Source organism: Halomicrobium sp. HArcht3-1 (genome assembly GCF_058933345.1).
Genome location: NZ_JBZYDM010000003.1, coordinates 1 through 428,059, shown reverse-complemented (window position 1 = coordinate 428,059; position 428,059 = coordinate 1). Strand labels below are relative to the sequence as shown.

The following is a 428,059-nucleotide window of genomic DNA, read 5'->3' as shown; positions in this document are numbered from 1 at the left end:
ACTACGATTACGCCCACAACGCACGGTTGGACAGCGATCTCTACGGGCAACGCTGGATGGCCGAGAGTGCTTTCTCGGCCATCAAGCGCCGATTCGGGTCCGCTGTCAGGCCGAGCGCTTGGTACCGTGAATTCAGAGAACTTGTGCTCACTGTCGCCGTCTACAACCTCGAACAAGCACTCAAGGAGTGATCACTACGCCGTCTGTGGATTCAACAAGGCAGACTCGACCACGAACTATCGAGCGGTATGTCCGTGTTCGACAGCTACGACTGTGTGAACTGTGGCGAGTCGTTCAAAGCACACCCGAGTTCCAACGCTGCGGAAAGCCAGTTCTGCAGTCCGGCCTGTGAAACGGCCGACTGATCAGCTTCCGTCCGGGCTGTAGTTGGGCGCTTCGTCGGTGATCATCACGTCGTGCGGATGACTCTCTTGCTGGCCGGCAGCCGAAACACGGACGAACTCGGACCGTTCTTTGAACTCCGGGATCGTCTCGGCACCGACGTAGCCCATCCCCGATTGCATGCCGCCGACGAGCTGGTGGAGTTCGGACTGGAGCGAGCCCTTGTACGGCGTCGCGGCCTCGACACCTTCGGGGACGAACTCTTCGTCCTCGTCTTCCTCTTTGAGATAGCGCTCGCCGCCGCCTTCGTTCATCGCGCCGACACTGCCCATGCCGCGGTACTGCTTGTACTTCTTCCCGTTCATCGTAATGACGCGACCCGGTGCCTCGTCGGTGCCGGCGAAGTACGAGCCGAGCATCACGGCGTCCGCGCCGGCGGCGATGGCCTTGATCGCGTCGCCGGAGTACCGAATCCCGCCGTCGGCGATCACGGGCACGTCGTGCTGGCTCGCAACGTCGGCGACCTGCGAGACTGCGGTGATCTGGGGCATCCCCGCACCTGTGACGACCCGAGTGGTACAGATCGAACCGGGGCCGATGCCGACCTTGACGCCGTCGGCGAAGTCGATGACTTCCTCTGCTGCCTCGCGGGTCCCAATGTTGCCGACGACGACATCTGCGTCGACCGCCGCCTTGATTTCACGAGAGCTCTCGATGACGTTCATGTTGTGCGCGTGGGCGGTGTCGATGAACAGGATGTCCGCGCCGGCCTCGTCGGCGGCCTGCGCGCGGTCGAGTTCGAACGGGCTGACCGCGGCCGCGGCGATCAGCGACCCGTCGTCGGCGCGGGCGGCCTGATCGTACTCGCGGCGCTGGAGGATGCCCTGCATCGTCACGAGTCCGATCAGGGTATCGCCGTCTTCGACGATCGGGACGCGCTCGATCTTGTGCTCGTACATCAGTTCGAGTGCTTCGCGCGCGGTCACGTCCTCGGTGGCGGTGATGACCTCGTCCGTCATCGCTTCCTCGACGAGGTCCTCATCACCGACTTCGAGGTAGGGGCGGATATCTGTCGCGGAGATGATGCCAAGCACTGTGCCGTCGTCGTCGACGACCGGAGCGCCGGAGACGCCCTGCCGGCCCATCATCCTGTCGACCTCGCGGACGGTCTGCTGGGGCGATGCGGTGACCACGTCACGGATGATCAGTTCGTCGGCGCGCTTGATGCGCCCGATCTCCTCGACCATCGTCTCGACGTCCATGTTGCGATGCAGGACGCCGAGACCGCCATGACGTGCCATCGCGATGCCCATGTCACTCTCGGTGACGGTGTCCATCGCTGCCGTGAGGACTGGGACGTTCAGTTCGACGTTCTTCGAGACGCGCGTCGCCGTATCGGCCTCGTCGGGTTCGACCCGTGACTCCTTTGGCCGAAGGAGTACGTCGTCGAATGTCAGGGCCTCCGGTGCGCGGAGTTTCTCCGAGAAGGGTTCGCGATCGTTCGCCATGTCAACCGTCGCAGACGGTCGCTGAAAAACGTTGCGAGATTTGCCCCCGAATGACTGGAGTTGGCACACTCTCTCTTGATTAATTCGAGACGCCAGAATTGCAAATCGTTACCATGGCCCGGGATGTCGTGGACGATTCGTCAGAATTGAATCGCTACAGTTCGGGATCGTTGTGTGTGGGTCCCAATCTCACACAACGTTTATACTCCGAGGAAAGATAATTATGAACATGCACTACGCTGTGTCTACCAGTCCGTGTGCCGCCTCTCGACGATCCACCGACAACGAGGCCGACACAAACTGGTTTTTCAAGCACACAGCGTTCATGGGGTTCTCGAAGCGATGGTCCACGATGGGTAGTTCCATTCCGTCGTTGCCGTCGCGAGACAGTGAGTACCCGACGCCCACGGGTGAGGGCAGTACGTAGCAGGATATGAGTAGTTCCCAACACCCAGTCGCGCTTGCCCTGGAGCGACGCGTCGGCGGTGCGACCAGACTGCTTGCGACGGTGATGCTGCTGCCCCTCCTCGATGGGGTCTTCGCTGCGGTCGTACTGGCGGGTGGCCTGCAAACGGCGACCGGCATCATCGAGGTCGGCTTGCTCATTTTCGGTGGTTCGGCGACGCTTGCGGTCATCCTCGCCGAGATGGACGGCGACCCTCGCGAGGTCGCCACGTCGATCCTCATCGTCGGGGCGACCGTGATACTCGGAGCGATCGTCGTCGCGATCCTCGCGCCGACGATCAGGAGCGTACTCAGTCTCGCCATCTTCGAACGCTTTGCGGCCATCATCATCCTCGCAATCGCGGCCCGCACCGCCAGCGCGCGACTCGGCGAGTGGCTCCCACGTCCGTCGATCATCCTCTCGCTGGGCCTGGTCGCGAGCCTCGACCCTGCCGGTGCGACGCTGGTCGTGCAGACCAGCCCCGACCTGATCGTCCGCGCTGCCGCGGCCGCTGGCGTTGGCGTGGCCTTCGCACTGGCCGCAGCACTCGGCGCACCGTGGCTCCGCAACGCCGTCGATATCGACCGCTTTCGCTTCGGTAGCGCCGTCGCGCTGGGCGTGCTGCCGATCAGCATCCTCACCACCGTGGATGCACCGATCGCGCTAGCCGTCCTCGTCGTCACGACCCTGCTCTCGCTGGACCCCCAGCGGGCGCGCGAGCGCGACGAACACTACGAACCGGATACGGTCGACATCACCGCTGCGTTCGCCGATGGCGGCGCATCGCAGGGTGTCAGCCACGACGACCCCGACTCAGAACCCCACGCGGCAGTCGATTACGGCGACGACAGCGACGACCGCGCCCCCTGGCTCTGAGCCTGCCGCCGTCTCCCGCCTGCGCCCGCACCGGAGTGACAACCCTTAGGTCCCTCTCCGCCCCGACTACCTGTATGGCCGACAATCGCGTCGTGCAGGGTCGTATGGTCACACCAGTGACCCTCGCCGAACTGATCGAAGACGACGATGTCATGGACGCAGAAGCGATCACAGATGCCGACCGTGAATGCCCCGACTGCGGCGGTGACGTGCTCTCGGTGGGCTACATGCCCTCGGTCACGGAGTTCGTCACCGGCTACAAGTGCCAGGACTGCGACTGGGCCGACACCGACCGCGACGATTGACATCCAACGTCGGGACGGCAAGCCGACGACGGGATCGTAACCCCTTTAATACATCTGGGCATACCCGGAAGTGCGGGGTCGTGGCCTAGTCCGGGAAGGCGGCTGACTCCAGAGGCAACGTGCCCGGTGACGACACTCCAGGGTTGATATACTGAGCGGCCGACTGATCATCGGCTCGCGTTGATGACCCTCTGGAGTTCCGAGGCACACACCGGAGATATCAGCCGATCGGGAGTTCAAATCTCTCCGGCCCCATATCATTTAAAAGTAAGGCAGAAAATTCTGCCTGTTCTTTCACCCCCAGTACACACGTGTGTCGCTGTCTCTGGGGGTGAGTCGCGTGTTCTCGCTTGAAGCTGGCACAGACGACCCTCAGAACTGTCAGTATTGCGGTACGCACGTCTCTCGGGACTTCCGTCGAACCTTCGGCGACGAGGAGAACGTCGCCCACCGCTGTGCTGCCTGCGACTGTATGGCCCGTCTCTCGGCTGGCAGTGCAGCCGGCAAGACGGTCTCGAAGCCCGATCCAGCAGACCACCCGAACCGGAACCGAGGCCAGCGCACGAAGGCCCGAACCGACGGGGGTGAATCGCTGTGAGCCTGTCGGCGTTCCCGTATCCGGGCGGGAAGACGCGTTTCGCCGACCAGATCATCACCCGGCTGCCCGACCATCGGACCTACGTCGAGCCGTTCGGTGGCTCGGCTGCCGTCTTGCTGAACAAACCCGAGAGCTACACGGAGGTGTTCAACGACCTGAACGCCGACATCGTCCACTTCTTTCGGGTGCTTCGCGAGCATCCCGACGAGCTGCGCGAGTGGCTCGAACACGTGCCCTACTCGCGCGAACTTCACCAACGGTGGGCCAGCGAGATCTACGACGGCCACCGGTCAGACGACGACGTGATCCGGGCGGGGAAGTGGTTCTACCTGCGCTACACCCAGTACGGCGGCAAGATCGCCGCCCCGTCGGGATTCAAGACCAGCGGTGTCCGCAACGAGGCGAGGAGCTTCCGCGGTGCCACGGACGCCCTCGACGAGATCCGCGAGCGATTCCGCCACGTCAACCTCGAATGTCAGGACTACCAGACGGTGATCGATCGCTACGACGATCCCGAGACGGTCGTCTACCTCGACCCGCCCTACTACCAGAAAGAAGGATACTACAACTCCGAAGGGTTCGATCACGAGGAACTCGTCGCGACGCTGGCCGACACTGAGGGACGGTGGCTCTGTTCCTACGGCGAACTCCCGCCCGCGATGGAAGACGCCGTCGACGAGTACGGCTGGCGTGTCGCGACCTATGACGTTCACTACTCGCTGGACGTGCGCAAGGGAGAGGACTGCGATACCTCGACCGAGCGGCTGGTATTGAACTACGATCCCAACGAGGTGGTTCCATTCCGCCCGACCCAGCAGACGGGCCTGGAGTCCTTCGGGGGTGAGCAAGCGTGAGGTATCAGTCCAACCTCTTCGAGTACGAAGAGGATCTATCCCCACTCACGGACGCCCAGCGCGAAGTGTACGAAGCCGTCGAGCAGGACGGGTACGGTGTTCGCGAGTACGCGCGCAAGACTGGCCGATCGAAGGGAACCGTCGGGAATCTGCTTCGGCGTGCACGTCACCGACTGGGAGGTGAGTCACGGTGAACCTCGATCGCCTCATCTCCCGACTGTCGCAGTCGGTGACGGAGATCGTCGTGGCGTACCTGTTGGCGTTCATCGCGGGCGGGACTGACCCGCTTCGACTGGCGAAAATCGTGCTGGCGATCAAGCTGAACGTCTTCGCTGTGCCGCTGTCGTGGACGCCCGCACTCCGGCTGCCCCTGTGGTGCTGGTACATCGTCGCGGTCCTGTGGCTCCGCCAGTGGTTGCTGCTGTCGGGCTACAGCGTCTCGGAGGCCGTCGGACAGGTCGAGCGCTACGTCGGAGGTGAGCGGTAGATGGCCACCCAGGACCGACCGCTGGTGATCGACGCCTACAGCGGACCCGGCGGTGTTGGGCTGGCGCTGGATTCGCTCGACGTGCGTCACGTCGGGGTCGACATCGAGGACTACAGCGATACCTATCCCGGCGAGTTCGTCCGGGCCGACGCTTCTCACGTCGACTTCATGGCTCGATTCCCGTCGCCGTCGTTGCTGTGGCTCTCACCCCGGTGTCAGGCCTACTCGAAGCTCTCCTACGCGAACGCGGGGCGGTACGACTGGGACCGGACGCCCAAGGAGAAGTACCCGACTTTCGCCGATCTGAACGTTCGAGCCGTCATCGACGCCGTCGACCCGGACCACTACATCATCGAGAACGTCGCCACCTGCGACGATCTCCGCGAGCCCACGCGACTGAATGGACTGGCGTTCGGGCTGCCGATCAAGAATCAGCGCCACTTCGAGACGAGCTTCCCCGTTCCTGACGCTTTGGGCTCGGGAAGGCCGGACTTCCAGATCGGGAGCGAGTACGTCCGCCACGAGCTGGCCGCCGCCAAGAACGTCCCACCCGAGTGGTCCGAGTCGGAGATCCGATCCGCGATCCCTCGTGAGTTCGTTCACTACCTACTCCACTACTGTCCCTCGGTGCCGGACGTATCGCTACCGGATGGACTGGCCGGGCGACAGTCTCGGTTAACCGACCAGTTCACGACCGCGACAGACGGCGGGACGACTGTCTCTAATGGAGGTGACTGGCAGTGACCGAATTCGTCCGCGCCTCTCGTCTCTACGACGTGGAGGCAAGCGAACCCCTTCGCTTCGACTGGGCGAAGATGCAGCCGCTCGGGGAAAGTCAAGAGGTAGTCGAGCGGGCCGGCCAGGGCCTGCTCGACGAGGATGCACGAGCGAGGTAATCATGTCGCGGTACCTCAAGTGCGCCCCTCACGAGGGTGACGTGCGCTTTACCGTCGGCGTGCATCCCGACCCAGCCGTCCAAGACGACGGGCTGGCACCCTACTATGCGATGCACTCCCTGATGAAAGAGTGGGGTGACAACTGGCAGACAGAGGGCAAGCCGACCCGTGACATCGAGTTCAACGGCCAGCAGTGGGCGACGGCCTTCGACTATTCGAAGAGCGGGCTGGACCCGTGGGACAACCCTAGCTTCGAGATCGAGGAAGTGCGCGAGTTCCAGTTTTACTTCGTCGCCAAGAACTCGCCCCACTACAGCGGGGAGCCTGCCGATCGCGACGACCGCGTACACGGTGGAACGATCACCGTTCGCCCGCGCTGGCCGAATCTCACGTCGGACGGTAAGCCCGTCTCGGTCCCAGACTACGGCGACGCCTACATCGACGTGCAAGTACAGGCTTCGAACATTCCCCACGGAGAGTACCTAACGCTCGTCCAGCGCGTGATGGACGCCTATGGCATCTCTGCGCGGTACTTCGACCAGCCACACCCGGACAGCCACATCAGCGACCTGGCCTACTACGTGCGCCTCTACCGCGATTCGAGCGGGCCACTGTACGCCCCGGACGGGCCGATCGCCCGCTGCCACACGCTCATCCAGGGCGACCGGAGCGGCTACCGGAAACACGTCGAAGACAACACGAAGCTCCCCGGCTACTACGTCACCGCCACGGTCGAAGACGAGAAGGCCGACGAACTGATCCGTGGGCATGGGCTGGGGAAGGAACTCAAGCACTACTACCCGAACCATCCCGAGGAGTACGACCCCGACGACGCTCCGTACCATCCGAAATTCGAGGTGTCCTATCAGACGAGTCTTACCGACGACACCGTGCGCTGGGACGACCTCGACGACGCCCGGCGCGAACTCGAAGAGACGGTTTTGAATTGTCTGGAGTGGACCGGCATTGCGACCACCGCCGAGAGTGGCGAGTTCGTCGACTTCGATCCGTACTGGTCGGTCGAAGACACCACCGAAGCCCGGAAGATAGCGAAGTGCCCGCTGCCGGAGATCGAGGACGAGCAGGAGCATCGCGTGATGCAACTGTGGGGCGACATGACCGACGCCGATCGAGACGTGACCGAGCTGCTACTCACCGACGGTGGGCAGGTCTCGCCGAAGGAAGCGGCCGCCCGGACGGGCAACACCTACCGGACGGTGCGAGCCGTGATCGATCGTCTCGAAGGGTTGATCCGCCACACCTACGGCGAGATGGAATTAGAGTCGAAGAAGATCCAGCAGGAGCTTCTGAAGCGAGTGCGTGCCGCTGGCGACCGCTTCGAGCAGTCCGTCGGCAGTGCCGTGATGGATCTGGCCGACGCCGCAGAGGAGCAGGAGAAGACCCGCTGGAGCCGACTCCGGCGCGAGTACGCAATCACCGTCCGTGAGGGCGACGACTGCCGGAAGCTGTTGAAGATGGGCTACAAGCCCGACGATCGAGAGGAAGTCCGCGAGATCCTGTACGAAGTCAAGAATGCCTACGAGCAGCACGTTGAGGGCAACGTCTACGGCGTTCACGTCGCCGTCACCTACGCCGACGGCGGTCGTGATCGGTTCCGTGATCTACGTAACGTGTTCGCGAACGGCCAGCGAGCGGCCGACAAGGCCGCCGAGAAGTCCCGCTGGGAGCAGGCCCGCGAGAACTTCGACTTCGAAGCCTGGAAAGAGGCGGGCTGTCCGTCTAACTGGAACGGGGGGTAGCGCGCCCCCTGCATAGAGGCATCACTGTCTCTCACCCTCTTTTTGCGGCAATATCGTCCCATACACCCCCACCCCGGCGCGTCGCGCGGCTGGGTTCGTTCCCATTCGGTCACATCACCCAGCCGCGCGACCAGGGGGAACCCGGAAAGCAAGCTTCCGGGTTCCCCTTAGTCGTGTGGCTAAGGCCACCTGTCCAAAATACACCGCACAGCACTACTCTGGCTTCTCTATCGACCGAGGGTATTCATCAGTCATTCACTAAGAGATTGCTAAACCTCATCTCGATAGTGATCCCGTACAATCTCTCATGTAAGACGTTGATCGCATCCTGAGACCGATCAATATCTGATTCTATATTTGAGAAGTCATCCAAGAGATTTTGCCTATTATTGTCGTGAACAAGCGCATTCCTTTTGTTATAGGCTCTGCGGATTTTCCCTTTTTCGCCATCGTCTATCACTCCGGTCACATATAATAGCCATTCGCGTTCGGATTGTGATTTATTCTCAACTTCCCTTCTGACCTGCTGACTTTGACGGCCTTCGGCGATTACCTGATCCAATATCAATTCAATTGAAAACTGTTCTATCAATGTTCCCAGAATATTAAAGTAGAATGTTAGCTCCTGTCTGATGATCAATTTGTTCAGAGCTTCGGGAGTAACCACTGCATCTTCAGGAAGGTCTGTTTCAGGGAGTGAAAATCCATTATACTTGTTTTTGACCTCTGTTCCAGTCTGCATTAATGAGAAGATTTGTAGATCGACAGAATCTATAGAATCAGACATAAACATAAGAACATCCTCGGTTAATCCCCGTCCCTGTAAATCAGCATCATCCTCCTGAGTAAATACATCCGTTACTGTAGTCATCGTAGAATGGGACGATTTGTCCAGATATGCTTTGAGTAACTGTATCTCTGGCATTGATAGCTCAGATCTCTCAGTCATGGTATTGTAGATGCTAGAATGGAACTTAAAATTCAGTTTGCGAAGACAAAAGTACCTGTAAAATCATTGACTTAGTATGCCTGGCGAACAAATATCAACAATTTATAATAGGCACATTGACGAATGTGGTGAGCCACCGGAAATAGACTTTGAGAGTGTATCTTATTTCAGCTATTTTGAAAATAGTATGGGCGAACAGTCGATATTCTTGTTCGATGATGGTCAGGACTACGCAACCGTGTATATTGCTGATGCAGGCTGGGAAAACGAAATTAGAGTCCCGATCTCAGATAGATCCGACCAGATCAGTGTGGATGGTCAGGGGGTTCGCCCAAATAGAGAGGAAAAAATGTGGCTTAAGGCTTGTAAAGTAGCTGTGGAGTCAAAATATCTATAAAATCGTCAACAACTTCTGTAATACTGTTCCTGCTATTTGCACTCAAAGATCTGCCCGATAGAAATCTTAGCCTGCTCCGCATCTCGATGCTCACCACCACCGTGCCAGTCCAACTTCGGCAAGCGCGACGAGTGACGCATCTCCCACTGTAGCACTTCGACACCACGCCCACGGACCCGATAGGGCGCGAACACGTACCAGCCGTTTGCCGCCCGGAGTTTCTCGTGGTACTGGTCGTACAGCTTGAACGTGCCGGGCTGCCCATCGCTGTGCCGGTGCATCGCGGCCTTGATCTCGACTGGTGTGCCGTCGGGCCGGGTCGCGTCGTGCCAGCTACACCGGTCGAGTTCGAGGTTGTACCGCTCGACCGCTTGCCGCTCGACGAGCGTCCCGTAGTGATTCGCTCTGTGCGACCGACTCATCGCGATCGCACCTCGCGTGCGTCATATATAGATACTCCTCCGGGTTGTTGCCGGCCGCTGCCCATGGCTCGCGTGCGCTCGCACCAAGCGAGCGCGCCATGGGCCAACAGTAGGGGTGCGTCGGGGGGTTGGTTGTTGTTGGTTTGGTCGAGTCCCGTCGCCGTCATGCGGTTAGTCCCTCGACTTCGCCAACCACGTTTCGATGCTCGCCGTCGTGCTGGTACTCGTTCCAGCGCTGGCGGACCCATTCGGTGCTGTAGGGCACGAAATCGGCGACTTCGTAGTTTGGTTTCTCTGGGTTCGCTTCCTTCGCGGTGATGACCGTGTAGACCGCAAGCTTCCGCGAGAGGTCCGCCGGGTCGACTTCGTCGCCGTCGTCCTCGCCGCCGGACCACGACCACGTCGTCGGCTCCTTGTCGTCATATCGCCAGTCCGTCTCCGGGATGCCAGAGACCGAGAAGATCGGATTCACACCCGATCGACCTTTCACGTCTTCGTAGAATGTCGCCTCTTTCAGCCCCTCCTTGTGGACACAGACCGCCAGCTCACGGACGAGCGGATGCACGTCCCGGCCGTCGTGGCCGATGACGATCAACGACCCGCCGTACTTCCGAATCTTGTACGTGAGCGGTCCCAGTTTCGTCTTCGTGTCGTAGCCGTCCTTTCCGCCACCGCCAGCGTTGCTCGATGCCTCGTCGAAGATGAACAGCTTCCGGGCCTGTTCGTTGTGCATCGGGTCGCCGTCCTGTTTCAGCCACTCGTTGAGTTCGCCGTAGTTCGCCAGCCACCCGTCCCGCTCTTCCCCCTCGTTGTCGGTCCAGGGGTCGGTTTCCTCCAGCGTTCGAATGTTCGAGGCGACGAGACCGTCGGGATGTTGTTCTTTCCAGAGCTGTCCCAGTAGGCAGGCGAAGTTCGACTTCCCCGTGCCGGGTTCAGCCCACTCGTAGAACATCGGCGCGGGACCGGTCATCTGGGCGCGTAGCTGATCGATAGCTTTGATGCCCGAGATGTCGGCCCGCTGGCCGGCGTCGCCCGTGAAGTGCTTCAACGACTGCATATCCCCGTTTTCGAGCGCCCGGCGGGCGGTCTCGGTGCCCTCGATCCGAACGATGTCGCGGACGTGCTGGAGGTCCTTAGCCTGGCCGGGCATCTTCGCTGGGTCGTCGGCCTGCTGGGGATCGTAGTGCGTTTCGAGGATCGAGAGGTAGCGCGACAGCTTTTCATCACGGACGATCCCCGCGTGTGGGTGGGTCTCGTCGGGATCGCGCTGGCCGTAGCCGTCCTGGTACTCGCGGAACTGTGCCGGCGTATAGAGGTCGCCACTGTCGTCAGTCATCGTTCATCTGTGGGTTCTGGTAGTTAGGAATCGATACGTCGGCCGCCCCATCGCCTACGGCGGCATCAGCGGTGGGATCGTGGTCGTCGAGATCGTGGATCGTCGGCGCTTGCTCGAACTCCTCGCCGTCGACGAGGTCGCCGAAGGTGTCCTTCGCGGCAGTCTTCTGGATCATCTGCCCGCGTTCGTTCGCCTCGCTCTCGGCCGCGATGAGTTTCTTCTGTAGCTCGACGGCCCCGCGAGACCACCGCCCGCGGATCGCCGCGAGTTCCTCGGCGCGGTCGATGAGCCAGCCATGAATGTCCTCCATCTGCTTCTTGGAGGTCATGATCTGGGTATCCTGACAGCCTTCGAGCCACACGCCCCGAACCCGGACCTGCTCGATGTCGTCGAGATACTCGTACTCGCGGACGGCCCACGCGCTGCCGCCATTCACCGGGTACGGATCGGGACCTTCGATCTCTTTCTCGCGCCACAACTCGGGTGGGACGTAGTACTTCTGCAGCACGTCCTCGACGGCGTTGACGTGGTGAACTTCCACCCAGTTCCGAGTGCGAAGCCAGCGGGCGATTTTCGCCCCGACAAGATAGCACGGCACGCCGAGCAGGAGCCAGCCGGCCAGAACCCCGGCGATCCAGACCGGCGGTGTCGGGAGCTGTGGCTGATAGTACGCGAACAGCCCGAACGCCCCGAGGATCATCCCCGAGACGAGCAGCTTGTACTCGCCGAGCAACCACGTCAGCCGGTCGCGATTGCTGGCGAACGTCGGCGCAGGCATCTCAGGCCACCTCCGGCCGGCCGTCTTCCCGGCGCATGACGTTGTAGCCGGCGACGACCATCCAGACGAACGCGATCGCTGCCCCAGCCGCCCACGCTTGGAGCGACGAGAGCGTCTTGAGGATGTCCAGTCCGCCGCCGGAGGGTTGCTTGACGATCTCCGAGTACAGGCGTGTGCGCTCGGTGGAGATCGCGACGCCAGCCCAGCCGTCAACTTCGGTGACCGGCACTTCGAAGGTGGCGGTCTCGCCGGGCCGGAGGACTTCCACTTGTACAGGGACCTGTCCGCCCTGTCGGAAGCGGCCGGCGTCGGTGAACGTGACTGTCTGGGCCGCTCGCGAGCGGATCGTCAACAGCGACATGCTCTCGTTGGCCCGGTACTCGGAGTCGACGATCACTGTTTGCGAGTCGATTCGCGTGGTGTCAGTCGGTGTCGACTGTGGGCTGTGGGCCGTGGGCGATGGGCTGGGAACCGCGGTCGTCGTCGTCGTCGTTGTCGTTGCGTTCGTGGCGGTGCCAGCGGTCACGGTCGGGGTCGCGCCGATCGGCGCGGCCAGCAGGGCCAGCGATACAACTGCCAGTGTGGTGAGGTGTGAAAAACGCATGGTGGGTCAGTTGAGAAGTGCAGCGCCGGCCAGTGCAGCGATGACCAGCAGCGCGATGGTCTGATTGATCGAGCCACCGCCGCCGAACAGGCCGCCGAAGCCGGAGCCGTTATTGAGACTGTTGCGCAGGCGTTGCTGGCGGGCTTCGGTTTCGGCCAGCGCGACCTCGATAGCGTCCATCTGCTGTTTGAACTCGGTCAGATTTGTCGTGCGATAGCGCACGCGGTTGTAGCCGACGGCAGTCATGTTGCTGCCGGAGGCGTTGGTCGCGCTGTCGACGCTGAATGGCCCGTCGAGTTCGACCGTCTGGCTGCCGGTGATGACGTACTGCGGGCCGGTGAGGTTCGCCGCGTCGTAGGTGTTGCCGACAGTGAAGCTACCGGAGTCTGGCAAGCCATCGGAGAGGAGGATGCCGCGGTGGGTCTGGCCGGTCGAGAGATCGGTGACGTTCATCTGACCGAACTCCGAGATATTCTGTGGCGTAGCGTGTCCCATCGACATGAGCGAGCGCAGCGCCCAGGTCTGATAGTCGCCGTCGGGACCGTTGCGGTCGGCCATGTAGGGGTCGACCATGTCGCTGGTGTTGATGCGACCGGCTTCCCAGGCGTCGTAGGTGCCGTTGACGAAGTCGTTGATTTCGCCGTCGACGGATTGGCGTTGGTTTTTGATGCGCTGGTTGGAGGTTCGATAGGGACCACTGGATCGGAGATCGAGATACTCGAACTCCGAGCCACTGAACTCAGCATAGGGCTTTGACACGTAGACGCCATTAGCGTTCCACGCGCCACCCATGAATGGGTGCTCTCCGAACGGCTTAGCAGTTTTCGTGTTCGTATAGGTTTCGAAGGACGGGTCACCGTATGTGACCGTCACGTTGAAAGTCCGAACAGTCTTGGTCGACCCATTGACGAGCGTCACCGACCGGTCTTCGAATCCAATATCTTTGAGTTTCAAGACCTCGCCGTCAGGCGGATCAGAGAGACCAATATTGATGAACGTCGTCGCAGTGACACCGCTGGTATTTTCGGCGTGAGTCCAGGCACGTTCGAGTTCGTGAACCTGGATCTCCCAGTGTTTGAGCGTTTGCACCTGCATCCGTGCATAGTGATCTGCGTTCCACTGATGTGCCGCGAGACGTGCTTCGGTCTCGGTTGACTCGTTATCGAGCGCGCGCACGTAGCGGTTCTTGGCTTCGAGCAGGGCGATCATCTCGGATCCGGCCAGCGCGTTCGCGCGGGTGTTGTTGGCGGCTTTCGAACTCTCCTCGACAGCGGCGAGCGACCCATAGAGTTCGGCCCTGGTCTCGTTGGCATCAGTGGCGGTCAGCTTGTCAGGAACCGAGTTCCCAACCGGGGGCGTGCAATCGACGATATCAGTAAGTGGGTTCGCCATCGACGCGGCACGCTCGACGCTGCTACAGCGCATGTCATCGTCGCCTCCGGTGGAGCCGATAATATAGGGGACCGTCACATCGACCTTATTCCCGGCACTGAGCGCGGGCTGGCCAGAGCCGTGGACGGTGACGTTGACGGTGATGTTGTCGTAGGCACCCGCGTTGCGGAAGACGATCCACTGTTCGGAGCCGGGACCGAGGCGTTCGCGGGCGAGGATCGTGGTCTGTCCGGCGCTGCCGGGGACCTGGGTGGTGCTGACGGTGACGGTGAAGTCGCCAGTCACGCCGGACTGGTCGACGTACACCTCCTTGGGACCGCCCGAGAAGGTCTGGCTGAACTCGTTGCTGTCAGTCTGTCCGAGGGCGACGAACGGGAGGACTGTCGAAGAGACGAGCACCACGGCGATGAGGGCCGCACCGCGGTTCATCGCTCGCCGCCCCCGTCGGTGACGATTGTCGATTCCGTGTCGTTGTCGTCGAGTTGGTCGTCGGAGTCCTTCGTTCGGACGTGGTGCGCAGCGACGACGGCCGCGGCGAAGAGCATCGGCACGACCACGGGGAACGGCTGGCCGACGACGGCCGAGGCGATCGTCGAGGCGCTGATGCCGATGGTTCCGAGCAGGGCGTAGCCCATCAGCGTGTCAAGTTTCATGCGCGATCACCCCATGTAGGAGATGACGTAGTAGCCGGCCGATTCGACGGCCACGACGGCCAGCCCGAAGGCGGCGGTGCCGGCGATGATCTCCTGCACGCCGAGGATGTTCAGGCCGGTCAGGAGCACCAGCGTGGCGGTGCCAACGGCGAGGTACGTCTCGACTGGGGCTTCGCCGCGGGCGATGTTCGCGAGATCGGTGTCGATCTCGTAGGACTTCCCGCTACTGCGGTTGACTCGGTTGGTGGCGTAGGCTCCGACCAGCGCGACGAGGGTGAGCAGGAACGCGAAGGTGATGTCCGTGCCCTGGACGGTCCACAGCGCCGCGCCGAGGTCGTTCCCGAGGATGCTGATATTCGCGATACCGTTCGTTTCGAACGCGCTACCGGCGAACACCGTGCCGAACAGCGCGTCTTCGATGTCGATCTTTCCGTACATAGTTCGAAGCGGCCGGGGTCACCGACCGGTGAGCGAGCGGGTGCGCCTATCCGCAATAGTTCTCAGGGAAATGAGGGGAACGGAGACACGGCGTATATACGCGGTGTAGGTTACCCCAACGTATTTGACGGATAGACGAAACCCGGCCAGTTGCAATGCAAAAGCTCCGAGACATGGACGGTTCCGGCAGCGTAACAATTCCAAAGCCCGATCTCGAACGGGATGGTCTCGTCGACGACAACGGTGGGCTGCCCGACGATCAACATGTCGTAGTCGATCGCCTTGACGAAGGCTGTTACTTCATCCGGTTTGTCGACAGTGGCGACGTGCCGGAACTGGTAGAGTGCGAGGCTATCGAGCGACTGGCGGCACAGCGAATGTTACAGCAGGATGCGCTCGGGAGCGTTCGGGCGGACTGATCTACTCTTCGCCGACTCGAACTGTCGACTCTGTTTCTACCGGCATCGATCTGGTCGAGAGTCGTTCTGCTACCGCTTCGAGAACGTCGTCGCCGACGTGACGGGAGAGGTAGGCCATCGCCTCACGCTTGCCCTGCTCGTCGCGACGGGCGTGTTCGCACGCGGCGATGATCGCGCCCGTGTTGTTGCCCACGTCGAAGACATCCTTCGCGCGCTGGATCGCTTCGTACCTGTGGCCGTAATCATCATCTGGGTCGGTTCGGATTCGGACCTGATTGGGGATCTGGTCACCCATGTCTGTGGCCACGACCCCCAGAATCCTAGTTTTATCGCCTCACTCGAACTGAGATCGTATATAAAGAGTGTCGGAACGGGGAGGGTTCGGCTGGTGGCTCCGGCGCGATCGGGGCGACTCGCTGGGCCGTCGGTCGAGATAGTGGCCACGGTTCGATCCCCACTCGTGGCCACTGGGGAGAAACGCATTTTCTCGACGTGAGACCCCGTGTGGTTGTTTATCCGGGAGTTCAAATCCAATAGTATATTCTAGATCATTCTTCAGTTTGCGCTATTTCTGCATAGAGGTTTCAGACTCTAGTAAGAACTGTTACAGACCGTTAGAAGTCATCGACTGCGGTCTGTAACCCAAAGGTACCTTTCTCTCCCTCTTGTTCCTCCCCACCCAGATATGTTCGTAACATTTGGCTCTCTGTGCGTTCTGCCTTACGTTCGAATACTTCTAGAAAAGCCTGATGAGAACGACGAGCAATATCTCTAATGTCATCGTAGGTCCTAATTCTCATATCATCCATCTTCATGCGACGAATTTCTTGACTCACGCGTCGCCCTTCTTGGGTGCCAGCTGCGATAATATAGCCCTCAACATCTCGTCCATCAATTGGAGCCATATCCTGAATAGACCGGAGATAGTCAACATAGTCTTTGAATTCGTCTAATTCACTTTTTCCGAGGATATGGTCTGTCTTACGAATATCTACAAGTCGGACAGTGTCGGCCCCGCCTAGGCTAATAAAGCCGACCCGACTTTCTGCCTCGCTACTCGGGAAATTCTTCCGGATCTCTTCACGAACATCGACCTCTTCGTCAAGGTAGTCCCAACGGGGATCAATTAGCCAAGGGTTGTCACTAACAAACCCATGGAGATCGTTAATGTCAGATTTGCTTTCTTCGATTAATTCTTCGAACTTTTGAATCGCGTAGAACCGACCTCGTACGATTCGAAGGGAGTTCATCGCGTCAAGAACTTCGTACTGGTCAAAAAGTTCTACGAGTCGATCAGTGTTTGAGATGTCTGAGTCTTCTATTTCTTTGAGTAGTTTCTGGAAGGATTTCTGCTGAACACCGCTGGATATGTATGAAGCCACCTCACCTAATGTTTCATCATCGTAATCCCCCTTCTCAGCTAAATCCCCTAAGAAGTTATCGGCAAGTTTCTTTTCACGATCATCCAATGGATCAATATACCGTTCGTACGGTTCTTCATCACGTAGGTCTTCCATTTGTTCTTCACGGCGCTTTTCTGGCCACTGAGAGCAAATTTCTTTTATTTCGTCTACGATAAAATCATGGAGTGTCTTAGCGGGTTCCTTATCCCAAAGAACTTCACTTCGATGAGTTGCAATCAAATCCTCTTCTTCATCAAGGAAGTCTGCTCGGATTTCTCCTACGATATATTGAAGAGCCATTTGGCCCCGGGTACCCCCCTCAGCAACTCCAAACGTGATCGGCTTTTGCACCGTTTTACCCCGAGCCATCACGGCGATACCACCTTCTACGTTATCGGGAGTAGGATTTGGTAATGTCCCGATCCACCCTGAAACAGTGTATTTACCCTCCACGTCAACTGGAGTCTCGTCATAAACATTTTTGAATTCACATCTATCCTTAAGATTGCGTTCATCACCTCGGACTTTCTCACCATTTACGGTAACATCAAAGTCGTTCCCTATTACGCTGAATCGCCGAGAGATCCTTTGACGTACATATTTTTCTCGTGGACGTTGTGAGCGGTCTAGTTTCGATAGAGTAACAGTTGTGCCATCTTCTTCTGGTGTTTTACCTTCATCTATTACTTCGGGCTGATAGGTTGTAGTCGTATCCTCACCTTGTTCAGCCTCCCGTTGCATCTCTCCATAATTGAGTTCGAATTCTACAAATTCACCTTCCTTTACCGTCCGAACTCGAACAATCTCAGCAATGCCAAACCCTGCTAATTTCCCGATTCCTTTTCTTCCCATCACCTTTCGTCGTGAACCATCTTTCTCGACGTAGTCCCTCCCTCGATCTTGGCGTCGATTCCGACCCACGACAAGGAATTCTTCGTTGACCTCTCTTTTTGTCATCCCCTGTCCATTGTCCCTAATCATGATCTCATACTCTGAGGACATCTTTTTTTGTGGGATCGTAATTTCGACAGTAGTCGCCCATGCATCCCATGCATTTGCAACATATTCAGAGACTACTGCAGGAAGACTGGTATACATCCGCAGCCCCAAGTGCTTGAGAACGTTCAAATCAAACCGCATCTCGAGATCTGGATCTTGGTTCTTAGCCATCTTACTCACTTCCGTCGGGTCGATTTTCCTTAACGATCTCTTCGGCATCAACGAGCTTTGCGATCCGCTGCATTACGTCATGGAATTCACCCGGCAATTCCTGAATATCTATACTTTGAGACAGTTCGCTGATTTCCGTCGGTTTCTCCAAGGTATCTAGAGTTTCCGGAAGATCATAGTGCTCAGCACATATCTTTTCTAATCGTTGATCAGGCTTGAGATCCTGATTGTCTGCAATTTCATCAATCATTGTCTCATCAGCGCAACTGTATTTGCTCTTTATTGTGCTGCGGTCTTCAAGAAGATAGTGCTCAATCTCGGTATGTTGCCAAGCATGGATATCCTCAATAGTGGTCCCTCCGTTATCTGAGTGGTCTGACGAATCGTTATTTATCCTCTGATATAGCCGACCTTCGATAGCTTCTGGCGAATCTGGAGCACTTCCTTCATCAGAAAAGTACTCCCCGATATCTGCATCACAGATGTATAAATGAGGTACATTGAAAATATTAAGAAGACGTGCAACTGGACGAGAATGCTCTACCATTCGACTCCCGTCTTGCATTTCAAGGATACCAATATTATACTCATTAAAGTCAAGATCGTACTTCTTGCCTATTTTTTCCAAAGCTATTTTATCCGTAATGCCCTCCACTACGACAACTGCATCTGATTGTAGCATTCCTGCATACTCGTAGCCCAATTCTCGCAGATCTGCTCCAATAGTCTTTGAGTCTGTAGGCTCAATTTCAGTATGCTCATCTCTATTCACACGGTAAATATTATTCACGTCAAGATGATGGACAAACACACTAGAATGAGTCGACACAAGTACCTGTAATCCATTTGCATCATTCACCTCTTCAATAATCAGATCCAAAATCTGTTTCTCAGCAGCAGGATGTAAGTGCAATTCTGGTTCTTCGACTAGTAGGAAATCAGTATCCCCATCAGCCATCACGATTTTCGTTATTAGCGTCAAAATCTCTTTAGAACCAGATGATATTTCGCTCAGATCAAAGCCGATATTTTCATATTCTTCTTCGTCAACAACTATTGTTGTTTGGTCCTCTTCTGATAGGGATGCACGGATGCCATCTACTCCCGCCATAATCTCTGAATATTTATCAGATATTCTTTGAAAAGCATCACCTTGCTCTCCCCTTATTGTCAATAATACCCTAGTAAGATTTTCTCCGGTGCCTTTCAGATCAAGGTCGCGTTTCGCCTGTTTGCTGTCCTCCGGTTCTCTGAAGGCATCAATAAATTGCCAAGAACCTATAGACTCCTCCATAATATCCTTTAAAATACTCCAAGCCCGACGTTCATCAGTATATTCGATATCGGGGAGTGTTCTGAATTTCAGATATTTCGCTCCACTCTCGTCCAATGGTCCAGATCGGAGATCAATTTCATCACCATCATAATTGACAGTCATACTAGATTCGCCTGTGACATACTCACGAGGTTCGGGAGAGGAACGAATTTCAAGCGTATGGGTGATGTTTTTAAAGTAGTCGTTATTTTCCCATCGCTCGATCTCATTGTTACCTACAGGGAGTTCAGATACCTCCTCGAAGAATTTACTATGCTCTTCATCATCTAATTCAAATTCTAACTCTATGGTTATTTCACCATTAGGATCTTTTGCCGTATTTCGTCGATAGGCCCAATCGGATCGCGTATTGTTGGCTACGGGAAATAGATCTTGGTAGTCTTCAAGAGCATCAATGATCCCTGACTTTCCGACGTTATTTTCGCCCAGTAATACGTTTAGGTCACCGAATTCGACAGTTTGGGGATCTCGAATCGACTTATATCCAGAAATAGTTAGCTGATTAAGCTTCATTGGTGTAGGATTTTGAGGATGGGGACTGACCCTTCATCATTTGAATTAGCCGAAATTTACGACATAAATGTATATCATTCTGACGATCTTGACCAGTCAATTGATACCCTATTGCTCAATAAATAACGGTCTGGTTTTGATTCTAGGTATCATCTTCACGACTTTCTCAACTAGCTTGGGCGGCACTGCATTCCCAACAACGCGCTCTGAAGCATCGTTCTTATCGGGCAGTTCAAACCACCGAGGGAAAGTCATCAAGAGGGCGGCCTCTCGGAATGTAATCGCGCGATTCATCTGGGGATGTGTAAACCGCCCACAGCTCGGTGTAGTACACCGCGTTGTCAGCGTTGATGCGGGAGTGGTACCATCCATAATTCCATAAGCTGCGTCAGCCCCGCTTTCGAGATCGCGGTGTGCATCGACAATGTACTCTTCATCGTCTGTTCCAAGGAGATCTCGCCAGCCCCAACCATGTTGTCGGATTGCCTCCATTCGTTCGATTGTTCTCTTTTGGTGCCTTCGAGCACGATGTTCTTCATCGTCGGGATAGTTGGCGAGTCCCACTTGCTTCTCCCCTGATTCGAGGTCATGCTTCAGGTCGTCGTACTGATTGAACGCTTCGTTCACGGAAACCCACTTTTTCAGATGATCCCCCTCGTCTGGCTCCTCTGTATGCGTCGGATCTGGTAGCGAGATTTCCTCGTTTTTACGTCCGTACACGAAGAGTCCAATAGTCCGCTCTCGTCGCTGTGGAACACCATAATCCGCGGCATTCAATACATCAAGCACAAAGCCGTACCCACCTTCGTCTTGTGAGTCACCGTCCCGAGTGATCTGACTCATAGAGCGCGTGAGCCAATCGACGTAGGTACTGGGAACCTCTTCCCCGGCAGTCATGATATTACGAACGTTTTCGAAAAAGACCACATCAGGGACTTCCTCTTCGATGAATTCTACGTAGGCACGGAGAAGATTGTCTTTCGGCTTGTCTTCAGGCCACGGTTCTGTATCTCGTAGGCTGCTGAAATTTTGACAGGGAGGACATCCACAAATAGCGTCGACCTCCCCGGATTCCAGCCCAAAGTGGTCTCGAATGTCTGAAAACGAAATCTCTGGTAGATCGTCGTCTACATCCTCATCTTCATATCCTCGACTTAGATCGGCCCGAAGTGGTTCTTCAAACCGCACTTTTCCAGGGTAGTCATCAATCACGGTGTCATCGCCGCAAAGATTCGACTCGTAGGTATCGAGCGCAATCTCGTCAGCGTCGACTGCTCCAACGATCTCGAAGCCCGCTTTCACGAATCCGAGCGAAGCGCCACCTGCTCCACAGAATAAATCGACTACCTTGGGTCCACTCATGAGATCAACCTCTCTATGATACGACGTGGAGTCGGAGATACAAAAATCCGACGTCGTATTTTTCTGGGGGTGCTGACCATCCTTGACAGAGATACGGACACCCTGTAATTTGAAACGCACGGGTCGAAACGGTGATTATCTAAGATAATCTAAATAGATCTCTAATTTATCCCAGATCACCGATCATCTCTATTCGAGATCGGTGGCGTCGAGTTCCCCTGCGAGGTACGCCTTTCCGCGGTCACTAATACGATAATATCCCTGTTTATCATCGGAACGTTCCAGAAGCCCGTTATCCGCCAAAATCGGAAGCCTGCGTTTTACAGTCGGATGTGAGACTCCTTCGATATTGTAAGAAACCACTGCCGGCGGCATCGCGATCTTCGTCTCTGCGTAGAGTTCGAGGATCGCAGGGTCCGACTTGGTCATCCACGACACCAGCGGGCGCATGCCCGCTTGCACTCAGCGGTGACAGAAAACACCATACACCCTGATCCATACTGATACCATTTGGGCCGTCTGTGATACGATATAGTATCAAAGGCTAAGTGGGTGGCCTCTAATCGGTGTGTCAACGGAAGCACGTCGCGGACCCGTCGCTCGCCGTCGGGTCCTGTTCGAGAATAGCGGACCCCGTGCTTGGGACACGGGTCCGCGTGGGCTTCCGTGACTGAGGCACGAAAGCCATGATAGCAGATTCGTCCGGGGTACATCAAAGCCCCGTCCGACAGCGCACGCATCGACCGAAAACGAGTTTCACTTTCACCCGCCGAATCACAGAATTTCGGGGGACGGGTCGGCGAACCGACCACTTTCACTTTCACTCTACGGATAAGACTCGCTCCTTTTACCATCCCCTCTGTCGGTTCCGAATGGGTATGTTGGAAAAGAAGACCGTCCGAATAGAGAGTCGTAGCGACCGCTGGCGATTCGTCTGTCCCCGCGGTCACCGCTCCTGGGAACCCACGAATCACCACTTCTGGTGTGCCTCCTGCGCGCGGACTGCCGGCGTCGACGGGTCGTTTCACGAACTCCGAGACCAGAAGACCGGCGAGCTACACGAACGCGAACACGTCCGGCTGGTGACTTCTACCGGCCCCTACGACCGCGACCTTGACGGGAGGGCGGACTGATGGCGCGCGAGATCGAGCGCGACCAGTCGCCCTGGTACTGCCCGGAGTGCGTGGTCTGGGTGGGCTGGAAGATCGACACCTGTAGCGAGGGCCACGACCGCCCGCGTCTGCCGCTTCGGTACGTCGACGTGGAGTTCGATGATGCATGGCGAGTGGACCGACAGGACCGGCTACGTGGGAAGCTCCGATCCCTCTGGGGGGTCGTTCGATGACCCGTCTCGCCGAAGTCGAAACCTGCCGGGAAGACGACTGCGAGCGCGACGTGTACCCCGGCTGGTCGCGTTGCTTGGGCTGTGGGCGGAAGCACCGGAGGGCTGCGTAATGGGCGACGGTCCTCCGAGGCTGTCGCCGCGCGAGGCGATGGAGCGGTTCATCAACAAGCGGAAGACGGATTCCGCGGCTTCGACGATCCGTACCTACCAGAATCGACTCACCCAGTTCGTGCAGTGGTGTGAGAACGAAGACATCGAGTCTATCGACGAACTCACTGGGTGGCACGTCGACGAGTACGAGCGCGCCCGCCGCGCCGAAGGTGATGCCCCTGTCACGCTGAAAGGGAAGCTCAACGCGCTGAAGCTACTGCTCGAATACTGCCACCGTATCGAACTCCTCGAAGAGGACATTGCCGAGAAGGTCGACATCCCGACAGTCTCGCGCGCCGAGGAGAGTAGCGACAAGAAGCTCGACCCGGAGGATGCCGAGGCGCTGATTACGTTCTACCGCGATTCGTTGCGCCACCGCGCGACGGTCGAGCACGTCGTTCTCGAAATTCTCTGGAACACCGGCTGTCGGATGGGCGGCTTGCAGGCCCTCGACCTCAGCGACTACGACAGCGAGGGGCGATACCTGGAGTTCCACCACCGACCGCCCGCGACGCCACTCAAGAATGATGAGCAGGGCGAGCGTGTCGTGACGCTTCCCCAGCCGGTGTGTGACGTGCTGGACGAGTACATCGCCCGCGAGCGGTTCGAGAAGCGCGACGAGAACGGACGCGCGCCGCTACTGGCCTGCCGTCAGGGTCGCCCGTCGAAAACGTCGATCCGGTCGTGGTGCTATCTCGCTACGCAGCCGTGTATCTACCGCGAGTGTCCCCATGAGGACCGACGAGGGACCTGTGAGTACGTCCATCGCAATTTCGCGAGTAAGTGCCCGTCATCGCGATCGCCACACCACCTACGAACTGGCAGTATCACGTGGCACCGCGATCGCGGTATCCCGCTCGAAGTGACCTCCGAACGAGTGAACGCTTCACCCGACGTTATCGAGCGATTCTATGACAAGGCTGACCAGTTCGAGCGAATGGAGAAACGACGTAAAGAGCACACTGAAACCCTCGATTTCGAGCTTTAAGAAAATGACAGCAGACACCCCACCCCAGAATCCCGGTCGAGCAGCCCTGAAACCGTTGTACAGCCGCCTAGCGGCCGTCTCTCCGGCCCCATTTTCTGGCGACGAACGGACGGTATGAGTGTATAAACTGGCCTGTTGGATTACGCGTATGTACGCGGAGAAGCGAATAGGCGAGTTCTCCGATGCAGACTGAAGCGATGTTGACACCCACGCGGCCGACGACGTGCTCCGGCTCGGCGACGCTATCGGGGGTATCCTCGACGTAGTCGATACGAGTGAATCCGGTTCGGGGACAACTGCGAAGTTCGTGGACGGTTCGACACCGATCACTCGAACTGTACAGAGCAGTCGCCGTCCTCCGCCGTCACTGATACGTGGACGTCACAGTATTCGAAATCGATTTCGGTCCCGGAAGGCGCTGTTTCTACGATGGCGTCCAGCGCGTCGGGGTCGACCGCGTCGTAGAGCGGCGGGAGATCGGTCGTCGAACGGCCGGTCGCGTTGGCGACGGCCTCGATTACGTGGACGCTCGCGGTCGGTGTGGACGGGTCTGTCTTTAACATTGGATTCGGTATGAGGGAATAGGGTAACGGTGAAAAATGCAGCTAATTCTGATACTACAATCGTTATCGATTGGTGGTTACCAGATCGTTGTCGGACCGACGAGAGTGGGAGTCTCTCAGGCGGCTTCGACGGCGTCGAGGACGGCTTCGTAGTCGGGTTCGTTCGTCGGGTCCTCGGCGACCCAGTTGTAGGTGACGACGCCGTCGTCGTCGATGACGAACACGGCGCGGTTGGCGATGCCGTAGAGGCCGAGGTCCTCGATGTCCATTTCGAGGTCGTAGGCGCGGATCGCGTCACCGGCCGTGTCGCTGATCAGGTCGAACTCGATGCCGTGTTCGTCACGGAACGCGCCCTGCGAGAACGGCGAGTCGGCGCTGACACCAAGGAGGGTCGCGCCGGCGGCCTCGAAGTCGCCGAGGTGGTCCTGAAGGGCGACCATCTCGTTCGAGCAGGGTGGCGTGAACGCGCCGGGGAAGAAAGCCAGCACGACCGGGCCGTCGCCGATGTGGTCCGCGAGGTCGAACGATTCGTGATCTGCCGTGCCGACGGTCGCTGTGAAGATCGGAGCGGTGTCGCCGTTAGATACCATCACGAAAATGTAGACACGCTGGCGTTCTAAAGCTACTCCCAAACTGGTTCGTCGTCACTGTTGCACTCGATCACTGGTCGGTCGCAGTGTCCAGCAGCGTCTCGCGATCCTCGAAGAACGCGGGGACGCCGTGCTCCGCTTCGAACTCCAGTACGCGTGTGAGCGCGTCGGTCACGTCGTCGTCTCCGGTCTGGATCGTCTCGGCGAGATCGAGATACTGCGTCGAGAGGTCACTGATCGTGTCGAGTCGGTCCTGTTTGGCTGCGATGGCGGACTGACGTGCCTCTAGCTGGGCGATCGCGTCCTCGTCGATCGCTGCGCCGCCGGGGTTTGCCGGCTGATCGGGACTGTCGGCGCGTTCCTGCGTCCCGTCGAGTTGGTCGCGCAGCGCGCTGGCTTCGGCGTCGATCTCGGCGAGAACGTCGTCCATCTCCGCTGCCAGCGTCTCGGCTTGCCCGGAGAGCAGTGCCGCCTGCGTCTGGCAGTAGTCGACGACGGCGTCGACCGTCGGTTCGGGTTCGTGCATGAGAGCTGATACGCAACCGACCGGCAAGGGCGTTCCGTCGTCGACTGGCGTGTCGGGGGCCGCTCAGAAAGTGTAGTCTTCGCTCTCGTCGCGTGCGGCGGGGTCGGTCTGGTCGTTCATGTTCTGTTCGAAGAGGTCTTCTCCGGGTTCCTGCGTCTCCTCTTCGGCCGGCCCGTAGGCGGAGACACCCATCGTCAGGAGTTCCTCGTAGGCCTGCTCGCGGTTGAGGAACTCACCGGACTCGACGAGACGGTCGATTTCGGTGATGATCCGGTCGGGGAGGTCGACGTTTGTCTTAGCCATATGCTCCCCTGTGGGAGGTACCACCGTCAACGTTACGCTCTCTTGAGTGTCGCTGGGACAGGAAGATTAATGTATGTGCAACGTTAACATACGAGTGACGCCAGGGAGCAACCGGCGGGAACCACCGTCGACGCAAACTGGTCACTGTACCGACCGACGACTACACCGCTGGCAGGGGTATTCCTTGCCACGCGCCACTTCGATTTTGACTGGCTTGGACAGCCATGAGGTTAAGGTAACGCGCCATCCTACGACGGCGCATGGACGGGGCCCGGTTGCCGGGGACACAGACGGACGACGACGAGCAGATCGTGGCCCACGTCGACATGGACTGTTTCTACGCCGCCTGCGAGCGTCTGCGAGAGCCAGCCCTCGACGGTGAGCCACTGGTCGTGGGGATGGGCTTCGAACCCGGCGAGCGCCACGGTGCGGTCGCTACGGCGAGCTACGAGGCCCGGGCGTACGGCGTCGACAGCGCGATGGCGATCACCGAAGCACTGGAACGACTCCCGCGGAAGGTCGACGCCGTCGACGATCCCGACCTGAACGTCGAGGAGGCGGGGTTCTACCGCCCTGTCGACATGGCGTTCTACGAATCGGTCAGCGAAGACGTGCGTGCGATCCTCCACGACCGAGCGGCGGTGGTCCGCGAGGTCAGCATCGACGAGGCCTACCTCGACGTGACCGAGGAGATCGAGTGGGCGGACGCTCGTGATTGGGGTCGAGACCTCAAAGCGACGATCGAATCCGCGGTCGGTGTCACGGCCAGCGTCGGTGTCGCCCCGACGATGAGCGCGGCCAAGGTGGCAAGCGATCACGACAAGCCCGACGGTCTCGTCGTGGTCGAACCGGGGGAGGTCCGCTCGTTTTTCGCCGACCTCCCGGTCGAGGAGGTCCACGGCGTCGGCCCGGTCACGGCTGCCGAACTCGGCGACCTCGGCATCGAGACTGCGGGTGACCTCGCCGGGGCCGATCCAGACGTACTCGAAGCGCGCTTCGGGGAGCGCGGCCGCGAAATCTACGGCTACGCCCGCGGCGAGGACGACCGCGAAGTCACGCCCCGCGGTCGGCCAAAGAGTCTTTCCAGAGAGTCGGCCTTCACCGAAGCGACGAGCGACGAGGACGTGATCGCGGATCGCGTTCGCTCGCTCGCCTCGTCGGTGGCCGACCGCGCGACCAGCAAGGACGCGCTGTATCAGACCATCGGGATCAAAGTCGTCACGCCGCCGTTCGACGTGAACACACGTGCCCGCTCGCTCCCGGGACCCGTCGACGAGCCACCGCTGGTCGAGGACGTGGCGCTCGATCTGCTCTCGGAGTTCGAGGGCGAGCGCGTCCGAAAAGTCGGCGTCCGTGTCTCGAAGCTCTCCTTCGGGGCCGGCGAGCAGTCGAGTCTGGGTGGCTTCGCTGGCGGACGCGTCGACAGCGAGGACACGACCGCCCCAAGCGAGCGCGACCCAGTCCGTGACGAGGAGCCAGCGGCGGGGCAGGCGACGCTCGCAGGGTCGTGGCGTGAGGCGGACGACGACCCGGAGCAGGGCGGGCGACTCGACGGCCAGACGACCATCGCGGACTTTCGTCACGATAGCGACGAGTGACACGCCAGTTGCACTGCCGCCGTCGACCGGATGTGCGTGGCTCTTCGCTGGCGACGCGCTCGTGTTTCTGGCGCGTGACAGGCGTCTGACGGAGAGTTATGGGCGGGTAGGGACTGGTAGTGGACAAGAATGGCAGAGACTGAAGCGATCACCGTCGCGACGACGAGTCAGGGTGTCGGCGGCCGCGGCGAACCGGGCCGCTCGGTCGACCTCCCCGTCGTCGAACTCCTCACCGGCCGCGGGTTCGTGACGGGCAAGTCCGGGTCGGGCAAGTCCAACACGGCCTCGGTCATCGCCGAGAACCTGCTGGACAACGGCTTTGGCCTGCTCGTCGTCGACATCGACGGCGAGTACTACGGTCTCAAGGAGGAGTACGAGATTCTCCACGTCGGCGGTGACGAGGAGTGCGATATTCAGGTCACGGTCGAACACGCAGAGAAGATCGCGTCGCTCGCGCTCGAACAGAACGTGCCGATCATCCTCGACATCTCGTCGTTCCTGGACGAGGAGGAAGCCGAGGATCTGCTGACCGAGGTCGCAAAACAGCTGTTCGCCAAGGCCAAAAAGCAGAAACAGCCGTTCCTGATGCTCGTCGAGGAGTGTCACGAGTGGATTCCCGAGAAGGGGTCGGTCGGCGAGGTCGGGAAGATGTTGATCAAGATCGGCAAGCGCGGGCGCAAGCACGGTCTCGGCATCGTGGGCATCTCCCAGCGCCCAGCCGACGTGAAGAAAGACTACATCACCCAGTGTGACTGGCTCGTCTGGCATCGGCTGACCTGGAACAACGACACGAAAGTCGTCGGGCGGATCATCGACAACGAGTACGCCGACGCTGTCGAGGATCTGGACGACGGCGAGGCGTTCCTGATGACCGACTGGGCCGAGACGATCCGGCGGGTCCAGTTCCACAGAAAGAAGACCTTCGACGCCGGTGCGACGCCGGGACTGGACGACTTCGAGCGCCCGGAACTGAAGTCGGTCAGCGAGGATCTGGTCAGCGAACTGGAGACGATCAGCGACGAGAAAGAACAGACCGAGAGCCGGATTCGGGAACTGCGCGAGGAACTGGACAAGAAGAACTCCCGGATCGCGGAACTGGAAACGGAACTGCAGGACGCCCGTGACATGACACGGATGGCCGAGCAGTTCACCGAGGCACTGCTCGATCACGTCGAGGGATACAACCCCGGCCGGACCCAGAAAGGCAAAGAGCGCACGCGACAGGCCCAGCTACGCGGGGTCGACGACACAGCACCGACGCCCGAAGGTGAGTCTACAGAGACCGAGACCGGCGACGAGTCGACGCCCGAGACTGGGGCCGAAGACGACGATCCGTCACCCGACAAGACGTCCGGCGGGGGCTTCGGCGACGCATTCGGATCGTTCGCCGAGGCCGGACCCGCACTCTCCGGGGGCACACCTGATTCGGCGACGAACGGCGATGGAAGTGCCCCAGCCAGCAACGGGGCGAACGGCGACGGGGGTACAACGCCGGCAGCCCCAGCACAGGACGTGTCCGAGATGGACTTCGAACCGGCCGACTTCGACGGGACCGGGCCGGACGACGAGGCCGCGTTCGCGGCGGCCATCGCAGCGGCCGACGACGCCCAGAACGGCGGCGAACTGGACGCGACCGAGCAGTGCAACGAGGACACCCAAGTGGCGGCGACCGACGACGATGCGGCTGGGTCACCGGACGAGGAGTCGACCACGGCGACCGACGACGATGCGGCCGGATCACCGGACGAGGAGTCGACGCCAGTCCAGCCCAGATACCTCGTCGATCTCAGGGCCGACATCGAGGCGATGGACGAGAAGACCCGACGGATGCTCGAATACTACGTCGAACAGGGGGCGGACACGCCACTGAACGCCCACTTCTCGGCCGGCGGGAGCGGCGACCGGACGAGTGCGTACGCACACAACCGCCATCTCAGACTCGATGGCTTCGTCGAACACGTCGGCCGTGGGAAGTACGCGCCCCGATTGCGGGAGCTAATCGAGGAACGGGCACCAGCGGACGCCTCGGAGATCGAACTCGATTCGAGTACGACGAAGCTTCGCCGCGCGATCGATTCGCAGTAGTCCGTCGCCGTCGTCCTCGGTCTCGACGCTGTCTACAGCCCCGAGACGAGGTCTTCGAGTGCAGCCCGCGGATCGTCTGCCTTTGCCACACCGCTGGCGAGCAACACGCCCGTCGCGCCCAGATCGCCGGCCGAGACCACGTCTTCACCGGTCGAGATACCTGCCCCACAGAGGACATCGACATCCCCGTCGACCCTGGCGGCCGCATCGACCGCGTCACGCACGATGTCCGGGTCGGCCTTGCTGACCGGCGTGCCGGTCCCGATGAGTGCCGGTGGCTCGACGGCGACGGCGTCCGGCCCGAGCGCGCTCGCGGCGGCGATCTGTTCGGGATTGTTCGCACATACGATCGTCTCCAGATCGGCACGGTCGGCGGCGTCGAGCGACCCGTCGATGTCGGCCAGCTTCAGGCGATTCTCCGAGTGGTTCAGCAGTGTCCCGGTCGCACCGGCATCCGCGGCGGCCTCGGCGAGCGTGCTGCCGGTGTGGCTGCCGTGCTCGACGGGGCTGACGTGCTGGGCCCAGGTCTCGACGCCGGTGTCGGCGACAGCGTCGATGTGGGCCGCTTGCGGGGCGACGGCGATGCGAACGCCGGTGTCGTCTGCCACGTCGGCCGCTGCCGAGGCGACGGCGGTCGGGTCACACGGATACGCCTTCAGGTTCACCAGAACGAACATAGCTGGTCCACCGGCCCCCGGGGACATATACGTTGTGTGACCACGCCGAATCGACGGCTGTGGCGGGCAATATTCTTATAATGATGAGCGGGAAATACTGTCGACAGACGCCCGTGAGTGATTTGGTACCCGACGAACCGACGGTGTTGATCGTCGAGGACGAGCGCCATCTGGCGGATCTGTACGCCGACTACGTCCCCGACGAGTACACCGTCGTCACGGCCTACAGCGGCGAAGAGGCAGTCGACCGACTCCACGACGCTATCGATATCGTCTTGCTCGACCGAAGGATGCCGGTGCTCTCGGGCAACGAGGTGCTGGCAGCCATCGAAGATCACTCGATGGAGTGTCGTGTGGCGATGGTGACCGCAGTCGATCCCGACTTCGACATCATCGAACTGGGTGTCGACGACTATCTCATCAAGCCGGTGACACAGGACGAGATCGAGGACGTGGTCGAACGGCTGTTCAAGATCACCGAGTACAACGACCAGTTCATGGAACTCACGTCGAAGAAGCTCAAGCGAAACGTTCTGCAGGTCGAGAAATCACCGCGGGCGCTGGACTCCAGCGAGAAATTCCAGCAACTGGAAGCCGACATCGCCGAACTCGAAGCGGCAGTCGAGACGATCGCGGACGATCTCGATGTCGAAGAACGGGATCTGCGACTGTAGCTTGTCGCGGAGGTCCCGTCGTCTCAGTCTTTCCGTTTGACTACGTCGCCCAGCGTGTACTCGCCGCTGGCCGAGCCGCCACTCCAGTCCTCGTCGGCGTCACTGGCGCCGGCGCTCAGCGAGATTTCCAGTTCCCGTTCGAGTTTGGTCTGGACGTCATCGCTTGGGAGCGTGTCGGCGCGTTCGAGCTTTCTGATGAGACTGGCCTTCAGATTGAGTTCACGAGCGAGGTCTTCCTGACTCAGGCCGCGGGCTTCGCGGGCCTCGCGGATCAGTTCGTCGTAGTCCTGAGCCAGTTCGTCCATCTGGTCGAACATGTCGTTCCGCGGGCGACTGCTCGACGACGAGCCACTGGAGCCGCTGGACGTGCTCGAACTGCTGGACGAGGAGCTACTGGTCGAGTACTTCGTCGACGTCGACGAGGAGTCCTGCGTCGTGACCTCGGTCCCGAAGTCGGTACATTCGTCGCAGACGTCGAGCTCGGCACCCTCGATCTTCACGCGATTCGGTGAAGCGACGTCCTTCCCGCACATCTCACACTGAACCATATCCTCGGGTTCGACACGGCGACGCATAAATGGTGCGCTCACGCGAGCAGTCCGGCGATCCCCGCGCTACAAGGCCCGCATCGCATAGTAGAACCGCTGGAGCGCGGTCAGGTGGCCGACGATGGCAAAGAGGACGAGGAGCCAGCCGACGACTGTCAGGCCTTGGAACGGCTGGGTGAGGACCGTCGCGACAGCGCCGACGATCCCGATCAGTGCGAGGCGGTCTGCCCGCCCCAGCAGGCCGCCGTACACCCGGTCGAGGTCGACCGCCTGCGCTTGCGTTCCGAGATACGAGGTCATCAGGACACCGGTCACGGCCGCGAGTCCGAGGTCGTAGCGACCGATCCCCGCGGCAAGCCCCACGAGCATGATGATGTCTGCGTATCGATCGAGGACGTGATCAAGCAGGTCTCCACCCGCTGAGGCCACGTCGAGTTCGCGGGCGAGCGCACCGTCGACGAGGTCGAGCCAGCCGTTCGCAAAGACGAGGACGGCACCGACACCGTACAGCAGCGGGCGCTGACCGGCGAGGAAAAAGACGCCACCGGCCGCGACCGAGACGGCGAACGCGAGCACGCTCACGCTGTTGGGCGAGAGACCGAGTCCTTTCGCGGCACGGACGAACGGACCGAGCGCGCGGTCGGCGAGTGGGCGAAACTGATCCAGTGTCATAGATACTCGACGAAAGAGACGGTTCCGGCGCTCGGTTCACGGTCGCCCGAGAGCACGCTTTCGATGGCCTCGACGACGTCCTCGATCGATCGATCCGTCGTATCGATCTCGTAGACGTGCTCGGTGCCGTGGCGCTCGACGGCTTCGCTCAGGATCACGTCCAGTGCCTCGCTCTCGGCGTTCTCTCGAATGGAGGCGTCGCTCTCGTCGCGTTCGGCGAGGCGCTCCTCGATCGTCTCCGGGTGGGCACGAAGCACGATCACCAGATCGGCGTCGAAGTGATGGGCGAGGTGGGACTCGACGAGCACGTCCTCGCGGCCGTCGAGCCAGTCTTCGATGCCCTCGAAGTCTGCGACGACGCTGTCCCGGTCCTCGTCGACGCCGGCGGCGAGTCCGTCCTCCGCCTTGATCGCGTCGTTGAGGTGGATCACGTCCAGTTCGGTGTCGAGCCGTTCGGTGGCCGTCGTCTTGCCCGTCCCCGGCGTACCAGTGACCGCGACCCGCATCAGCGATCCCCCCGGCACATCTAGTCGAGCACTCCGTTGACGACCTCGACGGCCCGTTTCGTGTCCTCGCGAGTGCCACAGGTGAGTCTGATACACCCCGGCAGGCCGAAACTCGAACAGTCGCGGACGATGACGCCCTCGTGCTGGGCGGCGTCGGCCACCGCGGCCCCGTCGCCGACCTCGGCGAGTACGAAGTTGCCCCCACTCGCCCACGTCCGGGCGTCGAGGTGGTCGCGGTAGTACTCGCGCGCCCAGCGGGCGGTCTCGACGGTCTGTTCGACGTGGTCGTCGTCGTCGAGTGCGGCAAGCCCGGCGCGACAGGCCAGTTCGCTGGCTGCGAAGGGCGTGTTGATCCGGGCGTACGCGTCGGCCCACGACTCCGGGACCAGCCCGTAGCCAAGCCGGACGCCCGCGAGTCCGTAGACCTTCGAGAAGGTTCGCAGGATCGCCACGTCGTCGCGTTCGTCCAGCAGTTGGCGAGCGCTCGCCGACTCGGTGAACTCGCCGTACGCCTCGTCGACGAGGACGAGCGTCTCCTCGTCGGTTCGGTCGGCGATCTCGACGATGGCGTCGTTCGTGAACTCGCTACCCGTCGGATTGTGCGGGCTGGTGAGGTAGACGATGCGCTCGCCGTCGTAGTCTTTCAACACCGTCTCGGCCGTCTGGGCGAAGTCCTCGGCCTTCGAGAGCGTGTACTCCCGGACCGCACCGTGGTGGAAGCGGGCACTCATCGGGTAGTAGGCAAAGCCCGGTGAGGGAACGAGCACTGCGTCGCCCGGTTCCAGCATGGCCCGAGCGAAGTAATCGAGGACGCCGTCCCCGCCGTTGCCCAGCCAGACCTGTTCGGCCGGCAGGTCCCACTGCTTTCCGAGTCGGTCCGCGAGATCGGCGTGGGAGGCTTTCGGGTAGGAATGCATCCGCTCGGCTGCCGCTTCGATCGCTTCGACGGCCTTCGGGCTGGGGCCGTACATGTTCTCGTTCGACGCGAGCTTTACGAGGTCGTCCGGGTCGAGACCGATCTCCCGGGCGACCTCCTCGATCCCCCGCCCGGCGCGATAGACGCTGTGGGCCGAGAGGTCCCGTGGTTGCATACCCGAGGCAAGCAGGGCGGTAGGCATAAGCGTGCTCACTGCGCCCGCTCCAGCCCGATTATTGTCACTGATACCGTGGGGGAAAACAATATGATCCCCTGCGCTGTCCTGTGGGGTGATGCCGTTACTCATCGACGTCCGAAAACTGTCGATCATCAATCAGCTCATCCAGAGCGGGGCCGAGAACGTAACGACCTCACTGGAGACGCTGGCTGGCGTCGAGGCCTCCGTCGAGATCAAGAGCCTCTCGTTCGTGGAACCGTCCGACATCACCGCCGAGATGGGTGGTGGGGATATCTACGGGGCGCACGTCAGGCTCACAGAGCCGCCCTACGGGGTGTTCATGATGACGTTCTCCCCAGAGACCGCGGCCGAAGTCGCCACGCTACTGACGAACACACCCACCGACGAGGGGTTCAATCAGCTACACGAGAGCGCGCTCTCGGAGATGTGCAACGTCCTCACGTCGGGTTTTATCGACGGAATCGCCAACACGCTAGAGACGACGATCGACTTCGACACGCCGGAGCTGCGGCGTGACAGCGCGCCCGCAATCGCCGATGGGGCACTGACTCACGTCCGCCGTGACTCGATGTCGATCGTCCTCGACTCCGTCGTCGACATCGCCGAATCGGACGTGGCGTTCAAACTCCGTATCTTCCTCGTCCCCGATCCCGGATCGTTCGTCCACGTGATCGACCAACTCGAACTCGATCGGTCGACCGCCGAGCCGACCCGGGCGAAGACGGACGAAGTCAAAGAACTCGACATGTCAGCAGAAGATCCGGTCGAGTTCGACGACTGATCCCCACTGTTTGATTACGGTCGGGTCCCCAGACGCCGCTATGGATCCGATCCTCACCGGCGTCTACGCGATCCACATGATCTTCGCCGCGCTGTGGACTGGTAGTGTTGTATTCTTTACAATTGCTGTGTTGCCGACAGCGATGAACCGGGCCGGCGATCCGGCCCCGCTGTCGTCGATGGTTGGCCGTCTTCAGACGGTCTCACGGGCGAGTGCCCTCTTGCTGTTCCTGACCGGGGGCCACCTCGCCGGGACGCTGTACACGGTCACCGGCCTGACCAGTTCGGTCCGCGGGTATCTCGTCATCGCGATGCTCGTGCTGTGGTTCCTGCTAGCGGGACTGGTCGAAGTCGGAGCGAGCAAGCTTCTGGACGGCTTCGACGAGCAGAAACTCATGGCGCCGGCTCGAAACGCGCGGCCGTTCTTGCTGGGTGCGACGGGGGTAGCGATCCTTCTGCTCGTCGATGCGGGACTGCTGCTCGGTCTCTAACGGGCTACAGTCGTTCCGCGAGACGATCCACACATCGTAGTGCGAGCGCACCGATCGTTAGCGTCGGGTTCATCGATCCCGCCGTCGGGAACACACTGGAGGAGACGATCCAGCAGTTCGCCACGTCGTGGGTTCGCAGCGTCGGGTCGACGACGCTTGCCGACGGATCGGTGCCCATCCGCGTCGTCCCCATGTGGTGGTATGCCGGACCGGTCGAATCGGGGCCTGCCGTCCACCCGATGTCGACACCCAGTTCGTCGAGGACGGCGTGTTGAATCCGGTTCGCCCGTTCGATGGTCCGGCGCTCCCGGTCGCCCCACGACCAGTGAATCTCCGGGACGGGGTTGCCGTGGTCGTCTGTCGTTTCGGTGTCCAGTGTGATCCGGTTCGTGGCCCGTGGTGGCTGGCCGACCAGCCCACCCATCGCGATGTGGTGGCCGTAGCTCTCCCGGAGGTCCGAAAGCAGGTCGTCGCCCCACCGCTCGGCGTCCAGCGCCTGCTCGACCGGCGACGGGCCGGCGTAGTTCAGGAACTCCAGCTTGATCGGTGAGTGCGGTCTATCTGCGGCCGGGACGACCGTCTCGCCGTCGCGCTCGATGGCCTGCCCGGGGTCGTCGTAGAACTGGTGGCTCTCGCTGGTGATGAAGCCGACGTGGTTCTGGCGTGTTCGCTCGTCGAGTGTCCCGCCAGCGCCGGCAAAGAGGTGCTCCATGAAGTACCGACCGACGGCACCGGAACTGTTGGCGAGTCCGTCGGGGTGGTCCGAGGAGCGCGACAGGAGGAGTAGGCGCGGAATCTCGATGCCGCCCGCAGCGAGCACGAACTGGCGTGCCGCCTGTCGGTGTTCCGTCCCGTCGGGCGTCGCGTAGACCGCGGTTTCGATCCGGTCGCCGTCGTCGCCGGTTTCGAGGCGCTGGACCGGTGCCCGGTCGATCACGCGCACACCGGCCGCCTCGGCCTTGGCGATGTGATGGTCGGCGCTGTACTTCGCGCCGGAGGGACAGACTGGCTGGCAGGTGCCGTAGCCGACACAGGCACTCCGGTCGTCGTAGCCCTCGGAATTGCGCGCGTTCGGGACGCTGTGGGTCGTGATCCCCAGTCGCTCACAGGCCGGCGCGAACAGCGAATCACTGTACGACGGTTCGAACGCGGGCATCGGATGGGGCCGCTCCCGGGGCGGTGCGAAGGGGTTGTCCGACGCGCCCGCGACGCCGAATGCGTCCTCGACCTCGGCGTAGTACGGTCGCAGGTCGTCGTAGTCGATGGGCCACGCGGGGTCGTCGTTGGGTAGTGCCCCCGCAAAGTCGCTCTCGTGGAGGCGCATCACCATCCCCTGCCAGTGGAGGGTCGACCCGCCGACGCCCTTGACGCGGGCGATGTTCAGCGGGTAGAATCGCTCTCCGGCGTTCGAGTAAGCGTCGCGCTCGCCGCCCATTTCCCAGACCGATAGGTCGTCGTGGCCGGGTCGGATCGCTCGCTCCATCCGCTCGGGGCGGTCCTCGAACTCGAAGCGCGGCCCGGCCTCCAGAACGACCACGTCGTAGCCGGCCCGTCCGAGACGATGGGCGACGAGCGCGCCGGCCGGCCCCGCACCGACGACACACACGTCCGCTCTCGGTGCCGGTGTCCGTGACTGCACGGCTATGGATTAGGCAATCCTAAACTTATGGGTTGTCATCGACCGGGCGGTGATGTGTAGGAGTATTCATAAAGCGACTCTCGAACAGCGTGGCACGGGGCGACTGGCCGCCCCGGAAGCGGTGTCTTACCCGCCGAGGTAGAGTTGCGAGACTTCCTCGTTGTCGAGGAGGCTCTCGGCCTCGTCTTCGAACCGAACAGTCCCCTGATCGAGGACGTACCCACGGTCGGAGATGCCCAGTCCCTTCGTGGCGTTTTGCTCGACCATCAGGATGGCCGTGTCGAGTTCGTTGACGGACTGGACGTGGCCGAACACGTCGTCGGCAGTGTTCGGAGCGAGTCCGGCGGATGGTTCGTCGATCAGGAGTACGTCCGGTTCCATCACGAGCGCACGGGCGAAGGCAAGCACCTGCCGCTGACCGCCGGACAGCGTCTTCGCGTTGGCGGATCGCTTCTCGTCTAGTAGCGGGAAGCGGTCGTAGAGGTCGTCGATCACCGATTCGAGACCGTCCTTCCTCGCGACGCCACCCATCCGCAGGTTCTCCTCGATGGTCAGCGTCCCGAACACGTTGTCGGTCTGCGGGACGTATCCGATCCCTTCGCGGACGATGTCCTCGGGTGCCATCCCGCCAATATCGCGGTCGTGGTACAGGACGCTCCCGGTCCACGGTGAGATCATTCCGAACACCGTGTTCAACACGGTCGATTTTCCGGCCCCGTTGGGACCGATGAGACAGACGATCTCACCTTCGTCGAGGTGCAGTGTACAGTCGTCCAGCACTTGCACGTCGCCGTACCCACTGTCGACGTGTGACAGTTCGAGGACGGTCTCGCTCATGTGCCACCTCCCAGATACGCGTCGATGACGCGCGAATCTGTCTGGACTCGTTGCGGTGGGCCTTCCATGAGGACGTTCCCACGGTCCAGCACGACCACGGGGTCCGCGAGCTTCATCACGAACTCCATGTCGTGCTCGATGAGCAGGAACGTCGTCCCCTGTTCGTTCAGCCGCCGAATCTGCTCGGCAAGCTTGTTTCGAAGGGTCGGATTGACACCGGCCGCGGGTTCGTCGAGCAAGAGTATCTCGGGTTCGGCCAGCATCGCGCGAGCCAGTTCGACTAGCTTCATCTGCCCGCCCGAGATTTTCGTCGCCGGCTGTGTCGCGAGGTGATCGATCTCGAACTCTTCGAGGATGCGCTCTGCCTCGGCGAGGTTCCTCGACTCGGCAGACTCGACAGCCCCCGGCCGTGCAAAGAGGTTCACGAACGACTCGCCCGGCTGTTGTCGCGGGCCGATGAGCATCGCTTCCCGCACCGTCATCCCTTCCAGCTTTCGCGGCGTCTGGAACGTACGGATGAGACCGTGATCTGCGACCTCATACGGCTCCATCCCGGTCACGTCCGTCCCGTTGACTTCGACGGTCCCGCCGTCCGGTTCGTAGAAGCCCGAGATCAGATTGAACAGCGTGGACTTGCCCGCTCCGTTCGGGCCGATCAGCCCTGTGATCGTGCCACGCTCGACCTCGAAGGTGGCGTGATCGGTCGCCGTCAGCGCGCCGAAGGACTTCTGCAGGTCGTCGACGCGGAGAACGGTGTCTCCGTTCGACTCTGTCACCTCGGTCTCTGTCGTCTCTCTCGTGTCTGTCTCACTCACGGTTCTCACCTCCGCTGGTCTGATTGACGCCCGAGTCTGGCTGTGTCGGGACTTCGTCGACCGACTTCGGCCAGATGAGTTCCCGCTGTGGCGGCAACACGCCTTCCGGCCGGAACCGCATGAGGAGGACGATCAGGACGCCGATCAACAGGAATCGCAGCGGCGCAACGTCCACCGGAATCCAGGCGAACTCGTTGAGGAAGCGTGTCCCCTCGCGGATCGCGACGATGACGAAGCCACCGAACAGGGCACCGCGGTTCGAGCCACTGCCGCCGAGAATCACGGCGACCCACACGTAGAAGGTCGTGACCGGGTCCAGATCGCCGGGTCCGATGTAGAGATTCAGGTGGGCGTAGAACACACCGGCAAGCGCCATGATCACGCTGCCCAGCACGAACGCCTGCATCTTGTAGGAGAACGTGTTCTTCCCGAGCGCCCGGGCGAGGTCCTCGTCGGACCGAATCGTCCGAAGCACACGTCCCCACGGCGAGCGGTGAGCGCGCCGGAGCACGAGGTACGTGACCGTGAGGAACACCAGCACGAGACCGACGTTCAACAACGCGGTCCAGAACGGCGTTTCGAGGACGATCGGGGACCCCGGAACGATCCTGATGACGAGTCCCGGCATCGCGTCCGGGAACGTCGCGAGCAGCGGCCACCCCTCGAAGAACGACGGGATGCCGCGCACGCCGGAACTGCCGTTGGTCAGCCAGCGTTCGTTGAGCACTACTAGCCGAACGACCTCTGCGAGTCCCAGCGAGGCGATCGCGAGGTAGTCCGCCCGAAGCCGGAGCGTTGGGATTCCGATGAGGAGTGCCAGCAGGGCCGCGACGACGAGCGCCACGACGAGGCCGGTCACCGGATTGAGAATGAGACCGGCGGGTAGATCGAAGCCGAGTAGCGTGAGCGATTCGATGTCGTCGGCGATCGGTGATGTCGTCGCACTCATGAGCGCCGTCCCGTACGCACCGAGACCGAAGAACGCGGCGACGCTGAAATTGATGAGTCCCGAATACCCCCACTGCGTGTTCAGCCCGAGCGACAACAGCGCGTACATCGCTGCCAGACCGAACAGGTAGAGGAAGTACGTCGGTGCGAGTCCGCCGGTCACCAGTCCCAGCACCAGCAGTCCGATGAACCCGGCACCGATGCCGATGACGACCTGTTCCGGTCGCGTGCGGTCCGACCAGTAGGTCTTCGGGTCCGTCACGACGCTCATTTCAGGTCGCCTCCCCGGCGATCCCGTTCGGTCGGAGGAGCAACACAGCCACCATGATCACGAACGCGATGGCGTTGGCGTACTCGATGCCGATGGGGATGCCGAACTCTTCGGTGATGAAGGGGATGACCTCGACGAACGGGATCAGCGTTCCGAGGTCCGAGAGGACCGGTGTGAGCTGATTGATCATCCCGATGAGGAGCCCGCCGGCCATCGCGCCGTACACCGATCCGATGCCGCCGAGGATGACGGCGGCGAAGATGATCAGCAGGAGATTGAACCCCATTCTTGGCGAAAGCTGATTGTAGAGACCGAGGAACACGCCGCCGGCACCGGCGAGACCGGCACCGATGAGCCACGTCCAGAGTCTGACTCTGTCCGTTCGAATCCCGCTGACGCGAGCGAGTTCCGGATTGTCCGCCATTGCCCGCATCTTGCGGCCGAGGTCGCTGTACTGGAGCAAGATGTGAAGCCCGACGACGAGGATCGTCGCCGAGACGACGATACCAACGTCGTGGAGCGTGATTCGAACTCCGTAGGGGATGAGCCACTCGATTGGACGGAGCGGCTGGATGCCGTATCGGGTGAAATCGGCACCGAACCCCATCTGGATGATCGCGCGGTAGATGAACGCGATCCCGATCGAGGTGATCAGTAGTTCGATCGACCCCACGTCCATTCGTTCGTAGACGACCTTCTCTGTCAAGATGGCGACCGCTGCCGCCATCACGATTCCAACGATCAACGCGACGAAAAAGCCCAGTGGTAATCCGAGCACCCCACCTCCGATAGCGCCGACGAACCCGAAGGTGACGAACGCCGAGTACGCCCCGACTGTCATCGTATCGCCGTGCGCGAAGTTCGCGAAGTCGGCGATGCTGTAGACGAGCGACAGCCCGATGCTGCCCAGCACGATTATGCTGCTGAAGACGATCCCACTGGCGATGTAGTCGAGCACCATTGGTCGTGATCAGGATTCGATGAAGCCAGTGCCGACGTAGTCGTGGTTCTCGACGGTCAGGATCTGGAGGAATCCAACGGGGTCACCGTCCTCGTTGAAATCGATCGGGCCGCTGACGCCCTGATAGTCGATATCGGATGCGCCACCGCCGTCTGCGAGGATCTGGCTTGCAGCCTCGTACGTCGTCACCTGCTCTCCTTCGGGACGAGTGACCTCACGGACGGTTTCCTGTAACGCGGCACCGGTGAACTCGTCTGCGGCCTGGATCGAGAGTGCAGCAGTCACTGCACAGTCGTAGGCGTAGGCGGACCACGCCGTCGGTTGCTCGCCGTACTCCGATTCGAACCGGTCGGCGAAGTCCTGATAGTTCTCTTCCTCGACGGGCGCCGACGGCACGACGATCTTCATGCCGTCGATACTCCCTTCGGGCGTGTTTTCGAGCACGTTGTCGCCGGAGACGGAGTCCGCGCCGTACATCATCGCCTCGTATCCGCTCGAATAGACCTCGTTTGCCATCGTCGCAAACTCCGCCTGATACGTGATGAACAGCCACGCGTCGGCATCCGCGCTGTTCATCTCCGAAATGATGCCGGAGTACGACTGCTGCTCCTGATCGTGAGGATTGTTGTACGCGATCTCACCGTCCCACGCCTCGACGAACGCGTCGGTGAGGCTCTGTCCGTAGTCGTTGTTGACGTACGTGACTGCGACGCTGTCGTGGCCGTCCTCGGCGATGATGTCGGCAAGTGCAAGCGACTGGGTTCGGCCCGTCGGGGACATACGGAGCAGTCCCGGGAAGTCAGTCAGGTTCAGGCCGGTGGAGTTTTGACTGAGCTGGACGACATCCGTTCCCTGAACGACGCTCTCGTAGATCGCGAGCGAGACGCCCGACCCAACGGAGCCGATGAGGAACGGAACGCCGTCCTGATTCACGAGTTTCTGGGCCGCTGCGACGCCACCCTGATTCTCGCTCTCGGAGTCCTCGACGGTGATCGCCAGTTCGCGCCCGTCGATGCCCACGTCGTTGATCCGCTCCAGCGCGAGGTCTTTCCCACGCTGATTGCGTTCACCGAACGCCGAGAGCGAACCGGTCAGTGAATCGACCATCCCGATGGTGTAGGGACCGTCGCCGCTCCCGCCGTCGTCTCCGTCCGACCCTTCCGTACTCTCGCTGCTGTCGTCGCCGTCACCGCTTGTACTGCCGTCACTGTCGCCGTCACCGCTACTGCCACCGTCGCCACCGTCACTGTCGTCCGTCGTGCCAACACAGCCTGCCAGTCCGAGGAGTCCGACCAGCCCGGACGATTTGATGAGTGTTCGACGGTCGATCTCGCGCTTGGTATCTTCTGTCATGATGACTTGCTGTTTCTGCTCTCTCTATCGGCCTCAATAGCGGCCCTACCATGGGCGGGATTGCTCGTCAGTCGACGTGTTGGCCGCTGAAAGTGGGTATTTTGACCAATGAAACGTGGTGAAACATTTGGTCGGGTTCCGTTATACGTGACTCTGGTGTCTTTTTCGACTAATGTTACCGCCGATCGCCAGCAACTTCGTCGCGGGGGAGACACCTTCTGCGGCGATGGATCACGTCGAGGAACTCAACGCTCGGGGCGTCCACGGAATCTTGAACCTGCTCGGCGAGCACTACGAGAACCGACCCGACGCCGACGCAGACGCCGACGCGTACGTCGACCTCGCCGCTGGGATCGCGGCGCGGGACCTCGACACCTGTATCTCCGTGAAACCGAGCCAGATCGGTCTCGGTATCAGTGACGCTGTCTTCGAAGAGAACCTCGCTCGCATCGTCGATGCAGCCGAGTGCTTCGTCTGGATCGACATGGAGGACCACGAGACGACGGACGTAACTCTCGATGCGTTCGAACGTCACGCACGCGAGACGGACGGGCGCGTGGGTGTCTGCGTGCAGGCGAATCTCAAGCGGACCCGCGACGACCTCGAACGCCTCGCCGCGCTGCCGGGAAAAGTCAGACTCGTCAAGGGCGCGTACGACGAACCCGCAGCCATCGCCTACCGCGAGAAGGCCCGTGTCGACGAGGCGTATCGCGACAACCTCGAATTCATGTTCCGCGAATTCGACGACGGCGTCGCGGTCGGCAGTCACGATCCGGCGATGATTTCGCTCGCGCGTGACCTGCACGAGGAGTTCGGCACGCCGTTCGAAGTACAGATGCTCACCGGCGTCCGGGAGCGCGCGCAGTTCGAACTCGCCGACGAGATCGAGGTCTACCAGTACATCCCCTACGGGAGCAAGTGGTTCTCCTACTTCTACCGGCGAATCAGAGAACGGAAGTCCAACGCGCTGTTTGCGTTACGGGCCGTCGTCGGTCGGTAGGTTCGTCTGTGGCTCGGGGTTCAGGAGTTTCGCCTCTGCCTTTCGCAGGTGCTCTAACATCGTGGTCTTCGAGACGCCGAGATCGTCGGCTAGCTCTCGGGTCGACGCCTCGCGGGGCCACTCGTAGTATCCCGCCTCCCGAGCGTGCTCGAACACCTGTCGTTGTGAGGTCGTCAGCGAGTCGAGACGGCGACTGCGTTCCGACCCGTTGCCGGTGTCTGCCGACGTGATCGCGGCGACCTCGACCTCGGCACCGGCCTGTTCGCGGACGCCGTCGAGCGCGTCGTCGATCTCCGAACGCTCGCCCGCGAAACAGACCTGCCACTCCTCTTTGCCGTGCTCGATCCGAACCGGTGCGCTGTGGATGAAGCCGTTTTCGAGTAGCGTCGGACACACCATGTCGTTGGGGTCGTACTCCAGGAAGAACTCTCGGATGAAACTGCCCGGCGCGTTTCGCTGACGACCGAACCGTTCTTGCAGTTCCTTGAGATCACCAACGTGTTCGGAGGACCCGATGGTATCGAGCAATTGCTCGACCTCTGCTTCACTGTCGCCGAAGGCGGTAAAGAGACCGTTGACCGTGTCCGGTCCCTCACCGACAGCCTGCGGCGAGTTGTAGATCGCGTGTGCGAGGACACCACCGCTCGTCCGCTCAGTTGCCTCGATCGCCCAGCAGTTCGGATGCCACAGATCGAGGGTCAGGCGGGTCCCCGTTATCTCGTCGGCGAAGCTCATATCAGTACTACCACGTGCACAGATATGCGTCTGTCGTCGGTACGATTGTTGGCCCGACCATGGTCGGGGTACTTTTCAATCGACGTACGGACTGGGCTGATCTGGACCAGCAAGCGGGCACCCGTCCATGGTCGGACGTGTCTATTGGCAATCGTGGGTTGTACAACGAGCAATGCCAGCTTCCCACCAGCAGTACATCGACGGCGAATGGGTCTCCGGCGACGGGACAGAGACGTTCACGAGCGAGAATCCCGCGACAGGAGCGGTCATCGGCGAGTTCCCTCGTGGGACACCGGCGGACGTGGAACGTGCGATCGACGCCGCCGACGAGGCCTTCGACGAGTGGCGATCGCTCTCACGAATCGACCGGGCGGAGTACCTCTGGGACGTGTACCACCAGCTCAAAGAGCGGACCGACGAGTTCGGCGAGATCGTCACCCGCGAGTGCGGCAAGGAAATCTCCGAGGGTCGAGCCGACGTTGTCGAGGCCGCGCACATGGTCGAGTGGGCCGCAGGCGACGCACGCCACCCCAGCGGCGACATCGTCCCCAGCGAAATCGCGTCGAAGGACGCCTACATGCGGCGCAAACCACGCGGGGTCACGGGCTGTATCACACCGTGGAACTTCCCGATCGCGATCCCCTACTGGCACATGGCGGTCGCACTCGTCGAAGGGAACACGGTGGTGTTCAAGCCCGCCGAACAGACGCCCAAGTGTGCCGAGGTCGTCGCGGAACTGTTCGACGAAGCAGGGCTTCCAGACGGCGTGTTCAACATGGTGCATGGCTTCGGCGACGCCGGTAACGCTATCGTCGAATCGGACGACGTCGAGACGGTGCTGTTCACCGGGTCGGCCGAAGTCGGCCACATGATTCAGGAGTCGGTCGCCAAGGAAGCCGGCAAACGGACGGCCTGTGAGATGGGCGGGAAGAACGCCATCGTCGTCACCGAGAACGCCGACCTCGACATCGCCGTCCACTCTGCGGTGATGTCGAGCTTCAAGACGACCGGCCAGCGCTGTGTCTCCTCGGAACGGTTGATCGTCCACACCGACGTGTACGAGGAGTTCAAGCAGCGGTTCACCGAGGTCGCCGCCGACGTGGCCGTCGGTGATCCGCTGCAGGAGGACACGTTCATGGGACCGCTCATCGAGGCCGAACACCGCGAGAAAGTCGCCCGGTACAACGAACTGGCGACCGAGGAAGGCGTCGACGTTCTCGTCGACCGGACCGACCTCGACGACGACGAGATTCCGGACGGCCACGAAGACGGTCACTGGGTCGGCCCGTTCGTCTACGAAGCAGACCCCGACAGCGACCTGCGATGCATCCAGGAGGAAGTGTTCGGTCCCCACGTGGCGCTGCTGGAATACGACGGGGACATCGAGCGCGCCGTCGACATCCAGAACGACACCGACTACGGTCTCGCCGGGGCGATCATCTCCGAGGACTACCGCCAGATCAACTACTACCGCGACCGCGCCGAGGTCGGTCTCGCGTACGGGAATCTCCCCTGTATCGGCGCAGAGGTCCAGTTGCCGTTCGGCGGCGTCAAGAAGTCCGGGAACGGCTACCCCTCCGCGCGTGAGATCATCGAGGCCGTCACGGACCGCACCGCCTGGACGCTCAACAACTCCAAAGACATCCAGCTAGCACAGGGTCTCTCCGCCGACATCAAGACGGGGGGCGACGACTGAACATGACACTCGCGTCCGAACACACACCAGAGAGCGATCGTCCGTGCCCATCCTGCGGCGGGCCTGTCCAGTACCTGACTGGCATCGAGACGTGCACCGAGTGTGGCTGGTTCCCGCCGCAGGGGGCCGACTGATGACCGACAGCATCCGATCATGACAGACGAACCCTACAGTGTCCTCCTCCCGGTCGGGGCCGACGAGGACGAAGCCGTTCGACAGGCCGAGTTCGTGACAGGGTTACCGGCGGCCAACGAAGAGATCAGTGTCTCGATCCTGTTCGTCTTTACCGACGAGTCGTGGCCCAAGCCGGTGCCCGAGGAACTCAAGCAGTTTGACTCGGCCGACAGGGTCACCTCGGTCCGGCGGATCGTCGAACGACTGGACGACGCGGGGATCGAACACGAGATCATCGAGGAGAGCGGTGACGTCACGGAAGACATCGTCGCCGTGGCCGAGGACATCGATGCCGACCTCGTCGTGATGGGCGGTCGAAGACGCTCTCGGGCCGGCAAGATGCTGTTCGGGAGCACGACGCAGTCGGTCCTGTTCGACAGCGACAGACCAGTCGCTATCGTTGGGGCCGAGTGATACGGAATATCGTAGCTCTTTCCCGGATCGACCGCAGGACAGTGTTCGGTCTCCCGGCAAAACGGCGACAATATTCCGTCTGAGCGGGGCGATGGTTCTACACCCCTCGTACTGCCCCGTCGTCGCGCTGTAACTGTCTGCGTGCTGCCGTGTTCTCGCCGGCCACTCGTTCCAGTGCCAACAACACCGCTCCGGCGGCAGGGGACATCGCTGGTTCCCTGACTGTGAACTCGTGGTCCCCGCCAGCGAGCAGTTCACAGACCGCGTCGTGCATTCCCTCACTCCGCAGGACGCCGCCTTCGAGCGCGACGGTCGTCGGACCGCCGTCGAGGTAGCCACTCACTGCACGGATGCCCCGCACGACCTCCCTCGCGGCGGCCTCGCACACGGACTCGGCGAGCGGAACGCCAGTTCGGGCTGCCCGTGTCACGAGCGGTGCGATGCCGTCGAGAGCGTTTTCAGACTCTGCCGTCGAGAGCAGGTCGCCGTCGAGCGCCGCTCGTCGGAGTTGCGCCGTGTCTTCGACGCCCCACTCGCTCAGCACGGCGTCGACGAACGCCCGGTCCTCCTCGGTCGCATCCCCGCTGACCAGCCGATGGACCAGTCTGCGACCGAGGTGTCGTGCTGCCGCTTCGGCGTAGTGGTCGAGGTCGTAGTTCCGAACCAGTCGGCCGTCTCCGTCGATTCCGAGAACGATCGAGCCGGTGCCACAGATGGCGACGATTCCGCGTTCCCCCTCCAGTGCGCCCGCGTGGGCGACGACGGCGTCGTTGACACAGTGTGGGTCACACGGCAGTTCCGGGAGCGTCCCGAACGCGTCGGCCCACTGGCGATCTGATGGGCTGTCGAGACCGGCGAAGCCAGCCGTCAGCGCCGCGACCGACGACACGTCTCGGCCAGCCTCGTCGAGTGCCCGCCGAATCGTCGACTGAACGGCGTCGTGGGCGTCGCGAAGTCGGTTATGGGTCGGGTTCGCGCCGCTGCCGGTCGCAGTCCCAACTATCGCTCCGGACAGATCGGCGACGAGTACGGTGGTCGAGGTGCCACCACCGTCGACGCCGACGACGACCTGTTCACACACTACTTACAGCCGAGAAACGAGTGATAATAAATATGGCCGATTCGGTCGAGACCGACGACTGTCCGTCTCATACGGACGGTTGTAGCGATTTATCGGTGAGCGTCTACCCCGTGCCGACGCTCACCGGTAAGCAACTACAACTTTCCGTATCAGGGGATCCGAACGCTGTGTTCGAGCGTCCCGACGCCTTCGATCTCGATCTCGACGCGGTCACCGTCTTCCAGTGGGCCGACGCCTGCGGGCGTCCCGGTCGCGATCACGTCGCCCGGTTCGAGCGTCATGTAGGCCGTGATCTCCTCGATCAGTTCCGGCACCGAGAAGATGAGGTGGTCGATCGAGGAGGACTGTCTGGTCTCGCCGTTGACGCGGCTCTCGATGGTCGCATCGTCTGGGAGATGTTCCGGCGTCGCGACGAGGGGACCGATGGGACAGGCGTTGTCGAAGGCTTTCCCGCGGACCCAGTTCTGTTCGATCTCCTGGTCGTCTCGGTTCGAGATGTCGTTGACGCAGGTGTAGCCGGCGATCACGTCCTCGGCGTTGCGAGCGGCGACGTTCTTGCACTGCTCGCCGATGACGACGCCCAACTCGGCCTCGAAGTCGATCCGTTCCTTGTCGGGCAGCAGCGTTACCGTCTTGTTGTGGCTGGTGACGGTGTTGGGTGGCTTGAGAAAGAGCAGCGGTCGGTCGGGAACGTCGTTGCCCATCTCGTCTGCGTGCTCGGCGTAGTTGCGGCCGACACAGACGATCTTGGTGGGTTCACAGGGCGGGAGTACGTCGACTTCCTCCGGCGCGAACGACTCGTCGCCGAAGGCGATGCGACCGTAGGGTCCAGCGGCCGCCGTGACGACCGGCTCACCGTCTTCGACGGTCCACCGTCCACCACGGACGTTGCCGGCAGAATCGCGAAATCGAACTCGCTTCATACGGCCGGCAACACGGCCGGTACTGATAAGCGTTTACACGGGGGATTCGGGGACCCTCGGGCGATACGACGCCTGTCTATCTCGGCCTCGTCAGCCGTCGTCTCGGACGGGGTGTCCGATCGATCGAACTGCTTTTGAGCGGCCACGGGCTACCCGAGCGCAATGAGAGTTCTCGTCGTCGGTGCAGGCGCGATGGGCCAGTGGTTCGGGGAGAGCGTCGTGACGGCCGACGACGAGATCGCGTTCGTCGACACCGACGAGGACACGGCAGCGGCGGCGGCCGACCGCGTCGGTGGTCGCGCACTGTCGCCGCCGGTCGAGGAATCGTTCGATCTGGTCTGTGTCGCCGTCCCACTGCCCGCCGCTGGCGCGACCATCCAAGAGTACGCAAGTGTGGCGACCGAGGCGATCTGTGACGTGACCGGGACTATGCGCGGGCCGATCGACGCGATGGAGACACATGCACCCGGGATCGAGCGCACGAGCTTCCATCCCCTCTTCGCACCGGAGAACGCGCCCGGGAACATCGCCGTCGTCACGGACGCCGACGGTCCGATCTCGGCGACGGTTCGCGACCGACTCGCCGACCGGGGCAACGACCTCGTCGAGACGACGCCGGCCGAACACGACGAGGCGATGGAGACCGTGCAGGCGAGTGCCCACACCGCAGTGCTGGCCTTCGCCATGGCCGCAGCCGACGTGCCGGAGGCGTTCCAGACGCCGATCTCCGAGGGCCTGTTCGAGCTCGTCGAGCAGGTGACCGACGGTGAGGCCCGCGTTTACGCCGACATTCAGGCGGCCTTCGACGGTGCCGAGGACGTGGCCGACGCCGCCCGCCGGATCGCCGAGGCCGACGACGAGACGTTTACCGAACTCTACGAGGATCTTCAATGAACGACGAGACACGCGAGGCAGTCCGCTCGAACGCGAAGTACCTGCGACAGGTCCGCCCGATCGATCCCGACGAGATCTGTGACTACATCGAGGGCCAGCCACACCCGGCCGTCGTCACGCAGATCCTGCGCGAGGAGGCGTTCGACCTCGGACTGGTCGAGCGCGAGGACGGCACCTTCGAGCCAATCGAGACGGGACCGGCGACGACCGACTTCCACGGCGTCGACGCCCTTCCCGACGATCACGTTCGCCGTCTCGAAGAGCTGCTGGTCGAGCGCGAGGGACTGGGCTGGACGGAGGGTGAGAGCGGCGGAAAACTCAGAGCGCGCATCCGCGAGATCAAAGAGCGGTATCTCCAGCAGGCCGACGTGACCTACGACGATCTGACGGCGCTTGCTTACGCCGTCTATCATCTCCCCGATTACTACGCCGTCACCCAGTACGTCCTCGCGGACCTGATAGAGGACGGACTGCTCCCGCGACGAGTGCGTGTCCTCGACGTGGGGGCCGGTGTCGGCGGCCCGGCGCTCGGCCTGCTCGACCTGCTCGGTGAGGACGCGCTCGTCGACTACCACGCCGTCGAACCCAGCGCCGCCGCCGACGTACTCGCGGCGATGCTCGACGGCGTCGGATCGAACGTCGAGACGACGATCCACCGGACGACGGCCGAAGCGTTCGATCCCGACGGCCAGTTCGACCTGCTCCTCTTTGCCAACGTCCTGAACGAACTCGACGATCCCGTCGCCGTCGTCGAGCGATATCTCGACGTGCTGGCCGACGACGGCACGGTCGTCGCCACGGAACCGGCCGACCGGAACACCGCCATCGGCCTGCGCGAGATCGAGCGCGCCGTCGCCGACGACGGCCCGGCGACGGTGTACGGTCCGACCGTTCGGCTGTGGCCCCACGAGACGCCGGCCAGCGAGTCGTGGTCGTTCGACGTGCAACCAGACATCGAAGTGCCGCCGTTCCAGCGCCGTCTCGACGAGGACGCGACCGACCCCGACCACGAACCGGGCGAGTTCGTCAACGTCGACGTACAGTACGCCTACTCGATACTCAGAACCGACGGGCAGACCGCCATCGACGCCCGCGGCAACCGCTCGCAGGTCGCCAAGATGGCCGAGGCTGAATCCTACGTCACCGACCGGATCAATCTACTGGGCGTGAAACTCAGCACCGACCTCACCGACGGCGGCAACCCCCTCTTCCTGATCGGCGACGGCAGCCAGCAGACGGACCACTTCGCCGTCCTCACGGAGGCGTCGATCCTCAACGAAGACCTGCGCCGGGCCGACTACGGTGACTTGCTCCTGTTCGAGAACGCGCTTGTCCTCTGGAACGACGACGAGGGCGCGTACAACGTGGTGGTCAATGCAGAGACCGTGGTGGATCGCGTGATTTGAGCGAACCTCGTGAGCGAGAATCACGGGAGGGCGAACGGGGAGCATAGCGACCCGTGAGTCGCGTGGCTGAGCGAACCTCGTGAGCGAGAATCACGGGAGGGCGAACGGGGAGCATAGCGACCCGTGAGTCGCGTGGCTGAGCGAACCTCGTGAGCGAGAATCACGAGAAGGCGAACGGGGAGCATAGCGACCCGTGAGTCGCTCGCGAGCGAAGCGAGCGACGACGCCGGAAAGCGCGAACAGCACGGACGAGCGAACGAGGAGGAACGACCCGTGAGCCGCGAGCGGGCGCCGAGCGCCGGAGTTCTTTTGCCCCTCTCGTCCTGACGAGGTGTATGGACGAGGAGCCGTCGATTCTCCTGACGAACGACGACGGGATCGACAGTGCTGGGTTTCGGGCGCTGTACGACGAACTGACCGATGTCGGCGCGGTGACTGCCGTCGCGCCACACGACGACCAGAGCGCGGTCGGGCGCGCTATCTCACACGAGGTGACGGTCCACGAGCACGAACTCGGGTACGCCGTCGAGGGGACACCGACGGACTGTGTCGTGGCCGGTCTCGAATCGCTTGCCCCGGAGACCGATCTGGTCGTCGCGGGCTGTAACCGCGGCGCGAATCTGGGGGCGTACGTGCTCGGCCGCTCGGGGACGGTAAGTGCCGCGGTCGAGGCGACCTTCTTCGACGTGCCGGCGATGGCCGTCTCGATGTACATCCCGGTGCGTGAGGACACCGCTTTCACGGAGGTCGAAGAGAACTACGACAGCTACGGCGAGGCGACTCGTGCGGCCGCGTTCCTCGCCGACCACGCCATCGAGGCGGGGGTCTTCGAGCAGTGTGACTACCTCAACGTCAACGCGCCAGTCGCCGACTGGGGGCCGGCGGAGATGGCGATCACCGAACCGTCTCGCGTCTATCAGATGGGGGCACAGCGCGAGGGCGGCACGGTGACGCTGCACGACCGTATCTGGGAGCGGATGGCCGACGGCGACATTCCCGACCCCGAGGGGACGGACCGCCGTGCGGTCGTCGATGGCAAAGTCAGCGTCTCGCCGCTGACCGCGCCCCACACGACCGAACACCACGAAGCGCTGGACGGCCTCGCGACGGCGTACGACGGTGTCGAATAGGTCAGTGCACGGCTGATACCGCCGGTGTCCGTCGGGACAGCATGTCGCGACTTCGGGTCGCGACGGTCGTCACACGGTGACGGCTCGGTACGAGCGGTCAGGCCTGTCCGATCTCTTCGTCGATCGGGTCGCGTAGCTCGCCGGCGATGGTCTCGAAGGCGTCCGTCGCGGTCACGAGACCGATCGTGCGTCCGTCCTCGACGACCAGCGCGAGTTCCTGATTGTTGGCCTGAAACGCGTCGATGAGTTCGCTGACGGGGATATCAGGCGAGACGGTCATCGGATCGGCAGCGATTTCGGTGATCGTCGTCTCGCCGGCCGCCAGCGCGTCCCGGTGCTGGAGAATCTGGGGCGTATAGACGATCCCGACCGGGCTGTCGAGGTCGCCCTCGACGACCGGGTAGCGCGTCAGTGGTGTCTGCTCGATCACTGCGAGGGTCGCGTCGGCGTCGTCGGTGGTCGACAGCGGGACGATCTGTTCGCGGTCGACCATGATGTTCTCGGCGTCGATCTGGTCGATCGCGACGGCGTTCATCACCTCGCGTCGACGTTCCTCCGGCAGGCCGCTGTTGGCGAGGGTCGACCCCATCTGGCTGATGAGTTCGCCGCGGGACTGCGGTCGGTCGCCCTCGTCGTCGATCTCCTCTTCTGCCCACGAGCGCGTGATCTCGACGCCCAGCAGGGAGAGGAGCGCTTTCGCCGTCCAGTCTGCCAGTCGGATCACCGGCGAGAGAAGTGTCGTCCACCAGTAGAGGATCGGTGCGCCGTACTTCGCGATGGTCTTGGTCCGCTCGATGCCGAGGTACGTCGGGGCCTGCTCGCCGACGGTGAGGTGCAAGAGATTGATGATCCCCAGTGCGGTGATCGCCGCCAGCGCGGTGTGGCCGCCGCCGTTCCCACCTGCCACACCTTCGAGGCCAGCGGCGACGATCACCGGATCGAGCACCGCGGCGAGGGCTGGCTCTGCGACGACCCCGAGACCGACGCTACAGATCGTGATTCCGAGCTGACAGCCCGAGAGATAGATCTCCAGTCGCTCGGTCATCGTCCAGGCACGTTCGAGCCCCCGAGACCCCTGAAACTCGCGCTCTGAGAACTGCCGGACACGGGTCATCGCGAACTCGATCGTCACGAAGTAGCCGTTGCCAAACAGGAGTGCGAGTCCCGCGATGAGCCGTCCGATCGTGGCTGTCGTCGCCATTTTCTCTTAGAGAGGTCATTCGGGGCCGTGTTAAGACCTGTTCTTTCCCGATTGTCACGACCGCCGGGTGAATTATACGGCTGGTCGTGAATCGACGTGTATGGCGACCCGACGAGATGCCGGACTCTTTCTCTTGCTCTCGGCGCTCTGGGGGACCTCGTTCATGGCGATCAAAGCGGGACTTGCCGACGTTCCGCCGGTCGTGTTCGCGGCACTCCGCTACGATGTTGCGGGTGTCCTCATGCTCGTCTACGCGGTCCTTGCGACCGACGACTGGCGTCCCAGATCGCGGGCTGACTGGCTCGCCGTCCTGATCAGCGGCGTGCTCGTGATCGCCGCGTACAACGCCTTGCTCTTCGTCGGCGAACGGGACGTGACCAGCGCCGTCGCGGCGATCCTCGTCGCGATGAACCCGATTCTGGCGACCGGGTTCTCGCGCGTGTTCTTGCCGTCCGAGCGGTTGACGGCCGTCGGACTGATCGGTCTGGTGATCGGGTTCGTGGGTGTGGGACTCGTCGCTGGCCCGGAGTCCGTGGCGACCACTGCCGGTCTCGTCCCGCCGGTACTGCTCGTGCTCGCGGCCGCGAGCGTCGCACTCGGGAGTGTCCTGCTCCAGCGACTCGACAGCGGGATCGGGACCGAGGGACTCGTCGCGTGGTCGAACGTGATCGGTGCCGTCCTCTTGCACCTGCTGGCCGTCGGCTTGCCCGGTGAGTCGCTTTCGGCGGTCCGGGTGACGACGAGTTCGGTCCTCGCCATCGGCTATCTCGCCGTGTTCGCGAGTGTGATCGGCTACTTCGTTTACTTCCGTCTGCTCGGACGCCTCGGAGCCATCGAGATCAATCTCGTCTCCTACACCGCCCCAGTGTTTGCGGCCGTGTCTGGCTGGCTTGTCCTCGAAGAGACGCTCGCTCCACACACAGTCGTCGGGTTCGTGGTGATCCTGCTTGGGTTCGTGTTGCTAAAACGGGACGCACTGCGGGCCGAGTTCGACGCTTTGCGGTGACTCTCTCTTCGGCCCGATCGGTACCTGTGTCCGTTATCGATTCTCGCGCTGCTCGACCTTGTTCAGTTCGATCAGGAGTCGGAAGATCGCTTTCACGAGGTTGTCGTCCACGTCGAAGCGCTTGGCGTTCTCGCCGGCACGATCCATCACGGCCTGTTCTTGCTCCTCGTCGGTCGTGGGCAGGCCCTTCTCGTCTTTGACCTGTGCGATGGTGTCGGCGACGTAGGTTCGCTGAGCGATCAGTTCGACCAGTTCGCGGTCGATGGTCTGGATCTCTGTGCGCAGTTCGTCGAGCGTCATCTCCTCTGGGTTCGAACTCATAGTGTGTGGGTTCCCTCCGTCTGTGTCGTGGTGAGCCAGGTGCGACCGTCGCGTTCGCGCCAGTACTCCTGTACCTGTTCCAGTGCGGGGCGGGGACCGACGGCCGTGTAGGACGGGCCGGTGCCCGACAGCGAGACGCCGTCGACCTGCCGCATCGCTTCGACCAGCGGTTCGGTGTCGAACTGGAGTGCGGCACAGAACGCGAGTCCGTTGACCGTCATCGCACGCTCGTACTGGCCGTCGAGTGCGAGGTCTTCGACGAGGTCGGCCATCGGTGCGATGTACTCACAGCGCCGTACGTCCGCGTCGGCACTGAACGCCTGTTCCGGGGGCGTGTAGACGAGCACGTCCCAGTCGACTTCCTCGCGGGCGAGGACCTCGTCGCCGTCGTTGTCGGTGACGGTGACGCCGCCCAGCATCGACGCCGAGGCGTCGTCGAACGCTCCTGTCGCGGTGACGCCAACGTCGCGGGCGGCCATGACGCCCAGTCGAGCCATGTCCTCGCGAGTCATCCGATCGATCTTGTCGAGGGCGTCGAGTGTCGCCATGACGGTCGCATTGGCGGCCGCCGAACTGCTCTTGAGTCCGGAGGCCATGGGCACGTCGCTCTCGGTCTGGACGACGGCACCCGTTACCTCGGGTTCGCCGTGGGCGTCGAGCACGTATTCGACGCAGGTCTCGATCAGGCGCGTGTCCGCGTCGGGTGCGCCCTCGATCTCGCCGACGATCTCCTCTTCGTCGTCGTCGACCGCGTCGTCTGTAAACAGGTCGACCGTCGCGTGCGTGTACTCGTCGATGGCGAACGCCGACCCGCGGTGAGTCGCGAGTGCGTTCAGCACTGTCCCGGCCGCTGGGGCCGCAGCCTTCCCCTGCATCGTCTCACAGTCCCGCGCGCCGCTATTTACCTGTGGCGGTCTCGCACACGACAGTCTCCGAGACGCGGTTCGAACGCGGTCCTTTTGCCGGTCGACGGTCAACGTCCGCCAATGAGTGCCCGCAACGACATCGCGCCCGAGACGCTGTCGGTCGAACTGACCGAGGACGGCGTCGTCGTCGAGTACAACGACGGCCGCGAAGTGTTCTACCGCGGCGTCCCGGAGAAAGCCGACGACCGCGTCCTCGCAGCGCCAGCCAAGGACGTCCATGTCCTCGTCACCGATCCGACCGAGACGCAGGGCGTCCTCCTGTACGTCAACGACCTCAACACCCACGACGACATCCTCGACTCCACCGGCGTCGGTCGGATCATCCTCGACAGCGGCGAGGAAGAAGAGGTGTTCCCCGGTGTGACGATCCGTGACACGTCGATGCGCGTAGAAGTCGAGGCCGACCCGGAGACCGCTCGCGGTCGCGTGTTCGTCTTCGTCGAGGACGAACTGGGCGAGCAGAGCTACGAAATCGTCGACGAGGCGTAGTCGAGCGGCTCACTCGGCGTTACTGGATGTACGACGGCTCTTCGGAATCACAGTTCTGTTCGTGCTGGTCCGCGTCGCCTTTGTCGTCGAACATGAGCCCGCAGTGCTCACATTTGAACCAGGTCATCTCGTCGCGCTCTGTCTGGACGACCATGCTAGTGTCGTGCACACCCCTGCAGTATAGATGTTTCTCCGGGAGAGGGCGAGCGGACGGTGGGAACGCTGAAGGCATTCGGTCGACTACGGAGCGACATGAGCGGCCACCCGTCGAACGGGATCGAACTCGACGTTGAAGGGGCGAACAAACGGGACGCAGGGCGTGGGATCGCACGCCTTCCAGAGTCGGCACGGAGTACACTCGGCGTCCTGAGCGGGGACCCCGTCATCGTCGACGGCGATCGGAAGACCGTCGTCAAAGTGTGGCCGGCCGACGAGGACGGCGACTTCGTCCGCATCGACGCCGACACACGGGCCAACGCCGGGGTCAACATCGGCGACACGGTGTCGGTCCGCAACGCCAGCGTCGAGGACGCGACGACGATCACTGTCCAGCCGGCAAAGCCCCTGCCCGGCAGTGAATCCTACGAACACACCGTCAGGGACCGCCTCGTGGACCGACTCGTCCAGCCCGACGAACGGGTCCACGTCGAGGGGCTGGGAACCTTCCTCGTGCGGTCGACGTCCCCGGAGGGGTCGGTCCGCGTCGCCGAGTCGACGCGTGTGACTGTCCTCCCCTACGGTGGCGACGAGGACGAGTCGAGCACGGCGACGAGCCTGAATCAGCCGACGGCGACCGACGAGAGCGATCGGCCCGAAATCGACGTGAGCTACGAGGACATCGGCGGTCTGGATCAGGAACTCGACCAGATCAGAGAGATGATCGAGATGCCCCTCTCGGAGCCAGAGCGGTTCCGTCAGCTGGGTATCGATCCGCCGAGTGGCGTTCTCATGCACGGGCCGCCGGGGACCGGGAAGACCCTGATCGCCCGCGCCGTCGCCAACGAAGTCGACGCGTACTTCGACACCATCTCCGGCCCGGAAGTCGTCTCGAAGTACAAGGGCGAGTCCGAGGAACGACTCAGAGAGGCCTTCGAGCGCGCCGAAGCGAACGCTCCGTCGATCATCTTCATCGACGAGATCGACTCGATTGCCGGCTCGCGCGACGACGACGCCGACATGGAGAATCGGGTGGTCGCACAGCTACTGACGCTGATGGACGGGCTGGAAGACCGCGGCCGGGTGGTCGTGATCGGTGCGACCAACCGCGTGGACACGCTCGACGACGCCCTCCGGCGGGGCGGCCGTTTCGACCGCGAGATCGAGATCGGCGTCCCCGACGAGACGGGACGGCGTGAGATCCTCGATGTCCACACCCGCGAGATGCCCCTGTCCGACGACGTGGACCTCGACGACATCGCGAGCCAGACCCACGGGTTCGTCGGGGCCGATCTGGCGACCCTGACCACCGAAGCGGCGATGACGGCACTTCGCCGCGAGAAGGAAGCCCCCGACGTGACACTCGCCGACTTCGACACGGCGCTGGCCGCCGTCGAGCCATCTGCGATGCGCGAGTACGTCGCCGAGTCGCCCTCGGTCACCTTCGACGATGTCGGTGGGCTGGACGAGGTGAAGGAACGGCTGACCGAAGCCGTCGAGTGGCCGCTGGTGTACGGCCCGCTCTTCTCTGCGACGGACACCGACCCGCCGTCGGGGGTGTTGCTCTATGGCCCACCGGGGACCGGGAAGACGTTGCTGGCGCGGGCTATCGCCGGCGAGAGCGGCGTCAACTTCATCCACGTCAACGGCCCGGAACTGCTGGACCGCTACGTCGGCGAGTCCGAGGAATCGGTGCGAGAAGTGTTCGAGCGCGCTCGTCAGACCGCCCCGAGTATTATCTTCCTCGACGAGATCGACGCCATCGCGGGCCAGCGCGGCGAGACCCACGAGGTGACCGAGCGTGTCGTCTCACAACTGCTCACGGAACTCGACGGGATCACCGAGAACCCCAACCTCGTCGTCCTCGCGGCGACCAACCGCCGCGAGACGCTGGACGACGCGCTCCTTCGACCCGGACGGCTCGAACAGCACATCGAGGTGCCAAACCCTGATCACGCCGCCCGTCACGAGATTCTACGGGTCCACACGGACGGGAAGCCACTCGGCGACGATGTGGATCTCGACGATCTGGCAGGACGGACGGAGGGGTACTCCGGGGCCGAACTCGAAGCGCTCGTCCGTGAGGCGTCGATGCGCGCGATCAGAGCCATCGCCGACGACATCGACCCCGACGACGCCGCCGCGAGCGCCGAGTCGGTCGTGATCGATGCCGAGGACTTCGAGGCCGCGACCGAGAACCTGACGTAGGTTTTTGTCAGTCCGCGCTCGAACTGTCGAACTAATGGCGCGAACAACTGATGGTCCCCGCCGTCACTACGTCGACGGCGAGTGGACCGACGGCAGTGGAACGGACACGTTCGAGAGCGTGAACCCGGCGACGGGTGAGTCGCTGGGATCGTTCCCACGCGGGACCGAGGACGATGTCGGTCGGGCGGTCGCCGCCGCCGAGCGGGCAGCCCCCGAGTGGCGCGCACTGTCCCACATCGACCGCGCAGAACACCTCTGGGAGATCTTCCACGAACTGCGTGACCGCACCGACGAACTCGCCGAGGTCGTCACCAGAGAGTGTGGCAAGGAGATCAGCGAGGGGCGAGCCGACGTGGTCGAAGCCTACCACATGGTCGAGTGGGCCGCGGGCAACGCCCGCCACCCCCACGGCGAGATCGTCCCAAGCGAGATTCCGAGCAAGGACTCGTACATGCGGCGCAAACCCCGCGGTGCCGTTGGCTGTATCACGCCGTGGAACTTCCCGGTCGCCATCCCCTTCTGGCACATGGCGGTCGCGCTCGTCGAGGGCAACACCGTCGTCTGGAAGCCCGCCGAGCAGACGCCGTGGTGTGGCCAGATCGTCGCCGAGATGTTCGACGACGCCGGCATCCCCGACGGCGTCTTCAACATGGTGCAGGGCTACGGCGACGCCGGCAACGCTATCGTCGAGGACGAGCGCGTCGAGACGGTCCTCTTTACTGGCTCTGCCGAAGTCGGCCACAAGGTCGCGGGCAAGATCGGCGGCCAGCCCGGTCGGAGCGCCTGCTGTGAGATGGGCGGCAAGAACGGCATCGTCGTCACCGACACCGCCGATCTGGACATCGCCGTTCACGCGGCGGTGATGTCGAGTTTCAAGACCACCGGCCAGCGCTGTGTCTCGGCCGAACGACTGATCGTCCACGAGGACGTGTACGAGCAGTTCAAGCGCCGATTCGTCGATCTGGCCGAGGACGTGACCGTCGGCGATCCACTCGACGAGGAGACGTTCATGGGACCGGTCGTCGACGAGAGTCAGGTCGAGAAGTTCGGCCGGTACAACCAACTGGCCCGTGACGAGGGTGCGACCGTCCTCGTCGACCGCGAGGAACTGGACCGCGAGGAGATTCCCGACGGTCATCAGGACGGGCACTGGATCGGTCCCTTCGTCTACGAGATCGACTACGACCCCGACCTGCGCTGTCTCACCGAGGAGGTCTTTGGCCCACACGTCGCCCTGATCGAGTACTCCGGCGACATCGAGCGTGCCGTCGAGATACACAACGCGACGCCGTACGGACTGGCCGGCGCGGTGATCGCAGAGGACTACCGCCAGATCAACTACTTCCGGGATCACGCCGATCTGGGGCTGGCCTACGCGAACCTCCCCTGTATCGGCGCGGAGGTCCAGCTACCGTTCGGTGGCGTCAAGATGTCGGGCAGCGGCCCGCCACACGCCCGCGAAGTCATCGAAGCCGTCACCGACCGGACGGCGTGGACGGTCAACAACTCCACAGAGATCGAGATGGCACAGGGTCTGTCTGCGGACATCAAGACTGACGAGTGAGACCGCCGCTCAGCCACTATCGAGCGGGCCGTCGGTGCCGTCACTCCGTTCGAGTCGACCGGCGGCAGTTCGGTGCTGTCCAGTGGCGTCGACGATGCTCGATCCCGAACACGCAGCCAGTCCGTGAGGTGGCATGTTGTTGTACACCGCCTCGAAGTCGTCGGCATCGACGAGGAACGTCTCGTGCCAGATGCCGACAGCGCCGCCGTCGCTTGTTCCGTCGCGATAGTACCGCTGCCACGCCGGGAGATGCCGACTGTCGTCGTCACGTGCGTACTCGCGCAGGTCGTCGAACGACGACCAGTACTGGACGAACCCGACGTTTCTGATCCCGGGACCGACGACGGTCCGACTGCCAAGCAGTCCAGCATCGTCGTCCGCGAGCAGTTCCCGGACGAGCAGTGGCGCGACGAGAAAGACCGGCAGCCAGCGGTGGATCTTCCAGAATGTGTTGATTCGCATCCCGATGTGGAAGACGACGACCGCATCGTCACGCGCTGCAGACACTCGCCTGTCGATCACGTCGTCTGTCGTGTCGTTCGGTGCCATCAGTTTGTTACTGGTCGCGCCCCTCTGTCGATGTTAGCCCAACATGTTGGTCTCACTCGCGACCGTCGACTCGTCACACTCTCGGCTGGAGCTGTCGCACGATTGCCCTGTTCGCTGCCTCGGGGTCGGGTGGGCACAGTGATCCGGGCCACGCTTCGGATCGCGCTGCCAGACGACACGTGGATCAAGACCGTCTCGCAGCAGTTTCCAGACGCGACATTCAAACTCCTCGCGGGCTATCGCGTCGACGACACCGCGGTCGAACTGGGTGAGATCATCGGCCAGTCGCCGGACACTGTCGTCGCTGCGATCCGGTCACAGGACACGATCACGACCTTTGATCGACTGGAAGCAGCCGAGCGGCGCGTCCTCGGCAAGTACGAGACGACGGACACCGATCTCTACGCGTTCGTCGAAAGCTCCGCACTGCCGGTCGAGTTTCCGGTGCACGCTCGGGACGGCTGGTTCGAGTTCGACCTGACCGGTACACGGACCGAACTCGACGCGCTACGGGCGACACTGGAGGACGCCGGACGACCCTACCGATTACAGTCGGTGGTGAGCACGACCGAGTCGGCGACGCTCTTGACTGAACGCCAGCGAGAGGTCGTGGAGACTGCGCTCCGGGCAGGATACTACGAGATTCCCCGCGAGTGTACGCTCACAGAACTCGCGGAGCGACTCGAAATCGACCCGTCGACTGCGAGCACGATCATCCGTCGTGCCGAAGCTACGGTTCTCAGGTGGTTCCTCACCGGGCCGGACGCGAAGGGGACGACCGTTCGGTGACTCTCGCCCGCGACGCTTCCCAGTCGTCGAATATAGCCCATCGTACGGTCGCCTGTCAGAGACGTGGTCCGTTCTGTCCGCGATACCACAGCAGTGTCGCGTAGGCTGAACCGAGGACCACGGACGCGATGAGCGCGAGCAGCACCGCGAACGCGAGGGAACCGACGAGGGGATCGCTGTAGGGGACCATCACGTCCCGTGGTGGTTCGACCGCCCACGGGCTGATGTGGAAGTACGCCAGCATGGCGGTGCTGAACGCGAAAAAGCCCGCCCAGTATCGGTACCCGACGCGATCGGTCACAGTGAGGAGGAGACTCACGGCGAACAGGGGATAGATCGCGAGACTGTACGTGAACGGATTGAGTTCAGGTGTGAGCGGCCAGCCGACGTGGTTCCCGCGGACGATGTGATCGACATGGTGGGCCGCGCCGAGCACGACCGGGGTGGCGATCACGAGGACAAACGCAGGTGTCAGTGTTCGCTAGCGTCCGTCGCTGTCGGACGAGCGGGTCGCGTCGTGTTCCATACGACGATGTTGGCGCGAACACGGTTCGCGATTTCCCCAACATGTTGGTACCGGCCGCCCCTGCGACGAGTGTGGTCGTTACTGCTGGTGTCGAGCGAATCAAAAGGTCTGGAGACCCTTTTGGTGGAAGGACGCCGAGAGAGGCTGTCCGGACAGCCTCGTGGCGATCGCCACCGTGGCCGAGCAGCGAGCCGAGCGAGCCGAGATGTTTCGCCGGTGCGACGTGAAAAGCGCCGTGCCGGCATCTATTACTCTTTAGTGATCACTCTTAAAGATCAGGGTTCCCGGCGATCGGTGAGTGCCGGGAACGAGTCACGGACCGTCTCGACCCGTTCGGGATCGAGATCCGCGGTGACGAGGGTCGCCTCGTCGCCCGACGAAGCGAGGGTGGTGCCCCAGGGGTCGTACACCGTCGAGCGCCCCAGTAGCGTCGAGTCGTCGAACGAGCCGACGCCGTTGACCGCCGCGACGTAGCTGAGGTTCTCGACGGCGCGCGCTCTCGGCAACAGCGTCCAGTGCTCGACGCGCGGGTAGGGCCACGCGCTCGGGACCAGCACGAGCGACACGCCCCGGTCGACGAGGTCCCGATAGAGTTCGGGGAAACGAAGGTCGTAACACGTGGTCACGCCGACGGTGAACCCGCCGATCTCGGCGACCTGCAGGTCTCGGCCCGGCTCCAGCAGCTCTTGCTCGGCGGAGTCGTAGCCAAAGAGGTGGTGCTTTCGGTAGACACTGCGTCGCTCCCCGTCGCTGTCGAACAGGACGGCCGTGTTCGCGTAGCCCTCGGTCGCTGGCGTGTCGAACCCACGGGCGGTGCTCTCCGCGAGGTCCTCGACGATCGATCCAGCCAGCAGCGCGATGTCGTGCTCGCTGGCTGTTTCGCGCAATCGCGTCAGTGTCGGGCCGTCGATCGGTTCGGCGGTCCGGGCGTACGATTCGAACGCGAAGTAGCCCGTCGCGAACAGCTCGGGCAGTGCGACGAGGTCGACGTTTCGCTCCGCGGCCGCGACCAGCATCGTCTCGGCTCGCTCGGTGTTGGCCTCGACTGCCCCCGGTTCGATCCGGTGCTGTGCCAGCCCGAGCTTCATGGTCGCTGTTCGATGTCCTCGCGCAGGGCCGTTTCGAGACGATCCAGTTCCGCGTCGAAGTTGCGCTTGAAGAAGCGCTCGACGCCCGGGATACGACCGTCGACGACGAAACGGTTCGTCAGTCGCGTCCCGTCGTCGACGGCAACGAGTTCGTGCTCGCCGCGGACAGACATCACCCGGGAGCGGCCCGTAAAGCGGACGTACTCGGGCGCTCGCCGTTCGTCATCGCTCGTCTCGACGGCGATGCGTTTGTCGACCAGCGGGATCGGCAACGTGAGGTACCACGTCGCGGACCCGTCGTCGTGGGTCTCCCATTCGTCGATGACGCTGATGGGTGCGGCACGCCTGTCCGGGTCGGCGATGAACTCCCAGACGCGTTCCGGCGGTGCTGGCACCGTCACTGTGCGTTCGACCCGGACAGTCATACCTGTGCCTCAGGCATACGCCGGCAAAAAGTCAGCGAACGAGCGCCCACACTAGCTCAGGGTCACGCGCCACGTGGTCGACCGGGCACGACCCCACTTCTCGATGTCGACTTCGTCGGCCTCCTCGGCGAGGCGGGGCAGGCGAGCGCCGACTTGTTTCGACGAGAGACCGAGCTGGTCGGCGATGTTCTTCGCGCGGAAGTAGCTCTGCCCGCGAGACACGCTGTCCCGGAGGTAATCGAGGATCTTCCGGTCTTCATCGCTGATCTCTCCCATGCCCGCACGTACGTTCTTGTTCGTCTTAACGGTTCCTTTCCGGCTGATCCAGTGGGTGGTAGACGGGTACTACCGGGAACTGAAAACGGTGCAGGTCGGATGGTCGGTAGTGCTCGGTTCGGTGGTCGTCGTACCGCCGGCTGTCACTCTGTGAACTATTTCACTACCCCGAGGTGGTGACTCCCTGCGCGAGGTGACAGCCAACAGTATCAGTCGTCGTAGGCGTGGATCGCGATGATCGCCAGCGCGGCCGCGGCCATCGCGACGCCGAAGGCGATGCCACCGTTGACCTGCAGTGCCCGCGTGTGTTCGATCGCGTTCGCGTACCCGAGGACGCCTGTCGCGGCCGCCCCACCGAGCGCGACGAGCGAAAAGAGCAGCCCCAGCCCGATGCCCATGTCCGTCTTCGACGACGTGGTTGCCATACCCACAGCTATCTGCAGTGGACACTTAACTCATACGGAGCACTGCAGGACCGCGTGACTCGCGGCCCAAAGAGCTATTGACCACCACGCGTGACGACACTGCAGATGCGTCAAAGCCTCAAAAGAGGGGGTCTCGTCGTGCTCGCGCTTGGTGTGCTCGTCGCCGCCGGGTTCGCACTCGGAGCACTCGGTGTCCCGGGAGTAACTGGCGTCGAGAACGCCTTCGGACCGGTCAACGACACGGACACAGTCGTCTATACCGATCTGCACGTGACCAACCCGAACCCCGTCGGCGTCAGCCTGGGTGGGGTCACGGTCGACTACAACGTCTCGATGAACGGTGTCGACATCGCGAGCGGGTCGAAGAGCGGTCTCGGGATCGAGGCCGGGAACTCGACACTGAACCTCACGACGAGGATGGACAACGAACAGATCCCGGCGTGGTGGTACACACACATCCGCGACGGCGAGTCGACGACCGTTCAGATCGATGCGACGGCCACGTCCTCGACGCTGGGTCAATCGGCAGACTTCGGTCGTGAACGAAGCGTCGAGACGAACATCGCAGGCCAGTTCGACTCGAACGAGACGCGGGCCGTCGACGCGAATCAACCACTCGTGCGCGATCCGGTGCTGTACGTCAATCGCACACGGGGATCGTGGGACCGGGCGAACCTCACGCGCGAGCGGACGCCGCTCGACCTCGACTTTACCGTTTACAACCCCAAACCGTTCCCCTACACCGTCTCGAAGATCGGCTACAACATCACGATGAACGACGTGCCGGTCGGAGACGGCGAGACCGACCGTGGCTACGTGATCGAACCGGGGACGACCGAGACGATCAGGGCGAACACGGCGATCCGCAACGAGCACCTCGACGAGTGGTGGGTCACTCACCTCGAACGCAATCAGGTGACGGACCTGTCCATCGACTTCTACCTGATCGTCACGGTCGGCGGCGAACAGATCAGGCTCGACCTCGACTCGATCGACTACGAGAAACGGATCGAGACGGACATCTTCGGGACGAAAGCGGCCGACGATCGGTCGAACGCCACCAGTGAGAGAGAAACGACAGCGACCGAGACGGCCACTGACGACGGTTCGAGCGCAGAAACGACCGACGAGGGACTTATCGAGGGAACGACAGACGGTGGACTGTTGAACGACACGAACGAGAGTAGCACCTCGACGGCTGTCGAGGGATCGACGGCCACAGAAACGGCGACAGACGGCGGCATCCTCGACGAGGAGACGGATACCGACGACGGCTTGCTCTGACCGACCCGCTTACCTGATCTCGGTGTGTTCGGACTCCTCGTTGAGCGCGAGGTTCGTCGCGATCTCGGCGTTCCGAACGGCGTACTCGGCGGTCTGTTGGAGGCTCACGAGCACTTCTCGGACCTGCAGGAGCGACCTGTTGTCCATCTCGGGGAGGTCTTCGAGGATCTCCGTCTCCTTGTCGCCGATCTGGGCGTACTGTTTTCTGACCTCGATTGCAGTGTCGTAGTCACGCTCGACGGCGGCATTGACTGCCATCTCGGTGATGTCGTTGACCTGATCGGTGAAATCGCGGATCCGGCGCATCGTCGAGGACTCGACGGTCAGCGTGTGATCGTCGGACTCCAGTGCGGTCTCGGCGATGTCCTCGGCGTTGTCGGCGGTGAGTTCGAGGTTCTTCGCGATCGAACGGTAGCCGATCAGCGGGAAGCCGTCTTCGAGACCGATCGCGCGCGCCAGATTCGGGTTCTGGTAGGCCGTAAAGATCAGGCGCAACAGGAGGACGAAGATCTTGTTGGCCTGTCGTTCCCGATTGAGTGCACGCTGTGCGAGGTCTGGATTGCCGTGGGCCAGCGATTTGACGGCCTCGTTTCGCATCGTGCTGCCCGTCGATTCCAGCCGTTCGAGGAGATTATCCAGCGTGAAGTCTTCGGGGTCGACCGAACATCGGATGGCGATCCGTTCGGGCCGTTCCTCGATGACGCCAAGCCCCATCAACTGCGTCTCGGCGTTGTAGACGGCGTTGATGTGTTCAGAGGGCAGCGTGTCGCCCTCTCCGGCGTCGATGTGAATGATCCGCCGGCCGAGGACGTACTGTGCGACGATCGCCCGTTCGACGGCGTCCGCATCCAGATCGGCCGCGTAGATGATGGCTTCCGACTCCTCTGCCTGCACCGACTCCGGCAGGACGGTCAGTGCCCCGTTCCCACCGATCCGAAGCGATACTTCGTCGCCCTTCTCCACATCGTGGGCGCTCGCCCACTCGGCCGGGAGCGTCATCGCGAGGGTCGATGGCCCCAGTCGTTGCACTTTTCGCGTTTCCATATGTCCTTTACTTGGGCCAGTCGACCTTAATGTTGTCTATAGGTGTGCATATGCTCGATGAATAATAATAATATATGGCGATGTCCCGAGTCGGTGGACAGAGAGACAGTTTCGGCGGCTCATACTGTCGGCTGTAAATCTGTACACGATTTCGCCACCCCGGGGGTGGCGACTATCTTCACGAAGTGACAGCTAACAGTATCAGACCACTTCCATCAATCGTCGTTCGATCGCGCCGACGCGGACCTTTCGCCACCCGCGTAGCTCCTCGTCGAGATCGGCATCACCCGTATCGACGCGAAGCGTCCCGACGCCGTCGAGTTTTCGGTGGGATGCGACGATCTCGATCTCACACTGGCGGATCACGGTCGGGGAAAGCTGTTGATTGCCCCGACCGAAGACGAACCCTTGCCCGCCGATGGGTGAGACGACGATCACGTTCTCCTCGCTGAGGGCGTCGCGAATCTCGGTTTCGCTTGCGTCCCGCACGAGGACTTCGCCGTCCCGCCACACGTCGACGCCCAGCGGACTTCCGTCGAAGCCAAGCGCCGTCTTGATCGCTCCCACGGTGCTGCCGGGACCGAGCACGTACGTGACACCCGCACGGGCGTCGTCGGCGACACCGTCGGCGAGCGTCTCGATCGAGCCACCGCCCAGTTGCTTGGCCGACTGTCGCTCCTGTGCACGCGGTACGGTGACGACGGCCTGCAGTTCGGTGACGACTTCGCCCTCGCGGTACTCGTCCTCGTCGATGTCGTTGACCTCTGCCTGCTCGGTCTCGTCGAAAGTCGACGCGATCTGCCCGGCCGCACGGGGCGTGACACCAAACACCGACGAGTAGATCTTGACGCCGGCGGGGACCCCGAGCATCGGTGTGTCGTCGTCGCGCTCGGTCAGCACCGACGCCACGTCGACGGCCGTCCCGTCGCCGCCGACGAACAGGAGGAGATCGACGCCGTGATCGAGATACGCCCGGACCGCCTCGCGCGTGTCCTCGCTGCTCGTCTCGGAGCCAGCAGGCCCACCGAGTACTACAGGCTCGAACCCGGCTTCGCGGGTCTCGGCCGCTCCCATCGGGTCGTCCCACGTCAGCAGTTCGATCTCATCGCCGTACTCGCTGAGAGCGGTGAGCGCCGCCACCGCCCGCTCCGGTGCGCGTGGCTCTGCCCCGCGTTCGCGTGCCTCTTCGACTTTTCCGTCCGTCCCTTTCAGCCCGACGCGACCACCCATCCCCGCGATCGGATTGACGACGACACCCACAGTGCGCATACCCACGTTTGGACTGGCCCCGGCAAAAGCCAACCGGGAACGGATGTTTGAAGCCGACGGACACGAGAGAGGCTCGTATGTTCGTTCCACTGCAGGAGACCGTACAGGCTGGGATCGTCGACGCCGCAGGTGTGTTCGTCACGCTCGGGGGCCTCATCGCGACAGCACTCTGGCTGAAAGCGCTGTATCGTTAGGGCGACTCGACGCGTTCTTCGAGCCACTCGGCGGCCGTCGCGACGACCTCGGGGTCCGTCCCCTCGAACTTGACCCGAACGGTGTCGCCGGGGTAGCTCCCGACTTTCACGGCGAACCGTTCCTGTACCGCTGTGAGTCGATCCAGTAGCGCACTCTCCGGTTCTGCCGCTTCGACGACGATCACGTGACGCTCCGCCCCGCTGAACGCCGCTTCGATCTCCTCGAACATCCGCTTCATCTCGGCGGGAACGCCCGGCAGGACGTAGCACTGTTCGATGACACAGCCGGGAGCGACACCTTCGTGATTCGGCAGGACGGTCGCACCCGCCGGGACGTGGCCGGTGCCGTCGGTCAGATCCTCGCGCTGGTAGCCGCCGTGTTCTTCGAGCCACGTGAGCGCCTCGTCGCTCTCGACGACGTCGCGACCGAACGCGGCGGCGACGCCCTCGATGGTCTTGTCGTCGTGGGTCGGCCCCAGTCCGCCCGTGACGATCACGGCGTCGTACTCGGCGTGATACTCGTTGACGACCCGGGCGATGTCACTCAGTCGATCGGGAACGACCGTCGTCCGCTCGACGGTGACGCCACGGTCGGCGAGTTGGCGACCCAGCCACGCAGCGTTCGTGTTGACGGTGTCGCCGGCGAGCAGTTCGTCACCGACCGTGACCAGCGCGACGTGCATACCCCGACGTTGTCGCCAGCGAGTAAAAGCCGTTCGCGATACGTTCTCGGTCGTCGTCGACTCGCCTCACTTCATGCCCGGCGGCGGGCCGCGGTCGCGCGGGTCGTCGTCGTCGCCGGTGTCGATGTCGATGGCCGTCTCCTCGCGTTGCTTGCGCAACTGCTGGATCTGACGCCAGTAGTACAGTCCGCCACCGACGCCAAAGACCAGCGCGCCCACGAAGATCGAGCCGAAGATCAGCAGGTCACGCTGGAGGTAGTACCGGACGCTCATCGTCCGGGTCGTCACGTTCTCGTAGGTCAGCGTCATCCGATCGTCGGTGATCGAGCGGCTGGACGCCGCCGGACTCACTTGCGAGAGCAGCGGGATGCCGACGCGAGCACCCGCCGGTAGCGTCACGTTCGCCGGTCCTTCGACGAACACCGGGATCGTGAATCGCTTGCCCTGTCTCGGTGCGGTGAAGGCGACGCTCCCGTCCGTTTCGTTGGGCACGTCGAGGATCGTCCGCTCCCGGGTCTGGGACACGGACAGGCCGTCGTGGCTCGCGTCGACGACCGTCCCGTTGGCGTAGCGGAACTGGACTGCCGAGACGCGCAGGTGACTCTCCTGGCCGAGCGCATCCCGCTGATACACTTCTAGTTCCGAGCGGTTCGTGACGTTGTAGACGCCTTTGAACGAGTTTTTCTCGATGACAATCGAGGTGTCGACGCGCTCGTCCCAGGTGTAGTTCGCCGACTCGTTGAGCCGCGTTGGGTCCGGTTCACCCGGCCCGAACAGCGAGGTACAGCCGCTCAGGGCCAGCAAGACGAGCAGTGCTCCGACGATGAGTGTCCGACGTGTCATGGAACGACGCAGAGGAGTTCCGACGGCAGGTACCCGCCGATACTCGACAACAGACCCGGCGGGTCCGTGTTTTCTGCACAGACGATACTCTGTTCGAGCAGGCCGAGCCGTTCGACGGTGATGATGTCCTGTGCGTGGCCGGCACGGTTGACCGTCGCCCTGACCTCGGCACGGGTGGCGCTGTTGACGTTGACGCGCCCGCCGCCACGGGTCCACTCGTACAGCTCGTCGCGGGCGTCGTCGCTGAGTCGCGGTGGGTCGTCGTTGACGAATTCGAGTGGCAGGTGCTGAACGAGTCCAAAGCGCGTGCGAATCTGTTCGGGATTGCCCTGCCCGAGACCGATCTGGTCGGCCGGAATCCTGACCGTCTGGCCGTGACCCACGTCCAAGACGAAGCCCTCGTCGTCCCAGCCATCGAGGGTCCCGATGTACGTCTCGCCCGCTTCGAGCGTCGGGACGATTTCGCCGAACTCCTCGCGCAGAAGGTTCCGAGCGATAGTCTCGTCATCACCGCTGACCGTCACGCTCGGGAAGTCGTCGTCGCGGATGCCCACGTCGTACTCCACATCGAGGTCCGCGAGTTCGTTGCCCACGAGCGAGGTCAGCGAGTCAAGCGACCGATCACGGGCGTCACCGTCGACGTAGAGTTTGGTTGCGAGTACGACCATTAGGCCTCAGCGTCCTGTTCGACGTTGAGTTCGTCACGCAGTTTGCTGATTCGGGTTTCCATCGCGTCGACGAGTCTGGTGTTTTCCATCGATTCGACCTGATCGCCACACTGGGGACACTGGAAGCCAAACTCCATGGCCTCGTCGAACTCGAAGCGAATGCCATCCCGTTCACAGAGATAGAACTCGTTGTCCCGTTCGTAGGATTCCCGCTCTTCGAGCGCGTCGAGCAGTCGATACATCTCTTCTTCGAGTTTCTCTGGAATGTTCTCGTACTTGAACGTCCAGAGGTAGGTGAGCCACCCCGAATCCTCGTCGCGCAGGCGACGGTACGACGCCAGATCGTTCTCGTAGAGAATAAAGAGTGCGCGACGAACGTCGTTGAGTTCGAGGCCGAGTTCTTCGGCGAGTTCTTCGTCGGTCACTTCGCCGTCCGGTGGCGCGGCAGCGACCGGCATCCCTTTCGGTCCGACGAGTTCGTGGAGGTACTTCTGTATGACGGGGTCCTCCAAAAGGTCCTCAAAAGCCATTATTTGCCCATCAGAGCGTCGTCCGGTTAAGTTTTAGCTTTCCCGGACGCACTCGGAGTGAAACACAAAGCGCATATATATTTAGGCGAGCCGAAAGCCATATGGAACGTACCCCGACCGACCGACTCTCACGTCGGTCGTATCTGCGGGCGACGCTGGTCGCCAGTGGGAGTCTGCTGGCTGGCTGTGGGGCCGAACAGCCGAGTGCTTCGGACCCCGAGACGACAGTGGACGAGACATCGACGACCGCGACCCCGACAGCGACGGTGACGCCATACGACACGACTGTCGACCACGACGAGACGGCGTGGGACCGCTACGACCCGGCGTGGGAACAGCCGACCGGTCTGCCCACCCACCCCCTCGAAGTCGAAGTTCTTGTAACGGGGCTTGAAATTCCGTGGGACCTCAGTTTCGCCCCCGACGGGTCACTGTTCCTTACCGAACGGACCGGGCGAATCCACCGGTTCGAGTCGGGCCAACTGCGTACCGTCGGCGAACCCGAATCGGTTATCGACGCCGAAGCGGTCGAACCGGGGGCCGAGGAAGGTAGTTGGCTCGTCCCCGGTGGCGAAGGTGGCTTGCTCGGAATCGCCGTTCATCCGACCTACCCCGACCCGCCGCTGGTCTACACCTACTTCACCACCGACTCTGGGACCGAGGCCGGCAAAAAGAATCGCGTCGTCGCCTTCGACACGAGCGCATCGGACCCGACGGCGGCCGCCCGCCCCATCGTGACCGGCATTCCGGCCGATACGTACCACAACGGCGGTCGCATCGCGTTCGGTCCGGCGAACTACCTGTGGATTACGACCGGTGACGCAGACGCCGGTATGGAGCAGACCGACCGGACGCGAGACCCGGGTAGTCTGGCTGGCAAGGTGCTGCGGGTCCGTCCCGACGGAACCGCACCGGACTCGAATCCCGATATCGGTAGCGAGGCCGACCCGCGGGTGTACACCTACGGCCATCGGAATCCACAGGGGATCACTTGGCTACCAGACGGGACGCCGGTCGTGACCGAACACGGACCCAGCGGGGGCGACGAGATCAACGTCCTCAGACCGGGCGCGGACTACGGCTGGCCGGTCGTCAGAAACAGCGGAGAGCACGGGTCCTACGCCGACACGTCCTTCCAGCCTCCCGTCGCCGACGCCGCCTCCTGGGCACCAACCGGGTGCGTCTTCTACACTGGCGATGCAGTCCCGGGACTCCAGAACCGACTCGTATTTGGCGGACTGATCAGCCAGCAGGTCGTCGTGGCGACGATCACGACCGCCGATGGTCCGGCACCCGTCGACGGCCACGACAAACACCACGACGCCGACTGGTACGACGACGCGTATCAGGCCGCCACCAGCGCCCGCCTCACCGACGAACTCGGTCGCGTTCGTCACGTCGAGCAGGGGCCAGATGGGGCGCTGTACGCCATCACGTCGAACCGTGACGGTCGAGCGAGCGGCGACTTCCCGCGAGAAGACGACGACCGACTCGTCCGCATTCGGCCCGCAGCGTGACGGCGCACGCGACGCCCGCTGACGCCGTGTGCTTGCAGTTTCGGTGTTAGGAATCCGTCTCGTCGGTCGGGACCACCCGTTTCCCCTCGGCCTGTGGCTTCACGATTCGGTCGGCGTCCTCCCACTCGCGGTCGAGTTCGCGCCCGTCGAACAGGTGGTCGAGAAAGACGGCGAGGCCTGCGACCTCCGAGTGGGGCTGATTCGTCACGCCGACGTTCCAGTCGGCCCGCTCGTACACCTCGAAACTGACTTTTTCGGCTCCGACGACGATCAAGAGCGGCTCGCTTCGGTGTGCCTGTCGAATCTCGTCCTCGACGTCTTGCACCGGCAGGCCGTACATCGTGAGATGGGCCACCGATCCCTCCCAGTCTTTCAGCACTCGGTTCGGTCGCTCGGTAACTTCGACCGCGAAGGGACCGCCGAAACGGTCGGTGATGTCCTCGACGGTGTCCTTGCGACTGGCACCATCGTTGGCGAGAATCAGCCGGTCCGCGCCCAGCGCTCGCGCCGTAAGTCCGACGTGCGTCGTCATCCGCTCGTCCCGGCCGGGGCGGTGGCCGAGGCGAAGGACAGCAACTTCGGGTTCGCCTTGCATACCCGATTCGAGGCGGGGCGGCCGTTAAGTGCTGTCGGACGACGCGTCCTCGATGGCGCTACTGATCCCGTCGTAGCTCGCCGGGGCCGATTCGCCGTTGACGAGCACCGAGGGAGTCCGCTGGATGCCGGCATCGATGGCCTGCTGGCGGTCGGCTTTGACAGTCTCGTCGAACGACCGCTCGACGGCGGCCGTCTTGATCTGTCCCGCATCGGCCCCCATCTCATCGGCGAGAGCGGCGTAGACGTTGGGACCGAGTTCTGATTGTCGCTCGAACAGCTGTTTCGCGTACTCGAAGAAGGACTCGTCACCGAGTGTCGCCTGTATCGCCCGGGCTGCACTGGGTGCTTCCCAGGAGATCGATTCGTCGACGGGCAGCGGGAGGTCACGGTGCTCGTACCGTATCGCCTCGGTGTCGATGTACTCACTGCGCAGTTTCGGGTACACCTCCTGATTGAACGTCCGGCAGTGAGGACAGGCGAAGTCCTTGTACACCGCGACGGTGACATCCCCGTCGGGGTCACCGGCGACGGGAGTCGCGAGTGGCTGGTCGCTCGCTATGGCGGTGGCTGTCCCGTCGTCGGGCGTCGAGCCGCCTCCGTCCGGGTCATCTTCCGTACTCTGGCCGCCGAAACAGCCAGCCAGCGTCGCGAGCGCGGTCCCGCTGGCCGCCAGTAGTGTCCGTCGAGTGGTTCGGTCGCTTGAGTTCATGGTGTGTACACGTGGCTCACACCATATATTTTCACGGCTTTTCGTCCTGTTGACTACGAGACTTGTCGCTCGCGGTCCCACCGGACCGTCGAGACTCCGATCAGGGTGCGTACGTTCCTTCGAGTTCGGCCTTCGCAACGAGGTGGCCCTCGGCGGCGTCGTACACGTCGTCCTTGCGCGCACTGGAATCGAGCGACAGCGTCGTATCGAGCGCGTAACAGATGAATCGATAGGTGTGGACCCGATCCGGTGGTTTGGGACCGCCCCAGCCGACTTCGCCGAAGTCGTTCTGCCCTTCGACGGCATCGGTCGGTGACCAGTCCGCCGGGATTTTCCCGATATCGGGATCGATGTTCCAGACCAGCCAGTGGTCCCAGACCTTTCCAGCCGGTTCTCGTGCGTCGGGATCGTCGACGATCAGGACCAGTGAGACGGCTTCGTCGGGGACTTCGCTGATCGTCAGTGGGGGATTCGTGTTGGCCGCCGCGTACCCGTGTTCGCGCGGAATCGCCGCACCGTCCTCGAACGCAGCACTCGTCATTTCCATGCGTAATGTTACCGCGCGACAATACTAAAATCCAGTCCCGCGAGCTATTTGACCGGGGGTCTCCTAGCTCGGGCCGTGCAAGTCGTCGGTTATCGCGCCCGCGTCGACGATCCGGCCGCGCTCGTCGTGGCGGACGACGGTCAGCCCCGGACCGAGTCGCTCGTTTCCGGAGCGTCGCTGTCGTACTCGCTCGGTGAGCGCCACTGTGCCGGGACCATCGACGACGGCCGTCACCTCGAATGCGACGCAGCCAGCGCACCGTACTGTGAGAGCCACAGGTCCCGCTGGCCGTGTGCCCGCTGTCGCGGTGACTGCTCGATGCCACTCGACACCTGCAGCGAAGAACACGCGATCTATCTCGCTGCCTTCGCGCCGGCGACGTTCAAGGTCGGGGTGACCCGGTCGTGGCGACTGGACCGACGGCTCCGCGAACAGGGGGCCGACCGCGCCGCGCACCTCCGAACGGTCGCCAACGGCCGCGTGGCCCGCCAGATCGAGGCCGAGATCGCTGCCGACGTAGGCGACAAAGTACGCGTTCCGACGAAGATTGCAGGGCTGCATCGATCGGTCGACGACGCCGCGTGGCGGGCGCTGCTCGAACGCTTCGAACCGATCGAGACGTTCGATTTCGACGACGAACTCGCTCTCTCCGAGCGACCGATCGCCGAGACGCTGCTCTCCGGCACCGTCGTCGGGTCTCAGGGCCGTGTCCTCGTCCTCGAAAACGGTGCCAGCACGTACGCCGTCGATCTGCGCGATCTGGTCGGGTACGAACTCACCGACGAGCCGACGGATCGGGCACTCCAGTCCAGTCTCGGCGCGTTCGATTAACGGTCGACTGGTCCATCAAAAAACATTTACCTGATGCTGTTGGGGTGGGCCGTGTGCAACGTGAAACGACACTCGCCGGCGGCATGGTCCTCCTGCTGATCGCCATGCTCGCCACCCCGTTTGCAGTTCCCGGGGTCCTCGAAGCGCCTGAATCGGACGAAAACATCCGTCCGAGCGTCCTCAGGCTTCAGTCCGAGGACTCGACGATCCGGGTACTCTCGGTCCCCGGTGGCACGGCGAACCTCCAGATCGATACACGACTTTCCCATCGTGGTGGGCGTGCAGAGAACGTAACGCTCGAAGTCAGAGCAGTCGACGCCGACTCGGGCCTACTGGTCGACCAGCGTTTCCGCTCGGTCGGCAACATCAGCGGTGATCGATCGGTGTCGGTGCTCACGAACCTCTCGGTCGAACGAGAGGGGAGCTACCGGATCGAGACGATCGTTTCCGAGGACGGCGAGCGGGCCGCTCGTGGAACGCGCTCGATCAGTAACGTCCAGGCGCTGACGCCGGACTATGCCCGTTCCTCCGTCGGCTTCGAACGGTTCGAGGATTCGGCGGCCTCGATCCCGACTATCGCCGTCGATCCGGCCGCGGTGGCGAACAATCAGACGCAGCTATCGGTGTCGGCGTCACTGACAAACAGCGGTGACACGGACGCAGGCGACGTGACGCTACGGCTCCGGGCACGACAGGCAGAGTCGAATCTGATCGCCGCCCAGACCGAGCGTGAGGTCGGGACGATCCGCCCCGGTCGGACAGTCTCACCGACGCTCTCGATGACGGTTCCCGACGGCTACAACTACTACATCGACGCCGTCCTGCTGAAAGACGGTGTCGTCATCGATACGACAATCGGCGTGGCGAATCTCGATCCGACCCGCGTCGTCTCGGTCAACGAGACCCGTGAAGATGTCGAGTTCGACACGGGCGACTTCGCAGCGACGGAGACCGAGGCACGGTACGACGAGGACCGAGAGCCTACGGAGACCGTCTCGGGTAGTGGTCCCGGATTCGGTGTCGTACTCGCGATCACCGCGATACTCGCGGTCGCAGCACTCGCTGCACGGAGACAGAAACGATGACTGACGAGGACACGCACACCACTGACGAGAGTCAGCACGACGACGAACCGTTTGCCGACCGACCGACCGCCGAGGCACGGACCGCCCAGCCAGCGGACACGGACGCGACTGACTCGGCCGGCCAGCGGGTCGTCCGCACGCTCCAGTGGACAGCGTTCGCCATCCTCATCCTCGTCGCGCTCGTCGCGACGTTTCGGTTCTACTTTGCGGCCTCGAACACGATCAACGAGTTCGTCACGCACCGGTACCGCTCGCTGTTCCAGATGATCTTCAATCTCGTGATCCTGCTGGCGAGCGTGCTGGGTCTGTCGGTACTCGTTCGAAAGATCGTCTGATACGGAACGGTGTCGTTGCGTATCGGTGAGCGTCGCCACAGGGGAGGCGCTCACTGGTACATCGCGACAACCATCCGTATGACACCACCAGCGACACTGGGACTTCTGGGACGACAATCCTTTTCCGCCGGGCACGCTAAGCGCCGTTCATGGCAGATGACGAACCCGAGGAGACAGCATCGGAACCCGAAGAAACGCCGGCAGACGACGGTGACGAGGGGAAGTCCTTCCGCGAGCGCGTCGAGGAGATTCGACAGGAGCGTGCCGAGGAACGCGAAGAAGGCGAGGGAGAGATGAGCCGCGAAGAACGCATGGAAGAGATGATGGGCGGCGGTGGCCCCGGCGGTCCCGGCGGCATGGGCGGCGGCGGCAACCCCTTCGCACAGATGATGGGCGGCATGATGGGTGGCGGTCCGGGCGGTCCCGGCGGTATGGGTCCCGGCGGTCGCGAGGAAGAGAGTAGCGACAACGAGGAACTCACCCGAGAAGTGCGAAAGCTTCGCGACGAAGTCCACGACGTACGGCGCACCCTCGACCGGATCGCCGACGCCCTCGAAGACTGATAGTAATCCTTGTAGCGATTTACCGGTACGCGCCGACCCTGGGGCCGGCGCGATCCGGAAATAATCTACAAGAATCCCTATGAACCCCGGCCGCGAGAATCGTTTTGATCGGCCACTCGTTTCGACCGTTCCCGAGCGTCGGCCGGATCGATCTATTCGTTGTACGCGAGGCTCATGACCCACTGTGAGAAGGCGTCACTGCGGGCGTCGACCTCTTCGTCACCGATAAAGGGTGATAGCTGATCGCCAGCCATCAACAGCGAGAAGTCAAGATCACGAGGGGCCGGAGAGAGAAGATACGTGTTGTGGCCGTTGTAGACGGTCTCCTCGCGCTTGATCAGTTCTTTCTCTGCCAGCGAGTCGACGATCCGACTCCCCTTACGCGACGACACGTCCAGTTCCTTCCAGAAGTCGCTCTGGTGGATCCCGCCGGACTCACGGATGAGTTCCAGGCCAGCGCGCTCGTCCTCGGAGAGGTTCTCCTCGATGGCTGCCATGCTCATGTACTCCGTTATGGGGCGGTGGGTTGCTTAAACCTGACCTTCGACCGGGCGATACGCAGTTTCACAGGGTGGCCCGTCGGCGTACCGGTAGCGGCGGTCGTCGCCGAGCACGAGTAGTGACGACGAGCGAGTGCCAAAGCCGCCGTCGGACGAGTCCGACGAGCCGTCCGAACGTTGTTCGGAGACGTCCCCGTGGATACAGACGCCATACTCGTGATCGGAGATGGCCGTCGCCGTCCGATCCAGCCACGAGGGGGCGTCTTCCCCGGGTTCGGGCTGGAGGTCCCGGGCCAGACGGTCGGCGTTCTCGGCCTGTCGCTCGGCCGGGTCCTGCCTGAACGAGGGGATCCGATACACGCCGTCCGCGCCGACGTTGACGACGACGTGGACCCCCGGTTCGAGGTTCGAGACTGCAAGCTGGCCGTCCCATTCGAGGTAGACCGCAGCCTTGGCGTCGGCCACGACGAGATTGAACCCCTGATACTCGTCGGTCTCGACAGCCCGCTCGACGAGTCGGGCGGCAGCTTCGGCGGACGGCTCACCCAGCGCGTCACGGACGAGCAGACCCCGCGACCGCTCGCCCGCGAGGTCGGCGTCGGTCCAGCGGTTCGTGATCGCCACGAAGACGCCGTGTTCGTTGTACCCGATCCAGGTACCCCCGGCCTCCGAGTCCGTCGGCGCGACGACGTTCGCGCCCCAGTCTCTCACTCCCGGCGGATTCGAGTCCCGATCCAGTCGCTCGTCACGGTTCGCGGCGACGACGAGTGGCTCGTCGAAGACCTGCCACGCGAAGACAAGTGTACACACGAGACGAGGTAAGCGCCACGACGAGTAAAGCGTGCTGTCGCTGCGCAGCACTACTCCTCGTCGACTGGCCGCGCCGGGACGCCGGTGACGGTCGTCTCCGGGGGCACGTCCTCGGTGACGACGGCGTTGGCTCCGACCTGTGCGTCGTGGCCGATTTCGACGCCCGGAAGGACGACCGCCCCCGCGCCGATCATCGCACCCTCGCCGACGACGACCTCGCCGGTCCGGTATTCGTCGCGCAGGAACTCGTGACAGAGAAGCGTCGCGTCGTAGCCGACGATGGCGTGGTCCTCGATGGTCACCAGTTCCGGCCAGAACACGTCCGGCGTCGCCGTCAACGCCAGCGAGACGCCGTCGCCGACGGTGGCCCCGAGTCGGCGCAGGAGCCAGCGTTTGAGCTTCAGACTCGGCGAGTATCGGATCGTCCAGACGACGAGGAAATTGATCGTCAGGCGAAGCGGGTGCTTCGCGTCGGGCCAGTGGTGCAACGAATTGTGCGGGCCGGGCGTGGCCGTCCGATCCAGCCGATCGTGTCGTCGTGGGCCAGTCACGGCTGTCAGTTGGTGAGGTGCTGTCTTGAAACCCGCGTCGTGAGAACGCAGTGATCGACTACTCGCCGCGGATTTCGGCCATGTGGTCGATGCGGCGCTGAACGAGGTCGGCCTTGCCGATGTCGTGGCGCATCCGAAGCCCGTCTTCGCCGGCCGCGGAGAGTGCCTCCTCTGCGATCTCTTCGGCCTCGTCGATACTGTCGGCGACGCCGACGACGGCAAAGGAGCGGGAGGTCGTCGTGTAGATGCCGTCCTCGCGCTCGTCGACGCTGGCGTAGTACAGCATCGCATCGCCCGCGCTGTCTCGCGGCTCGTCGCCGCTCGACCGGTCCGTGGCTTCCGCCACGCTCTCCTCGTCGATCGTCACCTTCGCGCCCGACTTCGGGTCGGTTGGGTATCCCTCGGGGACTGCGTACTTGCAGACGGTCGCCTTGGGGGCGAAGGAAAGCTGTGGGAGCGGTTCGTCCTCGCGGGCGGCCGTCAACACGTCGAGGAAGTCGGTGTTGAGCACCGGCAACGTGTTCATCGCCTCCGGGTCGCCGAAGCGAGCGTTGAACTCGACGACCTTGATGCCCTCGGCGGTGAGCATGAACTGACCGTAGAGGACGCCCTTGTAGCCGTCGAGCGCGTCGACGGTCGCCCCCAACACGTCGACGGCCTCCATGTAGTCGTCCTCGGTCATGAAGGGCAGTTCGAGACCGGCGTCGGAGTAGCTCCCCATGCCGCCGGTGTTGGGACCCTCGTCGCCCTCGTAGGCGCGCTTGTGGTCCTGTACGGCCGGCGTGACTCGCAACTGTCCGTTGGCGACGAGTGCCTGCAGCGTGAACTCCTCGCCGATCAGGCGTTCTTCGAGGACGACGCGGTCGTAGTCGGAGTCCAGCAGGAACTCCTTGGCCTCCTCGGCGGTCACCTGATCGCCGATGACGCGTACGCCTTTCCCACCGGTGAGACCCGCGGGCTTCACGGCGAGGTCGCCGTCGTACTCGTCGATAAAGTCACAGGCGGCGTCCATGTCCTCGAACGTCTCGAAGTCGGGGCATCCGGGGATGTCCTTGTCCTTCATGAAGCGGCGCTGGAACGCCTTGTCGGTCTCGATGCGGGCCTCTGCCTCTTGCGGGCCGAAGGCGTAGATGCCGGCATCGTCCAGCGCGTCGGCGACGCCCGCCGCAAGCGGCGCTTCCGGGCCGATGACCGCAAGCGTCGCGTCGACATCGTTCGCGTAGGTCGTCACGGCCGTGGGGTTCGTCGTATCTAGCGACTCGAAGCCCTCGGCGACGGCAGCGATTCCCGGATTTCGGTTGCCGGCACAGGCGTACAACTCGGCGTCTGAATCGGCCAGTGCGCGGGCGATGGCGTGCTCGCGACCCCCGCCGCCGATCAGCAGCACGGTCTCTGACATACGCGAGACCGCGACTGGTAGGGGCCTAAACCTTGCCTTTCGATTCCGCTGCGGTGCCGGTCACCGACGATCTGTGCCCGCGTCGCTCGCATCAGGAATCGTCGTCGGCGTCGTTCCCGAGCAGCGATCTGACCACGTCAGCCGGTCCGTCCGGGGTATCGAGTCTGGCGTACCAGCGTTCCATCGCGGTTCGGTTGCCGTCCGCCGATTCCGACTCACATGATCTCGGGTTCGGGTTGTCCGGCGTGTCGTCTCTGGCGTACCACCGCTCCATCATCGTTTGTTCTTCTTCGGGAACCTCACAGTCGTCACCCAAGGTGACGTTACGGCGGCGCTCGGCGATTTCTGTCGGACTCAGATCGCCGTAGTCTTTCGTCAGATCCCGGTCGTCGCTGTAGTCCCGATGGATGTCGAAGTCGTCTCCAGAATCGTCGTTGCCGTCGGCCTGCCCGCTGGAATCATCGCCACCGGAGCCACCGCCATCGGTGTCGTCGTTCTCGGAATCCCCGCTCTCGGAGTCATCCTCCTCCGAGTCGTCGTCACCGTCCTCGTTGTCGTCGTTCCCGTCATCATTTCCGCCGTCGTTGCTCCCGTCATCGTTTCCACCGTCGTCACTCCCTCCATCATCGCTTCCGTCGTCGTTTCCGCCGTCATCATTTCCGCCGTCATCATTTCCGCCGTCATCGCTTCCACCGTCGTCGTTTCCGCCGTCATCGTTTCCGCCGTCGTTATTGCCACCGTCGTCGTCGCTTCCGTCGTCGTCGCCCGGTTCAGTGTACGTCGCACACGTGTCACTGATTTCGACGTGACCGGTACAGACGCCACAGCTGTTGTCGTCGTTCAGTGCCGCAACGACGCCACTGCCGTCGTCGTACGCCGTCGTCGCACAGTCGTTCGTGTTCAGACACAGCGTACACGCCCCGTCGTCGTTCTGGCTGTCTCCCTCGACGACGTTCTCTTCGAGTAGCCCGACGACGACCTCGTTCGCGCCCGCTTCGTAGCAGTACACCGACCAGTCCCAGGGAACGTCCGGGGAATCGCTCGCCTGTTGCATCGGCCGACACTCGTAGGTACCGTCGACGGCGACGACAGCGAAACTCCCTTGTGTTCCGGTACAGGCGCGTTCACAGCCGAAAAACTTGATCTGATGGGCGCTCGCGATACCGGTCGCACCGACGAAGCCAGCAGCAGCGACGCCGACAGTCTGTAACAGCCGACGGCGGTTCAGGCCAGCAGTCGTCCGTTCTGATGTCGGGCCATCTGAATCGCTCATGGATGGCAGCTACTATTCTATGTGTCTGTTTGGTAATACATATTCTACCCTGCAGAAGATGGCACATAACCGGCTAAGAACGGTATCAAACTAACAGTTTAGAATCAGTGAACGGTTACAAACGAAGGTATTGATAATATAAAATATACAATATTGGCCCAGCTGGCATGTACGCGCAGGCAACTGGCATCGACGAACTGCCATGGAGTTCGAAGAGACGGACAGGCTTTCACGTCTCCCACCCCGACGGACGGGTATGACGACTGAACCGACGGACAGAAACCGCCTCGACGAAGCGGAGAGTCCGTACCTCCGCCAGCACGCGGACAATCCGGTCAACTGGCAGCCGTGGGACGAACACGCACTCGCCGCCGCACGTGAGCGCGAAGTCCCGATCTTCCTCTCGATCGGCTACTCGGCGTGTCACTGGTGTCACGTCATGGAAGAAGAGAGCTTCGCCGACCCGGAGATCGCCGAAGTCCTCAACGAACAGTTCGTGCCGATCAAGGTCGACCGCGAGGAGCGTCCCGATCTGGATTCGGTGTACATGAGCATCTGCCAGCAAGTGACCGGGCGCGGTGGGTGGCCGCTGTCTGCGTGGCTCACGCCCGAGGGCAAGCCGTTCTACGTTGGGACGTACTTCCCACCGGAGGAACGCCGCGGGATGCCCGCCTTCGGAACCCTGCTCGAAGACATCGGGAGTTCGTGGTCCGATCCCGAGCAGCGCGCGGAGATGGAGAACCGCGCCCAGCAGTGGACCGACGCCATCGTGAGCGACATCGGCGACGTTCCCAGTCAGTCCGGCGAGGTGCCCGACGACGATGCGCTTTCGGCGGCCATCGACGCCGCGCTTCGCGCTGCCGACCGCGAACACGGTGGCTGGGGCAACGGGCCGAAGTTCCCCCAGCCAGCGCGTCTGCACTATCTCATGCGGGGCTACGATCGTTCGGGCCGGGACGACGTACACGCCGTCGTCACCGAGACGTTCGACGCGATGGCCGACGGCGGCCTGTTCGACCACGTCGGCGGCGGCTTCCACCGCTACTGCACGGATCGGGAATGGGTCGTTCCTCACTTCGAGAAGATGCTGTACGACAACGCCGAACTCCCGCGGGCCTTCCTCGCCGGCCACCAGCTAACCGGGGCGGACAGGTACGAGACCGTCGCCGAGGCGACCTTCGAGTTCGTCGAGCGAGAGCTAACCCACGACGACGGCGGCTTCTTCAGCACGCTCGACGCCCAGAGCGTCCCGCCTGCACACCGCAACTCGGCGGATGACACGGCGGGCGACGGTGATGGCGACCACGAGCCAGCAGAGGGAGCCTACTTCGTCTGGACACCCGCGGAAGTCCACGACGCCGTCGCCGACGAGACGGCCGCGGACCTGTTCTGTGATCGCTTCGGGATCACCGAGCGCGGGAACTTCGAGGGCAAGACCGTCTTGACGATCAGTGCGACGGTCGACGATCTGGCCGCCGAGTACGATCTCTCGACGGACGAAGTCGAATCACGACTCGAAGACGCACGCGAACAGACCTTCGCGGCCCGCGAACAGCGTCCTCGGCCGGCACGCGACGAGAAGGTGCTGGCCGGCTGGAACGGCCTGATGATCGGGGCGTTCGCCGAAGGTGGGATCGTCGGCGACGCCAGTCACGCCGAGACCGCCGCCGACGCGCTCACGTTCGTCCGTGATCGGCTCTGGGACGGCGATGCCGGCCGACTCAAGCGCCGCTACAAGGACGGCGATGTCGCCATCGACGGCTATCTCGAAGACTACGCTTTCCTCGCCCGCGGCGCGCTGACGCTGTTCGAGGCGACGGGCGAGGTCGCCCATCTGGCATTCGCGCTGGACCTCGCGCGTGCGATCGAACGGGAATTCTGGGACGCCGACGACGAGACGCTGTATTTCACGCCGACCAGCGGCGAGTCGCTCGTCGCTCGCCCGCAGGAACTGTCCGACCAGTCGACTCCCTCCAGTACCGGTGTCGCGGTGCAGGCGCTGCTCTCGCTGTCGGCCTTCGTCCCCCACGACCGCTTCGAGACCATCGCAAAGGGCGTCCTCGAAACCCACAGCAACGAGATCGCGGCCAACCCGATGAAACACGCCTCGCTCGTCGTCGCGGCCGACCAGTACCGTCGCGGCGATCTGGAACTCACGCTCGTCGCCGACGAAGTGCCCGACGAGTGGCGCGAGACGCTGGCGACGACGTATCTGCCCGACCGTCTGCTGGCGTGGCGGCCAGCCGACGAGTCCGAACTCGATACGTGGCTCGACACGCTCGGTCTGGACGACGTGCCGCCGATCTGGGCCGAGCGCGGCCAGCGCGAGGGGGAGCCAACGGTCTATGCCTGTCGGCAGTTCGCCTGCTCTCCGCCAGAACGCGACCTGCAGGCGGCCCTCGACTGGGCCAGCGAACAGACCTGAGTGCCACTACCGGAACTCGGTGACGCCCCCGACGCCGCCGACGAGGACGCGGTCGTCGACGAGTGCGAGTGAGTCCGGGTCGAAGTCGCCCTCGATAGTCCACAGTTCTTCCCCCGACGACGTGTCGTACGCGCGGACGACCCCCGCCGGTGCCGACGGGCCTGCCCTGACTTCGCCAGCGACGACGAGCGTCTGGCCCCCGACGACGGGCGAGAACGCGTACCAATCGACGGTGTCGCGCCAGATCGTCTCACCGCTCGGAAGATCGATAGCGGCCACGACACCCCGTTCGAGACCGTCCGTGCCGGCGGCGACGAACCCGGTCGTCCCGGACAGCGCCGGGGTCGCAACGTCCAGCCCGAGATCCAGTGGTTTCCAGAGCGGATCGCCGGTCGCCGCGTCGAAGGCCATGACGACGCCTTCCTGCTCGGGGATGCCGAAGGTCCCGACGAGCACTCGGCCGTCCGCGACGGCTGGTGGGTGTGGCTCGCCACGAAACGCGGGAGTGTTCCAGCGTCTCGTCGGTCCGACCGTGATCGCTCTGTCGAGTCCCGAGCGTTCCTCGTAGGCCGAGAGACCGTCGGTCCCACCCGCGGTGTAGAGTCGATCACCTGCGACGGCTGGCATCACGCCATCGACCTGCCAAGAGCGGGTCGATCCGGGCTGTAACGCCGTTACATCGCGGCTCGTCGCCGTGCCCGCGTACAGTTCGGACTGACCGACGACGAACCCGTCGACGTTTGACTCCGGGTACGTGCTGGTGAACGTGACCGACGGTGAACCGTCGGTGTCGACACGGAACGCGGTGTACTCGTCGCCGGTCGCCGACCGACGCGTTCTGATCCCGTACAGGTCGCCTGCTGGCCCGAACCCTGCAACTGGAGTCTCTCGCTCGTCGGACCAGACCGGTGTGTCCGCTCCGGGCCTGTAGAGGTGCAAACCGGCACCGTACAGCGCGAGGTAGTCGGCCGAGACGACTGCAGCGTATCGGTCGTCGTCAGCACCGGGCGGGCGGTGTCGTCGACGCGCCGGCCGCTCACGCGGTGGGTTCGCGAAGGGGTTGTGTGCGGTGTTCGCGGTGTCGTACCGATCGAGGGGCCACGTCCCTTCGACCGGTGTCAGCCCGACGAACGAGGCGTCGGTCGCACCGTTCCAGAGGCGACTCCCGCCGTACGCGAGACCGGCGGTGGACGCGAGACCGAGGGCTGCGAGGACATGGCGGCGGCTCAGTGTGGAGGGCATGTCGTCGGCACTGGGTTCCTCTTGATGATAAAACGGACGGACGATTAATCCAGCGCGCCAGCGATCCTGTCGGCGAGATAGACGGCGATGGGCACGTTCTCTTCCTCGACGAAGCGAGCGATCTCCTCACCGTCTTCTGCTCGTGGCTCGTCGCCGCTCGTGCTGTCCGTGCCTTTCGGCACGCGCTCGACGACGACGGTCGGGATGTACTCGATGCCGTACTCCTCGACGCCCGGCCCCGTTTTCGAGCCGTCGTCTTCTTTCTCGGTCTCGTAGTGGACGATGTTGTCCTCGGGGACCTCCGCGGCGTCGAGTGCTGCGCCGAAGTCGGGCAGCTGTGAGCGACAGTCTTTGCACCAGTCGCCGCCCCACACCCGATAGACGAGTTCGTCGGCGTGTTCGGCGAGCGTGTCGACGGTCTCTTCGTAGGCACCGGCCGACCAGACCGGGTTCGGCTCCATCGTTGTCAGTGGCATAGCACCAGTTTGCGCGTCGAGTCGCTTAACGCTCGCGCTCTCTGTCGTCGGTAACGGCACGTCATGCTGGTGACGGGGAGCGTTTTAACCGGGGGCCGACAAGGGGTCGGTAATGAACGCGAACATTCTCGACACGCTCGGCTCGCCGCTGGTCTCGGTCGACGCCCCGGACGGCGCGACGGTCGCGGCGAAGGTCGAGTCGTTCAACCCCGGCGGATCGGCCAAGGACCGACCGGCCCACTTCATGATCGAAGCCGCAGAGGAAGCTGGCGACCTGACGCCGGGCGACGCGCTCGTCGAACCGACCAGCGGGAACACCGGTATCGGTCTCGCCATGGTCGGCGCGGCGAAGGGCTACGACGTGACGCTGGTCATGCCGGGGTCGAAGTCGCCCGAACGTCGCCAGATCATGAAAGCCTACGGTGCCGACATCGAACTGGTCGACGGCGACATCTCCGACGCCAAGGACCGGGCCGACGAACTCGAAGCCGAACACGGCTACGTCCAGCTCCGGCAGTTCGAGAACGAGGCCAACCCCCGCGCCCACTACGAGACGACTGGCCCGGAGATTCTCGAACAGGTCGGTGACCGCACCGTCGACGCGCTCGTCGCCGGCGTCGGGACCGGCGGGACGATCACCGGTATCGGCCGACGGCTCAGAGAGGAATTTCCCGAGATGGACATCGTCGCCGTCGAACCGGCCGACAACGCCGTCCTCTCCGGAGAGGAGCCGGGCGAAGACAGTTTTCAGGGGATGGGGCCCGGCTTCGTCAGTCCGAACCTCGACGTCGACCTGCTCGATTCCGTGAAGACGGTGACACTCGCCGACGCCGAGGACGAGTGTCGCCGCCTCGCCCGCGAGGAGGGCATCCTCGTGGGCCAGTCCTCGGGCGCGTCGAACCTCGCCGCCAGAGAGAAAGCCGCGGAACTGCTGGACGACGGCGTCGACGATCCGCTCGTGATCACGGTCTACTGGGACAGCGGCGAGCGTTACATGTCGACGGGGATGTTCGACGAGTAGTCCTGTCGAGCCGTCAGACCGTCAGGAAGCCACCATCGACCGGATACGCGTTTCCGGTGACGAACGACGCCTCGTCCGAACAGAGCCAGCAGATCGCGTTCGCGACTTCCTCGGGCGTGCCCATCCGCCCGAGTGGCTGCATGTCGACGAACTGCTCGATGCCCTCGGGGTCTGCCTCGGCGGCCCGGTCGACCATCGCCGTATCGATGACGCCCGGACAGACGGCGTTGACCCGAACGTCCTCCTGTGCGTACTCTGTCGCGGCCACGCGCGTCAGTCCGATCACGCCGTGCTTGCTGGCGACGTAGGGGGCGCTGCCCGCGGCCGCGAGGCCGGCGACCGACGACGTGTTGACGACGGCCCCGCCACCGTCTTCGATCATCGTCGGAATCTCGTGTTTCAGGCACAGCCAGACGCCCTTGAGGTTGATGTCGATGACACGGTCCCAGACGGCTTCGGACTGGTCGGTGAGTGGCTTCGTCTCGCCTTCGATCCCTGCGTTGTTCAGCGCGATGTCGAGACCACCGTACTCCTCGTCGGCGACGCCGACCATCCGCTCTACGTCGCCCGGATCACTCACGTCGCACTCGACGAACGTGGCACTGCCACCCGCCGACTCGACCAGATCGACTGTCTCTCGACTATCGTCTTCGACGACATCTGCGACGACGACGTTCGCGCCCGACGCGCCGAACTGCTCTGCGGCCGCTCTGCCGATACCCGACGCTGCACCAGTGACGATCGCGGTCATGTCGTTGAAATTGTACGACATGGAAACAATTACCGAGCGGGAGTATATTTGTCTTGCCGAGGATCACACGTTCTCTGACGCTACGCGCCGAACTCGTCTTTCGAGACTCTGACCACGACGGTCTCGTCTACGTCGCGTAGATCGTACGTCGGGATGGTGTCGCCGGTCCGGGTGACGAGCATCGGTTCGACCAGCCGTGGCTTGTCCGCTGTCTCGTCTGTCTCGTCGACCGCTGGCTGCTCGACGCCGTACACTTTCAGAAACCGGTCGCGTTCCTCCTCGTCGACGGCGTCGTCGCGCATCGCCGCTGCCAGCGAGCGAGAGAGCCATTCGGACTCGCTGACAGAGGGTTCGAGCACCATCGTCGCGTCGGTAAAGCGCACGAGATACCAGTTGAGGTCGTTCAACAGCGCAACGGCCGCGCCGAGACTGACTGTCTCCAGGGCCACCGTGTTCTCGAACGGCTCCTGAAGATCGTAGGTCGCCAGTGCGTTGCGTGCGGTCTCACGGGAGAGCAGTTCGTATCTGAGGTTACAGTCCTCGTTCCCGACGAGACAGACGCGCGCCATTGTGCTGGGGGATGGGGTCCCGCCGGATAGTGGTTTCGCTCCTGACGGGTGGGCGTCCTCAGCGGTCGATTCGAACGACTTCGGCCCGGTCGGCCGCGTCGCGAGCGCGCTCGAACAGATCGGTCGGCTCCTGCTCGCGCACGCTCGCCAGCGAGGCGTTGGTCTCGGGGAACGACGGTGCGACGCGGTTACAGCCCGTCGGGATCGTCGACTCGGCGAACGTCCCGATCTCGCGTGCCTGCTGGGTTATCTCGGCCTTGTCGTCGGTGAGGTTCGGCCGGAAGACAGGCAGATCGACCGCCGCGTCGGTCACCATGATGTTGGCGCTGGTCTGGCTGGACTTCTGGCCGATCGCCTCGCCCGTCACCAGTCCGACGGCACCGGTCGACGCTGCAATGTGCGCTCCCGTGGCGAGCATGAACCGACGGACCGAGAGCATCCGTGTCTCGTCCAGTTCCGTCGCGAGCGTCTCGATTACGTCGCCGCCGGGGACGACCCGGGTCGCGAAGTCGAAGTTCGGCGCGTAGCCGGCGAGGGTCTCGGCCGTCGAGATCGCCCGCGCCCGGTGGTCCGGCCCGCCGTAGTCGCCCAGATCGACGTAGACAGGGACGATCGGGCTACCACGCCGCAGTAGCTTCCACGCCGCGACGGGCGAGTCGATCCCGCCCGAGAGGAGCACGACGACCGGCTCCTGTGTCCCGACAGGCAGGCCGCCCGGTCCCTGTACGGTCTCGAAGAACAGGTAGGCCGTCTCCGCGCGACACTCCACTGAGAATGTCACGTCCGGGTCGTCGAGGTCGACCTCCGGGTCCAGGCCCGCCGACTCGATGGCGTCCCAGATCGCCGCGCCACCCTCGGATTCGATGTCCTCACTGGAGAAGTCGTGGGCCGACTGCTGGCCGGCCCGCCGAGCGTCGACGGCGAACGTGCCGCCCTCGAATCGCGTTTCGGCGAGCGTTGCCAGTCGCTCACAGATCGCGTCGAGTTCGGGGTCGACGGTCGTCACCGGACTCGCAGAGACGACGCCGAAGGTGTCCGTCGCCGCCTCGGTCGCGGCCACTGGCTCGTCGGTATGGACGAACAGGCGCGTCCGCTGGCGTTCGACCGTGCCGTCGACGCCTCTGTCGTCGAGGATCGCCGAGAGATTGCGCGCCAGTCGGTCTTCCATGGATCGGCGGACCTGCTCGCTTTTGGTCCCGATCTCGCCGTGACGAACGAGCACGCGATCGGCTCCCGGCGGGTGCATACCGCTGCTTGACGAATGGAGAATAAAGGAATGTCGTTCGCTGTGCTCCCTCCGTGGGCCGTTCCGAGGTCCTGTCACACTCGGCCCCGTCTCCCGTGGCAACCGCTCGGGGTTGTGAGAGAGACGGGGTAGGATAGTCGACGAAGCCACACGTGGAAAACCACGGTCGCCGAAAGGTCGCCGTCTACCCGTGCCGTCTACAAACACCCACCCGCTATCCACTGATAACACCTCCGGTACGCTGTCCCGGAGCGATGGGTCGTTCGGGCCGTTCGGTCCGATGATTTACCCGTCTGGGGGCGAATGTGTACGCACAGCTTCGCATATGTCTCCTGATGACGCTCCGCCCCGCCAGCCCGACGGCCACGTGGGGCAGCCACCGATCCCGTGTCCCGACTGTGAGGCCGCGCTCCACGGTGATGGGGAGCAGACGGTCGCGTTTCTGCTCCTCGATCGACACACGGTGCCACTCGTGGGCTGTGAGGATCATCTCTCTCAGTTTGCCACCGTCTGTGGCTACACGACCGACGAGAACGCGACGCTCCTCTATCACCGGCCCGCTGGTGGACTCTCCTGTCCGAGCTGTCAGCTCGCGCCACACAGCCCGCACCAGCCAGTGCTCCCGGTCCAAGATGGCGCGGTCGGCGTGCTCGGCTGTCCGACTCATCAGGCGACGATCGTCGAGCGGTTTCAGCAGGGACTGGCGACGAAACAACAGCTCACGACATCACTCGACAGCGCGTGAGACACTTGCCGTCTCGAAACGGATGCTGCGCTCGCCGGATTAGAACGTCGACAGCTCGCCCTCGATGACGCGCCGGGTGATGCCGGTCACGTCGGCCAGTTCGTCGTCGATGGCGGCGCGGACCTCGTCCTCGATGTCGGCGATGGTCACGCCGTCCTCGGTGACGAGGTTGGCGTCGGCCACGTGGGGCTGGTCGATCGGCGACCCGATCTGGGAGAGCAGCCGAATCTGGAGCTGTTTGATGCCGTCGACCTCGTCGACGACGCTCTTTGCGATCTCGGTCGAGAGGAGGTTGTAGATCTTCCCGATGTGGTTGACGGGGTTCTTCCCGGAGGTGGCTTCCATGCTCATCGGCCGGTTCGGCGTAATGAGACCGTTGGCGCGGTTCCCCCGGCCGACGGAGCCGTCGTCACCTTGCTCGGCGGACGTGCCGGTCGTCGTCAGGTAGATCGACCCCTCGTCGTAGTCGTCGGCCGTGTTGACGTGGACCGTCACGTCGCGGTCCGTGTACTCCGTCGCCAGTTCTTCGACGTAGCTTCGCACGCCCGCGACGGCGTCTTTGTACGCCGCCATGTCCTCGATGTGGTGGTCGACCATCGCGGCGGCGACGGTCACGTCGATCTGATCGCCCTCGCGCTTGCCCATGACCTTCACGTCCTGCCCGACCTCGGGGTTCTCCTCGGCGTACTCCCCGTTGAGTCGCTGCTCGGTGGCGTGGACGATCTGCTCGGTTTCCGAAAGGGGCGCGTGGCCGACGCCGTAGCTGGTGTCGTTTGCCATCGGGACCGCCCCGTCCTCGCCGAACACGTCCTGCAGGTCGCCACTTCCCTCACCGAAGCGAACGTCCACGACGATGTCCGTGCCGACATCGAGGTACGGGAAGTTCGCTTCGAGGTACTCCCGTGCAGCCTTGAGAGCGATCGTCTCGGCCGGGATGCGCTCGCCGTCGTAGGTCTTTGTCGCGCGGCCGACGATCAACATGTAGATCGGTTCGAGGACCTCGCCGCCGCCGAAGGCGGGCGCGGCGGTCCCGGCGACGAGCTGGGTCTCGTCGGTGTTGTAGTGAAGCACCGTTCCGAACCGATCCAGATACGTCTGAGCGAGCGCGCGAGAGACCGTCTCCGCGATGCCGTCACAGATCGAGTCGGGATGCCCGATTCCTTTCCGCTCGACGATCTCGACGTCCTGATCCTCGACCGCGGCCCCAGTCGAGGGCTGCACGTGGATGTTCCGTTCTGTCATTGGGACTCGCTTCGATGGCCCCGGTTCTATAACTTGCGGAAACCAAACAGCCGATTCGAATTACTCGGAAGCATTTTAGTCGGCACCGTCTTCGTTACCCAGCAGGAAGCCGAGATACGAAGTACGGATCTGTTCGTCGGGGTCCAGCCCCAGGTCGCGCATGATCTGGGCCGCACCCTCGCGTGCCTCGTCGATGTTTTCGGCCTCAGTCTCGACCTCGACGAACGAGCCGACTTCCTCGACGGTGTCGAGAGTGATCGTGTACGCGCCCAGTCGATAGCGGTCGCGCTCCTTGTAGACCGTCGCGGCAGGCTCGAACCCGACGGACTCGAAGATGGTCGCGGCGTCGTCACCCGCCTCGACACCGGTCTCGACCTCCTCTCGCGTCTTCGAATCGGCGTCGAGTTTGGGGCCCTTGTACGTCATCACGGCCGACTCGTCGCCGTCGACGACCTCGCGCCGAACTCGCAGGGATTCGTCCGTCTCGGCGAAGTCCTTGTGTGGCGCGTCGTAGTAGGTGTCTGCCTGTTCGACGGTTCCAAGACACTCCGCGCCGAGGTCCTCCAGCCGCTCGCTGAGGCCCTCGTGGTCCGTCCTGACCTTCAGTTCGACTTCGTACATACCGAACTCCTCGACAGCGGTGGGTAAAACGGTTGGAGAATGTTCTTCGCACGCTCGCTGGTCGCGCAGACCGGACCCCCCTCCAGTCGACGACGCCGCTCGCGTGTCGCTTGCGCTCCCGCTCGCAGTACCGAGGCCCACGCCTCACTTCGCTCGGCGTGGCCCTCGCCCTCGAAACGTTGTTCTTAAGAGTGCAACGCCAGACCGATAGGGTATGAGCAACGAATCCGAGGCCGACGCCGAAGAAGAGATCGAAGCAGAGACCGATTCCGAGGCCGATGAGGAAGTCGCCGAAGAAGAGACCGAGGGATTCGAGCAGGACGACTTCGTCGAGGTCGCGTACACTGCACGCACCGTCGAGGGCGGCGACCTCGTCGACACGACAGACCCTGAGGTCGCTGAGGAAGAAGGCGTCGGCGAGGACCAGGAGTTCGCCCCGCGCACGATCGTTCTCGGGCAGGGCCACCTGTTCGAGAGCGTCGAGGAGGACATCTACGGTGAGGAAGTCGGTCACTCCGGCTCCGTCGTCGTCTCGGCCGCCGAAGCATTCGGCGAGTACGACGAGAGCGAAGTCCGCACCGTCTCGGCCGACAAGATCCCCGAAGACGACCGCTACCCCGGCGCACATGTCGACGTCGACGGCGAGCACGGCCACGTCGAGACGATCATCGGCGGCCGCGCACGTGTCGACTTCAACCACCCACTTGCCGGTGAGGACATCGAGTACGACTACGAGATCCTGAGCGAAGTCGACGACCGCGAGGAGCAGGCACAGGGTATCCTCTCGATGATGCTCGACATGGAACTCGACGTGTGGTTCGAGACCGACACCGTCGAGGAAGAGCAGATCGTCGAGAGCGAGGACGACGACGAGGACGCCGAACCCGAGACCGAGACGGTCGAGGTCGAGAAGGACACGCTCTACATCGAAGCGACCCCCCAGCTGACGATGAACCAGCAGTGGATGATGGGCAAGCAGCAGATCGCCCAGCAGCTCACCCAGCTCCTCGACATCGACCGTATCATCGTGCAGGAAGAACTCGGCGGCATGGGCATGGGTATGCCCGGCATGATGGGCGGCATGGGCGGTGCTGGCGGCGCTGACATCGAGGACGCGCTCGAAGACGCAGACGTCGACGCCGACGAGATCATGGACGAGATCGAAGGCGCAGCAGACGAATAAGCAGTCGAAGTTTCTTTTCCGTTCTTTTTGCTGTCCAAGTCGCATCGCTCGTAGCAACGCGGTCGAAGGCGTCTAGTACGGGGTGGGAATGGTCACGCCGACCGATGACGACAAAAGAGAGCCTGTCGCGTTAGCGCCGCTCGACGAATTTCGCGTCAGCGGAGGTCTTGCCCTTGTTGTACGACAGTACCTTCGCGCGAATCACGTCGCCTTCCGAGAGGTCGTCTGGGATGTCCTCGACGAACAGGACGAACCCCTCGACCTTGCCCACTGCGTTCACGTCACCCGAATGGTGCTCGCTGAAGTCGGTGATTCCGAAGTCGTAGCTCTCCCCGATCTCGACCGGCGGGTCGCGCTGCTGGGCCGCCTCGTGTGCTTTCTTCGAGGCACGCCGCTCCGCCGATCCACGTCGTCGCAGCACCATCACGAGTAGTACCAGCCCGACGCCGCCTGCGAGCAAGAGAGCAGACGGGTCGATTCCCACGACCGGGAGCGTCTCCATACCGGAGGCTGTGCGTGACCAATTAAATAAGTATGAGTGTCGTCGCTCGATGGACGCGCGCGACGCAGTGACCTAGCTCACGAGGATATGGGCGGCGATGTCCTCGCGGATGATCGTGTCGCAGTACTCACAGCGGACGCCGTCGTCCAGTACTTCGAAGGCGGAGTCGACCGGCTCGTTTTTCGTCGTGATGCAGTGGCGGTTCGGACATTCGAGCACGCCGACGACGCGGTCCGGGCGCTCGACCCGGTGCTTCTCTGCGACCTCGAACTCCCGGACGATGTTGATCGTCGCGGCGGGTGCGATCAGCGAGAGCACGTCGACCTCGTTCTGTGAGAGTTCACGACCCTCGACTTTCACGATGTCTTTCTTGCCCAGTCGGTCCGATGGGATGTTCATCGCGACCGACACTTCCTCGCCGCTGGTGCCGTCGATGCCGATGATCGCCAGGACGTTCAGGGCCTGTCCGCCGGGGATGTGATCGATGACGGTACCGTTACGGATCTTGCTGACGCGGAGTTCGGGGTCGCCGCTCATTGCTCCGCACCTCCAAGCACCATATCCAGCAGCGCCATCCGCACCGGGACACCGTTGTGAGCCTGTTCGAAGTACTTCGCGCCGTCGAGTTCGTCCACGTCGTGTGCGATCTCGTCGACGCGTGGGAGTGGGTGCATCACAGTCAGGTCCTCGTTCTCTTCTGCGATGGTCTCGGCGTCGATCTGGTACTCGCCGGCGACCTCGTGGTACTCGCTCTCGTCGGGGAAGCGCTCTTTCTGGATGCGAGTGACGTAGAGCACGTCCAGTTCCGAGAGCACGTCGTCGAGAGCCGTGTGTTCGCGCACGTCCGCGCCTGCTTCGTGGAGGTCGTAGCGGACCGAACGCGGCAACTGGAGGCTCTCGGGGCTGATGAAGTGCTGGTGGGCGTCGAAGACGGTCAACGCGTGGGCCAGCGAGTGGACGGTCCGGCCGTACTTCAGATCGCCCATGATCCCGATTGTCAGGTCCTCGAATCCGGCGTTCTCGCGGATCGTGTAGAGATCGAGCAACGTCTGGGTCGGGTGCTGTCCGGCCCCGTCACCGGCGTTGATCAGTGGGACGTTCACGAACTCACTCGCCATCTTTGCCGATCCCTCGCTGGGGTGGCGCAGGACGAGGGCGTCGGCGTACCCCTCGACGACGCGGACGGTATCGGCCAGTGACTCGCCTTTTTTGACGCTGGAGGACTCGACGGTTCCCATATCGACGACATCGCCGCCGAGACGCTTCATCGCCGCCGTGAAGCTCATTTTCGTCCGGGTACTCGGCTCGAAAAAGAGGAGGCCGAGCAGCGACCCTGCGTGTCGGTCCCCGAACGCCGCGGGGTCTGCCGCGATCTCGGCAGCGCGGTCCAGTACCGCCTCGATGTCCTGGCGGGAGAGCTGTTTGGCGCTGATAATGTGGTCCTGACGCATTGGATAGTATCCCGACCCCGACGGTCTTGAATCCCCCGAACCGCTCCGAGCCTTCAAGTCAGATGACGGATCAGCGGGTGCTATGCTGGCAATCGCAGGTGGCAAGGGTGGTGCTGGAAAGACCACGACCACGGCCTGTCTCGCCCGTGCACTGGCCGAAAGGGATCGAACGCCGATCGCAGTCGACGGTGACATCGATATGCCGGATCTCCACGTCGTCACAGGTACCCCCGGCGATCCGGGGGTGGCCGAGTACGCCCGGACCGTCTCGCTCGACGAGAGTACGCATTCGGCCGTCGAGCTACCCGGCGTCGACGTGCTGCCCGCCGGCGACGCTGACATGTCCGCCCTCGACAGGGCACTGTCGGCGCTAGACAGCGTCGACCGGCCGGTACTGATCGATACGCCGGCGGGAGCCTCACCCGTGGTAGCGACGACACTCCGTGCCGCGGCGGGTGTCATCGTCGTCTCGACGCCGACCCGCGAGAGTCTCGAAGACGCCGCGAAGACCGCTGCGATGGCGCGGACACTCGGGACGCCGCTCTGGGGGACGATCGTGACCAAGAGCGACGGCACGGTCGACCCGGGCGGTTTGCTTGGCTGCGAGACGCTGACTCACGTTCCCGATGTCGTGTCGCCGTTGACCAACGATGCCGTCCGCAGTCGCTATACCGACGTTTCGTCATCTCTCAACAAGCGGAATATTTAATCCATCGGGGACCCTCATTGACAGTGGCATGGTGAATCGTCTGCGGACAGGGATCGATGTCCTTGACCGCAAACTGGATGGGGGAATACCAGAGGGCAGTATCGTCGCTCTGACGGCACCACCAGCGAGTCAGGCCGAGCTATTTCTGTACGAACTAACTGCGACGAGGGGGACACTCTGGCTCTCGCTCGACCGGTCGGCGACCGCCGTGCAGGCGAGCATCGAACAGACCCCAGCCGAGACCGGAGACCCGACGGTCAGACACATCTCGGGTGAAGCGCCACTCGACAACGCGGGGAAGCTCGTCAGCGCGCTCCCCGAGACCTCGAACTTGATCGTCGATCCACTCGACGTACTCGAATCCCAGGAACCCCATTCGCGCTTCCGGGCGTTCATGAACGACCTGCAGACGCACATCGTCAACACGGGCAGTCTGGCGATCGTTCACTGTCTCGACGGCAACGGCGTGCCACCGCTTCGAGACACGACCGAGCACTTCGCGGACGTGGTCTTTCAGCTCGATACCACGGTCGCAGGCGACGAAGTCGAGAACCGACTGGCGATCCCGAAGTTCCGCGGCGGTCGCGCGCCTTCGGACGTGATCAAGCTCGATCTGGTCGAACAGGTCAGCATCGACACGTCTCGGGACATCGCGTAGCCGCCCACCGGAGTTCCTTTGCCGACCCGCCGCCCAGTGTCGACGATGACAGTCGTCTTTACCGGTGTCGGAGCCGACGACAGCAACGTCAACGCCCACGCGCCGCTGGCTCCCGACGGTCGCTTCGAGTACGTTCCTATCCCCGAGAAAGTCCCCGGGACTGACGAGCAGGAGACGTTCGGTTCGTGGCAACTGCGCTACGACGACCGCACCGCCGCCGACCTGACGAACCGGCTGGACACGTATCCGGAAGACGGGAGCGCCCGCGTCGTCAGGGACGATGCTGTCGCTGACTGGCCGCTCCATCGCGATCCGAACTTCGCGGCGATGACCTACGGCGAACATCGCGAGGGGTTCGGACAGTACGTCTCACGACTCTCTCGGCTCGACGAGGGCGACGCAGTCGCGTTCTACACCTCGCTCGTCACCGAGGACTCGGACAGGAAGCATCGCTATCTGGTCGGCTACTTCACGGTCGAGACGGTGACGGTGATCGAACCAGACGACGATCCGGAGACGAAGCGCGAGAAACTGGCTCGCCACCCCGAAAACGCCCACGCGAAGCGCTCCGAGGATGGTGTCCCCTTCTACGACGACAAGCGTCTCGTGATCGTCGACGGCCGCGAACCCGGCGGGCTGTTCGAGCGCGATCCGATCCGGGTGAGTGAGTACCGCGAGCGGCCGGACGGTCGTGGCGGCTACTACCTCGATTCGGCCGTCGGCGAGCAGTTCGAGATCGTCGAGGGATCGAAGTACATGACGCGCAAGCCGGCGCTGGTCAGCGAACTCGACGGCACGGAATTCGTCGAACTCGTCGGTCGTCCGGGGGAGCGGTGACTGCGGGAGCCGTTCGACCAGTCACGGGTGACAGTCACTGAACCACGAGTCGTGGTCGGTCTACCAAGCTTTATAATCTAGTAATATAACTAGCTTATCTATGACAACGCAACTACAGCGCGCACGCGACGGTGAGGTTACCCCAGCGATGGAACGGATCGCCGAGCGCGAGAACGTCGACGCCGAATTCGTCCGCGAGCAGGTCGCCGACGGGCAGGCCGTGATCCCAGCCAACGTCGGCCACGAGACGCTCGACCCGATGATTATCGGCCGAGCGTTCTCGACGAAGGTCAACGCCAACATCGGCAACAGCGACGAGACGAGCGATCTGGACGGCGAACTCGAAAAGCTCCACACGGCGGTCCACTACGGCGCGGACACGGTGATGGACCTCTCGACGGGGTCGAACCTCGACGAGATCCGAGAAGCCAACGTCGAACATTCGCCGGTCCCGGTCGGTACGGTCCCGATCTACGAGGCCGTCAAGCGCGCTGGGAGTCCCGAAGCGATCACGCACGAACTCCTGCTCGACGTGATCGAGAAGCAGGCCGAACAGGGTGTCGACTATATGACGATCCACGCGGGAGTATTGATGGAACACCTTCCGCTGACCGACGATCGAAAGACGGGGATCGTCTCGCGCGGCGGGTCGATCATGGCGAAGTGGATGGAAGAGAACGGGATGCAGAACCCCCTCTACACGAAGTACGATGAGATCTGTGCGATCTTCCGCAAGCACGACGTGACCTTCAGCCTCGGTGACGGCCTGCGACCGGGCTGTCTGGCCGACGCCAGCGACGAAGCCCAGTTCGCAGAACTCGACACGCTCGGAGAACTGACGCGGAAAGCGTGGGACGAGGGTGTGCAGGTCATGGTCGAAGGACCGGGCCACGTCCCGATGGACGAGGTGGCCGACAACGTCGAGCGCCAGCAGGACGTGTGTGACGGCGCGCCGTTCTACGTCCTCGGCCCGCTCGTGACCGACATTGCGCCGGGCTACGACCACATCACCAGCGCCATCGGCGCGACCGAGGCGGGCCGGGCCGGCGCGGCGATGCTCTGTTACGTCACGCCCAAGGAGCACCTCGGACTCCCCGAACGCGAGGACGTGCGCGAGGGGCTGGCGGCCTATCGGATCGCCGCCCACGCGGCCGACGTGGCTACCGGTCGGGAGGGCGCACGCGACTGGGACGACGCCCTCTCGGAGGCTCGATACGCGTTCGACTGGACCGAGCAGTTCGACCTCGCGCTCGACCCAGAGCGGGCACGCGAGTACCACGATCAGACGCTGCCCGGTGACAACTACAAGGAGGCGCGCTTCTGCTCGATGTGCGGCGTCGAGTTCTGCTCGATGCGGATCGATCAGGACGCGAGGGAGGGTGACGGCGAGGAGATGGACGAAATCGCCGACGAGACCGACCTCGACGGATCTGCCGCGGCATCGGTCAATCGACCACCGGTCGGCACCCACGACAGCGACGCTGGCCTGCACCACCACGAGGCGCGTCCAACCGTTTCGAGCGACGACGACTGACCGAGGGTGCGACACTGAGGCAGAAAGAATTTATCGCAGTGTAACCAACCACGATACGATGTCGAAGAAAGCAGTCCTTCTGGTCGCGGTGGCCGCTCTGGCCCTGGTCTACGCCGTCAAGAAGTGAACGGCGACCTCCCGTATCGTGCGTCAACCACGGTGTCGTCACCGCCGCTGCCCCGTTCTCCGACACCGCGTTTCCAAAGCCACTTACCCCGAAGCGCCGTACCGACTGGTATGTACGGCGTCGTCACCCGTAACGAGGAGGAACTGTCGTGGTCGGAGTTCGACCGCGGGTTCTACGAGGTCAAGGACGTGACCGGGCGGGCGGCCGAACCGGTCGCCGGAGCAGTAAACATGGTCTCGTGTTTCGGGGACAACGCCGCCGAAGACTCCCCGGAACTGGTCCCCGTCGACGACGAGGGCAATCAGGCGACCCGTGATCGTCCCTACTTCGACTGGTCGTACGTCTGCCCGACGCACGACCGCTACCGCGAGGGACTCCTCGACGTGATCGAGGAGGCCGCCGATGTCAACGCGGACGTTCGTCTCGACGACGTGGGATTTCCCCGCGACGAGTACTGCCACTGTGATCGCTGTGAGCGACGCTTCGCCGAGAGCGACTACGACGACTGGGGTGCGTGGCGCGACGGCGTCATCACCGATTTCGTCGCCGAGGCACGCCAGCGAGTGCCCGGTGACCTCTATCTCACGCTGTATCCCGACCCCTATCCCGGCCACCTCTCTCGGCGGGCCGGAATCGATATTGAAGCGATCGAACCCTACGTCGACGAGTTCGTCGTCCCACTGTACGACATGGCCTACTCGACGACGTACTGGCTGGAGGTGCTCGCCCGGGGGTTCGAGGATCGACTGTCGACACCCTTCAGCATCGAACTGTACGCTGTCGACGTCGACATCGACGATCTACTGAAAGCGGCCGAAGTCGCCAGCGAGTACGGCAAGAGCGTCCTCTTTGGCTACGACGCGAGCAATGCACGAGCGACCTTGCGGCGACTCGACGCCGACGCGCGAGCCGGCAAGTCCTTCGGTCCCGACGAGTAACGGAACGGTGTCAGCGACGGGCCGGCGTCGGCCTTATACTGCCGGCTGTCACTTCGTGAAGATCTTCGCCACCCGGGGGTGGCGAAATCGTTCACAGATGTACAGCCGGTAGTATTACTCGAAGCGCTCGTCGCGCCACCGGAGCAACTCTTTTCGGTCGCGCGTGTCTTCCGGCAGTTGGGCGAACCAGCGGGCGTCAGATATCTCACCGTCCGGGTCGTCGACGACGAGATCGGTTTCGTCGGTCCGGGCCTCGAAGATGGGCAGGACACCCCACGTGTCGTGCTCGTCACAGTGAAACTCGGCGCGACCGAGGATCGCCAGTCCATCGTAGCGTGCCTCGATGCCCGCCTCTTCTGCGAGTTCACGCCGAGCGGCGTCGCCGAACGACTCCTCGCCGTCGACCTGCCCGCCGGGCAGCACCCACTTGTCGACGGCGTCGTGGCGCACGAGCAACAGTTCCTCGTCCGGGTTCGTCACGAGCGTGTGGACGCCGTACGGAAGACCGTTGTCTCGCGTCCGCTCGGCGACCGTCCTGAACCGCCGTCGAGAGACCGACCGGTGGCGAGTGAACGCCAGATAGTCGCCGTGGTCGGCGTCGAGCGAGTGACGGGTCTGTTCGGCCTGCTGGCGGGCGAGATCAGCGAGGTACCAGAGGTTGTCGACGGCCGTCATACACACTGTCGGTCGGATCTCGGGCGCTCGTTCCTGTCGGGTGTCCGATCCCGGCACTCGGGAGCGGGCGGCGGGCCGCGGCCGCCCGTGGCCGCGGGGAGGGCACCACGCCGTGGCGCGATCCGGCCAGCGACGGTACTGATCATGCCCTCGTGTAGTAGGGGTGTCCTGATAAGTGTTCGAGACTAGCGTGACCGCTCGTTAGCCGACCCACCCGTCGAGATCGGTGGCGTCGGATCCCCGCGTGAAGCCAAAATCAGTCCCTTTTTGCCAGCCGGTGGACTAGCCTCTGGTATGGCATTCGAAGAAGACGACACCGTAGTCCTGCACGACAAGCACAGCGAGTACGACGGCGAAGAAGGCACGATCACACAGGTCGTCGAGACGATGTTCGGTGACGCGAACTACACCATCTCGTTCGAAGACGGGCAGGAACAGGGCATCCCCGAGGACGCTCTGGAAGCCGTCGAGGAGTAAGTCGCCATGTCGTCGGTCCCGTTCCACTACGTCGACCTCCGCGCGTTCTCGTACGCGACGGAAGACGAGAAGCGTGTCGCGCAGGCACTGAAGAACTTCCTGCCCGAGGATATCGAACTGGAGCGGGCCGAATCGACGGGACATTACGGCGACCGGATCGTCGTGCTCTCGGCACGCGTCGAGAACGCAGACGACATCCGTCACGTCCTTTCCCGGGTCGCCGAAGTCGACGACCTAGAGCAGGTACTCGACGAACTGACCGATCGTGTCGACGACAACTGTTCGTTCTTTCTCACCTTCGACAAGCAGTCGGCCTTCGAGGACCAGATCGAGCGCGGTGATGGTCTCACGCTCAGGGCGAAAGTCGAGGCGTACCCGGCGAAGCGTGAGGCTGCGATCGAGAACGCCCGCGACGCGCTGGTCGACCTGTGATGTACGAGGCCGTCCACGCCAGACCGGACGGTGACAGCACCGTCGCCAGAATGGCCCACACTGCAGCCGAGTACGGATACGACGGCATCGTCGTCAGGAACCACGGCGACAGTCGGGCGACCTACGATCCCGACGAAATCAGTGACGAAGTCGGGATCGACGTGGTCTCGGGCGTGGAAGTCAGGGCCGACGACCGATCGCGCGCCGGTGGTCTCGTCGGCAATCACCGCGACCGGACGACCATCGTCGCCGTCCACGGTGGTTCGGTCGCGATCAATCGCTTCGCCGTCGAACAGCCGGCGGTCGACGTTCTCGCGCATCCGATGGCGGACGACGGTGACGTGAATCACGTGATCGCCAAAGCCGCCGCCCGGAACGGCGTTCGAATCGAGTTCTCGCTCCACGATGTTGTCCACGAGACTGGCGGTCGACGCGTTCGGGCGATTCAGTCACTGCGAAAACTGCGCGAACTCGTCGAGCACTTCGACGTGCCCTTCGTCGTCAGTGCGGACCCGACGAGCCACCTCGAACTGCGGGCTCCGCGCGAACTGATCGCACTCGGTGAGACGATCGGATTCACGGCCGACCAGATCGAAGCCGGTCTGTCAGAATGGGAATATTTGACCGGTCGAAACCGCGACCGACAGTCCGATTCGTTCGTCGAACCCGGCGTTCGTCTGGACGACGAATAAGCGGGTATGCGGCTCCTACGAGCGGGTATACGGCCCCTGTCTTACACGTGTTTGTTTACGATCCACCGGCTTTATATCCTATCGTTGCTTTCTCAACAATTATGGGGGAGACTATCAAAGCGTTCGATGCGGTGGTTCTCGCTGGTGTTGCTGCGGTACTCGGAACAGTCTATCTCGTCGGAGGGATGATCGGACTGCTCTCCGGTGGTGCAACGACGACGCTCGCCCTCGCGAACTCGGTCGTGGTGACCACGGTCGTCGGTGTGTTCTTGCTGTTGACTGCCGGGGCACTCGGCACCGAACAGCGATGGGCACGCGCGCTCGGGATCGTGTCGTTCCTCGTCGTCGTTGCACTCGGATTCCCGTCACTGACCGACCCGACGATCTTGCCCGTCGTCCAGAGTGTCATCGCCGCACTGGCGACGCTGTACCTGCTCTGGCGGAATCCGGTCACGACGGAGGAGCGCTCGTCCGTCGACGAGTCGACCAGTGCGAGCCGCGTCGGCTCGACGATCCGGTGACTGGCACTCGGTCACGACAGGCGTGTGATTACGACCCACAACCGAGACGTTCCGACAGTGTATTCGGTCCCGATCGCCAATTCGGCGTATGAAGAAGTCCATCGACGAACACGCGGATCGGTTCTCGGATCACGCTGCGGACTACGACGAGAGTCAGGACGCTCCCGAGTATCGCGAGTGTGCCGACCTCGTCGTCTCCCACGCCGCGCCGGCGGCCGACGATGTCGTCCTCGATCTGGGGACCGGCACCGGTGCGATCGCCTTCCCGCTGGCCGAGCACGCCGAGACCGTCGTCGGGCGCGACATCAGCGAGGGGATGCTCGACGAGGCCACGTCGAAGGCAGCACAGAACGGAATCGAGAACGTCGAGTTCGGTGAAGGGCGGTTCCGCGAACCGAACGTCGACGGGCCGGTCGACGTGATCACCTCGAACTTCGCGATGCACCACCTCGACGACGAGGCAAAGCGCGAGGCCATCGACGTGCTCGCCGATCTGGAACCACGCCGGATCGTCCTCGGAGACGTGATGCTGTTTGGTGACGAAGAGTCGAAAGTGCCCTTCTACGACCCGTCCGTCGACGACCCAGCACGAGTCGGTGTGCTTGCCGACGCCTTCACCGACGCGGGCTTTGCCCTGACGGCCGTGGAGATGGTCCACGAGCAGGTCGGCGTCCTCGTCGCCGAGCGAGTGCCGGACGCACCAGAGACGAGCAACTGAGCGATGAAGCACCTGCCCAAACACCTCCAGCCCCGATGGCGCTATCTCGGCGTCGCACTGGAGGCGTGGCCCGACGCCGAGATCGACCGCCGTGCCCTCCAGCGCGATCTCTGGTACGCCGCCCAGAATCTCGTCGGGGACGCCGGGAGCGCCGAACTGGACCTGACCGTGTTACGCTTTACCTTCGACGAGGGGCGTGGTTCGGCGGTCGTTCGAACGCACCGCGGCGAGAGTGACCGGGCGAGGGCCGCTCTCGGGTCGCTCTCGGCGGTCGACGGTCACCCCGTTGGCGTCCGGGTTCGCGGTGTCAGTGGCACGGTGCGTGCGTGTGAGGAAAAGTATATACGACGTGGAACGGAAGCCCCGGACCAGAGACACGTCGTGTTCGAGGAGTCCGAACGTGAGGCCGTCGGTCGCGGCGACCGCGTCGACGTGCGGACCGACGACGGCTTCTCGGGCGTGACGGCGTTCGATCTCCAGTAACTATGCAAGGTCAGAACCAACAGCAAGCCTACGACCGTGGGATCACCATCTTCTCGCCGGACGGTCGTCTCTATCAGGTCGAATACGCCCGCGAAGCAGTCAAGCGCGGGACCGCGAGTATCGGCGTCAGGTCCGACGATGGCGTCGTCCTCGCCGTGGACAAGCGCATCCGTTCGCCCCTGATGGAACGCTCGTCCGTCGAGAAGATTCACAAGGCCGACGACCACATCGGTATCGCCAGCGCCGGCCACGTCGCCGACGCCCGCCAGCTTATCGACTACGCACGCCGGCAGGCACAGATCAATCAGCTCCGCTACGGCGAACCGATCGGCATCGAGACACTGACCAAGGAGATCACCGACCACATCCAGCAGTACACGCAGGTCGGCGGCGCACGCCCGTTCGGTGTCGCGCTGATCATCGCCGGCATCGCCGACGGCGAGCCACGCCTCTACGAGACTGACCCCTCGGGGACACCCTACGAGTGGAAGGCGCTTTCAGTCGGTGCAGACCGCTCCGATACCCGCGATTACCTCGAAGAACACTACTCGGAGGATCTCGATCTCGACGGTGCGATCGAACTGGCCCTCGGTGCGCTGGCGTCGGTCAACGACGACGAGCTAACGCCCGAAGAGGTCGGTCTGGCGACCGTCGACGCCGAGACCGAGCAGTTCCGTGAACTCGACGACGAGGAAGTCGAAGCACACCTCGTCGACCTCGACGTGCTGGCGACCGGCGAGGACGAGAGTCAGGACGCCGACACCACCGAAGACGACGACATCGAGGAGTAGCGAATCGCGTCCCGTCGCCGCCGGCCGAATTTTCCACCGGCCGTGGAAAGGTCTTTGAACCACGCACCAGTACCTTCGGGTATGATATCACTCGACGAGGCAGTGACGGCGAGACTCGAATCTCACGGCGAGCGATTCGAGGTCCTCGTCGATCCAGACGCCGCGCTGGCGATCAAGCGGGGAGAGTTCGACGGTGAACTCGAAGACGTGATCGCCGCCGAAGACGTGTTCGAGGACGCCGCTCGCGGTGATCGACCGGCCGAGAGCGCCCTCGAAGAGGTGTTCGAGACGACCGATCCACTGGCGATCATCCCACAGGTGATCGAAGAAGGGGAGATCCAGATCACGGCCGACCAGCGCCGCGAGATGCAAGAGCAGAAACACCGACAGCTCATCCAGCAGATCACGCGCAACGCGGTCAATCCCCAGATGGACGACGCGCCCCACCCACCCGAGCGCATCGAGTCCGCACTGGAGGAGACCGACTTCCGCGTCGATCCGATGGAACCGGTCGAGAATCAGGTCGACGACGCACTGGACGCCCTGCGTCCGGTCATCCCGATCCGGTTCGACGAGATCACGGTCGCGGTGCAGGTCCCGGCAGACTACGCCGGTGGGGCACAGGCGCGGATTCGACAGTTCGGCGACCTCGAACGCGAGGAGTGGCAGGCCGACGGTTCGTGGGTCGGTGTCATCACGTTCCCGGCGGGCATGCAAAACGAGTTCTACGACCTCGTGAACGAACACACGAGCGGCGAAGCCGAGACACAGATCGTCAAAGACGAAGACGAGATTTCGACCCGATAGCGGGCCGTCGATCGAAACGGCTCGCCGCGGTAACGATCCGGGTCGCGCGTGAGAAATCGACTGTTTGCTTGCGATTCGCCGTGGTCGGTCGCTCGATTATCCTTTCTTGAAGCCGACGAGGAAGCCGCCGGTGAAGCCGGCGCTGACCGGCAGTGCCGAGATGATGCTCAGCAGCCAGCCCGGTGGTTCGCTCCCCGCCGCACCCGTCGCAGCACCGGAGACGTTCTCTGCCGCGCCGCCGATGGCGTCCCAGTTCACTTCGAGAATCCCGCGCGTTTCGAGAAACTTGAACAGGGCCAGTTCGATCCCGACCAGCACCGCGATCACCTTCGCGACTTTCTTGGCGGCGAATCCGATGACCCCTCCGATCATGGCACCACCACCAAGTTCGAGCCCCATCTGCTGGAGACCGAGTTGGTCTAGCTGCAGTGTGAAATCTACCATACACCAATGCTGATCGCCGTCGGTTAAGACTTTTGTGCCCTCCGAAGGTCACCGACGGCGTTCGGTAGGCGTCACTTACTGGTCGTCAATCCGTGCGTCGAAATGGAATCGCAAGCGTCGTTCTGGCGGGTTCGTGGCCTGCACAACGAGTGGTCGTCTCTCGCGTCTGGACCACCCTGCAGATTAAATAAACGGACGACGTACTCTGGAGTGAGTGACGGCAACTACAGCCCCGGAGCGAACGGTGATCGTAAAGCGTGTCGATTCGGGAACGGCAGACACCGAGGAGATCCGCGATCTGGCGCGAGCGGCGGGCTACGAGATCGCTGGGGAAATCACCCAGACGAGGACGGAAGACCCGGCGTACCACCTCGGCGAAGGAAAGGTGACGCGCCTCGCCAACATCGTCGCCCGCGAGGGCGCAACGGCGGTCATCTTCGACAATCAACTCGGACCGTACCAGACGTACAACATCGGCAACGAACTCCCCGGTGACACTCGCGTCATCGACCGGTTCCGACTGATCCTCGAAATCTTCGGCCAGCGTGCCCAGACCCGAAAGGCACAGCTCCAGGTCGAACTGGCTGAGCTTCGCTACGAACTGCCAAGAGCGGAGGCCAAGGCGAGTCTCGCGAAGCGTGACGAGCGCCCCGGATTCATGGGTCTCGGTGAGTACGACGAGAGCCGCGAGCAGGACATCAAAAAACAGATCTCGCGGATCCGCGACGAACTCGACTCCATCGAGGAGACAGAGCAACATCGACGCGAGCAACGCCGCGAATCGGGTTTCGACCTGGTCGCGCTGGCGGGCTACACGAACGCCGGGAAGTCGACCTTGCTGCGGCGGCTGGCCGACGACGTGGACGTCGACGAGAACGAAGACCTTCATCCAGACCTCGATCCGACCGCAGAGAGCGAGAACCGACTGTTCACCACGCTCGGGACGACCACACGACGCGCTGACATGGACCAGCGCGACGTACTCGTCACCGACACGGTCGGATTCATCTCCGATCTGCCCCACTGGCTCGTCGAATCGTTCAAGTCGACGCTCGATGCCGTCTACCGGGCGGACCTCGTGTTGCTCGTCGTCGACGTGAGCGAACCGATCGAGGAGATCCGAGAGAAGCTCGTGACAAGCCACGACACGCTGTACGAGCGCAACGAGGCACCGATCGTGACGGTCCTCAACAAGACCGACGCGGTCGATCAGGCAGAGATCGAACGCAAGCGGTCGGCGCTGTCGGGACTGGCTCCGAACCCGGTGCCCGTCAGCGCCCGGGAGGGTGAAAACGTCGATGCACTGCTCGAACGGATTCACGACGACCTCCCCGACTACGAACGGGAACGACTCGTGATGCCGATGACCGACGAGACGATGAGCGTCGTCTCGTGGATTCACGATCACGCCCACGTCGAGAACGTCGACTACGGCGACCAGGTCGTCGTCGAGTTCGAGGGTCGGCCTGCAGTCGTCGAGCAGTCCCGGTCGAAAGCCGGTGAGCTGATCGAAGCGTCCGCCTAACTGGATTTTTGTTCCGGTTCGCCCGCCCAGAGTGCCCCCGGAAGCACGTCCGGCAGATCGGTCGCCACGAGTCCGTAGCCCCGGTCTTCGACCACGATGTCGCCCGCTCGACCGACCGCGTAGGCACCGATGGCGCCGGCGTGAATCGGCGACTGCGTGGCTGCGAGCGCGCCGACGGTCCCAGCGAGTACGTCGCCCGTGCCGCCGACGGTCATGCCCGCGTTCCCGGTTCGATTCACACGCGTCACCTCGCCATTCGAGACGATGTCGTACGGACCCTTGACCAGCAGCGTCTGGTCGAGCTGTGTGGCGAAGCGTTCGACGAGGGGTGCCCGCTCTTCCCAGTCGTCAGCGGTCGTCCCGCCCATCTTCAGGAGTTCTCCCTGATGGGGGGTACAGAGCAGGTGCGCGTCGGTGTCGACCTCCGGGACGACTTGCAGCGCGTCGGCGTCGACGACGGCCCGCCCGTCGTAGCGTCCAAGTAGGTCGGCGACGGCGTCGAGCGTCGCTTCCTCGTCGCCGAGACCCGGGCCGAGGACGACCGTGTCGTGATCGACTGCGAGATCGAGGACGGTGTCGACGTGGGACGGTGCGAGGTGGTCGCCGTCGAACGGACGGACGATGAGGTTCTCGCTGTAGCCCTGCAGTTCGCGCGCGACGGCCTGCGGGCAGGCGACCCGGACGAGGTCCGCGCCGGCGCGCAGAGCAGCCTGTGCGGAGAGCGCCGGTGCGCCGGTGTAGGGGCCGCCCCCGACGACGAGCACTTCGCCGTTGTCGCCCTTGTGACTGGCCGGGTCGCGGTCGAGACGCAAGAGGTCACCGCGTTCGACGAACGTCTCGGCCGTCTCGGGAATCCCGATGTCGGCGACGGTGACGGTCGCGTCGAGGGCGGCCAGTCCGGGCTTGGTGTCGTGGAACGTGACCACTTCGTCGGCGTCGACAGCGGTCTCAGGGAGCGTCCCCGCCTCGGCGTCCATGCCGGAGGGCACGTCGACAGCGACGACGGTCGCGTCGTGGGCGTTGATCGCCGCGGCGGCCGTGGCCGCTGGCTCACGCAGGTCGCCACTGATGCCGGTCCCGAGCATCGCGTCGACGATCACGTCCGGGTCGGAAAGCGCGAACTGGCTGGCGTCGCGGACCTGCGTCGTCTCGTACTCGCTCTGTTCGAGTGCGTCCCAGTTCTCACGGGCGATGTCCGTCGTGATCGTCTCGGGTCTGCCCAGGAGGTGGACTGAGAGGTCGTACTCGTCGAGGAAGCGCGCTGCGACGAACGCGTCGCCACCGTTGTTCCCACGGCCGGCGACGATGGCGACGGTCGCACCGGTCTCGGCGACGGCGTCGACAGTTCGGGCGACGGCGTGGCCCGACGACTCCATCAACTGCTTTTTCGGGACGCCCAGTGCGGCAGCGTTCTCGTCGACGACGGCCATCTCGGAGCCGGTGATCATGCGAGGGCCTTCGACCGCGCCCGTAGTAACTGTGGGGGAGCGGGCACGGAACGCAGCGATGTTACCGGCGGATCTCGAAGCCGTCGATCCCCTCCGGCTCCTCGTACTCGACGCTCACGTCGTCGACGCGAGCGCGAGGACTCCCCTCGTGGCACCACTCGACCATCGATTCGACCGCATCCTCGGGACCCTCGAAGACTGCTTCGACACGGCCGTCGGCAAGGTTCTTGACCCAGCCGTCGACGCCTGTCTCGCCGGCGGTATCCCGCGTGTTCGCTCGATAGAAGACACCCTGTACCTTGCCGCTGACGAAGACGTGTGCGCGGGTTCGTTCTGTCACAGTCCGTGCTGACGACGCCGATGCCAAAGAGCCTTCGCCAGCACTCGCTCAGACGTCCCCACCGGCGCTGCGAAGGTAGTGAAAGACGTAGGTCTGTGCGTAGCCGGCGTACTCGCCACCCAGCGCCTGACGGATCGCTCGCGACGTGTCGGCGTAGTTCCCGCGGTCGGTCTCGGGGAAGTACTCCTCGATGGTCGTCCTGATCCACGTATCCAGTGGCACTGCTTCGAGGAAATCGAGTGAGAAGAGCAGGACGCAGTCTGCGACCTTGTCGCCGACGCCGACGAACTGCGTCAGGTGGTCACGCGCGTCCTCGTAGGCCATCGTTCTGGCGGCTTCGGGGTCGGCCTCGCCCTCGGCGACCATCTCCGCACTCCGCTTGACGTACGGAGCGCGGTAGCCCAGTCCGAGGTCTCGAAGCTCCCCCTCGGTGGCCGCTGCGAGGCGCTCCGGCGTCGGATAGGCGTGGTACGTCTCGCCGTCGAACGTAACGCGCTCGCCGAACTGCTGGCGGAGTGCCTGTTGCATCCCATGAATCCGACCGACACGCATCTGGGCCGAACAGATAAAGGAGATCAGCGCACCGAAGGGCGGGTCTCGAACCAGTCGCATCCCCCAGTACTCCTCATACGCGTCCTGTACGACCTGATCGTCGGGTGCGGTCGCTCTGATCGCGTCGAGGTCGTCGTCGAGGCGCAGCAAGTGGCGCACCTGTGACCCGGCGTCGACACTGCTCTCCCACTCGATTTTCCCCTCGCACTGGCGCACCCTGAGAACGTGTGGCTCGTCGTCGACGCGAATCGTCGTCCAGTACCAGGCGTCGCTACCGTACGCTCGCTCGGACTCGTACATCTGCCCGTCCGTTCGATCCCAGAGGTACGATTGCCCGCTCTCGACGGTCGACTGGAGATCGACACCACCCGCCAGTGTGTCGGTCCCGATAGCTCCCCGTTCCATGCACTCGATCGAGGGACGGCAGCCGTTTCTACGTTTCGAGTTTTGGGCCGGGCTAACCTTCTTAATAGTGGCAGTCGAACTAACAGGTATGAACTGCAGAGTTGTCGTCGAGGCCGCAGTCCCCGTCTACGACGTTGAAACACCGGACGAGGCGGTCCGCATCGCCATCTCGAAGACCGGCGAGATGCTCAATCCCGACCTCAACTACGTCGAGATCAACATGGGTGAGCGGTCCTGTCCCCACTGTGGCGACGACCTCGAACCGGCCTTCATCGCCGCCGACGAGAGTCTCGTCGCGCTCGAACTCGAAATGACTGTCTTCAACGTCGAACGCGACGAACACGCTGCCCGGATCGCCCGCAAAGAAATCGGGCAGCGACTGGAGAACATCCCGCTGGAGGTCCTCGAAATAGTCGAGATCGAAGACGAGGACGACGAGACGAGCGACTCCGAAAGCGGCGACGACGATCAGACCGACGACGACTCTGACACTGGCGATGACGACGTTTTACCCGAGTTCGACGAGTTAATGAACGAATAACGCGGTCTCCTGCAGTTCATCCTCTTTTCCGATGGCATACGGCACAACCGCTATGCAGTGTCACGACAGTGGTTGCTGCTGACAGAATCGTTCAGTCAGCGGCGGCAGAAACAGGTTCTTTTTCTTCGGCGCTCATCTCGGAGGTGATACCCTTCGCGAGAGCAAACACAGCAGCTTTGTGGTCGGTCTTGGATTTGTGGATCGAGGTCGGCTGGACGCCGAGTTCGACGTACTTGTCGTGTTCGACAGTGTCCCCTGTCTCTTTTTCGTAGTGGTTCTGTACCTGTGCAAGCAGGCCGTGGAGATGGATGAGTTCCTGCTTCTTCATAGTCAACCTGACTTAGAAACTGGAGGGTTATAGTACTACTCTGAGTGTAGTTAACACACGTCCCTCAGTTGCACACGCTAGATTAGCCACATTATACGGTCCACCGGCTGAAACGAAGGGACTGTATAACCGTTTCAAGGGCGGCTATATGCGGGTATTAGCGGCTCTGTTCGTCCGGGCGTGAAAGATTTTTGGTCGACGCCCCGCACCGTTTTGATATGGACTACGACGAGATGCTCGATCAGGCCATCGAGGACACACCGGAGATCGAAGGCACCAGCGAACGATTCGAGGTCCCGTCGCCGGAGATCCGTCAGGAAGGGAACGTCACGGTGTTCGAGAACTTTCAGGCGGTCTGCGACCGACTGTCGCGTACGGACGATCACGTGATGAAGTTCATCCAGAACGAACTCGGCACGAGCGGGCACATCGACGAGAGCGGGCGCGCACGCCTGACCGGGTCGTTCAGAGCGGCGCGGATCGAAGATGCTGTCGACGCCTACACGGAGACGTTCGTGACCTGTCCCGAGTGTGGACTCCCGGACACGAAACTGAAGCGCGAACAGGGCGCGGTCCTGTTGCGGTGTGAAGCCTGTGGCGCACAGTCACCGACCGGTGAGTGATACTACCGGCTGTACATCTGTGAACGATTTCGCCACCCCGGGGTAGCGAAGATCTTCACGAAGTGACAGCCGGCAGTATGAGCCGCCTGTGGACTGTTCGGCGGAGGCTACTGTAGTCCCTTGAGGTTCTGTAAGTCGCGGTCCGTCCGGGTGAACTCGGCGAGCCGCCGGCTCGCATGGCAGTTCGGGCAGTGAAACGTGGTGTCGTGGGCGGGAAGGTCCGTCGGCGTCGACTCCCAGTCTTTCTTGCATTCGGGGCACAGCAATCGGATGTACGCCTCGACCATGATTGTGAATAACATGCAACCAACACCGAAAAAGGTTCGTGTCCCAGCAGGGTTGACCCGGTTTCGAGACGGGGGTCCGCTCGTACTGGCGGCAGTACGTCTGTGAAAAATTGTGCGACCCCCGAATCGCGAATCTCTGGAAACAGATACAGCCGGCAGTATCAGGCCGAGGCCGGCACGTTGTCCGCTTCCAGCAGTTCCTTGTACCGGTTACGGATCGTGACCTCGGAGATGTCGGCGATTTCGCTCACTTCGCTCTGGGTGACCTTCTCGTTGGTCAGCAACGCGGCGGCGTAAACGGCGGCCGCGGCGATCCCGACGGGTGACTTGCCGCTCAGCACGCCACCCGTACGCGCGGCCTCGATCAGTTCCCTGGCCCGCCGCTCGGTCTCGTCGGAGAGATCGAGTCCGCTACAGAACCGCGGCACGTAGCTCTCGGGGTTCGCGGGCGCGACTTCGAGACCGAGTTCGCGGATGATGTAGCGGTACGTTCGGGTCAGTTCCATGCGCTCGACGCGGGAGACGTGGGTCATCTCGTCGAGCGACCGGGGGTTGTTCGCCTGCCGGGCAGCGGCGTACAGCGATGCCGTCGCGACGCCCTCGATGGAGCGACCGGGCAGGAGGTCCTCGTTGAGCGCGCGCCGATAGATGACGCTCGCGGTCTCGCGGACGTTCTTTGGAAGCCCGAGTGCGGAGGCCATCCGGTCGATCTCACCGAGTGCCTGCTTGAGGTTGCGCTCCTTGGAGTCCCGGGTTCGGAACCGCTCGTTCCACGTTCGCAGGCGCTGCATCTTCTGGCGCTGGGCGCTCGAAAGGCTGTTGCCGTAGGCGTCCCGGTCCTGCCAGCCGATGTTGGTCGACAGTCCCTTGTCGTGCATCATCTTCGTCGTCGGCGCACCGACCCGGGACTTGCTGTCTTTCTCGCCGGCATCGAAGGCCCGCCACTCGGGACCGTGGTCGATTTCGTCTTCCTCGACGACCAGTCCACACTCCTCACAGACCGTTTCGCCGTGTTCGGCGTCGAGTGTCGTCCGTCCGCCACACTCCGGGCAGACGTCCTCCTCGACGGTCGTCTCCTCGCTCTCGATGTTCGTCCGAGCGCGCTGTTCGTCACTGTTGATCCGCGTGTGTATCTCGCTCATGGTGAGTAACCTCGCTTGCTGAGGACACAAACCTTAAAAAATAGTCTGCGACCTTCTTAACAAGTAGTTAGTCCGAAAAGTATTTAAAGGTTTCGGTTGATGTGGTAGCAATTCGCATGACAGCGATGTCCCGGGAACGACCGACTACCGACGCCGTGCCAGGAGGGCGGCACCGAGGAGCGCGCCCATTGCGACGACGATACCGAAGCCGGGACCGGACCCGTCGGTCATCCCTTCGTCGCCCATCGCCTCGGTCGTCTCCTCACCCATCATCTCCCCCTCGTTCTCGGTCATCTCCTCGTCCATCTCGGTCTCGGTCGTCTCGTCGTTCATCGAGACCGTGTACTGGCCCGTCGTGACGACTGCCCCGCCGGCAGCCACGTACGGTCCGTCGGCCTCCCCCTCGCTCTCGGGGAAGGTGTAGGTCTCGTCACCGTCGGTGTCGCGGTGGGCCATCGGGACGAACGTCGTGTCTTCCTCGACTGACTGATCGAGGGTGACCGCGACGTTCTCGTGGGTCCCCGGCGAGAGGTACGTCGACGTGCCGCGGATGCTCTCGAAGACCTGACCCTCCGTGACGGTGGCGTCGTGAATCGTCACGAACCCGCCGTCTTGCAGCGTGACCGAATCGACGGTCACAGTCGTGCCATCACCGGTCTCGCCGCTGTACGCCAGCGACGCTTCGATCGTCACGTCGGCGCTATCAGTCACGGCCCCGCCGCCTGCAGTGAACGGGCCGTCAGTGCCGCCCTCGCTCTCGACGAAGGTGTAGTTCTCGTCGCCGTCGGCGTCAACGTGGGCCATTGCGATCAGCGATTGGGTGTCGACCTGTCGCGTATCGAGCGTGATCTCGACGTTCTCGTGGTGACCCGCGTCGAGGTAGTCGGAGTGGCCGACGACGCTTTCGAGCACTGCGCCGTCGAGCAGGGTCGAATCGTGCAGCGCGACGAAACCGGGCTGACTGAGGTCGACCGACTCGATCACGACGGTCGTGCCGTCGCTGGTCTGGTCGTCGAAGGTGACGCTGGCCGAGACAGTGACTGCTCCCCTGTCGACGACCGCACCGCCATCAGCGGTGTAGGGACCGTCTGCACTACCCTCGCTCGTGAGGAAGTCGTACGTCTCGTTGTCGTTCGAGTCGGTGTGGGGCATCGCGACCAGCGTGGTGTCGTCGGTCACCGGGTCGTCGAGCATCACGTCGACGCTCCGGTGCAGTCCGGGTTCGAGGTACGTCGAGGTGCCGCGAACGCTGTCGAACACTGCGCCCTCGTCGAGGCTGGCGTCGTGGAGCGTCACGAACCCGCCCTCGGGGACGTAGACGGAGTCGACCGTCACGACGTTCCCGCCGGAACGCTGGTCGGCGAACGTTGCACTCGCGGTGTCGGTTACCGTCCCCGCGGCCGTGTCGATCACGGCAGTACCGTCGACGTTGGTGTAGGGACCGTCCGCGTCACCGCCGCTCTCCTCGAAGGTGTAGTTCGTGTCGTCGTTCGTGTCCTTGTGCGCCATCGGAACGAGCGTCGTGTTCTCGGAGAGGGGTTCTGAAAGCTCGACACGGACGTTCTCGTGGAAGCCCGCTTCGAGGAACGCCGACGTGCCGCGGATGCTCTCGAAGACCTGTCCCTCCGTGACGGAGGCGTCGTGAATCGTCACGAATCCGCCCTCCGAGAGGACGACGCGGTCGACGACGACGCTGTCGCCGTTCGTCAGCTGCTCGCTCATCGACACTGTCGCCGAGACGGTGAGGTTCGCCTGTGCGACGACTGCGCCGCCGTCGGCGGTGTAGGGACCGTCGGTCTGGCCGTTCGAGGAGACGAAGGAGTACGTCCGGTCGCCGCTGGTCTCCTGGTGAGCCATCGCGACGTACGTCCCGTCACTGGCCGCGTCGGTCAGCGAGACGGTGACGTTCTCGTGGGTGCCGGGTTCGAGGTACGCCGACGTGCCTGCGACGCTTCCCAGTACGTTGCCCTCGGTCACGGAGGCGTCGTGAATCGTCACGTACCCGCCGTCGGGCAGTGTCACCGAGTCGACTGTGACGGTGTCACCGCCCGTCGTCTGTGCACTGAAGGTTACTGAAACGTCCGACTGCTGGACGCTCGCGGTACCACTGGCTGTCGCGACGCCGGCCAGCCCGGACGTCGCGACCGCCACGACCATCGTCAGTAGCAGGATGCGTTGCCGCATGTTCAGTGGGTGCGATGATATATAAAAAGAGATTTGCCGAACTGGGGCCGGAGTCGTGCCGGACTCTCACCCAATTTCGGCCGGAGTTGCCCGAATAGCCGGTTCCCGACGGCTCTGACGGCTGGCTCCGTGCCGAATCACAGAACGCGTCGAAAACGGGAGTGTGGGTGCCGGTGGTGGCTGGCAGCGGGACTAATCCATCGTGACCCACGTCAGGAAGGCGAGACCGAGCGTCTCGAAGACGTGGAGTAGCATCATCGCACGCCACGCGATGGCGGGTACGTCGGAGCTGAACCAGACCGACAGGTCGGGATCGATCAGGTAGTAGTACAGCGCCAGCACGTTCTCACCGAGCAGGAACAGCGAGAAAACGAGCAGTCCGAGGGTGTGCTTCGAACGGATGTTGTAGTAGTTGCGTCCCCAGACGACGCTCAGGACGCCCAGCAGCAGGACGTTCAGCCCGACTGCGATCCGCGCGATATCAACCCAGACGGTCATCGATACCACCTTTCGTGAGTTCACTCATATACTCTTTCCCAAATTCGGCCATACTCATGCCTCCGCGTCCATGATGTCCTCGATCGTCTCCCAGTGCTTGCGTGCGCGGTCGGTCGGCAGATACACTGCACCGTAGTCGTCGCCGCTGTCCTGACAGATGCCGTTCTCTTCGAGCACGTCCAGATGGTGTCTGACGGTCTTGTAATCCAGATCGAGGTCCTCGGCTAGCTGGTTCGCGTTCCGGGGGCGTTCGTCGAGTGCTCGGAGAATGCGGATGCGGTTCTCACCACCTCGCGTCCCGGTCAACACGTACCACAGGACCGCCTCCATTGGACTGGATGACAAAGGCCTCCCACGTAAACACACCGCCAACAGCCGGCGATCGGCGGCACGGATTGCCGATTCAGACGGTAAAGAGGTGCCCTTCGGTGGGTACGTCGAAGAGGCCGATCCGTGCCCCGGCGTCCAGCCACGCGTGGCCGTACGAGAACGAAGCGAGCGCGTTCACCCAGTCGTCGTCCTGCCGGAAGTGCCGGCCGTCTTCGAGGTAGGAGGTCGCCATCTCGGCACATTCCGCGGCCGCGTCGTGCATCGGCGTCCCCTCGGGCGGTGCGATCTCGGCGGCCGCGACGGCGTCGGCGAGCAGTCCCTCGTAGCGATCAGTCTTCTCGTGGAGATCAGCGGGCATACTCGGGTGACTGTCCCGCGAGCGGTAAGGTATTTCGTCCGCTGGGCCCGCCACGAGCCAGACAGCGGAACCTACAAAGCCCGCGATCAAGTACAGATGGACATGACCGATTCAGTCGTCGAACACCGGAAGCTCATCATCGCTGGGACAGGGATCGCAGGGCTGACGGCGGCGATCTACGCCGCTCGCTCGAACAACGACCCGCTCGTATTGGAGGGTGACGAACCGGGCGGACAGCTCACACTGACGACGGACGTTGCGAACTATCCAGGCTTCCCGGAGGGGATCAGCGGTCCCGACCTCGTCAACAACATGAAAGAGCAGGCCACGCAGTTCGGGGCCGAGATCGATCACGGCATCGTCGAAGACGTGGACGCGAGCGATCGACCCTTCCGCGTCGAACTCTCGAACGGCGACACCTACACCGCCGACGCCGTCATCGCGGCCTCCGGTGCGAGCGCACGCACGCTCGGCGTGCCCGGCGAAGACGACCTCATGGGCTACGGCGTCTCGACGTGTGCGACCTGTGACGGTGCGTTCTTCCGTGACGAGGATATGCTCGTCGTCGGTGGTGGCGACGCCGCCATGGAGGAAGCGACCTTCCTGACGAAGTTCGCCGACACGGTCTACATCGCCCACCGCCGCGAGGAGTTCCGCGCGGAGGACTACTGGATCGACCGCGTCCACGAGAAAGTCGAGGACGGCGACATCGAGATCATGAAAAACACCGAGCTGCTGGAGATCCACGGCTCGCCCGAAGACGGCGTCGACCACGTCACGCTCGCCAGAAACGACGAGGGCCACCCCTCCGAGAAACTGGACGATCCCGAGACCGAGCAGTTCGACTTCGACGTGGGCGCCGTCTTCCTCGCCATCGGCCACACGCCAAACACCGACTACCTCGAAGGGACGGGCGTCGACCTCGACGACGCTGGCTACATCCAGACACAGGGCGGCATCGGCGCGAACGAGACCGCGACGGGCGTCGAGGGACTGTACGGTGCTGGCGACGTAGTCGACTACCACTACCAGCAGGCCGTCACCGCCGCTGGGATGGGCTGTAAAGCCGCAATCGACGCCGACGAGTACCTCGAAGGACTGCCAGCGGCGGCGACCGAAGCCGAGCAAGCGGCCGAAGCCGACGACTGATCGAGACGACGCTGTCTGCTCCCGTTTCTGTCTGTTCAGGACGGGCGCATCGACCCGCAGTGCCTTTACGTGGAGCCGGCAAATTGGTGAGCATGACAGACGACACTGTCACCGTGACACTCGAAGCCGACGAGCAGAGCGACGAACTGACCGTCCCGACGGCCCTCCTCGATATGCTCCGCGAGGGCGACGAGTCGGACGTAGAAGTGATCGGTGACATCGCCATGTTCGGTCTCGCACAGCGTATCCACGGTGCCGTCCACCACTCCCAGGGCGAACCCTCCGAGGAGATCGCAGACGCCAACGAGATCACGATGGAACTGTTCGAAGAGCGCTTTGGCTCGACGTTCGCCGAACTGACCGGTCACGACCACTAGCATTCTCGCTACGTCTCTTCGGCGACGGTCCAGCGGAGCAAGACACCGTCGTCCAGCCGTTCCACGTCGTCGAGCGTCAGCGCCGGGAATTCCTCGGCGAACCCGTCGCCGTCTGCCAGTGTCGGCGCGTCGCGACCGCCGATCACCGTCGGGCCGACGAAGACGGAGAGTTCGTCGACGAGACCGTGTTCGAACAGCGAGAAGATCACTTCACCGCCGCCCTCGACCATCAGCTGCTCGACGCCGTCGCCTTCGAGTTTCGCCAGTGCCGTCACCAGATCGACGCGGTCCTCGCCGGTGGCGATCACCGTCGCGCCGGCCTCCTCCATCTGTTCGACGAAGTCCGTCGGCGCGGCCTCACTGACGAGGAGGTACGTCAGCGCCTCGTCGTCGAGGATGCTGGCGTCCGGCGGCGTTCGTACCCGCGAGTCTGCGACCACACGCGCTGGGTTCGGTGGCTCGCCCCGATCCTCGCGAGCGCGCTTTCGATCGGGGTCGTCGAGCGTCAGCGACGGGTCGTCTGCCAGTACCGTCCCGACACCGACCATGACAGCGTCGCTCTCGGCCCGAAGCTGATCGACCCGGTCGAAGTCGGACTCGCCGGAGATCGCGATCTGCTCGCGCTGATGGGTCGAGAGCTTCCCGTCGGCACTCATCGCGGCGTTGACGACCACGTGCATACTGGCCCGAAAGACGGAGGGACAAAAACCGGTTACGCTACGCCTCGGACGATCGCTTGCCCTCTTCGAGAAGCTTGCGCGCGTCGATCGCTTTCGTCCCGTGTTCGCTCGTTCGCATCCGCACCGCGGGACCGTCGAGCCACAGCTCTCTGAAGTCGACGACGATCTCGGCCGTCCAGCTTTTGATCCGGCCGTACCCGTGACTATCGATCTCGATAAAGGTCCGCGGTGTGCGCTGGCGACCCATCGTCCACTCCTTGTCGCCCAACTGAATCGTGTCGGCTTCGAGTTTCTCCCACTCGAAGACGACGACGTGTTGCTCGCGGGGGTCCTCCGACCGTTCGTGATCGACGCGCGTTCGTGTCTCGTAATCGACGCCGAAATGGGCCGACCACAGTTCGAGATACTCGAAATCGAACTTCTTCTTCCCGTTGCCCTCCCCGGATCTGTTCGTCCAGATCACGTGCGAGTCGGACGGCTTCTTCCCGAACGCTCCGCCCATGTCAGCGACGCTCCTCCGGTGTCGATGGGACTTCGATACGCTGTGGCGGAGTGACCAGTTCCGTCCGTGGCTCCAGCGACCCAGCCGAGTCGCCGTCTTGTGTGACCCCAAACTGCAGCATACTGGGTCGTACGATTATCTCAGATAAAAATCTGCGGGCCGTTTCGACCCCAGTTCAAATAGCACCTCGGTCGACACACGTCGAACCACCCGGTGACACCGCCACCGAACCCTTTTCATCGGTGCCGCCGAACGATGCGTCGATGACACTCGACGATCATGCCGAGGATCTTGCCTCCGACCTCGGTGTCGACAAAGAGGAGGTCAAAGAAGACCTAGAGAACCTGGTGAACTACTCCGTGCCGATGGAGGAGGCAAAGCAGAGCCTCCGGCGGAAGTACGGCGACGGCGGTGGCGGTGGTGGGACACCGTCGAGCAAGGACATCGCTGACGTCGCCGCCAGCGACTCCAACGTGACCGTGACTGCCCGCGTTCTGACGGTCGGGCAGCGCTCGATTCAGTATCAGGGCGACGAACAGGTCATCTTCGAAGGTGAACTGGCCGACGAGACCGGGACGATCTCCTACACTGCGTGGGAAGATTTCGGTCTCCAGCCCGGCGACACGATCACTGCCGGCAACGCCGGCGTCCGTGAGTGGGACGGCCACCCGGAACTCAATCTCGGCGAGTCGACGAGCATCGAGCGGGCCGACGAATCGCTCGACGTGCCCTACGACATCGGCGGCGATGCCGACCTCACAGACCTCGTCCCGGGTGACCGTGGCATCAACGTCGAAGTCGAAGTCCTCGAAGTCGAAGAAAAGACCATCGACGGCCGCAACGGTGAGACCGACATCTTGAGCGGCGTGCTGGGCGACGAGAGCGGCCGCCTCCCCTTTACCGACTGGGAACCCCACGCCGAGATCGAAGCCGGAGCGTCGATCCGCATCGAGGACGTGTTCGTCCGGGAGTTCCGGGGTGCGCCCTCGGTCAACGTCTCGGAGTTTTCGGCCGTGTCGCCACTCGACCGCGACGTGGCCGCGTCCGAGAACGCCCAGCAGATGCCCATCCGCGAGGCGGTCGACTCCGGGGGCCTGTTCGACGTGGAACTGACGGGCAACATCATCGAGGTCCGTGACGGCTCGGGTCTGATCGAACGCTGTCCAGAGTGTGGCCGCGTCGTCCAGAACGGCCAGTGTCGCAGCCACGGCACCGTCGATGCCATCGACGACCTTCGGACCAAGGCGATCCTCGACGACGGCACCGGGACGGTGACGGTCGTGCTCGACGACGAACTCACGGCCGAGGTGTACGGTGGCGACCTCGACGACGCGACCGAGCACGCTCGCGACGCCATGGACAAGGAAGTCGTCGCCGACCGCATCGCCGACCACATCGTCGGTCTCGAATACGTCGTCCGTGGCTCGCTGTCGGTCGACGAGTACGGCGCGAACCTCGACGCGACCGACTTCACACAGAGCGCGGACGATCCGGCCACGCGTGCTCGCGAACTGCTCACGGAGGCAGACGCATGAGCAGCAACGAGGAACAGGGCGGCGCAGGCCGCCGAGAGGTCGCGTACCGCCTGTTCGCCGCAGAGTTCGACGATGCCGACTTCTCCTATTCCGAGAGCGACGAGGAGCGCGCACCGAACTACGTCGTCACCCCGACCGGTGCACGCGTCAATCGCCTCTTTCTCGTCGGCGTCCTGACCGAAGTCGAGACGGTCAGCGAGGACTACCTCCGGGCGCGGATCGTCGATCCCTCCGGCCCGTTCGTCGTCTACGCCGGCCAGTACCAGCCAGAGGCGCTTGCCTTCCTGGAAAGTGCACAGCCCCCGACCTTCGTCGCGGTCACGGGCAAAGCACGCACCTATCAGCCCGACGACAGCGATCAGGTGTACACCTCGGTTCGGCCAGAGTCGATCAGCGAGGTCGACGCGAACACGCGGGACCGCTGGGTCGTCGGGACGGCCGAGCAGACGCTCGAACGCGCCGCTCGCGCTGCGGAAGCGAAGCACTCGGGACTCGCCGGCGACGACCTCCGCGAGGCACTCGTCGAACACGGCGTCGACGAGGGGCTGGCCTCGGGTATCCCTCTCGCGCTCGAACACTACGGGACGACCGGGGAGTACCTCGCTGCCGTCCGGTCGCTCGCACTCGACGCGGCCCGCGTCGTCGCCGACGAGCAGGACGAGGTCGAACCACTGTCGACGCTACCGGGACAGGGGACCGACGACGCGCTCCCCTCGCTCGTCGAGACACCAATCGACACCGACGTGGACACCCCGGAGGCGGACGACGCGGCGACCGACCCCGCTCCGACGGCCACCGCCGACGACGCCGCTGGCGACCAGCGTGCCGGGACAGCGGAACCGTCGACGGACCGCACGACTGCGGCCTCCTCGGAGACGACGACAGCGGTCGACGCCGAACCGGCCGAGCAGACGGCGACACAGACGGACGACGCGACGACAGCCGACTCCGTCGAGACCGACGAGACACCGGCCAGCGCCGACTCCGACTCGGCCGACGCTGTCGAAGAATCGGACCGGGCACCGACGACGAACTCCGACGATACCGACCCCGTCGAGACGAGTTCGGGAACTGACGACACCGATACGGTCGAGACGACCACCGAAACGGCTTCGGACGAGGACACCACGCCGACAGACTCGACTTCCGAGGGCGAACCGGCAACCGAGTCCGATCCGTCCGAATCCGGGACGGAGTCCGAACCGACGGGCGAGACCGACGAACTGGGGGACTTCGATCCGGAGTTCGAACTGGACGAGGACGAGCGCGAGGAGATCGAATCCGAGTACGGGACGGAGTTCCAGAGCGGCACGGAGGTCGACGACCCCGGTGAAGCAGATATCGAGACGCCGGATCCCGACGACGTGGACGGCGACGCTGGTACCGATTCGGCTGCCAGCGAGACCGGCGGTGAGACGGCGACCGAGGCGGTCGACGAACCCGACGACGCGAGCGACGCCGCGTCGTCGACCGAAGTAGTCGAAGACGTGGATCTGGAAGACGCCGTCATGGACGCGATGGCCGAAATCGACGACGGCGATGGTGCCGACCGCGAGGCGATCGTCGACGCCGTCGTCGACAGGACCGCCAGTGACCCCGGCGCGGTCGAGGACGCGATCCAGGACGCGCTGATGGGCGGCCGGTGCTACGAACCGGACGACGACGTACTCAAGCCGATCTGATGGGCGTCGAACCGGTCCCCGGCCGGCCGGCAGCCATCGCGACCACCGACGGTGAGCGACTGCTCGTCGTCGCAGACTACCACGCCGGTATCGAACGTGGCCTGCGACGGGACGGCGTCGAACTCCAGAGCGACGCCGGGGCTCGACGCCAGCAGTTGCTCGGGGTTGTCGAAACGACGGCACCCGACGGGATCGTCTTCCTCGGTGATCTGGGCCACGCGATCGGAGAACCGGCCGGCGAGGAGCGCGAAGAGCTTCTCGCGCTGCTCGACGCCATCGACGTGCCGATCACGCTGGTCCGAGGGAACCACGACGGTGACTTCGAAGCACTCCTCGACGACACTGCCACATCGGTGACGGTTACGCCGGGCCACGGCGTCAGAATCGGATCGGTCGGCTTCGCGCACGGCCACACGTGGCCCAGTCCCGACGTACTCGCCGCAGACGTGGTCTGTGTCGCCCACGAACACCCGGTCGTCCGACTCGAAGACGAAGTCGGCGGGACCCGAGTCGAACGGGTCTGGCTTCGGGGACGCGTCGATCCGACGCCGTTCGAACGGCACCACGACGGGGCGCTGGGGATCGATGCCGATCTGATCGTCTGTCCGGCGTTCAACGACCGCTCGGGCGGGACGTGGGTCAACGTCGACGGACAGGAGTTCCTCTCTCCGTTCCTCCCCGCGGGACTGGCCGACGGCGAAGCGTACCTGCTCGACGGGACTCGTCTGGGACCGTATCAGTCGCTGTAACGGCGTTAGAGCTGCATTAACGCCTATGTAGCCACAGTATAACAAGGACGATGGCCGACGTGTCGGCAACCGAACCGATGGTATCTGAGCCGAACCCGCTCTCGGCAGGGTCGCTCGGTCGCTGTCCCGATTGCGAGACCGAACTCTCGCGTGGGACGCTGCTCATCGAGTACGAGACCGAGGGCAGTGCGCGCCGATTCGCCGAGTGCCCGACCTGCCGTGACGTGGTCCATCCCACGTGAACGGCCTCGGCGGCGGACCGCTACACGTGATCGGCCGGCATGAGGTCCCCGTATGGCTGTTCTGCGAGCCATTCCGTGAGCTGACAGAGTTGCTCCGTGGCCGCCTCGAACAGTTCTTCCCCGATGGCGGCGCTCGCGTCGGTCTGATCGCCGAAGACGCCGTTTTCGGCGTTGTCGATCGCGTCGTAAAACGTTCTGGCACCGTGGACGCGACCGGTCGAGTCGTCGAACTCGATGCAGCCACCGTCGCGAGCCTGTTCGATCCGGTCATCGTGAACGAGATGGCCGGCGACGTGCTGGATCAGGGACGTTTCCTTCGGCCCACCGTGTGGTCCCGGCGCGTCGAAGCGCTCCTCGATGAGTTCCGTGATCGACTCGTCCCACATCCACTCGATGGCGTAGCACGCGCCGTCGTCGCGGAGTCGGCGTCCGACTTCTCGGAGGTGCTCGACGTTGCCGCCGTGAGCGTTGACGTAGATCACCCGGTCGATGCCGTGGTCGGTCAGGCTTCGAGTCATGCTCTCGACGAACTGCCGAAAGGCCGACGGGTCGACCGACATCGTCCCGTGGAACTGCATGTGGTGACCGCTGACGCCGATCGGAATCGTCGGCGTTCGCAGATAGCCCGTCCGCTCTGTGGCGGCGGTGGCGAAGGCCTCCGCGATCAGGTGATCGGTTCCCTCCGGGAGGTGTGGACCGTGCTGTTCCGTCGAACCGAGCGGGACGAGCGCGAGAGATTCGGACTCGAAGTACGATCCCAGATCCGGCCAGGCCTCGTCGGCGACGTACATGAACGAACGTTCGAACCGCTATTCCTTCACAGTGGGGGTGTCTGGCGACCCAGATCGACCCAGAGAGAGTGCAGGCCAGTAGTTCCAGCGCTGATCCGGTACTATAATATGGCTATTTCGGGCTGATTCTTTGTAGCGTTAGATCGAATATTACCGATGATATTTTCGGGTGAACGTATTTATGCTGGAATTCCAGTCTTTTCGAGCATGCACACACGGCGAAACGTTCTCCAAACGGTGGCTGGTGCGACGGCGCTTGGTCTCTCATCGGGCTGTCTCGGCAGCATCTCTGGGAGTAACCAACCCGTCCAGTTCGGGGCCGTCTTCCCGCTCAGTGGCCCGCTCGAAACAGTTGGCACGCACGGCTTGCGAACGACACAGCAGGCCGTGGCTGACGTCAACGCGGCAGGTGGGATCGACGGCCGAACGGTCGAACTGACCGAAATCGACAGCAAGGCGAGCGCCGATACCGCGGTCGAGAAGTACCGGGCGCTCGATACGGACGCACTCGTCGGACTCGTCGGGGGCCTCGTCAGCGACGTTTCGATCGCACTGTCACAGGAAGTCGTGACCGACGAGGTCATGGAAGTCAGTCCGGCGAGTACGGCGCCACAACTGACGACCGCCGGTCGCAGCGACGACCGGAAGTTCTTCGGCCGGACTGTCCCGAGTGACGGCCTGCAGGCGGCGGCGATGGCGAAGGTCGTCGACGATCCGCTGTATCTCGATGCGGAGTCCGTCGCCCTGCTGAGCATCGACAACTCCTTCGGTGCCGGCCTCGCACAGGCACAGAGAGAGTTCCTCGATACCGAGGTGGTCGCGGACGTCCGCTACGACCCGTCGTCGGACTCGTTCGACGACACGCTCGCGAGCGTCTTCGAAGACGACCCTGACGCAGTCGCGTTCACTAGCGTCTCCGGGCAGGAGACGGGGATTCTCGACGCGTACGCACAGTCGGGATACGACGTTCCGTGGGTGTTCTCCGCAGGTATGTTCGCGGGTGAGATTCCTCCCTTCTACGAGGGGTTCTACAGCGCTTCGCTCTCGTCGTCGCGGACGAACGGGTACTTCGAGCTAGTGCGACGGCTATCCGATATCGACCGTCTCGCATCCTTCGCCGCCAACGCCTACGATGCAATGTTCCTGATGGCCGCCGCCGCCCAGCAGGCGAGCGAGGTGAGTGGGCCAGCGGTCGCCGACACGATTCAGTCCGTCTCCGGTGGGACCGGCCACACTGTCTCGGTCGGTGACTTCGACCGCGTCAGGTCGCTCACCGACGCCGGACGGTCGCTGAATTTTCAGGGTGCGTCGGGACCCGTCGACCTGACCGAAAACCTCGAACCGCTGAGTTCGTACTTGATCCAGCGGATCGACAACGGTGCGGTGTCCTCGCTCGAACTACTCCAGTCGCAGTTCTTCGAGTCGGGAGGTGACCGATGAGCGGACTCTGGAAGCGGTTCGTCACCGCAATCGAACGCTCGCTGCCCAACACTGTCAGACGGCGGTACGCAGCGAAGTTCGGCGTCCTGTTGCTCGGGGTGGTCGTCGTCCTCGGGGCCGGGGGCGGCGTCGTCCACCTCGACACGAAATCGCTCGTCGAATCCCAGACCGAAGAGCAGATTCGAGGTGTCGCCGAGTCCGAAGCGGTCTCCATCTCGGAGTGGACCTCGACCAAACAATCGACGACATCGTTCCTGGCGGACTCACTGGCCGACCGGTCCGCCCGAAACACGACGGAGAACCAACGATGGCTAGAGCAGAAACTCATCGGCTTACCCGGTGACGTCCACTCACTGCACTACGTCGATACGAGGGGCGGCACGGTCCTCGCGAGCACCAACGACGACTTGCAGGGGACCTCGCTCAGTGCCGTCGACGCGCCGTGGACGGACAGCGAGGGTTCGATCGTCGTCTCCGGCCCGACAGCCACCTCCCAGCCCTACGAAAGCGGGAGCGAACCGGTCATCGCGTTCGTCCAGCGAGTCCAGGGGAGCCAGAAGCACGTCGTCCTCACGGCGTCGCTCGAAGCGCGCTCCCACGAGTTCATCTCGCCGTTTGCGACCGGTGACGTGAAAGTGGTCGGCCAGCAGGGCCAGATCATTCTGGACAACCGGAAGGGGTCGCTGCTCGAACCCTACACGACCCTCGACGACTCGAACGAGACCGCCGTCGACGCAGCGCTCGGCGGCGAGGCCGGGTACGAGCAGGTCGGTGCCCGGACGGGGATGGAACAGGGTCAGTACGTCATGGCGTACACGCCGATCACTGGCACCGAATGGGCGCTTCTGTACCACGTGCCAGCGAACCGTGCGTTCGCGCTCCAGTCGGCCGTGACCGAGAACATCGCGTTGCTCGTCGCACTGGCGATCGGTGCGCTGTTCATCGTCGGCGCGACCATCGGTCGGGGGACCGCGAAGTCGCTGTCACTCGTCGCGGAAAGTGCCGAAGACATCGCCGCCGGCGAGATCAACAGTTCGATCCCCGAGACGACGCGGATCGACGAGATGGGACAGCTCTACGACGCGTTCGGCGCGATGCAGTCGTACCTCCGTACCGCCGCCGATCAGGCCGATGCGATCTCGGCAAAGCGGTTCGACGACCCGGCACTCGACGAGGACATTCCCGGCGAGTTCGGGGCGGCACTGGAGAAGATGAGCGTCGACATCCAGACGCTGATCAGCAACATCGAGGAGGCAAAGGACGACGCCGAGTCCGCACAGGCCGAGGCCGAAGCGATGGCGACGGCCCTCGAATCGAAGGCCGAACAGTTCGGTGCGGTGATGAACAGGGCGGCGGCCGGCGACCTCACCCAGCGCATGGCGACCGACAGCGAGTACGATGCGATGGTCGAGATCGCAGAGAACTTCAACGAGATGGTCTCGGAACTCGAAGAGACCATCGTCAGGATCGAGGAGTTCGCCGGCACTGTCGATTCCTCGACTGGGGAAATCTCGGCCAGCGCGAAGGAGGTCAAGTCCGCGAGCGAGCAGGTGAGTCGCTCGGTTCAACAGATCGCCGAGGGTGCCGACCGGCAGAACGAACACATCCAGCAGGTCAGCGGCGAGATGACCGATCTCTCGGCGACCGTCGAGGAGATCACGTCCTCGACCGACGAAGTCGCCTCGAAGTCCCAGCGCGCCGCCGAGACCGGTGCCGAAGGTCGCGAGTACGGACAGCTGGCCGCAGACGAGATCGACGCGATCGATCAGACGGCCACCGAAGCCGTCGAACAGGTCGAGTCACTCGCATCCGAGATGGAACGGATCGGCGAGGTCGTCACGCTGATCGACGACATCGCGGATCAGACGAACATGCTCGCACTGAACGCCTCGATCGAGGCGAACCGCGCCGGAGAGGCCGGCGAAGGGTTCGCCGTCGTCGCCCGCGAGATCAAGTCACTCGCCGAGGAGACCCAGACGGCGACCGACAACATCGAGTCGCTCATCGAGACGATCCAGTCCCGAACCGACGACACGGTCGGCGACATTCGAGAGATGAGTGAGCGAGTCGACACCGGCAAAGAGACCGTGGAGAATGCGACCGACGCGCTGTCCGAGATCGTCCAGCAGGTCGAGGAAGCTAATTCGGGCATCCAGACGATCAGCGAAGCGACCGACGAGCAGGCATCGTCGATGGAGGAAGTGGTCTCGATGGCCGAAGAGGTCGGCTCGATCAGTGAGGAAACCTCCTCACAGTCCGAGAACGTCGCCGCGTCCGCTCAGGAGCAGGCGGCATCGATCTCGGAGGTCACGAACAGTATCCAGTCGCTGTCGAGTCAGGCGACCGATCTCAAGCAGATCGTCAATCAGTTCGACACCAGTGTCGAACAGACCGGTGCCGTCGGCGACGAGTCGGCCCTGTCCGACGACTGAGACGCCCCGTCGCATCCGTTTTCCAGTCGGCTGCACGCCGTTGTGTGACCGACCGCACGTTTAAACCGATCCGGCAGTTACGAGAGAGCGATGAGTGAGACGGGGGCAGCGGCCTTCACCGCGCTCGGCGAGCAGGTGCGGGCAGCCCTCTCGGACCGCGGATTCACGACGCCGACGGAGCCACAGCGCGAGGCGATCCCGACACTTGCGGCCGGGAAGCACGGACTGGTCGTCGCGCCGACGGGGACGGGCAAGACCGAGACGGCGATGTTGCCAGTCTTCGATGCGATCGCACGGGCCGAGGAGCGCTTCGGGATCAGCGCACTCTACATCACGCCGCTGCGGGCGCTGAACCGCGACATGCGCCAGCGCCTCGACTGGTGGGGCGAGACACTGGATCTGGACGTGGACGTGCGCCACGGCGACACGACGGACTACCAGCGCCAGCAGCAGGCCAACGACCCGCCGGACGTGCTCGTGACGACCCCGGAGACGTTGCAGGCGATGCTCACGGGATCGAAGCTCAGGACGGCGCTTGCCGACGTTGCACACGTCGTCGTCGACGAGGTCCACGAACTCGCCGCCGCAAAGCGCGGGGCACAGTTGACGGTCGGACTGGAGCGCCTGCGGGAGGTGGCCGGCCCGTTCCAGCGGATCGGTCTCTCGGCGACCGTCGGCGATCCCGCGGAAGTCGGGCGCTTTCTGACCGGTGATCGGGGCTGTGAGATCGTCGAGGTCGACGTGGGCAGCAGGCTGGACGTGTCGGTCACCCGGCCCGAGGTGACCGACGCCGACGAGCGACTGGCCGGCGAACTGGCGACCGATCCCGAGGTCGCGAGTCACGTCCGCGCCATCGACGATCTGATCGATGCCCACGACTCCGTCCTCGTCTTCGTCAACACCCGCCAGACCGCCGAGGCACTCGGCTCACGGTTCAAGGAACTCGGGACGGACCTCGGTGTGCATCACGGCTCGCTCGCCAAGGAGGCCCGGATCGACGTGGAAGACCGTTTCAAGGCCGGCGAACTGGACGCGCTGCTGTGTACGTCCTCGATGGAACTGGGCATCGACGTGGGCCACGTCGATCACGTGATCCAGTACGGCAGTCCCCGACAGGTCGCACGCTTGCTCCAGCGCGTCGGCCGTGCGGGTCACCGGCGCGATCTCGTCTCGTCGGGCACCGTCGTGACGACTCACCCAGACGACACGCTGGAAGCGCTGGCGATCACCCGGCAGGCGCTGGCCGGCGATGTCGAACCGGCCGAGATTCACGACGGCAGCCTCGATACTGTCGCCAATCAGGTGCCCGGCATCGTCATGGACGTGGGCGAAATTCGAGCGATGGAGGCCTATCAGATCGTGACGCGGGCGTACCCGTTTCGGGACCTCTCGGTCGCCGACTTCGAGCAGGTCGTGCGCGAGCTCGGCGAGAACCGCGTCATCTGGATCGACGAGGAGCGCGATACGCTGGAGAAGCGCCGCGGGACGTGGCAGTACTTCTACCAGAACCTCTCGATGATCCCCGACGAGTCGACCTACGATGTCGAGGACGTTGCCTCGGGCGATCAGATCGGCACCCTCGACGAGCAGTTCGTCGTCAATTTCGCGAACCCCGGCGAGGTGTTCATCCAGCGGGGCGAGATGTGGCGCATCACGACCGTCGACGAGGAGGAGGAAGTCGTCACCGTCTCGCCCATCGAGGACCCCGCGGGGGAGGTGCCGTCGTGGGTCGGCCAGGAGATTCCGGTCCCACAGGCCGTCGCCCGGGAAGTGGGTGAACTCCGCCGGGTCGCCGGCAGCCAGCTACAGGATGGCGCGCCGGCCGACTCGGTCGCGCGCGACGTACAGCGCCGCTATGCTGGCGACCGCCACACCGTCGAGACCGGGCTTTCGCAGTTGACCGAACACGATGCCCCTATCCCCGACGACGAGACCATCCTCGTCGAGGCACAGGGCCGCGAGGTCGTCGTCAACGCCTGCTTCGGTCATCAGGTCAACGAGACGCTCGGGCGACTCCTCTCCTCGCTCGTCGGTCAGCGTGCGGGATCGACCGTTGCGATGGAGGTCGATCCCTACCGGATCGAACTCGAACTGCCCGGCGGCGTCGGTGTCGGTGACGTGATCGACGTGCTGGAGTCGACCGACCCCGACCACGTCCAGTCGATCATCGAACTGAGCCTGAAGAACGCCGACGCCCTGAAGTTCAAACTCGCACAGGTCGCAACGAAGTTCGGGACGCTCAAACGCTGGCGTGGCTCGGGATCGAACCGGTTCGGCCGCGACCGGCTGCTGGCGGCGCTCGAAGACACGCCCATCTACGACGAGGCGGTCCGTGAGGTGTTTCACGAGGATCTGGCCGTCGACGCGACCCGGGACCTTCTCTCGGCGATCCAGTCGGGGACGGTCGGTATCGAGACAGCCGGCACCAGAACCCCGATCGGTCTGGGCGGGCGCTCGTCGGGTCGGGAACTGCTCTCGCCGGAACACGCCGACGCCAGCGTCATCCAGACGGTACGAGAGCGCATCCAGAACGACCGCGTGCTGCTCGCGTGCCTGCACTGCACGGACTGGAAACGGAAACAGCAGGTCAGCCGTGTGCGCGACCAGCCCGAATGTCCACAGTGTGGCTCGACCCGGATCGCTGCCCTGAATCCGTGGGCCGACGAGGTCGTCGCGGCCGTGAAAGCCGACGAGAAAGACGACGAACAGGAGAAGATGACCGAGCGTGCGTACCGGGCCGCGTCGCTCGTCCAGAGCCACGGCAAGCGAGCGGTGATCGCGCTCGCCGCCCGCGGGGTCGGGCCGCACAACGCCGCCCGAATCATCAACAGACTTCGCGAGGACGAAGACGAGTTCTACCGCGACATCTTGACACAGGAACGGGAGTACGCCCGGACACAGTCGTTCTGGGGGTAAATCGCCGTCCCGGCCGGTGACCCGCCCTTCAGGGACTGTGCGCCATCCAGCAAGCGAGTATACCCGTCCTGACGGCTAAAACCACGTCGCAGAGAGATAGTGGGCTAGTAGCAAACATGTAATTGAAATTACCTATCTAGTCAGGCACGCTCTACTCCCGCAATCGGGCCGACTGATTTCGATGGAGGTTCGATTCCATGGACGACCACTCACGACGAAGCGTACTCAAAACACTCGGTGCCGGAGCTACCGTGTTCGCGGCAGGCGTCGGCACGGCCGCGGCCTGCGGTGACGACGCGAACGTCCGCGTCGCGCATCTCTCGCCGGATGCGCCAGCCGTCGATGTCTACGTCGACGCCGATCCGTCTGGGGCCGACCCCGCCATCGCGGGGCTCGAATTCGGACAGGTGACTGATTACCTTGCGCTGGACCCGGGCGAACACACGGTGACGGTCACGGCGGCCGACGACGATGCGGCCGTGCCACCGACGCCGGTGACGCTGGATCTGGAGCAAGGATACTACACCGCCGCGGCTATCGGTGAACTCTCGCCCACGGAAGACGGTGAGGAGGTGGACCCGACCTTCACGCTGGACGTGCTCACTGACGACTTCGACGACATCCCGGAGGGCGAGGGCCGCGTCAAGGCGTATCACGCCGCACCGGACGCACCAGCCGTCGATGTGCGGGTCGTCGACGGCCCGACGCTGGCGAGCGACCTCGAATTCGGTAACGGCTCGGAACCCGCTCACGTGCCGGCAGGACGGTATTCGGTGGCCGTCTATCCGGCCGGCAGTGACGAGCCAGTGCTCGGACCGGTCGAGGTCGAGGTCAGGGCCAACGATCTGCTTTCGGTCTTCGCCGCGGGCTTCCTCGAACCCGGCGAGGGCGAACCGGAACTCACGCCCGTCGCCGCGTACTCGCGAAGCGCGAATCCGACGATGGGCGACGGAGCGATGGACGATGCGATGGCGTCCGACGCTGCTTTCACCCGTGTAGCGCACGTCTCGCCCGACGCTCCGGCGGTCGACGTGTACGTCGACGCCGACCCGTCTGGGGCCGACCCAGCCGTCGCCGGCATCGAGTTCGGACAGGTGACTGAGTACCTCCCGCTGGACCCGGGCGAACGGGAAGTGACGATCACCGCCGCCGGTGAGACGGAAGCGGTACCGCCGACGCCTGTAACCGTCTCACTCGAAGCGGGATACTACACCGTCGCTGCGGTCGGCGAACTCTCGCCGGACGACGGTAGCGAACCGTCGTTCAGCCTCGACGTGCTCACGGACGATATCGACGACATCCCGGATGGCGAGGGCCGGGTCAAAGCCTTCCACGCCGCACCGGACGCCCCGGCCGTCGACGTGCGGGTCGTCGACGGCCCCACGCTCGCCAGCGACCTCGAATTCGGCACCGAATCGGACGCCGCGGCCGTGGCTGCCGGAACGTATCCGGTCGCGATCTACCCCGCAGGTGGCGACGAGCCAGTGCTCGGACCGGTCGATGTCGAAGTACGCGATGGCGCGCTCCTCACCGTCTTCGCCGCGGGCTACCTCGATCCGGGCGAGGACGACCCCGAACTGCAGCCAGTAGCGGCCTACACTACTGGTTCGAACGGTGAGGCGGACACCGAGTCCGAGTCAGTGGGATCGCACTGACTCTCCACACGTCCGTCGCATCACCGGTTTGTTCCGACTGGTCGGTGTGTAACAGCATATCGGGTGGTTTTTTTGTTTGCCAGTTGATCATCAGTGACCATGACCGAGTCCGTCGTATCGAACGACAGAACGGTGCTCGCACTCACGCCGGCCGAGCGCGAGGAGCGCGGTATCGACGACGACGAGGTCGTCGACGCGCTGCTCTCGGTGATCGAACACGGCTCCAGAGAGCAGAAGATCGTCGAAGATTGTACGTTGCCCCCGGTCGTACTCGACTTTCGCACGCTCGGGAGCGACAACAACTATCCTGTGGTGTTCAGAAACTGCACGTTCACGGGACCGATCAGCGCCGTCGACGCCGACGTGACCGTGCCGATCAGGTTCGAACACTGTGAGATCGGCGGCTTGCAGTTCGAGGGCGCACGCTTCGAATTCGACTTCGCGGTCAACGATTCGGCAGTCACCGGTGAGATAGACGCTTTCGAGGCGCGCTTCGAGGACCGGTTCGACCTGTCGGGATCGACGTTCGAAGCGCCTGTCTCGCTCGACGAGACCCAGTTTGGCAACGATGCGACCTTCGACGGTGCGACGTTCGCCGCCCCGGTCACGTGCAAGACCGCCGTGTTCAGCGGGACCTCGAACGAACTGGGGGACAACGCGAGTTTCGTCGACACGCGATTCGAGACGGACTTCGACTGCCAGCAGGCGACGTTCGTGTACGCGGACTTCACGAACGCGCGCTTTGGTGGTCGGGCAGGCTTCGAGAAGGTTCGGTTCACCGGCGACGCGGCGTTTACCGACACGACCTTCGCCGGCGAAGCGGACTTCGACGAAGTCGACTTCGTCGAGGACGTTACCTTCTCGAACGCGACCTTCCAGTCGATGACCGTCTTCCGCGGTGCGGAGTTCGAAGGAGGTTCCCGCTCGCTCGAACGGGACGCGGACTTCTCCGGCGTGGTCTTCGAGGACGACCTCAACTTCCGTGATGTCCACTTCCGGGACGCTCACTTCGCGGCGATCACCAGCAGCGGCCACGCGATGTTCGAGAGCAGTCGCTTCGATGGCGACGCGGTGTTTACCGGAGCGACGTTCGACGGTGAGATCGACTTCGACGAAGCCCGGTTCGACGGCGACGCGACCTTCTCGGACGTCTCCTTCGAGGGGAAGGCGGTCTTCCGGGGCGCAGAGTTCCGCGGCGGCGACAACCACCTCGAAGAGGACGCCTCTTTCGACGACGCGACCTTCGAGGCACGGGCGGACTTCGACGACGCCGTGTTCAACTCCGCGTCGTTCGTCGGCAGCCGTTTCGCCGCCACGACCGACTTCAAGGGATCGACCTTCGAGCGAGGGGTCTTTCACATCGTCCCAGTGACCAACGAGAGCTACGTCGACCTCACCAGCGCGATCCTCAAGCACGGCGAAATCCGCCAGCCAGAGGGTGGATGGGTCCGTTACGATCTGACGAACGCGAGTCTGGGATCGGTGACGCTGATCGCCGCGACCGACGAGGACCATCGCCAACTGCTCGACTACTTCCGGTTCTGTAACACGGAGTTCAACGAGTTCGACGGCTACGACTTCGATTTCTCTGCACACACCGACTATCTCGACCGTAACGACTGGGCGCTCCACGAGTTCGACGAGAACTTCGCCGACGTCGAGTTCGAGCTGGCGATGACACCCGAGACGACCGAGCGGACCTACCTGAAGGCCAAGACCGCGGCCTCGACTGCCGGACAGATGAAGGCTGCCGGAGAGTTCCGGGTCAAGCGCCAGCAGTTCGCCCGCAAGAAGTACGTCGGCATCGCGACCGACGCTTCGACCGACCTCACGACGCGGCTGAAAAACGCCAGTCGCGCAATAGAGAACGCCTTTCTCGGCGTGACCTGTGGCCACGGCATGCGTCTGGGTCGGATCGTCGCGGTCTTCGCGCTCTTTCCGCTCTTTCCGGCGATGCTCTATGCCTTCGGCGGGCCGATGTTTTCGACGACGATCCCACCCCTCTCGGAGGCGTCTGGACTGTTCACCCCGGAGGGACTGTCGATCCTCTACCGGAACGTCCACTTCAGCTACATCACGTTCCTCACCATCGGCTACGGCTACATCGGGCCGGAAGGGGCGGCCGCGAGAGCGATGGCGGGAGCGGAAGTGTACATCAACGTCATCCTCTCGGGACTCGTGCTGTACTGTCTGATCAAGCGCTCGGAGATATGACATCCTCCGCGCCGTGAACGGCGCGGTTTCCCGGGCGTTGGGATATTATCGTTCTCGGTTCGACTGCTCTTGTGGGCGTACTCTGCCCGTAGACGTGTCGAATAGACGCTTCCGCGACGGTGCGGGGAGGAAAAGAACTTTTCCAGTGGTCGTCGAACCTGCTCCTATGACGGAACGAGTGAGCGGTGAGGACGTGATCGTCGAGAACGCGACCGAAGACGTCATCGTCGAGTCCGCGGAGGACGTTCGGATCGAAGGCGGCAGCGTCGAGGGGAAACTGGTCATCGAATCGGCACAGGACGTGATCGTCGAGAACGGGGGCGAGGTCCACGTCGAGCAATCCGAGGACGTGACCGTCGAATCAGGGACCGTCGAGGGCGACGTCAACGTCGAGAACGCCCAGGACGTGTACGAGGACGACGGCCTGCTCTGAGTATGAGTGGAGACGACTCCATCAGTGTCGTCGGCACTCGCAAGTCCCGCTCGCTGGGGGGGGTGTCCGGCACGGTCACCGTCGAGAGCGAACAGGGATCGGTCGACTTTACCGCCACCGACGACGTGACCCTGACAGTCGGCGGCGAGCGCAATTCGGTCACGGCCGACGGGAGCGCAGAGACCGTTCGACTCACCATCGAGGGGGACCGAAACAGCGTCTCGGTCGCCCGGTCGCTGGATCTGGAGATCGTCGCAGACGACGGCGTGGCGAACTCGATCGACCGCCACGGCGAGGAACAGGCTGGCCCGGACCTCGTCAGGACCGACCGCGAGGAAGCATACGCGGACCTCGGCCTGTTCGATTACACGGTAGTCTCCTACCAGACCAACGCCACCGAACGGGAGTTTTGCCACAACTGTGGCCGGGACGCCGACACGATCATCCGGCGACACGAGGAGACGGTGCTGTCGGTGTTCGGGCTGACCGTCACCGTCGGCGAACGGACCGGCTCAGACGAGTGCCCGGAGTGTACGCCCCACGTCCCCGACGAGGACGTGGCACTTTCCGAGTCAGAGCGACGCGAGATCTTCGGCTGATCGCTCGTCGCCGCGTTGCCCACCGAGTCGTTCGAACACTGTCTCGGTGAACACGGCACAGTCGTGCTCGGGATACGTGTGCCAGGTCTCGTAGCCCCGATCCCTGATCGTGATCGCAGTCACGGCCCGCTTTGCGAAGTCGTAGCGCAGGTCGAACGACCGTGTCGCGGGGAACCGGTCGATCGGATCGACGCTGATCGTCGTTGCACACGATACGGCGTCGGTCTCGTAGTCGAGGACCGTCGACCGCTCGTCCGTGATATCGATCGTTCGAGCGCCGTCGACGCTGCCGGCGTCACAGGACGCGATCTCGGCGAAATCGATTGACTGCGCGCGGACACAGTGGGAACTCCCGATGACCGAGACGAGCAGATCGACGTCGCCGACCGTCACCGTCGTCTCCTCGTAGACACACAGCTGGTCTGGATCGCTGATCTCGTAGCCAAAGTGGAGGGTGTCGTGGTCCATCGTTAGCCGATGATGATGTCGTAGTTCGGTGCGAAGACGCTGTTCGGGTCGACGCCACGATAGCGGTCGATCGCTCGCCACTCGTGACTGGCGTAGGCAGCGCGCATCTGTTCGTTCTGGACGTTGCGAGCGGTTTCGAGCGTCAGATTCCGGTCGGGAGACGGCGAGAGCAGATAGTATCGCTCACCGCGTTCGAGGTCGCCGTCACGGTCGAGGTCCCCGTAGGTGCTGTAGTCGGCGTACGCCCGGAAGCCGGCCTCGTGGACGGTGTTGACGTAGGCCTTGTGATGGTTCGCGAAGGCGTGGCGGGAGTAGACCCACGTCGCGACCATCCCGTCCTCGGTCAGGTGCTGGCGCAGTTGCGTGTAGAACTCAGTCGAGTACAGCGGGAGCATGTCGTCGGAGCGAGCACCGGGCAGGTCCAGCAGGATCAGGTCGTACTGCTGGTCTGTCGACCGGAGATAGGTGCCAGCGTCGGCCGCGGTGGTGTTCAGGCGCTCGTACTCGTAGGCGTCGTCGTGGTACTGCTCGAAGAACGGGTGGTCTTTCGTCTCGTTCATGAACGCCCGGTCGATGTCGACGTGGTCGACAGTCACGTCGTACGCCCGGAGCGAGTCGACAGCGATCCAGTCGCCACCGCCGACGAGGAGCACGCGCGTCTCGGGACCGTGCTCGAACTGCGACATCGGCACGTCGACGAGTCCCTCGTGATAGGCGTCGACCCAGCGGTCACAGAGCTGGACGGCCATATCGAGTCGCAAGCAGGTGTCGGTCCCGGGCAGATCCGCGAGGCGGCGCTCGTAGATGACTGCGTCCTGATACTTCGTGGTGTAGCGCTCGGTCACGTCGACCGTCGCCGTCCCCGGCGGATACTCGCTCTCGATAGCCCCCTCGACGTACAGGTCGGTCAGCGAGTCCTCGACCTGCTGTTCGTTGACGAGCACGCCCGCGTACACGCCCGTGACGAGCAGGCCGACCAGCAGGAGGACTTTACTGCTCTCGGTAAATCTGACGGCGAACGCCAGCGCCGCCAGCCCGTTGAGCAGGCCGAGGACGAAGATCGCAGGGATCAGGCCCAGTGACGGATAGAGCACGAGCGCGTAGACGACCGTCCCGACGAGACTGCCGAAGTAGTCGACGCCAAGCACCTCACTGAAGGCCGACCGCTCGCTGGTCACCATCGCCGAGAGGAACGGTATTTCGAGTCCCGAGAGGACGCCGACAGCGAGGATCGGCAGGTGTGAGACGACGAGGACGGCGGTGTCTTTCGCCGGGAAGCGCACGTCCGGGAAGCTGTTGAGAAGGATCATCACCAGCAGTCCCAGCGGGCCGACGACTGCGAGTGCCACCTCGATCCTGAAGAAGTTCCGCTCGTCCTCGTCGACGTAGTTGTACAGGACGGCACCGATCCCCAGCGAGAACAGGTACAGGCCGATGGTGATCGAGTACCGCAGCACCGTCCCGCCAAAGAGGACACGGAGCATCTCCGAGTAGATGAGTTCGTAGACGATGCTACAGAAGGCGACGATCAGCGTCAATCCGAGGAGGAGTGCTCGCTCGGATCGCAGTGACGGGACTCGAACGGAGGGCACGCGTCAGAGACGTGGCGAGACCTTCCAGGGGTTCTCGACGTCGTATCCCGACCCGTCTTCGTCGACTTCGAAGTCCACGGCCTCCCAGCCGAAGTCGTGGGACCCCTGTCGGGCTTCCAGTTTCGAGCCGACACGATACCAGCCCGACTGCACGTTCTCGTAGGTCAGTGTCTCTTTCTCGGGATCGGACCACGTCTCGTCCCAGTCGACGGGACCCGGCTCCGGTGGGTCGTCCGAGTACTGGGCACGGCTGCCGAGATAGGCGATCCCGACGCGCTGATGGGCTGCACGATAGGTCTGGATCTCGTCACGGTGGTCCTCCCGCCAGTCGTCGTCATCGTCGTGGCCGTGATAGATCGCACGGCCGTGGTGACCGTGCGGCGCGGACCGGTAGCCACCGGACCCTCGTCCGGTTGCCCCGGAGCCTCGCCCGCCACCCTTTGCCGCGCGGGCCGTTCCAACGACCGAAAGCCCACTGACGCCGAGCGAGAGGCTCGCTGACACGTCGGCGCGCGATTCGACGACCGGTGTCTCGACGAGTGGGATCTGCAGCGTCTCGGAACTCACCTGTAGTTCGTCGAAGACTTCGGATTCTCGTGGAGGGTTCGGGGCGGTACCACTGCACCCGGCGAGGGAACCAACGCCAGCGAGTCCGAGGAGACTCGCTCGCACGAACGAACGCCGTTGCATATTTCACGTCGTATATAGTTGCGATAATGAAGGTTACGAAACAGCAACCGCTCTGTCACGAACTGATGAGCGAGGCAGAAACGCTAAACCCGGTCCCCATCTGGTCACGACCATGCGACTGGAGGAGTACTGGGGAATTGGCCCGAAGACGAGTGCGCTGCTGGCGGACGAACTGGGGGTCGAACGTGCGATCGCGGCGATCGAATCGGCCGACACCAGAGCGCTGACCGCCGCCGGCCTCTCACGTGGCCGGGCCACGCGAATCCTGCGACGAGCCACCGGCAAGGAGGCGATGGACCTGCTGGCGACCCGCGACACGCGTGACGTGTACAAGGAGTTGCTCGACCTCGCGGAGGAACACGCCGTCACCGACCACGCCGCCGACCGGATTCGCGTGTTGACGCCGCTGCCCGACCGAGCGGCGATGGACGAGCGCCTGTCCGCGGTCGTCGCGGCACGCGACGCGTGGGCCGGTCTCGACGACGAGCGACGGGAGGCCGTCATCGCTGCGTTCGACCGCTACGACAGCGTCGACGGCGGTGAACTATCGGCCGTCAGAACGGCGATCGGACTACAGGAGACTGGCGTCGAAGCCGGCGTGTTCGAACCGATCGCGACGCTCGACGCCGACGACCTCGACGCCGCTGCGCGGGCACTCGCCGGGCTACAGGGTGCTGGCGACCGCGTCGGTGCGGGTGCCGACGACGAACTCGACGCGCTTCGCGAGCAACTGGGACAGGTCGAGGACCTCGTCGCCACGTCCCCCGAAGTGGTCGAGCAGCTACAGTCCAACGCACGCCGTCCGGACGAGTTTCAGGACGCACTTACGCGCCATCTGACCGACGAGACTGGCGTCGACGTGGCCCGCGCTCGTGACGCGATGCCACGGGAGGCGACCGACGCACAGGACTTCGTCGAGACCGCACTGCGCGAACTGGCGAGTGATCTCCGACAGCGCGTCGACGAGCGCGAGCAGACCGTCGCGGCGACGCTGGAAGATGACCTCGAAGCGGCCCGGGACACGGTGGATGCGGCCGTCGAAGCGGTCGACGACGCGGCGCTGTACGTCTCGCTTGCCCGCTTCGCACTCGCGTACGGTCTCACCCGGCCGACGTTCGTCGAAGACCGGGAGACCATCGCCGTGCGGGGCGCGCGCAATCTCTCCCTGCAGGACGGCGACGTGGCCGTCCAGCCGGTCACGTACGCCGTCGGTGACCACGACTTGCCGAAGAGTCGCGAACCGCCCACGGGCGACCGCGTGGCCGTCCTCACCGGGGCGAACTCCGGTGGGAAGACGACGCTGCTGGAGACGTTGTGTCAGGTCCAGTTGCTCGCCCAGATGGGGCTGCCGGTCCCCGCCGAGGACGCCGAAGTGAGCCTCGTGGATACGATCGTCTTCCACCGCCGCCACGCCTCGTTCAACGCCGGCGTGCTCGAATCGACGCTTCGCTCGGTCGTCCCGCCCCTGACCGGCGGCGACCGGACGCTGATGCTCGTCGACGAGTTCGAGGCGATCACCGAACCCGGCAGCGCCGCGAACCTTCTGCACGGGCTAGTGACGCTGACGGTCGAACGCGACGCGCTCGGGGTGTTCGTCACGCACCTCGCGGACGACCTCGAACCGCTGCCCGACGCTGCCCGTACCGACGGTATCTTCGCGGAAGGACTCTCGCCGGACCTCGAACTGGAGGTCGACTACCAGCCACGCTTCGAGACGGTCGGCAAGTCCACGCCGGAGTTCATCGTCTCACGGCTCGTCGCCAACGCGGCCGATCCGGTCGAGCGAACGGGCTTCGAGACGCTGGCTCAGGCCGTCGGCGAGGAGGCCGTCCAGCGCACGCTCTCGGACGCACGCTGGTCAGAAGCCGAGTAGCCGCCCGGTTCGGAGCGGTGGTATTGACATGCCTCCAGCCCAAAACTCCGATCGATGGCAATACAGAAACTCCTCCCCGTGACCTACGCGTGGCTCGTTTTCCAGGGACTGCTCGCCTCGTTGCTGCCCAAACAGGCGATCAAGCTGAACGCTCGCCTGACACTCTCCGGGTACGAGAACCCCGAGGACCTCGAACCGAAGGCGTGGTACGTCCGGGCGACCCGTGTCGCCGGCGTCGGCATGTTGACCGCCGGTCTCGCCGGTCTCCTCTCGGTCTCACAGCTCGACGACGAAGACGAAGCGCCTGCGGTCGAGGACAGCGCCGACCCGATCGAAGTCGAGATCGGCGAGGAAGAGGCCTGAACGCTCGATTCTTCACGACTCGTTCGGCTCGCCACTCTCGGAGAGTACCAGCCCGTTGACCTCGCGGATGCCGAAGCCGTCTTCGAGCCGCGTTTCGAGCGCTTTCGAGAGGTCTTCGGCGGCGATTTCGGCGGTCAGCGCGACGTCGACATCGACGTGGATGTCGGTCCAGTTCGGATTGACGCTGGTGACCCGATCGATCGTCACGGTCTCGACGGCCGCGACGTTTGCGATCACGTCCGCAGCGCCGGCTTCGAGGTCTCCGGCCTCGCCACGCGGGACGCGCAGTGAGACGTCGGCCGTTGCATCGACCATCTGCCGCTGGTGGCTGTAGCTCATGGCGAACCACCCCGGTTGGAGGGTGGTCGCTCGAACACGGCGACAGTCACCAGTAGCGTCGCAGTGGGCGACATACTGCTCCGCCGCGAGTCGAACGCGGCCGGCCTCGCGGCCGTCTGGTACCGACCAGCGGAGCGGTCAGCGGGAACGGTGATCCATCGGGGGCGAGCAGTCCACAGTGATGCCTCTCAGGGAGCACCTGCGACTCCTCGGCCCTAGCTGTGGCACCGGGCAGGCGAGTCGCCACGATGTGGTGTCGTGGCGACGACGGTCTCACCGGGAGTCGAACCCGCCTGTCGGGAGACAGGAGTCCAGCACTGTGAGACGAATGACGCGGGCCACTCCGACGAGAGTCACACGTCGAACCGTGGCAATCCCAGAAGACGGCCCGCGTCGGTCGCGTTATGCGGCGATCGATGCGGGCGGTAGATACCAGGTGTCCAGATTGACACGCCGCCCCGCACCAGCAATCCCCGCCGTTACGTGGACCTCTGGCCCACGATTGGCGAACCGCTCGCTTGCGTTCCAGCGAGCGGATGTCGGTGAGGGGGTGGACGTATCGTACATGTGGAACACCGCTGTATCGAGGTGATAATCCGTACAGAGGGTGATATATTAAACCTTTTTCACGAATGTGAACGAATGTCACAGCACGCCACAGAGCACCTCGAACTTGAACCGCCGCCCGAAGCTGATCGGGTGTATATAATTACCACCGGTCTTCCCGCCCTGTGAAAAGCCCCTCGCCGACTTATCTATCCGTACCCGCTTCGTCAAGGTATGGTACGACAGTCCCGTTCACACGGTGGTTCAGACGGTGCAATCTGCGCGCGTTCGCTATGGGGTGGTGCCTGATGGTCGACAGTGGACTGACTCGTCGAGGTCTCCTCCGGGCCGGCGCAGGGCTGACTGTCGCTGCCGCCGCGCGCCCGGCGCTCGCCCAGTCACAGCCGGAGTACGGTAGCTGGTTCGACAACGTGGGGAACTTCGACGGCACCGTCGACAAGCGCGGGCAGGACGAGGTCACGATTCAGGTGGGCGCACAGGGCAACGGGAGCGCCTTTGCCTTCGGTCCGGCAGCCGTCAAGGTCTCACCGGGGACGACGGTCGTCTGGGAGTGGACCGGTGATGGCGGGTCACACAACGTCGTCGCCGAGGACGGTTCCTTCGAGAGCCAGATGGTCGGCGACAGCGGTCACACGTTCGAACACACTTTCGAGGAGGCCGGTGTGTTCAAATACGCCTGTACGCCCCACAAGACGATGGGAATGAAAGGGGCAATCACCGTTCGCGAGGGCGAGGGCGGTGACACCACTGGGAGCGCGACCGAGACTGCGACCGACGGCGAGACGACCTCGTCACGCTCGTTCGACGGGTGGTTCGACAACGTCGGGAACTACGACGGCGTCGTCGACGAGACCGGTGCCGACGAAGTGACGATTCAGGTGGGCGCACAGGGCAACGGGAGCGCCTTTGCCTTCGGTCCGGCAGCCGTCAAGGTCTCACCGGGGACGACGGTCGTCTGGGAGTGGACCGGCAACGGTGGGTCACACAACGTCGTCGCGGAAAACGGTGCCTTCGAGAGTCAGTTGGTCGGCGACGGCGGGCACACGTTCGAACACACTTTCGAGGAGGGCGGCGTCTTCAAGTACGCCTGCACGCCCCACAAATCGGTGGGGATGAAGGGGGCCGTCGTCGTCCCGTCGGCCGGTGACGGGACGGCTGCGAGCAGTGGCGACGGTGGCGAGCAAGCCGATTCCTCCGGCGGTGGGGATCTCTCGCCGGCGGCCGGTGCAGTCGGCATCTCGCTCCTGTTGGGTATCCTCTCGCCGCTCGGCTTCGCGGCGTTCCTGCGTCTGAAGAACTCGGACGACGGCACGACGACGGCCCACCAGTCGTACGCCGACGATTGAGCGGTCGAGACGGGGCGGCCCGACGCTCCGACTCGATATCGTCCACCCATCGCCAGTGGCCGACGTGCCTCCCGAACGAGTGCCGACAGTATATGAGGCCGCCGGACCACGGTGGGCGTATGGAACGGTACGATCAGCTCTACCGACTCTACGACGATTTCGACACGGTCACGCTGCAGGCCTATCAGGAGTTCGTCGACCTGTTTCCGCCGGTCGATTCGAAGGTCGCACTGGAGCACTGGCAGGACGCCAGTGAGGAACTCGACGCGCGCAAGCGCTCGATCAGGGAGAGCTACCCGACGACCGGTGAACGCTACGCAGCGATCGCATCGTACCTCGACCGCGATCAGGCCTTTACCGCGCTGGATCTGGCGAACGAACACGAGCGGTGTGTCAACGTCCTCGTCCTCGACGTGGACGAGACGCTTCGCAGCGCCGGGACGACGGACAACGAAATCCCGCGAGAGACGCTCCATCTGCTCCACCGGCTTCACGACGACGGCGTCCCAATCGTCGTCTGTACGGGGCAGACACTGGAGAACGTCAAGGGGTTCCTGATTCAGGGACTGGGCAACGCGCTGGTCCACTCTGGCGACGTGAGTATCGTCTACGAATCGGGCAACGGCGTGTTCACGCCCCGGCAGGGCGAGCGGACGAAGCAACTCCTCTACGAATCGCTCGGCGACGAGATAACGACCGTCTTCGATCAGGTGCGCTCGCGTATCCTCTCGGCCGCGCCCGAGACCATCGCCCACGGCTGTCACCTGCAGGGCAACGAGTTCAACGTCACGCTCAAGCCCAACGCCGAGAACGGGAGCCGACAGGCCATCGAGATCATCGACGACGGGACCCGGTACCTGCTCGACTTGCTCGGCGAGACGGTCGCATCGGCGGTCGGCGCCGAGGCGGACGACCCCGGGCGGTGGGCCAGGGCGTACTTCGCACAGGACCCCGAGATCCGTGGCGTCCTCGAAGACGCCGGAGAAGGACCGTCGGAGAGCGCCGACGACGTGCCCGAGGCGCTGGCAACCGTCTTCGAGCGGATCGACGTGGGCTACTACGAGGGCGACGCCGTCGAAATCGTCAGCCTCGAACTCGACAAGCCCACGGGCGTGAAAGCCGCCTTCGACGTGCTCGGTATCGACGACCCGTTCGCACTCGTGATGGGCGACAGCAAGAGCGACCTCCGGGTGATGGAGTGGCTCGAAGCCGAGGACGCCGGCATCGCCGCTGCCCCGGAACACGCCTCGCGGGACGTGCTCGATCACGTCGTGCGCACGAACGAACTCCTCTTCGACGAGGGCGACGCCTCCGAAATCCTCGAAATGGTCTACGGGCTGAATCGGCTGGTGACGGTCGACGGCGACGACGTGTGATCGACAGCTTCGATAAACCGTCTCAAGACTGCTCGGCCGCCCGTCGAACGTGGGCCAGTGCTTCTTCGGGTGTCATCCCGCGGACCCCACAGGAACAGGAGCGCAGTTCGGGATCGTCGAGGTCGTCGACCTTGACCTGTCGTGTCCGTTCCAGTTCGTCGGTGTCCTCGTCGTACTCGTAGTACAGTCGATAGCTGATCTGGGCGACGCCCTCGATGCGGTGGTCGGCGTCGGGGTCTGGCTCGTGGATCGCTGCCTCGTGTTCGGCCTGCATCTCGGCTTTCCACTCGTCGAGCGTCGCCTCAGGGTCGCGCTCGTCGGTCATACCTCTCTCTCACGGGCGTGGTGCAAAAAAGCTCATGACGGGGGCGCGTCCCACGTCTCACCGTTGTCTTGCGGATCGTAGCCGATCACGTCACGCGCGTGATCGATGTCGAACCATCGCCTGTCGTTGTCGCTGACGCCGTAAAACACGTCGAATTCGACCGTATCGTCCTGTAGGCACTGCTCGACCATGTGGGCGTGGTCACGCCGGGATTGCCACATCGCTTTCATACGCGCCACCTGCTCGTCGTAGTCTGCACTGTTGCGCTCGAACTCGCCACGCTCGACGCCGGCCGTTGCGTCGCCGTACGGATGATCGTACTCGGGGTCTCGGACCGAACAGATACGGAGTGCGTACACCGACACGCCGTGCTGCTGGGCCGCTAATTGCCCCAGTCCTTCACCGTAGACTTTCGCTGTCCCGTACATCGAATCGGGTCTGGCGGTGACGGTGTGGTCGACGGTGAGGCCGTGGTCGGGATAGTACACCTCGGGAGCGTGCTCGACTTCGTACAGGCCGACTGCGTGGTTCGAGGAGGCGTAGACGAGCGTGTCCAGCCCCGTCTCGGCGGCCGCGCCGATCACGGTCGCGTGCAACTGGAGGTTCTCGGCGTGTGCCGTCGACCACGCGATAGCTCGATCGTCCGACCCGCCGTCGTCCATCGGGACGTGTGCGAGGTGGACGACGGCGTCGGCGGCCCCGACGTGCTCGCGAACCACCTCGGACTCGCCGGCGTCGGCAACGACCGAGGTGACGTCCGGGTCCGGGTGTTCGACGACATCGAGGCTCGTGAAGTCGTACGCGTCGTTCCCGGCCAGATGGTCAGTGATCGCCGTGCCGACGGTGCCCGCAGCGCCGGTGATGAGAACGTCCATACGTCGTGTAGGGCGACGACTCTGGTAATTGTTCGCACTCGTCAGACTTCGACGAGTACCTTGATCGCCTCGCGTTCGTCCATCGCACGGTACCCCTCGGCGATGTCTTCGAGACCCACCGTCTTCGTGAAGATCGGTGACGGGTCGAGCGTCCCGCCGAGTACGTCGCCGAGCAGTTCCTCGGCGTAGGCCCTGACCGGTGCGACCCCGCCCGCGAGCGTTTTGTTGTTCCCGAACAGCTCGAAGATCGGAACGCCGGCCGACTCGACGCCGTGGGGGACGCCGACGTACCCGACCGTCCCGCCCGGGCGACACACGTCGACCGCTTGCTCCATCGCGCTGGCCGCACCCACACACTCCATGACGTGCTCGGCCCCGCCGTAGGTCAGTTCCCGTACCCGTTCGACCACGTCGGTGTCGCCCCCGCCAAGCACCGTCTCGGTCGCGCCGAAGTCCTCGGCCAGTTCGAGTCGGTCCGGGTGGTGGCCGACGGCGACGATGCGGGACGCACCGAGTCGGCGGGCCGCGAGGACGCCACACAGACCGACCGCCCCGTCACCGACGACCACGCAGGTGTCGCCCGCTTGCACGCCCGCGCTGACAGCGGCGTGGTGGCCCGTCCCCATCACGTCCGTCAGTGGGAGGATCGATTCGAGCGCGTCCTCGTCGTCGGCGTACCGGTCGGGCACGCGGACGAGCGTGCCGTCTGCGTGTGGCGCCCGGACGTACTCGCCCTGTGCGCCGCCGTTGTCACCGCCCCAGCCGTCACCGTTGACACACGACGTGTGGAGGCCGCGCCGGCAGAACTCACACGACCCGCAACTGACGACGAACGGCGCGAACACGCGATCACCGGGCTGGACGCTGCGTACGTCCTCGCCGACTGCCTCGACGACCCCCATCGGCTCGTGGCCCACGCGCGATCCCGTCTCGCGGTCGCTGTCGCCCCGATAGAACCACAGGTCCGACCCACAGACTGCGGTGTGGGTCACCCGGACGATGGCGTCTGTCGGCGCATCGAGTTCCGGTTTCGGTACGTCCTCGACGTGAATCTCTCTCGGTCCGCGGAAGACTGCTGCGCGCATACGACCAGTCAGGGCGAGCGTCGTGAAAAGTTGGCTGCCTTCTCTGGGTCTCGGCCCGTCCTCGCTGCCAGAATAGCGACCATACCGACAGACACACAGCCACGGGTCAGATAGTTCGTGTGTAACAAAGACGGTCGATTCTGAGGGAATCGGTGATGCGATACCTGTTTTTCACGAACACTCCTGCCCACGTCCATCTCTACAGGAACGCGATCCACAGGCTCACAGCGCAGGGGCACGACGTTCTCGCACTCGGACGCGACGACGGCTGTGCGGTCGATCTGCTGGACTACTTCGAAATTCCCTACGAACTGTACGGTCGGCGGGAGAACAGGAGTTTTCCGACGAGTAACCGGGCTGGACCCGTTTCGACACACGCCACCGGTGACGACGATGTGGCGCTGGCGATTCGTCAAGTAATCCTATCTTATCGATCGGTCCGTCGCGTCCCTGTCACCGCCGATCCGAGGCCCGATGTGACTGATCGCGGGTGCGCTCGCTGGCGGGCCTCACCAGATTCGCCACACGTTCGAGGATGTACGTGACACCGACGCGTTCGCTGTCACTCGGTGGCCGGTGTCCGAAGAAGTGCTCGTCGGGGATTCGAACCCGACTGCGAGACAGTCCTGCTCGCTTCGCTGTGCGGGCTGTGACTCGCCTCGGTAGAACCCTTCGTGCGCGTTCTGTTCACGTCACAGAGTGACGCTCACTGCAATGCTCCGTCAGGGATTCGAACCCTGGTCCTTGCCGTGAGAGGGCAAGATGATTGGCCGGACTACACCAACGGAGCGCACTCGATTATATCGGGGAGATACGTATAATGGTTGCGTTTCGCCACTGCCCTGTGTGGGTTACACACGCACCAGCGCGCGGAGATCGGGTCTGTCTCGACCGCCGTGGGTCACTCACTCGTCGTCCTCGAACGGGGAGCCAGCGGCGTCGGGTTCGTGGCCGGCGAGACTGATGATGTTCTCGCGACCGACGCGGAGTTTGCTGATGTCGCCGTCGTCTTCCATATCCGAGAGGAGCATGCTCACCTTCGATTTGGACCACTCGGTCTCGTCGACGATGTTGACCTGTTTCATCCGGCCCCCGTTGTCTTCGAGGAGTTTGACGACCCGGTCACTGTCAGAGAGCAGTTCCTCGTCCGGAATCGGCGTCTGAGTCTCCGGCGCGGACTGACCACTCGCCGCGGATTGCTCCGTCGTTTCGACCGCCGACTCGGCGCGCCTGCCCGGCAGCGAGATCGAACCGGTTCGATAGGCGATGGCGCTCGAAAGTCCGATGACGACGATGACGACACCGACGAGCCACACCATCGGATTGCCGGTGCCACTCCCGAGCGGTTCGGTCGTCTCGCTCACCGGTGGCTCGGTCGTGGCGTCGTTCCCATCGGGGGTGGCACTTGTCGACGCCGTCGCGGATTCGGTCGACGAGCCATCACCACCCCCGGACCCCACACTCGTCGACGGCTGGCGAGTGGTCAGCACGGCGTAGGGCCGTTGCTGGGCGAACGTTCGCTCGCCCTCCCACGTGACACTCTGGCTCTGGGCCAGCGAATCCGGGTCGGTCTGAGAGGTCGGCGTCGGCAACGCTTCCTCGAACTGGAGTCCTGCCCCCCGGACGAACACGATGGCCTGATTCTGGCCGATATAGAAGTTCTCGCCGAACACGTCACCGACGACGACACGGTCGCCGTCCGTTCGGGCGAAGTGGGTCCACGTGAACTGGAGTTCGACCGTCCCCCGGTCCTCGAAGTTCGCCGTCACGTTCGTGTATGCCGTTCGCCCGAAGGACGTGGCTTCCATCGGGCGATCGGTCGCGTTACGTCCGGTCGTGACGAGTGTTTCGGCTCCCGAGACGAAGTTCTGGTAGAGCTGTGTCTCGTTGTTCTCGAACCGCTGGGCGAAGTCCTCGAACGCCGCCCGTTCGCTCTCGTTGACCAGCCGCTGATGATGCTTGATCGCCCAGCGAGCGGACCCGTTCTCCGTGAGCGTGATCTCGAAGGTCGTCTGGTCGAAGCCCTCAGGCTGGACCAGTAGTCCTGCAGACGACCCCTGTGTTGTGGCTGCTGAAGCACCGCTCGACACGAGCGCGACGACGAGCAAACACGCCACGACGAACTGGCGATCCATCTGTTCTATATCACCTGAGGAGAGGATAAAAACACTGTGTCTGGTCCCCTCTGATACGGATTATTGTAGCGCTGTACCGGTGATCGTTTACCCCGTGGCGACGATCGCCGGGAAGCATCTAGAATAAACCGTACGAGAGGGTTGTCGTCGGTGGCCGACGGTGTCGATGGATCGATCATCGGGATTCGATCGCCGCGGCGAGGCGTTCGACCGGGTGGGCCGGTGGGTCGTGCCCACGACGGTCGCCGAGTTGCGTTCGACAGGAGGCACCCGGTGCGACGACGCTGTCCCCGGCGCTGTCGGCGACCTGATCGAACAGAATGCGACCGATCGCCTGACTCATCGAGTAGTGTTCGGCCTCGTAGCCGAAGCTACCGGCCATGCCACAGCAGCCCGAATCGAGCGGGTCGACCTCGTAGCCCGCCCGGCGGAGGACACCGACCGCGTGGTGGTCGCGCGAGACGGCCTTCTGGTGACAGTGGCCGTGATAGGTCAGGCGCTCAGCACCCGCGTCCCAGTCGATTTCCTCGTCGAGGTCGAACCGATCGATGTACTCACACAGTCCGTAGGTGCTGTCGGCGACGGTCGCTGCGTCGGCTCCGAGCAGGTCTCGATAGTCCGACTGGACCATCACGGCGTCGGACGGTTCGACGAGGATCACGTCCCATCCGTCGGCGACTGGCGTGTCGAGGGCGTCGACGTTCGTCCGTGCGCGTTCGCGAGCCACGTCCAGAAAGCCCTTCGAGTGGGCGGCACGACCGCTGCTCGTGACGGCACCTGGTACGTCAACGTGGACGTTCGCCGCTTCGAGAACCTCGACGGCGGCCTGCAGCACCGCCGGATCGCTGTAGTTGTTGTACGTATCGGGGACGAGCAACACTCGTCGATCCGCCTCGGCCGCCGTGACTGTCGGGCCGCGTTCGGCGAACCAGTCTTCGAACGACTCCCGGTGGAAGGTCGGCACGGAGCGCTCGCTCGCGATACCGAGGAGTTTCTCGGCGAGCAGATCGCTACCGGGTGCCGCAGCGAGCCAGTTCGAGATCGGTGCCAGCCGACTCCCCCACGCGCTGAGGGTGTCGATGTTGGCAAAGAGTTTCGACCGGAGGCTGCTGCCGTGTTCTTGGTGGTGGGCGTGCTCGACCTCCGCTTTGAGTTTCGCCATGTCGACCTCGCTCGGGCAGTCTTTCGCACAGCCCTTGCAACCGATACAGAGGTCCATGATCTCGGCGACGAACTCCTCGTCGGTCGGGTCGTCGGGCAGGTCGCCGCTCATCGCCTGCCTGAGTGCGTTGGCACGACCCCGTGTCGCCGTCGACTCCTCGTCAGCGGCTCTGTAAGTCGGACACATCACGCTGCCGGTGGTCTCCTGTGGACCGCGACAGCCACCACAGCCGTGACACAGTTCGACCATCCCCTGAAAGCCGTTCTCGTTGTCCCAGTGCAGCGACGGCTCGAAGTCCATCTCGAAGTCGTAGTCGGGGTCAAAGCGGAGGTCGTCGGTCATGTTGACCGCTCGCGCCCGTGGGGGGACGCCATCCGGAATCGTTTCGTCGTCGGCGTAGCCACACACCTGCCCGGGATTGAGGAGCCAGTCGGGATCGAAGGCGGACTTGAGGTCTCGGAACTGCTCCCAGACATCCTGCCCGTACAGCTTTCGATTCCACTGGGTCCGGGCGCGGCCGTCGCCGTGTTCGCCCGAGACGCTGCCGCCGTACTCGATCACGAGATCGGTCGCACCGTCCGCGATGGCCGCCATCTGCTCGATGCCCTCGACGGTCTTCGTGTTGACGAGCGGTCTGATGTGGAGACAGCCCGGTCCCGCGTGGGCGTAGAAACTCGCGAACGTGTCCTGTTCGTCGAGGAGTGCCTGAAAGTCACTGACGTAGTCCGCGAGATTCTCCGGCGGGACGGCCGTGTCTTCGATGAAGCTGATGTGTTTCGCGTCTGAGGTCCGACCGAGCAGGATCGGCAGGCCGCTCTTGCGGAGTTTCCAGAACCGCTTTCGCTCGGTGTCGTCGTGGGCCTCCTGTCCGTGGAAGGCTTCGCGCGGTGCATCGGTCAGTGATTCTGCGTCGCCCTGTGGGACACCTGCCGTGGACACGTCGCCGACGCGGTCGGCAAGCAGGTCGGCGACCCGTTGCTTGCCCTGTGGGTCGTTGTCGGCGTAGAACTCGACGAGCAGGACGGCGGCCGTCTCCTCGGGCAGCAGCGACTCGACGAGCGTGCCGAACTCCTCGGTGTCGGCGGCCAGATCCAGCAACACGTCGTCGAGGACCTCGACAGCGGCGGGGTCGTGTTCGAGGATCGCCGGCACGTCCGCCATCGCGTCGACGAGGTCGTGATACGAGAGCAGCGCCAGCGCTTTGGTCTCGGGGACTGCCTCAAGCGAGACCGTCGCCTCCGTGACGATGGCGAGGGTCCCCTCGCTGCCGGCGAGTAGGCGGGCGAGATTGATCGAGCCGTCTTCGGCGTCCGCGACGAGTCGGTCGAGATTGTAGCCAGAGACGTTGCGCTTCAGATCGGGAAAGGCGTCTTCGACCGCAGGTGTGCCCTCGTCGAGCAGGTCGTCGACCGCGGCGTAGATCCGGCCTTCCAGTCCCGCCCGCTCCGCTCGCTCCCTGATCTCGGCGCGTGTCACCTCGCCAAAGGTCGTCACCGTGCCGTCGGCGAGGACGACTTCACACTCCTCGACGTAGGCGTCCGTCTTGCCGTACTTCAGTGAGTGTGCGCCCGTTGAGTTGTTACCGATCGCACCGCCAAGCACACTCTTGTCGCCCCACGCCGGGTCCGGGGCGAACTTGAGATCGAACTCGGCGAGTGCGTCGTTGAGTTCCCCGAGCGTCGTCCCGACCTGTGCACGCGCCCGTCGCTCGTCTGGATCGATCGATCGCAGTTCGTCCATGAACCGCGAGAAATCGAGGACAACGGCCTCGTTGACCGACTGACCGGCGAGGCTCGTCCCACCACCGCGTGGCAGGACTGGCGTCCCTCGGTCGGCACAGTAGGAGACGACTGTCGCCACGTCGGCCGTGGATTTCGGAAAGACGACTCCGATCGGCGTCACCTCGTAGGCGCTGGCGTCGGTCGCGTAGAGCTGGCGGGTGTACTCGTCGAATCGGACCGTTCCTTCGATGCGCTCGGTCAGATCGGACACGAACGCGGGGCGCTCGACCGTGCCACCTTCGTAGTCGTACTCGGCGCGGTCGTCGTCGGCCGGGTCCGACCCAACTATCTCGTGACGTGTGCCCATAGCGATGGCTTCGGACGGGGTCCGATTAAAGTTCCGGGCTTGGATACCGTCGACACGAACGAAGAAGCGACGTGGCCGTGTTCCGCCTACAGCTCTTTCCAGTCGCTGGGCTGGCTGGACAGGCCCATGACGCGGGCCTCACGGAGACCGTCGGTCTCGCGGAACTCGACGAGACCGTCGAAGGCCTGTTTGATGACCTGTAACGTCTGGTCGTCGTGTGCCCCCGAGTCGATGGTGAACACACCGATGTAGCCTGCTGAATCGAGGCGAGACGAGAGGATATGACAGAGCTTGAACACCGTCTTCTTGTCGGTGTAGGTGAGCATCGTCGACAGCGAGACCAGCGCCAGTCGACCCTTATCTCGACCGCTCTTGTGGAGTCCATCGAGTGCCTTGGTGATCCCGATCCCGATGCCCGTCAGATCACCCGGCGAACTCACGTGGTGGGTGTACGCGCTGCTCTGTTGTCCGTCGCCGCTGTCTCCGCGACAGTCGACGACCCCCAGTTGTGAGTCTTCCATCGACGGCACGTCCGTCTTGAACTCGTCGACGATCGCCGATGCTTGATCGTTCGTCGTTACGACGACGGCACCCTCTCCCTCTCTGGCCCCTGCCTTGAGTACGTCCTTGGCGAGGGCCTCCTTGCCACTCATCGCCGGTCCTGCGATGAGCAGGCTCGTTCCAGGGCGGACCGAGGTTAACGCTTCGAAGTCGAGTACGGTTGACAGATCGTACATATTCCCTGACAGATTATTCGTCTTCACCATTGCTGAGGCCACGCAGTGTTGCGATAAAGTCGGCATCGTCGCCGATACCGCCGAGCGAATCGGATAACTCGTCTTGCAGTTCGGCTATCTCGCTTTTAAGCGCATCGTATTCCTCGCTCTCTTCGAGTTCGGCGCTGCTCTTGCTGGCTTCGAGTGTCGCCTGTTTTTCGACGAGCGAGTAGTACTCTTGCAGGAGTGAATCGTACTCGGATCGTTCGAGAAGGTTCTCGACCGTCTCGTGGAGTTGTTCGCTCCTGATCGGCTTCGAGAGATACGCGTCGAATCCCATCTCGAGAATGTCGAAGTCGGGTTCGACTGCCGTCACCATCGAGACTCGACACCCCAGATCACGCTTTCGAATCCGTTCGAGTACCTCGTCGCCCGACAGGCCGGGCATCATGCGATCTAGCAACACCACGTCGACAGATTCATCAAGGAGCGTTAGCCCTTCGTCGCCGTCGTGTGCCATCCGAACTTCGTAATCGTTGCGGAGCCACAGTTTGTATGTTTCCGCGACGTCCGGTTCGTCCTCGACGATGAGCACGACGGGTCGATCCGATGCTGACATCTATTCTCTACACAACGTTACTTTTTCATCATACATAGCCCTGTGGGTATTCCGGGCAGAGCCACTTCCTGCGATTCGATGCCCGGATGCCACGTGGGCCGTGACTGATACGGAACGTTGTCGTTGCGTACCGGTGAGGGTCTCTCCCGTGACGACGCTCACCGGTCAATCGCTACAACCGTCCGTATGACGCGTGAGATCAGTACGTACATGTTCGTCGCGATACGACCGATGGCACATGATCCAGAACCTCGCCCCTGACGACGGGACCTTCACGAGCAACGTCTTTCTCGTCGAGGGTGACGTGACGACGCTGGTCGATGTCGGCAACGACTTCGACGTGGTCACAGCAGTGCGAGAGCACGTCCCAGAGATCGATCAGGTCGTGCTCACTCACACGCATCCAGACCACGTCGGAACGCTCGATTCGGTTCGAACGGCGTTCGACGTGCCAGTCGTGGGCTTCGACGGCGCGTTCCCGGGCGTCGACGACGAACTCGCCGACGAGGGGACGATCCAGATCGGCGACGACGAGTACGTCGCGCTCCACACGCCGGGCCACAAAGACGATCATCTCTGTCTGTACTCGACCGAGGCGGGCGTCCTCTTCGCTGGTGATCTCGTGTTCGCGAACGGGAGTTTCGGCCGGACCGATCTCGAAGAAGGTGACCGCGGCGTGCTGATCGAGAGCATCGACCGGGTTCTCTCGACTGTCGACGACGATCTGGCCGAGATGCACACCGGGCACGGCCCGAGCGTGACGGACGATCCGTACGGGCACATCGAACTCGCGTCACAGGCAGCGCGGTTCTAGCAGTTTCAGGTGGCCGTCTCATACGGATTGTTGTAGATGCATTCGACCGTCGCCGAGAGGGCGAGACGATCACCGGTACGTCGCTACACTAATCCGGATCAGGCCAAGCCGTAGTAGCCCGGTTCGTCCTCCGCCGCTGGCTCCGCGAAGACGAACGACTCCGAGTGTTTGAGCAACCACGGGATCGCCCAGTCCATCAGGACGTTTTCGGTCTCGACATCCAGTTCGGCGTCGGCCTCCAGTCCCTGCAGGAGGCGACCGATCTCGTAAATCGTGTACATCTCGTCGTCGTCGAGCACTTCGCTCGGCATCCGAAACTCCAGTGCTCGAAGGTCCTCGAAATCGTCTTTCGGTCGTGGCATGCCCGTCGATTGTTCGGCTCGGTGCCTAAACCCCTCGAAACGTGATCGGGCGTGACAGGCGTCGCCACTGATCGGCGAGCGGCGAAAGAAATGACGAAGTGTTGGAGCCTTATTCGAAGTGACCGACCGCGGTCTCGTACTGCGATGCGACTTCGTCCCAGTCGACGACCTCGAAGAAGGCGTCGATGAAGCTGCCACGGTCCGGGCCGTAGTCGTAGTAGTACGAGTGCTCCCAGACGTCGAGCGCGAGGACGGGGTGTGCGCCCCAGAGTGCGCCCTGGTCGTGCTTGTCGACCGCGACGTTGCGGAGTTGTTTGGCGACCGGGTCGTAGACGAGCAGCGCCCAGCCACCGGCGGCCGAGGCGGCTGCCTCGAACTCGCCTTTCCAGCCCTCGTAGGAACCGAAGTCTTCGGCGATACGGTCGGCGAGAGCCCCGGACGGCTCGCCACCGCCGTTGGGATCCATGTTCTCCCAGAACAGCGTGTGGAGATAGTGCCCACAGCCGTTGTGCGTAACGTTGCCGAGCGCGCCGGCCGACGAGCCAAAGTCGCCCGACTCGCGGTTCTCGGCCAGCGTCTCCTCGGCGGCTTCAAGCCCGTTGACGTACCCTTGATGATGGGTGTCGTGGTGCCAGGTCAGCACCTGCTCGGAGATGTGTGGCTCCAGTGCGTCGTAGTCGTACGGAAGCGGCGGCAGTTCAGGATTTGAATGTTCGGACATGGGATATCTCCTCCATTCTGAGGGTGGGGCGGGCGACTGTTAAACGTTTAGGAGCCGTATGATACCATTCCACAAGGATGTGGCGTCGAGCGGTCTCGCCTGCCCAGCACTCGGGTCGCTCAACTCTCGCCGCGGGCGGTCTCGAACATCGACAGTGCTTGCTCTCGTCGTTCCCCGTGGTCGACGATCGGATCGGGATAGTCGGGTGCAGCGCTGCGTCGCTGCGTGATCGACAGTTCGTGCCAGTCGTGGATCACCTCGGGATCGACGCCGTCTAGCTCGGGGACGTACGTCTTGATGTACTCGGCGTCGGGATCGTAGCGTTCGCCCTGTGACATCGGATTGAAGATCCGGAAGTACGGCTGGGCGTCGGTCCCGGTCGAGGCAGCCCACTGCCAGCCGCCGTTGTCGTTTGCCGTGTCGTGGTCGACGAGTCGCTGCTTGAACCACTCGTACCCCTCGCGCCAGTCGATCAGCAGGTCCTTCGTGAGGAACGAGGCGACGATCATGCGCACGCGATTGTGCATGAACCCCTCCTCGCGAAGCTGTCGCATCCCGGCGTCGACGATGGGATACCCCGTCTCGCCGTCCTTCCACGCCTGTAGTGCCTCGGGGTCGTCGCGCCACTGGATCGGGTTCGCGTAGGTCTTGTAGTTCTCCGTGACGACCGAGCGATTGGCGTAGAGCACCTGCGTGTAGAACTCGCGCCACGCGAGCTGTGACTGGAACTCCTCGACGGACTCTCGGGCCAGATCGTCGGCGGCGTCCCGTGCGGCGTCTGCGGTTCGCTCGTACACCTCCCGAATGCCGATCGTTCCGAACTTCAGGTGGGCGGAGAGCCGTGAGGTACACTCCTCTGCAGGGTAGTCCCGGTCGTCCTCGTACCGGTAGATGGCTTCCTCGCAGAACGCATCGAGCAGGTCCCGGGCGGCGTCCGTACTGGCGGGTGGGATCGTCGCCGATGGTTCCTCGAACCCGAGGTCCGTGATCGTCGGCAGCGGATCGCCCGTCACGTCGGCGAGTGCATCCTGAGTGGGTTCGTCGTACGGGTCGTCTTTCTCCCGGTCCTGCCACTTGCGGCCGAAGTAGGTGAACACGGCGTAGGGGTCGCCGTCGTTGGTCGTGATCTCGCCGGGCCGGTGTAACACGCTATCGACGACGGCTTCGCGTGCCACGTCGCTGTCGTCGAGCGCCTGCCGGACCGCCATATCCCGCTCGATGCCCAGTCCCGAGTAGGCTTCACCCCACGTCACGGCGTCGGCGTCGTACTCGTCGGCCAGGTCGGGCAGGACCGCCGTCGGATCACCGCGCGTGACCACGAGGTCGCTGCCGTTGGCGCGATACCACTCCCTGAGCGAGGCGAGCGCGTCGAGCATGAACGCCACGCGCGGGGGGGCTGCGTGCGCGAGGATGTCGTCGTCGAAGACGAAGACGGGGACGACGGTGTCGTCGGCCGTCGCTGTGGCAAGCCCCGCGTTGTCGGCTGCTCGGAGGTCTCGACGGTGCCAGTGGATGCGCATACGATATCGTCTCGTTCCGTCTACGTCAATGGACGCCCTACACTGTTGTGCGACGGTGCGCTGACCAACGCTTTTGGTGATCCTCGCCCTCGGTTGGGAGCATGACTGATCGACAGGTACTCGTCGACATCGACGACGAGGTCGCACGGATCACGCTGAACCGACCCGACGCGCGTAACGCAATCTCTGCACCCGCCGCCGACGAACTGGTCGCCGCCATCGACACCGCCGAGGACAGTGCGGCCCGCTGTGTCGTCATCCAGAGCGAGGGCGACGCGTTCTGTGCCGGCGGCGACGTCCACGCGATGCTCGAAAGCATCGAACAGGACGTACGACCGGCCGAGCGCGTCGAACTCGTCGTCGGCGCGGTCAATCGTGCGATCCGCCGTGTCTACGAGTGTCGCTTGCCGACCGTCGCAAAGATCGACGGGGCGGCGTTCGGTGCCGGTGCCGGTCTCGCCATCGCCTGCGACCTCCAGCTTGCCAGTCCGGCCGCGAAGATCAGCTTCGGGTTCCGGCGTGTCGGGCTGGCCATCGACTCCGGCGTCTCACACATCCTCCCGCGGCTCGTGGGGCTAAACACGGCCAAAGAACTGGTCTTCACCGGTGAACTGATCGACGCCGACCGCGCCCGCGATCTGGGGCTGTTCACGCGCGTGTTCGAAGCAGCGTCGTTCGACGCCGGCGTCGACAACATGGTCGCAACGATCGCCACTGGACCGACCGTCGCACTCTCGGCGTCGAAGCGACTGCTCAACCACCAATCGGACTCGTTCGACGGCGCGACCGCTCGGGAGGCCAACGCGCAGGGGGTCGCCTTCGGGACGGCAGACCACGAGGAAGGCGCGGCCGCGTTCGTCGACGGCCGCGAACCTGCCTTCGAAGGGCGATAGCTCTCGGAAACGCGCCAGCGAGCGGACTGACGCGACGGATCCGGTCACGTCAGTGCGGTGTTAAACTGCCGTTCCTGTTCAGTTACCAATGGATGGGAACACACAAGACGGATAGACGACAACTACGCCTATGGCAACGGACGAGTCCCCGGACTGGGATTTCAAGGAGCGCGACGTACTGATCCTGCGGGAACTCTCGGACGACCCGCAGCTTTCCTCGCGCGAACTGGCAGAGCTACTCGAAGAGAAGCACGACATCTCCGTCTCACACGTCACGGTCAGCGAATCGATCCGCAAGATGCGTCAACACGGTGTGTTCCGTGAGGCCATCGTCCCCAACGAGGAGTACTTCAACTTCGCACTGTTCGAGTTCAAATTCAATCCCGAACACTTCGAGGACGGGTGGCGCGATGCGATGGAGACGATCCGCGACGACAGGCACACGATGTTTTACTTCCTGTCGGACGGCGAGTACCAGTGGAAGTCCGTGATGATGTTCCAGAGCCGAAAGGCAGAGTCACGCTGGATTCACGATTTCTACAAAGAACACGGTAGCGTCGTCCAGAACATCCGAAACTCGGTGATCCACAACGTCTTGAAGTTCCGAACAGATCCAGAGATGTTCACCGAACTCGAACGCGAGTAGCCCCGATCACAGCTTGCTTTCGGCGTCTTCGGCCAGTTCCTTCATCCGCTTGCCGACTCGGCCCGCGTCGGAGAACTCGTCTTCACTCATCGCGGTGGCGAGTGAGTTCCCGAGCACGAAGACGGCGTGTTTGTGTTCGCTCTTGGATTTGTGAACGTCCGACGGGCGAACGTCGAGTTCGCCGTAGGCGTCGAACAGTTCGGCGTCGACACTGTCCATCTCGTCACGGAAGAACCGCATGATGGTCACCATCTGTTCGTGGAGTTCAAGCAGTTCGTCTTTGTGCATCTTGGCACTAGTAGGGGGTGCCAATAGTATAAGAATTGCTTGTGAACGGCTACCAGATCGCTGATTCGTCGTCTGAGCGTGTGCGCTAGAAGACGTACTCGTCGTCGTGGCCCATCATCCCGTCGTCTTCGAGACCGGGTTCGTCCTCCTCGTCCATCGGCCCGCTCGTCTTGTAGGCCTTCAGACCAGTCGAGAGGAGGTCCTCGATCGCTTCCTCGCGGTTGAGGAACTCGCCGGCTTCGACGAGCTGTGCGATCTGCATCTCGAGATGTTCCGGGATCGTTATCTCTACCTGTGGCATCGGAACGTACGACGGTTCGATAGACCCTCATATAAATCTGGCGGGGACAGTTGCCGAACTTGATAAAATAAACATTGAATCGAGAAAGACACATTTGTGTTTTAGAAGGTATTCCATCAGTTTCGTAAAAACAGCTATCTGGTGTGTCGATGACGCCGGCTACCGCTCCGTGAACAGGGACGGCAGGGATCGGTTCCTGCCAGCGAGAGGGCGTCGATAGTCACTCTCAAGCGTCGCCCAGCCATAGCCTGCGCTATGAGCGACGCCGGTCGATTGCTGATCACGCAGCGAACTGGAGTGACAACCTCGTGACGGACCCAAACGAGAACACTCTCTGGGGCCGTGCCATCGTCGAGGAGCTGGTGGCCTGCGGAATCGATGCCGTCTGTGTCGCCCCCGGAAGCCGATCGACGCCCCTGACGGTCGCGGTCGCACAGCATCCCGAGATACGCGTCTACTCACATCTGGACGAACGGTCGGCCGCGTACTTCGCGCTCGGTCGGGCGCGCCGGACCGGGAGACCGACGCCGCTGATCTGCACGTCGGGGACCGCAGCGGCGAACTTCCACCCGGCGGTCATCGAGGCCAGCCAGTCCCGGGTGCCAATGGTCCTCCTGACGGCAGATAGACCGCGGGAACTGCAGGACAGCGGGGCGAACCAGACCATCGATCAAGAGAAGCTCTACGGCGATGCCGTCCGGCAGTACCGCACACTGCCCGAACCGGCCCCCGAACCGCGACGCCTCCGCTCGCTACGGACGACGATCTGTCGGTCGGTCACGACGGCGACCGGTACCCCGCCCGGTCCCGTCCACCTGAACGTCCCGATGTCGAAACCGCTGGAGCCAACCCCCGTCGACGGGGCGGTCCCCGACGACCTCGCCGAGCGCGATCCGACCGCCGTCGAGGGACGCGACGGACCGATGGTGCGAACGGCTCGCGGAACCCTCACACCCGACGAGCGGACCGTCACACAGTTGGCGGACACGCTCTCGACACACGAGCGGGGACTGATCGTCACGGGTCCAGCGAACTCCCCGGTCCCGAACCGCGAATCACTGGCGTCGCTCAGTGACGCGACCGGCTTTCCCGTGCTGGCCGATCCACTCTCGGGGCACCGCTTCGGCGAGCACGTCGCCGACCGCCCGATCTGTGGTGGCTACGACTCCTATCTCGCTGCCGAAGGATGGCCTGCGCCCGATGTCGTGATTCGCTTCGGTGCCTCGCCGACCTCGAAGACGCTTCGGCACTGGCTCCGCGATTCGGGGGCGCGACAGTTCGTCGTCGATCCGGCCGGCGAGTGGCGGGAAGCCGAGTTCCACGCCACCGACCTGCTCGTCGCCGATCCGACGGCGCTTGCGACCGCCGTCGCAGGGCGGCTTGACGAATCGCGGACGGCCTGGACCGAGCGATTCACCGACGCGGAGCGACGGTACTGGGACCTCGTCGAGGACGCCGCCGCCGAACAGTTCTTCGAGGGTCTCGTCGCCGCGACGGTGGCCGAGTCGCTCCCCAATCGGGCGACGCTGTTCGTCTCCAACAGCATGCCGGTCCGCGATCTGGACCGCTTTGGCCGCCCCCGCGAGACCGACGTACGCGTGTTCGGGAACCGCGGTGCCAGCGGCATCGACGGCATCACCTCGACGGCACTGGGGGCTGCCAGTGGGACCGACGACCCGCTCGTTCTCCTGACGGGTGATCTGGCCTACTACCACGACATGAACGGACTGCTGGCGGTCGGGCGCTGTGACGTGGACGCGACCATCGTGCTGGTCAACAACGACGGCGGCGGCATCTTCCACAAGCTTCCGATCGAGTCGTTCGATCCGCCCTTCACCGAGCAGTTCCGTACACCGCACGGACTGGACTTCGAACCGACCAGCGCGCTGTACGATCTGGAATACGACCGGGTCGGGGATCGAGAGACACTGGCCGACGCCGTCGCGTCGTCGGTCGACAGCGACGGGACACAGCTCATCGAGTGTCAGTTCGACAGCGAGGCGAGCCACCGCTCCCGTGAACGGCTCCACGACCGCGTTTGTCAGCGGCTCTAGAGCCTGAGAATCCACAGCGTCAACAGCGAGAAGCCAAACGGGAACCACGCGCCCGCGAGCGCGAGCAACACGACTGGATTAGCCGGATCGGCCCGAACGAACAGCAGTCCAAGCGGGACGAGCAGGCTCCACGCCCCGAACACGAGCACACCGACCGACGGCTGGGACTGGAGATAGCCGATCAAAAAGAGCGTACACAGGCCGACGGTGACGTTGACCACCAGGTGGAACGCGGGATACACTGTCGAGAACAGCATCACCGGATAGAGGAAGAAGGTGAGCACGAGCAGTGACAGCGAGGTGTCGGAGAACAACAGCCGAAGCGGGTGGGTGCCCGGATCGACCTCGTTGCGGACGTTGTACTCCGTGCTGGCGCTCCAGGCGCCCGCGTCGTAGATCTGTTCGCGCCGATTCCGATCCCGTGTCGACCGTGTTCCACCTGTGCCCACAGTCGTGCCCGTGGTGCGATTCGATCCGGTCGCACTGGTGCTAGACTGACTGGCCGTCCGGGACGCGTTCCGGGCCTGCCCCGACCGGGTTCGTTCCCGCCGGACGCGTTCACTCGCAGCCTGCTCGCGTCGGCGCCGCTCGGAGGCCCCTGCGTTCGTGCCCGCGGCCGTCGACTCACTGGGACCACTCGATTCCTCGTCACCCCAGCCCGCCGCCCGCGCCGCTCGGGATGCTGCACCGCCGGTCGAATCGTCGTCGACGGACTCGTCGTCCGAACTGTCCGCTGAACCGACGTAGGCAGCGTGACCGAGGCGGTCGTATCGCGCACGCTCTTGTTCGTCTGCGAGGACGTTCCGGGCCTCGATGACTCGCTGGGTCGCCTCGTCGGCGTCTTCCGCATCGTTGTGGTCTGGATGAGTCTCTTTGATTCGCTCGCGGTAGGCGTCCTCGATGTCACTCGCCGTCGCGTCGGGATCGACACCGAGGACATCGTAGAACGTCTCTGTCATCGAGCGAACACGCTTGTCTAATATCGTAAAGAAACGATATTAACGCTTGTGTCGTGAGGAACCGCGACCGGGAAGGCGTGGGCTACTAGTCACGGCCGACGGACGGTCACACCGGGTCTGTTCGATTCGAATCCGCGAGATTGAACGGCGACGAGTCGCCCGTTATCGCCACTCCAGAACCGTCGCTGCCCACGTGTAGCCCGTGCCGGCGGCCAGAAAGAGGATCACGTCGCCGGCACCGAGCCAGCCACGTTCGCGGGCCTCGCTCGTCGCGATGGCCTGATCGACGCTCTGGACGTGCCCGTACTCGTCGAGATACAGGTGCTGGCACTCCCCGAGGCCAAACTGGTCACAGAGGTGGTCGTGGAACGACCGCTTCATGTGGGTGATCGCAGCGAAATCGACCGCCTCGCGGTCGTAGCCAGAGCGTTCGAGGGCGTCGTCGGCGACGGAGAGGAAGTTGGGGAGACTCACCTCGGCCAGGCGGGCTTTCATCGATTCGTGATCGGGCACGCGAAGCGAGTGCATCCCGCGCTCGACGGTCGATACAGATGGTGAGTGTTCGGTGCCGCCCGCCGGAACGATCACGTCACGCGAGAAACTGCCATCGGTGATGGCGGCACTCTCGCGGACCGTCGCCAGTGCCCGGTCGTCGGCATCGGCTTCCAGTATCATCGCGCTCGCGCCGCTCCCGAAGTTGAACATGAAGGAGGTGTCGGGGTCGTCGTAGTCGACCAGATCCTCCTCACGGCTCGCACTCACGAGCAGCGCATGCTCGACGCTGTCGGCCTCGATCTGTGCCGTCGTCTCTCGCAGGGCGAGCGGTGCCCCGGCACAGAGGGCGTAGCTCTCGCCGGCGTAGGCGCTCGTGGCCCCGATTCGGTCGGCAACGTCGGCGGCGAGACTCCAGACGACGTGGTCTTTCAGTTCACTCCCGTGATAGCGCACCAGATCGATGGTCTCGGGATCGATGCCGGCGTCGTCGAGTGCCTCCGTCGCCGCCGCGACACAGAGATCGCTCGGCTGTTCGTCGTCGCCCGCGACGTGCTTCTGTCGGACGCCCATCTTCTCGGTCACGACGGATTCGGGGATGCCCGACCGCTCTGCGATCTCGGTGCCGCTGATGGTCTCCTCGGGGAGCGCAAGTCCGAGGCCGGTGAGGTGTACCGTCATCGCTCACCCCAGAGCCGTTCCGGCAAGCGGTTTGCGACCGGGCCACCGAGGCGGTCCCGGACCGTCCCGACGAGACCGTCGGGGACGTACAGCACGAACAGGACGAAGACGATACCGACGTAGAGGCTGGCGTGGCCGTTCAGCGCGGCCGTGATGAACCCCTCGACGGTGAGTCCGCCGTACAGTTCCGTCCCCAGAAAGCCCTCGCTCAGCGTCGATTCGAGGTAGGGAAGGAGACCGCCGCCCTGCCCCTGCTTCGAGAGGAACTCGCGGACGGACTCGTCGAACAGGTGGCCCCAGAGCGGACCGGCCAGCGTGCCGAAGCCACCGATGATACTCGCGAGCAGCGCGTCACCACTTGTCAGGAAGTAGAAGCCGGTCTCCGGGGTCACAGAGCGCTTGAAGCCGGCGAGTAGGCCGCCACCGACGCCCCCGAAGAAGCCACTGATGGCGAACGCGCCCAGTTTGTAGCGGAACGTGTCGTAGCCGATGGCCTCCGCTCGCTCCTCGTTCTCCCGGATCGCGATCATCACGCGGCCAAAGGGAGAGTGGACGATCCGCTGCATCGCCAGATAGCACAGGAGGACGACCACGCCGACGGCGTAGAACGACACCGTCGTCGTACCGAGCGTATGGCCGAGTAGCGTCAGTGTATCGCCGGTCAGCGTCCCGAGTGTGACCGTCAGTTGATCGACGAAGGGAACGCCGAGTTCGAACCCACGCGCGCCACTGAGAGCGATCCCATCGCGGGGGTTCGTGCTGACGTAGTCCCAGTCACGGACGAACACGTACAGCACCTGCGCGACCCCGAGCGTGATCATCGCGAAGTAGACGCCGGTCAGGCGAAAGGAGACCAATCCGATGGCGACAGCCAGCAGCGTCGCGAGGACGGCCCCGATCAGAAGCGCGGCGACGAAGGGAGTTTCGGCCGCGAGGAATGGGACCTTGCCGTTTGCGATCAGGAGGACCGTGTACGCGCCGGTGCCGTAGAAGGCGGCGTGGCCGAAGGAGAGATACCCCGTGTAGCCACTGATGAAGTCGAACGACATCGCAAAGAGCGCGAAGTAAAGCACCGCGACCATCGTCTCCATGCGGGGCAACAGCGCGACTGTCTCGCTGGACAGCCCCGACTGGGCGAGAAGGTGATAGACGCCGGGATAGGCAGCTAACAGGGCGATCACGACCAGATACACCTGCTGGCGCTGGACCGACTCGATCGGCCAGCTCGTCTGCAGGCGCTGCCTGATCTCGGTCGCGGAGCTAATGGCCGCCCACCTCCTCGACGCCGTAGATTCCCTGTGGACGCACGATCAGCGCCACGACGAGGATGAGGAAGATGGCGACCTCGGGGAGCCACGTCCACGTGACGACGACGTTCTGGAACCACCACGTCGTCGTCGCGTCGACCAGCCCGACGATCAGGCCCCCGACCACGGTGCCCCGGAACGTGCCGAGACCGCCGATGATGACGACGACGAACGCCGGCAGCAGTGCGTCGGCGGCCAGCGGGACGCTCGCGCCCCAGACCTGATCCCACATCAGGAGCGTGCCGGCGATGCCTGCGATGCCGGCACCGAGTGCAAACACCACGGTGAAGACCCGGCGCACGTCGATGCCCAGCGCTTCCGCCATCTCGCTGTCCTCGCTGCCGGCCCGGATGAACAGGCCGTAGCGCGTGCGCGTGAGGAAGCCCCAGATGGCTGCGACGGTGAGCACGCCCAGCAGTATCTCGAAGAGTGCCAGTCCGCGGACCGAAACAGGCCCGAGCGAGTGGCTGGTGTCGAGGAAGGCCGGGATGGTCCCGAGCGCTTCCTGCCACTCGGCGATGGGCTGGAGACCGTAGAACTGGACGATAATGCGCACCAGTTCTTCGAGGATCAGCGTCACCCCGAAGGTCAGCAGGATCTGGTAGATCGGTGCCCGATCGTACAGCGGTCGGATCAGTGCGATCTCGATCGACCCGCCAAGCGCCGCCAGCAGGCCGAAGACGACCGCCATCGCCACGAAAAAGAGGGCGAGGCGTGCCCACGGGCCGGTTCCCTGCGCGACCGTCAGCACCATCACGACGCCGCCCAGATACGCGCCGATCATCGTCAGCGCGCCGTGGGCGAAGTTCAACACGCCCAGTAGTCCGAAGATGAGCGTCAGCCCCGCGGCGATCATGATGTAGATGGCCGACTTCGAGAGCCCACGGACGAAGACTTCCACGAGTACGTCCGGCTGGACGAACTCGATCAGCCCGTCGACGAAGCCCGTCTGGAGGAGCAGGAGAGAGTCGAGGACGGTCGTCATGCGGACAGATACCTCCTGAGCCGTTCGTCGTCGGCAGACACCCCGTCCGCGTCGCCGTCGTCGACGACACGGCCGTTGTCCAGCACGTAGAAGCGGTCGGCCAGATCCAGCGCCAGCGGGAGGTTCTGCTCGACCAGCAACATCGTCGTCTCGCTGGCCGCCGCCGCCAGCGCATCGGCAACGTCGGCGACGATCTGGGGGGCAAGTCCCTCACTCGGTTCGTCGACGAGCAGGAGATCGTTGTCACCGACCAGCCCGCGCCCGAGCGCGAGCATCTGCTGTTGCCCCCCGGACAGTGTCCCGGCGTCCTGCGCACGTCGCTCGTCCAGGATCGGGAACGTCTCGAAGGCGACCGACAGCGCGTCGGCAACGTCGCCGCCCTCGGGGACCGACACCCGGAGGTTCTCCTCGACGGTGAGCTGTGAGAAGATCCGCCGTTCCTCGGGAATCCAGCCCACGCCCATCTCGGCGACCTCGTGGGTTCGCAGGCCGACGAGTTCGGTGCCGTCGTAGCGAACGCTCCCCGAACGGGGTGGCGTCAACTGAAGGATCGACCGGAGCGTGGTCGTCTTGCCGACGCCGTTGCGTCCCATCAGCGCGACGACTTCGCCACGGTCGACCGACAGCGAGACGCCTTCGAGGATGTGGCTCTCGCCGTAGAAGCTCTGGATGTCCTCGACATCGAGCAGGGCCACGTCAGGCCACCCCCGCCGTCGAGTCGGTGTCCGGTTCGTCGTCGAGGTCGCCCGTCTCGTACCCGCCGAGATACGCCTCCTGCACGTCGGGATCGGCTCGGACGGCCGCTGGCTCGCCGTCGGCGATCACCGACCCCTGATTGAGCACGACCACGCGGTCCGACACCTCCATCACGATGTCCATGTTGTGCTCGACCAGCAGGACGGCGTGGTCCTCGGCCACGTCCTCGATCAGCGCGATGATGTCGTCGACGCTCTCGGAACTCACCCCGGCGTTGGGTTCGTCCAGCAGGAGGACGTCGGGATCGCCAGCCAGTGCGATCGCGACCTCTAGCTGGCGGCCCGCCCCGTGGCTGAGGTTTCGAGCCAGATCGTCGGCCCGGTCGGCGAGACCGACCCTGTCGAGGATCGACCGCGCTGCCGCCAGATCCGACTCGTAATCGTCGGCCGTCCGCCAGAACGTCGCCGCGTGGTCGCTGTGGGCCTGCACGGCGACGCGGACGTTCTCAAGGACCGTCGAGGTCGGGAAGACGTTCGTGATCTGGTAGGACCGGTGAACTCCGAGTCCAGCGATCTCGTCGGGCGGTCTGCTGGTCAGATCGATCCACTCGCCGTCTCGCTGTAGTTCGACCCGGCCGCTGGTCGGCTCCTGTGCGCCGGTCAGCAGGTCGAAGAACGTCGTCTTGCCCGCGCCGTTGGGACCGATGAGCGAGCAGAGTTCGTCTTGGAGTTCGAAGTCGACCTCGTCGACCGCAGTGATACCACCGTACCGTTTCGTAAGCCCCCGCGTTCTGAGCATGTTACAACGAGCAGTTCATGTCGTCGCTGTCGGCCGGAATCGTCACCTGATCGCCGGAGATGCGGGCCAGTGGCTCGCCGGGCTGGATCAGCGAATCCCAGCTATCCGCCCACTGATCCTCTGTCGGGATTGGGTTTGCGACGGTCATCTCCGAGCGAGCCTGATTGTTGTACTCCTGGAAGGTGTAGGCCCCCTCGCCTTTCGGCGTATCCGTGACTGTCATGCCCTTGAGCGCACCGGTGATGTCGTCGGGGTCGGTCGATCCACCTTCCTGAATGGCCTGATGGATCGCGGACGCGCCCGTAAAAGCACCCGACGTGAACAGGTCCGGGACGACACCGTAGGCGCTGGTGTAGCTGTCGATGAAGGCGTCGTTGATCTCGTTGTCGTACTGATTCCAGTGGTATCGCGTGGTAAACGGTCCCAGATTCGAGTTCTCGATCTTCTCCTGAGTCAGTGGATCGCCGAGCACGCGCTGCATCGTCTGGCCGACGACGGAGTTGGTGATCCGGGTCGCGAAGCCACCGAAGGCCCGGAAGGAGTAGTCACCGGAGAGGAACGTGCTAAAGAGGTTCGGCAGCGTCGCGACGGTAAAGCCACCGACGATCCCCTCGGCACCGGCCTGTTCGGCGTTGTCGAGCAGGCCGCCCCACTCGGAGTAGCCCTGATTGACGAACCGCTCGCCGACGATATCGATCCCCTCCGATTCCAGCACGGAGCGGTAATTGTTGACTACAGCCCGGCCGAAACTGTAGTCCGCCCCGAACAGATACACCTTCGTCACGTCGGTCTCGTTGGCGACGTAGCGCCCGCCAGAGCGAGCGTCCATCGCGGTGTTCTCGCTGGCGCGATAGACGAGGTCGTCGCAGGTCTCGCTGTCGGACGTGATCCCGGCCGAGGCGGCCGGACCGACCATGATCGGAACCCCCGCAGCCTTGACGACGTTCGTGATGACTCGTGAGGCGGCACCCGAAGACGAACAGCCAGCCAGCATGTCCACGTTCTCGTTGCTGACCAGTTCCGTGGCGGCCGACTGGGCCGCATCGGCGGCGAACTCCGTGTCACGGACCACGAGTTCGTACTCGACATCGCCCACGGACACCGTCGTCGTGCCGGTGCCGACATCCGATGGAGGATCGGTGTCGCCTTTGTAGGCCAGCCCCGAGAGGAAGCCCCACAGGCCCTGCTGGCCGTAGTACGCGAGGTTCCCCGAGAGGGGCTGAAGCACGCCGATCTTCACAGTGCCCGATACTGATTGCGTCGTCGATCCACCCTCGGTGGTGTCTGTCTCGTCACTCATCGTCGTCTCCTGATCGGTCTGGCCGTCACTCCCGCCATCGCCGTTCCCGCCGTCGCCGCCGTCGCCGTCCTGCGTACAGCCTGCGAGCGCTACGACACCCGTCGCGCCAAACGTCTTGATCGCACGTCGTCGTGTGACAGTCCGGTCCATAACGAATAATCACACACCCGGCACTGACAAAACCACCGAGGTTTACATGTTAACGAACGTCAATAATAGCCCACTGCAGGGGTGTGGGCGTGGTCAGTCGATGTCGTGCAGTGCGTCGATGACCCGCTGGATCATCTTGCGCTGGCCTCGGCGCAAGTTCTTCGAGACGGCAGGCTTTGACACGTCGAACTCGTCGGCGAGGTTCCCGAGGGTCGCGTTTCGGGGCGTCTCGAAATAGCCACTGGAGACGGCGGCTTCGAGTGTCTCGCGTTCGGTATCCGAGAGGTCCTGACAGCCTTCGATGAGCGTCATCGCGGCCCCGGCGTTCTGAACGAGGCTATTCATCTCCGGGAGACTCGCATCCGTCCGCTCGACGATGTCGTACTCGTTGTTCCGGTCGAGTTCCGAGAGCGCCCGGTCGGCGCGCTCGCCGGTGTCGAAGCCGACGTGCCACACCTCGCTCCCGTCCTCGATGTAGAACGGTCCGGTGATGTAGCCGTCGTTGGCTCTGATCGTCCCCATCGCGTCCGTCTCGGCGATGACGGTCTTGATCTGGGCGACGTTGTCCCGGCGGGCCACGAGCGAGTAGTCGTTCATGTTCCCGTGTCCACGCAGCGTCGAGAGACCGTTCCCAAGCTCCTCGCGGTCCTCGGCCTCGACGACCATTCGCGTCTCTAGCTCGCGCGTGCGGCGGTCGAAGTCCCAGTGGACGGCAGCAAAGCTCAGTCCGTGATCGGCCGTCGTATCGATGAACGGACAGTCGTACTGTTCGACGTCCATCGAGAGTTCGATCATGGATCTACCTATCGAACCCTCACACTATACCATGATAAAAAATTCCGCCTTCGAAGGTATTAAGAAGTGACTACCGTGCAAACCCGGGATTCGATCACGTGCCGAACTCGTCGGCGACCGCTTCTCGGTCGATCTTGTCCGGGCCGCTGCGCGGGAGTTCGTCGACGAAGGTGAGTGCCCGTGGTCGCTTGAACCGTGCGAGGCGCCCGTCCAGAAACTCGGTGAGTGCGTCGAGGGTCAGTGACTCGTCGCCGACGACGACTGCCTTCCCGACCTGCCCCCACTGGTCGTCCTCGACGGGGACCACGACCACGTCCGAGACCGACGGGTGGGCCGAGATGGCGTCCTCGACTTCCGCCGGAAAGACGTTCTCGCCGCCGCTGACGTACATGTTCTTTTTGCGCCCCTCGATGCTGACGTAGCCGTCGGCGTCGATCCGGGCGAGGTCGCCCGTCGACACCCAGCCGTCGGGGCCGAAGGTCGCTGCGGTCGCCTCGGGGCGTTGCCAGTAGCCCGTGGCGCTGTGGGGGGATCTGATTTCGAGTTCACCGACCTCTCCCCGTGGCAGTTCCTCGCCGTCCTCGTCGACGATCCGCACGTCGACGTGGAGATTGGGGACGCCGACCGTCGATGCCTTCTCGCGGGGCCACTCGTCGGGCATCGCGAAGTTGTTCGGCCCGCTCTCGGTCAGTCCATACCCCTGTGAGAGGTCGATCCCGCGATCCCACCACGCCGACAGCACCGACTCGCGGCAGGGTCCGCCGCCTGACTTAGCCAGACGCAGCGTCGACACGTCCGTGTCCCCCCACTCGTCGTGTTCGACCATCATCCGCAGGACGGCGGGGACCGCCACGAGCAACGTCGCGGAGCGCTCCTCGATCACGCTGAGGACTGCCCCCGGATCGAACTCGCGGGCGATGGCGACGGTCCCACCCATGTGAAAGAGCGGGACGGTCAGGACGTTCCAGCCGCCAGTGTGGAACATCGGAAAGGTAAGTGGCGTCACGTCGTCGGGCCGAAGCCCCCACGACGTGACGGTGTTGGTCGCGTTCCAGACGATCGCCTCGTGGCTGATGACGGTCTCTTTCGGTGTCCCCGTCGAGCCGCCGGTGTGGAGGAAGAGGTGTGGATCACTCGGATCGAGCGTCGGCCCGTCGAACGGAGCGTCGTCGTCGGGCAGCGCCGTCTCGTAGGCTGTCCACGACGCCGGCGTTTCGACGGTCTCGTCTTCGGTCGAGAGCGAGAGGACCGGGCAATCGATGCCCCCCTCGTCGATGGCCGTCCGAACCGGTTCGGCGAACGGCGCTTCGACGACCAGCAGGGACGGAGCCACGTCGTCGAGTAGTTCGGCCAGCTCCGGCGGTGCGAGTCGGTGCGAGAGGGGCGCGAGCACGCCGCCGGTCTTGCCAGTCGCGAAAAACAGGTCGACGAACGCCGGGCGATTGCGCGAGACGACGGCCACGCGAGCGCCGGCGTCCCCGTTGCCCTGCGCACGCGTCACACCGTACTCCGCGAGCATCCGCGCACAGCGGTTGGCTCGCTCGTCGAGTGCTCGATAGGTGAACTCCCGGCCCGTCGTCGTGTCGACGAGTCCGATGCCATCGGGCGACAGCGTCGCCCGACGGGCGCTCCAGTCGCCGACCCAGCGCTGTGGTCCGTGTTCAGACATCGTCGAGGAACTCGCGCAGGTGTTCGTTGACGGTCTCGGCACGTTCGATGAAAAAGAGGTGTGAGCCGTCCTCGATGGCTTCGAGGCGCGCGTCGGGAATCCCTGCTTCGAGCAGCGTCGCGTTCTCGAAGGGGACGACCCTGTCTGCGGTGCCGTGGAGCAGTAGCGTCGGCACGTCGATCTCCCCGAGTCGATCACTCACGTCGAAGGCGACGGCGGCCGCACCCTGCCACTCGTACGCCTGTTCCGAGGGATCGGTCTCCAGTCGCCACTCGACGATCTGATCGATCACGTCACCGTGGTCCTCCCAGAACGACGCCGACACTGCGGGTCGCATCTTGTAGCGAATCGACTCGCTGCGGTCGTACTCGGGCGGCACGTCGAGCATCCGTTGCTGGGTCTCCTCGGGAATCGGGGCCGCGTCCTCGCCACCGGGCGTCGTCGCCAGCAACGCGAGCGATTCCGCTCGGTCGTAGTCGAGGGCGTACTGCTGGGCGATCATCCCACCGAGGCTCGCACCGACGACGTGGGCCGACTCGATACCGGCGTCGGCGAGGACGGCTTCGAAGTCCGCCGCCATCTGTTTGGTCGAGTACGGCCCCTCCGGTTCGTCGGAATCACCGGTCCCGCGGTTGTCCCAGACGAGCGTCCGATACGTCTCGCTGAGCGCCTCGCGCTGCCAGCGCCACATCCATGTTCCGTAACTCAACCCCTCGACGAACGCGATGGTTTCAGCGTCACTCGGTCCTTCGATATCGTAGGACAGACCGACACCGTCGTTCGAGGCGATCGGCATAGCATCAATTCTTCGTGATATGGCATCAACATTGACGTTCACGTGTAAACCCTCGAATCGATCACGATTTTTCACCAACGTCGGTGTGGAAATAATCGCACTCCACCGACACGAATTTTGACTTTCGCTAGAGTTTTAGGACTCCCCTGAGGACCCACTGGTATGAATTTACACGCCAGGGAAATCAACGAGGACGTTCGCGAACTCGGCGAACTTCTCGGTGAAGTGCTCGAAGCACAGTCCTCGACCGACGCGTTCGAAACGGTCGAACAGATCCGAACGTCGTCGATCGATTACCGTCGTGGCGACGCCGACGACCGGGCCGACGTAGAGCAGACACTGGACCGACTCTCGCCGGACATGCAGGACATCGTCGCCCGAGCGTTTACGACCTACTTCGAACTGATCAACCTCGCCGAAGAGCGCCAGCGCGTCCGTGAAATCCGCGAGGGCAGTCAGGAAGGAACCCTCGCAGACAGCGTCGAGGAAGCCGTCGAGAAACTCTCTGAACGCGGTGCGGACGCCGACACCGTCGAAAGCGTTCTCGACGACGTGCTGATCGAGCCGACGTTCACCGCCCACCCCACCGAAGCCCGGCGAAAGACGGTCAAGGCGAAACTCCGATCAGTCGCCAGCGACCTCGAAGAACTCGACGAGGTCAGGCTGACCGACAGCGAACAGGAACGGATCGAGGACGACCTCGCCGCCGAGGTCACGAGCCTCTGGCAGACCCCACAGGTCCGCGACCGCCGACCCGAGGTCACCGACGAAGCACTCAACGTCCAGTGGTACATCGAGAACGTCCTCTTCGAGGTCATCGATCAGGTGTACGACGAACTCGAAGACGCCGTCGACGAGGAGTACGACGACCCCATCGACGTGCCGAAGCTCTACGAGTTCCGCTCGTGGGCCGGCTCCGACCGTGACGGGAACCCCTTCGTCACGCCCGAGATCACCGAGGAGACACTGGAACGCCAGCGCGACGTCGTTCTGCCACTCTACCGCGACCGACTCAAGGAACTCTCCGGCGTCCTGAGTCAGGACGCGAGCAACATCGACACCACCGACGCCTTCGACGAACGACTCGACGCCCACAAAGAGGCGCTGCCGGGCGTCGCCGAGGAGGCCGAGGAACGCTACCCCGACGAACCCTACCGCCAGAAACTCAAGCTCATGCGCGAGGGGGTCCTGCGCGTCGGTGACGTACGCTCCGGTGGCTACACGGACGCAGAGGAACTCCTGACGGACCTGCGGACCATCGCCGACGACCTCCGGGCCAACGACGCCGACGTGATCGCGAAGTCCCACGTGGACCCACTCGTCCGCAAGGTCGACACCTTCGGCTTCACGCTCGCCGGGCTTGACATGCGCGACCACCGCAAGATGCACACCGACGCCATCGCGGAGACCGTCGAGGCGGAAGGCATCGACTACGCCGAGATGGACGAGGACGAACGTGTCGAGTTCCTCACCGAGGCCATCCTGCAGGAGGGCAAGATTATCGACATGGAGGACACCGAGGGGCTGACCGACGACTCCGCGCGGGTCATCCGTCGCTTCCGCAAACTCGCCGACTGGCAGCGGGAGTTCGGCGTCGACGCCATCGACACCTACGCGATCAGCTGGTGTGAGGAAGCGAGCCACGTGCTCGAAGTCCTGTTCCTCGGCGATCAGGCCGGCATCGTCGACCTGCCGGGCTACTGCGGACTCGATATCGTCCCCCTGCTCGAATCGAAGTACGCACTCGACGGTGCCCGCCGCATCATGGGGACGCTGTTCGAGAACGACGCCTACGAGAAGGCACTCGCAGCCCGCAACGGCGTCCAGGAGATCATGCTCGGGTATTCGGATTCCAACAAGGAGAACGGCTATCTCGCCGCCAACTGGTCGCTGTACCGAAATCAGAAGCGCCTCGCGGCGATCACGAACGACTTCGACGTGGACATGCGCCTGTTCCACGGTCGCGGTGGCTCGATCTCCCGCGGTGGCGGCCCGATGAACGACGCGATGCTGGCTCTGCCAAACGAGACCGTCACGGGCCAGATCAAGTTCACCGAGCAGGGCGAGGCTATCGCAGAGAAGTACGCCAACGAAAACATCGCCGAGCGCAACTTAGAACAGATGCTCAACGCACAGGTGCGCGCCCGGTACAACGCCCTCGAAGAACCCGTCGAGGAGATCCCCGAGGAGTGGGAAGAGGCCATGGAGACGGCCTCGGAGGCCGCCCGCCTGAAGTACGAGTCGCTGCTTGGTACCGACGGCTTCGTCGACTTCTTCGAGCAGGCGACGCCGATCACCGTCATCGAGAACCTCAACATGGGGTCGCGCCCGGCCTCGCGCAGCGAGGACCGCAGCGTCGACGACCTCCGTGCGATCCCGTGGGTGTTCTCGTGGACGCAGGCCCGCTGTATCATCCCCGGCTGGTACTCCATCGCCACGGGGCTGCAGGCGTACCTCGACGACGGCGGCGACATCGAAACGCTCCAGGAGATGTATCAGGAGTGGCCCTTCTTCCGGACGAAACTCGACAACGCGTCGCTGGCACTCGCACGCACCGACTTCGACATCGCCGAGCAGTACGCTGCGCTCGCCGACGACGAGCTGCGTGAGCGCATCTTCCCGGACATCAGACAGGAGTACGAGGACACTGTCTCGCTGGTCAAACAGATCACCGGTCAGGACAGCCTGCTCAAACGCGACTGGCTCGAACAGAACCTCGACCGCCGGAACCCCTACGTCGACCCGCTCAATCTGCTGCAGGTCAGGCTGCTGGCCCAGAGCCACCTGACCGAGACCGAACGGCGGACGCTGCGCCTGACGGTTCAGGGTATCGCTGCCGGGATGAAAAACACCGGATAACGCCGGGTTCCCGCGCTCTATTTTCAATTCTTGTATTTTCGACCCAACAGCGAAAGCGCTGCCCAGCGCCGTTCGACGTGTCATGTCGATTGATGACACTCGATCCGGCGAGAACCGACAGAACGACGAACCGACGCTGCTGGCGGGGGCAGTCCGTGGCGCGATCAGAGCGGCCGCCACCGACACGGTGACGACGGCGACCATCGCGGAGACCGTGGATGCATCGTGCGAGCGGGTCGCCGACGTGCTCGGCATGATGGCCGACGACGGTGAGGTCACGCGGGCAGCAGTGGGTGGTGACGAGACCCACTGGGTCGCCAGCACGGAGTCGGTCGACGGGTACAGGACGGCAAACTCCTACGTCGTCTCCGATCAAACGACCGGGCTCGTCACGCGTTCGAACACCCGTGCGGGGGCCTACCGTCGGCTCGCTGATAGAATCGAGCAGTTCACGGCCGGGGAGTACGTCGGGGCACAGGTCCTCGGGATTGCCGAGCGCGTGATGGGACCGTCCTACCTCGACAGCTACGACGAACTCGTCGAGGAGTACGTGCGTCCCGCCGACCGACACCTCTACGTGTACGTCGAGGACGAGGGGGTGATCGAGATAGAGCGGTCGACGGCACTCAATCGCTCACAGTCGGTGCTGGGGTTCGCACTGACTGGTGTGTACACGCAGGCGGCGTTCGCCGAGCGGTCCGTCGTGCCCATGGATCGCCTGCTGGCCGAGACGATCATCGAGCCAGCGCACTTCCCACTGGGCGTGTTCAAGTTCTCTGCGGTCCACCCGGACCACCAGCGACAAGGGATCGGCCGGGCACTCACGACTCACGGGATGGCGTATCTCGCGGCGAACCCACCCGTCGTGGCGATGCTGTGGGACCGGTCGGACAACCCCGGCAACGTCAAGATCGCAGAGCGATACCCCGGGACCGAATGTCTCGGTCGCTTCGAGGGCGCGACGCCGCTGGGCCGACGGTGTCCGGTCTGTGGGTTCGAGACCGAGTGTTCCTGTGGGACGATCCTCTATGGCTGGGGCTTCGATGTGGTCGACGGCTAACGGACGCCCCGAGCTAAACCACCGCAGGGGGATCACGAACCCGTTCGAGCGTGATCTCGACCAGTGCACCGGTGGCGGTGTTCGTGATCTCGACACTGCCCTCGGAGTTTTGGACCGCCCAGTGCAAGAGCCAGAGTCCCAGCCCGCTGCTGTGGCGTAACTGATCGATCTCACGTGTTTCGAGAATCTCCGCTTCTTCGGGATTGATGCCCGGCCCGTCGTCCTCGACACTGATCGTCACCGTCGTCTCGGTCTGTCGGACCTGTGCAGTGAGTGACGGCGACGAGCCGTCGTTGTGGACGATCCCGTTCTCCAGTGCGCTCTTGACCGCAAGCTCTAGCTTTGCGTCGACGTGGGCCCAGGCTTCGGCCGGTGTCTCGACGGTGATCGACGCGTGTGGGTATCGCTCTCTCGCCCACGACGCCGCGTCTTCGACGACCCGAGCGATGTCGACTTCGTGTCTCGGTCTGTCGGCCTCGACCAGATGCTCGATCGCACGGGCCTTCTTGCTCGTCTCGATGATGTCGTCGCACTTGTCGATAACCGTCCGTGCGTGTTCGCTCTCTGCCGCTGCCGACTCGTGGGCGAGTAGCTCCCCGCGGGCGCGGATGACGTTGAGATCGTTACTGAGGTCGTGGCGAAACACCCGCCCGAACACCTGCTTGAGTAGCTCTAGCTCGTTCTCGTGGCGCTTGAGCGCGGTCACGTTCTTGAACACGAGGACGGTACCGATGCGCTGGTCCCCGTTGGTGATCGCCTTTCGATCGATCGTGAGATATTCGTAGTCGTTGCCCGTCTCGATCGCGATCGTCTCACTCGTCCGTCCCGAACGGTACGCTTCGACGACGGCGGGATAGGCATCGAGCACGTCCGTGACGGGTCGCTCGACGGGGTTGTCCTCGATGTCGAACATCTCGCTTGCGGCCCGGTTCACGTCGGCGACGGTGCCACGGTCGTCGACGGTGATGACGGCCTCGTCCATCACGTCGTAGGCCGTCCGGCGTGCGATCGGGACGATCTCGAAGAGCCGGAAGCGATAGAGTCCCCAGCCGAAGATCGAGGCCCCGACGATGAACGCGAGCGGCGTCGGATTCAGGTACGGAACCGGGATCAGCCCGGCAGTGAACACGAGGCTGGTCGTGCACGGAACGGCCGCTCCGACCAGCAGGACGGCCGTCTGTCGCCGATAGATGCCGTCGAACCGGAAGAAACTCCGAACGAGCAACGCCAGCCCGGCGATGATGAGGCCGAAGCTGTACACGGCGTGGACGAGAAACCAGAGCTGTTGTTCCGCATAGAGGATGCCGCGAGCGTCGACGAACGATTCGGGTCCCCACAGCAGGGCGTGGGCGGGGTTCGTCGCCGCGACGAGTACGTTCAACACCGGCATCACGAGAAAGAGCCCGAGGACGGTGTTCGGGTAGCGCGTGCGCTGGCTGTATTCGAGGGTGACCATGAACCAGCCTGCGCTGGTGATGTTCGCACTCACCAGCACGAGACTCGCGCTCCCGAGTGTCAGCGAGAGGCTATCGAACAGGATGGTCCCGGACCAGAACAGCGACCAGCCAGCCATTCCCACCAGCGTGAGCGCGAGCCAGCGGCCAGCGACCTGATCGCGTTTTTGCCAGCTCACCCACGCAACCCAGAGTGCAGGGACGATGGCGAGAAGCAGCACTACCGCGTACAGGTCCGGGCCTGAGACCATTCGTCTGTTCATGCACGTACAGTTATTTGTATCTTTAGCTCCGAGTAACGAATTTCTTGGACAGACGACACTGTCCGCCTGTGATCGACACCACCGTTGTTGTAAATCACCGTATGATTTTTGAGTCGTCCACGTGAGTGAACCGCTATGGCACTGGAAACAGTACTGCTGGCGCTCGGTCCCAACGACGAGTCACGAACGGACGAACTCAGCGAGACAGTCATGGAGATCGCTGGTCCGTCGGACGCGACGGTCGTCCTCGCACACGTGTTTACACCGGAGGAGTACGAGGAGGCGATCAGCCGACTCGACTTCGCCGACGCCGCGGACGCGGACGTCGACGAGGTCACAGAGCGGCTCTCGATCGTTCGCGAGGTCGAACAGTCGCTGACCGACGCGGGTATCGAATACCGGGTTACGGGCCGGATCGGGGAACACGGCGCCCGGATCGTCGACATCGCCACCGAAGAAGGGGTCGATCACGTCATCGTCGGTGGTCGCCGGCGGTCGCCGACCGGGAAAGCAGTGTTCGGCTCGACCGCCCAGCACGTCCTACTCGAATCGCCGGCACCGGTCACGTTCGTCCGCGGCGAGGATTGATTCCTCGTCGCAGTGACTCACTACTCGCCGACGAGACGACTCACAGAAGCTGAACCGCCGGTGCGTGCGAGTCACTCCTCGTCGCAGTGACTCACTCACCGAAGCTGAACCGCCGGTGCGTGCGAGTCACTCCTCGGCGATCGCTGCGTCGATCACTTCGAGCGGGTGGCGGATCTCGTAGCCACTCCCGTGTTCCATCTGCATCGAGCAGGTCGGACACTCGGTGAGACCGGTCTCGGGTGCAACGGCGTCCATGTGCTCGAACATCTCCTCGCCGATCGCCATCGATTTCTCGTATTTCTCTGCCTTCCAGCCGTAGGTCCCCGAGATACCCGAACAGGACTCGCCCACGTCCTCGATTTCGACGCCGTCGAGTTCTCGGAACAGTTCGACGGCCTGTCGTTCGAGACCCTGATTGCGGGCGTGACACGGCGCGTGATAGGCGAGATCCGGGAAGTCGACGCTCGCACCGGCGAGTTCGCCTTCGAGGTCCTCGTGGATGCGGAGGTACTCGACGGCCTCGAAGGTGCTCTCGGCCACGTCCTCGATGCCGTCGATGTCGAACAGTTCGGGGTACTCCTGACGGAGCGCCATCGAACAGGACGTACACGAGGCGATGGCGTCGTATCCCTGTTCGACGAGGTCAGCAAACGAGGAGACGTTCACCTCTGCACCGCGGCGCGCGTCGTCTAACATCCCGTTGGCGAACATCGGCGTGCCAGAACAGCGCTGCTCGGGAACGACGATTTCGTAGCCGAAGTGCTCGTAGGTGGCGACGAGCGATTTCGCGACTTCCGGCGTGTTGTAGTTGCTGTAACAGCCGTGGAAGTAGGCGATCTTTTTGTCTGTGTCCCGTGGGTCGCCCATGCGCTCGCGGGCCTCGCGGGCGTTCTCTCGGGAGGTCGCTGCGCCGCCGCGGGCGGCCCACCACTCGCGGAAGGTCTGGGTCGCGAAGGCGGGGAACTCCCGTTCGCTGGTGACTCCGAGGGTCTTTTCCATGACCCAGCGGGCCGGTCCGAAGTTCATCACGGCGTTGGCGAGTCGCGGCACTTTGCTGGCGAACCACGCCGAGGTCCGGTAGTTCGCGAGGATCCGGTTGCGCCAGTATTCCGTCGAGAGCTTGCTCATCTCCTCGTCGACGTACTCGCCACGGGCCTCGTTGTGCATCTGGCTCAGTGGGACGCCCGAGGGGCAGGCGTCGTCACAGCGCATGCAGTTCGAGCAGTCCATGATGGAGTCGTCGATTGCGAACTCCTCTCCCTCGTCGGTCTGCTTGAGCCGCCACTGTTCCGGCCCCTGAAACTTCGGTCCCGGGAAGCTATCGTCGACTTCCGCGACCGGGCAGTTGGTGTCACATGTCGAGCACTTCGTACAGGAGTCCGCGCCCGGCCGCAGGTCCATCGTGCCCTCGTCGGGGAACACCTGCACCGGTTCGAACTCCTCGCCCGTGTTCGGTTCCGTCGGTTCGAACGACTCCTCCGTCGGTGTGTCTGCTGAATCACTCATGCCAGATCCTCCACTGCCTGTTTCCCTGCTGCGTAGCCGGTCGCGATCGAAACCCCGCTCCCGGACTTCTCGGCGGCGAAATCGTAGCCCCCGAGGGTCGCACCCGCTGCTCTGAGATTGTCGAACTCGACTTCGCCCCGTTCGTCACGCGGGCGCAGATCCGGTCCCGCGTCCACCCCGAACCGGGCGAAGGCGTGGTCGTCGAAGACGCCGTCTTCGAACCAGTCGTATCGGTCCGCCGGGTGGGGGACGTGACAGTCGAAGATCGGTTCGGTGACGCCCGCGCGCGTGCTCTCGACACCCTTGCTGACGAGACCACCGGTCGCCAGCACGTACTGGTCGGCGCTGTACGGCACCGTCGCACCCTTGCGGTCGACGACGACGTGCTCGATGTGATCCTCGCCTTCGAAGCCGACGACGGGATTGCCGGCCTCGAAGCTCGCGCCCGCCTCGTCGAGGGCCTCGAACAGCCGATCCTCCAGCCTGAGGCCCGGTAGCGACGGCGGTCCCATCGGCACCTCGAAGACGGCCGCACCGAGTTCGGCTTCGAGTGTCGCCCGCACGGCGTCCGTATGGTCGTCGCCAAGCACCGCCGGGAAGCCAACCCGTTCGTGCCCGTCGAGGTGTTCTTTGACGCGGTCGGCCAGCGCCGTTCGCGCGCCCACCGCCCTGCCGTCGACGGCCACGTCGCTGTCCTGATCGAGCAGTTTGGCGTACCGGGTCACCTTGGCGTCGGCCCGCAGATCGCCCGGGAAACTGATCGTGACGCCGTCGGTCTCGAAGGGAGCGCCCGCAGCAGCGAGGTGATTCGCTGCCAGCGGGGCGTCGAAGTCCGCCAGCGTTTCGAAGCCCACGAGCAGCGTCGACCGGTCGTCGGTCGCGATACCGGCAGCAGCGCCCGCGGGGTATCGCGCGGTCGGTTTGACCGTCCCGCCATGGGTCGGGAGCAAGGCGTTGTCGTCCGTGTGGCCGCCGTAGTACCCCGACACCGCGTCGTCGAACAGTGCCATCCCGTCGCGGACGGTGTCGCGCCCCACGAGGCGATATGGGTGCTCGTCGTGCAGTCGGTCCATCGCGTCGTAGGGATCGACGACGGCTTGGTCGTCGACGTAGCCGAGCAGGTCGACGAGACCGGAGGCCTGTCGCAGGGAACTCTGTTTGTAGGTGACGAGCCTGACACTCGCGTCCTCCCGGGCGGCCGCGAGCGCGCTCGTCAGCCCTGCCAGCCCGCCGCCGACGACCAGCACGTCAGACTCAATCGCCATCGGCCGCCTCCCGCCGAGGTTCCGCTCGACCGTGTCGGTCGGGGCCACTGTCGAAGGCCGCGAAGTCGATGGCGTCGTGTGTGGCGGGGTCTTGATCCCGGTTCTGCGTGGTCGCGTGCAGCGCGTAGTTGATCATCGCCTGCTGGAGCTGATTGCCCCACAGGGCGTGGCGCTGGCCCTTCCAGCGCTCCTGTAGCAGGTCGTCCCACGAGTCTCGAACCGTCGCCTCGTCGTACTCAGGGTGGAGTTCGCTGGCGAGGCGATGGACACAGAAGCCCCCCTGACAGTTCCCCATCGAGGCACGCGTCCGAATCCGGGTCGCGTTGAGATCGGCTCCCGATTGGGCGATGGCATCGCGGACCTCCGCGCGCGTGACACCTTCGCACTCACAGAGGACGGGATTGGCTTCGTTGGTCTTCAGTACTTCGTCGGCCCGCGAGCCGAGGCGTTCGACGCTCCGGCGACCGATCGGCGAGCGCAGACCGAACTCGTCCATGTAGTCCCGCAGGACCGAGAAGTCCTCGCTGCCGGGCAGGGGAACGTCTGCGGTCCGGCAATTCGTGTCCATACCGAACTTAGCGACGATGTGGTCGGCGATCTCCTCACCCATCATCCGGTAGGTCGTGAACTTCCCGCCGACGATGGAGGTCATGCCCGGGAGGGCGTCGCGTTCCTCGTGGTCGAGCAGGAAGTAGTCCCGCGTGATGTCAGTGGGGTCCTCGCTGCCGACCTCCGGGGGTTCGTACAGCGGCCGGACGCCCCAGAAAGAGCGGATCGAGCGGGCGTCGGCGAGCATCGGCACCAGTTCCGAGAGGGTCTCGATCATCTGGTCGACTTCCCACTGTTCCTCGGGGTAGTCCTCGGGATCCTCGACCTCTTCGTCGGTCGTTCCGAGGATCGCCGTCGTCTCGTGGGGGACGATGATGTCGGCGTCGCCCTTGGGCCGACAGCGGTTGATGACGGTGTCGACCTGCCGGACGTTCATGATCGTCATGACGCCCTTCGAGGGGCGCACTTCCACGTCGAGACCGGCCATGTCGCCGATCCGACCGGCCCACGCGCCCGTGGCGTTGACGACGTGGTCGGCACGGATCACTTCGCTCCCGGACTGGACGCCGTGGACGCGGTCGCCCGACTTGGCCCCGTGTTCGACTTCGACGCCGACGACTTCGCCACCCTCGACGACCAGATCGGTTACCTTCGTGTGGGTCTCGATGCGTGCGCCGTGTTCCTGCGCGCTGGCGGCGTTGGCGACGACGAGTCGGAACGGATCGACCGCGCCGTCGGGGACGGTGATCGCCTTGTCGATGTCCGTCGCGAGATACGGTTCGCGCTCGCGTGCGCGCTCGCCCGAGATGACTTCTGCAGGGATGTCACAGTCCGCACAGCCCTGTAACTTCTCTTCGAAGTACTCTTCGGTGTCCTCCGGGCGCTTGACGAACATCCCACCGGTCATCTCGACGCAGTGGCTGGCGATGTCGCGCAACACTCTGTTCTCCTCGATACACTCGCGGGCGCTCTTCTGGTCGGAGACCGCGTACCGGCCACCGCTGTGCAGCAAGCCGTGCATGCGGCCGGTCGTGCCGTGGGTGAGGTTCCCCTGCTCGACCAGTGTCACGTCCGCACCCCGCATCGCGAGGTCCCGGGCGACGCCCGCGCCGGTCGAGCCGCCACCAATGACGACGATTCGTGGTGTCGATGCCATCTATATTCGAACCGGTTCGGACCCCATCCACTTTACTTCATCGACAGTCCAACACCAGTGGTAAATGTATATATCTATAATTTAGTATATTCGTGGACGCCACCCTGAGACGATCAGTCGGAGCCATCTGATCGCTGGCGACTCGACGTGTCTGAATCCCAGACTGACACGAGACGGTGGATACCGCACTTTCGGGCCGTCACTCGACTGTCTCTACACGAGACCGGTATGTTTATGCTCGGAATGAACGCGCCAGTCACCTTTCTAGCGAAATGAACGATATCGGGGGGACCGAACCGGCCCACGTGTCAACGAGGACGCCCATCGAGCAAGAGAGTCTCCAGTAGCGGCCCGTATCCCTGTCGAGAGCGGACGGAATCGTAATCGAGTACAGTGTAGGGTGCTGTTCGCGGTAGCGCTGTGCGGTCACTCCGAAACGATGGTCGTATCAGTCGCTCCTCGAATCCCGAAATAGCATCCTCGACCGTCTGAGTCCCTCGAATCGATGGGAAACCTATGTGAACGACCATTCTATTTACTGTCGGTGCCCCATCCTCAGTAACATTTATAATGATTCCCTATGTTGTTTACCAGCAAGGCGGTACACGCGATAAACTACCGCCCGTTGGAGAACCTACATATGGCAGACACATACGTTGGCGCAATCGACCAGGGGACGACCGGCACTCGCTTCATGGTGTTCGACCACAGCGGGCAGGTCGTCGCGAACGCCTACGAACAACACGAACAGATCTACCCGGAGCCGGGCTGGGTCGAGCACGACCCCGTCGAAATCTGGGAGAACACGAAGTCAGTCGTCAACGCCGGTCTCGACGATGCCGGACTCGACGCGACACAGCTCGAAGCGATCGGGATCACGAACCAGCGAGAGACGACGGTCGTCTGGGACAAAGACTCCGGCCGTCCCATCCACAACGCGCTGGTCTGGCAGGACCGCCGGACCACCGACCGTGTCGAGGAACTCGAAGCGGACGGCAAAGTCGAGATGATCCGCGAGAAAACCGGGCTGGAAGCCGACGCCTACTTCTCCGCGACCAAGACCGAGTGGATCCTCGACAACGCCGAGCCACTCAAACTGGAGAGTTCCCGCACGCGGGACCTCCGTGACCGTGCCCGCGACGGCGAACTCCTGATGGGGACGATCGACACGTGGCTGATCTACAAACTGACTGGCAACCACATAACCGACGTGACCAACGCCTCCCGGACGATGCTGTACGACATCGAGGGGCTGACGTGGGATCCAGAACTGCTGGAGGAGTTCGACGTACCCGAGGCCATGCTCCCCGAGGTTCGCCCGTCGTCCGACGAGGAGACCTACGGCTCGACCGACTCCGACGGCTTCCTCGGTGCCGAAGTGCCGGTCGCGGGCGCACTCGGCGACCAGCAGGCGGCACTGTTCGGGCAGACCTGCTTCGATGCAGGTGACGCCAAGAACACCTACGGCACGGGATCGTTCTATCTGATGAACACTGGTGACGAAGCCGTCGCCTCCGACCACGGACTGCTGACGACGATCGGTTTCCAGATGTCCGGTGAACCGGTCCAGTACGCACTGGAGGGGTCGATCTTCATCACCGGCGCTGCCATCGAGTGGCTCGAAGACGTCGACCTGATCAGCAACGCCGCCCAGACCGCCGAACTGGCGAGTTCGGTCGACTCGACCGACGGCGTCTACATGGTGCCGGCATTTACCGGGCTTGGCGCGCCCCACTGGGATGGTCGCGCACGCGGGACGATCGTCGGGATGACGCGTGGCACCCGCAAGGAACACATCGTCCGGGCGACGCTCGAATCCATCGCCTACCAGACCAGAGACATCGCCGAGGCGATGGAAGCCGACTCCGGCGTCGAGACCACGTCACTGCGTGTCGACGGCGGTGCGGTCAAGAACAACTTCCTCTGTCAGCTACAGTCCGACATCATCCAGACCGACATCGCGCGCCCGGAAGTCGACGAGACGACCGCGCTCGGATCGGCGTACGCGGCGGGTCTCGCGGTCGGGTACTGGGACACCATCGACGAACTGCGCGACAACTGGCAGATCGACCGCGAGTTCGAACCCGAGATGGAGACGAGCAAAGCGGACAAGATGTACAGTCGGTGGGACGATGCGGTCGACCGCTCTCGTGACTGGGCACAGGAGGAATAATCGATGCTCGACATCGTCTTGCAAATTCCGGTCATCGACATGGGCGTCAGCGACCTCGTGTTCCTGCTGATCGCGGCCTTTGCCGGCGGTGCATTCGGTGCCGCGATCGGGGCACTCCCCGCGTTCTGTTTCACCGGGTTCATGGTCATCGCTGGCGAAGCCGTCGCAATCCTGCGACAGAACATCCTCGCCGGTGATGTCGGCGAACTCGGCGCGACCGGCGTCACCGGGGCCATCGCGTTCGGTCCCGTCTTTGGCCCGCACGTCGCCTTCGCTGGCGGCGCGGCAGCGGCCGCCTACGCTGCAAAGAAAGAGGGTGCGATGCCCGAACCCGAAGAAGGTGGCTACCACCCTGCCAAGGACATCGCCTACGCTCTCGGGACGCGCCCGGACGTGCTCGCCGTCGGTGGTCTCTTCGGGATCGTCGGTGCCGTCGGGACTGCTATCTCCGGTGGCGCTGCGCTCCCGTGGGACCCCATCGCGATCATGGTGGTCGTCTCCGCGGCGCTGCACCGAGTCGTCTTCGGATACCCGCTGATCGGGGCCGGGAGCCGGAACATCCTCGATATGTCCCCCTTCGAGAAGGGTGAGATGCGGATGGCGACCGACGGCAGCGGCGACGATGTCGCGACCGACGGTGGCTACGCGTCGAAGCGACTGGCCGTCGAGCCGTGGCTTCCCCACCAGTACAAGTGGGGCAACGTCGCCATGATCGGTCTCGTGGCCGGGCTACTCGGTGGCTTCATCGCACTGAAGACCGGCAGCGCGTTCCTGGGCTTCGGTATCTCTGCCGCTAGCCTGACCTTCCTCAACCTCGGGGTCGAGAAGATACCCGTCACGCACCACATGACGCTGCCGGCGAGTACGGCGTCGCTCGCAGTGTTTGCCGACCCCACTGGAACGGCCGCGATCATCGCGCTGGTGGTCGGTGGCCTGTTCGGTGTCTACGGTGCACTCGTCGGCGAGGTCGTCCAGCGGGTCTTCTACGCCCACTCGGACACCCACTTCGACCCGCCCGCAGCAGCGATCGTCGTCGCCACGCTTACCGTGGTCATCCTCGCGATCGCGGGTGTGTTCGACAGTTCCTCGTGGGTCCCCGCGCTGGGACTGTTGTAGTCCGACCACCCCCGTTTCCGATTCGAAGAGACCACGATGCACACACAGCGAGGAGAGCGGTACTGGATCGGCGGACGAGTGGCCCCTAGCCGTCGGCAGAGCGGTCGGGCCGTGCGAACGACCCCGTCATACACGAGCGCGACGAGGTCGTACCGTCGATCATCCTCGCAGGACGATGACACCCTGAAACGGGTCGACCACTCCGCTAACCACGATTCTTTTAATGATGTGGCTGAAACGAACGACAGTACTCCCCCGGATCTGACATGGATATCGACGCGCGAATAAAACGACGACAGCGCAGGGACGAAGGCCCACGGCTGGTACAGGACTACGAATCACTGTCCCCGGTGGCCCACATCGACGACCCATCGGACAGGGGTCCCGTTTTCGAGCGGCTACTGGATCACCTCGATCCGGTGTTCGACGGGCGACTGCCACCAAACGCCTACGTTTCTGGTCCCTTCGGCTCCGGGAAGTCAGCCATCGTCACCGCACTGTTCTCGCGTCTCGAACGGCTTTCGACCGAGCAACGATCGGTCATCCACACGAGTACCCGGGCGGCCACGCCGACCGCGCCCGGGTTCGCCTACGTCGACATGCGGACGACGACGAGTCGATTCGCCTTCTATCATCACGTCCTCGATGCACTGGTCGACGAAGCGGTCCCGGAACACGGGATCAGTACCTCGGAGATACGGAGTCGACTGCACGAACTCCTCGGGAAGTCACGCACCGGCGTCGTCGTCGCGATCGATCACGTCAACGAACCGGACGGCACGGACGCGACGGAACTCATCGAACTACTGGCCGGTCTGCCCAGCAACGTTAGCTGGCTCGCAATCGGCAGGGAACGGCCCGGAGACATCGCACTGACCGAGTACACGGCAACGTCGATCACGATCGAACCCTATCGACGCCAGATGCTCGTCGACGTGTTGATGACCCGTGCCTCGGCGGGCCTCACGCCACAGGCGCTGAAACACGGACTGGCCCGCCGGATCGCAAAGTGGGCCGACGGCAACGCTCACGACGCGCTGGCGGCGCTGTTCATCGCGGCCGACCGGGCGATGCGTGACGAACGGACCAGACTGACCGACGAGGACGTGGGCGCTGCGATCGACGAGATCCCCACCCCTTCGGTGTCGCTGGATCGCGTGCTCGCACTCCCATCGAACAAGCAGGCGGTCCTCAGAGAGTTAGTGGATCTGGACCCCGCAGATCGCAAGTCGGTCACGAAGACGACCGAAGCGATCGCATCCAACCCTCACGTCGATCTCTCACCGGGGACGGTCAAACGGTTCCTCTACGAGATGGCCGAGGTCGGGATCGTCGAGCGCGTCCAGTCGGACGTACAGAACGGGAAAGGACGACCGCCGAGTCGCGTCGAACTTCGGTTCCCGCCGACCGTGTTCAGACGCCTGTACGATCTCGACCGATAACGTCGCTATCGTTCGCCGGTGCCGTCGGTGATCGCCGACGCAAGCGCACCCATTACGACGATCTCGTCACCCAGCGTCGTCAGTTTCACGTCGGGAATGTTCCCCAGAATCATCTCCGGGATCTCCTCTCTGATCGGCTCCAGTATCGCGTCGGGGTTGTTCAGCGCCACCGCACCGCCGACGTAGACGACCAGCGGTGCGTACGACTGCACGATGTTCGCGACGCCAATCGCGTTGAGGTGGCCGACCTCTCCGATGACGTACTCGGCGAAGTCGTCGCCGTCGCGTGCGTGATCGAACACGTCTGCGGCGTCGAAGTCACCGCTCTCGGTCGGGAGCGAGGTCTCGACGCCGTCTTCGGTGTATAGCTGCATCGCGTAGTGGGGGATGTTGTTGCCAGAACAGTAGGCTTCCCAGTGACCGTCCGCCCCGCAGCCACAGCCCATCACGCCCGCTGGGTCGAGCGTCATGTGACCGACTTCGCCCGCGTTACCGTCCCAGCCGCCGATGATGTTGCCGTCGACCGCGACTCCGGCCCCGATCCCCGAGGAGATCGTCAGGTACACCATGTCGTCGGGATTGCGATCCGAGAAGTACCGTTCCCCGATGACACCGGCGGTGGTGTCGTTGTGGAGATAGACCAGTTCCGAGTCGATCAGGTTCGAGACGGGTCCGGTCAGTGGGATTCGATCGATCGTATCCGGGAGGTTTGCCGGATTCTCGACGACTCCTTCTGCCAGATCGAGCGGTCCGATGGAGCCGATACCGGCGGCGACGATCGAACTCGGCGACACGTCGGCATCGTCACAGGCAGCCCGGAGACAGTCGAGCATCGCCTCTGTGACTGCGATGCCGTTCGGGCCGCGCGGTGTAGCTCGTGTGTCGGATCCGAGTTCGCGGGCGGACTCGTCGCCGATGACGGCACTGATGTTCGTCGCGCCGATATCGACCCCAGCGTATGCGGCCATGATATTGTGTCGGTGGACCCTTCGATACTTAACTGCACATATTCACCGGCGGTTCGGTACCGACCCACTGGGTCGGCGACCGTCCGCTTACCCCGAGCGTCCCGCGTCCGTCGTGTCCTCGTAGACGATACCGCGCTCCGCATCGAGTGTCACCGGAGCGCCGGTCTCGAACGCCGAGAGATCGGCGTCCGATATCATCGGGATCGAAAGCTCGCGGGCGACGATTGCCGCGTAGCTCGTCATGCCCGCATGGGCGTCGATGATCCCGCCGACCTCGTCGATGTCCCCATCGAACTCGCCTTCGAAATCGGCCGGTACGGTGATGATCGCACCGCTTGGCACGTCCGTGAGGTCGCCATCGGCGACGTGGTAGACGGGGCCAGACACCAGTCCGTCGACGACTGACCGGCCGTTCGCGATCCGCTCGGCTGCGACGTGGACTTTGAGCATGTTCGCCGTGTTCATCCCTTCCAGTTCGGTCATCATCCCCGAGAGGACGACGACCGTGTCGCCGCCGTCCGCAGCCTCGGTGTCCAGTGCAGCCTGCACTGCGTTCTGGATGATCGCGTCGGCCCCCTTCGTAGTGTACTCGGTCGAAACCGGGATGATGCCCCACGACAGCGCTAGCTGGCGGCACACGCGGTCACTCGGCGTCGACGCGACGATCGGGATCGACGGTCGGTACTTGGCCGATTTCAGCGCCGTGTATCCCGACTCGGAGGCGGCGACGACCGCCGACGCACCGATGTCACGGGCGAGGAAGCGTGCCGACCGAGCCAGCGCGTCAGTCCGGGTCTCGCCGGCGGCGGGGACGTGTTGCTCGCGGTTCTGGTCGTACTCCGGTGCCGCCTCGACGTCCCTGACGATCCGATCCATCGTCTCGACGACCCGGACCGGATTGTCGCCGATAGCCGTCTCGCCCGAGAGCATCACCGCGTCGGTGCCATCGAGCACCGCGTTCGCCACGTCAGACGCCTCCGCGCGGGTCGGGCGGCGTTCGTGGATCATCGAGTCGAGCATCTCCGTCGCCGTAATGACCGGGACACCGGCCTCCTGGCACTTGCGGATGATCCGCTTCTGGTAGATCGGCACGTCTTCGAGCGGGCACTCGACACCGAGGTCACCGCGTGCGACCATCACGCCGTAGGCGGCGTCGATGATCGAGTCGAGGTTCTCGACCGCGCCCGCGCGCTCGATCTTCGCGATGATCGGAATGTCGATCCCGCGCTCTTCCATCTCCGATTCGATCTCGTAGATGTCCTCACCGGACCGGACGAACGACGCGGCGACGAAGTCCGGTTTCTTCTCGGCTGCCACGTCCAGTTCCTGCCGATCGTTGTCGGTGATCGCCGGCAGATCGAGGTCGACACCGGGGACGTTGACGCCTTTCCGGGCACCGAGTTCGCCGCCGCTCTCGACGAGTGCGAACACCGAGTCACCTTCGATACGCTCGACCGTGGTCTCGATTCGCCCGTCGTCCAGCAACACCCGGTCGCCGGGTTCGACCTCGGTGATCGACAACGAGAGGCCGACACGTTCGCTGGTCGCCTCGTCGGACTCGACGAACTCGACGATTGTTCCCTCTTCGAGGGTAATCTCGTCTCGGATCGGCGCCGTCCGCACCTCGGGGCCGGGCATGTCGAGCATCGACGCGACCGGTCGGTCGGTCGTCGCGTCGACCTCGCGGATCCGGTCGATCATCTCGCGGCGGTGCTCTGGCGAGCCGTGGCTCGCGTTCAGACGAGCGACCGACATACCCGCCTGTGCGAGACTTCGGATCTGGTCGACCGACTCTGTCGCCGGGCCGAGTGTGCAGACGATCTTCGCACTACGCATCGGTTTTCAGGCCTCCTTCCGTCGAAAAAACGGAGCGTACAATCATAGTAGGTGCTACCCAGCGAGGGGATAAGAAGGTTGTCGACCCGCGGTATTTTGCGGGCGACCCCGTCGAGATTATCGCGAAATGTCGGCGGTCCCACCGTCGATGACTGCGTCGACTTCGGCCGGTGTGACGACGGCGATGTCGCCGGGAATCGAGCGTTTGAGTGCCGCGGTCGCGGCAGCGTATTCGAGCGACTCGGCGACAGTGCCACCGTCGACGTACTGTGAGAGGAAGCCACCGACGAAGGAATCTCCCGTCCCGACCGGATAGGCACTGGTGGCCTCGAACGTCGGTTGCTCGAAGACGGTCTCGTCGGCCACGGCCAGCGCCGGGTCTGTCCCGCGGGTCAGGACCGTCACCTCGAAGCCGAACTCGTCGGCCAGACCCCGAGCGATCGATTCGCCGTCGCCCGACCGGTCCAGTACGTTCTCGGCGTCGCGTTGGGCGACGACGAGCACGTCGACGTTCGGGAACAGCGCTTCGAGCGTCACTTTCGCCTCGCTGGGCGACCACAGTTTCGATCGATAGTTGAGATCGAACGAGGTCAGGGTATCGGCTGCCGTCGCACGTTCGAGCAGCGTCGCGGTCGTCGCTTCGAGCGTCTCAGACAGCGCAGGTGTGATGCCGGTCGTGTGGAACGCCTCGGCGCTCTCGATCAGATCGACCGGTAGCTCTTCGATCGTCGCCGTCGTCACGGCCGCGTCGGCCCGGTCGTAGATGACGTTGTTCCCTCGCGGGGCCGCTCCGGATTCGAGGTAGTAGGTCCCCTGTCGTCCCTCCTCGGCCCAGACGATGTCCGTCTCGACGCCGTGACTGGCGAGTTCGGCGGTCACACGCCGACCGACCGGTGAATCGGGAAGTTTGGACACCCACGTCGCATCGACGCCGAGTCGCTGGGCCGACACCGCGACGTTGCTCTCCGCGCCGGCCGCACGGACGACGTACTCGTCTGCAGTCTCGATACGCTCGTCACCTGGTGGCGACAGTCGCAACATGGTCTCTCCGAAAGTTACGAGATCCGTCATGCGAGAACCTGAAATCCCCCGTCGTATAAATCCCGACGAACTGGCCGAGATTCCACGCTCTTCGGACTTTCATTCACGGGTGATGACACACTCCAAAGGCTTATGTACCCAAATAATACACACAAACCTATGTCAGTGAGGGAAACGTGGTCAGTGAGTGGCTCGCAACACGACTGTGAGTCAGTCACTACCAAACAGGTGGTCGTTGGTGGTGGTGTCCGATGAGTCAGTCGGATACACCGTCTGAAAGTATCTTCCAGAAGATAACGCCGAACGTCGTCCGTCGAAGTTTCGCGCTGAAGTTCGGGATCGTCTTTCTCGTTCTCGCGGCGGCGATCGGGCTGATCGGTGTCGCGGCGACCGACGAAGTGCGGAGCCAGACACAGCAAAACGTCGAAGAACAGTACAAGAACACTGCACTCCAGAAGAGTGGACTCGTCGAACAGTGGGTCAGTCAGAATCGACTGTCGACGAAGCTACTCTCGAATCAGGATCGCTGGGCGTCCGACGATGGTGATCTGGCCCTCGCCCTCGAAAACGAACGCTCTCGGCTGCCGGGCGACGCCGAGAACATACACCTCCTCGAACGGGGTCTCTCGGAAGCGACTGTCGTCGCCAGCACGAATCTCGAGGCCGAGACCGGTGTGAAACGAGTCAACCTCGGCTGGACCGGTAACGTGTCCCTCGACGATGCGACGGCAGTGACGGCGTCTGGTGTCTACTACGACAACCAGAACCGGGAACCGACGATCGGATTCGCCAGCCCCGTCTCGGCATCTCAGAACCGGCTCCTCGTCGTCGAGTACAGTATCGAGGAGATCGCATCGGATCTTCAGGGTACCGGTGGAAACGCCGATCAGTTCACGCTGGTCGTCAACGACGACGGTCGCGTCATGATCGATCAGGCCGAAGGCACAAGCGACAGTCGTCGCGACCCGATGGTGTTCAACACCTACCCGGTCGGCCAGAGCGTCGACGATGCGAACTCCTTCCGCGACACCACACAGGAGGCCGGTGTGAAGACGGCGATGCCCGCCAACTCGGATCTGATCGACGAGCAGTACACGGTCGGCTACGCCCCAGTGGAGGGAACTGAGTGGGTCGTCCTGACCCACGCGCCGTCCTCGACGGTGTTTGGCTTCGTGCAGGACATCCAGCAGTACGGCCTGATCGCCACGGTCGGGATGGTCGTCCTCGTCGGTGGTGTGGGCGCTGTCCTCGGATGGAGCACCGCATCGTCAATCGACGGACTGAGTCGGAAGACCGAGGAGATGCGCGAGGGCAACCTCGACGTCACGCTCGCGTCGAATCGAATCGACAACATCGGACAGCTATACGACGGCTTCGCGGAGATGCGCGACGCGCTCAAAAATCAGATCGACGAGGCCGAGCGTGCCCGCAAAGAAGCGGAAGTCTCCCGGGCCGAAGCGATGGAGATGAGCAATTACCTGCAAGAGAAGGCCCGAGAGTTCTCGATCGCGATGGAACAGACTGCCGGTGGTGACATGACGACTCGGATGGAGCAAGACGGAGAGAACGAGGCGATGGACACCATCGCCGCGGAGTTCAATCGGATGATCGAGGAACTCGAAAAGACGACCGGACAGCTCAAGAGCTTCTCCGACGAGGTCGCAGAGTCCGGGGACGTGGTCCTCCAGAGTGCAGAGTCCGTCCGGGACGCCTCCGAACAGGTCGCCGAATCGGTCCAGAAGATCTCGGACGATGCCTACGAGCAGAAAGATCAACTCCAACAGATCTCTGAGGACCTCGACACGCTTGTCGAAACCCTCGAACGATTCGAGCGGGACCACGACGGTGTCGACCTCACCGACTCGCTCGATCAGTTCCGCACTGTCGCGACGCAACTGCAGAATGCTGCAGACACCAGTGAACAGATGATGGCCGAATCCGAAACCGTCGCCGGAGCGGCCGAAGAACAGGCAGCAGAACTCAACGAGGTGTCCTCGCGCGCACGCCAGCTCAAACGATACGCGCGACCGCTTGGCGACATTCTCGACCGCTTCGAAACCGAAGCCGAACACGAGTTCGTCTTCTCCGGAGGTCCGTCACAGACGGCCCGCAACCTCGACGACGACGAGTAGCGACACCCCCGGGCTTTCTCACCCGTCGAACAGTCTCGACAGTCCGTCTTCCGCTCGATCGTTCCCCTGGTCACTCTCGCCGATACCCCGGCTGGCCGCGTTCGCAGGCACAACTGATACACGTCTGAAAGGTCAATAGAACTGTAATGACTGCCAGTGGATCGTGGACTCCAGCCGACCGCACGCGCGTCGGCTGGTGGCTGCTCGTCGTGCTACTGGCCGTCGTCGCTGGCTACATTGCGTACTCGTTTCTCGGCCTGCTGGTCGTCGGTGTCTTCGGGTACTACGCGACCCGACCGATCTGTGAGCGCGTCGAGTCGATCACCGACTCGGAGAGTCTGGCCGCGATGGCGACGGTCCTGCTCGTGCTCGTTCCAGTGATAGTCGTCGCGCTCTGGGCCGGATTCCAGCTCTTCGAGGAGATCCAGCGCCTCGCGTCGACGACGGACGGCTTCGTCTCACTCGTCACGTCGTACTTCAATCTCGATGCGCTTCCGAGTGACCAGCAATCCATCCTGCGCTCGATCACGTCGAATCCTCGTGAACTTCTCGCGAACCCCCGCCAGTCGTTGCGATCGGTGTTTCAGCTAGGGGTCGCCGTCGTCTCTGGGCTCGCCAGTACGTTGTTGTTTCTCGCGCTCGCGATCACGCTCTCCTATTTCCTCCTCGCGAACGACGAGGAACTCTCCGCGGGCCTGACGACGCTGTTTGGCGGGCGTGAGACCACCGCGTACAACTACGCCGTCGCCATCGACGAAGACTTAGAGAGCGTGTTCTTCGGCAATCTTCAGTTCATCGTCGTCATGTCCGTTGTCGCGACGATCGCCTACTGGGCGACGAACGCCCTCGCACCCGCAGGACTGCGCATTCCGATGATCTTGACACTCGCTTTCCTCACCGGGGTCGCGAGCCTCATCCCCATCGTGGTCGGCAAACTCGTCTACGTCCCGGTCGTCGGACACCTCCTGCTTCAATCGCTCGACGTGGCGGGGAACCAACTGCCGTTCGTCGGCGGCGTCCTCCTCGCCTACTTCGTCCTCCTCGATATCGTGCCCCAGACCTTCCTCCAGCCGTACATCACCGGCCATCATCTCGATGCGATGGTACTCCTGTTCGGGTACCTGCTCGGACCGATCCTCTTTGGCTGGTACGGCTTTTTCCTCCTGCCGATCGTGTTCATCGTTCTTATCGAAACAGTTCGAATCCTCCTCCCCCAACTGATTCACGGGGATCAACTCACCCCGACGGCCTCCATGGCCGAATCCATCGGCACGGACCCGATGACCGCTCGGGACGACGTACCCGATGAACGAGAAGAGACGCTCGAAGTCCTCGAAGACGACACGCAGGCCGAGTCGTCGGGCGATGCTGAGTAGTCTGGGTTCGCGAATCCATGCGATCGGATGGTACCGCAGCGATCAGCCGATCACTTCCGAACCGATCAGCGGTCGGTGATCCGCCCGTAGGCCACTCGAATCGACTGGACGGACCGCTCCCAAAACCGGGAACCCTGTGAGTGCCTGCTCTCTGGTCGAAACGAGTCACGTCGACCTCGCACATATTGGTATAGCACTATGCAATTTATGTGTTCCATACCGCCCACGCTGAGACACAAGAAAGTGTCAATGTAATTTTATTCCTCCATCGATCAGTCCGAAAACCGGTCGTGTTCTGGCGGTGGCTTCAACGACTGAGTCGACGTAGTGCGTCTTTGCTACACTCCACTGGCGCGACCCCGCTCACGATGGTCACACGTACGAGAACGTCGATTGAGTGGCCCACTGCTGGGCTTGGATCGAAACCCGAGACGCCACTCCAACTGTAATCTATCCCACCTCGACCGTAGCTATCCAACGTCAGAGGGCAAACAGACTGTGGCTGATCGACAGCGAACAGTGCTCGTCGACAGAGCACAGTTCACAGGAGCGTCGTCGACGAAGAGCACCTCCTGACCCAGAACCGCCGCCCGACGGACCGACGGGTCAGGTAGACCGCAGATGCAAGCCAATGGAGGGTCCCACATCTACCGTTCGCAGGCCAGTCACGCTATCTACTGACTCCGAGACTGCCGACTCGTCGCCCACAGTCGCCATCTGCTTGCGAATCGCCGGGACGAACGAGATCGCTGGAACACCGGGCCGAGAAATCGTTGTGGAATATCGTTTTCGCTCGCTCTACCCGCGATGTCGAGAAAACAGCACTCTCGTCGTGAGGGTCACGGTCGCTGTCGATGTCGACGGGCGACTCGCAAACGCTGTACTTCGGACAGTCGTGGAGAACCGTCGGCAGGCCAACTGCTCGGCGCCTCTCCCCTCTCGTGGTTCGTATCACTAGTACGGATAGCGAACGGCGAACGTCTGTAGGGTGGCTCTCGCAGGCTAGTGTGATAGGTTCGGACCGCCGACGGATCGAGTCTGGAGGATGGCCGGACGCCCTCCGACCGAGAGAGGACCTAACACGGCCTGCCTGAGTGGTCGTGTTCAGATATACAGTCCAGTCTCCGCGTGGCAGACACAAAGCCCTCTTATCTGCACAGCATTGCCTGAGTCAGTCACTGACGGAAAGCAATTCGGTGTCACATGACAAACCCATGCCCGTCGATACTCGTGGTTACACGGGCCGATCAGGCTGTATCTGATGGGTTGCAGTGCGTCGATGCGTGAGACGAGCGTGCTTTCCGGTCGTTTCCGTCGGAGCAACACGAATCGTTAGCTGGGTTGCCTGCTGCCTTTTCGGTGCCCTCGCCGACGCTGCAAGGGTCGTGACACTGCACAGCAGGTGCGTCGATCCAACTGTCCGGTGAATCGGCTGTGGGGATGAAACCCTGATATACGACAGTGTGGCATACCCTAGGCTGGCACTATGACCCCCTCAGTATCGCCCACGATCCCGTGTGGACGGCATCACCCTCAGTGCTTGGGAGACCATTCCAGCACGGCAGACGCCCGCTGTTGAGACACATTTGAATACACGAGAGCGTGTCGATCTCGACGCACGGTGTTCAATAGCTCTCTACTACCTCCTGACCGCAGTGTTCAGATAAGCGGCAGCATCCGTAGAGATTGAGACACCGAAAGCCCTCGTGCAGTTGCGGTCCCGCGACTCGCTACGCGCTTCGCGTGCTTGCCGAGAGGGACTCCGCGAGTTCCTCTGGCCGTGCGAACGGGCGCTTCGCGCCCGTGAGCAGACTTCGCCGGGGTTCCCGCAAAGGCCGGCCGGCTCCACCGGCCGGCTATACCGTGGCGGCGCAGCCGCCACGTAGCGCTCGCCCTTTCATCCACCAGGGTTTAGACGGCCTCTCGGGCTGATTCCTGGCGGATGAAAGGGCGAGGCTCGGTAGCCGGATCTGCGGCGGCACATATTCGACCGCAGGGAGAATATCCGACGCAGATTCGGCCAGCGTGCCGAGGGCTTTCGGTGCCTTGTTCTGACTTCACCCGATCTCTCTCTGAACACGACCCCCCGACTCCCCATCCGACTTCGAGGGCTGATGCCCGACGCCACGGCTGGCCCGGCGGTAAGTCGATCGGTGAACGGGTACCCATCATATTTCAGTACATTACTGGATCGGAGTGAATCGAGTCGATACGATATTGGACCACACAGCATTGCGATATCTGACCTGTGTTCGGCGACATTATTTATTTGTGCGAATGGCATAGTCGACAGATTTCTGAGTTAGGCTCACAAATAATCCAATCACCACTTGCCGCCTGAGGATGTCAGATAGACAAATAAGGGTCTTTATCCGTGAATATGAGTTACATTGATGTAGCTGGCACCCAAGCGACCGAACATGGCAAGTGACGGGGCCGTCGACGCGTCGCGGTCGCGAGTCCAGACGTACGTACCGACATATCAGAAAGACGAATGGCAGTCACACGCCGACGAACTCGACATGAGTCTGAGTGAGTTCGTCCGATCGATGGTCCAGGCTGGCCGTCGAGGGTTTACAGGCCCTGAGACGGCTACCGAAGACGAGGGGGAAGAGAAACCCCGTGCAGGGCAAGGTTCCGGCCCTGAACCCCAGGGTCGAGGCCTCGAAGACCGGGTCCTCTCGATCCTCGGCGACGGCGGGACCTACGACTGGGACGAACTCGTGGCAGCGGTCACCAACGATGTCGAGGCGGAACTGGACGAGACGCTACAGGAACTGCAAGCCCGTGACGAAATTCGATACAGCGGTCGTGACGGGGGGTACGTGAAACGATGAGTTCCGGGACCGAAGCGGCCGGGGCTGAGGAAGACCCGGTTGGGTACTTCCTCGACGATATCACTTACCATGGAAAGACAGAGCGGACGCGGGCGTACTACGAACGGGTGTTGCGGGACTTCGAGTCGTTTCTGGACAGCGGTGCGCGACCCGTCGACCTCCACGAAGCGACGCACCGGGACTGCATGGCCTACGTCCACGGGCTTCGTGGTCGACAGAGCGAGTCGACGATCGCGACGTACGCCTCGTACCTGCACCGATTCTACGCGTACATGAATCAGGTGGGGACGTTCGATCGGAACCCGATGTCACTGGTCATGGAAGAGATGGACGAGACGATCGACACCGACCCACAGCGTCGGGAGATCTCCATTCCCGAGATGCGATCGTTCGTCGCCCAGATCACCCATCCACTGGAGCGAGCGGTAATCGTGACTCTCCTCAAAACCGGGATGCGGGCCGGTGAGCTGTGTAATCTCGACCTCCGTGATCTACACCTTTCCGGGACTCGACTGGCCGACCCTGAACGAGTCCGTGTACAGTTAGACGGGCGCCCGGATTCTCTGTTCGTCTCACCCGAGCCAGCACGCGGAAGCGTCGTCAACGGCGAAGAACGGTCTGCAGCCAACAAGCGAAAACGGGAGACGACGATACCGATCGACGCCGAACTGGCGGCCGTTCTGGAACGATGGCTCGCGATACGGCCGGATTCCCGATCTGACGCGGCACCGCTCTTTACGTCGACAAGCGGTGACTGGGGGGCACGGTTGACCCCGGATATGGTCCATCACATCGTCGAGCAACACGCACGAGAGCGGGGGTGGTATCAGGACGGCGGCGGTGCAGCGGCCAACGTCACACCCCATTACTTCAGGCACTTCTTCACCACGCACCTCCGGGATCGGACCGGTGATCGGGGCATCGTGAAGTACCTCAGGGGCGATGTCGCACAGGACGTAATCGACACGTACACCCACGAGTGGGGAGACCGAGTCAGGTCCGTCTACGAGCAGCAAATATACGAAATGTGTTAGTTCTGGTTCACTTGCTGTCGCGATTCGATGGCCGATAGCAAACTAATAAACTGCATACCGCTATACCAATTGCTGGTGGCTCGATCACGTCGTTTGATCGTCAGAGACGCCCTGTCAGACCGGCTGCAAGCGGAATACGGTCGATGAGGGCTGGGGAAAACGTGAACTTGGGGCCACACGTCGATAGGAAGTGTGAGCGAGTCATGACTGCGATCGAGGTCGACGGACTGACGAAGTACTACGGCGAGATCTGTGGGGTCGACGATCTTACCTTCGAGGTACGCGACGGAGAGGTGTTCGGGTTTCTCGGTCCCAACGGTGCCGGGAAGACCACCGCGATCAGGACACTGATGGGATTTCAGTCACCGACCGCTGGCACTGCAACGGTCCTCGGTGCCGACATTCACGATGCCGACGCACTCCGAGCGGTCCGCGCGAACGTGGGGTACCTGCCGAGTGAACCCGGCTTCGACGAATCGGTCACAGGACGGCGACTGCTGTCGTATCACGGGGCCTTGCGGGGGGACACACGCAGTGACGAACTTCTCGAACTGTTCGATCCACCGCTCGATCGCAAGGTCGGGCAGTACTCGCGTGGGAACAAGCAGATGCTCGCGATCCTCGTCGCGTTCATGCACGATCCAGACCTCGTCTTCATGGACGAACCCACGTCGGGTCTCGACCCGCTGAAACAGGAGGAACTCCTGAGTTTTATCGAGACCGAGCGTACCCGTGGCAAGACGTTCTTCTTCTCGTCGCACATCCTCAGCGAAGTGCGAAAAGTCTGTGACCGGGTCGGCATCATCCGAGACGGTCGGCTCGTCGAACTCGAAGCGATCGACTCGCTGCTGGACCGGACTGGGAAGATCGTTCGTGCGAGCGTGAGTGGGACAGTCACTGCCGATGAAGTCACGCTCGACGGGGCTCACGACGTGACAGTCAGTGGCGGGGGCGACGGCAGCGAGGAGGCGACGGTCTCGTTCACCTACACGGGAGCGTACGACCCGCTGCTGCGTCACCTGCTGCAGTACGACCTCAGAGACCTGTCGATCGAAGAAGCGCCGCTCGAAGACGTATTCATGCGGTTCTACGACGACGATCCGCGGGCGGCCGTCGAGGAAGTCGAAAGTCGCGGAAGAGAGACGACAGACGCGGAGTCGGCGGATGCTTGAGACGGCGCGGTTCGAGGCACGAGAGCAGTTCCCCGGCGCAGTCGTGCTGGCAATCGGCATCTCGGCGTTCGCAGGCATGATGATCGCCATCGCACCGGGGATTCTCGCGGAAGTGGATCTGGCGGCCCTGACCGAACAGCTACCGCCCCGGATGGTCGAAGCGCTGAGCCTCACCGTCATCGGCACCATCGAGGGGTTCATCGCTCTGGAGCTGTACGAGTTCGTCTGGCTGCTCGGTCTGGGTATCTACGTGGCCTATCGGGGTGCCGGTGACATCGCAGCAGACATCGAGGAGGGTCGAATGGACATGCTGCTCGCGGCACCAGTCTCTCGCGAGACGATCGTCGTCGAGAAGTACCTCGCACTGTTGACCCCAATCGTCGTCGTCAACGTCGTCGTCTTCGCCGTCGTCGTGCTGGGGACACGCGCGATCGACGATCCGATCGCACTCGTCGACGTGGTCGCCGTCCACGCACTGTCGATCCCGTACTTGCTTCTGTGTGGCGCGTTCGGCGTGTTCACGTCGGTCGTCGCATCACGACGAATCGTCGCCGAGGGGACGGCCGTCGGGACGCTCGTCGGTACGTTCCTGATCGAAGCGGTCACCGTCGGCACGGACCTCGACTGGCTCGCAGCCGTAGCCCCGATGCAGTACTACGACCCCATCGCGATCCTGACGGCGAACGAGTACGATCTCGTGGGCAGCGGTATCCTCCTTCTCGCGGCGCTCGTCCTGCTGATCGCGAGCCAACAGTGGTTCGCACGGAGGGATGTCTGATGACAGCGGACGTTTCCGAGACGACATCGAAGGCGAGCACCGGCCACATCGGGACAGCCCTCTGCGTGTTCCAGTTCGAGGCTGCCCAGCGTGTCAGGATGACCGGGATTCTCACGGTGGGACTCTCACTGTTCGGTGGATTCTACATCTGGCTCGGGCCACAGGTCGTCACCGGCGTCGACATGACCGCACTGATCGAGACGTTCCCGCCCGCGCTCGCGGCGCTGATGGGTTTCGAGAGTCTGGAATCGCTCGAAGGGTTGCTGGCGAGCGAGTTCTACACGTTCGGCTGGATCGTCGGTCTGGCCGCCTACGTCGCCTACAGTGGCGCAGGCACTGTCGCCGAGGACCTCAGACGCGACCGGATGGATATGGTACTCGCCGCACCGGTCTCTCGTACCAGTGTCCTGTTGGGCAAGTATCTCGCACTGATCGTACCGATCATAGTGATAAACACCGTCGTGCCGCTGGTGCTTTTCGTCGGATCATGGCTCGTCGACGATCCGCTTCCCCTCGTCGACCTGTTCGGGTTACACGCGGTCGCGGTGGTCTACCTCCTGTTCTGGGGTGCTGTCGGCGTCCTGCTCGGTGTTGGTGTCCGACGCGGCACGACCGCCGGCCGTGTCGGTCTCGGTCTCGTCTTCGCGGCGTGGCTCTTCGAATCGATTCTCGTCGGGACCAACTACGACTGGGTCGGTGGATTCTCGCCTGTTCGGTACTTCGATCCACCAGCGATCCTGATCGACGGGACACACGATCTCGCCGGTGCTTGCCTGCTCGGGGCCGCGGCGGTCGTCGTCCTCGCCGTGAGTCAGCAACTGTTCGTACGGGCGGACGTGTGAGCACAGACCCGGCGGTCGAACCCGTTTGACCCGCCAGTGGCTTCAAATCACTCGACGGCGATCCCACCTTTCATCCCGAGCGAGAGGTGTGGCTCGCAGTGATACAGCACGATCCCGGTGTCGTCGAGTGTCCGTGTGTACTGTACGCCGGACCCGCCCACTGGCTCACCGGAACTAAATTCGTAGTCGGACGCGCCGATCTGTTCGGTCGGGAGCGCTTCGACGTTGTGGGGATTTCCTTCGCCAGTCCAGTTCCAGCGGATCTCCGTGCCCGACGAGACGACGGCGGCCGGGGGCGCGTATGCGAAGGCCCCACCGTTGCCCTCGGAACCCACGTCGATGGTCACCGACGCCTGATCTCGCAGCACCGCGAACGTCCCATCGTAGTTGTCGCTCGCACCGCCGACTTCGGTCTCGGTCAGCCACTCGTCGATCGACGGATACTCGGCTCCGGTCACAGTGGGACCTGAGGCACCACCGTCGCTTCCGCTACCGTCACCGCCACAGCCAGCGAGCGCGACGATCAGGAGACTACCCGCTCCGAGAATCTGTCGTCGGGTCGAGCGGCGATCCATGACCGCTCTAAGACGGGCCGGACAGATAGTAAGCGAGTACGTACGCCAGAGTAAGTTCCCGCGCGCTCGCTGATCGGCTCGCTTACCGGCGTTCGAACCCGGCGAGAGACGACGGATCGACCGATTCGAGGGCGTCCTGCAGCGCCGTCACGCCGGTCTTGTCGATACGGTCTGGGTTCGCGAGCAGCCATACTGGTTGTCGTCCGAACGAGACGAATTCGAGGGCCAGCGCATCGGCAGTCGCTCGGAGTCCGAGACCCGCGTCCGCCTCGCCCGTGGCGACCGCTCGGGCGGGACGCTCGAACCCGCTCGCAGCCAGTTCGTACCCGTCGATGTCGGTCGTCAGCCCCTCCCGATCAGTGTCACGTTCGACAGCCAGCGCGTCGAGGGCGGCGTCGAGGCTGGCGCGAAGGCCACTCCCGGTCGCGAGATTGCTGAAGGATCGATCCGTGTCGACGAGCGACGCCAGCCCGTCGAAAGCGCCGCTCTCGCCGGCCGGAACGACCAGCCCCCACTCTCTCGTCCAGCCCCCGATTTCGATAGCGTCGCAGTCCGGGTCGTCTGCGCTGGGACCGGCGGCGACCGCCACGTCGGGGACGCCGTTTCGAAGCTGTCGCAGTCCCGACTCAGTCCCGACCGGGAGGAAGCGCGGCCGGTCGAGCCTGTCGAGGACAGTGGAGAGTAGCGGGTCCGACTCACCGACACAGAGGATGGTCGGCGGGCGGACCTCGGCCGAGAAGAGATCGACCGTCACGGTCTCGCCGGCGTCGAGGAAGGCGGTGTCGGCCGGTACGGTGACGGTCCCGTCGGCGTCGACGAGGCTCGTCGTCGCACCGCTGCCCTTGTCGACCGGGTAGACGAGCAGGTCGTCGTTGCCATCCTCGACGAGGCCGGCGGGGAGCAGCCGTCTACGGCCCGCTTCGTATCGCTCTCGGACGGCCATCCGTCCGGTGACTGTCGCTGTCGGCGGTTCCGGCAGTCCCGCTGCGTCGCGCAGCAACGGTGCGACGAACACGCGAAAGATCGTGAGTGCCGAGACCGGGTAGCCCGGCAGTCCGACGTAGGCGGCGTCATCGAGTTCGCCGACCAGCATCGGCTTGCCTGGCTTGATCGCGGTGCCGTGCAGTCGGAGTTCGCCCTGCTCCCCGATCACGCGGTAGATCACGTCGACGGCGCTCGCGCTGGTCGATCCCGACGAGAGGACCAGATCGCACTCGTCGGCCGCCTCGCGAAGGAGGCGTTCCATCTCGTCGTAGTCGTCGCCGACGTGGGGATACAGTTGTGGGTCGCCGCCGGCCTCCGCGACCGCTGCGGCCGTGGTGTAGCTGTTCACGTCGTAGATCTGACCGGCCCGACTGTCGAGGTCGTCGCCGGGGCGGACGAGTTCGTCGCCCGTCGATATGATGCCCACGGTCGGCTTGGCTCGGACGGGAACCTCGTCGACGCCGAGTGCCGAGAGCAGGCCGATCTCTCTGGGCGTGCATCGCGTCCCCGGGCCGAGTGCACGAGTGCCGGCGGCGATGTCCGTTCCCGACGGCATGATGTTCTCGCCCGGTGTGACGGGGGATCGGATCGCGACGCCGTCGTCGGTCTCGCTCGTCCGTTCGACGATCACGACGGCGTCGGCACCCTCGGGCATGACCGCGCCGGTCGAAATCTCGACTGCCGTGCCGGGATCGACGCTCGTGTCTGGCTTCTCACCCGCGTGGACCACGCCCGCAAGCGTGAGCGTGACCGGATCGGTCTCGTCGGCACCGAACGTGTCCCGCGCCCGGACGGCGTACCCGTCCATGCTGGCGCGATCGAATCCGGGCACGTCGATGCCGGCATCGATCCGCTCGGCGAGGACGCGACCACGGGCCTCAGTCAGCGGGACCGTCTCGGTCCCGGGATCGATGTCGAGGCCGCGCACGACTTCGTGGGCACGTTCGGGCGAGGCGAGATCACAGAACTCCTTGCGGTCGCTCACTGTGACCACTCCCAGTGTTCGACGGCGACGGACCGTCCCGCCTCGTACCCCTCGGCCGCCTCGGGCACGGCGATCCAGCCGTCCGCCAGCGCGGCGGTCGAGAGCGCACCCACCCAGTCCGTTCGCGTCGGCGTCGCCGTGGCGCGGTCGTCACTCGTTCCTTCACTGTCGAGAGTCACGCCGACGAACGACCGGACCCCGACCTCGCTCGCGACCTTGCGGTCGAGACTGGCCGCAGTCGTCGGAAACTGGCTGACGGGTCGCCCGGCGAGGCGCTTCAGCGCAGGCCGGAGCAACTGGACGGCAGTGACGATAGTCGCCACCGGCGCTCCCGGCAACACGAGGATCGGCGTGTCGTCGACGACGCCGACGGCGACCGAACGACCCGGATCGATCGCGACACCGTGGTCGAGGACCTCGCCGATGTCGGCGAGGACACTCGGTAGCAGGTCCTGCTCCCCGATACCGGACCGACCGGTGGTCACGACGATGTCGTGGTCGGTGGCGCGTTCGAGCGCCCCGCGGAGCGCTGCTGTGTCGTCTGCCACGGCGTCGTGGGTCGTCGCGAGACCACCCCACCGCCCGACGAACTGGCTCACAGTCTGGCCGTTCGTCTCGACGATCTCACCTGGGGCGGGATCGGACTGGACCAGTGCCGACCCGACGGGGAGCACGCACACGCGCGGGCGCTCGACCACCTCGACCGTGTCGACACCGACGGCTTCGAGGAGTGCTAGCGCCGACGGTGAGAGCAGATCGCCCGGTTCGAAGAGCCGCTGGCCCTCGGATACGTCCGCGCCGATCCGCGCGACGTTCGTTCCAGCTGCGACCGGACGGGACACTGTGGCGAGGTCGTCGCTTTCGATGGTGACGCGGTCGATTCCGACGACGGCGTCTGCACCCGCCGGCAGTTCGCTGCCGTCGTGGACGCGCCGGGCCTGTCCCGAATCGACCGCCTCGGCGAGCGACAGCTCGACCGGCGAGTGGCTGCTCGCGTCGAAGGTGTCGCTGGCACGGACGGCGATCCCGTCCCTCGTCGTCCGATCGTACTGTGGCACCGCCCGCGGTGCGGTGACGGCCGAGGCCAGCACGCGCTCGGCTGCGTCTGCGACCGCGACCGTCTCGTTCCGGTCGATGGGCGCGAGTCCGTCGAGCAGTCGCTCGCGGGCCTCGTCGAGCCGAATCCGCTCTCTGAATCCCACGCCCCGAGGGTCGTCTGTCATGCTCGACGTGTGGGCGCCACGGCGCAAAAAGCCACGACTTCGACGAGCCGACGGCTCGCTGGGCGGCCGACGTGGGAGTTATTCGTCGCTGTACTCGTACGGCATCCGATCACCGACTTCGTCGACGTACTCGTCGTTGCGCTCCCAGCCGTCGTCCGTCTCGATCATGTACTCCCCGTAGTAGGGCACGCGGCTGGCGACGGTCGCCCGGAACGCATCGCGCATCCGGACTTTCGCCTCGCCGATGGCCCGGAGGTCGTCGTTACGATTCAGACACCCCTTCAGATAGCCGTCGTGAGTCAGCCGGACGCGGTGACAGTTCGCGCAGAACGTCTCGTTGCCGACCGGGTCGACGACCTCCACGACCCCCTCGCTGCCGTCGTCGGTGACGACGTAGCGCCGCCGGTCGTGCATCTCGCGGTGGTCGATCCGGTCGGCTTGCTCGGCAAGCCAGTCGTGGACGCGCTGGATGTCGATGGCCCACTCGGGGTGGCCGGCCAGTTCGGGCATGTACTCGATCAACTGGAGACGCAGGCCGTCGTGTTCGACGACGTGATCGACCATCCCCGGGACGTAGCCAGCGGTCGGTTCGAAGACGACCATATTGATCTTGACCGGTGTCAGCCCCGCATCGACGGCGGCTTCGACGCCCTCCATGACGCGGTCGTACGCGCCCCGCTGGGTCAACTCCGCGAACGCCTCGCGGTCCATCGCGTCCTGTGAGATGTTGACCCGTTCGAGTCCGGCGTCGACGAGTTCGGCCGCACGCTCCGGGAGGTACGACCCGTTGGTCGTCAGCGAGACCGCCATCTCGTCGGGCGTCCGGCGGACGATCTCCGCGAGGTCTTGCCGAAGCATCGGCTCGCCACCAGTGAACTTCACTGTATCGACGCCGAACTCGGCGGCCACGTCGAGGAAGTCGATCACCTGATCCGCACCGATCTCGTCGTCCTGCGGTGCAAGCGGCCCGCGCGTGTCGCCCAGCCCCTCGTTGTGACAGTAAACACAGTCGAAGTTACACCGGTCGGTCAGCGAGACGCGAACTCCCGAGACCTCGCGACCGAACCCGTCGGACAGCATTGGATACGGGACGACTTGGCGCTCGACACGGTTAAACGACGCTGGTCGGCGGCCGGACCCGCGCCGTCAGTGCGGCGCTTATGCAGTGTCCGAAAGCGTTCGCAGGCGCTCCGTGAGGTAGTCGATTTCGTCCTCGATGATCGTATGCCCCATGTTGGGGTAGATGCGGACCTCGACGGTCGCGCCGAGTGCCTCGAACACGTCGCCCGACTCGGTGACCCGTTCTTCCGGGATGTGGGGATCGGCGTCGCTACAGCCAAAGAACACGGGCGTTCCCGCAACGTCGCCCTCGTGGTCGAAGGTCGTCCCGAGCGGGCCGATGAGTCCGCCACTGAACGCGACGAGACCGCCGTACTCGCGGGGATTCCGAGCGACGTACTCGCTGGCGAGACAGGCACCCTGTGAGAACCCGACGAGGACGACCCGGTCGTGGTCGATCCCGGCGTCGACGGCCCGCTGGATCGTCGCCTCGACCACGCCCAGCGCGGCCGTGAGGTGTGGCTCGTTGCTCTCGATGGGATCGATAAAGCGGTTTGGATACCACGACCCGCGGTCGGCCTGCGGTGCGAGATAGGCGACCCCGTCGACGTCGATTTGCTCGGCGAACTGGAGGAAGCCGTCCGCTCGCGCGCCGCGGCCGTGAATCATCACGACCGCGACACTGGCGTCGTCGAGGTCGGTCCCGGCCGTGTGGAGCGGGTGGTCAGCGTGCGGTTCGCTCATGGGCACCCTCTCTCTGGCTGCTGTGGAATCGCTGTCTCCATCGTCGTGGTCCGAGGTAGGCCCTCGATGGATAAATGGCTGTGCTGACACCGATGTCACCCGGGAGCGTGGCAGTTACTGCAACGCCAGTGCGGTCTCGTCGGCTGTGGCAAACAGTTCTCGGACGCGCTCGACAGCGGGGCTGGCTTCGGACTGATTCTCCAGCAGGACGGTCTCGCTGGGAAACAGTCGTTCGCCCAGTTCGAGTCCGTGGTCTCGCGCCGTCGTTCCGGTGACAGTGAGATAGACGCCGAGTCCGGCCTCGGCGATGGCCGCTTCCTCCTCCTGCCCGTTCTCGGGATACGTAAAGTCGATGTCCTCGATGGCCTCGGTCCCGAGGACGGCCTCGACGAGGCGCTCGTAGCGCGGCGAGATACAGAGCGGACCCTCGTAGGCCGTGACGAACTCGTGGGTGAGGTCGTAGGGCAGGGAGTCGACCACGTCGGGGGTCCCGAGCAGCGTGTGGTAGACTGTATCGCCCATCCCGGTGACGACGCGAACGTCGGTGTCGAGCGGGTCGATGCGTTCGTTGATCGCTGCGATCTCTGTCAGCGGGTCGTCCCGTAGCTGGACGACTTCTTCGAGGACGAGGTCGGCACTGTCGAAGCCAAGCGCGAACTCGTGTTTGCGCAGGGACCGAAACGGCTCCTCGCGGCCGACGAGTCGCACGTCGATCCCGTCGACAGGCACCGTCAGGCTGTCGAAGACGACCCGGCGTGGCATCCCTTCGCGGTCGTCACGCAGCAGCGTGAACTCCGGTTCCGTCGGGTCCGCGAGGTCGCTGTAGTCGGCCAGTCGCTCGTAGACGTGCTCGTCCGCGCTGGCGTTGCCCTTGGTGATCGCCTTCTCGTAGCGCAGCGTCGAGATCACGTCGTCGGCGACGCTGGTGAACTCCGCGGTCGTCGCGAGACGTTCGAGAACGGCTTCGAGCGGCCGACCTTTGCGTGGAACCGCCACGCTGATCGTCGTCATTACGACAAGCGAGACGATCCGATAATAAAACGAATCCGGTTTCCAGCTGGCTGGCCCGCACAGACACCGACTGTCCCGCTCGGTTCTGAGCGTCGATCCCCTCGCATACGGATTGTCGTAGCGATGTGCCGGTGATCGTCTGTCCTGTGGCGACGACCACCGGTACGCAACGACAACGTTCCGTATCAGTTGCCGCCGCCGATGACCGAGGAAAGCTGTTCACGCCACTCTTTGAGTTCCTCGATCTCCTCGTCGATCTCCTGAATCTGGGCCTCCACGTCGCTGTCGCCCATCCGCTCGTTGATCGCTTCGAGTTCGGTCTGGACCTCGTCCAGTTGCGACTCCAGTTCCGACACCTGCGACTCGACGTCGTCGACTTCGGACCCGACGGTTCCGACCTGCGACTCGACGGACTCGACGGACGACTGGACCCCCTCGACGCCGTCAGAGAGCGACTCGATCTGCTCGTCGTTCTGGCTGGCGGTCGACTGGACCGCTTCCAGTTCCGTCTCGAAGGACTCGACTTCGCTCCGGAACGACTGGACTTCGGACTGGTACTCCTCTACCATCTGCTCGCCGGTCCCGTTCTCGTCGAGGAACTCTTCGAGTGCGTCCGTGTAGGCGATGACATCGCTCACGTCGCTCTGGAGTTTGTCGACGCGTGCGGTGACGCTGCCGTCGTTGTCACTCGCAAGATCGAACGCCTTGCGAAGGATCTGTACGTCCTCCTTGGTGACCTCGTTGTTTCGAAGCTCCGCTGCCATCGCGGCGATCAGGTTTTCGCTGGACCGCTCGACGGTGGGGCGCTCCCCGTCACCGTCGGCCGCCTCATCGTCGGCCGCATCACCGTCATCGGTCGACGACTCGCTTGCGGTCTCGGCCCGAGCCGGCCCGTTCTGTTGGATTCGTTCGCCGTTGGGATCTTTCAGATCGAGTGTTTCGATCTCCTCGTCGTCCGCGTCTTCGAGTCCCGGGACGCTGTCTGCGTCCCCGGAGATGACATCTTTGACAGCGTCAGACCCTTCGCCGACGAGCGTCCCCTCGTCGTCCTCCAGTGGCGGATCGACCCGGTCGATGCTCGGTTCGGTGAGGAACTGTTCGACGTTGTCGGTGCCAGTCGCCCGGATGCCGTACACGGTCGTGTACTCCGATTCCGGTTCGATCTCACGTTCGAACGAGATGGTGTCGTCGTCGATGGTCCAGTACTCGCTGCCGTACTCCGGGTGGAAGCCGAGGTCCTCGACGGCCACACCCTCGGGCACTGCGTCGGTCAGCGTGACCGTCACTGGCTCCGTCCGTTCGGAAGCGAAGTTGAACGCGATCGCAGGCACAGGGAACTCGTCGGCTTCGAACCGCTTTATCACCGTCACCCCATCTGAGACCACAGTAATTTCTTCGTACGCCTGAGAGTCACTCATGTAACGAAAAGCGTTCACCGACAATATTAAAGATACTTACTATCTATATTCGGATGTAAAAACTTCCGAAAGTATCTGTTAGAGGTCGATCCTGTCACCGATCTCGACGATCTGCAGTGTGGCCGGGTAGGGGAAACTGTTCGCGTGCTTGTGCAGGACGGTCGGGTCCGCCGTCAGCCCTTTCCACATGTCCCAGTGGGTCGGGACGAGCGTGTCCAGTTGCAGTTCGTTGGCGGCCTCGACGATCATGTTCTCGTCGTTGTACCACTTCGTGCGGACCGGTTCACGGGTCTCTTTGTCCGGGATCGTCCCGACGGAACCGAACGCGAGGACACCGAGATCGATGTCGTAGTTCTCACCGACCGATTCGAACGCACCCGGGCGCGCGTCGCCGCCGTGGAAGAACGTCCCGGCTTCGTGCTCGAAGACGAACGACACTGGATGCTCGGCGTCGGGATCGTTGGCCGGCTCGACGTGGACGGTGAGGTCGCCGATCTCGATCGTCTCACCCTCGCCGATCTGGTGGAGCTGATCGTCGGTGACCGCCCACTCGTCGAGCCAGCCCTCGTCCCGGACCACCGCGTGCCCGGAATCCGTCGTGTAGAAGTCGGCACCGGTGCCGGCGAGGATCGGTGCCTGACTCGGCCCGTGGACGTGATCGGTGTGTTCGTGGGTCGCAAGCACCGCGTCCGCCACCCGAACGTCGTCGGGATCGAACGGGACCGGGATCATGCGGACCGTCCGCGGTGGGTCGCCGAGACCGAGATACGGATCGATAAAGACGGTCGTACCGCCGCTGGATTTGAGCACGAAGCCGTTACAGCCGAGATACCAGATCGCGAGTCCGTCCGGGTCGGCGTCTTCGACAGCGCGCACGAGCCAGTCGTCCCAGTCTGAGTCGATCGCCATACCGGATCGTGCGTCGACGGACTGGTAAACAGTTGCGAATTTCGAAGCCACGCCGACGTGACGGTACCGTACTGTCGGTTAGAGACTGACCGCGGACTTCCCAGAGAGCGACGGCGGGACCACGACGGTCGCGGTCGTTTCCCCGCCCGCCTGTGTGCTCAGTTCGATCTCGGCCGTCGACCCCTCGGTGAGATCGCCGCCGACGAGTTGCCCGTCGGAAAGCTCGCTGTCTTGCTCGGCGTCGGGCACGGAGTCAGTCTGGAAGGTCACGATCGCGCGATCGGACTGGTCGTTGAGGACGTTACTGTTCGAGATGGAGCTATCGTCGTCCTGCAGCGTCGCGGTGACGAAGCCGGCATCACCGGCCGACCCGCCCGATCCCTGTGAGGCGGTGTAACTGATCACGTCGTAGCTCCCATCAGAGGAGACCCACTGGGCCGTCGTCGTCGACAGATCGACGTTGCCCGATCCGGGCGATCGCTTGACTGTCAGAGCGACTGTCGTCACTTCCATGCCCTGTCCGTCTTCGACGATGTCGCTGCCGGCGATATCGACGATCTGCAGCCGGTTGGTCACCTGATTGGTACTCTGCTCGCCGCTCTGTTCGGCACTACTCTGGAGGAAGCCGGCCGTGTTGATCAGGACACCGGCCGCAATCGCGGCCACGAGCACCATCGCGATAAAGACGATGAGGGTCCCGATCCCGACCTGTCCACGGTCGTCCGTCTGTCGTTGTCCGATCATAGTTCAGTTCGGGCGAGGTCCACCCAGTCTATACAAAACAGAGATTGATACTCGGTAATAAGCCTGCGTGACGAATTATCAGATCGTGTAGCGCCATCCCGCTTTCCCGCTATTTCGTGGTTACTGGTCACATGGGTCAGTGTTCGATACAACGGTTTTCCACTGGATCGAATCCAGCCTGTATATCAAAATTGGGACAGCCAGTGCCAGCACAGGTCCCCGACGACAGGGCCTACGGCTGAGTCACGCTGGACGACGACGGGAAAATTCTCTGGGCCGGTCAGCTACACTTCTACCGTATCCGTCCGGTCCTGATCATCGGAATCCCACTGCTGGTCGTGGTGACCGTGCTGCCTCGCTAGTCCTCACAACAGCCGCCGGCCTTCTCGCCGAAGTCGACGACCAGTTCGTCGGAGATCATCTCGTTGAGTTCCTGCAGGCGCAGTTCGAGTTCGCTCTGGAGCTTGAGATACTCGCTCATCACGGGGATGTCGTGGAGTTTCTCCTGTGCGGCCTGTAGCTCCCGCAGCGACTCCTGATCTGCCTGACCGGTCTGGCGGGCGAGCATGAACTCCTCGCGGATCGACTCGAACTCCTGAATCTGGGCCTGCGCTTGCTCGTCGTTCTCGACGGCTTCTTTGGCCTCGACGAAGCGCTGGTACAGTGGCAGTTCGGTGATCGCCTCGCCAAAGTCCGTGGCGAGGTCCTCGACGTCGGTGTCGACGCTCGAATCGGCAGTCTCGGACTCGATGCTCATCGATTTCGACTTGGGACTCGTCGCCTATAGGGTTGCCGAACGACGAACGGGGAGCAGACTTATGAACGCAGAGCAGCAAATTCGGGTATGGACCTGACACTTGTCGGTGGCGCTGCGCTGGCGATTCTCGCCTTCGGATTCGTTGCCTTTGGCGACCAGCTTGCAGATCGACTCGCGTCGGTCGACGACCACACCCAGGAGTTGCTGCTAGACGACACCTGATCGCCCCTCACGCGTCGTCGGTGGTCTTCGCTCTGAAGCGCGATTGTTATACACCGCGAGCCGTTATGCCGGCCTAATGAGCCAGGATCGAAGTGAGGGTGATCTCCGGACGACCGGACTCGCGCTCAAGCACGACCGCGAGTGGGACTACGAACTCGACCGCATCGTCGAGGAGGTCAACGAGCGCGACGCCGAGACCGTCGGCCTGCAGTTCCCAGAAGGACTGAAGCGGCGCGGCCCGGCGGTGGCGGACGACCTCCGCGAGGAGCTACCGGACACGGTGAACGTGATGATCTCGGGCCAGCCGTGTTACGGTGCCTGCGACCTCGATACGTACCTGATGCGTCGGACCGACGTGTTCGTCCACTTCGGTCACTCGCCGATGAAAGAGTCGGACAAGATCATCTACGTCCCGCTGTTTTCTAACGTCGACGTGTTCCCGATCATGGAACAGTCCGCCGAAGAAGAACTCCGTCCGCCCGCAGAAGATGCCGACGTGGGGCTTGTCACGACGGCTCAGCACATGAACCAGTTCGACGAGATGCGCGAATGGCTCGAAGAACGTGGCTACGAAGTCCACACCCGCCGGGGCGACGACCGACTGACCCACGAGGGACAGGTACTTGGCTGTAACTACGCCAGTGCTGACGTGGACGCAGACCAGATTCTCTACGTCGGCGGCGGCAAATTCCATCCGCTCGGGCTGGCGATGGAACACCCCGACAAGAAGGTCGTTATCGCAGACCCCGTGAACAACGCCGTCCACGTCGCCGACACGGAGAAGTTCATGAAGCAGCGGTACGCCTCCGTTCACAAGGCGATGGACGCCGACAACTGGGGCGTCATCTTCTGTACCAAGATCGGACAGGGCCGCTGGGACCAGGCCACCGAAATCGTCGAGAACAACGACGACGCCTACCTCATCACGATGGACGAGGTAACCCCTGATCGACTCACCAACTTCGGGATGGACGCCTACGTCAACACTGGCTGTCCGCGCATCACGACCGACGACGGCCCACAGTTCAAGAAGCCGATGCTCACGCCACAGGAGTACCGCATCGCCATCGGCGAGGAAGACCTCGAAGAGTTGGCGTTCGACACCTTCCACGGCACCTGGTAAGCGCCGATCGAGGCCGTCGTGGCGATTCGGACCGACCGGAGAGAATCGTGCCGATGGATTGGTAAAACAGCATCTGATAATCGGGGGGCGACTTTCTTGTACTCGACTGAGACTCATACCGTATGGCTTCGACAGACAGTGAGAGTCAACTCCACGGGCAGGTGTTTGCCACGGCACCGGACCCCATCTTCGTCCACGACCCGGAGACGGGACGGGTCACGACTGCGAACCCTGCGGCCGGCGATCTGCTGGGCGTCGACCCCGCGGCGATCGAGGGTATGCACGTCGGTGATTTCAGCCCGCCCGACTTCTCGACGGCCGACGCGAACGATCTGATACGAACGGCCCAGGAGAGCGGGCAGTCGCACGTCGAGTGGCAAGTCGAGGGTCCCGACGGCGAAAGCCATTGGACGGATGTCGAACTCCGGTCGACGACCGTCAACGGCGAGGATCGCGTCGTGGCATACGTGAGAGACGTGACAGAGTACCGAGCAGTCGAACGTGAACATCGAACCGAGCGGAACCTGTTGAATCGACTCCTCGACGTGAGTCCCGTCGGGATCGTGATCCACGATGCTGCGGGCCACATTCGGCGGGCCAACGAACAGGCCGAGCGTATTCTCGGTGTCGACCGCTCGGAACTGATCGGTTCGGATATCGTGCCGGGGGGATTCACGCTGATGACGGTCGATGGGGACCCGCTCGCCAAAGAGGAAGCCCCGGCGGCGCAGGTCCGCCGAACCGGCGAGGCAATCCAAGACAGGGAGCTGACGATCCACGGACCGGACGACGAGCGGCTCGTCATTTCGGTGAGTGCGATACCACTGTACGATACGGACGAGGGGGACGAAATCAAGCGAATCGTCGTCAGTCTCACCGACATTACAGAGCGCAGGCAGCGCGAACTCAAGCGCAAGGAGCGCAACGAACAGCTTCGGACGCTGGTCGACAATCTTCCCGTCGTCGTGTTCACGCTCGACCCCGACGGCGTGTTCACCCACTCCTCAGGGCGAGGACTGGATGTACTCGGTCTCGAACCGGGAGAACTGGAAGGTGTGTCGGTGTTCGACGCCTACGCCGAGTACGACGAGATCAAAGACGCCGCAAAGACGGCGCTCGACGGTGACGAGGTCCGAACCACGCAGCAGATCGGCGAGCTATCGTTCGAGACGTGGTATCAGCCGGTGTACGACGAGAGCGGGACACTGACGAACGTCGTCGGCGTCGCCCGCGACATTACGAATTTGAAGCGGCGTCAGGAACGCGTCGAGCGATTGAGCGATGCCACGCAAGAACTGCTGTACGCGGAGTCTCGGACCGAAGTCGCCGAATCGGTGACGCGCATCGCAGAGCAGATCATCGACGAACCGATCACGGCGATGTGGAGCTACGACGAGGAGGCGGACCGTCTGTCACCGGAGAGTGTGACCGACGCCGCGATGCGATACGCTGCCGAACTCGACGACGAGATCACTCCGATCGAATCCGGTACCGACGAGATGGCGTTCTTCCAGCGCGGCGAGACGACGTACGTCAAAGACTACCAGCAACTCGAATCGCCGGCGAATCCGGGTGCTCCACTGGGCTCGATGCTCTTTTTCCCGCTCGGAAAACACGGGATGCTGTTCATCGGAAGCGACGACGTTTCTGAGTTCGACGACACGAGTCAACACCTTCTAGAGATTCTGGCAAGCACTGCGACTGCGGCGCTGGACCGGGCCGAACGTGCGCTGGAACTTCGAGAGCACCGCGAAGAACTCGAACGGTCGAACGAGAACCTCCAGCAGTTCGCGTACGTCGCCTCACACGATCTGCAGGAGCCACTCCGCATGGTTTCGAGCTACGTCGACCTGCTGGAAACGGAGTACGGCGACGAACTCGACGAGGAAGCGGCCGAATACATGGAGTTCGCCGTCGACGGCGCACAGCGAATGAGCGCAATGATTGACGCGTTACTACAGTACTCACGGGTCCAGACGCGAGCAGCAGAGTTCGAACGGATCGATCCCAACGAGGTGCTCGATACCACGCTCGCCTCGCTGTCGCTACAGATCGACGAACGCGACGCGACCGTGTCGGTCGACCAACTGCCACCGATCGAGGCCGACCCCGATCAGTTCGGACAGGTGTGTCAGAACCTCCTGGAAAACGCGTTGCGCTACACGAGCGAGGCGGGGGTCGACCCGGAGATCACGGTCACTGCGACACAGCACGAGAAGTTCGTCGAATTTACCATCACGGACAACGGCCCCGGCATCCCGGCGGACACACAGGAGCGAATCTTCGATATCTTCGAGCGCGGACGGGCGAGCGGTTCCGAGGGGACGGGGATCGGTCTCGCCCTCTGTCGACGGATCGTCAAGCGCCACGGGGGCGAGATATGGGTCGAATCGACGGAGGGAGATGGAGCGACGTTCCACTTTACGCTCCCGCGGGTGACGGAGGGGAACGATGACTGAGCAAGCCGATCCGGTCGAGATACTGCTCGCAGAGGACAACCCCGGCGACGTGAAACTGACACGCAAAGCACTCGACCGTGGGCACGTCCTCAACAACCTCGAAGTCGTCAACGACGGCGTCGAAGCGCTCGCGTACCTGCGACAGGAGGACGAATACGAGGACGCGGAACGACCCGACCTGCTGTTGCTGGACCTCAACATGCCCGGAAAAGACGGGAAGGAGGTGCTGGCCGAGATCAAAGAGGACGAGGACCTCAGGCGCATCCCGGTGGTCATCCTCACCAGTTCCGCGGCCGAGGAAGACATCGTCCAGTCGTACGACCTGCACGCGAACGCCTATCTGACCAAGCCAGTTGACTTCGACGGCTTCCTCGATATCGTCGACCGGATCGAGGACTTCTGGCTGACGGTCGTCAAACGGCCACCTGAGTGACGATGGCGAGCGAGACATCAAATCTGGACGCGCTCCTCGTCGAGGACAATCCGGGGGACGCCAAACTCGTCGAACATCACCTCGCCTCGCCGTCGGTCGCCCACTTCGTCGACGACGTGACGATCCACCACGAGGAGTCACTGGCGGGAGCCGAGGAGACACTCTCTTCGGCAAGCTTCGACGTTCTCCTGCTAGATCTCGGACTCCCGGAGAGTTCCGGGCTGAACACACTCGACCGCGCCCGAGAGGTCGTCGGTGACCTACCGATCATCGTCCTGACCGGGATGGACGACCGAGAGGCTGCCATGGAAGCGATCGAACGAGGCGCACAAGATTACCTGCCGAAGGGCGAACTCGACGGGGATCGCCTCGTCAGATCACTGCGGTACGCGGTCGTCCGCAGTCGACAGCAGCGGAAACTGCAGCGCCAGAACGAACAGATGGAGTTTTTCAACAGCATCTTGCGCCACGACATCCTGAACGGGATGAACGTGATCCAGAGTCGGGGCGAACTGCTCGAAGCGGAACTCGACGGTGAACGCGGCGAGTGGGCAGCGACCATCGTCGACTGGAGCGAGAACGTGACTGACCTGACGCGAAAGGTCCGTTCGACGCTCCAGACACTGACCGACGGAGAGAGCGGCGATATCGCACCAGTCGAACTGCAGTCGGTGCTCGAAGCGGAAGCACGGCGGGCGAGCCAGATCGCCCGCCAGTCGACGATCACGGTCGACTGTCCCGACGGCCAGCGCGCCATGGCCGACAAGCTACTGGGCGACGTGGTCGGCAACGTGTTGACGAACGCCATCGAGCACACCGACGGCTCGGTCGATGTCGAAGTCACTGTCGACACGCACGACCGCGTCGTTCGGATCGCGATCAGTGACGACGGGCCGGGGATCGCACACGCGGATCGAGAACGCATCTTCGAACGCGGGCAACAGGGGGCAAATTCCTCGGGGTCGGGCTTTGGTCTGTACTTCGTCAGCGCGATGGTGGCCTCCTACGGGGGCGACGTGTGGGTAGAAGAGAGCGAGCGCGGCGGATCACGGTTCGTCATCGAACTGCTCAGGCCGGGACCGGGGGACAGTCACTAAGCTTTTGCGTCCGTCCCCAATAGTAGCAGTCGATGTCGACCAAGCGGGCGCTGGCCCAGCAACTCGGTGTGGTAGCGGGGTTCGACGATCCACGAGCGCCGCTCGAACAGTATCGCACCCCGCCGGAACTCGCGGCCCACCTGATCCATCTGGCGGACCTCCGCGGTGATATCGAGGATCGAACGGTCGTCGATCTGGGCTGTGGGACGGGGATGCTGGCACTTGGAGCGGCCCTCAGAGGGCCGAAACGTGCCGTCGGGTTGGATCTCGACCGGTCGCCACTGGAGACCGCCCGGACGAACGAACGCAAGGTCGCCTCGACGACCTCCGTCTCCTGGATTCAGGGCGATGCGGGACAGGCCCCACTGGCAACGGTGCCCGACGAGACGACGGTCGTGATGAATCCGCCGTTCGGTGCCCAGTCCGGGAACGAGCACGCGGACCGCGCGTTTCTGTCGACGACAGCCCGGATTTCGAGTGTCTCGTACTCGATCCACAACGAGGGCAGTCAGGAGTTCGTCGGCTCCTTTGCCGGGGACAACGGCGGCACCGTCACGGACTCCTACCAGACGGAGTTCGAGATTCCCCGCCAGTTCGACTTCCACGACGAGGAATCACGGGCGATCACGGCCGAAGTGTATCGCATCGAGTGGTGAGCTATATGTTTGGGCCGGTCCCGGTTTGCTTTGCGATCCGCAGTCGCGTCTGCTCGTAGCTCGCGATAATAACGGCATTGTCACGCGTGAACGTGATCCCGCCGGCAGTCGTGGTACGCCCGTGAGACGGTAGCGGGGCCGTTCCGAGCGTCCGGTTTGCCTGCGTGACACGGAATCCGAAGCCACTGTCCCGTGGGCGCAGGGTGACATTCCGGCCGCCGATGATCGGCGCGGCCCGTCGCGCCTGACTCGTGAACGCGAGTGTCCGCTCCCCGCCGCTGGGCCGGATGTACACCTTGTAGACGCTACTGTTCCCGGTCGGTTGCCACCCTGTCCGGTTGACGTAGACGTTTCGCCGCCAGCCGAGACCACCGACTTCGACGGTGGCGAAGCCGCGATTCTGTAACTGGGCGTCGAGCACGACCGTTTGCCAGACGTGGCGGCGCTCGCTGGTGACGATCACGCCGCTGGTGTTGATCGCGGTCGGGCTTCCGGCGAAGGGGATCGAGACGCTGTTGACGTAGCCGTCGGGGACGTTCTCCCCGTAGGAGACAGTGTAGTCACGGACTTCGACACCGGGACCGGGCGCGTCGGCGTGTCCGACCGGCGCGACGTTGTAGGGGATGGCAGCACCACTGAGCGCTGCCGTGAGGACGACGACGACGGTCAGTGCGGCGACGCCGACGACGCCAGCGAGGTCGAAGTCGCTCCGACCGCGTCGGACGACGGCGAGCAACTGTAGATTCAGGGCCGATTCGAGATCGTACTCCCCATGGAGTGCGAGGACGATGACGGTGGCGAGGACGAAGATCAGCGCCACGCCGATCCAGCGAAACATCACGTACCGTCCGTTGCCCTGCGGGATGAACAGCGCCCACAGCCCCTGAAAACTCGCGTAGGCCAGCAGGGCGAACCACACCCGGGACGGTCTGGGCCATCGATCCCGAGCGTAACACAGGGCAACGCCAAGCAGGATACCGGTGAGGATTCCAATGGCGTGGCCCTGGATGGCGATGTTGGCCCACCACGGGGTGATGATGCGGGGTCGGGGCAGCGCGACGACGCGCGGGGTCTGGATCGCCGTGACGATCAGTCCGAACACCCGGTCGGCGAGGATCGCCAGCGCCGCGGCGATCGGTCGCTGTGTCAGTGCGAACCCGGCAAACGCGAAGACGACACCGGAAAAACCGATCACTGGCCCGAGCGCGAAGGCGGCGGTGAACAGACCGACGACAACGACGGCAACGGGGACGAGCAGTATCCGAACGATGGGGTTAGTCAGCGGCGAGGTGAAGGTCTGGGTCCCGCGCCGTCTCGGATAGTGACCCCACGCGTACTCGACGATCGGCGCGAACATCGCCGTCCCCACCAGATTGCCGGTGATGTGGTTGAGACTCGAATGTGAGAAGGCGGCCGAGATCATCCCGAGCGGGTAGAAGTACGACCAGGATCGGAACGGGAGCACCAGTGGATCACGAATATCGTCGACCGCGCCCTGTACGATCAGGTACACCATCAGGACGCCGAGGATCGTGATCGCCGTCCCCCACGGCACCCCGAGGACCAGTCGGCGACGGAGGCGCGCGACCGGTCGCTCGGTCTCGTCGCTGGTCCAGACGATCACGGCGATGGATGCGAGCACCGCACACACGACAGTGATCGTCTCGACTGGGACCCACCCCGGGATCGCCGGCACCGGAACCTGCGCCATGTCAACAGCCATGGACGGTGGTGGCTTATCACTGGCGCAGTGGTTGTGCCGTGCAAGTAGGTTTCTTAGCAGTACCTGGTTCGGTACCGAACCTATATATCGATCCACGACAACAATAGGATACACGATGTCCTCGACGTTCTCATCCGAACCCGACGAAACGTGCCAGGTCGTCGAATCGTTCGATCTGATCGGTTCGAAGTGGCGACTGGCCGTCCTGTACGAACTTCAGGACCGAGAACTCCGCTTTAACGAACTGAAGCGCCAGACCGGGACCAGTTCACGGACGCTTTCGCGCGTACTCGATGATCTTCAGGAGCGATCGTTCGTCGATCGGCGCGTCGAAGAGGCCGCTCCTGTCGCGACGTACTACACCCTGACAGAACGGGGCGAAGCACTCGACGGCGTCTTCGACGAGATCGGTGCGTGGGCCGACGAGTGGCTCGACGACGCCGCCGCGACACCGAACTGATCGCTGCCGATAACACGACAACGTAGCTTTTTCCACCCCTGCGGTCAAGGTACCGGACGATGGGAGTCCGGCCACCAGCAGACGACGGCGAGGAACCGAACGCGATCGAATTCGGCATCGCCGCACTCGACGCGACGCTGAGCGACGCCGACATCGAGTATCCGATCGACGCGAGTACGCTGCGGACAGAGATCGGTCACCGACCGGTCCCGTTCGACGCGACCGGCAATTCGATCACCGTCGCAGAAGCACTCGACGAGGTTCCGAGACAGAAGTTCGAGACCGAACAGGAGTTGCTGAACACACTGCATCCCGTCTTCGAGGCCCGGAGAGAAGCGACGACGAACAGCATCCTCGCCCAGTTACGGGCGCTCGTTCCGTTTTAATTGCTGAAACTGGCCGGCTCTTCGCTCGTCTCCGATCGCTCGTCTTCGACCGAGGTCGTTCGTTCGTCGCGCTTGCCAGCGGCCGCGCTCGGTGATTCGTCGCTCAATTGGCGAGCGATTTCGCCGAGCTGTCGGGTCTGTTCGCGGTTGAGCGCGACGATCATGTCCGAGAGGACGCCGAACATGAGCAACTGGACGCCAAAGAGAATGCCCGACGCGGCGACGACTGCGAGCACTTCGTGAGATATGTTGACGAAGAACCACTTGTAGCCGACGTAGGCCGCCAATCCAAGCCCGACCAGCGTGCTGGCGACGCCGACGCTCCCGAAGTAGAACAGCGGATTGTTGGTCTTCGCCATCCGGTAGAGCGTGACGATGATGACGGCCCCGTCGCGGAACGGACGGAGGTTCGTCTCCGAGTCGTCCGGCCGGGCCTGATAGGTGATCGGAACGACCGTCGTCGACACGCCGTGTTTGACACACTCGACGGAGAGTTCCGTCTCGATGCCAAAGCCATCGGCGGTGAGGTTGAACTGCTGAACTGACTCCAGCGTGAACGCCCGATACCCCGAGAGGATGTCCGTGAGATTGCGACCGTGAATGAGCGAAAACGCCGTGTTGATGACGCTGTTGCCGATCTGATTGAGTCGCGTCATCGCGCCGTCTTCCATATCGGCGAATCGGTTGCCGACGACGTGGTCGGCGTCGCCAGCGAAGAGCGGTTCGAGCAGTCGATGGGCCTCGTCGGGGCGATAGGTCGCGTCGCCATCGAGCATGAGAACGTACGGGCGGTGGACGTGCCGGTCGAGCGCCTCGCGGACGGCCTGTCCCTTGCCGGACCCCTGTCCGGTCCCGGACTGTTCGACGACGCGAGCCCCTGCGTCCGTCGCAGCGGCCCGCGTCCCGTCGTCGGAGCCGCCGTCGATCACGAGCACGTCGTCGAACCCCTCGGTGACGAACGATTCGACGACTTCCCCGATCGTCGCCACTTCGTTGTACGTCGGGATGAGTACGCACACGTCGTCTCGGTCGGCCATTAGTGGGTGTCCGCCGGGCGCACTCAAATATATACTGGTGAGCGCGTGCCCGTCGCTGCCAGCCCCGTCGACGAACACGTCGCGATTGCACGCCTCACCCAGAAAGCGTGTCCCGTCCGGCGAACCACCGATGGATCAAAACCACTCTTCCTGTTCGAAGGTCGGCTTGCCCTGTGCGTACTTGATCCAGCGATCGATGTGTTGATTGAGGCTCCAGAAGAGAACGACGACCATCCCGATGACCGCCAGCACAACGACCACCGACAGGTACAGCGGATTCTCGGTGGGCAGGCCGATCAGCCCGATGGTCACGGCGACCAGCACCATTTCGAGCGCACACCGGATTCCCGCCAGCAGGAAGGGTGGATGTGGAACCGACGACGATTCGTCCGTGGAAGACATGCCCACGGATAGGACGACGACCATCCTCAAGGTTGTGGCCCGGAGGAATGGATGCTGGTCGTCGGGCTAGGGTTTATTCGCCCGCCACCGGAACAAACGGTATGGACGATCAGTTGTCACGCCGGGCGGTACTGGGATCGATCGGGACCGCGATCGGTGCCGCCGTCGCCGGCTGTCAGGCCCCGTCGTCAGAGCAACTTCAGACGGGGATGTCACAGAGAGACGATTCCGAAGCGACGACCGCGTCGGCCAGTTCCGGCGAGCGTACGACCGGGGACTCGTCGGTCAGCCGTCGGTACCGAGACGCGTACGATCGAGTCGCGGATTCGGTCGCGACGGTGCGGACGTACACCGGCACCGGCCAGAGTGGGCAGGGAAGCGCGTTCGTCTACAGCGACCGCTATCTGGTCACGAACGAGCACGTCGTCAGCGACGCCGACGACGTCTACGTCAGATATCGCGAGTCGGGATGGCTCGAATCGTCGACGGTCGCGACCGACGTGTACAGTGATCTTGCGGTTCTCGAAATCACCGAAAAACCCGAGGGTGCGACGCCACTCTCGTTCGTTCAGTCCGAACCCGGCGTCGGGACGGAAGTCCTCGCCATCGGCAACCCCTTCGGTCTCGCTGGCTCGGTCTCGGCGGGTATCGTCTCCGGTGTCGACCGGACGCTCCCGGCCGCAAACGGGTTCTCCATCTCCGATGCAATCCAGACGGATGCGGCGGTCAATCCGGGCAACAGCGGCGGCCCACTCGTGGACCTAGACGGGAACGTTGTCGGCGTCATCAACTCCGGCGGTGGGGACAACATCGGCTTTGGCATCTCCGCGGCACTCACCCAGCGGGTCGTCCCCGCGCTCGTCGACACCGGGGACTATCGCCACTCGTACATGGGCGTCCGGCTGACGGATCTGTCGCCGTTGCTCGTCGAAGCAAACGACCTCGACACGTCGGATGGCGTCTACATCGACGAGGTCGTCGACGGTGAACCATCGGACGACGTCCTCGAAGGATCGACTGGCGACGAACAGATCAACGGCGTACAGGCTCCGGTCGGCGGCGACGTGGTCGTGCAGATGGACGAGACGCCGACGCCCTCGCGTCAGCACCTGTCGTCGTTCCTGGCCCTGGAGACGTCGCCGGGCGACACTATTTCGGTCAAAATCATCCGCGATGGCGAGCGACGGACCGTCGACCTTCGACTCGGTGAGCGGCCCCCGGTAACGGCCTGAATCGACCGAAGCGGAATATCGAGTGTGGAAAAACGGTGCCGACAGGTGGTCACTCGATCGGTTCGGCGGCGTCGCGTTCGACGAGCGGTGTCGCGTTCTGTTCTGGCAGGGTCACGACGTCGTCGGTCGAGAGATCGTACTCACGCTGATCGATCCCGAAGATTTCGCCCACGTCGTCGGTAATTCTGACGGTCGTCCGATCGACCGCTGCGGTTGTGTCGGCGTCGTCGGCCGTCGTCGGGGCCGCTGGTGCGTCGTCCGACGGCGTCGATGGAACGGTCCCGCCATCCGATGCCGGCGATTGATCGGGACTCGGTGGTGCCGGGTCGTCGACGTCCGGTCCGCCGCCCGACGGAGGTTCGTCCGGCGGGATCTCCGGTGGCAGGTCGTCGGCCGACGCGTCGCCGGCCCCCATCACGTCGGCCGCGTCGACCGCTGCCGACTCGTCGGCGTCGGTCGTGGTCTGTTCGGCTGGCGACGGCGTGGAGTCGGGCGCTTGCTGCGGTGTCTCGGGACTCGTCGATGTCGATTCGCTTGCCTGCCCGGCCGACGTGTCGACGCCCGTAGAGACGGCTCCCGGAGACGTTTCCCCCGCGAGCACGTCGAGGACGTGATCGCGGTTGTTCTCGATCGCACCGACCAGCGTCTCGAACAGGTCCCGTTCTTCGCGGGTCAGCCCCTCCTCCTCGGCGGGCATGTCCGCGGCGGCCAGCGACGCCATCTTGACGATCTTGCCGACGCGTCGTTCGTAGATCGCTTCGACGGTCTGCTCGGCCGTGTTGATGTCGTCGCTGAGCCTGTTGATTTCGGGTGAATCGAAAGGATCGTCCGCGCGCTCGGCCGCAGCCTCGCGTTCCTCGCGGAGTTGCTGGATGAACTCGCCTGCGTCGCCGTAGAACGACTCCCGAAGTTGCTGGAGGCTGTCGGTCTGTCGCTCGCGGGACTGGACGGACTGGAGTTCGTCGAGATTCATTCCTTCCCCTTCTGGGCGCGCCCGCGGGCCATCGCGAAGATGCCCACGTGCTCTGGATAGGTTCCAATGCCCGGTTCCAATGTAAAGCTGTCGCCACCGAGTTCGACCGGCCCGCCGTCTGTCACATCGATCGTGATGTCGTGGCCCCGGAACGTCTCGGGCACCGCATCGACGAGCGGGTCGAAGTCGTCGAGGTCGTCGGGATCGATGCGCTCGACCGACAGCCCGCTACCGCCGTGTAAACTGCCCGGAAGGCGAATGAGACGGTTCGTGTCCGTCGTCACCGGCTCGTCGATGGGGGCGTTATCGATGGCGACCACTTCGGTCATCAGGACCTTCGCGATCTGGAAGAACGCGGGGTGGACGTCGATGTTCCCCGCGGCCAGTTCGTCGTAGTTCGCCCGCGCGGCGTTGAGTGCCGCCGAGGCTTTCCCTTCGCCGATCCCCTCGTACTCGCGGAGGCGATCGATGGCGCGCTCCTCGTCCAGTGCCAGCAGTTCGTCGACCACGGTCATGACGTGGCGGTGGGCGCGCCCGCTCCACCCGCCGTCGATCGCGAGCGTCCGTTTCTGTGCGGGCGACGAGCGGCCAGCAGTGCCGGCGACGGCCTCCTCGTCGACGAGCTGTTCGAACTCCAGTCCGATCCCGCGGACGTAGTCGACGATTTCACGGCGGGCGTCGCGTTCGAGTGTCTGAATCCCCGGATCGCGAACGTGGACGTGGTAGCCCCGGCCCCCTGAAAACACGATCGTCAGGTCCTCGAAGCCAAAGTCGTCGCGCAGGAAATCGAGCAGGCGATAGAGGGCGTCTTTACACTTTGCGAGCATCTCCGCGTAGCTGTCCTCGCCGAGTTCGACCGACGGCAGGTGGTCGGCGTCGAGGTCGAAGACGAGGTCCGACGAGCGCCAGTCTTTCGCTCCCATCGAGGACGCGCTGGGGTCGCGATAGCGCCCGGCAGAGAAGTAGACGTGTTTCGGGCGTTTGCGCTGGAGGAAATCGCCGAGCGTCCCGAGGTCGAGCAGCGACCGGTGGCGGACCATCGTCTCGCCCGGCCCGTCGGTCCACGGAATGAAACCCCACTCGCGCTCGTTGGCGTCCGGCGGCGGCGTAAACTCCGTCCGGCGATAGTGGTCGCCGAACCGTCCCCGCAAGTACGCTTGCGTCCGCTCTTCCATCTGGCCACTGCTTTGCGGAGCGCCATGAAAGGTATTGCGCCTCCGGACCAGTGGCCCGGTCGGGCCACGGTCGCCGCTCACCCACGCAGCAGACTCGAAAGCTTCTCTCGGATCGAATCGTCGCCGAGTTTGAGGTAAAATGCGTCGCCGCCGTCTTCGTAGTAGTTCTCGATGGCGCGTTTGCGCTCGAAGCCGAGATGTTCGTAAAACGCGATGGCTTCACGGTTCGTTGCACGTGCATGACAGGTGATGCTGCCGTAGTCTTCGAGGACACGAGCGATCAGCCGTTTCCCGAAGCCGTGGCCCCGGTACTCCTCGTCGACTGCCAGAAAGAGGATGTATCCGTCGCTGCGGACGGCAGCGAAGCCGATCAGGCGATTTCGGGAACCATCAACGTAGAGATAGACACGGGAGCGCCGATAGGCGTCACTGAAGAAGCCACGGCGCTGTCTGAGCACACCGTCTTCCTTCCGAATCCGCTCTTTTAGTTCCCACGCAGCATCGACGTGATCGTCGTTTCCGCGGTCGACGATACGCGATTCGACGTTGACGCTCACTACCACACATAGCCAGTAAGAAAATATAATTGTACCGGTCGGGTTTTTGACACCGGGCGAACAAAGAGCGTCCACGAAACGGCGACCTGTCACGGACCGAAGGGGTAGAGTTACGCGTCGTCGTCACTAAGCGTGGGTATGCACGGACGGCGACTCGGCAGACCCTTCCTTACACTGCTCGCGCTGGTGTTCGTCGCACGCCCGACGGGTGCACACGTCGACTACGTCACTGACCCGACAGCGGAGACGCGCGACGCGATCACGTTCGTTCGTGAGACGCTCTCGGACCCGTTGAACGCGGCGCTCTTTTTCGGGGCTGGGATCGCCGTGGTCGCGGGACTGGCACTCTACTTGCGCTACCGACCACGGGTCGTCGACATCGAGGTGTTGCGGGCCACGCTGTCGACGTACGACGACCTGATCCCGTGGATGCTGCGGCTGAGCCTCGGTCTGCCACTGGTCGGCGCTGGCTTCCAGGGGTATCTGTTCGCGCCCGTCGACGCGCTGCGCTTCGAACCGAGCGGCGCTCCCCTGTTACGGCTGGCGCTGATCGGGATCGGTTTCTGTCTCCTCTTCGGTCTCGGGACGCGCATCGTCACGACGGTCGGGACGGGGCTGTACCTGTTCGCGCTCACGATCAGCCCGGACGCCTTGCTCGCGCTCGAATACCTGCCCGGCTTCGTCGCGCTCTTCCTGCTCGGTGGGGGCCGACCCAGCGCCGACGACGTGTTGCTCGACATCGCGTCGACCGAGGGAACGATCTACGGCAAGATCGATCCAGTCCACCTGCTCAAGGCGTGGCTCGACGATCTGACAGCGCCGTATCGAACCTACGTGCCGACAGTGCTGCGGTTCGGTCTCGGGGTCTCGTTCATCTTCCTCGGCGTGACCCAGAAACTCGGCTCGCCGGCACGCTCACTTGCCGTCGTCGAGAAATACGGTCTCACTGCGGTCGTGCCGGTCGATCCGAACCTCTGGGTGCTGGGTGCGGGCGTCGCCGAGGCGGCGGTCGGAGTGGCGCTGATCGCCGGCCTGCTGACGCGAGCGACCGCCTTCACCGCGTTCTTGCTGTTCACAACGACGCTGTTTGGTCTGCCCGACGATCCAGTGCTGGCCCACGTCACGCTCTTTGGCATGGCGTCGGCGCTGGTGACGCTCGGTGCCGGTCCGCTCTCGCTCGACCGATTGCTCGAAGCGGACCGACGGCCCGAGGACGACGTGGCCCCGACGGTCGATTGACGGACTCCTGTCAATTTGCCATCTACTTTATCCCGGCCGAGTGTGTCACTGACAGATGCGCTCGCGGCGAGCGCGGTGATTCCAATGGGCAAAGACATCCTCATGATCGTCGGCGATTTCGGTGAAGACTACGAGATAATGGTCCCTTTTCAGGCCCTGCAGATGGTCGGCCACGAGGTCCACGCGGTGTGTCCCGACAAGGAGAGCGGCGACGTGATCAAGACCGCCATCCACGACTTCCGCGGGGATCAGACCTACCTCGAAGAGCGCGGCCACAACTTCGAACTGAACGCGACGATGGCCGATATCGATCCGGCCGACTACGATGCGCTGGTCGTCCCCGGTGGGCGCGCACCGGAGTACCTTCGCACCTACGACGAAGTCCTCGATGCGGTCCGGCACTTCTTCGAGACCGACAAGCCGGTCGCGGCGCTGTGTCACGGCCCACAGATCCTCGCCGCAGCGGGCGTCCTCGACGGCTACGAGATGACCGCCTACCCCGCTGTCCGGGCCGAGTGTGAGGCCGCTGGCTGTTCGTGGGTCGACGAGGTCGTCACCGACGGCAACCTCGTCACCGGACAGGCGTGGCCCGACCACGACGAGTGGCTCGCACAGTTCCTCGACGTGCTCGGGACGGAGATCAGTCACGGCGAACCGGTCGCTGCGGACGACTAGCCCGACAGCCACCGGCAACACTCTTTTTTCACGCAGGCTGCAGTCGATACACGGCACCGCTCTCCGTGTCGCGACCGGTCGTACACAGGAGCAGTTCGCCGTCAGCGTCGCGGCCGAAAGAGGTGAGTAGCGAGCCGATGCCGTCGACGGGGACCGTCGTCGTGGTCCACTCCCCGTCGTCGCCCTCGGTCGCGACGAACAGGCGGCCGTCCACGCGGAAGTCGCCAAAGACGTAGCGCCCGTCGAGCACGGGGATTGCGTCGCCAGTGTAGACGTAGCCACCGATGACGGAGACACCAGACACCTCGCCGCCGCTGTGTGGATACGCGATGATCGGATCGAGCAGCGGTTCGCCCTCGTCTGTCGCTGTCGGACAGTCACTCGTCTGGAAGCAGTCCGGCCCCTCTCTGACGTTCCAGCCGTAGTTGCCGCCCCGTTCGACGACGTTGATCTCCTCCCAGCGAGACTGACCGACATCTGCGACGAACAGACGACCGTCCGGGCCGAAGGAGAACCGCCACGGGTTTCGAAGCCCCCAGGCGTACTGCTCGTCGAGTCCGTCACGGCCGACCAGCGGATTGTCTTCGGGGATGGCGTACGGCCGGTCGTCGTCGGTATCACCATCGTCGCTCACACCGTCGACGTCGATCCGAAGGATGCTTCCGAGGAGGTTCTCCGTCACGTCCTGTCCGTTGCCACCGTCGACGGCGTCGTACCAGTCGTCGACGTGTCCCGTCCCCTGGTCGCCGCCGGCCCCGCCGTCGCCGACGCCGACGTAGAGGGAGCCGTCGGGACCGAACACGACCGAGCCGGCGTTGTGGTTGCCCTGTGGTTCGGGAACCGCAAGCAGGACCTGCTCGGAGTCGGGGTCGAACGACGTTCGGTCCTCGCTGGCCCGAAATTCGGAGAGAACGAACGTGTGCGAGTAGCCGTCCGGCGTCGCTTCCCGAGTCGCTCCGCTGTACCGGACGAACGCACGCCCGTTCTCCGAGAACTGTGGATGCAGCGCGAGACCGAGCAACCCCATCTCACCGCGACTCGATGCCAGCCGATCACGCACGTCCAGGGCTGGCTCGTCGACGAGACCCTCACCGTCGAGACGACGAATCACTCCGACCTGATCGACGACGAATCCGACTCCGGGATCGGTCATCTCGACGCCCACGGGTGATTGCAGTCCACTAGCGATGCGCTGGCCCGTGAGTTCGAGGTCGGCGAGCGCAGTGTCGGCCGCCCTTGGGCCACCGGTGCGTGGCTCGTCGGTCGATTGCCCGTCCGCGGACTCGCCGTCGCTCGCCTGATTCGAGAGCGCCGGGCGCTGACAGCCCGTCAGCCCCGCCGACAGTGTGAGTCCAGACGCCAGAAGCCGACGCCGGGTCACGCGTGAGTCGTCCATACCGGCTACTGGGGTCCGAGCGTGGGTAATGGTTGTCCCGGTGAGAGTACACTCGAACGCTCTTCTGTAGCGGATTGTGGGTCAGTTCGCAGCAGTAGCTGGAAGTCACAGCAGGCAAGGGTGGCGCGGCCGCACCACCCGACGAACGATGATGCCAGTCGATGTATTCGTCTCGGCGCGTCGGGCCGTGAATCTGCTGGCACAGGTTCGCTGTCGTGACGGCGTCTATTGCCCGCGCTGCCGTGCCGAATCAACGTCGCCCCATCGAGACCGCGCCAAAGACAAACTCACACCCTGCCACAGAGCGCTCCAGTTGCGGAAACGCGTCCGCCACGAAGCACTCAAACCCATCCGCGAAAGTGTGCGCTGACGCCCCCAACAGTCGGTTACCCCAAAGCGTTCCTCACGGTACCGTTCCAGACAGCGCCCGCCCATCGTGGTCGTCTGTTTACGGATCCGCGCGCTAACCAATCGGCAACTATAAAAGAGGTGTCAGTTCGATTCTTCCGGTGGAAATGTTAGCTCTTCACTACTCTACTTTGTCCCAGGGACCGTACTCGCCGCCGCTGCCCGGTTCGTCACCGCGTGTCCACCAGTTTGCCTCCCAGACGGCACCGTCGAAGGTCACGCGGTCACCGCCGGTGTAGGCGACCGACGAGTCCCATTCCGGATAGTCGTCGGTCGGCGTGTCCGTCGGCGTGTCGGTTGGCGTGTCCGTCGGCGTGTCGGTTGGCGTGTCGGTTGGCGTATCCGTCGGCGTGTCGGTTGGCGTGTCGGTTGGCGTATCCGTCGGCGTGTCGGTTGGCGTGTCCGTCGGCGTGTCGGTGCCAACGTCGCTTACCTTCGTCCACGGACCGTAGTCGCCACCGGCGCCGGGTTCGTCACCCTTGGTCCACCAGTTGGCTTCCCAGACTGCGCCGTCGAAGGTCACGCGGTCACCGCTGGAGTATGCGACCGACGAGTCCCACTCCGGATAGTCGTCGCCCGGCGTGTCGGTCGGCGTGTCGGTCGGCGTGTCGGTCGGCGTGTCGGAACCGCCGTCGTCGTCGCCGCCATCATCAGCGCCGGCTACGTCGACGTAGGAGCACGAATAGAACGCTTCCGGCGAATCGGACCGCTGCCAGACCCAGTAGATTACGTGTTCCTTGTTGTTGCGGTCAGGGACGTCGATGCCACTGATCTCTTCTGTTTCACTGGGAGTGAACGATCCAGTCTCGTGGATCAGTTCCAGATCATCCCACGCAAGTGCAGTGTCTGGGTTCCATCCATCCTTGGTCATGTAGAACCGCATGTACTCGGTTGCATGCGGCGCGGTAAGATCAAGGGTAAACGTCTGCTCGCCGGGCGTTATCTCCGTCGATGGCCAGTCCCCTGGTTCGTCGTACGCAGCGAATCTTTCTTTTCCGGCGCTACAGAGTTCACCGTCATCGATGTTCTCTTGGTGGTTACCGTCCGCATCACCGTCGCGAATTCCCATCCAGTTGTAGATCGCCTGCGAGTTCTGGTCGCGTGCATACTCGCACATCTCGCTCATTTCACCAGTTTGAGCCTGGTTATAACAGGCCAGCGCCTGACCCGTTGGATCATCCGTTGATCCATGTGCAGCGGCCGTCTGTACCGCAAAGAGGCCGAGAGCCGCCAAAAAGACGACCAGTACCCCTGCTTTTGCGACACGTGACTTGGTGACACGTGGTAGTCTACTCGCTTCAACTCCTTCATCTGTTGTTGGATTTTCCCCCATAATCGATCCACCCTTTATTGCGTTGTGGCTCTATATATATTTTTTGTTAACGATAGCCGTACTATGAAAGAACTCTAATAGTTTGTTGAATCAGCTCTAACGGATGGAAAATGTCGTACACTTGGTGTACGCTGTTCTTAGCTGTAGTAGCAATTGAAACGATTGACACACCGATCACACTCGCGTCGTGCGATCGGATGTGCATTGGTTTTCAATGGCTACTACGGCTTCGGAAACGCGTCTACCCCAAATCAGACGACGAAGCACACAAACACATCCTCGAAACTGCGCTATGACGCTCCCAACAATCGCCCATCCAGGAATAAACTCCAAACAATGGGGAAGTGTGGTGTGGTCGAATCCTTTTTTAGATCGGTCACCGAAAGTGAGTCACATGGCGAACAAAGACGAATTGCGAGAGCAGTTCACCGAGGCGTTCGAGAACGCAGACTACCCGATCTCCAGCCCGATGGACCTCGTCCCGGCCCTGCCAAACGGCCCGTCGACGAAGTTCGAGTCCGGGGACTTCTCGATGACGGCGATGGAACTCAACACCAAGCTCGGCGGCGAGTTCCCCTACGATAGTGTCGACGAATTCGTCGACGACGTAATCGAACAGCTCGACGATCAGGACCTGCTGTAGGTCATCTCGTTTTCGGCAGTCGCACCTTCGAGAGTCACGACGCCCGATCAACCACGGGTCGGCTCGTAGCTGATGCTGGCACTTATCACGGTCGTGGCGCAACGGGGGTGTATGCAGGTCGTCGCTGAACTCGTCGAGACGTTCGGTCCGTTTTTGATCCCTGCCACGCTGTTCGTCGTGGGCGTGGCTGGCTACGCGATCCTGTGGGCGCTGACGGGCCAGCGTGACAAGTGGGCCGACGAGGCAGACGACGGCCGCGACGACGAGACCGGTCGGTCGTCCGATCGGTGACGGCACTCGCCGCCGTTCGTCCAGTGCAACGATACTTATTTCCTTCCGATGGTACTACTCACCAGTAATGTTGAGCGCGAAAATGGAGGACTACCTCAAGGCCCTCTATCAGCTCCAGCGTGGCGAGGACGGACCGGTCTCGACCTCGTCGCTGGCCGAGGCGCTCGACGTGACGCCGCCGACGGCGTCGAGTATGCTCGACACGCTCGAAGACCGTAGCTTCGTCGAGCGTGAGAAGTACAAAGGCGCACGACTCTCGCCCGAGGGCGAGACCGTCGCGCTCGAAGTCGTCCGGCACCATCGACTACTGGAGACGTACCTCACCGAACATCTGGGCTACGACTGGTCCGAGGTCCACGACGAGGCCGACCGCCTCGAACACCACATCAGCGAGGAGTTCGAGCGCCGGGTCGCCGCAGCGCTCGACGATCCACAGTTCGATCCCCACGGCGATCCGATTCCAAGCGAGGCGCTGGAACCGCTCGACGAGGAGTTCGGCGAGACCCTGAGCGAACACGACACCGGCGACGTGGTCGTCGTCGAGCGGGTGAGCGACCGTGATCCGGAGGAACTCGCCTATCTCTCCGAGCGGGGGATCACACCCGAGAGCCGGCTCGAAGTCGTCGACGTGGCTCCCATCGGCATGGTGACGGTCGCCATCGACGACGAGGAAGTCGCGCTGCCCGACCGCGTCGCAGAACTCATACACGTCCGTCCCGTTGGTCAACCGGAGAACACCGAACCAGCCTGATCATGGACACGCTCGACGATACCGACCGAGAAATCCTCGAACTCTTGCTCGAAGACGCCCGTCGCCCGTACAGTGACATCGGTGACGTGGTCGGACTCTCCGGCCCGGCCGTCTCCGATCGCATCGAGCGCCTGCAAGAACGGGGCCTGCTGCGGAAGTTCACCGTCGAACTCGACCGTGGGATGCTCAGAGAGGGCGTCTCCGTCCTCGTCGAACTGACCGTCGATCCCGACATCAGCGGCGAAGTCGCGACCCGTCTGGGAACGGTCGATGCCGTCGAACACGTCTTGCAAACCGTCGACGCACGCATCCTCTTTACCGCGACGATTCCAGAGGGCGACGTGACGACGCTACTCGAAGAGTGGGACCTGCTCCAGTACGTCCGGGCGGTCGACGCGAGCATCCTCGCGAACACGGAGTGGTCACCCGGTGTCGGCACGGCGGACCTCGCTCCGACCTGTGTCGAGTGTGGCAACACTGTCGACGAAGAAGGGACCAGCCGGGTCATCGACGAGACGGAGTACTACTTCTGCTGTGAGTCGTGTGAGTCGGCCTTCGTCGAGCAGTACGACCGTCTTCGCGACGGCGTCTGACTGCTTTGCTTTCTTCAGCAACGTTCGTTCAGGCTTTAGAATCGAATCTTTGGACGTAGAAATACCTTGTTTTCGAAGTGGCAAACCGCATCAAAGAGGGACCCGTACGATACACCAACGATGAGTACGCGAACGACCCGTCTCGAAGTCACGGGCATGAGCTGTGCGAACTGCGCAGCGACCATCGAGGACGCGATCGGTGACCTCGACGGCGTCACGACGGTCGACGTGAACGCGGCGACCGACGAGGGGCGCGTCGAGTACGACCCAGAGCGCACGTCGCTCGCGGCGATCTACGACGCCGTCGAGTCGGCCGGCTACGATGCCGCAAGCGCGACCGTCTCCATCGGGATCACCGACATGACCTGTGCAAACTGCGCGGAGACGAACACCGAGGCCCTCGAAGGACTGGCCGGCGTGATCGAGGCCGACGTGAACTACGCGACCGACGAGGCACAGGTGCGGTACAACCCCGCCGACACCGACCGGTCGGCGATGGACGACGCCATCGAGGCAGCAGGCTACACGCCGGTCCGCGAGGACGGCGAGTCCGGGGACGGTGAGGGTCAGAGTGATCAGGAACGGCGTGACCTCGCTCGACAGGAGGAGATTCGCCGGCAACTGCGCTTGACGCTGTTCGGCGGCGCGCTCTCCGTCCCGTTGCTGGTGATGCTCGTCGACCACGTGCTCGGTCTGGGCGTCCTCGGGGACGACCTGTTCGGGATCGGCGTGGGCTGGTACGCCTTCGCGCTGGCGACGCCGGTCCAGATCGTACTCGGGAAGCCGTTCTACGTCAACTCCTACCGGGCGCTGGTCAACAACGGGCGGGCGAACATGGACGTGCTGATCGCGCTGGGGTCCTCGACGGCCTATCTCTACAGCGTCGCGGCCCTGCTCGACCTGATCCCGGCGACGGGGCTGTACTTCGATACGGCGGCGCTGATCCTCGTGTTCATCACGCTGGGGAACTACCTCGAAGCCCGCTCGAAGGGGCAGGCCGGCGCGGCGATCCGGTCGCTGCTAGAGATGGAAGCCGAGACGGCGACCGTCGTCCGCGAGGACGGCAGCGAGGCGGAGATCCCGCTCGAAGATGTCGAAGTCGGCGACCGGATGAAGGTCCGGCCGGGCGAGAAGGTACCGACCGACGGCGTCGTCGTCGACGGCGAGTCCGCGGTCGACGAGTCGATGGTCACCGGCGAGTCCGTCCCCGTCGAAAAGAGCGAAGGCGACGACGTGATCGGCTCGACGGTGAACCAGAACGGCGTCTTGCTCGTCAAGGCCACCAAGGTCGGCTCGGAGACGGCGATCCAGCAGATCGTCACCCGTGTCAAAGACGCTCAGTCACGTCAGCCGGACATCCAGCGCGTGGCCGACCGCATCTCGGCGTATTTCGTCCCCGCGGTGATCGCCAACGCCGTGCTCTGGGGCGTGCTATGGTGGCAGTTCCCCGCAGTGCTCGCGGGCTTCGTCGAGTGGCTCCCGCTGTGGGGGCTGCTCGGTGGCGGTCCTGCGGCCGTCGGCGGTCCGATCGGTGCGGCGGAGTTCGCCATCGTCGTGTTCGCCAGCGCGGTCCTGATCGCCTGCCCCTGCGCGCTCGGGCTGGCAACGCCGGCCGCGACGATGGTCGGTACGGCAATCGGTGCCCGCAATGGCGTCCTGTTCGAAGGCGGCGACATCCTCGAACGCGTGCGCGATGTGGACGCCGTCGTCTTCGACAAGACGGGGACGCTGACCGAGGGCGAGATGGAACTGACCGACGTGGTCGCCGTCGGACCGGCAGCCGACGGGGGCGTCCCGGTCGCGGACACTGACGACGCGCCATCGACAGCGCTCGACGAGGACGACGTGCTGGCTCTCGCCGCCAGCGCCGAGCAGGAGAGCGAACATCCGCTGGCCGAGGCCATCGTCGCGGGCGCTCGCGAACGCGGTCTCGCCCTCGAATCACCCGAGTCCTTCGAGAACGTCCCCGGCAAGGGTGTCAGGGCGACGGTCGAACGCGGCGAGGTGTTCGTCGGAAGCGCGCGCCTCCTCGAACAGGTCGACATCGATCCCGCGCCCGCACGCGAGACGCGCGAACGGCTCGAATCCGAGGGCAAGACCGCGATGCTGGTCGGACTTTGCCCCCGAGACGAGGGCGGCGACATCGACGCGGACGCCGGTCGCGTGATCGGTGTCGTCGCCGACGCGGACACGGTCAAACCGTCCGCCAAGCAGGCAGTCGGGGACCTCCGTGACCGTGGGCTGGACGTGTGGATGATCACCGGCGACAACGGGCGGACGGCGCGCGCGGTCGCCGAAGAAGTCGGGATCGACCCCGACAACGTGATGGCCGAAGTGCTGCCCGAAGACAAGGCCGACGCCGTCGACGAGATCCAGTCCGAAGACATGGCGGCGATGATGGTCGGTGACGGCGTCAACGACGCGCCGGCGCTTGCGACGGCTGCCGTCGGCTGTGCGATCGGGTCGGGCACCGACGTGGCGATCGAAGCCGCCGACGTGACGCTGATGCGGGACGACCCCGCCGACGTACTCAAGGCGATCCGCATCTCCGAGGCGACACTGAGCAAGATCAAGCAGAACCTCGTCTGGGCGCTTGGCTACAACACGGTGATGATCCCGCTTGCCTCCCTTGGCCTGCTCCAGCCCGTGCTCGCGGCCGCGGCGATGGCACTGTCGAGCGTGTCGGTGCTGACCAACAGCCTGCTGTTCCGCAGCTACACCCCCGATCGAGACTACGAACTGCTCGGCCGCCTCCGGTAGGACGGTCCCAACACACTCAAATCGCCAGCGGCCCGAGAGGGTTGTAGAAACGATTCGTGTCGGGTACTGATCGTGGTCTCGAAGCGCCGGCCCAGCAGGCGAGTGCTCGGACCGAGCGCCAGCCGACGGGACTGGGCGTTCGGGTGCGCGCGCTCTGGCGAGCAGTCGTCATCGTGTGGCAGTTCGTCCCACTTGCCCTGACAGTGCTCCGAGACCGGCGGCGCTTTTTGCTTTTCGGTGCCAGCCGCTCGGTGTCGAGTGCCGAGCGATCCCGCCGTGCACGGGTGCTCAAAGAGACGTTCGTCGATCTGGGACCGGCCTTTATCAAACTCGGACAGATGCTCTCGACCCGGCCCGACGCGCTCCCGGCGGAGTACATCGACGTACTGTCGGAGTTGCAGGACAGAGTGCCACCAGCACCGTGGCCCGAGATCGAACCCGTCATCGAGCGGGAACTCGGCCCGGTCGACGAGGCGTTCGACACGTTCGACCGCGAACCGATCAGCGGCGCGAGCCTCGGGCAGGTGTACGAGGCCGAAGTCGACGGTCAGCGCGTCGCAGTGAAGGTTCTCCGGCCGGACGTGCGCACCCGCGTCGAGTCCGACCTTCGAGTCCTCTCGACGCTGATCCCGGTCCTTCGCTGGTCGGCCCCGCCGGGGCAGGCGTTCACGCTCGGCAATCTCGCCGAGGAGTTCACCGTCACCATCCGCGAAGAGATGGACTACGTCCACGAAGCGGCCCGTCTCGAAGCCGTGCGCCGGAACTTCGCGGACGTCGACGACGTCGTCGTCCCCCGGGCGCTCGCGCCACACTCGACCGACCGCGTGCTGACGATGACCTACGTCGACGGCACGAAGATCGACGATCTCGACGCCATTCGCGATCTCGGCGTCGACGAGCAACGGATCGTCAGGCGACTCACCGAGATATACATCAAGATGATCGTCGAGGACGGCGTCTTCCACGCCGACCCTCATCCCGGCAATCTCGCGGTCAGACCCGACGGCAGCATCGTCTTCTACGACTTCGGGATGACGGGCGAACTCGGCCCGGAGACGCGTTCACACCTGCTCGATTTCTACGTCGGCATCGCGACCGACGACATCGATCAGGTGATCGACTCGTTCATCGCCATGGAGGCACTGGACCCGACGGCAGACCGGGAGATGGTCCGTCGCCTGTTCGAACTGGCCTTCGATCAGTTCCGCGGGGCCGACCTAGAGGAGTTCGACGTGGAAGGAATCATCAGCGAGTTCGAGGGCGCGATGTACGAGTTCCCGATGCGGATTCCACAGGACCTCGCCCACGTCGTCCGCGTGACGACGGTGCTAGACGGCGTGACGCGCGCGCTCGCACCGGACTACGACTTCCTCGAAGTGATTACCGAGTACGTGATGGAGCGCGGGATGGCAGGCGGGGGCGAGGAGATTCGCGACCGCGTGACCGAGCAAGTCCGGGAGACAGCGCGTGCGAGTGTCTCCGTTCCCCCGCGACTCGACGACGCACTCACCCGCGTCGAGCGTGGCGACCTCGCCCTGTCGACCGTGATCGAAGACGACCGGGGCGCGTTCGAGCGGATGGCACGTCGGCTCTGCTATGGCTTCCTCTTCAGTGCGGGGTTCCCGCTGATCGCCTATCTCTACTCGACCGGTGCGTTCGAAGCGGCGCTGGCGACCGGCGGCGTCACCGTATTGCTCGGGTTCGTCATCGTCTGGTCGTTCCGCCGCGGCCGGCGTGGTCCGAGATTCGGCGCGTCGCCGCAGTTCACCAGACAGGAGATGCGGCGCCGAGAGGGCGGCGACGGCGGCTAATACCGCCGGATCGAACTGTTTCACCGTTCTTCAGAGACGGACAGCCGGCAGTATAAGCAGCGGCCGTCGATCAGAGGTCGCTCCGTTGTGCCCGCGCCCGCAGTTCGTCGGCTCGCTCCCTGATTTCGGCTCGCTCTTGCTCGCCCTTGTTGTCGAGGTGACCGTAGACGAGTCCCATCCGGTGATTCGACCGGAGGTCGTCCTCGTTACGGTCGAGGAAGTCCCAGTACAGCGCGTTGAACGGACACGCCCCCTCGCCCGTCGTCTTGGTCTTGTAGTACGGGCACCGACTGCAGTGGTCGCTCATCTTGTCGATGTAGTTCGCCGACGCAGCGTACGGTTTCGTCGCGAACGCACCCGAGCCAAACAGGCCCATCTCGACGACGTTCGGCGTCGTCACCCAGTGGAAGGCATCGACGTACGCCGCGCGGAACCACCGATTGACCTGCGCTGGCTCGACCCCGAACAAGAGCGCGAAGTTCGACTGAAGCATCAGACGCTCGATGTGGTGGGCGTAGCCCCGCGTTCGGACCCCGTCGATGGTCTCTCCCAGACAGGCCATCTCCGTCTCGCCGGTCCAGAAGAAGTCGGGCAGCGACTCGTCGGCCCCGAGCTGGTTCGCCGACGCGAGCGCCGGCATCTCGCGGCGGTAGACGTGGCGAACGAACTCCCGCCAGCCCAGCACCTGCCGGACGAATCCCTCGACGCTGTTGAGCGGCGCGTCGCCGCCCTCGTAGGCGTCGACGGCTCGCTCGATGACTTCCGATGGACCGAGGAGACCGAGGTTGAGCGCCGCCGAGAGCAGACTGTGCGCCATCGCCCACTCCCCGCCGACCATCGCGTCCTGATACGGGCCAAAATCGGTGAGGCGGTGCTCGACGAAGTGATCGAGCGCTCGGACGGCCTGTCGGCGAGTCACGGGCCAGCGAAACGGCCCCGGATCGGCCCAGTCGCCGCCGTAGGGTGGCTCGTCGTAGCCTCCCGAAAACTCTGACTCGACCCACGACTGGACCGCACTGGTCGTCTCGTCCGGTTCGAAGGTCGGCGGGTCCGGCGGTGCCCAGTCGTCGGGCGGGGTCTCTCTGTTCTGGTCGTCGTAGTTCCACTCGCCGCCGACCGGATCGTCGCCGTCCATCAGATAGCCAGTCTCGCGGCGCATCTTTCGATAGAACGTCTCGTGCCGATAGGGGCCATCGCCGGCCCATTCGTCGAACTGGGCGGGCGAACAGAGGAACCGCTCGTCGTCGACGACGGTCAGCCGTCCACCGGCGTCCGCGACGAGCGATCGCAATCGTTCAGCAGTGCCGTGGCTCGCCGGTGCCATCACGACCAGTTCGTCGCCCGGATTGGTCTCGAAGTGGGACGCGAACCCCTCGGCGAACGTCTCTGTCTGGTAGTAGTCGACGGTCCGTCCCGCTTCACGGAGTTCGTCACGGAAGTGTCGCATCGCACTGAACACGAGCGTCAGCTTGTGTGGATGGTACGGCAGCCGACGCGCGAAGGCCCTCGATTCGATCATGAGCACGCGCTCGTCCGGTCGCCGAGCGAGTGGTCCGCGGCGACGGACGAGCTGGTCGCCGAGCACGAGAACCGTCATCGCGCACCTCTGACTGTCATCACCTCGTCGTTCGCACGCCCCACTCATGAACGCCGTCCCAACACTGGTTGGGTCTCAGTCCCGGCCCACGCGGACACCCGCCGCAGGGACCACTTGCGGCGAGCTATGCCAACTATCCCCACCCGGCGGTATTGCCCTCGTTCGCCCCCCTTATTCGTCCTCTCGCCCTAGGTCAGATCGGAACAATGCAATCACTGGATCGACGGACACTGCTCCGTAGTACGGGTGCGCTCGCCGCAGCAGGACTGCTTGCCGGCTGTAGCAGTCCCGAAGGCGACAGCGACGGCGGCAGTGGCGATGGCGGAGACGGCGGCGACGGCGACATGGAAGAGACGACCACCAGCGGTGACATGGAGGAGACGACCACCAGCGGTGACATGGAGGAGACGACCACCAGCGGTGACATGGAGGAGACGACCACCAGCGGCGACAGCGGTGGCTCGTCGGGCGAAGCCAGCGAAGAAGTGTCGAGCTATCTCAGTAACGTCTCGAACTTCGACGGGACCGTCTCGGACATGACCGGACAGGACACCGTCACCGTCATGGTCGGTGCCGAAGGGAACGGCGGTGCCTTCGCGTTCTCGCCGCCGGCCGTCCGCGTATCGACCGGGACGACCGTCGAGTTCGAGTGGACTGGCAACGGCGGCGTCCACAACGTCGTCTCGGAAGGCGACGGTCCGCTCGACTCCGGGTCGTCCGTCGATGCAACGGGTGTTCAGTACGAGTACACCTTCGAGGAAGCCGGCACGTACACGTACTACTGTACGCCCCACGAGTCTCTGGGCATGAAAGGCGCAATCGTCGTCGAGTAGTCTTCGACGACCATCTATCGGATTTTTATCGGCCCGTTTCGCGTGACATACAGCGAGTAGGCGACGATGCCGAAGCCGACCAGTGTCAGCGCGCTCTCGACGATCAGCGCAGCCGTCGGATCTGCGATTAGCTGGTCCGTGACCCCGGCAAGCAGCGAGCCGAGCGTCACGATGCCAAAGCCGACAGCGAGATACAACAACCCAGTCACACCCGTTTTGCGCGCGGCCTTGGCCGCGAGATAGGTGATGAGCGCACCGAGCGCGAGCGTACCAGTCTTGAAGACGATGACGACGAACGGTATCTGCGTTTTCATAGTTCTTCACTGATCCGTGACCAGAAGCGCGCGAGGCGCTGGTCGGGCGTCTCTTCGTGGCGGACCACGTCCACATCGAACGATTCGTTGCCATCGAACGCAACGAACACGCCCCTGAAGTCCCTGACGAACTGCTTCGTGTGGTGCCCGTCGACTCGAACTTCGGTTCGCTCATCGACGAGTGCTGCGTCGGTGAGCGTCTCCAGTTTGCGGTACGTACTCGTCTGGGAGAGATTACACTCGTCGGCGATCCCTTTGGCCGTCATCGGCTCGTCGAGCGCGGCGACGATGTCTCGACAGTCGGGGTCCGCGAGCGCATCGAACAGGGCCTGTTCGGACGACACCTCGTCGGTCATGCTTCTGTGACAGGGCGGTGGCCGCTCTCGGTCGCGTCCGTCGGAGTAACGTGGAGGACAGGGAACACCCGGTTCGGCGTGACTCCAGGTCGGACGGTCTGTCTCCGATAGCGGCGTGCCCGTCATATCGTTCGTCCCTCAATGTAAAGGGAAAGGTCACGATTTCCAGATTCTGGAAAGTGGTTCGGCGTTTTAGGGTGGACTGTACTGTAGTTGCAACTGGTCATGAAACGGTCCCTCTCGCGACGACAACTCCTCCACGGTGTATCGCTCGCTTCGATTCCGGCACTGACTAGCCGTCTTGGTTCCGGTCGGGCTGAAACACCCGCCACAGCGACCCCCTCGCCGACCACGACGACAGCGTCGTCGACCGATACGCCGGTCGATGACCTCGACGCGTGGCTCGACGATGCCAACGGCTACGACGGTCGCTCTCGGAACGTCGGCTACGATGATCTGATCGAGATTCTGGTCGGCCACCCGATCGAGGGGGCGGGCTACGCCTTCGATCCGCCGGCCGTCACCGTCACGCCCGGAACGACAGTCGTGTGGCGCTGGCTCGACCACGGCGGCGCACACAACGTCGTTGCGCTCGACGGCACCTTCGACAGCGGCGACGCCACCGACCAGCCCAACGAGACCTACTCCCATCACTTCGAGACGACTGGCGTGTATCCCTACGTCTCCGAACCCCGGCGCGACGACGGCATGAAAGGCGCGATCCGGGTCAGAAAGCCACCGGAGAGTGGCTATCCCGAACTCGACCACTGGCTCATCGACGTGGACGGCTGGGATGGCACCCTCGCCGACCGTACTGAATCGGACACTGCGACGGTGACTGTCGGTAGCCCCGGCAACGGCGGCCACTTTGCGTTCGACCCCCTCGCACTCAAGTGTTCGACCGGAACGACCGTCACGTTCGAGTGGACTGGCTCCGGTGGTGGACACGACATCGCGTTCCATGGCGACATCGAGAAGTCCGAGATCTACAGCGAGCGCGGACGCAACTTCGAGGTGACCTTCGACGAACCCGGCGTCTACCTGTACGCCTGTCGACCCCACGAAAGTCTCGGCCAGCGTGGCGGCATCGTCGTCGAGGAGTAGCTCACGAACGCCGCAGAGCCAGCTTTCGGGTCCGTCGGACTTCGAACCGGACCGAGACTTGCGATGCTCGTCTCGTAGGGTTCAAGAATCCCACCCTGCCGTTTTCACGGCTCGCTATCGCTCGCCGGAAAACGGGCGTGGCGGGATTGAGCAAACGCTTCGCGTTTGCGATGTTCGCCACGCCCGCGAATCGAACAGAAGTGAGATGAGCGGGCGTGGCGGGAGTGAGTGAAATCGAAGATTTCACGAACGCCGACGGGCCGGCTCGCCGGTCCGTCGGAATTCGAACCGGAACGAGACTCGCTGCGCTCGTCTCGTAGGGTTCAGGAATCCCGCACGCTTCGCTATCGGTCTCGCTGCCGCTCGACACGATAGCGGGCGTGGCGGGATTCGAACCCGCGGTCTAGGGGTTAGGAACCCCTCGCCCTCGTCCACTAGGCCACACGCCCTCTACCGGAGAGATGTTCGAGGCGTGCGAAAAACGCTTTCCATTCCAGCGATGGCACTCACGGTGTGAAAAACGGAGAAGTGGGGCTGCGGGAGGACCGGGGCGGACCGCGCGTCGTTATTCCGAGGTGGTCTCGGAGGTCGTTTCGGAAGCCGTCTCGTCTGCCGTGGTTTCGACGAACTCGGACTCTGGCTCGTCGGCCACTTCGTCGTCCTCACCGACCGACGGGCCGTCCTTGATCTCTTCGAGTTCCTGTTCGACCTGTTCGCGGCCCTTCTGGAACTCACCCATCGCCTGCCCGGTCGAGCGAGCAAGCTTCGGAATCTTGTTTGCGCCGAACAACAGGACCGCGATCAGGAGGATGATCGCCATCTCCTGCACCCCCGGCATACCGATCTGAAGTAGGGTTGCTACCATTGTAGCAGGACGTAACGTGAGGTCTATTATAGGCTTTTTGCTCAGCACAACGAACGGCTGGTCCAGCGACAGTTACTGGAACGCAAGCGACTTGATCTGGTATCCGTAAGTCGCACGTGATGGTTTCGACTGGTGACGAAGCACCGACGTTTACCGCACCGCTTGCCAACGGCGACATCGAGTCGTTCACACTCGACGACCGCCTCGACGAGGCACCGATCGTGCTGGCGTTCTTCCCCGGTGCGTTCACGGGCGTCTGCACCCACGAGATGAACACGTTTCAGGACCGACTCGGGGAGTTTAGCGACGCTGGCGCGTCGGTTTACGGCGTCAGCATCGACACACCGTTTTCCCAGAACGAGTTCAAAGAGCAACTCGGACTGGAGTTCGATCTACTCAGCGACACGAACCGAGAGATCATCGACGAGTGGAACATCTCGATGGACTTCGCGGAACTGGGCGTCGACGGCGTCGCAAAGCGGTCGGTGTTCGTGATCGACGGTGACGGCGTCGTCCAGTACGCGTGGATCAGCGACGATCCGGGCGTCGAACCGGACTACGACGAGGTCATCGAAGCGGTGGCGTTGGCCTGATCGGTCGAGGCGAGACTTTTTCTCGCTCGCTGAAAAACGTTCGATGTATGAGCGAAGGCGAGTCAGTCGGCGGTAACGGTCGACATTACGACCCCGAAGAGGACCACGCGTTTCCCGACGAACGGGTCAACGCCGTGCTAGAGGCCGTCGAATCGGACACCGAGATTCAGGCGTACCTGCAGGCCCAGAACGTCAATCCGGTCACGCGAAAGCGGTACAACGACCACGGTGCCAAACACATCGCGATCGTTCGCAATCGCGCACTCTGCCTGTACGACCTGCTCAAGCAGGGCGGTGTCGCGTTCAACGGCGCAGCCGATCAGGGACTCGAAGAGGCCGACGAAGCGGTGATCGTCGCGCTGGCGGCGACGCTGCACGACATCGGCCACGTCGTCCACCGAGACGAGCACCCCTACTATTCGATCCCGCTGGCTGCGGACCTGCTGGACGACTTCTTGCTCGATTTCTACGACATCGAAAGCGCGGTACGGATGAAAGGCGAAATTCTGCACGCGATCCTCTGTCACCACACCGAGGAAGACCCACTGACGCTGGAGGCCGGCGTCGTGCGCGTTGCGGATGCGCTGGACATGGAGAGTGGACGCTCGCGTATTCCCTACCACCACGGCGGACGCGGCATCAATACGGTGTCCAGTCAGGCGATTAAGCGCGTCCTTCTCCAGCCGGGAGACGATAAGCCCGTCCTCGTCGAAATCGAGATGTCCAACGCCGCCGGTGTGTATCAGGTCGACAATCTTCTGAAAGCGAAGCTCCGCAACTCTGGGCTCGAATCACACGTGCGGATCGTCGCGCTGAACATCCGCGAAGACGACGACCAGCTCGTCGAGCGGATCGAACTATAACGGCCCGTGTAACTGCTGATTTCGATCCCCTCGAATCGAGCTTATTCTGGTATCACGCCCATCCTACCACCTGTATCCAGTGTATGAATTTATGATTGCATATCCAACACTTGGGCATGGGAAGCCTCTCTTCGAGCACCGCCGGTACGTCTTCGAGTACCGACGAGCCGCCAGATACGGGCGAATCGACGCTGCTGAGTCGGTTACGGGCGATGGTGACACGATACTGTCGGCGACTTCGACCGGACCGAACGGAGACCGAGCCTACGGAGTCGACAGCGGAGTTGACAGATCCGACGGAGACACTGGACCACGACCGATTCCCCGATCGGGCGTATCCACTCACGTATCCGGGCCGTGAACTGTCCGGGATCAATTCGCCAGACGTGATCGGGATCGAGACGGCCGACGGCCTGTGCCTCTCGGTCGCAGAGAATCCCGACGCGACGATCGTATCGGACCAGTGGGTCACCGTCGAGCAGTGACGGTCGCTCAGAGCGATGGCCCCGACAGTACGACCGCGTGCGGTCGACTGGAGTACGCCTCCAGTCGTCCAGACCGTGAACGAAGTGGTCGCTCGTCACGTCCGTTCCTCGCAGCAATGCACTCACGGCTTGCTTCACTCGCCGTTCGTATCTCCGAGAATCCCGCATTCGCTCGATCCTCGCTATGCGGCGACCGGGAGTGAGCGAACCCCGTGGGTTCGCGATCCACGCGGGACCGCAGGTCCCGCGATGTTTGAACTCGATGCAAATCCTCGCTTCGCTCGGATTTCCGTGATTCAAATCTCTCCGTTCGAATACTCGACGCTCACGAGTATGTTCGCGTCGAGTAATGCGGCGACCGGGATTTGAACCGGATCCAGACGGTTGTGCTCGCTCACTTCGTTCGCTGCGCGCACTGCGACTCGTAGGGTTCAAATCTCTCCGTTCGAATACTCGACGCTCACGAGTATGTTCGCGTCGAGTAATGCGGCGACCGGGATTTGAACCCGGGCCATGAGCTTGGAAGGCTCAGGTCCTACCACTAGACCACCGCCGCTCACTTCGTTCGCGACGCGGATCGCAACTCATCGAGTTGCTCACCACCGCCGCATGCTTCGCCTGCGGCGTGCCTCGCAGTTCCGCTGGAACTGCTCACCACCGCCGCGCAGTTCGTTCGCGGCGAACATCGACGGACGCTGTCCGTCTCTATACCGCCGCGCACGTCGAGGCGTCGGGCCTCGACACGTGTTCGCTCGCCAGATGGCGAACGGCGACACCGGAACGTCTCCACGGTGCGTTCCGGCGCCGCTCACCCGCCACTAACGCGGGGTGTATTAAGGGCGTTTCCCTTCGGAACGCACGATGGCGTAGCAGTTGCCACTGGACAGTTCGAGTGAGTCGAGCGTGAGATCGGTCGCGGCCACCGCACGCTCGAACTCGGCGGGTGCGTAGATGTGATAGAAGCGCGGAACGGTCCGGCCGCCGGGTAGCGTCCAGTCGACGGTCGTGTCGAAGCCAGTTTCGGCGTCGGCGGGTTCCTCGAAGCGGTCGTGGGCGGTCGACCAGACGCTGACGAGTGCGTGTCCGTCAGGGGCGAGGACGCGGGCCAGTTCGTCGAGGCTGGCCCGTCGCGCGGCCGCTGTGGGGAGGTGATGGAGTGTTGCGACGTAGACCCCCACGTCGACGACACCGTCGGCGAAGGGGAGCGACGCGGCATCACCTTGCACGAAGTCGACGTGTTCGACCTCGCCGAGTCGCTCGCTGGCCGCGTCGAGAAGCTCTCGGCTGGCATCGAGACCGACGACGCGGTCGACAGCGTCGGCCAGCAGTTCGCTGTGGCGGCCGTTTCCACAGCCGATGTCGACAGCGCACTGGCCGTCGGCGTACTCGTCGACGAACGCCTCGACCTCGGGCCAGGCGTACCGCCGGGTCTTCGAGAAGTGGCTGCCGATTCGTTCGTACGTCGCGCGGACGGCTGCCCGCGACGGCTCGTCCGACATGTCGAAGTGTGTGCGTTCGTCCCGAAAAGCGGCTTCGGTCCGTCCCCGGCAGGTGCGCTCGACGTGACACATAACGATGACGTACCGGCACAGGACGCCGTCGAGCGCCACCGTTCAGTACGGTCCGAAACTACGCAACTCCAGTCTCGGGGGCCGATAAGCGACTCCTTCGCATCCCAGCTGATGTCGGTAAGCAAATCATTCTTTTCACTTTTGTCGCCATTTCGTACGGGTGCATGAACCAACGCGACCCGGGACACCAGCCCAGCGAGTCGACAAGCGGTGTCTCCACGACGACGCGGCGTCGGTTTCTGGCGAGTGGTGTCACCGGTCTCACGGCGCTGACGATCAGTGCCAGTCGTGTGGCGGGACAGCACGCCGGTGACGTGACCGTCGCCCCCGGCAGCGCCGGAGAGTACGCTTCGATCAACGCTGCGGTCGACGACGTAAGCGCCGGCGGCCTCGTGGATGTCTTCCCGGGGCAGTACGAGGGCACTGTCGTCGTCGACGAACCCGGCGTGACGCTTCGCTCGCGTGAACTCGGCGGGGCAGCGGTCCGCGGCGGCTGGGCCGCTGGCAGTCCGGCCGTCAGTGTCGAGGCCGACGGCGTCACACTCCGTGGATTCCGCGTCTCACACCCGGATGGACGACTCGGTATCGCGGTCGACGGGTCGCTATCGGGTGTCAGCCTCCTGCAGAACCACGTCACCGAGGTCGGCCCGTACGGCGCCCCGGGTGCCACCGGCATCACCGTCGCGACGCCACAGTCCTCGCTCTCGGTCGTGGGAAACGTCGTCGAGAACGTTCGGAGCACACTCCCGGAGGAGACGGCCTACCCAGTGTCTGATGGGATCACGCTCGACGCAGCGCCGGACACCGGCGAAGACGACGAGGAATCGGACGACGAGTCCACCACAGCGGACCCGCCGCTGACCGACGCCGACGTGGCTGCCAACGTCGTCCGTCGGCTACGGAGCGACTACGCCTGCCGGGGAATCGCGGTCGTCGCTGACGCCGCCCGTGTCGACGTTCGCCGCAACGACATCTTCGATCTCAGGGCGGCCAACGAGCGAGAGGAACCGCGCCCGTACGCCTGGGGATTTCACTCTGGCGGTCGGACGACAGCCGTACGGTTCCAGTCTAATATCCTCGCCGACATTTCGGCGTCGAGCTACGTCGGCACCGGCGTGCTGGTACGTGGACAGCCCGACGGGCTGACCGTCACCGAGAACGGTTTCAGGACGATACTGGGGTTACAAAACGAGACTGACGTATCACTCGCGGCGAGCGAGAACTGGTGGGGCGATATGACTGGGCCGATCGAAGTGTCGTCGAACAGAGCGGCAAGAGACCTACAGAAGCGCGACAGACAGGGCGGTTACGTCGGCCCGGCGACGGTCGATCCGTGGTTGACCGAGTCGGTCCAATCGACCGACGACCGGACGAACGCGTACGTCGAAACGAGGTTGACAGACGAATCAGTCGAGGGCAGGCCCGACGACCCCATGCTGTGGACAGGTACCCCCTGACGATACGTTACGCGTCCCCGTACTTCTCGGGGTACGCCTGTGCGAGCAGTTCGGGGTTCGCGTTGAGGCGCTTGCGGATCGGCGCGATAACCTCCGAGATGTACTCCCCGGCGGCGGGCTTGAGGTCTGCGGGGTGGAGGTCCTCGCTGAGGAAGTCCGCTTCCAGCGCGTCGAAGTCGTCGTACACGAGGTCGCCGCCGTACTCCTCGGGGCGTTCGACGACGAAGGTCTCGTCGCGCTCAGAGAGGACCGGGAACACGAGGTATTCGAGGTACTCAAGCACGCCGTTGTCCTCGCGCTCGCCCATCGGACAGTAGGCGTCTTCGATCTTCTCGACGACCGCGTCGTGGCTGTCGTTTAAGTTCACCTTCGAGGACGCGTCGGAGGCACTCATCTCGCCACCCGAGAGACCGGAGAGCAGCGGGGCGAAGAGACAGACCGGTGCATCCCCGCCGTGGTCTGGCAGGACCTCGCGGGCGAGCATGTAGATGCCCCGCTGATCGTCCCCGCCATAGGCGATGTCGGCGTCGAGCGCTTTCACGTCCAGAGCCTGCATGAGCGGGTAGATCAGCCCACCGAGGTTCGGACTCTCGGACTCGCGGACGACCTGACTGCCGGCTCGTTGAGCGCGCGCAAGCGTCGTCTCAGCGGCCATCCGGTACATCTCCAGTGTGTACTCCTCGTCGAGCTGGAAGTCCATGCCGCGGGTGAAGGTGATCTCGTCGGGGTCAGCGCCGGCGGCCTCGATCATCCCCTCGATGGCCTCCTGATAGTACTCCGAACGGGCGTCGAGCAGATCGAACGGACTCTTCTCGTCGTCGAGGTGGGCGTGCAGATCCGCGATCAGGACGGTCACGTCGATGCCGGCCTCGATGAAGTCGGCGAGCTTTCGCATCGTCGTGTAGTGGCCGATGTGCATCTCGCCGGTGGGCGCGTAGCCGATGTACGCCGAGGGTGTCCCCTCGTCGAACAGCGCTTCCAGTTCCTCCTCTTTGATGACTTCGAGCGTGTGGCGTGTCGCCAGTTCGAGGCGATCGGCGGTGTCCATACCTCCGCTACCCCACGCCCGTGATTAAAACGTTCCATCTCGGTCCGGGGCCTGCCGCCTGCGACGGATTCAATTCCGTCAGGCCCAACGGCTATCTATGTACACCGGGACCACGGTGCAGCCGTGCTGTCTGTGTGGCAGTGAGGAGACTCATACCCGGCTGGACCTGCCCCCGCGGGTCGTCCAGTTGATGAAACACGGTGACCCCATCGCGTGGCGTGACATCGAGAGCACCGTCACGATCTACTTCTGTGAGAGCGACTGGGCGGTCGTCCGTGATCTCGTCATGGAGACCGGGATGAGTCCGCTCTCGCGGTGTAACGTCGCCTACGCCTCCTTCGACCTGCTTGAGGACTTCGAAGCGCTGCTCAACGACGTCCGCGAAGAGCCGGACCAGCGCCCGCGTGAGCAACGCATGCTCGCGGCGGCGGCCGAGACCATCGAGACCTACGGCGAGGACGACCACGTCGAGGAGCGCGACGTAGTCGAGGCCCGTATCCTCACGTGGGCGCTCGAAGACCTCGATGCAGGCGCGGTCGCCGATTGAGCGAGGGACACAGGTCTGTCGGGGAATACTAGTTTGCTACGACATATTTACGTGTCCTGGCCGTTCGTTTAAGTCGATGTCTTCAGGCACTGCGACTGCGGCGGCGGATGTACTGCTACAGGCCACGCAAGCGGATGCGTTCGAACAGATTCGGGCCGACGTGCTGTTGAGTTCGTCGCTGTGGGCCAACATCGCACTGGCCGGGCTGTCGATCCTGGTGTTCGTCTACATGGGGCGCAACGTCACCAGCCCACGGGCGAAGCTGATCTGGGCGGCGACACTGCTGATCCCCCTAGTCTCGCTGTCGAGCTATCTCGGTCTCGCGTCGGGCCTGACCGTCGGGTTCATCGAGATGCCCGCCGGCCATCCCCTCGCGGGTGAGGAAGTGATGAGCCAGTGGGGACGCTATCTCACGTGGGCACTCTCGACGCCGATGATCCTCCTGGCGCTCGGCCTGCTGGCCGATGTCGACCGCGGCAGTCTGTTCACCGTGATCGCGGCCGACATCGCGATGTGCGTGACGGGACTGGCCGCCGCTCTGGTCACGTCGTCGGTCCTGTTCCGGTGGGCCTTCTACGTCGTCAGTTGCGCCTTCTTCCTGGTCGTGCTCTACGCTCTGCTGACGGAGTGGCCGGCGGCCGCGACGGCGGCCGGGACCGACGAGATATTCGACACGCTGCGCCTGCTGACGGTCGTCCTCTGGCTCGGCTACCCGATCATCTGGGCCGTCGGCATCGAGGGACTGGCGCTCGTCCAGTCGGTCGGCGTCACCTCCTGGGGCTACTCCGCACTGGACGTGCTCGCGAAGTACGTCTTCTCGTTCCTCCTGTTGCGCTGGGTCGCGGCCAACGAGTCGACGCTGTCGGGAGCGTCGAGTGCGAGCGGTGCCGCCGCGCCGGCAGACGACTGATCGACCGCGGGACAGCCACTGTCGATCCAAACTGTTTTCATGGGCCACCGCAGTTTGTCAACCGATGACTGTACGCGTAGGTGTCCTGGGGGCCACTGGTGCGGTCGGACAGCGACTCATCCAACTGCTCCACCCCCACTCCGAATTCGAGATCGCAGCACTGACCGCAAGCGAGTCAAGCGCGGGCAAAACGTACCGCGAGGCCGCCAAGTGGCGCATCGACATGCCGATCCCGGACGACGTGGCCGAGATCGAGGTCGGCGCGACGACGCCCGAGGACGTGCCCGACGACGTGGACCTGATCTTCTCGTCGCTGCCCTCTAGCGTCGGTGCAGAGGTCGAACCCGACTTCTGTGAGGCGGGCTACGTCGTCTCCTCGAACTCCTCGAACGGTCGGATGGACGAGGACGTGCCGCTGATCATCCCCGAAGTCAATGCCGACCACCTCGACGTGCTCGAAGTCCAGCGCGACGAGCGTGGCTGGGACGGCGCGCTCCTGAAGAACCCGAACTGCTCGACGATCACGATGGTGCCGCCGCTTGCGGCGCTCGACGACGCCTTCGACCTGACGGACGTGCGCGTCTCGACGCTGCAGGCCGTCTCCGGTGCGGGCTACGACGGCGTCACCTCGATGGAGATCATCGACAACGCCATCCCCCACATCGGCGGCGAGGAACAGAAGATGGAAACCGAGTCCCGCAAGCTACTCGGTTCCTTCGACGGCGCGGAGATTACGCTCAACGAGATGGACGTGGCCGCCTCCTGTAACCGCATCGCGACGCTCGACGGCCACCTCGAAAACGTCTGGGCCGACACCGCCGAGGAGATCACTGTCGACGACGCCGAGGCGGCGATGGCCGACGTGACGGGCATCGACCTGCCGTCCTCGCCCGACCAGCTAATCACGGTCTTCGACGAGCCAGACCGCCCGCAGCCCCGCCTCGACCGGAACATCGAGAACGGTATGGGCGTCGGCGTCGGCGGCTTCCGCGAGACGACCGACGGCGTCCAGTTCAACTGTCTCGCCCACAACACGATGCGCGGCGCAGCGGGCGCGAGCGTCCTGAACGGCGAACTGCTCGCCGAGCACGGCTATCTGTAGCACCGCCCGACAGCCCGAAACGTACCGCACCGCCACAATTTTATCCACAGTCGCCGTCGGCAAGATAATGGTTTCCCGCGAGACGAGCGTTCAAGTCGTCGTTGCGACCGTTGCGATGGTCACACTAATCGCTGTTCAGATGCTCGTCGCCGACCCACCTCGGTGGGTGATGGTCGTCGGCGGTGTGATCTTCTACGGCCTGATATTCGGCGGGACACACATCTATTTCCTGTTGCGTGGTGACGCAGAGGGCGTGCCGCTGACCGCCCGGAGGCGATTTCTGCTGTTGCTGGCGTCGCTGTTCGCGTTGGTCCCGCTCGCGTTCCTCGCCGGCACGGCGTCCGTCGGTCCAGTTCCGATCCGGTCTATACTGACGGCGATGATCCTTGGCGTCGTGGCGTGGTACTTCGTCGCCGAAGGACGGGCGGGCTACCGGGCGACAATGGCTGGGGAATGACTGCATTCGCTGATGGTCTTCGGTGGTTGTCCACTGTGTTCCGGGACGGAGCGACTGTCCGTAGAAATGCGTCTTGATCGACCTGAACTGGCAATTCAATGAGCCCACTCTGTTTCACGTAGCTCACAGCCCCAGTCCGGTACTGTATTCTAACGTTCCGAACCCGGCGCCCATCGATTCGTCATCAACCACTGTGCCGCCCACGCTACCCGCTAGTCCAGTCACTCGGAACATGAACTCGTTGTAACTCCAATGAGATGCAAGCCGTCCACCGAATCTCGCGCGGTCGAGCCAGTTTCGCGCACGGCCATAGGTTCGGGCGATAAACCGCACGTAATCGCCCTCATCGTTCTCGACGCGAACATCGAAATCAGGCTGTTCGCCAGTACCCAGCAGTGGTTCGACAGTAATCCTGTCGAACTCGACATGCCCATCTTTCGAGCCCCAGTTCCAGAACCCGGACTGCCTGAGAGGAATCGTCAGCCGTTCCAGCCTGTTCGAGGAGAAGAATTTGTAGCCTCGCCGGAACAGCTGTGGCCCGATAAACGGAACCAACACCGAAAACGAGGTTCCGTCCGGAAAGATCGCCCATATCCACTTCCAGGGTAACAGCGGCATGTCAAAACACACGCGCTGGAAGTAACAGGACCCTGACAGCGTTTCGGGTCCGTCAGGCAGGTCAAACTCTCCTTCGAATTCCATCTGGCGCCAGGCAACGACCTCGGCGCCACCCAGCGGTGTGTCGATATCTAATGCGTGGTGTGGGGACGTCATCTTCGAGTCGAGGTCACCCCACGCCTCGAACTCCGCCTCGGCGTCATCGCCGATGACGTGAGCTTTCAGTCCGAGAGAGCGGTCTGAAAGTGAAGCTATTTCGCTCCCGCGTCTGGTGCCGTCCTCGAGTTCTGTCCATGCCTCTATACGCTGGTTCGGACGAGAGAGAACCGCTTCAGCTGATTGCCTGACGACATGGTCATGAACCACTTCGTCGTCTCCGGTCCATCCCACTGTTGTCGCATTGAATCTGTCCACACCGTCGGCGACGGGACGATCCGAGTCCATCGCTGTTGCCGGAAGGTCGTTGATACGACACTCGTCCCCCACACAGGCAGCAATCGAGAACATGAGTTGTCTTGGACCGTATCCCTCCTCACCATCCGGAAACAGGAGAAAGAACCACCAAGACGAGGAGGTTGCGTTCTGTCGTTCGGGGTTTTGCCACCATATCTTCTCGAAAACACGCCGGTGGTCGGCGAGGGTCCTGTCTGCGAACGTTTCTGTCATTGGCATATCTCCCGCTCTCTTGGGCAAATACCCCTCGCATCGGTTCCGAGAGAGTGTTTAGCTGAATAGCATACCCGGCGCTCTCTGGGAAACCTCACTCTATACTGATCGTTTAAAAGTTCGACAGCAGCGTGATCGGTCAGTCCAAGTCGACCTGATTCACCAGGCCGTCCCACTCGCCCGTTTCGTCGGCACGGCGGACGTTTTCCGCGAGAATTTCGGCGGTCCGTTCGTAGTACTCGGGCGTGTGCCCGGAGGCATGCGGCGTGATGAAGACGTTGTCGAAGCCCCACAGCGGATGGTCCTCGGGCAGCGGTTCTGGATCGGTCACGTCTAGCTGTGCGGCCCGGATGTGGTTGGCACGGATCGCTCTGGTGAGGGCGTCGGTGTCGACGACGGGACCACGGGCGACGTTCACGAGGACGGCGTCGGGTCGCATCGTCCGAAACACCTGCTCGTCGAACAGGCCCTCGGTCGCGTCGGTCAGCGGGCAGGCGACTGCGACGTACTCGGCGTCGACGACGGCGTCGTGGATTTCATCGAAGCCGTACACTTCGTCGGTCGGTCCGCCCTTCTCGGGCGTGTAGCGGACGCCCACAGTGTCGACGTTGAACCCGGAGAGTCGATCGACGATTGTCGTCCCGATGGCACCCAGACCGACGACGGCGACCGTCGAGCCGTTCAGTTCACCGGACTGGAGCGCGCGCCACTGGCGCTCGTTCTGGCGACGGCGCGCCTCGAAGAATCGGCGGGCAAAGGCGAGGAACGCACCGATGACGTGCTCTGCGATGTTCGGTCCGTGGACGCCCGAGGCGGTCGTGAGCGTAATCTCGCGGTCGGCGAATTCGTCCAACGGGAGGTGATCGTAGCCAGCGTAAACACTCGCGAACAGCTCGATGTCGTCTGCGTGGTCCAGTAGTTCGTGGTCGAACGGCCCGGCCGAGACCACTGTCGCCGTCTCGACGGCGTCCCGTTCCTCGGCCGGTGTCGTCGCGACTCTGACAGTCGCGTCGGGGAGTCGCTCACGCACCGCCCCGGCGTACTGATGGGCCGAAATACCGTGGGCTTTCTGTCGCAGGATGGCAATCTCAGTCACCGTCGCTCCCTCCGCTTTCGCTCGTTCATATGCACCAGTCTTCCGACCGGTCGCCTAAAACAGTGCGGTCGAACGGCACCTGATTCCAGTTAGTGTCCTCTCACGATGGACGGCGCTCGATTGCCCAGAACCACTGTTCACGACTGAGAACGGTGGTCTCTGGACTGTTCGTTTCTGTCCCGCTAGATCGAAAAATCGACTTCGAAGCAGCCTGTGGGGCGATGAACGGTTTGAACGATCTGTAATGAAGCCACAATTAAAGAGGGATGAGTGTTACCGTTCGAATACAATGAGTGGTGACTGGGACACAGTACTCGTCGTCGACGACGATCCCGCCTGTCGGGATCTCCACTCGATCTGGCTCGAAGACGAGTACGAGGTGCTGACGGCTGCCGATGGGAAGGCGGCGATCGAACAGGTGGGGGCGGCAGACGTGATGCTCCTCGATAGAGAGATGCCGCGAATGGACGGTGAGACGGTCGCACGCCGCGTTCGCGAGAGTGGACAGGACTGCTTCGTCGTGATGGTCTCCGGGGTCGAACCCGACTTCGATATCCTCGATCTCCCCGTCGACGAGTATCTCACCAAGCCCGTCTCACAGGACGCAGTCCTGAACACTGTCGAGACGATGATCTCCCGGGGCGTCTGCCAGCGGATGCTGCGCGAGTACTTCTCGATGACGGCACGAAAGGCGACACTGGAACTTCGCAAGCGCCCCGACGAACTCAACGGCAACGAGGAGTACAACGATCTGCTCGCAGAGCGCGAAGCGAAGCGTATCGCGCTGAACGAGATGCTCGAACAGTTCGACGGCGACTGGCGACAGGCGATCCTCGCCGCAGTCGGCGAGGAGGCGGAGTCCTCGGAAGCCCAGCGAATCACGTAGCCGTCGGCGAACACGGAATTTAAGCCCCCTCCGGACACGGGAGGCGTATGGAGCGCGTAGACGTCGCTATCGTCGGTGGTGGCCCGGCTGGCACGTCCGCAGCACGGGCGGCGGCCGAGCACGGTGCCGAGGCCGTCGTGCTGGAGAAGGGGGTCCCCAGAGCCGACCGGGACCGCCTCGGGCCAGATTCGACGGACGCTGCCGGCTTTCTCGACTACTGGATGGAAGTGGCCGGGTTCGAACCCGACGAGTTTCCCGAAGACGTGAAACTCGCCGACCTCGACGGCGCGGAGTTTCTCGGCCCGAACGAGTCGGTCCTCATCGAGGAAACGGGCATCGAATCGAGCTATCCCGGCTTCGGTTTTACCTTTCAGCGAGCGCGGTTCGACGATTGGCTCCGCGACCGGGCCGAGGACGCCGGTGCGGAGTATCGGATCGGCACCAGCGTCACGGGTGTCGAGACGGATCTGACCGCCGGCCCCGAACACACTCTCGCACTCGCCGGGGGCGAATCACTCGTCGCCGACGCGCTCGTCCTCGCGGACGGGCCACAGCGGACGATCACCGGCCGGGTGCTCGGTCAGTTCCTCCCAGAGGGGGAGTCGCTGTCCGACCGACTGCCGTCGACCGAGGCCAATCACATCGCCTATCAGGAACACCGCCGGATGCCCGAAGAGCTGTTCCCCGAGAACAAGATTCAGTTCTGGTGGGGCGTGATGCCGGGCCACACTGCCTATCCGTGGATCTTCCCGAACGACAACAACGTCGCACGGATCGGGCTGACGATGCCCATCGGGCTGGACATCGACGACTACGACGCCAGCGAGTGGGCACTCCTGCGCGAGGACGACGACCAGATTCCACAGGGGCGGACCTACGTCGAGCGCCTGCTCGAACGGGAGTTCCCCGACTACGACATCGAGGACTTCCCGCTGGTCGAAGATCGGGGCAAGACCGGCGGCACGGAGACCTACCCCATCTCCTCGACGCGACCGATCGAGTCGCCCACCGGCGCGAACGTCGCCGTCGTCGGCGGGGCGATGGGTGCGACCTCGGCCTTCCACGAAGGCGGCGACCACGTCGCGGTCCGAACTGGCACCATCGCGGGACGACTCGCTGCGACCGGGGCGCTCGACCAGTACAACGATGCGTGGCAGTCGGCCATCGGGACCGAAGTTCGACGGAACGTCGCCTTCGCCGACCTCGTCGAAGACCTCGGCCCCTCCGAGTGGGACGAGGTGTTCGCGACCGTCTCGAAGATGCAGTCGGTCGACGGCTCGCAGTGGCGACAGGCGCTTGCGGCCGGCACACTCGGCATCTCGACGGTCGGCCAGTACAAGTGGCTCAAGTATCAGTACCGCAACGGCGGCTACGTACAGCTTCGTGAAGCCGAATACGTCCTCTGAGCGGGCCGGGGCAGCAGTCGGATCGCAACGCCTTACAGCCCTGGGCGGCTAGAGCCGGTACGTGCCTTTTGTCCCCGCCCGAGGCCCGGCCTCCGGGACGATGACAGCGCGGCGAACCCGGGCACGTGACAGTTGCAGTCCGCCTCGGCGGTTGACGCCGCCTCGGCAATTCGTGGCCTGACGGCCACGCGCACTCGCGGTTGACGCCGCTCGCGCAACTGGCGGCCCGTAGCGCCGCCCGCCCGACACGAGGGTTTCCCGGTCGACAGGGCACACCGCCCCGGATGACACCGATCGTTAGTGTTTCGGGCGACATTCTCAACGTCCAGCGACAGCGCCGCCAGGCCATCCGTGTTCGCACAGCACGCGCCAGCGGCGAATGGAAGACGGTCGCTCGACCGAGCAGCGACGACGTGTCGGTGAGCGATGGCTCACTCCGTCAGCCGAAGGACACCGCGGTCGTCGACGGAGCCGACATCGTCTGTCAGGAACCATCCGTCGTGAAGCGCCCGGTCCGTCGCCCGGTCGTCGGCGCAGTAGCCGTCGGTGACCGTCGCGCCGCCGATCAGGACCGCATCGTCGGTCGAAAGCGCGACCCGTACGCCGGGTATCGGTCGTCCGAGGCTGTTGCGTTCGAACGCGTCGGGACCGTTGACAGCGGCGACGCCGGCCGTCTCCGGGGCACCGTACAGTTCACACAGGGGGACGGAGAGTCCGTGGAAAAATTCCTGCAGGTGATCGTCGAGGCGACTGCCACACGACAGCGCGTAGGTGAGGTCGTCGAGTCCGAAGGCCTCCCGCAACGGTCGGTAGACGAGTCGATCCGACGCCGCGTACTTCAGTGGCGTCCCGTCGCCGTCGATCACGGCACGCCCGTACCCCGTCACGTTTCCGGCGACTTTGCGCTTTGCCCACCCGAGCGAGCCGATCCGGTCCTGTAGCGTTCCGTAGATGCGCTGGTACAGTTTCGGCACACCGACGAGCACGTCGGGGTGCAGGTCACGAATCGCCGCGAGAGCGTCGTTTCGATCGGTGTAGGCGACCGCCGCGCCAGCGTCCCAGAAGTAATACGCTGTGACACGCTGGGAGACGTGTGCCGGCGGGAGGAGACAGGTACCCGTCGAGCCAGCGGACAGCGGGAGCGTGTCGGCCAGTCCGGCGACTGCGGCACGGAGATTCTGGTGCGTGAGTTCGACGCCTCGTGGGTCGGTCCCGCTCTGTGCGTCGTAGACGATGGTCGCGACCGCGTCGCTTGCCGTTTCGAGACCCGGAAGCGAACGCTGTGTCGACGCCGGCAGCGGGTCGATGTCGACGATCACGTCGACTGCTCGCTCGACGGCCGCCGGTGGGTCCTCGCGAGAGGCGAACCCGTCGACCGCTGCGTCGGCGACGATCTGCTCGACCTGCTCGGTGTCGAAGTCGGGGTACAGCGGGACGGAGACGAGTCCGGCGAGGTGACAGGCGAGATCGAACAGGAGGTGTTCGCCGTCGGACTCGATCGCCAGCGCGAGGCGGTCGCCGGGCGTGAGGTGCGTTTCGAGCAGTCCGCTGGCGACTGCCGCTGCCTGCTCGTACAACTCCTCGAAGGTCCGCTCCGTCCGCTCGTCGGTACCGTGTTCGATCGTCGCAGTGCGGTCCGCGTGCGTGGTCGCGACTTCCTCGAACCACGCGGCCACCGAACCAGACTCGCTCGCTGGCTCCCCACCGTCGAGCACGTCCGCCTCGATGGTGACTGTCGTCGCGTGCTCCTCGTCCGGGGCTGGCGTCGTCTCCGTCGCCCGACGCTGGCGGAGTGTGCCGGGTGTGTACTCGTACGCATCGTCGACTGTCTCGCGGTAGTACTCACTGTAGCGCTGGTCCTCGTCGCCGGCGGCGATGTGGGAGTCCAGCCAGTCGCGCACGAACGTCAGCACCTCCATCGTGATGTACTCGCCGTTCTCGTGGCGCTCCCGGAACTCGCTGACTTTCGATGCGAACTCCTCGTGCATCTCCCGGTGGTTGTAGAAACAGTCGGCACAGTCTATCGCGTAGCCACAGTCTTGCATGAACTCCTCCTCGTCGCCGAAGTGATACTCGGTGTAGCGTTCGAGTTCCCGCAGAATGTGACCGATTTCGTCCTGTGAGTGGCCCTCGTCCATCGCCGCGTGCAGATCGTTCAACAGGCCAAAGAGTCGCTTGTGCTGTTCGTCGAAGCGCTCGATCTGGGTGCTGTAGCGCTCTGGGTCCCACTCGGCGAACGCGTCGTCCGACTCCAGTTGCATACTGGTGGCTCCTGACACGAACAGCAAAAGTACCCCCACCAGTTCCCGCTGGCTGAAAACGGAGACCAATCACAACAGGGACCGCGCCCACGTACGAGATACCGATGCGTCGATTGACAGACGAGGAGATCGAAGCGGTCCTCGCGGCAAACGGGATCGGCGTCCTCGCTGTTCGGGCCGCCGGACAGTACCCGTATCCGATCCCGGTCGCGTACGGGTACGATCCCGACGCCGATGTCTTCGCTCTCCACCTCGAAGGAGAATCGGACGGCGAGAAGCATCGGGCACTGTCGCGGGACCCACACGTCGGTTTCACGGTGTTCGAGGAGACCGAGCCGGGCGAGCGATGGCAAAGTGTCGTCCTGCAGGGCAAACTGGTCGAGACCACGTACGAAGCAGTCGAGACGGCCTTCGCGGCACTGGCAAAGCGAGGCCAGTCTGCACCCAATCCGATCGTCTGGAGTGATGCTGACTCGGTCACGCCGTTCGAGCTACGGATCGAACAGTGGAGCGGGCGAAGCTTCCCGCTGCGCTGATACCGGTGGCTGGAACTGTTTCGAGAGATCCGTCACCCGAGGTGGCGAAATCGTTCACAGATGGACAGCCGACAGGACGAGACGGTCGTCGGTCGACCCGTTACGTGCCGGCCGAGTAGCCGGCGTCTTCGACGGCAGTGACGAGTGCCGCCACGTCTGCGTCGCCCTCGACGTGTGCGGACGCCTCGTCACTGTCCGCCGTGGCGTCGGTGACACCACTCACGTCGCGAAGCGCGTTTTCGACGGTTTCCTCACAGTGCTCACAGGACATTCCTTCGACGGAGAGTGTCGTGGGCATGCGTTCGCGCGTACGGTCTGCCCACTTATCGCGGTTGTGTCTCGTGACCCCCGTCGGAGCAGGTCAGGAATCGGCAATATAGTTGTCTGACGTGACATTTATTACGAACCGCCGACATATTTTCGACTGTATCGAGGTGACCAGCGATGGCACTCTCGACAGGTCCGACCAGTTCCTGGATACAGAGCCTCGACTTCCCGAGTCGACTGTTCGAAACCGGTGGTACCGACTACGAACTGTACGAGGAAGACGAGGAGTTCGTACTGAGCGTCGAGATGCCGGGCTTCGATCCTGCGGAGATCGACGTGTCGTGGGACGCCGGCGTCCTCAACATCGCCGGTGAACACGAGGACGACGATCGCGGTCAGCGCCGGACCTATCACCGGCGGTTCCGGTTCCCGAAAGACGTCGAGGAGGAGGAGATCACCGCCGAGTACCACAACGGCATCCTCGAAGTGCGATTGCCGGTCGAGACGGGCGCGACGGTGACCGGCAAGCAGATCGAAGTGCAGGGCTGAACGGATCACGCCCGTTTTTTCGGCGTGGTATGGCGGTTCGATCGCTCTCGTACCAATTGATACACCCATCGCACTGCTGTCGTGCGGTGGGATGTGCATTGATTGTCGATGGCTCCGACAGTGCGGGCGAGCGCGAACGACTTATCCGAGCGTCCCCGGTAGACCTGTTCGATGGTCTCGGTCGTCACGACGAAGTGACGCACACTCGCGCTCGTCGGCGCGCTGCTCTCGGCGTCGTCGACCATCGCGGACGTGATCCGGCCCCGACGGCTCTTCGTACGTGTCCCCAGTGGGGACGACCGTCCGGCCCGATTCGTGCCAAGGATTACTGTGGTGCCGTCCGTGCTGTCGACTGAGTGAAATACGATGGCCGACTCCGAGTTCGACCTGACCGCCCCCGAGATCAAGCGTGAGGACTTGCTCGTCCTCTCTGATCCGTACTTTTCGACCGACAACGTCGGGATCGTCACCGGTGCGGGCTCCGGCATCGGACGTGCGACGGCCGTTGCACTCGTCGCGAACGGCCTGACCGTCGTGGGGGCCGACATCGACGAAGATGGGCTGGACGAAACGGCGTCGATCGCCGGCGGGATGGACCTGCCGGGAACCTTCGAGGGCGTCGAGACGGACCTGACCGACGACACAGCGGTCGAAGCGGTGGTCGCGGCGGCCGCCGAAAAGGGCGACGTGCGATTCGTCGCGAACATCGCCGGGATGCAACACATCGCCAGCATCGCCGAGTTCCCGATGGCGAAGTACGACCTGCTCACCGACGTGATGGTCCGCGCGCCGTTCAAGATGGCACAGGCTGCGATCCCACACATCCGGGCGACCGACGACGGCGTCGGCGCGATCGCGAACATGTCCTCGGTCCACGGCCACTACGCGACGCGGGACAAGCCAGCCTACATCGTCGCGAAACACGGTCTCACGGGCCTGACCAGAGCGATCGCGGCCGAAGGCGACGGGTCGCTGCGTAGCTTCTCGGTCAGTGTCGGCTACGTGCTCACGCCGCTGATGGTCGATCAGATCGAGGATACGGCCGCCGAACGCGGAATCTCGACGCAGGCAGTGGTCGAGGACGTGATGCTGGGACAGGCCCGAACCAAGGAGATGATGACGCCGGCCGACGTGGCGAACCTGTTCGTCTTTGGGTTCTCGACGCACGCGAAACACCTCAACGGCGGCGATCTCCTGTTCGACGGCGGCTACACGCACACCTACGAGTAGCGCCGACGCTGTGGCAGGTCCGAGGCCGTCCCCGCGGGCGTCGTCGCTCAGTGTCGCCAGAGAGGTTATACAGTCCGCGCCCCTCTGGTGTGTGTATGCCTGACGACGTGTTCACCGAACCGACAGAGAGCACGGACGACTGGACCGACGTTCGAATGACCGAACCCGATGCCGGCGAGTGGGACGTCGACGTCGTCGTCGCGGGCGGTCGCGTCGAGTTCGTCGACCTGCGAATCCGACCGACGTTGCTCGACGGCTTCATCGACTGTCTCCTCGACGATGTCAGCGAGGAACGCGCCACGGAGATTCTCGAATCCGCCGCACAGCGCCACGGCCTCCCGATCGGGGCCGACGACTAGCCGGCACGTATCGAGCGCCGACACCAGCGATCGATTTATTACGGAGAAACGAACAGTTACGTCCCGTTGGGTGTGAATGGAAGCAACGTTCTACGGCGTGCTCGGGGTCGCCCGAGACGCCGACGAGCAGACGATCGTCCGTGCCTATCGCGAGCGAGCGAAGTCGGAGCATCCGGATGTCAGTGACAGCCCCGACGCGACAGCGGTGTTCAAACGCCTGAACACTGCCCGAACCGTCCTCACTGACGACGCCGAGCGCAGGCGCTACGACCGACTCGGCCACGCCGCGTACCTCCGGCAGTGTGACGACTGTCCGGGCTGGACGGTACCCACGACGAGCGAAGCGTCCGACGCGCACCGAACGGGGCGGTCCGGGACCGGTCGAGTGAGTGCCACCGACGGTGGACGCTCCGCGACGGGCACCGAAACCCGGACGAGGAACCACACGACGACCACCGGGCAGGCCACGAGTCCAGCGGCGACCGCAGAGCGGTCCAGACAGGGGTCCTCGACAGGAGTCTCCGGGACCGCGACTGCCTACTACAGGCCGGGCCAGCGGACGAACCCGGACTCGACTGGACTCGTCGACGTGCTCGCCGACCTGCCCCGCTCGCTCGGTGTCTGGGCCGTCGTCTACGCACTCGTCGTCGTCAGCGCCGTCACGACCGCGTGGCTGATCCTGACGTGGGGCGGGCTAAGTCCGCTGAGTCTCGTGCTGGCGGCGTTCGTGATGGTCGCAGCACTCACCGTCTCGACCCTGCACCTCTCGGTGCGCGTGTACCCCTGATCGTGTGATCGGCCGGCCCGGATGACAAACCGTTTTTCCGAGCACGCCAATGGAGGCGTATGAACGTACGACGTGTCGGGGACCTTGGACCGGACGAGCGCCGGGCCATCTTCCAGCGCGACGCCGGTGTCGAGGCAGTCCGAGACGACGTGAGCGAGATCGTCGACCGCGTCCGCGAGGAGGGTGACGTGGCTGTCCGGGAGTTCGCCGAGGAGTTCGACGGCGTGACTGTCGGGAACGTCGATATCACTGACGCCGCCGAGCGTGCGGCCGACGAGATCGACGACGAGACACGATCAGCAATCGAGGACGCCGCCGGGAACGTCCGGGCCTTCCACGAAGCGCAGGTGCCCGACGACTGGCGCGAGGACTTCGACGGCCGCGAACTGGGGCAGCGCTATCGTCCCATCGAGAGCGCAGGGGTGTACGTGCCCGGCGGGACCGCCGCCTACCCGTCGAGCGCGCTGATGGGCGTCGTCCCCGCAAAGGTCGCCGGCGTCGAGCACGTCGCGGTCGCGACACCGCCGGCCGACCAGATCAACCCCGTCACGCTCGCCGCGATCCACATCGCCGGTGCCGACGTGGTGTATCAGGTCGGGGGCGCACAGGCCATCGCCGCGCTGGCCTACGGCACTGAATCAGTCGACGCCGTCGACAAGGTCGTCGGCCCGGGTAACCGCTGGGTGACCGCTGCGAAGGCCATCGTCCGGGGCGACGTGGCGATCGACTTCCTCGCTGGCCCATCCGAGATCATGGTCGTCGCCGACGACACTGCCGACCCGGAACTGGTCGCCGCAGACCTCGTCGCACAGGCCGAACACGACGAGAACGCTTCGGTCGTCGCCGTCACCGACGACGAGGATCTCGCCGAATCGATCACCGACGCCGTCGCGGAGCAGGCAGCGGAGCGCGAGCGCGAGGACGTGATCCGCGGGGCACTCGACAACGACGCCTCTGGGGTCTTCCTCGCCCGGTCGATGAGCGAGGCCGTCCTGTTCGCCGAGGAGTACGCCGCAGAACACCTCTCGATCGTCGCCGACGACGACGAGGCGATCCTCGATCGCATCCCCTCTGCCGGCTCGGCGTTCCTCGGTCCGTACAGCCCGGTCGCCGCCGGCGACTACGCCAGCGGGCCGAACCACGTCCTGCCCACGGGCGGTCACGCCCGCGTCACCGGCGGTCTCTCGGTCGATTCGTTCCTCCGCTCGACGACGGTCCAGCGTCTCTCCGCGGAGTCACTCGGCGACATCGGCGAGACGATCACGACGCTGGCCGAAGCCGAAGGACTCGAAGCCCACGCCGAGAGCGTCCGCAAGCGACTCGACGAGGACTGAGACGGCCGACTGTCGTCTTTTCGCTGTCGAGACACTCGCTGGCGGGAGCTTCGCACAGGAGGGCCGCTGGCACGAGCCGTCACTGTTCGACGAAATCGGCGTCAGGGTTAACACGATCCCGGGCGACAGTACGTGTATGAGCAGTACCGTCGAGCAAGACCCCGGGGGTTCGGGCATCGATGTCACAGAGGACGCGGCAGCGGAAGCGATCGATCTGATGGAGGGCGAAGAGATGGACATCGACGAGTCCGGGCTTCGGCTGTTCGTCCAGCAAGGTGGCTGTGCAGGACTCTCTTACGGGATGCGCTTCGAGTACGAACCGGAATCGGACGACGAGGTGTTCGAACACCACGGGCTGCGGGTGTTCATCGATCAATCGAGCCTGCAGTATATCGACGGCTCCGTGCTCGACTTCGAGGGTGGCCTGCAGGGCGAGGGGTTCCACGTCCGCAATCCTAACGTCGAGAGCGAGTGTGGCTGTGGCGAGTCGTTCCGCACCTGACGGTATATATTTCTCGGGAGTGCTGTTAGTGAATTTTACGTAGGGGAGCCTTCTCTGTTCGTCTACCTACCATGACAGAACAGCAGTTCCCGCGCTCGACCGACACCGACGCAGTCACCGACGAGCAGTCCCGAGAGTCCATCGTCGGCCCGTGTCCGCGCTGTGGCACGACCCTGCGGCCGGATCGTGACGAGACCGACGCCGGGCGGTCGGTCTCCCGGTGTGGCGAGTGTCGGCTCATGTGGTCGCCGAACCTCGGCTGGTACGGTGCGTGAAGCGAACCCAGAATTGGTGTGGCACAGCCACACAGATCGTCCGGGATCGTGACCCGAACGCAGTCGTATCAGCCTTCGAGTTCGAAGGCGACCTCGACCTCCGCCTGATACTCTCGTCCCTCGACGCTCGCGATTTCGACGCCCATCTCCTGCACTTCGGCCCATTTGAGATTGTCGAGCGTCTCCTCGGCGCGCCCGACGGCGTCGTCGACTGCGTCGTCGAAGCTCTCGGAACTGGTGCCGATCAGTGTGATCTTCTTGAAGACCATGCGCTACGTTCACACGCACCGTTGATAAAACTCCGGCCGCCGGCAGTCGGTTAGCTCCGCCAGTACGACGGCGTCAGGACGACCAGCACGGAGAGGATTTCGAGGCGGCCGATCCACATCAAGAAGACCATGTACAGTTTCGAGAGCGACGAGAATGGATCGTAGCTGTTCATCGGGCCGACGGGACCGAAGCCCGGTCCGACGTTGCCAAGCGTCGCGATGGTCATACTGGCCGCTTCGAGTGCCGACATCTCGACGCCGACGCGGACGGCATCGAGGTAGAGCAGGATCGTCGAGACGACGAAGATGGCGAGGAAGACGAGCACGAACACGAAGATGCCACGAATCGTTTCCTCCTCGGCGGCGCGCTTGCCGATCCTGATGGGGCGAATCGCTTCGGGGTGGATCGTGGTGAACAGTTCCCGGCCCATCGACTTCGAGACGACGTACCAGCGGATGATCTTGATCGACCCGGCGGCAGAGCCGGCCGAGCCACCGAGGAACATCGCGAACAGGAGCGTGATCTTGGCGAGGTCGCTCCACGTGTTGAAGTCCATGCTGGCGTAGCCCGTCGTGGTCACGATGGCGATGGCCTGAAACAGTGCCTGCCGAAGCGACCGTTCGAGCGACCCGGGGATGGTCAGGACCTCGGCCGGGACGCGCGCGAGTCCGGTGCCCACGAACAGGAGCGCGGCGAGAAAGCCACCGACCACCAGCGTCGCCAGCAGGTACCAGCGGAACTCGGCGTTGCCGAAGAGTCGCTTCGGTTCCCCTTTGACCGCGTACCAGAACAGCGCGAAGTTGGTCCCGGCCACGAGCATGAACACCATCATCGCCCACTGGATCGCGGGGGAAAACGCCTCTGCGCTGCGGGCCATCGGCGAGAACCCGCCCGTCGGCATCGTCGTCAATGCGTGGGCCACAGCGTGATACAGCGTCATCTCGGGCGCGAATCCGGCCACGCCCAGTACGTAGTACACCGCCGCCGCGAGCAGCGTGAAGACGGCGTAGATCTTCCACAGCGCCGCTGCAGTCCCGCGGATTCGCGGCGTCAGCTTGTCGATGTCGATCCCCGGCGCTTCCTCGCGGACCAGCTGTGCGCCACCGACGGAGAGTTCGGGCAAGATTGCGACCATCAGGACGACGATCCCCATGCCGCCGAGCCACTGGGTGAGCTGTCGCCACAGCATCATCGCGTGGCCGTGGACCCCTACGTCGATCTGTCCCATGATCGTCGCGCCGGTCGTGGTAAAGCCCGACATCGACTCGAACAGCGCGTTCACCGGCTCGCCGAGCTGTCCCTGCCCGGCAACGAGGTAGGGGACGGTCCCGAGGACGGGGACGAGCAGCCACGTCAACGCGACCAGCAAGAACCCCTCGCGGTGGCCCAGTTCGTCCTCCTCGGTGACGAACTCCAGGAGCGAGCCGACGCCGAGCGTGACGGCGATCCCGACGAGGAAGGGCAGCGGGGACTCTCCGTACAGGAGCGCGACGACGACCGGGACCGCGAGTGGCACGGAAATGTATCTGAGGACGCTGCCAGTGAAGTATAATGTCGACTGCACGTCGACGCGAAGATCGTAGTACATGGCTCGTGAGGACAGTGAATCGAGGGTCTGATCTAACAGGTGGCGGGTGTGGTACCGACTTGAGGGTTGTGGATTAGTCAGGATACGACAGCACTACGCCGTGCGGGTTTCGAGCCAATCGGTGAACGCGCCGACGACGTTCGTGAGGTGAGCGGTCCCCCAGACGGCGACGACGACGGCACCGATCGTGTCGAACACGAGGTCGAGCATCGTGTCGCCGAGTCCGTACTGTGTGAGAACGGTCTCAGTGCCAAGCATCGCCGCGACTTCGCTGAGTGCGAACTCGATGACCTCCCAGAACACGCCGAAGGCGACGACGAACAGGAGGATAAAGACGAACATGAATCGCGGCGGGATGTGGATGCCATCGGAGTGGCGATCCAGCGCGCGGACGGTCGTGTAGCCCACTGCGGCGACGATAGACGACGAGAGGGTGTGGGTGACGTGGTCCCACCACGGGATCGACTTGTAGAAGCTCAATTCCGCACCCGGAAGGCCGACCGTGCCCAGCGCGTGGAGCCACACCGCGCCGGTGATCCACAGCGTCAGCCCGGTGTCGAGGGGAAGCCCGTAGTCACGTTCGAGCACGGCCGGCAGCTGTGCGACTACCAGCGCGACGCCGGTGTTGACGATGATCCCGATCGACCCTCGTTCGAGACCGATGAACAGCATGCCGACAAGCGAGAGTTCCATGAGTCGCGTGAGTCGGCGCTGGGCAGTCCGGTCGATACCGATCAGGTCGCGGACTCTCATTCGAGCACCTCCAGAGGCAGTCGGTCGGCGGGACTGATCTGCCGGCGGACGTAGTACGCGAAGACGAGACCCCCTCCGACACCGGCGACCGTCGAGGCCACGAACTCGACCATCAGTGCGTGCTCGATCTCCGCTTCGGGGACTCCCTCGACGAGGAGCAACGTCGTCCCGAGGAGGATATCGGCCGACCAACGTACGACGGCCCAGATGCCGGCCGTCGCGACCGTCGTGACGACGACGAATCCAATCGCGAATCCGTCGGTCATTCGCACGTCGGTAAAGAGGTGGAGTTCGACGGCGACGACGAGTGCGATGGCCGCCACAGAGAGGTAGGTCGCGACTTGCCCGGTCACCGGGACCGTCGCGAACGAACGACCGAGGACTGGTAGGGCAGCCAGCCCGGTCACTTCCCACGGTAACGTTGCTTGCCAGTTCCGAAGCACCAGCGGCGGCAACAGTGCAAGGACGATCACCGTCAGTGCGAAGGCCGCCCACCACAGCAGATCCCGCCAGATACTCGTTCCGACAGCGACGACGAGGAGCGCGATCAGCATCCACGAAAAGACCGCGTTCGATCGTCGGTGTCGGAGCAGCCGTCCCAGATCGCTACTCATGTTCTGGGCCACGGGTCCCGCTGTTGAAACAGTGTCGTCCGAGCGGCGTTACACGGCAATGTAGACGACGGCGAACGCGGCCGCCGCGAGCGTGATGGCTGCCAGCCCGGTCGTGACAGCACGCAGCCAGTCGACGGCGCGCAGTTCTCGCGCCAGTAGTTCACGCTGGGTCACGCCGACACCGCCGACCGCGAGGACGGTAAAGACGAAATGATACGACGTGTCGAGCGTCGGGGCCGGCAACACCAGCGCAGCGCCGGCATAGGCGACACCGACGCCAGCCGTGGGGCTGATCTGGCGTCGTACCGTCCGCTCGGTGAGCCGCGTGTAGACGGCCAGTCCCAGCCAGAGGATCGTCAGTTCGATCGCGAAGGCCCCCAGCAAGTGTAAGGTCGGATCGCCGGCGAGCGTGACTCGCTCGGCGACGACCGTCACGTCGAACGGGGAGAGCAACATCGGCGGCTCACCGGTGACGAGGTCCCCGAACGGGTGGCTCAGGAGTCCTAACAGCGCCGTCGCGAGCACTGCCGGTGACGAGAGGCCGAACCGATCGGCCAGACGAGAGATCACGAGCGCACCCACGGCGAACACGAGCACGACGGCAGCGGCGACGGAACCACCGACCGCCCCGGCGACCCCGACGAGACCGGCGAGTACCGCGACAGCAAGCACCGCCGGGCCGCGAGAGCGGGTGTGCCACAGTGTGGCCGCGACCGCAGTGAGCGAACCGAACACCAGCGAGTGTGTCGGGCCGCGGTGTACGACGTTCCCGGTCGACCAGAACGCACCTGCGGCGTCGAGTACGCCCGAGACGCCACCGAGCAGGCCGAACGGCCCATAGAGGATGTCCACGTCGGGCAGTGTCGCAAACAGCGCCGCGATCAGCGCCAATCGGAGCGCTCGCGGTCGGTCGACACCGAGCCGTGTCGCGACGGCTCCGACGAGCGCGAACGCCAAGACTCCGTGACCGACGAACATGTCCGTCGTTCGGTGCGAACGGTGATAAGTGTCTCGCGCAGGTGCTATCACTGCTCACGGTATCGAAATCCAGCTCTGAGCAACGGATACGACCGATGGATGCGACGACGCGACCGTCAGGACGACGGCCGATACACGTCGTAGTCGCCGTCGTCGTCGACACCGATCACTGCCCAATCGTACTCCGGATCGGCCATCGCCACACGACGATACGTGGTGCTCGCGTCGCCGCTCGGTGTGACGAAACAGCGATGCTGTCCGTCTGTCGGAATCGAGGACGGTTCCGAACACGTGACGTGGACGACCCGCCACTTGCGTTCGGCGCGGAGTTCACTGCCTGTACGCGACACTGAGTACCCGAGGTCTGCGAAAATCGACGAGGCATGCTCGGCCAGGGATGTGGTAACGGCCCCCATCTGACAGTCGATACCACGCCACACTCCTTAAGCATTTGCACATTATGGATCGGTGACTAGAATCAGCAGTGCCGTCGCTCGTGGGAAGCGACTGTACAGAGCTGCTCGTTCCGGTGTTGGACGAATCGGCGATTGCCGACGACGATATCCGTCTCGGCAGTCCTACTCGTGTGCCGCGTCCCACTCGTCGGGCTTGCGAACGTTGCTGCACTCGTTACACTGTACGCGACCCATCGCGTCCATTGCGTTGTCGAACGTCTCGCAGTTCGAACAGAAGTATCCCCAGCGCGTCGTCGCCGCTTCGTCAGAGTAAACCACGTAAAACGGCCCTTTCGAGCCGATCTCTGCTTCCTCGTGGTTCACGAACAACGCCCGACTCTCGGGACCATCACGTCGTTCCATACACTGACGTGACACCGCGATTCCCATAGCCGTTGTCCTCGCCGGACGAGGCACGTCCGTGATCGATACCGGCAGACCCCGGTCGAGAGCACAACGCTTGTACCGGAGACACGACAACGCTAGCGAAATGACCCTCGTCGTGGTTCCAGTCAGGTACCCGCTGACGGAGCACTCGAAGGCGACGCTGGAGACGGCGATCCATACAGCAGACGAACACGACGCCGACCTGACGGTCCTTCACGTCAACCTCTATCAGAACAGCCACCGGATCACCCGTGCCGAACTTCGGGACGCTGTCGAGTCCGAATACGGTCGATTACCCCGGACGCGGTACGCCGTCACGTCGGGCTTGCTGGTCGAGGAGACGATCCTCGAAGAGATCGTCGGTCTCGACGCCGACATCGTCGTGATCGGGAAAAAACAGGCCAGTCGCTGGCGCTCGATGATCCAGCGCCTGACCGACGACACTGACATCGAGCGGTTCCTGCGGGACGAACTCGATTGTGAGATCGTCACCGCAGAACTGGCCTGATCCGTCTGAATCAGGTCGAGAGCCGATCGATCGTCTGTGAGATGTCCTCGACTGTCGCCGCCTGTTGTTCGTTCGCAGCGGCGATCTGTTCGGCCTCCGCGGCGACGGTCTCTGCCTGTGCCACCAGTTCGTCGAGCATGCTCGCGACGGCCTCGGTGCTCGTCGCCTGATCGTCGGTCGCAGCGGCGACCTCTCTGATGCCGCTGACCGTCTCCGTCACGGCTGCTGCGATCTCGTCGAGCAGCGTCGTCGCTTCCTCGACGCGCTCGACGCCACGCTCGATCTGGTCTGTCGTCGCTTCGAGGCTCTCGACGGTGTCGTCGGTGTCGTTCTGAATATCGGCGACCAGCGCTTCGATCTCCTGTGCTTGCTCCTGAGATTCGCCGGCGAGCGCTTTCACTTCGTCTGCGACGACTGCGAAGCCGGAACCGGCCTCGCCGGCGCGAGCGGCCTCGATGGAGGCGTTGAGCGCGAGGATGTTCGTCTGTTCGGCGATGTCGTTGATCACTTCGACGACTTCGTCGATCTCTCCCACGCGGTCCTGCAGGTCGTCGACGTCGTCGGCCACCTCGTCGACTGCCCCACCTACTTCGTCCATCGCGTCACGCGCCTGATCTGCGACCGTCTGGCCCTCGTCGGCCAAGGATTTGGCCGTCTCGGTGTTGTCCTCGACCTGCGTAGCACTGGCTGCGACCTCCTCGACGGTCGCACTGAGGCTGGACACTTCCGACGTGATCGTCTGGATGCGCTCCGATTGCTCGTCTGTCAGGCTAGAGATCTGCTGGGAACTTTCCGCGACGTTCTCGGCAGATCGGCGCAGTTCGTCCATCGGCCGTTCGAGATCCTCCTCGACCTCTTCGGCCAGTCGCTCGTGTCGATCGACCGCCGCGGAGAGGCGCTGACTGTACGAATGAATGTAAGTGTCGGCGACCACCTGCATATCGAGGTTGATGATCCGCAACACAGAGGAGAGGTCGGCCTGATACTCGTCGAGTTCCTCCGAGACGATCCGTTCGACACCGTCGGTACTCGGGGCTGCTGACTGCTCGCCGGAGAGTTCACTGGAGAGTCGGTCGGCGATCCGTTCCTCCAGTCGGTCGGTCAGCAACGGAAGGAGGAGGTCGTAGTAGACGCCGTACTGGCCGATGTACTGGTGCATCGGCATGTCGAGCATATCGTGAAGCTTGCCGATGCGTGCCCGCTCACGGAAGTAGTCCTGATCGTACTCCCCGTCGGCCAGCGTCACCAGATAGGCCTGCTGCGTTTGCTTGAGGGCATCGACTGCCTTTGGCGACCGTTCGATCACTTCGACCGTCTCGTCGTACTGGAGAAGATTGTCGTAGAATCGGTCACCGATCTCCTCGGCGTTGGCTTCGAAGAGGTCACGGAGCGCAGCCAGCCGTTCCGCGTCCGCCTCGTCGAAGTCGATGTACTCTTTGCGCCAGTCGATGGCCGCTTCGTCGAGGCCGATCTCGTCGAGGAGTGCAGTCACGTCGACCTGCTGATTGAGACCGCCCTGACCGAACATCTCTCGGTACTCGCTCATGCTCGCACGAAAGCCAAACCGGTTGATAAGCCTTTGTCCTCAAATTCAACGGACGAGAACGGGACCGACAGGACGGGCCGGCGGTGTCGACTCGCACGTGGACCTGGCCTCACATCACGGACTCGCAGCGTTAGTCCCGAGACCCGCCGTCGGCAACCGCGACGGTTTCGTCGGCGACCGTCTCGGGCCGGTGGTGCTCGACCTCGAAGGTTTCGAGCATCTCGCTGAGTGCGCGGGTCTGGCGATCCAGTTCTTTCACGTCGGTCGCGACATCGTCGATCGACGAACTCTGTTGCTGGGCGGCGGCCGCGACGCGTTCTGCCTCGTCGCGAGTCTGTTCGCTGATCGCGGTCAGGTCGTCGACCATCTCCACGACTTGCTGGGTCGTCTCGGCTTGCTCGCCCGTCGCATTCGAGATTTCTTGCATCGAGTCGTCGACCTCGTCGACGACGGTCACGAGGTCCTCGAAGTCCCGGAGTGCCGCGGCGATGGTGTCGGTCGATTCGGTGAACTGGGCGTCCATCTCCCGGACTGCGTTGACGGTCTCGTCGGTCTCTGCGCGGACCGTCTCGATCAGATCGGAGATGTCCTCCGCGGAGTCGTGGGTCTCCTCGGCGAGTGCTTTGACCTCGTCGGCGACCACGGCGAACCCGTCACCGACGCCGTCCGCCCGCGCCGCCTCGATGGAGGCGTTCAGCGCCAGCATGTTCGTCTGCTCTGCGATATCGGTGATCATGTCGACGATCTCCTCGACGGCCTCGATCCGGTCGCCGAGTCCCTCGACTGCGGTGGCGATCTGGTCGATCTGGGATTCGAGATCGTCGAGTTCCGCGAGCGCCGCCGTCGCGTCGTCCCGACCGTTACGCCCACGTTCGGCCGCTTCACGTGCTGTGTGGGCGGCGTCGTCGGCGGTCGCAGCGATCTCCTCGACGGTCGCAGAGAGGGTGCTCATCTCGTGGGCGACGTCCTCGTGTCGCTCGGTCTGCCTGTTCGCGCCGGTCGAAATTTCCTGTACCGACTGCGCGATTTCGTCGCTCGCCGTATCGATCTCCGTCATCGCCCCGTCGACTCGGTCGCTGGCCGTCGCGACCGAGTCGGCGAAGGTCGTGACGTCGCCGACCGTCCCGGCCAGCGTCTGGATCAGGTCGTTGTAGTTCGTGACGACGCGTTCGAACAGATCGTCGTCGCTGTCGAGCGCGTCGCCCGCGACCGCGTCCTCGTCGATCGTCGCGGTCAGATCGCCGTCCTGCGCCTGTTCGGCGGCGGCACCGAACGTCTCGACGAGTTCCTGCAGGTGCTGGGACCGCGCTTCGAGCCGCGTCGTCATCTGCTGGAGTTCGTCGGTGTAGGTTTCGAGACTGCTCGCCATGCGGTCGAGTGACTCACCGACGGTCCCGGGGACCTCCTCGTCGAGCGCATCGGCGTCGAAGTCGTGGGCTGCGAGCGCGTCGGCCTGTCGCGACACCGTGTCGAAGTAGCCGTGCATGTCGTCGAACGACGCGACGAGTGCTCCGATCTCGTCTGGCTGGTCTGCTGGGGGGATCGTGACATCGACCTCACCGTCCGCGATCCGGTCGGCCCGGTCGGCGAGCATCGTAATCGGCTCGACGAAGTCTTCTCGCGTGATGAAGACCGTGTTGGCGAAGACGACGATGGCACCCAGAAGCAGCGCGACCGTCAGCGCCAGCTGTGCGACTCCTGTCAGGGTCAGGGAGACGGCGGCGAGAGTCAGGGAGACACCGAACTGGATCGCGACGGCGGCGAGGATTTTCCGTTCGATCGATTCGTCGACGCCCACGAGCGCCAGCGAGCGACGGATCTGTCGTTTGTACCAGGCGACCGGGTCGGAGAGCATGTCTGCCTGTGACCACTCCACCACACATAGTTAAACTGCCCCCAGTTCTCAGGATCTGAAAACAGATTGGTAGCCCGTTCGAAGGCCGTCAGCGAGACGAAGGTCGGAGTCGTGTGAAAATCGTTCGTGAGATCGACGGTACTCAAGAGGAGACTGGAATGTCTCCGAGTTCGACCGTGTGCGTCGAGCCGTCGCGCCCGAGCGTCGCCTCGATCTCGTCGGGTCGCTGGCCTTTGGGCATCACCCACGTCCCGGAGACGGCCCGTCGCTCCCCGGGATCGATCTGGCCCGTGGTGACACTGCCTGTGACAGTCCGTCCGGCCCGCGTCGTGAGCGGTCCCAGCGAAAGCACGTAGCTCTCGTTGCCGGTGTTCTCGACGGCGACCGTCAGACGGAACTGCCAGCCGTCGTCGTCCGCGACGACGCTCGCCGCCTCGATCAGTTCTGCCTGCTCCGTCTCCGGGAGGATGGCGTCACCGCTTACCGCACCCGCAGGTGCGTCGGTGGCCGTCGCGGGCGCCCCACTCGTCGCCGGCCCGACCGAGTGGGTGAGCATACTTCCGAACGTCGCCACCTCGATCAGGATCGGGATGCCGATCCCGGCGGCGACGAGGAGCTTGATCCAGCGTTTGCCAGTCGGATCGTCGATATCGTCGATCATCGACGCCTACACCGGGATCGGTGGGCTACCGGGTCCGAACAGGCCATCAGCCGCCATCGAGGCCAGTGGCGGGCCGTACGCGATCACGATCAACACGAGCGCGATGGCCGTCCAGAGCTTGTAGTTGTCGAGGATGCGCGGGCTGTGCTCGGGGCCGGACAGCGGATCTGGGAAGTTGCTGTTGACAGACAGCGTGCCGCCACGCTGTGCGATCCACGTGTCTGCCATGACGAGCAGGAACAGCGCGGCACCGACGAACAGCAACAGCCCGCCGATGGCGATCTGGAGGCGCATCTCGCCGACCGTCCCGGCGACGCCCTCGAAGGCGAACTCGTCGTAGGTCGGCTCGGCGGTCCGGCGCGGGATGCCGGCGAGACCGGCGCGGTGCATCGCGTTGGACATCAGCGCCATCCCGACGAACCAGACGTACGGCTGGATCGTCGCGATCGCTTTCTGGCGCAGCGGTTTGCCCGTGAGCTGTGGGACCAGCCAGTAGCTGACCGCCATCGCCGTCAGGGCAAAGGCCGTCCCGACGGTGAGGTGGAAGTGCCCAGGCACCCACAGCGTGTTGTGAACGAGGTAGTTGATGTTCATCCCGGCGTTGATCATGCCGGAGAACCCACCGGCGGCGAACATCAGGCCGGCCAGTGCACAGCCAGAGAAGGCGGGATTGCCCCACGGCAGATTTCGGAGCCAGCTGAGATACCCTTTCCCGCCGCGCTGTCGCGCACCGTGTTCCATCGATGCGACGACGGTAAAGGCCGTCAACAGCGACGGTAAGAGTAAGAACATCGTGTTCGTCATCGCGATGAATTTGAAGCCCTCTGGGATGCCGGGATCGGTGTACTGGTGGTGGAACCCGACCGGCGTCGACAGCAGGAGGAAGAGGACGAAGACGGCACGTGCAAGCGGATCACTGAACAGTCGCCCACCCGCCAGTTTCGGCAGGATGGTGTACCAGACGAGATAGGCTGGCATCAGCCAGAAGTACACGACCGGGTGGCCGAAGTACCAGAACAGCGTCCGCGTCAGTAGCGGGTCGATCTGCTCTACGAGACCGATCGACCACGGCAGGAGGAAGACCAGCACCGCGACGGCGACGCCGATGGTACTGACGTACCACATCAGCATCGTCGTCACGACCATGAACGTCTTCAGGGGGATGCGCTCGTCGGGGTTGTCCTTGCGCCACGCCCACAGCGACTTGAAGTAGGCGCCACCTGCGACCCAAGAGCCGACGATGAGCAGTGCCGCACCCAGATAGAACGCCGGGTGGGCTTTCATCGGCGCGTAGAACGTGAAGAGTACGTCCGCCGAGAGGTCGTGGCCCAGTACGCTCGGGGAGCCGAAGATGCCACCGAGGACGGCGACGGCAGCGAGCACCGTCCCGACGAGCATCAGCCAGAAGGCAGTCCAGCTCAGTCGCTGGGGTAACTCTCGTTCGAGGCTCGTCGCGACGCCCCACGTGAACAGCCCTGCGATGAAGAAGGTCGTAAAGACCAGCACCAGCAGGACGCCGTGGCCCGTCAGGATCGTGTAGTAGTCGGCCGAACTCACCACGTCGCGGAACAGTCCCGTTCGGTGGAGCGCCTGAATGATACCGAACAGCGCACCGATGCCGAGCGCGACGAACGCGACGATGAACTCGCTTCTGATCAGCTTTGCAGTCTTTGGATAGTCGTCGACAAACACCATTACTGGGTCACCTCCGTCTCGTTGTACTCACTCTGTGGCACGACTTCGACCGAGCCACCCATCGTGTGGTGGCCCGCGCCACAGTACTCGTGACAGACGATTCCGTACGTTCCGGGCTCGTCGAACCGGGCCGAGACCTCCGAGACCTGCCCCGGAATCACCATCGTGTTGATGTTCGTCTCGACGATGGAGAAGCCGTGCATCACGTCCGCGCTGGTCACTTTGAACGTGACCGTCGCGTCGGCGGGCACACGGACCGGATTGTCACCACTGCCGGGGACGAACTGGAACTGCTGGGCCACGATGTAGACGGTGTAGTGGCTCTCGTTCTGTTTGACGACGCCCGGATCGTCGAACTGGGTTCCGGTGTCGCCGGCCTGTACTGCCTGTGCGTTGATCGTCCCACCGGAGTCGTCGATCATCGTGATCCCGATGCCGGCCGACCCGTACGCGATTGTGGCGATGAAGCCGACGATCAACAGCAGCGATGCCCCAAACCAGAGTTTTTCGAAGTTATGAACCTGCATCGTATCACCCGATCACCGAGACGCGGCCGAGGAACTCGACGAAGTACATGAACACCCACAGCAGGGCGATCAGAACGAAGTAGAACGCCACGAGCGCCGCCGTTCCCCAGGGATCGTACTCGTCGTGGCCGATCTCGACCGCCGCTTCGGTTTCCTCAGCCTCTGTGACGGGGACAGGTTCGCCGTCTGCGACCGCTCCGGTCGCCGTCTCAGGGGTCGTGTGGTAGCGCCGCTTGAGCGCGATGACGGCGAGCAGCGGCACGAAAAAGGACAGCAACAGCGAGATGCTGGCAGTCCAGTTGGGAACGGTCACGTCGGGGACGTTCGATTGTCCACCGTCGCCCCCGTCGCCGCCGTCGCCACCGAGCGGCCCGCCGACGACCACGGCCCCTTTCATCCCGAGGGACTCGTGGGGGACACAGTAGTAGTTGTACACGCCCATCTCCTCGAAGGTGTAGGAGTACTCAGTGCCTTCCGCATCCACGGGGTCGCCCGAATCGAGCGGCCCGTCACCCTCCGAGACAACGTTGTGGGTCCCGCCCTCGCCGGTCCAGACCCACGTCACCTCGGTGCCCGGCGTCACCCTGACCGCCGGCGGATCGAAGGCGAAGCCACCACCGTTGCCTTGCGCGCCGACGGCGATTTCGACGGCGTCCTGATCGGTGCGGTCGACCGTCGTCCCGCCGAAGTTACCGACGTTACTGAACCAGTCGCCGTAGTCGGGATTTGCCGGTGGTCCCTGTGGCGTCCCGCCACTGTCGGACGCACCGCCGCTTGGCTGTCCTTCGCGAACCACGACCGCGCCTTTCATCCCGAGGGACTCGTGGGGGACACAGTAGTACTTGAACGTCCCAGTCTCCTCGAACGTGTGGGCGTACTCGGTGCCTTCCGCATCCACGGGGTCGCCAGAATCGAGTGGCCCGTCGCCCTCCGAGACGACGTTGTGGACGCCGCCCTCGCCGTTCCAGACCCAGACGACTTCCGTCCCGGGATTGACCATCACGGCCGGCGGACCAAACGCGAAGGCACCGCCGTTGCCCTCGGCACCGACGGTGATCTCGACCGTGTCTTCACCCCGGCGGTCGACGGTGGTGCCGTCGAAGTTGCCGACGTTCCCGAACCAGTCGCCGTAGTCCGGTTCTTCCTGTGCCGTTGCGCTCCCGGCCGCCGCGAGTGCGGCCACCCCGGCCGCGCCGCGGACGAACTCGCGTCGTCTCACGGCCATCGATACCCCTCCCGAATCGACCGTGGTAGTACGTTTCCCTTACTACCGCCTCGATGCTGCATATCCGGGTGCTCTGCTTCGATCGTTAAAAAAGGGTACCCCGTATTCTCAGGGCGCTGGAACGGGGGATCGGTTTTTATACCCTTCATCACAACAAGCACCTATGTCGATGTCGAGTCCGCGAACGTTGACGCTACTGGCACTGCTCGGTCTCGCACCAGTCGCGTACTACCTGCAGGGCACCGGAAAGACCATCGTTGCACTGTCGCTGATCAGCGTCGTCATCATCGCTGGGACGCTCTATATGATGACTGGCCCGGCGCAGTCCCGAACCGCGTGATGGCGATCACCGCCGGCGAGACGGCGGGACTGCTCGCGTTCGCGGGGCTCGGAGCACTCGGGAGTGTCCACTGTCTCGGTATGTGCGGACCGCTCGTGACGACCTACGCCGATCGGCTCGACGACGGCGGTCCCGTCTCCGGCCATCAGATTCGCCAGCAGGCACTGTTCAACGTCGGCCGCGCGGGGAGCTACACAGTCATCGGTGCGACGCTGGGTGCGCTCGGGTCGGTCCTGTTCGGCGTCGCCGGTCTCGCGGGACTGGGCACGCTCGTACGCAGCGTCGTCGGGATCGGTGTCGGCCTGTTCATCGCCGTCGTCGGCGTGGGCTACCTGACGCGGGGCAGTGCCGTCTCTGTCGCTGGATCGCTCCCAGTCGTCGGCGATGCCTTTCAGCGCCTCTCCTCGGCACTGGTCGCCCGGATCGACCGCCTCGTCGACGGTCCCGGCATGGTCGCGCTCGGCGCGATGCACGGACTCCTGCCGTGTCCACTGCTGTATCCTGCCTTCCTCTATGCCTTCGCCAGTGGCTCGCCCGTGACCGGCGGGCTGTCGCTCGCGGCACTCGGCGCGGGCACCATCCCACTAGTCTTTGCCTACGGCACCGCGTTCGGATCGCTCTCACCCGCTCGTCGGTCCTCGCTCCACCGAGTGCTCGGTGTCGTCTTCGTCGTGCTCGCGCTCGTCCCGCTCGCGAACGGGCTGGCCCCGTTCGGAATCGACCTCCCCAAACCACCGCTTCCGATGCCATGGATGTGAGTGATTGTACCCTCTGTGGACTGCCCGCCGACGCACCGATCACCGACGAGACCGTCGATGGGACGTTCTGCTGTCGTGGCTGTCTGGAAGTCGCCCGAACCCTCGACGACCCGGCACGACAGGACACCGAGGACGTGGCGACCGGCCCGGCCCCCGAAGATGTCGACGGCGAGACGACCTTCCTGTCGGTCGACGGGATGCACTGTGCGACCTGCGAGACGTTCCTCGAAGCCCGTGCGACGGACGTACCCGGCGTCGAGGCGGCGGCTGCGAGCTACTCCACTGGGGCGATGAAGCTCACCTACGACCCCGACACCGTCTCGGCCGACGACCTTCCGGACCGACTGTCGGGCGCGGGCTACGAGGCCAGCGGCCGCGACGACGAGCGCGACCACGAGGACGAACTGACCGGCCGACTCCTCGTCGGTGGCTTCTTCGGCTTGATGATGATGCTGTGGTACGTCCTCTTCCTCTACCCGTTCTATCTTGGCGTCGACCCGTCCTTGCAACTGGTCGATCCGACTGGTCCAGCCGGGGACTACCTGCTATGGAACGGTGCCGTGATGACTGCCGTCGTGCTGGGCTACACGGGCTGGCCGTTGCTGCGCGGCGCGTTCGTCAGCCTCCGGGCTGGCCGGCCAAACATGGACCTGCTCGTCGCCATCGCGGCGACGACGGCCTTCGGCTACAGCGTCCTCGGTCTCGTCCTCGGCCGGACCGAGGTGTACTTCGACGTGGCAACGGTGATCGTACTGGCCGTGACGCTTGGCAACTACTACGAGGATCGGGTCCGGCGAGCGGCCACCGACACGCTGAGCCGACTGACGACCCAGCGCGCCGACAGCGCCCGTCGCCGAACCGACAAGGGGACCGAGACGGTCGAGATCGACGACCTCGAAGCGGGCGACGAAGTCGTCGTCGGCGAGGGCGAGCGCGTCCCGGTCGATGGCACCGTCGCCGAAGGGACCGTCGCCGTCGACGAGTCACTGGTCACCGGCGAGTCGCTCCCGGTGGGCAAGACTGTGAGGGACGAACTGCTCGGCGGGACGATGGTCGTTCAGGGCGGCTGTACGCTCGTCGTCGGCGAGGACGCTCGAAGCACGGTCGACCGACTCACGGAACTGCTGTGGTCGGTCCAGAGCGAGCGCGGCGGCGTCCAGCGCCTCGTCGACCGCATCGCCGCCGTCTTCGTCCCGCTCGTCCTCGGGCTGGCCGCGCTCGCGGTCGTGGGCCACCTCCTGATGGGTGCGACACCGACGGCCGCGCTCCTGACCGGGCTGGCCGTCCTCGTCGTCTCCTGTCCCTGCGCGCTGGGGCTGGCGACACCACTCGCCACGGCCGCAGGCGTCCGTCGCGCCCTCGACGAGGGTGTCGTCGTCACCGACAGTTCGGTGTTCGAGACGGCGACGGACGTGGACACCATCGCCTTCGACAAGACTGGGACGCTGACCACGGGCGAGATGTCGCTGCTCGAACGGCCAGGGGAGGAGGCGCTTCGACGCGCGGCCGCCGTCGAGCAGTTCGCCGAGCACCCGCTTGCCGCCGCTATCACCGACGCTGCGCCACCATCGGCTGCGACGGTCGACGCGTTCGAGACCCATCCGGGACGCGGCGTCAGTGCGACCGTCGACGGGGAGCGGGTCCTCGTCGGCCGCCCCAAGCTATTCGACGAGCAGGGCTTCGACGTGCCCACGGACCTCCGGGCGGACTGTGACCGAGCACGCGAGCGAGGGGCGGTCCCCGCACTCGTCGGCTGGGACGGGGCGGCCAGAGACGTACTGGTCGGCGGCGACCGGCTTCGAGACGGGTGGGAGACCGTCGTTGCGGAACTCTCACAAGAGCACGAGATCGTCGTCATCACGGGCGACAGCGAGGCCGCTGCGGCACCGCTCCGTGACAACGACAGCGTCGACGAGGTGTTCGCCGGAGTTCCGCCGGAAGCCAAGGCCGAAGTGGTGCGTCGCCTCCAGTCCCGTGGCACGGTCGCGATGGTCGGTGACGGCACCAACGACGCGCCAGCGCTCGGGACCGCCGATCTGGGGATCGCGCTCGAATCCGGGACGAAACTCGCCGCCGACGCCGCCGACGCGATCGTGACGACGGACGACCTCGGGACCGTCCCGCGCGTGTTCGACGTGACGACCGCGACGCGGTCGCGGATTCGCCAGAACCTCGGCTGGGCGTTCTGTTACAACGCTCTCGCCGTCCCGGCGGCGCTGCTCGGTCTCCTGAACCCCGTCGTCGCGGCGGTGGCGATGACCGCGAGCAGTCTCCTCGTGGTCGGGAACTCGACCCGCTCGCTGCTGGCCGAGGACTCGACGGAGAGCGATGTCGGGGCGACGACGCCGGCAGATGTCGGGCAGGCCACGGCGGAGTGACCTACTGCTCGCTGAACCCCGGTGGGAGGCCAGTCTGCTTGAACCCGACGCGCTCCTCGATATCGAACCGATAGACCTCGATGTCGCCAGTCATCGCAGCCTCCTCGAAGGTCGCCGGCCGCCACGCTCGCGCGAGCACGTCCGTGAGGTCCTCCCACTCGTCGGGCGGGACCTGCTCTATCGCCCCCGTCAACTGCACGCTCTCCCAGGTGAACTTCGACGGGGCGCTGTAGACGAGAAAGCGCGCGCGGTCGGCGCGTCGGGTGTACCGGCGCTTCGCACTGTCCTCGCCGAGCACGTAGGTGAAGTACAGCGCGTTGTCGCCGTCGAAGCCGAACGACATCGGGAGCAGGTACGGCGCACCGTCGGTCGGCAGACCGAGGATGCCGACCCCCTGACTCGCCAGAAACCCCGCGATCTCGGAGTTGTCCATGCGCTGCATGCCGAGTGAGTCGAGTCCTGTGGTTGCCATTGTCGCCTGAATGTACGACCACCGGGGCGATAAGTGATTGGTCTATTGCCATGTTTCGAGAACGGGCGTCCGCCTCGCCATCCCCAGTATAGCGGGTTCTCAGCCGCTGGGAACACCCCACCCTTTATACCACGTATCAGTGCCAAGACTCACATGTAAGGTGACGATTATGGCAACTTCCGCAGCAAACCCCCTGGCGACCGACTTCGAGTTAGAGTTAGACCGACCGCTGACGGCGTACTGGATAGCGCTGTTGCGTGTCGTGACCGGCTGGTGGTTCTTCCACGCCGGTGTGACGAAGCTGATCGAGGACGGGCTGGCGTTCACGTACGGGCCGATGTACATGCAGCAGATGACGGGGACGGCGCTGGGTCCCATCCCGGTGTGGATGGGCAACAATCTGGCGTGGTTGATCGCGCCGGGCGTGCCGCTGTTCGAGACGCTGATCGGGCTGGCCCTGATCGCGGGCGCACTGACGAGACTCGCCGCCCTCGGTGGCGTGTTCTTCATGGTGCTGTTCTGGATCGGCAACGCCGGCTTCGGCCACGGGCTGGTCAACGGGGACTTCATGGGTCTGCTGTTGTTCATGACTGTCCTCGTGCTGGGCGCTGGCCGGTACTACGGTCTCGACGCCATCATCGAGAAGACCAAGTTCGTCCGGGAACGCCCGAAACTCCGCTACATCCTCGGCTAACGAGGTGCAACAACAATGACTGACACCACCACCACCACCGTCGACCGAATCGCCATGGGACTGAGCGGCGCCCTGTTCGTACTGGGCACCGTCGTACTGGGACTGATCGAGATCGTCGCGGGCAAACCCTACAGCCCGGCCGCGCTGACCAACGACGCCGGCGAAATCGTCGCCACGCCGCTGATCGACCCCACGCTGCGTACCGGCGTGATCCTGCTCGGCCTGCTCGTCCTGGCCGTCTGGGGCCTCTACAAGGTCGTCACGCCCTACGCGGGAGATGCACCAGCGCACCGTGAGACCGTCGCCGCAGAATGAACGGCTCGATCGACTAACACGACCTTTTCCGGTATGACCGAGACGATCAGCCACAGGCTCGACGCTCGAACCGCTACACGCCGTCGTTTGGCTCGTGATCCAGTGACTGTGGTGCCTGTTGGGCCTCCATCGACACCTGCAGTTCGCCGCTGGTCTCGTCGAAGTGCAGATGCGAGTGGGGGTACGCGATCTCTACGTCTGCGTCTTCGAGTGCCGCCCAGACGTTCTCCTGAACCTTCGACCGGGCCGCCAGCAGTTTGTACGGTTCCTTGACCCAGTACCGGAGAGCGAGATTGACGCCGTGGTCGGCGAACGTGTCGATGTAGCAGGTGGGTGCTGCCGGGTACCGTGCCGAACCGACACGAATGTCGGGACCACCCTCGATTACCACGTCGACCTCCCGGGCAGCGCGTTCGATCAGGGCACGGGCCTCGGCAAGATCGCCTTCGTACGTGACCAGTACGTCGAGTCTGAGACGTGTCCGTGGGTCCTCCGCCGAGTAGTTGATCACGTCTCGCTCGCGGATCGTTCCGTTGGGAATGACGATGAAGGTGTTGTCGAGGGTGAACACCTTGGTGTATCGGAGCGTGATGTCCTCGACGAAGCCACGGGTGCCCGACTCGGACAGTTCGATCATGTCACCGATCTCGTAGGGCTGGTCTGCCAGCAGGAAGACGCCGCTGATGATCGAGCCGACGATCGGCGCGAGGACGACACCGACCACGGCGGAGAACACTGCGACTGAGAGTGTGATATCACTCAGCTTCAAGCCGTAGATCGGCATGATCGCCAGCAGTGCGATGACGAAGATGGCGGCGCGGATACCTCGGATGACCGTGCGGGTCAGGCTGGGGCGTCGAAACCGCTGGGCGATCCGTCGGCCGAACAGAGTGACCAGCAGGCGCGACGCGAGATAGGCCAGCGCGAGGATGAAAATCGTCGTCCCGAGATCAAGCACGGGGTCGGGGACCCACTCGGGAAAGAGACCGACCGGGACCGGTGATGCGTCGGTCGGTGTCGATGTCGGTGTCGGCGACTCGCCCGGCGTTGTCTGGCGGAGTGCGACACCAGTCGTCATGCTCGTGTGATTTCCGTCACGGGAGAAAAGAGTTGCGTAGCCAGTACAGAAGACGCCGGCACGTGTTCTTTTGTCATCTGAGAGAGTAGTGCAATCATGGTCGCCGACCACACACCGACCCCGACGTTCTCGATGTGCCACAGTGAGAACCCACCGACGACGCTCGTAGTGGGGTTCGCCGAGTTCGGTCTCGCCGGGCTGACCGCCGTCGACTATTTAGTCGACCAGCTCGAACTGCACAAGACCGGCCACCTCGAAGCCCAGTCGCTCCCGACGATCACTCCGTTCGAGAACGGGCGGCCACGCCACCACACGCGGTTGTTCAGCGACGGAGACTGGCTGGCGACGCTGGTGGGCGAACTCGCCGTCCCCGTCCCCGCCGCCAGCCCCCTCGCTGACGAACTGGTCGCGTGGGCCGAAGAGAACAGTATCGAGGAGATCACCATCCTCTCGGGGGTCCCGTTCGCACACGGCCCGGACGAACACAGGCCGTTCTACATCGCGACCGAGGACTACGAGACCGACTGTCTTGCGGATGTCGACATCAGACCGATGGGAAGCGGATTCCTCGAAGGTGTCAACGCCGAACTCGTGTCCCGGGGCATCGACAGCGACCTGCGCGTCGGAATCGTCACGACGCCGGTCCATCAGCAAGCGCCGGACGCGGAAGCAGCCGTCCGTCTCCTCGATGCACTGGGCCGGATCTACGGGCTCGGACTGGATACGGGGCCGCTCGAAGACTTCGCCGCCGAGGTGCGCCAGCACTACGCCGAACTCGCCGCGCGGATCGAGCGCGCAAACGAGGAGACCAGCCCCGACGACCGGATGTTTATGTAATGGTTCTCGACGGTCTGTGACGGTCGTTTTCGATGGACATCGACGGTACTACAGGAACGATTAAACAGTTAGCCAACAGGTACTTGACCGTCGATCGACTAGATGAAATCGATGACCAGTATCGACACCCACTGCACGTCGACGCGTGCACAGGAACCGCCACCAGCCGCCCAGCGCCGAAAAGCAGTCCTCTTCTGTCCGAACTGTGCGTTCGAGAGTGAGATGACGGAAAACTGGATCGTCCGAACGGACGGCGACGGGGCAGCCTACGTCTGCCCGGAGTGTCGTTCGACGGTCGCGAGACGATAGTCAGACGATGCTGTCTGGGCCTCCTCGGTGCAGATTTTGCCGGCCAATACGGTGACTCGGGTGAACCGAACGGCCAGTCGTCTCAGTACTCGACGATCCGTTCGTCGGTGACGACGCTGTCGAGCAGTCGCGCCGGTGTCGCGTCGTAGGCCGGGTTCTCGACCGTGAACCCCTCCGCGGGTTCGCGCATCACTTCGGAGGTCGAACGGATCTCGTTTTCGAAGGCGAACCCACCGTCGATGAGCTTCGACTCGGAGCCAGCGACCGTCACGGGCACGTCTTGATCGGCCGCCGCCGTCGCGATGGGGTAGGTTCCGATCCGATTGTACAGCGTGTCGTCGACGATACAGTCCATCCCGACGAGGACGCGATCACACTCCGAGAGGTAGTGCCCGGCGGCGCTGTCGACGATGAGGTGTACGTCGACACCGTCGTAAGTCGACAGTTCCCGCACCATCTTTCGGCCGAGGTATCGCGGGCGGGCCTCCGTCGCGTAGACGGTCATATCGACGTCGTCGGCCGCTTCGATGGTGCGCTCGATGCTCTCAAGCACCGTCGAGGAGTAGTCGTGAGTCAGGATCGTCGCGTCCGCATCCAGCAGTTCGCTACACCGCTTTGCGGCCCGCTCTTTCCCGGACTCGACCTGCTCGATCACGTCGTCGATGGCCGCCAGCGTCTCGGCTTTGGCCGCGTCGACGCTGTCGGGGTCGGCGTCGCTGACGCGCTCGACGATCGATCGCTGTGTCGTGTGCAGTGATGCGTGCGACGGGTTCGCGCGCCGCAGCGCGCTGCTGTTACGTTCCAGTGCCCGCAGATACTCCTCGACGGTCGGAAACTCCCGCTCGGTGAGTTCCGACAGTGCCTTCGCCGCCTTGATAGCGACGACGGAGGAACTGTGCGTCTGCATTTCCGCGATCTCCTCGACAGTCTCGTCGATCATACGTGTGGCTGTGACCCCCGTCACCAAGGGCTTTCCCCCCTGATCGCACGACGCCCCGGCGACGCGCCGGATCGACGGTGGCCCGGACAGGCGAATCATATTTATCTGCGGCCACGCACCTTTCGATGAGCATGGCGCTGGGGCCTATCGCCGACGACCGTGGACTCTCCGAGAGCACCGGCGTCGCGATCCTCGTCGGGATCACTATCCTCGTCACCGCGTCGGTGGGGCTGAACGTCCTCGTCGTCGGCGAACAGGACACCGGGCCGCCATCGGCGAACTTCACGTACGACTACGTCGAACAGAGTCGCGTGCTACTGGTGACACACTCTCGCGGGGACGAACTGCAGGCGGGCAAACTCCACTTCGTTACACGCGGCACCGACGTGACCTGGGCACAGGTGTCGGGCACCAACAACACGACGGCTGTCGAACGCGGTGATCTGGTCCAGTTAGGGGACAGAAACGCCTTCGGACGGCCGGTCTCGTCGTCGACGAAGATCGAGATCAACTACGAGTACGAGGGCAATCGGACGACACTCGATGAGTGGCCCAACTAGATCGCTCAGGCGTCTTCTTCGGCGAAGGTGACACCGCTGAATTCGACGGCCAGACCGCCGCTGTCGCTCTCTGCAAGCGTCACCGTCCAGCCGTGGGCTTCGGCGACGCGTTCGACGATTGTCAGTCCCATGCCGGTCCCACCGATCTCGGTCGAAAACCCCATCTCGAACGGATCGTCGGCGTCGTCGATGTCGATGCCGTCACCGTCGTCGGCGACGACGAAGCCGTCGTCTGTCACCGAGACCGTCACGTGAACGGGATCGTCGTTGTGTCCGGTCGCGTTTCCATAGAGGTTTCCGAAGATGCTCGTCAGTCGACCGTCGTCGGCCATGAGCAGCGCCGACGACTCGATCGACAGCGAGGAGTCGCCGCTGTCGGTCACCATCCAGCTATCGCGGGCGATGGTACCGAGGTCGACGACGCCCGGATCGTCGACCGTCTGGCCTTCCCGGGCCAGCGTGAGCACGTCGTCGATGAGCGACTCCATCCGTTCGAGCGAGCGGCCGATCTTGGCCTCCAGTTCGGCCTTGTCGTCGACCGTCTCGTCGTCGAGCAGATGCAGGGCCGACTGGGCGACGTTGAGTGGGTTGCGGAGGTCGTGGCTGACGACGCTGGCGAACTCCTCTAGGCGCTCGTTCTGGCGCTTGAGTTCGCGCTCTCGTTCGACGCGTTCCGTGATGTCCCGAGAGACCAACTGGAACGACGGGTGGTCGCCGTGGAGGTCGACGGGGACGTAGATGTTGTGAAACGAGCGACCGTCGATGGCGTCCTCGGCATGGGTGGTCTCGTTCTGTTCGATGACCGATTGCCCGATCTCCGTCCGTTCCTCGCCGGCAGCACCGAGTACCTCCGACAACGTCTGGCCGGAGAGTTCCGACTGTTCGATGTCGGTGAACTCGGCCATCGCCGGGTTCGCCGCGAGGATGGTCCCGTCGTCGGCGACCTGTGCGATCAGATCGGGGGAGTTGTCGACCAGTAGCTCGTACTTGGCCTGTGTCCGGCGTTTCGAGACGACGTTTCTGATACGATTTGCCAGCCGACCGTACTGCTTGTCCTCGACGACTTCGAGTTTCAGGAGATAATCCGTCACGCCCGCGGCGATGGCTTCGCTCGCGACTTCCTCGTCGCCACGGCCGGTCAGGAGAATAAAGGGAATCTCGCCGTCGTGTTCACGAACGGCATCGAGAAACTCCAGTCCGTCCATCTCCGGCATTTCGTAGTCGCTGACGATGCAGTCGATGTCGTTGTCGGTAAAATGATCGAGTGCCGTTACTGGGTCGCCCGCAGCGTGTGTCTTGAATCCGTGGTCCTCAGCGAGCGTATCGGCCGTCATCTCCGCGAAGAAATCACTGTCGTCGACGACGAGTACGCTGAGTTGTTCTGGATCCGTGTTTAATGTCGTCACGTGTACCACCGGTCGAGTATGAAACGATAGCGGGAATGGGCACTTATACCTATTCGATAGTATTGTCTCACGGACACCGTCGCCGTGATCGATACGGTCGAGACAGCTATCCACGCAGGTGGGCCGTCCAGCGCGGCCCGGCCCGGTGAGTCAGGGCGTAGCCGACGGCCCCGCCGACGACGGCGACGGCGACGGCCAGCACGCGAACCGCGACCGGATCGATGCTCACCGCGAGCGAAGCGACGATCAGCGGCGTGGCGAGTACGGACAGTCCACCGCCGAAGACGGCGAACCGAGGGGTATCGAACAGGAGTTCGTTCGGCGTGAGGCCGGTGAGAAACGCCGTGACGCCGAAGACGTACAGGGCCACCGGTGGCTGAACGAGCGCACCGAGGGCGACCTCGGTGAGTGGGTACCAGATCGTCGCGACCGCGAGGTAGACGACGGCCCCAGCGACCGACAGCAGGAGGTACGCCCGCAGCGTGCCGGCGAACACCTCGTCGTAGCCGACCGGATACCGAAGATACTCCCGGGGGTCGTCGAACTGCGTCACCCAGCTATAGGTCGTGAAACTCCCCAGTCCCAGCAACGTTCCGAAGGCGATGCCGTAGCCCGGTTCGATCCCGGTCGCGAGCGACACGTGCCGGAGCACCAGCGCCGTGACGGCCAGCAACACACCCATCGAGAACAGCACCTTCCAGACGGAGCCAGCAGACCGTGCCACAGCGAGCAACGGCCGGCGCGTCAGCCCATCGGGCGAGAGGGCGACGAGCACACCGTCCACGATGCGGTGTCGCCCGTCCGTCTCGTCGTCGTCGGTTGGCTCGAACAGACCGATGCCGACGACGGCGAGGACGAACGAGGGCACCACGGCGGCCGCCAGTGCCTGTATCGACGGGGCAGTAAAGAGACGATACGGCGTCAGCGAGACGGGATCGATCCCCATTCCGACGACCGTCGCCGTCCCGGCCGCCACGACAGCACCGAGCGCCAGACCGTTCCGTGCGGCCAGCCCTGCGAGCGCGAGGCTGGCAGTGACACCGAGGACGAACGACAGCGTCACTGTCACCCACGACAGCGCCGCGGTCGCGGGTGCTGCTCCGCGAAGGACCGCGACGACGCCGTAGCCAGCGACCGTCGGTGTGATGAACAGCCCAGAGTAGTACAGCACCTCCTTGACCAGAAAGACACTCAGGAGTCGCTGCATCGACAGCGGAAGCGTCCGCGCCGAGAAGAGCAGCAGCGTCACGTCACCGAGCACGTCACGGAGGGCGTCGCGACCGACGAGACCGACGGTGCCGACCTGCAGGCCAAAGAGCGCGATCAGTGCGTGCAGGCCGGCGACGACCGACGCCGGTGGGGTGCCGGTGATCGCCAGCAGGTACGTCCCAAGCCCGGTCAGGAGTGCGACGACGAGCGGGAAGCCACCGAAGCGACGGCCGCCGAACAGTTCGCTGTGGAGTCGCCACTCCTCGCGCAGCATCCACGACAGGAGCGTCCGATTCGATGCCGTCATTGGACGACGGCCTCGCGGTCGGCGTCGACCTCCCGGATGAAGAAATCGAGCAGTTCGTCGTCGTCGAACTCGCGGGGGTCACAGGTCGCCACCAGTTGGCCGTCCGTCACGATGCCGACCTTCGTACACAGTTGCTCTGCCACGTCGACGAAGTGCGTCGAGAGGAAGAGCGTGTTTCCCGCAGCACAGTAGTCGGCGAGGTGGCGCTTGACCTGCTCTTGCATGATCGGGTCGAGGTTGACCAGCGGTTCGTCGATGAACACCAGATCGGGTTCGTGGACGAACGCCGACGCGAGCATGACGCGCTGGCGCTGCCCTTCGGAGAGGTTCGTCGACAGCGAGTCAAGCGTCTCGCCAAAGGCCAGCCGATCGGCCCAGCGCTCGATCCGGTCGTCGGGTGCTGCGACATCCCTGACCTCACAGACGAATTCGAGATACTCGCGGGGCGTGAGAAAGCTCGGCGGGTCCTCGCGCTCGGGCAGGATGCCGATGTCGCGACGGACCGCCATCGGATCGGCCACGGGATCGTGGCCGAGCACCGTCGCCGATCCCGACGTGGGCTTGCGCTGCCCCGTGAGGATCTCGATGGTCGTGGTCTTACCGGAGCCGTTCGGTCCGAGCAGCGCGAACAGTTCTCCTTCCTCGACAGAAAGGGACAGCCCCGAGAGTGCGTCCAGATCCCCGTACTCCTTGGTCAGCCCCGTCGTCTCGATCGCCGGCATTGCTCCACCAATCTGTGGCTCGGGCTTTAGGTGTTTGGCCGGCCGAGTGCGCGCGCCCCGTCGAGGTGCCACCACGCCGTCACGACCGTCCAGCCACCGAAGACGAGCGCGCCGAGGGTCTCCGGGATCGCGAGTCCACTGGCGAGACCGACGAACTGGACCCAGCCGACCCACATCGTCAGATGCACGATGCCAAGCAGGATCGTCACACCGCCGCGGACGCGTTCGCCAGCGAAGACGGTGCCCGTCCCGTAGCACCAGAACGAGAGCGTAAACAGGAGATAGAAGCCCGCCGCCATCGTGACGTGCAGCGCCCGATCCTGCGGGAAGACGCCGACGCCGGCCATTGCCAGTACAGCGATGCCATAGACGATTGCACCGAGCCGTTCGAGGACGTGCTGGCTGCCCCGATAGAGCGCGAGGACGAACGCGACACCGACGATGCCCCCGAGGACGAGACCGCCGTTGAACACGAGGATCGTCGCCGGCGTCGCCACGTCGGTCTGCGCGCCGAGATTCGAGAGGTCGTTGCCCGTCCACGAAAAGGACGGTGACAGGATCGTCGCCAGTACGATCGTCCCCAGCGTCCAGATCGGTGCGCCGACGCCAGCCCACGCGGCCGCTCGCTCGTCGTCCATGGCCGATGAACTGACCACTGAATCTTAGTTGTTCTGTCGTTCAGATCGGTTCCAGCCCGCCGATCCCCACCTCGACGCCGGGGCTGTAGTGGACCAGTGGGTCGCCGTCGACGGATTCGATCCCGGCCGCCGACAGCAGCGTGTTCTCGGCGACGGCCGCGTCGGCGGGCTGGATCGACCACGGTCGATGGCCGACTGCGCCCACGAGTCGCGTGCCCAGCGGCCCCTCGGTGACGTACCGGGTGCGTTCGACGAGGAACGAAGCGAGCGTGTCGGGGGACGCCGTCGTCGGCTCACCGGTCGGTTCGAAGGTGAGCGTGAACCGCGTGTTCGGGTCGGAACGGCGGCGCGCGACGACCTCCGTCCGCGGTCCCTCGGTTCGGCGACGGACGGTCGCGTGGTGATACGGCAGCCGAAACAGCGTCCGGGCGGTGTCGGCCGCCAGTCGATCCGACACGTCCAGCGAGAGGAAGTAGACGCTGCGGTCGCCCCCGGGCGTCCGAACGTAGGTCCGCAGATTGATTCCCTCGACTCCCTCGCGGACGGGGAGACCGAACACGTCGAACTGGTCCATCGACAGCGCGAGCGCCGACACCCACGCCGAACCGTCGGCAGTATCGGCGTCCAGCCAGTCTGGCACGACCGCCTCGACGCGGGCGGGCGCGACCGGCCAGTGGACGAAACACACGTCGGAGAGAATCACGGACAGCGGTCGCAGCGGGTCGGGCATGCGTATCACTGAGGTCGCCACTGGCTTGAGACGGACGGTTGTCGATCGGTGACGGATCGAACGACGACGAAGGGGTCTCATACGGATTATTGTAGCCGTTTGCCCGGTCGACCACACGCCGTCGTGCGGTCGATTCGGTAAAGATCTACAATAATCCGTATCAGCGCCGGTGGAGTCGACCTGCCGTCACGTCGAGACCCGGGCTGAAGTGGACGACACGCTCGGAGTCTGGGTCGTCGAAGCCGTTTGCCTCGAACAGGTCGTTGCGCTCGAACGTCACCGTCGCCGGCTGAAGGTCCCACGGCGGATGCTCGATGTCGGCGTAGTAGAGCCGATCACGGTCGTCGGCGACGTAGAACCGATACCGTTCCGTGAGGAACGCCGCCAGCGAGTCAGGGCGGGCCGGTTCGGGCAGCCCGGTCGGCTCGTACGTCGCTCTGAACCGGGCCGGCGGGGCGTCCGAGTGGGTGCGCACGCTCTGGAAGCGCGTCCGCGAGCCGTCGTGGTGGACCGTCATCCGCGCCCGGTAGTACGGCAGGCGGAAAAATCGCCGAGCGACCGAGACCCCCAGCCTGTCGTCGGCGTCGAGGTTGTAGAAGTACACGCCCGGCTCACCGTCGCTGGTGACGTAGGTCCTGAGGTTCAGTTCGTTGAAGCTGACCCCGACGGGCGAGCCACGGGGCCGGATGTCGGTCATCTCGAAGGGAACGACACCGAGCCACGCCGACCCGTCGTACGTGTCGACGTGCAGTCCGTCGGGCAGCGACTGGGCGACGATGTCGACGGGGACGGGCCAGTGTGCAAAGAGGACGTTCCGCCACTCCATCGAGAGCAGGCGACGCATATCGGATCTTGGGTCCCGAGCACGTAATGGGTGTCGCCCGGGGAACTTTGGGCGACCGCCGAGACAGCCCCGATATGGACTTTTCGATCGTACAGGGCGACATCGCAGCGCAGTCGGGCGACGTACTCGTCAACGCCGCGGGCACCAGTCTGGAGATGGGATCGGGCGTCGCTGGCGCGCTCCGACGGGGTGCCGGCCCGGCGATCAACAACGCCGCCGTCGAGCAGGGACCGGTCGATCTGGGCGAAGTCGCGGTCACAGACGCCTTCGACCTCGACGCCGACCACGTGATCCACGCCGCGGCGATGCCCCACTACGGCGATGGGAAGGCGACCGAACAGAGCATCCGCGACGCCACCCGAAACAGTCTCGAACGGGCCGACGACCTCGGTGCCGAGTCCATAGTGCTCCCGCTCCTCGGGACGGGCGTCGCCGGCTTCTCGGTCGCCGAGGGCGCGCGAATCGTCTGCGAGGAGATCGACCGCCACGACCCGTCGTCGCTGTCGGACGTACGCGTGATCGCGTACAGCGACGCGGCCTTCGAGACGATCCAGCGGGTCGCAGACGAGGTCCGGGCCGAGCGATGAGCGGCGACGAAGCGAGCGACGAGACTGGACAGCCAGTGCGGTGTCCGATCTGTGAGACGCCGTACGAGTCGGTCTCGACCCACGAGGAGGGCGTCGCGGTGAACCTGATCGAGAACGAACGGTTCCGACGCGTGTGTTTCGAACCGATCGAACGCGAGGGCGGGCCGGGACTGCGGTTCTACCACCACACTCACGAACAGGCGGGTACGACACCGCCGAGCGACCGCGGAACGGCGGGCGGGCGCGTTCCATAGACGCTGGACTCGTACTGTTGGCTGTCACTTCGCAAATGGGTTCGCCGCCCCGGAGTAGCGAAACCGGTCACCGCTGTACAGCCGACAGTATCTGGCCCGATAACGGAGACTGTTGGTATTTAAGTCACGAGTGTTCAATATCGAGAGTACAGTGAACGGCGACGCGCTACTTTCACGACGGACTCTCCTCCAGAGCCTCGCTGGTCTGTCAGCTCTCGGGACAGTCGGTTCGTCAGTGTCGACCGTGGGGTCGGCCCAGACGGCCGCCGCTGGATGGCCTATGGCACAGCACGACGCTGGCGGAACGGGAGCGACATCGACTGCGGGGCCGACACGAAATCCCACCGAGGCGTGGTCGGTGGCGGGGATCGGATCTGGTATCACGCCGGTCGTCTCCGGGACGACGACGTACGCGAACGACTACGCGTTGCGCACGACGAACCGGGACGGCATCTGGACGGCAGAGATGGATACACCGCCGACCGTCACCGGGACCACGCTGTACACGACACGCGGGGAAAGCGTGGTCGCGCTGGACAGGAGCGAGGGCACCGAACAGTGGTCGTGGACACCCGACGACCCTTCACCCGACCTCGCACCGGAGCGGCCAGTTCTGTACGACGGGAGTCTCTACGTCCCGTACAGGACAGACGCTGACGAAGGAAACCTCTACGCGCTCGACGCGGCCGATGGTACCGTCGAGTGGGACTACCAGCTGTTCCTCGGCGACCCCATGGCACCGCCGGCCGTCTCCGAGGACCGCGTCTTCGTCTCGGCGGACAGGGGAGTCGACGAGCGGATGCTGCGTGCCTTCGACCGGTCGGACGGGACCCACCTGTGGGATCAGTCCCAAGGGGCCACGTCCCAGCAACCGAGCTACCGGGACGGCATCGTCTACACTGCCTCCGCGGAAGCGATCGATACGACGACGGGTGCTGTCCGCTGGTCGTTCGACTTCGAAGATGAAGAGTACGGCAACGCCGTGGCCGTCTCGGCAGCCACCGTCGTCGCGGTCGGGACCTACGGCGACGATGGAGACTCCGATCCGAACGTGTACGGACTCGGACGCGACGGCACGGAGCAATGGTCGTTCGAGATCAGCGAGGTCAACACGGTCCCTGCCATCGCCGACGGCGTCGCGTACGTCGGCCCGACTGACGAGGGAGTCGTCTACGCTTTCGACGCTGCGTCGGGCGAGGAACTGTGGTCGTACGACCTCGGCGCGCAGGGAGCGGGGACCTCGCTCGCGGTCGCGAACGGCGTCCTCTACGTTCCCACGGCCGACGGCACGCTCTATGCGATCACGGAAGGAGAAAACGAGCCACCCGACCCGTCGATCGAGTACTATCCGCCCGACCCGGTCGTTGGAGAGCCGGTGTCGTTCGACGGGACCGGGTCGACGGACGACACCGGAATCACCGACTTCGCATGGACTGTGAGCGGTCCGAGCACCTACGAGGCGACCGGGCCGAGAACGTCGACGACGCTCACCGAACCCGGCGAGTACGAGGTGACGCTGACGGTGACCGACGACAACGGTACGTCGGCATCGACCGACGAACCGTTCCGTGTTCGGCCGGAACCGACAGCAACGGAGACCGAAGTCGACGAAGCGACCACGACCGGAAGTGACGAGACCGCGACCGACACCGAGGGCGACGAGACACCGACGGACTCCGGCGCGACCACCACGAGTGCCGCCAGTGGCGACGGCTCGACGAGCGAGGTCTCGGCGGCCTTCACCTTCCGACCGACCGGTCCACCCGTCGGCGAGACCGTCGAGTTCGACGCCGCCCCGTCCGAGACGCCGGCCGACCGGATCGTCGCCTACGAGTGGGACTTCGACAACGGGGAGACGGCCGCCGGCCAACAGGTCAGTCAGACATTCGAGGAAGTCGGTCACTTCTTCGTCGAACTGACCGTGACGGACAGCAACGGCGATAGCGCGCGAACCGAGCAGGAGGTCAGGACCGTCCGCGGTGACGGTCCCAGCGCGAGCGGTCCCGGCTTCGGTCTCACGAGCGCACTGGCCGGTCTCGGCGGCGTCGGCTACCTGCTGAAACGGCAGTTCGACGACGAGTAGCGGACCGTTCGTGGTTCGCTCGAACCCCGTGGCTCACGCATCGCTTCGCTCCGCGTTCGCCGTTCCGTGGCCCTCTCGTCGCGCTGCTCCTTAGCGCCACGCCCTACTCGCGTGTCGCTCACTCCGCTCACGGCTCGTAAACTCGCCGTTCACAGTTTCGAGGCGCGGAGTGCCTCGCCGTTCGCTCCCGCTCGCAATCCGAGGGCCGCGGCTCGCTTCGCTCGCCGCGCCCCTCGCTGCTCACGCATCGCTTCGCTCCGCGTTCGCTGTCACGTGGTCGTTCCCTGCGGTCACGACCTCGTGCTACTCGTGCCCGGACACCCGCACAGGCTCGTAGGGCGCTTCGAGCCACTCGATGTCCGAGTCGGACAGCGAGATGTCGAGCGCTGCCACGGCCTGTTCGAGGTGTTCGACGCTCGTGGTGCCGACGATGGGGGCGTCGACGGCATCCTTGTGCAAGAGCCACGAGAGTGCGATCTGGGCCATCGTGGCGTCCTTCTCGTCGGCCAGTTCCTCGACGCGTTCGTTGATCTCGCGGCCGCCGCCCTCGAAGTAGGGGTGTTCGCGGGCGTAGTCGTCGGTCTCGCCGCGGGTCGTCGCCTCGAACGCCTCGTGGGGACGGGTGAGATAGCCCCGGGCCAGCGGACTCCACGGGATGACGCCCACGTCTTCCTGCTGGCAGTAGGGCAGCATCTCGCGTTCCTCCTCGCGATAGAGGAGATTGTAGTGATTTTGCATCGTCTCGAAGCGCGTCAGCCCCTCGCGCTCGCTCGTGTGGCGAGCACTCGCGAACTGGTAGGTGTACATCGACGACGTGCCGGCGTGGCGGATCTGGCCCCGACGGACCGCGTCGTCGAGCGTCCGTAGCGTCGTCTCGATCGGCGTGTCGTAGTCCCAGCGGTGAGTCTGGTAGAGGTCGATCGTCTCCAGCCCCAGTCGGTCGAGGCTGTTCGATAGCTCCTGTTCCAGTGCCTTTCGCGAGGTCCCACCGGAGTTAGGATCGTCCTCGTCCATCTGGAAGAACCCCTTCGTGGCGACGACCTGCTCGTCGCGGTCGTACTCGGCGAGGGCGTTCCCGAGCACGCGCTCGGATTCACCCATCGAGTACATATTGGCCGTGTCGAAGAAATTGATCCCCAGATCGATCGCCCGCTCGATGATCTCGTGGCTCTCGTCCTCGTCTAACACCCACTCACGCCACTCCGGGGTGCCGAAGCTCATACAGCCAAGACACAGGCGACTGACTTCCATCCCGGTCGAACCGAGCGTCGTGTACTCCATACCGACGATGGACGGTCGACACGCTAATAAATTCGTGGCGCGGCAAGCGGTGTTCCGCGACTGTCACGAGAGGGCGGACACGAGCGACTCAGCGGTGACAAACAGTTGGGTCGCATCCCAGAACGGGGGTGTGCTGCCGACGAGTCTGGCATAGTGGAACCGCTCGCTCAGGACCCGAGAGATCGGCACCAGAAATTCGCCAGTGGTCGGGAAGAGTGCGAGACCGGCGACGAGGAGATAGACCGACATCGTCCCGGCAGCGACCCCGAGAGCGACTGCACCCGCCGTTCGGTAGCCCCCGTCGAGCGAACTGAGGAGCGCCCAGAGACCGACGGCGAGGGCCACGGCGAGCGCGACGATGGCGTACAACTGGATGCTCTCGTCGAGCACCAATCGGCCGACGGCGATGACAGACAGGTACGCCGGGAGGAAGGCGACGACTGTGATCCCGTAGCTCCCGATCAGCGCTCGTGTGGCCGTTTGTACGGATCGCCGGACGACGGGCAGTCGGACGAGCCAGAAGACGCCGATCACGTACAGTGGGTGCAGGTATCGCACGGTGAGCATGTGATGAATCGGTAGCAATCGAAAGAACAGGCCGAGCAGGAGGCAGACGTAGACGATACTGAAACTGTCGACGACCCTGATCGCCGACCAGTTCCGCGGCGACGCGAGGGCGGGGGTTCCGTCGACCACCCATCGTCCAGCCAGCACGAGCGACGAGACGAGCGCCCCGAGCAGGGGCATCGACGCGAGCACGCTCAGATTGATCGCCGCGTCCTGAGACGAACGGAGCTTCGGCACGTACCCCGTGTGAACGAAAACCCGAAAGAGGCGTTCGGGGTCTGCAAGCGCCCCGTAGGAGGCGACGAACCGGGAGAGTATCCCGGCGAGCTGCAGGTCGCCGTCGAGGAAGACGTTCAAAATGCCGCCCGATCCCGACGACGTTCCGTCCGGGCTGGCACTCGTTCCCTCCGTACCGGCGCTCGTTTCGCCCGTGCTCACGTTCGTCCCGCTCGCAGTCGCGTTCCCTCCGACACCGTCAGCCGTGTCGGTGACCGACTCCGTCGCGCCAGTCAACACGTCGCCGGTGTAGCCGGGGAGGAATCGCGGTGGCAGGACGGGGTTGCCGGAGACGAGCGCGTTCGTTGCGAGGAAGGGCACGAGAGCGAGGGCGAACGCCACGCCGATGGTGAGCAGCGCCCGCACGCGGTTCGACTCCGCCGTCGGCAGGTCGACGACGGCGACGGCCGCGAGCAGAATGCCACCGAGGGGGGCGTGGACCCACGCGAGCAGTGCGGGCCAGACGTACGTCAGTGCGCGGAACCGAAGCGCCGACCGCGACGACGGCGCGGCTCTGGCACGATACAGCGTGTACATCGTACAGAGCACGACCATCGCAGTCACGCTGTGGCGTTTCGGGAGCGTCGCCCAGAACCCGACCGGGGTCGCGACGACGAGTGCAAGCCCCGCAGCCACACCGAGCGACCGATCGTACTGCTGGGTGACGAGCCGATACCCGACGACGGCCGTGACCGCAGTCGCGGCGGCCGTCGTGAGTTGTAACGCGAGCAGCGGCAGCCAGTAGGACGAGAGTGGCTCAACGACGAGGAGTGACAGCGAGAAGAGCACACCGGCGAGAAGCGCCCCGACGATCACACCTGCCCGGTCCCGGTCGAGCTGCCTGCCGACGGCACCGCCGATGCCGACGAGCGTCAGTGACCACAGTCCCGTAAGCAAGACGCGGACGTCGGCGACCACGGCGAGTACTCGAAGCACCCCGTAGGTCACCGCCGACGGGACGACGATGCCGTAGTTTCGGCCGTAGACGCGACCGTCGACGAGATACGTCCCCGGTGTCGCACCAGAGGGTGGCCCGTACCGCGGCTGAGTGATGTGCAGTTGCCCGTCGGCGATAGCCAGCACGCTGTTGGCGAAGGTGTACTGGTCGTTCGATGCGAATCCGAGTCGCCAGGTCAGCCCGATCCAGAAGCACGTGACCAGCGCCAGGGTCAGCCCGACACGATCGCCGAAGATCCCTCGGAACACCGCGGTACGGAGGTCCGCAACCTCGACTTGCTCACCTGCCAGCAGCCGATCGGTGACGCTCACGGAGTCACCTCCACCGTGACGCGTCGCTGGACGATGTCGCGTTCGTGCGTGCCGGTACGAATCCAGACCGCGACGGTCGCCTCGTAACTGTCGCGACCGATCGAGTCGGGACTGACGGTCACCGGACTCGGTCGCATCTGGAGACGGCCCTCGCGTCCACCGAGGCCGTAGCGACCCGTCACCGTGATCCACAGGTCTGGCACGTCGATCACGTATCTGAGAATCGGCGTGCCGGTGACGTTCGTGACGTTGACGACCGCCGGCGGTGCATCGATGTGATACCTCCCACTTCCGAACCGCCCGCGTTCGAGTGTCACGGTGTCGTCTGGGAGCGACTCGACCGTCACGTTCGCCTGTTCCGTGACCGTGGGCTGGCTCGCATCCGCACCCAGCGGTCCGACGGCGACCGACGCACTGACGACGAGAAGCAGCGCGACGAGCACCAGCGGCCGTTGCATGTGCGTGTCAGAGACCATCGCCCAATAAGAGTGTAGTGGTGATCGACCCCTTACAGCGACTCAGGCTGGATCCGGTCGACGTAGCGACGGGTCACCACGAACAGCACGGCGGCCACCACGACGTAGCCGGCGACGTGACCGTAGGTGAGCAGGGTCGGACTGTCGACTGCGAGTTTCGCCGCCGTCGTCGACGGGTGCTCCGGGAGCAAGATTGCCGCGCCGAAGACGACCAGCGTCAGGATCGAGTACAGCAACTGTGCGGGTCGACGCCGGCCGAGCTGGAGACCGAGGACGACGCCGAAGACGACGACGATACCCGCCGTCGCCGCGACCAGTACCAGCAGCGCCACCGGATTCGCCACCGTGATGTCGTTGAGCGACAGCAACCCCAGCCACAGCGCCCCCTGTGCCGGCGCGAGCACGATCATCGCCAGCGATTTCCCGTCGACGATATCGACGAGGCTCACCGGTGCGACCCGGAGGAGTTCGAGCGTCCCCCGTTCGATCTCTTCGGTGACGGTGTCGACGGCGACGGAGCCACTGATGAACGGTGGCAAGAACAGCAACAGCGGGATCAAGACAGTGTAGGTGAAGCTGAAGTAGGGGCTGGCGTCGGCTTCCGGCGGCAGCCGAAGGGGGACGGTATCGAGCGAGCCGGCGCGTTCGAACCGCTCTTGACGCTCCAGCGTCTTCAGCACCTTCCGTAGCTGGACGACCACGAGCGTCGTGCGGATGGAACTGTCGGGCGCTGTCGCTGTCACCTGCACGACAGTCCCGTCGCTGTCGGGCGGTTCGATGTACGACCCGTCGAGATACGCGTCGACGCGACCCTGATCGAAGGCGCGCTGTGTGCTCTCGACCGATTCGAACGTGATCGGCTGGACGCCGTCGGTCTCGGCGACGGCCTCGAACAGGTCTTGCTTGGCCTCGCCAGTCACACCGATCTCGATGCCGCCGGCGTCGACGGTACCCGGATCGTACAGCGAGGTCAGCCCGACCACGAGGAACGACGAGAACGCCGCGACGAACAGCTGAATCAACAGCGCGAGGACGATGGTCTTCTCGCGGCTCAGCGACGCCAGATCGCGGCGTGCGATGATCAGCCGGGGGTCCCACGAGCGCTTACTGGACATACGTACTCACCACCACGTAGTTGTACGCGAAGTGGATCGCCATCGCCCCGACGAGGGCGAGGAGATAGGCCCGCCGGCTTCGACGCGCTCCGAGCGAGGACACCGTCGCCGTGACGGTGTGGAGTACGAGCGGCGCGAGCAACAGCGCCCCCGCGAGCAGCAAGCCTAGCCCGTCGGGCGCCGTTCCGGTAATAAAGGCTGCTTCGCCCGTGTTGATCTCGTCTAGCTGGACCAGCTGGATGATCGCGACGAACTTCTCGGCGAGGAAAAAGCCAAGCCCACTGAGTGCGCCGACGACCACGGCCGAGCGGAGTCCTCGGTCGTAGCGCCCGCTCTCGAAGCCAGCGTAGAGGTGCAGACTCTTCGCGACCTCTTCGATGACGACGACCGCCACGAGGACGAGCGGGATCGACACCTCACCCAGCGCGAAGAGGAGCGCGACCGCCGCCAGTTCGGCGACGAAGACGAACGGGAGGAGGAGGGCCGACAGCTTCAGCGCACTCCACGAGGAGGCGATCCGGCCCGACAGCGAGTCCAGCACTTTCAGCGGGATGGGACGCTGGGTGAACATGTCCTCCTCGCGGTACAGTCCCGCACCGAGCCCGAACAGTACCAGCGCCGTCAGCGTCGGCGGGGTCGTCGAGAACGCGAAATCACCGAGCGTCACGGCCTGTCCCTGCAGGTCCCTGACGACGACGGTCAGCGGCGAGATGAGCGCGATCGGGGTCACGTCGGTGAAGATCGCCGGCACGAACGCATAGCTGGTCAGCGACACCGTCACCGTCACCGTCACGAAGGTCAGTTCCTTGAACGACCGGGCGAACATCGCCCCGAGGAACGTCGCCGAGAGGAAGAGGAGCGCGAGGGGCAGGATGGCGAGGACGGCGATGGGACCGCCGCCGGTGGTCAGGCCCGAAAATCGAAGTCCGAGCGTGATCGCGGTGATGACACCCATCGCACCGAGGAAGTAGGGTAGGGTCTTGCCGGCGATGATGTCGAAGCGACTCACCGGCGAGACGAGTAACAGTTCACCACGGCGATTGAGTCGCTCCGAGAGCATCGTCGACCCGTACGCCTGAATCACGAAGTTCATCGGGACGATAAAGAGGAACGCGAGCACCAGCGACTCGAAGGGGAACGGTGGCTGAATGTCACCCGGCGTGCCGCTGGTGGAGCCACCAGTCAGCCCCGCGCCGAGACTGCTGAGCGAACCGGTGTCACTGTCGGTCGATCCACCCGCGGTCGCGCCACTGCCGTCCTCGCCTGTCCCACTGTCACTGCTCGCCGAGCCATCGCCCGTTCCACCGTCGGTGGCCCCGTCACCGCTGTTCCCGCTGTCCCCCTCGGACCCGCCTCCGGTCTGGATCGTCTCCGTGACGCCGTCCTGTTCGAGGTAGACCAGACTGACCGAGACCGGGTACGCAGCGGTCTGATTGTCGTCCTCGGCCATGAGTCGGCCGTTGTAGCTGTCGACGCTCGTCCGAAACTCACTGAGCGCCGCCCGCTCTTTGGGCGTGCGCAGTCGGTTCTGTAGTTCGGTCCCGTCGAAGAGCAGTTCCTGCTGGCCGCGCTCGACTGCGAGCGTACTCGGCTCGCTGACGATGAACGCAGGGTCGTCGGCGGCCGGTGCGTAGTAAGGACTCGACTCGTCGACGCCGACCCGGTAGAGACCGCTGTCGAGTCCCGTCGCGCCACTGCTGGCGGCAAGCCCGGCCACGAGCACCATCGCGACGACCGAGAGGCCCATGATGGCGACCGTGCGCTTGTCGACGCCACCGGCGTTCTTCGTCACCTCCCACTTTGCGATCCGCAGTAGCTTCCGTGGATTCATTCAGGCCTCCTCGACGTAGCGGGAGCCGGGCGTCTCCCGCTCTGCGACGTTCAGGAACACCTCTTCGAGACTGGACTCTTCCGTGCGGATGTCGATCACGTCACCGCCTGCTTCCATCGCCGCGTCCCGTACCGCGTCGACACCGTCCATGCTGTCGACGACACGTCGCCAGTGGCCGTTCTCCTGTACCGCGTCGGGGACCTCGACGGTCGTGTAGACGTAGTACTTGCGGTCGCCGTATTCGGCCTGTAGCTCCGCCAGATCGCCCCGGGCCACGATATGTCCCTCGTTCATGATCGCGACGCGATCACAGATGCTTTCGACGTGATAGAGATTGTGTGCCGAGAAGACGATGGTCTTGCCCTCCTTCGCCAGCTGCTCGGTGAAATCGATGACGTAGTTCGTCGTCAGCGGGTCGAGACCGCTGGCCGGTTCGTCGTAGACCAGCACGTCGGGATCGTTGATCAGCGAGCGGGCGATGGCGACTTTCCGTTTCATCCCTTTGGACATGTCGCCCAGTTTCCGCTCGCGGTGTTCGAGGTCGAGTTCGTCGAGCGTCTCGTGCATTCGCTCGGTCGCCACGTCTTTTGGCACGTCGTAGAGGTCGGCAAAAAAGCGCAGATACGACGTGGGCGTCATCTCCTCGTACAGCGGCGACTCCTCGGGCAGAAAGCCCAGTTGCTGGCGCATCGCGGTGTCTGTTACGTCGTAGCCCGCGACGCTGATCTCACCGCCGGTGGGTTCGAGCAACCCCGAGAGCATTTTCAACGTCGTCGTCTTGCCCGCCCCGTTTGGGCCGATGACGCCGAACACTTCCCCGCGGTCGACCGAGAAAGTGCTCCCCTCGACGGCGACGAAGTCCCCGTACTCCTTTCGTAAGTCCCGCGCTTCGATCATCTGCCCGTCGCTTGTGACCGGACCACCCTATAGTTGGCCCCCGTTTATTACCAGTGAGAACGAAGGTAGGTCGTGTCTATCGCCGTCGAGCGGACGCCGGATGGCCGCCGTCTCTGTGTGAGTCGACGGATAGCAGTCGGCCGTGACCGGGCGTGGGACGTTCTCACGGATACCGAACAGTGGCCGACGTGGGGACCGTCGGTCGTGGCTGTCGAAGCCAGCGACCGGTACATCGAACCGGGAACGACCGGGCGTGTGAAGACTCCCGTTGGACTCTGGGTTCCCTTCGAGATCACCGACTGCGAGGACTACCGGTGGACGTGGCGCGTCGCGAAGATTCCCGGGACCGGTCATCGGGTCGACAGCGTCGAGCGCGCCGAAGAAGCGTGCCGGGTTGTGTTCGAGATACCGCTGCTAGCGAGTGGATACGTGCCCGTCTGTCAGCGTGCGCTCGAACGGATCGAGTCGATACTGACCGGGTCGTCGTCGGAATGAGTCATACGGATTATTGTAGCGATGTACCAGTGATCGTCGTCACGGGGTAGACGATCACCGGTACGCAACGACAATAAACCGTATCAGGGCGTCTGTACGCGTGCTTTCGATACCTTGTGAATGTCCTCGCCGATGCCCTCACCCTCACAGTCCTCGTTCGGGCAGCGATAGTGCCAGCCATCCTCCGTGCCGGCCCGCTCCGCGAATCGCTCGCCACACTCGTCACAGAACAGTTCCCCCGCAGAGCAGGTGTCCCTGTGCAGTTCGAGTTCGAGTTCCGTGTCGAACGTCTGCTTGCATTCCCGGCAAATATGAGGCATAGTTGAGCCTTCCCACTCACACATTATAACTACATCGGAACGTTCATATCGGGCGTTCTCAGTGGATACAATCCGTTTTTATCGACGAAATCGGTGGACGGGTGTCGAATTGTCTCAACGGCTGATAGCGGCCCATATCATGCCTATTGGTAACACTGTGGTCTCGAAAAACCGATAAAATATATGATCGATAGTCGACTCGAAGGTGCGGACCGGCTACAGGATGTCCTCGATGTGGTCGACGACCTCTTCGGGGGTGTCGCCGACGGGGACGCCGATAGACTCACTTCGTTCGTCTATCGAGCCCTCGTTCGCTTCGCTCACGGGGACGCCGTTGTTCTCCAGTGCGGTGATCTTCGACTCGGCGCACCTTGTTCGGTCGAAACGCGTGAAAAAGAGCGCTCGGAGAACCGACGGTTCTACAGGATGTCCTCGATGTGGTCGACGACCTCTTCGGGAGTGTCGCCGACGGGCACACCGTTGTTCTCCAGTGCGGTGATCTTCGATTCGGCCGTGCCGGTGCCGCTCCCGGAGACGATGGCTCCGGCGTGGCCCATACGCTTGCCCGGCGGTGCCGTGCGGCCGGCGATGAAGCCGGCGACCGGCGTGTCCATGTGCTCGCCGATGTACTGGGCGGCCTGCTCCTCGTCTTCGCCGCCGATCTCGCCGCACATCACGACCGCCTTCGTGTCGGGGTCGTTCTCGAACAGCTCCAGCGCGTCGATGAAGCTGGTACCGATGATCGGGTCCCCGCCGATGCCGATGGCGGTCGTCTGGCCGATGTCGCGCTTCGTGAGGTTGTCGACGACCTGGTAGGTGAGCGTCCCCGAGCGGGAGACCAGCCCAACGTCACCCGACGAGAAGATGTTGCCCGGCAGGATGCCGAGTTTGGCGACGCCGGGAGTGATGAGACCGGGACAGTTCGGCCCGACGAGGTACGTGTCCGTCTCCTCCTGTTTGCGCTTGACACGTGCCATGTCCTGCGTCGGGACGCCTTCGGTGATGGCGACGACGAGGTCGAGCGGTGCGTCCAGCGCCTCGAACATCGCGTCACCGGCGAAGGCCGGCGGGACGAAGACGACGGACGTGTTGGCATCTTCCTCACGCGCGGCTTTCTCGACGGTGTCGTAGACCGGGACGCCGGCGACTTCCTGCCCGCCGCGACCGGGGACTGCGCCGGCGACGACGTTCGTCCCGTACTCCATCATCTGTTCGGTGTGGAACTTCCCTTCGCCGCCAGTGATGCCCTGAACGACGACGCGGGTGTCCTCGTCGACGAGCACACTCATGCTTCCACCTCCTCGGCGTAGATGACTGCCTGTTCGACGGCGTCCTCCAGCGTCTGTCGCACGGTCACGAGGTCTTCGTTGAGAATCTCCATGCCTTCAGTTGCGTTGGTGCCCGCGAGTCGGACGACGACGGGCTTTGGAATCTCGTCGAACTGTTCGAGCGCCTGATTGATCCCCTTGGCGACCTCGTCGCCGCGGGTGATCCCGCCGAAGATGTTGAAGACGACCGAGTCGACGTTGTCGTCGGAGAACACCATATCGAGCGCGTTGGCGATCCGCTGGGCCTTCGCGCCGCCGCCCACGTCGAGGAAGTTCGCCGGCTCGCCGCCGAAGTGATCGACGAGGTCGAGCGTCGTCATCACCAGGCCGGCACCGTTGCCGATGATCCCGACGTTGCCCGAGAGTCGGACGTAGTCGAAGCCGTACTCGTCGGCCTTCTGTTCGAGTTCGTCGCCGCCGGCCGCCTCGTCTTCCATCTCCTGCAGGTCGGGGTGGCGGAAGAGGGCGTCGTCGTCGACGTTCATCACGGCGTCGGCCGCGATGACCTCGTCGTCGCCGGTGATCATCAGCGGATTGATCTCGGCGTCGGAGCCGTCCTTCTCGTCCCAGAGTTCGTACAGGGTCAGGAGGACGCTGGCGACATCGTTGGCGACCGCGCGGTCGACGCCGGCGTCGAAGACGGCCTTCCGGGCCTGGAAGGGGTGCATGCCGAAGGCTGGGTCGACGTGCTCGCGTGCGATGGCGTCGGGGTCCTCCTCGGCGACCTCCTCGATGTTGACACCGCCGCGTGTCGAGACCATCGCGACGGGCTTGCCCTCGCCGCGGTCCATCGTCACGCCGACGTACAGTTCGTTGACGAAGTCGACGGCCTCCTCGACGAGGACGCGGTCGACGTGGATCCCCTTGAGATCCATCCCCAGGATGTCGTCGGCGAACTCCCGGGCCTCCTCGGCGTTGTCTGCGAGTTTGATCCCGCCGGCCTTGCCACGGCCACCCACCTGTACCTGTGCCTTGATCGCGACCGGATACCCGATCTCCTCGGCCGCGTCGACCGCCTCGTCGACGGTCTCTGCGAGCGTCGATGCAGGCGTCGGAATACCTGCGTCGGCGAAGACACCCTTCGCCTGGTACTCGTGCAATTTCATGTCATGCGAAAGGCGGTCACCCGCCGGCTTAAATCCCTCCATCTCGATGTCAGACCGCGGGTACCGAAGTTAATTCTCTGACACTGACATGCGAATTTTGCGAAGAAAATCAGTCGGTTTCGAGCCGACTGAACGGCTCTCTTATCTCGGCCGTCGCGTGGCTCAGGGGAACTGCAGTCGGCTCGCGCCGACCGACTCGGGTGTCCGCTACTGCTGTGTCCGCTACTGCTGTGTCCGCTACTGCTGGTGGGCAATCCGCTCGACCGCGAGAACGAGTCGGTACAGCAGGTACACGACGAGGACGTTGAGACCGATGGCTATCAGTCCGCCCCAGACGACGAACCAGAGGAAGATCTCTCCGGTGATGAGGATACTGTACAGGAAGGTTACGATCAGGAGGGCTGTGATGACGGGGACGGCGATGTCGGGGACTTTGTTTTGCAGGTCGGCAACGCTCATATGACAAGCTACGAATGACTTAGCTTAAACATTGCTCTCACAGAGTGGACGATCATCGGTACACCGCGACGATACGCTGTCTCATACTACCGGCTGTAAATCTGCGAACGATTTCGGCACCCCGGGATGGCGAAGGCCTTCACGAAGTTACAGCCGACAGTATCAGTCGAAGTCCGCCAGATCAGTTTCGGGATCGATCACGCGGATGGTCCCGACAGAGGATTCGAACTGCTGGATCAGTTGATCGCCGTGCTCGCCACGGAACTGGACCGATCCAGTCCTCTCCTCGACGATCTGTTGCAGGGAGAGGCCCGTGAGGATGACCTCGTCTTGTTCGCCCTCGCGCTCACGGCGTCCGGCGACGATTGCCACTGCTCGCGAAGTGTTGGCAGTCCCGACGACGCCGTGGACGAGTACGTAATCGTCGGGGCTCTGGCCGTAGAGAGACACGCTCTCGGCGTCCAGGGACTCAACGGTGGGTCCCGTTTCCCACGACCAGTTATTACCGACACTGATTCCGAGTCCGTCGAGCAGTAATCTGGCCGCGTCGCCCTGGAGGAGTTCGTCGATCGACTGGCCGACCAACGGATTGAATCTTCCGATAACATCACCCCCGGTCGGCGTCGTGAAGGTGCCGGCGGCGCTGGTCGGTTCCCCGTCTACGGTCGCCGATTCGTCCTGCGCGTACGTCACCGCGTGGCTCACGAGCCTGATTTTTATGCTCCAACGGCTGTCCTGACCCCTCTGTAGTTCGTGTTTCCGGTAGTCAGCGGTGGTGTATCCCGACTCACTCGCCCAACTGGGTTCGTACGCGCTGATCGAGGATTCGTACGTACCCAAATCGACGCATCCGGCGAGACTCACGGTGGCACCCGCCGCGGCGAGCGTTTTGAGATAGGTCCGTCGGTTGCACGTGTATTCACCGCCGGTCGACTCGGTCACCGCCCGGCCTCGGCGTCGCACTCGTCGTCGAACTGCTGGACTGCAACTACTGATATGTACCCCGGCTCCATACAACTATCAAGATACGTATGTATATAACTATGCCGCACGTGACTTGGTACTCTCGGATAGACCCCCTCTAGCGATACGCTATCCCTACGTTCCTACCTCCCTGATCGGCGAAATTGGCAATCGTGTTCCAATGCAGACACTACTGTTCGCGGCCCGGAATCAGGCCCAGAGCGACGACCGACGGCGGAGCCGTTCACGGCTTCGCAACAGCACCACACCGCCGAGTAGCACGGACTGATGGAGGGCAGTACCGAGCGCGACAGCGCCGAGTGCCAGACCAGCCGTCAGCGCAAGTGATGCCCCTTCCAGCACCGACACGGTGACTACCAACAGCGCTGCGACAGTGCCGTTCCCCAACGACCGGGGCAGTTCGTTGCGGACGATCTCCCGGAGTGGTCGCTTCGTCGCATCACCGTTCAGGAGCGCTGCGAAGCACATACGGACCGCTCGGGACTGTCAGCACTTCAACTTCATCCCGAGATTCGGATGCACGAACACTGAATGAATCCTACCCGGCAGCCCGTACGGTGTCCTCGGAACCACAGTTCGGACACCGTTGATTCGCCGATGCTGATAGTCTCGCCCCGCAGTCGCTACAAGCCGCGCGTGTCGTGGCGACACCAGCCGTTCCACAGAGCGGACACGGTCTCCGTGACGCGCTGAAATGAGCCTCACAGGAGCGACACCGATACACTGTGTGCACGAGAGTGCTGGGATGCCGTTGACGCATAATGGAACCACATAGGCGAACGGAGGATTCGTGTATTTTCGGCCGAGGATCGGACCACACACTGCAGCTGATACGGACGGTTGTCGTTGCGTAGGAGAGCGGGCCGTCGACGGGAGACGGAAACCGTCTCCTTCGTGTTGTAAACCCGCTGAACCCCTGTCGCCGTGGTCGGTTTAAACAGTCCCATAACCTGATTAGTACATACAGCTTACACTAATGTAGTGATGGATCCCTGGGAATCACTAGCGAATGTACCCTGCGGGCGACCACGTGTCACATTCGCCGGTCTCAATCAGATCTCGTCGTCTCGAGTATCGAGTTTCCCTCTGTCGCCATTCGCTCTTCGCGCCCTTCCGGCTCGATCTCGTCGTAGACGAGTTCGCGGAGCAGTTCGGCCATGGTCATGTCTTGCTGTGCAGCGAGTACGCGAAACTGGCTCTTCTCTTCCTCTGTGACACTCGTACTGATTTTTTCGGTTCGCTCCATACCCTACCCGAGGGAATAGTTGCACAAAAACTCTGGGGCACAGCACCGCAAAATTGGTGCTGAATAGAACCATCTATGCACTGCACCAGTGGTGCGATGGAACAGATTTATCATGCACCAACATCGTAGCTACGGTTGGAGTATGAGAATGACTGACAAACATCTGTTCCGATGTCAAGGTTCCCTGGCCGTGACGATCGACGAAATCGCAGACAGGACCGGTCTCCCGAAGTACGAAGTGGTGTACCGATTGATCAGACTCGGGCTGCAAGATATCGACGAGATCGACGACGAGGTGCTCTTCGGGACGGTTGCAACCTCGCGAACGGGAGATCACGTTGATTAACCACCACGATCCGGCCCTGGGAAGCACCTCCGCGCACGGCCACTCACCGCGGTGCCCGAAACCCCACCAAATTGCAGCAGGGCGATGAGTGACCTCGCCGACCAACACCGGCGGATCGCACAGGTCCTCGAACCACTGGAGCGGATGGGTGTCGACGCGGAGGTGGCGGAACGTGAGAAAGACGACAGCGACGTGTGTCTCACCCTGAAACTGTGGCTCCCGCCGGCTCTCGACCAGATCGACGATCTGGAGGACGACACGGATGCCGGCGACGTGAACCAGGATACTGAGAGTACTGGTGTGCCCCAGGACAGCCTCACTGAAGGCGAACGTGAGACCCTCCACGCGCTTCAGAAGCTCGGCGGTTCGAGGACGTCCGGTGACATAGCGGACGAGGTCGACGCGACCCTCCAGAGCGTCCGCTCTTGGTTACCCAAACTAGCGAAGGCAGGCCACGTTCGGACGGTCCCGGATCCCACTGACGGCCGGCAGAAGCTGTACTCACCCGCAAACGGCGACGATACCACGGACGACGAACCGATCGACGACGATACCACGGACGGCAAGCCGACGGAAACTGAACCCACAGCAGACGTGGCTGACCCGCCCAGAGCGTCAGACGGCGTGGACGAGACGAGCGAGGACGCAGTGGATACAGCCCAGGAGTCTGCCGACGTGCGTGGAACGGTGTACATTGCGTCCAACGGGGGCAGCCCGTCACAGGTGTTCCACATCCGACCCGGCTGCCCGCAATTGCGAACCTGTGCCGACTTCGTGGAAAAAGACCGGTCCGTCGTGCCAAATCACCGACCGTGTGGCACCTGCGTGACCGACGAACTCGACGACGGCGTCGTCGCCGTCGCGACAAGCTCGCCTACGAAGACCTACCACAAGCAAAAGGACTGTTCGACGCTCAAACTGGCGACGGAAGTCAGCGTGCAGGACCGAGAGACGGTCCCGGATCACGAGCCCTGCGCCGACTGCGTTCGCCCCGACGCCGTGGAGAGAACCGGGAGTGGCGACGACGCCCTCACCGCCGCGCAGCTCTGTTCCCAACACGATATCGCTCCGGAATCGGTCGTTGACGCACTGGACACGGCGACCGCGGTCTATCACGTGCAACGGGATCTCGCCCTTTCTGCCGACGAGACCGAAGACCTGCTGCGAGGTCTCGGCGTGTTCGAGACCCTCGACAACGGCGGCCACGTACCACTCGACGAGGCCAAGGCTGTCGTTCGAGAACACCTTCGACCGGGGGCGTGACGACGGGAGGTCTGCGTCGGTGGCCGCTCACTGACGCGGCGGCGCTGTCCGCGAAGCCCGTCTCGTTCAGGTATTCGGTGGAAGCGTCGTTTATGATGCTGAGTCCGCTCGGAGAGACATGGCGAATACATGGTCAGCAAAAACAAGCAACCCGGACGAAGATTTCGACGTCATCCGTGCCCGAGGGCAGGAGATACGGGTCGTCCGCGGCGAAACACTCGAGAACACAGTGATCGATGTATCGACGGGTGAGAGCGTTTCCATCCACGTTACGGGGGCGAACTCGGTGGTCCGAAACCTGGGTTTCAGCGGGGTCTATCGTGGCGAGGGATTCCTGGTGACGGTCGACGCCGATCGCGGCGACGTTCGCTTCGAGAACGTCTACCTGGGCGACGGCGCCACCAGAAGCGGCTCGCCGTCCGTTCACGGACCTGGAGCGGTCTTTCTGCACCCAGGCAACGAGGCGGACGTGACGTTCCAGCGCTGCAACGTACAGGGGTTCCCGAACAACGGGTTCCACTGCTCGAACACTGCGCGAGGGTCGGGCAGTGTTCGCTTCGACCACTGCTTCGGGAAGAACAACGGCGTCGCGACGTTCCGGTGTGGCGGCGGTGACGACCGCATCGAGAACTGCGTCGCCTACACCGACACCACGGACTACGGTACCGGTGACACCGACTATCTGGAGACAAACGGTCGCCCGGTCTGGGTATGGCCCGGCGGGACAGTCCGGATCAGAAACTCACACTTCGCCGACGGTCCGTATCCCAACGCGATCGTCGCAGGCGCCGACGACGCTCCGGGTCGGATCAGTTTCGAGAGTGGCGGCTACCGTGGCCCCATCCAGCGAGCGAGCGGGTCGACGGTAGACATCGGCCCGGACGTGTCGACACCACCAGACCTTTCGCTCCCGAACGGTGTCCCGACCTCGGCGGCAGCGGCCGCATCGGGCGGCCAACACCGACCAGATGGGAGCGGGGAGAGAGGTCTCACCAACTGGTTTCCTCACCGAATCGTGTTCGACGGCAGTGAGGTCGAAGAATCGAGTTCGTACTCGTTCGAAGCGACCGCAGCGGTCGCGGCGGCCGATCACGAGGCACAGATCGACGACGAGGTCGTCCACAATCGGACCGTCAGTGGGTCCGTGTCCGGTGAGACTGACGCGTACAGGTTCCGGGGCAACCTCTCAGCTCTCGCGATCCGTGGAGAGGCGGCCGTCAGCGTCGACTACGATGTCAAGGATCGGATGGCGGCGAGGGGGTCGCACCGGTCGTGACCTATTTGACGCACGGCCGACAATCTCGATGCCCGGACCACCGAACCCTGATCAGCCGAAGTGCGGCGGTCGCGCTCGGCAGTCGAACGGCTTCACAGCCCCGCAGAATGGCCTGTAGAACCAGAACGACGATGTCGACGACGAGGAGCTGAATCACCGTGCCCTCCGAAGAGACCGTCAATACGCACGACACAGTCCGAGAACGCGCCGAAACGAACAGGTACGTCTCCTGGCTCCTGTTGTCCGGCAACAGATTGGTCATCGCTGTTCTCCTTGGGGTCGTGTTCTTCCTTATTTTCACCGTCAGCACGTTCGTCTTCCGCCCAGAACTCTATCAGATGGACACCCAGGGTGACCTGTCGGAGCGACTGTTCTCGACGATGATCATCGTCATCGTCACTGGGACGACGATTGTCGTCACCTTCGGACAGCTCATCCTCACTCAGGAGAACGGTCCCCTCGGCGATCAACTCTCGCGACTCGACGGAGCCATGGCGTTTCGGGAACGAGCGTCCCAGTTGATCGACGCACCGTGTTCCACGAAACCGTCTATCTTCCTCACAGATATCCTCAGAGCCACGTCTGGACGGGCCGATACGCTGCAAGAGTTCCCTGACACTGGTAATGATCAGCTGAACACTGACCTCCAAGATCTCTCAGAGGGGACGATGAAGAACGCGTGGGACGTCATCTCCGGACTGGAACACGCCAACTTCGGGACGTTCAGCGTCGTGTTTGCAGCACTGAATTTTGACTACAGCTGGAAGGTGTTCCAGGTCGAGCGCCTCATCCACGAGTACGACGACGAACTCGGGACCGAACAGATCGAGGCACTCGAAGATCTGAAGGAGGCACTGATGTTGTACGGACCTGCGCGGGAGTACATCAAGACGCTGTACTTCCAGTGGTCCCTGATCGGTCTCTCGCAAGTGATGCTCGCGATGGCGATTCCGGCGCTCGTCCTCGCAGGTACGATGCTCGTCTCCCTCGACGGAAACACGTTTCCGGGGCGGACGATGGGCATCGAGCACATCATCCCCGTCATCGGTATCTCCTTCACGATGACGCTCATGCCGTTCATGATCTTCATCTCCTACATCTTCCGCATCTTCACGATCGCGAAGCGGACGCTGGCGATCGATCCGCTCATCCCCCGGCAGTCGTGAACGGATTCCATCGGCGCACGGACCGTGATCGTGGGATTCGAGCCGCGCCACTCCTCTTCTCCGCCGTCGAGAAGACCGGTAGTCGGTCGGTGTCGGACCGCCGAGAGCCGACTCCGTCGGCTTTCGTGCTCCCTCAATTTCTCCGAAAATGATGGGGCCGCCGAGGTCAGCCTCAGTCTGAAATCCGCGACGTAATCGATTCAGTGAGAGCAGATTCGAGTTCCGTGTCCCGGTATCCCCCAGCGAGGTTGACGTCGACGGCCCAGTACTGGCCGTCGTCGTCCTTGACGAAGTCGACACCGATCCCCCGGAGGTCGAACCGGCCGACGAGTCGTCGGAGCGAGGCTGCGAGCGTCGGTTCGATCTCGATCTCGTCGATGAACTGCTTCTGACCGTACAGCTTCGAGGTGACGCGTCTGCCGGCGACGTGTGTTCGCCGCCCGTCGTTGACCGCGTAGTACTTGAAATCGACGGGGTCCGTCGGGATCAATTCGTGATAGATGTCTCCCTCGCCGTTCAGCTCGGGGTCGTCGTCCCAGACGTAGGCTCCTTTTGCGACGTACTCCCCTCGGGGTTTCTCGAAGCTGACATCGGGTGTGCGAATGCCCACCTCCGACATCGCTCGAAGGCCGAGCAGTCGCGAACTGAACAAAATCGTCGCCTGAAGATTGTTCCACACTGGCGTTCCGACCGCTCGGGCACGCCAGAGTGCAGGGAAGGAGACCGGGAGCGTCTTCTTGTTGACGATCGTGGAGAGGTCGGCAACGTCACCCAACGGGACGCCAGATTGGGGGTGATAGAATCGAACCTGACACCCTGCGTTTCTAAGGCGGTCGGCAACGTCGACGAACACTGGCTTGGTTTGTTTGCAGAGCAGCCCGACGCTGGGGTCCTCCTGTGTACTCGGCATATCGGTTCCCCATCGTGTACCGATGCTCAAGGGTCCCTTTTTGAACGAATCTCGATATACTATCTTCGTGTATCGCCTCACCGGCAGTAGCAGCCCGCTTACCGCCGTCTGACGACGCTGACGGTTCACACGGTCTGTTCACTAGACGAACTCGTTGGGGATCGGTTCGACTACCGACGGACGTTATTCCGCCACACGTCGAACGTAGTGACTATGACAGTCGACCGCGTCGTCGGTACCCGAACAGTCGTCTCAACGTTGCTCTCTGATCAGTCGCTGGACGTTGGTCTCGCCGTCGAGGAAGAACGGATCGATGCCGATGTTCGAAACGGTGGACTCCCCGAGACCAGACGTGGTATCGTCAGAGACTCCGTGGCTCCGGTTCCGGAGAGCGGCGATGCTCGTAACGCCGAGCGTCACCCGGAACAGGACTACCTCGGGACGACTCCTGCCCGACAACGACGGCGGACCGAACCGGGAGGCGAACCAGTGACGATGGCCACGCGCGAGGGGATGCTGTGAATATACCGGACGAATTCCAGTCGCTGAGCGACGCGATCCAGGCGGGCACCCACGCCGAAGTCGTCTACGGCACACCCATCGAGCGTCGCGACCGGACGGTCGTTCCCGTGGCAAGGCTAGAGTACGGACTCGGTGGCGGTGGCGGGGGCGGCGGGGGTGGCGCGGACGGTGTGGGCGGCGGTGGCGGTACGAGCGGCGACGACGACGATACCGAGGGTGGCGGACTCGGTGGCGGGCTCTCGGCACGACCGGCTGGTGTCCTCGAAGTGACTGACAGGGGCACGCGATTCGTGACACCGACAGACCGGCAGGAATCGGTCTGTCTCGTCCTCGCGGGACTCGTCGCTGGACTCCTCCTCTCCCGTATCTGTGGACTGCTGGGAATCGGTCACTAGTCGGGGTTCGTTCCCCATCGACCGAGAGAGGGTCGTCTCCGAAGGGCACCGCGTTCCAACGGCAGGAAGTGGCGCGGAAGCGTCTGTTTCTACCCCGACCGCCCCCTCGCAGCCACGTGTGAAACTGTCCGCTGTCGACTCGTGGCCCAGCTGCGCGTCTCGATCGCCAGCAGATCCTGTTCCGAGACCGACGGACAAGCACGACGCTCGTCGAGTTCGAACACACTCCATAGACGACACTGTTCGAACTTCGCTTCGAACGTTCGAGTATTTCATCCTAGGACGTGGTTTATGAGGTACTGGGCCCGAGTATGAGGTGGCGGCATTCGAAGAAGCCGAACCAGGACGGCCGGAACACTGCACCGCCGCGAGCCGACGTGTCTAAGAAGGTATTGACACACGAAAAAAGAAACGTGATTCCTGGGTCCGGGTTCGACTCCCGGCGTCGGCTCTCCCCACCGTTTCGAGCTGTGAGCCGGACGCGGGCGAGTGTGATCGCACCTCGAATTTTCGTCGAGCCTCGTTCGAGTACCGACACCTCCGGGCCAGCAGGGCTACTTCGTAGCCGTTCTCGCAGGCAGCAGAACCGTCACCGATCGGTCTGCCATACTCGACGGGACCGCGACCGGAAGTGAAGCCGCCGAGCGTCGGAGAGCGTCGTCGGCAGGCGACGCAGATGTCGACCGTCGGTGCCACCTGACCCATGCTCGACAGTACGATCGAACGTGAAGGGTGTCGTCGGGTGACAGCAGCATTCCTTCGGTGAGTGATCCGTCCGAACATCCCACGATCCGTCGTGCAGCATGCCGTAGGGAAAAGTACCGATACAGTTCGGCCGGAAGTGTCACAACTCACTCCGCTTGACGAGGACGTAGATCAACAGTCCACCCAGGATCACGCCGGAGTACACCTCCATGTTGACCAGCAGGAGTCCGAGAGGTCCCTCGGCGACGATGTTCCCGTATCCGATCGTGAGGAACGTGACGTAACTGAAGTGGATGTTGGCCAGGAGCGTCTCCAGCCCACCCACCGTCGCGAGTTCGGCAACGGAGTCGATCTGGCCGGCTTCCGTCCGGAAGTGGGGGCCGCCGAACGCGTAGAGCAACGCGGGGACGATGGGGAACAAGAGGAACATCGCGGTGATTCTATAGAGGCGCATCCCGTGGCCACACGTGAGACCGAGAAAGAGGTTCTCACCCACACGTAAACCGTTCCGGAGGCGCGTCCCGGCCGGCTCGTCGGTATCGCGCGCGCTGGCCTTGTAGTTCTGCCGCGCGAACTGCTGGCGTTTGAACCGGAACTTCCCGGAGGCTTCGACGTTGCCCTCGGACGAGGCGTTGGTCTTGGCTCGCTGGTAGGTTTTTTCGATAGCGAGCGACGTCATCTCGACTGCGTACTCGTAGTCGAGGTCGCCTTCGTCGAACTCGTGGAGGCGCCAGTCCACCTGTGTGAGGTAGTGCGCGTGGGCTGTGAAGTCGAACCCGTCGAACTCGGTCTCGCAGAAGCGCAGGTACCTGAACAGCTCACGGTCGTCCGTGTCCTCAACTCGGAAGGTGAGGTCGCCGACTGTCGCTCTCGTCAGGTCGCACCTGACCCATCTGTTTCCGGGCTGGAGGAACGCCCCCGACTCGAGGGTCGCGTCGGTGAAGTCGACGATGGTGTCCCCTCCCACTCGACTGATCTTCACGTGCACGCGCTTCGTGAACGTGCTTTGAGCGAAGCAGGCCGCGCCTTCGAACCTGACTCCGCAGAAGCTCGCAGACCGACACCAGAGGTGGTCAAAGTTCGCGTCACCGGCGAACGCCACTCCGTCGAACGTCACGCTGGCGCCCTCGTGATTGTCGGAGCCGTGGAACTCGACACTGGGGTAGTTCGCCGTCGCTTCGAACGTCGCCCCCTCGAAAGTCGCTTCGCCGTCGAATGTGGCCTCGTCGAAGGCAGCGTCCCCGGCGAACGTCGCCGTTTCGAAGCTCGCCCGCTCCAGAAAGGACACGTCTCGAAAGCACGCGTCGGCCTCGAATGCCACCTCGTCGAAGCTCACAGCACCGATCTGACCCGATTCGAAGTGTACCGACTCCGCAAAGGTGACCGCCGAAAAGTCGGCATCGGCGTGCAGGACCGTCCCGCCACCGTCGAACGTGACGCCCCGGAACCGGGACTCGCCGTCGAACGTAGCCCCCACGTACGACACGTCGTCTTCGAAGGTCGCGCCGTCGAAATTTGCCACCGATTCGAACGTCGCCCCGGCGAACGTCGCGGGTGCAGTCGTCCGCACTTCTTCGAAGTGCGCACCGTCTCCGAACGACGTCGACTCGAAGCTGATCGCCTCGAACCGCGTGTAATCGAACCGGACACAGTCTTCGAACGTGGCGCCGTCGAACGAGGTGTAGTCATCGACATCGATCGAACGGCCGTGAAACTCCGCCCCACGGAAGGTCGCTGCCTCTGTGAACGTCGCCCCGTCGAAGACGGCAGCCCTGGAGACGGTGACCTGATCGAATCTGACACCACCACCTTCGAACGTCGCGTCGGTGAAGACGACGTCGTCACCGGCGACGGTCCCGCTGTAACAGTCGATCGGTCCCTCGAACGTCGTTCGCTCACAGAGCAGGCCGTCGGCGAACTGTGCCTCTCTCGCCTGAAACGCGCGAAGGTTCGCGTCCCGCAAGTCGATCGCTTCCTCGAACCGAGCGTAGTTCGCGACGAAGTCGCCTCGAATCCGCGTGTGCCGCAAGTCGAGCGAGTGCTGGTCGTCGTGGTCGAAGTCGACGTGGCCGAAATCGAGCGTCGGGAGCATCGCCCCGACGAACGACCGGCGGTCCGGGTCACCGCTCTCGAGTGCAGCCGTGAATTGCCGTTCGACGTCGTCTTGGGAGATGCCGGCCTCGTCTCGCTCCTCGGCCGTCAGGTGAAAGACGCACCGCTCTCGACCCCCGACGGCGTCGTGCGGACAGTCCCAGGGCGCTTCGAGCGAGGACGGCGACGTGTCCGTATGGGTGTATCCACACGATTCGTCGGATGCGAGGTCGGTCACGCGACTGCCCTCCGCTCAACGCCGTCGAGGTCACCGTGATGCTCTGAGAGCAGGGTTGCATCCTGCTGGTACCGGTGGACGATCTCGTACCGGTCCTCGATAGCGGTGCCACAGCCAATCACACAGAGCTGGAGTGTTGGCATCCCACCGTTGCTCGTTCGTCCCGTCAGGCCATCTGGGAGCCGGGACTCCGCTCTGGGACCCGCAGCGCGAAGAGGTGTCTCGTTCGCCGTCTCGGGTTCGTCTTCGTTGTCGCTGTCGTCGTCCTCGTCGCTCTCGTCGTTCTGCATGTCGTGAACGTCGTGCTCGTTGTCGCCGGCGGCGTCGTGCTCCGCCACGTCGAGATGACCGTTGCTGCGGTCGTTCGTCGTTGTGTGACCGCTATACGAGGGATTCGAGTACCCCCCTCTTCCGGGGAGGTCGCCGCGTCCGACACCGTCCTCGGACCGCCACGCCAGATCACTCATCTGTGAGGGCTTCGATCTCCTCCTCGAGCGCCGCTCGTTCGGCCTCCTTTTCTTCGGAGGCTGCCTGCAGCTCCCAGAGTTCCTCGACCTCTTGATCGAGCTGGACCTGTAGTTCGTCGACCGCATCGAAGGCTGCGAGGCAGGCTTCACCGTCGGTGATCTCCCTCTGCAGTCTGTCGATTTCGGACACCAGCCTGCTGATATCGGTCTCGAGCTCGGCGATCGTCGTGTCCGTTTCGTCCCGCGCCGCCTTCATCTCGGCCAGTTCCGTGTGTGCCTCTTCGAGATCTGCCTGGAGATCTGCGACGTTCGCCTTGCGGTCTGCTTCGCGGCCCGCCAGGGCTGCGATCGTCTCGGAGCGGAACTGACGAAGCCGAATCGCTCGCTCACGCAGCGTGTCCAGTTCTTCGAGGCCCGCGATCTTCTCGTCGCGGTCTCGTTCTGCAGCGCCGAGCCGACGTTTGACGTGTTGCAGCTCCTCCTCGATGGCGTTCCGTTCTTGTTCGTTGCGCTCCAGACCGACCACTTGGGCACACGTCGGACAGGTCCCCCCACTGTCGATCGACTGTAGCTTGTCGAGGTCCGTCGCCAGCTCGGCCTCTCGTGTTGAAAGATCACTCACACGGTCCCTGATGCCATCGAGGGTAGCACGCATGCGACTTTGATGCTCCGGTACCTCGTTCTCGATGACTCCGGACAGTGTCTCTAAAGTGAGCGTGATGTCGAACGCCTCGAATCGCGACGCGAGTACGGCTAGGTCGTCGGTGAGCCGGGACCGAGCGGCGTCCAGTTCCTCCTGCACTTTGTCGAGCTTGGATTCGGCCTCCTCGGTCCGCTGTGCGATGCGGTCGACCGTCTCGACCGTCTCGTCGATATCGTCACGAAGGTCATTGGCGCGTTTGGTCTCGGCTTTTAGCCGATCGTTTTTGAGCGCCATCGTCTCTTCACGCACGTCTCGTTTTTCACGGAGGGTGTCGATGTGTGACGCGACCGCGTCTCGCGTCCCGGTCGTCACTGATTCCGGGACCACAGAGTCCGGCAATACGGTTTCCACGGCGGTGTCACGTTCACGAACCGCTGCTTCGAGGTCTTCGTCGATCGTATCCAGCCGATCCTGGATCGCACTGATTTCAGCGCCGAGTTCCGACAGGTCGGCGTCGATCATATCACGCCCTTCGGTCAATTCTGCAAGTTCTGTTGTCATTTGTTCGCTGACTGCTCCGTCTCGCTCTTGTTCGTCGCTCTGTCCGTCCAGTGGGTCCCTCCCTGCAGTCGACACTGTTCCAGGGTCAGATCGCTGTCGAAAACTACGGAAGGCGGCAGTTTCGATCGCGTTCGCTGCAGTGTAGGGAGCCAGATTCGTTTGGTCACCCGTGGCGCTGTCGCCCTGGTCGCGACTGGTATCGACGAGGGTCACGTCTCCATCAGCAAGCACCGCTGACAGAGCGTCTGCCGTCACTGCACTGCTCACGACGACGGCGTCCACCGCGTCATCGATGTGTACGATTTTGATTCTGGCCACGGTCCCAGATGTCGGTCTGACAAACATGAACGGCCGTGTACCCGAATTGCTGAACGTGCACGATTCGACGGTTCGAGTGTGATACCTGGACGAACCGCGACGGGTCGTTTTCGTCGGGAACGAGTCACTTCGCGGCGACGACCGCCAAAGACGAGCCCGTTATCGAGGGGGCGTCAGTCGCCGGACTCCGTGGCCGTCGAGAGCAGTTGCGTCGCCTCCTGGTCACTCGCTGCTCTCGACTGCAAGCTCCCGACGTCATGTTCGAACTGGACGTATCGGCGATAGAGTTCGAGGACCGTGTTTGCTCGCTGTTCGTGAAGTCCCGACGAAACGATCCGACGGCCTTCCAGCTCGTCCCGATGTGGGAGAGCTTCGCCTCCAAAAACTGTTCGATTCTCTGTTCGACGACCTCCGCGGACCGTTCGATCCCCTGTTTTACCACCTCCGAAGACTGGTCGATTCCCCGTTCACCGAGCGCGGAAAACCGCTGAATTGCGTGCCGTGCGAGTAATCCAGCAGCGGCGGTCCCAGTCGCGAAGATGCCAAGATTTTGCACTGCGTCCCAGACCATTGGTAGAGAGTGGAAACGATGGCTACACTGATATATCACTGCGACCGTTGAATCGCCGGATATCCTCGTATGCTCCCGTCGTTCCACTACCTGTATCGGAACGACAGACCTGGAGACGCGCGAATCTAGTCGAATCGATGGTCGTGTCGGCCCGCGGTTGTGGTTCAGTCCGGTGCCTGCATCGTGAGACGCAAACAGGGCGACGGCTCGAGTCTGGAGTGCGCTGGAAGCGACCAGACCGACCGACGCACCCATCTCCGGCTTCGACGAAAGATTGCGGAGTGCATTTACTAGATCGATATTTACTACCAGGCTCCTTCTTTTGCCAACAGTTGCCACTCCTTCACATGGAGGTTCTCATCCCCATCAGCAGTCCAGATTCGACCCGTAAAGCAATCGAATACACCGCCCGTACCTATCCGGCGGCGTCGATAACGGTATTACACGTGATGTCACTCAATACCTTGCATACGGTCGGTGGCACGTACGTGCATCCGTCCGCAATCGAGCCAGACCGGACGAAGGCCGAAGCGTTGTTCGAAGTAGCGACCGAAGCGGCAGCAGCATTCGATACGTCGGTTACCACAATGACCGCGGTCGGTTCCCCGGTCCGCGAGATCACATTGTACGCGGACAACTCGTCTACTGACCACATCGTCATCGGGAGCTGCGATCGGTCCGGACTGCTCCGGTTCCTCCTCAGAAACGTGACCAAGGGTGTCGTCTACCGATCCTCGGTGCCAGTGACAGTCGTCAAGTAGTGGGACTGTGAGGGAACCACCGATCAGTCGCAGCACCGGTCGAGAGCACTGCCAGGCACCCACCACTCACGACTGGTTCCCAGTCGTCGCTCCCGAGGACCCACGTGAGCGATCGCCGATTTTAGCCACCCGGAGCGCGAAGTCCGAGCCATGGACGAGTCGACCGACGCGAAGATCGACGCCCTCGCCGACGCGCTACGGGAGAGCGACACGGCTGTCGTACTCACAGGCGCGGGCGTGAGTACCGCCTCGGGCATCCCCTCGTTCCGGGGCGAAGACGGACTGTGGTCGGAGTTCGACCCGAAGGCCTTCCACCGGCGACGACTCGACGCCGACCCGGCGGGATTCTGGGCGGATCGGCTCGACCTCCGGGAACGAATCTACGGCGATGTGGGCGGTGACGGCGAGGATAGCGAGGGATCGGACGGAGACGCCATCGAACCGAACGCAGCACACAAAGCCATCGCGGCCCTCGAAGCCGCGGGCCACGTCGACGCCGTCCTCACCCAGAACATCGACGGGCTTCATCAGGACGCCGGGAGCGAGGAAGTCATCGAATTACACGGCAGCCACCGCTACGTCGTCTGTGACGACTGCGGAGCGCGCCAGCGGGCCGACCCCGTCTTCGAGCGGGCGGTCGACGGGGAGTGTCCGCCGCGCTGTGAGTGTGGCGGGGTGTTGCGTCCCGACGTGGTACTGTTCGGGGAGTCCCTGCCCGGCGAGGCGATCGAGGAGGCAAATCGGCTGGCACACAGTGTGGACTGGTTCCTCGTCGTCGGGTCGTCGCTGACGGTCCACCCCGCCGCGGGACTGCCGAGTCGTGCGGCGCGCTCGGGGGCGACACTCGGCATCGTCAATCTGGAACCGACTGAAAAGGACGACGCGGCCGCAGTCGTCGTCAGAGATGACGTGACGACGATATTGCCGGCGATCGAACGACGCGTCTAGAGTTCGACGCCGCCGGGGATGAGACTCTCGCCGCGGCGGAGGCTGCCGTCCTCGTCGTAGACGAGCAGCATCTCCTTGTCGTAGACCGTCGGTGTCCCGTCGCCGTCTGTGATCCTGATCCGATAGCTCGCTTCGTCGTCGTCACTGGCGGCCCCGACGAGCGATTCGATCGCGGCCGGTTCGACGTTCGTTTCGAGGACGAAATCGCCCGTCAACCGATCGCTGATCGAGAGGACGCCCGTCGGCCCGCGGTCGTCACCCGTCAGTCGGTACGTTACGTCCAGATCGCTCCCGTCGACCGTCCCGTCCGCTGTCCGCAGACGCTCTGTGAGCAGTCCGTCGGGACCGTCGTACGTGATCGCGATGACCGGTCGTTCGTCCGACGATTCGTCGACGCCACTGCAGTCGACTTCGAAGTAGTCACGCCGCATCTCGTGGGTCGAAATACGTTGCGTGGCCCAAAGAACGTAACGGCGATTGGTACCACGTCACGCGCCACGCTTTCGACGGACGTGCCGTTCGCTGGTGTCGTCCGGGAGCCGATAGCTTTTATCTACAGTGGGACGCGGTCACGGGCATGACGTGGGTCAAGGCGGAATACGCGCCCGAGTTGGCCGTTCTCTCGACGTGGCTCTCGATGTTACTGCCGTGGTCGGTCGCCTACCACACGAACGGGCCGCTGGGGAGTATTCTGGTGTTCGTGCGCTTTAGCGTCCTCGAATTACAGCTCAGATTCCCCTCGACGATCACTTTCGAGGGAGTCCCCATCGACGTGGCACAGGCGCTCGATCAGGTGTACAGCGGCTTTCAGATCGGTGGGAACGTCTACGTCGCCCTCCCGCCGACGGCAGCCTTCGACTACGGGGGTCCGCTCGCGCTGGCGAACGGTCTCTGGACTGTCGCTGCGGTCGTCTTGCTGGTCGCGTTCGCGCTGAGTGTCGCCGTCTACACTGACGAGTCGCGGATGGACCGACTTCCGTATCCATACCCACGACTCGCCGGTGGATTGCTGGGTGGTGCGACGGCAACACTCACAGTCGCGACGGCGCTGCTGGCCGTCGAGACTGCGACCGTCGGGCTTCCCGTTCCGGTTGGACTGGTCGTCATGGCGCTGCTGTCGGCCGTCCTGTTGCGGGTGGATATCGTTCCCGACGCCCAGACCGACGGTGCCTAATCGGGAACTGCCCGACAGCGCCGAATTTCATTCGCAATATTTCGGGGGACCTGTTTAAGTACGAGGCCACGAAACTCCCAGTCAATCCTACGTGGGGCGATCGATGTCAGGTGACGAGACAACCGACGACGAGACCGGTTCGACACCCCTGTCGGGCGTGCGGACGTGGCTCTCACAGACCGCCCGAATGCTCAGCGGTGCTGCGGTTCCGTCGACGAACTACGATCCACAGCGCCACGGCCGACTCGTCAGTTACGCAAGCCCGGACCAGTACGACGAACTGGACCGCTACTGGCTCAACGCTCCCTTCGCGTTCGCGTCGATCAACTACGATCCCGACGCGGACGAACACTTCTATCAGGTCGTCGAACCCACACTCGACGAGTTCGAGCAGGACCTGCTCGACAGACTGTTTGAGGACATTCGCGGCCCGCTGATCTACCGTGACGACGTGAGCGACGACCCGGAAGCCGCACTCAAGGAGGCGCTTCGCGAGCGGATCGAAGAGTACGGCGTCGTCGTCGAAACCGAAACGTTCTATCGACTGTTGTACTACCTCTACCGGTCGTTTCTGGGCTACGGGCGCATCGATCCGTTGATGCACGATCCGTTCATCGAGGACATCTCGTGTGACGGGGCGGGGCTTCCTATCTTCGCGTATCACGACGGCTACACCGACATCGAGACCAGCGTCGTCTTCGAGGAGGGCGAACTCGACGACTTCGTCATCCAGCTCGCCCAGCGGTCGGGCCAACACGTCTCCGTCTCCGACCCGGTCGTCTCGACGACGCTGCCCGACGGCTCCCGGATCGAACTCGCGCTGGGCGAGGAAGTGACGCCCCGCGGGTCGGCCTTTACCATCCGAAAGTACGCCGACGAACCCTTTACGCCGATCGACCTGCTGAACTACGGCACCTTCAGTCTGGAGATGCTGGCCTACCTCTGGCTGGCGATCGAATCCAACAAGTCGCTGATCTTCGCCGGCGGGACGGCGGCGGGTAAGACCACCTCGATGAACGCCGTCTCGATGTTCATCCCGCCCCGCTCGAAGGTCCTGACCATCGAGGACACCAAAGAGCTGTCGCTGTACCACGACAACTGGCTCTCTTCGGTGACCCGCGAGCGGTTAGACGAGTCCGACATCACGATGTACGACCTGTTGCGCTCTGCCCTGCGCCATCGCCCCGAGTACATCATCGTCGGCGAGGTCCGTGGTGAAGAGGCGATCACGCTGTTTCAGGCGATGAACACCGGTCACACGACGTTCTCGACGATGCACGCCGACTCGGTCCAGACGGTGATCAACAGACTCGAAAACGAGCCGATCAACGTCCCGCGACCGATGGTCCAGAGCCTCGATATCCTCTGTGTGCAGGTGCTCGGTCGCTCCGGCGGCGAGCGGGTCCGGCGGGCCAAGACGCTGGCGGAGATCGAGGGCATCGACCAGCGGACCGGCGAACTCGACTACTCGAACAGTTACGCCTGGCAGGCCGAAGAGGACACCTTCGAGGAGTCCAGCAGCGACTTGCTCGACGAGATCAGGGCCGAGCGGGGCTGGAGTCAGTCGGACCTGCTGCGCGAGATGGACAATCGAAAGCGCTTCCTCCGGTACTTACAGGTCGAGGACATCACCGACTATCGGCGCTTTACCGCGATGGTCAACAAGTACTACGCCGACAGCGAGCAGGTGATGGCCGAGATCGACCGGGCTGGTATCGACGCCCCGACCTGACATGCAACTCGATCCACTGGGGACGGTCCCGCTGTTCGTGGTCATCGCGATCCTCTGTCTCGTGGCCCTCGCGATGCTCGACGAGACGTTCGACCGCTCGCTGACGCGCTTCAGTCGGCGGCTGTTCGGTCGGTACGTCCCCGAATCCGAGGCGCGGGAAACCTTGCTCAAATCGGCGTTCGTGTCCCACACCTATCGGACGTACGCCGCGCGGACGCTACTGTACACGGCACTCGCGGCCATCGTGGGATCGATCACTGGCGTCTACGCCATCGGCGCGCTCCTGCTCGCGATCCCTACCATCGTCGATCTGCTGCTGGGGCTGCCCCGGACGATGGTCAGCGTCCTCGGCATTCGAGGCTTCGAACTCCTCCTGACCGACCAGCAGATCCTCTTGATCGTGATGGCCGGCGGTGTCGCGGGTGGGATCGTCGCCGCCGGTCTCACCTACTGGCTGCGGTGGGAACTCCAGCGCAGTCGAGCGGCTGTCCGCCAGCGGGCGATCGACGAGGGGTTAGGGCGAACCCTCGCCTTCCTCTATGCGCTCTCTCGCGGGGGCGTTCCCTTCCCGACGGCGCTGGGAACACTCGCGGAGAACCGCGAAATATACGGTGCCAGCGCAGAAGAAGTGTCCGTCGCGGTCCGTCAGATGGAGCTTTTCGGGCAGGACATGATCACCGCCGTCCGCGGGATGGCGGATCGGACACCGAGTGAGACCTACCGGACCTTCTCCGAGAACCTCGCGAGCGTTCTCCAGAGCGGTCGAAGCCTCTCGACGTTCCTCAAAGAGCAGTACGAACGCACCAAAGCCGAGCGCGAGCAGCGCCAAGAGGAGATCCTCGAACACCTCGCGACCGTCGCCGAGGCGTACGTGACGGTGCTCGTGGCGGCCGTGCTCTTTTTCATCACGATCTTGCTGGTCTTCGGGCTGACGCTGACTGATACGCTCCTCTTCCTCAAGATGGTCGGCTACCTGATGATCCCGCTCGCGAACGTCGGATTCATGCTCTATCTGGGCCAGCGACTGGAGATTCTGGGCATCGGGAACGACAAGACGACGACGCTACTGGAACGACACGAGACGACGACGTTCGCGAAGCCGTCGGCCGACAAGCGGACCCAACTGGCGGACGGGGGCTACGCCGGCAGCGACAATCAGAAACGGCTCGCGCTGTACGACCGGCTGGCATCGATCAGGCGACTGATCACCTCGCCGGCCGAGACGTTGCTCTGGAACCCCGCACAGATCCTGTATGTCACCGTCCCGTTCGCAGTCGTCTCGATCCTGTGGCGCGGCCCGGCAGCGTTCTCGACCGAGGCGGTCAATCTGCGACTGCTCGACGACATTCTCCTGCAGGCGCTGCTGCTCGTACTCGTCCCCTACGCCGTCCTCAGAGAGCTGTACTCCTTCAGAGTCCGCCGGATCGAGGCTGCGACGCCGGAGCTGCTCGAACGGCTGGCGAGCCTCAACGAGGCCGGAATGACGGTCGTCGAGAGTCTCGAACGGATCAGGGGAACCGACGTGGGCCACCTCAGTGAGGAAGTCGAACGGATCTGGGCCGACGTGCGCTTTGGCGCGAACGTCGAGGATGCGTTGATCAGATTCGGCCGGCGTGTCAGAACGACCTCTATCTCACGGGTCGTGACGCTGCTGGTCAACGCGATGCGATCCAGCGGAAAGATGGGACCGATCCTTCGTATCGCTGCCGATCAGGCCCGATCTGACTACCGACTGCGACGCCAGCGTCGCCAGCAGATGCTCACCTACCTCGTGGTCATCTACATCTCCTTTCTCGTCTTTCTCGTCATCATCGCCTCGGTCCAGGAGGTGCTGGTGCCGGCACTGCCCTCTAGCGTCCCGACGCCGGAGAACACCGGTCGGCTGGGTGTCAACACCGATCAGTTCGAACGCCTCGGACAGGTCGACAAGGCAGCGTACACGCTCGTGTTCTTCCACACGGCGCTCGTGCAGGCCCTGTTCTCCGGGTTCGTCGGCGGCCAACTGGGCGAGGGATCGCTTCGCGACGGTGCCAAGCACGCCGCCGTCATGGTCGGTGTGGCCTACGTCGCCTTCCTCTTGCTGTCCTCGCCCGTGGCGTCGCTGACGATGGACAATCCCACCGCCGGTCAGGAGACGATCGTCGTCGACTCCGTGTCGCTGTCCGACGGAGGATACGTCGTGCTCTATCAGCAGGGCGTCGGTGAGACCGTGATCGGCCAGTCCGAATACCTCGATGCTGGGACCCACCGGAACGTCGAAATCGAGGTGACGGGGACGATACGAGAGGGTGGCCCGATCATCGCCGTCCCCCATCTGGACACGGACGGGGACCGCGTGCTGGAGTACGACGGATTCAGCACCGACCGACCGTACCCGGCACCCGGACAGGGCGAGTTCGTCACGGTCGAGAAAGAGCTCAGGTGAGCGATCAGAGCGGTACCGGCGCGGCATCGAAGGGTGTGTAAACATCCTCGGGCCCGGTGGCCCGAGGCTTTTCTAATTTCCTCAGCCGTGCGCTAGCACTCCCTGCTCGGCAAGCGAGCGGGATGAGGTTGGGCGGCTTACACGCCCCGACCCGGACAGACGCACCAACCGAACCTGCGGCTGGGTTTTGTGAGTCCGGTAATTCGTATTGTGACCGTCGAGTTTCGCCTTCTCTCGCCACGCGATATTCACCGACGCATTCCGGTCAGCGTGATCTTGCACCACGTCACACTCGTCGTTCGTACAGCGGAACCGCCGTCCCTGCCGATACCCCCGTTCACCACAGCACGAACACGTCTTCGAGTTGTAGTAAGCGTCTACGGTATCCGTGGGAATCTCCCGCCACGTCGCCTTGTAGGAGACGAATTTCTCGAACTTGTGGAACGGCAGTTTGTGCAATCGGCGGTTCATATACGACCCGTACTTGATTTCGTCGCGGATACCGCTCATATCCTCGAACACGATAACCGGATTCGAGAACTGTTCTGCGAACTCCACGACAGCACGGGAGAGACGATGCAATACCCACTCGGTGAACCTCTCTACCTTGTCACCGAGTTTCCGGTGGATACTCGGCTTCCCGTGTTGCTGACAGCGTTTCGTGATCGTGTGGTAGCGTTGGCGTTCCTGTTTGACTCGTCCATAATCGAGGACGAGCGTACCCTTCGTCCGCATCGTCTCGCGGTCGAGGGCGGTGAGCGAGACATTGCGCTCGTTGATGTCCACGCCGACCACAGTATCGGTGGTATCAGGTTCGGGCACGTCGAACTCGCGTGTGACCGTGACGTGTAGATAGTACACGCCATCGCGGTATCTCGAAGTGCGGAGCACTTCGATGACTCGTCGAAAATCTCCGATTTTCGAGACAGGAGTTCGGCCTGCCCCACATCCACCTCATCCGACGTGAGGGTATCTCGAAGCTCGTCCATTGCGTCCGGTTCGCCGCGCAGATGCCCGTTCACTTTCTTGTACGGCTTCGGACTGATGCGGACTTGGACGCGGTCTGTGTCTTCGTCCACGGTGAGGCGGTAGCCTTCCGTGTGCGCCATCACGAGCGGGTACGCACCAGATCTATCGGTGCTTGGAGGCGTTGGCTTTCCTCCATCTGGGTCGTCTTGTTCATGCCACCAGTCTAAGAGTGACTGGTAGGAGTCCCACGTTTGGAGGGCTTTGCCGACGACCGCACACTTGTTGTTCCGCAAGAAGTCGTCGCGGTCAACCTCCTTCTGTATCTCGGTGCGATTGTACCCGCGTTGTTTGAGGCGGATGGTGTCGTTGAATACTTCGCGTGAGGCGAGGCGGGCGTCGTGAAGCCACGACGGTTCACCAGACGCTACGTGAAGGCGCGTCTGGATCGTCTTTGTGGCTTCCTCACACATACGTTGACAATCGTTCCAAACTGTCATAAATGAGGGGGTTCAGGCTGGAAAAATATTGCATTCACGCACATTCTATTAGTTCCTGCAAGTATCACTTCGTCTGGTGTCCCAAGTACCGCCACCCGGTTCTGAATGTACTGGAGGAAGATGTGCGAGAGTTGTTTGGTGAGACTGCTGACCACTTTGGGCACGAGATTCTGGCGTTGGAGATCGCGGACGACCACGTACACCTATTCGTGCAAACAGACCCGAAGTACAGTCCGGCGGATATTGCTCGGCAATTCAAGTCGTACTCGGGGAAGCACTTGCTGGAGCGGTATCCCGAGATTCGGGAGTCGCATTTCTGGGGAGGTGGTTTCTGGAAGGTTGGGTACTACGTGGGAACAACGGGTGCGGTGTCGGAGGAAGTGGTTGAACGGTATATCGAGGAGACAGAACATTAGGCCGAGTGTCGGGCTTCACCCCAGACCCCGGTGGGTCGGGGAACTCGCCCTCGCAGGTTTTAGAAGCCCCGGCCGGTACCATCCGGTAATGGAGTTCGCCGACTTTGCGGCGGCCGCCGCCGACATCGAAGCCGAGAGCGCCGACCTCGCGAAGACTGACGGCGTCGCCGCGCTCTTCTCGACTGCCGGTGACGACCTCGCCGTCCTCGCTCGTCTCGTCCAGGGCCGGGTCTTTCCGGCGTACGACGCGACGAAACTCGACGTCGGGCCGAAGCTGTGCTACGAGGCGCTCGCTCGCGCGGCAGGCACGAACGTCTCGACGGGCGACATCGAGCAGCGGGTCGCGGACCTCGGGGAGATCGGTGCCGTCGCCGCCGATCTGGATCTGGGCGGCCAGCAGGGACTGGCGGCGTTCGGGGCTGGCTCTCAGTCCACGCTGACTGTCGCCGAAGTCGGCGACGAACTGACCGCTATCGCGACGGCCAGTGGCGACGGCAGCCGCGACAGAAAGGTCGAGACGCTCTTTGGCCTATTCAACCGCGCCAGCGACGAGGAAGCCCGCTATCTGGCTCGGATCGTCCTCTCGGAGATGCGCATCGGCGTCGGCGAAGGCACCGTTCGCGACGCCATCGCCGAAGCGTTCGACGTGCCCGACCCTGCCGTCGAGCGCGCCCTGCAGGTGACGAACGACTTCGGCCACGTCGCCGTCGTCGCGCGTGCCGAGGGGGCCGACGGACTGGCCGGCTTGCAACTCAGCGTGGGCCGCCCCGTACAGGCGATGCTCGCACAGGCCGGGACCGTCACCGACGCGCTCGACGACTGGGGGACCGCGGCCGTCGAGTGGAAGTACGACGGCGCCCGCGTGCAGGTCCACGACGACGGCGAGTCCGTCCGGCTGTTCTCTCGCAACATGGAGGACGTGACCGACGCGCTGCCGGAGGTCGTCGAGACGGTCGAAACGACCCTCGACAGCCCGGCGATCCTCGACGGTGAGGTCGTCGCCGTCGACAACGAGGGCGATCCACTCCCGTTTCAGGACGTGCTGCGGCGCTTCCGACGGAAACACGACGTGGCGAAGGCCCGCGAGAACGTGGCGGTGCGCCTCCACGCGTTCGACTGTCTGCACGTCGACGGCCGTGATCTGCTCGACGCACCGCTTACCGAACGACGCGACGCGCTGGCGGGGCTGGTCGGTGACGACGATACCATCCACTCGACGTTCTGGCTCGAAGAGGAGACAGACGCCATCGAATCGATCGCTGACGACGCGCTCGCCGCGGGCCACGAGGGGATCATGCTCAAAGACCCCGACTCGACGTACGCACCGGGCGACCGGGGCAAACACTGGCGCAAGCGCAAGCCCGACGTCGAGACGCTGGATCTGGTCGTCACCGGTGCCGAGTGGGGCGAGGGCCGACGGGCGACGTTCCTCGGCACGTTCGAACTCGGAGCGCGCACCACCGACGGCTACGCCACCGTCGGCAACGTCGCGACCGGGATCACGGACGAACAGCTCGCCGACCTGACCGACCTGCTCGAACCCCACATCACCAGCGAGGACGGCCAGACCGTCGACGTACGCCCGGCGGTCGTCTTCGAGGTCGGCTACGAGGAGATCCAGACCTCCTCGACCTACGAGTCGGGCTACGCGCTTCGCTTCCCCCGGTTCGTGGAAGTGCGCTCCGACGTTGCCGTCGGCGACGCCGACACGATAGACCGGGTCGAACGGCTGGCCGAGCAACAGGGCTAACGATCCCGCGAGCACGCTCGGGGTCAGGTCTGTCACGGGCGATTTATACGGCGATCACCCGTACGCCCGAGCATGACCGTCCACTTCGAGGACCTCACGCTGGACTGGCTGGGCTACGCGACGCTCCGTGTCGAAGCCGACGACACGGTGATCTACTTCGATCCGGGTCGCTACGGCGTCCTCACGGGCGAGTGGGACCCCCACGTCGAGGGGATCAATCACCCGCCAGCACAGGACTACGACGCCAAAGACGGCGACGTGGTCTGTGTCACGCACATCCACCACTACGACCCCGACGGCATCCGCCGGGTCGCCAGCGACGACGCGACGGTCGTCCTGTTTGAGGGCATCAACGTCCACGCGACCGACCGCGACGTGGACCGACCAGTCGACCTCGACTACGAGGTCGTCGAGATGTCGATGGAGGACGACCGCCTCGTCGCCGACTGTCCCCTCTGGACCGTGCCAGCGTACAACGAGGACGACGGCCCGAACCTGAACGACGACGGCACGCCGATCCATCCGAAGGGGATCGGCTGCGGGTTCATGATCGAGATCGGTGGCGAACGCGTGTTCTGGCCCGGTGACTCCGACGTGCTGCCCGGCCACGCGGAACTCGACGTGGACGTGTTCGTCCCGTCGATCGCCAAGAACTACACGATGGATCGACACACTGCGGCCGAACTGGCCGAATCGATGGGTCCCGATCTCGTCCTTCCGATCCACTACAACACCTTCGAGTCACTGGAGGGCGACGACGAGGCTTTCGCCGTCGACGTGGCGAGCCGTGGCGTGCCTGTCGTGCTGGATCACTGACGGTCGACTGCGAGAGATTACGCCACCGCAGCAGTCAGCAGATACTCGACTTCCTCGGCGACGGCCGAGGCCTGCCGGGCCTGTGACTCGGCGTAGGCGAACCGGCCGGCGGCGCTGTTCACTGTCGCCGCCGTCGAGCCGGTGTCTAGTCGGCTCGATCCGTCTTTGATGCCTCCGATGGCCGGTTCGACGAACCGCGTCTCGAACCGATTTTCTCTGTCGAGGGTGGCTTCGACCGCCTCGACGGCTGCTCCGCGCAGTGTGTCCAGTTCGTCCGTCGACGGCGTCTCGTCGAACCGCCCGTTCTGGATCTCCTCGACGACCGTCTCCAGCGTCGAGAGCGCCGACCGACGCATTCCGGCTTCGATGACGCCAGTGGCATAGGAGGACTCGCCGATCGCGTCGTGGAGGTCGCTGTTGGAGTGGTCCCGCACGATGTCACGAGCGACGCTGAACCAGACTTCGGCCGGCGTTCCTGACACGTCGCGGCCGAGCGCTTCGATCCCGTTTTCGAGGTACCGTTCGAGCCGAGTCTCCGTGAGCCGAGCGCGCCGGCGGAGCCAGGTCGCCGTCTGCATCATCGGCGGTCGATACGTCACTCCGTCCGCTGGTATCTGCTCCCGGAACCGACGAGCGTCGGTGAGATCCGCCTCCGCACCCTCGATCTTGCCGACGAGATAGCTGACCATGTCCGGGTCGTCGGACGCTTCGTCCGGGAAGGGCGGATACGGCTCCAGTTCCCGAGCCACGTTCGTGAGGATGCCTTCGAGAAGCCGATGCCGGAAGACCACGCGCTCCGGGTCAGTTCCACGATACTCGTGGGCTGCGACGAAGTCACTCCGGGCCGAGCGGATCGCGTCCCGGCGCTCCCTGAGAGCTGCCCGGTCGATCTCTCCCCTGGCCGCCCGATACCGGCCGAGCAGGGCTGCGGCGTCGACGCGGGTCTGTTGCCAGTCGGACAGGCGCCGATGAGGTGGTTCCTGCTCGTCGGCGTTCTCACCGGTGCCCCCATCGTCCCCGTCGCCACCCTCCTCGTCGCCTTCCGATTCGATCCTGTCGAACAATGCCGTTCGTTCGTCCGCGATCTCACTCGCAGTCGCTTCGTTCGGGAGCGACACCGATTCGGGCACCTGATTGAGCAGCGCCACGGCACGGTCGCGGTGAAATTCGATCATCGATTCGGTGACCGTGAACGGATACGAGTACGAATCGTCGGGCACGGACCGCTGGGCGATCTCTCGAAGCCGTCGCTCGTCGAACTTCGATCCCGTCGAAATCGCCGAACAGCCCGCGAACGCGGCGAGGGTGCCGCCGGCAGCCGCCAGCGCGCCGCGGCGGGTCAGTTCGTGGGGCATCACTGTCCCTCCGCCGTGTCTCGGGGACCCAACCGGTCGACACACTCGCTGCTGATGCTCGTCGTCGGCCGGTCGAACTGGTCGCTCGGGAACGGGACCCTGATCGCGATCCCGAGATCGTCCTGCTCGCCCGTCTCGCACGCCCGGTCGGCCGGCAGTCGCTCCCGACACAGCCCCACCCTGAGTGAATCAGATCCCCGCCAGACGCTCTCGACGCGCTGGCGGTCGCACTGTCGAATTTGGCGCTGGTACAGCAGAACGGACCAGTGCTGGAAGTCAGTCTCCCGAACGAACGACTCGAACTGTGCCGCCTCTGCGTCGAACGAGACGGCGTCGAGGTCGTCACTCGAACCGAGCACGAGCGGACGGCCGTCGTCGCCACCGTCACCGTCGCCGGAATACCGGTACGGCGTTCCGTCGGACCGTCGGAGGGTCGCGACGTAGTACTCGGTCACCGGGTCGGTCCGTGGCATCTCGGTCGGCGTTGAGTCCCCGTCGAACGACTGACAGCCGGTCAGAGCTAGACTCGACAGTCCGGTAGCTGCGCGGAGCACGCTGCGGCGTGTGGAGGGCATCGTCTTAGCGAACGCTGCGCGGTGTGCAAAAACCCGTCGGCAGCGATCTCGTCTACCCACGTCCTGATCTCGACAACCGACAGAACCGCTCATTGACGGACTCTCGACTTTCTCACCCACTGAACGCTTTCGGTCGCTCACTTTGCTGCCGCGCCCGAAAGGAGGTTACACCACACACCCGTACAAAGGGTGCATGACTTCTGCACTGTTCGTCGTCAGCGAGGACGGCTACTGGGGAGAGGAATGCATCGAGCCACTCACCACACTCTCGGATGCCGGCGTCGATATCACCGTCGCGACGCCGACCGGGAACCCGCCGGTCGTCGACGAACGATCGGTCGATCCCGAGGAGGTCGGCGAGGAGACCGCCGCACACGTCCGCGAGGTCGCCGAGAGCGACGAGCGCCTGAACGACCCGATCGCACTGGCCGACGCCGACGCCGAGGACTACGACGCGGTCGTCTTTCCCGGCGGTCACGGTGCCGAGTGGGACATCACACAGGACCACCACGCCCGAACAGCGCTTCGCACGGCCGTCGAGAGCGGCGACCAGAAAGCACTCGTCGTCTGCCACGCCGTCGGCATCCTCGCCTTTACCCGCGACTCCGACGGCGAGATGCTCGTCGACGGTCGGGACGTGACCGGCTTCCCGAACGCATGGGAGGAGGGAATCGTCGACGACCGCGACCTGCTGCCCGACGGCCGGAAGCTGCCCTACTGGGTCGAAGACGAAGTGATCGCTGCCGGCGGCAACTGGGACGCCGAACTCGACGCCGACACGTCGGTCACTGTCGACGGCGACCTCATCACCGCACGGGGGCCGCCCTCCTCCCACGCCGCGGCGGTGACGCTGCTCTCGGAACTCGGCATCGAGGAGTGACTCTGAGAGGCTGTCGCCCCGATCCAGTCGCGCGGCGGGGTCATCCTGCTCTGTTCCGCGGATCGAGCGCGTAGTAGACGACAGTCATCGAGAGCGTCAGCAAACCGGCACCGGTCACATCCGGTTTTCCGATCAGTGCGCTGAACAGCAGGAAGAAGAGACCGGTCAGAATACCGATCAACGCCGCGTAGCCGCCGCGTGACCGATTGTCTACCCACGTATCGATCCAGTCGAAGCGACTCATCCGTTGGGTCCTACAGCACGCCCATCTCACTGAGCCGTTCCTCCTGATCTCCCGGAACCGCTGTTCGATGCACGCCCTCAGAGCACGCCCATCTCACTGAGCCGTTCCGGGAGATACGTCTCGGTCACGAAGTCCAGCCCACGCGCTGCGAGTGACTGCTGTTCGGACTTCTTCCCGATGTCGAGTTGCAGTTCGATCTGTTCTTCCCAGAACTCCGTCTGGAAGCGCGGGTCTTCGAGTTCGGATTCGAGGGCGTTGATGTCCGAATCGGAGAGGGGGTCCGTCGGCAGGTCGTACTCGACGATGTCCTGTGGCCGGATGCCGACGTACATCGCCTCGGGGGTCGCGAGGTACTCGGAGAGGTGTGCCGACTTGATCGACCCGTAGGCGACCGAGCCGTAGATTCGGTACGACCACGGGTCGCCGTCGGCGAACACCACGACGGGAAGGTCGAGTTCGTCGTGCATGCGCTTGATGAGTCGCCGCGTGGCCCGGGCCGGCTGACCTCCGAGGTGGACGACGATGCAGTTGTACTCGTCGTCGAAGCCGTTCTCGACGAGGCGGTCGCGCATCCCACCGGTCTCCACCGCCATCACGAAGTCCGCGTCGTTGTCGAGGAACTCGATGGTGTCGGGGTTGTTCGGAATCTGGTAGCCACCCTGTCCAACGTCGTCCTGACAGTGGATCTCTCGGTCGCCACGGCGGGTCTGCTCGCGAAGCAACAGCGGTCCCATCACCTTCGCGCCGGACTCCTCGGGGCGCATGTGGAAGTCCTCGCGCTTGACTTCCGAGACGATCTCCAGGTCCTCGATGAGGTTGTTGGACTCGTCCTGACTGTTGAACTGCGCTTCGTCGAGGTCCCACGACTCCGAGAGGTAGTACAACTCACGCAGGGTCGACGAGCGGTTCTCGTCGAGTTGCTGGGCGAGGAAGTCGATGGTGTAGGTCGCTTTCAGGAGCTTCTGTGCGCCGGAGACGGTCTTTGCCGAGCGGGTCGACGACCGGTCGCCGTACACCCACACGTCCTTGTCCTCGTCGTACTCGATGTTCGACTTCGTGCGTGTCGGAATCTGCATCGACGGTACGTCGCCGTCGGCGAACTGATCGTAAAAGTCCGCGGCGAGGTCGAGCAACTGTTCGCGGGCCTTCTCGTCGTTGGGATTGATCTCTGTACTCATGATTATGCGTTCACCGTGAGTTTCTCCTCGGCGACGCCGTCGACCGCGATGTCGAACTCGGCGTCACCGTCGACCGTGTATTCGAGGACGGCGTCGTCGCCGGCCGCGACGGTGGTCTGCCACTTGACGAACCACTCGCCGTCCATCTCGACGACGTTCGCGCCGTTCGTTACGGCGGGTTCGACGCTCACGATGTCCGTCAGATCGATATCGGCGTTCGTGTCGTCGTTGTTCTCGACGACGACCCGGACAGTGTCGCCCTCGACTTCGCGCTCGACGAGGACGTTGTTCATGATCCGGGCCATCGAGTCGTCGATGTGGAGGTCGTCCTTGCCGGTGACCTCCGAGAGCTTCTCGGCCATCTCCGGCAGGATCGTCGCCAGTTTGTTCTCTTTCTTCCGGCGCTTTTGCATCGACCGACGCTTGTTCAGGTAGCTCTTGAGGTCGCGTGCGGCCTCGCGGATCGCCAGTTCGATCTCGGATTCGATCTCGGGAATGTTGGCGACGGCGTCTTTCGATTCGCTGGTGAAGGGGACGTTCGTCGAGGCGATGTGGACCATGATCACGGCCTCGTCGTTGGGGATGCCGCTGCCGCCCGGCTGATCCAGCCCGTAGTTGCGCCAGTTGATCCCCTTGACCACGTCGGTGGTCGCACACGCGCCGCGCTGGTACACGAGCGGGACGCGGTTGGCAAAGCGCATGACCTGGGCCTGATCGTGTTCGATGTCGCCGCCGTAGGCGATGCCGGCTTCGACGATGAAGGGGTCACCGCCGTGGACCGAAGCGTCTCGGGTCGAGGCGGCGTAGAAGTCGGCGTCGAACTCCTTTTTCAGGCCAGCCTCGACCAGTTCGGCCGTGATCGGTGCGAGGCAGTCCGTCGGCGGCGCGATGATGTCAGTCTCACGCATCGCTTCCAGCAGGTCACTGGCAACGTCGCGGTCGTCGGCGATATCGCCGACGTTGGGTGGGTCGTCGGGTACCTGCGACGCCACGTCCCAGAGGGCGTCGACGATCTTCTCGCGCGCGGTCTCGCCGAAGGTCACGTCGTCCATGTCTTCGGTCATCTCCGCCGCGCGGTCGACGTAGTCTTCGAGGTCGTCGTAGGTCACGCGGTGGCGACCCTCGTCGTCGAACTTATCGGCGATGCGCTCGGCGATACCCTGGACGGCGGCGTCGTCCTTGCGCGTCGTCGTGACCTCGTCGACGAGTTCGTACACGTCCGGCGTGCGCTGGGCCGTGATCTCGTCCCACGCGGCCGCGACGGCGGCCTCGCGGACGGTCGTTCCGAACGTCTTCTCGTAGTCGTCCTCGATTCGGTCGGCGTGACCGTCGACGATTTCGACGAGGCGACTGTGCGCGACTCTGCCCGCTTCGGCGACGGCCTCGGCGACCGAGTCGGCGAACTCGGCGGTCGCCTCCTTGCCCTTGTTCGAAACTGCCTGCTGGACCGCTCGGGCGACATCGGCGTCCTCGTGGCTCTGGGGGCCGTACCACGACATCTCCCGGCCGAAGTGGTGATCGTTGAAGTTCGCGATGACCTCGTCGCTCGTCTTCTGGCCCACGCGGGTGAACTCACCCTGCATGAACCCTGAGACGGAGTACGAATCCGTCGCTTCGAGCATCTTCAGGAGCGTCCCGAGTTCGACGCCGTGGGGGTGGGGGCGGATCTCTTCAGTCTCTGCCGGGAGCTGATCGGTCGTCCGCTCGTACTTGAGGTGTTCCTTTGGCTCGACGAGTTCGATGCGGGCGTGGGGATTGACCACCGCAGTGTGCTTGATGTAGTCGTGAAGCTGCTGGCGAGCCCGCATGTTCGCCTCCATCTCAAGTTCGATCCGGGTGCCGTGTGGCCGCTCCCAGGTCGTCGTGTCCTCGACGCTGATCTCGGGTTCGTTGGCGTCCGTGTCGACGATCAGTTCGAAGTACTGTGCGTCTGCGGTTTGCTCGGTCCGACTGGTGATCTTCGCGGGCTTGCCGCTGGTCTTCTGAGAGTGGAGGACGGCCGCCGAGATACCGATCCCCTGCTGACCCCGGTTCTGCTCGCGCTTGTGGAACCGGGAGCCATAGAGCAGCTTCCCGAAGATGTTGGGGATCTGTTCTCTGGTGATCCCGGGACCGTTGTCTTCGACGATGAGGCGGTAGTAGTCCCCAGCCTCCTGAATCTCGACGTAGATGTCGGGGGTGATTCCGGCCTCCTCACAGGCGTCGAGCGCGTTGTCGACGGCCTCCTTGACGGCCGTGACGAGCGCCTTGGCCCCCGAGTCGAACCCGAGCATCTGCCTGTTCTTCTCGAAGAACTCGGCGATGGAGATGGATCGCTGGCTCTCGGCCAGTTCGTCGGCGATCCCCTCGCCCTCCCCGAGTCGCGACTGATACGAGGTCATTCGTGGCGATACGTATCAGCGGACAGCTTAAAAGGTGTTCGCCACCGGAGTGAAAGTGGTTTGCAGGGCCAGATCGACCTCACGGCTAAACACATCTGCTTTCGGGAAAACAGCGATATAGCGATCAGTACACCGATTCACCACTCTTGGTGCAAGTGGGACACCGAGTATTCTATAACGGTGGGGGTGAGAACCGTCTCTGATACTATCCTGTGGCCGCTAATCGGCTATTTTTCGTCGTTATTCTTATTTTCTATCCGACGTAGCCACTGAATATTTATAATGGTAATGTGTGCAGGATCTTTAAATCAGACTCTAAGAGACTACGTAGTGACGTACAACAACTCGTAGAAACTGGTTGGTGATTTTATTCAATGAATATAGATAGCTGGCTTCCAGATCTCCTCCGAAAGAGCTACACGAGAAAGTTTGCAGTTGTCGCGCTGGCGATACTATTACTCGTCGCTGGGATCGGTCTCGTGACCGTACAGACGGTCTCCAGTGAGGTCAGTGAACAACAACAGCAAAATCTACTCACGAACGCTGAACTCGAAGGTGATGCCGTCGATCAGTGGGTGACGACGCAGCGAAACACAGCCAGAACGGTCTCGAAACAAAGCTCGCTCAAGCTCGGCAACGAGCTCGAATCTCGGGCTGCACTCAGAAGCGAGCTGTCACACCTCCCGCCAGAAGTCGAGACGCTCTATTATTTTGAGCAGGAGAGTGGCACGATCATAGCGAGCACGGATCCTGATCTCGAGAATCAGTCCATCTCGGAGACGAATATCAAGTGGCCACAGGGCATTCCCTACCAAGAGGTCTCGTTCGATGGGCCCGAATCAGTCGTTCAGTCCTGGGTGTACACTGATCAGAACGGGGCACCATCGGTGGTAATGGTCTCACCAGTTCCGGGAACGAACTACATATTTGGATTGAAAATCCGGATGAGCGAACGTGCTGAGCGGTTCCGAAGCTCTATCGAGGGGACGCGGACGACAGTGATCGGACGTGGCACCGGGGACGTTCTGCTGGATCGGAACGAGAGTGCTATTCTCGGAACCTACAGTGGCTCCGGCGCTGAAGAGATCAGAACCGCCGTCAACAACAACCAGAACGGCACACTGGTCACGGATGACTCCGTCGTCGCATACACGACCGCTCTTGGTGGCGATGCAAACTGGGTGGTGGTGAAAAAAGCACCCAAGACGGCCGCTCTGCGTACGCAGTCACAGGTCCAGCAGAATATCTTCGTGCTGATCGGAACGGCACTGATCGGGCTGGTGCTACTGATCTTTATGATCAGGCGAGGGCCGATCAGCTCGATGAAAGAGCTGTCCTCACAGGCGAGGGCGCTCGCAAACGGGGACCTCGACATCGAGATGTCCGACGACGGCCGAATCGACGAGGTCGGACAGGTCCGCACGGCGGTTCGCGATATCACGTCGTACCTCCAGACCGTCGCCGACCAGGCCGACGCGCTGTCACGACAGGACTTCGACGCCGCCGCCCTCGACGAGCCGGTTCCGGGCCGGCTCGGCGACTCGCTGGACGCGATGCAAGCGGATCTGGAGGCGTTCATCGACGACATCGAGACGGCTCGCAACGAGGCGGAAGTCGCCAAACAGGACGCCGAAGCTCTCGCTGACAGCCTCGAACAGCAGGCAGCGGAGTTCGGAACGGTGATGGCACGGGCCGCAGACGGCGACCTCACCCAGCGACTCGATACGAACATCGACAACGACGCGATGCGGGACATCGCGGAAGCGTCCAACGAGATGATCGCGGAACTGGAACGAACCGTCGTCGAAATCGAACGATTCGCACGCGATGTCAACGATTCGAGCGAGGAGATCTCGGCCAGCGCGAAAGAGGTCCGAACTGCGAGCGAACAGGTCGCCGAGACGATTCAGGAGATCTCCAGCGGGGCCGAACAGCAAAACGAGAACATCCAGCAAGTGACAGACGAGATGACCGATCTCTCTGCGACGATCGAGGAGATCACGTCCTCGACCGACGAGATCGCGACCAAGGCCGAGCGGGCCTTCGAGACCGGCGCACAGGGTCGTGAGTACGGTCAAGAGGCGACCGAAGAGATCGAAGCGATCGAGCGAAAGGCGACCGAGATGTCCGAGCAAGTCGAGACGCTCGCGACCGAGGTCGAACGGATCGGTGAGGTGGTGACTCTCATCGACGAGATCGCCGATCAAACGAACATGCTGGCGCTGAACGCCTCCATCGAGGCCAGTCGGGCCGGCGAGGCCGGCGAAGGGTTCGGCGTCGTCGCCGACGAGATCAAGGAACTCGCGGCCGAAACACAGGAGGCGACCGACGACATCGACTCGATGATCTCCGAGATCCAGTCGGTGACCGACGAGACTGTCGCAGACATGCGCGAGATGGGAGAGCGGGTCGACACCGGTCAGGAGACGATCAGGGAAGCCACCGAGGCCCTCGACGAGATCGTCGAGCAGGTCGAGGAGACCAACTCCGGCATCCAGTCGATCAGCGACGCGACGACAGAACAGGCGGCGTCGACGGAGGAAGTCGTCGCGATGGTCGACGAAGTCGGGTCGATCAGCAAACAGACGAGCGCACAGACCGAGAACGTCGCGGCCTCTGCAGAGGAGCAGACCGCCTCGATCACGGAAGTCACCGAGAACATCCGAACGCTCTCGGACCGAGCGGGCGATCTCAAGGGACTCGTCGAGTCCTTCGAGACGGAGGCAGACGGCACCAGCGGGCACGGCGATGGCGACCAGAGGGGCAAAGCGGCGACCGGACCGGCTGACGGCCAGTCGTGATCCCGTCTGCACTATCAGACAGGGGCTGAACTGTCAGACGGCGCAACCGCTTCGCGTGCGCGTGCGGGAAGTTTAAGACCCCCGCACGACTAGACGCAGTAGATTCTATGTCACAGGACCGTGATTACGGTGCGGAACAGATTCAGGTTCTGGAGGGGTTACAGGCCGTTCAAAAACGGCCGGCGATGTACATCGGTTCGACCGACTCCAGAGGCCTCCATCACCTCGTCTACGAGGTCGTGGACAACTCCATCGACGAGGCACTGGCGGGGCATTGCGACGAGATCACCGTCACGATCCACGAGGACGATTCTGTCTCTGTCTCCGACGACGGACGCGGGATTCCGGTCGACACCCACGAGAAACACGACCGGCCTGCGCTCGAAGTCATCCTGACAGTCCTGCACGCTGGCGGGAAGTTCGACAGCAAGTCCTATCAGGTCTCGGGCGGTCTCCACGGCGTCGGCGTCTCCGTGGTCAACGCCCTCTCGAAGTGGCTCGAAGTCGAGGTCAAGCGCGATGGTGCGGTCTGGAAACAGCGCTTCGACCACGGCGAGCCAGAATACGATCTCGAACGGGTTCGCGATATGGAACCGAACGAGGAGACGGGAACGAGCATCCGGTTCTGGCCCGACGACGACATCTTCGATGCCACCGACTTCGTCTACTCGACGCTCGCCTCGCGGCTTCGCGAACTCGCCTTCCTCAACTCAGGCGTCGAGATCACTCTCGAAGACGAGCGCGACAGCGAGTCCGAGACGTTCGTCTACGAGGGCGGCATCAAGGAGTTCGTTCAGTATCTCAACGAAACCAAGGAGCCGCTGCACCGCGACGTGATCTACTTCGAGGGCAGCGAGGACATCGAGGAGGGACCGGTCCAGGTCGAGATCGCGATGCAGGGCACCGCGGAGCTACAGGGATCGATCCACGCCTTCGCGAACAACATCAACACGCGCGAAGGTGGGAGCCACATGACCGGCTTCAAGACAGCGCTCACACGCGTGGTCAACGACTACGCGACCGAGAACGGTCTCCTGAACGACCTCGACGACACCCTCAAGGGCGACGACATCCGCGAGGGCCTGACCGCCGTCATCTCGATCAAGCACCCAGACCCGCAGTTCGAGGGCCAGACCAAGACCAAACTGGGCAACAGCGAGGTCCGGGGCATCGTCGAGTCGACGATGCACGACGGGCTGGGGACCTTCTTCGAGGAGAACCCCGACACCGCCGAGGCGATCATCGGGAAGGCCGTCGAAGCCGCCAAGGCACGGAAAGCGGCCAAAAAGGCCGAAGAGCTGACCCGGCGCAAGTCCGCGCTCGAATCGACCGCACTGCCCGGCAAACTCGCGGACTGTCAGACCCGCGACCCCGACGAGGCCGAACTGTTCGTCGTCGAGGGTGATTCGGCCGGTGGGTCGGCAAAGCAGGGCCGTAATCCGGAGTTTCAGGCGATTCTCCCGCTTCGCGGAAAGATCCTCAACGTCGAGCGACATCGCTTGGATCGGATTCTGGAGAACGACCAGATCCGCAACGTCATCACTGCGCTGGGGACCAGTATCGGCGACGAGTTCGACATCGACGACATCCGCTACAAGCGCATCATCATGATGACCGACGCGGACGTCGACGGGGCACACATCCGCACGCTCCTGTTGACGCTGTTCTATCGTCACATGAAGCCGCTGCTGGAAGCCGGCTACGTCTACGCCGCCCAGCCACCACTCTATCGGGTTCGGCACAAGGGTGAGACCTACGACGCGATGACCGAGGCAGAACGCGACCGAATCGTCGAAGAGAAGTGCGACGGGAATCCGAGTCAAGTCCAGCGGTTCAAGGGACTTGGCGAGATGAACCCCCAGCAACTCTGGGACACGACGATGGACCCAGACCAGCGTATCCTCAAGCAGATCACTATCGAGGACGCCGCCGCCGCGGACAAGATGTTCTCGGTGCTGATGGGCGACGCCGTCGAACCGCGCAAGGAGTTCATCAAGGAACACTCGCCGGAAGCCGAATGGGTGGACATCTAAGATGAGTTCGGAAGCACCTGATCCGACGGACGTGACTGCCGCCTCGCGCGTCGACCGCGTCCGCATCGAGGACGAGATGGAACAGAGCTACATCGACTACGCGATGAGTGTCATCGCCGGTCGTGCGCTCCCGGACGTACGTGACGGTCTCAAGCCCGTCCACCGGCGCATCCTCTATGCGATGCACGAGATGGGAGTCACCTCCCGCTCGGCCCACCGCAAATCCTCCTCGATCGTCGGGGAGACGATGGGTGACTACCACCCCCACGGCGACAGCGCCATCTACGACACGCTCGTGCGCATGGCTCAGCCGTTCTCGATGCGGTATCCACTGGTCGACGGCCAGGGGAATTTCGGCTCGATGGACGGCGACCCCGCGGCCGCGATGCGATACACTGAGGCCCGAATGGCCTCGATTTCCGAGGAGTTACTGGACGACATCGAGAAAGACACCGTCGACTTCAAGTCCAACTACGACGACCGCCTGCAGGAGCCAGCAGTCCTGCCCGCGGCCGTCCCGAATTTGCTCGTCAACGGGTCCTCGGGCATCGCCGTCGGGATGTCGACCAACATCCCGCCACACAATCTCGGTGAAGTGATCGACGCGACGACACACCTCATCGACAACCCCGACTGCGAGGTCGAGGACCTGATGGAACACGTCAAGGGACCGGACTTCCCGACCGGCGGCAACATCGTCGGCAAGGACGCTATCTACTCGGCCTACGCCACTGGTCGGGGCCGCCTGCGCGTTCGAGCGGAGTACGAGGTCGACCACGAGGACAACACGATCGTCGTCACGGAGATTCCGTTCCAAGAGAACAAGGCCCGGATGGTCGAGCGCATCGCCGAGGATGTCAACGAAGGCTCGATCGAGGGGGTCTCGGACCTGCGTGACGAGTCCGACCGTAACGGCGTTCGCATCGTCATCGAACTCAAGCGCAGCGCCAACGTCGACGTGGTCGAGAATCAGCTACTGGAGAGCCATCTCGAATCGACCTTCGGCGTGATCAACCTCGCGCTGGTCGACGACGAACCCCGCGTGTTGACGCTGAAAGAGACGCTCGAACACTACGTCGAACATCGCCGCGAGGTCGTGCGCCGTCGCTCGCAGTTCGAACTCGACGAGGCCGAGGACCGCGCTCACATCCTCGAAGGCCGACTGAAGGCCCTCGAAAACGTCGACGACGTGGTCGAGCTGATCCGCAACTCCGAGGACCGCGACGCGGCCAAGACCGGGCTACAGGACCACTTCGGCTTCTCCGAGGAGCAGGCCGCCCACATCGTTCGGATGCAACTGGGCTCGCTCACGTCGATGGAGACCGCCGAGATCGAATCGGAGTACGAGGACGTACAGGCCCGCATCGAGCGGCTGGAGGAAATCCTCGGGAGTGAGGAGGAACTGCTCTCGGTCATCAAGGACGAACTGCGCGAGATCGCTGAGGAGTACGACGACGACCGCAAGACATCGATCCTCGAAGCCGAGGGGCAGGTCACTCACGAGGACCTCATCCCCGAGGAAGACTGTGTCGTCGTCATCACCGAGGACGACTACATCAAGCGCATGCCCGTCGACGCCTTCGACCCCCAGAACCGCGGTGGCAAAGGGATCATCGGCGCGGATCCCAAAGAGGGTGATCGCGTCTCGAAGGTGTTCCGGGCAAACAGCCACGACTACCTGCTCTGTTTCACCAATCAGGGGCAGGTCTACCGGCTGAAGACCTACGAGATTCCCGAGATGTCCCGCACTGCACGCGGGAAATCCGCGGTCAATCTCATCGATCTGGACGACGGCGAGGAGATCACCGCCGTCGTCTCGACGGACGACTTCGAAGAGGACGAGTGCCTGACGATGGTCACCCGGAACGGCTACGTCAAGCGCACCTGCGTCGAGGACTTCGAGAACATCCTCTCGACGGGGATCATCGCCGCCAAACTCGAAGACGGTGACGCGCTCGTCGACGTGGAAGTGACTGACGGGTCCAAGGACCTCGTCATCGCCACCGAAGGCGGGATGACGATCCGCTTCGACGAAGCCGAAGCCCGCGAGATGGGACGGTCGGCACGCGGCGTCAACGGCATCAAACTCAAAGATGGCGACGCCGTTGCCGGTCTCGTCGCGACGGACGACGACGACGACCGATCGCTCCTGACGGTCACCAAGCGAGGCTACGGCAAGCGCACCCTGCTGTCGGAGTACCGCCGCCAGTCCCGGTACGGACAGGGACTGATCGACATCAAGACCGACGACCGCAACGGTCCCGTCTCGACGGTCAAGGCCGTCCCCGAGGACGACCACCTCGTCATCATGAGCGAGAACGGCCAGATCATGCGCATCCGGGCCGGCGACGTGTCACAGGTCGGCCGCAACACGAAGGGTGTCAAGATCATGGCACTCGACGGGGACGACCAGACTGCCAGCGTAACCGTGGTGCCGGCAGCAGTCGAAGACGACGAAGCAGACGACCAATAGCGGGCAGACCGCGCCGCTGGCGCGGTCCGGTCGAAGTGTGGGGTTACAGGATCTGCTTTCCCATCGCACTCGCAGTGAGTTCACAGGCCAGTTCGGCCGTCTGATTGTGCGTGTCGAGGATCGGATTGACCTCGACGACCTCCATCGAGTGCAGCGTGCTCCCACAGTCGGCGACGTACTCCATCGCAACGTGAGCCTCGCGGTAGGAGACCCCGCCACGAACGGGTGTCCCGACGCCGGGCGCTTCGTTGGGATCGAGCCAGTCCATGTCGAGGCTGACGTGCAGTCCGTCGGTCCCGTCGGTCGCAACAGCGAGCGCGGATTCGACGATGTCGGTAACCCCACGGTCGTCGATGTCGCTCATCGTGTACGCAGTCACGGGCGAGTCACGGATGAGCCGTTGTTCGCCCTCGTCGAGGTCACGGAGACCAACGAGCACGACGTTCTCGGGGTCGACGTTCGCTGCCTTCGCCCACTCGCGGTCTGCGAACTCGCCGATACCGAGGATGGCCGCCATCGACATCCCGTGGACGTTGCCACTCGGCGTCGTCGTCGGTGTGTTGAAGTCGCCGTGGGCGTCGAACCAGAGAATGCCAAGGTCGTCCTCGGGTCGTGTGCCGCCAACGGTGCCCATCGCAATCGAGTGATCGCCACCGAGCACGAGTGGAAACTCACCGGCACTGATCGTCGAGTCGACTGCCGAGGCGATCCGTTCACAGACGAGTTCCGTCTCGGCGAGGAACTTCGCGCGTCCATCGATCGGTTCACCGGCCGACGGGTCCGACTCTTCGGGTCGTGGTACGATCACGTCGCCGTAGTCGCGACAGTCGATCCCGACGGCTTCGAGCTGGGCGGCCAGTCCGGCGTACCTGATCGCCGACGGCCCCATATCGACACCACGGCGATCGGCACCCAGATCCATTGGTGCCCCGATGAGTCGTACCTGTCGGTTCATACGTAGAACCCAGTCGTTCGGGGTACAAAAAGATCGGCTCGACAGCGACTCGATAGCTGAATCTACCACTCTGACCACCAAATGGCGATGTTCTCGACGCGTGCGGGAGACGAATCACTCCCCTGTTCGATTGTCCCGAGCGAGACGTTCGTTCCCACGGTTTTTTGTAGCAAGCAACGTGAGTTCACCGTCGGGTTTAAGGACAGGTACGACCAATCCTTGTTTATGTCATCAATCGAACTCACCCCCAGTCAGAAGAACATCTTGCAGGAACTGGTCAATCTGTACAAAGAAAGCGAAAGTGCAGTCAAAGGGGAAGACATCGCGAACAAAGTAGACCGAAATCCGGGGACGATTCGAAACCAGATGCAGAGCCTGAAAGCCCTCCAGCTCGTCGAGGGTGTCCCCGGTCCGAAGGGTGGCTACAAGCCGACGGCCAACGCCTACGACGCACTCCAGATTCAGGACATGGACAACGCGGCGCGGGTCCCGCTCCGACACGACGGTGAGTTGCTCGAAGACGCCAACGTCGAGGAGATCGACCTGACGAGCGTCCACCACCCAGAGAAGTGTCGCGCGGAACTACAGTTGCAGGGATCGATCTCGGATTTCCACGAAGGTGACTCGGTCACCGTCGGCCCGACACCCCTGTCGAAGCTCCAGATCATCGGAACACTCGCGGGCAAAGACGACACCAGCAACAAACTCATCCTGACCATCGACGACATGCGCGCACCGGCAGGCGAACCGGAACATTAATTCTACCATCCGTTTCCGAATAGTAGATATTTAGCGTTTCCAACTATTATTCAGACCTTCATTTCGTGACATAAATAATAAATGCAGTCCTCCTGAATGTTTGATCGTCCATGACGGACAAAGACATTGGGGGGAGTACCAGACGAACCTTCCTCGGGACGGTAAGCGGGATCGTCGGATCAACAGTAGTCGGCACTGCGGCCGCAGTCGAAGGACGCGATCCGGACGGAAACGGCGGGGAGCACCGCGAGGCGGGTGAACTCATTGTCGGGATGGAGCCAACGGCGAACGCCGCCGAGACGAAGGCGACGATTCAGTCGGGGCTTCCCGAAGGGGCCTCGGTCGTCAGTGAGAACGACACGCTGGGATTCATGGAAGTGCAGTTGCCCCAGCAGACCGGACCACAGGCACAGTCGGCGGCCAAGAAAGACCTGGAGAACCAGCCCGGCGTCGCGTACGTCGAACCGAACGCGATCTACCATCCGATGGTCATCGACGTGGACGACCCGCGGGTGGGAGAGCAGTACGCCCCCGAACTGGTCAACGCCGGTGGGGCGTGGGAGACGACGCTCGGCTCGACCGACGTGACGATCGGCGTCGTCGACCAGGGGACCCAGTACACCCATCCGGACCTCGAAGCGCAGTTCGGCGAGGTCAAAGGACGGGACTTCGTCTCCGATGACGACGATCCGAGCCCGAGGAGCGGGAACGGCCACGGGACCCACGTCTCGGGCATCGCGGCCGGAACGACGAACAACGCCACGGGGGTCGCGGGCATCTCGAACTCCTCGCTGCTGGCCGCACGCGCGCTGGGTGGTCAGGGCGGCGGTGGGACACTGAGCGCGATCGCAGACGCGATCGTCTGGTGTACAGACAACGGTGCCGACATCATCAACATGTCACTCGGTGGCGGCGGTGCCACCCGGACGCTGCGGAACGCGTGTGACTACGCGTTCGACAACGGGGCATTGCCGATCGCAGCGGCAGGCAACAGCGGCGAGCGAGGAATCTCGTATCCGGCGGCCTACGACTCCGTCGTCGCCGTCTCCGCGGTCGGCCCCAACGAGTCACTGACCGACTTCTCGCAGTACGGCCCTGGTGTCGACGTTGCCGCGCCGGGACTGAACGTGCTCTCGACGTACCCGACCGACGGCTACAACTCGCTGTCGGGCACGTCGATGGCCTGCCCGGCGGCTGCGGGCGTCGCGTCGCTGGCCCTCGCGGTCGATCCGAGCCTCTCGCCACAGGAGCTCAAAGACGTGCTCACCGAAAGCGCGCGGGACATCGGTCTCCCGTCGGACCAGCAAGGCAGCGGTCTCGTCGACGCCGGTGCGCTCGTCGACGCCGTGAGCGACGACAGCGGTGGCGGCGGCGACGAAGACGCGACGAGTGGATCGCTCACCTTCGACGATCAGGTGCTGGGCGACGACGGGAACGTCACGGTCAGCGACGTGACGACGAACGGCGACGCGACGGTCGTGGTGACCTATCCCGACGGCGACCAGAACGTGGTCGCGGGCGTCTCGTCTGCAGACGACGCCAGCGGCACGGACGTGCCGGTGTCGGTCCAGGACGACGGCGGATTCCCCGGCGAGCACACGGCCTGGGTGTTCGGCGACGGAGACGTCGAGAGCGTCGCGATCAGCGACGACGCGACGCCGGTCGCCGATAGCGCGCTCGATTCCGACACCGCAGTCGTGTCGGACGGCGACGACGGGGGCGGCGGCAGCGACTACCCGCAGTGGAACGCGGACACCGCCTACACCGGCGGCGACCGTGTCGTCTACGATGGCTCCGTCTGGGAGGCCAAGTGGTGGACTCGTGGCGACGAACCTGGTTCGAACCAGTGGGGACCGTGGGAAGAAGTCGGTCCGGCAGACGGCGGTGACGGCGGTGACGGTGGCGACGGCGGTGACGGTGGCGACGGCGGTGACGGTGGTGACGGCGGTGACGGTGGCGACGGCGGTGACGGCGACTACCCGCAGTGGAACGCGGACACCGCCTACACCGGCGGCGACCGCGTCGTCTACGAGGGCTCCGTCTGGGAGGCCCAGTGGTGGACCCGTGGCGACGAACCCGCCGAAGAGAAAGCGGTCTGGGAACGCGTCTCCTGATCGCTGTCGCACCGTCGGCCGCCGATCCGTGACTGCGTTCGCGACGCCGGGTCGCGAATAGCACACCGCAGTGGACGGCTGACAACGCGACCCCAGCGCCCGCCATTCCCGTCGAATCGGGGCGACGTGGCGAAGAGACAACGCAGTTGCCACGCGAATGTGATTTCAAAGCCTTTGTATCACCCGCTACCTGAGCCTTTCACACATGACCGACAACGTCGTCGTCCTCGGCTCTGGGTACGCTGGTGCGGGCGCAATCAAGAGCCTCGAAGAACAGATAAACGGCGAGGCTGACATCACGTGGATTTCGGATACCGATTACCACCTCGTCTTGCACGAGTCCCATCGCTGTATTCGCGATCCGAGCGTCCAGCAGAACGTCACGATCCCCATCGGCGACATCAAGTCCCGAAGTACGGACTTCATCGAGGCGGCGGCCGTCGACATCGACACGGACGACCGCGTCGTCGAACTCGACGACGACTCGACGGTCGAGTACGACTACCTGCTCGTCGCGATCGGGTCCCAGACCGCCTTTTTCGGGATCGACGGTCTCGAAGAGCACGCCCACACGCTCAAGTCGCTCGACGACGCGCTGGGCATCCACGACGCCGTCGCGACCGCGGCGCGTGAAGCGACCCAGAACGACCCTGCCCAGATCGTCGTCGGCGGGGCCGGTCTCTCCGGCATCCAGACGGCGGGTGAAATCGCCGAGTTCCGCGACGAACGTCGTGCCCCACTCGAAATCCACCTTGTCGAGGGCCTCGACGAAGTGATGCCCAACGGCGACGCCGAACTCCAGGGGGCCATCCGCAAGCGACTGGAGGACAAGGACATCAACATCATGTGTGGCGAGTTCATCGGCGAAGTCGACGAGGAGACCGTCTATATCGGCGACGACGAGGAACTCGACTACGACGAACTCATCTGGACCGGCGGCATCACCGGCCGCGACGCAGTTCGTGACGTCGAATTGGAAAAAGACGAGCGCTCCCACCGACTCGACTCCGAGCAGGACTTCCAGACCTCCGACGAGCGCGTGTTCGCCATCGGTGACTGCGCACTGGTCGACCAGCCGGGCGAGAACCCCGCACCACCGACCGCACAGGCGGCCTGGCAGGCCGCCGAAGTCGCCGGAAAAAACCTCGCACGCGCCGTCCGCGGACAGCCACTCGACACCTGGACCTACGACGACATGGGCACCGTCGTCTCCGTCGGCGATAAAGCGGTGGCCCACGACGTGAAGTACATGGGCATCTCCGCCCCCGTCTCTACGTTCGGCGGCTTCATGGCCGAGAACCTCAAGAAAGCCATCGCCGCCAAGTGGATCCGCAAGGTCTCCTCGACCGGCCGCGCCGCGAAGGCGTGGCCCGATATGTAGCCGGGCGCGACAGTCAGAGGGACGTGCGTCGGGTGCGACTCTTACTACCGCGTGTGCAGTAGTTGTGCTATCAGCAAGGCGAGTCCGACCAGTAGGACTCCCACGCCGATCGGCCCGGTGAGGATGTCGAGAAAGAAGTGGAACAGACCGCCGCCGACCGACGCCTCTGGTGGGAAGGGCGGCGCGACGAGTGTCGCGTCGGCGGGAACCGGCTCGATCCCGAACGGAAAGCCTCTCGAACGACCAGTGACATCGGGGTGTGCGATGATCCCGAGCCACCCCAGATACGTGACCGTGAGCACGCCACCAAGTCTTTTCACCGCGCTGGCATAGGCGGAGAGATACCAGTGTGTACTGGGCTGTACGTGTGGGCGGTGATACGATTGCATCTGGCTTCCCTTCTCAGTCGGCTGTCAAAATATTTTCGTGGCTCGTCACCGCGAACAGTATCACAGCGGCAGCCCGGCGTGCTAGCAGTTCTACCCGTCAAAACGGCTGCTTGTCGTATCTACTCTTCTCGTTGCCCGCTACAATGAGGGCCGATACAGGACGACGAGGTGGATCGCCAGCGTCGCCACACCCGCGATCACGAGCGGTCCCAGAACGAAGTCACTGGTAAGCCGCGAACACAGATACGCCAGCGCCTGCTGGACGAGCGACGGGAATTCGTGCGACTGAGCGGCGAACTCGCTTTGCCACGGCCCAAGGTCTCTCCGAGTGAGCCGAATCCCGAGCGTGTTGTCTACTAACATCTGGACCGGTATCCCGTGCATATGCATATCGCCAGGCCAAGTGAACGCATCTCCGACGCCCCGCCGCGAGATCGCGACGTAGTGTCGACCGAGTGGCAACGTTTTCAATAGGCAAAACGAAAAGAGAACCACCCCGATCGTTCGCCGAATCGCTCGCCTGTATGCCGAGGCGTACCAGTGGCGATCCGGTTCGATCTGTGGCCGTCTGTGCGAGTGCATTGTTAGTTCGTGACAACTCCGTGGTGGATAAATCTATTCCCGGCAGACACGTTCGGTAGCCGTCGACTTACAGCGACAGCCCGGCGTGCCAGTGGTCGGCACCGCTTTCTTCGACCGCTGCGTCCATCCGGGCGAGATACTCGACGGCGAGAGTCGCCGTCCGCGCGGCTTTCCGCTCTCCCTCGGTCCGAAATTCGCCGGTCACGCGGTTCGCGTAGACCGTACAGACCGCCCCCGCGCGCAGGCCGTAGACGTTCGCCAGGGTCAGGATGGCACTGGCCTCCATCTCGAAATTGAGGACGCCGGCCTGCCGGAGTTCCTCGATACGCTCCTCGCTGCCTCGGGCCTCGAAGCCGCCGAACCCCGGCCGAGACTGGCCGGCGTAGAAGCTATCGGTCGAGCAGGTCAGTCCGAGGTGGTAGTCGTAGCCCAGTTCTTCCGCGGCAGCGACGAGCGCCGAGACGACGCGGTGGTCGGCGCTGGCGGGGTAGTCCTCGCGGACGTACTCCTTGCTGGTCCCCTCCTGGCGAACCGCGCCGGTCGTGATGATCAGGTCGCCGACGGCCGTCTCCTCTCGGATCGCACCGCAGGAGCCGACCCGGAGCAGCGTCTCGGCGTCGACGCGGGCCAGTTCCTCGACCGCGATGGCCGCAGAGGGTGAGCCGATGCCGGTCGAGGTGACTGAGATTGGCGTCCCGTCGTAGGTCCCTGTCGCCGTCCGGTACTCGCGGTGGTCGCCGACGATCTCGTGGTCGTCCCAGGACTCGACGACCTTGGCGACGCGTTCGGGGTTGCCCGGCAGGAGGACGCTCGATGCAACGTCGCCCGGTCCGACTTCGAGGTGGTACTGCTCGCCGTCGTTGGGGTCTTCGCTGGCGGCGCTGTCGTCGGCGGTAGTGTCTTCTGTCATTCGAGGTGGTCCTGCGTGATCGTCGCCGGAATCAGGTCGCCGAGTCGGTAGGTCGTGGTCTCGCCGTCGCCCTCGTCACAGATCACCGGGAAGTCCTCGTCACAGAACTCGATCAGTGTCTGGCGACACATCCCGCAGGGCGTGACGCCGTCGCGCTCCTCAGACGTGACGGCGATGCGCTCGAACTCGCGGTGCCCGTCACTGATCGCCGATCCGATCGCGACTTCCTCGGCGTGGAGACTGTTGCTGTAGTTCGCGTTTTCGATGTTACATCCCGTGTACACCGAGCCGTCGACGGTCTCTATCGCCGCGCCGACGTAGTATTCGGAATACGGTGCGTGCGACCGCTTGGTTGCCGCTCTGGCGGCCTCGACCAGCGAATCCATGTCACGGGAGAGAACTGGGTCGGTGAAATAGCCACCGCCGAGAGGGGGACGGGTGACGGTCCTACTGCGTCGTCGCGACTGCGTCTTCGACGACTGAGACGACATCGGCGACGAGGTCGTCGACGGCGTCGCTCTCGGCGTAGACTCTGACGTATGGCTCAGTGCCCGACGGTCTGACGAGCGTCCACGATTCGTCCGGGAAGGTCAGCCGAACGCCGTGGTCGGTCGCGACTGCCGCATCGGGGAATCGATCCGGGAGCGTGGTTTCGAGGCGGTCCATCACGGCCGGCTTGTGCTCGTCCGGGCACTCGACGCTGCGCTTGCGGTAGGGGCGTTCGGTGATGGGTTCACGCAGCGTCGCGAGCCCCTGCTCGGCCACGAGTGTCGTCACCAGGGCCGCACTGACGACGCCGTCGATCCAGCCGCCGAAGTCGGGGTGGACGTGCTTCCACGGCTCGGCCGCGAAGACGACGGTGCCTGTTGCGGCGTCGATCCCCTCGTGGAGTGCGCCGAGACGGACCCGCTCGACGCGACCACCCGACGCCGTGACGCGTTCGTCGATCCGGCCCGAGGCGTTGGGCGTGGTTACGACGACCGGATCGTCGGCGTCGCTCTCCCGTACGTAGTGTTCGGCGAGGATGGCGAGCACCGTATCCTCGTGGACGACATCGCCGTCCGCATCGACCACGACGATCCGGTCGGCGTCGCCGTCGTGTCCGATCCCGAACGCCACGTCGGTGGCTGCGACGAACGACCGCAGATTCGAGAGCGATTCGGGCGTGGGTTTGCTCTGGCGAGCGGGGAAGTACCCGTCGACCGATGCTTCGAGCGCCCGAACGTCCGCACCGATCGCACGGAGTACCTGCGGCGTCGCGAGGCTCGCCATCCCGTTCCCACAGTCGACCGCGACAGAGAGATGGTCTCCAACGGTCCCGTGACGCCGCGCGAAGTCGGTGACCGCGCGTCGGTACGCCGGTAGCGGATCGCCTTCCCGCCGGTCACCCCACGCTCGCCACTCGGTGGCGTTCTCGCCATCCGCCACGCGCTCTTCGACCCGCTCTTCGCCGACGCGGTCGTACTCACTGCCGTCGACGAACAGTTTGATCCCGTTGTCGGCAGGTGGATTGTGACTCGCCGTGATCATGACGCCGCGCCGGCCTCGCGACGCGTACGCGAGTGTCGGCGTCGGACACTGGCCGATTCGAACGACCGAGGCACCGGCGCTCTCCAGCCCCGCTTCCATCGCCGCGGCGAGTGCGGGACTCGTGGTTCGTCCATCGATGCCCAGCACGAACTCCGCGCCGTCGTGGCCGACCGCCTGACCGATGCGAAGCGCGCGTTCGGGCGTGACCTCGTCTGCGACCCGCCCGCGAATCCCTGCGGTCCCGAACAGTTCCATGTTGCAGCGATAGGGGGGCCATCACTTGGTGCTAGCGGTACACGGACTGACGAATTGAAAACAGGAGACGGCCGATAGCTCGCCTCTAATAGCTTCGAAAATCACTGCACACCCGGTCGCGCGACAGCAGTGCGACCGGTGTGTCGATTGTTGCGATAGTGTCCCTCAGTTCGGCGTCGCACCTGCGTATGCGTCCTCCAGTCGGAGGACGACTTTGTGGATCGGGAGTGTCATGCCTAGCTTGCCAAACACCAGTGCGAGTGGTAGCAACACGATGCCGAGCAGGAGGCTGAGCTGGTACAGTGCGAACACGCCGCCGCGGTACAGTTGGGATTCCATCGTCCCTCGCTCAGCAATGGGTGAGTTGCAGTATATAACTGTTTGGATCGTTCAGATACTCTCTATCGGGCTTCCGTCTGGTGGTTTTCCACATCTGGCGTGGAACAGAGCTATGGAGCGTCCGACCACCCCATGTCGGGGTAACGATGCCATTGGCACGACCGGTCGTTTCCATAAGTTATGGCGATAGTAAGGGTCTCGTGCGCAGTCGCGAATCAAAACACACGTGTAGTGGGACCGTCGAATGACGTGTATGAACTATCTCGTGGCGATGGAAGCAGCCTGGTTGGTTCGTGACGTCGAAGACATCGATGACGCGATCGGAGTCGCGGTCAGCGAAGCAGGGAAGCGGCTCAATCAGTCCGAGATGGACTACGTCGAGGTCGAAGTCGGGGCGACGGGCTGTCCGGCCTGTGGTGAACCGTTCGATTCGGCGTTCATCGCTGCCGACACTGCCCTCGTCGGACTCGTCCTCGAGATGAAAGTGTTCAACGCAGAATCGATAGAACACGCCCAGCGCATCGCAAAGAGTGAGATCGGTGGCTCCCTGCGCGACGTGCCACTGAAGGTCATCGACACGATCGAATTCGAGGGCGACGAAACAGATACCGACGCCCAGTCCTGATACGACCGGCTGTAGATCTGTGACCGATTTCGCAACCCTGCGGTCGCGAATCCGTTCACGAAGTGACATCCGGTAGTACGAACCGAGAGTCGACTCACGTCGGCCAGTTGCCGCCCGAACTACCAGCAGCCTTGCTGGCGTCGGTGTCTTTTTATATAACCACAGGTAATTGCGGATATGGAACTACCGACGCCCGACGACCTGCGGGAACGCAGGAACGAACTCGGATTGACCCAGAGCAAACTCGCCGAACGCGCCGACGTGTCCCAGCCACTGATCGCACGGATCGAGGGCGGGGATGTCGATCCGCGACTGTCGACGCTCCGCCGGATCGTCAACGCGCTCGAAGAGGCAGAAGGCGGCATCTTGCGCGCCGAGGAACTGATGAACGCCCCGGTCCACAGCGTCGCCCCGGACGATTCGGTCCACGAGACACAGGACATCCTCGACGAGGGGAAATACTCACAGGTCCCGGTCGTCCGCGACGGGACCCCGGTCGGCCTCATCGGTCACTCCGATATCATCCACCACGACCAGGACAACGTCGGTGAGCTGCCGGTCGCCGACGTGATGCACGAATCGATCGCTACCGTCGAGACCGACGCCACGATCGACGAAATCGACGCCTACCTCTCGCACAACGACGCCGTCCTCGTCGTGCAGGCCGGCGAGACGGTCGGCATCATCACCGAGGCCGACATCGCGGCCAACGTTAGCTAACAGATACGCATCCGTTGCCGACGATCTTACTACGTTTAGACACCGTCTACCGGCCTGAACGGTCAGTCCCCCTTATACTGACCGCCACTGTTGAACGATCCAATGTCACAGGGTGCCACGGACGACGACCTGCAACGACAGCTTCAGAACGCGCTCGATCTCGCTGATTGCGAACGGGTGAGGTACCATCTCCGGGAAGCCATGCAACTCAGGATCAGTGACACGGACGGCGAGTCGTCCGAGTCGACGGGCAGTTGCTGATCAACTCAGTTCCAGTCCACGAATTGCGACACACCCGTCTCCTTCGTCGACGTGGCCGATGATCCGGCCGTCCTCGGTCGCTTCGACGACCGCATGAGCATCGTCTTCCGGCAGCGCAGCCACGAAGTCGATCCCGCATCCACCTTTTTGGGCTGCGGGTACATCGCTTCGCTCCTCACCACTTGCCCAAAAACGTGGGCTAAAAGCCGGCCCTCACTTCGCTCGGGCCGGTGAAACCGCGCCTGCGGCGCGGTATGCTCGCTAGTCGGCCAGCTTTAGCCCACGAATCGAGACGCACTCGTCACCGTCTTCGACGTGGCCGATGATCCGGCCGTCCTCGGTCGCTTCGACGACCGCTTCGGCGTCGTCTTCGGGCAGCGCCGCCACGAAGCCGGTGCCCATGTTGAACGTCCGGTGCATCTCCTCGTCCGAGACCGAGCCTTCGGACTGGACGAAGTCGTATATCGGCTGGGCGTCGAAGGGATCGGTGATCTCGTAGCGGTGGGTCCCCATCCGGGTGAGGTTCGTCCAGCCACCGCCGGTGACGTGGGCGGCGGCGTGGGTCTCGTGGTCTCGCAGCGGGGCCAGCACTTCGCTGTAGATGCGCGTCGGCGTCAGAAGCGCCTCGGCGATGGTCTGGTCCGTGTCGTGGGGATAGGCGTCGTTGTACTCGTGATTCTTCGTGACGGCCTCGCGAGCGAGTGTCAGGCCGTTGGAGTGGATGCCCGAAGAAGGCCAGCCGACGATAGCGTCGCCCGCCTGTGCCTCGCCAGGGAAGACGCCGTCCTTGGGTGCGAGACCGGCGCAGGTGCCGGCGATGTCCAGTCCTTTGATCACGTCGGGCATCACCGCCGTCTCGCCGCCGACCAGTGCGACGCCAGCACGCTTTGCGCCTTCGCTGAGACCGGCACCGATCTGTTGGGCTTCCTCGTCGTCGGGTTCCTCGACGGCGAGATAGTCGACGAAGGCGACCGGTTCGACGCCAGTCGCGATCAGGTCGTTGACGTTCATCGCGATGCAGTCGATCCCGATCGTCGAGTAGTCGTCGATGGCCTCGGCGACGAGCAGTTTCGTTCCGACGCCGTCGGTCGCGAGCGCGAGGTACTGGTCGCCGATGTCGACCAGTCCGGCGTAGTCGCCCTCGAACTCGCCGGCTGCCCCGATCAGTGCCGCGGTCGCTGCCTCGCTGGCGTCGATGTCGACGCCGGAGTCGGCGTATGTCAGCCCCTCGCTGTCCTCGTCGTGCTCGTCGGTCATACCCGAGAGCGGGCGGGCCGAAAGCAAAAGGCCACCGTTTCGGCGAAGGGACGGCTCAGATTCCGCCCAGCAGGACCAGCAGTGCCAGCCCGATACTCGGGACGGCGACGGCCGCGTACACGCCTTTGTTCCACGCGAGGACTTTCGTCCCGTCGAGGGGACCGAACGGAATCATGTTGAACCCCGCCAGCAGGAGATTGATGTACAAGCCGAAATTGGCCGCGGTACTGAGGAACCCACCGACGTTCGCCAGAATGGCGACAAGTCCGAGGACGAAGAACACGACAGCGAGAGCGACGTTGGTCACCGGACCGGCGAGCGCGATCAATCCGTTCTCGCGTTCCGTGATTCGCCCGCGGTGGTGGACCGCCCCCGGCGCGGCAAAGAGGAAGCCAGCGAGCGCACCGACGATTGCCAGAAAGAGCATGTTGTAGTCGGCCCGGAACTCGGCGACCTGTCCGAATCTGATCGCCACGACCTTGTGTGCGAGTTCGTGGAGCAAGAAGCCCACCCCGGCGGTGATCAGACTGAGCAGTAGCGCACCAACGAGCTCGCTCGGATTCGGCACGCGTCCCGCGGTCAGGGCCGACAGCAGGCTACGGTTGAGGAAGACGGCGAACGCGACGCCCAGCGCGAGCCACGCGATGCCCAGATCCTTTAGCTCTCGCTGACTGAACCGGATGTTCACTGCACGAGCCCCCAGAGAAGCTCGATACTGTTTCGCGCTCCCTGGATCATGAGCCGGACCACGCCGTCGACACCACCGACATCAGCCGCGAGGATGGGGAGTAACGTCGTCGCGAACAGCGCACTCGCGATCATGCTCCCGACGTTCGTCATCGCGACGATGAGGATCAGTCTGAACAGCGGCACTGCCCGGAGCCGTCGATAGATGTCGGCCAGCGGCGCCTCCTCGTCGTCGAGGATTTCGTTGAGTCGACTGATGTCGGCGACATTGACACTGAGATAGCGCAGTTCGACGTAGCCAGCGAACCAGCCGGGAGCGAGCAACGGATTGACACTCGTCAGCCACGCCACCGCACCGCCAACCGTCGAACTCGTCCAGTGGGCACCGGCGAGACGGGCAAGCACCGCGGCGATGACCCCATTGACGAGGAACCACGTTCCGAACACCTTGAGCAAGAACGCACTCGACGCACCGGGAACGCCGGTGTACACTGCCATCGCGAGCAAGAGGAAGAAAGCCAGAAAGCCAAGCGTGAACAGGTAGCCAAAGATCTTGTACGGAGAGAAGCGACTGCCGGTCTCGCGACCGACGAGGGTCTCTTGTGGGGGCAGCGTCTCGGGGTGATCGAGGTACCGCTGGATGCCCTCACGGTGGCCGGCACCGACGATAGCGACGACGTGATAGCCAGCCTCCCGCAGGTCGACGAGGTTGTGTGCGATGTACGCGTCGCGTTCGTCGATCAGTGCCTCCGCACCACCGGGCGAGAACTGCCGAAACTCCTCCATCATGGCCGTGACCACGTCGACATCGGTGAGTTCCGCGGGGTCGAACTCCTCGTATTCCTCGCCGTCGTCGGCCCACGAGAGGAGCGCAATGATCGGTAGCCCGACGATGATAGTGATCCCGAGCGCGATGATGAGTGCGTCCGCGACGGCGATTCCGAGGCCGCCGAGACCACCCACCAGCGGCAGCGAACTCGCAAGCCAGTTCCCGGTCGGCAAGAGCAACGGACCGATGGTGGACTCGACGACGATACTGATCATCGCCCCCACGGTGAAGCCGAAGGTGAGACCGACGACGCGTGATTCGCCCATCCCGGCGAGCAAGGCCCCCACCAGCGTCAGCTTCTCTTTGAACGAGAGGCGTGCCCAGAACCGCTGGACCGTCATCTGAATATCACGGTCGACCAGCGCCACGCCAAGTCCGAGGTCCTCAGCCGTCTCGACGGCAGCAAGCATATCTGCGCCGGGTGTCACGTCGAACCGGTCACCCAGTCGAGTCTGGACGTACGAGAGCATCCAGTAGGCGAGGAATTGAAAGACGGTGTTGCCACGGAGTAGATCGCCCGCGTCGAGGTCGTCGGGTGTCTCACCCTTCATCTGTCGGTATCGACCGTCGTCGAGTTCGACAGCAACCACATCGGGCTGTTCGTCTTCGATCGTCCGTTCGACCTCCTCGACACTGTCTTGAGAGACGTGTGCCGTCCCCACAACCGTCACACGACCATCGCCACCGCCGTCGGGTGGCAAATCTCGTGTGATCTCGGCACGGTCAGTCATCACATCGGCTACACGGGCGCCACTGTTATGCGTTACTGTCGGCACCGAGTGTCGAAGCCGTGTCAATTATCGATTTATCTGTCAAGTCATTCTCTGCACCCACCGAGAGAACGTCCAGACGGATCGACGCTATCGCCTCGAACGGTAATAAGACTAAAATACCAGACGGTGGTAGATTACGTTTCAGTTAGTACCTTTCGAAAATCCCAGAAATACTGATATATACGGCTTTTCTATACACGTTCGAGTTCAATGTACGATCTAACTGGATTTCAGCGGGACTTGCTTTACGTCATCGCCGGCCTCGACGAACCGCACGGTCTCGCGATCAAAGAAGAACTGGAGAAGTACTACGAGAGTGAGGTCAATCACGGGCGTTTGTACCCCAACCTCGACACGCTCGTCGAGAAGGGCATGGTCGAAAAGGGACAGCGAGACCGGCGCACGAACTTCTATGCCCTGACGAGTCGTGGCGAGCGGGAACTCAACGCCCGCCAGGACTGGGAATCGCAGTACGTCACAGCGTAAAAGGACGTGCACCACGCGGGTAGCACAGGGCTGACAGCGGTAGTGCTGTCTTCTCGATCACTGGATTGAGGGTCCCGGCGACGAAACGGACGAGTGATGGTGACGCTGCTGGAGACGTTCCTCGAAAACCGCTGGCTCGTCGGTCCAAACCACGCCAACAACCTCGAAACGACACACGGCGGGCACGTCCTCAAGTGGATGGACGAGGTCGGTGCCCTCTCGGCGATGCGATTCGCGGGCGAGAACTGCGTGACCGCACGGATGGAGCAAGTGAACTTCAAACGATCCATCCCCGTGGGAGAAACGGCCGTCGTGAAAGCGTACGTCTACGATGCCGGCGAGACGAGCATCCGGGTACGTCTTCGCGCGTACCGGGAAGATCCACAGACTGGTGATCGACAGCTGACGACCGAATCGTACTCGGTGTACGTCGCCGTCGACGATTCTCACGAGCCGACGCCGGTGCCAGAACTCACAGTCTCCTCGGAGCGTGGCCGTCGACTTCGCGACGCCGCGCTCGACGATACCGATACGCGGCCGTAGAATCGCTGTCGACGGTCGCGGCTCGTCCACTCCGACCACCGCGATGGCCCGATGCTGCCACGCTTATGTCGGGACCGTTCTAATTCACGCTCATGACAATAGATATCGACGCGCCAGCCCCGCCGGAACTGGACACCAGTATGGATGCGAGTGACTACGACGACGTCGATGTCGACACGAGCGAGTACCGACGAGAGGAACTGGCAGCGTTCCTCACCGACGGGGCCTGGGAGCAGGCGTTCGACGAGTGGGCCGGACAGACAGGCCTCGACGACGAACAGTTCCAGATCGTCCTCGATCTACAACTCGTCCAGCAGTTCGACTTCTTCTGGGACGACTTCGCACAGCGTGTCGGCTATCACGCGCCGGGCTTGCCCGAAGACTGGCGCGAGCGCGACATCCACCCTGATCTGGAGTCGTGGGACACCGTCTCTGGGATCAACGCGGCGATGGCAGAACTCGGCCAGACCGTGAGCGAGACACTCAAGCGCGACTTCGTCGATTGGGAGAGCGACCCGGATCTGCCTGACGACCTGCCAGACTTCGATACGGAGTGACTCGCACCACTGATGGCTCGCTTCGGTGAGCGAGTCACTGCGGCGGACAGTGACACGAAGAGAGAACTGTGCTGTTACTCGGGCAACGGATTGTAGTTTCCGTTGATGTCCCACTCGTGGAGACAGTAGGGGTTCCCGCTCGTTTTCTCGCCATCTTCCTCCGTGATCGTCCACGTATCGGTTCCGTCGTCCCAGACGTCGTGGCGACCACAGCGTTCACACGTTCGTTCGGTCGGTGGGACGAGTGTCGTCATACACCGAGAGAGTGGTCGAGGAATAATTAGCGTGCCGGTCCGGTTCAAGACCGGCACACTCCGGTGCGGTCAGTCCGCGGTCGACGTAGCCGTGCTGGTCGCCGTTTCCGCGGCTGTCTCGGTGGTCGTATCCGTTGGCGTCTCGGTGCCGGTCGGCGTCGCGGTTTCGGTCGTCGAGCCGTCGTCCGTGCTGTCGGTGCTCGATCCTGCGTCGTCGGTCGTGTTCGACTCGGTGGTCTCGTTCGTCTCGTTTTGCCCGAAGAGGTCCTGAGAGCTTGCGACCTGCATGTCGACCGTCGTCGTGGTGTCCTCGACGCCGAGGACTGCGCCCTCAGAGACATCCGCCGATCCGTTCCACGTCGTCAGTGTCCGGTTCTCGAACGTCTGTGCGGAGAACTGGTAGCTCCCATTGGCTCGAACGGAGACGTTCGTGTACCCGTTCTCGGGGCCGTACTCGTCGTACCCGGTCGTCGAGTAGGGGACGGTCATTTCGAACGTACCGTCGTCGTCCGTCTCGGCACGCTGGGTGTAGTCGAACGTGTCGTTCGAGGCTGGGTTGTACATCTCGACGGTGGCCAGCACTGTCGAGTTGGCTGGCCCGGTCCCTTCGACTGTCGCACCGGGGACACGTTCGAAGAGCTTCAGCCACTGTGGCGAGGTCGGGTGGAAGACCTGTTCGCTGGTCTGCTCGGGCAGACACGCCACCTGTCCGGATGTCGTCCGTGCGGTAATGTTCGATCCACACTGAGACGTGCTGTTGACGAGTTCGTAGCCCAGCCCGCTGATCTGTGCGTCAGTCAGGATGCCACGGTTGTAATTCCCGCTCTCGGTGGCCGATTGCTCGCTGCTCCCGACGAGCCGGTAGTGTTCGAGCGCTGGGATTCGCTCGGCGGGCAGTGCACCGATACCGCCGACGGTCGACGTGGTGTCGTTGGCCGTGTACGCCCGAGCGTTCGCTATCGTGCGGTTGAAAAGCAGTGCGCGCCTGCCGGTCGTCTGGCGGACCTGCGACCCTTGCAGGGAGCCGATACCCCAGTCCACGACGACAGGCTGTGGCTCGACCGAGCTACCGTGATAGAGGTAGAGCCGGCTCGTCATGCTCTCGTAGTAGGACTGGCGCTGCACCATAAAGGAAGGACCACGGAGCGAGCGAGCGCCGCTTGAGTACACTCGGTTGTAGTAGTCCTGACGCGTTACGTCAGAAACGTTGTAGAAGTTCGGTGGCGCGAAGAACTTCCCGCCGACGTCGCTGTTTGCCTCCGCCATCATCCAGTCGACAGCGACGTATCGGGTCTCGGCGTCGTCCTCGTCTATCTTGTCGAGCACGTCACCGGCCTGGGTCTCGTTGGGCGCGAGCAGGAAGTTCGCGGCGTTAGTCGCGCCTTGCTGGAACGGGTTCGCGTTCGGGATCCGTTCACCCTCTGCCGTGATCCAGTGACCGTAGTCCCACCACGAGAGGACGCCGTACTGGCCGGACTGGTAATCGTAGTTGCTGACCTTCTCGTAGCTCCCGTAATAGTCGAGTTCGTTCGACGCTCCGCCGAACGTTCCCTCGTCGGGTGTGTTCTCTTCCATCCAGCCCAATCCGTTCGACCAGGACTCGATGTCCTGACCGGGGGAATCGTACCGATTGATGTTCGTCGGCCCGGCGACTGCCGTCATCGGTGCGATGATGAGCAACGCGATCGCGACGACGGCGAGCACCTGATAGCCTTCGACGTTGATGCCGTCGCTGTCGACGAGTGTGAAGTCGTCCCCGTCGGGTTTGAGCTGTGCGAGTGCTTGCCCGACGACGTAGGCCGTCAACGCAGCGATCGGGACGGCCAGATAGTAGGTGAACCGAACTTGCGTGATCGATGCGGCGAAGATGAACAGGCCCCAGACGACCACGAGCAGTCGTTGCGGTGGAATACGGCTGCCGATGACGTTTCTGAACAGGATCACTACGCCACCGAGCAACGCGATGAACGCTGCAAAGCCGTGAACTTGGAACAGGTACGTCGCTGGTTGACTCATGGCACGAATCTCACCGACTGTCCCGGCACGGCCCGATGGTTCGATGCCGACGACCCCGCCGAAGATCCGAACCAAATTGTTCGCGAACAGCTCGAAGATTCCGGGTGCCACGACGCGGACCGAGACCACGCCGAGGACGATGAGACCCAGCACAGTCACGGGATAGAAGACACCGTCGATGTCACGGTCTTCCCAGACGCGAGCCAGCCACGCCATGAAGACGCTGCCGCCAGCGACGAGGAACGCCAGTGTCGGGTGGAGCAGCGAGAAGTCGCTGACGATGAACGCCGACGTAGAGAGTGGGATGAAGAGGAGCACACCGGCCACACCGAGTGCAATCGCCCCGACGATAGCAGTGTGTTCTGGGCTTTCACCTCGGGCGAACTCGGCGAGCAACTGGACGAGCAGATACGTGCCGAGGATACCGATGAGCAGGATGCCGAACGGCCACGTCCAGATATAGAGGGCGATGGCGACGCCGGCGAGTGAACTCCAGACGAGCGTCGCCCGGAGACCGTCGATGTCGCGGTCGACGAACTGCTCGTAGACTGGCTTATCGCGTCGGGCGACAGTCACTGCGACCATCACACCGAGCACACTGAGCGTCTGGAAGAGTGCCTCGACGATGTGGTGGTCCGAAAAGCCGACCATGCTCCGTTGGAGGATCGATCCCGACGAGAGCGCGAGGACGGTCAGGGCAGTGACTCCACCGATCCGACCACCCAGTCGTCGTCCGATGAGGTACGTGGGGATACCGGCGATGACGGCGAAGAGAGCCGGTGCGAAGAGGACAACGAGTCGGATCGTGTGGTCGCTGGGCGATCCGAGACCGACGACGAGTGCAACTGTCGCCATCAACTGGTCGAACAGCGTCCCGAACTGACCGGACGCGTTCCCGACTGGGAAGTACGTCCACGGATCGAACGGCATCGTCTGTGGCCAGTTACGGACGGTGAAGGCTGTCGAGCGGTAGTGATACCAGGCGTCGTTGCCAGTGAACAGCACTTCGCCGTCGACGACGAAGTTTTCCCACGGTCGAACACGATTCCACAGCATGAACCCGAGGAGGAGGGCGCCGAGAACGAGGTGATAGTACTGGGACACCAAGTCGACGGCCCGCTCGAGTTCTTCGTTTTCTTCGAGACGGTCCCGCCTGTTACTCATTAGCCGAACGAATTGCCATGGCGCGCATAAGCCTTGTCATATATCGTTGGATCGTCGGTGGGTGAAACCAGATCACACAGAACGTAAGACGGCCCGAAACTGCCGATCGGAGAATATAAAAACATATGGGACGGCGAGAGGCAGGAGAAACTATGCGCATCTCCGTTATCCTCTGTGAACATACGCTTGATCGTTACGACGACTGCCACGAGGCAGCAGTCAGTGTCCTCGGTCAGACCTACGACGATGTCGAACTGGTGCTGGTCTCTGACGGGAACGAACGGGTGGACGAGCGGTTCCGTTCGGACTTTGGTGGACAGAATGATGTCGTGATTCATTGTAACGACGAGAACGTAGGGCTGCTGCAGAGCCGAAACAATGGGGCCGGGCGTGCGACGGGAGATGTCGTAGCATTTCTCGACGACGATGCAGTCGCGGACAAGCGGTGGATCGAAGCGCTCGTCGATGTCTACGAGAGTCACGACATTCCCGCGGTCGGCGGACGGATGGTCCCGAAGTGGGTGGCCGGCCGACCGACGTTCCTCCCCGCAGAGTTCTACTGGCTCGTCGGCGTCACGAACCGCGGATTCGGACCGGACGGTGACCTGACGACTGCCGGTGAGGTGCGTAACACGTTCGGTTCGAACATCTCGTTTAAGCGTGAGGTATTTCTCGCTCTCGGTGGATTCGAAGACGAGATCGGTGGCCGTCAGGGAGAGAAGAACCTACAGGGCGGGGAGACAGAATTGTGTGCCAGACTGAAACAACGGTATGACTACGGCGTCTACTACGAGCCAAAGGCACTGGTCGCTCACAAGGTATTCGACTACCGGATTAAACCCACATGGCTTCTCAACCGGGCGTTCTGGCAAGGCTATTCGAAACGCGGGATGGAGGTTCTGGTACCCGAGTCTTCAGGAACCGAGTCAGCCTTCTTGAGTGCACTGTTGACCGAACACATTCCGACCCGTCTCCGAGCACTCGTGACTTGCCCGACGATATCGGGTCTCATCCAGCTGGTCGCGTTACTGGTCTTCACTGGTACAGTGGGTGCAGGCTATCTCTACGGACTGGCGGTGTGGAGGTGACGATGTCGGGACCGGATCACGCGCTCCCAGATGTCTGTGTTGTCACCCATCCGTTGTCGGCGGCGGGCGAAAATGCGACTCGGAGTCTGTTGGATTTGCTCGCGGCGATTACCAACGTATCGCTCGTAACCGCCGACCTTCCGGCGGATTCGGATATTCGTGAACAGCGGGAGTTGATTGAGGTGACCGAACAAGGGGCGGGACAGTCAAGCGTCGTCGTTGCAGCCATTCGGTTCGTCCGGAACCAGCTTCGGATGTGTCACATCCTCGCCGGCCGTGAAGAAGAGATCGTCCTCTTCTACGGCGCGACATCGTACTTGCTGCCAATACTCGTCGCCCGCATGTTGGGGAAGACTGTACTCGTCGAACCCCGTGGTGACGTACCGCTCACCCTCCGCCTGAACTGGGAACAGGGCCTTCCGAACGTCCTTGCTCGGGTGCTTGCGGGATCAGTCCGCTTACTCGAATGGGGTGGATTCACCGTCGCTGATGGGGTCGTGACATACACGCCATCGATGGCGCGAGAATTAGGCCTCGATCCAGACGGTACGGCGGTGTACCCTGACGGTGCCCGGTATGTGGATACAGATCGCTTCGACGTAAAGAAACCGTATTCTGAGCGTGACCTAGTCGTCGGATTCGTTGGTCGTCTCGACGAGGAGAAAGGGATCCGGACACTCGTACAGGTAGCACGCACACTACCCGGAGAGTATACGTTTCGATTCATTGGTGACGGGGAATTGCGTTCGTGGATCACCAAGGAGCTGTCCTCGGAAATCGAAGATGGACAAGTCGAATTGACTGGATGGGTCGACCACGACGACGTGCCGGAAGAGCTGAATGACCTCGCGTTACTTGTGTTACCATCTGAGCCAACCGAGGGACTCCCGACAACGATACTTGAAGCGCTCGCCTGCGGGACGCCAGTGCTTGCGTCACCTGTCTCCGGTATTCCGGATGCCGTTAGGCCCGAAGAGACCGGCTTTTTCATCAACTCCCGGGAGCCAGATGCATTGGTAGAAGCGATCGAGAAGGCTCTCAGACGTGCTGATCTTGGAGATGTTAGTGAGCGGGGTCGGTCGTTGGTAGAAAACCAGTACAGCTTCGAGGTCGCCTGCGAACGATACCGATCAATCCTCTGCTCTGTCTACTGATACGGGGAATCTGGCGCGGCATGTTCATCCTGTGCGCTGACATCAAAACAGACAACAGGTGAAGGGGCAGGCCGCTACATCTCGGTCACAGACGAAAGTTTTTCATCCTGCCACTCCACATTTGCGCTCACTGAATTGATGATTCCGCCCCATGGAAACAAACTCGTTGACCGATTTCTCTCGCCGGAACGAAGCGATCAACTGAAACGAGAGTTTGAAGAGTATCCAGCGATCCGGCTTGACCAGAACCTCTACTACGACTTCATCAACATAGCGAGCGGCGCTTACAGCCCGTTAACCGGATTCCTATCGCGAAATGATTTCTTGAAGGTAATCAATGACATGACGCTTGAGGGGGGCGAAGCGTGGACGCTCCCGATCGTGCTCGATATCGACACGGAAATGGCGAATCGGGTAAATCCTGGTGATAGGGTGGTGATCACCGGTCCAAATGAAGAGAGGCTCGGCGTCCTTGACATCGACGAGATCTACCGGTATAACGGGCACGAAGCCGCAGAGAAGATCTTTGGAACTAGAGACACCGACCACCCCGGCGTGGCGATGTTCCTCGAGAAAGATCCGTTTTTTGTTGGCGGAGAAATCAAGGCGTTCAATGACGCCGACGGCATGGACAAGAACCACTTTCTGAAGCCAGTAGAGTGCAGAGTGCTATTCAAACATAGGGGCTGGGACACTGTTGCCGGGTTCCAGACGCGGAATGTTCCTCACCGCGCACATGAGTACTTGCAGAAGTCAGCCCTCGAACAGACCGATGGGATCTTTATCCAGCCAAAGATTGGGGAGAAAAAGTCGGGAGACTACGTTAACGAGGCGATCCTCTCAGCGTACGATACGCTCGTCGACAACTACTATCCCGACAACGCGGTCGTTCTGGGGATGTTCTCCTCACGAATGTGGTACGCAGGGCCCCGAGAAGCGGTGTTCGATAGCATTGTCCGCAAAAATCACGGCTGTACGCACTTTATCATCGGCCGTGACCACGCTGGCGTCGGCGACTATTACGGAGACTTCGCATCACAAGAGATATTCAACCAAGTCGGTGAAATTGGAATCTCACCGCTGTACTACCACTATGCCTTCTTCTGCCATCGGTGCGATGGCGTCGTTTCGGAAAAAATCTGCCCGCATGAATCTGAAGATCGAGTTGAGCCGAGTGGGACAGAACTCCGGAAGACGTTGGGTGCCAGTGAGCTCCCGAACGAGAAACTGATGCGTCCGGAGGTAGCCGAAAAGATATTGGGAATGGACGACATCTTTGTGAGTGGTTGACAATGTTTACGCTCTGGTTCATGGGCCGTCCGGCTTCCGGAAAATCAACGCTAGCAAGTCGTGTCGAAGACGAACTGATAGAGCTTGGCCTCCCGATGGAAAATCTAGATGGAGACAATTTGCGTCAGAACCTCCATCCCGATTTGGGATTCTCCCGAGAAGACCGCCGGCTCAACAACAAGCGAACCGCATACATCTGCAAACTTCTCAATCGAAATGAAATCCCTGTTATTGTCGGGATGATCACTCCGTTCCGAGAGTCACAGCGTCAGGCTCGCGAAATAATCGAAGACGAGGGAGATTTCGTCCTCGTCTATACGAAGTGCTCTCTCGAAGAGTGCGAACGCCGCGATCCGAAGGGACTGTACCAAAAGGCCCGGGAGGGGAAGATAGACAAGTTCACCGGTGTCAATCACCCCTTCCAAGAGCCACACGACGCCGATCTGATCGTCGATACGGGGAATGACTCCCTCACTGACTGCGTGGGCCAGGTCATGCGCTACCTGGAAGACGAGTCCCTCATCGACCAGCCAGTCGAGGGATACGACTTCAGTATCTCGAAAAACCAGGAACTGTCGGTCAAAGATTCTTTGCGGTCCAAGGGTAAACTGGACGAGTAACGTCGGATCGGAATCGTTTCTACTCTCGCAGGATACGTCACAAACATGTACGAAGATGTCGTTGCCGACCTACACGTGCACACAAACGGGTCAGATGGGACGGACACACTTCAAGAGCGTATCGAGCAAGCTCGGGCGCGCAATCTGGATGCAATTGCAATCACGGACCACGACCGGATAATCAACGAACTCGATGCGGGCTCTCGCGAGATGGGGGGCATCGAAGTCGTTACCGGAGTTGAGGTCCGCGCTGATCTCTTCGGCACGAAAGTGGAACTCCTGGGTTACTACGTAGACCCAGCGGACAGCACTCTCAGCTCGGTATTGAAGCGAACGCGACAGTTCCGCCGAACGAGGAATAGCCAGCTAATAGAACGTTTGAACGCTGTAACCGAGCTTGAACTGGAATATCAGACGCTCCGCGAAACGGTCCGTGGAGGAGTGGGGCGCCCACACCTCGCAGGATTCCTCGTCGAGGAGGGGTACGTGGAAGATATCGGTGAAGCGTTCGACGAGTACCTAACAGAGGGGGCAGAATGTTTCGTTCCGATGGAACGCATCCCTTGCCGCGAAGTCATCGACGCGATCCAGACGGCGGGTGGCGTGGTGTCTCTGGCACATCCCGGTAGAATTCGCTCGGACCAGGTACCAGAGATGGTCGCCACCGCTGTCGACTACGGACTTGACGCAATCGAGACGTGGTATCCATACAGTGACAGGGAGTTCGGGGTCACAGATGCGAGTGAACTGGCTGAAAAGCACGATCTCCTGCGGACGGGTGGTTCTGACTGTCACGGGAGAAACTCCGGGAAGTTCCGTATCGGAACGTGTGGTGTCTCTTCCAGATGGTTTGAGCAACTTCAGTCAGCACGGCCCTGTTAAATAGGAAAGCATTCAAGTCATAGTACGAGCCGGTTATGCTCATGGGACTGAAACTCGGACGTACGGCTGCTTTCCATTTTCTGACACAGGTTGTGGTCTCTCTCTCCGGATTTGTTGCGACTTTCGTGATCGCCCGTCTACTCGGTCCTGAGCCGCTCGGGTACTACGCGAAAGCGACTGCCGTCCTCTTCCTCACTGTTGTCCCAATTTTGGCGATTCACACGGCCATCATGAAACGGATCAGTGAGGCCGACGACAGGGAATACTTCGGTGCCGGCGCTCTCATGATCGGCACCGTGGTACTCTTTTTGGCCGTCGGCTCGCTGCTGGCTCGCTCACATCTTGAGGGCTACATTGGTGCGCCAGTGACTGAAGAGTTTCTTCTCCTGTTGCTTGGGACCGGACTATTCAAACTCGTTCATGGAGTTCTGAGTGGTGAAAAGCAGGTCGGGAGGTCCGGCCTCATCCAAAGTATAGATCGAATCCTCCGAACGCTTCTACAGGTCAGTCTCATACTGATCGGCTACAACGTTTCGGGGCTACTCCTTGGCCATGCAATCGCGCTACTAACTGCTGGGTTTCTCGGCATGTTCTTTGCAAAGTCACGGCCCAGACTTCCAAACCGCGCACAAATCAGTAGAATTGCGGCGTACGCACGCTTCTCGTGGCTGGCACGGCTGAAAGGGAGAGCTTTCGGCTGGACTGATACAGCAGTATTAGGCTTTTTTGTTGCCTCCTCACTGATCGGGATTTATGAGGTGGCGTGGGCGCTGGCATCGACACTGATTCTTGTCAGCAATTCCGTTCAGCATACCTTATTCCCGGAGTTCAGCGATCTGAGCACCGATGGCAACTACGATCAGATCCATCACCTGCTCAACGAAGGACTAGTATTTACCGGTATCTTCACCATCCCTGGGTTGGTCGGTGCATCTCTTATTGGTCCGAGAATACTCGGTATATATGGTGGTGCTTTCCGGTCTGGGGCATCGATACTGGTGCTGTTGATTGTCGCACGACTGATCGCCTCATTTGGCGAGCAATTCATTTCAGCAATCAATGCCATCGATCGACCTGAAGTCGTTTTCCGGATCAGTGCCGCGTTCATTCTGTTGAATGTAGCACTCAATGCAGGTCTTGTCTGGCAGTATGGGTGGATCGGAGCAGCGTTCGCGACGACGGTCTCATCTACAGGACTCTTTCTGGCTGGGTTCGTCGCGGTCACTCGCCTCATCGGTCGGCCTTCACTCCCGTGGCGCTCCTTCACAGCTCAGGTCATCGCCGCACTGGGGATGGGTGTGGCGCTGTTCCTTCTTCGGGAGCAGGTCCCGTCAGGTCATTACTGGACGATCACACTCGTGTTAGCTGCTGCCGCGGTGTACACTGGCATCCTGATTACGATTTCGAAGCGGGTCCGCGAGAAAGTCCGGAGTCTCCTCGGATCAACTGGGACGGTTCCGGCATGAATTTGCATCAGACTGCCTTGTTGAATCCACGGACAGCGTAGCGATCACTGTTTGAGTGCTTGTTCGAGGTTGTAGACAGCGACGGTGAGCACCAGTTCTCTAAATTCGCGGTACCAAGCGCTCGGCCTGACAGCGACCCGAATCTGCGCTTGATGGCCGAAAACGCCGTTTCGGCCATCCATCGCTGCCCGTAAAGATCGCTGTCCAACCGTGCGTTGTGGGCGTGGTCGTAGTGAGCGAACAGCCGATGTCTGATGGCCGGCCGGACGCCTTCGGCGCGGAGTGCGTCCCGCAGTGACTGATCGTCGTAGCCTTTGTCACCGGCGAGACTCTCGCTTTCGTCGGTATTACGGAGCGCTACTTGACGGCCCACCTGTGTATCGTGGGGCCAGTGTGCCGAACAGTGGAGGTCGAGGATGGCACACGATTCTGTGTCGACCAGGGCCGTCGTTTTCAGCGTCCGTATGTGGCGATCCGATCGATCGACGTAGTGGCTGGATGCCGCTTCGCGGTCGAAAAACGTGGCATCCATCGCCCCATGCCCGCCGGGATCGCAAGCAGTCGCTGACCGACGGAGCAGTTGTCGCCAGACACGAGTGGGCACCCGCTCGAAGGACCGCCACATCGTCGAGGGTGCCGGAAATGCCGTCCGCGCCAACTGCAACAGACCACGAACGCGATCCATCTCGCTCGCCCAATCGACGATTTCGCGGTACGTCGCGTCCATGTGAATCCGCAGAAAATGTAGCGTCAAGTGCTTCCAATCCGCAAATCCGTTGCCAGCCGGGTCACTCACCACCGCCGTGGGGCTGGCGGCACAGCGTTTTTGAGCCAGCGATGCGGCTTGTTTAACGAAGCGGAAGAGTATCTTAGGCACATTCACTCGCTCCGCTTCGCTTCCACCTTCAGAGCGACGCTATCCTGTCGCCGTCAACGGATTCAACAGAGCACATCAGACGGCGTAACCGATATCTCGGAGGAGTTCGTTCAGTTCGTTTTCATCGTACTCCGTCTCCGAGTCAGCACGCTCAGAGGTCACGTCACGCCGGTCGCCTTTGTGATATTCGAGCCACGGAACTTCGACGAGCTCACTCATATAGATCCCGCGGGGGTGTCCGTACCGTTTAACCGGAAGAGGAGCCTCACGCTCACCAATGTGTTCTCCGTGGTCAGAGGTTACGACGGTCTTTCCCGGAAGGTCCTGAATTAGAGTCTTGACCTCATTGAGGACGATATCCAGATTTTCGCGGTAGGCTGTCCTGAGTGTTTCCTCAGAGACTGGATTGCGGGTGACTGTTCTGTGGAGCGAGTTGTGGTATTCGATGTCAGCACCAGAGGATCCGAGGTACGGATTGTGTGGCTGAAGGTAATGGATCAGGTGGCGCTTGTTCGGGAACCGTTCGCTTGCTTCAAGCGCTCGCCCAGTGACAATATTGGGGGGGTGAATTTTCCCTCTCCACTCCCATGACGGTGCGTATCGGAGAAGAGCTCGATGAACTCGTGTACGACAGCTCCATGTCTCTCTTTCGCATTGAGGAACTGTCCGTTAGCGGAGACGTAAACTGTGTCGTACAGTGTCCGCCCGTTAAAGTTTGCACTGACCCACTCATGAGTCATGCTTGCGATCGACTCACGCTTCTTTAGAGTCCCAGGAAGGTCAGAGAGGTCAGCAAAAGAATCCTATCGACAGGCGTCGAGGATGATCATGTTGTGCCAGTCTTCCTCAAAGATATGGACACCTCCATCGTTGTACTGTCCATCGTTCACAGCAGAGTAATACGCACGGTTGATCTCTTGGACGGCCATCCCGGGTCACGAATTCCTTGAGCTATTTGATCCGGTGAATACATACTTGTGAGTTACAATGAACTCGTCATTAATATGTTCGCTGTTGTGAAGCACGTTGTTGATTTTCAGAGGGCAGCATCGAGAGCATGTTTGAGCGTGTCGTCGCCTAATTTTCTGTAGAGTTCGCAGCGGAGCTGAAAGGCTCTGAGATACGGTGTTAGCTTGTCCTTTGACACTCCTCGATGAGGCGAGAGCCACCGTCGCGTCAGCGACGCGTGGCTCTCGCAGCCGTCGACGTGTACTTCGCCATCAGCGTATTCACCGTCGCCGTGGACGACGTATTCGCGGGAAAATACGTCGTCTTCTTCGAGCGGTTCGTACGCTCGAAATCCGTCCGTATAGACGGTCAGCGACTCCTCGTCGTGGTCAGCAAGCAGGAGTCGAATAGTCGATTCATCGGCGGATTTCGCTGGCACGACGTATCGATCGTCCGAGCCACGATCGACCAGCGTGAACACCGGCGGTTTGTCGCCGTCGTACGAGCCTCGTCCGCGTGTAGACAAACCACGCGAGCGCGACTCTTGGTCGCGCTCGCGGCCTTTGAGACCGGCAGAGACGTACACTTCGTCGATTTCGACCGGTCCAGACAGTGTGATCGAAGGCGCGTCGAGCGCGCTGGCGAAGCGCTCGACGCGCCGTCTCACCGTTCTGTACGAGAGATCGAGCTCCGCCTCGATCTGGCGAATACTCGTGTTGAACCGTAAGAACACGTAGATCGTGAAGTACCACTCTTTCAGCGAGAGCTTCGAATGAGCGAATATCGTGCCGGTCTTGTCGTTGAACGTCCGGCCGCAATTCTTACACAGATACCGCTGATACTCCCGATAGCTGCCGTTTCTGACCGCCAGGTCAGAACGGCAGCGGGGGCACTCGACGCCATCACGCCAGCGAACCTGCTGTAACAGGTCCGCTGCAGCCGATTCCGCCACGAACCGGCTTATTGGGAACATATCGGGCACCGCTGGCGCGGTGCCCTTGCCCTCTTCGACTTTCAGCCGCAGCTCTCGCTATCAACAATCTCCTTCGCAAGAGCGAATATGTTGGTCACAGACCGAACACTCATTCTCGCTGGGATATGAGAGACAATGCGAGGCCAATCACTGTCTTTGTCGACGGAAACAGGAGGAGAACGCGATAGAGATCACCGGGCGTGTTGACAAAGTCATGCTCTTGCCGTGGTTGTTCGTAGAATCGGAGGGCTTCACGAACTTCAGGAACCCGTTCACGAACGCATCTGGCAAAATGAAAGTCCTGTGTGAGCCGATACATCGTCGAAGTCCCTTGTGAAAGACTCTCTTCGTGACCACCGACGGTGAAGAGGTTCTCCACGAAACAGGCCCCTCCTTGCGCCGCTGCTTCGAGGACGAATAAGTGGTCTTCGCGGCGTTCTAAATCCTCTTTGAAGCGAACATCAACTTTCTCCGTATCGATAAGAATCGAAGACGTGATCGAGGAGATATTCCCAAGGTATAGCTCTCTGAAGAACGCCGACTCATCAATATCGGACGCTTCGACGCAGAGACCTGCCCCCGTTGACTCCATGGCTGCAAGTTGGCGCTCTAGCTTCCCCTCGTGCCAGTAATCGTCGGCATCTAACAAAGCGATGAAGCGCGTGTCGGCCCGTTCCAGTCCCCTGTTGCGTGCCCACGCTGGTCCCTTTTGATCGCTGTCTTCGATGATGATCAGTTCAGTCGGAATTGATTGTTTACGGGCCGTTTTAACCGCCTCTTCGAGGATATCTCTTGGGGTGTGAACAGGACTGTACGGAACGACCACAGAGACATGGGGTGCCAAGTTCGTTGAATCATCAGGCGATGTCGTCATCCGTACGCACAGTACCGCAGACGGTTTGTATCAAGCTTCTGCTTGTCCTCACCGTCGTTCGATACTTCAGAAAGTCATCCGTCTTTAGTTAGTCGAGGAATCGCGTGACAGCAGCGGCTTATCGAGGCTTCTTTTCGGGAGGAATGAGGAGGTGTCCGCTGTGCACACAGACGCCTCCTCATCGAGAATCATGCGTCGACTCACTACACTGTTTCCCTCCGAGTTCCTCGAAGAGCACGCCGAGGAACTCGGCGTGGTCGAACGTGACCGTGATCTTCAGATTCCCGTCCTCGTGTGGGCGCTCGTGTTCGGCTTCGCCGCAGGCGAGAGCCGAACACTCGCTGGGTTCAGGCGGAGCTACAACGCCACAGCTGACGAGCCGATCTCTCCTGGCAGGTTCTATCAGCGATTGATGCCGTCCCTCGCTACGTATCTGCGCGCCCTCATCGAGCGCGGTCTCGACGAGGGCGCTGTTCCGAACGCTGTGGACGGTGATATCGACCGATTCAGGGACGTGATGATTGCTGATCGAACCGTGTTACGGTTGCACGAGTTCCTCTCTGAGGTGTACGAAGGCCGCCACGAGGAGCAGGCTGGAGCACGGCTCCACCTGCTCCACAACTCCACCGAGCAGATGATTGAATGGATCGACGTGGCCGACGAGACAGCCCACGACAGCACGTTGTTCAAGACGGGTTCGTGACTGCCCAGACGGCTTATTTTGCTTGATCTGGCGTATTTCAAGTACCGCCGCTTCGCGTTGATCGACGAGAACGACGGCTTCTTTGTGAGTCGGCTGAATCAGAACGCGAATCCGGTGACAACGGCAGAATTACGGGAATGGCGCGGGCGCGCCATTCCCTTGGAAGGCAAGCAGATTCAGGATGTGATCGGTGATCTCTCGCGGACGTACATCGACGTGGAGGTCGAAGTCCAGTTCAAGCGCGGGCAGTACGAGGGAACCCGCTCACTGGACACGAAGCGATTCCGCGTCGTCGGCGTCCGCAACGAGGACGCCGACGACTACCATCTGTACATCACGAATCTGCCCAGAGACGAGTTCCTTCCGGCAGATCTGGCAACGCTGTATCGGTGTCGATGGGAGGTAGAAACGTTGTTCCGTGAGCTGAAGACACAGTATGAACTGGACGAATTCGACACGAGAAACCCGGTTGTCGTGGAAATATTGCTGTACGCGGCGTTGCTGTCGCTGTTAGTGAGTCGTGAACTGTTGGATCTGGTCACCGAACAGGCCGACGATGAGATCGTGTTTCTGCCGGAACGCTGGGCGGCGACCTTCCGGTCGCACGCCCAGCTCATCCTCCACGAACTCGGCGAGTACCTCGGCTACTCGCCACTGCCGTTGCTGGAACGGCTGATCGACGACGCACAGAAGATTCACCAGCAACGACCGATCTTACAAGAGACGCTCGCTATCGCTACACAACCGAGGTGTGAAAGCTAACTAAAGACGAATGCTTCAGAAAGTATAAACCAAGCCTGGGCGTGGCCTCGGTTACGGTCTCAGAGATACTATGAGTTCCCTGTCAGATACTGATACCGGCGAATGGGTACCCGACTTCGTCATCGTGGGTCCACAGAAGTGTGCGACGACCTGGATGTACGAGGGTCTAGCCGAGCACCCGGATGTGTATGTACCCGCTACCGACTCGGTACACTACTTCGACATGGAGTACCACCGCGGAACTGAGTGGTATCAGAAACACTTTCCCGACGACACGGATTCGTACTCCGTTATCGGTGAGGAGACTCCATCGTACATCCGATGTGAAGCGGTACCCGAGCGGTTGGCAGAATTGAACCCCAATGCAAAAGTGATTTTCTCGCTTCGCAACCCTGTCGATCGGGCCTTTTCACATTATTGGCATGAGAAGTCGAAGGGGAAGATCTCTTTCGAATTCGAAGAAGTGTTCGAGAACTACGACCTCTACGAGAACTGGATCAGACCGGGGATGTATGTTGACCATATAGCACGCTTCGAGTCTGAGTTCGGCGCCGACCAACTCAAATTAATGTACTTTGATGATCTTGTAGCCGATGATGCATCTTTCATCCGAGAGGTGTACGAATTCGTCGGAGCGGAGCCGTCGTTTACCCCTTCGATTCTCGATAAGAAGGTCAACGACGCGCGCTGGAGTTCGGGTATCGAGGTCGTCGACGAACTCTACTACAGAGCCGTGAACATTGCCTACCGTCGTGCGGGCGAACCGACCAAACGCGCCCTCCGACCAGTTCACAAGTTCGTTCAGCAGGGTGGTTTGAGCAATCCGTTCAGCTCGGAGTCGGAGTATGAGAGGGGTATGAATCCAGAGACACGGCGTCGGCTTGAAGAGGTGTTCCTTCCGAAGACGAAAGAACTCGAGACTCGGACTGGACGTGACTTCTCAGACTGGTTCAAATACGTCGACTACTAACATGTACAACGTTCCGCAGGTTCTTTCTCTGGTTATCGATGAAGTCGGTTTTCGCCTTGGGAGAAAGGTACCAGTCTCCGTGTTCATGTATCACAGCGTCCACACCGAAGCAACAAGGGGTTGGGGGCCGTGGGAGTATGCTGTGACACCCGAGACGTTCGAGAGACAGGTCGAGCAGATCACCGACGAGTACGACGTTCGCCCGCTGAGCAGAATTCTCGCCATGTGTCGCGACGGTCAGCTACCGACACGACCGACGGCGGCCATCACGTTCGACGACGGATTTCAGGATAATTTGACCGAAGCGTTGCCGGTCCTGGAGCGGAACAATGCTCCCGCAACAGTGTACGTCGCGGGCAAGTACCTTGACGGTGTAGCACCCTACGAGTATAGGCTCGCATCGAAACTGTCTAACGTGTCGCGGGTAGACATTAATGTAGATGGATGGGAAATCAATCGGATACTCGATACCGAAAAGAGCCGGCGTCGAACGTACGAAGAATTGCGCCATTCCCTCAAGTTTGAACGAGAGAGTGTCCGTAAGAGAGTCGTCGAAGCGATTGACGGTGAGCCGGATGGTGTCCCTCGAATGTTGCAGACAGCCGAGTTATGCGAGTTAGCTGCCAGCCCCTTGATCGAGATTGGTGCTCATGGCTACGAGCACGTCCCGTTAACAGCGCTGAATAGAGATAACTGTCGTAAGGACGTACAGCGAGCGAAGTCGACACTAGAAGAGGCGCTAAATGAACCGGTGACACAGTTTTCGTATCCATATGGTGACTATTCTGACAGGGTAGTTCGGGCGGTAAAACACGCAGGGTTCGACGCCGCTGTAACAACGGTTTCGCGACGCCTTTCTGCGTCGAAGTTTGTCTCAGTCCGTTTTCGTCTCCCTCGCTTTGACGGGTCGAGCCAGTCGAAGTGAACTGCGAAAGGTAATTACCAGAGGCAAGGGAGTTCTAGAGCATGACCGATGGCACACATCCGACTTTTCTTGTTCCGGGTGTCTCACGGGCCGGGACAACGACTCTCCACGACTACCTTTCTGATCATAATGATATCTTCATACCACGAAAGAAGGAGCTTCGCTTTTTCGATCGTGATGAGAACTATGATCGGGGGATCGACTATTATGAACGGCAGTATTCTGGTTACGACGGCGAGTCGGCGGTCGGAGAGATGTCGCCACCATACTGGTACCGCGGTATCGGCTTCAATCAAGACCGTGAGTTCAGGTTTGACACGGATGAAGATCCACCGTCACGGATCAGACGACACTACCCGAATGTAAAAATCGTGTTCACCCTGAGAAACCCGGTCTCACGTGCCTACTCACAGTACTGGAAGAATGTCCGCCAGGGTCGCGAACGTGTCTATCCGTTTAATGAAGCCATTAAGGCCGAAATCGAAGGAGAGCGGAATCATCGTGAGACCGCAATGTGCTGGTTCTACAAGAACCAGTACTCAATACACTTGGACAAATGGTTCGAACTATTCGATGAAGAGCAGGTTCTCATACTCATATTTGAGGAGTGGATTCAAGACCCACCGAAAGCGTTGAATCGTATCTGCGAATTCCTGAACGTTGAGTCAGCCAAACAATGGGGTAACACAGATCGAAAAAAAAATAAGACGAAGACTCCGAAGAACCTGCGACTGAACGAGATCTACCATGACTACCTCCAGTGGACCGGTATTGGAGAAATTGTATATTATCTAAATCTCCGAACGGGATACCCCGAGATAGATTCGAATGTACGGTCATACCTGTATGATGCCTTCGAACCAGAGATATCAGCTGTCGAAGATATTACTGGCCGCAATCTGGATATCTGGCGCGAGGACTTCTAATCAGTCGCCAATGTTGACTGTTCTGCCTTGTTGAATCCACAGAGGGCGTAGCGATCACTCTTTGATGGCTTGTTCGAGGTTGGAGACAGCGACGGTGAGCACCAGTTCTCGGAATTCGCGGTACCAAGCGCTCGGCCCGACAGCGGACCCGAACCGGCGCTTGATGGCCGAGAAACACGACACCGTATCGACCAGGGCCGTCGTTTTCAGCGTCCGTATGTGGCGATACGACCGGTTGACGTAGTGGCTGGATGCCGCTTCGCGGTCGAAAAACGTGGCATCGATCGCCCCGTGGTCGCCGGGATCGCAGGCGGTCGCTGACCGACGGAGCAGTTGCCGCCAGATACGAATTGGCACCCGCTCGAAGGACCACCACAGCGTCGAGGGTGCCGGAAATGCCGTTCGCGCCAACTGTAACAGACCGCGGACACGATCCGTTTCGCTTGCCCAATCGACGATCTCGCGGTAGCTCACGTCCATGTGAATCCGCAAAAAGTGCAGCGTCAGGTGCTGCCAATCCGCAAATCCGTTGTCAGCCGGGTCACTCACCACCGCCGTGGGGCTGGCGGCACAGCGTTTTTGAGCCAGCGATGCGGCTTGCTTAACGAAGCGGAAGAGTATCTTCAGTACCTCACAAAGCCGGTTAGTTAGAACGTCTGCTTGCTGATGGTGTGTTCAAGACCAAGCAAGCAGACAATGAAATCCACGAAGACCAGATCCTTAACTTTCTCGTCAACACGCTCAGCGATGAAATCGATCTTGACCTCGGCGATAATGCTGAAATCGAAGCTGAGGACATCTACGAGGTCCTCGTCGGCGCGTGCGCCGACGGGACCTCGGTCTCTACGCTCTGTAGTTCCAGTGAGGACTCACCGCCTGCGAACACGATCTGCTACCATCTGCGGACGAAGTTCGAGCCGGAACGGCTCGAACGAATCGCTAACACACTCCTCCGACGAGATATCGCCGAACTCCTCCCCGAGCAGGTGGAGGTCTGTGCAGACCTCCACCTGCGGCCCTACTACGGTGACGAAGACGAGACAGACAGCCTCCACCACTCCGAGGCCAAGCGCGGAACCACCGCGTTCCACGCCTACGCCACACTCTACGCGCGTGTGAAGAACAAACGGCACACGCTGGCGGTGCGCCGTCTCGAAGACGGCGACACCGCCAGCAGCGTCCTCGCCGAGTTTCTTGGAGTACTCGACGGCCTTGACGCCGAGATCAAGGCCGTCTACCTCGACCGTGGATTCTACGACAGCAAGTGTCTCAGGTTACTACAGGCACACAACTACGCCTATGTGATGCCGATCATCCGATGGGGTGAGACGATTCAGCAGGAACTCTCGGAAGGGTGGAGTCGCGTCATCCAACACGATCTGACAGGGAAACTCGACGGTCACAGCTGGACCGTCGAGTTTCCCGTCTACATCGACTGCACGTACCTGAACGGGAAGTACGACGACCACGGCGTGGCGCGTCACGGCTACGCCGCTGACGCGCCGTTCATCGAAACACCACGCGACGCTCGATACTACTACTCGAAACGCTTCGGTATCGAGTCGAGCTATCGCTTGTCCGAGCTAGCGATCGCGACGACAACGACGCGAGATGCGACGGTCAGACTGCTGTACTTCGTAATGAGTCTACTGCTACAGAACGTTTGGCGGTATCTGCACTACGAGTTTGTGGCGACGCCCCGCCGCGAGGGGCGTCGCCTCTGGTGGTGGCCGTACAAGGAGTTCGTGAATATGGTTCGGCGGGCCGCGTGGAATGCCCTCGCGGTGCGTCGGGCCGTCCCCGCGAACCGGCCACCTGACGACCGGTTCTACCGCTAGTCACCGATCGAGCAAGCGTCTTCACAAGTGGCAACGCTGTCGCGTCGGCGGCTGACCGCCGCCGACAGCGACAGCTCTGCCTTCGATCAGCGTTGCTCAACCACGATCGACGACTCACCACAACAGAACAGGTGGCTCAGGTCACGCTAACTGGCGATGCCTTGTGAGGTACTGATCTTAGGCAAATGCACCCTCTCCGCTTCGCTTCCACCTTCAGAGCGACGCTATCCTGCCGCCGTCTTCGGATTCAACAGAGCAGACTGCTCCAATATCTATGTCTGAATAGCGCCTAGACGATAGAGAACATGTATACAGCGGTAGTAGCGGCTTGACCTCCTGGAGACTATCAGAGCCACTCACTGATTGATGGTTTCGTACTCCCACACCAGTTCGAAGTACCGCTGTAATCCAGCGACGAACGCCCCGTTCTCGGTGATCGCTGCCTGTCGCATGTGATTGGGAACGTCGTCCTCCTGAACGAGCAAAATGGCCGTGCCGCTGTCGTATTCGTCGCTCGGGTCGGCGAGCGTCCCTCGCCAGGGGAGCTGTTCGGTACTGAACCGTACGTCGACATCGTCGTACGCGGCGAGTTCGTCGACGGTAGATCGTTGCTGTGAGCGATTCTCGGCCGAAAGACTGTCGGGATCCAGTAGCAAGATCGAAATCGTCACGCCACGGTCGAGAGCGTCTTCGAACGCCGGGCGCACGGCGTCAAAGTATTCGAATGCTTTGGAGATCACCACGACCTGTTCGGTCGCCTGTTCGTAGATCCGACGCGTTTCTCGTTCGCTCGGTTCGCCCACGTCGACGACGTGAAACAGTTCGGCGGTCGGCGAGATGGATTCACTGGCGCGCTGGTAGCGTGGTCGATACTCGTCGAGGAAGGACTCGCGGGCCTGCTCGATCGCGGCCTCGAAGTCTTCGTAGGACTGGCGCTGATTTTCGACGGCGCGGTCGAGAATCTCGGCCGGTGATTTGGACTGGTACTCTTTGGGCCGGCCCGGAATCACCTTGACGAAGCCCCGGTCCGAGAGGGCATCGAGAACGCCGTAGATCCGGGCTTTCGGGATGCCGGTCGCTTCGGCAAGGTTCGGTGCCGTCGTCTGTCCAAGCCGGATGAGTTCCGTCAGTGCAGTCTCCTCGTACTCGGTCAGACCCAAGAGATCGAACACGTCGGCCCCGTCGCTCATGTGCAACTGTTCCCCGTCCACGGAATAAAAACTGGCCGAAACGTATTTGTACGTGATCTGATTTAGTTACTCACATTGTGAGTAACCAGTCGCGAAGCGAGTCGTCGCCCGAGCACGTCGACGGTGTCGACGACGGATGTGGCTGTACCGAGATCTGGGAACACCTGAGTGAACAGCGGTCCGACCCGGCCATCGAGGAGGACTGATACGGATTATTGTAGTTGCTTGCCGGCGATCGTCGCCACGGGGTAGACGATCCCCGGTACATCGCTACAATAATCCGTATGATTCGGACGGCACTGTCGTCGGACCGCAAGACGACGCGGCCGTGCCCGATGACGGTTGGCTATATGCTTAAGTGACAGCCGTGAGTACCGTCTGGCGACTATGGAGATCACCTGGCACGGTCATTCGACGTTTCACGTGGTCGTCGACGAGACCCAACTGCTCATCGACCCGTTCTTCGACAACCCCGTGACGGATCTCGACCCGGAGGAGGTCGACGCCGACTACGTCCTGTTGACCCACGGGCACATGGACCACATCGCGGACGTCGATCGGTTCCGCGACACGACCGTCGCCGGGTTACCGGAGGTCGTCGAGTACTGTGAGGACAACTTCGGTATCGACGATACCATCGGGTTCAATCTCGGGGGGACGGTCGAACTCGGGGACGCGTACGTGACGATGCACCGGGCCGACCACACGAGTGGGATGGAGACGTCCTACGGTGCGACCGGTGGTGGGATGCCTGCGGGATTCATCATCTCGGACACCAGACCGACACAGATCGCAGACGAGGAGTCGACGACGTTCTACCACGCCGGTGACACCGGTTTGATGACCGAAATGCGCGAAGTGATCGGTCCGTACCTCGAACCGGACGCCGCGGCGGTCCCCATCGGCGATCACTTCACGATGGGGCCGATGCAAGCAGCCATCGCCGTCGACTGGCTCGACGTGGAGTACGCGTTCCCGATGCACTACGACACGTTCCCACCGATCGAACAGGATCCGGACGACTTCCGTCGCGAGGTGAAAGCCACCGGGAGCGACACGGAAGTCGTGGTCTTGGAGGGCGACGAGACGTTCGAGATCGGCGCGTAGGTTCGCAGGACTGGTCGCTGAATCGACGCCCCGGCGAACCGCTCGATCACTCCGAGAGATCCACGTCGGCCGTCGCGGCGAGCTGTCTGACGACCGCAGCCATGTCCTGCTCGCCGTGACCCGCTGCCCGAGCACCGTTGAACAGTTCGCGAGCGGCGGCCGTCACGTGCATCGGTGTCGGCTCCGTCCCGGCCAGATCGAGCGCGAGGTCGAGGTCTTTGAACTGGTAGTCGACCGGGAAGCGTGGATCGTAGTCGCCGTCGCTGATCTGGGTACCCTTTGCAGTAAACAGCGGCGAGTCGAGCGCACCGTTTTCGACGACGGTCAGCATGTCTTCGACCGCCAGCCCGTTGTTCGCTCCGAAAGTCAGGGTCTCGGCGAACGCGGCCATCGCGTTGCCAAGCAGCGCATTGACGAACAGTTTCATGCTCGTCCCTTGACCCACCTCGCCACAGCGGACGACCGGGTCACACATCGCATCGAGGATCGGTTCGACGTCGTCGATCACGGCGTCGTCACCGCCGGCGAGACCGACGAGCGTCCCCTCGCGTGCCGGGCCGACGGTCCCAGAGACGGGACAGTCGAGGAATCGGCCACCGTGCTCGTCGACGGCGCCTGCCGCGGCCAGCGTTCGGTCGCGTCCGATCGTACTCATCTGGACGACCGTGGTCTCCTCGTCGACACCGGCCAGCACGCCAAGTCGACGTTCGAGTACGTCCATCACGGCGTCGCCGTCCGAGACGATCAGGCAGACCACGTCGACGCGCTCGGTGAGGTGTTTCGGCGAGTCGGCGACGCTGATCCCTGCCTCGGCGAAGGGTCGCTCTCGCTCGGTCGTCCGGTTGTACACGATGAGATCGAACCCTTCGTCGTCGAGGTTCCACGCCATCGGTGCGCCCATGGCTCCGAGACCGATGAAGCCGACAGATCGTGCCATGGCGAAGGTTCGAACGCGGCCCCCTTCAAAACACGGTCCGGTCTGGCGTGTCGGTCACCACGACAGGCAACGTTTAGGGAGGAGGCCACCGACCGGACGAATGCTATGGCAGACATCGAAGTCACCAGTACGTGTGAGGAAGGCTACACCGTTCGAAACGTTATCGACGACGAGTGGGAACTGGTCGTCGACGCACTGAGCGAGGACGGACCCTCGCCGAATCAGGTGCTCGCGGCGGATTACATCTCCTGTTACATCCCGGCACTGCGCGTCGCAGCCAGTCAGACGGGCTACGACGACCTCGGCAACGTCGAGGCGACCGTCGAGGCGGCGGTCGACGACGACGACGACCTCGAAGCCGTCGCGTTCGATATTCAGGTCGAGACCGACATCAGCGGCGACGAGGACGAAATCGCCGAACTCGGTGAGGAGATCTGTCACGTCCACGCTGCGCTCGACGAGGGTCTCCACGCCGACATCACGCTCGAAGGCGACGCCTTCTAGAGCGGTCCCCTGTGGTCGATCTGCGACGTTTTTCGGGAAAGGCTCAAACGATGGCCGACCGAAGTGTGGGCTATGAGTGCCGACTGGACCAGTGCTATCGCCGCAGAGCGGATGCAACTCGACAACGAATTCAACGACCGGGTGACGGCGTCGTCGTTCTCCAATCAGCAGTGGAGTCTCGTCATGACGGCCCTGGAGTTCGAGATCGAGAACCCCGAGGACCCCGAGACTGCGGAGATCGTCCCCGACACGTCGAACCTGCCGACGATCATGCCGGAACTCGACCGCATCGCCCAGCAGGGACCGATGGGCGGCGGTGGGCAGGCCGGCGGGGGCGGTGGCTCCGGCGGTGGCATTCTGGGCGGCGTGAAGGACGCGCTCGGACTCGGTGGGAGCGGCGATGACGAACGACTCGACGAAGCAGAGCAACTGGCGAACAAGTACGCCGACCTCCTGCAGGAGAAACTCGAAGCCAACGGGCGCTGGAGTTCGATCTGCCAGCAGGCAGAACAGTCCTGACACGCCGCTCTTCTCGATGGACTCGCGTCGAACAGCGGCGCGACCGTCGGTCGAAGGGATTCCCAATCATATCCAGTACAAAACGATCATATTCGAAAACGCTTTGTGATCGTTCTTCCAAGTTCGGCGCATGCACGTCGGCAGTGACTCCCCACTCGTTCGCAACGGCAAGACGATCGTCCTCGCACACGATCACGGGCTCGAACACGGTCCCAAGCAGTTCAGCGGCGTCGAGGAACGACTCGATCCGACCGAGGTGTTCGAGATGGCGACCCACGACGCCGTCACGGCGCTCGCGGTCGGCAAGGGACTGACTGAAACGTACTATCCGAGCTACGACGACGACGTGAATCTGCTGGCGAAACTCAACGGCGGCTCCGATCTCTGGATGGGCGAACCGTACTCGCCCCAGAACTGGTCGGTCGACTACGCCGCGCAACTGGGGGCGGACGCCATCGGCTACACCATCTACCCCGGCGTCAACGACGAGCCTCGGATGTTCGAGGACTTCATGCCCGTACAGGAGCGGGCACGCGAACTCGACATCCCGGTCGCGATGTGGTCCTATCCGCGCGGACAGGCGATCAAAGAACACCGGAGCCGCGACACCATCGCCTACGCAGCCCGTATCGGTCTCGAACTCGGCGGCGACTTCGTGAAAGTGAAATATCCACGCAGTCAGGCCGCGATGGCCCACGCGGTCGATGCCGCAGGCGACACGGGCGTCCTCCTGTCCGGGGGTTCGAAGACCTCGGACCGAGCGTTCCTCGAACTCGTCGCCTCGTGTATGGACGCCGGCGTCGCCGGACTGGCCGTCGGACGCAACGTCTGGCAGCGCGAGGAACCGTTCGACATCCTCGACAAACTGGAGCAGGTCGTCTTCGAGGGCGCGAGCGTCGACGAAGTACTCTAAAGGAACGGGGACAAGAGACTGCACATGGATTCTTCCGACGACGCGACGGCCGCCGCAGTCGCGACGGCTCAGTCACAGCTTCCGGCGGTCCCACCCGCCGGACGGGTCGTCTTCGGCTTCGATGGCTACGTCGACCGGGTCCGCGAGGTCGTCGCGGACCGCCACGACCCGGAGCACTACGACCGACTCGACACACTCGCTGGCTTCGGCGACCGCGTCCAGACCTCCGTCGACGCCGACAGCTCCCTGTCTGTCGAGTGGCTGCAACGTGGCACCCGCACCGGCGGGCACACCAGCCACCTCGCGCGCGCCTTCGGTCACTGGGGCTTCGATCCGGTGCTGATCGGGATGTACGGCGATCCAGTGCTCGACGTGTTCGCCGACGAGTTCGCCGACTACGACCTGCACACGCTCGGCGAACCGGGCTACACCGACGCCGTCGAGTTCGACGACGGCAAACTCATGCTCATCGAGAACGGCGACACGATGACGCTGGACTGGGCGACGCTCACCGAGCGGATCGGCCGCGAACGCCTCCGCTCGTCGATCGACGGCGCGGCACTGCTTGGTACGGGCTACTGGGCAGAGACACCGGACCTGCCGGACGTGCTCGATGGCATCGCCGGTCTCTGGGGCGATCTCGACGACCCACCGGAGACAGTGCTGGTCGACCCCGGTGACGTGCGAAAGCTCGACGAAGCGCGCTTACACAGCGGCGAGGACGCCATCGGTCGCCTCGCCGACCGGACCCGCGTCGTGGTCTCTGCCAACCGCGCCGAGACGCAGGTCCTCGCCGCGACCTACGGCGACGACGACCGCGCCGACGCGCCGCTGGAAACACAGGCAAGAACAGTCTTCGAGGCGCTCGACGCCACCCTGTTCGTCGCCCACGGCGTCGACCGCTCGCTGGTCGTCACCGACGACGAGACGACGAGCGTCGCCGTCCCCGCAGTCGAGGACCCCGAACTGACCACCAGCGCCGGTGATCACTTCAACGCCGGTCTGGCGCTGGCACTCGTCGCCGGCGTCGACCCCGCCGGGGCGGTCGTCGTCGGCAACGCCGTCGCTGGCTCGTTCGTGCGCCACGGCGACCCGCCGGCCTACGAGATGGTCCGTGCGTTCGTCGACACGTACGAATCGAAGTTCTGAGAGCGGCTACAGCCGCCGGGTCGCGACGGCCCCACGTTCCTCGAACACCTCATCGAGATCCGGCACGCCGGTGCCCGCCTGCGCGACCACTCGGGACGCGACGGCGACACCGGTCACCAGTGCGAGTTCGTCGTCCTCACCGCGTTCGAGCGCCGCAAGGAGCCCCGAGAGCAAGGCGTCGCCGGCCCCGACCGTGTCGACGACGTCGACGACGAGCGGTTCAGCGTGGACGGCTCCGTCCGGTCCGACGAGGATTGCTCCGTCCGCGCCGAGGGAGGCGACGACCCGTTCGAATCCCCGTCGGCAGAGTCGTTCCGCGGCCGCGACGCAGTCTTCGACGGTCTCGACCGCGTCCCCGGTCGCAGCGGCGAGTTCCTCGCGATTGGGCTTGCACAGTGCGTAGGAACCATCGAGCGACTGAAGCAGGTCGCCGCCCACGTCGACGGTCGTCTGCCACGGTCCCGCGGCGGCGATCCGATCGATGGCGTCGGTGTCGAGTCCCGGCGGGAGGCTCCCACCGACGAGGACGTGTTCGGGATCGTGTGCCGCGATGCGGTCGAGCAGGTCGTCGACGGCCGACCCGTCGACGGTAGGACCGGACTGATTGAGTTTGTACTCCGTGCCGTCGGCCAGCGCGGTCGTGTTGAGCCGTGTCGGCGCGTCGGTCTCGACGAAGGCCGTCTCGATTCCGGCGGCCGCCAACTGCTCGGTGATGAACTGTCCGGTGAAGCCCCCGAGCAAGCCGGTCGCGACCGTTTCCGTGTCGAGTGCAGTCAGGAACTGCGAGACGTTGATACCCTTGCCCCCGGCGTCGAATCGTGTGTCGGTCGCTCGGTTGACCGTCGCCGACGCCAGCGGGTCGTCGAACGTCATCGTCTGGTCGACCGCGGGATTGTAGGTGACAGTCAGGATCACGACTCTGCCTCCACCACAGTGACACCGGCATCGGTCAGCGCATCGGCGAGTACCCCTTTCGGGGTCGCTTCGGTGACGAGCGTGTCGATGTCGTCGAGGGCGGCGAAGGTGACGAACGACTGCTCGTCGAACTTCGAGCCGTCGGCGACGAGCACGACGCGACCGGCGTGGTCGACCAGTCGGGATTTGACGGCTGCTTCGGCTTCGTTGGGCGTCGTCAGGCCGGTCTCGGCGTCCAGTCCGTTCGTCCCGATGAAAAGCAAGTCGACGTGGTGACTGTCGAGGAAGGATTCGGCTGTCGGGCCGACGAGCGCCCGCGTCGTCGGGCGGAGCGTCCCGCCGGTGACCGTCACCTCGATGCCCTTCTCCAGCAGGGTAGTCGCCAGATCCGGCATGTTCGTCACCGCCTCGAAGCGGGCGTCGCCGGGCACTGCGCGGGCCACCGCCATCGTCGTCGTGCCAGCGTCGAACGAGACGACACCGGCGTCGTCGAGCAGTTCGACGGCGCGGCCGGCGATGGCCTCTTTTTCGGGCAGTCGATCGACTTCGCGCTGGCCGTAGGATCGCTCACGGCCGACTGACGCCGCCGGGACCGCCCCGCCGTGGGATCGCTCGATCCGGCCGCTGTCTTCGAGTTCCTGCAGGTCACGCCGGATCGTCGCCTTCGAGAAGTCCAGTTCGGACGAGAGATCGGCGACCGAACAGCCGTCACGCTCGGTGACGAGTTCGACGATCCGTCGCTTGCGCTCGGCTGGCAGCATTTGACGGAGGTTCGTCACCGGCCGACTTACTACTTTCTATCGTTGCTGTTCGTTTCTGCGCGAAACTGGGGACGAAGTCGCTCGGCCGCTTCAGAGTCGGTCGACGACGGCCGCGGTGACTTCCTCGGTCGAGGCGGAGCCACCCAGGTCCGGTGTCGTCGGCCCGTCTTCGAGGGTCCCCTCGACGGCCGCTCGGACACGGTCGCCCTCGTCGTCGTAGCCCAGATGATCGAGCAGCATCGCGGCCGAGAGGATCATCGCAGCGGGGTTGGCGACGCCCTTACCCGCGATGTCGGGCGCGGAGCCGTGGACCGGTTCGAACAGCGCGTTGTCCTCGCCGACGTTGGCGCTGGGCAGGAGACCGAGACCACCGACGAGTCCAGCGGCGAGATCAGAGAGCATGTCACCGGCGAGGTTCGGACAGATGACGACGCCGTAGTCCTCGGGATGCATGACGAGGTGCATCGCGAGCGCGTCCATCAGCGCGGTGTCGTAGTCGGCACCGCGGTCCTCGCCGACAGCTTCGGCTCTGTCGAGGAACAGGCCGTCGGTCTCACGCATGACGTTGGCCTTGTGTGCGATGGTCACGTCGTCGTAGCCGTTGTCTTTCGCGTAGTCGAAGCCGAACTGTGCGATCTTCTCGGAGGCCTCCTCCGTGATGACGCGAGTGCAGGTGGTGACGCCGTCCGTGATCTGGCTCTCGATGCCTTTGTAGACGCCCTCGGTGTTCTCGCGGATGAACACGAGATCGGTGTCTGGCTGGACCGCATCGAGCGCGGGATAGGCGACCGCGGGGCGGACGTTGGCAAAGGAACCGACGACCTGCCGGAGCGGGAGGATCACGTCCGCAGCGGTCTCGCCCGCTGCACCGAACAGGGTCGCGTCGGCGTCGGCGGCGATCTCGCGGGTCGCCTCGGGCAGCGCTTCGCCCGTTTCCGCTTTCACTGCGTCGCCGGCCTCGGCTTCGACGAACTCGAAGTCGATAGAAAGCGCTTCCAGTACCTCGACGGCCGCGGGTGTGACCTCCTGTCCGATCCCGTCGCCGGGGATGACGGCAATCTCGTGAGTCATGCCAGATTGTCTCGCGGCGGCCGAAAAGAGGGTTCCGATAGCTGATCGTGTCGGAAGACTGCCATCGGCGACGCCGAGAGCGGTGGGTCATCGGCCGCGAGCGTACGTGACTGCGATGGTGTGCTCGACGAACAGCGCGAGCACGAGCACGGCGAGACCGACGGCGGCAGTGTCGACGCCGGCGAGTGAGACACCCGGCAGTCGGTCCAGCAGGACCGCCGGATTCCAGACGAGGACCAGCCAGATCGTCGCCCCGACCGACTTGATGACACTGAAGCCGATCGTGCCCAGATCGAGGAGCGACGAGAACGGGCTATCACCCCGAAGGGCGTTGTCCTCGATAGTGTGCTGGGGCATGAGCGAGACGGCGAAGACGGTCGCGGCCAGCACGAACCCGCCCGGGGCCGTGGCCTCGGCTGCGGTCGTCAGCCAAATCATCCACAGAACCGCTTCGGAGAGGCTGAAGCCGACGGTCGTCCAGATCGGGGTCGAGAGATGCAGTCCGTTGATCGTCACGTCGGTCAGCAGGTGTTCGATCACCAGTCCGACGACGAGGACGCCCAGTCCCACGGCCGCGGTCAGCGACGTGCTCGCCACACCGTCCACGATCGAGAGCCAGATGCCGAGGGCAGCGGTCTCGATACCGGTAAAGGCCAGAATCAACAGCACGCGACCGGTCATTACCAGTCCAGACACCGCGGTCCGGTCACCGTGGTCGAACGTCGCCATATCGGAGTGAGTGACCGCTCACGGTTCGTTAGTCACCCTGTACTAATTACGACCGATGATACGGACCGAGCGCAGACGGGAGTAGAAAACGCAGTGACTCGATCAGTCGGACTGACCGGTCGATCGCGTCCCGTCGACGTAGGGCAGCGAGTCGGCCGTCTCGGCGATGGCGTTCTCGTTGGACTTCATCAGTGCCGTCGTGTCCCAGATACCCTCGACGAGGGCCTGTCGCTGGGCGTTGTCGACGTTGACGCCGATCTCGTTGCCGCCGTAGGTGACCGTTTCGGCCTCGACATCGACTTCGATCTCGCCGTCGGGGTTGTCGTCGACCCACTGCTGGAGGGCGTTGATCGTCTCGTGGTCCGCCGTCACGGTCGGGATCCCGAGCGCCAGACAGTTACCGGCGAAAATCTCGGCGAAGCCCTCGCCGATGATGGCGTCGATGCCCCAGCGCATCAGGGCCTGTGGGGCGTGCTCGCGAGAGGAGCCACAGCCGAAGTTGTTGTTGACGACGAGGACGTTCGCACCCTCGAAGCGCTCCTCGTTGAACGGGTGGTCCTTCTGATTGTCGTCGTCGTCGAAGCGCAGGTCGAAGAAGGCGAACTCGCCCAGGCCGTCGAAGGTGACGACCTTCATGAACCGCGCCGGGATGATCTGGTCGGTGTCGATGTCGTTGCCCCGGATCGGGACGCCCGTGCCTTCGACGTAGTCGACCGCTGGAATCTCCTCGGTCGTCATGCGGCCACCTCCGTCGCTTCGCTCGGAGTGGACCGCATGGCGAGCTCACCGGTATCTTCTCGCGGGCTGTGCCCGCTCGAATGGTCCGAGGGACGGAGTCCCTCGCTAACACCGGTTCGCCATCCCGAGACGCATAGCGTCTCGCGGCTCATGCAGTGGTCACCTCCTCCAGTTCGCGCACGTCAGAGACCTCCCCGTTGATGGCCGCCGCAGCGACCATCTGGGGGTTCATCAGGACCGTGCGGCCGTCCTTGCTCCCCTGACGGCCGACGAAGTTCCGGTTCGACGAGGACGCACTCGCTTCGTCGCCCTCTAGCTGGTCTTCGTTCATGCCCAGACACATCGAACAGCCGGCGTTGCGCCAGTCGAAGCCTGCGTCCTCGAAAATGTCCTTCAGGCCTTCCTCCTCGGCGGCTTCCTGCACGCGCTGGCTGCCGGGGACGACCATCGCACGCACGTCGTCGTCGACCTGCCGGCCCTCGACGATGCTTGCGGCCCGTCGCAGGTCCGGCAGGCGCGCATTGGTACACGAGCCGAGGAAGGCAACGTCGATCTCGTAGCCGTTCATCGTCTCGCCGGGCGTGACGCGCATGTGCTCCTGTGCGCGCCGAGCGGTGTCGACCTTGTCGTCGGCGAGGTCTTCCGGTGCCGGGATCGGATCGTCGATACCGACGCCCTGTCCGGGCGTGGTCCCCCACGTGACGACGGGGTCAAGTTCGCTCGCGTCGATGTGGACCACGTCGTCGTACTCGGCGTCGTCGTCGGACTGGATCGACTTCCAGTACGGCTTGAGTTCCTCGAACTTCTCGGGGTTCTCCTGGAAGTAGTCGGTCCCTTCGAGCCACTCGAAGGTGGTCTCGTCGGGATTGACGTAGCCCGCGCGAGCGCCACCCTCGATGGACATGTTACAGATCGACATCCGACCTTCCATATCGAGGTTCTCGATGGCCTCGCCGGCGTACTCGTAGACGTAGCCGACGCCGCCCTCGGTTCCCAGCCGGCGGATGATCTCGAGGATGATGTCCTTGGCCTCGACGCCCTCGCCGAGTTCGCCGTCGACTTGGATCTTCCGGACTTTCTGCTTCTCCATCGCGATGGTCTGGGTCGCCAGCACGTCCCGAATCTGGGACGTGCCGATCCCGAATGCCAGCGCGCCAAAGGCTCCGTGGGTCGAGGTGTGGCTGTCACCACAGACGATGGTCTTGCCGGGCTGAGTGAGTCCCTGCTCCGGGCCGACGACGTGGACGATGCCCTGCTCGCCACTCGTCGGATCGAGGAACTCGATCCCCGCGTCGCGGACGTTCGCTTCCAGTTCCGACATCATGTTCTCGGCCGCGTCGTCCCCGTACGGCCGGTCCTGATTGGCCGTCGGGACGATGTGGTCGACCGTCGCCAGCGTCAGGTCCGGCCGCGCGACCTCGATGTCGCGCTCGCGGAGCATCCCGAACGCCTGCGGGCTGGTGACCTCGTGGATGAGGTGCAGCCCGACGAACAGCTGATCCTGCCCGTTGGGCAGCGTCGTGACTTTGTGCCGGTCCCAGACCTTGTCGTACAGCGTTCCCTGACTCATTCGAGATACCTCCGGTAGTGAGAATGAGGTCGATAGTCACAGCCTGAGAGGGACCGTAGGTCCCTCTGGCAGCCGGCGCTGACAGCGCCGGCGACCGCACAGCGCAGCGAGCAGGAATGTCTATCGGAACTCATACTGAATCCGTCCGTCCTTCGGTCCCACGCTCGAAAGCACGTGTCGCGCCTTCACTCGGGGATTCGTGGTCGACGTCTTCCATCGTCGACGCTTCTTCGTCTTCGGCGTCGGCTGCTCCTCCATCCGCGACCACTGTCGGGCCGCGACGGAAGGCCGCGCCGAACGATTCGTTCGTGTGTGGATGCGTGTGATCCACGTCTCGCATGTTGCTCATGTCAGTCGTCTGCTGGTGCTTCGGCTTTGTCGGCGTCCTCGTCGCCGTCCCACGCGAACAGTTCGCGCAGTCGGCCGCCGACTTCCTCGATCTGGTGGTTCTGTTCGGCTGCTCGGTACTGCTTGTAGGATGGTCGGTTCGCCTGATTCTCCAGGATCCACTCGCGAGCGAACTCGCCGTTCTGGACCTCTTCGAGGACCTTCTCCATGCCCTCGCGGTTGATGACTTCCTCACCGCGGGTGAGACCGCCGTACTCGGCGGTGTCGGAGACGGAGTTCCACATCTCCATGTGGCCGCCCTCGTACATCAGATCGACGATGAGTTTGAGTTCGTTCAGACACTCGAAGTAGGCCATCTCCGGGGCGTAGCCCGCGTCGACGAGCGTCTCGAAGCCGACCTTGACCATCTCGGTGACACCGCCACAGAGGACGGCCTGCTCGCCGAACAGGTCGGTCTCGACCTCTTCCTGGAACGTCGTCTCGATGACGCCGGCACGCGCACAGCCGACAGCCTCGGAGTAGGCGAGTGCTTCGGCGCGAGCGTCGCCGGTCGCGTCCTGTTCGACGGCGATCAGGCCGGGGGTCCCTTCGCCGCGCTCGTAGGTCCGGCGCACGAGGTGGCCGGGCGATTTCGGTGCGACCATCGTCACGTCCACGTCCTCGGAGGGTTCGATCTGGCCGTAGTGGATGTTCAGGCCGTGGGCAAACTGGAGCGTGTCACCGGCTTCGAGGCCGTCCTCGATCTGGTCGTACACGTCGGGCTGGATCGTGTCGGGCACGAGCAACACGACGATGTCACCGTCTGCGGCGGCATCGGCGGGTGTCGCGACGCGCAGTCCGTCTTCCTCGGCGGCGGCGCGCGAGGACGATCCCTCACGCAGGCCGACGACGACATCGACACCGCTGTCGGCAAGGTTCTGAGCCTGTGCGTGGCCCTGACTCCCGTAGCCCAGGATCGCGACTGTCTTGTCTTCGATGTACGATTCGTCGACGTCGTCTTCGTAGTATACTTCGGTGGTAAATTCGTCAGTCATCGTTCTCCAGTGTGTCGGCCCCTCTCTCAAGTGCTGCGGTTCCAGTTCGGACCACTTCCTGCACCTCGAACTGCTCGAAGGCGTCGATGGCCGCGTCGATCTTCTGCTTGCTCCCCGTCAGTTCGACCGTCACGGAGTCGGTGGTCACGTCGACGGCCTGTCCGCCGTACATCTCGGCGACGGCGTTCACGTCGTCGGGCTTCTCGCCACTGACCTTGATCAGGGCGAGTTCGCGTCGAGTGTTGGCCTGATCGAGTTCGCGCACCGAGATCGTCGGCACGAGCTTCGCCAGCTGTTTCTTGGCTTGCTCGATGCCCGGCTGGGGTTCCTCGATGACGATGGTCATCCGTGCCACGTCACCGTCCTGCGTCGGCCCGACAGTCAGGCTCTCGATGTTGAACTGCCGGCGGCTGAAGAGGCTCGACACCTCCGAGAGGACGCCCGGCTCGTGTTTCACCAGCGCGGAGAGCACGGCCTGTCGTGGCTCGTGGGTCACTTCCGCTTCGAGGTCGATACGAATTCCCTGCGTGTTGCGCCGCCCCTGCGGACGCTTTCGCTCGTCCGGGGCCGGCCCTGGCATTCCTCCTGTCATAGCTGGTCCAGATGTCCTTCGTTGAGTGCGAACAGTCCGTTGTCGCCGCCGCTCGGAACCATCGGGTAGACGTTCTCTGCGGGGTCGATGATCGCGTCGATGACCGAGGGACCATCGTACTCGCGAGCCGCCTGGATGGTCTCCTCGACGTCGTCGTAGTCTTCGAGTCGGAATCCGCGTGCGCCGAAGGCCTCGGCGAGCTTGTCGAATTCGGGGATCCACGGGTACTCCGAGGCCATCCGTCGGCCCTCGTGGAAGGCGTCCTGCCACTGGCGGACCATCCCGACGGCCTCGTTGTTGAGGACGACGTACGTGATATCGAGGTTCTCTCGGACCGCGACCGAGAGTTCCTGCACCGTCATCAGGAACGAGCCGTCGCCGTCGAAGCAGACGACCTCCTGATCGGGTGCGGCCAGTTTCGCGCCGATGGCAGCGGGCGCGCCGTAGCCCATCGTCCCCAGTCCGTGACTGGAGACCCAGGTGCGGGGTTCGGTGTACTCCCAGAACTGGGAGGCCCACATCTGATGCTGGCCGACGCCGGTACAGACGATGGTGTCGTCGTCGGTCACGTCCGAGAACGTCTCGACGACGTGCTGGGGCTTCAGCGGCTCGTCGTCGGGCGTCTCGTAGGACATGGGATACTCCGCTTTCCACTCTTGACACTGCTCGCGCCACTCGTCGGCGTCCGGTGCCGACGGCATGGCGTCGTAGAGCTGTCGGAGCGCGGCCCGTGCGTCGCCGATCAGCGGGTAGTCCGCGTGGATGTTCTTGCTGATCTCGGCCGGGTCGATGTCGACGTGGATGATGTCCGCGTCGGGCGCGAACGTCTCGACGCCACCGGTCAGGCGGTCGTCGAAGCGCGTCCCGATCGCCAGCATGCAGTCAGTGTTGGTGATCGCCATGTTGGCGTAGCCGGTGCCGTGCATGCCGGCCCACTCCAGGGACAGTTCGTGGTCCTCCGGGAAACTGCCGATGCCGGGCATCGTGGTGACGACCGGAATCTCGTACTCGAAGGCAAAGTCACGCAAGGCGTCGCTGGCGTCGGCCTTGATGACGCCCCCACCTGCGAGGATCACCGGCTTGTCGGCAGCCGCCAGCACGTCCGCGGCCTCCTGGACGTTCTCGTCGTCTGGCTCCTCGGGCACGTCGTAGGTGTCCGGTTTCTGGGGCGCGCTCGGTTCCACGTCGGTCTCGCCCTTCGTGATGTCTTTCGGGAGGTCGACCAGCGTCGGTCCCTGGCGACCCTCGTTGGCGAGTGCCCACGCTTCGCCCACATCGTCACCGACGGTGTCGGCGTCGTCGGCGAAGTAGCTGTGCTTGGTGACTGGCTGGGTGATGCCGACGGTGTCGGTCTCCTGGAAGGCATCGTTACCCACGAAGCTCGTCGGGACCTGTCCTGTGAGCGCGATGACCGGGTCCGAGTCCATGTTAGCGTCGGCCAGCCCGGTGACCAGATTGGTCGCGCCCGGGCCGGACGTGGCAAAGCAGACGCCGGGTTCGCCCGAGACGACGCCGTACGCGTCGGCGGCGTGTGAGGCCCCCTGCTCGTGAGCCATCGTCACGTGGTTGATATCGGAGTCGTACAGCGCGTCGTAGACGGGCATGATCGCCCCGCCCTGGACGCCGAAGACGTACTCCGCGCCGGCGTTTTCGAGCGCGCGGACGACCGACTGTGCGCCCGTCGTGACGGGTGTCTGGTCTTCGTCGGCTGATTCCTCGGTCGCTTCCTCCTGCTGGACCGACGCGCGTTCGCTCATCGGTCACACCTCGCGTTCGTCTGTAATCGATACCGTGTCGTGTGTCTGTGGTCGTGCATTGCTGGAGCCTCCTGTGAATGGTGGAAAATCGGTCCGACGGTCGTGGAGAGAAGTGGTATGGGGGCTATACAGCCCCTACAATACCGTCGCGAAGAAGTACGGATGCGCGGCTGTCCACGGTTCGAACCCGGGACCGAGCCTGCGCCGTCATCACGTCGAACGTCAGTGCGCGCCAGATAATAAGGTTTCTGTGATAGATGCTGGCGAACGGCGCGGTTCTCGCGAGCCACACACCCCACAGTGAGCGATACCTGCCGCTTCCCACGTGTGCGAACCGGTCGAACGGGCATCCCTAGACCCTGACCTCCTCTTGGGCCTCGGGGACGCCGATGTCGTCGGCGAAGCGAACCAGTTCCTCCATCGTGACTCGCTTCTTCTCTGCGCCGTAGTCCTTGACGCGCCGGGTGACTTCCCGGACCTGTTCTTCGGTCGGGTCGTAGCCCGCGTCGACGAGCCGTTCTCGGACCGAGTGCTGGCCGGTGTGCTTGCCCAGCACGAGCTGGCGCTTGGCCCCGACCATTTCGGGGGTCATGACGCCCGGCTCGAAGGTGTCGGAGTTCTCGATGACGCCCGCGGCGTGGATGCCGCTCTCGTGGGAGAATGCGTTGGTGCCCACCACCGGTTTGTTCGCGGGCACGTCGATGCCCGACTTCTCCTCGATGATCGCGGAGAGTTCGGTGATGCGCGTCGTGTCGATCCCCGTATCCACGTCGTACAGGCTCTCCAGTGCCATCACGACCTCTTCGTAGGCCGCGTTACCGGCGCGCTCGCCGATACCGTTGACACTGACCTGTGCCTGTGCCGCGCCCGCCTCGTAGCCGGAGATGGCGTTTGCCGACGCCAGCCCGAAGTCGTCGTGCGTGTGCACGTCGATGCGGGCGTCGGTCTTGGAATCGACCATCTCGATGAGGTCGTAGAACCGGCGTGGCGTCGCGACGCCACAGGTGTCGGGAATGTTGATCCAGTCGGTGCCCGCCTCGGAGACGGCCTCGATCACGTCGACGAGGAAGTCCTCGTCCGTGCGCGTGGCGTCCATCGGCGAGAACATGCACTCCGCGCCGGCCTCCGTGATGCGCTCGACGGAGTCGACGGCGCTCTGCAAGGCCTCTTCGCGGGTGGCGTGCATGGAGTCCTGTAGCTGAACGTCGCTCGTCGAGACGAACGTGTGGACCAGATCCACACCGGCATCGAGGGCGGCCTCGATGTCCTTCTCGACGACGCGCGCCAGCCCACAGACTGTCACCGAACTGGCTTCGGTGATGTCCCGGACGGCCTCGAACTCCGCGTCGGAGTTGACGGGGAACCCGGCCTCGATGACGTGGGTACCCATGTCGTCCAGGATCGCTGCGATCTCGCGTTTGTCTTCGTAGCTAAACGATGTGCGTGGCGACTGTTCGCCGTCACGTAGCGTCGTGTCGAAAATGCGTGCTTCTGTAATCTCAGAAGTGGAATCCAGTGTGCCCTGGAAGAACTCGATCCGCCGGAGATTCCGACGTGCCCTCTATGTTGTTGGACATAATCACCTGAAACAGGACGCCCTGGCTATTTAAACCTGTCCATGCCCCGCACCGATGATACGTCACAGCGTCACCGCTGGCGAGGGCAAATCGGCAGTCCTCGGCGCCTTCGTGTCATGTCTTGTCACATCGCGGAAAGCGTAGGGTCAGAGGGACGACACGTCTGTCAAGCGGGGCACTGCTCACCATCTCAGGAACGTGTGTCCTCGCCCATCACGCCAGACAGTCGTCGATACCAAGGTCCCACTGGGACGAATCGACGCAGGTGTGTTCGTCGAGGGGCCGCAAGACCAGTCCGATCGGACTCAGTGTGCCGGTCGGCTTGACTTCGGCCGTCTCCGCGTCTCCCCCGTCGTCTGCGGCAACGTTTCCGGCAAAGCCAGCAGTGACCAGCGAGAGCGTGATCATGATCGAGAGGACGATACGAACGGTCGTCGCGGGCGTGGTACGCTGTTCCATACTTCATTCGTCCATCCATTCGTCTGGATATTAAACATTTCCCTGAGAGAATATGTATCCTAAATACACACGCTCGTCTGTGGTGTATGATTGAGTTCACAGCGTGTCTGTAGGCGTTCGGTCAGAACGGCAGCGAGGACAGGCCACACCGTCATGCCAGCGAGCCTGTTGCAGCAGGTCCGCTACGACCGGTTCCGGTCCAAACCTGGCAGAATTATTCGTGTCGGGCACCGCTGCCACGGTGCTCTGGTCCTCGTTGACTCCGGAGCGACTGCTCAACAGTATCAACAATTTCCTACACAAGGGTGTCGATTCAGTAGTAACTCGCGCTACAGCTCACATCAATCTGCACCAGTCTCGGCCTGGTGCTCTGGGTCACTATTCAGTGTGTGGACGCCCTGCAGAAGTCTGCCACCAAAGTACAACACTGGTGAGACCAAGAAAAGCAGGATAACTCCCGCCCCGCAGACGGGACGATTCGACAGGTGGCTTTTTTTCGGTCGGCGACCAGCTATTGCCCATGGCAGATTTCGAGGGGCTGGACCTGCAGGCAGTGGAAGACCAGATGGACGACGACGAGGACGGCACCGGCACAAACAGGATCGTTCTCGGAGTGTTGGACGGGACGACCGAACCCGAAGAGTGGCTCGACACCATCGAGAGCGGTGCCGTGCTGGTACTCGACGTCGACGGTGACCTGAACGAACTGGCCGCTGGCTTCGCTCGCGAAGTGACCGACGCTGGCGGGGAACTCATGCACTTCCGCGGGTTCCTGATCGTCACGCCGCCGGGCATCGCCATCGATACCGACCGACTGTCGTAATCACGAACGCTCGAACAGCGTGAGGTAGTGGCCGTCGGGGTCACGAAGGCGGCGCTTACCGTCGAATGATTCGACCGATAGTGCATCGTCTCGCACCCGGTCGGCGAGTGTTGCAGGGTCGTCGGCGTCGACCCCCCAGTCGACATGGACGCCGCCGCGCGCGTCGGCGAGGCCGAGCTGTGGTTCCCAGAGTTCCAGGTCGACTTCGCCGGTCGTCAGACGGACTCGACGACGTTGCTCGCCGCGGTCGACGACCTCGAAGCCCAGTCGCCGGTAGAACGTGACCGCCGGATCGAGTGACTCGACTTCGAGGACGACCTCGAACAGCCCTCTGATCCCGTCGCCGGTCTCGACGGTCTCCCCGAGTTCGACGCAGTTACCCTCGGGATCGTAGCAGTACAGCGACCGGGCGTCCCCGAACCGGTGTTCGACGAGGTCGAACTGCGCGTCGAGACGGTCGTACCACTCGTCGTAGCGCTCACGCGAGACGGACAGCGCGTAATGGGTGTGAAGTCCGCCACGCGGGACCCGACCGGGTGTACGGAGATGGAGGTCGGTATCACCGACACCGGCGACGATTTCGTCGTCGTGTTCCGCGTGTACCGGCAGGTCGAGCACCGACTCGTAGAAGGGGCGCGCCCGGTCGAGGGACTTCACTTCGAGCGCGAGAAAGCGCGGTGTCGAGAGCATACCGACGCTTCGTCAGGGAGTCCCAAAGAGATTCGTCCAGTGGGTCGTCGCGTGGTCGGGCCGGGAGACGGCCACCGTGGACGCGACCGAGAATCACCGGACAGCACCGGAACGACATCGCTCCCGGCGCAATTGCTTTATCTCCTGTCACCGAAGCTACAGCCATGGATCTCGCGCTCATGCTCCCACCCGAACCCGACCGGCGCTGGACAATCGCCCGGCAACTCGGCGTCGACACGGCTGTCGTCCGATTCTGGGGCGTCGAGGAGTGGTGGGACTACGATACGCTCGCGACGACCGCGACTCGCTTTACCGACCACGGCTTCACGCTCGACGTGGTCGAAGACCGGCCACCGATGGAGCAAACTGTGCTTGGCAAGGACGGCCGGGACGAGGAGATCGCGACAGTCAAGCGACTGCTTCGGAACATGGGTCGGGTGGGTATCGACACCTATAGCTGGGTCTGGACGGAGCACCCGCTGGGCGTCTTGCGGACTTCGGATTCGATCCCGGCGCGTGGTGATTCGCGTACCACAGGCTACGACCACGAGATCATGGAACGGGGGCCGCGACACCCCGACGCGGGAATCACCGAGGACGAACTGTGGGAGAACCTCCAGTACTTCCTCGACGAAGTCGTTCCGGTCGCCGAGGAGGCGGGCGTCCAGATGGCGCTGCATCCCGACGATCCGCCGATCTCGCCGATCCGCGGGGTGGCACGGCTGGTCACGTCCGTCGAGAACTACCGCCGGATTCTCGATCTGTACGACAGCCCGAACCACGGACTGACCTTCTGCCAGGGGAACTTCGCGGCGATGGGGGCAGACATACCGGCTGCCATCGAGGTGTTCGGCGACCGGATTCACTTCGTCCACTTCCGCGACGTCGAGGGGACGCCCGCATCGTTCGTCGAGACGTGGCACGACGACGGGCCGACGGATATGCAGGAAGCGATCGACACCTACCAGAACGTCGGCTTCGACGGACCGATCCGGCCGGACCACGTGCCCCGAATGCTCGGAGAGCAGGACCGAGACGAAGCGATGGCGGGCTACACTGACATGGGCCGGCTCTTCGCGGTCGGGTACATGCGCGGCTTGCTGGAATGACCACCAGACCAAGCAACGGCTCGTTGGAGGTATTCGGTTTTTACGTCCGCTGGACGTACGATGCACTATGCCAATGAAAGGTGCTGGCACCCCGACGGAGTGGCGCGAGATCGATCGCTGGGAGCACGGTGTCGGCTGGCTTGCCTACCCCGACGAGACGATGCAGCGAGCGAGTCACGCGTTCGAAGTCGACGGCGACGTGTGGATCGTCGATCCGGTCGACTTCGACGGTCTCGACGACCTCGTGACCGACCTCGGCACGGTCGCCGGCGTCGTCATCCTGCTCGACCGGCACAAGCGTGACGCGGCCGCCGTCGCCACCCGCCACGACGTGTCCGTCCACGTCCCACACTTCATGTCGGGTATCACCGACGACATCGACGCACCGACGGAGCGACTGGGCCGAGAACTCGCCGACACCGGCTACGGCGTCCACGAGCTTCGAAACAGCGGCTTCTGGAAGGAGGCAGCGCTGTACGGCGAGGACACCGGCACGCTGATCGTCCCCGAATCGGTCGGGACGACATCGTACTTCAGAACGAGCAGCGAGCGACTGGGCGTCCACCCGATGCTTCGGCTCATCCCACCGCGAAAGCTCGCGCGACTCGCACCCGAGCGGATTCTCGTGGGTCACGGCGCGGGCATCCACGACGACGCACCGGCGGCGCTGCAGGGGGCGATCGACAGTTCGCGCTCGAAAGCCCCGTCGCTGTACGCGAAGACAGCAAAGGAGTTCCTGCTGGGCTAAGTATCGCGGTGTCGCCGCCGTGACGTGCCGATCCCGACACGGCGACGCCGTTATGTCGATTGCTGCCAAATTCCAACCGTGATCTACGCGACGCGTGGACTGGTCGAGACGTTGCTTCGGATGGCGAGCGACGCCGAACCCGACTCCGTGACGATCGCGGTCGCCGTCACTCCGGCCGCCGAGCTACCGGAGACAGATCTAGAGCCGGAGACGCCCGTCTTCACGCACTTCTATATGCCAAGCGCCGGCAACTCGGTCAGCGCCGTCTTCGGATTCGATCTCGGGACGCCGGTCGCCCAGAGCAACGGCCTGTTCGTCTCGCACCCCTCGGGACGCCTCGACGTGACGAAAGAGGACGACCTCCACGAAGTCGTCTTCGTCGCCATCCCGCCGTGGGACGACGATGCCATCGCCGCGTTCGACCGGCGTGGGATGGAGCAGCCACTCACCGTCCTCGACGTTGAACCGCCCGAAGAAGTGCTCGAATGACTACTCGATGTACCCGAGGTCCTGCAACTGCTCGGTGATGTCCTGAAACTCCGCTTCAGTCAACTGGCCGCTGCGCTGGTGCTGGATGACGATGCTACGGAGCATGAACCGGACGAGGTCGCTCGTCGACGAGAAACTCGTCCCTTCGATCGTCTCCTCGACGCGGTCTGCCAGATCCTTCGGTATCGAGACGGTCGTGTATTCGGCCATACGCGGGCTTTGCAACGCGCTCGGATAGGTATTGCGGGGCTGTGATCAGCGCTCGCTTCGGTCCCGGCTTGCCGTCTCGAACTGGCCCATGACCGCGCGACTAGCAGGGTCGAACGTCATCGGCGCGCCACAGCGCGCTGTCCAGGATGTCGCCGGCGGAGAGTCGGTCGTCGTCTCGGTGTGGTTGTTCGGGGTGTCGTCCGTCGCTGTCGTGTGCTCAATCTGTGTTGTCGCCATAGGTGTCTCTGTGGGGTGCTGTCGTGTACTCGTCGAACGCTGCGGACGTTGTCGGTGCCGGCGAAACAGATACAAGCATGTGTATCACCCAGTAGCGACTCTATCCATAATAAAAGTTAATGATGTATTGGCAGCCTACACGATCAGTTCTTTCGGATAGTCAGTGAGGTTCTCGTAGCCGTCCTCAGTGACGACGACGAAGTCCTCGATCCGGACGCCACCGACTTCGGGGTCGTACAGCCCCGGCTCGACGGTGATGACGTGGCCCGGTTCGAGTTCGCCGCCATTGGGCGCGATACGGGGGAGTTCGTGTACGTCGAGACCGACGCCGTGGCCGGTGCTGTGGATGAATCCGGTCTCCGTCGAGTCGTCGCTTCGGAGTGTCGGCTTCCCGGCGTCCTCGTACACGTCACAGACGGCGTCGTGAACCTCGGCTCCAGTTACACCGGGTTCGATGGCGTCGAGCGCGGCAGCGTGGGCCTCGGCCGTCAGGTCGTACCAGCGCTGGACCGTCTCGGATGGCTCGCCGACGACGAACGTCCGGGTCATGTCTGCGTGGTACTTGCTCGCCTTGTCCTGCGGGAAGATGTCGACGATGATCGGCTCGCCGGCGACCAGCGGGCCGCTACCGCGGTCGTGGGGGTCAGCCGCGTCCCCGCCGCAGGCGACGATGGTATCGTCCAGCGCACAGCCGTGACGGAGCAGCGTCACTTCGATCTCCTCTTTGACGCGCTCGCTGGTGAGTCGATCTCCCTCGTAGACGAGTTGGCCCTTCGCGGCGACTCGGGCGTCGTCCAGCAGTTCCTCCGCCGCGGCCATCGCCGCCTCGTTGGCTCGCTGGGCCGTCCTGATGTGGTCGACTTCCTCGTCGGTCTTCGTCGCACGGACCTCCGTGATCACACCGTCGTCGTCCGGTTCGACAGTCACACCATGCTCGCGCAGGCCGTCGGCCGTCGACACCGGGAACCGCGGCGGCACAGCGACCGACTCCACGTCGTAGGAGTCCAGAAACTCGGCGAGGACGTGCCAGACGGCCGCCCGTGGCCCGTGTTCCTCGACTTTCTCGGCATGGTCGAAGTCGACGTAGCGTTCGACGGTCTCCGCACGGGCTTCCTTCACTGCCCGGCCGTATTCGAGACTGCGAGCGAAGAGGAGGTGCACGTCACCGTCGTAGAGCGTGAGAAACGGGTCCGGCGCGTCGAACCCCGAGAGATAGAACTGGTCGGAGTCGGTCGAGTCGGCATCGATCAGGTACCCATCGAGGTCTCGCTCGTCGAGTGACGCATCCAGATGGCTGAAATCGGGGTCCATGCTTCGCCATGCGGTTCGGTCCCTCATTAGTGCTCGGCTACGACGGCACCGCCGGCGGTCCGACGCTCCGACACTCTCTTGGTACCACCAGTCGAGCGCTGGAACATGGACGCAGAGATCAGCACATCGACGGTCGCGGGCACTGTCAAGGCCCCGCCGTCGAAAAGCTACACGCACCGGGCGATCCTCGCCGCGGGGTACGCCAGCGGTGCCATCGTACACGATCCGCTGGTCAGCGCAGACACGAAAGCGACGATGCGAGCCGTCACTGCCTACGGCGGCAGCGTCGGCCTCCGGGACGACGGCGCTGTGCTCGACGTGACTGGCTTCGACGGCCGGCCGGAGACGCCATCGGACGTGATCGACTGTGCCAACAGCGGGACGACGATGCGACTCGTCACCGGCACGGCAGCACTGCAGGGCGGCCTGACGGTGCTGACCGGCGACGACTCGCTTCGCTCGCGCCCGCAGGGGCCACTGCTCGACGCCATCGTCGAGGATCTCGGAGGGCGCGCCGAGAGTACGCGCGCGAACGGACAGGCGCCGCTGGTCGTGGGTGGCCCCGTCGAGGGCGGCGAGGTCTCGATCCCCGGAGACGTATCCTCGCAGTACATCACGTCCCTGCTGATGGCCGGGGCCGTCACCGAGGACGGCATCGGCATCCATCTCGAAACGGAACTCAAGAGCGCGCCCTACGTCGACATCACACTGGAAGTGCTCGACGACTTCGGCATCGAGGCCGAGGCGACGCCGGACGGCTTCGCCGTGGCCGGCGGTCAGTCCTACGATCCCGAGGGCGGCGAGTACCACGTCCCGGGGGACTTCTCGTCGATCTCGTATCTCCTCGCCGCGGGCGCGCTCGCCAGCGACGACGGCCTGACGATCACGTCGGCGTACCCGAGCGCACAGGGCGACACCGCCATCGTCGACATCGTCCGCGAGATGGGTGCGAGCGTCGACTGGGACCGCCAAGACGGCGAGATCGAGGTCTCGAAAGCCCCACTGTCGGGCGTCGAAGTCAGCGTCGCCGACACGCCCGACCTCCTGCCCACCATCGCGACGCTCGGTGCGGCGGCCGACGGCACTACCCGGATCGTCGACTGCGAGCACGTCCGCTACAAGGAGACCGACCGCGTCAGCGCGATGGCAGAATCCCTCACCAAGATGGGTGCGAGCGTCGAGGAAGAGCGGGACACGCTGATAATCCACGGCGGCGAGACCGAGCTACGGGGTGCGACCGTCGACGGCCGCGCCGACCACCGGATCATCATGGCCCTCTCGGTCGCCGGTCTCGTCGCAGACGGGACGACCACCGTCGAGGGAATCGAACACGTCGACGTGTCGTTCCCCGATTTCTTCGACGTGATCGAGGGTCTCGGTGCGAGCGTCGACCGGTAGCAGCATCGAGTAGAGGGTGTCATAGAACGAGTAGCACACCAAAGAGCAGGGTGAACGCTGAGGTGGAATGAGTTCAGCGACCCTGCAAGATGACCCTTCGGTAGAGATGTTCTTCAATGTCGCGGAGACCGAGACCTTAGCGTTGTTTGAGCATCTCTCATTCGAGTTTCTCGAAGAGTTCGACGTGTTCGCCCCGGCGAAGACGGGGCGAACACGAGGGCACGAGCCACCAGAGCTGATGCGTGGCTTCCTCCATTGCTACTACCACGACATCTACGGTATTCGCCCCGTTGATCGAGAGCTTCGGAACACGGTCGTTTGGCTGAGCTGTGGCTTCGATCGACCGCCGTCGAGAGACGCGGTCGGTCGCTTTCTCACCGACCTCGAACACGTCGTCGACAAGGTCTTCGACCGACTCGTCGAGCAGGCCGCCCGGCGCGGCCTGCTCGACTTGACCTACTGTATCGATTCAACTGACGTGAGGGCGATGCCCGCCGATCAAGACGCGTCGAAGTGCTACGATCCAACCGACGACGAGTACTACTACGGCTACGGTTGCACGATCGTCTCGACCGGGCAAAAGATCCCGATTGCAGCCGAGTTCACCGAGAGCAAACAAGCGCCAGAGGAGACGGCGATGCGCGTCACGCGTGACGCGCTCGCCGTCGCCAAACCGATCTGGATGGTCGGTGACAGCGCCTACGACACGCTCGACTGGCACGACCACCTGCTGGCCGCAGGGGTCGTGCCAGTCGCTCCGTACAACGCGCGAAACACCGGCGACCCGAAAGACATCGAGTACAGAGTCGAAGATCGCATCGAACAACACAGCGAGGACGTTCAGCTGAAGCAATCCACGTTGGATAAGACGGACAACCGCCGTACTGGAGTCGAACGAACCAACGAATCAGTGAAGGACTGCGGCCTCGGGCGAACGCACGCCCGAGGCCGCGTCCACGCACGAGCGCAGGTGTTTCTTGCCCTGTGCTTTCGCCTCGTCGTCGCTATCACTAACTATGAACGCGGAGACAATCCGGGAAGCACCGTGATCACGGTGTGAGAAGAGTTCTATGACACCCTCCGTGTCCTTCCAGTAAAGCGATATCACAGCCGCGACTGCCACCGTACCGGTCTTTCTCGCTCGGCATTTCGAAAATACTATCTGACAGCTAAATGTAAACTCGGTATGGGGGACAGGCTTCCAACGTCACGTCGTGCCATCCTTGCTACGTGTTTCACTGGCGCGACCGCAGGGTGTATCGGTCCACTCAGCAACGGCCCAGATTGCGCTCTAACCCTTGACAAGAAAATCGAGCATGAAGCCATTCAGAAAGTAAATATCGCCAAAACAAGTAACAATGTCCGCGAGGGTGGGAGCTGTGACCGCTGGACATCTAAGGTGTGTTTTGAAGCTGAGATCTGGTTCGACCCGAGCGTGATCAACCGGATCAAAGTAAAAACGCCTGCAGGCGAGACAATACGGGAGTGGAACCATCAAAGGGAGTCGGATCAGGTAATTGATGCGAGTGACACAGCTGGGTCTACGCAGATGGAGACAACTGCCCCCTCACCAGTGAGAACTCCCGAGGGTACAGAGATGTACAGCGAACCGATGTCTGTTTACTTCGAAGTAGCGGTGATGAGCAAAGGTGAGACCATTACCCGTGAGTTCATACTTTTCGGAGACGATGGCGAACTTGCTCGCGGGAAGTACACGTGGGCCTGCTGAAGTACGTGCGGCGAACTGGACTGTGTGGTGGTCGGATCATTTATACCTTGTCGGTCGTATTGTCGCTGCCGAACAACCGTCCAGGAATACGCAGCCGGGGAGAGTAATGCAACAGGTTGCTGACCCGGGACCGATGCGATTTCGCTCTGTTATCGACTCACCGTCGAATCGGTGTTCCGATCCCAGGCATTCACGTGAATGCACAGGCCAAGGACAGATTGATCATCGGGACAGTTCCAGCTGTCGTATATCGGTGAGTTGATGTTTGGTTTCGGTCAGAAATCCCAGCCAGGGAGAGATTCCTGGCTGTTCGGTCACTGCAATGTAGCTATTTCTGTCTGCTCGAATGTGTTAGTGGACGACTCCCTGGTTGCTGTCCAGCAGCCAGAGAGTAAGCGCCCACGAAAATGGTGCAAGGGCGCTAGCACCGAACAGGTCCGCGAGGTCTTTTGCAGCGTTCGCGATCCCGTTCATGTCCAGATCGTACGCATCAAACCTGGGACTCGGGTGAATTCCACTTGCGCTGTGGAACGTGACGGTGCTACCGTTTGCATCGATGTAGTGTGCCGTGACGACAGTCCCCGTGACTGCGGGGAAGTTCGGACATCCCCATACTGTTCCGGCCTTGTCGTCTTTATTAGCCGTGAGGTGGTCGTACCAGTCCGTGTTGAACGCGTCCGGAACCTCACAGTTGCCGGTGAATCGCTTCTGCACATCGCAGAATGGCTCGAATTTTTCGTCCCATTTTTCGCCGTCACACGCGTCTCCAGAGACGCTTTGTCTATAGTCGGAGTAACTAGACCCCCAATCAATTACATTCGTTCGTGCGAGGGGGCCACACTCCTGAGATGCCGTATGTCCATAGTAAACAGCGTCGCCGGAGGCAGGTGGTTCGTCAGAGAGGCCTTGAGTGCTCACCTGTTCGCGTTGCTGCTCGTCCGTTTCGAGGCTTACGGTGAGGTCGCCTGGACTGAGCTCGGCGGCAGACTGAGTGCTGATGGTTCCAGACGACGGATGGAGGTTCAGGGAGTAGTTTGTCTGGGACATCTCGTCGGAGTCGTCATGACCGCCGTGACTCCTCCGATCTCGTCCACCATGAGATTTCATCAGAGCTTTTTTGTCGAGTTCCAGGGTCTTGCTCACAGCACCGGACTCACCGATCCTGATCTCGGCAGTTTTCACTTCCGGTCGCTCGGCGACGCTTGCCTGAAACGTCCGCGGTTCGACGGTCTGAGCCGTGGTCTCGGAGCTGGACGCCGAGACGGTCTGGATCCCAGAGAATGAGGCCGCTGAAGCGATGCCGATATTCTTTAGGACTGATCGACGGCTAATTCCACCAAGCTTGTCATTTGGACTTGACACCCAAATTGGAGTTAGAATTGATGGTATAAATTAGTTGTGGGTTAAGTGGCTCCTGAACCGCACACGGATGAAAAAGATCCAACATTTTCAACGTCTGAACTACCTCGCCGACTCTGCATGTAGCATCAGCGTGTCATAGAATACGTCTCACGGCCTCTACTTGACGATTATACAGCCCTAAATCCGCTCTTAAGTCCGTTATTTCGCCATTCGGTATTTTATTCAACCCCTAAACTATGAATAGTGTTTGTTGAGAACTATTGTATGACAGGCTCGCATCGAGTATAGTAGCCATTGAAGATCAATGCACACCCGATCGCACGACGGAAGTGCGATCGGTGTGTAAATCGCTTCAATTGTTACTATAGCGAACAGACGGCACGACCGCCCACGCGTCGCTGTGCCGTGCTCCCGCGAGACGACGCGTGGTGTGTGGTTACGACATGAGGCGACCTGCCGGCGCCACCACTTTTCAACCTTCGTGGCACCGATTGTAACCTTGAAATGCCCCCGACCCTACCGGTCACGTAATGAACGGCAACGAGTTCGGTCGGCTGTTTCGGCTGACCACATTCGGTGAGAGCCACGGGGAAGCGATGGGCTGTACGGTGTCGGGCGTGCCGGCGGGCGTCGAACTGTCCGAAGAGGAGATCCAGAAAGACCTCGACCGGCGCAAGCCCGGCCAATCGATGATCACGACCTCGCGGGGCGAACCGGACAAAGTATCGCTCAAATCGGGCATTCAGGACGGGTACACGACGGGGACGCCGATCGGCATGGTCATCCAGAACAAGGACGCACGCTCGGGGAAGTACGAGCCGTTCATCACGGCACCCCGACCCTCGCATGGCGACTTCACGTACTCGGCGAAGTTCGGGACGCGCAACTGGGGCGGTGGCGGGCGCTCCTCGGCCCGGGAGACGGTCAACTGGGTCGCTGCCGGCGGGATCGCAAAGCAGGTGCTCGAACAGTCCGAGTACGACGTACAGATCAAGGCCCACGTCTGCCAGATCGGTGACGTGGTCGCCGACGACGTGACGTGGGAGGAGATGCTCGAACACAGCGAGGACAACGAGGTTCGCTGTGGCGACCCCGAGAAGGCCGAGGAGATGCGCGATCTGGCCGACAAGTACCAGAAGGAGGGCGACTCCATCGGCGGAGCGATCTACTTCGAGTGTCGTGGCGTCCCGCGCGGTCTCGGTGCGCCGCGGTTCGATTCGATGCCCGCCCGACTCGGGCAGGCGATGTACTCGATCCCAGCGGTGACGGACTTCGAACTCGGGATCGGACGTGACGCGCGGACGGCGACCGGGTCGGAGTACACGGAAGACTGGGAGTTCGACGATAGCGAGGCGACAGCCTCGGACAACGCGAGCGGCGACGAGCCGCGAGCGAGAGGCGACCCGGTCCCGGTCGGCAACGACCACGGCGGTCTGCAGGGCGGGATCACGACCGGCGATCCGATCTACGGCGAAGTGTCGTGGCACGCACCCGTCTCCTTCCCGAAGACCCAGAAGACGGTCGACTGGGAGACCGGCGATGCCAAGGAGATCACGGTGACGGGGCGTCACGACCCCGTGTTACCACCGCGAGCGGTGCCGGTCGTCGAGGCGATGCTTTACTGCACCGTGCTCGACTTCATGCTCCTCGGTGGCCGGATCAACCCCGACCGTCTGGACGGCCGACCGGGCGAGTACGACACGGAGTATCATCCGTCCAGCCCGCAAAACGACCCCGAGGACGCCGACACCCACGCAAAGACCGTCGACGAGGACTAACATGGACGCCGAACAGGAGTCCCTGTCGAACCCCTACGGGATGGACGAGGAGTGTCAGAACTGCCCGGCACTGTGTGAGACGCGGTCGAACGTCGTCCACGGCTACGGCGACGTGGGCGCGGAGTTCGTCGTGCTGGGGAACACACCCAGTGCCGGGGCCGACGAGGCCGGCCTCCCCTTCCTGGGCGAGCGAGAGCGCGAACTGCTCGACATCCTCGCCGCACTGGATCTGGTCGACGACCCGGATGCCGACCGGCCGCAGTTCGACAACGTCTATCTGACCTACGTCACGCGCTGTCACCACCCCGACCGTGGGCCGACCGAGGAGGAAGTACTGAACTGCGAACCGTACCTCAACAGCGAGGTACGGATGATCAACCCCGAACTGCTCTTACCCGTGGGACAGGACGCGCTGGAAGCGCTCGCGTTCGAGTACACGACACTCAGCGAGGACGAACTCGACATCGCAGAGCGCCACGCGACCACGATCCGGGGCCGTGGCTTCGAACTCCTGCCGATGATCGAGCCGTGGGAGCAGACCGACGAGCAACGCAGTGCTTTCCTCGAACACTTCAGCGAGACGCTGGGACGGGACTACCGACAGACGAAGGGCCGTCGTGGACGCTAGATCGGTCTCCTCAAAATTCGCCGGCCGACTCCCAGCGGTCCCGCGCCGCTTCGATCTCGGAGAGTTCGTTGCGGAGGTCCGAGAGGTGCCAGACGATGTCCGTCAGGGTCAGGATCCCGACTAGATCGATCCCGTCGATGACGGGGACTTTTTTGATGCCCTGTTCGGACATCTGGCGAGCGACCGTCCGTACGGTCGTCCCCGGCTGTGTCGTCACGACGGAACCGTGAGCGAGTTTCGCGACCGGAATCTCGTCCATCGGACGGCCCGTCTGCAGCGCCGCTTCGAGCGCGTCGTGTTCGGTGACGATGCCACAGGGATTCCCATCGTCGAGGACGACGACAGAGCCGACGCCGGCCGAAAGCTGACGCTCGACGGCCTCGGCGAGCGAGGAATCGAGGTCGACCGTCACGACATCGGTCGACATGAGATCGTCGACTAGCATGTCCCTCGGTACCACGGGAATGGACATAAGCCTCGCTCCTGATCGCGCCCAGTGGAAAGTGCAAAGAGTCGCCTCGCCCGAGGACAGTACATGACCACGATCGCCGTCTTCGCGACACCGCCCCGAGACGGAGCCGTCTGCCAGACGCTCGTCGAGCAAGACGTGTTGACCCCCGACGAGGCGACCGACCTCTACAGTGCGATGCTCGCCGACACGTGTGGCGCCGTCGACGCAAGCGGCGCGGAGTTGCTCGTGAACTACCGCCCGGACGAGCAGGTGCCCGGCGAGGACGTGGACTCGGAAGCCGAAGTGAAAGCAGCGCTGGCGGACGTGATCGACACCGACGACGTGCGCTTCGAGGTGCAGGTCGGTTCGACGTTCGCCGGGCGCGTCGGCAACACCGTCACCCACCTCCTCGAACGCGAGGGTGTCAGGACCGCCGCCGTCGTGCGCCCGGCGGCGGCACTGCTCGGTCGCCAGCACATAGACAGCGCCGCGATGAAACTGCGGAGCAACGAGGTCGTGCTCGGTCCCTCGACGGACGGTCGAGTCACCTACGCCGGCTTTGCCGAACCGATCGACTTCGAGGACGCGTTCGCCACGCCACAGATCGAGACGTTGGCCGCCCGAGGGGCAGACGCCGGCCTTTCGGTCGATTTCCTCCCAACGGTGCCACTGCTGGAGACCGAATCCGACCTGGCGACCGTCGTCCCACAGCTCAGAGCACGCCAGCGGGCCGGACGACTGGTGCCCACCCGAACGGCCGAGACCCTCGACTCGCTGGGGATCACGATCGTAGAAGAAGACGGGGACGTGGCGGTCGTCCGAGCCTGATCAGAGGAACTGCAGACAGACCGGACTCGGAAGGTCGGTGACGGCACCGGTCGCTTCGAGTCGGCCGATCTCGGTGTCGACCGCGAAGGTGACGATATCGTCGCTCTCCATGTTCTCGGCGAGGAGATAGTCCCCGTCGGGGGTCAGCGCGAAGTTTCGCGGCCACTCGCCACGGGTCGATTCGGTCCCCTCGAACGTGATCGCGCCATCGTCGATGGCGAACGTTGCGATGCTGTCGTGGCCGCGGTTCGAACCGAACACCCACTCCCCGTCGTCGTGGACGTGGATGTCCGCAGTGATGTTCTCGCCGTCGAAGTCATCGGCGATGGTCGGCGCGGTGGCGACCGCCGTGAGGCCGCCGGTGTCGGCGGTCCGTTCGAGCACCGTCACCGTCGAGTTCAGTTCGTTGATGAGATAGGCATAGGCACCGTCGGGACCAAATTCCATGTGGCGCGGTCCGGCCCCGGCAGGGAGTTCGACCGTCGCCGCCGCTGACGGGACGAGTTCGCCGGCATCGAGGTCGAGTTCGTAGCCGACGATGCGGTCGTCGCCCAGATCCGGGACGTAGGCGTACTCGTTGTCTGGTCCCGGCTGGATCGAGTGGGGATGGGCTGCTTCCTGTCGGTCCTCGTTGGGACCCGATCCCTCGTGTTCGACGAGGTCCGACGGGGCCTGAATCTCGCCGTCGTCGGCGATCGGACACATCGCGACCGAGCCACCGGTGTAGTGAGCGACCAGCAGGTACTGCCCCGTCGCGTCGACGGTACAGTGACACGGGTCCGCGCCACCGCCGGTCGTGACCTGATTGAGTCGCGTCAGTTCCCCAGTCTCCCCGTCGATCGACAGCGCCGTCACCGCGCCGTTGTCGATCTCGTTGACCGCGTAGCAGTACTCCCCGCTCGGGTGGATCGCGAGGAACGAGGGGTTCTCACCGGCCGCCGTGGTCCCTTCGATCTCGACGCCGCCATCGTCATCGACTGCGACGGTGTAGATTCCCTCGCTGTCGCCATCCGTGTACGTTCCGACGAGTGCAAGTTCCGCTGTCGACATGAATCGCCATTCGACGGCCCCTGTCTTCGCTCTTTGGACTCGCAGGACCACCGCCGACAATCGACACGCCTTAGGGCGACCCCCCGCTACCGTCGACTGCACTGCGGTGGGATGGCAGAGCGGCCCATTGCGCCTGCCTTGAAAGCAGGTGGCGCAAGCCTCCTGGGTTCAAATCCCAGTCCCACCGCTTCTCTGCGAACAAATGTGAGCAGGAAGCGGTATCGCTGGCGATTTGAACGAGAGAAGTCGCAGTCCGCGCAGAGAGCAACGCGACCGAGCAGAACCGTCTTCCCGTTGTTCAAATCCCAGTCCCACCGCTGCGTTGCTCCGAACACCACCGTGAGGAGCAACAGCACGACGATAGGATTTGAGTCCTACCAGTCACAGCCCGCGCAACGAAGTGAGCAGGAATGTCTGGCTCCGGTTCAAATCCCAGTCCCACCGCTGCGTTGCTCCGAGCACTGACGCGAGGAGCAACAGCACGACGATAGGATTTGAGCCCTACCAGTCACAGCCCGCGCAACGAAGTGAGCAGGAATGTCTGGCTCCGGTTCAAATCCCAGTCCCACCGCTGCGTTGCTCCGAGCACTGACGCGAGGAGCAACAGCACCATGCTGGGATTTAAGCCCTGCCAGTCGCAGCGCGAACGAAGCGAGTGACCGTCTGGCTCCGGTTCAAATCCCAGTCCCACCGCTGCGTTGCTCCGAGCACTGTGACACGAATCTGTGAGGACAGTTGCAGCCACAGAGAAACCAATTGCCAAACACCTTTGAAGAATCACGAAGCTTATACCTGCGTGCTAAGTGGGACAAGCCAACAGAGACTTACAGATGTTGCATGAATCCACGACGCCGAATCGACGGACAGGGCTGGCCCTCCTGGTCGTCGGGATACTGCTGATCGGCAGCGTCGGGCCAGCGCTCGCGGCACCGCGTGTGTTCACCGCGAGCGCGTCGGTAGAGCAGTCCGAGTCCATCCCCGGAGAGCAGGTCAACGTGACGGTCAAACTCCGCAACACAGGCGATTCTGGCGGGGGAGACGTACGGATAAAAGTGAACGGTTCGACGGTGTTCAGCGATCGCTACACGGTCCCCGCCGACGGAACCACGACCGTCGAAGAACAGATCTCCTTCGAGGAACCGGGCGTGTACAACGTCACCGTCAACGGCAAGAAGGCCGGCCTGGTTGATGTCCGGCAAACCATCGCAGAGACCACCGAGGTACGCAACGATAGCCGGTCGTTCTTGATTCGTGGCGGGCGGGTCGCGTACAAGAGCGTCCTGACGACCGTGTTCCCGGCGACCAACGAGACCGTTGCCATCGAGTCGCTGCGCTACCAGGCGCTGAGCAGTTCGTTCGAGCGGTCTGTCGACGTGTACACCAACGCGTCGACGGCGGCCGTGGACGTGCCCTCTGGAGACGGGACGACCGTGTTCGGCGCAGTCTCGGTCCAGTCGCACTCCAGGATCGAGGACCGCCGGATTCGGCTTGGCGTGAACCGCTCGACCGTCGACGAGAGTTCGGTCACGAGCGACGCGATCGCTATCTATCGGGCGACCGGCGACAGCTACGTGCAGTTGAACACGACGCAGGTCGGAGTCGAAGACGGACGATACGTCTACGAGGCGGCGACGAACGACACCGGAGCGCTCCTGCTTGGATCACTTACCCCGTCGTTCGAAATGAGTGACCAGGCGATCTCGACGAGCGAGATCGACGGCGAGAAGCGCATCGTCGTGACGGCGAACATCACGAACACAGGCAGTGTCGCCGGCACCTACACCGCCCCAATGCGACTGGGCGACGACGTGGTCGACAACGCGACCGTCGATCTCGAACCCGGCGAGACCACGGAGGTCACAGCCAGCCATCGACTCAGTCGCGATGGAACGTATCAAGTCCGACTCGGCGAGACGACCGTCGGAACCGTCGTCGTCGCGATGGGCGCAGCGCAAGGTGAAACGACGACCGAGGAGTCCTCCGGCGAGGACGAAACCGAAACGACGGCGACAGCCACGGAGACCGGGTCCGAGAGCGACGAATCGACGAGTGGGGGCGACGGAACGGCGACCGAAGCATCCAACGACGACGGAACGGCGACCGAAGCATCCGGCGGCGATAAGCAGGCGGGCGACGGCGGAACCGACGGTCTCGACCTCTCGCTGTCCGCAGACGACGTTGGACTGACCGAGATCGCGATCGGCGGCAGTATCGCAGTCATCGGCGTCATTCTGGTGTTGCTCCAGCGCTGGTGAGCGCGGACACGCGAGTCGGTAACCGGGAGATTTTTGCGTTGCTCACCCTTCACACCGGATATGGACTGGCCCCACGATCCCGACGGCGAGCAAGGTAGCGAAGGGCGTCGCAAGTACGGCCACGCCGTGATCGCGAAGAAAGTCGACGAGGAAGCGGACTTCCCGCTGTCGGCCGACGAGTTCGTCGCGGAGTACGGTGACGATCCCGTCCGCATCGATTACGAGACGGTCGTGAGCGTCGCAGACATCTTCGAACACGTCGACGAAACGGAGTTCGACGACTTCCCGGAGTTACACAAAGCACTCGGTCGCGCGCTTCGCGGGGCGGATTACTGGCCGTACCGACTCGAACACGCCTGAACTGACGCCGCTCTCGCACCGTCTTTCTGCGTGGCGTGTGTGGACACGACACATACTTTTTCTCGCCCCGCGTACGTTCACTATGGCGACTGGAGATACCGCCCACGACCAGTCCGACCGGCTCCCGGATGCAGTCGTCGAGGACGTTCTGGCCTCCGAACGCCGCCGTATCGCACTGGAGATACTGGCCCAGCGCGACGAGCCGATGGTGATCGACGATCTGGCTGCTGCGGTCCACGCACGGGAAGACGACACGACGCCAGCAGCACTGTCCAGATCGGAACGCAGAGCAGTTCGTGACGACTTTTTCGCCACGCATCTGCCGAAGCTCACTGCGACGGGGATCGTCGAGTACGATTCGATGGTCGGCACCGTTCGGCTGGACGACGACGGACCGATCCTCGATCGGCTGTCCTGAGAGCCGCTCGCGTCGTCTGCAGACGGCCCGTTTCGACAGAACAATACCGGCTGCTCGCTAAACGTGAGTCGACCGTGACCAACACGCAGTTGACGCACATCCAGATCGACAACTACGGGCCGTGGACGGTGACGCCGGAACCGCGTCGCGAAGTCGACCTCCAGACGCTGCAGTCCCGGCTCTACGCCGACCTCTCCCAGCTGTTCGGGAACCGGGACGCCTACGTCTTTTTTACCCGGTTCGACAACATGATCGCCGTCAGCAACGGGCTCGACATGGACGATCACGCCCTGATTCAGGAGTCGGTCGGGAATCGCTATCCAGTGACGATGAGTCTGAGTGTGGCGACGGGGACGACGCCGGCCGACGCGCTCGGAACGGCCACCGAGCAACTGCAGGACGCCGGCAGTGCACAGGACCAGCACCGTCGTGAGATCCTCCGTGGACGGACGATCGACGAGGGGTTCAGGACCGACGAGGACCTCCAGATCGCTCACTTCGACGTCAACGACGCGACCGAGAAGTACACGGATCAGCTCAACGAATTCGACACGTTCATTCGAATCGAGCAGGGCTACGCGGAACTGATGCGTCACATGCGCCGGGCGTACGATTCACTGGCGTTCTTCGTCGGTGGCGACAACGTGATCGCGGTCTGTTCGGGCCTCGACCGCTCGGCATATCAGGAAGCGATCGACCACGTCGAAGAGACCGTGGGCGTGGAATTGAAGGTCGGCGTCGGTCGTGGCACCGTCGCAGCACAGGCGGGAATGGACGCGAAACACGCGCTCGAAACGTGTCGCGCCACCGGCGACGACGTGACGATGGCCGAGTAACGCCCCAACTCTATACGTTCGTCGGGTGAGGTCATAAGCGTAGTGCAGGTAGCTTTTAGGAGAACTGTGTGCTACGAGTTACCATGAATGAAAACGTGACTGTACGGGAGGTGATGGCACGTGAGTTCGTCGGTGTCAGCGAATCGGACGACGTTCTCGAAACGACCGAACTCCTCTTGCGAGAAGACGCCGAGTTGGCCGTCGTCCTCCGCGGTACCGAGCCAGTCGGGGTCGTCACTGATAGAGATATCCTCGCACACCTCGTCTCTGGACGAGATTTCGCGTCGGCGACGGTCGAGGACGTGATGACGGAGTCGGTACCAACTGTGAGTGCCGAGCGGACGCTACCCGAGGCTCGTGACCGAATGTCGTCGTGGTCGACGCGCTGGCTGGTCGTCTCCGACGGTGGGGAGCCTGACGGCATCGTCACGCAACACGACATTCTCGCCACGTCGACACTCGGAGCCGAAGCGACCGCGACCGAGAGTCCCGAACGACAACAGACGGCCCAGCAACAGATGGCTGCCACCAACACCGCCACAGCCAGCAGCCAGAGCGTCAGCGACGACGCCTTCGACGAACAGGGGATCTGTGAGATGTGTGGCGCACTGACTCGTGATCTCTCCTCGTTCAACGGACAGTTGCTCTGTGCGGACTGTCGCGACATCTGAACCGATGGAGGTACGGCTCGCCAGAAACGAGGACGCCGACGCGATCACCGACCAGTGGCTCGACCTCGCCAGCGGCCAGCGCAGTTACGGGTCACACGTCCTATCCGACGAGAATCGCTCGATGGCACGCCAGTCCGTCCTGCGCCATACTGTCGCCAACGAACTCCTCGTGGCCGTCGACGGCCCTGAGTACCTCGGGTTCGTGATGTTCACCGTCGAAGCGAGCGACTACGCACAGGACACCACCCGCGGACTCGTCCGTAACATCTACGTCGCCCCCGAACACCGGCGCAACGGCGTCGGGACGGCGCTGCTCGACGCGGCCGAAACTCGCCTGATCGAGCGGGGCGTCGACCGGATCACCCTCGAAGTGATGGCGGACAACGAACCGGCTCGCCAATTCTACCACCGCCACGGCTACGCCCCGCATCGAATCTCGCTCGAAAAGCCGACCGAAAACGATACGCTCTAAACGGTCCCCCCGTAACTACCGGGTGCGCCAAGGGAGCTTGGGTGGTCCAAGCACTCGACTTGTAATCGAGAGTTCGTGGGTTCAAATCCCACCCTTGGCTCTTCTCGGCGAGCGACAGCGAGCCGTATCCGTTCGATGTGGGATTTGAAGAAGGGAAGTCGCAGTCCGCACAGGGAGCAAAGCGACCGAGCAGAACCGTCTTCCTGTAGTTCACAATCCCCACCCTTGGCTCTTCTCGGCGGGCGAGGGCGGACACTCGTCTGGCACCCCTTTTACGACCTACAGATCGCATTCCTCCTGTGGATCCGTCGCGGTCTCTTCGGCTGTGATCCGGCGTGTACGCTCCCCTTCTTGTCCGTGTTGGGCGGCCTCCTTGTAGTCGATACTGCGTTCTTGCATCGCCGAGCAGTAGCACTGCATCTGATCGGTCAGAGACTGAATCGACTCGACAGAGTCGAACTCGTCGAACGACTCGACAACGTCTTTGAATCGCTCTTTCGCACCGGTGAATTCGTACTCTGCAATCTGGTACTCAGCGGCGTCGTGGGACCCCATCGCTGTTTCGAACTGTTCTTTCGCGGCTGCGATATCCTCTGCGAGCGAGGCCAGATCCTGATACGTTTCCAGAATGGTATCGAAGCGCTCGACACAACGCTCGTAGTCGTCGGGAGAGTATCCCGAGAGTACGGTAAAGCCAACCGAATCGGAATCCTGCCTGAGTTGATCGAGTTCGCTCTCTGCGACTTCGATTTCATCGGCGAACGATTCGGTCCCGCTGCCAGTGTACGACGGGCGATTTCGATACGCGGCGTGTATCGCATTGTGTGTCTGCCCGACCCACCACGCGAACCAGAACGCGTCCCAGCTCCGATCGATCCGTTGTTGTAGCTCTGCTGACTGGGACTCGTCCTCGGCGTAGCTAAGTGCACCGCGTGCCTCGAACAGCCCATCTCGAAGGTCATCGAGTACGACACCGTTGGAGATCGGAACACCATCCAGAGAGACATTGACCGCGTACCGGTCGACTACGTCTTCGATGTTGACCAGAGCCTCGTCGATATCTTCCTCGATTTTCTTCTGCATCGACTCTGGTGTCCGTGTCTCTGTCGGCGTGTCGGTCTCGGTCGCGGTCTCTGTCGGCGTGTCGGTCTCGGTCGCGGTCTCTGTCGGGGTAGCGGTTTCAGTCTCCGTCGCAGTCGGGGTCTTCGTCTGTGTGGGCGTCGCCGTCGACGCTGACGTAGCTGACGATGTCGAAATCGAAGTGGAGGTCGAGACTTGTGGATCCGTGTCGGTACGTTCACTCTCAGTCTCATTACATCCAGCCAGGCCTACTACGCCAGCGGCAACTAAGAGATATTGTCGTCGGTCCATGTTTTCCGTTGGTGTCGTCGTACTAAACAGTCTTTCCAAATATCAATACGTGCCCCGAGAGCGTTACAGAATGATTACGCGCACACTCCGAACCCCAATACGGCCGATGTCACAAGAGAGGCTCTCGCAGTGGGTTGCAATACGGAGTCAGAGGGACGGTCCTGGGGGGAGGATGGAACGTGTGTTGGCTGCGGGAACCAGGACCGGCTGTTTGTCGTTACGGATTGCTAATAAGTATTTTCGTCTTCCGCTTCTGTATTGCGGTTCGAACATTGCTCTCGCCCAACTATATCAATGGTTTTAAATAATTCTCCGTGATAGCATGAATCACCGGTGCCCTCCATAGTGCCGGTCTGAAGCCATCGATTGCCGGTGCTGTTCGCTCTTCCACTGGGGCGAACAGCCCTTGATTTGGTGACCCCTATCCCCTGTCAGGCATCGTGGGTTATCGGTGATGTCTCACTGCCATCCCAGTGGGCATCCTTTCACTGATACTGAGAGCGGATGTACTGTCGTAGCCATCGAAAATCACTGCACACCCGACCGCACGACTGCAGTGCGATCGGTGTGTCAATCGCTTCAACTGTACTATCGTCGTCTCCCGGGTGGCTCATTACTTTATTCGACGCGTTTCCCGAAGACACGGAGCGCACCCGGTAGTGGCTGTTCGTCGCCCCGTTGTCGTCAGTGCGCTCGGTCCTGCCCACGATAGTCACTGATCGGCTGTCTGGAGAGACCCGCGAGTGGTCACGCGACACCTATTCGTAGCGCAATTTAAGGCCGTGGCTGCTCCTACATCGACTATGGGAGACACACTGGAACTGTACACCGGCGAGACCGTTACCGTCGAACACGTCAAGCCGCTCGCGAACGGTGGCGGCCGTTTCAACGTCACTGCCGAAGACGGCCGGAAGTGGCAAATCGACGTGACTCGTGACGGCGACGTGGACGTGGTGACGACGTGGCGTGACGGGACGCTCGCGGACCTGGACGTGCCCGAGTGGATGGACGACGTGACCGGGCGATTGAGTCGACTCTGATCGGGCGGATTTTTAAATACCAGTACGAGCGACCTCGCGTCGTGAGCTTCGTACTCGGACGCGAGGAAGCGGGCGGGACGGGTGAACACGGACATCTCGGGCGGTATCGCGCGCTGGACGGCAGCGACGGCGCACCACTACAGCTCGACATCGACGGTCCACACGCGATGGTGATCGTCGGAAAGCGGGGCTACGGGAAGTCGTTCACGCTGGGGGTCGTCGCCGAGGAGCTGGCGCGTGCAAACGGCGTCGCTCCCGTTGTCGTCGATCCGATGGGTGTGTTCACGACGATGGCAGAGCCAGCGGATGGCGATCCGGTCCCGGCGACGGTCGTCGACGACCCGACAGTGTCACCGCCGTCGCTCGATCCGCGGTCGTGGTGTGCGCTGCTCGGTCTCGACGCCGAGAGCGGGGCGGGTGGACTGGTCTGGCAGGCCGCGACCGACGCGGAGACCATCGCCGAGATGCAGCGGAAGATCGGCGAGACAGATGCTCCGAGTGCGGACCGGCGGGCGGCGATCAATCACCTCGAAATGGCCGATCGCTGGGGCGTCTTCGACGACGACGGTCTCGACGCCGAAACCCTCTCGGACGGGGCAGCCACGGTCGTCGATATCTCTGGCCTCGACACAGCACCGATGAACGCAGTCGTGCGGGGGATCGGAGAAGCCCTCTATCGGGCACGTGTCGAGACGACAATCGATCGACTCCCGTGGTTGCTTCTCGACGAGGGGCACACGTTCTTCGGCGGTGTCGCCGGGCCAGCACTCGAAACGATCCTCACGCGCGGACGCGCCCCGGGCGTGAGTCTCGTCGTGGCGACTCAGCGGCCCAGCGTCGTCCCCGAAGTCGCCATCTCTCAGTCCGACCTCCTCGTGGCCCACAGGCTGACATCGAAGGTCGACCTCGACGCGCTCACCGCCGCCCAGCCGACCTACATGGACGGGACGCTTGGCGAGGGGCTTCCGACTGCACCCGGCGAAGTGGTCGTCGTCGACGACGCGACAGAGACTGTCCACGGGGCGCAGATTCGAGACCGTGACACCCCCCACGGCGGTGCCAGTCCAAGCGCGAGCGATGTCGTCGTCGACGAACGGTCAGAGTGACCCATCGGCGGTCGACGACCATCTCGCTCTACCCTTTTGTGTCTCCGGTCCTAACGGGAGGATATGAGTGATAAGTCGAGCGACAGCCTGCCGAACAACGACGAGGAGTGGCGCGAAATACTCACCGACGAGGAGTACCGAGTCCTGCGCGAGCAGGGGACCGAACCGCGGTTCAGTAGCGACCTGATCGACGTGAAAGACGAAGGGGAGTTTACCTGTGCCGGCTGTGGGACAGCGCTGTTCGACAGCGACGAGAAGTTCGACTCGGAGACCGGCTGGCCCAGTTTCTGGGACGTGTACGAGGACGGTGCCGTCGAGACCCGCCGTGACACCAGTCACGGCATGGACCGTACGGAGGTCGTCTGTGCCAACTGTGGGGGCCACCTCGGTCACGTCTTCGACGACGGCCCGGAGCCGACGGGCAAGCGCTACTGTATCAACGGGGCTGCACTCGATTTCGATTCCGAGGACTGAGACGGCGTTTTGCTGTGTCCCCGGTCGACCACACAGTCGTGTGGCCGGTCTGTGAGACACCGACAGCGGAAAGCAGCCGGTATCCCGTGAGAGGGCAGTCGGTCACGGACCGACGAGCGATCGTCTGAACCATCGGAACGTTTTTTACGGTGTTCGCGATTCGTACGAGTAGACCGTGACTGACGACCCGACCGTCGCCGGCGACGACACCGTAGCAGCGACCGACCAGCCGCTGTTGAAGCCCTCACTAACGCAGTTTCCGTGGATTCGGGCAGCAGTGGCCTCGATGGTCGCCTTGCTCGTCCAGTATCTCCTGCTCATTACGTCGATCAGCCTGACCTCGATGACCGTCACACGACCGGAGTGGGGCCTCTGGACCAAGGCCGTCCAGTACGTCTTCGTCCTCTACAGCGCACACCACGTCCCGATCGCGACGACGATCGACGGCACGATCCAGTCGGGCACGTCGCTGGACAATCTCCTCTACGGGCAGTCGCTGTTCCCGGTCGTCGTCTTTTTCCTGTTACCGATGGTCGTGCTCACGGTGGCAGGGTTCGTCTTCGAGACGCGTCGGCGACCGCCCGCCGGCGTCGCCGTCTTCGAGGAGAGCATGATGGTCGCGACCGGCTTTGCCCTTCCCTACGTCCTCGTCGGTGCGGCCGGCTCTTTCGTCTTCGTCCGTCGGATCGCGACCGAAACCACGCAGGCGGCGTCGGCCCCGGCACTGCTGTGGGCGCTCGTCGCTACGTTCCTCTTCCCGATGGTGTTCGTCACGCTCGGTGCGGTGGCGGCCTACCGCCGCGATGGGGCCGATCAGGCGACCAGCGAGTAACGTCGGCGACCAGCGACACGAGAAACGCCAACCGGCCACGAGGGCGCGATTCATACGGCGATACGAGAGGAGTGGCGACGTTACTCCCCGTAGTTCCGGTCGACGAATTCGAGGATCTTCTCCGACTCGGCCATCGTGACGCCCCGGTCCTCGTCGACGATGACGGGCACGCCACGCTGGCCCGAAACGCGTTTGACCTCGTTTCGCTGCGAATGCAGTGGGTCGACCCAGACCGTCTCGTAGTCCACGCCGAGTTCGTCGAGTCGGTCGGCGACCTTCTCACAGTACGGACAGCCATCGAGTTGGTACAGCGTGATGCTCATATCCGTACGTCGGCCCGGAGCGGAAAGCCGTTTTCGGCACGGCTACCGGGCCGGCAGACGAAAGAAAAAACCGACGAACGGCCGGGTTACTCGTAGAGCCAGGTCTCGTCGACGCTCTCCCACTCGACGAGTTCGTCCTCGTCGAAGAAGAGGTCGATCTCTCGCTCGTTGGAGCCTTCGTCCTCGTGGTCGGAGCCGTGGATGACGTTCCGACCGAGGTCGAGACCCAGATCACCGCGGATGGTTCCGGGGGCGGACTCGGCCGGGTCGGTCTCGCCCATCATCGAGCGGACCTGACGGACGGCATCCTGTCCTTCCCAGACCATCGCGAAGACCGGACCGGAGGTGATGAAGTCGACGAGTCCCTCGAAGAAGGGCTTGCCTTCGTGTTCACCGTAGTGGTCCTCTGCGAGGTCCTGATCGATCTGCATGAACTTCGCACCGACGAGCTTCAGCCCGCGGTCCTCGAAGCGGCTCACGATCTCACCGATGAGTCCACGCTGGACGCCGTCGGGCTTGACCATGACGAACGTGCGTTCGTGCTCGCTCATGCTTCGGCCTCTTCAGTCTCTTCCTCGTCGGCCTCGCTGGCTTCGGAGTCGGCGGCTTCGTCCTCGTCGGCGTCGACAGTCTCCTCCTCGTCTGCCTCGTCGGCTTCGGAGTCGGTGTCGGCTGCTTCGGTTGCAGCGGCCGCCTCAGCTTCGGCAGCCTCATCTTCTGCTTCGGTCGTCTCGCGGCCGGCCTCGGTCCATTCGAGGTTGCGCGCCTCGCGGCCGAGATCGGCGTTGTTCTCGCACTTCGACGAGCAGAAGTGGATCGTCGTGCCGCTCGTCTCGACGAACATCGTCCCGGTGCCCGGCTCGATGTCTGCGCCGCAGTAGTCACATTCTCGGGTTCGGGGCATCGTTACTGTCCTCCGATCTGGTCGGCTTCACGTGCGGTCTCACGCAGCTGGAGCACGTCGCCTTCGCGGACGGGACCGAGGACGTTCCGGGTGATGATTCGACCCTGGTTCGAGCCCTCGCGGATGCGGCACTTGACCTGCATGGCCTCGCCGTGCATCCCGGTCCGGCCCACGACCTCGATGACCTCTGCTGGCGTGGAGCCATTGCCTTCGGATTCCTCAGCACTCATCCTCAGTCACCTCACCGAAGTTCCTCGACCTTGCTGGCGATGTCCTCGACGTCGTCGTCCGCCTCGCCGGCGTCGACGATCGCCGCGGCAGCACTGCCGACCTGCAGGCCGGCGGCGTGACCGAGGTCGTCCTGCTCGGCGACGAAGACGAACGGAACGTCTTTCTCGTCGGCGAGTTCGGGGATGTGCATGACGATCTCCTCGGGCTGAACGTCCTCGGCGACGAGGACGAGGTCCGCGTTGCCACGCTCGATTGCCTTGGTCGTCTCGTTCGTTCCTTTCTTGACACTTCCTGTGTCCCGCGCGACCTCGAGCGCCTCGAGGGCGTCCTCTGCGAGGTCAGCGGGTACGTCGAAATCTACGTACACTGGCATTGATGGATCACCTCCTGCACGCGGGCTCGCGCTCCCCCGCCGGAGAGTCCTGAGAAGGCTGGGAGCATCATCAACCCGGTGCAGGCTGTACACGTGATTGCGACATGCGCCCTAAAAGGGGTTTCGAAGCTGAAATCCCGTGACAGGACGCCACACGGTAGCCAGCAACGTTCTCGTACTGGCGAGACGACGGCCGATTGCTCACGCTGACGGCCGTCCCGAATGCACAGAGAGAACGATGCCGGGCAGTCGCCATTACTGGCGGGTTACTACAGCTTCATGTTAATTGGTCACGATGGACACGGTATGGTCACGTGCGAAAACTGTGGTGAGATCTTCGAACACGCGGACGAACTCGAATCGGACACCGTTCGAAAACTGGCTGTCGACGAGGACACCGAACGGCCTCGAATCAGGATCGGCACTGGACAGCGAGACGTGTGGCGGTGCAAGGGCTGTGGGAAGGTCCTTGGCGTTCGCTAGCCGACGGCAGGCGACAGGTGAATACGTGGAGCCGGACCGTCAGGCCCATACTCGCGGCCGGGCCAGACCAACGTATGGAACTGGCGAGGCGACTCCGTGCGGAGGCGACGCGAGCCGGCGAGCGTCGCGTACTCGTCCTCGCTGGCACTCCGTCGGTGACTCGCCGGGCGGCGCGGGACGCGCTCGACGCGGCGTCGATTCCAACAGCGGAGACGACGCTGGTCGGCCCGGTCGACTGTCTCGATTGTGAACACGTCGAGATGGTCCACGCGGGCGACCTGCTGGGACGAACGCGGACCGCTGTCGTACTGGACTGCCACGAGGCCTGTCGGCCCAACGCCATCGGGAAAGCCGTTGGGGCGGTCGACGGCGGCGGACTGCTCGTCCTCCTGACGCCGCCGTTGGCCGACTGGCCCCACCAGCGCGACGGCTTCGACGAGCGACTCGCCGTCCCGCCTGCGACCGTCGCGGACGTGGCCGGTAATTTCAGAACGCGGCTAGTCGAACTGGTCAGAACCCATCCGGGGGTCGCCATCGTCGACGCCGACAGCGGTGTCGTCGAGCGTGACGGGCTGACCGATCCGGCTCCGAGACTGCCCAGCGGTTCGCCGACACTCCCGGACGGAGTGGAGTTCCCGAAAGCGGTGTACGAGGCCTGTCTGACCGACGATCAGGTCGCGACAGTCGGGGCGTTCGAGCGGCTTTCAGCCCCCGGAGACGCACTCGTCGTGGAGGCCGACCGAGGCCGCGGGAAGTCGAGCGCCGCGGGGCTTGCGGCCGGCGCACTCGCGGCCGCCGGTGCTGACGTACTCGTGACGGCCCCGCAGTACCGCAGCGCGCGCGAGGTGTTCGCGAGGGCCAGTGAGGTGCTGTCGACGCTCGGTTGGTTGGAAGCACAGGACGACCCCGAAAACCCCCAGCGCCTCCAGACCGCAGACGGGCAGGTCCGGTACGCGGACCCCACGGGAGCGGCCGAGCAGTCGACGGCGGCCGACGTGGTGATCGTCGACGAAGCAGCGGCCCTGCCGGTTTGCGTCCTCGAACGGTTTCTCGACGCGCCGTCGGTCGCGTTCACGACGACCGTCCACGGCTACGAGGGGGCGGGCCGTGGGTTCTCGGTGCGCTTTCGCGACCGACTGGCCGAGAGCGATCACGAGGTGACCGAGCGAACGATGACGACGCCGATCCGGTACGCTCCGGGGGACCCAGTCGAGTCGTGGGCGTTCCGCGCGCTCATGCTCGACGCCAGACCGGCCGTCGATCCGGTCGTTGCGGACGCCACGACGGCGTCTGTCGAGTACGAACGCTGTGGGCCAGCGCGCCTGCTCGCCGACGAACACCTGCTGCGGGAGGTCTTCGGCCTGCTCGTGTTGGCCCACTACCGGACCGAACCGGACGACCTCGCGCGCCTGCTGGACGCCCCGAACGTCTCGGTGCGGGCGCTCACGCACGAGGGGCACGTCGTCTCCGTGGCGTTGCTGGCTCGGGAAGGCGACTTGCCGGCCGATCTGCGAGCAGAGATGTACGAGGGCGGACGCGTCCGGGGGAACATGATTCCGGACGTGCTGACCACGCAGTTACGCGACGAGGACGCGGCCATCCCGGTCGGCCAGCGCGTGCTGCGAATCGCGACCCATCCCGCGGTCCGCTCGCGCGGTCTCGGCTCGGCGCTTCTGAGTGAGGTCAGGGCGGAGTACGAGAACACCGTCGACTGGCTGGGTGTCGGGTACGGCGCGACGCCCGAACTCGTGGCGTTCTGGGCCGACAACGACTACGGAACGGTCCACCTCTCGACGACGCGCAACGACCGTAGCGGCGAGTACTCGGCGATCATGCTCCGGCCGTGTTCATCGGCGGGACAGGACCTCGCGGACCGTCACGCTGCGTGGTTCCGCGACCGGATCGAGAGCGTCCTCTCTGACCCGCTTGCCGACCTCGATCCCGACGTGGCACGGGCGACGCTGGCCGCGACCGAGGGCACCGTCGATCTCGACCTCTCCCCCTTCGAGTGGCGACTCGTCGCCGGCATCCCCGGCGGTGCGGGCGTGTTCGACACCGACCCCGGGCCAGTTCGAGCGCTGGCGTTGCGCCATCTCGTCGACCCAGCCGATGACGCCGGGCTGTCGAGCCAACAGGAGCGCCTGCTCGTCAGGAAAGCCCTGCAGGGCCACGCGTGGGACGCCGTCGCCGACGAACTCGGGTACGTCTCGACGGCGGAGTGCATGCGCGCGCTGGGTCGTGTCGTCGAAAGATTGGTACGGCTGTACGGCGTCGATCAGGCCAGAGAGGAACTCGACCGACACACATGATCGAACTCCCACTCCTGCTCGTCGCCTTTGCCCTCCTCGTCGCCGGTGTCGTCGGCAGTCTCGTGCCACAGATGCCGGGTGCGCCCTTCTCGATCGCTGGCGTCCTCGTCTACTGGTGGGGATCGGGATTCAGTCAGCCCGGAACCGTGCTGCTGGCCGTCCTGTTGCTGGTCGGCATCGTGACGCTGGCGATCGACTGGCTGGGCGGAGCTATCGCCGCGAAGGTCGGCGGCGCGTCGACGACGACGGCCGTGATCGCTGGAATCGTCGGGATCGTCCTCTTCGTGTTCACTGGCGGTCCCGTCGGGATGATCCTCGGGATGGCGGCAACGGTGTTCGTCGTCGAGTACTACCGACAGAAAGACGCGAGGGCGGGCGCGAAGGCCGCGCTGGTGACGACGCTTGGCATCCTGAGTTCGGCGGTGATGCAGGCCGTCCTCACTGGTGCGATCCTCGTGACGATGCTCCTCGTCGCGCTGTGACGCGGCGATGCTCCTCGTCGCGCTCTAACACGAACGATCGTGGCGAAAACTGTTAAGCGACTGTATCACTGAGCACTGGCAACGATGTTGGGATCGGTCGAGCGCTCGGAGCGTGGCTACATCTCGCAGTGGCGTGGCGAACAACACGAATGCGAACTCTGTGAGGCCGAGAGACTGTGTTCGAAACGGTGTAATCTCATCACCTGCCGTGAGTGTCAGGCCGAGTTTTTGCCAGGCTCGTCGCTTCTGTGAGGGCCAGCCCGTTGGCGTAAACACCTATCTGTCCGCCGGGCGAAGCGCCGCGTATGGAGTGTGGCGAGGACGGGTGTCAGGCGGATGCTGCGGTCGAACTCCACATCCCCTGGCGTGAGAACATGACTGTCTGCCCGGGCCACGCGAGAGTGTGGGCACAGAAAGATGGCGTCGTCCCGGCACCGATCGAAGGCGCAGCCGACCGCTGGCCGTAGGTTACAGCGGTAGCGAGGCGAAAGCCCACCCCTTCAGGGGTGGGATGAAGCCAACAACTGGGAATCTTTCCACGCTCGTAGGCACGGCTGGGGTTGGATGCCTGTGTAACATCTTTAGGTGAGTAGTTTCTATATACTGACGATGCCTCGTGGGTTCGACAGGGAACGTACCAACGTCCACAAACTCCAGTACCACTTCATCTGGTGTC

General features: G+C 63.2%; 440 protein-coding genes, 6 tRNA genes and 6 pseudogenes. 214 read left to right on the top strand and 238 right to left on the bottom strand.

Annotation, left to right across the window (positions count from 1 at the left end; translation table 11 throughout):
• Positions 1-191 (top strand): transposase (locus tag AC5FRW_RS07515; protein ID WP_493567820.1); only part of this gene is annotated, 191 nt, incomplete at its 5' end.
• A gap of 174 nt (positions 192-365) precedes the next feature.
• On the opposite strand, the gene guaB is transcribed toward AC5FRW_RS07515, so the two are convergent.
• Positions 366-1,850, bottom strand: coding sequence for an IMP dehydrogenase (gene guaB / locus AC5FRW_RS07510; RefSeq protein WP_493567819.1), 1,485 nt, complete (start codon positions 1,848-1,850; stop codon positions 366-368).
• 433 nt (positions 1,851-2,283) lie between these two features.
• On the opposite strand from guaB, the gene AC5FRW_RS07505 reads away from it, so the two are divergent.
• From AC5FRW_RS07505 to AC5FRW_RS07460, 10 genes are all read left to right on the top strand, one after another.
• On the top strand, positions 2,284-3,171 hold the full coding sequence (locus AC5FRW_RS07505; protein ID WP_493567818.1) for a DUF5794 domain-containing protein: 888 nt from the start codon (positions 2,284-2,286) through the stop codon (positions 3,169-3,171).
• A 74-nt stretch (positions 3,172-3,245) separates the two neighbouring features.
• The gene (locus tag AC5FRW_RS07500) at positions 3,246-3,476 is read left to right on the top strand and encodes a DUF5795 family protein (RefSeq protein WP_493567817.1); all 231 of its coding nucleotides are present in this window, start codon (positions 3,246-3,248) and stop codon (positions 3,474-3,476) included.
• Positions 3,477-3,550: 74 nt separating this feature from the next.
• Positions 3,551-3,731, top strand: a tRNA-Trp gene (locus AC5FRW_RS07495).
• Positions 3,732-3,789: 58 nt separating this feature from the next.
• Positions 3,790-4,074, top strand: a complete 285-nt coding sequence (locus AC5FRW_RS07490; RefSeq protein WP_493567816.1) for a DUF7563 family protein — start codon at positions 3,790-3,792, stop codon at positions 4,072-4,074.
• Positions 4,071-4,928, top strand: coding sequence for a DNA adenine methylase (locus tag AC5FRW_RS07485; RefSeq protein ID WP_493567815.1), 858 nt, complete (start codon positions 4,071-4,073; stop codon positions 4,926-4,928). The genes AC5FRW_RS07490 and AC5FRW_RS07485 overlap by 4 nt, the downstream gene beginning before the upstream one ends.
• Positions 4,925-5,122, top strand: coding sequence for an RNA polymerase sigma factor (locus AC5FRW_RS07480; protein ID WP_493567814.1), 198 nt, complete (start codon positions 4,925-4,927; stop codon positions 5,120-5,122). Before AC5FRW_RS07485 ends, AC5FRW_RS07480 begins: the two co-directional genes overlap by 4 nt.
• Positions 5,119-5,415 carry a hypothetical protein gene (locus AC5FRW_RS07475; RefSeq protein ID WP_493567813.1) on the top strand — a complete coding sequence of 99 codons (297 nt, stop codon included), beginning with the start codon at positions 5,119-5,121 and terminating at the stop codon, positions 5,413-5,415. The genes AC5FRW_RS07480 and AC5FRW_RS07475 overlap by 4 nt, the downstream gene beginning before the upstream one ends.
• Positions 5,416-6,159, top strand: coding sequence for a DNA cytosine methyltransferase (locus AC5FRW_RS07470; RefSeq protein WP_493567812.1), 744 nt, complete (start codon positions 5,416-5,418; stop codon positions 6,157-6,159). It abuts the gene before it with no gap.
• Positions 6,156-6,311, top strand: a complete 156-nt coding sequence (locus AC5FRW_RS07465; RefSeq protein ID WP_493567811.1) for a hypothetical protein — start codon at positions 6,156-6,158, stop codon at positions 6,309-6,311. The genes AC5FRW_RS07470 and AC5FRW_RS07465 overlap by 4 nt, the downstream gene beginning before the upstream one ends.
• Positions 6,312-6,313: 2 nt before the next feature.
• Positions 6,314-8,071 (top strand): DUF7845 domain-containing protein, encoded by a 1,758-nt coding sequence (locus AC5FRW_RS07460; RefSeq protein ID WP_493567810.1) that lies wholly within the window; start codon positions 6,314-6,316, stop codon positions 8,069-8,071.
• Positions 8,072-8,318: 247 nt separating this feature from the next.
• Here AC5FRW_RS07460 and AC5FRW_RS07455 read toward each other — a convergent pair whose 3' ends face one another.
• Positions 8,319-9,020, bottom strand: coding sequence for a hypothetical protein (locus AC5FRW_RS07455; RefSeq protein ID WP_493567809.1), 702 nt, complete (start codon positions 9,018-9,020; stop codon positions 8,319-8,321).
• Between the two features lie 76 nt (positions 9,021-9,096).
• Here AC5FRW_RS07455 and AC5FRW_RS07450 point away from each other — a divergent pair, with 76 nt between their 5' ends.
• Positions 9,097-9,417 (top strand): hypothetical protein, encoded by a 321-nt coding sequence (locus AC5FRW_RS07450; RefSeq protein WP_493567808.1) that lies wholly within the window; start codon positions 9,097-9,099, stop codon positions 9,415-9,417.
• 32 nt (positions 9,418-9,449) lie between these two features.
• On the opposite strand, the gene AC5FRW_RS07445 is transcribed toward AC5FRW_RS07450, so the two are convergent.
• The 7 genes from AC5FRW_RS07445 to AC5FRW_RS07415 all read right to left on the bottom strand — a co-directional run bounded on the left by AC5FRW_RS07445 (position 9,450) and on the right by AC5FRW_RS07415 (position 15,040).
• Positions 9,450-9,839: a PD-(D/E)XK family putative nuclease gene (locus tag AC5FRW_RS07445; RefSeq protein ID WP_493567807.1), complete on the bottom strand. Its 390-nt coding sequence runs from the start codon at positions 9,837-9,839 to the stop codon at positions 9,450-9,452.
• A gap of 163 nt (positions 9,840-10,002) precedes the next feature.
• A complete protein-coding gene (locus AC5FRW_RS07440) occupies positions 10,003-11,175 on the bottom strand; it encodes a hypothetical protein (protein ID WP_493567806.1) in 1,173 nt (390 codons plus the stop codon).
• On the bottom strand, positions 11,168-11,953 hold the full coding sequence (locus AC5FRW_RS07435) for a hypothetical protein (RefSeq protein ID WP_493567805.1): 786 nt from the start codon (positions 11,951-11,953) through the stop codon (positions 11,168-11,170). Before AC5FRW_RS07435 ends, AC5FRW_RS07440 begins: the two co-directional genes overlap by 8 nt.
• 1 nt (position 11,954) lies before the next feature.
• Entirely contained in the window at positions 11,955-12,557 is a 603-nt protein-coding gene (locus tag AC5FRW_RS07430) for a DUF8063 family protein (RefSeq protein ID WP_493567804.1), read from the bottom strand.
• A gap of 6 nt (positions 12,558-12,563) precedes the next feature.
• Positions 12,564-14,378: an Env/VP5 family phage fusion protein gene (locus tag AC5FRW_RS07425; RefSeq protein ID WP_493567803.1), complete on the bottom strand. Its 1,815-nt coding sequence runs from the start codon at positions 14,376-14,378 to the stop codon at positions 12,564-12,566.
• Positions 14,375-14,602, bottom strand: coding sequence for a hypothetical protein (locus tag AC5FRW_RS07420; protein WP_493567802.1), 228 nt, complete (start codon positions 14,600-14,602; stop codon positions 14,375-14,377). The genes AC5FRW_RS07425 and AC5FRW_RS07420 overlap by 4 nt, the downstream gene beginning before the upstream one ends.
• Before the next feature lie 6 nt (positions 14,603-14,608).
• Positions 14,609-15,040: a DUF8023 family protein gene (locus AC5FRW_RS07415; protein WP_493567801.1), complete on the bottom strand. Its 432-nt coding sequence runs from the start codon at positions 15,038-15,040 to the stop codon at positions 14,609-14,611.
• A 155-nt stretch (positions 15,041-15,195) separates the two neighbouring features.
• On the opposite strand from AC5FRW_RS07415, the gene AC5FRW_RS07410 reads away from it, so the two are divergent.
• The gene (locus tag AC5FRW_RS07410) at positions 15,196-15,459 is read left to right on the top strand and encodes a DUF8053 family protein (RefSeq protein ID WP_493567800.1); all 264 of its coding nucleotides are present in this window, start codon (positions 15,196-15,198) and stop codon (positions 15,457-15,459) included.
• Between the two features lies 1 nt (position 15,460).
• Here AC5FRW_RS07410 and AC5FRW_RS07405 read toward each other — a convergent pair whose 3' ends face one another.
• The 5 genes from AC5FRW_RS07405 to AC5FRW_RS07385 form a co-directional block, all read right to left on the bottom strand.
• Positions 15,461-15,754, bottom strand: coding sequence for a DUF7692 domain-containing protein (locus AC5FRW_RS07405; RefSeq protein WP_493567799.1), 294 nt, complete (start codon positions 15,752-15,754; stop codon positions 15,461-15,463).
• Positions 15,755-16,073: 319 nt separating this feature from the next.
• Positions 16,074-18,032, bottom strand: coding sequence for an ATP-binding protein (locus AC5FRW_RS07400; RefSeq protein ID WP_493567798.1), 1,959 nt, complete (start codon positions 18,030-18,032; stop codon positions 16,074-16,076).
• Position 18,033: 1 nt separating this feature from the next.
• Positions 18,034-19,881 carry an ATP-dependent nuclease gene (locus AC5FRW_RS07395; RefSeq protein ID WP_493567797.1) on the bottom strand — a complete coding sequence of 616 codons (1,848 nt, stop codon included), beginning with the start codon at positions 19,879-19,881 and terminating at the stop codon, positions 18,034-18,036.
• A gap of 108 nt (positions 19,882-19,989) precedes the next feature.
• The gene (locus AC5FRW_RS07390; RefSeq protein WP_493567796.1) at positions 19,990-21,243 is read right to left on the bottom strand and encodes a DNA cytosine methyltransferase; all 1,254 of its coding nucleotides are present in this window, start codon (positions 21,241-21,243) and stop codon (positions 19,990-19,992) included.
• Between the two features lie 189 nt (positions 21,244-21,432).
• Positions 21,433-21,693 (bottom strand): winged helix-turn-helix domain-containing protein, encoded by a 261-nt coding sequence (locus AC5FRW_RS07385; protein ID WP_493567795.1) that lies wholly within the window; start codon positions 21,691-21,693, stop codon positions 21,433-21,435.
• 422 nt (positions 21,694-22,115) lie between these two features.
• Here AC5FRW_RS07385 and AC5FRW_RS07380 point away from each other — a divergent pair, with 422 nt between their 5' ends.
• The 3 genes from AC5FRW_RS07380 (at position 22,116) to AC5FRW_RS07370 (ending at position 23,726) form a co-directional block, all read left to right on the top strand.
• Positions 22,116-22,376 (top strand): hypothetical protein, encoded by a 261-nt coding sequence (locus AC5FRW_RS07380; RefSeq protein ID WP_493567794.1) that lies wholly within the window; start codon positions 22,116-22,118, stop codon positions 22,374-22,376.
• The gene (locus AC5FRW_RS07375) at positions 22,376-22,588 is read left to right on the top strand and encodes a hypothetical protein (RefSeq protein WP_493567793.1); all 213 of its coding nucleotides are present in this window, start codon (positions 22,376-22,378) and stop codon (positions 22,586-22,588) included. The genes AC5FRW_RS07380 and AC5FRW_RS07375 overlap by 1 nt, the downstream gene beginning before the upstream one ends.
• Before the next feature lie 109 nt (positions 22,589-22,697).
• A complete protein-coding gene (locus AC5FRW_RS07370) occupies positions 22,698-23,726 on the top strand; it encodes a tyrosine-type recombinase/integrase (RefSeq protein WP_493567792.1) in 1,029 nt (342 codons plus the stop codon).
• A gap of 326 nt (positions 23,727-24,052) precedes the next feature.
• Here the strand turns inward: AC5FRW_RS07370 and ddfA are convergent, their stop codons facing one another.
• From ddfA to AC5FRW_RS07350, 4 genes are all read right to left on the bottom strand, one after another.
• The gene (gene ddfA / locus AC5FRW_RS07365; protein ID WP_493567791.1) at positions 24,053-24,289 is read right to left on the bottom strand and encodes a DdfA family disk-determining factor; all 237 of its coding nucleotides are present in this window, start codon (positions 24,287-24,289) and stop codon (positions 24,053-24,055) included.
• A 116-nt stretch (positions 24,290-24,405) separates the two neighbouring features.
• Positions 24,406-24,879 (bottom strand): redoxin domain-containing protein, encoded by a 474-nt coding sequence (locus tag AC5FRW_RS07360; protein ID WP_493567790.1) that lies wholly within the window; start codon positions 24,877-24,879, stop codon positions 24,406-24,408.
• 70 nt (positions 24,880-24,949) lie between these two features.
• Positions 24,950-25,405 carry a hypothetical protein gene (locus AC5FRW_RS07355; RefSeq protein ID WP_493567789.1) on the bottom strand — a complete coding sequence of 152 codons (456 nt, stop codon included), beginning with the start codon at positions 25,403-25,405 and terminating at the stop codon, positions 24,950-24,952.
• A gap of 63 nt (positions 25,406-25,468) precedes the next feature.
• The gene (locus AC5FRW_RS07350) at positions 25,469-25,708 is read right to left on the bottom strand and encodes a DUF7120 family protein (RefSeq protein WP_493567788.1); all 240 of its coding nucleotides are present in this window, start codon (positions 25,706-25,708) and stop codon (positions 25,469-25,471) included.
• Positions 25,709-25,968: 260 nt separating this feature from the next.
• Here AC5FRW_RS07350 and dinB point away from each other — a divergent pair, with 260 nt between their 5' ends.
• A complete protein-coding gene (dinB, locus tag AC5FRW_RS07345; RefSeq protein WP_493567787.1) occupies positions 25,969-27,306 on the top strand; it encodes a DNA polymerase IV in 1,338 nt (445 codons plus the stop codon).
• 129 nt (positions 27,307-27,435) lie between these two features.
• Positions 27,436-29,391, top strand: a complete 1,956-nt coding sequence (locus tag AC5FRW_RS07340) for a helicase HerA domain-containing protein (protein WP_493567786.1) — start codon at positions 27,436-27,438, stop codon at positions 29,389-29,391.
• A 32-nt stretch (positions 29,392-29,423) separates the two neighbouring features.
• Here the strand turns inward: AC5FRW_RS07340 and tpiA are convergent, their stop codons facing one another.
• Positions 29,424-30,068, bottom strand: a complete 645-nt coding sequence (tpiA, locus tag AC5FRW_RS07335) for a triose-phosphate isomerase (protein WP_493567785.1) — start codon at positions 30,066-30,068, stop codon at positions 29,424-29,426.
• A gap of 113 nt (positions 30,069-30,181) precedes the next feature.
• Here tpiA and AC5FRW_RS07330 point away from each other — a divergent pair, with 113 nt between their 5' ends.
• A complete protein-coding gene (locus AC5FRW_RS07330) occupies positions 30,182-30,742 on the top strand; it encodes a response regulator (protein ID WP_493567784.1) in 561 nt (186 codons plus the stop codon).
• A 23-nt stretch (positions 30,743-30,765) separates the two neighbouring features.
• On the opposite strand, the gene AC5FRW_RS07325 is transcribed toward AC5FRW_RS07330, so the two are convergent.
• From AC5FRW_RS07325 to hisC, 4 genes are all read right to left on the bottom strand, one after another.
• Positions 30,766-31,290 (bottom strand): multiprotein bridging factor aMBF1, encoded by a 525-nt coding sequence (locus tag AC5FRW_RS07325; protein WP_493567783.1) that lies wholly within the window; start codon positions 31,288-31,290, stop codon positions 30,766-30,768.
• 66 nt (positions 31,291-31,356) lie between these two features.
• Positions 31,357-31,962 carry a CDP-alcohol phosphatidyltransferase family protein gene (locus AC5FRW_RS07320; RefSeq protein ID WP_493567782.1) on the bottom strand — a complete coding sequence of 202 codons (606 nt, stop codon included), beginning with the start codon at positions 31,960-31,962 and terminating at the stop codon, positions 31,357-31,359.
• Positions 31,959-32,468: an adenylate kinase family protein gene (locus AC5FRW_RS07315; RefSeq protein WP_493567781.1), complete on the bottom strand. Its 510-nt coding sequence runs from the start codon at positions 32,466-32,468 to the stop codon at positions 31,959-31,961. Before AC5FRW_RS07315 ends, AC5FRW_RS07320 begins: the two co-directional genes overlap by 4 nt.
• Before the next feature lie 20 nt (positions 32,469-32,488).
• Positions 32,489-33,559 carry a histidinol-phosphate transaminase gene (gene hisC / locus AC5FRW_RS07310; protein WP_493567780.1) on the bottom strand — a complete coding sequence of 357 codons (1,071 nt, stop codon included), beginning with the start codon at positions 33,557-33,559 and terminating at the stop codon, positions 32,489-32,491.
• Between the two features lie 118 nt (positions 33,560-33,677).
• Here hisC and AC5FRW_RS07305 point away from each other — a divergent pair, with 118 nt between their 5' ends.
• On the top strand, positions 33,678-34,364 hold the full coding sequence (locus AC5FRW_RS07305; protein ID WP_493567779.1) for a chemotaxis protein CheC: 687 nt from the start codon (positions 33,678-33,680) through the stop codon (positions 34,362-34,364).
• Between the two features lie 40 nt (positions 34,365-34,404).
• The gene (locus tag AC5FRW_RS07300; protein WP_493567778.1) at positions 34,405-34,854 is read left to right on the top strand and encodes a transporter; all 450 of its coding nucleotides are present in this window, start codon (positions 34,405-34,407) and stop codon (positions 34,852-34,854) included.
• Between the two features lie 4 nt (positions 34,855-34,858).
• Here AC5FRW_RS07300 and AC5FRW_RS07295 read toward each other — a convergent pair whose 3' ends face one another.
• From AC5FRW_RS07295 to AC5FRW_RS07270, 6 genes are all read right to left on the bottom strand, one after another.
• A complete protein-coding gene (locus AC5FRW_RS07295) occupies positions 34,859-36,493 on the bottom strand; it encodes a GMC family oxidoreductase (RefSeq protein ID WP_493567777.1) in 1,635 nt (544 codons plus the stop codon).
• Between the two features lie 126 nt (positions 36,494-36,619).
• Entirely contained in the window at positions 36,620-37,330 is a 711-nt protein-coding gene (locus tag AC5FRW_RS07290; protein ID WP_493567776.1) for an ABC transporter ATP-binding protein, read from the bottom strand.
• On the bottom strand, positions 37,327-38,145 hold the full coding sequence (locus AC5FRW_RS07285; RefSeq protein WP_493567775.1) for an ABC transporter ATP-binding protein: 819 nt from the start codon (positions 38,143-38,145) through the stop codon (positions 37,327-37,329). The genes AC5FRW_RS07290 and AC5FRW_RS07285 overlap by 4 nt, the downstream gene beginning before the upstream one ends.
• Positions 38,138-39,364: a branched-chain amino acid ABC transporter permease gene (locus AC5FRW_RS07280; RefSeq protein WP_493567774.1), complete on the bottom strand. Its 1,227-nt coding sequence runs from the start codon at positions 39,362-39,364 to the stop codon at positions 38,138-38,140. The genes AC5FRW_RS07285 and AC5FRW_RS07280 overlap by 8 nt, the downstream gene beginning before the upstream one ends.
• A 1-nt stretch (position 39,365) precedes the next feature.
• Positions 39,366-40,325: a branched-chain amino acid ABC transporter permease gene (locus AC5FRW_RS07275; protein WP_493567773.1), complete on the bottom strand. Its 960-nt coding sequence runs from the start codon at positions 40,323-40,325 to the stop codon at positions 39,366-39,368.
• A gap of 9 nt (positions 40,326-40,334) precedes the next feature.
• Positions 40,335-41,678 carry an ABC transporter substrate-binding protein gene (locus tag AC5FRW_RS07270; protein WP_493567772.1) on the bottom strand — a complete coding sequence of 448 codons (1,344 nt, stop codon included), beginning with the start codon at positions 41,676-41,678 and terminating at the stop codon, positions 40,335-40,337.
• A gap of 172 nt (positions 41,679-41,850) precedes the next feature.
• On the opposite strand from AC5FRW_RS07270, the gene AC5FRW_RS07265 reads away from it, so the two are divergent.
• Entirely contained in the window at positions 41,851-42,678 is an 828-nt protein-coding gene (locus AC5FRW_RS07265) for a proline dehydrogenase family protein (protein WP_493567771.1), read from the top strand.
• On the opposite strand, the gene AC5FRW_RS07260 is transcribed toward AC5FRW_RS07265, so the two are convergent.
• A complete protein-coding gene (locus AC5FRW_RS07260; RefSeq protein WP_493567770.1) occupies positions 42,655-43,413 on the bottom strand; it encodes a helix-turn-helix domain-containing protein in 759 nt (252 codons plus the stop codon). The genes AC5FRW_RS07265 and AC5FRW_RS07260 overlap by 24 nt on opposite strands.
• 172 nt (positions 43,414-43,585) lie before the next feature.
• Here AC5FRW_RS07260 and AC5FRW_RS07255 point away from each other — a divergent pair, with 172 nt between their 5' ends.
• Positions 43,586-45,109 carry an aldehyde dehydrogenase family protein gene (locus AC5FRW_RS07255; protein WP_493567769.1) on the top strand — a complete coding sequence of 508 codons (1,524 nt, stop codon included), beginning with the start codon at positions 43,586-43,588 and terminating at the stop codon, positions 45,107-45,109.
• 153 nt (positions 45,110-45,262) lie between these two features.
• Positions 45,263-45,697 (top strand): universal stress protein, encoded by a 435-nt coding sequence (locus tag AC5FRW_RS07250; RefSeq protein ID WP_493567768.1) that lies wholly within the window; start codon positions 45,263-45,265, stop codon positions 45,695-45,697.
• Positions 45,698-45,794: 97 nt separating this feature from the next.
• Here AC5FRW_RS07250 and AC5FRW_RS07245 read toward each other — a convergent pair whose 3' ends face one another.
• Both AC5FRW_RS07245 and AC5FRW_RS07240 read right to left on the bottom strand, forming a co-directional pair.
• Entirely contained in the window at positions 45,795-46,778 is a 984-nt protein-coding gene (locus AC5FRW_RS07245) for a BadF/BadG/BcrA/BcrD ATPase family protein (protein WP_493567767.1), read from the bottom strand.
• A 149-nt stretch (positions 46,779-46,927) separates the two neighbouring features.
• Positions 46,928-47,701, bottom strand: coding sequence for a fumarylacetoacetate hydrolase family protein (locus tag AC5FRW_RS07240; RefSeq protein WP_493567766.1), 774 nt, complete (start codon positions 47,699-47,701; stop codon positions 46,928-46,930).
• 162 nt (positions 47,702-47,863) lie between these two features.
• Between AC5FRW_RS07240 and AC5FRW_RS07235 the strand changes: the two genes are divergently transcribed.
• The 3 genes from AC5FRW_RS07235 (at position 47,864) to surE (ending at position 51,131) form a co-directional block, all read left to right on the top strand.
• Positions 47,864-48,595 carry an NAD(P)-binding domain-containing protein gene (locus AC5FRW_RS07235; protein WP_493567765.1) on the top strand — a complete coding sequence of 244 codons (732 nt, stop codon included), beginning with the start codon at positions 47,864-47,866 and terminating at the stop codon, positions 48,593-48,595.
• The gene (locus AC5FRW_RS07230) at positions 48,592-50,001 is read left to right on the top strand and encodes a small ribosomal subunit Rsm22 family protein (RefSeq protein WP_493567764.1); all 1,410 of its coding nucleotides are present in this window, start codon (positions 48,592-48,594) and stop codon (positions 49,999-50,001) included. The genes AC5FRW_RS07235 and AC5FRW_RS07230 overlap by 4 nt, the downstream gene beginning before the upstream one ends.
• Positions 50,002-50,336: 335 nt before the next feature.
• Complete coding sequence (gene surE, locus AC5FRW_RS07225; protein ID WP_493567763.1) at positions 50,337-51,131, top strand: 5'/3'-nucleotidase SurE; 795 nt, start codon at positions 50,337-50,339, stop codon at positions 51,129-51,131.
• Between the two features lie 97 nt (positions 51,132-51,228).
• Here the strand turns inward: surE and AC5FRW_RS07220 are convergent, their stop codons facing one another.
• A complete protein-coding gene (locus tag AC5FRW_RS07220) occupies positions 51,229-52,332 on the bottom strand; it encodes a CNNM domain-containing protein (RefSeq protein ID WP_493567762.1) in 1,104 nt (367 codons plus the stop codon).
• 100 nt (positions 52,333-52,432) lie between these two features.
• Between AC5FRW_RS07220 and AC5FRW_RS07215 the strand changes: the two genes are divergently transcribed.
• Entirely contained in the window at positions 52,433-53,338 is a 906-nt protein-coding gene (locus AC5FRW_RS07215) for a DMT family transporter (RefSeq protein WP_493567761.1), read from the top strand.
• Between the two features lie 33 nt (positions 53,339-53,371).
• On the opposite strand, the gene AC5FRW_RS07210 is transcribed toward AC5FRW_RS07215, so the two are convergent.
• A complete protein-coding gene (locus AC5FRW_RS07210) occupies positions 53,372-53,659 on the bottom strand; it encodes a chorismate mutase (protein WP_493567760.1) in 288 nt (95 codons plus the stop codon).
• Positions 53,656-54,534 carry a shikimate kinase gene (locus AC5FRW_RS07205; protein WP_493567759.1) on the bottom strand — a complete coding sequence of 293 codons (879 nt, stop codon included), beginning with the start codon at positions 54,532-54,534 and terminating at the stop codon, positions 53,656-53,658. The genes AC5FRW_RS07210 and AC5FRW_RS07205 overlap by 4 nt, the downstream gene beginning before the upstream one ends.
• Before the next feature lie 111 nt (positions 54,535-54,645).
• On the opposite strand from AC5FRW_RS07205, the gene AC5FRW_RS07200 reads away from it, so the two are divergent.
• Positions 54,646-55,074, top strand: coding sequence for a DUF5796 family protein (locus AC5FRW_RS07200; protein ID WP_493567758.1), 429 nt, complete (start codon positions 54,646-54,648; stop codon positions 55,072-55,074).
• 19 nt (positions 55,075-55,093) lie between these two features.
• On the opposite strand, the gene AC5FRW_RS07195 is transcribed toward AC5FRW_RS07200, so the two are convergent.
• Positions 55,094-55,228, bottom strand: a complete 135-nt coding sequence (locus tag AC5FRW_RS07195) for a DUF7128 family protein (RefSeq protein WP_493567757.1) — start codon at positions 55,226-55,228, stop codon at positions 55,094-55,096.
• A 98-nt stretch (positions 55,229-55,326) separates the two neighbouring features.
• Between AC5FRW_RS07195 and AC5FRW_RS07190 the strand changes: the two genes are divergently transcribed.
• Together AC5FRW_RS07190 and AC5FRW_RS07185 are read left to right on the top strand one after the other, a co-directional pair.
• Complete coding sequence (locus tag AC5FRW_RS07190; protein WP_493567756.1) at positions 55,327-57,438, top strand: CDC48 family AAA ATPase; 2,112 nt, start codon at positions 55,327-55,329, stop codon at positions 57,436-57,438.
• Between the two features lie 34 nt (positions 57,439-57,472).
• Entirely contained in the window at positions 57,473-59,002 is a 1,530-nt protein-coding gene (locus AC5FRW_RS07185) for an aldehyde dehydrogenase family protein (RefSeq protein WP_493567755.1), read from the top strand.
• A 9-nt stretch (positions 59,003-59,011) separates the two neighbouring features.
• Here the strand turns inward: AC5FRW_RS07185 and AC5FRW_RS07180 are convergent, their stop codons facing one another.
• Positions 59,012-59,551 (bottom strand): DUF4188 domain-containing protein, encoded by a 540-nt coding sequence (locus AC5FRW_RS07180; protein WP_493567754.1) that lies wholly within the window; start codon positions 59,549-59,551, stop codon positions 59,012-59,014.
• Between the two features lie 138 nt (positions 59,552-59,689).
• Here AC5FRW_RS07180 and AC5FRW_RS07175 point away from each other — a divergent pair, with 138 nt between their 5' ends.
• On the top strand, positions 59,690-60,340 hold the full coding sequence (locus tag AC5FRW_RS07175; protein WP_493567753.1) for a helix-turn-helix domain-containing protein: 651 nt from the start codon (positions 59,690-59,692) through the stop codon (positions 60,338-60,340).
• 55 nt (positions 60,341-60,395) lie between these two features.
• Here the strand turns inward: AC5FRW_RS07175 and AC5FRW_RS07170 are convergent, their stop codons facing one another.
• The 5 genes from AC5FRW_RS07170 to AC5FRW_RS07150 form a co-directional block, all read right to left on the bottom strand.
• The gene (locus AC5FRW_RS07170) at positions 60,396-60,794 is read right to left on the bottom strand and encodes a hypothetical protein (RefSeq protein ID WP_493567752.1); all 399 of its coding nucleotides are present in this window, start codon (positions 60,792-60,794) and stop codon (positions 60,396-60,398) included.
• A 347-nt stretch (positions 60,795-61,141) separates the two neighbouring features.
• Positions 61,142-61,954, bottom strand: coding sequence for a carbon-nitrogen family hydrolase (locus AC5FRW_RS07165; RefSeq protein ID WP_493567751.1), 813 nt, complete (start codon positions 61,952-61,954; stop codon positions 61,142-61,144).
• The gene (locus tag AC5FRW_RS07160) at positions 61,951-62,379 is read right to left on the bottom strand and encodes an SRPBCC family protein (protein ID WP_493567750.1); all 429 of its coding nucleotides are present in this window, start codon (positions 62,377-62,379) and stop codon (positions 61,951-61,953) included. The genes AC5FRW_RS07165 and AC5FRW_RS07160 overlap by 4 nt, the downstream gene beginning before the upstream one ends.
• 51 nt (positions 62,380-62,430) lie before the next feature.
• A complete protein-coding gene (locus AC5FRW_RS07155) occupies positions 62,431-62,655 on the bottom strand; it encodes a DUF7123 family protein (protein WP_493567749.1) in 225 nt (74 codons plus the stop codon).
• Positions 62,656-62,864: 209 nt separating this feature from the next.
• A complete protein-coding gene (locus tag AC5FRW_RS07150; RefSeq protein WP_493567748.1) occupies positions 62,865-63,080 on the bottom strand; it encodes a DUF7525 family protein in 216 nt (71 codons plus the stop codon).
• 105 nt (positions 63,081-63,185) lie between these two features.
• On the opposite strand from AC5FRW_RS07150, the gene AC5FRW_RS07145 reads away from it, so the two are divergent.
• On the top strand, positions 63,186-64,364 hold the full coding sequence (locus AC5FRW_RS07145; RefSeq protein WP_493567747.1) for an LEA/WHy family protein: 1,179 nt from the start codon (positions 63,186-63,188) through the stop codon (positions 64,362-64,364).
• A gap of 9 nt (positions 64,365-64,373) precedes the next feature.
• On the opposite strand, the gene AC5FRW_RS07140 is transcribed toward AC5FRW_RS07145, so the two are convergent.
• From AC5FRW_RS07140 to AC5FRW_RS07115, 6 genes are all read right to left on the bottom strand, one after another.
• Positions 64,374-65,408, bottom strand: a complete 1,035-nt coding sequence (locus AC5FRW_RS07140) for a PhoU domain-containing protein (RefSeq protein ID WP_493567746.1) — start codon at positions 65,406-65,408, stop codon at positions 64,374-64,376.
• 201 nt (positions 65,409-65,609) lie between these two features.
• On the bottom strand, positions 65,610-66,677 hold the full coding sequence (locus AC5FRW_RS07135; RefSeq protein WP_493567745.1) for an ATP-NAD kinase family protein: 1,068 nt from the start codon (positions 66,675-66,677) through the stop codon (positions 65,610-65,612).
• Between the two features lie 190 nt (positions 66,678-66,867).
• Positions 66,868-67,554 carry a competence/damage-inducible protein A gene (locus AC5FRW_RS07130; protein ID WP_493567744.1) on the bottom strand — a complete coding sequence of 229 codons (687 nt, stop codon included), beginning with the start codon at positions 67,552-67,554 and terminating at the stop codon, positions 66,868-66,870.
• Between the two features lie 66 nt (positions 67,555-67,620).
• Positions 67,621-68,397 carry a DUF5803 family protein gene (locus AC5FRW_RS07125; RefSeq protein ID WP_493567743.1) on the bottom strand — a complete coding sequence of 259 codons (777 nt, stop codon included), beginning with the start codon at positions 68,395-68,397 and terminating at the stop codon, positions 67,621-67,623.
• The gene (locus AC5FRW_RS07120; RefSeq protein ID WP_493567742.1) at positions 68,394-69,065 is read right to left on the bottom strand and encodes a DUF2110 family protein; all 672 of its coding nucleotides are present in this window, start codon (positions 69,063-69,065) and stop codon (positions 68,394-68,396) included. Before AC5FRW_RS07120 ends, AC5FRW_RS07125 begins: the two co-directional genes overlap by 4 nt.
• Positions 69,065-69,595, bottom strand: coding sequence for a transcription factor (locus tag AC5FRW_RS07115; RefSeq protein ID WP_493567741.1), 531 nt, complete (start codon positions 69,593-69,595; stop codon positions 69,065-69,067). Before AC5FRW_RS07115 ends, AC5FRW_RS07120 begins: the two co-directional genes overlap by 1 nt.
• A gap of 101 nt (positions 69,596-69,696) precedes the next feature.
• Here AC5FRW_RS07115 and AC5FRW_RS07110 point away from each other — a divergent pair, with 101 nt between their 5' ends.
• The gene (locus tag AC5FRW_RS07110; RefSeq protein ID WP_493567740.1) at positions 69,697-71,112 is read left to right on the top strand and encodes a PQQ-dependent sugar dehydrogenase; all 1,416 of its coding nucleotides are present in this window, start codon (positions 69,697-69,699) and stop codon (positions 71,110-71,112) included.
• A 46-nt stretch (positions 71,113-71,158) separates the two neighbouring features.
• On the opposite strand, the gene AC5FRW_RS07105 is transcribed toward AC5FRW_RS07110, so the two are convergent.
• The 3 genes from AC5FRW_RS07105 to AC5FRW_RS07095 form a co-directional block, all read right to left on the bottom strand.
• A complete protein-coding gene (locus AC5FRW_RS07105; RefSeq protein ID WP_493567739.1) occupies positions 71,159-71,707 on the bottom strand; it encodes a tRNA (cytidine(56)-2'-O)-methyltransferase in 549 nt (182 codons plus the stop codon).
• A 24-nt stretch (positions 71,708-71,731) separates the two neighbouring features.
• Positions 71,732-72,418 carry a thioredoxin domain-containing protein gene (locus tag AC5FRW_RS07100; protein ID WP_493567738.1) on the bottom strand — a complete coding sequence of 229 codons (687 nt, stop codon included), beginning with the start codon at positions 72,416-72,418 and terminating at the stop codon, positions 71,732-71,734.
• 100 nt (positions 72,419-72,518) lie between these two features.
• Positions 72,519-72,965 (bottom strand): YbhB/YbcL family Raf kinase inhibitor-like protein, encoded by a 447-nt coding sequence (locus AC5FRW_RS07095; RefSeq protein WP_493567737.1) that lies wholly within the window; start codon positions 72,963-72,965, stop codon positions 72,519-72,521.
• 75 nt (positions 72,966-73,040) lie between these two features.
• Here AC5FRW_RS07095 and AC5FRW_RS07090 point away from each other — a divergent pair, with 75 nt between their 5' ends.
• From AC5FRW_RS07090 to AC5FRW_RS07075, 4 genes are all read left to right on the top strand, one after another.
• Positions 73,041-73,796, top strand: a complete 756-nt coding sequence (locus AC5FRW_RS07090) for a DUF2797 domain-containing protein (protein WP_493567736.1) — start codon at positions 73,041-73,043, stop codon at positions 73,794-73,796.
• A gap of 53 nt (positions 73,797-73,849) precedes the next feature.
• Positions 73,850-74,881: a DUF7490 domain-containing protein gene (locus AC5FRW_RS07085; RefSeq protein ID WP_493567735.1), complete on the top strand. Its 1,032-nt coding sequence runs from the start codon at positions 73,850-73,852 to the stop codon at positions 74,879-74,881.
• Positions 74,878-75,216: a DUF8060 family membrane protein gene (locus tag AC5FRW_RS07080; RefSeq protein WP_493567734.1), complete on the top strand. Its 339-nt coding sequence runs from the start codon at positions 74,878-74,880 to the stop codon at positions 75,214-75,216. The genes AC5FRW_RS07085 and AC5FRW_RS07080 overlap by 4 nt, the downstream gene beginning before the upstream one ends.
• Before the next feature lie 149 nt (positions 75,217-75,365).
• On the top strand, positions 75,366-75,779 hold the full coding sequence (locus AC5FRW_RS07075) for a hypothetical protein (RefSeq protein WP_493567733.1): 414 nt from the start codon (positions 75,366-75,368) through the stop codon (positions 75,777-75,779).
• 152 nt (positions 75,780-75,931) lie between these two features.
• Here AC5FRW_RS07075 and AC5FRW_RS07070 read toward each other — a convergent pair whose 3' ends face one another.
• From AC5FRW_RS07070 to AC5FRW_RS07050, 5 genes are all read right to left on the bottom strand, one after another.
• Entirely contained in the window at positions 75,932-76,282 is a 351-nt protein-coding gene (locus AC5FRW_RS07070; protein WP_493567732.1) for a helix-turn-helix transcriptional regulator, read from the bottom strand.
• Positions 76,283-76,309: 27 nt separating this feature from the next.
• Positions 76,310-77,089, bottom strand: coding sequence for an NRDE family protein (locus AC5FRW_RS07065; RefSeq protein ID WP_493567731.1), 780 nt, complete (start codon positions 77,087-77,089; stop codon positions 76,310-76,312).
• Between the two features lie 50 nt (positions 77,090-77,139).
• Entirely contained in the window at positions 77,140-77,640 is a 501-nt protein-coding gene (locus AC5FRW_RS07060; protein ID WP_493567730.1) for an acyltransferase, read from the bottom strand.
• Between the two features lie 58 nt (positions 77,641-77,698).
• On the bottom strand, positions 77,699-79,039 hold the full coding sequence (purD, locus tag AC5FRW_RS07055; protein ID WP_493567729.1) for a phosphoribosylamine--glycine ligase: 1,341 nt from the start codon (positions 79,037-79,039) through the stop codon (positions 77,699-77,701).
• Between the two features lie 91 nt (positions 79,040-79,130).
• Positions 79,131-80,312 (bottom strand): hypothetical protein, encoded by a 1,182-nt coding sequence (locus AC5FRW_RS07050; protein WP_493567728.1) that lies wholly within the window; start codon positions 80,310-80,312, stop codon positions 79,131-79,133.
• A 256-nt stretch (positions 80,313-80,568) separates the two neighbouring features.
• Here AC5FRW_RS07050 and AC5FRW_RS07045 point away from each other — a divergent pair, with 256 nt between their 5' ends.
• Entirely contained in the window at positions 80,569-82,737 is a 2,169-nt protein-coding gene (locus tag AC5FRW_RS07045; protein WP_493567727.1) for a thioredoxin domain-containing protein, read from the top strand.
• 6 nt (positions 82,738-82,743) lie between these two features.
• Here AC5FRW_RS07045 and AC5FRW_RS07040 read toward each other — a convergent pair whose 3' ends face one another.
• Entirely contained in the window at positions 82,744-83,979 is a 1,236-nt protein-coding gene (locus AC5FRW_RS07040; protein WP_493567726.1) for an outer membrane protein assembly factor BamB family protein, read from the bottom strand.
• A gap of 44 nt (positions 83,980-84,023) precedes the next feature.
• Entirely contained in the window at positions 84,024-84,455 is a 432-nt protein-coding gene (locus AC5FRW_RS07035) for a thioredoxin domain-containing protein (protein WP_493567725.1), read from the bottom strand.
• A gap of 112 nt (positions 84,456-84,567) precedes the next feature.
• Between AC5FRW_RS07035 and AC5FRW_RS07030 the strand changes: the two genes are divergently transcribed.
• Positions 84,568-85,476: a PLP-dependent cysteine synthase family protein gene (locus AC5FRW_RS07030; protein ID WP_493567724.1), complete on the top strand. Its 909-nt coding sequence runs from the start codon at positions 84,568-84,570 to the stop codon at positions 85,474-85,476.
• A gap of 13 nt (positions 85,477-85,489) precedes the next feature.
• Here AC5FRW_RS07030 and AC5FRW_RS07025 read toward each other — a convergent pair whose 3' ends face one another.
• Genes AC5FRW_RS07025 through AC5FRW_RS07015 form a run of 3 tightly spaced genes read right to left on the bottom strand, consistent with a single transcriptional unit; the run spans position 85,490 to position 88,042 of the window.
• Positions 85,490-86,248 carry a glucose 1-dehydrogenase gene (locus AC5FRW_RS07025; protein WP_493567723.1) on the bottom strand — a complete coding sequence of 253 codons (759 nt, stop codon included), beginning with the start codon at positions 86,246-86,248 and terminating at the stop codon, positions 85,490-85,492.
• Positions 86,249-86,307: 59 nt separating this feature from the next.
• The gene (locus AC5FRW_RS07020; RefSeq protein ID WP_493567722.1) at positions 86,308-86,796 is read right to left on the bottom strand and encodes a DUF5804 family protein; all 489 of its coding nucleotides are present in this window, start codon (positions 86,794-86,796) and stop codon (positions 86,308-86,310) included.
• A 58-nt stretch (positions 86,797-86,854) separates the two neighbouring features.
• Positions 86,855-88,042, bottom strand: coding sequence for a tRNA sulfurtransferase (locus AC5FRW_RS07015; protein WP_493567721.1), 1,188 nt, complete (start codon positions 88,040-88,042; stop codon positions 86,855-86,857).
• Positions 88,043-88,367: 325 nt separating this feature from the next.
• Between AC5FRW_RS07015 and AC5FRW_RS07010 the strand changes: the two genes are divergently transcribed.
• Positions 88,368-88,787, top strand: a complete 420-nt coding sequence (locus tag AC5FRW_RS07010; RefSeq protein ID WP_493567720.1) for a hypothetical protein — start codon at positions 88,368-88,370, stop codon at positions 88,785-88,787.
• 39 nt (positions 88,788-88,826) lie between these two features.
• On the opposite strand, the gene AC5FRW_RS07005 is transcribed toward AC5FRW_RS07010, so the two are convergent.
• Positions 88,827-90,029, bottom strand: coding sequence for a methionine adenosyltransferase (locus AC5FRW_RS07005; RefSeq protein WP_493567719.1), 1,203 nt, complete (start codon positions 90,027-90,029; stop codon positions 88,827-88,829).
• Positions 90,030-90,104: 75 nt separating this feature from the next.
• Complete coding sequence (gene cyaB, locus AC5FRW_RS07000) at positions 90,105-90,650, bottom strand: class IV adenylate cyclase (RefSeq protein WP_493567718.1); 546 nt, start codon at positions 90,648-90,650, stop codon at positions 90,105-90,107.
• A gap of 214 nt (positions 90,651-90,864) precedes the next feature.
• Here cyaB and AC5FRW_RS06995 point away from each other — a divergent pair, with 214 nt between their 5' ends.
• On the top strand, positions 90,865-91,833 hold the full coding sequence (locus AC5FRW_RS06995) for an FKBP-type peptidyl-prolyl cis-trans isomerase (protein WP_493567717.1): 969 nt from the start codon (positions 90,865-90,867) through the stop codon (positions 91,831-91,833).
• Between the two features lie 130 nt (positions 91,834-91,963).
• On the opposite strand, the gene AC5FRW_RS06990 is transcribed toward AC5FRW_RS06995, so the two are convergent.
• From AC5FRW_RS06990 to pyrB, 3 genes are all read right to left on the bottom strand, one after another.
• Complete coding sequence (locus AC5FRW_RS06990) at positions 91,964-92,335, bottom strand: TRAM domain-containing protein (protein ID WP_493567716.1); 372 nt, start codon at positions 92,333-92,335, stop codon at positions 91,964-91,966.
• Between the two features lie 72 nt (positions 92,336-92,407).
• A complete protein-coding gene (pyrI, locus tag AC5FRW_RS06985; RefSeq protein ID WP_493567715.1) occupies positions 92,408-92,872 on the bottom strand; it encodes an aspartate carbamoyltransferase regulatory subunit in 465 nt (154 codons plus the stop codon).
• On the bottom strand, positions 92,869-93,786 hold the full coding sequence (gene pyrB, locus AC5FRW_RS06980; protein ID WP_493567714.1) for an aspartate carbamoyltransferase: 918 nt from the start codon (positions 93,784-93,786) through the stop codon (positions 92,869-92,871). Before pyrB ends, pyrI begins: the two co-directional genes overlap by 4 nt.
• Positions 93,787-93,868: 82 nt before the next feature.
• Between pyrB and AC5FRW_RS06975 the strand changes: the two genes are divergently transcribed.
• From AC5FRW_RS06975 to AC5FRW_RS06955, 5 genes are all read left to right on the top strand, one after another.
• Positions 93,869-94,495 (top strand): MinD/ParA family ATP-binding protein, encoded by a 627-nt coding sequence (locus AC5FRW_RS06975; RefSeq protein WP_493567713.1) that lies wholly within the window; start codon positions 93,869-93,871, stop codon positions 94,493-94,495.
• A gap of 28 nt (positions 94,496-94,523) precedes the next feature.
• Complete coding sequence (locus AC5FRW_RS06970; RefSeq protein WP_493567712.1) at positions 94,524-95,153, top strand: RAD55 family ATPase; 630 nt, start codon at positions 94,524-94,526, stop codon at positions 95,151-95,153.
• Positions 95,154-95,198: 45 nt separating this feature from the next.
• Entirely contained in the window at positions 95,199-95,990 is a 792-nt protein-coding gene (locus AC5FRW_RS06965) for an Nmad3 family putative nucleotide modification protein (RefSeq protein WP_493567711.1), read from the top strand.
• Between the two features lie 100 nt (positions 95,991-96,090).
• The gene (gene thiC / locus AC5FRW_RS06960) at positions 96,091-97,524 is read left to right on the top strand and encodes a phosphomethylpyrimidine synthase ThiC (RefSeq protein ID WP_493567710.1); all 1,434 of its coding nucleotides are present in this window, start codon (positions 96,091-96,093) and stop codon (positions 97,522-97,524) included.
• Between the two features lie 237 nt (positions 97,525-97,761).
• Positions 97,762-98,589: a hypothetical protein gene (locus tag AC5FRW_RS06955; RefSeq protein ID WP_493567709.1), complete on the top strand. Its 828-nt coding sequence runs from the start codon at positions 97,762-97,764 to the stop codon at positions 98,587-98,589.
• Positions 98,590-98,703: 114 nt separating this feature from the next.
• On the opposite strand, the gene AC5FRW_RS06950 is transcribed toward AC5FRW_RS06955, so the two are convergent.
• Positions 98,704-99,264: an NUDIX hydrolase gene (locus AC5FRW_RS06950; RefSeq protein WP_493567708.1), complete on the bottom strand. Its 561-nt coding sequence runs from the start codon at positions 99,262-99,264 to the stop codon at positions 98,704-98,706.
• 294 nt (positions 99,265-99,558) lie between these two features.
• Between AC5FRW_RS06950 and AC5FRW_RS06945 the strand changes: the two genes are divergently transcribed.
• The 8 genes from AC5FRW_RS06945 to AC5FRW_RS06910 all read left to right on the top strand — a co-directional run bounded on the left by AC5FRW_RS06945 (position 99,559) and on the right by AC5FRW_RS06910 (position 104,185).
• The gene (locus AC5FRW_RS06945) at positions 99,559-99,741 is read left to right on the top strand and encodes a DUF1918 domain-containing protein (protein WP_493567707.1); all 183 of its coding nucleotides are present in this window, start codon (positions 99,559-99,561) and stop codon (positions 99,739-99,741) included.
• A 6-nt stretch (positions 99,742-99,747) separates the two neighbouring features.
• A complete protein-coding gene (locus AC5FRW_RS06940; RefSeq protein ID WP_493567706.1) occupies positions 99,748-100,173 on the top strand; it encodes an RNA-binding protein in 426 nt (141 codons plus the stop codon).
• The gene (locus AC5FRW_RS06935) at positions 100,173-100,865 is read left to right on the top strand and encodes an RNase P subunit p30 family protein (RefSeq protein ID WP_493567705.1); all 693 of its coding nucleotides are present in this window, start codon (positions 100,173-100,175) and stop codon (positions 100,863-100,865) included. The genes AC5FRW_RS06940 and AC5FRW_RS06935 overlap by 1 nt, the downstream gene beginning before the upstream one ends.
• A 101-nt stretch (positions 100,866-100,966) precedes the next feature.
• Positions 100,967-101,386: a hypothetical protein gene (locus AC5FRW_RS06930; protein ID WP_493567704.1), complete on the top strand. Its 420-nt coding sequence runs from the start codon at positions 100,967-100,969 to the stop codon at positions 101,384-101,386.
• A gap of 88 nt (positions 101,387-101,474) precedes the next feature.
• The gene (locus AC5FRW_RS06925) at positions 101,475-102,104 is read left to right on the top strand and encodes a class I SAM-dependent methyltransferase (RefSeq protein ID WP_493567703.1); all 630 of its coding nucleotides are present in this window, start codon (positions 101,475-101,477) and stop codon (positions 102,102-102,104) included.
• A 3-nt stretch (positions 102,105-102,107) separates the two neighbouring features.
• Positions 102,108-102,587 (top strand): Rpp14/Pop5 family protein, encoded by a 480-nt coding sequence (locus AC5FRW_RS06920; protein WP_493567702.1) that lies wholly within the window; start codon positions 102,108-102,110, stop codon positions 102,585-102,587.
• Between the two features lie 2 nt (positions 102,588-102,589).
• Positions 102,590-103,378 (top strand): archaeal proteasome endopeptidase complex subunit alpha, encoded by a 789-nt coding sequence (gene psmA, locus AC5FRW_RS06915; RefSeq protein WP_493567701.1) that lies wholly within the window; start codon positions 102,590-102,592, stop codon positions 103,376-103,378.
• 81 nt (positions 103,379-103,459) lie between these two features.
• Positions 103,460-104,185, top strand: a complete 726-nt coding sequence (locus tag AC5FRW_RS06910; protein ID WP_493567700.1) for a ribosome assembly factor SBDS — start codon at positions 103,460-103,462, stop codon at positions 104,183-104,185.
• A gap of 96 nt (positions 104,186-104,281) precedes the next feature.
• Here the strand turns inward: AC5FRW_RS06910 and AC5FRW_RS06905 are convergent, their stop codons facing one another.
• A complete protein-coding gene (locus AC5FRW_RS06905) occupies positions 104,282-104,629 on the bottom strand; it encodes an FUN14 domain-containing protein (RefSeq protein ID WP_493567699.1) in 348 nt (115 codons plus the stop codon).
• A gap of 214 nt (positions 104,630-104,843) precedes the next feature.
• Here AC5FRW_RS06905 and hflX point away from each other — a divergent pair, with 214 nt between their 5' ends.
• The gene (gene hflX, locus AC5FRW_RS06900) at positions 104,844-106,154 is read left to right on the top strand and encodes a GTPase HflX (protein ID WP_493567698.1); all 1,311 of its coding nucleotides are present in this window, start codon (positions 104,844-104,846) and stop codon (positions 106,152-106,154) included.
• Here the strand turns inward: hflX and AC5FRW_RS06895 are convergent.
• From AC5FRW_RS06895 to AC5FRW_RS06885, 3 genes are all read right to left on the bottom strand, one after another.
• Complete coding sequence (locus tag AC5FRW_RS06895) at positions 106,151-107,602, bottom strand: NAD(P)H-hydrate dehydratase (protein ID WP_493567697.1); 1,452 nt, start codon at positions 107,600-107,602, stop codon at positions 106,151-106,153. The genes hflX and AC5FRW_RS06895 overlap by 4 nt on opposite strands.
• 61 nt (positions 107,603-107,663) lie before the next feature.
• Positions 107,664-107,942, bottom strand: a complete 279-nt coding sequence (locus AC5FRW_RS06890) for an acylphosphatase (protein ID WP_493567696.1) — start codon at positions 107,940-107,942, stop codon at positions 107,664-107,666.
• Between the two features lie 48 nt (positions 107,943-107,990).
• A complete protein-coding gene (locus tag AC5FRW_RS06885) occupies positions 107,991-108,899 on the bottom strand; it encodes a DNA-3-methyladenine glycosylase family protein (RefSeq protein ID WP_493567695.1) in 909 nt (302 codons plus the stop codon).
• Positions 108,900-108,987: 88 nt separating this feature from the next.
• On the opposite strand from AC5FRW_RS06885, the gene AC5FRW_RS06880 reads away from it, so the two are divergent.
• Entirely contained in the window at positions 108,988-109,440 is a 453-nt protein-coding gene (locus AC5FRW_RS06880) for a DUF555 domain-containing protein (protein ID WP_493567694.1), read from the top strand.
• 91 nt (positions 109,441-109,531) lie between these two features.
• Here the strand turns inward: AC5FRW_RS06880 and AC5FRW_RS06875 are convergent, their stop codons facing one another.
• Positions 109,532-109,768, bottom strand: coding sequence for a UPF0058 family protein (locus AC5FRW_RS06875; RefSeq protein WP_493567693.1), 237 nt, complete (start codon positions 109,766-109,768; stop codon positions 109,532-109,534).
• Between the two features lie 218 nt (positions 109,769-109,986).
• Here AC5FRW_RS06875 and AC5FRW_RS06870 point away from each other — a divergent pair, with 218 nt between their 5' ends.
• Positions 109,987-110,391 carry a translation initiation factor IF-2 subunit beta gene (locus AC5FRW_RS06870; protein WP_493567692.1) on the top strand — a complete coding sequence of 135 codons (405 nt, stop codon included), beginning with the start codon at positions 109,987-109,989 and terminating at the stop codon, positions 110,389-110,391.
• 107 nt (positions 110,392-110,498) lie between these two features.
• On the opposite strand, the gene AC5FRW_RS06865 is transcribed toward AC5FRW_RS06870, so the two are convergent.
• The 6 genes from AC5FRW_RS06865 to AC5FRW_RS06840 all read right to left on the bottom strand — a co-directional run bounded on the left by AC5FRW_RS06865 (position 110,499) and on the right by AC5FRW_RS06840 (position 115,190).
• Complete coding sequence (locus AC5FRW_RS06865) at positions 110,499-110,678, bottom strand: DUF7836 family putative zinc-binding protein (protein ID WP_493567826.1); 180 nt, start codon at positions 110,676-110,678, stop codon at positions 110,499-110,501.
• Positions 110,679-110,839: 161 nt separating this feature from the next.
• Positions 110,840-111,820 (bottom strand): transcription initiation factor IIB, encoded by a 981-nt coding sequence (locus AC5FRW_RS06860; protein WP_493567691.1) that lies wholly within the window; start codon positions 111,818-111,820, stop codon positions 110,840-110,842.
• A gap of 144 nt (positions 111,821-111,964) precedes the next feature.
• Positions 111,965-113,977, bottom strand: coding sequence for a DUF7282 domain-containing protein (locus tag AC5FRW_RS06855; protein ID WP_493567825.1), 2,013 nt, complete (start codon positions 113,975-113,977; stop codon positions 111,965-111,967).
• 219 nt (positions 113,978-114,196) lie between these two features.
• A complete protein-coding gene (locus tag AC5FRW_RS06850) occupies positions 114,197-114,502 on the bottom strand; it encodes a DUF8036 family membrane protein (protein WP_493567690.1) in 306 nt (101 codons plus the stop codon).
• 54 nt (positions 114,503-114,556) lie between these two features.
• Positions 114,557-114,832, bottom strand: coding sequence for an ArsR/SmtB family transcription factor (locus AC5FRW_RS06845; protein ID WP_493567689.1), 276 nt, complete (start codon positions 114,830-114,832; stop codon positions 114,557-114,559).
• 73 nt (positions 114,833-114,905) lie between these two features.
• On the bottom strand, positions 114,906-115,190 hold the full coding sequence (locus AC5FRW_RS06840; protein ID WP_493567688.1) for a DUF357 domain-containing protein: 285 nt from the start codon (positions 115,188-115,190) through the stop codon (positions 114,906-114,908).
• A 102-nt stretch (positions 115,191-115,292) separates the two neighbouring features.
• Between AC5FRW_RS06840 and AC5FRW_RS06835 the strand changes: the two genes are divergently transcribed.
• Positions 115,293-116,339, top strand: coding sequence for an NAD(P)/FAD-dependent oxidoreductase (locus AC5FRW_RS06835; protein WP_493567687.1), 1,047 nt, complete (start codon positions 115,293-115,295; stop codon positions 116,337-116,339).
• A gap of 92 nt (positions 116,340-116,431) precedes the next feature.
• The gene (locus AC5FRW_RS06830; RefSeq protein ID WP_493567686.1) at positions 116,432-116,716 is read left to right on the top strand and encodes a DUF7545 family protein; all 285 of its coding nucleotides are present in this window, start codon (positions 116,432-116,434) and stop codon (positions 116,714-116,716) included.
• A gap of 8 nt (positions 116,717-116,724) precedes the next feature.
• Here AC5FRW_RS06830 and AC5FRW_RS06825 read toward each other — a convergent pair whose 3' ends face one another.
• Entirely contained in the window at positions 116,725-117,396 is a 672-nt protein-coding gene (locus AC5FRW_RS06825) for a 2,5-diamino-6-(ribosylamino)-4(3H)-pyrimidinone 5'-phosphate reductase (protein WP_493567685.1), read from the bottom strand.
• Positions 117,397-117,433: 37 nt separating this feature from the next.
• The gene (locus AC5FRW_RS06820; RefSeq protein WP_493567684.1) at positions 117,434-117,898 is read right to left on the bottom strand and encodes a hypothetical protein; all 465 of its coding nucleotides are present in this window, start codon (positions 117,896-117,898) and stop codon (positions 117,434-117,436) included.
• Between the two features lie 263 nt (positions 117,899-118,161).
• Between AC5FRW_RS06820 and AC5FRW_RS06815 the strand changes: the two genes are divergently transcribed.
• The 4 genes from AC5FRW_RS06815 (at position 118,162) to AC5FRW_RS06800 (ending at position 122,106) form a co-directional block, all read left to right on the top strand.
• Complete coding sequence (locus AC5FRW_RS06815; protein ID WP_493567683.1) at positions 118,162-119,433, top strand: Single-stranded DNA binding protein; 1,272 nt, start codon at positions 118,162-118,164, stop codon at positions 119,431-119,433.
• Positions 119,430-121,115 (top strand): RPA family protein, encoded by a 1,686-nt coding sequence (locus AC5FRW_RS06810; protein WP_493567682.1) that lies wholly within the window; start codon positions 119,430-119,432, stop codon positions 121,113-121,115. Before AC5FRW_RS06815 ends, AC5FRW_RS06810 begins: the two co-directional genes overlap by 4 nt.
• Complete coding sequence (locus AC5FRW_RS06805; RefSeq protein WP_493567681.1) at positions 121,115-121,864, top strand: metallophosphoesterase; 750 nt, start codon at positions 121,115-121,117, stop codon at positions 121,862-121,864. Before AC5FRW_RS06810 ends, AC5FRW_RS06805 begins: the two co-directional genes overlap by 1 nt.
• Positions 121,865-121,941: 77 nt before the next feature.
• Positions 121,942-122,106 (top strand): DUF7837 family putative zinc-binding protein, encoded by a 165-nt coding sequence (locus AC5FRW_RS06800; RefSeq protein WP_493567680.1) that lies wholly within the window; start codon positions 121,942-121,944, stop codon positions 122,104-122,106.
• 20 nt (positions 122,107-122,126) lie between these two features.
• Here the strand turns inward: AC5FRW_RS06800 and AC5FRW_RS06795 are convergent, their stop codons facing one another.
• Complete coding sequence (locus AC5FRW_RS06795; RefSeq protein WP_493567679.1) at positions 122,127-122,897, bottom strand: creatininase family protein; 771 nt, start codon at positions 122,895-122,897, stop codon at positions 122,127-122,129.
• Between the two features lie 207 nt (positions 122,898-123,104).
• Between AC5FRW_RS06795 and AC5FRW_RS06790 the strand changes: the two genes are divergently transcribed.
• From AC5FRW_RS06790 to AC5FRW_RS06760, 7 genes are all read left to right on the top strand, one after another.
• Positions 123,105-124,337, top strand: coding sequence for an ABC transporter substrate-binding protein (locus AC5FRW_RS06790; RefSeq protein ID WP_493567678.1), 1,233 nt, complete (start codon positions 123,105-123,107; stop codon positions 124,335-124,337).
• The gene (locus AC5FRW_RS06785; protein WP_493567677.1) at positions 124,334-126,769 is read left to right on the top strand and encodes a methyl-accepting chemotaxis protein; all 2,436 of its coding nucleotides are present in this window, start codon (positions 124,334-124,336) and stop codon (positions 126,767-126,769) included. Before AC5FRW_RS06790 ends, AC5FRW_RS06785 begins: the two co-directional genes overlap by 4 nt.
• Before the next feature lie 90 nt (positions 126,770-126,859).
• Positions 126,860-129,685: a DEAD/DEAH box helicase gene (locus tag AC5FRW_RS06780; protein WP_493567676.1), complete on the top strand. Its 2,826-nt coding sequence runs from the start codon at positions 126,860-126,862 to the stop codon at positions 129,683-129,685.
• A gap of 197 nt (positions 129,686-129,882) precedes the next feature.
• Entirely contained in the window at positions 129,883-131,340 is a 1,458-nt protein-coding gene (locus AC5FRW_RS06775) for a DUF4397 domain-containing protein (RefSeq protein WP_493567675.1), read from the top strand.
• A 99-nt stretch (positions 131,341-131,439) separates the two neighbouring features.
• The gene (locus AC5FRW_RS06770) at positions 131,440-133,554 is read left to right on the top strand and encodes a pentapeptide repeat-containing protein (RefSeq protein WP_493567674.1); all 2,115 of its coding nucleotides are present in this window, start codon (positions 131,440-131,442) and stop codon (positions 133,552-133,554) included.
• A gap of 166 nt (positions 133,555-133,720) precedes the next feature.
• Positions 133,721-133,987 carry a hypothetical protein gene (locus tag AC5FRW_RS06765; protein ID WP_493567673.1) on the top strand — a complete coding sequence of 89 codons (267 nt, stop codon included), beginning with the start codon at positions 133,721-133,723 and terminating at the stop codon, positions 133,985-133,987.
• Positions 133,988-133,989: 2 nt separating this feature from the next.
• Entirely contained in the window at positions 133,990-134,586 is a 597-nt protein-coding gene (locus AC5FRW_RS06760; RefSeq protein ID WP_493567672.1) for a DUF8108 domain-containing protein, read from the top strand.
• Here AC5FRW_RS06760 and AC5FRW_RS06755 read toward each other — a convergent pair.
• From AC5FRW_RS06755 to AC5FRW_RS06745, 3 genes are read right to left on the bottom strand one after another with little or no spacing between them, the layout of a single operon-like run.
• Positions 134,560-135,054, bottom strand: a complete 495-nt coding sequence (locus tag AC5FRW_RS06755; protein WP_493567671.1) for a DUF2617 family protein — start codon at positions 135,052-135,054, stop codon at positions 134,560-134,562. The two genes, AC5FRW_RS06760 and AC5FRW_RS06755, sit on opposite strands and share 27 nt — an antisense overlap.
• Positions 135,055-135,056: 2 nt before the next feature.
• Entirely contained in the window at positions 135,057-136,646 is a 1,590-nt protein-coding gene (locus tag AC5FRW_RS06750) for a spermidine synthase (RefSeq protein WP_493567670.1), read from the bottom strand.
• 3 nt (positions 136,647-136,649) lie between these two features.
• Positions 136,650-137,336, bottom strand: a complete 687-nt coding sequence (locus AC5FRW_RS06745; RefSeq protein ID WP_493567669.1) for a hypothetical protein — start codon at positions 137,334-137,336, stop codon at positions 136,650-136,652.
• A gap of 112 nt (positions 137,337-137,448) precedes the next feature.
• Between AC5FRW_RS06745 and AC5FRW_RS06740 the strand changes: the two genes are divergently transcribed.
• Together AC5FRW_RS06740 and AC5FRW_RS06735 are read left to right on the top strand one after the other, a co-directional pair.
• A complete protein-coding gene (locus tag AC5FRW_RS06740) occupies positions 137,449-139,209 on the top strand; it encodes a MutS-related protein (protein ID WP_493567668.1) in 1,761 nt (586 codons plus the stop codon).
• 54 nt (positions 139,210-139,263) lie between these two features.
• Positions 139,264-139,572 (top strand): DUF6199 family natural product biosynthesis protein, encoded by a 309-nt coding sequence (locus tag AC5FRW_RS06735; protein WP_493567667.1) that lies wholly within the window; start codon positions 139,264-139,266, stop codon positions 139,570-139,572.
• Between the two features lie 12 nt (positions 139,573-139,584).
• Here AC5FRW_RS06735 and AC5FRW_RS06730 read toward each other — a convergent pair whose 3' ends face one another.
• Entirely contained in the window at positions 139,585-139,911 is a 327-nt protein-coding gene (locus AC5FRW_RS06730; protein ID WP_493567666.1) for a hypothetical protein, read from the bottom strand.
• Positions 139,912-140,313: 402 nt separating this feature from the next.
• On the bottom strand, positions 140,314-140,478 hold the full coding sequence (locus tag AC5FRW_RS06725) for a hypothetical protein (RefSeq protein ID WP_493567665.1): 165 nt from the start codon (positions 140,476-140,478) through the stop codon (positions 140,314-140,316).
• 287 nt (positions 140,479-140,765) lie between these two features.
• On the opposite strand from AC5FRW_RS06725, the gene AC5FRW_RS06720 reads away from it, so the two are divergent.
• On the top strand, positions 140,766-141,824 hold the full coding sequence (locus tag AC5FRW_RS06720; RefSeq protein WP_493567664.1) for a halocyanin domain-containing protein: 1,059 nt from the start codon (positions 140,766-140,768) through the stop codon (positions 141,822-141,824).
• Between the two features lie 119 nt (positions 141,825-141,943).
• Positions 141,944-143,200 (top strand): HAD family hydrolase, encoded by a 1,257-nt coding sequence (locus AC5FRW_RS06715; protein WP_493567663.1) that lies wholly within the window; start codon positions 141,944-141,946, stop codon positions 143,198-143,200.
• 22 nt (positions 143,201-143,222) lie between these two features.
• Here the strand turns inward: AC5FRW_RS06715 and AC5FRW_RS06710 are convergent, their stop codons facing one another.
• From AC5FRW_RS06710 to AC5FRW_RS06675, 8 genes are all read right to left on the bottom strand, one after another.
• Entirely contained in the window at positions 143,223-143,525 is a 303-nt protein-coding gene (locus AC5FRW_RS06710) for a hypothetical protein (protein ID WP_493567662.1), read from the bottom strand.
• A 32-nt stretch (positions 143,526-143,557) separates the two neighbouring features.
• Entirely contained in the window at positions 143,558-144,400 is an 843-nt protein-coding gene (locus AC5FRW_RS06705; protein ID WP_493567661.1) for an NAD-dependent epimerase/dehydratase family protein, read from the bottom strand.
• Between the two features lie 41 nt (positions 144,401-144,441).
• Positions 144,442-145,485, bottom strand: a complete 1,044-nt coding sequence (locus AC5FRW_RS06700; protein WP_493567660.1) for a zinc-dependent alcohol dehydrogenase family protein — start codon at positions 145,483-145,485, stop codon at positions 144,442-144,444.
• A gap of 715 nt (positions 145,486-146,200) precedes the next feature.
• A tRNA-Glu gene (locus AC5FRW_RS06695) sits at positions 146,201-146,275 on the bottom strand.
• A 115-nt stretch (positions 146,276-146,390) separates the two neighbouring features.
• Positions 146,391-147,620: a helix-turn-helix transcriptional regulator gene (locus tag AC5FRW_RS06690; RefSeq protein ID WP_493567659.1), complete on the bottom strand. Its 1,230-nt coding sequence runs from the start codon at positions 147,618-147,620 to the stop codon at positions 146,391-146,393.
• Positions 147,621-147,795: 175 nt separating this feature from the next.
• Positions 147,796-150,870, bottom strand: a complete 3,075-nt coding sequence (locus tag AC5FRW_RS06685) for an FAD-binding and (Fe-S)-binding domain-containing protein (protein ID WP_493567658.1) — start codon at positions 150,868-150,870, stop codon at positions 147,796-147,798.
• A gap of 86 nt (positions 150,871-150,956) precedes the next feature.
• Entirely contained in the window at positions 150,957-151,607 is a 651-nt protein-coding gene (locus AC5FRW_RS06680; protein WP_493567657.1) for an RAD55 family ATPase, read from the bottom strand.
• 13 nt (positions 151,608-151,620) lie between these two features.
• Positions 151,621-152,205 carry a HalX domain-containing protein gene (locus tag AC5FRW_RS06675; protein WP_493567656.1) on the bottom strand — a complete coding sequence of 195 codons (585 nt, stop codon included), beginning with the start codon at positions 152,203-152,205 and terminating at the stop codon, positions 151,621-151,623.
• Positions 152,206-152,443: 238 nt separating this feature from the next.
• Between AC5FRW_RS06675 and AC5FRW_RS06670 the strand changes: the two genes are divergently transcribed.
• Positions 152,444-153,019, top strand: coding sequence for an MBL fold metallo-hydrolase (locus AC5FRW_RS06670; RefSeq protein WP_493567655.1), 576 nt, complete (start codon positions 152,444-152,446; stop codon positions 153,017-153,019).
• 98 nt (positions 153,020-153,117) lie between these two features.
• Here AC5FRW_RS06670 and AC5FRW_RS06665 read toward each other — a convergent pair whose 3' ends face one another.
• The 3 genes from AC5FRW_RS06665 to AC5FRW_RS06655 form a co-directional block, all read right to left on the bottom strand.
• Positions 153,118-153,381 carry a DUF5827 family protein gene (locus tag AC5FRW_RS06665; RefSeq protein WP_493567654.1) on the bottom strand — a complete coding sequence of 88 codons (264 nt, stop codon included), beginning with the start codon at positions 153,379-153,381 and terminating at the stop codon, positions 153,118-153,120.
• A gap of 109 nt (positions 153,382-153,490) precedes the next feature.
• A complete protein-coding gene (sod, locus tag AC5FRW_RS06660; protein WP_493567653.1) occupies positions 153,491-154,102 on the bottom strand; it encodes a superoxide dismutase [Mn] in 612 nt (203 codons plus the stop codon).
• A 119-nt stretch (positions 154,103-154,221) separates the two neighbouring features.
• Positions 154,222-155,622 carry a cryptochrome/photolyase family protein gene (locus tag AC5FRW_RS06655; RefSeq protein WP_493567652.1) on the bottom strand — a complete coding sequence of 467 codons (1,401 nt, stop codon included), beginning with the start codon at positions 155,620-155,622 and terminating at the stop codon, positions 154,222-154,224.
• Positions 155,623-155,723: 101 nt separating this feature from the next.
• On the opposite strand from AC5FRW_RS06655, the gene AC5FRW_RS06650 reads away from it, so the two are divergent.
• On the top strand, positions 155,724-156,515 hold the full coding sequence (locus AC5FRW_RS06650) for an enoyl-CoA hydratase/isomerase family protein (protein ID WP_493567651.1): 792 nt from the start codon (positions 155,724-155,726) through the stop codon (positions 156,513-156,515).
• A 130-nt stretch (positions 156,516-156,645) separates the two neighbouring features.
• Positions 156,646-157,161, top strand: a complete 516-nt coding sequence (locus AC5FRW_RS06645) for an Lrp/AsnC family transcriptional regulator (protein WP_493567650.1) — start codon at positions 156,646-156,648, stop codon at positions 157,159-157,161.
• A gap of 6 nt (positions 157,162-157,167) precedes the next feature.
• Here the strand turns inward: AC5FRW_RS06645 and AC5FRW_RS06640 are convergent, their stop codons facing one another.
• Both AC5FRW_RS06640 and AC5FRW_RS06635 read right to left on the bottom strand, forming a co-directional pair.
• The gene (locus tag AC5FRW_RS06640; protein ID WP_493567649.1) at positions 157,168-157,449 is read right to left on the bottom strand and encodes a UPF0058 family protein; all 282 of its coding nucleotides are present in this window, start codon (positions 157,447-157,449) and stop codon (positions 157,168-157,170) included.
• An 85-nt stretch (positions 157,450-157,534) separates the two neighbouring features.
• Entirely contained in the window at positions 157,535-157,750 is a 216-nt protein-coding gene (locus tag AC5FRW_RS06635) for a ribbon-helix-helix domain-containing protein (protein ID WP_493567648.1), read from the bottom strand.
• Positions 157,751-158,058: 308 nt separating this feature from the next.
• On the opposite strand from AC5FRW_RS06635, the gene menD reads away from it, so the two are divergent.
• Entirely contained in the window at positions 158,059-159,804 is a 1,746-nt protein-coding gene (gene menD / locus AC5FRW_RS06630; protein WP_493567647.1) for a 2-succinyl-5-enolpyruvyl-6-hydroxy-3-cyclohexene-1-carboxylic-acid synthase, read from the top strand.
• Here the strand turns inward: menD and AC5FRW_RS06625 are convergent.
• The 10 genes from AC5FRW_RS06625 to AC5FRW_RS06580 all read right to left on the bottom strand — a co-directional run bounded on the left by AC5FRW_RS06625 (position 159,801) and on the right by AC5FRW_RS06580 (position 170,432).
• Positions 159,801-160,763 (bottom strand): J domain-containing protein, encoded by a 963-nt coding sequence (locus AC5FRW_RS06625; RefSeq protein WP_493567646.1) that lies wholly within the window; start codon positions 160,761-160,763, stop codon positions 159,801-159,803. The genes menD and AC5FRW_RS06625 overlap by 4 nt on opposite strands.
• Before the next feature lie 162 nt (positions 160,764-160,925).
• Complete coding sequence (locus AC5FRW_RS06620; protein WP_493567645.1) at positions 160,926-161,936, bottom strand: 3-oxoacyl-ACP synthase; 1,011 nt, start codon at positions 161,934-161,936, stop codon at positions 160,926-160,928.
• Positions 161,933-163,129, bottom strand: a complete 1,197-nt coding sequence (locus AC5FRW_RS06615; protein ID WP_493567644.1) for a branched-chain amino acid ABC transporter permease — start codon at positions 163,127-163,129, stop codon at positions 161,933-161,935. The genes AC5FRW_RS06620 and AC5FRW_RS06615 overlap by 4 nt, the downstream gene beginning before the upstream one ends.
• Before the next feature lie 67 nt (positions 163,130-163,196).
• Positions 163,197-164,228, bottom strand: coding sequence for a branched-chain amino acid ABC transporter permease (locus tag AC5FRW_RS06610; protein ID WP_493567643.1), 1,032 nt, complete (start codon positions 164,226-164,228; stop codon positions 163,197-163,199).
• Positions 164,225-164,923, bottom strand: coding sequence for an ABC transporter ATP-binding protein (locus tag AC5FRW_RS06605; RefSeq protein ID WP_493567642.1), 699 nt, complete (start codon positions 164,921-164,923; stop codon positions 164,225-164,227). Before AC5FRW_RS06605 ends, AC5FRW_RS06610 begins: the two co-directional genes overlap by 4 nt.
• 1 nt (position 164,924) lies before the next feature.
• Positions 164,925-165,722 (bottom strand): ABC transporter ATP-binding protein, encoded by a 798-nt coding sequence (locus AC5FRW_RS06600; RefSeq protein WP_493567641.1) that lies wholly within the window; start codon positions 165,720-165,722, stop codon positions 164,925-164,927.
• Position 165,723: 1 nt separating this feature from the next.
• Positions 165,724-167,172 carry an ABC transporter substrate-binding protein gene (locus AC5FRW_RS06595; RefSeq protein ID WP_493567640.1) on the bottom strand — a complete coding sequence of 483 codons (1,449 nt, stop codon included), beginning with the start codon at positions 167,170-167,172 and terminating at the stop codon, positions 165,724-165,726.
• A gap of 93 nt (positions 167,173-167,265) precedes the next feature.
• Positions 167,266-167,967: a helix-turn-helix domain-containing protein gene (locus AC5FRW_RS06590; RefSeq protein WP_493567639.1), complete on the bottom strand. Its 702-nt coding sequence runs from the start codon at positions 167,965-167,967 to the stop codon at positions 167,266-167,268.
• A gap of 94 nt (positions 167,968-168,061) precedes the next feature.
• Complete coding sequence (locus tag AC5FRW_RS06585) at positions 168,062-169,636, bottom strand: AMP-binding protein (RefSeq protein ID WP_493567638.1); 1,575 nt, start codon at positions 169,634-169,636, stop codon at positions 168,062-168,064.
• Positions 169,629-170,432, bottom strand: coding sequence for an alpha/beta fold hydrolase (locus tag AC5FRW_RS06580; RefSeq protein ID WP_493567637.1), 804 nt, complete (start codon positions 170,430-170,432; stop codon positions 169,629-169,631). Before AC5FRW_RS06580 ends, AC5FRW_RS06585 begins: the two co-directional genes overlap by 8 nt.
• Before the next feature lie 162 nt (positions 170,433-170,594).
• On the opposite strand from AC5FRW_RS06580, the gene ppc reads away from it, so the two are divergent.
• Both ppc and AC5FRW_RS06570 read left to right on the top strand, forming a co-directional pair.
• Positions 170,595-173,291 (top strand): phosphoenolpyruvate carboxylase, encoded by a 2,697-nt coding sequence (ppc, locus tag AC5FRW_RS06575; RefSeq protein WP_493567636.1) that lies wholly within the window; start codon positions 170,595-170,597, stop codon positions 173,289-173,291.
• Positions 173,292-173,373: 82 nt separating this feature from the next.
• On the top strand, positions 173,374-174,351 hold the full coding sequence (locus tag AC5FRW_RS06570; protein ID WP_493567635.1) for a GNAT family N-acetyltransferase: 978 nt from the start codon (positions 173,374-173,376) through the stop codon (positions 174,349-174,351).
• 13 nt (positions 174,352-174,364) lie between these two features.
• On the opposite strand, the gene AC5FRW_RS06565 is transcribed toward AC5FRW_RS06570, so the two are convergent.
• On the bottom strand, positions 174,365-176,056 hold the full coding sequence (locus tag AC5FRW_RS06565; protein ID WP_493567634.1) for a histidine kinase N-terminal 7TM domain-containing protein: 1,692 nt from the start codon (positions 176,054-176,056) through the stop codon (positions 174,365-174,367).
• A gap of 147 nt (positions 176,057-176,203) precedes the next feature.
• Between AC5FRW_RS06565 and AC5FRW_RS06560 the strand changes: the two genes are divergently transcribed.
• Positions 176,204-176,656: a universal stress protein gene (locus AC5FRW_RS06560; RefSeq protein ID WP_493567633.1), complete on the top strand. Its 453-nt coding sequence runs from the start codon at positions 176,204-176,206 to the stop codon at positions 176,654-176,656.
• 126 nt (positions 176,657-176,782) lie between these two features.
• Here AC5FRW_RS06560 and AC5FRW_RS06555 read toward each other — a convergent pair whose 3' ends face one another.
• From AC5FRW_RS06555 to glpA, 3 genes are read right to left on the bottom strand one after another with little or no spacing between them, the layout of a single operon-like run.
• On the bottom strand, positions 176,783-178,162 hold the full coding sequence (locus AC5FRW_RS06555) for an anaerobic glycerol-3-phosphate dehydrogenase subunit C (protein WP_493567632.1): 1,380 nt from the start codon (positions 178,160-178,162) through the stop codon (positions 176,783-176,785).
• Positions 178,159-179,427, bottom strand: coding sequence for a glycerol-3-phosphate dehydrogenase subunit GlpB (gene glpB, locus AC5FRW_RS06550; protein WP_493567631.1), 1,269 nt, complete (start codon positions 179,425-179,427; stop codon positions 178,159-178,161). Before glpB ends, AC5FRW_RS06555 begins: the two co-directional genes overlap by 4 nt.
• A complete protein-coding gene (gene glpA / locus AC5FRW_RS06545) occupies positions 179,417-181,132 on the bottom strand; it encodes an anaerobic glycerol-3-phosphate dehydrogenase subunit GlpA (RefSeq protein WP_493567630.1) in 1,716 nt (571 codons plus the stop codon). Before glpA ends, glpB begins: the two co-directional genes overlap by 11 nt.
• Positions 181,133-181,772: 640 nt before the next feature.
• Between glpA and glpK the strand changes: the two genes are divergently transcribed.
• The 3 genes from glpK (at position 181,773) to AC5FRW_RS06530 (ending at position 185,863) form a co-directional block, all read left to right on the top strand.
• A complete protein-coding gene (gene glpK / locus AC5FRW_RS06540) occupies positions 181,773-183,305 on the top strand; it encodes a glycerol kinase GlpK (protein WP_493567629.1) in 1,533 nt (510 codons plus the stop codon).
• Positions 183,306-183,308: 3 nt separating this feature from the next.
• The gene (locus AC5FRW_RS06535) at positions 183,309-184,421 is read left to right on the top strand and encodes a DUF7973 family transport facilitator (protein ID WP_493567628.1); all 1,113 of its coding nucleotides are present in this window, start codon (positions 183,309-183,311) and stop codon (positions 184,419-184,421) included.
• A gap of 266 nt (positions 184,422-184,687) precedes the next feature.
• Positions 184,688-185,863, top strand: coding sequence for a Cdc6/Cdc18 family protein (locus AC5FRW_RS06530; protein ID WP_493567627.1), 1,176 nt, complete (start codon positions 184,688-184,690; stop codon positions 185,861-185,863).
• A 5-nt stretch (positions 185,864-185,868) separates the two neighbouring features.
• Here the strand turns inward: AC5FRW_RS06530 and AC5FRW_RS06525 are convergent, their stop codons facing one another.
• The 3 genes from AC5FRW_RS06525 to kdgK1 all read right to left on the bottom strand — a co-directional run bounded on the left by AC5FRW_RS06525 (position 185,869) and on the right by kdgK1 (position 189,738).
• Positions 185,869-186,831: an ROK family protein gene (locus AC5FRW_RS06525; protein ID WP_493567626.1), complete on the bottom strand. Its 963-nt coding sequence runs from the start codon at positions 186,829-186,831 to the stop codon at positions 185,869-185,871.
• Between the two features lie 87 nt (positions 186,832-186,918).
• Positions 186,919-188,667, bottom strand: a complete 1,749-nt coding sequence (pyk, locus tag AC5FRW_RS06520; RefSeq protein ID WP_493567625.1) for a pyruvate kinase — start codon at positions 188,665-188,667, stop codon at positions 186,919-186,921.
• Between the two features lie 117 nt (positions 188,668-188,784).
• Complete coding sequence (gene kdgK1 / locus AC5FRW_RS06515) at positions 188,785-189,738, bottom strand: bifunctional 2-dehydro-3-deoxygluconokinase/2-dehydro-3-deoxygalactonokinase (RefSeq protein ID WP_493567624.1); 954 nt, start codon at positions 189,736-189,738, stop codon at positions 188,785-188,787.
• A 221-nt stretch (positions 189,739-189,959) separates the two neighbouring features.
• On the opposite strand from kdgK1, the gene AC5FRW_RS06510 reads away from it, so the two are divergent.
• The 7 genes from AC5FRW_RS06510 to AC5FRW_RS06480 all read left to right on the top strand — a co-directional run bounded on the left by AC5FRW_RS06510 (position 189,960) and on the right by AC5FRW_RS06480 (position 199,879).
• Positions 189,960-191,840 (top strand): PDC sensor domain-containing protein, encoded by a 1,881-nt coding sequence (locus AC5FRW_RS06510; protein WP_493567623.1) that lies wholly within the window; start codon positions 189,960-189,962, stop codon positions 191,838-191,840.
• 146 nt (positions 191,841-191,986) lie between these two features.
• On the top strand, positions 191,987-193,216 hold the full coding sequence (locus tag AC5FRW_RS06505; protein WP_493567622.1) for an AI-2E family transporter: 1,230 nt from the start codon (positions 191,987-191,989) through the stop codon (positions 193,214-193,216).
• Between the two features lie 2,420 nt (positions 193,217-195,636).
• Positions 195,637-196,053, top strand: a complete 417-nt coding sequence (locus tag AC5FRW_RS06500) for a DUF5805 domain-containing protein (RefSeq protein WP_493567621.1) — start codon at positions 195,637-195,639, stop codon at positions 196,051-196,053.
• The gene (locus AC5FRW_RS06495; protein ID WP_493567620.1) at positions 196,050-197,087 is read left to right on the top strand and encodes a tyrosine-type recombinase/integrase; all 1,038 of its coding nucleotides are present in this window, start codon (positions 196,050-196,052) and stop codon (positions 197,085-197,087) included. Before AC5FRW_RS06500 ends, AC5FRW_RS06495 begins: the two co-directional genes overlap by 4 nt.
• Before the next feature lie 203 nt (positions 197,088-197,290).
• A complete protein-coding gene (locus tag AC5FRW_RS06490) occupies positions 197,291-198,259 on the top strand; it encodes an ABC transporter ATP-binding protein (RefSeq protein WP_493567619.1) in 969 nt (322 codons plus the stop codon).
• Positions 198,252-199,037, top strand: coding sequence for an ABC transporter permease subunit (locus AC5FRW_RS06485; protein ID WP_493567618.1), 786 nt, complete (start codon positions 198,252-198,254; stop codon positions 199,035-199,037). Before AC5FRW_RS06490 ends, AC5FRW_RS06485 begins: the two co-directional genes overlap by 8 nt.
• On the top strand, positions 199,037-199,879 hold the full coding sequence (locus tag AC5FRW_RS06480) for an ABC transporter permease (protein ID WP_493567617.1): 843 nt from the start codon (positions 199,037-199,039) through the stop codon (positions 199,877-199,879). The genes AC5FRW_RS06485 and AC5FRW_RS06480 overlap by 1 nt, the downstream gene beginning before the upstream one ends.
• Before the next feature lie 47 nt (positions 199,880-199,926).
• Here the strand turns inward: AC5FRW_RS06480 and AC5FRW_RS06475 are convergent, their stop codons facing one another.
• The 10 genes from AC5FRW_RS06475 to AC5FRW_RS06430 all read right to left on the bottom strand — a co-directional run bounded on the left by AC5FRW_RS06475 (position 199,927) and on the right by AC5FRW_RS06430 (position 210,288).
• Positions 199,927-200,454, bottom strand: a complete 528-nt coding sequence (locus AC5FRW_RS06475) for a halocyanin domain-containing protein (protein WP_493567616.1) — start codon at positions 200,452-200,454, stop codon at positions 199,927-199,929.
• Between the two features lie 82 nt (positions 200,455-200,536).
• On the bottom strand, positions 200,537-202,423 hold the full coding sequence (locus AC5FRW_RS06470) for a molybdopterin biosynthesis protein (protein ID WP_493567615.1): 1,887 nt from the start codon (positions 202,421-202,423) through the stop codon (positions 200,537-200,539).
• A complete protein-coding gene (locus AC5FRW_RS06465; protein ID WP_493567614.1) occupies positions 202,420-203,646 on the bottom strand; it encodes a molybdopterin-binding protein in 1,227 nt (408 codons plus the stop codon). The genes AC5FRW_RS06470 and AC5FRW_RS06465 overlap by 4 nt, the downstream gene beginning before the upstream one ends.
• A gap of 78 nt (positions 203,647-203,724) precedes the next feature.
• The gene (moaA, locus tag AC5FRW_RS06460; protein WP_493567613.1) at positions 203,725-204,726 is read right to left on the bottom strand and encodes a GTP 3',8-cyclase MoaA; all 1,002 of its coding nucleotides are present in this window, start codon (positions 204,724-204,726) and stop codon (positions 203,725-203,727) included.
• Between the two features lie 78 nt (positions 204,727-204,804).
• On the bottom strand, positions 204,805-205,449 hold the full coding sequence (locus tag AC5FRW_RS06455; protein ID WP_493567612.1) for an alpha/beta hydrolase: 645 nt from the start codon (positions 205,447-205,449) through the stop codon (positions 204,805-204,807).
• A 114-nt stretch (positions 205,450-205,563) separates the two neighbouring features.
• Positions 205,564-206,460, bottom strand: a complete 897-nt coding sequence (locus AC5FRW_RS06450) for a phosphoribosyltransferase HisG-related protein (RefSeq protein ID WP_493567611.1) — start codon at positions 206,458-206,460, stop codon at positions 205,564-205,566.
• Between the two features lie 185 nt (positions 206,461-206,645).
• Entirely contained in the window at positions 206,646-207,878 is a 1,233-nt protein-coding gene (locus tag AC5FRW_RS06445) for a hypothetical protein (protein WP_493567610.1), read from the bottom strand.
• A 78-nt stretch (positions 207,879-207,956) separates the two neighbouring features.
• On the bottom strand, positions 207,957-208,787 hold the full coding sequence (locus AC5FRW_RS06440; protein WP_493567609.1) for an MBL fold metallo-hydrolase: 831 nt from the start codon (positions 208,785-208,787) through the stop codon (positions 207,957-207,959).
• Positions 208,788-208,865: 78 nt separating this feature from the next.
• Positions 208,866-209,531 carry a flagellin gene (locus AC5FRW_RS06435; RefSeq protein WP_493567608.1) on the bottom strand — a complete coding sequence of 222 codons (666 nt, stop codon included), beginning with the start codon at positions 209,529-209,531 and terminating at the stop codon, positions 208,866-208,868.
• Between the two features lie 358 nt (positions 209,532-209,889).
• On the bottom strand, positions 209,890-210,288 hold the full coding sequence (locus AC5FRW_RS06430; protein ID WP_493567607.1) for a YlbF/YmcA family competence regulator: 399 nt from the start codon (positions 210,286-210,288) through the stop codon (positions 209,890-209,892).
• Between the two features lie 87 nt (positions 210,289-210,375).
• On the opposite strand from AC5FRW_RS06430, the gene AC5FRW_RS06425 reads away from it, so the two are divergent.
• From AC5FRW_RS06425 to AC5FRW_RS06400, 6 genes are all read left to right on the top strand, one after another.
• Complete coding sequence (locus AC5FRW_RS06425; protein ID WP_493567606.1) at positions 210,376-210,510, top strand: hypothetical protein; 135 nt, start codon at positions 210,376-210,378, stop codon at positions 210,508-210,510.
• A gap of 76 nt (positions 210,511-210,586) precedes the next feature.
• Positions 210,587-211,633: a diphthamide biosynthesis enzyme Dph2 gene (gene dph2, locus AC5FRW_RS06420; RefSeq protein ID WP_493567605.1), complete on the top strand. Its 1,047-nt coding sequence runs from the start codon at positions 210,587-210,589 to the stop codon at positions 211,631-211,633.
• A gap of 122 nt (positions 211,634-211,755) precedes the next feature.
• Positions 211,756-214,092 carry a PAS domain-containing protein gene (locus tag AC5FRW_RS06415; RefSeq protein ID WP_493567604.1) on the top strand — a complete coding sequence of 779 codons (2,337 nt, stop codon included), beginning with the start codon at positions 211,756-211,758 and terminating at the stop codon, positions 214,090-214,092.
• Complete coding sequence (locus AC5FRW_RS06410) at positions 214,085-214,525, top strand: response regulator (protein ID WP_493567603.1); 441 nt, start codon at positions 214,085-214,087, stop codon at positions 214,523-214,525. Before AC5FRW_RS06415 ends, AC5FRW_RS06410 begins: the two co-directional genes overlap by 8 nt.
• Positions 214,526-214,527: 2 nt before the next feature.
• Positions 214,528-215,622, top strand: a complete 1,095-nt coding sequence (locus AC5FRW_RS06405; protein ID WP_493567602.1) for a sensor histidine kinase — start codon at positions 214,528-214,530, stop codon at positions 215,620-215,622.
• Between the two features lie 32 nt (positions 215,623-215,654).
• On the top strand, positions 215,655-216,278 hold the full coding sequence (locus tag AC5FRW_RS06400; RefSeq protein ID WP_493567601.1) for an METTL5 family protein: 624 nt from the start codon (positions 215,655-215,657) through the stop codon (positions 216,276-216,278).
• Between the two features lies 1 nt (position 216,279).
• On the opposite strand, the gene AC5FRW_RS06395 is transcribed toward AC5FRW_RS06400, so the two are convergent.
• On the bottom strand, positions 216,280-217,989 hold the full coding sequence (locus tag AC5FRW_RS06395) for a rhomboid family intramembrane serine protease (RefSeq protein WP_493567600.1): 1,710 nt from the start codon (positions 217,987-217,989) through the stop codon (positions 216,280-216,282).
• Positions 217,990-218,116: 127 nt separating this feature from the next.
• On the opposite strand from AC5FRW_RS06395, the gene AC5FRW_RS06390 reads away from it, so the two are divergent.
• Together AC5FRW_RS06390 and AC5FRW_RS06385 are read left to right on the top strand one after the other, a co-directional pair.
• Entirely contained in the window at positions 218,117-218,461 is a 345-nt protein-coding gene (locus tag AC5FRW_RS06390; protein ID WP_493567599.1) for a winged helix-turn-helix transcriptional regulator, read from the top strand.
• A gap of 59 nt (positions 218,462-218,520) precedes the next feature.
• Positions 218,521-218,847 carry a hypothetical protein gene (locus AC5FRW_RS06385; RefSeq protein WP_493567598.1) on the top strand — a complete coding sequence of 109 codons (327 nt, stop codon included), beginning with the start codon at positions 218,521-218,523 and terminating at the stop codon, positions 218,845-218,847.
• Here AC5FRW_RS06385 and aglJ read toward each other — a convergent pair.
• Both aglJ and AC5FRW_RS06375 read right to left on the bottom strand, forming a co-directional pair.
• Positions 218,844-219,884 (bottom strand): S-layer glycoprotein N-glycosyltransferase AglJ, encoded by a 1,041-nt coding sequence (gene aglJ, locus AC5FRW_RS06380; protein ID WP_493567597.1) that lies wholly within the window; start codon positions 219,882-219,884, stop codon positions 218,844-218,846. The two genes, AC5FRW_RS06385 and aglJ, sit on opposite strands and share 4 nt — an antisense overlap.
• A gap of 135 nt (positions 219,885-220,019) precedes the next feature.
• Positions 220,020-220,286, bottom strand: a complete 267-nt coding sequence (locus AC5FRW_RS06375; RefSeq protein ID WP_493567596.1) for a hypothetical protein — start codon at positions 220,284-220,286, stop codon at positions 220,020-220,022.
• A 101-nt stretch (positions 220,287-220,387) separates the two neighbouring features.
• On the opposite strand from AC5FRW_RS06375, the gene AC5FRW_RS06370 reads away from it, so the two are divergent.
• Positions 220,388-221,518, top strand: a complete 1,131-nt coding sequence (locus AC5FRW_RS06370; RefSeq protein ID WP_493567595.1) for a S1C family serine protease — start codon at positions 220,388-220,390, stop codon at positions 221,516-221,518.
• Between the two features lie 49 nt (positions 221,519-221,567).
• On the opposite strand, the gene AC5FRW_RS06365 is transcribed toward AC5FRW_RS06370, so the two are convergent.
• The 3 genes from AC5FRW_RS06365 to AC5FRW_RS06355 all read right to left on the bottom strand — a co-directional run bounded on the left by AC5FRW_RS06365 (position 221,568) and on the right by AC5FRW_RS06355 (position 224,223).
• The gene (locus AC5FRW_RS06365) at positions 221,568-222,491 is read right to left on the bottom strand and encodes a DNA replication complex subunit Gins51 (RefSeq protein ID WP_493567594.1); all 924 of its coding nucleotides are present in this window, start codon (positions 222,489-222,491) and stop codon (positions 221,568-221,570) included.
• A complete protein-coding gene (gene priS / locus AC5FRW_RS06360; protein ID WP_493567593.1) occupies positions 222,488-223,666 on the bottom strand; it encodes a DNA primase small subunit PriS in 1,179 nt (392 codons plus the stop codon). Before priS ends, AC5FRW_RS06365 begins: the two co-directional genes overlap by 4 nt.
• A gap of 77 nt (positions 223,667-223,743) precedes the next feature.
• Complete coding sequence (locus AC5FRW_RS06355; RefSeq protein WP_493567592.1) at positions 223,744-224,223, bottom strand: GNAT family N-acetyltransferase; 480 nt, start codon at positions 224,221-224,223, stop codon at positions 223,744-223,746.
• Between the two features lie 138 nt (positions 224,224-224,361).
• On the opposite strand from AC5FRW_RS06355, the gene AC5FRW_RS06350 reads away from it, so the two are divergent.
• Together AC5FRW_RS06350 and AC5FRW_RS06345 are read left to right on the top strand one after the other, a co-directional pair.
• Complete coding sequence (locus tag AC5FRW_RS06350; RefSeq protein WP_493567591.1) at positions 224,362-225,462, top strand: DoxX family protein; 1,101 nt, start codon at positions 224,362-224,364, stop codon at positions 225,460-225,462.
• Between the two features lie 84 nt (positions 225,463-225,546).
• Entirely contained in the window at positions 225,547-226,137 is a 591-nt protein-coding gene (locus tag AC5FRW_RS06345) for a DJ-1/PfpI family protein (RefSeq protein ID WP_493567824.1), read from the top strand.
• Positions 226,138-226,165: 28 nt separating this feature from the next.
• Here AC5FRW_RS06345 and AC5FRW_RS06340 read toward each other — a convergent pair whose 3' ends face one another.
• Positions 226,166-227,533: a PQQ-dependent sugar dehydrogenase gene (locus tag AC5FRW_RS06340; RefSeq protein WP_493567590.1), complete on the bottom strand. Its 1,368-nt coding sequence runs from the start codon at positions 227,531-227,533 to the stop codon at positions 226,166-226,168.
• Between the two features lie 148 nt (positions 227,534-227,681).
• On the opposite strand from AC5FRW_RS06340, the pseudogene AC5FRW_RS06335 reads away from it, so the two are divergent.
• A pseudogene (locus AC5FRW_RS06335) lies at positions 227,682-227,786 on the top strand (IS1595 family transposase); the annotation flags it as partial.
• A gap of 276 nt (positions 227,787-228,062) precedes the next feature.
• Here AC5FRW_RS06335 and AC5FRW_RS06330 read toward each other — a convergent pair.
• Positions 228,063-229,274 (bottom strand): lytic polysaccharide monooxygenase, encoded by a 1,212-nt coding sequence (locus AC5FRW_RS06330; protein ID WP_493567589.1) that lies wholly within the window; start codon positions 229,272-229,274, stop codon positions 228,063-228,065.
• A 394-nt stretch (positions 229,275-229,668) separates the two neighbouring features.
• Here AC5FRW_RS06330 and AC5FRW_RS06325 point away from each other — a divergent pair, with 394 nt between their 5' ends.
• The 6 genes from AC5FRW_RS06325 to AC5FRW_RS06300 all read left to right on the top strand — a co-directional run bounded on the left by AC5FRW_RS06325 (position 229,669) and on the right by AC5FRW_RS06300 (position 236,123).
• Positions 229,669-229,917: an MTH865 family protein gene (locus tag AC5FRW_RS06325; RefSeq protein ID WP_493567588.1), complete on the top strand. Its 249-nt coding sequence runs from the start codon at positions 229,669-229,671 to the stop codon at positions 229,915-229,917.
• A gap of 111 nt (positions 229,918-230,028) precedes the next feature.
• Positions 230,029-230,208 (top strand): hypothetical protein, encoded by a 180-nt coding sequence (locus AC5FRW_RS06320; protein ID WP_493567587.1) that lies wholly within the window; start codon positions 230,029-230,031, stop codon positions 230,206-230,208.
• A gap of 67 nt (positions 230,209-230,275) precedes the next feature.
• Positions 230,276-230,959: a metal-dependent transcriptional regulator gene (locus tag AC5FRW_RS06315; protein WP_493567586.1), complete on the top strand. Its 684-nt coding sequence runs from the start codon at positions 230,276-230,278 to the stop codon at positions 230,957-230,959.
• Positions 230,960-230,961: 2 nt separating this feature from the next.
• A complete protein-coding gene (locus AC5FRW_RS06310) occupies positions 230,962-231,552 on the top strand; it encodes an AsnC family transcriptional regulator (RefSeq protein WP_493567585.1) in 591 nt (196 codons plus the stop codon).
• A 120-nt stretch (positions 231,553-231,672) separates the two neighbouring features.
• Entirely contained in the window at positions 231,673-234,312 is a 2,640-nt protein-coding gene (locus AC5FRW_RS06305; protein ID WP_493567584.1) for a heavy metal translocating P-type ATPase, read from the top strand.
• A gap of 56 nt (positions 234,313-234,368) precedes the next feature.
• Complete coding sequence (locus AC5FRW_RS06300; protein ID WP_493567583.1) at positions 234,369-236,123, top strand: ABC1 kinase family protein; 1,755 nt, start codon at positions 234,369-234,371, stop codon at positions 236,121-236,123.
• A gap of 70 nt (positions 236,124-236,193) precedes the next feature.
• Here AC5FRW_RS06300 and AC5FRW_RS06295 read toward each other — a convergent pair whose 3' ends face one another.
• Positions 236,194-237,720 carry a cryptochrome/photolyase family protein gene (locus AC5FRW_RS06295; RefSeq protein WP_493567582.1) on the bottom strand — a complete coding sequence of 509 codons (1,527 nt, stop codon included), beginning with the start codon at positions 237,718-237,720 and terminating at the stop codon, positions 236,194-236,196.
• Between the two features lie 206 nt (positions 237,721-237,926).
• Here AC5FRW_RS06295 and AC5FRW_RS06290 point away from each other — a divergent pair, with 206 nt between their 5' ends.
• Entirely contained in the window at positions 237,927-238,553 is a 627-nt protein-coding gene (locus tag AC5FRW_RS06290; protein ID WP_493567581.1) for a halocyanin domain-containing protein, read from the top strand.
• A 14-nt stretch (positions 238,554-238,567) separates the two neighbouring features.
• Here the strand turns inward: AC5FRW_RS06290 and AC5FRW_RS06285 are convergent, their stop codons facing one another.
• Together AC5FRW_RS06285 and AC5FRW_RS06280 are read right to left on the bottom strand one after the other, a co-directional pair.
• Positions 238,568-238,867, bottom strand: a complete 300-nt coding sequence (locus AC5FRW_RS06285; RefSeq protein WP_493567580.1) for a DUF7521 family protein — start codon at positions 238,865-238,867, stop codon at positions 238,568-238,570.
• Positions 238,864-239,223, bottom strand: a complete 360-nt coding sequence (locus tag AC5FRW_RS06280; RefSeq protein ID WP_493567579.1) for an ArsR/SmtB family transcription factor — start codon at positions 239,221-239,223, stop codon at positions 238,864-238,866. Before AC5FRW_RS06280 ends, AC5FRW_RS06285 begins: the two co-directional genes overlap by 4 nt.
• A gap of 225 nt (positions 239,224-239,448) precedes the next feature.
• On the opposite strand from AC5FRW_RS06280, the gene AC5FRW_RS06275 reads away from it, so the two are divergent.
• Complete coding sequence (locus AC5FRW_RS06275; protein WP_493567578.1) at positions 239,449-240,327, top strand: halocyanin domain-containing protein; 879 nt, start codon at positions 239,449-239,451, stop codon at positions 240,325-240,327.
• A 375-nt stretch (positions 240,328-240,702) separates the two neighbouring features.
• On the opposite strand, the gene AC5FRW_RS06270 is transcribed toward AC5FRW_RS06275, so the two are convergent.
• Together AC5FRW_RS06270 and AC5FRW_RS06265 are read right to left on the bottom strand one after the other, a co-directional pair.
• Positions 240,703-240,776, bottom strand: a tRNA-Arg gene (locus AC5FRW_RS06270).
• A gap of 116 nt (positions 240,777-240,892) precedes the next feature.
• Positions 240,893-241,192: a Sec-independent protein translocase subunit TatA/TatB gene (locus tag AC5FRW_RS06265; RefSeq protein ID WP_493567577.1), complete on the bottom strand. Its 300-nt coding sequence runs from the start codon at positions 241,190-241,192 to the stop codon at positions 240,893-240,895.
• Positions 241,193-241,311: 119 nt separating this feature from the next.
• On the opposite strand from AC5FRW_RS06265, the gene AC5FRW_RS06260 reads away from it, so the two are divergent.
• From AC5FRW_RS06260 to AC5FRW_RS06250, 3 genes are all read left to right on the top strand, one after another.
• Positions 241,312-241,785, top strand: a complete 474-nt coding sequence (locus AC5FRW_RS06260) for a redoxin domain-containing protein (protein ID WP_493567576.1) — start codon at positions 241,312-241,314, stop codon at positions 241,783-241,785.
• 47 nt (positions 241,786-241,832) lie between these two features.
• Complete coding sequence (locus AC5FRW_RS06255; RefSeq protein WP_493567575.1) at positions 241,833-242,648, top strand: HD domain-containing protein; 816 nt, start codon at positions 241,833-241,835, stop codon at positions 242,646-242,648.
• 116 nt (positions 242,649-242,764) lie between these two features.
• Positions 242,765-243,133: a hypothetical protein gene (locus tag AC5FRW_RS06250; protein ID WP_493567574.1), complete on the top strand. Its 369-nt coding sequence runs from the start codon at positions 242,765-242,767 to the stop codon at positions 243,131-243,133.
• 485 nt (positions 243,134-243,618) lie between these two features.
• Here the strand turns inward: AC5FRW_RS06250 and AC5FRW_RS06245 are convergent.
• A tRNA-Gly gene (locus AC5FRW_RS06245) sits at positions 243,619-243,689 on the bottom strand.
• Positions 243,690-243,966: 277 nt separating this feature from the next.
• The gene (locus tag AC5FRW_RS06240; RefSeq protein WP_493567573.1) at positions 243,967-244,632 is read right to left on the bottom strand and encodes a class I SAM-dependent methyltransferase; all 666 of its coding nucleotides are present in this window, start codon (positions 244,630-244,632) and stop codon (positions 243,967-243,969) included.
• A 236-nt stretch (positions 244,633-244,868) separates the two neighbouring features.
• Here AC5FRW_RS06240 and AC5FRW_RS06235 point away from each other — a divergent pair, with 236 nt between their 5' ends.
• Entirely contained in the window at positions 244,869-246,161 is a 1,293-nt protein-coding gene (locus AC5FRW_RS06235) for a right-handed parallel beta-helix repeat-containing protein (RefSeq protein WP_493567572.1), read from the top strand.
• A 7-nt stretch (positions 246,162-246,168) separates the two neighbouring features.
• Here the strand turns inward: AC5FRW_RS06235 and AC5FRW_RS06230 are convergent, their stop codons facing one another.
• Entirely contained in the window at positions 246,169-247,209 is a 1,041-nt protein-coding gene (locus AC5FRW_RS06230) for a tyrosine--tRNA ligase (RefSeq protein WP_493567571.1), read from the bottom strand.
• A gap of 97 nt (positions 247,210-247,306) precedes the next feature.
• Here AC5FRW_RS06230 and AC5FRW_RS06225 point away from each other — a divergent pair, with 97 nt between their 5' ends.
• From AC5FRW_RS06225 to AC5FRW_RS06210, 4 genes are all read left to right on the top strand, one after another.
• On the top strand, positions 247,307-247,756 hold the full coding sequence (locus AC5FRW_RS06225; RefSeq protein WP_493567570.1) for a DUF7960 family protein: 450 nt from the start codon (positions 247,307-247,309) through the stop codon (positions 247,754-247,756).
• Positions 247,757-247,832: 76 nt separating this feature from the next.
• Positions 247,833-248,666, top strand: coding sequence for a bacteriorhodopsin (locus AC5FRW_RS06220; RefSeq protein WP_493567569.1), 834 nt, complete (start codon positions 247,833-247,835; stop codon positions 248,664-248,666).
• 64 nt (positions 248,667-248,730) lie between these two features.
• A complete protein-coding gene (asd, locus tag AC5FRW_RS06215; protein ID WP_493567568.1) occupies positions 248,731-249,768 on the top strand; it encodes an aspartate-semialdehyde dehydrogenase in 1,038 nt (345 codons plus the stop codon).
• Between the two features lie 67 nt (positions 249,769-249,835).
• On the top strand, positions 249,836-250,225 hold the full coding sequence (locus AC5FRW_RS06210; RefSeq protein ID WP_493567567.1) for a hypothetical protein: 390 nt from the start codon (positions 249,836-249,838) through the stop codon (positions 250,223-250,225).
• Positions 250,226-250,348: 123 nt separating this feature from the next.
• Here AC5FRW_RS06210 and AC5FRW_RS06205 read toward each other — a convergent pair whose 3' ends face one another.
• Together AC5FRW_RS06205 and AC5FRW_RS06200 are read right to left on the bottom strand one after the other, a co-directional pair.
• Positions 250,349-251,509: a hypothetical protein gene (locus tag AC5FRW_RS06205; protein ID WP_493567566.1), complete on the bottom strand. Its 1,161-nt coding sequence runs from the start codon at positions 251,507-251,509 to the stop codon at positions 250,349-250,351.
• Between the two features lie 139 nt (positions 251,510-251,648).
• Positions 251,649-252,605 carry a D-2-hydroxyacid dehydrogenase gene (locus tag AC5FRW_RS06200; protein WP_493567565.1) on the bottom strand — a complete coding sequence of 319 codons (957 nt, stop codon included), beginning with the start codon at positions 252,603-252,605 and terminating at the stop codon, positions 251,649-251,651.
• A gap of 289 nt (positions 252,606-252,894) precedes the next feature.
• Here AC5FRW_RS06200 and AC5FRW_RS06195 point away from each other — a divergent pair, with 289 nt between their 5' ends.
• Entirely contained in the window at positions 252,895-253,491 is a 597-nt protein-coding gene (locus AC5FRW_RS06195; protein ID WP_493567564.1) for a response regulator, read from the top strand.
• A gap of 47 nt (positions 253,492-253,538) precedes the next feature.
• On the top strand, positions 253,539-254,897 hold the full coding sequence (locus AC5FRW_RS06190; RefSeq protein WP_493567563.1) for an NAD(P)/FAD-dependent oxidoreductase: 1,359 nt from the start codon (positions 253,539-253,541) through the stop codon (positions 254,895-254,897).
• 431 nt (positions 254,898-255,328) lie between these two features.
• Here AC5FRW_RS06190 and AC5FRW_RS06185 read toward each other — a convergent pair whose 3' ends face one another.
• Positions 255,329-257,158 carry a bacteriohemerythrin gene (locus AC5FRW_RS06185; RefSeq protein WP_493567562.1) on the bottom strand — a complete coding sequence of 610 codons (1,830 nt, stop codon included), beginning with the start codon at positions 257,156-257,158 and terminating at the stop codon, positions 255,329-255,331.
• A 104-nt stretch (positions 257,159-257,262) separates the two neighbouring features.
• On the opposite strand from AC5FRW_RS06185, the gene AC5FRW_RS06180 reads away from it, so the two are divergent.
• Positions 257,263-257,694, top strand: coding sequence for a pyridoxamine 5'-phosphate oxidase family protein (locus AC5FRW_RS06180; protein ID WP_493567561.1), 432 nt, complete (start codon positions 257,263-257,265; stop codon positions 257,692-257,694).
• Positions 257,695-257,794: 100 nt separating this feature from the next.
• Here AC5FRW_RS06180 and AC5FRW_RS06175 read toward each other — a convergent pair whose 3' ends face one another.
• Positions 257,795-257,992 carry a heavy-metal-associated domain-containing protein gene (locus tag AC5FRW_RS06175; RefSeq protein WP_493567560.1) on the bottom strand — a complete coding sequence of 66 codons (198 nt, stop codon included), beginning with the start codon at positions 257,990-257,992 and terminating at the stop codon, positions 257,795-257,797.
• Positions 257,993-258,138: 146 nt separating this feature from the next.
• Here AC5FRW_RS06175 and AC5FRW_RS06170 point away from each other — a divergent pair, with 146 nt between their 5' ends.
• The 7 genes from AC5FRW_RS06170 (at position 258,139) to AC5FRW_RS06140 (ending at position 262,997) form a co-directional block, all read left to right on the top strand.
• Positions 258,139-258,510: an Hsp20/alpha crystallin family protein gene (locus AC5FRW_RS06170; protein WP_493567559.1), complete on the top strand. Its 372-nt coding sequence runs from the start codon at positions 258,139-258,141 to the stop codon at positions 258,508-258,510.
• 366 nt (positions 258,511-258,876) lie between these two features.
• A complete protein-coding gene (locus AC5FRW_RS06165) occupies positions 258,877-259,740 on the top strand; it encodes an SDR family oxidoreductase (protein ID WP_493567558.1) in 864 nt (287 codons plus the stop codon).
• Between the two features lie 95 nt (positions 259,741-259,835).
• Positions 259,836-260,099 (top strand): hypothetical protein, encoded by a 264-nt coding sequence (locus AC5FRW_RS06160; protein WP_493567557.1) that lies wholly within the window; start codon positions 259,836-259,838, stop codon positions 260,097-260,099.
• Positions 260,100-260,175: 76 nt separating this feature from the next.
• On the top strand, positions 260,176-260,886 hold the full coding sequence (locus tag AC5FRW_RS06155; RefSeq protein ID WP_493567556.1) for a J domain-containing protein: 711 nt from the start codon (positions 260,176-260,178) through the stop codon (positions 260,884-260,886).
• A 59-nt stretch (positions 260,887-260,945) separates the two neighbouring features.
• The gene (gene hisD, locus AC5FRW_RS06150) at positions 260,946-262,220 is read left to right on the top strand and encodes a histidinol dehydrogenase (protein ID WP_493567555.1); all 1,275 of its coding nucleotides are present in this window, start codon (positions 260,946-260,948) and stop codon (positions 262,218-262,220) included.
• 136 nt (positions 262,221-262,356) lie between these two features.
• Complete coding sequence (locus tag AC5FRW_RS06145) at positions 262,357-262,722, top strand: HesB/IscA family protein (protein ID WP_493567554.1); 366 nt, start codon at positions 262,357-262,359, stop codon at positions 262,720-262,722.
• Between the two features lie 71 nt (positions 262,723-262,793).
• Positions 262,794-262,997, top strand: a complete 204-nt coding sequence (locus tag AC5FRW_RS06140) for a hypothetical protein (protein ID WP_493567553.1) — start codon at positions 262,794-262,796, stop codon at positions 262,995-262,997.
• A 68-nt stretch (positions 262,998-263,065) separates the two neighbouring features.
• Here the strand turns inward: AC5FRW_RS06140 and AC5FRW_RS06135 are convergent, their stop codons facing one another.
• From AC5FRW_RS06135 to AC5FRW_RS06105, 7 genes are all read right to left on the bottom strand, one after another.
• Positions 263,066-263,266, bottom strand: coding sequence for a dodecin (locus AC5FRW_RS06135; RefSeq protein ID WP_493567552.1), 201 nt, complete (start codon positions 263,264-263,266; stop codon positions 263,066-263,068).
• 50 nt (positions 263,267-263,316) lie between these two features.
• Positions 263,317-264,855: a TrkH family potassium uptake protein gene (locus AC5FRW_RS06130; protein ID WP_493567551.1), complete on the bottom strand. Its 1,539-nt coding sequence runs from the start codon at positions 264,853-264,855 to the stop codon at positions 263,317-263,319.
• A gap of 93 nt (positions 264,856-264,948) precedes the next feature.
• Entirely contained in the window at positions 264,949-265,608 is a 660-nt protein-coding gene (locus AC5FRW_RS06125) for a DUF2238 domain-containing protein (protein ID WP_493567550.1), read from the bottom strand.
• A complete protein-coding gene (locus AC5FRW_RS06120; protein ID WP_493567549.1) occupies positions 265,605-266,222 on the bottom strand; it encodes a hypothetical protein in 618 nt (205 codons plus the stop codon). Before AC5FRW_RS06120 ends, AC5FRW_RS06125 begins: the two co-directional genes overlap by 4 nt.
• A 48-nt stretch (positions 266,223-266,270) precedes the next feature.
• A complete protein-coding gene (locus AC5FRW_RS06115; RefSeq protein ID WP_493567548.1) occupies positions 266,271-267,200 on the bottom strand; it encodes a metal-dependent hydrolase in 930 nt (309 codons plus the stop codon).
• Positions 267,201-267,316: 116 nt separating this feature from the next.
• Positions 267,317-267,616: a DUF7116 family protein gene (locus tag AC5FRW_RS06110; RefSeq protein WP_493567547.1), complete on the bottom strand. Its 300-nt coding sequence runs from the start codon at positions 267,614-267,616 to the stop codon at positions 267,317-267,319.
• Between the two features lie 162 nt (positions 267,617-267,778).
• The gene (locus AC5FRW_RS06105) at positions 267,779-268,018 is read right to left on the bottom strand and encodes a DUF5816 domain-containing protein (RefSeq protein WP_493567546.1); all 240 of its coding nucleotides are present in this window, start codon (positions 268,016-268,018) and stop codon (positions 267,779-267,781) included.
• A gap of 127 nt (positions 268,019-268,145) precedes the next feature.
• Between AC5FRW_RS06105 and AC5FRW_RS06100 the strand changes: the two genes are divergently transcribed.
• On the top strand, positions 268,146-268,550 hold the full coding sequence (locus AC5FRW_RS06100; protein ID WP_493567545.1) for a universal stress protein: 405 nt from the start codon (positions 268,146-268,148) through the stop codon (positions 268,548-268,550).
• A gap of 10 nt (positions 268,551-268,560) precedes the next feature.
• Here AC5FRW_RS06100 and AC5FRW_RS06095 read toward each other — a convergent pair whose 3' ends face one another.
• From AC5FRW_RS06095 to AC5FRW_RS06070, 6 genes are all read right to left on the bottom strand, one after another.
• Positions 268,561-270,096: a globin-coupled sensor protein gene (locus tag AC5FRW_RS06095; protein ID WP_493567544.1), complete on the bottom strand. Its 1,536-nt coding sequence runs from the start codon at positions 270,094-270,096 to the stop codon at positions 268,561-268,563.
• Positions 270,097-270,226: 130 nt separating this feature from the next.
• Positions 270,227-271,951 carry a methyl-accepting chemotaxis protein gene (locus tag AC5FRW_RS06090; protein WP_493567543.1) on the bottom strand — a complete coding sequence of 575 codons (1,725 nt, stop codon included), beginning with the start codon at positions 271,949-271,951 and terminating at the stop codon, positions 270,227-270,229.
• 142 nt (positions 271,952-272,093) lie between these two features.
• Complete coding sequence (locus AC5FRW_RS06085) at positions 272,094-272,612, bottom strand: hypothetical protein (protein ID WP_493567542.1); 519 nt, start codon at positions 272,610-272,612, stop codon at positions 272,094-272,096.
• Positions 272,613-272,618: 6 nt separating this feature from the next.
• Positions 272,619-274,307, bottom strand: coding sequence for a b(o/a)3-type cytochrome-c oxidase subunit 1 (locus tag AC5FRW_RS06080; RefSeq protein ID WP_493567541.1), 1,689 nt, complete (start codon positions 274,305-274,307; stop codon positions 272,619-272,621).
• Complete coding sequence (locus AC5FRW_RS06075) at positions 274,307-274,834, bottom strand: cytochrome c oxidase subunit II (protein ID WP_493567540.1); 528 nt, start codon at positions 274,832-274,834, stop codon at positions 274,307-274,309. Before AC5FRW_RS06075 ends, AC5FRW_RS06080 begins: the two co-directional genes overlap by 1 nt.
• 4 nt (positions 274,835-274,838) lie before the next feature.
• Positions 274,839-276,059, bottom strand: coding sequence for a halocyanin domain-containing protein (locus tag AC5FRW_RS06070; protein WP_493567539.1), 1,221 nt, complete (start codon positions 276,057-276,059; stop codon positions 274,839-274,841).
• A gap of 163 nt (positions 276,060-276,222) precedes the next feature.
• Here AC5FRW_RS06070 and AC5FRW_RS06065 point away from each other — a divergent pair, with 163 nt between their 5' ends.
• From AC5FRW_RS06065 to AC5FRW_RS06055, 3 genes are read left to right on the top strand one after another with little or no spacing between them, the layout of a single operon-like run.
• Entirely contained in the window at positions 276,223-276,399 is a 177-nt protein-coding gene (locus AC5FRW_RS06065; protein ID WP_493567538.1) for a DUF8131 family protein, read from the top strand.
• On the top strand, positions 276,399-277,157 hold the full coding sequence (locus AC5FRW_RS06060; protein ID WP_493567537.1) for a sulfite exporter TauE/SafE family protein: 759 nt from the start codon (positions 276,399-276,401) through the stop codon (positions 277,155-277,157). The genes AC5FRW_RS06065 and AC5FRW_RS06060 overlap by 1 nt, the downstream gene beginning before the upstream one ends.
• Positions 277,154-279,535, top strand: a complete 2,382-nt coding sequence (locus AC5FRW_RS06055) for a heavy metal translocating P-type ATPase (RefSeq protein WP_493567536.1) — start codon at positions 277,154-277,156, stop codon at positions 279,533-279,535. Before AC5FRW_RS06060 ends, AC5FRW_RS06055 begins: the two co-directional genes overlap by 4 nt.
• Position 279,536: 1 nt before the next feature.
• Here the strand turns inward: AC5FRW_RS06055 and AC5FRW_RS06050 are convergent, their stop codons facing one another.
• Positions 279,537-280,007 (bottom strand): pyridoxamine 5'-phosphate oxidase family protein, encoded by a 471-nt coding sequence (locus AC5FRW_RS06050; RefSeq protein WP_493567535.1) that lies wholly within the window; start codon positions 280,005-280,007, stop codon positions 279,537-279,539.
• 169 nt (positions 280,008-280,176) lie between these two features.
• On the opposite strand from AC5FRW_RS06050, the gene AC5FRW_RS06045 reads away from it, so the two are divergent.
• Together AC5FRW_RS06045 and AC5FRW_RS06040 are read left to right on the top strand one after the other, a co-directional pair.
• Entirely contained in the window at positions 280,177-280,701 is a 525-nt protein-coding gene (locus tag AC5FRW_RS06045; RefSeq protein ID WP_493567534.1) for a DoxX family protein, read from the top strand.
• Positions 280,702-280,716: 15 nt separating this feature from the next.
• Entirely contained in the window at positions 280,717-281,016 is a 300-nt protein-coding gene (locus AC5FRW_RS06040) for a hypothetical protein (protein WP_493567533.1), read from the top strand.
• A 73-nt stretch (positions 281,017-281,089) separates the two neighbouring features.
• On the opposite strand, the gene AC5FRW_RS06035 is transcribed toward AC5FRW_RS06040, so the two are convergent.
• Positions 281,090-282,094, bottom strand: a complete 1,005-nt coding sequence (locus AC5FRW_RS06035) for a mechanosensitive ion channel family protein (RefSeq protein ID WP_493567532.1) — start codon at positions 282,092-282,094, stop codon at positions 281,090-281,092.
• Between the two features lie 96 nt (positions 282,095-282,190).
• Here AC5FRW_RS06035 and AC5FRW_RS06030 point away from each other — a divergent pair, with 96 nt between their 5' ends.
• Both AC5FRW_RS06030 and AC5FRW_RS06025 read left to right on the top strand, forming a co-directional pair.
• Positions 282,191-282,931 carry a proteasome assembly chaperone family protein gene (locus tag AC5FRW_RS06030; RefSeq protein WP_493567531.1) on the top strand — a complete coding sequence of 247 codons (741 nt, stop codon included), beginning with the start codon at positions 282,191-282,193 and terminating at the stop codon, positions 282,929-282,931.
• A gap of 111 nt (positions 282,932-283,042) precedes the next feature.
• Positions 283,043-283,240: a DUF8106 domain-containing protein gene (locus tag AC5FRW_RS06025; protein WP_493567530.1), complete on the top strand. Its 198-nt coding sequence runs from the start codon at positions 283,043-283,045 to the stop codon at positions 283,238-283,240.
• An 82-nt stretch (positions 283,241-283,322) separates the two neighbouring features.
• Here AC5FRW_RS06025 and AC5FRW_RS06020 read toward each other — a convergent pair whose 3' ends face one another.
• Positions 283,323-284,180, bottom strand: a complete 858-nt coding sequence (locus tag AC5FRW_RS06020; protein ID WP_493567529.1) for an eIF2B alpha/beta/delta subunit family protein — start codon at positions 284,178-284,180, stop codon at positions 283,323-283,325.
• A gap of 131 nt (positions 284,181-284,311) precedes the next feature.
• On the opposite strand from AC5FRW_RS06020, the gene AC5FRW_RS06015 reads away from it, so the two are divergent.
• On the top strand, positions 284,312-284,740 hold the full coding sequence (locus AC5FRW_RS06015; RefSeq protein WP_493567528.1) for a type IV pilin: 429 nt from the start codon (positions 284,312-284,314) through the stop codon (positions 284,738-284,740).
• Positions 284,741-284,745: 5 nt separating this feature from the next.
• Here AC5FRW_RS06015 and AC5FRW_RS06010 read toward each other — a convergent pair whose 3' ends face one another.
• The 6 genes from AC5FRW_RS06010 to AC5FRW_RS05985 all read right to left on the bottom strand — a co-directional run bounded on the left by AC5FRW_RS06010 (position 284,746) and on the right by AC5FRW_RS05985 (position 290,596).
• Positions 284,746-286,146 (bottom strand): response regulator, encoded by a 1,401-nt coding sequence (locus AC5FRW_RS06010; RefSeq protein ID WP_493567527.1) that lies wholly within the window; start codon positions 286,144-286,146, stop codon positions 284,746-284,748.
• A gap of 106 nt (positions 286,147-286,252) precedes the next feature.
• Positions 286,253-287,662 (bottom strand): hypothetical protein, encoded by a 1,410-nt coding sequence (locus AC5FRW_RS06005; protein ID WP_493567526.1) that lies wholly within the window; start codon positions 287,660-287,662, stop codon positions 286,253-286,255.
• Positions 287,659-288,384, bottom strand: a complete 726-nt coding sequence (locus tag AC5FRW_RS06000; protein WP_493567525.1) for an ABC transporter ATP-binding protein — start codon at positions 288,382-288,384, stop codon at positions 287,659-287,661. The genes AC5FRW_RS06005 and AC5FRW_RS06000 overlap by 4 nt, the downstream gene beginning before the upstream one ends.
• Before the next feature lie 26 nt (positions 288,385-288,410).
• On the bottom strand, positions 288,411-289,022 hold the full coding sequence (locus AC5FRW_RS05995) for a DUF998 domain-containing protein (protein WP_493567524.1): 612 nt from the start codon (positions 289,020-289,022) through the stop codon (positions 288,411-288,413).
• A gap of 40 nt (positions 289,023-289,062) precedes the next feature.
• The gene (locus tag AC5FRW_RS05990; RefSeq protein ID WP_493567523.1) at positions 289,063-289,752 is read right to left on the bottom strand and encodes a YqjF family protein; all 690 of its coding nucleotides are present in this window, start codon (positions 289,750-289,752) and stop codon (positions 289,063-289,065) included.
• Between the two features lie 160 nt (positions 289,753-289,912).
• Positions 289,913-290,596, bottom strand: a complete 684-nt coding sequence (locus tag AC5FRW_RS05985; RefSeq protein WP_493567522.1) for a YqjF family protein — start codon at positions 290,594-290,596, stop codon at positions 289,913-289,915.
• A 74-nt stretch (positions 290,597-290,670) separates the two neighbouring features.
• Here AC5FRW_RS05985 and AC5FRW_RS05980 point away from each other — a divergent pair, with 74 nt between their 5' ends.
• From AC5FRW_RS05980 to AC5FRW_RS05970, 3 genes are all read left to right on the top strand, one after another.
• Positions 290,671-291,183: a macro domain-containing protein gene (locus tag AC5FRW_RS05980; RefSeq protein ID WP_493567521.1), complete on the top strand. Its 513-nt coding sequence runs from the start codon at positions 290,671-290,673 to the stop codon at positions 291,181-291,183.
• Positions 291,180-291,437, top strand: a complete 258-nt coding sequence (locus AC5FRW_RS05975) for a DUF8145 family protein (protein ID WP_493567520.1) — start codon at positions 291,180-291,182, stop codon at positions 291,435-291,437. The genes AC5FRW_RS05980 and AC5FRW_RS05975 overlap by 4 nt, the downstream gene beginning before the upstream one ends.
• 280 nt (positions 291,438-291,717) lie before the next feature.
• Positions 291,718-293,520, top strand: coding sequence for an outer membrane protein assembly factor BamB family protein (locus AC5FRW_RS05970; RefSeq protein ID WP_493567519.1), 1,803 nt, complete (start codon positions 291,718-291,720; stop codon positions 293,518-293,520).
• A 303-nt stretch (positions 293,521-293,823) separates the two neighbouring features.
• Here AC5FRW_RS05970 and AC5FRW_RS05965 read toward each other — a convergent pair whose 3' ends face one another.
• The 6 genes from AC5FRW_RS05965 to AC5FRW_RS05940 form a co-directional block, all read right to left on the bottom strand.
• Positions 293,824-294,801: an aldo/keto reductase gene (locus AC5FRW_RS05965; protein WP_493567518.1), complete on the bottom strand. Its 978-nt coding sequence runs from the start codon at positions 294,799-294,801 to the stop codon at positions 293,824-293,826.
• 63 nt (positions 294,802-294,864) lie between these two features.
• Positions 294,865-296,913, bottom strand: coding sequence for a hypothetical protein (locus AC5FRW_RS05960; RefSeq protein ID WP_493567517.1), 2,049 nt, complete (start codon positions 296,911-296,913; stop codon positions 294,865-294,867).
• Positions 296,910-297,371: a hypothetical protein gene (locus AC5FRW_RS05955; RefSeq protein ID WP_493567516.1), complete on the bottom strand. Its 462-nt coding sequence runs from the start codon at positions 297,369-297,371 to the stop codon at positions 296,910-296,912. Before AC5FRW_RS05955 ends, AC5FRW_RS05960 begins: the two co-directional genes overlap by 4 nt.
• 50 nt (positions 297,372-297,421) lie before the next feature.
• Complete coding sequence (locus AC5FRW_RS05950; protein WP_493567515.1) at positions 297,422-298,504, bottom strand: ABC transporter permease; 1,083 nt, start codon at positions 298,502-298,504, stop codon at positions 297,422-297,424.
• Positions 298,494-300,335 (bottom strand): ABC transporter permease, encoded by a 1,842-nt coding sequence (locus AC5FRW_RS05945; RefSeq protein WP_493567514.1) that lies wholly within the window; start codon positions 300,333-300,335, stop codon positions 298,494-298,496. The genes AC5FRW_RS05950 and AC5FRW_RS05945 overlap by 11 nt, the downstream gene beginning before the upstream one ends.
• Positions 300,336-301,232 (bottom strand): ABC transporter ATP-binding protein, encoded by an 897-nt coding sequence (locus tag AC5FRW_RS05940; RefSeq protein WP_493567513.1) that lies wholly within the window; start codon positions 301,230-301,232, stop codon positions 300,336-300,338.
• 72 nt (positions 301,233-301,304) lie between these two features.
• On the opposite strand from AC5FRW_RS05940, the gene AC5FRW_RS05935 reads away from it, so the two are divergent.
• Positions 301,305-301,727 (top strand): SRPBCC family protein, encoded by a 423-nt coding sequence (locus tag AC5FRW_RS05935; RefSeq protein ID WP_493567512.1) that lies wholly within the window; start codon positions 301,305-301,307, stop codon positions 301,725-301,727.
• Positions 301,728-301,810: 83 nt separating this feature from the next.
• On the opposite strand, the gene AC5FRW_RS05930 is transcribed toward AC5FRW_RS05935, so the two are convergent.
• From AC5FRW_RS05930 to AC5FRW_RS05900, 7 genes are all read right to left on the bottom strand, one after another.
• On the bottom strand, positions 301,811-302,047 hold the full coding sequence (locus tag AC5FRW_RS05930; protein ID WP_493567511.1) for a transcriptional regulator: 237 nt from the start codon (positions 302,045-302,047) through the stop codon (positions 301,811-301,813).
• 419 nt (positions 302,048-302,466) lie between these two features.
• On the bottom strand, positions 302,467-303,336 hold the full coding sequence (gene sucD, locus AC5FRW_RS05925) for a succinate--CoA ligase subunit alpha (protein WP_493567510.1): 870 nt from the start codon (positions 303,334-303,336) through the stop codon (positions 302,467-302,469).
• Complete coding sequence (gene sucC / locus AC5FRW_RS05920) at positions 303,333-304,481, bottom strand: ADP-forming succinate--CoA ligase subunit beta (RefSeq protein WP_493567509.1); 1,149 nt, start codon at positions 304,479-304,481, stop codon at positions 303,333-303,335. Before sucC ends, sucD begins: the two co-directional genes overlap by 4 nt.
• A 237-nt stretch (positions 304,482-304,718) precedes the next feature.
• Positions 304,719-304,940, bottom strand: a complete 222-nt coding sequence (locus AC5FRW_RS05915) for a DUF8066 domain-containing protein (protein ID WP_493567508.1) — start codon at positions 304,938-304,940, stop codon at positions 304,719-304,721.
• A gap of 162 nt (positions 304,941-305,102) precedes the next feature.
• On the bottom strand, positions 305,103-305,633 hold the full coding sequence (locus AC5FRW_RS05910) for a hypothetical protein (RefSeq protein WP_493567507.1): 531 nt from the start codon (positions 305,631-305,633) through the stop codon (positions 305,103-305,105).
• Between the two features lie 480 nt (positions 305,634-306,113).
• Positions 306,114-306,392 (bottom strand): hypothetical protein, encoded by a 279-nt coding sequence (locus AC5FRW_RS05905; protein ID WP_493567506.1) that lies wholly within the window; start codon positions 306,390-306,392, stop codon positions 306,114-306,116.
• A gap of 580 nt (positions 306,393-306,972) precedes the next feature.
• Positions 306,973-307,170, bottom strand: a complete 198-nt coding sequence (locus tag AC5FRW_RS05900; protein ID WP_493567505.1) for a hypothetical protein — start codon at positions 307,168-307,170, stop codon at positions 306,973-306,975.
• Between the two features lie 190 nt (positions 307,171-307,360).
• On the opposite strand from AC5FRW_RS05900, the gene AC5FRW_RS05895 reads away from it, so the two are divergent.
• The 4 genes from AC5FRW_RS05895 (at position 307,361) to AC5FRW_RS05880 (ending at position 311,221) form a co-directional block, all read left to right on the top strand.
• Positions 307,361-307,516: a hypothetical protein gene (locus tag AC5FRW_RS05895; protein WP_493567504.1), complete on the top strand. Its 156-nt coding sequence runs from the start codon at positions 307,361-307,363 to the stop codon at positions 307,514-307,516.
• Positions 307,517-307,600: 84 nt separating this feature from the next.
• Positions 307,601-308,779 (top strand): hypothetical protein, encoded by a 1,179-nt coding sequence (locus tag AC5FRW_RS05890; protein ID WP_493567503.1) that lies wholly within the window; start codon positions 307,601-307,603, stop codon positions 308,777-308,779.
• Between the two features lie 286 nt (positions 308,780-309,065).
• On the top strand, positions 309,066-310,055 hold the full coding sequence (locus AC5FRW_RS05885; protein WP_493567502.1) for a hypothetical protein: 990 nt from the start codon (positions 309,066-309,068) through the stop codon (positions 310,053-310,055).
• A 158-nt stretch (positions 310,056-310,213) separates the two neighbouring features.
• Positions 310,214-311,221, top strand: coding sequence for a DUF7972 family membrane protein (locus AC5FRW_RS05880; protein WP_493567501.1), 1,008 nt, complete (start codon positions 310,214-310,216; stop codon positions 311,219-311,221).
• A 172-nt stretch (positions 311,222-311,393) separates the two neighbouring features.
• On the opposite strand, the gene AC5FRW_RS05875 is transcribed toward AC5FRW_RS05880, so the two are convergent.
• Positions 311,394-312,131, bottom strand: coding sequence for a hypothetical protein (locus tag AC5FRW_RS05875; RefSeq protein WP_493567500.1), 738 nt, complete (start codon positions 312,129-312,131; stop codon positions 311,394-311,396).
• Positions 312,132-312,344: 213 nt separating this feature from the next.
• On the opposite strand from AC5FRW_RS05875, the gene AC5FRW_RS05870 reads away from it, so the two are divergent.
• Entirely contained in the window at positions 312,345-312,653 is a 309-nt protein-coding gene (locus tag AC5FRW_RS05870) for a hypothetical protein (RefSeq protein ID WP_493567499.1), read from the top strand.
• Entirely contained in the window at positions 312,650-313,048 is a 399-nt protein-coding gene (locus AC5FRW_RS05865; protein ID WP_493567498.1) for a spore germination protein GerW family protein, read from the top strand. The genes AC5FRW_RS05870 and AC5FRW_RS05865 overlap by 4 nt, the downstream gene beginning before the upstream one ends.
• Before the next feature lie 844 nt (positions 313,049-313,892).
• Here the strand turns inward: AC5FRW_RS05865 and AC5FRW_RS05860 are convergent.
• Genes AC5FRW_RS05860 through AC5FRW_RS05850 form a run of 3 tightly spaced genes read right to left on the bottom strand, consistent with a single transcriptional unit; the run spans position 313,893 to position 317,753 of the window.
• On the bottom strand, positions 313,893-316,082 hold the full coding sequence (locus AC5FRW_RS05860) for a pentapeptide repeat-containing protein (RefSeq protein ID WP_493567497.1): 2,190 nt from the start codon (positions 316,080-316,082) through the stop codon (positions 313,893-313,895).
• A complete protein-coding gene (locus AC5FRW_RS05855) occupies positions 316,079-316,549 on the bottom strand; it encodes a hypothetical protein (RefSeq protein WP_493567496.1) in 471 nt (156 codons plus the stop codon). The genes AC5FRW_RS05860 and AC5FRW_RS05855 overlap by 4 nt, the downstream gene beginning before the upstream one ends.
• Complete coding sequence (locus AC5FRW_RS05850; protein ID WP_493567495.1) at positions 316,542-317,753, bottom strand: hypothetical protein; 1,212 nt, start codon at positions 317,751-317,753, stop codon at positions 316,542-316,544. The genes AC5FRW_RS05855 and AC5FRW_RS05850 overlap by 8 nt, the downstream gene beginning before the upstream one ends.
• 1,236 nt (positions 317,754-318,989) lie before the next feature.
• Between AC5FRW_RS05850 and AC5FRW_RS05845 the strand changes: the two genes are divergently transcribed.
• Complete coding sequence (locus tag AC5FRW_RS05845; protein ID WP_493567494.1) at positions 318,990-319,403, top strand: universal stress protein; 414 nt, start codon at positions 318,990-318,992, stop codon at positions 319,401-319,403.
• A gap of 150 nt (positions 319,404-319,553) precedes the next feature.
• Complete coding sequence (locus AC5FRW_RS05840; RefSeq protein ID WP_493567493.1) at positions 319,554-320,351, top strand: Sir2 family NAD-dependent protein deacetylase; 798 nt, start codon at positions 319,554-319,556, stop codon at positions 320,349-320,351.
• Here the strand turns inward: AC5FRW_RS05840 and AC5FRW_RS05835 are convergent.
• Positions 320,348-320,782: a DUF5793 family protein gene (locus AC5FRW_RS05835; RefSeq protein ID WP_493567492.1), complete on the bottom strand. Its 435-nt coding sequence runs from the start codon at positions 320,780-320,782 to the stop codon at positions 320,348-320,350. The two genes, AC5FRW_RS05840 and AC5FRW_RS05835, sit on opposite strands and share 4 nt — an antisense overlap.
• A gap of 146 nt (positions 320,783-320,928) precedes the next feature.
• On the opposite strand from AC5FRW_RS05835, the gene AC5FRW_RS05830 reads away from it, so the two are divergent.
• From AC5FRW_RS05830 to AC5FRW_RS05820, 3 genes are all read left to right on the top strand, one after another.
• A complete protein-coding gene (locus tag AC5FRW_RS05830; RefSeq protein WP_493567491.1) occupies positions 320,929-321,525 on the top strand; it encodes a DUF7549 family protein in 597 nt (198 codons plus the stop codon).
• 103 nt (positions 321,526-321,628) lie between these two features.
• Positions 321,629-323,257 carry a type II/IV secretion system ATPase subunit gene (locus AC5FRW_RS05825; protein ID WP_493567490.1) on the top strand — a complete coding sequence of 543 codons (1,629 nt, stop codon included), beginning with the start codon at positions 321,629-321,631 and terminating at the stop codon, positions 323,255-323,257.
• Position 323,258: 1 nt separating this feature from the next.
• Positions 323,259-325,682, top strand: a complete 2,424-nt coding sequence (locus AC5FRW_RS05820; RefSeq protein ID WP_493567489.1) for a type II secretion system F family protein — start codon at positions 323,259-323,261, stop codon at positions 325,680-325,682.
• A gap of 81 nt (positions 325,683-325,763) precedes the next feature.
• Here AC5FRW_RS05820 and AC5FRW_RS05815 read toward each other — a convergent pair.
• Positions 325,764-327,121 (bottom strand): annotated as a pseudogene (locus tag AC5FRW_RS05815) (RNA-guided endonuclease TnpB family protein).
• Between the two features lie 44 nt (positions 327,122-327,165).
• Between AC5FRW_RS05815 and tnpA the strand changes: the two are divergent.
• The 3 genes from tnpA (at position 327,166) to AC5FRW_RS05800 (ending at position 330,130) form a co-directional block, all read left to right on the top strand.
• Positions 327,166-327,564, top strand: coding sequence for an IS200/IS605 family transposase (gene tnpA / locus AC5FRW_RS05810; RefSeq protein ID WP_493567823.1), 399 nt, complete (start codon positions 327,166-327,168; stop codon positions 327,562-327,564).
• An 88-nt stretch (positions 327,565-327,652) separates the two neighbouring features.
• A complete protein-coding gene (gene ligA, locus AC5FRW_RS05805) occupies positions 327,653-329,314 on the top strand; it encodes an ATP-dependent DNA ligase LigA (RefSeq protein WP_493567488.1) in 1,662 nt (553 codons plus the stop codon).
• A 72-nt stretch (positions 329,315-329,386) separates the two neighbouring features.
• A complete protein-coding gene (locus AC5FRW_RS05800; protein ID WP_493567487.1) occupies positions 329,387-330,130 on the top strand; it encodes an MBL fold metallo-hydrolase in 744 nt (247 codons plus the stop codon).
• Between the two features lie 17 nt (positions 330,131-330,147).
• Here the strand turns inward: AC5FRW_RS05800 and AC5FRW_RS05795 are convergent, their stop codons facing one another.
• Positions 330,148-331,485: a hypothetical protein gene (locus AC5FRW_RS05795; protein WP_493567486.1), complete on the bottom strand. Its 1,338-nt coding sequence runs from the start codon at positions 331,483-331,485 to the stop codon at positions 330,148-330,150.
• Positions 331,485-332,060, bottom strand: coding sequence for a hypothetical protein (locus AC5FRW_RS05790; RefSeq protein ID WP_493567485.1), 576 nt, complete (start codon positions 332,058-332,060; stop codon positions 331,485-331,487). Before AC5FRW_RS05790 ends, AC5FRW_RS05795 begins: the two co-directional genes overlap by 1 nt.
• Positions 332,061-332,253: 193 nt before the next feature.
• Here AC5FRW_RS05790 and AC5FRW_RS05785 point away from each other — a divergent pair, with 193 nt between their 5' ends.
• On the top strand, positions 332,254-332,940 hold the full coding sequence (locus tag AC5FRW_RS05785; RefSeq protein WP_493567484.1) for a DJ-1/PfpI family protein: 687 nt from the start codon (positions 332,254-332,256) through the stop codon (positions 332,938-332,940).
• A 40-nt stretch (positions 332,941-332,980) separates the two neighbouring features.
• On the opposite strand, the gene AC5FRW_RS05780 is transcribed toward AC5FRW_RS05785, so the two are convergent.
• The 3 genes from AC5FRW_RS05780 to AC5FRW_RS05770 form a co-directional block, all read right to left on the bottom strand.
• Complete coding sequence (locus AC5FRW_RS05780) at positions 332,981-333,184, bottom strand: hypothetical protein (RefSeq protein ID WP_493567483.1); 204 nt, start codon at positions 333,182-333,184, stop codon at positions 332,981-332,983.
• Positions 333,185-333,261: 77 nt separating this feature from the next.
• Positions 333,262-334,362 (bottom strand): DNA topoisomerase IV subunit A, encoded by a 1,101-nt coding sequence (locus tag AC5FRW_RS05775; protein WP_493567482.1) that lies wholly within the window; start codon positions 334,360-334,362, stop codon positions 333,262-333,264.
• 2 nt (positions 334,363-334,364) lie between these two features.
• Positions 334,365-336,743 (bottom strand): DNA topoisomerase VI subunit B, encoded by a 2,379-nt coding sequence (locus AC5FRW_RS05770; protein WP_493567481.1) that lies wholly within the window; start codon positions 336,741-336,743, stop codon positions 334,365-334,367.
• 374 nt (positions 336,744-337,117) lie between these two features.
• On the opposite strand from AC5FRW_RS05770, the gene AC5FRW_RS05765 reads away from it, so the two are divergent.
• From AC5FRW_RS05765 to gyrA, 3 genes are all read left to right on the top strand, one after another.
• On the top strand, positions 337,118-339,544 hold the full coding sequence (locus tag AC5FRW_RS05765) for a methyl-accepting chemotaxis protein (protein WP_493567480.1): 2,427 nt from the start codon (positions 337,118-337,120) through the stop codon (positions 339,542-339,544).
• Positions 339,545-339,651: 107 nt separating this feature from the next.
• Entirely contained in the window at positions 339,652-341,577 is a 1,926-nt protein-coding gene (gyrB, locus tag AC5FRW_RS05760; protein WP_493567479.1) for a DNA topoisomerase (ATP-hydrolyzing) subunit B, read from the top strand.
• 1 nt (position 341,578) lies between these two features.
• The gene (gene gyrA / locus AC5FRW_RS05755; RefSeq protein WP_493567478.1) at positions 341,579-344,050 is read left to right on the top strand and encodes a DNA gyrase subunit A; all 2,472 of its coding nucleotides are present in this window, start codon (positions 341,579-341,581) and stop codon (positions 344,048-344,050) included.
• A 43-nt stretch (positions 344,051-344,093) separates the two neighbouring features.
• Here the strand turns inward: gyrA and rocF are convergent, their stop codons facing one another.
• Positions 344,094-345,005: an arginase gene (gene rocF / locus AC5FRW_RS05750; RefSeq protein ID WP_493567477.1), complete on the bottom strand. Its 912-nt coding sequence runs from the start codon at positions 345,003-345,005 to the stop codon at positions 344,094-344,096.
• Between the two features lie 225 nt (positions 345,006-345,230).
• Between rocF and AC5FRW_RS05745 the strand changes: the two genes are divergently transcribed.
• From AC5FRW_RS05745 to AC5FRW_RS05735, 3 genes are all read left to right on the top strand, one after another.
• A complete protein-coding gene (locus tag AC5FRW_RS05745) occupies positions 345,231-345,764 on the top strand; it encodes an HTH domain-containing protein (RefSeq protein ID WP_493567476.1) in 534 nt (177 codons plus the stop codon).
• Between the two features lie 110 nt (positions 345,765-345,874).
• Positions 345,875-347,878: a S8 family peptidase gene (locus tag AC5FRW_RS05740; RefSeq protein ID WP_493567475.1), complete on the top strand. Its 2,004-nt coding sequence runs from the start codon at positions 345,875-345,877 to the stop codon at positions 347,876-347,878.
• Positions 347,879-348,083: 205 nt separating this feature from the next.
• Entirely contained in the window at positions 348,084-349,259 is a 1,176-nt protein-coding gene (locus AC5FRW_RS05735; RefSeq protein ID WP_493567474.1) for an NAD(P)/FAD-dependent oxidoreductase, read from the top strand.
• 44 nt (positions 349,260-349,303) lie between these two features.
• Here AC5FRW_RS05735 and AC5FRW_RS05730 read toward each other — a convergent pair whose 3' ends face one another.
• The 6 genes from AC5FRW_RS05730 to AC5FRW_RS05705 all read right to left on the bottom strand — a co-directional run bounded on the left by AC5FRW_RS05730 (position 349,304) and on the right by AC5FRW_RS05705 (position 353,264).
• Positions 349,304-349,648: a hypothetical protein gene (locus AC5FRW_RS05730; RefSeq protein WP_493567473.1), complete on the bottom strand. Its 345-nt coding sequence runs from the start codon at positions 349,646-349,648 to the stop codon at positions 349,304-349,306.
• 138 nt (positions 349,649-349,786) lie between these two features.
• Positions 349,787-350,011 (bottom strand): hypothetical protein, encoded by a 225-nt coding sequence (locus tag AC5FRW_RS05725; RefSeq protein ID WP_493567472.1) that lies wholly within the window; start codon positions 350,009-350,011, stop codon positions 349,787-349,789.
• A 286-nt stretch (positions 350,012-350,297) separates the two neighbouring features.
• Positions 350,298-351,140 carry a nucleoside phosphorylase gene (locus AC5FRW_RS05720; RefSeq protein ID WP_493567471.1) on the bottom strand — a complete coding sequence of 281 codons (843 nt, stop codon included), beginning with the start codon at positions 351,138-351,140 and terminating at the stop codon, positions 350,298-350,300.
• Positions 351,137-351,526 carry a cytidine deaminase gene (cdd, locus tag AC5FRW_RS05715; RefSeq protein WP_493567470.1) on the bottom strand — a complete coding sequence of 130 codons (390 nt, stop codon included), beginning with the start codon at positions 351,524-351,526 and terminating at the stop codon, positions 351,137-351,139. Before cdd ends, AC5FRW_RS05720 begins: the two co-directional genes overlap by 4 nt.
• Positions 351,527-351,587: 61 nt before the next feature.
• Entirely contained in the window at positions 351,588-352,925 is a 1,338-nt protein-coding gene (locus AC5FRW_RS05710; RefSeq protein ID WP_493567469.1) for a phosphohexomutase domain-containing protein, read from the bottom strand.
• 165 nt (positions 352,926-353,090) lie between these two features.
• Positions 353,091-353,264 carry a hypothetical protein gene (locus AC5FRW_RS05705; RefSeq protein ID WP_493567468.1) on the bottom strand — a complete coding sequence of 58 codons (174 nt, stop codon included), beginning with the start codon at positions 353,262-353,264 and terminating at the stop codon, positions 353,091-353,093.
• Between the two features lie 253 nt (positions 353,265-353,517).
• Between AC5FRW_RS05705 and AC5FRW_RS05700 the strand changes: the two genes are divergently transcribed.
• The 3 genes from AC5FRW_RS05700 (at position 353,518) to AC5FRW_RS05690 (ending at position 354,870) form a co-directional block, all read left to right on the top strand.
• Complete coding sequence (locus AC5FRW_RS05700; protein WP_493567467.1) at positions 353,518-353,889, top strand: DUF555 domain-containing protein; 372 nt, start codon at positions 353,518-353,520, stop codon at positions 353,887-353,889.
• Between the two features lie 177 nt (positions 353,890-354,066).
• A complete protein-coding gene (locus AC5FRW_RS05695; protein ID WP_493567466.1) occupies positions 354,067-354,609 on the top strand; it encodes a CBS domain-containing protein in 543 nt (180 codons plus the stop codon).
• Between the two features lie 102 nt (positions 354,610-354,711).
• Entirely contained in the window at positions 354,712-354,870 is a 159-nt protein-coding gene (locus AC5FRW_RS05690; protein WP_493567465.1) for a hypothetical protein, read from the top strand.
• Here the strand turns inward: AC5FRW_RS05690 and AC5FRW_RS05685 are convergent, their stop codons facing one another.
• The 4 genes from AC5FRW_RS05685 to AC5FRW_RS05670 all read right to left on the bottom strand — a co-directional run bounded on the left by AC5FRW_RS05685 (position 354,871) and on the right by AC5FRW_RS05670 (position 358,374).
• A complete protein-coding gene (locus tag AC5FRW_RS05685; protein ID WP_493567464.1) occupies positions 354,871-354,993 on the bottom strand; it encodes a hypothetical protein in 123 nt (40 codons plus the stop codon). It lies immediately after the preceding gene.
• A 138-nt stretch (positions 354,994-355,131) separates the two neighbouring features.
• Positions 355,132-356,127, bottom strand: a complete 996-nt coding sequence (gene purM / locus AC5FRW_RS05680; RefSeq protein WP_493567463.1) for a phosphoribosylformylglycinamidine cyclo-ligase — start codon at positions 356,125-356,127, stop codon at positions 355,132-355,134.
• 55 nt (positions 356,128-356,182) lie between these two features.
• Positions 356,183-356,815: a zinc metalloprotease gene (locus AC5FRW_RS05675; RefSeq protein WP_493567462.1), complete on the bottom strand. Its 633-nt coding sequence runs from the start codon at positions 356,813-356,815 to the stop codon at positions 356,183-356,185.
• Complete coding sequence (locus AC5FRW_RS05670; RefSeq protein ID WP_493567461.1) at positions 356,812-358,374, bottom strand: TraB/GumN family protein; 1,563 nt, start codon at positions 358,372-358,374, stop codon at positions 356,812-356,814. The genes AC5FRW_RS05675 and AC5FRW_RS05670 overlap by 4 nt, the downstream gene beginning before the upstream one ends.
• A gap of 252 nt (positions 358,375-358,626) precedes the next feature.
• On the opposite strand from AC5FRW_RS05670, the gene AC5FRW_RS05665 reads away from it, so the two are divergent.
• The 3 genes from AC5FRW_RS05665 to AC5FRW_RS05655 all read left to right on the top strand — a co-directional run bounded on the left by AC5FRW_RS05665 (position 358,627) and on the right by AC5FRW_RS05655 (position 360,002).
• Complete coding sequence (locus AC5FRW_RS05665) at positions 358,627-358,902, top strand: PadR family transcriptional regulator (RefSeq protein WP_493567460.1); 276 nt, start codon at positions 358,627-358,629, stop codon at positions 358,900-358,902.
• A 96-nt stretch (positions 358,903-358,998) separates the two neighbouring features.
• Positions 358,999-359,445, top strand: a complete 447-nt coding sequence (locus AC5FRW_RS05660; protein ID WP_493567459.1) for an acyl-CoA thioesterase — start codon at positions 358,999-359,001, stop codon at positions 359,443-359,445.
• A gap of 92 nt (positions 359,446-359,537) precedes the next feature.
• Positions 359,538-360,002 (top strand): DUF7992 family protein, encoded by a 465-nt coding sequence (locus AC5FRW_RS05655; RefSeq protein WP_493567458.1) that lies wholly within the window; start codon positions 359,538-359,540, stop codon positions 360,000-360,002.
• A gap of 74 nt (positions 360,003-360,076) precedes the next feature.
• On the opposite strand, the gene AC5FRW_RS05650 is transcribed toward AC5FRW_RS05655, so the two are convergent.
• Both AC5FRW_RS05650 and AC5FRW_RS05645 read right to left on the bottom strand, forming a co-directional pair.
• Complete coding sequence (locus tag AC5FRW_RS05650; RefSeq protein WP_493567457.1) at positions 360,077-360,256, bottom strand: HEWD family protein; 180 nt, start codon at positions 360,254-360,256, stop codon at positions 360,077-360,079.
• A 69-nt stretch (positions 360,257-360,325) separates the two neighbouring features.
• The gene (locus AC5FRW_RS05645; protein ID WP_493567456.1) at positions 360,326-363,436 is read right to left on the bottom strand and encodes an oligosaccharyl transferase, archaeosortase A system-associated; all 3,111 of its coding nucleotides are present in this window, start codon (positions 363,434-363,436) and stop codon (positions 360,326-360,328) included.
• Positions 363,437-363,588: 152 nt separating this feature from the next.
• Between AC5FRW_RS05645 and aglG the strand changes: the two genes are divergently transcribed.
• The 6 genes from aglG to AC5FRW_RS05615 all read left to right on the top strand — a co-directional run bounded on the left by aglG (position 363,589) and on the right by AC5FRW_RS05615 (position 369,936).
• Positions 363,589-364,524 (top strand): glucosyl-dolichyl phosphate glucuronosyltransferase, encoded by a 936-nt coding sequence (gene aglG, locus AC5FRW_RS05640; protein ID WP_493567455.1) that lies wholly within the window; start codon positions 363,589-363,591, stop codon positions 364,522-364,524.
• A gap of 2 nt (positions 364,525-364,526) precedes the next feature.
• Positions 364,527-365,678, top strand: coding sequence for a glycosyltransferase family 4 protein (locus AC5FRW_RS05635; protein ID WP_493567454.1), 1,152 nt, complete (start codon positions 364,527-364,529; stop codon positions 365,676-365,678).
• Positions 365,679-365,816: 138 nt separating this feature from the next.
• Complete coding sequence (sat, locus tag AC5FRW_RS05630; protein ID WP_493567453.1) at positions 365,817-366,968, top strand: sulfate adenylyltransferase; 1,152 nt, start codon at positions 365,817-365,819, stop codon at positions 366,966-366,968.
• Positions 366,969-366,970: 2 nt separating this feature from the next.
• The gene (gene cysC / locus AC5FRW_RS05625; RefSeq protein WP_493567452.1) at positions 366,971-367,588 is read left to right on the top strand and encodes an adenylyl-sulfate kinase; all 618 of its coding nucleotides are present in this window, start codon (positions 366,971-366,973) and stop codon (positions 367,586-367,588) included.
• Positions 367,589-367,633: 45 nt separating this feature from the next.
• Entirely contained in the window at positions 367,634-368,470 is an 837-nt protein-coding gene (locus tag AC5FRW_RS05620; RefSeq protein WP_493567451.1) for a PHP domain-containing protein, read from the top strand.
• 41 nt (positions 368,471-368,511) lie between these two features.
• A complete protein-coding gene (locus tag AC5FRW_RS05615) occupies positions 368,512-369,936 on the top strand; it encodes an oligosaccharide flippase family protein (RefSeq protein ID WP_493567450.1) in 1,425 nt (474 codons plus the stop codon).
• A gap of 44 nt (positions 369,937-369,980) precedes the next feature.
• On the opposite strand, the pseudogene AC5FRW_RS05610 reads toward AC5FRW_RS05615, so the two are convergent.
• The 4 genes and pseudogenes from AC5FRW_RS05610 to AC5FRW_RS05595 form a co-directional block, all read right to left on the bottom strand.
• Positions 369,981-370,813 (bottom strand): annotated as a pseudogene (locus AC5FRW_RS05610) (IS5 family transposase).
• Positions 370,814-370,888: 75 nt separating this feature from the next.
• Positions 370,889-371,032 carry a hypothetical protein gene (locus AC5FRW_RS05605; RefSeq protein ID WP_493567449.1) on the bottom strand — a complete coding sequence of 48 codons (144 nt, stop codon included), beginning with the start codon at positions 371,030-371,032 and terminating at the stop codon, positions 370,889-370,891.
• A gap of 817 nt (positions 371,033-371,849) precedes the next feature.
• Positions 371,850-372,734, bottom strand: coding sequence for an IS1595 family transposase (locus AC5FRW_RS05600; RefSeq protein ID WP_493567448.1), 885 nt, complete (start codon positions 372,732-372,734; stop codon positions 371,850-371,852).
• A 109-nt stretch (positions 372,735-372,843) separates the two neighbouring features.
• Positions 372,844-373,608, bottom strand: a complete 765-nt coding sequence (locus tag AC5FRW_RS05595) for a glycosyltransferase family 2 protein (RefSeq protein ID WP_493567447.1) — start codon at positions 373,606-373,608, stop codon at positions 372,844-372,846.
• Between the two features lie 190 nt (positions 373,609-373,798).
• Between AC5FRW_RS05595 and AC5FRW_RS05590 the strand changes: the two are divergent.
• The 4 genes and pseudogenes from AC5FRW_RS05590 (at position 373,799) to AC5FRW_RS05575 (ending at position 377,894) form a co-directional block, all read left to right on the top strand.
• Positions 373,799-375,073 (top strand): annotated as a pseudogene (locus AC5FRW_RS05590) (IS4 family transposase).
• A gap of 70 nt (positions 375,074-375,143) precedes the next feature.
• Positions 375,144-376,043 (top strand): sulfotransferase domain-containing protein, encoded by a 900-nt coding sequence (locus AC5FRW_RS05585; RefSeq protein ID WP_493567446.1) that lies wholly within the window; start codon positions 375,144-375,146, stop codon positions 376,041-376,043.
• Between the two features lies 1 nt (position 376,044).
• Positions 376,045-376,968 carry a polysaccharide deacetylase family protein gene (locus AC5FRW_RS05580; protein WP_493567445.1) on the top strand — a complete coding sequence of 308 codons (924 nt, stop codon included), beginning with the start codon at positions 376,045-376,047 and terminating at the stop codon, positions 376,966-376,968.
• Positions 376,969-377,009: 41 nt separating this feature from the next.
• A complete protein-coding gene (locus AC5FRW_RS05575; protein WP_493567444.1) occupies positions 377,010-377,894 on the top strand; it encodes a sulfotransferase family protein in 885 nt (294 codons plus the stop codon).
• Positions 377,895-377,948: 54 nt separating this feature from the next.
• On the opposite strand, the gene AC5FRW_RS05570 is transcribed toward AC5FRW_RS05575, so the two are convergent.
• The gene (locus tag AC5FRW_RS05570; protein WP_493567822.1) at positions 377,949-378,521 is read right to left on the bottom strand and encodes a transposase; all 573 of its coding nucleotides are present in this window, start codon (positions 378,519-378,521) and stop codon (positions 377,949-377,951) included.
• Positions 378,522-378,565: 44 nt separating this feature from the next.
• Here AC5FRW_RS05570 and AC5FRW_RS05565 point away from each other — a divergent pair, with 44 nt between their 5' ends.
• On the top strand, positions 378,566-379,732 hold the full coding sequence (locus AC5FRW_RS05565) for an ISH3 family transposase (protein WP_493567443.1): 1,167 nt from the start codon (positions 378,566-378,568) through the stop codon (positions 379,730-379,732).
• Positions 379,733-380,088: 356 nt separating this feature from the next.
• Here AC5FRW_RS05565 and AC5FRW_RS05560 read toward each other — a convergent pair whose 3' ends face one another.
• Positions 380,089-380,922 carry a TrmB family transcriptional regulator gene (locus AC5FRW_RS05560; RefSeq protein WP_493567442.1) on the bottom strand — a complete coding sequence of 278 codons (834 nt, stop codon included), beginning with the start codon at positions 380,920-380,922 and terminating at the stop codon, positions 380,089-380,091.
• A gap of 77 nt (positions 380,923-380,999) precedes the next feature.
• Between AC5FRW_RS05560 and AC5FRW_RS05555 the strand changes: the two genes are divergently transcribed.
• Positions 381,000-381,128 carry a DUF8595 family protein gene (locus AC5FRW_RS05555; RefSeq protein ID WP_493567441.1) on the top strand — a complete coding sequence of 43 codons (129 nt, stop codon included), beginning with the start codon at positions 381,000-381,002 and terminating at the stop codon, positions 381,126-381,128.
• 181 nt (positions 381,129-381,309) lie between these two features.
• The gene (locus AC5FRW_RS05550) at positions 381,310-382,029 is read left to right on the top strand and encodes a metal-dependent hydrolase (protein ID WP_493567440.1); all 720 of its coding nucleotides are present in this window, start codon (positions 381,310-381,312) and stop codon (positions 382,027-382,029) included.
• Between the two features lie 46 nt (positions 382,030-382,075).
• Here the strand turns inward: AC5FRW_RS05550 and AC5FRW_RS05545 are convergent, their stop codons facing one another.
• Positions 382,076-382,966, bottom strand: coding sequence for an NAD(P)-dependent oxidoreductase (locus AC5FRW_RS05545; RefSeq protein ID WP_493567439.1), 891 nt, complete (start codon positions 382,964-382,966; stop codon positions 382,076-382,078).
• 105 nt (positions 382,967-383,071) lie between these two features.
• On the opposite strand from AC5FRW_RS05545, the gene AC5FRW_RS05540 reads away from it, so the two are divergent.
• From AC5FRW_RS05540 to AC5FRW_RS05525, 4 genes are all read left to right on the top strand, one after another.
• Entirely contained in the window at positions 383,072-383,470 is a 399-nt protein-coding gene (locus AC5FRW_RS05540; RefSeq protein WP_493567438.1) for an OsmC family protein, read from the top strand.
• Between the two features lie 72 nt (positions 383,471-383,542).
• Positions 383,543-383,989 (top strand): DUF5799 family protein, encoded by a 447-nt coding sequence (locus AC5FRW_RS05535; RefSeq protein ID WP_493567437.1) that lies wholly within the window; start codon positions 383,543-383,545, stop codon positions 383,987-383,989.
• A 130-nt stretch (positions 383,990-384,119) separates the two neighbouring features.
• The gene (locus AC5FRW_RS05530) at positions 384,120-384,902 is read left to right on the top strand and encodes a class I fructose-bisphosphate aldolase (protein WP_493567436.1); all 783 of its coding nucleotides are present in this window, start codon (positions 384,120-384,122) and stop codon (positions 384,900-384,902) included.
• Between the two features lie 24 nt (positions 384,903-384,926).
• Complete coding sequence (locus AC5FRW_RS05525) at positions 384,927-386,051, top strand: PfkB family carbohydrate kinase (protein WP_493567435.1); 1,125 nt, start codon at positions 384,927-384,929, stop codon at positions 386,049-386,051.
• A gap of 6 nt (positions 386,052-386,057) precedes the next feature.
• Here the strand turns inward: AC5FRW_RS05525 and pfkB are convergent, their stop codons facing one another.
• The 13 genes and pseudogenes from pfkB to AC5FRW_RS05460 form a co-directional block, all read right to left on the bottom strand.
• On the bottom strand, positions 386,058-386,966 hold the full coding sequence (gene pfkB, locus AC5FRW_RS05520) for a 1-phosphofructokinase (protein WP_493567434.1): 909 nt from the start codon (positions 386,964-386,966) through the stop codon (positions 386,058-386,060).
• Complete coding sequence (gene glpR / locus AC5FRW_RS05515; RefSeq protein WP_493567433.1) at positions 386,963-387,727, bottom strand: HTH-type transcriptional regulator GlpR; 765 nt, start codon at positions 387,725-387,727, stop codon at positions 386,963-386,965. Before glpR ends, pfkB begins: the two co-directional genes overlap by 4 nt.
• A gap of 90 nt (positions 387,728-387,817) precedes the next feature.
• Positions 387,818-388,798 carry an isocitrate/isopropylmalate family dehydrogenase gene (locus tag AC5FRW_RS05510; RefSeq protein WP_493567432.1) on the bottom strand — a complete coding sequence of 327 codons (981 nt, stop codon included), beginning with the start codon at positions 388,796-388,798 and terminating at the stop codon, positions 387,818-387,820.
• Positions 388,799-388,885: 87 nt separating this feature from the next.
• Positions 388,886-389,527, bottom strand: coding sequence for a hypothetical protein (locus AC5FRW_RS05505; RefSeq protein ID WP_493567431.1), 642 nt, complete (start codon positions 389,525-389,527; stop codon positions 388,886-388,888).
• 102 nt (positions 389,528-389,629) lie between these two features.
• Complete coding sequence (gene leuD / locus AC5FRW_RS05500) at positions 389,630-390,265, bottom strand: 3-isopropylmalate dehydratase small subunit (protein WP_493567430.1); 636 nt, start codon at positions 390,263-390,265, stop codon at positions 389,630-389,632.
• Positions 390,266-390,413: 148 nt separating this feature from the next.
• Positions 390,414-391,835: a 3-isopropylmalate dehydratase large subunit gene (gene leuC, locus AC5FRW_RS05495; protein ID WP_493567429.1), complete on the bottom strand. Its 1,422-nt coding sequence runs from the start codon at positions 391,833-391,835 to the stop codon at positions 390,414-390,416.
• Positions 391,836-391,965: 130 nt separating this feature from the next.
• Positions 391,966-392,184: a DUF7989 family protein gene (locus tag AC5FRW_RS05490; protein WP_493567428.1), complete on the bottom strand. Its 219-nt coding sequence runs from the start codon at positions 392,182-392,184 to the stop codon at positions 391,966-391,968.
• A 1-nt stretch (position 392,185) separates the two neighbouring features.
• Complete coding sequence (ilvC, locus tag AC5FRW_RS05485) at positions 392,186-393,217, bottom strand: ketol-acid reductoisomerase (RefSeq protein WP_493567427.1); 1,032 nt, start codon at positions 393,215-393,217, stop codon at positions 392,186-392,188.
• Positions 393,210-393,797 (bottom strand): acetolactate synthase small subunit, encoded by a 588-nt coding sequence (ilvN, locus tag AC5FRW_RS05480; protein WP_493567426.1) that lies wholly within the window; start codon positions 393,795-393,797, stop codon positions 393,210-393,212. Before ilvN ends, ilvC begins: the two co-directional genes overlap by 8 nt.
• 8 nt (positions 393,798-393,805) lie before the next feature.
• Positions 393,806-395,566 (bottom strand): biosynthetic-type acetolactate synthase large subunit, encoded by a 1,761-nt coding sequence (ilvB, locus tag AC5FRW_RS05475; RefSeq protein ID WP_493567425.1) that lies wholly within the window; start codon positions 395,564-395,566, stop codon positions 393,806-393,808.
• A gap of 352 nt (positions 395,567-395,918) precedes the next feature.
• A complete protein-coding gene (locus AC5FRW_RS05470) occupies positions 395,919-397,103 on the bottom strand; it encodes a LeuA family protein (RefSeq protein ID WP_493567821.1) in 1,185 nt (394 codons plus the stop codon).
• 253 nt (positions 397,104-397,356) lie between these two features.
• Entirely contained in the window at positions 397,357-397,602 is a 246-nt protein-coding gene (locus tag AC5FRW_RS05465) for a hypothetical protein (protein WP_493567424.1), read from the bottom strand.
• Positions 397,603-397,716: 114 nt separating this feature from the next.
• A pseudogene (locus tag AC5FRW_RS05460) lies at positions 397,717-397,833 on the bottom strand (transposase); the annotation flags it as partial.
• 289 nt (positions 397,834-398,122) lie between these two features.
• On the opposite strand from AC5FRW_RS05460, the gene AC5FRW_RS05455 reads away from it, so the two are divergent.
• The gene (locus tag AC5FRW_RS05455) at positions 398,123-398,425 is read left to right on the top strand and encodes a DUF5779 family protein (RefSeq protein ID WP_493567423.1); all 303 of its coding nucleotides are present in this window, start codon (positions 398,123-398,125) and stop codon (positions 398,423-398,425) included.
• Here the strand turns inward: AC5FRW_RS05455 and AC5FRW_RS05450 are convergent, their stop codons facing one another.
• Complete coding sequence (locus AC5FRW_RS05450) at positions 398,426-399,115, bottom strand: VOC family protein (RefSeq protein WP_493567422.1); 690 nt, start codon at positions 399,113-399,115, stop codon at positions 398,426-398,428.
• A 164-nt stretch (positions 399,116-399,279) separates the two neighbouring features.
• Here AC5FRW_RS05450 and AC5FRW_RS05445 point away from each other — a divergent pair, with 164 nt between their 5' ends.
• From AC5FRW_RS05445 to AC5FRW_RS05435, 3 genes are all read left to right on the top strand, one after another.
• The gene (locus AC5FRW_RS05445; protein ID WP_493567421.1) at positions 399,280-400,224 is read left to right on the top strand and encodes a mannonate dehydratase; all 945 of its coding nucleotides are present in this window, start codon (positions 399,280-399,282) and stop codon (positions 400,222-400,224) included.
• Positions 400,225-400,291: 67 nt separating this feature from the next.
• Complete coding sequence (locus tag AC5FRW_RS05440) at positions 400,292-400,972, top strand: hypothetical protein (protein ID WP_493567420.1); 681 nt, start codon at positions 400,292-400,294, stop codon at positions 400,970-400,972.
• A 78-nt stretch (positions 400,973-401,050) separates the two neighbouring features.
• Positions 401,051-401,461: a JAB/MPN domain protein-containing protein gene (locus AC5FRW_RS05435; RefSeq protein WP_493567419.1), complete on the top strand. Its 411-nt coding sequence runs from the start codon at positions 401,051-401,053 to the stop codon at positions 401,459-401,461.
• Here AC5FRW_RS05435 and AC5FRW_RS05430 read toward each other — a convergent pair whose 3' ends face one another.
• From AC5FRW_RS05430 to AC5FRW_RS05420, 3 genes are all read right to left on the bottom strand, one after another.
• A complete protein-coding gene (locus tag AC5FRW_RS05430; protein ID WP_493567418.1) occupies positions 401,462-401,671 on the bottom strand; it encodes a ribbon-helix-helix domain-containing protein in 210 nt (69 codons plus the stop codon). It lies immediately after the preceding gene.
• A 45-nt stretch (positions 401,672-401,716) separates the two neighbouring features.
• Positions 401,717-401,908 carry a hypothetical protein gene (locus AC5FRW_RS05425; RefSeq protein ID WP_493567417.1) on the bottom strand — a complete coding sequence of 64 codons (192 nt, stop codon included), beginning with the start codon at positions 401,906-401,908 and terminating at the stop codon, positions 401,717-401,719.
• Between the two features lie 135 nt (positions 401,909-402,043).
• Positions 402,044-403,219, bottom strand: a complete 1,176-nt coding sequence (locus AC5FRW_RS05420) for a M24 family metallopeptidase (protein WP_493567416.1) — start codon at positions 403,217-403,219, stop codon at positions 402,044-402,046.
• Positions 403,220-403,324: 105 nt separating this feature from the next.
• On the opposite strand from AC5FRW_RS05420, the gene aroA reads away from it, so the two are divergent.
• The 3 genes from aroA (at position 403,325) to AC5FRW_RS05405 (ending at position 406,346) form a co-directional block, all read left to right on the top strand.
• Entirely contained in the window at positions 403,325-404,617 is a 1,293-nt protein-coding gene (gene aroA / locus AC5FRW_RS05415; protein ID WP_493567415.1) for a 3-phosphoshikimate 1-carboxyvinyltransferase, read from the top strand.
• Positions 404,618-404,684: 67 nt separating this feature from the next.
• Positions 404,685-405,677, top strand: coding sequence for a transposase (locus AC5FRW_RS05410; RefSeq protein WP_493567414.1), 993 nt, complete (start codon positions 404,685-404,687; stop codon positions 405,675-405,677).
• A 126-nt stretch (positions 405,678-405,803) separates the two neighbouring features.
• Positions 405,804-406,346, top strand: coding sequence for a hypothetical protein (locus AC5FRW_RS05405; RefSeq protein WP_493567413.1), 543 nt, complete (start codon positions 405,804-405,806; stop codon positions 406,344-406,346).
• A gap of 351 nt (positions 406,347-406,697) precedes the next feature.
• On the opposite strand, the gene AC5FRW_RS05400 is transcribed toward AC5FRW_RS05405, so the two are convergent.
• Positions 406,698-407,708, bottom strand: a complete 1,011-nt coding sequence (locus tag AC5FRW_RS05400; protein ID WP_493567412.1) for a hypothetical protein — start codon at positions 407,706-407,708, stop codon at positions 406,698-406,700.
• 530 nt (positions 407,709-408,238) lie between these two features.
• Between AC5FRW_RS05400 and aroC the strand changes: the two genes are divergently transcribed.
• Both aroC and AC5FRW_RS05390 read left to right on the top strand, forming a co-directional pair.
• Positions 408,239-409,486, top strand: coding sequence for a chorismate synthase (gene aroC, locus AC5FRW_RS05395; RefSeq protein ID WP_493567411.1), 1,248 nt, complete (start codon positions 408,239-408,241; stop codon positions 409,484-409,486).
• A 1-nt stretch (position 409,487) separates the two neighbouring features.
• Complete coding sequence (locus tag AC5FRW_RS05390) at positions 409,488-410,114, top strand: uracil-DNA glycosylase (RefSeq protein ID WP_493567410.1); 627 nt, start codon at positions 409,488-409,490, stop codon at positions 410,112-410,114.
• Positions 410,115-410,124: 10 nt separating this feature from the next.
• On the opposite strand, the gene AC5FRW_RS05385 is transcribed toward AC5FRW_RS05390, so the two are convergent.
• Complete coding sequence (locus AC5FRW_RS05385) at positions 410,125-410,559, bottom strand: CBS domain-containing protein (RefSeq protein ID WP_493567409.1); 435 nt, start codon at positions 410,557-410,559, stop codon at positions 410,125-410,127.
• Between the two features lie 90 nt (positions 410,560-410,649).
• On the opposite strand from AC5FRW_RS05385, the gene AC5FRW_RS05380 reads away from it, so the two are divergent.
• Positions 410,650-411,393, top strand: coding sequence for a hypothetical protein (locus tag AC5FRW_RS05380; RefSeq protein ID WP_493567408.1), 744 nt, complete (start codon positions 410,650-410,652; stop codon positions 411,391-411,393).
• On the opposite strand, the gene AC5FRW_RS05375 is transcribed toward AC5FRW_RS05380, so the two are convergent.
• Complete coding sequence (locus AC5FRW_RS05375) at positions 411,394-412,443, bottom strand: lactonase family protein (RefSeq protein ID WP_493567407.1); 1,050 nt, start codon at positions 412,441-412,443, stop codon at positions 411,394-411,396.
• A 105-nt stretch (positions 412,444-412,548) separates the two neighbouring features.
• On the opposite strand from AC5FRW_RS05375, the gene AC5FRW_RS05370 reads away from it, so the two are divergent.
• From AC5FRW_RS05370 to AC5FRW_RS05335, 8 genes are all read left to right on the top strand, one after another.
• A tRNA-Ser gene (locus AC5FRW_RS05370) sits at positions 412,549-412,630 on the top strand.
• A 643-nt stretch (positions 412,631-413,273) separates the two neighbouring features.
• Positions 413,274-414,698, top strand: a complete 1,425-nt coding sequence (locus AC5FRW_RS05365; protein ID WP_493567406.1) for a hypothetical protein — start codon at positions 413,274-413,276, stop codon at positions 414,696-414,698.
• Positions 414,699-414,758: 60 nt separating this feature from the next.
• A complete protein-coding gene (locus tag AC5FRW_RS05360) occupies positions 414,759-415,058 on the top strand; it encodes a DUF5785 family protein (RefSeq protein WP_493567405.1) in 300 nt (99 codons plus the stop codon).
• Between the two features lie 82 nt (positions 415,059-415,140).
• On the top strand, positions 415,141-415,476 hold the full coding sequence (locus AC5FRW_RS05355; RefSeq protein WP_493567404.1) for a DUF7344 domain-containing protein: 336 nt from the start codon (positions 415,141-415,143) through the stop codon (positions 415,474-415,476).
• A gap of 74 nt (positions 415,477-415,550) precedes the next feature.
• Positions 415,551-416,312 carry a GTP cyclohydrolase III gene (locus AC5FRW_RS05350; RefSeq protein WP_493567403.1) on the top strand — a complete coding sequence of 254 codons (762 nt, stop codon included), beginning with the start codon at positions 415,551-415,553 and terminating at the stop codon, positions 416,310-416,312.
• A gap of 83 nt (positions 416,313-416,395) precedes the next feature.
• Positions 416,396-416,983, top strand: a complete 588-nt coding sequence (locus AC5FRW_RS05345; RefSeq protein WP_493567402.1) for a CBS domain-containing protein — start codon at positions 416,396-416,398, stop codon at positions 416,981-416,983.
• Positions 416,984-416,987: 4 nt separating this feature from the next.
• Complete coding sequence (locus AC5FRW_RS05340) at positions 416,988-417,455, top strand: GNAT family N-acetyltransferase (protein WP_493567401.1); 468 nt, start codon at positions 416,988-416,990, stop codon at positions 417,453-417,455.
• A gap of 26 nt (positions 417,456-417,481) precedes the next feature.
• Positions 417,482-417,555 (top strand) — tRNA-Thr (locus tag AC5FRW_RS05335).
• A gap of 179 nt (positions 417,556-417,734) precedes the next feature.
• On the opposite strand, the gene AC5FRW_RS05330 is transcribed toward AC5FRW_RS05335, so the two are convergent.
• Positions 417,735-418,538 (bottom strand): hypothetical protein, encoded by an 804-nt coding sequence (locus AC5FRW_RS05330; protein ID WP_493567400.1) that lies wholly within the window; start codon positions 418,536-418,538, stop codon positions 417,735-417,737.
• Between the two features lie 1,091 nt (positions 418,539-419,629).
• Between AC5FRW_RS05330 and AC5FRW_RS05325 the strand changes: the two genes are divergently transcribed.
• From AC5FRW_RS05325 to AC5FRW_RS05310, 4 genes are all read left to right on the top strand, one after another.
• Positions 419,630-419,866: a hypothetical protein gene (locus tag AC5FRW_RS05325; protein WP_493567399.1), complete on the top strand. Its 237-nt coding sequence runs from the start codon at positions 419,630-419,632 to the stop codon at positions 419,864-419,866.
• 41 nt (positions 419,867-419,907) lie between these two features.
• Positions 419,908-420,972, top strand: coding sequence for an ATP-binding protein (locus tag AC5FRW_RS05320; protein WP_493567398.1), 1,065 nt, complete (start codon positions 419,908-419,910; stop codon positions 420,970-420,972).
• A gap of 63 nt (positions 420,973-421,035) precedes the next feature.
• Complete coding sequence (gene msrB, locus AC5FRW_RS05315) at positions 421,036-421,446, top strand: peptide-methionine (R)-S-oxide reductase MsrB (RefSeq protein WP_493567397.1); 411 nt, start codon at positions 421,036-421,038, stop codon at positions 421,444-421,446.
• Between the two features lie 175 nt (positions 421,447-421,621).
• Positions 421,622-422,278: a DUF7978 family protein gene (locus AC5FRW_RS05310; protein ID WP_493567396.1), complete on the top strand. Its 657-nt coding sequence runs from the start codon at positions 421,622-421,624 to the stop codon at positions 422,276-422,278.
• Between the two features lie 80 nt (positions 422,279-422,358).
• Here AC5FRW_RS05310 and AC5FRW_RS05305 read toward each other — a convergent pair whose 3' ends face one another.
• The 5 genes from AC5FRW_RS05305 to rpl7ae all read right to left on the bottom strand — a co-directional run bounded on the left by AC5FRW_RS05305 (position 422,359) and on the right by rpl7ae (position 424,109).
• Positions 422,359-422,601, bottom strand: coding sequence for a glutaredoxin family protein (locus tag AC5FRW_RS05305; protein ID WP_493567395.1), 243 nt, complete (start codon positions 422,599-422,601; stop codon positions 422,359-422,361).
• Between the two features lie 86 nt (positions 422,602-422,687).
• Entirely contained in the window at positions 422,688-423,152 is a 465-nt protein-coding gene (ndk, locus tag AC5FRW_RS05300; protein ID WP_493567394.1) for a nucleoside-diphosphate kinase, read from the bottom strand.
• Positions 423,149-423,505: a 50S ribosomal protein L24e gene (locus AC5FRW_RS05295; protein ID WP_493567393.1), complete on the bottom strand. Its 357-nt coding sequence runs from the start codon at positions 423,503-423,505 to the stop codon at positions 423,149-423,151. The genes ndk and AC5FRW_RS05295 overlap by 4 nt, the downstream gene beginning before the upstream one ends.
• A 2-nt stretch (positions 423,506-423,507) precedes the next feature.
• A complete protein-coding gene (locus AC5FRW_RS05290; protein WP_493567392.1) occupies positions 423,508-423,735 on the bottom strand; it encodes a 30S ribosomal protein S28e in 228 nt (75 codons plus the stop codon).
• An 11-nt stretch (positions 423,736-423,746) separates the two neighbouring features.
• On the bottom strand, positions 423,747-424,109 hold the full coding sequence (rpl7ae, locus tag AC5FRW_RS05285) for a 50S ribosomal protein L7Ae (protein WP_493567391.1): 363 nt from the start codon (positions 424,107-424,109) through the stop codon (positions 423,747-423,749).
• A gap of 306 nt (positions 424,110-424,415) precedes the next feature.
• On the opposite strand from rpl7ae, the gene AC5FRW_RS05280 reads away from it, so the two are divergent.
• The 5 genes and pseudogenes from AC5FRW_RS05280 to AC5FRW_RS05260 form a co-directional block, all read left to right on the top strand.
• The gene (locus AC5FRW_RS05280) at positions 424,416-424,592 is read left to right on the top strand and encodes a hypothetical protein (protein WP_493567390.1); all 177 of its coding nucleotides are present in this window, start codon (positions 424,416-424,418) and stop codon (positions 424,590-424,592) included.
• A gap of 74 nt (positions 424,593-424,666) precedes the next feature.
• Positions 424,667-426,901 carry a tRNA(Met) cytidine acetyltransferase TmcA gene (gene tmcA / locus AC5FRW_RS05275; RefSeq protein ID WP_493567389.1) on the top strand — a complete coding sequence of 745 codons (2,235 nt, stop codon included), beginning with the start codon at positions 424,667-424,669 and terminating at the stop codon, positions 426,899-426,901.
• On the top strand, positions 426,898-427,383 hold the full coding sequence (locus AC5FRW_RS05270; protein ID WP_493567388.1) for a DUF456 domain-containing protein: 486 nt from the start codon (positions 426,898-426,900) through the stop codon (positions 427,381-427,383). Before tmcA ends, AC5FRW_RS05270 begins: the two co-directional genes overlap by 4 nt.
• Positions 427,384-427,688: 305 nt before the next feature.
• Complete coding sequence (locus AC5FRW_RS05265; protein ID WP_493567387.1) at positions 427,689-427,850, top strand: DUF8014 family protein; 162 nt, start codon at positions 427,689-427,691, stop codon at positions 427,848-427,850.
• 142 nt (positions 427,851-427,992) lie between these two features.
• Positions 427,993-428,059: pseudogene (locus AC5FRW_RS05260) on the top strand (IS200/IS605 family transposase); the annotation flags it as partial.

Excerpts from the sequence above, each read along its gene's own strand:
- pyrB (WP_493567714.1), bottom strand. The coding sequence starts at position 93,786 with ATGCGTCAGGACCACATTATCAGCGCCAAACAGCTCTCCCGCCAGGAC.
- AC5FRW_RS06495 (WP_493567620.1), top strand. The coding sequence starts at position 196,050 with ATGAGTTCCGGGACCGAAGCGGCCGGGGCTGAGGAAGACCCGGTTGGG.
- AC5FRW_RS05645 (WP_493567456.1), bottom strand. The coding sequence starts at position 363,436 with ATGAGTAACAGGCGGGACCGTCTCGAAGAAAACGAAGAACTCGAGCGG.
- AC5FRW_RS06645 (WP_493567650.1), top strand. The coding sequence starts at position 156,646 with ATGGCAACGGACGAGTCCCCGGACTGGGATTTCAAGGAGCGCGACGTA.
- AC5FRW_RS06665 (WP_493567654.1), bottom strand. The coding sequence starts at position 153,381 with ATGCCACGACCGAAAGACGATTTCGAGGACCTTCGAGCACTGGAGTTT.
- AC5FRW_RS05440 (WP_493567420.1), top strand. The coding sequence starts at position 400,292 with ATGCCAATGAAAGGTGCTGGCACCCCGACGGAGTGGCGCGAGATCGAT.
- AC5FRW_RS06250 (WP_493567574.1), top strand. The coding sequence starts at position 242,765 with ATGGGAAGCCTCTCTTCGAGCACCGCCGGTACGTCTTCGAGTACCGAC.
- surE (WP_493567763.1), top strand. The coding sequence starts at position 50,337 with ATGGACGAGGAGCCGTCGATTCTCCTGACGAACGACGACGGGATCGAC.
- AC5FRW_RS06115 (WP_493567548.1), bottom strand. The coding sequence starts at position 267,200 with ATGTTCGTCGGTCACGGAGTCTTGGCGTTCGCGCTCGTCGGAGCCGTC.
- AC5FRW_RS05955 (WP_493567516.1), bottom strand. The coding sequence starts at position 297,371 with ATGCAACGGCCGCTGGTGCTCGTCGCGCTGCTTCTCGTCGTCAGTGCG.
- AC5FRW_RS05600 (WP_493567448.1), bottom strand. The coding sequence starts at position 372,734 with ATGTTCCCAATAAGCCGGTTCGTGGCGGAATCGGCTGCAGCGGACCTG.
- AC5FRW_RS05725 (WP_493567472.1), bottom strand. The coding sequence starts at position 350,011 with ATGTTAGTAGACAACACGCTCGGGATTCGGCTCACTCGGAGAGACCTT.
- tpiA (WP_493567785.1), bottom strand. The coding sequence starts at position 30,068 with ATGTTCGTTCTGGTGAACCTGAAGGCGTATCCGTGTGACCCGACCGCC.
- AC5FRW_RS06830 (WP_493567686.1), top strand. The coding sequence starts at position 116,432 with ATGACAGACGACACTGTCACCGTGACACTCGAAGCCGACGAGCAGAGC.
- AC5FRW_RS05965 (WP_493567518.1), bottom strand. The coding sequence starts at position 294,801 with ATGGAGTACACGACGCTCGGTTCGACCGGGATGGAAGTCAGTCGCCTG.
- AC5FRW_RS06170 (WP_493567559.1), top strand. The coding sequence starts at position 258,139 with ATGGCACTCTCGACAGGTCCGACCAGTTCCTGGATACAGAGCCTCGAC.
- AC5FRW_RS07205 (WP_493567759.1), bottom strand. The coding sequence starts at position 54,534 with ATGCAGGGGAAGGCTGCGGCCCCAGCGGCCGGGACAGTGCTGAACGCA.
- AC5FRW_RS06120 (WP_493567549.1), bottom strand. The coding sequence starts at position 266,222 with ATGAGTAGCGATCTGGGACGGCTGCTCCGACACCGACGATCGAACGCG.
- AC5FRW_RS06635 (WP_493567648.1), bottom strand. The coding sequence starts at position 157,750 with ATGCCACAGGTAGAGATAACGATCCCGGAACATCTCGAGATGCAGATC.
- rocF (WP_493567477.1), bottom strand. The coding sequence starts at position 345,005 with ATGAACCGACAGGTACGACTCATCGGGGCACCAATGGATCTGGGTGCC.
- AC5FRW_RS07190 (WP_493567756.1), top strand. The coding sequence starts at position 55,327 with ATGAGCGGCCACCCGTCGAACGGGATCGAACTCGACGTTGAAGGGGCG.
- AC5FRW_RS05840 (WP_493567493.1), top strand. The coding sequence starts at position 319,554 with ATGGACGAGTCGACCGACGCGAAGATCGACGCCCTCGCCGACGCGCTA.
- AC5FRW_RS07025 (WP_493567723.1), bottom strand. The coding sequence starts at position 86,248 with ATGTCGTACAATTTCAACGACATGACCGCGATCGTCACTGGTGCAGCG.
- ppc (WP_493567636.1), top strand. The coding sequence starts at position 170,595 with ATGAATTTACACGCCAGGGAAATCAACGAGGACGTTCGCGAACTCGGC.
- aroA (WP_493567415.1), top strand. The coding sequence starts at position 403,325 with ATGGACGCAGAGATCAGCACATCGACGGTCGCGGGCACTGTCAAGGCC.
- AC5FRW_RS06045 (WP_493567534.1), top strand. The coding sequence starts at position 280,177 with ATGGCAACTTCCGCAGCAAACCCCCTGGCGACCGACTTCGAGTTAGAG.
- AC5FRW_RS06410 (WP_493567603.1), top strand. The coding sequence starts at position 214,085 with ATGACTGAGCAAGCCGATCCGGTCGAGATACTGCTCGCAGAGGACAAC.
- AC5FRW_RS05665 (WP_493567460.1), top strand. The coding sequence starts at position 358,627 with ATGTACGATCTAACTGGATTTCAGCGGGACTTGCTTTACGTCATCGCC.
- AC5FRW_RS05560 (WP_493567442.1), bottom strand. The coding sequence starts at position 380,922 with ATGAGCGACGGGGCCGACGTGTTCGATCTCTTGGGTCTGACCGAGTAC.
- AC5FRW_RS07320 (WP_493567782.1), bottom strand. The coding sequence starts at position 31,962 with ATGACACTGGATCAGTTTCGCCCACTCGCCGACCGCGCGCTCGGTCCG.
- AC5FRW_RS06025 (WP_493567530.1), top strand. The coding sequence starts at position 283,043 with ATGACCAGTATCGACACCCACTGCACGTCGACGCGTGCACAGGAACCG.
- AC5FRW_RS07075 (WP_493567733.1), top strand. The coding sequence starts at position 75,366 with ATGGCAGATGACGAACCCGAGGAGACAGCATCGGAACCCGAAGAAACG.
- ilvC (WP_493567427.1), bottom strand. The coding sequence starts at position 393,217 with ATGACTGACGAATTTACCACCGAAGTATACTACGAAGACGACGTCGAC.
- AC5FRW_RS06945 (WP_493567707.1), top strand. The coding sequence starts at position 99,559 with ATGGCATTCGAAGAAGACGACACCGTAGTCCTGCACGACAAGCACAGC.
- AC5FRW_RS06850 (WP_493567690.1), bottom strand. The coding sequence starts at position 114,502 with ATGACCGTCTGGGTTGATATCGCGCGGATCGCAGTCGGGCTGAACGTC.
- AC5FRW_RS06175 (WP_493567560.1), bottom strand. The coding sequence starts at position 257,992 with ATGCCCACGACACTCTCCGTCGAAGGAATGTCCTGTGAGCACTGTGAG.
- AC5FRW_RS05745 (WP_493567476.1), top strand. The coding sequence starts at position 345,231 with ATGTCATCAATCGAACTCACCCCCAGTCAGAAGAACATCTTGCAGGAA.
- AC5FRW_RS06030 (WP_493567531.1), top strand. The coding sequence starts at position 282,191 with ATGGTCGCCGACCACACACCGACCCCGACGTTCTCGATGTGCCACAGT.
- AC5FRW_RS07340 (WP_493567786.1), top strand. The coding sequence starts at position 27,436 with ATGGCAGAGACTGAAGCGATCACCGTCGCGACGACGAGTCAGGGTGTC.
- msrB (WP_493567397.1), top strand. The coding sequence starts at position 421,036 with ATGAGTGATAAGTCGAGCGACAGCCTGCCGAACAACGACGAGGAGTGG.
- AC5FRW_RS06955 (WP_493567709.1), top strand. The coding sequence starts at position 97,762 with ATGTACGGCGTCGTCACCCGTAACGAGGAGGAACTGTCGTGGTCGGAG.
- AC5FRW_RS06130 (WP_493567551.1), bottom strand. The coding sequence starts at position 264,855 with ATGTACTACGATCTTCGCGTCGACGTGCAGTCGACATTATACTTCACT.
- AC5FRW_RS06285 (WP_493567580.1), bottom strand. The coding sequence starts at position 238,867 with ATGAAAACGCAGATACCGTTCGTCGTCATCGTCTTCAAGACTGGTACG.
- AC5FRW_RS06415 (WP_493567604.1), top strand. The coding sequence starts at position 211,756 with ATGGCTTCGACAGACAGTGAGAGTCAACTCCACGGGCAGGTGTTTGCC.
- AC5FRW_RS06275 (WP_493567578.1), top strand. The coding sequence starts at position 239,449 with ATGAAACGGTCCCTCTCGCGACGACAACTCCTCCACGGTGTATCGCTC.
- gyrB (WP_493567479.1), top strand. The coding sequence starts at position 339,652 with ATGTCACAGGACCGTGATTACGGTGCGGAACAGATTCAGGTTCTGGAG.
- AC5FRW_RS06670 (WP_493567655.1), top strand. The coding sequence starts at position 152,444 with ATGATCCAGAACCTCGCCCCTGACGACGGGACCTTCACGAGCAACGTC.
- AC5FRW_RS06475 (WP_493567616.1), bottom strand. The coding sequence starts at position 200,454 with ATGGATCGCCGCTCGACCCGACGACAGATTCTCGGAGCGGGTAGTCTC.
- AC5FRW_RS05305 (WP_493567395.1), bottom strand. The coding sequence starts at position 422,601 with ATGAGCATCACGCTGTACCAACTCGATGGCTGTCCGTACTGTGAGAAG.
- AC5FRW_RS07270 (WP_493567772.1), bottom strand. The coding sequence starts at position 41,678 with ATGACAGAAGATACCAAGCGCGAGATCGACCGTCGAACACTCATCAAA.
- AC5FRW_RS07280 (WP_493567774.1), bottom strand. The coding sequence starts at position 39,364 with ATGAGCGTCGTGACGGACCCGAAGACCTACTGGTCGGACCGCACGCGA.
- AC5FRW_RS05450 (WP_493567422.1), bottom strand. The coding sequence starts at position 399,115 with ATGCTCTCGACACCGCGCTTTCTCGCGCTCGAAGTGAAGTCCCTCGAC.
- AC5FRW_RS07215 (WP_493567761.1), top strand. The coding sequence starts at position 52,433 with ATGGCGACCCGACGAGATGCCGGACTCTTTCTCTTGCTCTCGGCGCTC.
- AC5FRW_RS06600 (WP_493567641.1), bottom strand. The coding sequence starts at position 165,722 with ATGCTCAGAACGCGGGGGCTTACGAAACGGTACGGTGGTATCACTGCG.
- AC5FRW_RS06905 (WP_493567699.1), bottom strand. The coding sequence starts at position 104,629 with ATGGTAGATTTCACACTGCAGCTAGACCAACTCGGTCTCCAGCAGATG.
- AC5FRW_RS07120 (WP_493567742.1), bottom strand. The coding sequence starts at position 69,065 with ATGGTCGTACTCGCAACCAAACTCTACGTCGACGGTGACGCCCGTGAT.
- AC5FRW_RS06975 (WP_493567713.1), top strand. The coding sequence starts at position 93,869 with ATGCTGGCAATCGCAGGTGGCAAGGGTGGTGCTGGAAAGACCACGACC.
- AC5FRW_RS06805 (WP_493567681.1), top strand. The coding sequence starts at position 121,115 with ATGGGCGTCGAACCGGTCCCCGGCCGGCCGGCAGCCATCGCGACCACC.
- AC5FRW_RS05855 (WP_493567496.1), bottom strand. The coding sequence starts at position 316,549 with ATGAGTGATCTGGCGTGGCGGTCCGAGGACGGTGTCGGACGCGGCGAC.
- AC5FRW_RS06140 (WP_493567553.1), top strand. The coding sequence starts at position 262,794 with ATGACAGAACAGCAGTTCCCGCGCTCGACCGACACCGACGCAGTCACC.
- AC5FRW_RS06190 (WP_493567563.1), top strand. The coding sequence starts at position 253,539 with ATGGAGCGCGTAGACGTCGCTATCGTCGGTGGTGGCCCGGCTGGCACG.
- AC5FRW_RS06675 (WP_493567656.1), bottom strand. The coding sequence starts at position 152,205 with ATGTCAGCATCGGATCGACCCGTCGTGCTCATCGTCGAGGACGAACCG.
- AC5FRW_RS06020 (WP_493567529.1), bottom strand. The coding sequence starts at position 284,180 with ATGATCGACGAGACTGTCGAGGAGATCGCGGAAATGCAGACGCACAGT.
- AC5FRW_RS07235 (WP_493567765.1), top strand. The coding sequence starts at position 47,864 with ATGAGAGTTCTCGTCGTCGGTGCAGGCGCGATGGGCCAGTGGTTCGGG.
- AC5FRW_RS05330 (WP_493567400.1), bottom strand. The coding sequence starts at position 418,538 with ATGCAGAAGAAAATCGAGGAAGATATCGACGAGGCTCTGGTCAACATC.
- cyaB (WP_493567718.1), bottom strand. The coding sequence starts at position 90,650 with ATGTACGAAGTCGAACTGAAGGTCAGGACGGACCACGAGGGCCTCAGC.
- AC5FRW_RS05445 (WP_493567421.1), top strand. The coding sequence starts at position 399,280 with ATGGATCTCGCGCTCATGCTCCCACCCGAACCCGACCGGCGCTGGACA.
- AC5FRW_RS06840 (WP_493567688.1), bottom strand. The coding sequence starts at position 115,190 with ATGCCCGCTGATCTCCACGAGAAGACTGATCGCTACGAGGGACTGCTC.
- AC5FRW_RS06195 (WP_493567564.1), top strand. The coding sequence starts at position 252,895 with ATGAGTGGTGACTGGGACACAGTACTCGTCGTCGACGACGATCCCGCC.
- AC5FRW_RS06430 (WP_493567607.1), bottom strand. The coding sequence starts at position 210,288 with ATGAGCATCGAGTCCGAGACTGCCGATTCGAGCGTCGACACCGACGTC.
- AC5FRW_RS06390 (WP_493567599.1), top strand. The coding sequence starts at position 218,117 with ATGTCCTCGACGTTCTCATCCGAACCCGACGAAACGTGCCAGGTCGTC.
- AC5FRW_RS07440 (WP_493567806.1), bottom strand. The coding sequence starts at position 11,175 with ATGACTGACGACAGTGGCGACCTCTATACGCCGGCACAGTTCCGCGAG.
- kdgK1 (WP_493567624.1), bottom strand. The coding sequence starts at position 189,738 with ATGACGGATCTCGTAACTTTCGGAGAGACCATGTTGCGACTGTCGCCA.
- AC5FRW_RS05375 (WP_493567407.1), bottom strand. The coding sequence starts at position 412,443 with ATGTCGACAGCGGAACTTGCACTCGTCGGAACGTACACGGATGGCGAC.
- AC5FRW_RS06920 (WP_493567702.1), top strand. The coding sequence starts at position 102,108 with ATGAAGCACCTGCCCAAACACCTCCAGCCCCGATGGCGCTATCTCGGC.
- AC5FRW_RS06205 (WP_493567566.1), bottom strand. The coding sequence starts at position 251,509 with ATGACAGAAACGTTCGCAGACAGGACCCTCGCCGACCACCGGCGTGTT.
- AC5FRW_RS05950 (WP_493567515.1), bottom strand. The coding sequence starts at position 298,504 with ATGTCCAGTAAGCGCTCGTGGGACCCCCGGCTGATCATCGCACGCCGC.
- AC5FRW_RS05365 (WP_493567406.1), top strand. The coding sequence starts at position 413,274 with ATGTTGCATGAATCCACGACGCCGAATCGACGGACAGGGCTGGCCCTC.
- AC5FRW_RS06825 (WP_493567685.1), bottom strand. The coding sequence starts at position 117,396 with ATGCACGTGGTCGTCAACGCCGCGATGAGTGCCGACGGGAAGCTCTCG.
- AC5FRW_RS07450 (WP_493567808.1), top strand. The coding sequence starts at position 9,097 with ATGCCTGGCGAACAAATATCAACAATTTATAATAGGCACATTGACGAA.
- gyrA (WP_493567478.1), top strand. The coding sequence starts at position 341,579 with ATGAGTTCGGAAGCACCTGATCCGACGGACGTGACTGCCGCCTCGCGC.
- AC5FRW_RS05635 (WP_493567454.1), top strand. The coding sequence starts at position 364,527 with ATGTCGGGACCGGATCACGCGCTCCCAGATGTCTGTGTTGTCACCCAT.
- AC5FRW_RS06000 (WP_493567525.1), bottom strand. The coding sequence starts at position 288,384 with ATGCCGGCGATCGAGACGACGGGGCTGACCAAGGAGTACGGGGATCTG.
- AC5FRW_RS06095 (WP_493567544.1), bottom strand. The coding sequence starts at position 270,096 with ATGAGCGAGTACCGAGAGATGTTCGGTCAGGGCGGTCTCAATCAGCAG.
- AC5FRW_RS06425 (WP_493567606.1), top strand. The coding sequence starts at position 210,376 with ATGGACCTGACACTTGTCGGTGGCGCTGCGCTGGCGATTCTCGCCTTC.
- AC5FRW_RS06185 (WP_493567562.1), bottom strand. The coding sequence starts at position 257,158 with ATGCAACTGGAGTCGGACGACGCGTTCGCCGAGTGGGACCCAGAGCGC.
- AC5FRW_RS05995 (WP_493567524.1), bottom strand. The coding sequence starts at position 289,022 with ATGGACGACGAGCGAGCGGCCGCGTGGGCTGGCGTCGGCGCACCGATC.
- AC5FRW_RS06310 (WP_493567585.1), top strand. The coding sequence starts at position 230,962 with ATGGACACGCTCGACGATACCGACCGAGAAATCCTCGAACTCTTGCTC.
- AC5FRW_RS06510 (WP_493567623.1), top strand. The coding sequence starts at position 189,960 with ATGAGTCAGTCGGATACACCGTCTGAAAGTATCTTCCAGAAGATAACG.
- AC5FRW_RS07015 (WP_493567721.1), bottom strand. The coding sequence starts at position 88,042 with ATGCACCCGCCGGGAGCCGATCGCGTGCTCGTTCGTCACGGCGAGATC.
- AC5FRW_RS06655 (WP_493567652.1), bottom strand. The coding sequence starts at position 155,622 with ATGCGCATCCACTGGCACCGTCGAGACCTCCGAGCAGCCGACAACGCG.
- AC5FRW_RS06995 (WP_493567717.1), top strand. The coding sequence starts at position 90,865 with ATGAGCAACGAATCCGAGGCCGACGCCGAAGAAGAGATCGAAGCAGAG.
- AC5FRW_RS06880 (WP_493567694.1), top strand. The coding sequence starts at position 108,988 with ATGAACTGCAGAGTTGTCGTCGAGGCCGCAGTCCCCGTCTACGACGTT.
- AC5FRW_RS06395 (WP_493567600.1), bottom strand. The coding sequence starts at position 217,989 with ATGGCGCAGGTTCCGGTGCCGGCGATCCCGGGGTGGGTCCCAGTCGAG.
- AC5FRW_RS07040 (WP_493567726.1), bottom strand. The coding sequence starts at position 83,979 with ATGCCCTCCACACTGAGCCGCCGCCATGTCCTCGCAGCCCTCGGTCTC.
- AC5FRW_RS07240 (WP_493567766.1), bottom strand. The coding sequence starts at position 47,701 with ATGAAGCGAGTTCGATTTCGCGATTCTGCCGGCAACGTCCGTGGTGGA.
- sucD (WP_493567510.1), bottom strand. The coding sequence starts at position 303,336 with ATGAGTGTGCTCGTCGACGAGGACACCCGCGTCGTCGTTCAGGGCATC.
- AC5FRW_RS07380 (WP_493567794.1), top strand. The coding sequence starts at position 22,116 with ATGGGTATGTTGGAAAAGAAGACCGTCCGAATAGAGAGTCGTAGCGAC.
- AC5FRW_RS06785 (WP_493567677.1), top strand. The coding sequence starts at position 124,334 with ATGAGCGGACTCTGGAAGCGGTTCGTCACCGCAATCGAACGCTCGCTG.
- AC5FRW_RS06775 (WP_493567675.1), top strand. The coding sequence starts at position 129,883 with ATGGACGACCACTCACGACGAAGCGTACTCAAAACACTCGGTGCCGGA.
- AC5FRW_RS05525 (WP_493567435.1), top strand. The coding sequence starts at position 384,927 with ATGGATTCTTCCGACGACGCGACGGCCGCCGCAGTCGCGACGGCTCAG.
- AC5FRW_RS06650 (WP_493567651.1), top strand. The coding sequence starts at position 155,724 with ATGACTGATCGACAGGTACTCGTCGACATCGACGACGAGGTCGCACGG.
- AC5FRW_RS07140 (WP_493567746.1), bottom strand. The coding sequence starts at position 65,408 with ATGGAAACGCGAAAAGTGCAACGACTGGGGCCATCGACCCTCGCGATG.
- AC5FRW_RS05835 (WP_493567492.1), bottom strand. The coding sequence starts at position 320,782 with ATGCGGCGTGACTACTTCGAAGTCGACTGCAGTGGCGTCGACGAATCG.
- AC5FRW_RS06815 (WP_493567683.1), top strand. The coding sequence starts at position 118,162 with ATGACACTCGACGATCATGCCGAGGATCTTGCCTCCGACCTCGGTGTC.
- AC5FRW_RS07200 (WP_493567758.1), top strand. The coding sequence starts at position 54,646 with ATGAGTGCCCGCAACGACATCGCGCCCGAGACGCTGTCGGTCGAACTG.
- AC5FRW_RS06790 (WP_493567678.1), top strand. The coding sequence starts at position 123,105 with ATGCACACACGGCGAAACGTTCTCCAAACGGTGGCTGGTGCGACGGCG.
- AC5FRW_RS06385 (WP_493567598.1), top strand. The coding sequence starts at position 218,521 with ATGGGAGTCCGGCCACCAGCAGACGACGGCGAGGAACCGAACGCGATC.
- AC5FRW_RS05970 (WP_493567519.1), top strand. The coding sequence starts at position 291,718 with ATGGCACAGCACGACGCTGGCGGAACGGGAGCGACATCGACTGCGGGG.
- glpB (WP_493567631.1), bottom strand. The coding sequence starts at position 179,427 with ATGGCGATTGAGTCTGACGTGCTGGTCGTCGGCGGCGGGCTGGCAGGG.
- AC5FRW_RS07050 (WP_493567728.1), bottom strand. The coding sequence starts at position 80,312 with ATGAGCGATTCAGATGGCCCGACATCAGAACGGACGACTGCTGGCCTG.
- AC5FRW_RS05270 (WP_493567388.1), top strand. The coding sequence starts at position 426,898 with ATGATCGAACTCCCACTCCTGCTCGTCGCCTTTGCCCTCCTCGTCGCC.
- AC5FRW_RS06770 (WP_493567674.1), top strand. The coding sequence starts at position 131,440 with ATGACCGAGTCCGTCGTATCGAACGACAGAACGGTGCTCGCACTCACG.
- AC5FRW_RS06435 (WP_493567608.1), bottom strand. The coding sequence starts at position 209,531 with ATGATCGGACAACGACAGACGGACGACCGTGGACAGGTCGGGATCGGG.
- AC5FRW_RS06530 (WP_493567627.1), top strand. The coding sequence starts at position 184,688 with ATGGATATCGACGCGCGAATAAAACGACGACAGCGCAGGGACGAAGGC.
- AC5FRW_RS07070 (WP_493567732.1), bottom strand. The coding sequence starts at position 76,282 with ATGAGCATGGCAGCCATCGAGGAGAACCTCTCCGAGGACGAGCGCGCT.
- AC5FRW_RS06370 (WP_493567595.1), top strand. The coding sequence starts at position 220,388 with ATGGACGATCAGTTGTCACGCCGGGCGGTACTGGGATCGATCGGGACC.
- thiC (WP_493567710.1), top strand. The coding sequence starts at position 96,091 with ATGACAACGCAACTACAGCGCGCACGCGACGGTGAGGTTACCCCAGCG.
- AC5FRW_RS05710 (WP_493567469.1), bottom strand. The coding sequence starts at position 352,925 with ATGGAACTGTTCGGGACCGCAGGGATTCGCGGGCGGGTCGCAGACGAG.
- AC5FRW_RS07275 (WP_493567773.1), bottom strand. The coding sequence starts at position 40,325 with ATGGTGCTCGACTACATCGCCAGTGGGATCGTCTTCAGCAGCATAATC.
- hisC (WP_493567780.1), bottom strand. The coding sequence starts at position 33,559 with ATGCAACCACGGGACCTCTCGGCCCACAGCGTCTATCGCGCCGGGCGG.
- AC5FRW_RS06795 (WP_493567679.1), bottom strand. The coding sequence starts at position 122,897 with ATGTACGTCGCCGACGAGGCCTGGCCGGATCTGGGATCGTACTTCGAG.
- AC5FRW_RS06240 (WP_493567573.1), bottom strand. The coding sequence starts at position 244,632 with ATGTCGGACGAGCCGTCGCGGGCAGCCGTCCGCGCGACGTACGAACGA.
- AC5FRW_RS05360 (WP_493567405.1), top strand. The coding sequence starts at position 414,759 with ATGGACTGGCCCCACGATCCCGACGGCGAGCAAGGTAGCGAAGGGCGT.
- AC5FRW_RS07305 (WP_493567779.1), top strand. The coding sequence starts at position 33,678 with ATGCCGTTACTCATCGACGTCCGAAAACTGTCGATCATCAATCAGCTC.
- dinB (WP_493567787.1), top strand. The coding sequence starts at position 25,969 with ATGGACGGGGCCCGGTTGCCGGGGACACAGACGGACGACGACGAGCAG.
- AC5FRW_RS06730 (WP_493567666.1), bottom strand. The coding sequence starts at position 139,911 with ATGAGCTACAGCCACCAGCGGCAGATGGTCGATGCAACGGCCGACGTC.
- AC5FRW_RS07385 (WP_493567795.1), bottom strand. The coding sequence starts at position 21,693 with ATGCGCCCGCTGGTGTCGTGGATGACCAAGTCGGACCCTGCGATCCTC.
- AC5FRW_RS05830 (WP_493567491.1), top strand. The coding sequence starts at position 320,929 with ATGACGTGGGTCAAGGCGGAATACGCGCCCGAGTTGGCCGTTCTCTCG.
- AC5FRW_RS07220 (WP_493567762.1), bottom strand. The coding sequence starts at position 52,332 with ATGGCGACGACAGCCACGATCGGACGGCTCATCGCGGGACTCGCACTC.
- AC5FRW_RS05660 (WP_493567459.1), top strand. The coding sequence starts at position 358,999 with ATGGTGACGCTGCTGGAGACGTTCCTCGAAAACCGCTGGCTCGTCGGT.
- AC5FRW_RS05945 (WP_493567514.1), bottom strand. The coding sequence starts at position 300,335 with ATGAATCCACGGAAGCTACTGCGGATCGCAAAGTGGGAGGTGACGAAG.
- AC5FRW_RS06935 (WP_493567705.1), top strand. The coding sequence starts at position 100,173 with ATGTACGAGGCCGTCCACGCCAGACCGGACGGTGACAGCACCGTCGCC.
- AC5FRW_RS05850 (WP_493567495.1), bottom strand. The coding sequence starts at position 317,753 with ATGACAACAGAACTTGCAGAATTGACCGAAGGGCGTGATATGATCGAC.
- AC5FRW_RS07425 (WP_493567803.1), bottom strand. The coding sequence starts at position 14,378 with ATGAACCGCGGTGCGGCCCTCATCGCCGTGGTGCTCGTCTCTTCGACA.
- AC5FRW_RS06075 (WP_493567540.1), bottom strand. The coding sequence starts at position 274,834 with ATGCAGGTTCATAACTTCGAAAAACTCTGGTTTGGGGCATCGCTGCTG.
- AC5FRW_RS07035 (WP_493567725.1), bottom strand. The coding sequence starts at position 84,455 with ATGCCACTGACAACGATGGAGCCGAACCCGGTCTGGTCGGCCGGTGCC.
- AC5FRW_RS07045 (WP_493567727.1), top strand. The coding sequence starts at position 80,569 with ATGACGACTGAACCGACGGACAGAAACCGCCTCGACGAAGCGGAGAGT.
- AC5FRW_RS06525 (WP_493567626.1), bottom strand. The coding sequence starts at position 186,831 with ATGGCCGCATACGCTGGGGTCGATATCGGCGCGACGAACATCAGTGCC.
- AC5FRW_RS05575 (WP_493567444.1), top strand. The coding sequence starts at position 377,010 with ATGACCGATGGCACACATCCGACTTTTCTTGTTCCGGGTGTCTCACGG.
- AC5FRW_RS05695 (WP_493567466.1), top strand. The coding sequence starts at position 354,067 with ATGGAACTACCGACGCCCGACGACCTGCGGGAACGCAGGAACGAACTC.
- AC5FRW_RS06705 (WP_493567661.1), bottom strand. The coding sequence starts at position 144,400 with ATGGACGTTCTCATCACCGGCGCTGCGGGCACCGTCGGCACGGCGATC.
- AC5FRW_RS06110 (WP_493567547.1), bottom strand. The coding sequence starts at position 267,616 with ATGGGGGCCGTTACCACATCCCTGGCCGAGCATGCCTCGTCGATTTTC.
- AC5FRW_RS06480 (WP_493567617.1), top strand. The coding sequence starts at position 199,037 with ATGACAGCGGACGTTTCCGAGACGACATCGAAGGCGAGCACCGGCCAC.
- AC5FRW_RS05390 (WP_493567410.1), top strand. The coding sequence starts at position 409,488 with ATGGACGCCGAACAGGAGTCCCTGTCGAACCCCTACGGGATGGACGAG.
- AC5FRW_RS07460 (WP_493567810.1), top strand. The coding sequence starts at position 6,314 with ATGTCGCGGTACCTCAAGTGCGCCCCTCACGAGGGTGACGTGCGCTTT.
- AC5FRW_RS06765 (WP_493567673.1), top strand. The coding sequence starts at position 133,721 with ATGACGGAACGAGTGAGCGGTGAGGACGTGATCGTCGAGAACGCGACC.
- ligA (WP_493567488.1), top strand. The coding sequence starts at position 327,653 with ATGGAGTTCGCCGACTTTGCGGCGGCCGCCGCCGACATCGAAGCCGAG.
- AC5FRW_RS05340 (WP_493567401.1), top strand. The coding sequence starts at position 416,988 with ATGGAGGTACGGCTCGCCAGAAACGAGGACGCCGACGCGATCACCGAC.
- AC5FRW_RS06875 (WP_493567693.1), bottom strand. The coding sequence starts at position 109,768 with ATGAAGAAGCAGGAACTCATCCATCTCCACGGCCTGCTTGCACAGGTA.
- AC5FRW_RS05700 (WP_493567467.1), top strand. The coding sequence starts at position 353,518 with ATGAACTATCTCGTGGCGATGGAAGCAGCCTGGTTGGTTCGTGACGTC.
- moaA (WP_493567613.1), bottom strand. The coding sequence starts at position 204,726 with ATGCTGTCCGACGGGTTCGGTCGCGAGGTCTCGGGAGTTCGCGTCTCG.
- AC5FRW_RS07110 (WP_493567740.1), top strand. The coding sequence starts at position 69,697 with ATGGAACGTACCCCGACCGACCGACTCTCACGTCGGTCGTATCTGCGG.
- AC5FRW_RS06625 (WP_493567646.1), bottom strand. The coding sequence starts at position 160,763 with ATGACAGAGACGTTCTACGATGTCCTCGGTGTCGATCCCGACGCGACG.
- AC5FRW_RS06565 (WP_493567634.1), bottom strand. The coding sequence starts at position 176,056 with ATGGTCTCAGGCCCGGACCTGTACGCGGTAGTGCTGCTTCTCGCCATC.
- AC5FRW_RS07165 (WP_493567751.1), bottom strand. The coding sequence starts at position 61,954 with ATGAAGCTCGGGCTGGCACAGCACCGGATCGAACCGGGGGCAGTCGAG.
- AC5FRW_RS06005 (WP_493567526.1), bottom strand. The coding sequence starts at position 287,662 with ATGACGGCATCGAATCGGACGCTCCTGTCGTGGATGCTGCGCGAGGAG.
- AC5FRW_RS06970 (WP_493567712.1), top strand. The coding sequence starts at position 94,524 with ATGGTGAATCGTCTGCGGACAGGGATCGATGTCCTTGACCGCAAACTG.
- AC5FRW_RS06895 (WP_493567697.1), bottom strand. The coding sequence starts at position 107,602 with ATGATCACCGGCTCCGAGATGGCCGTCGTCGACGAGAACGCTGCCGCA.
- AC5FRW_RS06990 (WP_493567716.1), bottom strand. The coding sequence starts at position 92,335 with ATGGAGACGCTCCCGGTCGTGGGAATCGACCCGTCTGCTCTCTTGCTC.
- AC5FRW_RS05585 (WP_493567446.1), top strand. The coding sequence starts at position 375,144 with ATGAGTTCCCTGTCAGATACTGATACCGGCGAATGGGTACCCGACTTC.
- AC5FRW_RS06585 (WP_493567638.1), bottom strand. The coding sequence starts at position 169,636 with ATGTCTGAACACGGACCACAGCGCTGGGTCGGCGACTGGAGCGCCCGT.
- AC5FRW_RS05720 (WP_493567471.1), bottom strand. The coding sequence starts at position 351,140 with ATGACAGAAGACACTACCGCCGACGACAGCGCCGCCAGCGAAGACCCC.
- AC5FRW_RS06265 (WP_493567577.1), bottom strand. The coding sequence starts at position 241,192 with ATGGTAGCAACCCTACTTCAGATCGGTATGCCGGGGGTGCAGGAGATG.
- AC5FRW_RS06295 (WP_493567582.1), bottom strand. The coding sequence starts at position 237,720 with ATGACGGTTCTCGTGCTCGGCGACCAGCTCGTCCGTCGCCGCGGACCA.
- AC5FRW_RS06340 (WP_493567590.1), bottom strand. The coding sequence starts at position 227,533 with ATGGACGACTCACGCGTGACCCGGCGTCGGCTTCTGGCGTCTGGACTC.
- AC5FRW_RS07210 (WP_493567760.1), bottom strand. The coding sequence starts at position 53,659 with ATGAGTTCGAACCCAGAGGAGATGACGCTCGACGAACTGCGCACAGAG.
- AC5FRW_RS06165 (WP_493567558.1), top strand. The coding sequence starts at position 258,877 with ATGGCCGACTCCGAGTTCGACCTGACCGCCCCCGAGATCAAGCGTGAG.
- AC5FRW_RS07390 (WP_493567796.1), bottom strand. The coding sequence starts at position 21,243 with ATGAGTGGACCCAAGGTAGTCGATTTATTCTGTGGAGCAGGTGGCGCT.
- AC5FRW_RS07420 (WP_493567802.1), bottom strand. The coding sequence starts at position 14,602 with ATGAAACTTGACACGCTGATGGGCTACGCCCTGCTCGGAACCATCGGC.
- AC5FRW_RS07020 (WP_493567722.1), bottom strand. The coding sequence starts at position 86,796 with ATGGCGCGCGTCTGTCTCGTCGGGAACGAGGACTGTAACCTCAGATAC.
- AC5FRW_RS06290 (WP_493567581.1), top strand. The coding sequence starts at position 237,927 with ATGCAATCACTGGATCGACGGACACTGCTCCGTAGTACGGGTGCGCTC.
- AC5FRW_RS06105 (WP_493567546.1), bottom strand. The coding sequence starts at position 268,018 with ATGGAACGACGTGATGGTCCCGAGAGTCGGGCGTTGTTCGTGAACCAC.
- AC5FRW_RS06740 (WP_493567668.1), top strand. The coding sequence starts at position 137,449 with ATGCGACTGGAGGAGTACTGGGGAATTGGCCCGAAGACGAGTGCGCTG.
- AC5FRW_RS06065 (WP_493567538.1), top strand. The coding sequence starts at position 276,223 with ATGTCGATGTCGAGTCCGCGAACGTTGACGCTACTGGCACTGCTCGGT.
- AC5FRW_RS06125 (WP_493567550.1), bottom strand. The coding sequence starts at position 265,608 with ATGAGAGTCCGCGACCTGATCGGTATCGACCGGACTGCCCAGCGCCGA.
- AC5FRW_RS06810 (WP_493567682.1), top strand. The coding sequence starts at position 119,430 with ATGAGCAGCAACGAGGAACAGGGCGGCGCAGGCCGCCGAGAGGTCGCG.
- AC5FRW_RS05785 (WP_493567484.1), top strand. The coding sequence starts at position 332,254 with ATGACTTCTGCACTGTTCGTCGTCAGCGAGGACGGCTACTGGGGAGAG.
- AC5FRW_RS06160 (WP_493567557.1), top strand. The coding sequence starts at position 259,836 with ATGCCTGACGACGTGTTCACCGAACCGACAGAGAGCACGGACGACTGG.
- AC5FRW_RS07260 (WP_493567770.1), bottom strand. The coding sequence starts at position 43,413 with ATGAGCTTCGCCGACGAGATAACGGGGACCCGCCTGACCCTCGATCTG.
- AC5FRW_RS06320 (WP_493567587.1), top strand. The coding sequence starts at position 230,029 with ATGCAGGTCGTCGCTGAACTCGTCGAGACGTTCGGTCCGTTTTTGATC.
- AC5FRW_RS07005 (WP_493567719.1), bottom strand. The coding sequence starts at position 90,029 with ATGACAGAACGGAACATCCACGTGCAGCCCTCGACTGGGGCCGCGGTC.
- AC5FRW_RS06440 (WP_493567609.1), bottom strand. The coding sequence starts at position 208,787 with ATGGCGATCGACTCAGACTGGGACGACTGGCTCGTGCGCGCTGTCGAA.
- AC5FRW_RS06090 (WP_493567543.1), bottom strand. The coding sequence starts at position 271,951 with ATGCTCTCCGACCCGGTCGCCTGGTACAAACGACAGATCCGTCGCTCG.
- AC5FRW_RS06445 (WP_493567610.1), bottom strand. The coding sequence starts at position 207,878 with ATGAGTGACTCTCAGGCGTACGAAGAAATTACTGTGGTCTCAGATGGG.
- AC5FRW_RS06745 (WP_493567669.1), bottom strand. The coding sequence starts at position 137,336 with ATGCAACGGCGTTCGTTCGTGCGAGCGAGTCTCCTCGGACTCGCTGGC.
- AC5FRW_RS06755 (WP_493567671.1), bottom strand. The coding sequence starts at position 135,054 with ATGGACCACGACACCCTCCACTTTGGCTACGAGATCAGCGATCCAGAC.
- AC5FRW_RS05820 (WP_493567489.1), top strand. The coding sequence starts at position 323,259 with ATGCAACTCGATCCACTGGGGACGGTCCCGCTGTTCGTGGTCATCGCG.
- AC5FRW_RS07470 (WP_493567812.1), top strand. The coding sequence starts at position 5,416 with ATGGCCACCCAGGACCGACCGCTGGTGATCGACGCCTACAGCGGACCC.
- glpR (WP_493567433.1), bottom strand. The coding sequence starts at position 387,727 with ATGCTGCCAGCCGAGCGCAAGCGACGGATCGTCGAACTCGTCACCGAG.
- AC5FRW_RS05735 (WP_493567474.1), top strand. The coding sequence starts at position 348,084 with ATGACCGACAACGTCGTCGTCCTCGGCTCTGGGTACGCTGGTGCGGGC.
- AC5FRW_RS07290 (WP_493567776.1), bottom strand. The coding sequence starts at position 37,330 with ATGAGCGAGACCGTCCTCGAACTGTCACACGTCGACAGTGGGTACGGC.
- AC5FRW_RS06845 (WP_493567689.1), bottom strand. The coding sequence starts at position 114,832 with ATGGAGGCGGTCCTGTGGTACGTGTTGACCGGGACGCGAGGTGGTGAG.
- AC5FRW_RS06820 (WP_493567684.1), bottom strand. The coding sequence starts at position 117,898 with ATGGGCGGAGCGTTCGGGAAGAAGCCGTCCGACTCGCACGTGATCTGG.
- AC5FRW_RS07360 (WP_493567790.1), bottom strand. The coding sequence starts at position 24,879 with ATGGTATCTAACGGCGACACCGCTCCGATCTTCACAGCGACCGTCGGC.
- AC5FRW_RS06485 (WP_493567618.1), top strand. The coding sequence starts at position 198,252 with ATGCTTGAGACGGCGCGGTTCGAGGCACGAGAGCAGTTCCCCGGCGCA.
- AC5FRW_RS05890 (WP_493567503.1), top strand. The coding sequence starts at position 307,601 with ATGAGTGACCTCGCCGACCAACACCGGCGGATCGCACAGGTCCTCGAA.
- AC5FRW_RS07355 (WP_493567789.1), bottom strand. The coding sequence starts at position 25,405 with ATGCACGAACCCGAACCGACGGTCGACGCCGTCGTCGACTACTGCCAG.
- AC5FRW_RS07180 (WP_493567754.1), bottom strand. The coding sequence starts at position 59,551 with ATGGCACCGAACGACACGACAGACGACGTGATCGACAGGCGAGTGTCT.
- AC5FRW_RS07135 (WP_493567745.1), bottom strand. The coding sequence starts at position 66,677 with ATGCGCACTGTGGGTGTCGTCGTCAATCCGATCGCGGGGATGGGTGGT.
- AC5FRW_RS06725 (WP_493567665.1), bottom strand. The coding sequence starts at position 140,478 with ATGTACGATACGTCCACCCCCTCACCGACATCCGCTCGCTGGAACGCA.
- AC5FRW_RS05780 (WP_493567483.1), bottom strand. The coding sequence starts at position 333,184 with ATGAGTCGCTTCGACTGGATCGATACGTGGGTAGACAATCGGTCACGC.
- AC5FRW_RS06720 (WP_493567664.1), top strand. The coding sequence starts at position 140,766 with ATGGTCGACAGTGGACTGACTCGTCGAGGTCTCCTCCGGGCCGGCGCA.
- AC5FRW_RS05690 (WP_493567465.1), top strand. The coding sequence starts at position 354,712 with ATGTCACAGGGTGCCACGGACGACGACCTGCAACGACAGCTTCAGAAC.
- AC5FRW_RS07395 (WP_493567797.1), bottom strand. The coding sequence starts at position 19,881 with ATGAAGCTTAATCAGCTAACTATTTCTGGATATAAGTCGATTCGAGAT.
- AC5FRW_RS05605 (WP_493567449.1), bottom strand. The coding sequence starts at position 371,032 with ATGAGTGAGCTCGTCGAAGTTCCGTGGCTCGAATATCACAAAGGCGAC.
- AC5FRW_RS07405 (WP_493567799.1), bottom strand. The coding sequence starts at position 15,754 with ATGGGTGACCAGATCCCCAATCAGGTCCGAATCCGAACCGACCCAGAT.
- AC5FRW_RS05530 (WP_493567436.1), top strand. The coding sequence starts at position 384,120 with ATGCACGTCGGCAGTGACTCCCCACTCGTTCGCAACGGCAAGACGATC.
- AC5FRW_RS06330 (WP_493567589.1), bottom strand. The coding sequence starts at position 229,274 with ATGGGGGAAAATCCAACAACAGATGAAGGAGTTGAAGCGAGTAGACTA.
- AC5FRW_RS05355 (WP_493567404.1), top strand. The coding sequence starts at position 415,141 with ATGGCGACTGGAGATACCGCCCACGACCAGTCCGACCGGCTCCCGGAT.
- AC5FRW_RS05900 (WP_493567505.1), bottom strand. The coding sequence starts at position 307,170 with ATGGAGCGAACCGAAAAAATCAGTACGAGTGTCACAGAGGAAGAGAAG.
- AC5FRW_RS05765 (WP_493567480.1), top strand. The coding sequence starts at position 337,118 with ATGAATATAGATAGCTGGCTTCCAGATCTCCTCCGAAAGAGCTACACG.
- AC5FRW_RS05620 (WP_493567451.1), top strand. The coding sequence starts at position 367,634 with ATGTACGAAGATGTCGTTGCCGACCTACACGTGCACACAAACGGGTCA.
- cdd (WP_493567470.1), bottom strand. The coding sequence starts at position 351,526 with ATGGATTCGCTGGTCGAGGCCGCCAGAGCGGCAACCAAGCGGTCGCAC.
- AC5FRW_RS05410 (WP_493567414.1), top strand. The coding sequence starts at position 404,685 with ATGAGTTCAGCGACCCTGCAAGATGACCCTTCGGTAGAGATGTTCTTC.
- AC5FRW_RS05930 (WP_493567511.1), bottom strand. The coding sequence starts at position 302,047 with ATGCCTCATATTTGCCGGGAATGCAAGCAGACGTTCGACACGGAACTC.
- AC5FRW_RS06260 (WP_493567576.1), top strand. The coding sequence starts at position 241,312 with ATGGTTTCGACTGGTGACGAAGCACCGACGTTTACCGCACCGCTTGCC.
- AC5FRW_RS06500 (WP_493567621.1), top strand. The coding sequence starts at position 195,637 with ATGGCAAGTGACGGGGCCGTCGACGCGTCGCGGTCGCGAGTCCAGACG.
- ndk (WP_493567394.1), bottom strand. The coding sequence starts at position 423,152 with ATGAGCGAGCACGAACGCACGTTCGTCATGGTCAAGCCCGACGGCGTC.
- pyrI (WP_493567715.1), bottom strand. The coding sequence starts at position 92,872 with ATGAGCGGCGACCCCGAACTCCGCGTCAGCAAGATCCGTAACGGTACC.
- AC5FRW_RS06400 (WP_493567601.1), top strand. The coding sequence starts at position 215,655 with ATGTCGACCAAGCGGGCGCTGGCCCAGCAACTCGGTGTGGTAGCGGGG.
- AC5FRW_RS05540 (WP_493567438.1), top strand. The coding sequence starts at position 383,072 with ATGGCAGACATCGAAGTCACCAGTACGTGTGAGGAAGGCTACACCGTT.
- AC5FRW_RS07400 (WP_493567798.1), bottom strand. The coding sequence starts at position 18,032 with ATGGCTAAGAACCAAGATCCAGATCTCGAGATGCGGTTTGATTTGAAC.
- AC5FRW_RS07080 (WP_493567734.1), top strand. The coding sequence starts at position 74,878 with ATGACTGACGAGGACACGCACACCACTGACGAGAGTCAGCACGACGAC.
- AC5FRW_RS06965 (WP_493567711.1), top strand. The coding sequence starts at position 95,199 with ATGACAGTCGTCTTTACCGGTGTCGGAGCCGACGACAGCAACGTCAAC.
- AC5FRW_RS05870 (WP_493567499.1), top strand. The coding sequence starts at position 312,345 with ATGACAGTCGACCGCGTCGTCGGTACCCGAACAGTCGTCTCAACGTTG.
- AC5FRW_RS05510 (WP_493567432.1), bottom strand. The coding sequence starts at position 388,798 with ATGACTCACGAGATTGCCGTCATCCCCGGCGACGGGATCGGACAGGAG.
- AC5FRW_RS06280 (WP_493567579.1), bottom strand. The coding sequence starts at position 239,223 with ATGACCGACGAGGTGTCGTCCGAACAGGCCCTGTTCGATGCGCTCGCG.
- asd (WP_493567568.1), top strand. The coding sequence starts at position 248,731 with ATGACTGTACGCGTAGGTGTCCTGGGGGCCACTGGTGCGGTCGGACAG.
- AC5FRW_RS06925 (WP_493567703.1), top strand. The coding sequence starts at position 101,475 with ATGAAGAAGTCCATCGACGAACACGCGGATCGGTTCTCGGATCACGCT.
- AC5FRW_RS05790 (WP_493567485.1), bottom strand. The coding sequence starts at position 332,060 with ATGCCCTCCACACGCCGCAGCGTGCTCCGCGCAGCTACCGGACTGTCG.
- AC5FRW_RS05615 (WP_493567450.1), top strand. The coding sequence starts at position 368,512 with ATGGGACTGAAACTCGGACGTACGGCTGCTTTCCATTTTCTGACACAG.
- AC5FRW_RS07350 (WP_493567788.1), bottom strand. The coding sequence starts at position 25,708 with ATGGCTAAGACAAACGTCGACCTCCCCGACCGGATCATCACCGAAATC.
- AC5FRW_RS06145 (WP_493567554.1), top strand. The coding sequence starts at position 262,357 with ATGAGCAGTACCGTCGAGCAAGACCCCGGGGGTTCGGGCATCGATGTC.
- AC5FRW_RS06570 (WP_493567635.1), top strand. The coding sequence starts at position 173,374 with ATGTCGATTGATGACACTCGATCCGGCGAGAACCGACAGAACGACGAA.
- pyk (WP_493567625.1), bottom strand. The coding sequence starts at position 188,667 with ATGCGTAGTGCGAAGATCGTCTGCACACTCGGCCCGGCGACAGAGTCG.
- AC5FRW_RS07230 (WP_493567764.1), top strand. The coding sequence starts at position 48,592 with ATGAACGACGAGACACGCGAGGCAGTCCGCTCGAACGCGAAGTACCTG.
- AC5FRW_RS07105 (WP_493567739.1), bottom strand. The coding sequence starts at position 71,707 with ATGCAAGGCGAACCCGAAGTTGCTGTCCTTCGCCTCGGCCACCGCCCC.
- AC5FRW_RS06885 (WP_493567695.1), bottom strand. The coding sequence starts at position 108,899 with ATGGAACGGGGAGCTATCGGGACCGACACACTGGCGGGTGGTGTCGAT.
- AC5FRW_RS05455 (WP_493567423.1), top strand. The coding sequence starts at position 398,123 with ATGGCAGATTTCGAGGGGCTGGACCTGCAGGCAGTGGAAGACCAGATG.
- AC5FRW_RS05265 (WP_493567387.1), top strand. The coding sequence starts at position 427,689 with ATGGAGTGTGGCGAGGACGGGTGTCAGGCGGATGCTGCGGTCGAACTC.
- AC5FRW_RS06710 (WP_493567662.1), bottom strand. The coding sequence starts at position 143,525 with ATGACCGACGAGCGCGACCCTGAGGCGACGCTCGACGAGTGGAAAGCC.
- AC5FRW_RS06060 (WP_493567537.1), top strand. The coding sequence starts at position 276,399 with ATGGCGATCACCGCCGGCGAGACGGCGGGACTGCTCGCGTTCGCGGGG.
- AC5FRW_RS06085 (WP_493567542.1), bottom strand. The coding sequence starts at position 272,612 with ATGATCGACGATATCGACGATCCGACTGGCAAACGCTGGATCAAGCTC.
- AC5FRW_RS06700 (WP_493567660.1), bottom strand. The coding sequence starts at position 145,485 with ATGCGCGCAGCAGTCTTCCGCGGACCGAGAGAGATTCACGTCGAGGAC.
- AC5FRW_RS05295 (WP_493567393.1), bottom strand. The coding sequence starts at position 423,505 with ATGCCCCGAACCCGAGAATGTGACTACTGCGGCGCAGACATCGAGCCG.
- AC5FRW_RS06465 (WP_493567614.1), bottom strand. The coding sequence starts at position 203,646 with ATGACAGACGACCCTCGGGGCGTGGGATTCAGAGAGCGGATTCGGCTC.
- AC5FRW_RS07130 (WP_493567744.1), bottom strand. The coding sequence starts at position 67,554 with ATGCACGTCGCGCTGGTCACGGTCGGTGACGAACTGCTCGCCGGCGAC.
- AC5FRW_RS06685 (WP_493567658.1), bottom strand. The coding sequence starts at position 150,870 with ATGGGCACACGTCACGAGATAGTTGGGTCGGACCCGGCCGACGACGAC.
- AC5FRW_RS05825 (WP_493567490.1), top strand. The coding sequence starts at position 321,629 with ATGTCAGGTGACGAGACAACCGACGACGAGACCGGTTCGACACCCCTG.
- AC5FRW_RS07435 (WP_493567805.1), bottom strand. The coding sequence starts at position 11,953 with ATGCCTGCGCCGACGTTCGCCAGCAATCGCGACCGGCTGACGTGGTTG.
- AC5FRW_RS07115 (WP_493567741.1), bottom strand. The coding sequence starts at position 69,595 with ATGGCTTTTGAGGACCTTTTGGAGGACCCCGTCATACAGAAGTACCTC.
- AC5FRW_RS06610 (WP_493567643.1), bottom strand. The coding sequence starts at position 164,228 with ATGACGACCGTCCTCGACTCTCTCCTGCTCCTCCAGACGGGCTTCGTC.
- aglG (WP_493567455.1), top strand. The coding sequence starts at position 363,589 with ATGCGCATCTCCGTTATCCTCTGTGAACATACGCTTGATCGTTACGAC.
- AC5FRW_RS06760 (WP_493567672.1), top strand. The coding sequence starts at position 133,990 with ATGAGTGGAGACGACTCCATCAGTGTCGTCGGCACTCGCAAGTCCCGC.
- ilvN (WP_493567426.1), bottom strand. The coding sequence starts at position 393,797 with ATGCCAGGGCCGGCCCCGGACGAGCGAAAGCGTCCGCAGGGGCGGCGC.
- AC5FRW_RS06855 (WP_493567825.1), bottom strand. The coding sequence starts at position 113,977 with ATGGTCGTGGCGGTCGCGACGTCCGGGCTGGCCGGCGTCGCGACAGCC.
- AC5FRW_RS06580 (WP_493567637.1), bottom strand. The coding sequence starts at position 170,432 with ATGCCGATCGCCTCGAACGACGGTGTCGGTCTGTCCTACGATATCGAA.
- AC5FRW_RS06230 (WP_493567571.1), bottom strand. The coding sequence starts at position 247,209 with ATGGACACCGCCGATCGCCTCGAACTGGCGACACGCCACACGCTCGAA.
- AC5FRW_RS06950 (WP_493567708.1), bottom strand. The coding sequence starts at position 99,264 with ATGACGGCCGTCGACAACCTCTGGTACCTCGCTGATCTCGCCCGCCAG.
- leuC (WP_493567429.1), bottom strand. The coding sequence starts at position 391,835 with ATGAGTCAGGGAACGCTGTACGACAAGGTCTGGGACCGGCACAAAGTC.
- AC5FRW_RS06455 (WP_493567612.1), bottom strand. The coding sequence starts at position 205,449 with ATGAGCGAACCGCACGCTGACCACCCGCTCCACACGGCCGGGACCGAC.
- AC5FRW_RS06690 (WP_493567659.1), bottom strand. The coding sequence starts at position 147,620 with ATGGATCGCCAGTTCGTCGTGGCGTGTTTGCTCGTCGTCGCGCTCGTG.
- AC5FRW_RS07445 (WP_493567807.1), bottom strand. The coding sequence starts at position 9,839 with ATGAGTCGGTCGCACAGAGCGAATCACTACGGGACGCTCGTCGAGCGG.
- AC5FRW_RS05990 (WP_493567523.1), bottom strand. The coding sequence starts at position 289,752 with ATGCCCGACCCGCTGCGACCGCTGTCCGTGATTCTCTCCGACGTGTGT.
- AC5FRW_RS06735 (WP_493567667.1), top strand. The coding sequence starts at position 139,264 with ATGGCAATACAGAAACTCCTCCCCGTGACCTACGCGTGGCTCGTTTTC.
- AC5FRW_RS07160 (WP_493567750.1), bottom strand. The coding sequence starts at position 62,379 with ATGACTGTCCGGGTCGAACGCACAGTGACGGTGCCAGCACCGCCGGAA.
- purM (WP_493567463.1), bottom strand. The coding sequence starts at position 356,127 with ATGACCGACGAGCACGACGAGGACAGCGAGGGGCTGACATACGCCGAC.
- AC5FRW_RS05845 (WP_493567494.1), top strand. The coding sequence starts at position 318,990 with ATGGAGGTTCTCATCCCCATCAGCAGTCCAGATTCGACCCGTAAAGCA.
- AC5FRW_RS06490 (WP_493567619.1), top strand. The coding sequence starts at position 197,291 with ATGACTGCGATCGAGGTCGACGGACTGACGAAGTACTACGGCGAGATC.
- AC5FRW_RS06040 (WP_493567533.1), top strand. The coding sequence starts at position 280,717 with ATGACTGACACCACCACCACCACCGTCGACCGAATCGCCATGGGACTG.
- AC5FRW_RS07265 (WP_493567771.1), top strand. The coding sequence starts at position 41,851 with ATGTTACCGCCGATCGCCAGCAACTTCGTCGCGGGGGAGACACCTTCT.
- AC5FRW_RS07325 (WP_493567783.1), bottom strand. The coding sequence starts at position 31,290 with ATGGTTCAGTGTGAGATGTGCGGGAAGGACGTCGCTTCACCGAATCGC.
- AC5FRW_RS07100 (WP_493567738.1), bottom strand. The coding sequence starts at position 72,418 with ATGAACTCAAGCGACCGAACCACTCGACGGACACTACTGGCGGCCAGC.
- AC5FRW_RS06100 (WP_493567545.1), top strand. The coding sequence starts at position 268,146 with ATGACCCTCGTCGTGGTTCCAGTCAGGTACCCGCTGACGGAGCACTCG.
- AC5FRW_RS06595 (WP_493567640.1), bottom strand. The coding sequence starts at position 167,172 with ATGGACCGGACTGTCACACGACGACGTGCGATCAAGACGTTTGGCGCG.
- AC5FRW_RS05580 (WP_493567445.1), top strand. The coding sequence starts at position 376,045 with ATGTACAACGTTCCGCAGGTTCTTTCTCTGGTTATCGATGAAGTCGGT.
- AC5FRW_RS07500 (WP_493567817.1), top strand. The coding sequence starts at position 3,246 with ATGGCCGACAATCGCGTCGTGCAGGGTCGTATGGTCACACCAGTGACC.
- AC5FRW_RS05795 (WP_493567486.1), bottom strand. The coding sequence starts at position 331,485 with ATGCCCCACGAACTGACCCGCCGCGGCGCGCTGGCGGCTGCCGGCGGC.
- AC5FRW_RS05905 (WP_493567506.1), bottom strand. The coding sequence starts at position 306,392 with ATGTGCTTCGCAGCGCTCCTGAACGGTGATGCGACGAAGCGACCACTC.
- hisD (WP_493567555.1), top strand. The coding sequence starts at position 260,946 with ATGAACGTACGACGTGTCGGGGACCTTGGACCGGACGAGCGCCGGGCC.
- priS (WP_493567593.1), bottom strand. The coding sequence starts at position 223,666 with ATGGAAGAGCGGACGCAAGCGTACTTGCGGGGACGGTTCGGCGACCAC.
- psmA (WP_493567701.1), top strand. The coding sequence starts at position 102,590 with ATGCAAGGTCAGAACCAACAGCAAGCCTACGACCGTGGGATCACCATC.
- AC5FRW_RS06325 (WP_493567588.1), top strand. The coding sequence starts at position 229,669 with ATGGCGAACAAAGACGAATTGCGAGAGCAGTTCACCGAGGCGTTCGAG.
- AC5FRW_RS05385 (WP_493567409.1), bottom strand. The coding sequence starts at position 410,559 with ATGCTAGTCGACGATCTCATGTCGACCGATGTCGTGACGGTCGACCTC.
- AC5FRW_RS05405 (WP_493567413.1), top strand. The coding sequence starts at position 405,804 with ATGGGGGACAGGCTTCCAACGTCACGTCGTGCCATCCTTGCTACGTGT.
- AC5FRW_RS07010 (WP_493567720.1), top strand. The coding sequence starts at position 88,368 with ATGTCTCCTGATGACGCTCCGCCCCGCCAGCCCGACGGCCACGTGGGG.
- AC5FRW_RS06715 (WP_493567663.1), top strand. The coding sequence starts at position 141,944 with ATGGAACGGTACGATCAGCTCTACCGACTCTACGACGATTTCGACACG.
- AC5FRW_RS06235 (WP_493567572.1), top strand. The coding sequence starts at position 244,869 with ATGAACCAACGCGACCCGGGACACCAGCCCAGCGAGTCGACAAGCGGT.
- AC5FRW_RS05730 (WP_493567473.1), bottom strand. The coding sequence starts at position 349,648 with ATGCAATCGTATCACCGCCCACACGTACAGCCCAGTACACACTGGTAT.
- AC5FRW_RS06910 (WP_493567700.1), top strand. The coding sequence starts at position 103,460 with ATGATATCACTCGACGAGGCAGTGACGGCGAGACTCGAATCTCACGGC.
- AC5FRW_RS05775 (WP_493567482.1), bottom strand. The coding sequence starts at position 334,362 with ATGAGTACAGAGATCAATCCCAACGACGAGAAGGCCCGCGAACAGTTG.
- AC5FRW_RS06870 (WP_493567692.1), top strand. The coding sequence starts at position 109,987 with ATGGACTACGACGAGATGCTCGATCAGGCCATCGAGGACACACCGGAG.
- AC5FRW_RS06555 (WP_493567632.1), bottom strand. The coding sequence starts at position 178,162 with ATGAGTGATTCAGCAGACACACCGACGGAGGAGTCGTTCGAACCGACG.
- AC5FRW_RS06315 (WP_493567586.1), top strand. The coding sequence starts at position 230,276 with ATGTTGAGCGCGAAAATGGAGGACTACCTCAAGGCCCTCTATCAGCTC.
- AC5FRW_RS05985 (WP_493567522.1), bottom strand. The coding sequence starts at position 290,596 with ATGCGTCGCCTGCTCTCGATGGAGTGGCGGAACGTCCTCTTTGCACAC.
- sucC (WP_493567509.1), bottom strand. The coding sequence starts at position 304,481 with ATGAAATTGCACGAGTACCAGGCGAAGGGTGTCTTCGCCGACGCAGGT.
- sat (WP_493567453.1), top strand. The coding sequence starts at position 365,817 with ATGATTCCGCCCCATGGAAACAAACTCGTTGACCGATTTCTCTCGCCG.
- AC5FRW_RS06940 (WP_493567706.1), top strand. The coding sequence starts at position 99,748 with ATGTCGTCGGTCCCGTTCCACTACGTCGACCTCCGCGCGTTCTCGTAC.
- AC5FRW_RS06365 (WP_493567594.1), bottom strand. The coding sequence starts at position 222,491 with ATGAATCTCGACGAACTCCAGTCCGTCCAGTCCCGCGAGCGACAGACC.
- AC5FRW_RS06560 (WP_493567633.1), top strand. The coding sequence starts at position 176,204 with ATGGCACTGGAAACAGTACTGCTGGCGCTCGGTCCCAACGACGAGTCA.
- AC5FRW_RS06780 (WP_493567676.1), top strand. The coding sequence starts at position 126,860 with ATGAGTGAGACGGGGGCAGCGGCCTTCACCGCGCTCGGCGAGCAGGTG.
- AC5FRW_RS06640 (WP_493567649.1), bottom strand. The coding sequence starts at position 157,449 with ATGCACAAAGACGAACTGCTTGAACTCCACGAACAGATGGTGACCATC.
- dph2 (WP_493567605.1), top strand. The coding sequence starts at position 210,587 with ATGAGCCAGGATCGAAGTGAGGGTGATCTCCGGACGACCGGACTCGCG.
- AC5FRW_RS07455 (WP_493567809.1), bottom strand. The coding sequence starts at position 9,020 with ATGACTGAGAGATCTGAGCTATCAATGCCAGAGATACAGTTACTCAAA.
- AC5FRW_RS05420 (WP_493567416.1), bottom strand. The coding sequence starts at position 403,219 with ATGGACCCCGATTTCAGCCATCTGGATGCGTCACTCGACGAGCGAGAC.
- AC5FRW_RS05770 (WP_493567481.1), bottom strand. The coding sequence starts at position 336,743 with ATGACCTCGTATCAGTCGCGACTCGGGGAGGGCGAGGGGATCGCCGAC.
- AC5FRW_RS05740 (WP_493567475.1), top strand. The coding sequence starts at position 345,875 with ATGACGGACAAAGACATTGGGGGGAGTACCAGACGAACCTTCCTCGGG.
- AC5FRW_RS07255 (WP_493567769.1), top strand. The coding sequence starts at position 43,586 with ATGCCAGCTTCCCACCAGCAGTACATCGACGGCGAATGGGTCTCCGGC.
- AC5FRW_RS06505 (WP_493567622.1), top strand. The coding sequence starts at position 191,987 with ATGACTGCCAGTGGATCGTGGACTCCAGCCGACCGCACGCGCGTCGGC.
- AC5FRW_RS06220 (WP_493567569.1), top strand. The coding sequence starts at position 247,833 with ATGTCTTCAGGCACTGCGACTGCGGCGGCGGATGTACTGCTACAGGCC.
- rpl7ae (WP_493567391.1), bottom strand. The coding sequence starts at position 424,109 with ATGCCAGTGTACGTAGATTTCGACGTACCCGCTGACCTCGCAGAGGAC.
- AC5FRW_RS07145 (WP_493567747.1), top strand. The coding sequence starts at position 63,186 with ATGCGTCAAAGCCTCAAAAGAGGGGGTCTCGTCGTGCTCGCGCTTGGT.
- AC5FRW_RS07415 (WP_493567801.1), bottom strand. The coding sequence starts at position 15,040 with ATGTACGGAAAGATCGACATCGAAGACGCGCTGTTCGGCACGGTGTTC.
- AC5FRW_RS06305 (WP_493567584.1), top strand. The coding sequence starts at position 231,673 with ATGAGTACGCGAACGACCCGTCTCGAAGTCACGGGCATGAGCTGTGCG.
- AC5FRW_RS06535 (WP_493567628.1), top strand. The coding sequence starts at position 183,309 with ATGCTCGACATCGTCTTGCAAATTCCGGTCATCGACATGGGCGTCAGC.
- aroC (WP_493567411.1), top strand. The coding sequence starts at position 408,239 with ATGAACGGCAACGAGTTCGGTCGGCTGTTTCGGCTGACCACATTCGGT.
- guaB (WP_493567819.1), bottom strand. The coding sequence starts at position 1,850 with ATGGCGAACGATCGCGAACCCTTCTCGGAGAAACTCCGCGCACCGGAG.
- leuD (WP_493567430.1), bottom strand. The coding sequence starts at position 390,265 with ATGACGACCGAGGAGATTCCAGCGGTCGACTACGTCGAAGGCACGGGC.
- glpK (WP_493567629.1), top strand. The coding sequence starts at position 181,773 with ATGGCAGACACATACGTTGGCGCAATCGACCAGGGGACGACCGGCACT.
- AC5FRW_RS06155 (WP_493567556.1), top strand. The coding sequence starts at position 260,176 with ATGGAAGCAACGTTCTACGGCGTGCTCGGGGTCGCCCGAGACGCCGAC.
- AC5FRW_RS05650 (WP_493567457.1), bottom strand. The coding sequence starts at position 360,256 with ATGACGACACTCGTCCCACCGACCGAACGAACGTGTGAACGCTGTGGT.
- AC5FRW_RS06345 (WP_493567824.1), top strand. The coding sequence starts at position 225,547 with ATGGGCAAAGACATCCTCATGATCGTCGGCGATTTCGGTGAAGACTAC.
- tmcA (WP_493567389.1), top strand. The coding sequence starts at position 424,667 with ATGGAACTGGCGAGGCGACTCCGTGCGGAGGCGACGCGAGCCGGCGAG.
- cysC (WP_493567452.1), top strand. The coding sequence starts at position 366,971 with ATGTTTACGCTCTGGTTCATGGGCCGTCCGGCTTCCGGAAAATCAACG.
- AC5FRW_RS05545 (WP_493567439.1), bottom strand. The coding sequence starts at position 382,966 with ATGGCACGATCTGTCGGCTTCATCGGTCTCGGAGCCATGGGCGCACCG.
- AC5FRW_RS05550 (WP_493567440.1), top strand. The coding sequence starts at position 381,310 with ATGGAGATCACCTGGCACGGTCATTCGACGTTTCACGTGGTCGTCGAC.
- AC5FRW_RS07250 (WP_493567768.1), top strand. The coding sequence starts at position 45,263 with ATGACAGACGAACCCTACAGTGTCCTCCTCCCGGTCGGGGCCGACGAG.
- AC5FRW_RS06450 (WP_493567611.1), bottom strand. The coding sequence starts at position 206,460 with ATGACGACGATCAGCGTGGCGGTTCCACGCAAAGGTCGGCCGCTCGAA.
- AC5FRW_RS06680 (WP_493567657.1), bottom strand. The coding sequence starts at position 151,607 with ATGTACGATCTGTCAACCGTACTCGACTTCGAAGCGTTAACCTCGGTC.
- AC5FRW_RS06015 (WP_493567528.1), top strand. The coding sequence starts at position 284,312 with ATGGCGCTGGGGCCTATCGCCGACGACCGTGGACTCTCCGAGAGCACC.
- AC5FRW_RS07030 (WP_493567724.1), top strand. The coding sequence starts at position 84,568 with ATGAACGCGAACATTCTCGACACGCTCGGCTCGCCGCTGGTCTCGGTC.
- AC5FRW_RS06035 (WP_493567532.1), bottom strand. The coding sequence starts at position 282,094 with ATGACGACTGGTGTCGCACTCCGCCAGACAACGCCGGGCGAGTCGCCG.
- AC5FRW_RS05940 (WP_493567513.1), bottom strand. The coding sequence starts at position 301,232 with ATGATCGAAGCGCGGGACTTACGAAAGGAGTACGGGGACTTCGTCGCC.
- AC5FRW_RS06865 (WP_493567826.1), bottom strand. The coding sequence starts at position 110,678 with ATGGTCGAGGCGTACATCCGATTGCTGTGCCCCGAATGCAAGAAAGAC.
- AC5FRW_RS05975 (WP_493567520.1), top strand. The coding sequence starts at position 291,180 with ATGAGCGGCGACGAAGCGAGCGACGAGACTGGACAGCCAGTGCGGTGT.
- AC5FRW_RS07315 (WP_493567781.1), bottom strand. The coding sequence starts at position 32,468 with ATGCGGGTCGCGGTCACTGGTACGCCGGGGACGGGCAAGACGACGGCC.
- AC5FRW_RS05535 (WP_493567437.1), top strand. The coding sequence starts at position 383,543 with ATGAGTGCCGACTGGACCAGTGCTATCGCCGCAGAGCGGATGCAACTC.
- AC5FRW_RS05875 (WP_493567500.1), bottom strand. The coding sequence starts at position 312,131 with ATGCCGAGTACACAGGAGGACCCCAGCGTCGGGCTGCTCTGCAAACAA.
- AC5FRW_RS05915 (WP_493567508.1), bottom strand. The coding sequence starts at position 304,940 with ATGAGCGTTGCCGACCTGCAAAACAAAGTCCCCGACATCGCCGTCCCC.
- AC5FRW_RS05505 (WP_493567431.1), bottom strand. The coding sequence starts at position 389,527 with ATGGCGACGTTCGACCACGGTGACCGGACCGCGGTGTCTGGACTGGTA.
- AC5FRW_RS07505 (WP_493567818.1), top strand. The coding sequence starts at position 2,284 with ATGAGTAGTTCCCAACACCCAGTCGCGCTTGCCCTGGAGCGACGCGTC.
- AC5FRW_RS07125 (WP_493567743.1), bottom strand. The coding sequence starts at position 68,397 with ATGACACGTCGGACACTCATCGTCGGAGCACTGCTCGTCTTGCTGGCC.
- AC5FRW_RS07150 (WP_493567748.1), bottom strand. The coding sequence starts at position 63,080 with ATGGCAACCACGTCGTCGAAGACGGACATGGGCATCGGGCTGGGGCTG.
- AC5FRW_RS07430 (WP_493567804.1), bottom strand. The coding sequence starts at position 12,557 with ATGCGTTTTTCACACCTCACCACACTGGCAGTTGTATCGCTGGCCCTG.
- AC5FRW_RS05595 (WP_493567447.1), bottom strand. The coding sequence starts at position 373,608 with ATGACGACATCGCCTGATGATTCAACGAACTTGGCACCCCATGTCTCT.
- AC5FRW_RS05430 (WP_493567418.1), bottom strand. The coding sequence starts at position 401,671 with ATGGCCGAATACACGACCGTCTCGATACCGAAGGATCTGGCAGACCGC.
- AC5FRW_RS05670 (WP_493567461.1), bottom strand. The coding sequence starts at position 358,374 with ATGACTGACCGTGCCGAGATCACACGAGATTTGCCACCCGACGGCGGT.
- AC5FRW_RS06135 (WP_493567552.1), bottom strand. The coding sequence starts at position 263,266 with ATGGTCTTCAAGAAGATCACACTGATCGGCACCAGTTCCGAGAGCTTC.
- AC5FRW_RS07195 (WP_493567757.1), bottom strand. The coding sequence starts at position 55,228 with ATGGTCGTCCAGACAGAGCGCGACGAGATGACCTGGTTCAAATGTGAG.
- AC5FRW_RS05345 (WP_493567402.1), top strand. The coding sequence starts at position 416,396 with ATGAATGAAAACGTGACTGTACGGGAGGTGATGGCACGTGAGTTCGTC.
- AC5FRW_RS05800 (WP_493567487.1), top strand. The coding sequence starts at position 329,387 with ATGACCGTCCACTTCGAGGACCTCACGCTGGACTGGCTGGGCTACGCG.
- AC5FRW_RS05655 (WP_493567458.1), top strand. The coding sequence starts at position 359,538 with ATGACAATAGATATCGACGCGCCAGCCCCGCCGGAACTGGACACCAGT.
- AC5FRW_RS06835 (WP_493567687.1), top strand. The coding sequence starts at position 115,293 with ATGACCGATTCAGTCGTCGAACACCGGAAGCTCATCATCGCTGGGACA.
- AC5FRW_RS06930 (WP_493567704.1), top strand. The coding sequence starts at position 100,967 with ATGGGGGAGACTATCAAAGCGTTCGATGCGGTGGTTCTCGCTGGTGTT.
- AC5FRW_RS07185 (WP_493567755.1), top strand. The coding sequence starts at position 57,473 with ATGGCGCGAACAACTGATGGTCCCCGCCGTCACTACGTCGACGGCGAG.
- AC5FRW_RS07410 (WP_493567800.1), top strand. The coding sequence starts at position 15,196 with ATGCAAAAGCTCCGAGACATGGACGGTTCCGGCAGCGTAACAATTCCA.
- AC5FRW_RS07155 (WP_493567749.1), bottom strand. The coding sequence starts at position 62,655 with ATGGGAGAGATCAGCGATGAAGACCGGAAGATCCTCGATTACCTCCGG.
- AC5FRW_RS06070 (WP_493567539.1), bottom strand. The coding sequence starts at position 276,059 with ATGGCCGTGAGACGACGCGAGTTCGTCCGCGGCGCGGCCGGGGTGGCC.
- AC5FRW_RS07095 (WP_493567737.1), bottom strand. The coding sequence starts at position 72,965 with ATGGAAATGACGAGTGCTGCGTTCGAGGACGGTGCGGCGATTCCGCGC.
- AC5FRW_RS06620 (WP_493567645.1), bottom strand. The coding sequence starts at position 161,936 with ATGACGGTACACCTCACCGGCCTCGGACTTGCGCTCCCCGAGGAGACC.
- sod (WP_493567653.1), bottom strand. The coding sequence starts at position 154,102 with ATGTCCGAACATTCAAATCCTGAACTGCCGCCGCTTCCGTACGACTAC.
- AC5FRW_RS06590 (WP_493567639.1), bottom strand. The coding sequence starts at position 167,967 with ATGATCGAACTCTCGATGGACGTCGAACAGTACGACTGTCCGTTCATC.
- ddfA (WP_493567791.1), bottom strand. The coding sequence starts at position 24,289 with ATGTTAAAGACAGACCCGTCCACACCGACCGCGAGCGTCCACGTAATC.
- AC5FRW_RS07370 (WP_493567792.1), top strand. The coding sequence starts at position 22,698 with ATGGGCGACGGTCCTCCGAGGCTGTCGCCGCGCGAGGCGATGGAGCGG.
- purD (WP_493567729.1), bottom strand. The coding sequence starts at position 79,039 with ATGTCAGAGACCGTGCTGCTGATCGGCGGCGGGGGTCGCGAGCACGCC.
- AC5FRW_RS05980 (WP_493567521.1), top strand. The coding sequence starts at position 290,671 with ATGGACTTTTCGATCGTACAGGGCGACATCGCAGCGCAGTCGGGCGAC.
- AC5FRW_RS06180 (WP_493567561.1), top strand. The coding sequence starts at position 257,263 with ATGCGTCGATTGACAGACGAGGAGATCGAAGCGGTCCTCGCGGCAAAC.
- AC5FRW_RS05705 (WP_493567468.1), bottom strand. The coding sequence starts at position 353,264 with ATGGAATCCCAACTGTACCGCGGCGGCGTGTTCGCACTGTACCAGCTC.
- AC5FRW_RS06080 (WP_493567541.1), bottom strand. The coding sequence starts at position 274,307 with ATGGTGTTTGTCGACGACTATCCAAAGACTGCAAAGCTGATCAGAAGC.
- glpA (WP_493567630.1), bottom strand. The coding sequence starts at position 181,132 with ATGGCATCGACACCACGAATCGTCGTCATTGGTGGCGGCTCGACCGGC.
- AC5FRW_RS06860 (WP_493567691.1), bottom strand. The coding sequence starts at position 111,820 with ATGAGCGAGATACACACGCGGATCAACAGTGACGAACAGCGCGCTCGG.
- AC5FRW_RS06350 (WP_493567591.1), top strand. The coding sequence starts at position 224,362 with ATGCACGGACGGCGACTCGGCAGACCCTTCCTTACACTGCTCGCGCTG.
- aglJ (WP_493567597.1), bottom strand. The coding sequence starts at position 219,884 with ATGGCCGACCGAGACGACGTGTGCGTACTCATCCCGACGTACAACGAA.
- AC5FRW_RS06405 (WP_493567602.1), top strand. The coding sequence starts at position 214,528 with ATGGCGAGCGAGACATCAAATCTGGACGCGCTCCTCGTCGAGGACAAT.
- AC5FRW_RS05465 (WP_493567424.1), bottom strand. The coding sequence starts at position 397,602 with ATGGAACAGCGTACCACGCCCGCGACGACCGTTCGTATCGTCCTCTCG.
- AC5FRW_RS07300 (WP_493567778.1), top strand. The coding sequence starts at position 34,405 with ATGGATCCGATCCTCACCGGCGTCTACGCGATCCACATGATCTTCGCC.
- AC5FRW_RS06255 (WP_493567575.1), top strand. The coding sequence starts at position 241,833 with ATGAGCGAAGGCGAGTCAGTCGGCGGTAACGGTCGACATTACGACCCC.
- AC5FRW_RS06210 (WP_493567567.1), top strand. The coding sequence starts at position 249,836 with ATGGTTTCCCGCGAGACGAGCGTTCAAGTCGTCGTTGCGACCGTTGCG.
- AC5FRW_RS05290 (WP_493567392.1), bottom strand. The coding sequence starts at position 423,735 with ATGAGTGCTGAGGAATCCGAAGGCAATGGCTCCACGCCAGCAGAGGTC.
- AC5FRW_RS05380 (WP_493567408.1), top strand. The coding sequence starts at position 410,650 with ATGACCACGATCGCCGTCTTCGCGACACCGCCCCGAGACGGAGCCGTC.
- AC5FRW_RS06800 (WP_493567680.1), top strand. The coding sequence starts at position 121,942 with ATGGTATCTGAGCCGAACCCGCTCTCGGCAGGGTCGCTCGGTCGCTGT.
- AC5FRW_RS05490 (WP_493567428.1), bottom strand. The coding sequence starts at position 392,184 with ATGAGCAACATGCGAGACGTGGATCACACGCATCCACACACGAACGAA.
- AC5FRW_RS05325 (WP_493567399.1), top strand. The coding sequence starts at position 419,630 with ATGGGAGACACACTGGAACTGTACACCGGCGAGACCGTTACCGTCGAA.
- AC5FRW_RS06225 (WP_493567570.1), top strand. The coding sequence starts at position 247,307 with ATGTACACCGGGACCACGGTGCAGCCGTGCTGTCTGTGTGGCAGTGAG.
- AC5FRW_RS05280 (WP_493567390.1), top strand. The coding sequence starts at position 424,416 with ATGGTCACGTGCGAAAACTGTGGTGAGATCTTCGAACACGCGGACGAA.
- AC5FRW_RS06050 (WP_493567535.1), bottom strand. The coding sequence starts at position 280,007 with ATGGCAACCACAGGACTCGACTCACTCGGCATGCAGCGCATGGACAAC.
- ilvB (WP_493567425.1), bottom strand. The coding sequence starts at position 395,566 with ATGAGCGAACGCGCGTCGGTCCAGCAGGAGGAAGCGACCGAGGAATCA.
- AC5FRW_RS05425 (WP_493567417.1), bottom strand. The coding sequence starts at position 401,908 with ATGGCGACAACACAGATTGAGCACACGACAGCGACGGACGACACCCCG.
- AC5FRW_RS06375 (WP_493567596.1), bottom strand. The coding sequence starts at position 220,286 with ATGTCTTCCACGGACGAATCGTCGTCGGTTCCACATCCACCCTTCCTG.
- AC5FRW_RS07375 (WP_493567793.1), top strand. The coding sequence starts at position 22,376 with ATGGCGCGCGAGATCGAGCGCGACCAGTCGCCCTGGTACTGCCCGGAG.